This is a genomic window from Flavobacterium johnsoniae, assembly GCF_030388325.1.
In the GTDB taxonomy this organism is placed as follows: domain Bacteria; phylum Bacteroidota; class Bacteroidia; order Flavobacteriales; family Flavobacteriaceae; genus Flavobacterium; species Flavobacterium johnsoniae_C.
In genome coordinates, this window is sequence record NZ_CP103794.1 from 2,076,177 (window position 1) to 2,537,549 (window position 461,373).

Here is a 461,373-nt window from a genome sequence, read left to right on the forward strand (position 1 = left end):
AATTATTTCCCATACCAACAATTATTTGCGACAGGTTGGAATGAGGGAGATAATACTGGTGTTGTATTAGGAAGTGCAGTAGACCCATTGTTAACTTGGGAAAAAAACAAGACTACAGATATTGGATTAGATTTTGGTTTATTTAATAATAGAATTACAGCTACTGTGGATTATTATGATAAAAAATCAAAAGATTTGATATACAATAAGCCGTTACCAGGATCTACAGGTAATACAGGAGTAACAACAAATGTTGGAGGAATTAGAAATTATGGATGGGAATTTGCTTTGAATACCAGAAATATCGAAACTAAAAATTTTGTTTGGAATACTAACATAAACGTATCTACAAATAAGAATGAAATAACAGAGTTGACTCAAGAAAGCTTTATTAACGGAACTAAACGTTGGGCAGTTGGTAAGTCATTGTATGATTTTTATATTCAAGAGTGGGCTGGTGTAGATCCAGCAACAGGTTACGGAATGTGGTACAAAGATGTTTTAGGTGCTGATGGTAAACCAACAGGTGAGCGTGAAACAACAAAAGTTTATGCTCAAGCAACTAGATATGATGTTGGAAAATCATCTTTGCCTGATTTTGTAGGAGGTATGACGAATTATTTCAGATACAAAAATATTGATTTGAATATTTTATTTAATTTTAGCGTTGGTTCTTATGTATACGATAGTTCTTATGCAAGTTTGCAGGCAGGCTATAAGAGTGCAGGTAGAGCAGTTAGTGTAGATGCGTTAAATAGATGGCAAGCGCCTGGAGACATTACAGATGTGCCATTGTTGTTAGCTTCAAATAATGATTTTAATACAACATCAACTAGATTCTTATACAAAAATGATTATGTAAGATTAAAAGCATTGAATTTTGGTTATAATTTTCCAAGTAGTTTAATTGAAAAAGTTAATTTATCAAAATTACGTTTATATTTCCAAGGTGATAATTTATTGACTTTCCAATCTCATAAAGGGATTGATCCTGAGCAAAACTTTGCTGGAACTACTGATAGTAGATCATACAACTTAAGAGTCGTTTCATTTGGTTTAAATGTAGAATTTTAATATAAAAAAAGATGAAGAAAAATATTATATCAAAAGTAGTTATTGCTTTTATGGCAATGATGATGTTGGTGGGATGTAGTGAGGAGTTTTTAGACGAACCAAAACCTACAGAGGGTGTTCCGGAGACTGTAATTTTTGCATCACGTGACGGAGTTGAGGCCTTTATTTCTGGTATTATGAGTAGATTCAGAGGGCAATATACATCTACTGATTCTGCAGGATTGAATTCAATTTTCTTTGCTAGATCAGTAAAAGGAAATGATTTAATCCAAGCTGATAACTGGTTTGGTTTTGACTATGCTAATGATAATAGAGAGCCTACATACAGAAGAACAGTTTTTTCTTGGAACTATTCTTTCTATATGGTAAATCAAGCAAATGCATTAATTAATGGTGTAGAAAAAAGTACAGCTCTTACTGAGGCTGATAAGGTTGAATTAGCTGCCTATGGTTATGCATTAAGAGGTTTCTTTTATCATCAATTGGTTTTAGAGTTTTGTCCAACCTATGCTGCTGGTACAAGTTTTCCTGCTCCGCCTATTTATACTGAATTGTCTCAAACAGGTAATCCAATGTCAACAGTAGGTGAAGTATATGATTTTATTGTTTCTGATTTGCAAAAAGCAGTAGCTGGATTAAAAGATACAAGATTAGGAAAAACTTATATTAATAAGCCTGTTGCAAACGCTATTTTAGCTCAGGTTTATCAAGCAATGGGAAATAAATGGCCAGAAGCTGAAGCTGCAGCTAAAGCGGCTTACGGTGGAAATCCAACAGCAGTTTTAAACGCTGCTCAATATAGTACAGGATTTGATAATGTTGACAATACAGAATGGTTATGGGGTAGTGCTAATCGCGCTGATCAAAGTAACTATTACTTTAATGCTCCAGCTTCTATGATGGATCATTTGACAACTTCATATTCTGCAACATATATTAATAATGATTTCGTAAATTTATTTTCTGCTACTGATGTTAGAAGAAGATTTCAAAGAAAGAGTGCTGCAATAACGAGTACAGCTGATTTCAGATATTGGATCTCTACTAAATTTAAGTTTACTTTTGAGGGTGATAATTCAATCATTAGAACTCCAGAAATGATATTGATTGAAGCTGAAGCTAAATTTAGACAAGGTTTAACAGCTGATGCTCATAATTTATTGTACGTTTTGCAAAAAAACAGAGATGTTAATGCTGTGAAGTCTACTAATACTGGAGATGCCTTATTAAATGAAATTTTAGTTGAAAGAAGAAAAGAGCTTTACGGAGAATGTGGTGTTGAATGGTTTGACGCTAAACGTTTGAGAAGAGCTATCACTAGAACTGGTAATCATAGAATTGGTGCTGCTGCAAATTTAGCAGTAGATGATAAAAAATTCTTCTTGAAAATTCCTCAAGCTGAAATTGATGCTAATGAATTTATCGATGGTTCGGTAAACGACGGACGATAATTCTTTTAGTTAATTTAATAATAAAGCCGAGTTTGTTTTTCAAACTCGGCTTTATCTTTTTACATTTGCAGGATATATTTATCTAAATTATGAAGCATTTAGCAAGAAGTTTATTTTTATTCGGTTTTTGTTTATTTTCAACTATATTGTTTTCTCAAGAAAAAAAAACTGCTCCTAAAAAGGATTTAGATATGAATACGGAATATTCTAGTATTACAGATACCGTAAAGAAGAAAAAAGCCAAAATAGCAACTATAGACCAATATAAGATAGTCACTTTAGAGCATGATACTATTTATGCAGATACTTCGCTAACAATAAAAAGTGCTTACAGACAGAATCATCTTAGAAAAGATCTTTTTGGACTTTTAGAGTTTTCTAATATCGGCCAGCCATTAAATACCTTACAATATAGTTTGACAAGTTTTTCTCCGTATCCAGAAATTGGTTTTACAGGGAAACATTCCAATTATATGCAAGCAGATCAGATTCGATATTATTCGGCCGCAACGCCATTTACAGAATTGTTTTTTAATACTACAATTAATAAAGGACAGAACGTAGATTCTTTTATTACTTTAAATACATCCAAAAATCTTAATTTCTCAATTGCCTACAAAGGTTTAAGATCTGAAGGAGATTATATAAATCAATTGGTTAGTGCTGGTAATTTCAGATTTACAACTAGTTATGCTACAACCAGCAGACGTTATGCAATCAATATGCATTTTGCCAATCAGGATATAATGAACGAAGAAAATGGAGGAATAACAAATGTTTCCAATTTTGAAAGTGATGATCCCGATTTTAAAAATCGACAAAGATTACAGGTTTATTTGACCGATGCAGAAACGCTTTTAAAAGGTAGAAGATTGTTTTTTGACCACGCTTTTAGGGTAAATCCAAAAGATGGGAATAACAATTTGTATTTAACGCATCAATTTAATTATGAATATAAAAATTATCAATATAAACAGCAGACAATAACGTCTTCTATTACAGATAATAATAATGTGACTACCACAGTAAACCGTTTTGGAGATTCGTATGTTGCAAGCGCAATCAACGACGAAACAAAATATGAAAGACTTTATAATAAAGTAGGTGCAGCGTATGAAAACTCTCTTTTAGGAAAGTTTAATTTTTTTATAGACGATTATAGATCCAATTATCAATATGAAAAAGTAATTGTTGACTCTTTAAACAATGCGATTCCTGCCAATTTGTACTTGCAATTTAATAATGTGGGAGGACAATACGAATATCAAAAGAACAAATGGAATGGTAGATTTCTGTATTCAAGATCTATTACGAATCAATCACTTTCTGACTTAGATGCCAAATTGAGATATGATTTAAACGAAAAAATTAAATTCGATTTTAGATATCGTAATATCAATAAGCTGCCAAATAATAATTATAATTTATATCAAAGTAGTTGGGTTGCATATAATTGGTCACATGATTTCAAAAATGAAAAAATAAATTCATTAAGTGCCGAAATAACAACTCCTTGGTTAACGGGACAAGTTCAGTACACTGTATTAAAAGATCACTTGTTTTTTAGAGATACATCGTCAGTTGCAAATGTTCAAATTGTTACGCCAGAACAGTATGGTAATGTGATAAATTATTTAGAAATAAAAGCAAGTCGTGAATTTAAATTTGGTCCTTTTGCGTTAGATAACACACTTTTATACCAAAAAGTAGATCAATCAGATTTGATTTTAAATGTTCCTGATTTTGTAACTAGAAATACGTTTTATTACTCAAATCATTTTTTCAAAAAAGCATTATTTATCCAAACAGGTATTGTATTTAATTATCTGACTAAATATTACGGAGATGATTATAACCCTGTTATTGCAGAGTTTTTTGTGCAGCAAGAAGAAAAGATTGGCGGTTTTGCTACTTTCGATTTTTTCGTAAATGCTAGAATTCGTCAGACACGTTTTTATTTGAAAGCAGAACATTTGAACGCGCTTTTTTCGCAAAGCAATTATTACTCGGCGCCTAATAATCCTTATCGCGATTTTGTATTGCGTTTTGGTTTAGTTTGGAATTTCTTCCAATAAACCGAATTTAATTAGAACCACTATATTAAACTTAAATAAAATGGACTTTTCAAAAAATATTTTAGAAACAATTGGTAACACGCCATTGGTAAAACTCAACAAAATTGTTGCTGAAATTGATGCGTTAGTATTGGCAAAAGTCGAAACCTTTAATCCTGGTAATTCTGTAAAAGACAGAATGGCTGTAAAAATGATTGAAGATGCAGAGGCTGATGGCCGTTTGAAACCTGGAGGAACTATTATCGAAGGAACTTCTGGAAATACAGGAATGGGACTTGCACTTGTTGCAATCGTAAAAGGATACAAATTAATTTGTGTAATCTCGGATAAGCAATCAAAAGAAAAAATGGATATTCTTCGTGCTGTAGGAGCAAAAGTTGTTGTTTGTCCTACAGATGTTGAGCCTACAGATCCTCGTTCTTATTATTCGGTTTCTAAGCGTTTGGCTGAAGAAACGCCTAATTCTTGGTACGTAAATCAGTATGATAATATGTCAAATTCATTGGCGCATTATGAGCAGACAGGACCAGAAATTTGGAGACAAACCGATGGTAAAATCACACATTTTGTAGTTGGAGTTGGAACAGGAGGAACAATTTCTGGTGTTGGGAAATATTTAAAAGAAAAAAATCCAAATATTAAAATCTGGGGAATTGATACTTACGGTTCTGTTTTTAAGAAATACCACGAAACTGGAATTTTTGATGAAAACGAAATCTATTCTTATATAACAGAAGGAATTGGGGAAGATATTTTACCAAAGAATGTTGATTTTTCTTTAATTGACGGATTCACAAAAGTAACCGATAAAGACGCAGCAGTTTATACTAGAAAGATCGCTTTAGAAGAAGCTATTTTTGTTGGAAATTCTGCCGGAGCTTGTATAAAAGGTCTTTTGCAGTTAAAAGAACATTTCAAGCCTGATGATGTCGTTGTGGTTCTTTTTCACGATTCTGGAAGTCGCTACGTAGGTAAAATGTTCAATGATGATTGGATGCGTGAACGTGGATTTTTAGAAGAGAATGTAACTAAGGCAGAAGACGTTATCAAAGATCATATTGATAAAGAATTGATTGTTGTACGTACAGAAGAATTGGTTTCGCATGCAATTGAGCGTATGCGTAAATATAAAATTTCGCAGATTCCAGTTGTTGATATTAATGGATTTGTTGGTTCTGTTGATGAAACAGACTTGTTTAGAAGTTATGTTGCAGATAAAAATGTAGCCGAAAAACCAATTAAGGAAGTAATGGGAAAACCATTTCCGATTGTAAAATTAGGAACGCCAATTGAAGAAGTATCAAAACTTTTCTCAAAAGAAAATGATGCTGTTTTAGTTGACTTAGGAAATGGACATCATCATATTATTACAAAATATGATATCATAGGTTCGATAAAATAGACTTTTACAAATAAAATTAATCCATAAATCTGATTGTTTTTCGATTAGATTTGTGGATTTTTCTTTTAAAAATATAAAATGAATTTTACAGCAATTGATTTTGAAACAGCAACAGGTTATCATCCGTGTTCGGTTGGAATTGTTACGGTTCAAAACGGGATTATAGTAGACGAATTTGTGTCTTTAATTAAACCTCCAAACAATGAATACAATCCATTTACGATTCGTGTTCACGGCATTTATCCAAAAGATACCATCAATGCAAAATCTTTTTTTCAGATTTATCCTGAAATCGAAAAAAGACTAAAAAATCGAGTTGTAGTAGCTCATAATGAAAGTTTTGATCGCAATGTTTTGATGAAAACAATGCTGCTTCACGGCTTAAATTATGAAGATTTAAATATTGCTACAAAATGGGAATGCACGGTTAAAATTTATAAAGCAAAGGGAATTAAACCAACAAAATTAAGTGACTGTTGTCGAGAAATGAATATTCAGCTTAATCATCACGAAGCGTTGTCTGATGCTCGTGCTTGTGCAAAACTTTATATGCTTCAGTAAATAAATTAATTTGTAAGAATAATATTAATTTTTATTATTTTTAGATTTTGAAAAATACTTTAAAATCTAAAAATGAAAGAAGAATTTCTTCATTATCTCTGGAAATTCAAGAAGTTTGACACCTTGAATTTGAAAACCGCACAAGATGAATTAATTACTATTGTTAAAACAGGTGATTATTTAGAACTTTCTGGTCCTGATTTTTTCAATGCTCTTATAATAATCGAAAATCAAAAATGGGCTGGCAATGTTGAAATTCATTTAAAATCATCTGATTGGTATTTGCATAATCATGAAAAAGATCCTGCTTATGAAAATGTTATTCTTCATGTAGTTTGGGAAAATGATACTCCAATTTATAGAAAAAATAATACCGAGATTCCAGTTTTGGTTCTTAAAGATTATGTTTCTAAAGAAATAATTGAAAACTACAATTCATTAATTTCTCCAAAAACATGGATTTCCTGCGAAAAACAATTAAAAGAACTAGACGATTTTGTTTTTAAAAATTGGCAGGAAAGATTATTTTTCGAAAGATTAGAACGTAAATCAAAGTTTATTTCTGAAATATTAAAAGAAACAAATCAAGATTGGGAAGCTGTTTTATTTTTTCTATTAGCAAAGAATTTTGGACTAAACACAAATGGAAATTCTTTTTTGCAAATTGCAAAGTCAATCCCTTTTTCTGTTATAAGAAAAGAAAGTTTTGAATACGAAAATTTAGAAGCCTTACTTTTTGGAACTGCTGGTTTATTGGATGTAGAAAAAGAAGATGTTTATTTTAAAGATTTGAAGTTTCGATATTATTATCTGTTACACAAATATCAACTGGAAAAAACATACATAAATCCGCTTCAATTTTTTAAACTTCGTCCAGATAATTTTCCAACAATTCGACTTTCTCAATTAGCGAGTTTATATCACAAACAGCAGAACTTATTCTCTAAAATAATTGATTTAAAATCTGTTGAGAGTGTGTACAGAATTTTAAGCGTTTCTACAAGTTCTTATTGGCAAAATCATTATCAGTTTGATAGAGAAAGTGTTGAGAAGAATAAAAGGCTTTCTAAATCGTTTTTAGACTTAATTGTCATCAATACAATAATTCCACTTCAATTTATCTATTCAAATATTATGGGCGAATCTATTGAAGAAGATTTAATTGATTTTATGAAAGAAGTGCCCTCAGAAAAAAACGCAACTATTGATAAGTTTAATTCGTTCGGGATAAATTCTAAAAATGCATTTGAAAGTCAGACTTTATTAGAACTTAAAAATGAATATTGTACACATAAAGCATGTTTGAATTGTGCGATAGGATTAGAACTTCTAAAAAAAAATTAGATAATTTTGTATTTTTGCGATCCAATGATTATTCGAATCTAAAATCTTAAGTATAAAATCTAAAATCATAAAATGTCAGCTATTTTAAAACTCAAATTCTTTTTTGAAAAATACGGTTTTCATGTTTCTTCAAGATTAGCAGATAAGCTTGGAATGCGTGTGACAAATGTGAGATTATTTTTTATTTACATTTCTTTTGTTACAGCTGGTTTAGGATTTGGCGTTTATCTTACGCTCGCATTCTGGATTAGATTGAAAGATTTAATTCGCTCAAAAAGAACTTCAGTATTTGATTTATAAAAAAAAAGCTCCAAATCTAGATTTGGAGCTTTTTTATGAAGTTATATTTGTTCTTCTTCATTAGGATTGTTAAGTCTAGATCTTTTCTTGCTATATCCAAAGTATACAATTATACCAAGAATAAGCCATCCAAAAGATAATAACTGTGCATCTTTACTTAAATTGAAAATTAAATAAGAATTGATTGCAATTCCTAATACTGCAATTATTGGTAAAGCAGGAACTTTAAATGTTCTGGTTAATCCTGGTTGTTTTACTCTTAAAATCCAAACAGCAATACAAACCATTGTAAAGGCAAACAAAGTACCAAAACTTGTCATGTCAGCCAATTTGTTGATTGGCGTAAAAGCAGCAACAGTTGCGATGACAGCTCCAAGAATCATTAAGTTCGTTTTTGGAGTTCCAGAAATAGGATTTACTTTAGAGAAAACTTGTGGAATTAAACCATCTTTAGACATTCCAAGGAAAATTCTAGATTGTCCCATAATCATTACCATTAATACTGAAACCAAACCAATAGTTGCGGCAACGGTAATAATAGAACCAGCCCAGCCTTGTCCTGCAATATCAAATGCATAAGCAACAGGAGCTTTGATAGCTTCAGGATATTTTCCTAGTGGATTAAAATCTTGGTAATTCATCATTCCTGTTAATACTAAAGAAACAAGAATATATAAAGTAGTACAAATTAATAAAGAAGCGATAATTGCAAAAGGAACATCTTTTTTAGGATTAATAGCTTCTCCAGCTTGTGTAGAAACAGCATCGAAACCAACATAAGCAAAGAAAATAGCTGCAGCTCCAGAGATAATACCTCCAATTCCGTATGCATTGTGTGTAGTTTCTTTTTCGATAATCTGAGTTGCTTCAGGAATAAATGGGCTCCAGTTTGCTGTATTGATAAAGAAAAGACCAGCAATAATTACAAAGATTACAGCAGATACTTTAAGAATAACAATTGCGTTATTTGCTTTAGCAGCACTTTTTGTTCCTTTAATAAGCAATGAAATAACTAAAAGAACGATCAAGAAAGCTGGAAGATTCATAGAAAAACCTTCTCCTGTGTAGCTTGCAGGATCTGTAGTTAACCAATCAGGAAGGTGAATGTGAAATATTTTGAGCAATTTATTAAAGTATCCGGACCAGGAAACGGCGACGGTCATTGAACCCATTGCGTATTCAAGAATTAGCCCCCATCCAATTATCCAGGCAAAAACTTCTCCAATTGTACCGTAAGCATATGCATAAGCAGATCCTTCGACAGGCAAAATAGAAGCAAATTCAGAATAGCAGAGAGCTGCAAATACACAGGCAATACCTGCAATAATAAACGAAATTGCTAATGCTGGACCTGCATGATAATAAGCCCCAGTACCTGTAAGAACAAAAATTCCCCCACCGATAATGGCACCAACACCAATGGCAGTAAGACTCCATTTTCCTAGGACTCTCTTTAAATCACTTTTTTTCATATCGGCCTCAAAGGCAGATATTGGTTTAACTCTCCAAATTGACATACTATTTTATTGGTTTATTTGTTATTAAGTGCCAAATGTATTGTTTTTTGTAAAAAATAAAAACATTTATCATGTTTTAAGTTATAAAAACTTTATTTTTTTTACAGTACTCTCAAGAATATTTCTTTATGGGTTGACATTCATTAAATTAATTGCTTATTTATAAAACATTTAATAATTTTTTAAAAACTACTTTTCTTACTAATATTATCGATATATTTGAAAGTTTTTTCTTTCTTTTTAATTTAGCTTTAAATTTAAAGTTTATTTAGTATAATGAATTTCAGGTATTTCAGCAGATATTTCCATTTTTCAAAACAACAGCGAATAGGTATTTTTATTCTCTTTGCTATAATGATCGGATTGCAGGTTTTTTATTTATTGTCTGATTTTGAGGTTTTAGATGTAGAAGACTCCAATAAAGACAATTGGCTGGCTTATCAATCAGAAATTGATAAAGAGAAATTGGATGGTGAAAATAAGAAAACGACCAATTATCTGTTTAATCCAAATTTTATTTCTGATTATAAAGGCTATAAACTCGGAATGACTGTTGAAGAGATTGATCGATTAATGGCATTTCGCAAAGAGAATAAATTTGTAAACTCTGCAGATGAGTTTCAAAAAGTTACGGGCATCTCAGACTCATTATTAAATAAAATTGCTCCGTTGTTTAAATTTCCGAATTGGATACAGCAAAAAGCGGGTTTAAAGACAAGGCAAGTAAATTTTGTGAAAAATGATTTTACAAAGAAAGCAAAGTTTGAAATATTAGATATAAATCAAGCCAATCAAGAAGATTTAATGAAATTATACGGAATTGGAGAAGGATTGTCTGAAAGAATATTAAAGCAAAAAGAAATTCTCGGCTGTTTTGTGTCGATGGAACAAATGAAAGATATTTGGGGGCTTTCTCCAGAAGTTATAATTGAATTGAATAGTCATTTTAAAGTTGTAATTCCGCCATCGCTGAAGAAAATAAAAGTTAATGATGCATCTTTAAAAGAACTTTCGCAATTTTTTTATTTCAAATATGCTTTAGCAAAACAGATTGTAACTTATAGGAGCATGAATGGAAATTTTGATAATATTGAGGATTTAGCAAAAATTAAAGATTTTCCTGTAGAAAAAGCAAAAATAATTAGTTTATATTTGGAGTTCTAAAAGAAACCAACTCATGAACTTTGATTACAACGAAACACAACTAATGATAGCTCAGTCCATAAAAGACTTTGCAGAAAAAAATATCAAACCTTATATAATGGAATGGGATGAGGCACAAATATTTCCAATCCCTTTATTTAAACAGCTTGGCGAAATGGGCTTTATGGGAGTTCTTGTTCCAGAAGAATATGGAGGGTCGGGTTTGGGTTATCATGAATATGTTACAGTAATAGAAGAAATTTCAAAAGTAGATCCTTCGATAGGCTTATCGGTTGCGGCTCATAATTCTTTGTGTACAAATCATATTTTAACTTTTGGAAACGAAGAACAGAAGAAAAAATGGCTTCCAAAATTAGCTACTGCAGAACATTTAGGGGCATGGGGATTAACGGAGCATAATACAGGTTCTGATGCTGGCGGTATGAATACAACTGCGGTAAAAGACGGAGATCATTGGATAGTAAACGGAGCAAAAAACTTTATTACGCATGCTATTTCGGGTGATATTGCTGTTGTTGTTGTCCGAACTGGTGAAAAAGGGGATTCAAAAGGAATGACTGCTTTTGTGTTTGAAAAGGGAATGCTAGGCTTTTCATCAGGTAAAAAAGAGAATAAATTAGGAATGAGAGCTAGTGAAACAGCGGAATTGGTTTTTGATAATTGCCGTATTCCTGACGCAAACAGATTAGGCGAGGTTGGTCAAGGGTTTATTCAAGCTATGAAAATTTTAGATGGAGGAAGAATTTCTATTGGAGCTTTGTCGCTAGGAATTGCAAAAGGAGCTTATGAAGCGGCGCTTAAATATTCAAAAGAAAGACATCAATTTGGGCAGCCTATCAGTAGTTTTCAAGGAATTTCATTTAAATTAGCCGATATGGCAACAGAAATCGAAGCTTCTGAATTGTTGTTGCACAAAGCGGCATTTTTAAAACAACAACATAAGCCTGTGACAACATCTGGTGCAATGGCAAAAATGTATGCTTCTGAAGCTTGTGTAAAAATTGCAAATGATGCAGTTCAGATTCATGGCGGGTACGGCTATACTAAAGATTTTCCAGTTGAAAAGTTTTATAGAGATTCTAAACTGTGTACTATCGGAGAGGGAACTACCGAAATTCAGAAATTGGTTATCTCTAGAAATTTATTGAAAGAGTAGATTTTGTAAAAAGTAATAAGTTTAAGGTTGAATAAATAAACTGTATCTCGCTTTTTACATCTTAAAATTTTACCAATGAAAATAATTTACAATTTATAACTCATAATCAATAATTAATTTCTATATTTGCAGCCTTAACGAGAGGAGGTGTCTATATTATGTTAATTATACCAATTAAAGACGGAGAAAATATCGATAGAGCATTAAAGCGCTATAAAAGAAAATTTGATAAAACAGGAACTGTTCGTCAATTAAGAGCACGTACTGCTTTTATTAAGCCATCTGTTATCAAAAGAGCACAAATTCAAAAAGCTGCTTACATTCAAGGCTTGAGAGATAGTTTAGAAAGTTAATATTAGCTTTTTAGTAATATAACCGTTAGTGATTAAAATGTTTTAATTTTGATCCTAACGGTTTTTTTTATGCTTAAATTTGAGATATATTATTTTCTATGAAAACGAATAAAGAAGCTTTTTGTGATTATCTGTTGTTGGAGAAAAAATATTCTTCGCACACTGTAGATGCTTATTTGGGAGATTTAACTGCTTTTGAGTTTTTTGTTCAAGAAGAATTTGGTCAGGATAATATTGATTCGGTTAATTATGGTCAGGTAAGAAGTTGGATTGTTTTATTGGTTGACAAGGATGTTTCTAATGTCTCGGTTAATCGAAAAATGGCTTCATTGAAGGCTTTCTATAAATTTCTTTTAAAAGCAAAGCAAATTGAGGTAAGTCCGATGTTGAAACATAAATCGTTAAAAACACCAAAAGTGATTCAGGTGCCTTTTTCTGAAAAAGAAGTGAAAGAATTGTTAGGGCAGATTGATAATCCTGTCGGTTTTGAAGAGGTGAGAGATAAATTGATTGTCGAAATGTTTTATATGACGGGAATGCGTCGTGCGGAATTGATTAATTTAGAGTTGAAAAATGTAGATTGTTCTTCTGGTTTGATAAAGGTTTTGGGAAAAAGAAATAAAGAGCGTCTTGTTCCTATTCTGCCAATTATAGTTTCTCAGATTGATTCTTATATAAAGGAGCGGCATGATTTGGAAAGTGGTGTTGATTCGGATTATTTTTTTGTTTCGAAAAAAGGATTAAAATTGAGTGAATCTTTTGTTTATCGTTTAATAAATTCATACTTTAGTAGAGTCTCAGAAAAGGTGAAAAAAAGTCCACACGTGCTTCGTCATACTTTTGCAACTCACTTATTAAATAATGGGGCAGATTTGAATTCAGTTAAGGAGTTGTTAGGGCATTCTAGTTTGGCATCTACGCAAGTTTATACTCATAATAGTTTGGCAGAACTTAAAAAGGTATATATAGGTGCGCATCCTCGGAATAAATAATGATTCTAAAATGTTAATCCTAAAATTTTTATTATGAAGGTAGATGTTCATGCAGTTAACTTTACTGTTGACAGAAAATTGGTCGATTTTATTCAGGAAAGAATGGATAAGTTGGAGAAATACTACGACCGTGTAGTTTCGTCAGATGTTTTTTTGAAAGTTGAAAGAACGAGTGATAAGGAAAATAAGGCGGTGGAAATTAAGATTAATGTTCCTGGGGATGATTTTTTGGTAAAAAAACAGTGTAAGACATTTGAAGAGGCGGTTGAGCTTTCGGCAGAATCATTAGAACGTTTACTTGTGAAAAGGAAAGAAAAAATAAGAGCGCACATTTAATTGAAATTTTTTTTAAAAAATGTTTTGATTAAAAGATAAAATAGCTACATTTGCAGTCCGTTAGAAATAGCGGACTTTTTTATTGCATTCGCCGATGTAGCTCAGCTGGCTAGAGCAGCTGATTTGTAATCAGCAGGTCGTGGGTTCGAGTCCCTCTATCGGCTCAAAATAATTCAAATGCGATTTGATTTGTTCTTAAAATAATGAGAATTTAAACTAGGGGAGATACTCAAGCGGCCAACGAGGGCAGACTGTAAATCTGCTGTGTGAACTTCGCAGGTTCGAATCCTGCTCTCCCCACAAAAAAAAGAAGGTATGATTTTGGGCTTTAGATTTTTAAAAATCTGAAATCTAAATTCAAAATCTAAAATTAGAACTCTCTGCCGGTGTAGCTCAGGGGTAGAGTGCTTCCTTGGTAAGGAAGAGGTCTCGGGTTCAAATCCCGACATTGGCTCAAGTAAGTAGGAAATTGAAAATTAATATATAACTAAGATTAAAAATTAAGTAAAATGGCAAAGGAGAATTTTAATCGTTCCAAACCGCACTTAAACATAGGTACAATTGGACACGTAGATCACGGAAAAACTACATTAACTGCTGCAATTACAAAAGTATTGTCAGATGCTGGTTACTGTCAAGCAAAATCGTTTGATCAAATCGATAACGCTCCAGAGGAGAAAGAAAGAGGTATTACTATTAATACATCACACGTAGAGTATGAAACAGCTAACCGTCACTACGCTCACGTTGACTGTCCAGGTCACGCGGATTACGTAAAGAACATGGTTACTGGTGCTGCTCAAATGGACGGAGCTATCTTAGTAGTTGCTGCTACAGATGGTCCAATGCCACAAACTCGTGAGCACATCCTTTTAGGTCGTCAGGTTGGTATTCCAAGAATCGTTGTTTTCATGAACAAAGTGGATATGGTTGATGATGCTGAGTTATTAGAGCTTGTTGAAATGGAAATTAGAGATTTATTATCTTTCTACGAATATGATGGAGATAATGGTCCTGTTGTTCAAGGTTCTGCTTTAGGAGGATTAAACAATGATCCAAACTGGGTACCAAAAATTATCGAATTAATGGAAGCTGTTGATGCTTGGATCGAAGAGCCAGTACGTGACGTTGCTAAGCCATTCTTGATGCCAGTTGAGGACGTATTTACAATTACAGGTCGTGGAACTGTTGCTACAGGTCGTATCGAAACTGGAGTTGCTAATACTGGAGATCCTGTTGAAATCATTGGTATGGGAGCTGAAAAATTAACTTCTACTATTACTGGAGTTGAGATGTTCCGTAAAATCCTTGACAGAGGTGAAGCTGGAGATAACGTAGGTTTATTGTTAAGAGGTATTGATAAAGCTGATATCAAAAGAGGTATGGTTATTATTAAGCCAGGTTCAGTAAAACCACACGCTAAATTCAAAGCTGAGGTTTATATCTTGAAAAAAGAAGAAGGTGGACGTCACACTCCATTCCACAATAACTACCGTCCACAGTTCTACGTACGTACAACTGACGTAACAGGAGTTATTTCTTTACCAGCAGGTGTAGAGATGGTAATGCCAGGTGATAACTTAACTATTGAAGTTGCTTTATTAAGCCCAATCGCTATGAACGTAGGTTTACGTTTTGCTATCCGTGAAGGTGGTAGAACAGTTGGTGCTGGTCAGGTTACTGAAATCGTAGAGTAATTCTATAAATAAATAAAAGCCAGTGATTTCTTATTTGAAATCACTGGCTTTAATTACGGGCGTAGTTCAAGGGTAGAATAGCGGTCTCCAAAACCGTTGATGGGGGTTCGAATCCCTCCGCCCGTGCAATAAAAAATATATCAAATGACAAAAGTTACTAATTATTTATCAGAGGCTTTCGAAGAGTTAAAGTCAAATGTTACTTGGCCAGCTTGGGCTGAAGTACAGAAATTGACAATTGTTGTGGCTGTATTTTCGATTTTATTCGCTTTGGCAACATGGGGAGTAGACGAATTTTTTGCAAAAGCTTTGGCTGGATTTTTTAACTGGTTAAAAGGATAATTTTTTTGTGATGGCAGATAATAATGTGAAAAAATGGTACGTAGTTAGAGCGGTTAGTGGTCAAGAAAATAAAGTAAAAGCTTATATTGAGACTGAGATTGCGAGATTAGGTATGGAGGATTATGTTTCTCAGGTCTTAGTGCCTACTGAAAAAGTAGTGACTGTAAAAGACGGGAAAAAATCATCTAAGGATAAAGTTTACTTTCCTGGATATGTTATGATTGAAGCCAACTTGGTTGGTGAAATCCCTCATATTATTAAGTCAATTACTAGTGTTATTGGATTTCTAGGAGAAATTAAAGGCGGAGAACCTGTTCCTTTGAGACTTTCTGAAGTAAACCGTATGTTAGGTAAAGTGGATGAGTTAGCTGTGAATACTGATACTCGATCTATACCATTTACTGTTGGTGAAACGGTTAAGGTTATTGATGGGCCTTTCAATGGATTTAATGGTTCTGTTGAAAAAATCAATGAAGAAAAGCGTAAACTTGAAGTTATGGTTAAGATTTTCGGAAGAAAAACTCCATTAGAATTAAGTTTTATGCAAGTAGAAAAAGTATAATTTTTTGTTACACTATAATAAACCATTGTAATCGCTTCCATAGATTGCAGTGTTAAATTTTTTAAAAATGGCTAAAGAAATTAGTAAGGTAGTTAAACTACAAGTTAAGGGAGGTGCTGCGAACCCGTCGCCACCGGTTGGACCTGCTTTAGGAGCTGCTGGGGTTAATATCATGGAGTTTTGTAAGCAATTTAATGCTAGAACTCAGGATAAACCTGGCAAAATTTGTCCAGTGCAAATCACTGTGTACAAAGACAAATCATTTGATTTTGTTGTTAAGACTCCTCCAGCAGCAGTTCAGTTAATGGAAGCTGCAAAGCTAAAATCTGGTTCTGGTGAGCCTAATCGTAAAAAAGTAGCTAGCGTTACTTGGGAACAAATTAGAACTATTGCTGAAGACAAAATGCCAGACTTAAACGCTTTCACAATTGAGAAAGCAATGAGTATGGTTGCTGGAACAGCTAGATCTATGGGTATAACTGTATCAGGAGATGCTCCTTTTTAATTAAGAAAAAGACATGGCAAAATTAACAAAAAAGCAAAAAGAGGCTGCTTCAAAAATTGAAAAGAACAAATTATACTCTCTAAAAGATGCTGCGGCATTATTGAAAGTTGTTGCTTCTGCAAAATTTGATGAGTCTGTTGATATCGCAGTTCGTTTGGGTGTAGATCCAAGAAAAGCGAATCAAATGGTTAGAGGTGTGGTAACTTTACCTCACGGAACAGGAAAGGATGTTAAAGTATTAGCATTGGTTACTCCAGATAAAGAGGCTGAAGCAAGAGAAGCTGGAGCAGATCACGTTGGTCTTGATGATTACTTACAAAAAATTAAAGATGGTTGGACAGATGTTGATGTTATCATCACTATGCCAGCTGTTATGGGTAAATTAGGTCCATTAGGTCGTATTTTAGGACCTAGAGGTTTAATGCCAAACCCTAAAACAGGTACAGTAACTATGGATGTTGCTAAAGCTGTTCAAGAAGTTAAAGCTGGTAAAATTGACTTTAAAGTTGATAAAACTGGTATCGTTCACGCAGGAATCGGTAAAGTTTCTTTTGGAGCTGAGCAGATTGTTGACAACGCACACGAAATTATTCAAACATTAATAAAACTTAAACCAACTGCTGCTAAAGGTACATACATTAAAGGTATTCACCTTACAAGCACAATGAGTCCTGCTATTGCATTAGACCCAAAAGCAGTATAATTGGTAGTTAAAAATTTTTAGTATGACTAGAGAAGAAAAATCAATCGCGATTGAAAATTTAACTGCGCAGTTAGCTGGTACAAATATCATTTATGTATCTGATATTTCTGGTTTAAACGCAGAGACAACTTCAAGCTTACGTAGAGCTTGCTTTAAAGCAGGTATCAAATTAGAGGTTGTAAAGAACACTTTGCTTGCAAAAGCAATGGAAGCTTCTTCTAATGATTATGGTGATTTACCTACAGTTTTAACTGGTAACAGTGCTATCTTTATTTCTGATGTTGCTAACGCGCCTGGAAAAATTATCAAAGATTTCCGTAAGAAATCTGATAAACCAGTTTTAAAAGGAGCTTACATCAATTCTGAAGTATATATTGGGGATAACCAATTAGATGCATTAGCTACTATTAAATCTAAAGAAGAGCTTATTGGAGAAATCATTGGATTATTACAATCTCCAGCTCAAAGAATTATTTCTGCTTTACAAAACAAATTCGCAGGAAGCGAAGAAGGAGCAGAGTAATTTTGAATGTAAGGAAAGAAATTTTCTTACTGCTTAATTAGCGCACAATAAATAAATTATATTTTTTACAAAATCATTTTAAACGATAGAAAAAATGGCAGATTTGAAACAATTCGCAGAACAATTAGTTAACTTAACAGTTAAAGAAGTTAACGAATTAGCAACAATATTAAAAGACGAGTATGGTATCGAGCCTGCTGCTGCAGCTGTAGTAGTTGCTGCTGGTGGTGGAGATGGTGCTGCTGAAGAAGCACAAACTGAATTTACAGTTGTATTAAAAGAAGCTGGTGCTTCTAAATTAGCTGTTGTAAAATTAGTTAAAGAACTTACAGGTTTAGGTCTTAAAGAAGCTAAAGATGTAGTTGATGGTGCTCCAAGTACTGTTAAAGAAGGTGTTTCTAAAGAAGAGGCTGAAGGTCTTAAAAAATCATTAGAAGAAGCTGGAGCTGTTGTTGAGTTAAAATAACAAAACACAGTTTAGAACTAGGTTTAGACCTTGGATGTAAGCATCCAAGGGTCTAAACCATTTTTCGTATAATAAAATATATCAAGTTTTATTATCAAATAGTTTAAAATACGAAAAAGTTTTTGATCAATACGAAGAAAAAAAATAGAACTCCCTTTACTGGTTTATTTTTAAAGATGTATTGATTATAATAAGAAAGTATAGATTAAACAGTGTGTCTTACACAAAAAAAATTACTTTTTTTTAATCAAAATTTTGTCCATTGATGATAACAAATCAGACTGAAAGATTGAATTTTGCCTCTACAAAAAATATCCCTGATTATCCAGATTTCTTGGATGTTCAGGTTAAATCTTTTAAAGATTTCTTTCAATTAGAAACGAAATCTGACGAAAGAGGCAACGAAGGGTTATACAATACCTTCATGGAAAACTTTCCAATTACAGATACAAGAAACAACTTTGTATTGGAATTCCTAGATTATTTTGTTGATCCACCACGTTATACAATTCAAGAATGTATAGAGAGAGGTCTTACTTATAGTGTGCCTTTAAAAGCAAGGTTAAAACTATACTGTACAGATCCAGAACACGAAGATTTTGAAACAATTGTACAAGATGTTTATCTTGGAACAATTCCTTACATGACTCCTAGTGGTACTTTTGTTATTAATGGTGCCGAGCGTGTTGTAGTATCTCAATTACACCGTTCTCCAGGGGTTTTCTTTGGACAGTCATTCCACGCAAATGGAACTAAACTTTATTCTGCAAGAGTAATTCCTTTTAAAGGATCTTGGATAGAATTTTCTACTGATATCAACAGCGTTATGTACGCGTATATCGATAGAAAGAAAAAATTGCCTGTAACAACTTTATTCCGTGCTATCGGTTTCGAAAGAGATAAGGATATCCTTGAAATTTTTGACTTAGCTGAAGAAATTAAAGTTTCTAAAACAGGAATTAAGAAATATATTGGAAGAAGACTTGCTGCGCGTGTTTTGAACACTTGGCACGAGGATTTCGTAGACGAGGATACTGGAGAAGTAGTTTCTATCGAGCGTAACGAAATCATCCTTGATCGTGATACTATTATCGACAAAGATAATGTTGAAGAGATCATCGATTCTAACGTAAAATCTATTTTGTTGCACAAAGAGGATAACAATCAAGCAGATTATGCTATTATCCACAACACGTTACAAAAAGATCCAACAAACTCTGAAAAAGAAGCTGTAGAGCACATTTACCGTCAGTTACGTAACGCTGAACCGCCTGATGAGGAAACTGCTCGTGGTATTATAGATAAATTGTTCTTCTCTGATCAACGTTATAACTTAGGTGAAGTTGGTCGTTATAGAATGAATAAAAAATTAGATTTAGATATCCCTATGGATAAGCAAGTGCTTACTAAAGAGGATATTATTACAATCGTTAAATATTTGATCGAATTGATCAACTCTAAAGCAGAGATTGATGATATTGATCACTTGTCAAACCGTCGTGTTAGAACAGTTGGTGAACAATTGTCTCAACAATTCGGTGTTGGTTTAGCACGTATGGCTAGAACTATTCGTGAGAGAATGAACGTTAGAGATAACGAGGTGTTTACACCAATTGATTTGATTAATGCTAAAACATTATCATCAGTTATCAACTCTTTCTTTGGTACTAACCAGTTATCTCAATTTATGGATCAAACGAATCCATTAGCTGAGATTACGCACAAAAGAAGACTTTCTGCACTTGGACCAGGTGGACTTTCGAGAGAGAGAGCTGGTTTCGAGGTTCGTGACGTTCACTATACTCATTATGGTCGTTTATGTCCGATTGAAACTCCTGAGGGACCAAACATTGGTTTGATTTCATCTCTTGGTGTTTATGCAAAAGTAAACGGAATGGGATTCATCGAAACTCCATACCGTAAAGTAACTAATGGTGTAGTTGATTTAGAAAGCACTCCAATTTACTTAAGTGCTGAAGAAGAAGAAGGAAAAATGATTGCTCAGGCAAACATTGAAATGGACGAAACTGGTAAAATTACAGCTAGCAATGTAATTGCTCGTGAGGAAGGTGACTTCCCGGTTGTTGAGCCAAATGTAGTTCATTATACAGACGTTGCTCCTAACCAGATCGCTTCGATTTCTGCTTCATTGATTCCTTTCTTGGAGCATGATGATGCGAACCGTGCGTTGATGGGATCTAACATGATGCGTCAGGCAGTTCCTTTGATCCGTCCTGAAGCACCGATTGTTGGTACAGGTTTAGAGCGTCAGGTAGCTTCAGATTCAAGAGTATTAATCAATGCTGAAGGGCATGGTACTGTTGAGTATGTTGATGCTAACATCATTACTATTAAATACGATCGTACAGAAGACGAGAGAATGGTAAGTTTTGATGCTGATGAGAAAACGTACAACTTAATTAAATTTAGAAAAACCAATCAAGGTACAAGTATTAACTTGAAACCAATCGTAAGAAAAGGTGACAGAGTTATTCCTGGACAAGTATTATCAGAAGGATATGCTACTCAAAATGGAGAATTAGCTTTAGGTAGAAACTTAAAAGTTGCGTTCATGCCATGGAAAGGGTACAACTTCGAGGATGCGATTGTAATTTCTGAAAAAGTAGTTCGTGATGATATTTTTACATCTATCCACGTTGATGATTATTCATTAGAGGTTAGAGATACTAAGTTAGGAAACGAAGAGTTAACAAACGATATTCCTAACGTTTCTGAAGAAGCTACTAAAGATTTAGATGAAAACGGTATGATTAGAATTGGAGCAGAGGTTAAACCTGGCGACATTTTGATCGGAAAAATTACACCAAAAGGAGAATCAGATCCTACTCCGGAAGAGAAATTGCTTCGTGCAATCTTCGGAGATAAAGCAGGTGATGTAAAAGATGCTTCATTAAAAGCTTCTCCATCTTTACATGGTGTAGTTCTTGACAAAAAATTATTTGCAAGAGCCGTAAAAGATAAACGTAAACGTACTCAGGATAAAGATGCTTTAGGTGCTTTAGAAATGGAATTCGAAACTAAATTTGTTGAATTAAAAGACAGATTAGTTGAGAAATTATTCTTGATCGTTAACGGAAAAACATCTCAAGGTGTAATGAATGATTTGGGTGAAGAAGTTTTACCAAAAGGTAAAAAATATACTCAAAAAATGCTTTACGCAGTGGAAGATTTTGCTCACTTAAGCAAAGGTCAATGGGTTGCTGATGATGCTACTAATAAAATGGTAAATGATTTGATTCATAACTATAAAATTAAGCTGAACGACTTACAAGGGTCTTTAAGAAGAGAAAAATTCACTATTACAGTTGGAGATGAATTGCCATCTGGAATCTTGAAATTGGCTAAAATCTATATCGCTAAAAAACGTAAGTTAAAAGTTGGTGATAAAATGGCGGGACGTCACGGTAACAAAGGTATTGTTGCAAGAATCGTTCGTCATGAAGATATGCCATTCTTAGAAGATGGAACGCCAGTAGATATCGTATTGAATCCACTTGGGGTACCTTCACGTATGAACATTGGTCAGATTTATGAGACTGTTCTTGGATGGGCTGGTATGAACTTGGGTAGAAAATTTGCTACTCCAATTTTCGACGGTGCTTCTCTAGACGAAATCAATGCTTTGACTGATGAAGCTAACGTACCACGTTTCGGACATACATACCTTTATGATGGTGGAACTGGAGAGCGTTTTGCACAAAAAGCAACTGTGGGTGTAATTTACATGCTTAAATTAGGACACATGGTTGATGATAAGATGCACGCACGTTCTATCGGACCATACTCATTGATTACGCAACAACCACTTGGAGGTAAAGCTCAATTTGGAGGTCAGCGTTTTGGAGAGATGGAGGTTTGGGCACTTGAGGCTTATGGAGCTTCTAGTACGCTACGTGAAATCTTAACTGTTAAGTCTGATGACGTTATTGGTAGAGCTAAAACTTACGAAGCTATCGTTAAGGGTGAAACTATGCCAGAACCAGGTTTACCAGAATCATTCAATGTATTAATGCACGAACTGAAAGGTCTAGGATTAGATCTTCGTTTGGAAGAATAAATAAAAAGTTTCCAGTCACAGTCTCAGTATTCAGTTTAGCACTGAAAACTGGGACTGAGACTGTTTACTAAATGTTACAAGTTTTTAAAGATTTATACCCGTAAACCGTTCCGATTTTTTATAACAATGCAAGGCATTTTATAACTAGCACTTCAAATAAGAGTTTGAGGTTTAGAGAAGTAACCCGAGGTAGTAGCTGAATGATTAACTCTTTATTTTTTTAAGAGTGGATTATAAATCTAAATTCAATTTTTTAATTGCAAATAAATCAATAGTAAAAACTATGATGAATAACAGAAACAATAAAGATAAGAATCCAGTAAAAAGATTTAACAAAATTTCTATTGGATTGGCTTCACCAGAATCTATCTTGAAAGAATCAAGAGGAGAGGTTTTAAAGCCAGAAACTATTAACTATAGAACTCACAAACCAGAGCGTGACGGACTTTTCTGCGAAAGAATCTTCGGACCAGTAAAAGATTTCGAATGTGCTTGTGGTAAGTATAAAAGAATTCGTTACAAAGGTATCATCTGTGACCGTTGTGGTGTTGAAGTTACTGAGAAAAAAGTGCGTCGTGACAGAGTAGGACACATCAACCTTGTTGTGCCAATCGCTCACATCTGGTACTTCCGTTCTCTTCCAAACAAAATTGGTTATATCCTTGGTCTTCCATCTAAGAAATTAGATATGATCATTTACTACGAAAGATACGTAGTAATCCAAGCTGGTATCGCTAAAAATGCAGATGGAGAATCTTTACAAAGATTAGATTTCTTAACTGAAGAAGAATACTTAAACATTTTAGATACTCTTCCGCAAGAAAATCAATATTTAGATGATTTAGATCCAAATAAATTTGTTGCCAAAATGGGAGCAGAGTGTATTATGGATTTATTAGCTCGTATTGACCTAGATGCTTTATCTTATGAATTAAGACACAGCGCTAACAACGAGACTTCTAAACAAAGAAAAACTGAGGCTTTAAAAAGATTACAAGTTGTTGAGTCTTTCCGTGAGTCTAACGAAAACCGCGAAAACCGTCCAGAATGGATGATTATGAAAGTGGTTCCAGTTATCCCACCAGAATTACGTCCACTTGTTCCACTTGATGGAGGTCGTTTTGCAACTTCAGATTTGAACGACTTATACCGTCGTGTAATCATCCGTAACAACCGTTTGAAAAGATTAATGGAGATTAAAGCTCCAGAAGTTATCTTAAGAAACGAGAAACGTATGTTGCAAGAATCTGTAGATTCATTATTCGATAACACTCGTAAAGCTTCTGCTGTTAAAACAGAATCTAACAGACCATTAAAATCATTATCTGATTCATTAAAAGGTAAGCAAGGACGTTTCCGTCAAAACTTACTTGGAAAACGTGTGGATTATTCTGCTCGTTCGGTAATTGTCGTTGGTCCAGAGTTGAAATTATATGAGTGCGGATTGCCAAAAGATATGGCTTCTGAATTATACAAACCTTTCGTTATCCGTAAATTGATTGAAAGAGGTATTGTAAAAACGGTAAAATCTGCTAAGAAAATCATCGATAAAAAAGAGCCAGTAGTTTGGGATATCTTAGAAAACGTAATTAAAGGACACCCAGTATTACTGAACCGTGCTCCTACTTTGCACAGACTTGGTATTCAGGCTTTCCAGCCAAAATTAATTGAAGGAAAAGCGATTCAGTTACACCCATTAGTATGTACGGCATTCAACGCCGATTTCGATGGTGACCAGATGGCGGTTCACTTACCATTAGGGCCAGAGGCTATTTTAGAGGCGCAATTATTAATGTTGGCTTCTCACAATATCCTGAACCCTGCAAATGGTGCTCCAATTACGGTACCTTCTCAGGACATGGTCTTGGGTCTATACTATATGACCAAAGAGCGTATTTCTACAGAAGATCACAAAATTATTGGTCAAGATTTGACTTTCTATTCTGCTGAAGAAGTGAACATTGCATTAAACGAAGGAAGATTAGAATTGAATGCTCGTGTGAAAATTAGAGCAAAAGATTTTAATGACGCTGGAGAATTAGTGTATAAAATCATTCAAACAACTGCAGGACGTGTATTATTTAACGAAGTAGTACCTGAAGCAGCTGGATATATCAATGACGTATTGACTAAGAAAAACCTTAGAGATATTATCGGACACATTTTAAGTGTGACTGATGTACCTACAACGGCTGCTTTCTTGGATAATATGAAAGATATGGGTTATAAATTCGCATTTAGAGGAGGTTTATCATTCTCTTTAGGTGATATTAGAATTCCAGAACAAAAAACTAAGTTAATTGCAGATGCTAGAGAGCAGGTTGAAGGTATCTCAACTAACTATAATATGGGTCTTATCACAAATAACGAGCGTTACAACCAAGTTATTGACGTATGGACTTCAGCAAATGCTCAGTTAACAGAATTAGCAATGAAAAATATTAGAGAAGACCAACAAGGTTTCAACTCTGTATATATGATGCTTGACTCTGGGGCGAGGGGTTCTAAGGAACAGATTCGTCAGTTAACTGGTATGCGTGGTTTGATGGCTAAGCCTAAAAAATCTACTGCTGGTGGTGGTGAGATTATTGAAAACCCGATTCTTTCTAACTTTAAGGAAGGTCTTTCGATCCTTGAGTACTTCATTTCTACTCACGGTGCTCGTAAAGGTCTTGCGGATACGGCTCTTAAAACTGCCGATGCTGGTTACTTGACAAGAAGGCTTCATGACGTTTCTCAAGATGTTATTGTTAACATCGAAGATTGTGGAACTTTAAGAGGTGTTGAAGTTGCTGCATTGAAGAAAAATGAAGAAATCGTTGAATCTTTAGGAGAGAGAATTTTAGGACGTGTTGCATTGCAAGACGTTATCAATCCTCTTACTAATGAAGTAATGGTTCAATCTGGTCAACAAATTACTGAAGCAATTATGAGAACTATCGAAGCTTCTCCAATTGAAAAAGTAGAGGTTAGATCTCCATTAACTTGTGAGGCTTTAAAAGGTATTTGTGCTAAATGTTACGGTAGAAACTTAGCTACTGGTAAGATGACACAAAGAGGTGAAGCTGTCGGAGTTATTGCAGCTCAGTCTATTGGAGAGCCAGGTACACAGTTGACACTTCGTACGTTCCACGTTGGAGGGGTTGCTGGAGGTATCTCTGAAGAGTCTAGTATTGTTACAAGATTCGCAGGTAGACTTGAAATTGAAGATTTAAAAACAGTTAAAGGAGAAGACGGAGAAGGTAACTCTGTTGATATCGTTGTTTCACGTTCAACTGAGTTGAAATTAGTTGATGAGAAAACTGGAATTGTTTTAAATACACATAACATTCCTTACGGATCTAGTATTTTTGTTAATGATGGAGATACTGTTGCTAAAGGAACTGTAATCTGTAAATGGGATCCATATAACGGTGTAATTGTTTCTGAGTTTACTGGTAAAATTGCTTACGAGGATTTAGAGCAAGGACAATCGTTCATGGTTGAGATCGATGAGCAGACTGGTTTCCAAGAAAAAGTAATTTCTGAAGCTAGAAACAAAAAATTAATCCCAACTTTATTAGTTTATGGTAAAGAAGGTGAATTGATTCGTTCTTACAACTTACCAGTAGGTGCACACTTAATGGTTGAAAACGGTGAGAAAATTAAAGCAGGTAAAGTATTAGTAAAAATCCCACGTCGTTCTTCTAAAGCGGGCGATATCACGGGAGGTTTACCAAGAATTACCGAGTTGCTTGAGGCTCGTAACCCTTCAAACCCAGCAGTTGTATCTGAAATTGATGGTGTTGTTTCTTTTGGTAAAATTAAAAGAGGTAACCGTGAGATCGTTATCGAATCTAAATTTGGCGAGATTAAAAAGTATTTAGTTAAACTTTCTAGCCAAATCTTAGTACAAGAAAATGACTTTGTAAGAGCTGGAGTTCCATTGTCTGATGGTGCTATTACACCAGATGATATCTTAAGAATTCAAGGTCCAGCTGCTGTACAACAGTATTTGGTAAATGAAATTCAAGAGGTTTACCGTTTACAAGGGGTAAAAATTAATGATAAGCACTTTGAGGTTGTAATTCGTCAAATGATGCGTAAAGTAAGAGTTGAAGATCCAGGAGATACTTTATTCTTAGAAGACCAATTAATTCATACTAAAGACTTTATTGTTCAAAACGATAAATTATATGGTATGAAAGTGGTTGAAGATGCTGGAGATTCTTCAGTATTGAAACCGGGTCAGATTATTACGCCTCGTGAATTACGTGATGAAAATTCATTATTGAAACGTACAGATAAAAATCTTGTTGTAGCAAGAGACGTAATTACTGCAACTGCAACGCCAGTTCTTCAAGGTATTACAAGAGCTTCGTTACAAACTAAATCATTCATTTCTGCGGCTTCATTCCAGGAGACAACGAAAGTACTTAACGAAGCTGCAGTGGCTGGTAAAGTAGATGATCTAGAAGGATTAAAAGAAAATGTAATTGTTGGACACAGAATTCCTGCGGGAACTGGTATGAGAGAGTACGATAATACAATCGTAGGATCTAAAGACGATTACAACGAAATGATGGCAAATAAAGAAGAATACATTTATTAATTAGGAAACTATGAGTAATCCGAAACAACAACAAGAACAAATTAATATTGAGTTAGACGAAACGATTGCAGAAGGAATTTATTCTAATCTAGCGATAATCAATCACTCTTCATCAGAATTTGTTTTAGATTTTGTGAGCATTATGCCGGGTATTCCTAAAGCCAAGGTAAAGTCAAGAATTGTTTTGACACCGCAACATGCTAAAAGATTATTGCGAGCAATAGGTGAAAACATCCACAGATTTGAAGCCGCTCATGGCGAAATCAAAGAAACGGAGCAAGCGCCAATTCCGCTTAATTTTGGTCCAACTGGACAAGCATAAACTTTAAAAGCCCCTTTTTTCAAGGGGCTTTTTTTATAGGTATATTTTAAGAAAAATGTATTTAAACGGATTTAGCTTCGCTTTCATCGGCTATTTTTTTCTTTACAAGGATATTAATATACCTTAGTAGCTGTTCCTAATAAGAAGTTTCCAGAATAAATATATGATTTAGTAAGGTTGAATTAATTCGAATAAAAAAAAGCGCTAATATTAAATTAGCGCTTTTTTTTATTTTTATATGATCTCTTAATCAAATTCTGATGTAAAATATAATTTTACGGTTGGATATTTACTTTGTGTCATTTGAATAGTAAAATCAGAATCTGCTAAGAAAACTAGTTGTCCGTACTTATCGTGAGCAAGGAATTTTTGTTTGATACGTTTAAATTCTTTGAATTCCTCATTTTTTGCATCATCTGGTTTTACCCAACAAGCTTTATGTACAGGGAAATTTTCGTAAGTACATTTTGCGCCATATTCGTGCTCCAAACGATATTGAATAACTTCGTATTGAAGAGCTCCAACTGTTCCGATTACTTTTCGATTATTCATTTCTAAAGTAAATAACTGAGCGACACCTTCATCCATTAGCTGATCTACACCTTTTTCCAATTGTTTTGCTTTCATTGGATCGGCATTGTTAATGTATCTAAAATGCTCTGGAGAGAAACTTGGAATTCCTTTAAAGCTCATTATTTCTCCTTCTGTCAAAGTATCTCCAATTTTAAAGTTTCCAGTATCATGTAAACCAACAATATCTCCAGGATAAGAAATATCGACGATTTCTTTTTTCTCAGCAAAGAATGCATTCGGACTTGAGAATTTTAAATTTTTCTTTTGGCGAACGTGATAGTAAGGTTTGTTTCTTTCGAAAGTTCCAGAAACAATTTTAATAAATGCTAAACGGTCACGATGTTTCGGATCCATGTTAGCGTGGATTTTGAAAACAAATCCAGACATTTTTTCTTCTGCTGGATCAACCAAACGAGTTTCAGAGTCTTTTGGTCTTGGAGAAGGAGCAATTGTGATAAAACAATCTAGCAACTCACGAACTCCAAAATTATTTAAAGCAGAACCAAAGAATACTGGCTGGATTTTTCCATCCAAATAATCCTGACGTTCAAATTTTGGATAAACTTCATCAATCAATTCTAATTCTTCACGAAGTTTATTAGCCGCTTTTTCTCCCACAATTTTATCTAATTCTGGATTGTTTTGTACATCAGAAAAAGCAATTGTTTCTTCGATATTTTTTCGGCTGTCTCCACTAAAAAGATTGATGTTTTCTTCCCACAAGTTGTAAATTCCCTGAAAATCATAACCCATTCCGATTGGGAAACTTAATGGAGTAACTTTTAAACCTAACTTTTGTTCAACTTCATCCATTAGGTCAAAAGCATCTTTACCTTCACGATCTAATTTGTTGATGAAAACAATCATCGGAATGTTACGCATTCTACAAACTGCAACTAATTTCTCCGTTTGTTCTTCGACTCCTTTTGCAACGTCAATAACAACAATTACGCTATCAACGGCAGTTAAAGTTCTAAATGTATCTTCGGCAAAATCCTTGTGTCCAGGAGTATCAAGGATGTTGATTTTTTTATCTTTATAATTAAAAGCAAGCACAGAAGTCGAAACCGAAATACCTCTTTGGCGTTCGATTTCCATAAAATCACTCGTTGCTCCTTTTTTAATTTTATTATTTTTTACAGCTCCTGCTTCCTGAATAGCTCCTCCAAACAGCAATAATTTTTCTGTTAAAGTTGTTTTACCGGCATCGGGATGCGAGATAATTCCAAATGTTCTTCTGCGTTGTATTTCTTTTAAAAAGCTCATATTTCGTATAAATAGGTTGCAAAAATACTATTAATTACGGCTTAATAAAAATATTCACTTCTTAATTTGAAAGAGATAGTTTTCTAATAGGCTGTTTCTCGAAAAAAGTAAGGCTGTCATAAATAACAGCCTTAGAATAGCCATTTTAAATTACTGATTAATTGACCAAATTGAATGTCCTTTTGGAGGACATTGTATTTTTACCCACTTATCTGCTTGAGTAGTCGGATACCAGGTTGAATTTCCTGTAAAATCTTTAATTTGTGTATTTGCCCAATTGGTCTGAATCCATCTTTCTTGCCAAACATCAGAGTTGTTGATATAAACTACTAAACCTGGATTTCCGTTGTATCCGTTTCTTCTTGCAACGTATTCATCATTGTCAGAATATAAAATAGAAGTTGTTCCAGTCGCTTTATTATTGTGAATCCAAATCAGATTATTCAATTTATTTTTATCTAGCCATTCTTCGTAATCTCTATAGAAAATTGTTGGATAGCCTTCGTGAGTTAATATATAGGAGTAAGCTAGCATCTTGCTCCAAATTTCGTCAGTGTCATGATTGGTTACAAAAGTTACTGCTTTGTACGGATTGCGTTTCCACATCATGTCATCATTTAACAGCGCAAGATTATTTCCATCAAAAGCATCATTCATTTTATAATAACATGCAAAATCAAATACAGAACTATTAGCAGCGTTTGCCCAGTCATTTAACACATTTACATTCGAGTCCCACAATTCTCCAACAGAAAATCCACCAACATTTGCATTCCACGCATTTACAACCCACGCACCGAAACCTTTCACATAGTCAAATCTCCAGCCGTCAAATTTCATGGTGTTTTTATAATATTTACCAACTCCATCTGCACGAAGCCATAGCCAGTCTTTTACATAAGGATCTGCGTGGCATAAATCTGGAAATCCTCCAAACGAACCTTCATCATTATTGCCAAAACTATTTTTGTAAAAATTAGCATAAGTTCGTTTAAATTTTCCCGAAGCAATTCCATTAAAATTAGTCCAGGTATTTGTTCCCGTAAACGGATTTGCTTCTGATTGTCCACCGCTATTATGATTAATTACAATATCGGCATACACTTTAATATTTTGAGCATGAGCATTTGTAATCAAACTTACCAATTCGCTTTTTGATCCAAATCTAGTTTCAATAGTTCCGTTCTGATTGTAATCTCCAAAATCAAAATAATCAGTTGGATCGTAACCCATTGAAAATGCTCCGTTTTGTGCTTTTGAAGCAGGCGGAAGCCAGATAGAACCAATTCCAGCATTTCCCCAAGCGATTACTTTACTGCTAACAGTATTCCACCAATTTCCTCCAGCAGGAACATCCCAATAAAATGCCTGCATCATGACACCGCCACCTGGATTATCAACATATTTTCCAGTTGAAGAAGAATTAGAAATTCCAGTGCTAAAAGGTTTTCCGTCGTGATGCGTAACATCAATAATTTTAAATTGCTGACTTTCAGCTTTTGAATCAGATTCACTAATTTCATTTGTAGAACACGAATACAATAATCCCGTAAATGCCGCAATTAGGCATAACTTTAAAATAGGTTTTTTCATAATAGATTGTGGTTTAGTTAAATAGTTTCTTTTTATAATTGTCAATTTTAAAGCTTTAAAAAGCAAAAATCATCATTTTTAAAAGCAAAAATTATCAATTACTCATCTAAAGTAGACTTTTTTTGATTTAATTATATTTTGTAAGAAAATATTATATTACGAAAACGTTGTAGTGTCGAGAACTTTTTTATAGAAGTCTTATAACGAGGTTTTTATTGAGTTTTTAAAACAATTCTGATTCATAATTTACGAATTGTTTTTAATGGTGTTTAAAGACAGAAAAACAATTAATGAAAATAGGATTTAAATGCTATCCTATAATTTTTTGTTAATAGTATATCGGATAGTTGTATTATGTAATTGAATTGTTATTTTTGTTCGTTATAAGTTAAGACAGAACTATACTAATTATTTATGTTTCAGGAAGTATTTCGGAAATTATAAATAACTTTGGCGAGTTATCTAAAGCAGGCTTTACATTCAAATAAAATTTAAAATAATGTTATTAAAAAAATTACAGCTAAAAACAATTGATTACAAGTTTGTTCTAACAGTTTGTTTTTTTCTTTTTTTTGCTCCAATTGTTGCAGCTCAAGAAATAATTCCTGATGTCGTTGCTGAGAAACCTGCTGAAAAACCTTCGGGAGGAAAATTGAAAATAGATGGAATTATTGCTACGGTAGGAGATTATATCGTATTGGATTCTGATATTGATAAAGGATTTTTAGAAATTACTACACAAGGAGGATCTGTTAAAGATATTACAAGATGCCAAATGCTTGGGAAACTTCTGGAAGATAAATTATATGCGCACCAAGCCATTCAGGATAGTATTATTGTGAGTGATGCCGAAGTAAGAGGTATGATGGAAGAGCGTCTTAATTATATGACACAGCAAGTTGGTGGTGACATTAACAAAGTTGTTGAGTACTATAAAAAAAGTTCTGTAGAAGAATTCAAAACCTATTTTGCTGATATCCTGAAAGAGCAAAAATTAGCATCAGAAATGAGAGACAAGATCGTTAAAGATGTTGAAATTACTCCAGAAGAGGTGCGTAATTTCTTTAAGAAAATTCCAAAAGATGAATTGCCAACTTTTGGTGCAGAAATGGAAGTAGCACAAATTGTTGTAGAGCCGAAGGTTTCTAAGGAAGATAAGCAAAAAGTAATTGATAGATTAAACGCAATAAAACAAGAAGTATTAGACGGATCGAGTTTTGCTACGAAAGCTGTTTTATATTCTCAAGATCCTGGATCTTCTCCAAATGGGGGTTACTATAAAATGAATAGAAAAACCGCCTTTATAAAAGAATTTAAAGACGTTGCTTTCAGTTTGCAGGCAGGTGAAATTTCTGCTCCTTTTGAAACAATTTATGGATTTCATATTATTATGGTAGAGAAAATCAAAGGACAAGAAATTGAACTTCGCCATATTTTGATTTCGCCAACTGTTTCTGAAGCAGCCTTAAAAGAAGCTAAAGAAAGAATTACTAACATTAGAAATAAAATTGTTGGAAACGAATTATCATTTGCAGATGCTGCTAGAACAGAATCTGATGAAAAAGAAACAAGAGCAAATGGAGGAACTTTAATGAATCCTACAACTCAAGATACTCGTTTTGAATTGACAAAAATGGATCCAACTTTATACAGTCAAGTTTCTAATTTAAAAGGAAATGAGGTTTCTCAACCACTTTTAAATACTGACGATAAAGGTAAAAAAACGTATAAATTGATTACTGTTACAAACAGAATTGAAGATCATACTGCTGACTACGCTAAGGATTATACCAAAATTAAAGAATTAGCATTAAAAGAAAAGCAGATTAATGCAATCGCAAAATGGTTTGATACTAAAATTAAAGATACTTATATCAAAATTGTTGGAGAGTATAAAGAATGTGCTTTTGCAAACAACTGGTTAAAAAAATAATTTTTATTAAATAAATAAAAAGAGTTAGTTTTATGAATTCGTAAAGCTAACTCTTTTTAATTTAAAATATATTCATAAATGTCTGACGTAACAGCAATTCACAATTTAGTTCAAAAAAGAAATGAGCTAAAAAACGAAATAGCGAAAATAATTGTAGGGCAAGATGCCGTTGTAGATCAAATTTTACTTTGTATATTTTCTGGAGGACACGCACTTTTGATTGGAGTTCCAGGTTTGGCAAAAACCTTAATGATAAATACTTTGTCTCAAGCTTTGGGATTAGATTTTAAAAGAATTCAGTTTACGCCAGATTTGATGCCTTCTGATATTTTAGGAAGCGAAATTTTGGATGAAAATAGAAACTTCAAGTTTATTAAAGGTCCGATTTTTTCTAATATTATTTTGGCTGACGAGATAAATAGAACGCCGCCAAAAACACAAGCCGCTTTATTGGAAGCGATGCAAGAAAGATCGGTGACTATTGCAGGACAGCATCATAAACTAGATTTGCCTTATTTTGTTTTGGCAACACAAAACCCAATAGAGCAAGAAGGCACTTATCCTTTGCCAGAAGCGCAGCTAGATCGTTTTATGTTTGCAATTAAATTAGAATATCCAACTTTTGAGGAAGAAGTTCAAGTAGTTAAAAGAACTACTTCGGATGTTAAAACGGTAATTAATCCTTTGTTTAATGCTCAGGAAATTATCGATTTTCAGCATTTAATTCGCAGAATTCCTGTTGCAGATAATGTTATAGAATACGCTGTAACTTTAGTTAGCAAAACAAGACCCGATAATTCATTGTCAAATGATTTTGTAAAAAACTATTTAGATTGGGGAGCAGGACCTAGGGCTTCGCAAAACTTAATTTTAGCTGCCAAAGCCCATGCCGCTTTTAATGGAAAGTTTTCTCCTGATATTGAAGATGTAAAAGCTGTTGCAACTGGAATTTTAAGACACAGAATTATCAAAAACTATAAAGCAGATGCGGAAGGAATAACGGAAGAAGTTATCATTCAAAAACTGCTTTAAAAATAAAATGCATTGATAAAAATCCTGATAATTATTATCAGGATTTTTGTTTTTTAGGAAATGGGAAAATCTTCTCATAACGACGTTTTAAATCTCAACTATAACGTTATAATTGCTTATTTAGAAAGGTTCTTAGCGAAAATAGAGGTAAAATCTCACTTACAATATAACATTGAATTTCGACTTTGTTAAAGAAAAGATTTTTAAATGTTAATAATTCATTATTTTAATATAAAACTGAATTTTTGGCAAAAACAAGCAGTGAAAATCGTTTTTTAGCAATAATAATTTTTGAAAAGCGGACTTCTATTATATTTTTTTTAATTATCGGGTTTAATGCTTAAATTTGCCTCAAAAAAATAAATCCGCTTTTATTATGAATATTTATCAGGATTACATTCAAGAAATTGAAGAAAGAAAAAATCAAGGGTTACACCCTAAACCAATTGATGGAGCTGAATTATTAAGCGAAATCATTGCTCAAATTAAAGATGCAGATAACGCACATCGCGAAGACTCTCTTAAGTTTTTTATTTACAATACATTACCTGGTACAACAAGCGCTGCAGGTGAAAAAGCTAAATTTTTAAAAGAAATTATTCTTGGTCAATCAGTAGTAAAAGAAATTACTCCAGCTTTTGCTTTTGAGTTGCTTTCTCACATGAAAGGTGGACCATCAATCGAAGTATTACTTGATTTAGCTTTAGGCTATGATGCAGCTATCGCAAAAGAAGCGGCTAAAGTATTAAAAACACAAGTTTTCCTTTACGAAGCAGATACAGATCGTTTGGTAGAGGCATTCAAAAATGATAATGCAATTGCAAAAGAAATCCTTGAAAGTTATGCTCAAGCTGAGTTTTTTACAAAACTTCCAGCTGTAGCTGACGAAATTAAGGTAGTTACTTTTATTGCAGGTGAAGGTGATATCTCTACAGATTTACTTTCTCCAGGTAATCAAGCGCACTCTCGTTCAGATCGTGAGCTTCATGGTCAGTGTATGATTACTCCTCAAGCACAACAAGAAATTAAAGCATTACAAGCACAACACCCAGATAAAAGTGTGATGCTGATAGCTGAAAAAGGAACAATGGGAGTTGGTTCTTCTAGAATGTCAGGTGTAAACAACGTGGCACTTTGGACAGGAAAACAAGCTAGTCCATATATTCCATTCGTTAATATTGCTCCAATTGTTGGAGGAACAAACGGAATTTCTCCAATTTTCTTAACAACTGTAGACGTTACTGGTGGTATTGGTTTAGACCTTAAAAACTGGGTTAAAAAAGTAGATGCGGAAGGTAATGTTATTCGTAATGAAAATGACGAACCAATTTTAGAGCAAACATATTCTGTTGCTACAGGAACGGTTCTTACAATAAATATTAAAGAGAAAAAACTTTACAATGGAGATCAGGAATTGATTGATATTTCTAAAGCATTTACTCCGCAAAAAATGGAATTTATCAAAGCTGGTGGTTCTTACGCTATCGTATTTGGTAAAAAACTTCAAACATTAGCGGCGAAAGTTTTAAATGTTGAAGCTCCGCTTGTATACGCTCCATCAAAAGAAGTTTCTCATGAAGGACAAGGTCTTACTGCAGTAGAAAAAATCTTCAACAAAAATGCAGTTGGTATTGCTCCAGGTAAAGTATTGCATGCTGGTTCTGATGTTCGTGTAGAAGTAAACATTGTAGGTTCTCAAGATACTACAGGTCTTATGACTGCTCAGGAATTAGAATCTATGGCGGCTACGGTTATTTCTCCAATTGTTGACGGTGCTTACCAATCTGGTTGTCACACTGCTTCGGTTTGGGATAAAAAGGCACAAGCGAACATTCCAAAATTGATGAAATTTATGAACGATTTCGGATTAATCACAGCTCGTGACCCGAAAGGTGTTTATCATTCAATGACGGATGTAATCCACAAAGTACTTAACGATATTACTATCGATGAGTGGGCTATCATTATTGGTGGTGACTCTCATACGAGAATGTCAAAAGGTGTTGCTTTTGGTGCTGATTCAGGAACTGTTGCTCTTGCATTGGCTACTGGAGAGGCTTCAATGCCAATTCCAGAATCTGTAAAAGTTACTTTCAAAGGAGATATGAAAGGTTACATGGATTTCCGTGATGTGGTTCATGCTACTCAAGCGCAAATGCTTCACCAATTTGGAGGAGAAAATGTTTTCCAAGGAAGAATTATCGAGGTTCACATTGGAACATTAACTGCTGATCAGGCGTTTACATTTACTGACTGGACTGCAGAGATGAAAGCAAAAGCTTCTATCTGTATTTCTGAAGATGATACTTTAATCGAATCATTGGAAATTGCAAAAGGCAGAATCCAGATTATGATCGATAAAGGAATGGATAACGATAAACACGTTCTTCAAGGATTAATCAACAAAGCAGATAAGAGAATTGCTGAGATTAAATCTGCTGAAAAACCAGCTTTAACTCCAGACGCAAATGCTAAATATTATGCAGAAGTTGTAGTTGATTTGGATCAGATTGCTGAGCCAATGATCGCCGATCCAGATGTAAATAACGTTGATGTTTCTAAACGATATACTCACGATACAATCAGACCTTTATCTTTCTACGGAGGAGATAAAAAAGTAGATCTTGGATTTATCGGATCTTGTATGGTTCACAAAGGAGATATGAAAATCCTTGCTCAAATGTTGAAAAATGTTGAAGCACAAACAGGTAAAGTAGAATTTAAAGCTCCGCTAGTTGTGGCTCCACCTACATATAATATTGTAGATGAATTGAAAGCAGAAGGTGATTGGGAAGTTTTACAAAAATACTCAGGTTTCGAATTTGATGATAACGCTCCAAAAGGCGCTGCTCGTACAGAATATGAAAATATGTTGTATTTAGAGCGTCCAGGATGTAACCTTTGTATGGGTAACCAAGAAAAAGCAGCTAAAGGAGATACAGTAATGGCAACATCTACTCGTCTTTTCCAAGGAAGAGTTGTTGAGGATAAAGAAGGTAAAAAAGGAGAATCTCTTCTTTCTTCTACTCCAGTTGTGGTATTGTCTACAATTTTAGGTAGAACTCCTACTATTGAAGAATATACTGCTGCAGTTGATGGTATTAACTTAACTAAGTTTGCACCTTCTAACAAGCAATTAGTTATGTAATCTTACGATTATTAATATTTCAAAGCCCGAGCGATAAACTCGGGCTTTTTCTTTTATAGCTGTTCATTTTTTTGTAACTTGTCATGTTAGAAAATAAAAAAAAAACAAAACAATAAACTTATGGCTTTTGATATTGAAATGATAAAAAAAGTGTATGAGAACATGCCAGCTCGTGTTGACAAAGCGCGCGAAATTGTTGGTCGTCCACTTACTTTAACGGAAAAAATTTTATACAATCACCTTTGGGATGGAAATCCAACTAAGGCGTTTGGAAGAGGAGTTGATTATGTTGACTTCGCGCCAGATCGTGTTGCCTGTCAAGATGCAACAGCACAAATGGCATTATTGCAGTTTATGCATGCAGGAAAATCTAAAGTGGCGGTACCAACAACGGTTCATTGCGATCACTTGATTCAAGCAAAGGTAGATGCTGTAACAGATTTGGCCAGAGCAAAAACACAAAGCAATGAAGTTTTTGACTTCCTATCTTCAGTTTCAAATAAATACGGAATTGGTTTTTGGAAACCAGGTGCGGGAATTATTCACCAAGTTGTACTTGAAAATTATGCATTTCCAGGCGGAATGATGATCGGTACCGATTCTCATACTGTAAATGCAGGTGGTTTAGGAATGGTAGCAATCGGAGTAGGTGGAGCAGATGCTGTAGACGTAATGTCTGGTATGGCGTGGGAACTTAAATTTCCAAAATTAATTGGAGTTAAGTTAACAGGTAAATTATCAGGATGGACAGCTCCTAAAGATGTTATTCTTAAAGTTGCTGGTATTCTTACTGTAAAAGGTGGTACTGGTGCTATTGTAGAATATTTTGGAGAAGGTGCAACATCAATGTCTTGTACTGGTAAAGGAACTATCTGTAATATGGGTGCCGAAATTGGAGCTACAACTTCTACTTTTGGGTATGATGCTTCAATGGGACGTTACCTGCGTTCTACAAATCGTGCTGATGTTGCAGATGCAGCTGATAAAATTGCGCCATATTTAACAGGAGATCCAGAAGTATACGCTAATCCAGAGCAATATTTTGATCAAGTAATTGAAATTAATTTGTCTGAATTAGAACCACACTTAAATGGGCCTTTTACTCCAGATTTAGCTACGCCGATTTCTAAAATGAAAGAAGAAGCTATTAAAAACAATTGGCCATTACAAATTCAAGTTGGTTTAATAGGATCTTGTACGAACTCTTCTTACGAAGATATTTCTCGTGCAGCTTCTTTAGCAAGACAAGTTGCTGATAAAAACTTGAAAACAAAAGCAGAGTTTACTATTACTCCAGGTTCTGAAGTAGTTCGTTCAACTATCGAAAGAGATGGATTTATTGATACGTTTCATAAAATTGGAGCAACTGTTTTTGCAAATGCCTGCGGACCATGTATTGGTATGTGGGATAGAGAAGGAGCAGAAAAAGAAGAAAGAAACACTATTGTTCACTCTTTCAACCGTAACTTTTCAAAACGTGCAGATGGTAATCCTAATACGCTAGCTTTTGTTGGTTCTCCAGAATTAGTAACAGCAATGGCAATTGCAGGAGATTTAGGTTTTAATCCATTGACTGATAAATTGATAAATGAAGAAGGTGAAGAAGTAATGCTTGATGCTCCAACAGGAGATGAGCTTCCTTCAAAAGGTTTCTACGCTGAAGATCCAGGATTTCAAGCTCCTGCTGAAGATGGTTCAGGTGTTGCAGTTGTCGTGAATCCAACATCTGAGCGTTTGCAGTTGTTGGCTCCGTTTGATGCCTGGGATGGTAAAAATATTACCGGTGCTAAATTATTGATTAAAGCGTTTGGAAAATGTACAACCGACCATATTTCTATGGCTGGACCATGGTTGCGTTTCAGAGGGCATTTAGATAATATTTCTAACAATATGTTGATTGGTGCTGTAAATGCTTACAACCAAAAAACAAACTCTGTTAAAAATCAATTAACAGGTCAATACGACGCTGTTCCAGCAGTTGCACGTGCCTATAAAGCAGCTGGAGTTCCGTCTATTGTCGTTGGAGATCATAATTATGGAGAAGGTTCTTCTCGTGAGCACGCTGCAATGGAGCCACGTTTCTTGGGTGTAAAAGCAGTGTTAGTAAAATCTTTTGCTCGTATTCATGAAACAAATCTTAAAAAACAAGGACTTTTAGGATTGACGTTTGCTAATGAAGCAGATTATGATAAAATTCAAGAAGATGATACAATTAACTTCTTAGATTTAACTGAGTTTGCTCCAGGTAAACCATTGACTTTAGAATTTGTTCATGAAGATGGAACAAAAGATATAATCTTAGCAAATCATACTTATAACGAAGGTCAAATTGGCTGGTTTGTTGCAGGTTCAGCATTGAACTTAATTGCTGCTGGAAAAGCTTAATTAAGATGTTATAATTTCAAGTAAAAAATGCTCTGTGAAAACAGAGCATTTTTTTATTAATAGTTTTTGTGTTTTTGCTAAAGAGTCAAGCCATCTACTTGTTTTTTTTATGAAGAAATTTTAGTTTGACCAATTTTAGAACAATAGGAAATTATCCATCTGATTTAGTTGTATCAGTAGTTTGCGATAAAATTTTTGTTCTTGTAGCTCTTGTGTTTCCAAATTCTCCAACATTAATACTGTATACTTTTGACGAAGACATTTTAGAGAAGTTTTTATCAGAAAGCCCGCCTATGATGTATAATTTGTTATCATTGTAGAGCAAAGCGGCATATTTCACCTCAATATTGATTTCGTATTCTTTTAATTGTTTAGTCTGTATGTTGTAGGTATATATTTTTTGATTCTCAAAAAAGTAAATAATATCATCATGATAAGTAAGTGCAGGCCTTTCTAATCCTGAAAACAATTCGCCTTCAGTTTGCCATTTTTCTGTTATCAAATCGAATGTTTCAATTTTGGAAACCAAATTTCCATCGTTCCCTCCCAAAAGATAAATTTTATCACCAGCTAAAATTCCTGATGTTTCTTTTGCTGTTGGCATTTGGGCAAGTTCATACCAGTATCCTGAAGTGATATTATACATATGAACTTTATTAGTGAACGTCTTTTTGCCACTTTCAGATTTCTTAATAGAACCACCCATAACTATAATGTTATCTTTGTAAATAACAGAGGCAAAATCTGAAGCTTGATGCGGATTTGTTTTGTCAATTGTTATAGTATTGGTATTTGTATCGAATACTTCGATTTGATCTTGTAGATATTCAAATTTGCCGTTTACTGAAATCCTTTTTCCTCCTATAATATAAATCTTGTCATTGTAAGGAAAAATACTGTGATTGGCTCTCTTCTTAAATTTTACAGTAGAAGTTTCCCAGCTGTCATTTTTAATATCATAAATAGCTAAGTTGTCTTTAAAAATAAAATAATCTGGATTGCGGCTAAGTTCCTTTTGAACATCTAATGCAGTTGCATCAGGTCTTTCGTCTCGAAGTTTCATGAATGAGTTGGTCTCTCGAGATTCATTCCCTCCAGTAAGATAAATTTTTCCATCTTTTACAAAAGAACCAAAAGAAAATACAGGATCTTTTAATGGTTTTAGAACATTAAATTCAAGTTTTGCTTTTAATTTTACATTGTTATTAATTGCGACTTCAGATAAATTTTGAATATTCTCTTTCAAATAAATTTTAAAGTTTTGATTTTCTAAATCGGTAACGGCTATTTTGATGGACTGAAATCCGATATAAGAGAATTCTAATACTTCACTTTCTTTAAATTTTGAAAGTATGCGTATTGAAAAAAGACCATTTTTATTGGTAATCGTTCCACTTTTACTTGATATTGCATAAATATTTACATTTTCGAGAGGCTCACCATTTTCAGAAAATACAGTTCCTTTCAGATCTTGTGCAATTAAAATTACCGGAAACAGAAGAAGAAAATAAAGTAGTTTTTTCACAATTTTTTTGAAAGTTAAGTTAATATTAAATTCTAAATTATGGTATTAGTATAAAAATCTGCATTTCAAAAAGTTGGCTCAACATTTATGCCAAGGCTGTTAATTTAGATGAAATTAATTGTTAAAAATTATGGATTTTAAGGTTTTAAGAGTTAAATTCGCCTTTGAGGTAATATATTTGTAACTTTTGAGTTTAATTCTGTAATGAAACTTAAAAAATAAGAGGTACTAACTTAAATAGTAGATATGGTTTTTAGATTAATAATAGTTTTGATTTTTTTCAGTGGAGGAGCGTTTGCGCAAGATAATTTTGTTAAACACAAAATTTCACAAGGAGAAAATCTTTCTGTTATTGCTAAAAAATATGGAGTAAAAGTAAAAGATATTGCAGATGCAAATCCAGACGCTCCTAAAATTCTAAAACTAAATTCGGTACTTTTAATTCCAAATAAAAATAAGAATACTGCCAAATCTAAACCAAAGTTAGAGGCTAAATCGGAACCAAAATCCGAAGTAATTGCAAGTAATACTCTAGGATCGCACGAAGTTTTGTCTAAAGAAACGCTTTGGGGAATCTCAAAAAAATACAATGTGACGGTTGATGAATTAAAGAAAGCCAATCCGCTTCTGGAAACGGAAGGCTTGAAAATCGGACAGAAAATTGTAATTCCTTCCGCTAATTCATTGCCAAACGACAAGCCTGTTATTCAGGAAATTGCTTCGAAAGATGTTGAACTTTACAGAGAAGTCAAAGCTAAAGAAACTAAATACGGTATTTCAAAAGAATACGGAATTACAGTTGCGGAATTGGAACGTCAGAATCCGTCAATAAAAGGGAAAGTTCCTGTTGGTTACCTTTTAAAAATTCGAATTCCAAAAGAAAAAGCAGATGCGATTGAAGCATCTAAAGCAGTTCAAGAATCACAAAATGTAGCAATTACTTCGCCTGTTCAAATCGCAGAAACGGCCGAAATAAAAAAAGACTCTACATTTGTAAAATTAGCGGCAGGAAGTCATTCTGAATTAATAGACCAGCTTATTGCAAATGCAACTGAGAATATCGGAATACGCTATCGTTCTGGCGGAACCACAAAAGCAGGTTTCGATTGCTCAGGTTTAATGATCTGTACGTTTAATAATTTTGATATTAAACTTCCAAGAAGTTCAATAGAACAATCTCGCGTCGGAACAAAAGTAAACACAGACGAAGCGCAAAAAGGCGATTTGATTTTCTTTAGAACCAACGGAAGACGACATATTAATCATGTCGGAATGATTGTGGAAGTTGCTGAAGGTGAAATCAAATTTGTTCATTCTTCTACTCATGGTGGCGTAATGATTTCTTCTACAAAAGAGCCTTACTACACAAGAGCTTTTTCTCAGGTAAATAGAGTTTTAGAATAAAATTATTTAGAGAAAAGTATTTTTTAATGTCTCTAGGCAAAAAGGTTTGCTCCAAAAATCAGTTACATATTTGTTTTCTTTTGCTTTTCTAATTTCATCTGTATCCAAAGTTGAGGAAAGAACAAAAATTTCTACTTTGTTATTTATTTTTTCGGCAAGTCTAGCAAATTCCTCCAAAAATTCAAATCCATTCATTACAGGCATTTGAATGTCTAAAAAAATAACTAACGAGTTTTGAATTGGATTTTTTGTAAGCCAATCAATAGCTTCTTTTCCATTATTTGCAATGAATAAAGGATTTATATTTAATCCTTTTTTGAGTAGTTTTTTAGTAACAAATTGGTCAATTAAATTATCTTCTACTAGTAAAAAATCAGGTTTAGATGGCATGTGAATGTGGTATTGTTACTATAAATTTACTTCCAACGTTGCTTTCTGAAAACACGGAAATTTCGCCCTTTATGTTTTCAACGGCTTCTTTTACAATATAAAGTCCCAATCCAGAGCCTTTGTTTTTGTTCGTTCCGAAGTACATTTCAAATATATTTTCTTTGTCTTTATCATTAATTCCGATTCCGTTATCTGTAACTTCAATTTTGTTTAAACCATCGCTAAAATAGGTTTTGATAGAAATAAACATTTCTTGTTTGCTAGTGTCGGAATATTTTATAGCATTGGAAATTAAATTGTTAATGATGATTTTTAAACGAAGTCCATCACTTTCAATTTCGTCAACTAAATGTTCTTGGGTAAATTTTATTCTATTGGCATTTTCAATGTGCATCAATTGAAGAATGGCTTCATTAAAAAGCTCTTTCAAACTTACAGGTTCCATGATTATTTCTTTTCTTTTATTCTTGGAATAATCTATAATGTCGCTAATAAATTGATCTTGTCTTGCAAGACTATGATGCATCATTTGGAGATAATTGCGAATTTGAGTTACATCATCTTCTAAAGATGTAATTTCTATAAGTCCTTTTAGCGAAGTTATGGGAGATCTCAAATCGTGAGAAGCACTATAAACAAATCGGTCTAATTCGCGATTTACGATAATTAAATTTTCATTTTTTGCCTCGGTTTCCTTTTTAGAAATAAGTAATCTTTTAACCATAATAGAATAATACAGGCAAACGCTGCATATTATAACTAGAACAAAAAACACATTTGTAAAAATCAGCAGGTCTTTTATTTTTCTAGTTCCTTCACCCAATAGATTAGAGAAATTTCTTTCATTGATCGTTAAACTATCACTAATAGAACTAATTTCTTTTAAATATTGCCTTTGATCTTTTAAAGTTAAAAGATTACGGTTGATTTTAGCATTAACCTCTTGTCCAATTACAAATAGTTTGAAGATTAGTTTGTCGCCTTTTCCCCATTCATCAATTGCTTTGGCTAAAAAAGAAACTTCTTTGAAATTGTCAAAAAGCCAAATAATATCATCTAAATCATCTTCGTGATTTCGCCCAATAAGCAGACCTTTTCTTGCGATATCATTATCTCCAGCTTTTAAAAGTGTAATTCGAGCAATACCATCGCCTTGAGGAACTTTCAATTCTTCACAATACAATTTCCATTGATTAGGGTTTTTGGTATATAAATAAGTGATGAGGTGTCTAGATGCTTCTTTCTGGCTTTTTGAATAGTGAGATTCTCCGTTTACATAAGCTCTGTTTGCAGATAAGATTTTAATGGTAAAAAAGTTGATGCAAATCAGTAAAGCGCAGGAAATAAAAATGATTAAAATAAGAATAAAAACATTTGGAAAACGGAAGTTTTTTAAAGCTTGCAACTTAGACATAAGCTTATAATTAGTAGGTTAATAGTAAAGTGTCTTTTTGCGTATTTGAGTAAAATGAAACAAACTTTTGGGGAAAGATTTGTTTAATTGTTACTTAAACACTTGTTAATGAAAAATGTTATTTTAAAATAGATTTAGATTGGCTTTTTCAAATGTAGTAAAAATTATCTTATTTATTTTTCAAAAAAATAGCTAATTTTTTAAAATTTTATTTTGGTTTTCTCTAATTGTTTGAAGTTTGTTTTGCGATTAGTTCTAATAAAAAAGATTCTTTTAGTTCTTTTTAAGGATTTTAAAAAGAATAAATATATAGACTTATAAATTGAAATATTGAACTTTTGTTTAAGTTAAATGGAATTTTGCTCTAAAATCTCGCGCAAAGAATTAACCGTCTAAAAGCATAAATAGACGGTACAACAGGGAAATATTTGTTTATTCTATTCTTAAATTCAGCAGATAAATTTTCGAATTGTTTCTCATTTAGACGCTCTTCATAAACAGTAAGTGCAGAACCAGAAATGAAATTAAAAAAGTCATTTTTAGAAGTCGAAATCTGTGGATAAACTTTTTCATAGATAACGAGATTTTTTCCTCCATTTTCAAAAAATATTTTAGCGTATTCGTCTAAACTTAAAACAGGAGAAGGTCGTGTCCAATTATTTAAATATGAAGCAAAAGGTTCTTCTTGAACTAAATTTAAAAGTATTCTGTTTAGAATATTCTCATTTTGTTGCGGCATTTGTACAGCCAATTGCCCTCCAGGATTTAGATGAGAAATAATTTTTGGAAAAAGTTCGCCATGATTATCAATCCATTGTAAAGCAGCATTCGAAAAAATGACATCCCATTTTGTTTCCTCTTTTAATTGGTCTGGAATAGATAATTCTTTAAAAGTTAAATTTTCAGCTGTCGGAGCTTTTGCTAGCATTTCAGCTGAATTGTCTATTCCTAGAACAGTTGAATTAGGAAGTTTCTCAGACAGTTTTTTTGTGAGTTCGCCAGTTCCGCATCCTAAATCGATAACTTTTAGATTTGGCTGATCAACAATATGACTTACTAAATCATTAAAAGGTCTAGAACGTTCTGTTTTAAATTCATCATATTTTTTTGGATCCCAAGTCATAATCTATGTTTTTATTTAAAGATAAGAAAAGATCATTTGAGATTATGTTAAGTTTTGGAAAAGTCTTTAAGTTTTATGTCATGAATGGTAATGCCTTAAATATGTTTGTACCGTTCGCGTAAGGGATAGAGGCGGTATCCTTTTATGAAGAGAAACGGAATAAAAGATATAGCCGATAGCCCGACCCGAAGGGATACGCCCATAATATTGCGAATTCAGAATTAAAAAAATAAAATTTCTAAAAAAAGTATATCTTTAACCAACCCAAAACCAATAAAAATGCAAGAAAACGATCAAGAACATTTTAAAAGAGAACTCGGATTATTAGACGGAACCATGCTTGTAGTTGGTTCTATGATAGGATCTGGAATATTTATTGTAAGCGCAGATATCGCAAGACGAGTCGGATCTGCAGGATGGCTAACGTTAATTTGGCTGATTTCAGGATTGATTACAGTTATTGCCGCTGTAAGTTATGGCGAATTGAGTTCTATGTTTCCAAAAGCAGGAGGACAGTATGTTTATCTAAAAGAAGCATATAATAAGCTAATTGCGTTTCTGTACGGATGGAGTTTTTTTGCAGTAATACAGACCGGAACAATTGCAGCAGTTGGTGTTGCATTTTCAAAATTTGCCGCTTATTTATACGAGCCTTTTAGCGATGAAAATATTCTTTACGAAATTGGCTTTTTTAAACTCAACGCCGCGCAAGTAGTTTCTATTATTACCATAATTTTATTGTCTTATATAAATAGTCGTGGTGTAAAAAACGGAAAGATTCTGCAAACCGTTCTTACAATCATCAAAATTTTATCATTACTAGGATTAATTGTATTCGGATTAACATTGGCAGCAAAAGCTTCTGTTTGGAATGCCAATTGGACAGATGCTTGGAATACTCGTGTTTTTGATACAGAAAGCGGTGAATGGATGCCAATTGGAGGAACAGCTTTGATTACAGGAATTTCGGCAGCAATGGTTGGATCATTATTTTCTAGTGATGCTTGGAATGGTGTTACTTTTATTGCTGGAGAAATTAAAAATCCACAGAGAAATGTTGGTTTAAGTTTGTTTCTCGGAACTTTTATCGTAACCATCATTTATGTATTGACAAATATTATGTATTTGGCTGTAATTCCGTTAGATGAAATTGCTACAGCAAAATCTGATCGTGTTGCAGTTGTGGCATCACAATATATTTTTGGAAATATCGGAACGCTTATCATCGCAATTATGATTATGATTTCGACTTTTGCCTGCAACAACGGATTAATTATGGCTGGTGCAAGAGTTTATTATACAATGGCAAAAGACGGTTTGTTTTTTAAAAAAGCTGCTGTTTTAAATAAATCAAGTGTACCTGCATGGGCGCTTTGGGCGCAATGTATCTGGGCATCGGCTTTGTGTCTTACAGGAAAATATGGAGATTTGCTAGATTTTGTTATTATTATCGTTTTGATTTTCTATATCCTTACCATTTACGGAATCTTCATTTTACGTAAAAAAATGCCAGATGCAGAAAGACCTTATAAAGCTTTTGGATATCCATTTTTACCAATGTTTTATATTGTTGTTGCAAGTGCGATTTGTATTTCTTTACTGATAACAAAATTCTCAACTTGCGGTTGGGGCGTATTGATTATGCTGACAGGAATTCCAGTGTATTATTTAACCAAACCGAAAGAAAATTAAATTTTAAAATCTCGAAAACTTATTTATAAAAAAGCGTCTTGTAACTATCAAGACGCTTTTTTTATTATTTATAATGAGGTTTAAAAACCATTATCAGATAAATCATTTTTAATTCTTTCTTCGGTAGGTCTTAAGAAAATGAGATAGACAATTATAAGAATACCAAATAAAATATAATCTGGTTTTAGAAACAGAAGTATAAAAGCGGCACCTTCTAAAATAGCCCATCGCATGATTGAAGCAGCCTGATAAAAAGATAATTTCTCTTCGAGTTTTAGCTTCGGATCAATTTGCTTGATTTGCGATCGGAATAGAAAAGTACTTATTATATATGCCAAAATAGGTATTAACGTATAAATAATAGAGAGCGTGCTAATTGCAGGAATTTGTAATTTTTCTAAAGAAATTTCGCCAACAAAAAAATAGGCAGCAATAGTTCCTGCACAAATGGCAAAATGGATAATTTGTAATGTTTTGATTTTTTCATTCATTAAGGTTAAGGTTTGAGGTTGAATTATGCAAGTTAGGACTAATTCCTTTAAAATGAATAATTTCTCCGTAGAGATTGATAATTAAGAAATTAGAATGCATAAAAAAAGGCACTGCAATTAAGCAATGCCTTTTGATGTAAGAATCACAAAGAGCGCTTCGCGTATTGATTAAGCAACAGCTGGCTCAGTAGATGATTTTATAGTTGAATTAATAATAGACAAAGTCAAAGGATCTTTTTCTCCAGAGAAGAAAGATTCTAAAATTTCCTGAAATATCGGATTTGCATTTTCTACCAAAGAAAATAAAGTCATGCAAGAACGTAATTTTCTAGCATCTAAATCTCCAAAAATTCCATCAGCAGATTTTCTTTTGAAAGTCAATAAAAGCTCCGAAATTTCAATTAAATGTTTTCCAAGAATTGGATGTTCTAAATAATCTGAAGCTTCTTTTAAATCATTAATGGCATAAAGATTAGCTGTGTCGCTTTTGCCCAAACCTTTTATTTGCGGAAAAATAAACCACATCCAATGCGTTTCTTTTTTCCCTTTACTGATTTCAGAAAAAGCGGTAAGATAAAGTTTGTTTTGCGCATCTAAGAAGCGCGCTAAATCATTGTTTGAATAAGCCATTACGGTATTATATTTTTTTAAAAGGTTGCAAAAATAGTAAAAAAGGAGGGTTCAGCCTAATAAAACGTTCATACAATCAGTATTTTAACTTTTTTCGACAGAATTTTCCTCGTCGGTATTGAGCTAATAAATCAGCTAGTTTTTAGTTCCTAATGACTTACGCATTACGTTGCGTTTGCCTAAAAGTTAAATTTATTCTGGGTAAAACTTTACGTGCCGTTTTCGGAACATGATGTTGCCAAAAACTATTGGTAGTTCCTGCCATTAGTAAGAAAGAGCCATGATGAAGAGGTATTTCAACCAGCGGAATGTCCTTTCTAAATTTATGACGAAGTTTAAACATTCGCGTTTCTCCAAAAGTAACCGATGCAATAATTGGATCTTTACCAGAATTGTCTTCCCGATCGCTGTGCCAGCCAACGCCATCTTTTCCGTTTCGGTATAAATTTAACAGAAGGCTATTAAAATCAAGCTGAGTTTCTTTTTCAACACGACTTCTTATTTTTAATAATTCATACGTCCAGTCAGGTCCGTTTGGATCTGCGCCAGGATTATCTTTGTCTTCATACCATGATATCATGCGGGGAACAGTATAAGTTTTATCATAAACTTCCATTTCATATTCTCTCCATTTAGTCTTACTCAGTATTCTTTCATAAAAAGAATCCGATTCTTCTTTACTGAAAAAATTATCAATCAGAATTAATTCACAGTCAGGAAGATCAAATATTTTTTTGCCTGCGTGTCCGGTCGTAAATAATTCGGTGTCGCTAAATAGTGTCATAATTTTGATTTTTATAGCTCTATTTTTCTCTAACTTGATTTTAGATTAGAAATGATTTTTGAAAAATACTTTTCTAGGATGTTTTTCTGCATAAGAAAAAATCAATTGTTCAATATATTGATTGCTTTTATAAGGCGTAACATAATTTTTTACGTCTGAAGGTTCGTGAATCGAAATATCAGAAGGAAGATATCCCATGCCATAAAAATGCCCATTTTCTATCCAGACACAACTGCGTTCTTCTTTTGATTTTCCTTTGTCGATAATGGCAAAAGTTGGTCTGTTGTTTAACAGATAATCGATCGCATTATCAATTTGTGTGTTATGCATTATAACATCGGGTAGACTTTTCAAATTATTATTCTGATAAAACTCTCCTTCTTCAGATTTTGAATATTTACAGAAACGATGATCGATTTCAAAGCGTTCAGCCAGACTTCTAAGTAAATTAATGCCTTCGTACAAACTGCTGAATTCATGAATACAGACTTGAAATTTACTCACTTTTCCGATCGCGAGATATTTATAACCGTTTCGGGCTTCGTACTGATAGATTCCAAATTTGGCTTCAAAACGTTTTAAGGCTCTGTTGTAAGTTGGCCATAGTTTTTTGATTTCGGTGCATTCTAAAAGAAGAGCCATTAATTCGGTAGCACAGACTTCAAAAGAAATTCCGTGAATATCCCGCAAAAAATGTTGTCTTTGCGGATTAATATTGTTTCCGCTGAAATGAGAAGCGACACGTTTTTTCAGATTAATCGCTTTTCCAACGTAAATAACTTTTTTTTGTTGATTATAAAAATAATATACTCCAGGTTTATCAGGTAAATTATTAAAATCATCTGGCGGAAGATTTGGAGGCAAACGCTGATCTTGTGCTGTTTTCTTGATCATTTTTTCGATTTCTCCAGCATCGTCCCATTCTAATAAAAGCGAAAATAATAGAGCAGTGGCATCGGCATCTCCGCCTGCACGGTGTCTGTTTTCTAAAGATATATTTAAAGAATTGCAAAGATTTCCTAAACTGTAAGAACCCAATCCTGGTTTGATTTTTCGTGCAGCACGAACGGTACAAAGTTTTTTTGCAGACCATTTAAAACCAGCTTGTTCCAATTGATGATGAACGAACGAATAATCGAAGTTAACATTATGCGCCACAAAAATACGATCGGTAAGCATTTCGAGAACTTTCTCTGAAATGTCATCAAAGATTGGCGCATTGGCAACCATTTCGTTATTAATACCTGTTAATCCAAAAATAGAAGGAGGAATGTCCTGTTCAGGATTTACAAGAGTTTCGTAACGATCGAGCACATTTTTGCCATCATGAATAATGATTGCAATTTCTGTAATGCGGCTGCCACTGGCATTTCCGCCTGTGGTTTCAATATCGACTATAGCATATTCCGTATTTTTCATCTTTATATAACGTAAATTCTACTTCTATTATTTAGTTTTTTAACACATATTAGAGTCTAGCTCAAAAAGTTTTTTTTGTTTTATTCTTTGGTTTTTAATCTCGCAAAGTCGCAGAGTCGCAAAGTTTTATTTAAAAACTTAAAAAGAAAAAACTTTGCGTCTTCGCGCCTTTGCGAGCAATTTTTCGGCGTTTAATAAAAATTAAAACTTCATTCGGTGTCTGGGCAAATTAATCTCATGTTCAGACGGATAAGGTTTTCTGTGCGTAAGGCTTATATCTTCTTTAATTTGGTTTTGTGTTCGGTATTGATCTTTAGCATCCATATAACGTGGATCTGGAATAAAAGGCATTTTTGCCATTTTGATTATCGTAATCGTTGGAAAATGATAATCGACTTCGACATTTCCTAACAAAAGATAACAGCCTCCTCCCTGAAATGGATGTTTAGCAAGGCTATCAGGAAAATGAGCGGTGTCAAAATAAGTGCCTTCATGATCAATCCAAGTTCCAAAATACATGGTGCCTTTTTTGGTTGGAACGTGTTTTCTGGAAATTAGATACGCCAGCATTCTGACTTGTTTTTTATGATATTGAACCAAATCTTTAGCCATCACATCACCGCGATGTTTGGTTTGCAAAAGATCAAAAACAGTGCAAGAAACGGGGAAACTCAACAATTCGATTTCGTCAAATGCATCTTCAAAAACAGAACGCTCTAATTTTGGAAGTTTGTATTCTTTAACGGGTTCTTGCAGTAATTTCAAATCTCTGTTTTCAGGTTTAAAATTATTCAATAGTAAACTGGCAGTTACCAAAAGCTGATTTTTTGTTTTTCCTGTAAAACGAAAAGCATCAATAAAAATCAGTGTTTTAACGCCTTCAATTCCAATTGGAATTCGATTGATAAAATCTTCCAGAGAATTAAAATCACCTTTTTTATTTCGGTTTTCTTCAATCAAATGAGCGATTTTAGATTCCAGACTTTGAATGTGCATAAAACCGAGATAAATATCTGTACCGTATAAAGTAGTCTGATATTCGCTTTTATTCACACACGGATTATGAATTTTTCCGCCAGACATTCTTGCTTCGTGGACATAAACTTCAGTTCTATAAAATCCGCCCTGATTGTTGATTACCGCTGTCATAAATTCAACTGGATAATTGACTTTCAGATACAAACTCTGGTAACTTTCAACTGCATACGAAGCCGAGTGCGCCTTGCAGAAAGAATATCCCGCAAAAGATTCAATTTGGCGATAAATTTCCTGACTTAATTGTAACGGATGCCCTTTTTGAGCACAACTCGCAAAGAAATTATCTTTTACTTTTTGCAAAGCTTCCAATGATCTTCCTTTTCCCGACATGGCGCGACGAAGAATATCACCGTCAGGAGCGGGAAGTCCGCCATAATGTTGGGCGATTTTAATAACATCTTCCTGATATACCATGATCCCGTACGTTTCGCCAAGATGTTCTCTGAAAACTTCATGGAAATACTCAAACTGATTTGGATTGTTATGACGGAAAATATACTCTTTCATCATTCCAGATTGTGCAACTCCTGGACGAATGATAGACGACGCGGCGACAAGAATTTTATAATTATCACAATTTAAACGACGCAGTAAACCACGCATAGCAGGACTTTCTATATAAAAACAGCCAATTGTATGTCCTTTTGCTAAATAAGAATTGCAAACAGCCTCGTCTTTAGAAATGGAAGTATCGCGAATATTAATTTTTATGCCTCGGTTTTTGGCAATTAGTTTTACACTGTCGTCAATATGCCCGATACCGCGCTGACTTAAAATATCGAATTTGTCAAAACCAATTTCTTCGGCAATATGCATATCAAAAAGTACGATTGGAAAACCTTTTGGAGGCATTTCTAAAGGAGTGTAATTCGTAATTGGTTCTTCAGAAATCAAAATTCCACACGCATGCATACTTCGTTGATTGGGATGTTTTTCCATCATTTGTCCGTATTCCTGAACCAATTTCACGATTTTATTGGTTGGATGAAATTCTTCTGGATTTTTTGCCAAAAGATCTAATTCTTCTTTAGGAAGACCAAAAACTTTTCCGACTTCCCTAAAAATAGATCTATACTTAAACTCGACGTTTGTACCACAAAAAGCAACGTGATCTTTACCGTATTTTCCGAAGATATATTCCAGAATTGTGTTGCGTTCTTGCCAACTCCAATCAATATCAAAATCGGGTGGTGTTTTACGGTTTAGATTTAAAAAGCGTTCAAAATACAAATCGAGTTCAATAGGGCAGATATCGGTAATTCCGAGACAATAGGCAATAATACTGTTGGCACCGCTTCCGCGTCCAATATGCATAAAACCCTTACTGTTGCTATATTGAATAATGTCCCAGGTAATTAAAAAATAACCGCTGAATTCTAATTCGTCAATTACTTTTAATTCTTTTTCTACTCTGGCTTTTGCTTCAATATTTTCGTTTCCGTAACGTTTTTCAAATCCTTCCCAAGCTAATTCGGTCAGTTTTTCTAAATCTTGCTGACGGTTTTGAGTATAGAATTTTTTATTTCTTTTAACCGAAAAATCATATTGAAAATTACAATCGTTAATAATGCGCTGTGTATTCAAAATGATTTCAGGATATTTTTCATAAAATGGTAGAATCGATTCTACAGGTTTCATCACATCAGAAACTTTGCAGTAATCTGCTTCTGTAAGTTTCGATAAAATAATATTCGTATCAATAGCCCGAAGCACTTTATGCAGATTGTATTCTTTTTTACTTCTAAAAGTTACAGGTTGTAAAATCACCATTTTGGAGATTTTATTTTTATGTTTTGAAGTCAAAAGACTTGAAACTTCTTCAGGGCGAACTCCGATAAATTCATTATCAAAAAGCGTTTCTGGAGCATTTTCCAAAGTATAAATCACAAAAACCGATTCGAATTTTGGAGCACGCAAAGGCAAAGTTTCTCCGCTGAAATTATGTTCAGTTAGAAAAACATTCATTTCGGCCAAACCCTCTGCATTTTGAGCCAAACCAATATATCGAAATTCATGATTGCAACGAAATTCCATTCCAATCAAAGGTTTAATTTCTTTTTCCTGACACGCTTTTATAAAATCGTAAATTCCGGTAACGGTATTAATATCTGTCAAAGCCATTGCTTTTATACCATGCAAAACCGCTTCAGCAATCAAATCCTTAAGCGGAATCGTGCCGTAACGTAATGAATGATAAGAATGACAATTGAGATACATTATTTTTTTCGTTTTAAAATTTCGTCTTTAGTGTTTGGTTTAAAATGAGCTCCGGCACAACGCATTACAGCATCAAAACCATAACGGCTTTTCATTTTGTCCATCGCTTCATAAAGTGAAAGCATTTCCTGAGTATCCTCAAAAAGATCAATTTGATAAGTACCGCGTACCAATCCGCTAAATCGAACGCCAATCAAGCGCAGACGCATACGACGCTGGTAGACCTTTTCAAAAAGTTCAATTACATTTTTAGTCAAAACGTGATCGGCTGAAGTATAGGCGACTCGGCATTGTTTGGTTTCGGTGTCAAAATTGGCGTAACGTATTTTTACCGTAACAGTTGAAGTCAGCCATTGTTCGGCACGAAGCTGAAAGGCCAGTTTTTCTACCATTCCTAATAATATTCTTCTCAGTTTTGCAAGATCAATTGTATCTTGAGAAAAAGTAGTTTCGGTAGAAATTGATTTTCTTTCGCTGTAAGGTTCAACAGGTGTGTGATCAATTCCGTGTGCTTTTTTCCAGAGTTCTAACCCATTTTTACCAATCATCTGTTGCAAAACTTCGGCAGGCATTTCGGCTAGAGTTTGAATTTTCCGAACGCCAATTCGAGATAAAAGCTGAAAAGTTACAGCGCCTACCATTGGTATTTTCTGAATAGAAAGCGGATTTAAAAAATCTTGTACTTTTTGTTCTGGAATTTCAAGATTTCCAACGGGTTTGCCTTCGCCAGTTGCAATTTTAGAAACGGTTTTGTTGATGGATAATGAAAAACTAATAGGAAGTCCGGTCTCTTTAATCACCTTTTGAGCTAGCTCATTTGTCCATTTATAACTGCCATGAAATTTGTCCATTCCAGTAATATCCAGATAAAATTCGTCTACACTTGCCTTTTCTAAAACAGGTGCTTTTTCTTGAAGAATTTCTGTTACATCGTGAGATAATTGCGAGTATAATTCCATGTCTCCTTTCATAACTTTTGCGTCTGGACAAAGTTTTAATGCCATACGAATAGGCATAGCAGAACGAACACCAAATTTGCGGGCTTCATAAGAACAAGATGCTACAACCCCTCGATCTCCTCCGCCTATGATAAGCGGAATTCCGTTGAGTTCTGAGTTAGTGCGTCTTTCACAGGATACAAAAAAGGTATCCAAATCCATATGTACAATTGCCCGTGCCATTTTCCTTTTGTTTTTGTATGAAACAAAATTAGTACAGATGATAACATTTTTTGTATATTTGCTGTTCCAAATTATAACAAATTTATTATGTCCTTATTTTCAGACAACATCAGAGCATTAAGGGTTAAGCATAAAATATCACAAGAGAAATTAGCTGAAAACCTTAGTATTACCAGAGGTAGATACGTGAAATACGAAGACGGAACTTCGGAAGCACCGTATGATATTCTAAAGAAGATTGCATTGTATTTTCATATGAGTATTGACTTGATATTATCTGTCGATATTCGTAAAATTGATGTGCAAAATTTGATAAAACTAGAAGGCAACCGACTTATTTTACCAATTCAAGTGGATAGTTTTGGAGAAAATTTTATTGAAATTGTATCTCAAAAAGCAAAAGCAGGTTATCTAAACGGATATGCTGATCCAGAATATATTGAAAGTTTACAGCAGATTACACTTCCATTTCTAGGTCCTGGAAAACATCGTGGATTTCCTGTTGAAGGTGATTCAATGCCTCCACACGAAGATGGTTCGATTATTATTGGTCGTTATGTAGAAAAACTGGGAGAGGTAATGGATGGTAAAACTTATATTCTGATTACCAAAAATGAAGGAATGGTGTATAAGCGTCTTAATAAAAATAAAAAAAATGCTTTGGTTTTAGAATCAGATAATAATTTTTATCCGAATTATGAAGTGAAAGCTTCTGATATTTTGGAGATTTGGGAATACGAATGTAACATTGGCCGTTCGGATAAGAAACAAGAAATAACAGAAACTGGAGCAATGAAAGATTTGCTTTTAGAATTGAAAAGAGAAGTTCGAGAGATTAAGAATAATACTTCGAATACATAAAAAGAGTTTGCTACAGATTAAAAGGATTATTTTTTTCCATGAAGTACACAAATTTTCACAAATTTTTTATCAAATATAATTCATGGAAATTTGCGTAATTCGTGGCGGATAAATCAAAACAAAGCAATTCAAAAATCCTTTTAATCTGTGGCTTAAATAACTTTGTGCCTTAGCGCCTTAGTGGCAAAAAAAAACTTAAAAAACCTTCGCAAATCCCAAACCATATTGCTGTCCGTTATAAAAAGGCATTATCATAGAAGTTGATTTATTTTCGGCTGATGATTTGAATAGTTTTTTAGTTATATAAGGATTGATCCAATACGCAATTTTCGTGCTCAAAATCCCGATTCCGGCTCCTGCTGCGACGTCAGTAAGCCAATGGCGATTGTTATAAATTCTAAATAATCCTGTTCCAGTTGCAACGGCATAACCTGCAATTCCGTACCAAATCGATTTATCTTTGTATTCTTGGTATAAAAATTCAGCACCCATAAATGCAGTTGCCGTATGTCCAGAAGGGAAGGAATTTTTTGAACTTCCATCTGGTCTTTCTACATGTGAAATCGATTTTAAACCCAAAACCGTTGAAGCCATAATAGCATACGAAGTCACAAGTATTACAGAACGGTCGCGCATATTATTTTTGCCTTTTACACCAAAAGCATTCAGTGCATAAACAGATACGGCAGGCGCATATTGTGAGAAATCGTCAATAGTAACTTTCTCGTCAATATCTTCAGTAACTTCAGCTTTAATTTGGTGATTGAAACTCAAAAGCTGATCACTTTCTAAACCAATTACGCCATAACCAATTAATACACTCGGAATAATTAATTGTTTGTAATTGAATTTTAAATGATTAGATGTACTGTCAATTTTTACAATCGAATCATTTTGCTGTGCATTTGCAGAAAATAATCCGAACAGGAATACGAGGGAAATTGTTTTGCGGAACATTGTTTTTGTCGTTATATTTTGCAATAGTAACGAATGTTCGAGGCTAGTATTTTGGTCTTAATTGAACCTTAAGTGAATATTAATTTGTTGGTTTTAAATGAGGTAGTTGAATTAAGATTGGCTTATTTTTAAAAGCCCTAGAGTTCTCAATTTTGTGAATAAGTCCCAGCGGGACGCTATATTTATAGAAAATCATTATGTATTTTAAGAAACCCCAGCGGGGTGAAATATATCGCTCCGCTGGAGCTTATTATCAATGTGAATCAAATTAGCTATAAATATCTCGCTTCTCCGAAGCTCTTTAATATTTTTTTCTTTAGACAATTAACAATTAACAATTAACAATTAACAATTATTCTTATACCTTCAACGAAAACCAAAACGTGCTTCCCAACCCCAAATTACTCTCAACGCCAACACTTCCATTTTGAGCTTCAATAAATTCTTTACTAATAGCTAATCCTAATCCCGTTCCTGATTTTTGACTTCCAGGAACCTGAAAATATTTGTCAAAAACTTTGTCTTTATATCGCGTATCAATTCCTTTTCCGGTATCGATAACCTGAAACACAATTTGATTTAATTCTTTTTTTAGTTTGATATGAATGGTACTTTTTTCAGAAGAATACCGAATCGCGTTCGATAAATAATTAATCAAAACCCAGCCAGTTTTTTCGCTATCGGCTTTTACTTCAGTTAGATTTTCATCAGCATCAATAATTAATTGAATCTGTTTTTGTTCCGCTTGGACTTTTACGGCTTCAACAGCATAATTTACAATCTGATGCGGATTGCTTTTTTCAATATTCAATTGAATATTTCCGGTTTCTAATTGAGATAGATTAAGCAGTTCGCCTGTAATTTTTAATAGGCGCTGACTATCATCTTTTATACTTTCGACCAATTGTTTTTGTTCGTCGTTCATGTCGCCCGTTTTTTCATTTTCAAGTAATTGAAGACTTAATTTTATAGACGCAATTGGCGTTTTTAATTCGTGCGAAACTGTGGCAATAAAGTTGGTTTTAGCAAAATCCAGTTCTTTAAAAAGCGTAATATTTCGCAGAATAATCACATCACCAATATTGATTTCTTTTTCTTCTCCCGTCGGAATTATGGTAATGTTCAGAATTTCTTTTTCGAAATAACTTTCTTTTCCGTGCGCATAAATTTTAAGCGGTTGTTTTTTAGGAGCATCTGATTCATCTTTCAAAATCAAAGACCGAATCAAATCATTGGACAAGGCTAGAGCAGAAGCCGATTTTCCGATAACATCTTCCAGTTTTAGACCAACAATTTTTAGCGCTTCATCATTCGCAAACAAAACAATTCCTTCATGATCTAGACCAATAATAGGATCATTCATATTATTGATTAAAGTTTCCAGTCGTTTCTTTTCAAAGAAGAGTTTGTACAAATTACTGTCGTTATATTCCTGAAGTTTTTGCGCCATTGTATTAAACGATTTGGCCAAATCTCCAAATTCGCTATGACTTGTAAAATGAACACGTTCGGAATAGTTTTTATTCGCAATTTCCTTAATACTAAATGTCAATTCTTTAATCGGATTGGCAATGTTATTGGGCAGATTAACCAGCAAATTAAAAGCAATCAAGAAGCATAAACTTCCCACAATGGCAATCCATAAATTGGCATTTTCGGCAGTGAGTTTTGCGATGTCACTTTTCTGTTTTATGGCATCTAAATTGAGTTTCATAATCGCAAAAATATCCTGTCTGATTTTTGCTTTTATGGTTTCGTTTGATCCGTTTTGTTCTAAAAGCATAAAACTTTTTTCCAGATTCTCAGTTGCTTCTTTTTCTCCAGGTTCGGTAACATTTTGCGTTTGTTTTTCAAGATATTCCTTGAAAACATGAATCTTGCTATCAGGGCTCGCTTTAATTTCATCCAAAGACAAAATCATATTTCGCGAATATTCCAGCGTATTATAATTCGCTTTCAGAATATTCTCTGTGTCTGCTTTTATCAAAAAAACAGAATAACCGCTCACTAACGAAAGTATAATGATCATTAAAAATAATAATCCAACTCCCAGATTCAATTTGGTTTTAATTCTCATGACGTTTATTTAAAAACAAGTTTTTTTTATTTGAACCATTAAGATATTAAGAAAATTAAGCTTTACTTAATGAAACTTTGAATGAGAAAATTAAGGCATAGTCTTTATTTACTTAATATCTTAATGGTTAGAAAATATTACGACAGAATAACAAGATCAACATTCGATAAAGAAAGTTTGTTTAGCAAACGCCTGAAAATTGTTGTAGACAAAATTACTTTAAATAAATTCAAATGCGGTTTCCCGATACATACAGTTGTAATTTGTTTTTCTTCTACGGTTGCCAAAATCGCATCGGCAATATTTTTGTTTTCTAGTTTAATAACTTCTGCACCCAATTGTACGGCGAGTTTAAAGTTATTAATTAAATGCCTTTGTTTGTCTAAAGCAATTTTATTACTGCTTTCCTGTGGGGTTTCCACATACAAAACATACCACAATCCGTTATAATAACTGGAGAGTCTTGCTGTTTTTCTAATCACAATTTTAGCCGTTTTATCATTACTGCTAATGCAGGCCAAAAGTTTCTCATGTCGTAAAGCATGAAGATTCGGAACTTCATTTTCAACTTTCCGAACGACCTGACTCGCTACTTCTTTCAAAGCCAATTCCCGAAGTTGTAAAATCTGTTCCGATTTAAAAAAGTTCGTTAAAGCTGTCTGAATTTTATCCGGAGTATAAATTTTTCCTTCTTTCAATCGGGCAATCAAATCTTCCGATGTTAAGTCTATATTCACGACTTCATCTGCCAATCGCAAAACATTATCAGGAATACGTTCCTGAACATCAATGTTTGTAATTCGTTTTACATCTTCATTTAAACTTTCAATATGCTGAATATTGACAGCTGAAATCACATTAATTCCAGCTTCCAGAATCTCTAAAACATCCTGCCAGCGTTTTTCATTTTTGCTTCCCTCAACGGTTGTATGCGCCAATTCATCAACAATAATTACTTCTGGACGAAGGTTAATTATAGCTTGAACATCCAATTCTTCCAATTCTTTTCCTTTATAGAAAATGGTCCGTCTCGGAATTATAGGCAAACCCGCTAATAATTCATGCGTTTCCTTTCGCATATGAGTTTCGATGTAGCCAATTTTTACATCGATTCCGTTTTTCAATAACGAATGCGCTTCCTGAAGCATACGAAAAGTTTTGCCCACACCGGCACTCATTCCAATGTAGATTTTAAACTTCCCTTTTCGTGATTTCTGAATCAAATCGAGAAAGTGCTGTGCGTTATTATTTTTCTGTTCCATAAAAATATGCTTTAAGCCATAAGCTTTAGGCTTTAGGCAGTATAACTTTTAAAAGCTTACTGCTTAAAGCCTATAGCCTAAAGCTAAAATGAAATCGCCAAGGAAGTCGTTACAAACGTATTCGTATCCGTTGGGAGATTGTCTTTATTGGTGAAGATTTCATCTTTACTTGAAAGATTTCTTGCTTCAATTCTAAACATAACATTATCAGTAACTAAGTAATCAAAGTTAGCCGAAAATCCGTAAGTTTTAAAACCATTTGGCGTTTCAGTTGCGATAATTACACCTTTTTCATCACTATAATATTCACCTCGTACTGCAAGTTGAATCTTGTCAACTGGTTTGTATTGCAGAATCAAAACAGGCGAAAACCAAGTATCGTATTTATCACTTCCTTTAGCCGATTGCTGAGATCCAATATCAAAACCAGCTGTAATATTTGTCTTTTCTGTTACCTTAAATTGTCCGTAAAAGTTGTTGAAATAACGCCATTTTTTGTCAATATCCGGCTGTTCATTTCCAACATACGTACTCCAGTTCAAAGCAACCCGATCAGATGGTTTGTACGTAACCTGAGTTCCAAAAGCAGGCGTTTGATTGCCTTCCACTTTTTCAATTCTCTGCCAGCCATTCAGGTACATTCCCGCCAAATACCATTCTCCAGATTCAGAAGTATAACCAATTTTAACTCCCGTTTCATAATAAGGAGAATTCTCAGCCAGAATACTTCTCGTTAAAGTCTGACAGTCTTTTCCAATCGCACTTTCAAAACCAATATGCGAAGGCATAATTCCGGCATCAACCCATAAATTATGGTTTTTCGAAATCTTTAGACCAACATTCGCCTCATAAACATTTTTCAATAAACCTTGCTCGGCAGACATATTATACTCGGCATAAGTTCCCGCCATCAAGGCAAAATTCCCTCGAATATTTTCTTTCGAATAATTCACTTTCGCCATTCCAAAATTCAGGTTTACCTCGTTGCTTTTATTATAACTGTAAAAAAAGTTTGGCCGAGTATGATTTTCCGGTTTTCCGAAATCATAACTATAATAAGCGTCAACATATCCCGAAAATGTCAATGGACTTTTAGATTCTTCTTGTGCGTGTAAATTGCTAAAACCAAAAGCGATTAAAGCAGTAAGTATTATTTTTTTCATTTTTGTGGTATTCTATTATTTATTAGTAGATTTTTTAGGAGCTAATCCCGCTATCCGTTTCAATCTTTTGTGTCTCGTTTCTTTAACGAGACACAAAAGGATTTCCACTACTATCGGGGCTAGGGCATTTGGGGTAAAAAGGCGTTTTTATTTCCTGCAAGGTTTACAAAACCTTGTAGGTATTTATTTTTAAAGATTAGTTTTTATCGTTTAGTTTGTCATTTCGACGAAGGAGAAATCACACTAGAAACTCCGCACAGTTAATCGCCAATCTTTGTCGAATTACGAGTGTGATTTCTCCTTCGTCGAAATGACAAGAATGCGCATAGAAAAACTTAGAATCTCAGTATCTTAGAACCTTAGCATCTTAGCGAAGCTGGTCCAAAGCCACATTCAATTCCAAAACATTCACCGTTTCAGGACCAACAACAGCCGTATTAATTTTAGATTCCACCAAAGATTTTACTTTAGCTTCAGCTAAATTTCTTTCTTTAGCAATTCGCTTCACCTGAATCAAAGCCCCTTGCGGAGAAATATTCGGATCTAAACCACTTCCAGAAGCCGTAACCATATCCGACGGAATATCAGATTTTTTCAAATACGGATGAACCAATAAAAGCGTATCAATTCTTTTTTGAACCAAAGCCAAATAATCAGGATTGCTTGGGCCTTTGTTGCTTCCGGCACTTCCCGACGCGTTATAATCAACAGCCGAAGGTCTTCCCCAGAAATAATTCGACTTATCGAATTTCTGACCAATTTTTTGGTAACCAACCACTTTTCCGTTAACCAAAATAGTTTCTCCTTTTCCTTGATTTGGAGCCAATTGTGCGATTCCATAAATCGCTAAAGGGTAAATAACTGCGAATAAGATTAAGGTAACCGCAGTAAGTTTTATTATAGAAAATAGATTTTTCATTTCTTTTGAGATTCTAAGACTCTAAGATGCTAAGGTTCTAAGTTTTTTTCTTAGAAGCTTAAGGAATCCAAAGTCTATGTTTTTAATTTGAGTTTTTTGTAAACCTGACAGGTTTTTAAAACCTGTCAGGTTTAATTTTTACATGAAGAGTGCAACAAGCACATCAATCAATTTGATTCCAATAAAAGGAACAATCAATCCGCCAAGACCATAAATCAAAAGATTTCTTTTAAGAATTGCACTCGCTCCAATTGGTCGATAATCAACACCTTTCAGCGCAAGCGGAATCAAAATTGGAATAATAATCGCGTTGAAAATTACGGCTGATAAAATGGCACTTTCAGGACTATGCAAATGCATGATATTTAAACCTTGAAGTGCTGGAATTGCCGTGATGAATAAGGCAGGAACAATAGCGAAATATTTAGCAACGTCATTTGCAATAGAAAAAGTAGTTAAAGTGCCTCGAGTCATTAAAAGCTGTTTCCCAATTTCAACAATTTCGATTAGTTTCGTTGGATCATTGTCAAGATCGACCATGTTTCCGGCTTCTTTTGCCGCTTGAGTTCCGCTGTTCATCGCAACACCAACATTGGCTTGGGCAAGGGCAGGAGCATCATTTGTTCCGTCACCCATCATGGCAACCAGTCTTCCTTCAGCCTGTTCTTTTCGGATGTAATTCATTTTATCCTCAGGTTTAGCCTCGGCAATAAAATCATCAACACCGGCTGCTTCGGCAATAAATTTAGCCGTAAGCGGATTATCTCCTGTAACCATAACCGTTTTGATTCCCATTCTGCGTAAACGCTCAAAACGCTCTTTCATTCCGGTTTTGATAATATCCTGAAGTTCGATAACACCTTGAACTTCATTGTTTTTAATTACTACTAATGGTGTTCCTCCGTTAGACGAAATAGAAATTACTTGTTGTGCAGTATCTTCAGGAAAAGAATTTCCGGCTTGTTGTGCAATATTCTTCGCAGCATCCTGAGCACCTTTTCTAATATTTGTTCCGTCTTTTAATACAACACCAGAAGTTCTGGTTTCTGCAGTAAACTTTATAGTATGTGAAATATCAGAAGTAGTCTTTAAGAAACTTGCTTTCGTTTCATTTTTTACATCTATCATTTCACTTAACTCCAAGATACTTTTTCCTTCAGGGGTATCATCAGCAAGCGAACTCAAAACAGCCGATTTCACAAAATCATCAAAAGAAATCCCTTTTGTTGGATAAAAATTGGTTGCTTTTCTGTTTCCAATTGTAATAGTTCCAGTTTTATCCAAAAGCAATACGTCAATATCTCCAGCAGTTTCAACCGCTTTGCCCGATTTTGTAATTACGTTAGCTCGTAATGCTCTGTCCATTCCCGCAATACCAATCGCAGAAAGCAACCCTCCAATTGTAGTTGGAATTAAACAAACGAACAAAGCAATGAAAGCCGCGATCGTGATGGGTGCGTTGGCATAGTCGGCAAACGGTTTTAGCGTAACGCACACAATCACGAATATTAAAGTAAATGCGGCTAATAAAATGGTTAAGGCAATTTCGTTTGGTGTTTTCTGACGGCTCGCACCTTCAACCAAAGCAATCATTTTATCTAAAAAGCTTTCGCCAGGTTCAGAAGTTACTTTTACTTTGATTTTATCAGATAATACTTTTGTCCCTCCAGTTACTGATGATTTATCACCTCCAGCTTCTCTAATTACAGGAGCACTTTCTCCAGTAATGGCACTTTCGTCGATTGTTGCCAGACCTTCGATAATTTCACCATCGGCAGCAATTAAATCGCCAGCTTCGCAAACGAAAATGTCATCTTTTTTTAATGCAGAAGAACTAATGTTTTTGATTTCTCCGTTTGGCAGAATCTGTCTTGCAGGAGTTTCTTCTCTTGTTTTTCTTAAACTGTCCGCTTGTGCTTTTCCTCTTGCTTCGGCAATGGCTTCGGCGAAATTGGCAAATAAAAGCGTTGCCAGTAAAATTAAAAATACAATTAAGTTATAAGTAAAACTTCCTTGGTCATTTGCGCCCATTAATATCGAAACGCAGACAGCAAACATAATTGCAGTTCCAATTTCTACGGTAAACATTACCGGATTTTTGATCATCATTTTTGGGTTCAGCTTGACAAAAGACTGCACTAAAGCTTCTTTTACCTGTTTACTTTCAAACAATGATGTGGATTTATTAGTTGTCATTTTCTTGTAAAAAGTTAAATGTTATTTGTTAAATGTTATGCGCTAAAAACACATAGATTATAGAACATAGCCAGCGGTTTCAACCGCTGGGACGCAACGTATATCACAATCTTTGTCCCCGCAATTCGTTTCCCGTGGTTGAAACCACGGGCTATGTTTGAAATATTTTGCGTTTATTTTTATGTGTTTAAAATATCCAGCATTTTTATTTTAGTGTAAAGAATTCTGCCAATGGACCTAAAGCCAACGCTGGGAAGAACGATAAAGCAGCGATAATTGCGATTACGGCGAAAGTCATGATTCCGAAAATTGAGGTATCTGTTTTTAAAGTTCCTGCACTCTCTGGAATGTATTTTTTACCTGCCAGTAGACCTGCAATTGCCAATGGACCAATGATTGGAATAAAACGGCTTAGCAGTAATATAATTCCTGTAGTGATATTCCAGAACGGATTATTATCTCCCAATCCTTCAAAACCAGAACCGTTGTTAGCGGCGCTCGAAGTGTATTCATATAACATTTCTGAGAATCCATGGTTGCCTGGATTATTTAACCAGCCTGTCGCGTTGCCGTTAAACCAATAACCCATTGCAGTATCATGTGCAGCAAAATAAGAAGCTAAAGCGGTTCCCGCTAAAATTAATAAAGGGTGAAGAATGGCAATAAAAGCAGCAATTTTTACTTCCCGAGCTTCGATTTTCTTTCCTAAAAATTCAGGAGTTCGACCAACCATTAATCCGGAGATAAATACAGCCAGAATAATGAAGATATAGTAGTTTAGAATACCGACACCACATCCGCCGTAAAAGGCATTCACCATCATAGATAATAATTGCATAGTACCAGACATTGGCATTGAACTATCGTGCATACTGTTTACAGAACCTGTAGAAATTACCGTTGTAGCAATACTCCAGAAGCCTGACATTGCTGGGCCAAACCGAACTTCTTTTCCTTCCATCGCTCCGGTTGCTTGTGCGATACCCATTTTTTCGATGGCAGGATTTCCGTTGATTTCGCTCATAACTGTTGGAACTACAAGAAGTAAAAATCCAACCGTCATTACACCAAAAATAATATTCGATAATTTTCTTTTGTTTAGGAAAAATCCAAGAGCAAAAATCATTGCAAACGGAATAATCATTTGGGCCCAAAGTTCAACTCCATTAGTAAAATAAGTTGGATTCTCTAATGGATGCGCTGAGTTGGCTCCAAAAAATCCACCACCATTTGTACCAATATGTTTAATAGCAATAAAGGCCGCAGCGGGTCCGCGAGAAACTTCTACATGATCACCTTGTAGTGTTGTAATAGCATCTTTTCCTTCAAAAGTCATAGGAGTACCGCTAAATACTAGTGCAACAGCCACAATTGCTGAAAGCGGCAATAAAATACGAGTACAGCTTTTGATGAAATAATTATAAAAATTACCTAATTGTTCTGTTGTTCTTTCTTTCATTGCTGTAAAAATCATAGCGGCAGCAGCCATTCCGATACCGGCAGAAACAAATTGAAGAAACATCAAGACGATTTGTGAAAGGTAAGAAACCCCGCTTTCGCCTGAATAATGTTGTAAGTTACAATTGACTAAAAATGAAATAGCAGTGTTAAATGCCAGATCTGGCGTCATAGACGGGTTGTTATCTGGATTTAATGGCAGAGAACCCTGAAACAACAAGACAAAAAAGCAAAGAAAGAACCAAACCATATTAATACTTAAAAGTGCTTTTAAGTGTTGTTTCCAGTTCATTTCTTCAGCCGAATTAATACCGCTGATTTTAAAAATAAATTTTTCAATTGGATTGAAAATCGGGTCAAGAAGTGTTTTATCTCCCAAATAAACTTTAGCAATATATTTTCCTAATGGAATCGCTAAAACAATGGTTAGGATAAAAATACCAATGACGCCTAATAATTCTGTGTTCATATATTTAATATTAGATTGTTGATTTTAGATTTTAGATTTCTTTGAGACAATCTTAAATTCTAAAAATTCATATTTTAAAATTTTTCGGGTTTGATTAATACATAAACCAAATACACGAAAACGGCGATTGAAATGATAAATAGTGCAGTCATGATTTAGATTTTTTCAAAAAATTCAACAGAGAGAAAACAAATTGCAAACAGCACAACGGCTAGTCCGAGCAAAAGAAAAGTGATCATAGGATTTATTTTAGATTTTAGAATTCAGATTTTATATTTTAGATTTTTTGAAGTCGATTAAACAATTAAACAGTTAACCGATTCAACATATTTATACGCCAGAAGCGTTAACCTGCTTGATATATTCCGCTTTAAGCGTTTGAGGAAATAGATGTGAAATATTACAGTGACGCACTTCCATAAAAGAAGAAACCGAAAAAACATACACATTAGAAATGGCATTTTTAGTTTCGATGCTTCCGGTTATAAACAAACGTTCGGCAAGAGCCAGACATTTCTTCGCTCTCACGATATTGCCGGAAATAATTGATTTTTTAGTGATTTCGGCAAACCGTTCAGCTTGTTTGTAGATTGAGGTAACTTGATTTTTCATTTGGAATGAATTTTTAATGTTCTTCCTCGTTATGCCAAAATATGTTCCGAAAAAGTGAAGTTGCAGCTAAAGTGCTGTCAATAAAAGGAATGTAGTTGTATGCCAAAAATCAGGCATAAAAAAAGCCTATCAAAATGATAAGCTTTTATTGAAATGATAAGGTTTGTCTTGATTAATCAATTCCTGCAAGGTTTTCAAAACCTTATAGGTATTCTATTTAAGTATAAAGTTCCAATTATTTAGAATCTAAACCTACAAGGTTTTGAAAACCTTGCAGGATCAAGGCTGTATATTATACTCTTCGAGTTTTCTGTATAAAGTCGCAATTCCAATTTCTAATAATCGTGCCGTTTCTGCTTTATTTCCTTTTGTATAATTTAAAACTTTTTGAATATGCAGTTTTTCAACACTCTGCATCGAGAAAGCCGACATTGATTTGGTATTTTTCTCAGCTTGATGTTGCATTTCGTATGGCAGAACATCCGAAGTTAAAGTATCGCCATTACTTAAAATAACCGACCTTTCGATAATATTTTTAAGTTCACGGATATTTCCCGGCCACGAATAATTTTCTAATTTCTGCAGAAATTCATCAGAGATATGTAATGTTTTTTTATTCGTTTTTTCAGAAAACTGTTTCACGAAATGATGCGTCAAAACTGCAATATCTTTGATTCTTTCTCTTAAAGAAGGCAGTTTTATTTCGAAGATATTCAAACGGAAATACAAATCAGAACGGAAACGATGTTCGTCACTTTCTGTTTTTAAATCACGATTTGTTGCTGCAATTAATCTGAAATTTGATTTTTTTGGAGTCGTGTCACCAACAGGGATATATTCGGAAGTTTCTAAAACACGCAATAATTTCGCCTGAAGATCAATTGGCATTTCACCAATTTCATCCAGAAATAAAGTACCACCGTTTGCTTCTTCAATAAAACCCTTTTTATCTTTTACAGCTCCCGTAAAAGCGCCTTGTTTATGACCAAAAAGTTCACTTTCTAAAATTTCTTTTGTGAAAGTACTGCAGTTTAAGGCCACAAAAGATTTTCCAACACGATTACTGTTTTCATGAATCGCCTGTGCAAAAACTTCTTTTCCAGTTCCAGTTTCTCCAGTTAATAAAACAGTCGAATCTGTTTTGGCTACTTTTTGCGCGAGATCGATAATTTGTTCAATTCCTTTTGATTTTCCAACAATGGTGCTGAAAGAATATTTGTCGTTGATACGTTTTTCGAGTTGTTGTACTTTTTTTTGCAAATGCACTTTTTCAACCGCTTTATAAAGAAGCGGAATAATTTTATCGTTGTCGTCGCCTTTTACAATATAGTCGAAAGCGCCATTTTTCATTGCCTGTACGCCGTCTGGAATATTCCCGAAAGCGGTTAACAGAATAACTTCCGTAAGCGGAAAATTTTCTTTTATGTTTTGAAGAAAATCAACGCCATTTCCGTCAGGAAGTTTTACATCGCACAAAACGACATCAATATCCGTTTGTTCCAGTTTCTTAAAACCCGATTTTAAATCTTTGGCTTCAAAAACTTCAAATCCTTCCGATTTTATAATTCGCGCTAACAGACTTCTCAGTTTTTCTTCGTCGTCTATAATTAAAATTTTGTGTGTCATTTTGCAGATAAGCTAAAGCCGAATTGGTATTCGATGTACAAATTTAGGTTTAAAATTAGTTCTGTTTTTTGATTCTGAATAAATTATTTTAAAGAGGTAATCACTTTTGAAATATTTTTGAAAAAGAAATGTATTTTTAGATCTAAAAATAACCGCTAAAATTTATGTCAAAACAAATCCTCCTTATATTCACTGCAATTATTTTTGGCAGCTTTAATAGTTTTTCGAACGAAATAATTGAAAAAGATTCTTCAAAATCAAAGACTATTTCATTTAAAATAAAACTGAAATCGGCAGATAAAATCAAAATTGTCGTTTCCTCTTTAAAATATAACAAACATTTCGCTTATAGTTTTACGCTCGACGATGGTTACAGATCGGCTTATTTAACTGCTTTTCCATTATTGAATGGGGGAAAAATCAGTAATTCATCAATTAACGAATGGAAAATTGATCAAGGCGGTGACGGAACAACTTCAGAAGGACTTTTTTATTCGGACGGAATGGGGAATAAAATTCCGTTTAAATTAGGATTGGCGATAAATGGCGCTTCAATTCGTGATTTGCCAGAAAATCGCGGACATCTTTCTTGGTCAGAAGTTAAAGAAATGTACAATGCTGGCTGGGATATTTTGAATCACAGTTTTCATCATTTTACAAAACTAGGCACCAATTTCTTGACAGAAGTTACAGAAAACACGATTTCGATTAAACAAAATTTGAATTTTACAATGTCGCATTTTGTAGTTCCAGGCGGAGAAGGCGATCCGAATTACCGTTACGAATATGAAAATAATGCTTTAGAAAATGGGCATTTTTCTGTAGCTTCTTATACAGGAGTTGGACCAATGCTGAAAGTTGACTCTAAAGTGAATTTAGATAAAATGATTACGGCAAGAACTTTTGTGCTAAGTTCAAAAGACACTACAAATTTTAAAACAATGGATCGTTTTCTGAAAACGGTAGATTCAATTGCTAAACTGCCAAATCCGAATTGGTACAACGAATTCACTCACGGAACAGGAAATGGAAATCTGTGGAATTTGAGTATGCGTTTTCCAGATTTCAAATATTATATGACAACACTTGCGGATAAATATGGTTTGAAAGGAAATGACTCGATATGGATGGCACCGTGGCAAGAGGTTTATGAATATATTTGGTTAAGAGATCGAATTAAAGTCGATTTTCAGCAGAAAAATAAAGAAATAACAGTAACGATTCAGCTTCCAAAAATTCCGGAAATGTTTAGAAATCGAGATATTTCATTAAATATAGAAACACGTTCTAAATTTGAAATTGAATCGAGTAATGATTTGAAAATAAAAAATGATGGGAAAACAAATCATAAATTGATTTTGATACAATTGTAGGGGTAATATTTGTAACTACAAATATTATAAATCTATTAACATAAGAAAACAGAAGGCATTCATATAAATGAGTTAATTTTGCATTTTAGCCTTAATTTATATGAAAAAACCAATTTCAGTCTCAATATTAGAACTTGCAATTATCAACCAAGATAGTAACGCAACCGAAACATTTAAAAAAACAAAAGACATTGCGCAATTGGCCGACAAATTAGATTATAAAAGAATCTGGTTGGCAGAACATCACAATATGGCGCACGTTGCGAGTACAGCAACCGTAGTTTTAATTGGTTATGTAGCAAGTCAGACACAGAATATCCGTGTAGGTTCTGGCGGAATCATGCTCCCGAACCATTCACCTTTGGTAGTTGCCGAGCAATTCGGGACTTTAGAAACGCTTTATCCTAATCGAATCGATTTAGGCTTAGGAAGAGCGCCAGGGACAGATCAGCCAACTGCCGAAGCAATTCGAAAAGACTTTTTCGAACAAGCGCAGCGATTTCCACAAAACGTAAGTAAGCTTCAAGAATATTTTTCGAGCGAAAATGCAACAGGAAAAGTACGTGCATTTCCAGCTGAAGGTCTAAATGTGCCAATCTGGATTTTAGGATCAAGTATGGATAGTGCGGCTTTGGCTGCAGCTTACGGACTTCCTTATGCTTTCGCTGGACACTTTGCACCAAAGCTGATGATTCAAGCTTTTGAGTTTTACAGAGAAAATTTTCAGCCATCAGAGTATTTAGACAAACCGAAAACAATGGCATGTGTCAATATCATTGCAGCAGATACAAACGAAGAGGCCGAATTATTATCTACAAGTTTATATCAAATGTTTTTAAACCTAATTAGAAACGACCGCAAAGGATTACAGCCGCCAGTTCCGTCATTAGATGATATTATGAATGAAGCAGAGCGTTTTCATGTAAATCAAATGACAGCAGGAACTTTTACAGGAAACAAAGATCAATTAGTAGCTGACTTGAAAAAGTTTATCGATTACACCAGAATCGACGAACTAATGGTAACAAGCCCAATCTTTGAACATCACGCAAAACTAAAAAGCATTCAAATAACAAAAGAAGCAATAGATAGTTTAAACGAAAGCATACATATATAAGTATACATATATATAAGAGTAAATTTTATTAATACAGCCCGACAGATTTGAAAAATCTGTCGGGTTTCTTTTTACGCATATATATAAGGAAGAAATTAAACCCCAATTTTCTGTAGAGGCGCACGGCATTGCGTCTTATGCGCAAAGGATATGTAAACGGAAAAAAAATAATGCACACTATAATATGGAAGAGATGTGAGTTTTAATGTTTATAAGGAGCTGTTTCCCGCTATGCGCTGCAATCTTTTTGGGGCGAACCCCGTCCCCAAAAAGGATTTCCTCCCGAAGCTTCGGGACTATCGGGGCTATAAATCCCGTCTTGGGAAGGGCTTTTTTGCTAAAAATGGATTTTTCCGTAATTAGAGAAAGGGCGGAAAACGTCCGCCAAACCTGAAAACCCGCAAAAACGGGAATGCGGAAGCGGCAGCAGACAGGAAAAACGCAGCCAAACGGAGAAAATCCTTACGGGAATCCAAAAAACTTCAAAACGTAAAGAAGCCGTTATCAGTAAGTTAAAAAATAATTTGAGAAAAGGCGAAAAAAAGGCGTCCAAAAGTATTGTATAACTGGAAAAAGGTTCTACTTTTGCACCCGCAATCAGCAAGACGCTCATCGAAATACTGCCAGGAAATAAGAATCGAAAGAAAAGAGATTTTCGAAAAAAAGATTCGGAAAAGCTTGCAGGAAAAGAAAAAGGGTTTTACATTTGCACCCCGCAAAACAGGGAAGGTTCATTGATAGATTGGAAGGGAAAATGGGAAAATGGAAACGAAAAAAAAGTTTCAAATTTTTTGAATTTTTTCTTGCAGGAAATAAAAAGAAGTTTTAGTTTTGCACCCGCTTTGAGAGATAAGCGAAAAACAAAAGAAGACACGTTCGTAGACATATTGAATTGACAGCCGTTTTGAAAGAGATTTCAAAACAGAAAAAATAAGAGTAATGGAATCGAGAGATTCGAAAAGAACCGACTGGAAAAGCATCGCATAATAATATAAAAATATACGATGAAGAGTTTGATCCTGGCTCAGGATGAACGCTAGCGGCAGGCTTAACACATGCAAGTCGAGGGGTAGGATTCTTCGGAATCTGAGACCGGCGCACGGGTGCGTAACGCGTATGCAATCTGCCTTTCACAGAGGGATAGCCCAGAGAAATTTGGATTAATACCTCATAGCATTATAGGATGGCATCATCTTATAATTAAAGTCACAACGGTGAAAGATGAGCATGCGTCCCATTAGCTAGTTGGTAAGGTAACGGCTTACCAAGGCGACGATGGGTAGGGGTCCTGAGAGGGAGATCCCCCACACTGGTACTGAGACACGGACCAGACTCCTACGGGAGGCAGCAGTGAGGAATATTGGTCAATGGGCGCAAGCCTGAACCAGCCATGCCGCGTGCAGGATGACGGTCCTATGGATTGTAAACTGCTTTTGTACGGGAAGAAACACTCCTTCGTGAAGGAGCTTGACGGTACCGTAAGAATAAGGATCGGCTAACTCCGTGCCAGCAGCCGCGGTAATACGGAGGATCCAAGCGTTATCCGGAATCATTGGGTTTAAAGGGTCCGTAGGCGGTCTTGTAAGTCAGTGGTGAAAGCCCATCGCTCAACGGTGGAACGGCCATTGATACTGCAGGACTTGAATTATTGGGAAGTAACTAGAATATGTAGTGTAGCGGTGAAATGCTTAGAGATTACATGGAATACCAATTGCGAAGGCAGGTTACTACCAATCGATTGACGCTGATGGACGAAAGCGTGGGTAGCGAACAGGATTAGATACCCTGGTAGTCCACGCCGTAAACGATGGATACTAGCTGTTGGGGGCAACTTCAGTGGCTAAGCGAAAGTGATAAGTATCCCACCTGGGGAGTACGAACGCAAGTTTGAAACTCAAAGGAATTGACGGGGGCCCGCACAAGCGGTGGAGCATGTGGTTTAATTCGATGATACGCGAGGAACCTTACCAAGGCTTAAATGCAGACTGACCGATTTGGAAACAGATCTTTCGCAAGACAGTTTACAAGGTGCTGCATGGTTGTCGTCAGCTCGTGCCGTGAGGTGTCAGGTTAAGTCCTATAACGAGCGCAACCCCTGTTGTTAGTTGCCAGCGAGTCATGTCGGGAACTCTAACAAGACTGCCAGTGCAAACTGTGAGGAAGGTGGGGATGACGTCAAATCATCACGGCCCTTACGCCTTGGGCTACACACGTGCTACAATGGCCGGTACAGAGAGCAGCCACTGGGCGACCAGGAGCGAATCTATAAAGCCGGTCACAGTTCGGATCGGAGTCTGCAACTCGACTCCGTGAAGCTGGAATCGCTAGTAATCGGATATCAGCCATGATCCGGTGAATACGTTCCCGGGCCTTGTACACACCGCCCGTCAAGCCATGGAAGCTGGGGGTGCCTGAAGTCGGTGACCGCAAGGAGCTGCCTAGGGTAAAACTGGTAACTAGGGCTAAGTCGTAACAAGGTAGCCGTACCGGAAGGTGCGGCTGGAACACCTCCTTTCTAGAGCCCAATCCGTTAGCCGCAAGGCACGATTGGGAAATAAGATGCCGGACGGTAGGTTTGGAATCGTGATTGCATTACTCTTGCTGTTAATTTAAAAAAATGATGAAAATTAAGTAAAACAGAGTCTCGTAGCTCAGCTGGTTAGAGTACTACACTGATAATGTAGGGGTCGGCAGTTCGAGTCTGCCCGGGACTACTATTTGGCTTGATTTGAAGGAAATTCTGGAAGCTGGGATTCACCAAAGGAAATTAGAGAAGAATTAGAAATCTAAAATCTGAATTCTAAAATCTAAGATTCAAAATGGGGGATTAGCTCAGCTGGCTAGAGCGCCTGCCTTGCACGCAGGAGGTCAACGGTTCGACTCCGTTATTCTCCACAGTTCCGAAAGGAAAAAAGTTCATTGACATATTGAGATAAGAAAATAATAAGAAAGTAGAAAGCGTTTTTCTGATTCTAACAGATAGGAAAAACAAAAAAAACGGTCATAATTGATTTTATGATTGGTGCAATAAGCAAAATAAGGGCGCATGGGGAATGCCTAGGCTCTCAGAGGCGAAGAAGGACGTGATAAGCTGCGAAAAGCTGCGGGGACTGGCACACACAGATCGATCCGCAGATATCCGAATGGGGCAACCCGCTATGCTGAAGGCATAGCACACCGATAGGTGGGCAAACCCGCTGAACTGAAACATCTAAGTAGGCGGAGGAGAAGAAAACAAAAGTGATTCCGTAAGTAGTGGCGAGCGAACGCGGATTAGCCCAAACCAGTTATGTTACGGCATAGCTGGGGTTGTAGGACCACGGCATTTTATGTGCAAGGAACCGGAAGCTTCTGGAAAGGAGCGCCATAGAGGGTGACAGCCCCGTATGGGTAACGAGCATAATAGATAGTGGTATCCTGAGTAGGGCGGGGCACGTGAAACCCTGTCTGAATTTGGCGGGACCATCCGCTAAGGCTAAATACTCCTGAGAGACCGATAGTGAACCAGTACCGTGAGGGAAAGGTGAAAAGAACCGTGAATAACGGAGTGAAATAGATCCTGAAACCATGCGCTTACAAGCGGTCGGAGCCCTTTCGTGGGGTGACGGCGTGCCTTTTGCATAATGAGCCTACGAGTTAACGTTGCCGGCAAGGATAAGTGGTTAAGCCATGGATCCGCAGCGAAAGCGAGTCTGAATAGGGCGCTTTAGTCGGCAGTGTTAGACGCGAAACCGTGTGATCTACCCATGGGCAGGTTGAAGCTGTGGTAACACACAGTGGAGGACCGAACCGGTTGACGTTGAAAAGTCTTCGGATGACCTGTGGGTAGGGGTGAAAGGCCAATCAAACTCGGAAATAGCTCGTACTCCCCGAAATGCATTTAGGTGCAGCGCTGATGACAGTTATATAGAGGTAGAGCTACTGATTGGATGCGGGGGCTTCACCGCCTACCAATTCCTGACAAACTCCGAATGCTATATAATGTTTCACAGCAGTGAGGGCTTGGGTGCTAAGGTCCAAGTCCGAGAGGGAAAGAACCCAGACCATCAGCTAAGGTCCCCAAATATATGTTAAGTTGAAAGAACGAGGTTTGTCTGCCCAGACAGCTAGGATGTTGGCTTGGAAGCAGCCATTCATTTAAAGAGTGCGTAACAGCTCACTAGTCGAGCGGACGAGCATGGATAATAATCGGGCATAAACATATTACCGAAGCTATGGATTTTGCAGCAATGCAAAGTGGTAGGGGAGCATTCTGACAGGGCAGAAGGTGTATCGTAAGGTATGCTGGACCGGTCAGAAAAGAAAATGTAGGCATAAGTAACGATAATGCGGGCGAGAAACCCGCACACCGAAAAACTAAGGTTTCCACAGCTATGCTAATCAGCTGTGGGTTAGTCTGGTCCTAAGGCGAACCCGAAAGGGACAGTCGATGGCCAACGGGTTAATATTCCCGTACTTCTTATTGCTGTGATGGGGTGACGGAGTGATGAAAGCGCCGCGAACTGACGGAATAGTTCGTTAAAGCACCTAGCTATAGGCTCTCTAGGCAAATCCGGAGAGTTTGGTGAAATGCGATAGTACTCGGAGTCTTCGGACAAAGAGATAGTGCGCCTAAGGGCTTCCAAGAAAAACCTCTAAACTTCAGGCAATAAGAACCAGTACCGTAAACCGACACAGGTAGTTGAGGAGAGAATCCTAAGGTGCTCGAGAGATTCATGGCTAAGGAATTAGGCAAAATAGACCTGTAACTTCGGGAGAAAGGTCGCCCCGAGCAATCGGGGCCGCAGTGAAGAGGTCCAGGCGACTGTTTATCAAAAACACAGGGCTCTGCAAAATCGTAAGATGAAGTATAGGGCCTGACACCTGCCCGGTGCTGGAAGGTTAAGAGGAGATGTTATCTTCGGAGAAGCATTGAATTGAAGCCCCAGTAAACGGCGGCCGTAACTATAACGGTCCTAAGGTAGCGAAATTCCTTGTCGGGTAAGTTCCGACCTGCACGAATGGTGTAACGATCTGGACACTGTCTCAGCCATGAGCTCGGTGAAATTGTAGTAACGGTGAAGATGCCGTTTACCCGCAGTGGGACGAAAAGACCCTGTGCACCTTTACTATAGCTTAGTATTGACCTTGGATAAATGATGTGTAGGATAGGTTGGAGACTTTGAAGCGGCGTCGCCAGGCGTTGTGGAGTCATTGTTGAAATACAACCCTTTGTTTATCTGAGGCCTAACCCCGCGATGTGGGGGACAGTGCTTGGTGGGTAGTTTGACTGGGGTGGTCGCCTCCAAAAGAGTAACGGAGGCTTCTAAAGGTTCCCTCAGTACGCTTGGTAACCGTGCGTAGAGTGCAATGGCATAAGGGAGCTTGACTGAGAGACATACAGGTCGATCAGGTACGAAAGTAGAGCATAGTGATCCGGTGGTTCCGCATGGAAGGGCCATCGCTCAAAGGATAAAAGGTACGCCGGGGATAACAGGCTGATCTCCCCCAAGAGCTCATATCGACGGGGGGTTTGGCACCTCGATGTCGGCTCGTCACATCCTGGGGCTGGAGAAGGTCCCAAGGGTTGGGCTGTTCGCCCATTAAAGTGGCACGCGAGCTGGGTTCAGAACGTCGTGAGACAGTTCGGTCTCTATCTACTGCGGGCGTTAGAAATTTGAGTGGATCTGATTCTAGTACGAGAGGACCGAATTGGACTAACCTCTAGTGTATCTGTTGTCCCGCCAGGGGCACCGCAGAGTAGCTACGTTGGGAAGGGATAAGCGCTGAAAGCATATAAGCGCGAAACCCACCACAAGATGAGATTTCTTTTAAGGATCGTGGAAGATGACCACGTTGATAGGCTACAGATGTAAAGGCAGTAATGTCACAGTCGAGTAGTACTAATAATCCGTAAGCTTATGCACGTTTTTCCCGATCCGCCCAGCGGATCGGGAAGGAACTTTCTAAAATATTCTTCTTTTCTTTATCTCAGTATGTTAAAATATTTGCTCGACGCGAGTAAGTCGTAAAGAGGAAAGTCAAAAGTTAAAAAGCCGCAATAATGGCTTTAGGCTTTATGACCTTAAACTTTAGACTAAAAACCTTAAGGTGGTTATTGCGGCGGGGCTCACCTCTTCCCATCCCGAACAGAGAAGTTAAGCCCGCCTGCGCAGATGGTACTGCAGTCATGTGGGAGAGTATGTCGTCGCCTTTCTTTTGAAAACCCTATCCTAATCGGATGGGGTTTTCTGTTTTTATAGATTTTCGGAAATATTTTGAATGCATTTCCTGGCTCCAAACTTTATGGGCAAAACATAAGTTTTGAAAAAAATGTTATTTTACGAAATATTAAATTGTCATAAATAGAATTTTAATAGGGTATTACTTTAATAAAAGAAAAACAGCATTCTATAGTTGAAACTAAGAATTAATCTATTTTAGATTGATAACTTCTTTTACTATATAATCTTTTAGCATTTAACATAAAAAATGTTTAATATTGCGTTTTTCATACTTATCTGTTTAATTAAATGTCTGTTTATAGCAAATATGCTGATCATATTTTAGTGAATCTTCTTAGAGAGGATGATCAGTTGGCTTATACAGAAATATTTGAAAGATATTCCAGATTACTTGTTAATCACGCTTATAAGATACTTGGAAATCGTGATGAAGCAAATGATATTGTTCAAGAAGTACTTTTGTTAATCTGGACCAAACGTAATGAGATTACAATTACGACTTCTCTTTCTTCTTATTTATACAAAGCGACAAAAAATAGAATATTAAATCATATCGCGCATGATAAAGTAGTTTCACGTTATGCTGATTCTATTTCTAAGTTTATTGAAAATGATTATGTTTTTGCAGATTCAAAACTAAGAGAAAAAGAATTAGAACGAATTATAGAAAATGAAATCGCTTTACTTCCAGAAAAAATGCGTGAAGTTTTTCTTCTACGAAAAGTAGAAGAACTTTCATATGACGAAATTGCACTTCAATTAAATATTACTGATAAAACTGCAAAGCAACAAGTGTACAATTCTTTAAAAATTCTCCGCGAAAAACTTAAATCTTCAATGAATTTCTTTATTTGGTGAAATTTTTGAACTTTCTTTTGTAAAATTTTTGTTAGATAATTCATGTCTAACTTATTCATTATTAAATAGTAAATAACATTAAAAGAATTTTATTTAATAATTATTTAATGTTTTTTTAATTTTTTTCGATTCCGTCTATGACAAAAGTCATTTATAACTGTCTTATCTAAAACGGGACAAATTTTCGTATTGTAATTATGAATGAATCAGAAATCTTAATGTTACTGCAAAAATATCAAGAAGGTACCTTATCAGATACAGAGAAGGATAAACTCGATGCGTGGTATTTGCATAAAGCTTTAAATAGTAATATTCAACTTTCTGGTGATGAAATGGACGATAGCTACGAACATTTGAAATCTAAATTACCATTAAAGCAAAAGCAAAAAGTTATTAGTATTTGGCCAGGTGTAGCAGTTGCTGCTTCAATTGTGGTTTTATTGGGTTCGGGAATTTTTTATTTTACATCATCTAAACAACCAAGCCAAAATATTCAGGTTGTTGAAAAAGTAAAAGAAATTGCTCCTGGCGGAAATAGAGGAATTTTGACACTTTCTAATGGAAAGCAAATTATACTTTCAGATATAACTTCAAAAGATGTTATTGCAAAAGAAGGAGAAGAAGATGAAGTTACGATTAAAATGGATGAAAATGGAGTTATAACTTACGTAATAAACCCAAATAGTAATACTTCAAAAGAAGATGTCAATTCATTTAATACACTCTCAACTCCAACAGGCGGACAATATAATATTGTTTTAGCAGATGGAACCAAAGTTTTTCTTAATGCGGTTTCATCAATTAAATATCCAACTCAATTTAATGGCGATCAAAGAATTGTCGAGCTTGAAGGAGAAGCTTATTTTGAGGTTGCTAAAAATAAAAACAAACCTTTTTTAGTAAAATCGGATAACCAAATTATAGAAGTTTTAGGTACACATTTTAATGTACATGCTTATAATAACGAATCGGTTGTAAAAACAACCTTGTTGGAAGGAAGTGTCGCCGTTTCATACAAAAATCAAAAAACAGTTTTAAAACCAGGCCAGCAATCTAATGCATCAAATGGTTTTACTAAAATACTAGTAAAAGAAGTTGACACTGAAGAAGCTATTGCTTGGAAAAATGGTCGATTTAAATTTGATAATGCAGATTTAAAATCTGTCATGAAACAATTAGAGCGTTGGTACGGAATTAAAGTTGAATACCGAGGAGATGTTTCAGATGTTAGATTTAACGGAGGTACGTTTAGAAATAAAAATTTGTCTGAAGTATTAAAAGTACTTGAGCTTAGTAATATAAAATTTAAAGTTGAAGGAAAAACAGTTATTGTATATCCCTAAAATTAAATTTACCCGATTATGTTGAGTTTATAAACTAAAAAACCAGAGGCAGTTGCGATGCTTCTGGTTGTTATAAAAGTTTATAGCCAATATAAGTTGTCCACTATTGTTTAACTATAACCAATGTAAATGTATGAAATTAAATTTACAACCAAAAAAACCTTACAAAAAACTTAAAAAAAAGATCCCAAAAATTAATTTTTCGACAAATTTATGGTCGTTATGTTTGATGTTTATGTTATTGTGCAGTTTGTCAGGACAAGCTCAAAGCATTTCTATTAATTTTAAGGATGCGCCATTAGAAAAAGTTTTAAAAGAAATTTCTAAACAGGCCAATTACGAAGTTTTCTACACGCAAAAATTGCTGAAAGATTCTAAAAATGTAACTATTAGCGTAAAGAATTCATCTTTGAATGAAACTCTAAATCAAGTTTTTAGAAACCAAAACTTAAAATATACACTTACCAATCAGACTATTGTGGTAACTGCTTCAAATTCAAAAGAAGAAGAGCGGGGAAACGGATTAATCGATATACGCGGAAAAGTAGTAAATAATAGAAATGAGCCTTTTCCTGGTGTATCGGTAACTATTTGGGGGACAAACCGAATTGCTGTAACTGATTTTGATGGTAGTTTTTCTTTTGAAAAAGCTCCGTCAAATGGTATTCTAGATTGCTCGGGATTAACTATTGAAAAAAAATCGATTGCAATTAATGGACGCACAGATTTAACACTTATTGTTGAAGATAAAGTTGCAGCAATGAAAGAAGTTGTAGTTACTGGTTTTCAAACTATTGCAAGAAGTAATTTTACTGGTGCCATAACAAAAGTTGATGAAAAAACATTAAACGAAAACATAAACACCAATTTATCAAGTGCATTAGAAGGTCGTGTTGCAGGTTTGATGTTTCAAAAGAATCCAAGTGGTGCGGCGGCTGATAAACCTATATTGCGTGGTATGGGAACTTTTTCTAATCAAGTTGGATATAGTCCGCTTATAGTAATAGACGGATTGCCAAGTGAATTGACTTTAGACGAAATTAATCCATACGATATTGAAAGTGTAGATGTGTTGAAAGATGCCGCTGCAGCTTCTATTTACGGTTCAAGAGCAGCAAATGGAATTATCGTTTTAACTACTAAAAAAGGAAATGGTAAACTAAAAGTAACTATCAATTCTGATTTCTTCATCGCGGATAAACCCAATTTAAGAGATATGAATTATGCTTCTACAAGCGATTTAATCGATCTTGAACAGGCGGTTTACAATAGAGAAAGAGCAAGATTTGCTAATACTGCTACAATGTTTAGCGGTTACGGAGATATTGGGAATAGCAGTATGAAATATTACAGTCCGCTTTATCAGCTTAATAGAGATTTGGAGGAAGGTGTTATTAATAATGCTGATTATAATTCTACAATTGCTCAATGGAGAAAGAACGATTATATTAAGGATTATCGTGATAATGTATGGCAGAATGAATTAAGACAACGTTACAATATTGCATTCTCTGGAAGTACAAGTAGGCAAAATACTTACGTTTCGCTGAATTATGATGAATCAAAAAATCGCATTAAATACAATAACAGTCGTGCATTTAATCTTTATGCAAAAAGTAGTTTTCAATTTAATGATTGGTTAAATGCTACATTTGGAGTGAATGGAACGTACAGTAATGATGATGTTACAGATTCTAGTTATAGCAATTATGATATTCAAAAAAGATACGAGCGTATAACAGACGACAACGGAAATCTTGTAATATCTCCATTTGTTGGAATTAATGACGGGTTTACTTCTGGAAGTGTTATTAATCCATATGTAGCTAGAAAATTAGCTGGTTTAAGCGGATTTAAATCTACTCAATTTAATGTTTTAGACGCACTTCAAGAAGGTATTGAACAGCAAAATTCATTAAGCTTAAGAACTTTTGCTAACATAAAAGCTAAACTTTGGAGAGGTTTAAGTTTTAATACACAGTTTCAATACGAGGTAAGAAAAAACGATAATGAGCAATATTATGCTATTGACTCTTATAAAATGCGCATGGCTATTAATTCTCTAACAGGATATAATCCAACTACGAACGCGTATACTTATGTAGACGGATTTTCAACAGGAGGACGATACAAACAATTAAGCAGTCAAGCAAGTAATTATTCTTTTAGAAATCAATTAGATTTTAATCAAGATTTTGCTGATGGAAAGCATTCTATAAATGCATTAGCTGGTTTTGAAATGCGCGAAACCTTTGTTCCAAGAAGTATAGAGCAATTAAGATATGGTTACGATCCAGTTACGCTTAGTTCTGCAGTTCTAAATAATCTTGCGTTAAGCCAGACAGGAGTTGCTAGTTATATCTATGGAAATAACAGAACTTTGGCAGCTTTAGGAAGAACACAACAAGAAATTTTGCACCGTTACTTTTCAGTTTTCAGTACTGCTAGTTATACTTATTTGTCTAAATATAACGTAACCGGAAGTTATCGCGTTGATAGAGCAGATTTGTTTGGAGTTGATCCAAAATATAAAAACCGTCCATTATGGTCTACAGGTTTAGGTTGGAATATCAGCAATGAGGATTTCATGAAAGAAGTAAAATGGGTTAGCATGCTTAAATTAAGAGCAACTTATGGTATTAATGGAAATATCGATCAATCTACAACTCCATATATCACGGCTACAAGAAGAAACGATAATTTATATCAATCTTTACAATATACAAATATCACGGCTCAGCCTAATCCAATGTTGAGATGGGAAAAAACACAAACTACCAATTTAGGTGTAGATTATAGCTTGTTTCGTGCAAAGTTAAACGGTACTATTGATGTTTATCGCAAATACAGCAGCGACTTGTTGGCAACAACAGATTTAGATCCTACGGTTGGGGCATTGACAAGAAGAATTAATGCTGGAGCTTTGTTAAATAAAGGAATTGAATTTAGTTTAGGATCTGAATGGTATAATAATGGAAGTTTTCGTGTTGCTTCTAATTTAATATTTGCTTTTAACGAAACTACTGTTAAAAAAGTTACAAGAGCTCAATCTACAGCAAACTCATATGTGGCTTCGCCAGGAGATTATTTTATAGAAAATGAAGCTTATAATAGTTTGTATGCTTACAAATATGGCGGAATGGTAAATGGATATCCGTATGTATTAGATGAAAACGGAAATCCTTCAATCACTTTTGATGCTAATGGAAACCCAATTTCAACTACAATTAAATCTGTTACAAGTCCAGATGCTTTGGTTAATATGGGAACTTTATTGCCAACTTATACAGGTTCGCTTTCGCAACGATTTTCATACAAACAATTTGATTTGAATTTCTTATTTGTTTTTTCTGGAGGAAATGTAATGCGTAAAGAAACGTTAGATATGTCATCTGATTTGGTAAATCTTTCAGGAATTGCGGATCGTTACACTGATACAAATAGAAATGGCAATACACGTCTATATGTAGATTTTGACGAAAGCATTAGAAATTATGCAACTACAATAAGTAGTCAATGGAGAAATTCGAGTGCAAATGTTGTAGATGGAGATTACATTAAACTTAGAAATATTTCACTAGGTTATAATCTGCCAAAAACTTTTGCAAGCAAAATCAAAATGGCGTCGGCTAAATTTACTTTTCAGGTAAATAATCTTTGGTATTGGAGTGCTGCCGGAAATCATATTGATCCAGAAGTTTATACTGCAAATAGTGCAACACGTAATTTACCATCGCCAAAAACCTATTTATTTGGCTTTAATCTTACTCTTTAAAAAATGAAACATATATATATAACACTACTGTCGCTTATGATGTTAACCGTAACATCTTGCGAAGATTATACCGATGTTACACCAAAAGGAGCTCTAGTTATAGAAACTCCAGAACAATTTCTTGAATTGGTATCATTGCCAAATAGAGGTTATCCAATTAATAACTTTCAATATTTGTCTGATGATCAATGGATGAGAGAAGCCAACGTAATCGGAAGAACTCCAAACATTGACATCATTAATTTTACTTTTGATGAAAGTGTAGATCGCGTCTCGTTGTTGACAGGTTCAAGTTTTTACAATCAAGCTTATACCTATATCAACAGATGGAATACGATTATTTCTTTAGTTGACAATAGTAAAGGAGATGAAAGCATTAAACAATTAGCGAAAGCAGAAGCTAAAATTTTTAGAGCTTACGATCACTTTTTATTGATTAATACTTATGCTAAAGGTTACGATCCTCAAACCGCTGCTACAGATGGAGGTATTTGTATCATGGATAAATTTGATTTAGAAGCGCAACCTACAAAATCTACTGTAGCACAGGTTTACGATTTTATTCAAAAAGATATCGAAGATGCGTTACCATATATTAAAGAAAAACCAGTAGATGTTTATCATCCTTCTTTAGCATTTGCTTATGCTTTTAAAGCTAAAGTTCATTTGTTTAAACGTGAAATTGCTCAAGCACAAGCGGCGGCAGAAAAATCATTAACTTATAATAATCAAATATTTGATTTAGTGGCTTATAACGCTCAAGGCGGACCAACTGCTGTTGCTGTTCCTGCAGCAAATAATGTAGAAGTTTTGAGTTATATGTACATGACAGGTTATAATGAAATGAACTTTGCACAAAGCTACATCATCAGTCCAGAACTGAGAGCTTTATTCGGAACTAACGATGCTCGTTTTAATTTGTTTTTCAATTCTACAAGTACAACAAATTTAGATATAGGCTCGGGAACTGCTTATTGGGCAACGCAATACACAAGATTCTTTTATCCAACAGTTGGAATGAAAACGCCTGAAGTATATTTAATTCTAGCCGAATGTTATGCAAGAGATAATAAACTTGCAGAAGCAGTTGACGTTTTAAATAAATTAAGAGCAAAACGTATTGTATCAGGAACTGTAAATCTAACTGTTCCTGCAACAAGAAAAGAAACAATGCAACTCGTTATAAACGAGCGCAGAAAAGAATTGCTTTTAGGATTTAATCGATTTTTTGACTTAAAAAGATTAAATACTGAAACGGAATATGCTAAAACAGTTACGAGAGTATTTCCAATCGTAAATAAAACAGTTCCGCAAAAGACGTATACTTTACAGCCAAATTCTAGATTATACATTGTGCCGTTTCCATTAAGTGCATTAACAAAGAATCCAAAACTTACATTAAACACAGACGAGAAAGTTCCGTTTTAATTCCAATGAAAAAACTATTTATAATGCTAATCATGCTGGCTGTTGGTCAGCATGGTTTTGCTCAAACTCCAGAAAAAAAAGCCGATACTACAAGTACTCAGCCAAAAGGAATGTTGGCTTACAACAAAGTCATTACCGATAAAGCTAAAAACAAATCAGGTCTTTTTACAATTAGTCAGGTCGATACAAAGTATTATTTTCAAATTCCTGATACTTTATTTAATAGATATATGTTGGTGGTAACCCGATATTTATCTACGCCAGAAGGAATGGGAATTTTTGGTGGAGAAAAAGCAAACGAACAAACTATTTACTTTGAAAAAGGATCTAATAACACCGTTTATTTGAGATCGTTACAATACAAGCAAGATGTTCGTTCTTCAGATTCGATGCTCGCAAAAGCATTGGCAGGAAGTAACGAAAATCCGATTGTGGCAGCTTTTCCAATAAAAACAACTAATCCAGATACTGGTGAAGTTGTAATAGATGTAACCGAAGCTTTCAAAAAAGATAATGCAATGTTTTCTATCGGAAGTACAGAGAAAACAGAAAAAAAATTAAGTTCACTTGCTGATGATAAATCTTTTGTTGAAAGTATAGATACCTACCCAATTAATATTGAAGTTAAAACAACAAAGACTTACACAAGTTCTACGGCAAGTAGCGGAAGTGTTACATTGAGATTAAACACTTCAATTGTATTGCTTCCGAAAACGCCAATGCGTAAACGTTTTTTTGATGAGAGAGTAGGTTATTTTGCGAATAAATATGTTTTGTTTGATGACGATGAGCAGCGTGCGCAGAAAAAATTCATTGTGCAGCGTTACCGTTTAGAGCCTAAAGACAAAGACATTAAAAAATATCTAAGAGGCGAATTGGTTGAACCAAAAAAGCAAATTGTTTATTACATCGATCCTGCAACGCCAAAAAAATGGAGACCATATTTAATTGCTGGAATTAACGATTGGCAGAAAGCTTTTGAAGCTGCTGGTTTTAAAAATGCAATTGTTGGTAAAGAATGGCCAGAAGATGATAAAACAATGAGTTTAGAAGATGCAAGATATTCTGTAGTAAGATATTTAGCTTCTGAAACACCAAATGCTTATGGCCCAAGAATAAGTGATCCGAGAAGTGGAGAAATTATGGAAAGCCACGTTGGCTGGTATCATAATGTGATGAAATTGGTACAAAGATGGTATATGATTCAAGCGGGGCCTTTAGATCCGAGAGCTAGAAAAATGCATTTAGATGATGAATTAATGGGACAATTAATTCGTTTTGTTTCTTCGCATGAAATTGGACATACAATTGGTTTGCGCCACAACATGGGAGCGAGCAGTGCAACGCCTGTAGAAAAACTTCGTGATAAAAAATGGGTTGAAGCAAACGGACACACCGTTTCTATTATGGATTATGCTCGTTTTAATTATGTAGCACAACCAGAAGATAATATTAGTTCAAAAGGAATTTACCCACGTATTGGGAGCTACGATAAATGGGCAGTTCAATGGGGTTACAAATATTATCCAAATGCTAAAGATGAGTTTGAAGAAGAAAAAACGTTAGCAAAATTAACAACAGATAGTTTAACTGCAAATCCGAAATTATGGTTTGGAGGTGAAGGAAAAGACGAAGATCCGAGAAGCCAATCAGAAGATCTTGGTGATGATTCAGTAAAGGCAAGCGATTACGGAATTAAAAACCTAAAACGCGTAGTTCCAAATCTGGTTCAATGGACGTATCAGCCAAACGATGCTTATGACAATTTAGCCGATATGCATAAAGCAGTTGTATTACAATACAGCCGCTATTTATATCATGTACTAAAAAATATTGGTAATAATTATGTAACCAAAAGAACAGTTGACGAAAAAGGCACAGTTTATCAGCCAATTCCAAAAGCAAAAGTAAAAGCAGCGATTGATTATGTTGGCAGACAATTGTTTATCGCACCTTTATGGATGTATCCAACAGAAATTGAACAGCTTATTCCGTTAAAAACGGCAGACCAAATAGCAGATCAGCAGAATCAGGTTTTAAATATGCTTTTAAGTTCTGGAATGCTTTACAATATCAGTGTAAAATCAATTCAGTTTGAAGGTGCTTATACAGTTCCAGAATTTTTAAATGATTTACAGCAAACGGTTTGGGTAAAATTCAGCGGAGATGAAAAGCAAGATTTTTATAGAAGAAGTTTGCAACGTAGTTATGTTGAAAAACTTGGAATGCTGTTGTTACCAAAAGAGTTAGAACCAGGTAAAGCAGCAAATACAGCACAACGTAGTGATGTGAATTTGTATGGGAAACAGCATCTTTTAAAATTAAAAGAGGATGTTACAAAGCTTATGAATGGAACTACAGGATTAAGCAAAGATCATTACGAAAGTATTCTGATAGACATCGAAAAAATTATTACAAAATTAGATAAACCTACATCATGAAAAAATTAGTAGTTCTAGCATTTCTTTTCTTAAGTGGATTTGCTCAAGCTCAATTAACATCAAAAGAAGAAGTAACTCCTGAATTGGTAGAAAAGAGAGAAGCACAGAAAAAAGAAATCACAAAAAATTACTTGGCTCTAAAAAATAGTTTTTTAGTTTCAGATAGTCTTGCCGTTGCTAAAAATGCAGAAGCATTGAAAAACTCGTTAAAGAATTTCAGATTTAAAAAATTAAGTCTTGAAAAAATGAACGAAGCAACAACATCAAGAAAAGAAATTATTGAATTAGCAGATCAGCTTATCGCGAATAAAAATATCAATAAACAGCGTAAAGTTTTTGAAACGCTTTCTGTGAAATATTGGGAACAAGCATCAAAATTTAAAGCTGCAGACGCAATGCTATATTTACAGATTTGCCCAATGACAGGCGCAGTTTGGACAAGTGATAGCAAAGAAATTAAAAACCCATATTATCCAAAAAATATGCTGACTTGTGGTGAAGTAAAAGCAAGTTTATAAAAGTTAGAATTTGAATTAGTTTGATAAATACGGTATTCTGAAAAGGAGCCGTATTTGTCATTTCTAATTGATTTTGATTAATTCGTTAATTATTAATCACAAAAAAGCTGTCTATTATTTTAGACAGCTTTTTTATTTAAATTATAGTTGTAACCGTAATCACTATTTTTTAATTAATTTATTTTAACCAAATGATCTTCAATAGATTTTCTGTGTGATTCATATTGAGCTGGAAGTTTCAAGTTTTTACCCAATTCTTCCAAGCTTTCATCTACTGTAAATCCGGGATTATCAGTTGCAATTTCGAACAAAACTCCGCCTGGTTCTCTAAAATATAGAGAATGGAAATATTGTCTGTCGATTTGTGGTGTAATTGACAATCCGTATTCTTCGATTTTTTCACGGAAGTGCATTAAAATTTCATCATTTTTGACACGGAAAGCCACGTGGTGAACAGTTCCGTTTGCGTTTAAACCGCGTTTTTCATCACTTAATTCCACCAAATCTACAATTGCGGCATTTTCTACAGCATCTGTTGCATAACGATAACGGTTTACGTCTTGATCGATTAATTTATAACCAAATATTTCAGTTAAAATCGCAGCAGTTGGTTTAATATCATTTAAAGTCAAAGTAATGTTATGAAAACCTTTTGTTGCAACATCAGCTTTTACTTCGTCAGTTTCCCAAGCTTTTCTGTTGTCTTCTGTTTTAGATTCGATTAACTCTAATTTTAATCCGTCTGGATCTAAGAAAGTCAAGTATTTTTCACCGAATTTTTCAGAAGGTTTATTGTAAATTACATTGTATTTCTCAAAACGTTTTTGCCAGAAATCCAAGCTTCCTTTTGGTACAGAATAGCCAATTTCAGTTGCCATTCCAGAACCTTTTCTTCCTTGCTGAATTCCTTCTCCCCAAGGGAAAAATGTCAAAATAGTTCCTGCGCTTCCAACTTCGTCACCAAAGTAAAAATGGTAAGTTCCTGGATCATCAAAATTTACTGTTTTTTTGATAAATCTTAATCCTAATATGTTTGAGTAAAAGTTGAAGTTTCGTTTTGCGTCACCTGCAATTGCAGTAATATGGTGTAAGCCTAAAATTTTATTTTCCATGGTGTTTTTTATATTAAATTGTTATTTGATTTTTCTTTTACAAATTTACGTCTGTTATGGTTCTGCGTCGATTAACCTAGATTAAGAAATAAAAAGCGGTTAATTTTTTGGCGTGTAATTATATAACCAAAGAATATTTTTTTTAGTTTAATGTGTTGTATATTAATGGATTTTGGATAAAAAATATTTTCCGATTACACGATATACTGTAATTTTACGAAACGATTATTTCATATTTAGAAATTCGATAGTGATTTAATAATGACAACTATTAAATTGAATTTGGAATATGAAAGAAGTATTGAAGAATTAAAAAAAATATAGTTTTAATACATAGAATCTTTAACTATAAATATTCTATGTATTAAAATTATAATTTGATAAATATTGATTTTCGAAGTTTAGGCTCAATATTTTTTGTTTTGTGTCCTTTTCCTGTGGTATCTTCTACCAAAAGAATTGAACCAGTATTAAAGGTTCTTTTTTCTCCCAACGAAGTTTCGATTTCGACTCCGCCTTCTAGGAGAACAATATACTGGCGATCGGGCGCATTGTGAAAATCGTAATCATAAGAAGGACTCACTTCTCTAAAAACGATAGATTTTACAGCTTCATCATCAGATAAAAAACCGATATCTCCATTGTTTTTTAACGGAACTTCAAAGTCTTCAAAATGACTTTCTCCGTTTTCATCGCTGTAAACTCGCGTTATCGTAATCATTATTTTTTATTGAAAACCAAAGCGTTTGCACAATTAACTTCGTCTTGGCTAATTGTATGTCCCATATTCGGATAGATTTTTTTAGTAACATCTGCACCCATTTTTGTCATAAGCGTTTCAGTATCATTTACTCTTTCTACAGGAACATGAAAATCTGGATCGCTGGTTCCGATAAAAACAGGTGTATTTTCAAAATTTCCTGAATAATGATTTTCATAAATCTTGTCGCCAATTAATCCGCCTGTAAAAGCTACGATTCCACCATATTTAGCAACATTTCTTGTTGTAAATTCTAAAGCAAGACAAGCGCCTTGAGAAAATCCTAAGAAATAGATGTTTTCCTTTTCGATTCCGTTTTGCTGAATTGCGACCACAACTTGATGAATAGCTTCAAGCGACTTTGAAAACGAAGGCTCATTTTCGTTTAGAGGCGCTAAAAACGAATACGGATACCAAGTTCTGTTTTCTGCCTGAGGCGCCACTAAAGCAAAATCTTCCACTTTAAGATGTTTTGCAATCGACAGAATATCATGCGCTCCGGCACCACGACCGTGAATCATAATTAATGCTTTTTTTGCTTCATTTAGAGGAACACCGTCTGTTATTATTTCTGTATTCATAATAGATTTTTTTTAATGTATAAAGTTTTTTTTTCTCAGATTTCACACAATCTTGTCATTTCGACGAAGGAGAAATCTCCACAAGAAGCTCGACAAAGATTGCAGAAATTCGGTATCAGAAAAAACTACTTTTTCCAAATATCTTCATATTCATCTGGATGCCTTTTAAATTGAGCATGAACATAAGGACAAAGCGGTAAAACTTTTAAATTATTAGCGCGTACATACGATACCATTTCTTCCAAAAGTTTTTTGGCGTAGCCTTTTCCTTCGGCTTCTGGTTCAACTCCAGTGTGATAAACCGTAAGCAAATCAGGTTTAAGGCTTACAGTCATTTCGCCTAATTTTTTGCCATCAACATAAAGATTAAAAGCACCATGCTGTTTTTCGTCTAATTCTAATTTTATTGTTTCCATATATTTATTTTCGGTATTTGTAAAAATTGTGGGCTTAAGCAACTATTAAAGTTATGATTTTTTTTCTTGTGAGAAGAGATCAAACTGCCCGAAAAGAAACCTTTGCAGGCAGTTATGATTAATTATTTTATGAAATCTAAAATATCCTTATTAATTGTTTCAGCTTCTGTAGTCGGCATTCCGTGTGGAAATCCTGGATAAGAAATTAATTTGCTGTTTTTAAGCAATTTTGCAGCTCTAGGTGCTTGTGCATAAGGTACAATTTGGTCGTCTTCTCCGTGTAAAACCAAAACTGGAATGTCTAAACTTTTCAGATCTTCTGTAAAATCTGATTCCGAAAAGGCTTTAATTCCTTCATAATGAGATAAAACAGAACCCATCATTCCTTGACGCCACCAATTGTGTTTAATACCTTCTTGAACAGTTTGTCCTTCGCGATTCCATCCGTAAAAAGGAATAGGAAAATCATAAAAATATTGCGCTCTATTAAATCCAGTTCCTTGTCTAATTTCATCAAAAACAGATAATGGCACACCTTCAGGATTAGATTCATTTTGAATCATAATTGGTGTTACAGCACTAATAATAACTGCTTTTGCAACACGACCTTTTCCGTATTTTGCTGCGTAACGAATTACTTCTCCGCCACCAGTTGAGTGTCCTACATGAATTGCATCTTTTAAATCTAATGCTTCAGTTAGTTCGGCAATATCAGATGCGTAAGTTTCCATATTATTTCCTTCAGAGGCTTGACCAGAACGACCGTGTCCGCGGCGATCGTGTGCAATAACTCTGTAACCTTTTTTTAGGAAAAACATCATTTGTGCGTCCCAATCATCGCTTGATAAAGGCCATCCGTGATGAAAAACAATTGGTTGTCCATTTCCCCAATCTTTGTAATAAATTTCTGTTCCGTCTTTTACTGTAAATGTGCTCATGATTTTTTAGTTTTTAGATTAATATTATTTTATTATTTCAATTAAAATTGATAATTAAGTTTAAGATTTAAACTTTTCTATTGTTTTAATTATTGTTTTGTTATTAGTATGATGCAAATGTATATTAGAATGAAATCTTGATCGATTAATCTAGATTAAGAAGTAAAAAATGTTCTTAATTTTTGACTTAATCAAATGGATTTGTCTTGCGTGTTTTCATTTTAGGTATTCAAATTTGTTTTTTAATCCTAAATAAAAGCCAATTAATATGCCTTTATTTAAATGTCTTTGTTTTTAGGTAATTGTTTGATTTTAAGCCTTTTTAAATTTACGATATTTCGTTGTTTTAGGAGATATTCGTTGCATTTTATCTGAATAACAACAAATTATAATAAAATATTTTTTGTGCTGCGTAATTTCGACTTATCTATTCTCCTTTTTGGCTACATGCTAAAGTTTAAATAAGGACAATTTTGCAGTGTACAATTAAATACTGCAATTATGAGAAAGACAATTTTTATTACAGGCGCTTCATCAGGTTTAGGAAAAGCAACAGCAAAATTATTTCAAGAGAAAGGTTGGAATGTCATTGCTACCATGCGCAAACCTGAAAACGAAACAGAATTAACGAGTTTAGAAAATATAAAAGTTATTGCGCTAGACGTTACAAATTCATCTCAGATAAAGGAAATCATAAATCAAGTTTTAGCAACAGAAAATGTTGATGTTGTTTTGAATAATGCAGGTTATGGATTAATAGGTCCTTTAGAATCTTTTAGCGAAGAACAAATTGAGAATCAGCTTCAAACGAATCTTTTTGGAGTAATCAATGTTTCAAGGGCTTTCGTGCCTTATTTTAGAGAAAGACAAAGCGGAATATTTATTAATATCACTTCAACATTTGGTTTATTAGGTTATCCAACTTGTTCAATTTATAACGCTTCAAAGTTTGCCGTTGACGGATTTTCAGAAGGTTTAGCTTATGAATTAGCACAATTTGGAATCAAAGTAAAAGTCGTAGCTCCTGGCGGAATGCAGACTGATTTTGCAGGTAGATCTTTGCAAGGCGGTTTACATCAAGCATATCAAGGTTTAATTGCGAAAGTCAGCGAAGGTTACAGCGAAGAACAACTGGCAAATTATACTAAAGCAGAAACCGTTGCTGAAATTATTTATGACGCAGCAACAGATGATAAAGCTCAATTGCGATATATAGCTGGAAATGATGCTAATGAGTTATATAACGAGCGTTTGTCTATAACGCCAGAAAATCAATTTCAAAAAATGCTTCCTCAATTTTTAATGTAAATCAAAATACATTCTAAGCATTATAAATGATTAAATTTGTTAGCAATGAAAAAACAACCCGTTATATTCAATTCCTTATCTCAATTGCACAAAGCAATGGGACTTCCAGCGCCACTTCATCCGCTTATTAGTATTATAAACTACGGGGAAGCCGAATTTGATCCAGCCGATTTGGAAGGCGGAATTATTCTCAATTTTTATAAAATCTCTTTTAAAACCAAATTTTCTGGAAAACTAAAATACGGTCAGGGATTTTATGATTTTGAAGAAGGCGGAATGTCTTTTGTTGCGCCGGGACAATTATTACGTATGCAGGAAGAAGAAGCCAATTATGACGGAATGTCTTTACACATTCATCCTGATTTACTTCGTTCTTATGCTTTAGATTCACAAATAAAACAATATGGTTTTTTTAGTTATTCTGCCGCAGAAGCACTTTATCTTTCTGAAAAAGAAAAGACAACAATCTTAAGCATTTATCAGTTTATTCAATACGAATTGAACGAACGAATTGATAAATTCAGTCAAGATGTAATTATTTCGCAAATAGAATTATTGCTCAATTATGCCAATCGTTTTTACGATCGTCAGTTTATTACGCGAAAAGCGGTAAATAATGATCTTCTTTCTAAGTTAGAAAATCAATTAGAAATTTATTTTAGAGAAAATAAAGCTGCAATGAAAGGTTTGCCTTCAGTAAATATTATTGCAGAAAGTTTGAATGTGACACCTCGCTATCTCAGCGATTTGCTTCGAAATCTGATTGGATTAAATACACAACAATTTATTCACGAAAAAGTAATAGAAAAAGCAAAAGAATATCTAGCAAAAGATGAAATGACAACAGCAGAAATTGCGTTTCATTTAGGTTTTGAACATCCGCAGTCTTTTAATAAACTTTTTAAAAGCAAAACCAATCTATCTCCTTCAGATTACAAAAAAAGCCTATTGAACTAGGTTAATTATTTTAAAGAAAATGCAATGAACATAAATAATTTTATTAACGATTGGCTTCTTGCCAGTAATAACTTTGATACCGAAAAGTATCTTGAGTTTTATGAGTCCGAAGCCATATTAGACGATCCTTCTGTTGGAAGACAATTTATTGGTCACAAAGGAATTAAAGATTATTTTGAAAGCTATTTTATTGGTTTTAATACCAATACAAAATTGGTAAATTTGACTATAACTGACGAAGAAAACGTTCATCTTGAAGTCGAATTTACAGGAGAATTTTCAGAAGGGAAATTGAGAGGAATCTTTGATTTAAAATTTAAAAACGAAAAAATAATCTTCGCGAAAGCAGATTTAATTCATTAAAAAAAAAATTATGAGCACAACATTTGACGAGATTATTGAGCGTTCTCTGGAAATCAGAAAAAAATATCACGAACTAGAATTGCATCATCACGGCAGTAAATGGTCTGTAGAAGAAGATGCTTTGGCTTATCTTACTGACGCCGGATTAATTGGCAGAAATGTAATGTCACAACAAGAACGCTGGCCAAAACTAGATTCTGAATCTGAATTGAAACATAAATTGGGCGAAAATATTTGGTGGCTAATTGTAATTGCAGAAAGATCTGGAATTGATATTAAAAAAGCTATGAATAGTTTTTTAGAAAAAACAGAAACACTTTTAGAATAAAAAAAAATGCTGTCTATTAAAGCAGCATTTTTTCATTTGGAAAGATTAATCAATCTTGTAACCATCATCGCTAAAAGTATCAGGATCGCGATCATTTTCATCGTAACGTTCCACTAGATCGTCATCCATATCATTTTCATCTAAATCTTCGACCTCATCATATAAATCGCTTTCTGGCGTATTTTGTTCAAAATCAAAATCATCTTCATTATTTTTATCCGTGGCATTCAAAAAATCATTTTCGGTTAATTGATTTTCTTCAAAAAGAAATCTTTCATCAAAAGGATCTTTATATTGTTCTGAAAAATTTTGATTTTCATCTTCGTAATTGGTGTATCTGTCAGTTGTCATAATGCATTTCTTTTAATTAATAAATCTGAAAAACTTATATGCTTAAAATTAAAAATTAGCTTTCGAGTTATTTTATACGATTCTCATTTTCAGTTGCTAAATTTTCATTAAAAGCTAAAATCGAGGTTTCAGAATGTTTTACTATTCATAAGCAATCTGATATCTTTATCTTTGCATTTTTATATAAATAACAAATGACAATACAAGATTTAGTTGGAAGTTATGCTATTTCTGGAAGCAATCAGGATGAAAGTAACGAGATAACGTACAAAGGAGTTTTGACTTTAACTTTAGATCAGAATAATAGAATAAAAGCAGATTGGGTTATAAATAATTCGCAACAGCAAAAAGGAAATGGTTTTTTTAAAGATAATATCCTTGTGATTAATTTCAGATATAAAGGAGATGATCATAAAACCTATAAAGGTGTTGCCGTTTACAGATGTATCAATAAAGATATTCTAGACGGATTTTGGTCTGAAAAACATGGAAATCCGCTTTATTTGGGAAGTGAATATTGTTTAAGAATGGAAACTACTGAAAGATTGAATTAAAAAATATTAATTAAAAACTGCGTAAAGTTCTAATTGACTTTACGCAGTTTTTTTATTTTAAAAATTTAAAAAATTAGCTTGTTTGAGTTGCAAGCGCTTTAGTTTTTTTATCATAAATAATAATGAAACTAATCCAAATGGCTAATAAAACCAGAATTATAATAAGTTCTGTTTCGTGAACTCCTTTTACAAAGAAATTATTTAAAGAGTGAACTCCCGCAACAGCCAATAACGAACCTGTTTTGATGTATACTTTTCCAATTCCCCACGCCCCAAAAAAGATAATTCCTAAGAAAAGCATGTTGCTAGAAGTCATTTCTAAGTTAAGATGCCACGCAAACCAAAGGATGGCAATAATTGCTGTAGAGTAGAAAGTAGGAAGCGATTTTAATTGGTTTTGTAAAAATCCACGCCAGCCAATTTCTTCCAACAAACCATAAACTACAATAGTAAACATCAATAAAATTGGAAATTTACCAAGCGTAAAATAATAAACGCTAGAAATTAAAACCACAGGAAGTATCCAATAAATCGCAAACGGAATAAGAACAGTTTTATAAATTCCTTTTAAAGAAAGCGGATTATTTAGTGCAAATAATTTTATAGCAACAAGAGCACCAATTGCTGGACCAACGCCACGAAGTAAGATTCTTAAATATTCACTTTCTACTCCCGCCAATAAATTGGTTTTTACAGCAGCATATCTGCAGATAATTGCAATTACGTAATAAACTATAATAGCTCCAAAGTTGATTTTATTTTTCATCGGTTATTTTGTTTGATTTAGTGAAGCAAACTTAGCGAGCCAAAATGAAAATAAAATTGACTTTGGGTAAGAAATCATTTTTCCATAACTCTTTTTCGAATTCGGCTTAAACTTTCTGCCGTTAATCCGAGATAAGAAGCGATGATTTTAAGTGGAGTTCTTTGAAAAATTTCAGGACGACCTTCTATAAGTTTTAAGTAACGTTCTTGCGGAGAAAGCGTTAAAAGATTAATCTGTTCTTGTTGTTTGCGAACATAAAGCATTTCAGAAATGGCTTTTCCAATTCGCAAACCTGTTTCCGATCTTTGATACAATTCGGTTAAATCCTGATGAAAAATAGACCAAAGCGTAATATCTTCTAAGGCTTCTGTTTTAATAACAGATGGCTGCTGATTTAGAAAAGACATATAATCGCTTATAAAACTTTTTTCATACAATAAATTAATGCAAATATCTCTTTTTCCGTCCCAAACAAATAATCCAGCAGATCCTTTTATAACGATGTTTAGGTATTTTTCGACACCATTATAATCTTTAATAATTTCAGATTTTTGAAATTCACGTACTTTAATTTTTTCCGAAAATCCTTTCCAGATATTCATATCGGCAGAAAAATAGATTTCGAAAATTCTTTTTACATCTTCTGGAGAAGGACTTTGTGGCATTTTTTTGGCGTATCAGTTAAAAGACCAAATTAAGTTTTTTCTGTAAAAATAAAAATAACTGTGTTACCTAGTTACTTTATTTTTTTAAACACATAGAAACATAGATTTTCTTTCTTGGAAAAGGTGATGGAAAGAAACTAGTTTCTCACACATAGCGATGTGCCTACTTTTGGATCAACTTTGTCAAAGTTCAAAACTTTGACAAAGTTAGACACTCACAAAACTATGTTTGTTAATGCAAGTGAAACGCCTTTTAACGCAAAGAAAAATCTATGTTTCTATGTGTTTAAATAATTAAATTAATGCGTTTAATATTAAAACTTACTTCAAACAAGGCAATTGTAAAACATTAGCATTCAAAGGCTGTTCAATCTTTCTTTCTAACTTTTCGCTATTTACAGTGATGTAAATTTCCATAGAACCCGTTCCAACTTTAAGTCCTAAAATATGTCCGCCGTAAGCATCAAATTTACCATCGGTTGCAACGCCGTGCATGTGTATTGAAGGTTTGTCGCCACTCCAGGCAATAGATCCCGTAATGCTTCCCATTTCTACTTTATTGAAAGTTTTGGGGTGAAATTTCTTTTCTCCAAAATCATAAAAACCAAAAGTAGCATCTTGTGCAAAACCAATTCCTGTAAAGTTTGCAGACGGAATATTTTGTTCTTTGGCGAGATTTTCGATTAATTCTAAAACATTATCGCCTTCGCGAAGAACCATCAGATAACCATAATTTGTTTTGGTATAACGGCATTTTTCTTTATCATTTTGTTGCGCATTAGCTAAATTAAAAGTGAGCAAAAGGAATAAAATGAGGGTTTTATGGATTTGAATTTTCATAATTATTTGAATTAAAATTGTAATCAATCTGTTGAATTTATTGCAAGAAAAGATTTTAAACACATAGAAACATAGTTTTTTAAATCGTTAACGAGCTTTGTCAAAGTTTTGAATCAAGAGTGTAAGGTTTTTAAATTTGCACAAAGTAAGCACAATCTTTGTCATTTCGACGAAGGAGAAATCTCCGCAAGGAACTCCGCAACGAAAGTCCAGTCTTTGTCGAGCTTCTCGTGAAGATTTCTCCTTCGTCGAAATGACAAAAAGTGCGTAAATCTACACTATGTGTTTAAATTTTATCGCTTTAAATAAAACATTAAACTACAGAATTAGGCTGTAACTCATTATTATATTTTTCAGGATCAGAAGCTGCGTATTCGTTTTCTGGTTCTGGAATAACATGAATTTTAGAATCGCTAATCGAAATTACGGCAGAACAAACATAAATTCCAATTTTTCCTTCGTTGTATTTAAAATCAAGTAAAGTCAGTTTTACTATTTCATTAATCGAAAGTTCGTAATAATTTCCGTAGCGGATAATTTTAAAAGAAATCTGTTTTTCTTCGCCAATTTCAAACTGATTGGTTTGAATATTTTCGAAAATAAAATTATTCTTGACATCTTTTTCATTAAATCCCCACGCTCTAAACTGAACAAAGCCGTTCATAAAATCAATCGAAATATAATATCCAGTTCCTTCTTTATCGCATTCTATTACAAAACCGGTTTTTCCCATTCCTTCAACAGAAAGCGTTCCTTCCCAAACAAAATCGCTTGAAGGCTTTTCGAAACCATAAATTTCGTAACCGCTTCTACAGCCAAAACGCCATTTATTTTCATTTTCTAAAATAAATTCAGCTGTAGGATTCCCGAGAATAGGCAAGGGAAGTGGCAAATCTTTTTGAAGAATGGTTTTTTGATAGAGTTTTTCCCAATAATAATAACTTTTTAAAAGAAGTCTGCCGCTTTTATCAGTTTCCAGTTCTTTTGGCGGCGGAATAACGCGATGTGTATTTACATTTCCATCAGCAAAATAAAAATTATAGAGCAGAAAATGTTTTCCGTCTTTTACTACTCTTGCGGCATAATTTCCCTGCGGCAGTAAAACATTATTATGAAAAGCCGAATATTCGCCTTTAAATTCAGAAGAAGACCAATATCGGACTTTAATATCCTCGCGAATCGAACCCAATAAATAATGCGATCCTTTGATTTCAAAAACACACGGACATTCAACATCATCATACACATACGGAATATGTAGCGGTTTTTGCAAAACATAACCTTCTTTTTCTCTTTTTGCAACACCAATACAACCTCTTCGGTAAGTTGGTCCAGAAGCACTTCGGGCGCAGATTAGCAGATAATCTTCATTTTTATATTGGTATTTAAATGGATCTCTAAAACTAATCCATTCTCTTGGATTATTGTTTTTTCCTTCATAATGAGGTGCTTCACTTTTAAACGGAAGTCCGTATAAGTTTTCTTTTTTCCAATTAATTAAATCGGTAGAAATCGCTCTTCCCACTTTCTGTTCAATTCCTTTATCCTGACGTTTAAGTCCGGTGTAATACATTTCATAACCTTCTCCTTCCGATTTTTTGCTAATATGCATGGTCCATAACATATCATCATCCCATTCTCCGGGATCGCCAACAAATAAGGCATTTTTAACCCTTTTCCACGAAAGACCATCTTTTGAAACTGCATGCGCAATATAATCGTGATTTGGAATAATTAAATGAAATAAATGATGAACTCCTTTTTCATCAATAAATACATCAACATCCCCGATTTCCCAATTGCTAAATCCTGAACCTGAATACATTTTATTGCTTATTTAATCTGTTACTATTTTTTTAATTTTTTAAACACATAGAAACATAAGTTTTTCTTTGCGTTGAAAAGGCGTTTCAATTGCATTAACAAACATAGTTTTGTGAACGTTAAGCTTTGTCAAAGTTCAAAACTTTGACAAAGTTTAAATACAGCTATGTGTGAGAAACTAGTTTCTTTCAATTACCTTTTATAATAAAGAAAAATCTATGTTTCTATGTGTTTAAATTTTTTATTTAATAACTTTATAATGTTTTAAGCCTTCTAAAATTCCTTCTGATGCTGAAGTTGCGGCAACATAAATACTTTTTGTGGTTTCGTACGCGGCTAATTCGGCGCTTCTGTTTCCAACAATAATCCCTTTTACAGGACCTCTAAACATATCAACATCATTTCCTGAATCTCCAGCAGCAATTACATTAGAAAGCGGAATAGACCATTTTCGGCATAAAAATTTAATCGCATTTCCTTTTGAAGCTCTTTTTGGAATAAAATCCAGAAACTGCCCGTGACTCGGAATAATATTCACTTTATACCAGCCCGTTCCTAAAACGCGAATTAATTCCTCATGATCGTAATGTTCTTTTTCATAATAATAGGAGATTTTATATGGATTTTGAGCTTCTTCTTCCTGCAATTTTATCCATTTAATGGCCTTTAATCGATTAACGATATCCTCTCTTTTCCATCTCCCAGAAAGAAATTTTGCCCAGCCTTTATCTAAAATATAATCTTTTCCGTTGGTGTAATAAATTTCGGTTCCGACAGAGCAAATAATAAAATCGGGAAGAGGAAATTCTTCTTCATCAATTACTTGTTTTACAAGTTCAAGATTTCGTCCAGAAGCCATTGCAAAAGCCATTTTATCGGTACGATTGGTTAAATGCGATTTTAATTCTTGTAAACCAGGATTAGAAAGTTTCGGTTCAATTAAAGTTCCGTCAATATCAGAAACTAACAAATGATCGATTTTTCTTTTTAAACGGTCAATGTTGATGTTTGGATAATGCTGTTTTTTAATTCCAGCAGAAGAAACCGATAAATTCTCATTTATTAAGTCAACATATTGATTGACGTGACTTACCCAACTGTAATGTTTTTGAATATTAATCGCGCCATTATTCGAATAATATTTCCATTGATTTTCATCTGTCAAAATATTGCGAAGCGCTTTTTTAATCTGATTTTCTTCTTGTGGATTTACCAATTCTCCATTTTGACAAACGGGAATAATTTCTGAAGGTCCGCCATTTTTTGTCACCACAACTGGAAGTCCAGAACTTGCAGATTCTATAACGGTCAAGCCGAAGTTTTCATGCAAAGCCAAATTCACAAAAACACCTCTTTTTTCTGCGGCATAACGATAAATAATCGAAACCTCATTTTCGACATCATGTTTTTTCGGAATAGCCATTTTTCCGTACAAATCGTATTTATCCATAAGCAGAAGCAAATCGGTTAAAACGTTTTTTTCAGATTCTGGCATTTTGGTAATATCTTTTCGAATTCCGGCAAAAATGACAAGATTGGCAAGACTTTGAAGTTCTTTATCTTTTCCGTAAACTTCGATTAAAGTGTTGAGGTTTTTATGGCGATCAGGTCTAGAAAGTGCCAGAATAATAGGTTTGTGCGGATTGGTAAGAAATTTAGAAATACTTTCTTGAACCCAATATTTTCGTTGTATTTCTTCCATGTTTTTCTCAGAATCATTTTCTTGAAAATAATAAGGAACAAATTTTCGGGTATCTATTCCAGGAGAAATCGCGTGGTATTTTCCTAATTCGAAATTTTTATACGCCTTGTAAGTTTCGATTTCTTGTTCGGTAGAAGTGACAATAAATTCAGCGAGTTCAAGTGTCCTTTCTTCGGCGGCAATTCGGGTTTCAAATTTGAATTTTTTTTCTATTTCTTCTTCGTTTTCACCGCCTTCGAGTAATTTTTTCTTTTTATAAAATCCCAATGAGTGTCCAGTATGTGCAAAAGGAATATTTAAAACGGCTGACAATTCGGCTGCGGCATAACCAGCGTCTGCATAATGAGAATGAATCCAATCTGGGAAAATGTTGTGTTGTTTAATGTGCTGCATCGCGCCATTCACGAAAGTGTCCAAACCTTCCCAAAGCTGTTCTTTTGCTTTGTATTTTTTACCCAGAAAAGGAATTCGCCTAATGTCTAATTTATCATTGATAATTTCTACAGGAACAGCATATTCTGGAGAAAGAGCGGGATCGTCTATCAATCTGGTAAAAAGATGCACGTGTTCTACATCTTCATGTTGAGATAAAAATTCGGCTAATTCGTAAATGTATTTGGTTTGACCTCCGTTGTCGGCATCTCGTCCAATTTCAAGACCAGAACCTTTTAGAAGTCCGTGTATATTGATAAGAGAAATTCGTAATTTTTTCATCATTCTTCATTAAATATTTTCAAAACGCAAGTTACAGCGCCTCTCTCGATCTAGAAGAAATAATTACGTTTTAAATTTACATAGTTCCCATGTTTGAAAGTTAAATAAGATGTTTTAACTATAAAAAAGCCTGATCGTTAAATCAGGCTTTTAATACATTATGTTTTAATCTTTAATTTTGATTGATAAGATTTTCAATAGCAATTTTCGAAATTTCAGGATTTGCTCCAGCCGATCCAGCGACTAAAGCACCAGTTGCGCAGGCAAAGTTTAAAGCATCTTGCGGCTCTTTATCCGTTAAAAGGAATGTTACTAAAGCACCTAAAAAAGAATCTCCGGCGCCAACTGTATCATCAACTTTTACAGTGTAACCTTTATTTTCATAAAGACGTTTGTCCCAAAGTAGTACAGCACCATCTTTTCCTCTTGTCACACAAATTGCAGTTGCATTGGTTAGCGAACAGATGAAGTTTATATTTTCTTCTAAAGTTGTATAAGGAGAATCTAAAGCAGCACTAATTTCAGCCAATTCTTCATCATTAAATTTGATGAAATTGGCAAACTGCATTAATTCAAGTAAAAGTTCATAATCGTAATGCGGTTTTCTTAAATTAACATCAAAAACCTTGTAAGTATGTGTATTCAATAATTCTTCTAAAGCCTGTCTAGAAACCTCATCTCGACAAACTAAGCTTCCGTAAATTAAAACATCAGAATTAACAACTAAATCTCTTGCTTCCTCATTTAGAACAATTTTGTCCCAAGCAGATGGATAAAGAATTTCATAAGCAGCAGATTTGCTTTCGTCTAAAGTTACATTCACTAATCCAGTAGGAAAATCATCAGATTTAAGAATAGTGTCTGTTTGCAAACCTAATTTTTTGATTTCATTAATAATTGCGTCGCCATTTTCGTCGTTGCCAACACAACTTATCATATTGGTTTCTGCTCCTAGAGCTTTCATTCGAAGCGCCACGTTTAATGGAGCTCCGCCAATTCTTTTTTCGTCGCCAAAAATGTCATACAATACCTCGCCAAAAGCGACAGCTTTAAGTTGTTTGTTACTCATTTAGTTTTCTTTTAATTTAATATTTGGGGCTTATAAAATCATTCTTAATTCGATAAAAATAAAAAACATTAGCGGTATGTGCAACCAAAAGGCAAGAAAGACAAAGTTTTATTAACTTTAAAATATCCGAAATTTCAGTATATATTTGCTTAGAAGTGCTTTTTTTAAAATGAAATATCTTAGAAAAAATGATAAAATGGATTAAAATTTTTGCAAGCTGTTTTGTCCTCTTCATTTTGATTTATGAAGCGAATTTTTATATCAATTTTAGAACGAATAGTTATTTAGCGGTTTATGGCGGACCTTTAAACCATTATAAAGAGGATTTTCTTTTATTATTGAATGATAAAAAAACAGGCGATAAACTCAATGTAAATATCCCGACTCCGTTTTCTAAAGGTGTAAATCTTTCTTTAGGAAAAAACACAGTCAAACTTATTAGTACAGATTCTAAAATTAGTTTTGAAAAAGAGATTTATTTCTATGGAATTTTCTCTTTTAATATAATTGAAGTTAGCTCTGATGAGATTTTTTTTAGAAGGTATTTTTCTGTTCCAGTTTTAGAATAATTTAATTAAAGAAGGTTACAAAGTACTTATTTAAATTTCACTACAAATTTTTTCTAACTCATTACAAAATGTAATTTTCTGTTTTCATTTTGTAAATTAAATAAAATTCAATGTTCTAAATTTGGTCAAAATGTAAAAATTACGACCATGGAAATCAATTTAATTTCAGAATCATTTTGGGGAAATAAAAAGAAAGTTTCTTTTTGGGAAAGGATATTTCGACGAAATAAATCTATTGATAAAGCGCTTACTACGCCAGAAATAATTGGTAAAAATTGTCAAGGTTTAGTACTGAAAAATGAAAATGTAAAATCGTTTCTTTTTTCTACAGATATGGCTCTGATAGAAAACAATGATGCCGATGCAATTCTAGCAGTTTATCCTTTTCCTCCTTCACCAAAAATTATCAAAACGTTGATTGATTTTGCAGGAAAACCAATTGTTTGCGGTGTCGGCGGCGGAAAAACAAAAGGTAAAAAATCGTTAGAAATGGCAATTTATGCTGAAGAAGTGGGCGCGGCAGGAATTATTGTAAATATTCCGTTTGAAAATAAAGACATTAAAAAAATAAGAGAGAAAGTTTCTTTACCAATTGTAGCAACCGTTACTTCGTCTGATTATAATTTTCTAAAAGGAAAAATTGACGATGGAGTTACTATTTTTCATGTTTCTGGCGGAGCAAATACCAGTAAAATTGTAAAAGACATTTCGGATAAATTTCCAGATTTTCCTGTAATGGCAACAGGCGGAAAAAGTTTAGACAGTATTAAAGAATCTATAAATTCTGGTTCTAGAGCAATTGTGCTTTCGCCGCCGTCCAACAAAGATTTATTTAAAACGGTAATGGACAAGTACAGAAGTACTTTTGGTTGATTTTTTAATAAAAAATCAAATTCTATAAGCTAGCGCGAGCGTCTCGCTCGCGAACGTAAAGCATATGCACGAGCGAGACGCTCGCGCTAGCTTAAAATTTTGTCAAAATCAAATCCCGCCATAACGAAGCGTTGATCCTAAAACCAACATTGCAACACCAATAGAAGTAACCGAAATAATTATAAGAGCTATTCTGTTAATATTCTTTTCATTTAAATTCGGAATCACATAAAACTGTGCACAAATTGCGCAGAAGAAAGTACAGAAAAGCAAAATCAATTTTATTGAAATCACTTTTTCAAATCCGTTTTTAAAGGCAAACCAAGTATCAATGGTAATGCCAAAATCGTATGCCATCCAAATTCCTGTAATGATTAATAAAGCTAGAGAAGACATGCCGAGAACTTCAAATTTCTTTTCAAAACTTAAAATGATATGCGGATCTTTTTTCTTTAAAGCTGTTGGTAAATAACAAATGGCAAGCAGTAAATGTCCGCCAACCCAAATCGTGGCGGCCAAAAGATGAATTATTAATACAAAATGATGTAAGGTCATAATGAATTCATTTTAAGTTTATTGCTCTCTAAAAATAACTTTTATTTTTGAAGTTGAGAAGTCTTTAAGTTGTATTTCTTTATTCGAACTATCTAGTTTTGAAAGCGTTGGAACATTATTCATAAAATGCTGAACATAATAATTTCCTTCAAAATTTTGTATTTCTAAATACTCAATCATCTTCGAAAAGTCATCTTCTGAAATTAAAGAAGAATGAAAAGTAGTACGCACTTCAAACGGAATATCTGATTGAATTAAAAGTTTTAGACTTTCTTCAAATTCAGAAAATAAGCCTGATTGCGTTAGTTTTTTAAAGGTATGAGGAAGACTTTTATAATCTAACGCGACATAATCAATTAATCGATTACGAATCAGGCTGTTCAATATTTTCGGGTTTGAGCCGTTTGTGTCAATTTTGACTGCAAATCCCATTGCTTTGATTTCTTTTATAAAATCAATTATTTTATGATGTAAAGTACATTCGCCGCCGCTTAAAACCACTCCGTCTAATAATCCTTTTCGGGTTTTTAGAAAATTCAAAATAGTTTCAAAATCTATTTTTCCTTTTCCTAAAACAATCTCTGGATTGTAGCAGTATAAACACCGCATATTACAGCCCGCAAACCACACTATGCAGGCCGTTTTATGCGGATAATCTAATAAAGTAAAAGGCGTGAGGCTAAATATTCCTTTAATAGATAATGGTTTCTTCGAAATGCTTGCGTTGTTGGTGTTCACCTTTTTTTCCAATATTAAAACTTTCTACAGGTCTGTGATATCCCATTACGCGGGTATAAACCAAACATTTGCTTCTTTCGTTTTTGTTTTCTGCTAAAACTTTATGCGTTTTTGTTTTCATAAGCCAAGTGTTTCTGATTGTTTTTTTGAAGTAAAATTTCGTCACATTTTGGGCAATATTCATGTTCTCCGTTCAGATAACCATGAATTGGGCAAATGCTAAAAATTGGTGTTACGGTTATGTAAGGCAGTTTGAAGTTGGTTAAAACTTTCTTTACGAAGTTTTTACAAGCTTCTGGACTGCTTATTTTTTCTCTCATATAAAGATGCAAAACTGTACCGCCAGTATATTTGCATTGCAATTCGTCTTGAAGCAATAAAGCCTCAAAAGGGTCGTCTGTAAAATCTACCGGAATTTGTGAACTATTAGTATAATAAATATTCTCATTTTGTCCTGCTTGCAAAATCTCAGGAAAACGCTTTTTATCTTCTTTTGCAAAACGATACGTTGTTCCCTCGGCGGGAGTCGCTTCGAGATTGTATAAATTTCCAGTTTCTTCTTGAAACTCTTTCATTCTTAATCGAATATGATCTAGAATTTCTGTTGCAAAATGAATTCCCGAATTGCACGTAATATTTTCTTTTCCTTCAGAAAAATTAATTACCATTTCGTTCATTCCGTTTACGCCAATTGTCGAAAAATGATTTCTAAAATGTTCTAAATAACGTTTGGTGTAAGGATACAATCCGCGGTCGTACATTTGCTGAATAAAGACTCTTTTCTTCTCCAAAGTCGATTTGGCGATTTTCAATAATTCATCCAAATGAGCAAACAAATTGATGATATTTCCTCTGTGCAGAAAACCCAAACGCGCCATATTAATCGTAACAACGCCGATGCTTCCCGTCATTTCTGCGCTTCCAAAAAGTCCGTTTCCTCGTTTTAATAATTCTCTTAAATCGAGCTGTAATCGGCAACACATACTTCGAACGGCATTGGGTTTGTATGCTTCTGGATTTTCGATTCGATTTCCTTTTTCATCCAAAATATATTGGCTTCCAATAAAATTCTGAAAATATGACGAACCGATTTTGGCTGTATTTTCAAATAACAAATCGACGTTTTCTCCATTCCAGTCAAAATCTTCTGTAATATTCACTGTCGGAATCGGAAAAGTAAACGGCTGACCATTTGCGTCACCTTCGGTCATAATTGTGTAATACGCTTTATTGATGAGGTTCATTTCTTGCTGAAAATCAGCATATTTTAAATCGACTAGTTTTTCAACGCCTCTTTTTTTAGCTTCTTCAATCAGATTTTTATCTTTTATTTTGAAGAATAAATGTTCGTTATTTTGTGTCGGAATCTGTTCTTTCAAATCTTCTGGAACATTCCAATCTAAAGTAATATTTGTAAAAGGCGATTGTCCCCAACGAGCTGGAACATTCAAATTATAAACAAAACTTCTAATTGCTTTTAAAACTTCTTGATAAGAAAGCTGATCTTTAAAAACATACGGCGCTAAATAGGTGTCAAAAGAACTGAAAGCTTGAGCGCCAGCCCATTCGCTTTGCAAAATTCCCAAGAAATTAGCCATTTGCCCTAATGCTTCTCTAAAATGAGAAGGAGGTCTGCTCTCGACACGTCCTCGAACGCCATTAAAACCTTCATTTAATAGCACTCGCAGACTCCAACCAGCGCAGTATCCGGTAAGACAATCCAAATCATGAATGTGTATGTCGCCATTCCTATGAGCAGAACCTTCTTCTTTATTATATATTTTATCCAGCCAATAATTGGCGATCACCTTTCCTGCGGTATTGCTGACTAATCCCGCATTAGAATATGAAATATTCGCATTCGCATTGATTCGCCAATCAGACTGGTTTATGTATTCTTCTACAGTTTGCGTGCTGTCTATGTACGTTGTATCATCGTTTAAACCATTAATGTGTTCGCGCTGTAATTTTCGAGTATGACGGTAAATAATAAACGAACGCATGGTTTGGAAATAGCCGTTTTCAAAAAGAACTCTTTCAATAATATCCTGAATTTCTTCAACAGGCCATGAATATTTGACTTCCAAACCAGAAAGCACAATTTTGTAGATCTTTTTGTCGAAAGGTTTATTGACACTTTGAAAAGCTTTTTGAATTGCATCTTGAATTTTATAAGCTTCAAAAGGCTTATAATCTCCATTGCGTTTTATTACATATTTTTCCATCATAAATATATTTACAGTACTTTTTCGAAAGTTTTTTCCAGTTCAATTACTTTTGGAAACAAGATATTATTCTCTAAATGAATGTGTTTTCGTAAATCTTTTTCAAATTCTTCCAGCATTGCAAAAGCAACTTTATAGGTATTGCAAGATTCTGTTGGCGGCGTGTAATTATTTGTCAGTGCCGCAATTCTTCTAAAGCGTTCACTTTCTACTTCATGATCTTGTTTCAATGTTGCAATCGGATTTTCAATACTTAAAAAAGGCGGTATATCTAAATCAGTTCCTTTGCTTTGTGCATTTTTCATTTTTATAATGAAAGGAAAAACAACTGTTTCTTCTCGATTTAAATGTGCTTTTAAATCCAAAAATGATTTTGAGAAAATTGTATGTATTTCATGTAATTCAGGATGAATAGCACCGTGAACACCAGCTAATTTGGTTAAATATTGAAGGATTATAGGCGCTTTTTCATTAATATATCTATGATGTGTTTTAGTGAGGTAATCTGCAATTACATCAACAGGCCAGGTTTTATAATCGAAAGATTGATTGGCGGTACTTCGTTTTGCATCTCGAATATATTCTATTAAAATAGCTTCTTCAATATCTCTTTTTTTGCAAACTTCTTCGATAGTTCTATATCCTTTACAGCAAAAATCAATATGGTATTTTGTAAAAACAGCGGCTGTTCTGAAATCATCTGCTACGATTTCGCCAATGGTACTTTTATTAGTTAGTTTCATAATGGGAGTATGTATAGATTAATTTTTGGTTCAGCACATTTGTTTGTTTTCTGCCTCTTTGCATTGGTTTATTATAAGTAAAGAAGTCGCAATCATATTTGAAAATTCTATAAACGGAATTGTAATTTCGTGCGATTCCGTAAGTGAAACAGCATAATTATGAAGCTCTTTTATTTTTATAAAAAACAATTCGGCATCGCGTTCTTCGTTGGTATAAAATGAAGTAACCAATTTTTGCAATTCTTTTTTTAATATTTCAAAAGCCATATAATCATCAACTCGATGTGCTTTTGGAAATTTTGGAATTAATATTTTCGATGAAAAAATAAATTCGGCAATGGTTTTATCTACATTTTCTGAAGCTTGATGTGCAAAAACCAAAGCTTCTAAAAGTGAATTTGATGCCAAACGATTTTTTCCGTGAAGTCCAGTTCTAGCGCATTCGCCAACAGCATAAAGATTTTTAATAGAAGTTGTAGCATTTTCATCAACTTTAATTCCGCCACATTGATAATGAGCCGCAGGAACAACCGGAATTAAATCTTTTTCAGGTTTTATTCCTAATTCATTACAATGCGCCGCGATTACTGGAAAATGAGTATAAAATTCAGCTTTATTTAAATGTCTGCAATCTAAGTAAACATGATTTTTTCCGCTCAATTTTAGTTCTTTATGAATGGCATTAGAAACCATATCTCGTGTAGCCAATTCACCTCGAATATCATATTTAAACAAAAATCTTTTTCCTTCGTCGTTTACAATATGAGCGCCAAAACCTCTTACGGCTTCAGAAATTAAAAACAACGGATTTTCTTTTCCAGTAAACAAAGCCGTTGGATGAAACTGCATATATTGCATATCTACAATTTCGGCTCCCGCGCGCGCTGCCATTGCAATTCCGTCGCCAGTTGCAATTTTCGGATTGGTTGTATTTTCAAAAAGCTGACCGCAACCGCCAGTGCTTAAAACAACAGTTCGTGTTCTTATATATTTGATTCGATTGTGTTTCTTTTCATAAAAAAAAGCTCCAGTACAGATCGTTTTATTCCGCTTCACTTCTGTATTCAAGTCAATCACCAGATGGTTTTCTAAAAGTTCAATGTTAGGCATGCTTTTGATGATTTTGAGCAATTTGCGCTCAATCTCTAATCCGGAGCTATCTTTATGATGTAATATTCTGTTTTGAGAATGTCCGCCTTCGAGTCCTAAATCCCATTGACCTTTTTCGTTTTTGTCAAAAGAAGTTCCAATTTCAATTAATTCCTGAAGTCTTTCTGGAGCTTGTTTAATAACCATATTAACAATTTCTTTGTCGCACAAACCGCCTCCAGAACGAAGCGTATCATGAATATGTTTATTAAAACTGTCTTTTATAAGGTCGGTTACCACAGCAATTCCGCCTTGAGCCAGTTGTGTATTGGTATTTTTAGCAGTTTTTTTCGTCATTATAACAATAGATAAATCTGGGCGTTTTTTTGCCGTTTTCATCGCAAAAAATAATCCCGAAATACCAGAACCGATGATCAATATATCTGTTTTAAGCATGTTATTTTGATTTTAGCGTTATTGCATTTTTATGATAATTCAAGCATTCTTTCAATTGGTTTTAAAGCTTCTATTCTAAGCTCTTCTGAAATCTTCATTTCCGGACTTTCATTTTTAAGGCACAAATACAATTTTTCAAGCGTATTCATTTTCATAAAAGCACATTCGCTGCAAGCGCAACTATTGTCTTCTGTGGAAGGAGCCGGAATCAGCGTTTTATCGCGTACCGCTTTAGAAAGCTCATGCAGGATACCGGCTTCTGTAGCCACAATGAAAACGGCAGCAGGATCCGTTTTAATAAAATTAATAATGCCCGAAGTAGAACCGATATAATGCGCCACTTTCAAAATATGGCTTTCAGACTCAGGATGCGCTGCTATTTTCGCATTCGGATTTTTAGTATAGATTTCAATTAATTTGTCTAATGAAAAGGCTTCGTGCACTACGCAAGAGCCTTTCCATAAGACCAAGTCACGTTTGGTTTCTTTTTTGAGATAATTACCTAAATTCTCATCTGGAGCAAATATGATTTTCTGTTCTTCGGGAATTGACCCGATTATTTTTTTTGCATTCGCCGAAGTGCAAACCAAATCGCTCATGGCTTTTATTTCGGCAGAACAATTGATGTAAGTCACTATAATATGATCGGGATATTGTTCTTTAAACACTTTAAAATCTTCTGGATTACAGCCATCTGCAAGCGAACAACCAGCTTCCCAATCTGGTAATAATACTTTTTTATTTGGGTTTAAAATTTTAGTGGTTTCTGCCATAAAATGAACTCCAGCAAAAACAATAACATCAGCATTTGTCTGTTGCGCTTTTTTAGACAATTCAAGGCTATCACCGATAAAATCTGCTATTTCCTGGATTTCTTCATTTTGATAATAATGAGCCAGAATTACAGCATTTTTTTCTGCTTTTAATCGGATGATTTCCTGTCTTAAAAAATTTTTGTCCATTTTTAAAAGTTGATGGTATTTCTAATTTTAATACGGTAAATGTATTATCATCATTTCTTTCAAAACATGATTCAAATCATACTCTTATATATTTATTTTTTTATTTTATGCAGTCGAGAAGTCTTTGGAAAAAAGCATTAAATAAAAAAAAGCTGCAACTCATTGGAGCTACAGCTTTTTATTAATTAGGATGTTTTTATTTCTTTCTAACTAGAAAAATTTAAACCTTTATTTTTAAAACTCACATAAAGTTCTTGTCTTGCTAAACTTATTGTTTCTTCGGTTCTGTAAATACTGCACCAGAATTTAATAAGTAATTTATATTTTCCATCAGAAATAGAACTGTAATAAATTTGCGATGGTTTTGAATTGTTTACCAAAGGAAGATTAGTCAGTGTTTTGTTTACGATAGTATTTATTTCTTGCGGAATGGTTTCTCCGTTGATTTCAAAAGTAATTTCGACCAATTTAAAATTATCTGTATAAGTCCAGTTCGTTATATTTTGAGACAACAAATTACCATTCGGAATAATAATTTCGGCACCATTTGGCGCATTGATCTTGGTTGTACGAAGTCCCATCGATTTTACACGACCCGATTCTGAACTTATCTCGACAACATCGCCAATTTGGATTGGTTTATCAAAAATCAAAATAATTCCCGATACAAAATTATTTACAACATTCTGAAGTCCAAGTCCGACACCGACACCTAAAGCCCCTAAAAGAATACTTAATTTGTCTAAAGGCATTCCAGACGCGGCAACTGCGAGTAAATAACCGCTGATTAAAACAACCAATCGTGTAATCAGTAATTTTGAATGCTGTCTTTTATTAATATTTTCTTCGTTTTCATCGTCAATTTCACCAAAGAAATACGCCACGTATTTCTGTAATAAATGTGCTGCCCAAATGATAATAAAGAATAAAACAATATTTCCAAGTGTAAAAGTAATGCTTCCAATTGTGTTCGGATGGCTTAATAAAGAAGCTAAAGAAGCACGAAGCGATTCCCAAATATTTAGATTAGAAGCAATCACAATCAGCCACATATAACTGATTACGATGATGAAAGGTTTTTTAAGCGTGTCTGATAAACTTTCGTAATCAAACATTTTTTCAATTCCTCTTTTAACTCTTGTTGTATAAATCTGCAATAAGATGATTTCTAGAATAATCTTCAATAAAACGCTTAATGCAACAATTTGAGTTAAAGAAATAAATGCCGTAAGACTTAACATATTGGAAAGCGAAACTCTTCCGAATAAATTGTAAAGAATCGATAAAACATTTAATCCGATAAAAAGAATGCTAGCCCATTTAAAAAAGCCTTTTATATACAATTCATCTTTAAGTGTTTTAATCTGAACTAAACCGTATCTAATTCCTAAAAGATTAATTGCAACAAAAGCAAAACGCTGTAATAATCCGATTGTGATAAATAAATCTAGGAAGCAAAGCGCAAAAAATAATCCTAAAAGGAAAAGCCAATTTCGCATAGAAACTCCCGACCATTGATTTTTAAAGAGAATAGTCAAAACCCCAAGAAGGAAAAGCTGTAATAATTCTAAAAATAGAGCAGGAGCATATAAATTAGTAACTACCGCAATGTTTAATGCAATTACTAAAACGGGCAATAAAACACCTCGATTTAAGTATTTAAAGTTTAAAAGTGAAAGGCTTTCGTAATAATTGTTTTCTTTTAAATATTTTATATTTCGAGAAATGTACCAAAACAAAAGTCCCATAAAGAAAGCCAGAGTAATCAATCCGCCAGCTTTGTAACTTAGATAATAAGCGGCAACATTTTCTTCAATTATGATTTTGGCTTTAATGTTGTGCGTTACTTTTTTAGAAACGGCAGAATCTCCAATCTGCCACAAAGAAGGATATTCTTTTTTGAAAATACTGATTCCTGATTTTTCCAGTTTACTTTCGACAGTAACCAAAGCATTCGAAACAGCAATTTTTCGCTCAACAGTAAGTCTTTTTTTATTGTTTAAAGTAGTTTGGTTTTTAGTCATCAAACTATCAGTGGCAACATATCTTTTTCTAAGATTTGCAAATTCTTTTTTGAATTGCTGACGACGGATCGTATCTTTTATCAAAGTCATTAAAGTCTTATCTTTTCGAAGTTCGATAACACGACTTTTGATTTTTTCGAGACTTAGATTTCGCTCATTAATAGCTTTATTCTGGTCTTCTAATTCTTGTTCAATTTCTTGAAGAACAATGCGATACATTTGTTGGTTACGCACATTCGGATTCGCTCCTTTTAAACTTTCAAGAATTAAATTCAGTTTACTTTCGGTACGTTTCATTTCGCCAAAAAGATGGCGTGTATCACCGGCAAAATCAATGTCATTATAGGCAGATTCTAATACTTCTCCGGCTTTTTCGATTGCCATTAAATAATCGCTGTCGGTAGCTGTAGTATCGTTAAATAAACGTCCGCGATTTTCTTTTTTGACCTGTTTCTGTTCTTGAGCGTAATTAGACTGCGAAAAGAAAAAAACAAAAAATAAGGATAGAAAATAAAAAGTTCTTTTTAGAAAAATCATAATGTAAAGGGCTTATTTAGGGAGCTCAAATTTAATTGTTTTTAGAAAACTTTCGGTTACTAAATATTAAATTTAAGTAAGTTCAAAACGCTTTACATTACGGGTTTATTTTATGAATTTCTCAAAGTGATTTCTTTTCTTATTTCTTTTAAAGAATTAGAATTGACGATGATAATTGGAACCATCGAAAAAGGAACTACAAACAAAGCCGAAAAGCCTTTTTTTGTAAACAAAAATATAACGGCAATCAATAAAATTATATTCAAGGCAACTAAAGAATAAATTGCCGCCTGAATCATTTTCTCTTTTTTCTGTAATTCTTCAAGAGTCATTTCGCTTGGTTTCTTTGCTTTCATTTTATATTTTTACGTTAGGATTTTCACAAAGATTAGTAAAAAAAATCTCTAAGACAACAAGTCAGAATTTTTTGACTACATAATAAATTTCATGGAAGAAATCGAAACTTGTCCCGCGCAAAGGCTTTTAAAAATGTTATCTGGTAAATGGAAAGCAGAGATTTTTCGCTTGGCATTAGAATCTCCATTACGTTTTAATACTTTGTTGCGACAAATTCAAGGTTCTAACAAACAATCTTTAGCAACTGCTTTGAAAGAACTGGAAGAAGAAGGGCTTTTAGAAAAAACAACAATTAAGTTGAAACCGCTTCATATCGAATATAATTTAACAGAAAAAGGAAAAGCTTTGATTCCTGTTTTTCAGCAATTAGAAGGATTGTCATAACTTAAAATTGGTTTAAATCATTAAATTTTATATAATTTAAGTTAAATTTGCCTTGTGCAAAAACGAATTATCTACATATTTATTTTTCTAATCGCTTCAAACAGCAGTTTTGTGCAGCAATTTTATAAACTGCCAATACTGATTGAGCATTTTCAAGAGCATCAAAAACTGCAAAATGTAAGTTTTATAGATTTCTTGTCGATGCATTATTGGGGAGAAGATTTAAATGATAATGATGATGATCGCGATATGCAGCTTCCTTTTAAAGTTATTGGCAGTAGTTCGTTTCATTTAGTATTTATTTTAGACGACAAAGATTTACTTCCAACTCCATTTAATTTAGATTTACCACAATCAAAAATTCCAACTTACAGATCCGATCTTTTTTCAGATCCGAATTTGTTATCTCTATTTAGACCTCCAATTGCATAATTAATTTTAGAATTTTTTGCTGTGGCTGAGACGTTTCGTTTTGGTCGCTCATTTATTATTTTTTAATTAATATAGTATGCTTAATAAAGTAATTCAGTTCTCAGTTAAGAACAAACTGGCGATTGGAATCTTTACACTGCTGTGGATTGTCTACGGCGTGTATGAGGTTACGCAATTGCCAATTGATGCCGTGCCCGACATCACTAATAATCAGGTGCAAATTATTACAACAGCGCCCTCTCTTGGCGCAGAAGATGTAGAAAGGCTAATCACTTTTCCGATCGAACAAGCAATCAGTAATATTCCACATTTAAAAGAAAGCAGAAGTATTTCTCGTTTCGGACTTTCGCTTGTAAGCGTTGTTTTTGAAGATGATGCCGATGTATATTGGGCTCGACAACAAATTACAGAAAGGCTTCAACAAGTAGAAATTGACCGAAATGCCAATGCGCCAGAAATGGCTCCTGTAACAACTGGTTTGGGAGAAATCTATCAATATGTTTTGAAACCCGTAAAAGGTTACGAAGAAAAATATTCTCTAGAAGATTTAAGAACCATTCAAGATTGGACGATTAGAAGACAACTTCTAGGAACTCCAGGAATTGCAGATGTTTCGACTTTTGGAGGGAAATTAAAACAGTATGAAATCGCAGTAAATCCTGCGAGATTAAAAGCGCAGAACCTCACAATTACTGAGGTTTTTTCTGCTTTAAATAATAGTAATGAAAATACGGGCGGAGCTTATATTGAAAAAGGTCCAACGGTTTCTTATATTAGAAGTACGGGTTTAGCAAAAAGTATTGAAGATATTGAAAACATTGTAGTTAAAAGTACGCAAGGCGGATTACCGATTTTAGTGAAAGATGTGGCAAACGTCAAAATTTCTTCTGCCATTCGTTACGGTGCATTGACCACAGATGAATTTGGAGAATCTGTTGGTGGAATTGTGATGATGTTAAAAGGTGAAAATGCCAATAATGTCATTGTCAATGTAAAAGACAAAATTGCTCAAATTGAGAAGATTTTGCCAGAAGGGTTAAAAATCGAACCTTTCTTAGACAGAACCAAAATGGTAGACAACGCCATCGGGACTGTACAGAAAAATTTGATTGAAGGTGCTTTAATCGTCGTTTTGATTTTAGTTTTATTTTTAGGAAATCTTAGAGCGGGTTTTATCGTAGCTTCTGTAATTCCGCTAGCGATGCTTTTTGCCATTATTATGATGAATACTTTTGGCGTAAGCGGAAATTTAATGAGTCTTGGCGCATTAGATTTCGGATTAATTGTTGATGGAGCTGTAATTATTGTTGAAGCGATTCTGCATCATCTTCACAGTTCAAAAAAATACAAAACTGTAGATACTATTTCGCAAGACGAAATGGATAAAGAAGTTTCAGGATCGGCTTTCCGAATGATGAACGCTGCGGTTTTTGGACAAATAATTATTCTAATCGTTTATCTGCCCATTCTTTCTTTACAAGGAATTGAAGGCAAGATGTTTAAACCAATGGCGCAAACTGTTGCATTTGCCATTTTAGGAGCTTTTATTTTGTCATTGACTTATGTTCCAATGGTTAGCGCTTTATTTCTAAGTAAAAAAATAAGTCATAAAAAGAACCTTTCGGATCGAATTATGTCACGATTAGAAAATGCTTACGAAGGCTGGTTAACAAAAGCTTTAGGCATTAGAAAATCAATTGTTATTGCGGCATTTGTACTTTTCGGCATCGCTGTTATTTTATTCGGAAGAATGGGAGGAGAATTTATTCCGCAGTTAGAAGAAGGAGATTTTGCTGTTGAAACTCGATTATTATTAGGAACAAATCTTTCAACAACAACCGAAACTATTGAGAAAATTTCGAGAGAATTAAAGAAAGAATTTCCAGAAGTACAGCAAGTCGTTTCTAGAATTGGAAGCGCCGAAATCCCAACCGATCCAATGCCAATTGAAGGTGGCGATATGATTATTGTTTTAAAAGACAAATCAGAATGGACAAGCGCTTCGTCGTTTCCTGAATTGGCAGATAAAATGACCAAAACCGTTAAAAGAATTGCGCCTGGCGTTACAACTGGATTTCAATTTCCTGTTCAAATGCGTTTTAACGAATTAATGACGGGAGCCAAACAAGATTTGGTTTGTAAAATTTACGGAGAAGATCTTCAAAAGCTTTCAGAATATGCTGAAAAGTTGGGTTCAATCAGTAAAACGGTTCAAGGCGCGGCAGATTTATATGTAGAAAAAGTGACCGGAATGCCACAAATCGTAATTGATTACAATTGGGCAGAAATGGCAAAATACAGTTTGCGCGTTGCCGATGTTAATACGACAATTAATGCAGCTTTCGCCGGAGCTGTTGCCGGAAGTATTTATGAAGGTGAAAAACGTTTCGACATGGTGATTCGTGTGGAAGACAGCGGCAGAAAAGGAATTGAAGATGTTCGAAATCTTCTGATTGCAACGCCGTCTGGAATGCAAATTCCGCTTTATCAAGTAGCAAATGTTGAAGAAGTTGAAGGTCCGAATCAGATTCAGCGTGAAAATGCAAAAAGAAGAATTATTGTCGGATTTAATGTTCGAGGAAGAGACGTTCAGTCGATTGTAGAAGAATTGCAGCAAAAAGTAAATCAGCAGATTAAATTTGATCCGGGTTATTACATTACTTATGGAGGTGCTTTTGAAAATCTTCAGCAAGCAAAAGCGAGATTGGGAGTTGCTGTTCCAGCGGCTTTATTAATGATTTTTGCTTTATTGTATTTTGCTTTCCGATCTTTTAAAGAAGGAATTATCATTTTTACGGCAATTCCGTTATCTGCAATTGGAGGCGTATTTGCTTTAGGATTAAGAGATATGCCTTTTAGTATTTCTGCCGGAGTTGGATTTATTGCCCTTTTTGGAGTAGCAGTATTAAACGGAATTGTTTTAATATCCGAGTTTAATCGAATTCAAAAACAAGGAGAAATTACAGATCCTTTTCAAATCATTTTATTAGGAACTAAAAACAGATTGCGTCCCGTTTTAATGACCGCAGCTGTGGCTTCTTTAGGATTTCTTCCGATGGCTTTAAGTAATGGAGCAGGAGCAGAAGTGCAGCGTCCGTTGGCAACTGTAGTTATTGGCGGATTGGTTACGGCGACACTTTTAACGCTTTTTGTACTTCCAGCCATTTATTTAATGACCTATCACGCTAAAGGCTTTTCTAAAAAAAGAAAAAAACACATGAATAATCTAACCATTTTATTGAGCATTCTTTTTATTGGGAATGTAGCAAAAGCACAGGAATTACCAATTTCGCTTGACGAATCAATTTCTATCGCCATTCAAAATAATAGAATTGTTAAGTCGGCAAAGTTGAATGAACAATCTAAAAGTTATTTACAAAAATCGGCTTACAATATTCCGCAAACGCAGATAGATGCCGATTATGGACAATTTAATAGTATTAAGAACGATACAAGATTCGGAATCAGTCAGACTTTTGCTTTTCCTACCGTTTACAGCAATCAGAAAAAAGCTTTGAAAGCCGATTTCAACAAAGCAAAAACAGAAGTGCAATTGACATCACAAGAAATTAAAACTCGTGTTCGAAATATTTATTACGATTATTTGTGGTTGAATAGCAAAAAAGAACTTTTGGTTTATGCCGATTCTATTTACAGAATTATGGAGAAAAAATCGGATTTGAGATTTAAAGCTGGAGAAGCCAATGTTTTAGAAAAAAGTGCTTCGCAATCTGCCAGACAATTTTATAGTAATCAATTGCTTATGGTAAACAGAGATATTGAAATTGCTATAAATTCATTTAATGCTATTCTTCAAGATAAAGTTGAGTATAGTCCGAAAAAAGAAAAACTGAAAGCAGTTTTAAATCATTCTTCAATAGAAAATCTTAAAACAGAAAGCCTTCCATCTGTTCAGCGTTCACAATTTGAATCGGAAGCTGCAAAATGGAGATGGAAAACGGAAAGTGCCAAAATGCTTCCTGAAATTACTTTAGGATATAATAATCTAAGTATTATTGGAAATCAGACCAATGCTTCGGGTCAAGAGGTTTATTACGGAAGCAGACAAAGATTTAATTATGTAAATGCTGGACTTTCAATTCCTGTATTTTTCGCAAGTCAGTCGGAAAGAAAAAGAGCAGCAAAAGCAGAATATGAAAGTTTTGTAGAACTTTCTGAAGCCGCTAAAATTGAAGTGAAAACCAATATCGAAAACGCCGATAGAGAACTAAAAAAATATCAAGAAAGTTTGGAGTATTATGAGAAAGACGGTTTAAAAAATGCTCAAACTATTATTGAAGCTTCTAGCAGTCAGTTGCAAAATGGAGATATTGATTATCTGCAATGGGTTTTGGTAGTTAACCAAGCTATTACGATAAAAAGTGAATATCTAGACGCATTAAATGCTTACAATAAAGCAGTTATAACACTGCAAAATCTTAATAATATCTAAAATGAAAAAATATATTGGAGCGTTTTTAAGCGCTATTTTCTTGATTTCTTGCGGAAATAAGAAAAATGAAGAGAACAAAAATACTGAGGTCAAAAATATCAATATCATTAAATTAAGCGCTGAACAGATTAAAAATGCTGATTTACAATCGGGTAATCCAACGGTGAAAAATGTAAAGGAGATTTTACAGCTTAATGGAACGGTTACAGTTCCGCCAAAAAGTGTAATCAGTATTAGTATTCCGTTAGGAGGTTATGTAAAAAGCACCAATTTGATTGCCGGAATGAATGTGCAAAAAGGAGAAGTTTTAGCTGTTTTGGAAGATATGCAGTTTATCGAATTGCAGCAAAATTATCTAATGGCAAAAGAAAAGTTCGATTTGGCTCAAAATGAACATAAAAGGCAAAAAGAATTGAATGCAAATAAAGCGGCGAGCGATAAAGTTTTGGAACAAATTACGACCGAAATGAGAACACAACGCATTACAATGTCTTCATTAGAACAAAAATTAAATTTATTAGGAATTAATGCTAAAACGTTGAATGTTGGAAACATTAGCAAAACAATAAAAGTAGTTTCTCCAATAAATGGCTTGGTTTCTAAAGTGAATGTCAATATCGGAAAATACGTAAATCCGACCGATATGCTTTTTGAATTGATTGATAAAAAAGATATCGTTTTGACTCTAAATGCGTTCGAAAAAGATGTCGCTTCACTTTCTATCGGACAAACTGTTGTGGCGTTTACAAATACTTCGGAAAACAAAAAATATGCGGCTAAAATTGCTTTTATAAATCAAAGTTTGAACGGAGATAGAGCCGCAGAAATTATTTGTCATGTAAATGCTTATAATCCTGCACTTTTGCCTGGTCTTTTTATAAATGCTGAGGTTGAAGTTGAAAATCAAAAAGCATTGACAGTTCCTGAAGATGCTGTGGTGCGTTGGCAAGGTAAATTTTACGTATTCACAGATATTGGAAACAACCAATTTCAGATGACTGAAGTAAAATCTGGAGTTAAAAATGAAGGGTTTTCACAAATTAGTTCCGATGCGATTTCTAGTTCTTCAAAAGTAATTGTAAAGAATGCTTATACGCTTTTAATGTCGGCGATGAATAATGATGAGCAATAGTTATAATTAGAAATAAGCTTTCATAAATAATGAAAAACCCAGTAAATTTAGTTTTACTGGGTTTTATTTTGCTAATCTTTTATTCCTTTGAGCCAATCTTTAAAACGGTTAAATTGCTCGCCAATAAAAGATTCATGATCATCTTTATCTTCTTCAATTGGCGGTAAAATATGTTCAAAATATGTTCCTCTTAAGACTTTATGTAGAATACCTTCTCCTAAAAATGCTTTTCCATCATTTAATGTTCTCACAGCTTTTAAAAGATGTCGAATGTCATATTGCAACGGATTAATATCTGGAACTTGTTTGTTCAAATTCAATAATTTGTACACTGCAATTCTAGCCGTTCTAATCGAACTTTCCATAGTAAAAACAACATCATTATTGGTTTCAACAAATTGTCCTATTAATCCAAGATTTTTGCATCCTTCTGGCACAACGCGTGGACGATCGCCTTTTGCTCTTGGCATAAACATCGAAGTGATATAAGGCATGAAAGCGGTTCTTACAATTGTGTTTTCCAGTATATTATCAAGTTTGTCTAGAATTCCTAAATGAAAAGATAATTCGGTCAAAATCTCATCTCCGGTGCATTCTGGCATTACTTTTTTAATGTAATTTCCAGGTTTGTCCATAAACAATGCGTAAACCCAAAGCACCAAAATATCATCTGGCTGATCTGGAAAATGAGGCTGTCTGTTGCAAGTAAAACTCATTAGCCAATTAGAATCTGTTATGGTGATGATTCCGCCCGTAACTGTTTTTCCAGAATACGGATCGTTTACAGAGTATTCTTTTAGTTTTTCTACAAAAGCAGAAGGTTTGCAAGTCAATGTAACCGATTCCCAAGAAGATTTTTCAATATTTGTGCAGAACTTTTCTGGTTTTCCAAAAATGGGTGATTTGGCGGCAAGGTTTTTCCATAACATCCATCCCGCACTTTTTCCGCTTGTTGAGTTATCGATACCGATAATTGGAGCAGTTTTATTATCTCCATAAAAAGTATCTTCGGTCATTGAGCCTGTTGTCACGATTACAAAATCATCTTTTCCAACTGGATTTCTGGTTTCTTTTCCTTCATGTTCCGTTATAATTCCTTCAACAATTTTTCCTTCAGTATTACTTTGAATCACTAAATCTTTGATAAGGGTATGAAATTTAATATTAACACCTTTTTCTTCAAGGAATTTTCGAAGTGGCGTAACAAAAGTATCGTACTGATTATATTTCGGAAACACCAAAGACGAAAGATCATTTAACCCGTCAATTGCGTGAAGAAACCGATGCATATAAAGTTTTAATTCTAACAAACTATGCCAGTTTTCAAAAGCGAACATCGTTCTCCAGAAAGTCCAAAAGTTGCTTTCTAAAAATGATTCGCTAAAATAATCTTCAATAGTCAAGTCGTCCAATTCTTCTTTTCTTTTCAGCAGAAGTTTTACAATCGCCAATTGGTCTTTTTTGTTTAGACCAAATTTGCTAAAATCTTTAATTTCACCATTTTTATGAATTAATCTTGCTTTCGAATAATTCGAATCATTATCATTTATTAAACGATATTCATCTAGAACTGTGTAAGGTGGAGGCATTTCTAAAGCTGGAATATCTTGAAAAATATCCCAAAGATTTTCGTAAGTCATATCCATTTCACGGCCGCCACGAATCATATAGCCATCTTTCGGATTTCCAGAACCATCTAAAGAACCTCCATCGATGTGAAGTTGTTCTAAAAAAGTAATGTTTTTCGCCGGAATTCTTCCGTCTCGAATAAAATAATAAGCAGCAGCCATTCCAGCAATTCCGCTTCCTACAATATAGATTTTACTGTTTTCGTGAGATTTGAGCGGAATTCCGATATTACGCTGGTAATTTCCAATCTGATCTGAAAACGGCATCGATTTTTCTGGGGTGTTCAATTGCGTTTCAGTACTCGAATCTGGTTCGTGATTAACATTTCCGTAGGTCGTAGAATTGTTGAGAACTTTGTCAAATTTTGATGTAATATTCTTCATTTTCTAAGCTTTAGATGTTTGTTAAACTAAATTAAGCCTAAATTTTGAAAGATAATTCTTTTATTTTTGAGAATAAATTCGTATAAATAACTGATTGTTAATTATATATGTTTTGTTTGGTATTTTATCAGTCTTTATTGATTTCAATTACATCATTTCCTGCAATGGCGTAAATTGTGTCTTGTGGACTAGGTTTAAGAAAATATTTTCCTGTAAACTCGCCAAATGCGGGAAGTATTATTTGGTTTGGTTTGCAAAAGAAACATTTAAGTTTTAAAGTCTGCAAACCCAAGCCACGTAAGACAATTCCGGGATGAATATGCCCTGAAAAATTAAATAAATCTTCTTTTTCTGTAGGATGGTGTGTGAAAAAGAAGTTGTCAATTTCTAAAAGTTCTGTTACGATTACGCCGATTTTTTTATAATGACTTTCATCAATAATGTCGTGATTTCCAGTAATTAAATAAGTTTCTTGTTTGTGATTAGAAAGCCATTCTTCAAAAATATTCCATTCTGTATTTTTAGTGCTGTGAAATAAATCTCCCAAAAAAATGATTTTTTCGGGAAGAAAATAATCCAAAACAAGAGTGATTTTTCTAAAATTTTCTGAAATGGCATTTTGCGGAATTGCAATTCCATGTTTTCTAAAATGAGTAATTTTTCCTAAATGAACATCAGAAATAATTACTGTTTTTTTTCTTTCCCAAAAAACGGCTCCGCTTGGATGTAATATAAAAGTATCGTTGTTGATTTGAATTTTCATAAACTATCATTTCATGTAAGAAGCCGTCATTTTCTGAATTCTTTCTGCCAAAGTTTCGCTTGACAATTTTTCTCTCAATCGATCTGTAATGATTGGGAAACTAAAAGGCGTTGGTTTTAAACATTTTTTCCAAATGATATTTTGACTAGCAATTCGTTCTAAAGCTAAAATCAAACGTCCTTCTTCTAACTGATGTTCAAATGTTTCGCGATAGACTTGATGCAATAATAAATTATCGGGTTCAAAATCTCTAAAAACTTCAAATAATAATTGAGAACCGCTTTGTAAATGTTTTGTTTTAACCATTTTTCCCGGAAAACCTGTAAAAACCAATCCAGCAATAACGGCAATATCTCTAAATTTTCTGCGAGCCATTTCAGTCGAATTCAAGCTTTTCTGCAAATCATGATGTACATATTCCGTTGAAAATAAATTATTATCCAAAACCGCTTCAATGTCAATTTCCTGATCTGAAAGTAATTCGAAACCATAATCATTATAAGCTAATGAAAAAGTTATAGATTGCAATAAACTAATTCGATACGCCAATAAACTAGCTAAAGCTTCGTGTACAAATCGACCTTCAAAAGGATAAAAAATAGCGTGAAATCCTTCTCTTGTTTTGAAAGTTTCAATTAAAAATTCATCTGAACTCGGAACAATAGATTCTTTTCGCTGTCTTAAAAATAAAGGTTGTAAAGCTTTTAATTCTGGCGAAAGATTATCAGTATTGGCACGATATAATTCCTGACGAAGCAATTCGCTCATTTGAGAAGATAAAGCCAGACGGCCTCCCATCCAACTTGCAATTTTAGATTCTTTCTTCGGACTCGCTTTTTTTACCAAAACCTGCATGTTTCTGATTTTAAATAACTCCAGTTTTTTTCCTGCGAAAATAAAAGTATCTGCAGGTTTTAATTTCGAAATAAACCATTCTTCAATAGTTCCGATATAGCCTCCGCTTAAAAATTTTACATTCATAACAGCATCGCCAACAATAGTTCCAATCTGCATTCTGTGATGCATTGCAATCATTCTACTATTGATTTTATAACAGCCGTTTTCATCAATTTCTACTTTTTTAAATTCGTCATAAGCTTGCAAACTCTGACTTCCGTTGGTAATAAAATTGAGAATCCAATTCCAGTTTTCTTTGGTAATGGTTTGATAACTAAAAGTTGATTGAATTTCTTTAAAAATTTCATCAGGATAAAATCCGTCAGAAACAGCTAAAGTGTTGAGGTACTGTATTAAAACATCCCAACTGTTCAAATACGGAACACGATCTTCTATAACACTATGTTCGACTGCTTTTTTCAGTGCCGAAGCTTCAATCAATTCAATTGCATGTGTTGCCAGAAAATAAATTACACTTTCTTTTCCCGGCTGATGCCCGCTTCGTCCGGCGCGCTGCATAAAACGCGCAACGCCTTTCGGACCGCCAACTTGAATAATCGATTCGACAGGAGCAAAGTCAACACCTAAATCTAAACTTGACGTACAAACTACGACTTTTAATTCTTCATTTCGAATCGCATTTTCTACCCAAAGTCTGGTTTCTCGATCTATACTTCCGTGATGCATTGCCATTTCTCCCGCAAATTCAGGATATTTTTCTAATAATCTTTGATACCAAATTTCGCATGCGGAACGCACATTTGTAAAAATTAAAGTGGTTTTACTGGCTTTTACAATTTTCGCCACTTCATCAATTAAATGCAAACCCATATGTCCGCGCCAAGGATATGTATCCATTTTTGGCGGAATTATAGAAACAACTTTTATTTTTTTATTGATAACTGCTTTTATTAAAACGGAGTTATTGTAAGCTTCAGAATTAACTCCGAGTAAAACTTCTTGCGCTTGCTGAAGATTTCCAATTGTGGCTGAAATTCCCCAAATTCTAAGGTTTTTGGCTATAGTTTTAAGTCGGGATAAACCCAATTCTACTTGAACGCCTCGTTTAGTTCCTAACAATTCGTGCCATTCGTCTATCACAATCGAACTGCAATTTTTAAAAGTAGAGGCATATCCTTTTGATGCCAAAAGCAATTGTAGACTTTCTGGAGTTGTAATTAATAAATCGGGCATTTTGCCTTTTTGTTTGGCTCTTTCTGCTGCAGAAGTATCTCCAGAACGAATTCCAACTGTCATCGGAATTTCTAAATCTGTTAAAACTCGTTCTGCAGCTTGTTTGATTTCTACTGATAAAGAACGCAATGGCGTAATCCAAATTGCTTTTAAACCAGGATTATGCTTGGTTTTATAATTCGGATTTTCTTTAATATAATTTAAAATGATTGGAAGCCAAAGCGCATAGGTTTTTCCGCTTCCTGTTGGCGCGTTCAGTAAACCATTTTTTCCTTGCAGAAAAGCAGTCCATGTTTGTGTCTGAAACGGAAAAGGTTTCCATCCCTGACTTTCAAACCAATTGCTGGCGATTGTAAATAGCTGCTCTCTGTTCATTTATAAAATCATATTTTTTAAATCGTCTATAGAATTGGCTTCTTCAATTTTTTTATCGTGACGCCATCTTAAAATTCGTGGGAAACGAGTTGCAACGCCGCTTTTATGTCTTTTAGAAAGTGCAATTCCTTCAAAACCGATTTCAAAAACCAATTTTGGAGTTACACTTCTCACGGGACCAAATCGCTCTAAAGTGTTTTTTTTAATGAAATCATCGACCATTCTAAATTCTGCATCGGTTAAGCCAGAATACGCTTTCGCGAAAGTGACGAGTTCACGTTCACTGTTTTCGTTTTCTTGCCATAAAGCAAAAGTATAATCGGTAAATAAATTGGATCGTCGACCGTGACCACGCATTGCATAGGTGAGAACGGCATCTATGGTTAAAGGTTCAATTTTCCATTTCCACCAATCGCCTTTTTTTCTTCCAACTAAATACGGAGAATCTTTTCGTTTGAGCATTAAACCTTCGCTTTTCATTTCGCGAGATTTCATTCTTTCATTTACAACATCTTCCCAAGTAGAAAAAGTAACTCTTTCTGAAAGCTGCAGCGGAATATCTTTTCCAATTAAAGTGGTGAATAATTCTTCTAATAAAGTACGACGCTCTTCGTAAGGAAGATTTCGAATATCATTTCCTTGCCATTCTAATAAATCATAAGCTTTAATGATAACGGGTGATTTTTTGAGAACAGAAGCTGGAACATTTTTTCGTCCAATTCGAGTTTGAAGATCATTAAAAGTTCCAATTTCATTTTCTATAAAAGGAAGAATCTCACCATCAATAACAGTTCCGTTTGGAATATTTCCGATGAAAGATTGAAATTCAGGGTATTTATCGGTTACCAATTCTTCTCCGCGAGACCAAACATAAATTTCGTTTTCACGAATAATAGTTTGAGAACGAATTCCGTCCCATTTATGTTCGGCGCTCCAATCTTCAGGATTTCCTAAACTTTCTAGCTCGCCTTCAATCGGATAAGCCAAATAAAACGGATAAGGTTTTGATAAATAATCGCTACTTCTTTCATCTAAAATTAATTCCTGAAAAGTAATCGTATTCGGATTCCAATCGCCCATTAATTTGTAAGCCAGCGTATCTTCGTCTATATTTTCTGCTTTAGAAAGTGCTCTCGTCATCAACTTCTGACTTAAACCAATTCTGAAACTTCCTGTAATTAATTTTGTAAAAACAAAGCGTTCGTAATAATTCAAATTCAACCAATTGGTTTGCAGATATTCTTTTTTCTCCAAATCATCTTTCTTTTTTAAAGCGATAATTTCCTGTAAAAACTCCGTTAAACTTTTATCAGAATGTTCTTTTGTCGTGGAAATAACCAACGCAATTGTTTCGGCTAAATCTCCAACAATATGGTAACTTTCCTCAAATAGCCAAAGCGGAATATTAGCAATTTCATTTGCCCATAATCGTAATAAAGTAGTATTTACAGGTCGAGGCGGACGCCTATGCGAAAGGATTGCAATTGTCCAAACTTTATCTTCATCACTTGCTTTCAAGAAATAATTAGTCAAAGCATCAACTTTTACCGATGTTTTATTAGAACTGTCTAAGGTTTTTATAAGCTCGGCAAAGTTTTTCATTTTTTGGTTGTTGGTTTATAGTTGATTGTTGATGGTTTGATAACCTTTGAACTTATAACTCATAACTCATCATTTGCGGCGTCGTTTGTTTCTCCTTCATATTGAGTGTGAGCGGTTCTGGCATCATAACCTAATTCTCGGAGATATTTGGAAAATATATCAGAATATCCGTGTGTGCAGATTATTTTTTCGGCTCCTGTTGCTTTGATGCTTTCTAGTAAACCTGTCCAATCGCAATGATCGCTGATAACGAATCCGCGATCAACGGCACGTCTGCGTCTTGCACCACGAAAAGCCATCCAACCGCTTGCAGTTCCGGTTACAAAAGGAGTCATTTTTCTTATCCATGTGCTTCCGTGCGCGCTTGGTGGCGCGAGAACAATATTTCCAAGTAAATCTTCTTTTTTAGTTTCTTGAGTTACTCTAATTGTTGCTGGTAAATCAATTAAAGGTCGAACAATATTTGTCATATTTTCGATTGCGCCATGCGTGTATATTGTACCAATATTTGGATCAAGATATTTTAGTAAACGTTGCGCTTTTCCTAAAGAATATCCAAAAAGTATGGAAGTTTTACCTTCAGCTCGATTTTCTACCCACCAATTATTAATCTCGGTCATTACATCTTTTTGAGATTCCCAATTAAAAGCTGGAAGTCCGAAAGTGCATTCGGTTATGAAAGAATGACATTTTACAACTTCATAAGGAACAGAAATTCCGTCGTCTTCTGTTTTATAATCTCCTGTAAAAACCCAGATTTCGCCTTTATATTCTACTCTAATTTGTGCCGAACCAATAATATGTCCTGCAGGATGAAGAGAAAATTTTACTCCATTTATAGTAAAAGTTTCGTTCCAATCTTTGCCAGAAACGTTGATTTCTCCTAAACGATATTTAATAATTGGCACATTAGAATGATGTGTAATATAATTTTGATGTCCCCATCTAGAATGATCAGAATGCCCGTGCGTTATAATAGCATTTTTTACCGGTCGCCAAGGATCAAGGTAAACATCTGCCTGCTGACAGTAAATTCCTTTATCGTTAAACTGTAATAGTGGCGGATTCATCTCTTTTAATTAGATAATTGTATTTACTATCTTGTTGCAATTATTAGATAAGTAATAAGAGAAATGCTTAAAACACACGTAAAAGCGTTTATAAAATTAAGCATTGCGTAAGAATATTTATATTTTGGTGTCATGGTTCTTGGTTTTAATGTTCAAAATTTCGATAAGGCGGACAGTCATATTTATGATCTTCAGGATCTAAATTGTAACTGTTATAAGGATTTACTTCGTCATAACTAGAAAAAGGCGTGTTGTCTTCAGCTGTGTTCAAACCGCTTTCTATTATTTCATAGCAATCTTCAAATTGATTGCATTCGTTTCTGTAATTATAATCTGGATTTTCTCCCGATGTAAATTCTTGGTCTAGCGCTTCATTTTCATGAGCGGTATCAATATGATCTGGTTTGCTACATTTAAAATCATTTAATTTTGCAGTGTATCGGTTGTCTGATTCTGTGTTCATAGCTGCTTTTTTAAATTAATAATTTTTCAACTTGTATATACAAATTTGATAATTAGAAGATTAAAAAAATTATACGATTTGATTTTAATTTTACATGATTCGTTTATCAGCTGATTTTCATTCTATAAAAATCAAATGTAATTCTGTAAAAAACGCCTGAAAGTAATTTTGCAACTTTGTATCTATTAATTATTTAAAAATTAAAACATTATGGAAACTTCAAGAAAAGATTCGAAATCTGGAATGAAAGATTCTGGAAAAACTCAAAAATCAACATCTGGTTCTAGAGGAAAAAGCACTACTACAAAATCAACAGATTCAAAAGGTAGAGCTGGTCATTAATTTTTTTTAGTTAATTATAAAAAACTAAATAATAAAAGCGTGCTGTTTACATGTAAGTAGCACGCTTTTACGTTTTTAGTAATTAGATTAAAAATAATACTGTAATAAGAAATGGAAATTGTATAACTCATTTTTTTACAATTATTTATAGCTTTATATTATAATAAATACCTGAAAATATGTCGCTTACGAAATACAATCAGAAAAGAAATTTTAAGGAAACGAAAGAACCTCAAGGGAAAAAAGCTAAATCGGAAAGCAAATTAATTTTTGTTGTTCAGAAACATGCTGCGTCTCATCTTCATTATGATTTTCGTTTAGAAATGGATGGTGTTTTAAAAAGCTGGGCAGTTCCAAAAGGACCTTCATTAGATCCAGATATTAAACGTTTGGCGATGATGGTTGAGGATCATCCTTACAGTTATAAAGATTTTGAGGGAAATATTCCGAAAGGGAATTATGGTGCTGGAAACGTGATTGTTTGGGATAATGGAACTTACGAGCCAGGAGAAGAAAGCAATCTTAGCGCTGAAAAACAATTATTAGCCGATTTGAAAAAGGGACATTTGAGAATTGTTTTGAAAGGAAAAAAACTGAAAGGAAGTTTTTCATTGGTAAAATTAAAAGGTAAAGAAGATAATGCTTGGCTTTTAATTAAAAAGGAAGACCAATACGCTGATAAAGTTGATATTACGCTCAAAAATAAATCGGTTATTTCAAGACGAACTTTAGAATCTTTAGAGAAAGAAAATAAGCCTGAACCAGTTAAAAAAAAAGTAAGTCCGATAAAGAAAACAATTGAGGAAGATAAACCAGTTGCTTTTGTAAAACCAATGCTGGCAAGTTTAAGTGACAAACCTTTTAATGATGAAGATTGGGTTTTTGAAAACAAATTTGACGGTTATCGTACAATTGCGGTTTGTAATTCGGATGATGTTGAATTGTTTAGCAGAAACAAAATTTCATTCACGGATAATTTTCAAATAATTGCTGAAGATTTAAAAAAAATCGATCACAATGTTGTTTTGGATGGAGAAGTGGTGGTGGAAAAAGCTGGTCGTTCTGATTTTCAGTTACTTCAAAATTTTCTAAAAACAGGAAGAGGAAATTTGAAATATTATGTTTTTGATATTTTAAATCTGGACGGAAATGATCTAACTGGACTTTCTTTGCTCCAGAGAAAAGAATTACTCAAAATTTTACTTGAAAAATATGATTTTACCAATGTTTTTTATTCGGAACACATTCAAGGAAAAGGAATTAAATTTTTTGATCAAGCTGTAAAGAAAAATGGAGAGGGCATTATTGCCAAAAGAGCTTCTGGATCTTATACATCAGGCAAAAGATCTAAAGATTGGCTGAAAATTAAAATCTCTCAAGCTGAAGAAGCCATAATTATCGGAATTACTGAACCTAAAAATTCCAGAGAACATTTTGGAGCTTTGCTGTTAGGACAATACGAAAATAAAGTCTTGAAATTTATCGGAAAATGCGGAACAGGATTTACGCAAGCAACGCTAAAAGAATTGTACGAAAAATTCAGTCCGTATTTTATTGATGAAAGTCCGTTAGAGCAGAAAACGGGTTTAAGAGATATTGTACAATGGATTAAGCCCAAATTTGTCTGTCAGGTAAAATTTGCAGAATGGACTCAGGAAAATCATTTAAGACAGCCAGTTTATTTGGGACTTCGTTTGGATAAAAATCCTAAAGAGGCTGTTTTTTCTAAAGAAATAATTACGCCTAAAAAAGAAACTACAATGAAAAAAGAAATACTTAATAAAGATAAAAACGAAAATGATTTTGATTTGAAAGTCGGAAAAGTAAAGCTTCATCTTACGAATCAGAATAAAATCTATTTTCCTGACGATCAGATTACGAAAGGAGAAATTGTAAATTATTATAATGAAGTTTCAGAATTAATTCTTCCGTATTTAAAAGATCGTCCGCAATCTATGAATCGATTTCCAAACGGAATTGAAGGGCCTAGTTTTTATCAGAAAGATGTAGATGAAGATAAAATTCCAACTTGGATTAAAACTAAAAAAATCTTTTCAGAATCGAACAACGCTAATATTGATTATCTGATTTGTAACGATAAAGCATCTTTACTTTACATGGCAAATTTGGGTTGTATTGACATCAATCCGTGGAATTCAACAATAAAGCGAATTGATAATCCGGATTGGGTTGTAATAGATATTGATCCTCAAAAAGATGATTTTAAAGAAGTTGTAAAAGTAGCTTTGGCTGTAAAAGAAGTTATGGATAGTTTTGAATCTCCTTGTTATTGTAAAACTTCTGGGGCGTCAGGATTACATGTTTATATTCCGCTTGGCGGAAAATACGATTACGATTCTGTAAAAATATTTGCAGAAATTCTTGCTCATGAAGTTCATCAAAAATTACCAGACACAACTAGTTTAGAACGTTCTATTAAAAAACGAAAAGGTAAAATTTACATCGATTATTTGCAAAACAGAAAAGGACAGACTTTGGCGGCGCCTTATTCTGTTCGTCCAAAACCTGGAGCAACCGTTTCAACTCCGTTAGAATGGAGTGAAGTAAATGCTAAATTGACTCCGCAACAATTTACAATCAAAAATGTTTTGAAACGTTTTGAAAAGAAAGGCGATTTATGGGCGCCAGTTTTAGGTAAAGGAATAGATATAAAGTCTATTTTGAAAAAGTCTGAAGCTATTTAATCAAGAAGATTTTTTCTTATTTTCTAAACTTGCTTTTAGCATACTCATTAAATCATCTGATTGTTTATGAACGACTTTAAGTTTAGGCGCAGTTTGTTTTTTGCCTTTGGCTTTGTCTTTTATAATTTTTAAAAGTTTTGCAGTGTATTCGTCTTTGTATTTCGAAATATCGAAAGGCTCTGTTAATTGTTCTACCAATTTATTTGCCATATCAATTTCTTTTAGTTTTGTTTTGGAAACCGCAGGAAGTTTAAGCTCGCTTGTATCTCTAATTTCTTGTTCAAATCGAATACGATTTAAAACAATAACATCTTTATAAGGTTTAAGAATAGCAAGTGCTTCTTTGTTTCGAAGTACAAAACTGGTAACGCCAACTTTTCCTGTAGATGCCATTGCATCTCTTAATAAAGCGTAAGCGTTTGCTGCACCTTTATCGGGCTCTAAATAATAAGGCTGTTCGTAGTATAAACTGTCAATTTCTTTTTCGAGAGTAAAATTCAGAATATCGATAGTTTTCGTTTTTTCAGCATCTGCAGCTTCAAAATCTTTATCCTCAAGAATAACATATTTGTCGTCTATTTTATATCCTTTGACAATATTGGCAAAAGCAACTTCTTTTCCTGTGGTTTCATTGACTCTTTTGAATTTAATATTGGAATTATCATTTTTATCCAGCATATCCAAGTCTAGAGAACTTTCCTGAACCGCAGAAAAAAGTTTTATGGGAATATTAATTAAGCCAAAGCTAATAGAACCTGTCCATATTGATCTCATAACGCTATTTTTTAAAATGAAAATAAAGTTATGAAGATCAGAACAGATTCATTTACAAAGGATTTTGTAAAAGTTATAAAATCTCAATCTTAATTAAAGAGAATTTAAAGTGATTATTTCAGAACTTCCTGAATTGTATTTACAAAAGTTTCTACAGGCTGTGCTCCAGAAACGGCATATTTTCTATCGAACACAAAGAATGGAACGCCTTGAACACCAATTTCTCCAGCTTCTTTAATATCAGATTGAACTTCTTTTATAAACAAATCATCACTTTCTAAAACCTCTCTAACTTCATTTTCGGCAAGACCGGCTTGAATTCCTAATTTTATTAAAGTAGGTCCGTTGTTTAGATCTTGACCATCAGTAAAATAGGCTTTAAAGAAAATTTCTTCCATTCGATCGTCAATATTTTTAGTTTTAGCCAATTGAATGATTCTGTGTGCGTTTAAAGAATTAGAGATAACAGCTTTATCGAAATTATAATCTAAACCAACGCTTTTAGCGCGTTCTGCAACGCCTTTATGCATTTCTTTAGATTGTTCAACCGACATGCCTTTTCTTTCTGCTAAAAACGTGTAAACGTCTGTATCAGGTTGCGCAGTAATTGTTGGATCAAGCTGAAAGCTTTTCCATTCAATTTCAAAATTATCATTTGGAAATACTGAAAGAGCAGTTTCCAATTGTCTTTTTCCTATATAACAAAACGGACACATGATGTCCGACCAAATTTCTATTTTCATAATTCAAAGATACGGAAAATTTGTTGTTTCAGGTTTTTGGATTGTGCTGAATTTAAACGCAAAGGGCGCAAGTTTTTTTGATTTAGACAATGTATAGGAAAACGCAAAGTTCGCAAAGCTTTGAGTAAAAACTTTGCGAACTTTGCGTAAACCTTGGCGTCTTTGCGGTAAAACTGTACGTATAGTATATCAACCTGAAACTTGAAACCTGAAACAAAACCCAACCAAAAATAAAAAACCGCAACTCTTTATAGGAATTGCGGTTTCTAGGTATAAAAAATGGTTGGTTAATAGCGATATTTTTTTTTTACAATGATATATCTTTAATATTGAACTAAAAAATATCCCTGTAACAAAAAGAAACTTTGATGTTAACTATTTAACATAACAGGCATTACGAGCATCGTAACCGTTTCACCCTCTTCTAAACCATCAACTGGAGTTAAGATTCCAGCTCTGTTAGGCAATGACATTTCAAGCATAATCATGTCAGATTGTAAATTAGTCAACATTTCTGTTAAGAAACGAGAGTTGAAACCAATTTGAAGATCATCTCCTTGATAATCACAAGTTAATCTTTCTTCTGCTTTATTTGAGTAATCGATATCTTCTGCAGAGACGTTTAATTCAGCTCCAGCAATTTTCAAACGAATTTGGTGTGTAGTTTTGTTAGAGAAAATCGCAACACGACGTACAGAACTTAAAAATAAAGAACGGTCAATCATTAATTTGTTTGGATTTTCTTTTGGAATTACCGCTTCGTAGTTCGGGTATTTTCCGTCAATTAAACGACACATTAAAATATAATTGTCAAATGAGAAAGTCGCATTTGAATCGTTGTATTCAATTTTTACTTCAGCATCAGAACTTCCTAAAATACTTTTTAAAATGTTTAAAGGTTTCTTAGGCATAATAAAATCTGCAACTTGAGATGCTTTTACATCTGTACGTGCATATTTTACCAATTTATGAGCGTCTGTTGCAACAAATATTAATCCTTCTGGTGAAAACTGGAAGAAAACTCCAGACATCACAGGGCGTAAATCGTCATTTCCTGCTGCGAAAATAGTTTTGCTAACTGCAGTTGCTAAAACTTCTGCAGGAACAAGTGTTACAGATGGATCTTCTAAACTTACAGCTTTAGGGAATTCTTCTCCTGCAGCATAAGCTAACGCATATTTACCAGAATTAGAGCTGATTTCTACTGTATTGTTATCTTCAACAGTAAAAGTTAAAGGTTGTTCTGGGAAAGTTTTTAAAATTTCAAGCAAAAGTTTAGCAGGTACTGCTACGCTTCCTTTACTTGTAGAATCGATCGATAATGTAGCAGACATAGTCGTTTCAAGATCTGAAGCAGAAACGGTCAACGCATTATTGTCTAGTTCAAATAAAAAGTTATCTAAAATAGGAAGTGTATTGTTGCTGTTAATTACACTACCTAAAACTTGTAATTGTTTTAATAAGTACGAACTCGATACTATAAATTTCATCGTCTTTTGTTTTATTTTTTGCTCTTTTTCTCAGTTTTTCTTCAACTAAGTAAGGTTTTACAAATATATCGTAAACATTCTTAGTTTCGCAATTTTTTTATTAACATCTACTTGCTGTATTTTCTTTTTCTTAAAAAGGTAAAAACAAGTCCGAAAACCAATAAAATTAGAATTGGAACTCCGATAGTTATGAATTGGGTAAAAGTATAACTTTGATAAACTTTTTCTTTGTCCAATAAAGGCAATTCGACATCTTTGCTTCTGATGTTAATAAGTCCGGTATCATCAAGCAAATAATTAATACTATTCATGATGAAGTCTTTATTATCATATAAATTACCAGTTCTTTGATCGTAACCCAATTCTACTGGTTCTAAATTTTTATCTAGTTGATTTCTAGCTAAATCTCCATCGGCAACTACAATCATTTTGTTTGGTTTTCCTTTTACGGCAAAAGAATTGTCTTTAAATGGTAAAACTCTATTTTCGAAGGCAGAATGAAATTCACCTTCTAATAAAACAGCCATAGCCTTGTTGCCTTTGTGTACATATTCTTCAGGCGTTGTTTTTTCGGTTACCATATTCAGATTTACTTCTGCTGGCGTTCCGATTGTTTTCGAATATTGTGAAGATTGTAATAAAACCGTTTTCTTGATTCCGTTTTTTAAAGTGTCAATTGGGTTGGCAAAATCGAATTTAATTCCGCCAAGATTTTTTACAATGGGATGCTGGCTTGTTGGATAAACCTGCGGCGCAAATTTCCAGATGAAATCTTGATATTGAGTTGCGCTTCCTTGTTCGCCAGTTGCTAGTTTTATCGGACTTCCTTGCTCGTCTTTCACCAAATCAGGATTAATTCTGAATCCGTATTTGAAGAACATATCGTTCAGGTTTAAATCTCTCGGATACGCCAGAGTAGCACCTGCATCATTGTACAAACTGTCCATATCGGCAGCGGCCTGATCAATTAGCCAAAGCGTTTTTCCTCCATTAATAATAAACTGATCTAAAACTTCTTTTTCTTCGTCAGAGAATTTTTCTGTTGGTTTAGAAATTATGGCTAAATCGTATTTTTTAAGCGCATTTAAAGTTCCGTTCGGATCTTTGGCTACAGAATCTAATGTAAACGGACCAATAAAATAACTTTCTCTAATTTGCAAAAGCATTTTAGCAATGTAAATCTCTTTCAGTTCGCCATTTCCTCTAATAATAGCAACTTTTTTCTGCTTGTTTTTAGTGACTTTATTAATCGCATCTGCAATAGAATATTCTAAATGCTGAATAGAACCAATTACTTTTTGTGTCGTAGAAGCACCCATTCTGTTTTTCAACAATGGAATATTAACTTCTTTGTTGTTGTAAACGGCAACAGCCCACGGAAAAACCATTGCTTGAGATTGTTTTCCTTTATCATCAACCGTAATGTTTACGGGCGTTAAGCCTTTTTCGAAAAGTGATTTTGTCAATTCATCGCTTTCTTCTTCGTTTGCTAACGGATCAACAAATTCGAAAACTATATTTTTATTATATGCTTGAAATTCTTCTAATAATTGTTTTGTTTCTTGCTGTAAACGTCTAAAATCGGCAGGAAGTTCGCCAGCCATATAAATTTTTATAGAAAGCGGATTTTCAACTTGTTTTATAATTCCTAATGAAGTTGGCGATAACGTATAACGTTTGTCTTTCGTTAAATCAAAACGATGAAAAAATAGCGTTCCAAGTATATTTAAAACAATTAAAATAAAAATTGTAATTCCTAACGTCTTGATATTTTGTTTTGTAGATGCTTTCATTACGCTTTAAAAGATTTTAATTGATAAACAGTAAAAGATAAAAAAGCGATTGAAATGCTTAAAAAATAAATAATATCTCGAGTGTCAATAACACCTCGACTCATACTTTTAAAATGATTCTGCATTCCTAAAACAGAAATAAAATCACCTGAACCTGGAATTAGCGAACTCAAGCCTTCAAAACCAAAATAAAAGAAAAAGCAAAGAAAAACGGCAATAATAAATGCTACAATCTGATTTTCTGAAAGGGTAGATGTAAAGATTCCTATTGCTGAATAAGAAGCAATTAAAAACAATAATCCGAAATAAGAACCAATTGTGCTTCCCATATCGATATTGCCTTCAGGCGAACCCAAATCTGAAATTACTTTTACATAAATTAAGGTTGGAATAATGGCTAAAATAATTAACAAGAACGAGCCAAAGAATTTTCCGTTTACGATTTGCCAGATTGATAAAGGTTTGGTTAAAAGCAACTCTAAAGTTCCTTGTTTTTTTTCGTCAGAGAAACTTCTCATGGTTACGGCTGGAATCAAGAAAATTAGAATCCAAGGCGCCAAAGTGAAAAATGGAGTTAAATCGGCATAGCCTGAATTTAGAATATTATAATCTCCTTCAAATACCCATAAAAATAGTCCGTTGCTGATTAAGAAAATCGCAATGACCAAATAGCCAATTGGCGAGCCAAAAAAGGATTTTATTTCTCTTAGAATTATAGACTTCATATATTTTGTTTCAAGTTTTTTTTGTTTCATGTTTCAAGTTCCACGCTTAACGTGAAACCTTAAACCTGAAACTAATTTAAGCTAACCAGTTTATCAACGCTCCACGCTTCTGGTTTTGCATTGAATAATTTCTTTGTAAAATTCCAAACGGTATTAAAAAGTTCCGAATTTCTGTAATTTTCTAAATCTTCTTCGGTTTCCCAATAACTATATGTAAAAAAAATGCATTTGTCATTTTTGTCCTGATACAATTCTAAAAAACGATTTCCTTCTGCATTTCGTATTTTGTCTTTCACAGATTCAAAATTCTCCAGAAAATCAGGAATTTTTTCTTCGTGAAAACTCATTTTTACTATTCGAACAAACATGCTTGCAATTTTAGATTTCTGAATTTAGATTTTAGATTTTTGAATTGTCTAAAGTCTTACAGGTGCGCAAAAATACAAATTTGATTGTTGTTTTAATTAAAAATTGAAATATTATAAAATGTCGATTTTTAAATTCTGATTTCACCTTTTTTTCAAATATAGCCCGTGGTTTCAACCACGGGAACACAACGTTTATATAATGCGTCCCCGTGGTTGAAACCACGGGCTATGTTTATGATGTAATGAATAATCTGCTCAATCAGTAAAATCTGCCAGAGAATAGATCTAAAATCTAAAATTAGGAGAATTTAATCGTAATCACATCACGATAATTTAATCCCAACAAACTATTAGCAGAACCGACTTTAGAAGGATTACTTCTAAAAATGGCAATTTCTAGAAAACCAGCTTCGTTAAAAATAGCCAGTTTTTCCCCTTCGTAGTTTTTAATCGGATATTTGTCTGAAGTCGCAATGGCAGAATAATTTGGCAGAATTGTTTTGATGTTTTTCGATTTCATGATGATTTCGTACGGGCGTCCGCGCGAAACTTCTAAGAATTGTTTTTTAGAAATATTAGTTACAATGTTTCCAAAATGATCGATGTAAATTACGTAACCTTTTAAAGAATTTCCGTCGCTTGCCACAACAGCTTGCAATTCGGTTGCTTCTTTAATTGCCGTGATTTCTTTTCCGATAACATTTAGTAATCCGCCTTTTGCCAAATGCGAAGCTACTTGAATAAAAATATCCAAATCTGTAGCCTCAATCGGAAAACGATCGTGAATATTAATAGCCACAATTTTCTGCGGTACAATCTTCTGCGTAAGCATACTCAGGATTCCGTTATCGGCGCAAATAAAATAATGATCATTCCACTGCATGGCAATATGCTGGTTTTCTTTGTTACGTTCAATATCAACACCAATTAAGTGTACAGTTCCTTTTGGAAAGCTCAAATAAGAAGCGCCAATAATGTAACTCGCCTCGGCAGTATTAAAAGGATCAATGTCATGAGAAATGTCAATAATCTGAACCTCTGGATTTTCAGAAAGTATTTTACCCTTCAGCGATCCCACAAAGTGATCTTTCAAGCCGTAGTCTGTTGTAAGGGTAATTATTGACATAATTTTGTTTATAACTATTGATAGTATTTAAATCTAATTTTCATTAAATTTGAGAAATGCAAAGCTAGTAATAGTAAATACAAATTGAAAGAAAGAAAAGACAAATTGTATTTTTTAAAGCATTTGTTTGTTACAATATTCAGAAACATTGATTTAGTTTAAAGAACAAAAAACTGAAAACTGCAACTGAGTAGTGTGACTTTAAAAAGACCCGACAACCTCTAAATACTAAAAGGAATTATTTAATTTAAAACTACTTCATTTGAACGAAAGAATAATCGAGCTAGTAGATATTGCACCAAAAGAATTTTGGGGCGCTCAGGACAGCCATCTAGAGATCATTAAAAAGTATTACCCAAAGCTTAAAATCGTAGCGCGAGGGACAACTTTAAAAGCATTTGGCGAAAAAGATGTTTTAGATGAATTCGAAAAAAGATTTCAAAGATTAATGCTTCATTTTACCCGTTACAATAATATTGATGATAATGTAATTGAACGTGTAATTATGAGTGATGGTCAAGAAGACAAAAGATCTTATGATCATGACAAAATCTTAGTTCATGGTGTTGGCGGTAAAATTATCAAAGCGATGACGCCAAATCAGCAATTACTTGTTGATACCATTAAGAAAAATGATATGGTCTTTGCTATTGGTCCTGCTGGAACCGGAAAAACATATACCGGTGTCGCTATGGCGGTTAAAATGCTAAAAGATAAAGAAGTAAAAAGGATTATTCTAACACGTCCTGCGGTAGAAGCTGGAGAAAATCTAGGATTTCTGCCTGGAGATATGAAAGAAAAACTTGATCCTTATATGCAGCCATTGTATGATGCGTTGCGTGATATGCTTCCGAATGAAAAACTTGAGGATTATATTTTGAAAGGAATTATTCAGATTGCGCCGCTTGCCTTTATGCGTGGACGTACGCTTGATAATGCTTTCGTAATTCTTGATGAAGCCCAAAACACCACACACTCACAAATGAAAATGTTTTTGACTCGTATGGGAAAAAACGCCAAATTTATGATTACAGGTGATCCAGGACAGGTCGATTTACCAAGAAGAACTATTTCTGGTCTTAAAGAAGCAATTTTGGTTCTGAAAGACATTGACGGAATCGGAATTATTTATCTGGATGATAAAGATATCGTGCGTCATAGATTGGTTAAAAAGGTAATTGACGCTTATAAACAAATCGAAAATCACGATTAAGTTTAATTTTTAGTGAAATGTTAAATGTAAATCGTGAATTGTGTTTTGACATTTATTAATATTCGTTTTGCATTTTTTTAGAAGTGCAAAACGAATATTTTTTTATGTATTAAAAGAATTCATTATTCTAAATAAATGGAAAGTAAAATTATTTTGGTAGTTGGTTTGCTGTTTTTTGCTTTTAGAGTTTATGCTCAAAAAAGTGAAAATAAAAAATCAGAGAATTACTCAAAGAAATTATCTGGAAAAGAAATTGTATCAGGATTAAATAGATTAAATTTTTTCAATCTGACAGATAAAAAGGATTTAAAAATTACAAAAGAAGATTTTAAGAAATCTTACGATAAATTGAGTTTTTTTGAAGGTCATATGAGAGAAGATTTAAGTTTTACGGACAATAGATTTTATTTTATTGATTCTGAAACATTATTTGAAGGAGAAGGATTAATTCAATATTTAGAAACTGTAAAAATTTCATTTGATAAATTAAATTTAAAACTTTTAGTGTCTGATGAATTTGAAGATCAGACTGATAAACATTTACTTCATAAAATAAAATTAAACGGAAAAGAATATATTGCTTTCAATAATGATTTTGGCAATTATGACTGGACTATAGCGTATTTGAATTTTATTGAAATGTTAAATGATCAGCTTAAAATTCAAGGAACTGACGAACAATTTTATCCAATTAGTTCAGGAAATGATGGCAGAATTGTTTTATTGACTAAAAAGCAGTTTGAATTTGTAAAAATGAATTATCCAAACGATAAAGAGCATCCAAAAGAAATTATTGATTGGAAAGACGGCTTCAAATATTAAAAATATAAAGAAATGAAACAACTCGATGATTTCTACCTAAACCAAGAAGAACCTATAAAAGGAATATTTTTGGCATTAAAAGAAATCATTTTAAAACAAGATTCAGATATTACAAATACTTTAAAATACGGAATGCCTTTTTTCTCTTATAAAGGAAAAATGTTCTGCTATTTCTGGATTCATAAAAAACTCAAACAACCTTATATCGGAATTGTAGAAGGAAAACATTTTGATGAAGATTTTCTTCTTCAAGAAAAACGTTCAAGAATGAAAATTTTATTGCTCGATTCTGAAAAAGATTTGCCTTTGGAACAAATTAAATTTGTGGTTCAAAAGGCTATAAATTTATACAAATCGGGAATTGTTAAGATTTAATTATTTAAAAAAGCAATTTTTAAACGAATAGTTAAATAAATAATAAACTTGCCTCAATTTTAGCTTTCAAAGCTTGTAATCTTTGTCTAGCCGAGCTTAAAATCGTAAATTTGCATATCATCGATATTTGATAAATATGACAAAACTTAAAAATATAAAAGTTGTAGTAAGCGACCTTGACGGAACTTTACTCAACCCACAACACAGAATTTCAGAATATACCAAATCAATTTTTCAAGAACTTCATAATCAAGGTTATCTAATTGTTGTAGCTACAGGACGTCATCATCTTGATGCCATGGCGATTATTGACAAACTTGAAATTCCTGTTTATTTGGTAAGCTCTAATGGAGGAAGAATTCATTCGCCAAATAAAGAAGAACTTTTCGCTTTTAACTTAGATAGTGATGTTGTAAAAGCCGCGTTAAATATAGAAATTGATCCCGACGTTACGGTTGTTTTATTCAAAGAAAACGTTTGGCAAACTAATAAATGGAACGAAAGATTAAACTCATTTCAAGCCGAACTGAAATACCGTCCAGAATTAGTTGATTATAAAACGATAGAAGATTTCAAGGCAATAAAAATCTTCTTTTCATGCGATAATCACGAAAAGTTAGTAAAAGTAAGAGATGCTGTTTTGGCCAATTCTTCAGAACATTTGCATCACGCTTTCAGTTTGCCAACTTGCTTAGAATTTATGGATAAATCTGTAGATAAGGCAGTTGCAATTTCCAAAGTCTTAGAAAAAGAAGGGTTTACAATGGATGAAGCCGTTTCTTTTGGAGATGGTTTTAATGATTTGCAAATGTTGTCTGCAACCGGAAGAGGATTAATTATGGGAAATGCGCCTTCGATTCTAAAAGATGCTTTGCCTGATTTAGAAGTAATTAAAACAAATGCTGAAGATGGAGTTGCAAAGTATATCGCAACTAAAATTTTAGATAAAGAATTAGCAGCGAGTTAAAATCAAATTAGATTTTTCACATAAATCAGAATCCTTGAAGGTCTTTCTTCAAGGATTTTTTGTTAAAGGCATATTTATGTGAAGATTTTCGCAAGGAAATAGTTAAAACATTTTTTTAGAAGTTTTGAGAGTGTATTTTTGTTTTCTCAAAAACACATTCATGATAACAAAAAACATTTTTACCGCAGCCTTTTTATTTCTTTCAGTTTTAGGAAATACCCAAGAATTGAAATTAGAAGAAATAATGAAAGGCGAATCTTTTATTGGAAATCAACCCACAAACGGACGCTGGTCTTTAGACGGTAAAAAGGTTTATTTTGAATGGAATCCAAAAGATGAATTAGGATCAAGTACTTTTTTCTGGCAAAAAGGAATGTCGAAGCCTGAAATTGTATCTCCAAAAGAAGCTGCATTTTCTCAACAGGATTTCAAAACAAAACCAGGATCAGATTTGGTTTATTATTTAGATAACGGAAGTTTGTTTTCGTATTCTCTTCAATCCAAAACAACAAAAAAACTAATTCAGCAATCTTCAAGATTATCCAATTTAGAATTTGGAGCTCAAAATGGAGTTTTGTTTTTCGTGCAAAATGATAATATTTTTAAATACGATACTAAGGCTGGTACGATTTTACAAATTACCAATTTTAATAAAGGAATAAAAAAAGAGATAAAACCAGATACTGAATCTTTTTTAGCAAAACAGCAAAATGAATTATTCCAATTTATAAGAGATAAAGAAGCAAAAAAACAATGGAATCTTGAAAAAAGCAAAGCGGTAAAATCTGATTTTGCAAAACAATATTTCTATGGAAACGACCGATTTGCGGGGCTTCAAGTAAATCCGAATGGTAATTTTGCGACTTTTATTTTGGTCGAGGAACCAGAGGTTAAAAGCGAAAAAATGGAAGTTTTTATAACGGCAGATGGTTATAATCAAAGTCCAGAAACAAAAGAAAAGGTTTCGACAAAGAACTTCGTGAAAACAAAATTCGGAATTTATTCTGTAGCAAAAGATTCTGTTTATTATGTGAATTTTTCGACTTTAAGTCATATTCAGGACTCGCCGAAATATTTTGAATTATACGATAATTTAAAAAATAAAGCTAAAGAAGATAAATTGATTGTTCCTAAAGCACCAATTTATAACGAAAGTGGCTCACTGGCAATTGTAGATATTAGAAGTCAGGATAATAAAGACAGATGGTTGGTAAGTTTGAATTTGGAAAAAGGTACTTTTGAAGAAATCGAACATCAGCACGATGATGCTTGGATTGCTGGACCTGGAATTCCTTCTTATTCATTTTCTTCTGGAAATTTAGGTTTTTTAGCTGATAATGAAACTATTTATTTTCAATCTGAAGCTACAGGTTATTCCCATTTATACACTCTTAACTTAAAAAGTAAAAAGAAAACACAACTTACTAAAGGGAATTGGGAAGTAAGAGATTTGACTTTATCTAAAGACAAAAAAACGTTTTATTTAACAACAAATACAACTCATCCTGGAAATAGAGAGTTTTATAAACTTGCTGTTGCAGACGGAATTTTACAGCCAATTTTAACAAAAAATGGTGCTCACGAAGTGGTTTTATCTCCAGATGAAAAATCGCTTTTGGTTCGTTATTCTTATAAAAATATTCCTTGGGATTATTATGTTGCCGACAATAAAAAGAATGCAGTTCTACAGCAAATTTCTTCTTCAGTTTCAGAAGATTTCAAAAAATACAAATGGAGAGAACCAGAAGTAATTACTTTTAAAGCTCAAGACGGAACGCCTGTAAATGCTAGATTATATACTCCAAAAACAGAAAATGCTAATAAAGCGGCAGTAATTTTTGTTCATGGTGCGGGTTACCTTCAAAATGCGCATAATTTCTGGAGTAATTATTACAGAGAATATATGTTTCATAATTTGTTGACTGATTTAGGATATACAGTTTTAGACATCGATTATAGAGGAAGTGACGGTTACGGACGTGATTTTAGAACTGGAATTTATCGTTTTATGGGAGGAAAAGATTTATCTGATCATCTTGATGGAAAAAAATATCTGGTAGAAAAATACGGTATTGATGCTAATAGAGTAGGGATTTACGGTGGTTCTTACGGAGGTTTTATTACTTTGATGGGAATGCTGACAACTCCAGGCGAATTTAAATCGGGTGCAGCTTTGCGTTCTGTAACAGATTGGGCACATTACAATCACGGGTATACGGGAAATATTTTGAATTTTCCAGAAACCGATCCAGAAGCTTACAAAAAAAGTTCGCCAATTTATTTTGCTGATAATTTGAAAGGAAATCTTGTGATGCTTCACGGAATGGTTGATGACAATGTTGAATATAAAGATATTGTGCGTTTGTCACAACGTTTTATCGAATTGCAGAAAAAGAACTGGAGCTTGGCATCGTTTCCGGTAGAATCTCACGGTTTCAAAGAAACTTATTCATGGATAGATGAATACAGCAGAATTTTAAATTTATTTAATGAAACACTTTTGAAATAAGTATTCAGTTTTCAGTCGCAAGATTAAAACTGAAAACTGCGACTGAAAACTGAATACTTTCTTGCTTGCTCTTTTAAATAGTTTTAAATTTGCATTCACAAAAAAACAACACAACAAAAAATGAGCAATACAATCACAACTACAAATTTTAATTTCCCGAATCAGAAATCAGTTTACCGCGGAAAAGTTAGAGAAGTTTATAATATCAACGACGAACTTTTGGTAATGGTAGCGACCGATAGACTTTCGGCTTTTGATGTAGTTTTGCCAAAAGGAATTCCCTACAAAGGACAAATCTTAAATCAGATTGCAACTAAGTTTATGGAATTAACAGAAGATATTGTTCCGAACTGGTTAATCGCAACTCCTGATCCAAATGTTGCTGTTGGACATTTATGTGAGCCTTTTAAAGTAGAAATGGTAATTCGTGGTTATTTATCTGGACACGCTGCAAGAGAATATGCTGCGGGAAGAAAACAAATTTGCGGCGTTAGGATGGCTGAAGGTTTAAAAGAAAATGACAAATTTCCAGAGCCAATTATTACGCCAACTACAAAGGCAGATAATGGTTCTCATGACGAAGATATTTCTCGCGAAGCTATTTTAGAAAAAGGAATTGTTTCTGAAGAAGATTATTTAGTTTTAGAAAAATATACTCGCGCATTATTTCAAAGAGGAACTGAAATTGCAGCTTCTCGCGGATTAATTTTAGTTGATACAAAATACGAATTCGGAAAAACAAAAGACGGCGTTATTGTTTTAATTGATGAAATTCATACACCAGATTCTTCTCGTTATTTTTACGCTGACGGATATGCTGAAAGACAAGAAAAAGGAGAAGAGCAAAAACAATTATCTAAAGAATTTGTTCGCCGTTGGTTAATCGAAAATGGTTTTCAAGGTCAAGAAGGACAGCAAATTCCAGATATGTCAGACGAATATATTACGTCTGTTTCTGAAAGATATATCGAATTGTACGAGAATATTTTAGGAGAAAAATTCGTAAAAGCAGATATTGACAATATTGATCAACGTATTGAAAAAAACGTATTAGAATACCTTTCTTCAAAATAGTAATTTCGGGTTTAAACTAACTATTTAAACCATGAATGATAAAATTAAAAATGCCCTGTTATTTGTATGTCTTATAACAGGGCATTTTCTTTTTTCGCAAATAGATAAAAAAGCGACAAAAGAAACCAAAAATCTTTATAAGAATTTAAAATTAATTTCAAAAAATCATATTCTTTTTGGACATCAGCATGCTTTAGAATATGGTCACGGCTGGAGTAATGAGCCTAATCGTTCTGATGTAAAATCGGTTACAGGTTCACATCCAGCAGTTGTGGGAATTGATTTTAGCGATTTTTCTGGAAAATCTAAAGATGAGATTGAAAAGTCTAAAGAAACTTTAAGAAAAAATGTAATTGAAACTTACGAAAGAGGCGGCATTACAACTGTTTCATGGCATTTTAATAATCCAGCTTCTGATGAGGGGTTTTACTGGAAAGATGGAATTTCTAAAGCTTCAATGTCTTTAATAAAACCAGGCGGTTCAAATCATGAGCAATACAAAGAAATTTTAAAAACAATTGCCGATTTTGCTCATTCTGTAAAAGCTAAAAATGGAAAGCTTTCTCCAATGATTTTCAGACCTTATCATGAATTCGATGGTGATTGGTTTTGGTGGGGAAAATCACAAACTTCTCGAGAAGATTTTATTGCGGTCTGGCAGTTTACAGTTTCGTATTTGAAAGATACTTTGGGCGTACACAATTTTATTTATGCCTTTTCTCCAGATAATAGATTTAATTCTGAAGAAGAATATTTAGAACGTTATCCTGGAGATGATTTTGTTGATATGTTCGGGATGGACGATTACGGAGATTTCGGACGTGATGGTAAATATGATCTAGATGCAGGTTTAAAAAAACTGAAAATATTTTCTGATTTGGCAATTAAAAAGAAAAAATTAGCCGCATTTACAGAAACTGGCTTAGAATCTATTCCGAATGAAAATTGGTGGACAGAAATATTGCTTAAAACTTTAAAATCGAATGATTTACAATTGGCTTATGTTTTGGTTTGGCGAAATGATAAAACAAGTCCAACACATTATTATGCGCCATTTCCAGATCAGATAAGCGAAAAAAACTTTATAAGATTTTATGACGATCCTTTCACATTGTTTGAAAAGGATTTAAAAAATATTTATAGTACAAAATTCAATTTGAAATAGTATAAATTTCAACAAAAAGTAAAGCGCGATTCAATTATTTGGATCGCGTTTTTTTGTTGATATATAATGATTTAAAAAAAAAAAATATAAATTTTTTCATTTTTAGTGCAACGTTTTACCTGTTTTATACGTCTATTAATAAATCATCACAATCATCAATCAATTAAAAACAATCAATCATGAAAAAAACAGTAATCGTTTTAGGAACTGCTTTGTTCCTATTTGCAAATTCCGTAACAGCTTCAAATCAAAAGCTTAGAGTTAAAAATCTAACGGAGATTTCTACTTATTTATCATCTCCCTTGCATGTCGCAATATGTAAAGGCGATGTTGAAAGCGTGAGAAAAATTATCGAGTATGGCGCAGATGTAAATAAAATTATAAGAAATATGACGCCTTTAATGCTCGCAGCTCGTTATAATCATGTCGAAATCGTTAAAATTTTATTGGCAAAAGGAGCTCTGCCATCAATTGAAAATGAACATGGATTAAGAGCTTTAGATTATGCGAGATATGCGAAGTCAGAAGAATCTATAGCTGTGTTAAAAGGTTTGAAATAAAAGTTCTTCTAATTTTAAAAGAAAAAGCATCATTCTAAATAAATGATGCTTTTTTTATAGAATAAAAATAAAGGATTATTCCATCTTATCTTTAAGATTTTCTAGACCTTTTTGCAAGTCGTTTCCAATCATTTGGTCCATTTTAAGCATCGGAAGCATTATGTTTGTCGGATACGGAATAACGCCGCTGATTGCCCATTTTACTTTTGTTTGATTTCCTCCCAAAGGTTCAGTTGACATAAATCCTACCGCAGTATCTTCCATTGGTTTTTTAAATCGAAGAGCAAAATCAATACGTTTGTTTTCTGTTATTTTAGTGATTTCCTGTTCGCCAACGCCAACTTCTTTTACATCACTTTCCCAAGAAGAGATTGAACCGACAGCGCCATCAGTGCCTTTGTAATTTACTTTCATTTTAGGATCCATATTGGCCCAAACGCTAAATTCATTTTGGTTTTTTAATGATTTTACATAATTAAAAACGCTATCAACAGGTTTGTTAATCGTGATTTCTCTTTCTACAGCATATTCTTTAGGCATAAAATAAGCCGCTATCAGAATAATTGAAATAATTAAAATTAGAACGACAAGAATTCTTTTAATAATGATCATAACATTTTGGTTTTATGGTTACTACTTCAGTGATTTCTCTTTATATAAAAGCAATTGTTGCTATTTAATTTTCGTCTTTTTTTATTTGAATGTCTAGTAAAGTTAAATAATTATGGACTGTAATTGTACTGATAATAAAAAAAAGAGCATTATCCTGTAAATTTTTTCCTCTTAAGTGTAACATTTTGGATTTATCTGCGTCTATTAATGTAAATCTAATCAATTTGGTAACGTTAAGTTCTTAATTATTATGGTTTTATTAAGCAAATGTTAAGTATTAGTTAAAACATGGTACTTTGTATTGCATAATACGATTAAATAATTACCTTTGAAATAGAAATTAAAAATCATCAATAAATCAATCATTTAACAACAATCAATCATTATGAAAAAATCAGTTATTATTTTAGGAGTAGCCTTATTATCATTAGGAAATGTAGCAATGGCTTCAAACGGAGTTTCATCTTTAGAAAATAAAGTTGAACGCACTAAAATCTATACATCACCTTTAACAGTTGCAATTAGTAAAGGAGATCTTGAAACAGTAAAGAAATTTATTGAGTACGGAGTAGACGTAAACCAAATGTCTGAAGATCTTTCACCACTAATGATGGCTGCACGTTATAACAAGGTAGAAATTATTAAAGTTTTATTAGCGAATGGAGCACGTGCTAATGATAAAAATGAAAGAGGATTAACCGCATTAAAATATGCAGAATTATCAAACGCTAAAGATGCAATTGCAATTCTAAAGAGTTTGTAATAAACAGTTTAAGACTTTGAGTTAGTGAACAAAATGACCTTTCTGAGCAAAAGGTCATTTTTTTTGCTTTATATTTTCTTTTTATCAATTAGTGAAAACAAAAAAGCACCATTACAAGAATGATGCTTTTCCTTTTTTAAACCCAACAATTGATTTAAAAAAATCTAAAAAAATAAATTATTATTCGATTGGTACATGTTTCTTACGATTGAATACCCAAAATAGAATTGGGAAAACCAATAATGTCAAAACTGTTGCTGTTATCAAACCTCCGATGATTACTATGGCAAGAGGTTTTTGTGATTCTGAACCAATTCCTGTAGAAATTGCTGCAGGCATTAATCCTATAGAAGCCATTAAAGCAGTCATTACTACGGCTCTTGTTCGTGCTTTTACTCCCATAAAAATGGATTCTTCGAGCGTAAACTTGGCCTTTAAATTATGATGGAATTCAGATATAAGAATTACACCATTTTGAATACAAATTCCTAAAAGGGCAATAAAACCAACTCCAGCCGAGATTCCGAAATTCATTCCAGTAATATGCAGCGCAATAATTCCACCAATTATGGCAAACGGAACATTGGCTAAAACAAGAAGAGAATCTTTAAAGTTTCCAAACAATATAAATAATAGAACAAAAATTCCAATTAAACTGATTGGTACAACCTGAGCCAAACGCGCACTTGCACGAACTTGATTTTCAAATTCTCCTGTCCAACCTGTTGTATATCCTGCAGGAAGTTTCAATTTATTTACTTTTGCTTGAGCTTCGGCAATTGTACTTCCTAAATCTCGATCACGAACAGAGAACTTTACTCCAATAAAACGTTTGGTGTTATCTCTATAAATAAATGCTGGACCTGTGATTGTTTTAATATCACAAATTTCTTTTAAAGGAATTTTTACACCACTAATGGTTGGTACTTTAATTTCTTCTAAATCTTTTTCATCTTTTCTGTATTCTTTAGAAAAACGAACTCGAACATCAAATTTCTTTTCGTCTTCATATTTTTCAGTTGCTGTTTTTCCTCCAAAAGCTAATTCTAAAACAGCTTGAGCATCACTTAATGTTACGCCGTAAGCTGCCATTTTTTCACGATCTAAGATTACACTTATCTCTGGCTGACCCACATTTCGAAGAATTCCCGCATCTTTTATACCTGGAATATCTTTAATTTGAGATAAAACTTCATTGGCAAGCTGATCCAATTTATTTAAATCGTCTCCGTAAATTTTTACCGCATTCGAAGCTTTAAATCCAGCAACGGATTCTGCAACGTTATCAATTACTGGTTGCGAATAATTATACGTAATTCCTTGATGAACTTTCAGTTTATTATCCATTTCATTGATTAATTCATCCATCGAAATCTTACGTTTCCATTCTGCTTTTGGCAATAAATCAACCTGAAGCTGAATGAATCCAAAACCATTTGGATCGGTTCCATCATTACTACGACCGGTTTGAGACAACACTTTTTTCACTTCAGGAAAACTTTCTAAGTCTTTTCTAATCATTGCTGCCGTTTTAACACTTTCTGGAAGCGAAGTACTCATTGGTAATTCTGCTGTAACCCATAAAGCTCCTTCATTTAATTGCGGTAAAAATTCTGTTCCTAAGAAACCAGCAGAAAAGAAAACCGCAGCCAATAATCCTGTAGAAGCAATTAAAGTTTGAATTTTATGTTTAAAGGTCCACGCAAATCCTTTAGAAACAATTCTGTCCCAAAAATTCACAAATGGGTTATGTTTTTCTTTCACATTTTTATTTAATAAAATATGAGAAAGAACCGGAACCAAAGTCAAAGTGAAAATTAATGCTCCAAGTAACGCAAAACCTAAAGTAAAGGCTAGGGGAGAAAACATTTTTCCTTCTACTTTCTGGAATGAGAAAATAGGAAGTAAAGCTGTAATAATAATCAGTTTTGAGAAAAAGATGGCTTTACCCATTTCAGTTCCTGTTTTTTTGATTAAGCTTCCTTTGGCAATTTTATTAAATTTCTCCATTCCCAATTGATGCGCTCGATGATCTAAGACGACAAATAATCCTTCGACCATTACGACGGCACCATCAATGATAATTCCGAAATCGACTGCACCTAAACTTAATAAGTTGGCGCTCATACCCATCATTTTCAAACATAAAAAGGCAAATAACAGAGAAAGCGGAATTACAATTGATACCGTAAAAGTGGTTCTCCAATCGGCCATAAAAAGGAATACTACGACTGTAACCAGAATAATACCTTCAAATAAATTGTGCATTACGGTTTCGGTCGTGAAATTCATCAAATTATCACGATCGTAAAAAGTCTCAATTTTAATATCTTTCGGAAGAACATTATCGTTTAAGTCTTGAATTTTCGCTTTAATTAAAGCCAAAGTTTCCTGCGGATTTTCGCCTTTTCGCATCACAACAATTCCTTCTACGGCATCGTCATTATTTCCTAAACCAGTTTGTCCAACTCTTGGCATTGAACTTTCGTAAACTTCTGCCAAGTTTTTAACCAAAATCGGATTTCCTCCAGCATCGTCTACAATAATATTTCCAATATCTTCTTTAGACTTCAATAAACCAACTCCACGAACAACAAATGCTTGTCCATTTTTCTCAATAACGTCACCGCCAACATTTAAGTTGCCTGCATTTACGGCATTATAAACTTGCAAAGGCGTAATATTATATTTGGCTAATTTGATAGGATCAACTCCAACTTCATAAGTTTTAGTTTGTCCTCCAAAAACGTTTAAATCGGCAACACCAGGAAGAGAGCGTAATTGTTTGTCAATTACCCAGTTTTGGTAAGTCAATAATTCTCTACTGTCTCTGCTGTTACTTTTTACAATGTATCTGAAAATTTCTCCAGTTGGACCATAAGGCGGCTGAACATCTGGTTCAACATCATCTGGAAGCGAAACATTTTTAAGTAAATTGTTTACCTGAAAACGCGCAAAAGTATCATCAACACCATCATCAAAAATGATTTTTATAACCGATAAACCGAACATAGTAATACTTCTCACACTTGTTTTCTTCTGAACAGAGTTCATCGAAATTTCAATCGGAGACGTTACAAAACGTTCTACTTCTTCGGCACTTTTTCCGTTCCACTGTGTGATAATAATAATTTGCGTATTGGTAACGTCTGGAAAGGCGTCAATAGGCATATTTTTGAAAGAAATAAATCCCGCAACAGCCAATAATCCAACCCAAAAGAAGGTAAATGCTTTATTCTTAAGCGAAAAAGCAATAATATTTTTTATGAATTTGTTCATGTCTTAATTATTTAAAGCACCATAAATAAACAGCTGATTGTTTGTGATTACTTTCTCGTTTTCTTTTAATCCGCTTGAGATATAAGTTGTATCTCCAACTACTCGGTATACTTCAACTTGTCTGGTTTCTATATTATTACGGTCTTTAAATACCACAACAAAGTTTTTACTTTTATCAAACACAATTGCTTTACTTGGTACAGCTATCATATTTTGATTTTCATTAAAAGACAATTTAATATTGGCATTCATATCTGGTTTAAGAAGATAATCTGGATTATTTAATTTAATTCTTGCCTGCATTGCTTTTGTTTCAGGATCAATCACATTGTAAATTTTGTCTACTTTTCCATTAAAAGTTTTGTCAGGATAACTTAAAGTTGTCACGGCAGCAGAAGTTCCAAGTTTTACTTTATTGATATCAATTTCATTAATGTTTGCCATTGCCCAAACTTCGCTGATTTCTGCAATGTCAAAAATGTTCTCAGAACGATCATTACGCAAAAGCATATCTTGATTGATGCTTTTTTGAATAATAAAGCCGCTTATCGGAGCTGTAACTTCATAAATAGATCCAGCTTTAATATTATAAATTTTATAAGTTTCTTGAATTTTACTCAATTGAGACTGCGCTTTATTGACTTCAGATTTTGCTTGAAGAACATCGCTTTCAGAATTTAATTTTCCGTCAAATAATTCTTGAGCTACTTTCAAATTGTTTTTTGCAACAAGTAAATCACTTTTAGCATCAATTGATTGTTTTTCAAAATCGGCAACATCGGTACTTTTTATAGTTGCTAGAACTTGTCCTTTTTTGACATAATCACCAAGTTCAACGTTTACTTTCATAACATTTCCACCAACTAGTGGATAAACGTCAATCATTTTATTGTTGTCAGCTGTAATTTTTCCGTAAAAACTTAGTTCATTTTTTAAGGGCAACATTTCCGCATTTGCAGTAGTTGTCGTTTTCAGCATATCGTTACTTAAAACAAAAGAAGTATTTGTTTCAGGATTTTCAACTTCTTTTTTGCAGCTTGTCAGAGATAGACTTACAATTGCGATTCCTAAGAATAATATATGTTTCATTTCTATAATTTTTTTAAAATAAATCTTTGTTGATGGTACTGTTTAATTCTTCGCCAGCTATTACGACTTTCTTCTTCAATTCGTTTAGCTGAATTATCGCTTGATTGTAGCTTTCCATAAAATCGGTGAATTCTAAAAGGCTGACATTTCGTTTTTGGAAATTCGTTAGCATTCCGTTATAAACAGCTTCAAAGTCAGAATTTACAGTAGGTTTAATTACAGAATAGTTTTGTCTAGATTCATCCCATTTAGTCCATGCAGCAGTAATTTCTGTTTGTAGTTGCAATTCAAAATTTTGTTTTTCAATTTTTGACTGTTCTAAAATAGTTTGAGCATATTTAATGTTCCCTTTGTTTTTGTTCCAAAGAGGCAACGGAATTCCAACGCTCACATTTGCTTCACGATTAAAAGCTCCACTTCGTTGATCGTAATTTGCACCAAATGTGATATCAGGAACAGAAAGAGATTTTTGCCATTTAACGTTTAATTCATTAGCATCAATTTCTTTTTGTTTGGCTAAATAATCGGGACGATTCGCTATTGCTTGCTCTTCAAAACCTTTAAGATCAAAGTCAATAACTTTTAAATATTTATTAGAATCATCTTTGCTAACTTGAGGAATTACATTTTCAGTTTCATTCATTAGAAGTTTCAAATTAGCTTGCTCTTCAATATTATCGTTTATTACTTCTAAGCGCTCATTTTTAAAATTAAGATACAACGACTGTAAACGAACAACATCTTTAAGCGGAATATTCCCTTTTTGCGCTTGAATAGAATACGAATTAATCAAGTTTTCTATGTGAGCCAATTGCTTATCTGTGTTTTCAAGATTTTTAGAATTGTAATACACCGTGTAAAAACTTTTACGCAATTGAAATTTTAAAGTTCGAAGCAAATCATTAAACTGAAGCTCTGCTAATTTTTCATTTGCTTGAGCTAGTTTTACTTCATTTCGTTTTTTTCCGCCAAGGTAAATAAGCTGTTCGATAGCAAAGACTTTTTGACCTTCTTTACCAATATCAAAAAACTTATCTCGTTCTGGATTATAGGCATTTAATTCTGCCGAAATGGTCGGATTATCCCAAATACGAGCTTGAATCGTTAGGGCTTTAGAAGCATCAATATTATACTGAGATGCCAATAAAAATAGATTCTTTTTTAAAAATTGGGTTTCACAGTCTTGAAGAGTAACTGTTTTTTGAGCTATTGCAGCTTGATTGAGAAGTGCAAATAACAGCAGTGCGAATAACTTTTTCATTGTATCATCTTTAATTTATACAAATATGCTATCAACTGGCTTTAAGAGACCTTAAAATCTACCTTAAAAATAGCTTAAAAAAGTTTACAAATTAAAAAATAACTGAAATAAATTCGTGTTAATATTTGGTATTGAGTAGATTATGTTTGCTTTGTGTAAAGTTAATATCCTTTGAACAATTCTTAAACCAAGCCCAAAACCTGAAGTTCCTTTAGAATTTTGCCCGCGCATAAAAGGTTGAAAAAGATTTTTTTGTTCTTCTTCACTTAATGTGTTTCCGGTATTAGAAACCGATACAATTAAATGGTAATGATCGGTGCTTATTTTTACTTTAGCCTGTTTGTTATCAGAGTAAACACAAGCATTTTTTAGAACATTCGTAAGAGCGATTTCTAAAAGATTTTTGTTTCCTTGTATTTCTAAGGCAGTATCAAGATTGTCACTTTCTTCAATTTCAAAAAGAATGACAAAATCCGGAAAAGCTTTATTGATTTTTTCGATAGAAGAAAATAAGATTTCGTCTATTCGTTGCGTTTCGTGAGTTTCAGTTCTTTTATTGTCTATTTTAGAAAGAATAAGAAGAGAGTGAATTAATTCGCTTAAATGATTAACATCACTCAATATTCCATTTAAGAAAGATTTGTTTTTTGGTTGAATATCAGGATCAGAAATGGCATTTTCAATTTGCGAAGTCATTCGCGAAAGCGGTGTTCTTAATTCGTGAGAGGCGTGAGCTGTAAATTCCTTTTGTTTTTGGTACGAAATTTCAATTCGATCCATCATAAAATTGAATTCATCCGCAATCAAATCAATTTCATTTTTACTGCTTTTAGATTCAATTCTGGTGTCTAGATTGTTTTCGTTTATATTTTTTATTTTTTGATGAAAATCATTCAACGGATTCATCAATTTTCTAACAGTAAAAGAAGTAATAACCCAACATAAACAAGTGAAGAAAATGTAAGATATAATTAAAGTGTAACGTAAAAAAAGCAATTTCTTTTTTCCGTAATCATCTGTCGCCGATATTAAGGCATAAAAATCTTTATCATTAGTATCATAAAAAACGCCATAAACTTCGTAATCGCCTTGCTGTTTAAAAAACGTTTTGTTTTTCTTTAAGTATTTTAAATCATCAACAGACCAATTAATTTTGGCATCGTCGATACTGCTGTAAATAAGTTTGTAATTAGAATCAAAAACTAAAGTCTTTTCATCGTATAATTTATTAATGGAATTTTGATCAATGATTTTTAAAAGCTGATTATCAACTTGTTTTACATTTACCAACAATTTTATGTTAGACAAAGCCTTAATTTCTAAACGATCACGGAATTCTTCTTTTCTATAATTAGAATATAAAACAAATATCACAGTAGATGCCAGTCCAAAAAGAATGGTAAACAGCAAACTGACTAAAAGTGATATTCGATTTTTTAATGTCATTCCTGATCGCTTAAATAATATCCGTAGCCGACTTTGGTACGAATAAGTTTGGTTTCGTGATCTTTATCTATTTTTTTTCTTAAAAAGTTGATGTAAACTTCAATCGTATTCTGATTGGTTTCTATATGATAATCCCACAGTTTTTCGGCAATAAACTGTTTCGATAATACTTTTCCTTTTGCATGTGCGAGAATAAGAATCAACTTAAATTCTTTTGGTGTAAGTTTTATTTCTTCGCCAGATCTAAAAACTTTCATTTCATCTTCGAAAATTTCCAAATCTTTAACCACTATTTTGTTCTCGATTTGCTGCGGCACTTCTTTTCTTCTCAAAAGAGATTGAACGCGAGCATACAATTCATCAAAATGAAATGGTTTTACCAGATAATCATCTGCGCCGCTATCAAAAGAAGACAATTTATCTTCAATTTCGCTAAAAGCAGTCAGCATAATAATAGGTGTTTTTTTGTCTATTTCTCGAATGCCTTTGCAAACTTCAATTCCGTTTATTCCAGGAACATTTATATCAAGAATTATAATATCGTAATCATAAGGGAAATATTTTTTCAGTAAAAAAGTTCCATCATAATAAGGAGTACACTCGAATTCTTTAGATGCAAAGAATGTTGAGATTTCTTTAGATAAAGTAAAATCGTCTTCGAGTAGTAGTATTTTCATGTTAGTTTTTATTTGCAAATCTGGTCAAAATAAAATTCAGACCAGATTTACATTAAAGATACATCTTATTTAAAATAAGAAAAAGTCTCGTTGTTTTCAATTTTTAGCAAAGACTCATAAATAAGCTGAATTACATTTTCAACATCATCTCTATGAACCATTTCTACAGTCGTATGCATGTAACGCAAAGGAAGAGAAATTAATGCCGATGGTACACCGCCGTTGCTGTAAGCAAAAGCATCAGTATCTGTACCTGTAGCACGAGATGTAGCGTGTCTTTGAAAAGGAATTTTATTGTTTTCAGCAGTATTTACAATTAAATCACGTAATTTATTTTGAATAGCAGGAGAATAACCAATAACAGGACCCTTACCCATTTTAAGATCTCCTTCAACTTTTTTATCAATCATTGGAGTAGTAGTGTCGTGACAAACATCGGTGACAATAGCAACATTTGGTTTGATTCTGTGCGCAATCATTTCCGCTCCGCGAAGACCAATTTCTTCCTGAACAGAATTTACGATGTATAAACCAAAAGGAAGTTTTTTATTGTTTTCTTTTAATAAACGAGCAACTTCAGCAATCATAAAACCACCCATTCTGTTGTCAATTGCACGACAGACAAATTTATTCTCATTCAAAATCATAAATTCATCCGGATAAGTAATCACGCAACCAACATGAACGCCTAAAGCTTCAACTTGTTCTTTGTTCTCACAACCCAAATCAATAAAGATATTGCTCAATTTCGGAATTTCTTCTTTATCTCTTAAACGAGTATGAATGGCTGGCCAACCAAAAACGCCTTTAACAATTCCATTTTTAGTATGAATGTTAACTCTTTTCGAAGGCGCAATTTGATGATCAGAACCACCATTTCTAATTACATAGATTAACCCATCATCTGTAATATAATTTACATACCAAGAAATTTCGTCCGCATGACCTTCAATAACAACTTTGTACGGAGCATCAGGATTAATTACACCCACAGCTGTTCCGTAAGTATCAGTGATAAAAGTATCAACATAAGGCTCTAGATAATTCATCCAAAGCTTTTGTCCCTCGCTTTCGTAACCAGTAGGAGAGGCATTATTTAGGTAGCTTTCCAAGAAAGCGATAGAAGTATCTTTTAAAATAGATTTCGTGCTCATAAAATATTTTTTTGCTAAAATATAAATTTGGTATTAGAGTTGTGTATAAATATATAATTTTACATTTAAATTATGATTCGATGAGATTAACCAGCTTTGTTTTATTTATATTATTTGTTTCCTTTTCTTGTCACGCCCAGATTACTCCAAAAGAGAATCAACAGATGGGATATATATTAACGGAAAAAGATTCTATTTTAAATGATACTATTCAATTGCCTGAAATAATTATTTCTAAAGAAAAAAAATTAAGCGCAGAAGAAATGAAGCAATTTCAAATTCTTCAGAATAGAGTTTATAAAGTTTATCCCTATGCAAAATTAGCATCAGAACGATTGACGGCGTTAAATAATGGAATGGCGCGTTTAAAAACAAGAAGCGAGAAAAAGAAGTATTTTAAAATTGTAGAAGACTACCTTAATAATGAATTCGAAGAAAGACTTAAAAAGCTTTCGCGAAAACAAGGACAAATATTGGTAAAACTAATTCACAGACAAACAGGAATAACAACTTACGAATTAATCAAAACATTAAAAAGCGGATTCAAAGCATTTGTTTCTAACACAACCGCAAATTTATTTGATATAAGTTTAAAGACAGAATACAAACCTTACGATGTAAATGAAGACTATTTAATTGAGACAATCTTGCTCCGAGCATTTGAATCTGGCCGATTGGTAAATCAAAAACCAGCAACTCCTATTGATTATGACGATTTATCTCTTAAATGGCAACAAAGAGCAAAGGAATTAAATAAACCAAATTAAGTAATTCATAATTCTACTTATATATAGTATACAACCCGACAGATTTGAAAAACCTGTCGGGTTTCTTTTTACATATATATAAGGAAGAAATTAAATCCCGATTTTCCGTAGAGGCGCACTGCAGTGCGTCTTATGCGTAACGCATATATAAAGGGAAAAAAAATAATGCACACTACAATATAGAAGAGCTTTGGGTTTTAATTATTTTCAGGAGCTGTTTCCCGCTATCCGCTGCAATCTTTTTATGGCGAACCCCGCCCCAAAAGGATTTCCTCCCGAAGCTTCGGGACTATCGGGGCTATAAATCCCGTCTTGGGAAGGGCTTTTTTGCTAAAAATGGATTTTTCCGTAATTAGAGAAAGGGCGGAAAACGTCCGCCAAACCTGAAAACCCGCAAAAACGGGAATGCGGAAGCGGCAGCAGACAGGAAATCCATAGCCAAACGGAGAAAATCCTTACGGGAAGCCAAAAAACTTCAAAGCGTAAAGAAGCCGTTATCAGTAAGTTAAAAAATAATTTGAGAAAAGGCGAAAAAAAGGCGTCCAAAAGTATTGTATAACTGGAAAAAGGTTCTACTTTTGCACCCGCAATCAGCAAGACGCTCATCGAAATACTGCCAGGAAATAAGAATCGAAAGAAAAGAGATTTTCGAAAAAAAGATTCGGAAAAGCTTGCAGGAAAAGAAAAAGGGTTTTACATTTGCACCCCGCAAAACAGGGAAGGTTCATTGATAGATTGGAAGGGAAAATGGGAAAATGGAAACGAAAAAAAAGTTTCAAATTTTTTGAATTTTTTCTTGCAGGAAATAAAAAGAAGTTTTAGTTTTGCACCCGCTTTGAGAGATAAGCGAAAAACAAAAGAAGACACGTTCGTAGACATATTGAATTGACAGCCGTTTTGAAAGAGATTTCAAAACAGAAAAAATAAGAGTAATGGAATCGAGAGATTCGAAAAGAACCGACTGGAAAAGCATCGCATAATAATATAAAAATATACGATGAAGAGTTTGATCCTGGCTCAGGATGAACGCTAGCGGCAGGCTTAACACATGCAAGTCGAGGGGTAGGATTCTTCGGAATCTGAGACCGGCGCACGGGTGCGTAACGCGTATGCAATCTGCCTTTCACAGAGGGATAGCCCAGAGAAATTTGGATTAATACCTCATAGCATTATAGGATGGCATCATCTTATAATTAAAGTCACAACGGTGAAAGATGAGCATGCGTCCCATTAGCTAGTTGGTAAGGTAACGGCTTACCAAGGCGACGATGGGTAGGGGTCCTGAGAGGGAGATCCCCCACACTGGTACTGAGACACGGACCAGACTCCTACGGGAGGCAGCAGTGAGGAATATTGGTCAATGGGCGCAAGCCTGAACCAGCCATGCCGCGTGCAGGATGACGGTCCTATGGATTGTAAACTGCTTTTGTACGGGAAGAAACACTCCTTCGTGAAGGAGCTTGACGGTACCGTAAGAATAAGGATCGGCTAACTCCGTGCCAGCAGCCGCGGTAATACGGAGGATCCAAGCGTTATCCGGAATCATTGGGTTTAAAGGGTCCGTAGGCGGTCTTGTAAGTCAGTGGTGAAAGCCCATCGCTCAACGGTGGAACGGCCATTGATACTGCAGGACTTGAATTATTGGGAAGTAACTAGAATATGTAGTGTAGCGGTGAAATGCTTAGAGATTACATGGAATACCAATTGCGAAGGCAGGTTACTACCAATCGATTGACGCTGATGGACGAAAGCGTGGGTAGCGAACAGGATTAGATACCCTGGTAGTCCACGCCGTAAACGATGGATACTAGCTGTTGGGGGCAACTTCAGTGGCTAAGCGAAAGTGATAAGTATCCCACCTGGGGAGTACGAACGCAAGTTTGAAACTCAAAGGAATTGACGGGGGCCCGCACAAGCGGTGGAGCATGTGGTTTAATTCGATGATACGCGAGGAACCTTACCAAGGCTTAAATGCAGACTGACCGATTTGGAAACAGATCTTTCGCAAGACAGTTTACAAGGTGCTGCATGGTTGTCGTCAGCTCGTGCCGTGAGGTGTCAGGTTAAGTCCTATAACGAGCGCAACCCCTGTTGTTAGTTGCCAGCGAGTCATGTCGGGAACTCTAACAAGACTGCCAGTGCAAACTGTGAGGAAGGTGGGGATGACGTCAAATCATCACGGCCCTTACGCCTTGGGCTACACACGTGCTACAATGGCCGGTACAGAGAGCAGCCACTGGGCGACCAGGAGCGAATCTATAAAGCCGGTCACAGTTCGGATCGGAGTCTGCAACTCGACTCCGTGAAGCTGGAATCGCTAGTAATCGGATATCAGCCATGATCCGGTGAATACGTTCCCGGGCCTTGTACACACCGCCCGTCAAGCCATGGAAGCTGGGGGTGCCTGAAGTCGGTGACCGCAAGGAGCTGCCTAGGGTAAAACTGGTAACTAGGGCTAAGTCGTAACAAGGTAGCCGTACCGGAAGGTGCGGCTGGAACACCTCCTTTCTAGAGCCCAATCCGTTAGCCGCAAGGCACGATTGGGAAATAAGATGCCGGACGGTAGGTTTGGAATCGTGATTGCATTACTCTTGCTGTTAATTTAAAAAAATGATGAAAATTAAGTAAAACAGAGTCTCGTAGCTCAGCTGGTTAGAGTACTACACTGATAATGTAGGGGTCGGCAGTTCGAGTCTGCCCGGGACTACTATTTGGCTTGATTTGAAGGAAATTCTGGAAGCTGGGATTCACCAAAGGAAATTAGAGAAGAATTAGAAATCTAAAATCTGAATTCTAAAATCTAAGATTCAAAATGGGGGATTAGCTCAGCTGGCTAGAGCGCCTGCCTTGCACGCAGGAGGTCAACGGTTCGACTCCGTTATTCTCCACAGTTCCGAAAGGAAAAAAGTTCATTGACATATTGAGATAAGAAAATAATAAGAAAGTAGAAAGCGTTTTTCTGATTCTAACAGATAGGAAAAACAAAAAAAACGGTCATAATTGATTTTATGATTGGTGCAATAAGCAAAATAAGGGCGCATGGGGAATGCCTAGGCTCTCAGAGGCGAAGAAGGACGTGATAAGCTGCGAAAAGCTGCGGGGACTGGCACACACAGATCGATGCGCAGATATCCGAATGGGGCAACCCGCTATGCTGAAGGCATAGCACACCGATAGGTGGGCAAACCCGCTGAACTGAAACATCTAAGTAGGCGGAGGAGAAGAAAACAAAAGTGATTCCGTAAGTAGTGGCGAGCGAACGCGGATTAGCCCAAACCAGTTATGTTACGGCATAGCTGGGGTTGTAGGACCACGGCATTTTATGTGCAAGGAACCGGAAGCTTCTGGAAAGGAGCGCCATAGAGGGTGACAGCCCCGTATGGGTAACGAGCATAATAGATAGTGGTATCCTGAGTAGGGCGGGGCACGTGAAACCCTGTCTGAATTTGGCGGGACCATCCGCTAAGGCTAAATACTCCTGAGAGACCGATAGTGAACCAGTACCGTGAGGGAAAGGTGAAAAGAACCGTGAATAACGGAGTGAAATAGATCCTGAAACCATGCGCTTACAAGCGGTCGGAGCCCTTTCGTGGGGTGACGGCGTGCCTTTTGCATAATGAGCCTACGAGTTAACGTTGCCGGCAAGGATAAGTGGTTAAGCCATGGATCCGCAGCGAAAGCGAGTCTGAATAGGGCGCTTTAGTCGGCAGTGTTAGACGCGAAACCGTGTGATCTACCCATGGGCAGGTTGAAGCTGTGGTAACACACAGTGGAGGACCGAACCGGTTGACGTTGAAAAGTCTTCGGATGACCTGTGGGTAGGGGTGAAAGGCCAATCAAACTCGGAAATAGCTCGTACTCCCCGAAATGCATTTAGGTGCAGCGCTGATGACAGTTATATAGAGGTAGAGCTACTGATTGGATGCGGGGGCTTCACCGCCTACCAATTCCTGACAAACTCCGAATGCTATATAATGTTTCACAGCAGTGAGGGCTTGGGTGCTAAGGTCCAAGTCCGAGAGGGAAAGAACCCAGACCATCAGCTAAGGTCCCCAAATATATGTTAAGTTGAAAGAACGAGGTTTGTCTGCCCAGACAGCTAGGATGTTGGCTTGGAAGCAGCCATTCATTTAAAGAGTGCGTAACAGCTCACTAGTCGAGCGGACGAGCATGGATAATAATCGGGCATAAACATATTACCGAAGCTATGGATTTTGCAGCAATGCAAAGTGGTAGGGGAGCATTCTGACAGGGCAGAAGGTGTATCGTAAGGTATGCTGGACCGGTCAGAAAAGAAAATGTAGGCATAAGTAACGATAATGCGGGCGAGAAACCCGCACACCGAAAAACTAAGGTTTCCACAGCTATGCTAATCAGCTGTGGGTTAGTCTGGTCCTAAGGCGAACCCGAAAGGGACAGTCGATGGCCAACGGGTTAATATTCCCGTACTTCTTATTGCTGTGATGGGGTGACGGAGTGATGAAAGCGCCGCGAACTGACGGAATAGTTCGTTAAAGCACCTAGCTATAGGCTCTCTAGGCAAATCCGGAGAGTTTGGTGAAATGCGATAGTACTCGGAGTCTTCGGACAAAGAGATAGTGCGCCTAAGGGCTTCCAAGAAAAACCTCTAAACTTCAGGCAATAAGAACCAGTACCGTAAACCGACACAGGTAGTTGAGGAGAGAATCCTAAGGTGCTCGAGAGATTCATGGCTAAGGAATTAGGCAAAATAGACCTGTAACTTCGGGAGAAAGGTCGCCCCGAGCAATCGGGGCCGCAGTGAAGAGGTCCAGGCGACTGTTTATCAAAAACACAGGGCTCTGCAAAATCGTAAGATGAAGTATAGGGCCTGACACCTGCCCGGTGCTGGAAGGTTAAGAGGAGATGTTATCTTCGGAGAAGCATTGAATTGAAGCCCCAGTAAACGGCGGCCGTAACTATAACGGTCCTAAGGTAGCGAAATTCCTTGTCGGGTAAGTTCCGACCTGCACGAATGGTGTAACGATCTGGACACTGTCTCAGCCATGAGCTCGGTGAAATTGTAGTAACGGTGAAGATGCCGTTTACCCGCAGTGGGACGAAAAGACCCTGTGCACCTTTACTATAGCTTAGTATTGACCTTGGATAAATGATGTGTAGGATAGGTTGGAGACTTTGAAGCGGCGTCGCCAGGCGTTGTGGAGTCATTGTTGAAATACAACCCTTTGTTTATCTGAGGCCTAACCCCGCGATGTGGGGGACAGTGCTTGGTGGGTAGTTTGACTGGGGTGGTCGCCTCCAAAAGAGTAACGGAGGCTTCTAAAGGTTCCCTCAGTACGCTTGGTAACCGTGCGTAGAGTGCAATGGCATAAGGGAGCTTGACTGAGAGACATACAGGTCGATCAGGTACGAAAGTAGAGCATAGTGATCCGGTGGTTCCGCATGGAAGGGCCATCGCTCAAAGGATAAAAGGTACGCCGGGGATAACAGGCTGATCTCCCCCAAGAGCTCATATCGACGGGGGGTTTGGCACCTCGATGTCGGCTCGTCACATCCTGGGGCTGGAGAAGGTCCCAAGGGTTGGGCTGTTCGCCCATTAAAGTGGCACGCGAGCTGGGTTCAGAACGTCGTGAGACAGTTCGGTCTCTATCTACTGCGGGCGTTAGAAATTTGAGTGGATCTGATTCTAGTACGAGAGGACCGAATTGGACTAACCTCTAGTGTATCTGTTGTCCCGCCAGGGGCACCGCAGAGTAGCTACGTTGGGAAGGGATAAGCGCTGAAAGCATATAAGCGCGAAACCCACCACAAGATGAGATTTCTTTTAAGGATCGTGGAAGATGACCACGTTGATAGGCTACAGATGTAAAGGCAGTAATGTCACAGTCGAGTAGTACTAATAATCCGTAAGCTTATGCACGCCTTTTTCCCGATCCGCCCAGCGGATCGGGAAGGAACTTTCTAAAATATTCTTCTTTTCTTTATCTCAGTATGTTAAAATATTTGCTCGACGCGAGTAAGTCGTAAAGAGGAAAGTCAAAAGTTAAAAAGCCGCAATAATGGCTTTAGGCTTTATGACCTTAAACTTTAGACTAAAAACCTTAAGGTGGTTATTGCGGCGGGGCTCACCTCTTCCCATCCCGAACAGAGAAGTTAAGCCCGCCTGCGCAGATGGTACTGCAGTCATGTGGGAGAGTATGTCGTCGCCTTTCTTTTGAAAACCCTATCCTAATCGGATGGGGTTTTCTGTTTTTATAGCTTTTCGGAAATATTTTGAATGCATTTCCTGGCTCCAAACTTTATGGGCAAAACATAAGTTTTGAAAATAAGTTATGTTTAAAATTCTTTGTAAATCAGTTTGTTATGTGTGATTTAAAAACTAAAAATTTCTTAAAATTATTTGAATGCATTTTTTGAAGTAGTAAATTAGTAATAATGCACTTAAATGAATGTAATTATGAAAAAGATATTTTTTGCTATAGCTTTGTTAATCTTAACAATCTCGGCCAACGCACAGAAGAAAATTGAAGTAACTGAACTGCCAAAACCAGCGCAGGAATTTTTGAAGAAGCATTTTAGTCATACTTCAGTAGAAAAAGCTAAAAAAGATCCCGAACATGGCGAAAAGGGCTATGAAGTTAAACTGAAAGATGGGACAGAAGTAGAGTTTTGGAAAGATGGTTCATATCGAGAAGTTGATGGAGGAGATAAACCAATTCCAACCGCTTTTATTCCTGATAATATAAATGCTTATGTAGCCAAAAATCATCCAAGAGAAAAAATAACGCATATCGATTATGGTCATAAAGATTTAGATGTTGATTTGACCAATAAAATCGATTTGGAATTTACCAAAGATGGTAAAATTCTAAAAGACAAAAAGAAAGATGTCAATAAGTAGATAATATATTGTTTAGATAAATTCCCTATTTGCAACATACTTTTAAATAGTATATTGTAAATAGGGAATTTTATTTATCGCTAATTTTCAAGAAAGAGCATCTTGTTTGAAAATAGTTTATATTTACATTTCTATTTTTTATTTCATGGAAGAAAATAAACATGTAACGATTTACGATATAGCCGAACGTCTAAATTTGGCAACATCAACTATTTCACGCGCTTTAAAAGATCATCATACAATAAGCGACAAGACAATTAAAAAAGTAAAAAAAACTGCTGAAGAAATGGGGTTTGTTCCCAATACTTTAGCAGCAGGTTTGCGTGGAAATAAAACAAGAACGATTGGTGTTTTGATTCCAACTGTTACACAGCCCTTTTTGTCTTCACTTATTAGCGGAATCGAAATCACGGCTCAAAAATCAGATTATACGGTAATTATTATGCAATCGCACGACTCATATGAAGAAGAGGTAAATATGTCCAAATCTTTATACAGCAATCGTGTCAGTGGTGTTATTTGTTCTTTGGCAATGGAAACCAGAGATACGGCACATTTTCATCAGTTTTCAAATAATAATATTCCGTTGGTGTTTGTAGATAGGGTGCCGAAAGATTATAATACTTTTAGGGTGGTAATTGATAATTATACAGCAGGTTATAAAGCAACTAAGCATCTTATAGAACAAGGTTGTATTCGTATTGCGCATTTAACAGCTGGCTCAGAATTAGGAAATTTGTACAACGAAAGAAAAAGAGGTTATATAGAAGCCCTAAAAGATCATAATATTGAAGTAGATGAAGAACTGATTATCAATTTAAATTCAGTTACTTATGAAGATGGTGTAAAAGCTAGCAATGCATTATTCGATTTAAAGCCAATTCCTGACGGATTATTTGCGCCAGGAGATATTTTGGCAGTAAGTGCCGTACAAACAGCTAAAAAACGCGGAATAAAAGTTCCGGAAGAATTTAAAGTAATTGGTTTTAACAATGATCCGATTTCTCAGATTATTGATCCTAATTTATCAACCATAACGCATCCGGCCGAAAAAATGGGAAAAGCAGCGGCCGAAATTATTATCAAAAACCTGAAATCATCTAAAAATGATGATGCCAAAGAAATTACCTTTTTAAATACAGAAGTACTCATAAGAGAATCTTCGCAGAAATAAAATAAATTCAGAATTTCAACCCTGAATTCAACCCCTCCAAAGCAGGATAGTTTTTATAATTATCCTGCTTTTATTTGTTATAGAAATTATTTTTTTGAAAAAAAGACAGCCAAAATTTTTTTCTTAAATAACAATCCTATATTTTTACGCAACCGATTGCAATTATTGTTTTGTTTGGTATAATGTATTTTTTAAATTAAAATTTTGTCAAATACTTTTAAATGTAGACAAAATCTTGATGTTGTAAAAATGAAGAATTGTAAAGTATAAATTAAAACCATGGCTTTATTAAAACTTGTTTTCCTGTTTTTTTTGATTTCCTTTTCGGCTTCGGCGCAAAAGGATTATAAGCTATGGCTTCAGTATAATGTAGTTAATAATTCTGCTTTGGTTTCAGAATACAAAAACAATCTTGGAGGAATTATTGTTTTAGGTAATTCAGAAACTATTAGAATTGCTCAGAAAGAACTTCAAACAGGTTTTGAAAATATGTTAGGAACTATTCTCGAAATCAAACCAAATATAAAAGGAGAAAACAACCTAATAGTTGGTTCACAATTGGATTTAAGTTCCGAAATCAAATCTGAATTGCAAGTGGATTTGGATAAAATCAATAATGAAGGTTTTATAATCAAAACCATTTCCCTTAAAAATAAAAAGCAGATCATTATTACAGGAAAAAATGATGTTGCTGTTTTATACGGAGTTTTTAATTTTCTAAGAATATTGCAAACGAATAAAGCGGTCAAAAATTTAAACATTACGGATTCTCCCAAAATAAATCTTAGAATCCTGAATCATTGGGACAATCTCGATCGAACTGTAGAACGTGGTTATGCTGGATTTTCACTTTGGAATTGGCAGAAATTGCCTGGTTTTATCGATCAACGTTATATTGATTACGCCAGAGCGAATGCCTCAGTCGGAATTAACGGCACAGTTTTAACAAATGTAAATGCAAACGCTTTAATCCTTACTCCGCAATATTTAGATAAAGTGGAAGCATTAGCAAATGTTTTTAGACCTTACGGAATAAAAGTCTATTTAACTGCAAGATTTTCAGCGCCAATTGAAATTGGAAATTTAAAAACTGCTGATCCAAAAGATCCAGAAGTAATTAACTGGTGGAAAAATAAGGCAGCTGAAATCTACAAACAAATACCAGATTTTGGTGGATTTTTGGTAAAAGCCAATTCAGAAGGACAGCCTGGTCCACAAAACTATGGAAAAGATCATGTCGATGGAGCAAATATGCTGGCTGATGCCGTTGCGCCTTTTGGCGGCGTAATTATGTGGAGAGCGTTTGTGTATTCAGAACATGATGCAAACGATCGTGCTAAGCAGGCTTACGCCGAATTTCAGCCGTATGACGGAAAATTCAAAAAAAATGTAATTGTTCAGGTAAAAAACGGAGCGATTGATTTTCAGCCGAGAGAACCGTTCCATCCGTTATTTGGAGCAATGCCGAAAACGCCTTTAATGATGGAGTTTCAAATTACACAGGAATATTTAGGTTTTAGCACCCATTTGGTTTTTCTACCAAAATTATTTCAAGAAGTTCTAGAATCTGATACCTATCAAAAAGGAAAAGGTTCAACGGTTGCTAAAGTTGTCGACGGCACTTTGTATCAAAATAAACTAACAGGAATTGCAGGTGTTGCCAATATAGGAAACGATTTAAACTGGACAGGACATCCTTTTGCACAAGCAAATTGGTATGGCTTTGGAAGACTAGCTTGGAATCCTCATTTAGATTCAGAAACCATTGCTGATGAATGGTTAAGAAGCACTTTCTCTAACGATGAAAATTTCGTTAAGCCTTTAAAGAATATGATGATTGAATCTCGTGAAGCTGTTGTCAATTATATGACGCCGCTCGGTTTACATCATATTATGGATACCGGGCATCATTACGGGCCTGGACCTTGGGTTTCTAATTTATCAAGGCCAGAATGGAATCCGACCTATTATCATAAAGCCGACAAAAACGGAATTGGTTTCGATCGATCAAAATCAGGGACAAATGCCGTTTCGCAATATGCACCAGAAGTTGCCAAACTTTTTGATAATTTAGAAACCTGTCCAGAAAAAGATCTTTTATGGTTTCATCATGTTTCCTGGGATTATAAATTGAAAAACGGACAAACACTTTGGAATGGATTGGCGTTAAAATATCAAGGAGGCGTAAATCAGGTTAAAGAAATGCAAAATGTCTGGAAGAAAAGTGAAAAGTATATTGACAGCGAACGTTTCAACGAAGTCAAAATGTTGTTAGAAATTCAGCATGAAGAAACAAAATGGTGGCGAGATGCCTGTTTGCTTTATTTTCAACAGTTTTCAGGAAAAGAACTTCCAGAAGCAGTAGAAAAACCAACGCAAACTTTAGAGTATTTTAAATCGTTAAAATTTCCTTTTGCGCCAGGGAATGGATAAATAAAAAATAAAACAAACACATAGAAACATAGATTTATATTTAACTCAAAAAAGATTAAAGAAAGAAACTAGTTTCGCTCACATGGCTATGTTTATTAATGTATGCGAAACGCCTTTGTAGACAAAGAAAAAACTATGTTTCTACGTGTTTAAAAAATAGCATTAAAAATATTGTAATAAATTATGAGCAAAAAAACGGCAATTGTAACCGGAGGAAATTCGGGATTAGGTTTTGCAACGGCAAAAAAACTTTGTGACAACGAAATCACAACTTATATAATCGGAAGATCAAAAGAAAAAACAGAAGATGCTTGTAAGGAAATTGGCGAAAATGCGATTCCAGTGATCTTTGATTTAAATGATTTGAAAGGAATTCCCGCAATGATTGAAAGTATAACAAAAAATGGATCAATTGATATTTTGGTAAACAATGCCGGAATCAATATGAAAAAAGAATTTACAGATGTGACCGATGAAGACTTTTTATCAATTATCCATACCAATCTTTTAAGCGTTTTTGCTGTGAGTAGAGAAGTAGTAAAAAACATGAAAGAAAACGGAGGAGGAAGTATTATCAACATTAGCTCTATGGCGTCGCAGTACGGAATTCCCAAAGTAATTGCCTATTCATCCAGCAAAGGCGCAATCGAAGCAATGACTCGTGCGATGGCAACAGAATTGGCTCAGTTTGGTATTCGCGTAAATTGTATTGCTCCAGGATTTATAAAAACCAAAATGTCATCAACAGCTTTGGATAACGATCCGGAAAGAAAAAATAAAGTACTGGGAAGAACGCCAATGGGATATTTAGGTGAACCTTCAGATATTGCAGATGCCGTTTATTATTTCGCTTTAAGCGAATCAAAATATACAACAGGTACAGTTTTGCCAGTTGATGGCGGAAACAGTATTGGGTTTTAATTGTGAAAATGCCGCAAAGTCGCTAAGTCACAAAGTTTTTCTTTTCAAAGTGTTTTAAAATAAAGCTTTGTGACTTAGCGCCTTCGTGGCATAAAAAAAAGAAGTATGATAAAAATGCAGCAAACCATGCGATGGTTCGGACAAAACGATAATGTCAAATTAATTGATATTAGACAAGCTGGAGCAACCGGAATCGTAACCGCATTGCATCAAATTCCTGTTGGCGATGTCTGGACAATTGAAGCGATAAAAGAAAGACAGGAAATTATTCGTAATTATGGTTTGGAATGGTCAGTAGTCGAAAGTCTTCCTGTTCATGAAGAAATCAAAAGAGCTTCGGGAAATTATCTGCAATATATTGAAAATTATAAAATTAGTTTGCAAAATCTGGCGAAGTGCGGCATCAAAATTATAACCTACAATTTCATGCCGATTTTAGATTGGGTAAGAACCAATCATAATTTTATCAACGAAGACGGAAGCGGAGCTTTATTATACAATCAAGATGCTTTTACTTATTTTGATGTTTTTCTTTTAAAAAGACCAAATTCAGAAAATGATTATTCTGATGCTGAAAAAGAAAAAGCGTTGCAGTTTGGAAATAAATTAGCTGAAGACGAAAAAGCACTTTTATTTAAAAATGTTTTACTAGGATTACCGGGAAGTAAAATCAATTTTACGGCTGAACAGATTTTATCGCTTTTAGAAAATTATGCTGAAATCGACAATCAAAAACTAAGAGAAAACCTGATCTATTTTTTATCAGAAGTGATTCCAATTGTAGAGAAAAACGGACAAAAATTAGCGATTCATCCAGACGATCCGCCGTTTTCGGTTTTAGGACTTCCAAGAATTGTTTCAACAGAAGCTGATTTGAAAACTATTTTTAGTGCTGTTCCTTCAATTGCTAACGGATTATGTTATTGCACAGGTTCTTTAAGTGCAGATCCCAAAAACAATCTGGAGAAAATTATAGACGATTTTGGAGATAGAATTCATTTTTTGCATCTGAGAAATACCATCCGCGAAAGCGAAACCATTTTTAGGGAATCGGAACATTTAAATGGCGATGTTAAAATGGAAATAATTGTTGAAAAATTATTGTTGTTGATGAACAAAACCAAAATAAGTCTTCCAATGCGCCCAGATCATGGTTTTCTTCATGGAGTTGATGAAGAAACAGAAACTTATCCGGGTTATTCGTTGACAGGAAGATTAAAAGGTTTGGCTGAATTGAGAGGTTTAGAAATAGGAATTGCTTATAAGTTGAATTTGTAAAACGTACTGTTTGTCATTCCGAGGAACGAGGAATCTCCGCGAGAAGCTCTACAAAGTTTGGCGATATTCTGTAAGGAGTTACTTGTGAAGATTCCTCGTTCCTCGGAATGACAAAACTGAACGAAAACTAACAAAGAAAATCTATGATTTTATGTGTTTAAAAATTAAAACTTCATACATAATTTTACTGTTTTCCTTCATCGGACTAAGTGCAAATACGTATGCCATAAATCCAGAGAAATATGTAGTCAATCAGGCTTCTAGTGAAAATTTTCCTTTGGTTTCAAAAGGGAAAATAGCTTCAATTTTGGTTGATGATAAAGATTATGCAGGAGTTTTAAAAGTAGCAGGACATTTAGAAAATGATCTTTTTACGGTTTCTAATTTGCATTCTAAGAGAATAAAAAAGATTTCTGAAGCAAAAGATTTTGTTGTTATAATTGGAACATTAGGAAAAAGCAAAATCATAAATCAATTAGCGCAAGAGGGAAAAATTGATGCGAACCAGCTTCAAGGAAAATGGGAAAAATTTACATCTCAAGTTGTCGAAAATCCGTTTAAAGGAATCAAAAAAGCATTGGTAATTGCAGGTTCAGATAAACGGGGAACGATTTACGGAATCTACGATTTATCGAATCAAATTGGCGTTTCGCCTTGGTATTATTGGGCTGATGTTCCAGTGAAAAAGCAATCAGAATTGCATGTTTTGCCTGGGATTCATTCTCAAGGAGAACCAAAAGTAAAATATCGTGGAATTTTCATCAATGACGAAGCTCCTGCTTTATCTGGCTGGGCATTTGAAAAATTTGGCGGATTCAATTCGAAATTCTATGATAAAGTCTTTGAATTGATTTTAAGAATGAAAGCCAATTATTTATGGCCAGCGATGTGGGGTAGAATGTTTTATGTCGAAGATCCGCAGAATGCTGTTTTGGCAGATGAATACGGAATTGTAATGGGAACTTCACATCATGAACCGTTAACGAGAGCGCATGCCGAATGGGGAAAAGCAAACGGAAAGTGGGATTTTAATACCAACTCAGAAGCTTTGGTTAATTTCTGGAAAGACGGAATTAAACGAATGGGAAATAAAGAAACCATTGTTACAATCGGAATGCGTGGCGACGGCGACGAGCCTATGACGGAAGGAACTGCGATTGGACTATTAGAAAATATCGTAAAAACGCAAAGAAACATTATTGCAGAAGTTACTAAAAAACCTGCTGAAGAAACGCCGCAAATGTGGGCGCTTTACAAAGAAGTTCAGGATTATTATGACAAAGGCATGACTGTTCCCGACGACGTTACACTTTTATTATGCGATGATAATTGGGGAAATATTCGCAAACTTCCTGAACTTGATGCAAAACCTCGAAAAGGCGGTTACGGAATTTATTATCATTATGATTATGTGGGCGGACCAAGAAATTATAAATGGATAAACACGAATCAAATTGAGCGTACTTGGGAACAAATGGATTTGGCATATCAACACGGTGTCGATAAAATTTGGATCGTAAATGTTGGAGATATCAAACCAATGGAGTTTCCGATTGAGTTTTTCTTAGATATGGCGTGGAATCCCGAAAAATTTAATGCAGGAAATTTACAAGAATATTATGTGAATTGGGCAAAAGAGAATTTTGATAATCAATTTGCAGAAGAAATTGCTGAAATTTTAAAATTATATACCAAATATAACGCACGTAGAAAGCCAGAATTGCTGGATTCTAAAACGTATAGTATTATAAATTATAATGAAGCAGATCGAGTTGTGTCTGAATATCAGAAATTGGTTGAAAAAGCCAATTCGATAAACGAAAAGTTGAAACCAGAATACAAAGATGCTTTTTATCAACTGGTTTTATTTCCTGTTTTGGCAAGTTCTAATTTAAATGAAATGTATGTTGCAACGGCTAAAAATCATTTATATGCAGAACAGGGAAAAACTCTGGCAAACGATTATGCTGAAAAAGTAAAAGTATTATTTGAAAAAGATAGTTTACTTACGAATTATTATCATACTCAATTAGCAAACGGAAAATGGAATCATATGATGTCGCAAACGCATATTGGTTATGATAACTGGCAGCAACCTGATAAAAATGTGATTCCGAAAACAAAGAAAATTGCGCCTGCAGTTCAAGCTTTAAAAATGATTACCGCTGAAGAGATTTTAAAAAAAGAGACATCAATTAGCAAAAAACAAGATTTAGCTCAAGCTCATGGTTTTATTGAGAACGACGGTTATATTTCAATAGAGAGTGAGAATTATTCTAAAGCAATAAATTCAGATTCAGTAAAATGGACGATAATTCCGAATCTTGGAAAAACATCATCAGGCGTAACTTTAAAGCCTTCAAATATAAAGCCTATTGAAATTTCGGAACAATCACCACGATTAGAATACGACGTTCATTTTTTTAGTAAAGGAAAAATAAAAGTTAACGCTTATTTTTCGCCCACAATCAATTTCAAACTTGGCGACGGTTTAAAATACGGAATTAGCTTTGATGATGAAAAACCGCAAATTATGAACCTCAACGCAGATGCTTCAGAAAAAGCCTGGGCAGAATCTGTTGCGAATAATATTAAAATCATAACATCGACACATAACATTGAAAAAGCAGGAAATCATATTTTAAAAATTTATGGAATTGATCCCGCATTAGTGCTTCAGAAAATTGTAATTGAAACCGAAGAAGGAAAAGTTTTGGAGTCGTATCTGGGACCGCCAGAGAGTTTTAGGAAGGAATGATTTCGTAAAGTAGTATGTTCTATTTGTCATTCCGAGGAACGAGGAATCTTCGCAAGAAACTCTACAAAGTTGATCTAGCATGCGGAGCTACTTGTGGAGATTTCTCCTTACGTCGAAATGACAAAACTATGAGAAAATACTAGACCTGTAAGGTCTCCGTTGAGAAAGAAAAACGATTAACTATTTAAACCAAAAGATATGAAATTTATTAAACCTTATTTATTTGTCGTCACAACCTTACTGACCATAAGCTGTACTTCGCAAAAAGAAACTGCTTCATTAAAAGATGCTTACAAAAATGATTTCTACATCGGAACTGCTTTAAGCGTAGATCAAATCGAGCAAAAAGACAAAAAAGCAGATTCTTTAATTCGAAAAGAATTTAATGCGATTACCGCAGAAAATATCATGAAGTCTATGTTCACGCATCCGCAAAAAGATAAATACGATTTTGCTTTGTCTGATAAATTTGTAGCGTATGGAGAGAAAAACAAAATGTTTATTCACGGGCATACTTTGATTTGGCATAGTCAATTAGCGCCTTGGATGGAAAAAATTGCTGATAGCACAGAAATGAAAGCGTTTATGAAAGATCATATTACAACAATTGTTTCCAAATACAAAGGCAGAATCAATTCTTGGGATGTTGTCAACGAAGCTTTAAACGACGATGGAACTTTAAGACAATCTGTTTTTTTGAAAACGCTTGGAGATAAATATTTAACTGATGCTTTCAAACTAGCAGAAAAAGCCGATCCAAAAGTCGAGTTATATTATAACGATTATAATATCGAAGAACCTGCAAAAAGAGCTGGAGCAATTGCTTTAATCAAAAAAATAAAAGCCGAGGGTGGAAAAGTTGATGGCGTTGGAATTCAAGGACATTGGCGATTAAATAGTCCGTCATTGGAAGAAATTGAAAAAAGCATTTTGGAATATTCGGCTTTAGGAATTAAAGTTGCTTTTACAGAATTGGATATTACGGTTTTACCAAATCCGTGGGATTTAAAAGGAGCAGAGATTAGTCAGAAATTTGAAGGAAGTGAGAAAATGAATCCGTATCCAAAAGCATTGCCAGATTCAATCCAAAACAAACTCGCAGAACGTTACGAATCGATTTTTAAACTATTTTTAAAGCATAAAGATAAAATAAGCCGAGTAACTTTTTGGGGAGTTCACGACGGGCAATCGTGGTTAAACGACTGGCCGATTAAGGGAAGAACCAATTATCCATTACCATTTGATAAAGATTTAAGACATAAAAAAGCATATGATAGTATTTTAAAGTTGAAAGAAACTAAAGAATAAATACCAAAAATACTTCAGCTTTGAGAAAACAATCAACAATCGGTTGTGAAATGAAAAATAACTTAAATAAAGTAAACTAAATTTGCATGATATGTTTTTTTGTCTAATTTTACACAACCGATTGTTTTAATTGTAATCTGTTTTCCTGCAAGGTTTTCAAAACCTTGCAGGAATAGAACTAACTAACCACAAAACCACCAATGACTAACATTTCACAAAAATTATCCATCAAAGAGAAAATTGGATACAGCTTAGGAGACTTAGCCGCCAATCTCGTTTTTCAGACTTTGATGACGTATCTGGCATATTTCTACACAGATATTTACGGATTATCTCCAACAGATTCTTCCATTATCATGCTAATTGTTGGATTAATTGCTGCCTTTATTTTTAATCCAATTATTGGTGTTCTAGCGGACAGAACGAGTACTAAATGGGGAAAATTCAGACCTTGGATTTTAATAACTGCAATTCCGCTTGGAATTGTTGCTTTATTGGCATTTTCAACTCCAGATTTCTCTTATAAAGGAAAAGTGATTTATGCCGTTGCAACCTATACTTTATTACTTCTTTTTTATGCCGCTAACAATCTGCCGTATTCTGCTTTAAGCGGAGTAATTACAGGAGATATGAAAGAACGAAATAGTATGTCATCGTACCGTTTTGTGGCGGTTATGTTTGCTCAGTTCTTCGTTCAGGTTTTTATGCTTGGCATTATCAAAAGCGCTGGAAACGGAGATAAAGCTGTCGGAATTGAAAAAGTAATGACCGCTTTGGCAATTATCGGAACAATCATGCTTTTAATTACTTTTTTAACTACGAAAGAAAGAATCATTCCGAAACCAGAACAGAAGTCAAGTGTAAAAGAGGATTTGAGCGATTTAATTAAAAACAGACCTTGGGTAATTATGCTTTCGCTGACGACTTTGGTTTTTGTGACTTTGGCAATGAAAGGCGGTTCGTATGTTTATTATTTTGAGAATTATGTAGATAAAGAACAATTGGCGATTTTTATTCAACCTATTTTAGATTTTCTAACCAATATCGGATTGAATCATTTTGGGAATGATCCAGTTTCAGCAGGATTTGGTTTATTCAATGCAGGCGGAATAATTTTTATGATTGTCGGAATTACTTTGTCTAAAAATCTGGCAGACAAATACGGAAAACGAAATGTTTTTGGAATATTCTTATTCATTTCGACATTATTTATAATCGCTTTCTATTTTTATCCGCCAACATCAATCGGATTGATATTTTTCTCTCAAATTCTGCACGGATTTTTCTACGGAATCACCATCCCGATTCTTTGGGCAATGATTGCCGATGTTGCCGATTATTCAGAATGGTTAAACAATCGTCGCGCAACAGCAATTATTTTTTCGGCAATGATGGTTGGTTTAAAAGCTGGATTAAGTATTGGAGGAGCCTTAACTACTTTATTTTTAGGTTATTTCAACTATGTTCCAAATGCACTAGAACAATCCCAAACAGCCATAAACGGAATAAAATTACTAGTGAGTATTTTTCCTGCAATCCCATTTTTAATTGGAGCTGGAATGCTGTTTTTCTATAAAATAAATAAAGAAATGGAAGTGCAGATTGAAACAGAACTAAAAGAAAGAAGAACTTAATTATTTAATAAAATATTACTATGCCTGAAGATAGCATTGAACACATTAATTTTGAGGAAATTAATGACCTGGCGATTTCAAAGCCTTTAGTATCTCATATGTACACGGCCGATCCTTCGGCACATGTATTCAACGGGAAGATTTACATTTATCCGTCGCACGACATTGATGCAGGAATTCCATTTAACGATAACGGCGACCATTTCGGAATGGAAGATTATCACGTTTTTTCTATGGAAGACATTTCATCAGAAGTAGTTGATAATGGAGTTGCTTTGCATGTAGATGATGTGGCTTGGGCCGAAAAGCAAATGTGGGCGCCTGATGCGGCACATAAAAACGGAAAGTATTATTTGTATTTTCCTGCTAAACGTGCCAACGGAATTTTCCAAATTGGTGTTGCCATTTCAGATTCGCCAGTGGGACCTTTTGTTCCTGAAAAAGATGCGATAAAAGGAAGTTACAGTATCGATCCTGCTGTTTTTGAAGATGAAGATGGAAAACATTATATTTATTTTGGAGGAATTTGGGGCGGTCAGCTTCAAAAATATCGTGATAATAAATACGATGATAACAACGAAGAGCCTTCTGTAAAAGAAAAAGCTTTAGGGCCAATTGTAGCTTTATTAAGAGACGATATGTTGGAATTTGCTGAAGAGCCAAAAGAGATTAAAATTTTGGATCAAAACGGAAATGAAATTCTGGCTGGCGATAACGATCGTCGTTTTTTTGAAGCTTCTTGGGTTCATAAATATAACGGAAAATATTATTTCTCTTATTCTACAGGCGATACGCATTTTATCTGTTATGGAATTGGCGATAATCCTTATGGGCCGTTCACATATCAAGGAAGAATTTTGAATCCGGTTGTGGGTTGGACATCGCATCATTCAATTTGTGAAGTAGAAGGCGAATGGTATTTGTTTTATCACGATTCGAGTTTGTCAAAAGGTGTAACGCATTTGCGAAGCATGAAAGTAACCAAAATTGATTATTTAGAAGATGGTTCGATTATCACGATCGATCCGTACGGAATAAGAAGATTAATTGATTAAGGGTTTTTGTGTAAAAAAATTTTGCAAAAAATCACAATCGGTTGTGTTGGTTTGATTTTATAGCGATGAGTTATATGTCGCTCCGATGGAGCTTTTAATCTGTGAGGATTACAATTATCTATAAATATTACGCTCTTCCAGAGCTATGTTGGATGAAAAATAGTATAGATATTCCACCTGATTTGTCATTTCGACGGAGGAGAAATCTCCGCAAGAAACTCAACAAAGATTAGAGTCTCATTTGGAGTTACTCGCGAAGTCCCAGCGGGAAAAAATATTTGTAGAATTTTTTAGATTGCCTGATTGTAAAAAGCCCCAGCGGGGTGATATATCATTTGTGATAAATGTGTCGCTCCGCTGGAGCTTTTAATCTGCGTGGATTTTATTTTCTATAAATATTACGCTCTTCCAGAGCTAAATTGAAATGATAAAGATGACGCATACATTCTTCTGAAGCCGTTTTGCGTGAGGGATAGCAGTGGAAAGCCCACAGCCGTGAGGAACGAACAGGCGAGGACTTGCAACGAATAGCCCGATTCGCCGTGGCGCAAACACGCCCAAATTAAGGAAATATAGAATTTTAAAAACTTAACATAATTAATGTAAAAAACAATTTTTTATAAAAGTTTTTTATCTACTTTAGCATAACAGAACGGAACAGAACGGTATGCTAAAAGAAGAAGAAAAATTTGAGTTTATAATGAATCACGAAAGTGATATTCCGAAGTACCAGCAATTGGTTGACGGAATCACAAATTCGATTGCAGAGAATATTTTACAAAAAGGAGATTTATTGCCGTCTGTGAATGTCATCTGCAAAACGTATCAGCTTTCGAGAGACACAGTTTTTAAAGCGTATACGATTTTGAAAGATCAAAAAGTGATTGATTCTGTGCCGAATAAAGGTTATTATGTGGCGGGCGAAACCAGAAAAGTGCTTTTAGTTTTAGATACTTTTAAGGCTTATAAAGAGGTTTTGTACCATTCGGTTGTGAATAATCTGCCGGACAATGTGATTATTGATGTGCAGTTTCATCATTATAATATTGATGTTTTTAAAACTATCATAAATAACGGAATCGGGAAGTATTCTAAATATGTGGTCATGAATTTTGATCATAAAGATATTGCTCCAGCTTTGTCGGCAATTTCGAATGATAAACTGCTTTTGATCGATTGGAATATTCAGGCTAAAAAGACAAATAATTATGTTTTTCAGGATTTCGGCAAAGCGTTTTATGAGTCTTTGACAGAGGCGGTGGATTTGTTTAAAAAGTATAAAAAGATACATTTTGTTTATCCTGATTTCACGAATCATCCGTGGGAAACAGTGGAGTTTTTTAAGAAATTCTGTGCCGATTTTGGTTTTGAATATGAGATTATTACAGATCCAAAGAAGTTCAATATCGAAAAAGGAATTGCTTACATCAGTGTAAGCGACAGGATTTTAGGACACTTTTTGGAACAATGCAAAGAGAAAGATTTTGAACCTGGAAAAGACGTTGGATTTTTATCATACAACGAAACGCCAATGAAGAAATTTATATATAAAGGAATTTCAGTTGTATCAACCGATTTTAAAGAAATAGGAACCAAAGCAGCGGCATTTATTACGCACGATGAAGAAACGAAGTGTTATGTGCCGACAAAATTAATAATAAGAGAATCATTATAGTATGTATTATATCGGATATGATATTGGAAGTTCTTCTGTGAAAGCAGCAATTGTTGAAGCAGAAACGGGAAAAAAAGTAATCGTTTTGAATGAACCTCAGAACGAAATGGAAATCCTTTCGATTCACCCAGACTGGGCAGAACAAGATCCTGAAATCTGGTGGCAGTACATTTGTACGGCTACGAAAAGAGCTATTAAAGAAGCGAATATAGATGCATCTAAAATTCAGGGAATTGGTATTTCGTACCAAATGCACGGATTGGTGATTGTGGACAAAGAAGGCGCCCCGTTGCGAAATTCTATTATTTGGTGTGACAGCCGTGCGGTTGAGATTGGTAACAAGGCTTTCGCCGAAATTGGAGAAGAAAAATGCATGTCACATTTATTGAATTCGCCTGGGAATTTTACGGCTTCGAAACTGAAATGGGTAAAAGAAAACGAACCAGAAGTTTACAATAAGATCTCAAAATACATGCTTCCGGGAGATTATATCGCTTTGAAATTGACAGGCGAAGTAACGACTACCAAAAATGGTTTGTCTGAAGGAATGCTTTGGGATTATAAAGAAAACAAAGTAGCCGATTGGCTTTTAGAATATTACGGAATTGATACTTCATTGACTCCAAAAATTGTAGAAAATTTTACGAATCAAGGAGTTGTTACAGAAAAAGCTTCGTCAGAATCTGGGCTTCCAGTAGGAATTCCGATTGTATATAGAGCAGGAGATCAGCCGAATAATGCTTTGTCATTAAATGTGCTTCGTCCGGGAGAAGTGGCAGCAACAGGTGGTACGTCTGGCGTTTTTTATGCTGTGACAGAAACAAACTCAGGAAAAAGTACTCGTGTAAACAACTTTGTTCATGTAAATTACACAGAATCAAATCCGAGAGTTGGAAAATTGCTGAATATAAATGGAGCAGGAATCCAATACCGATGGATGCGAAACAATATTGGAAATGAGTCATATGAAGAAATGAATGAAAAAGCATCTCAGATAAATGTAGGTTCGCAAGGATTGGTTGTCATTCCGTTTGGAAATGGAGCTGAGAGAATGTTCAATAATAAAAATATTGGATCGCATATTTTAAATCTGAATTTTAATATTCATACCAACGCGCATTTATTCAGAGCATCTTTGGAAGCGATTGCATTTTCTTTTGTTTACGGTATGGAATGCCTGAAAGATGATAATGCAACGATTAATGTAATTAGAGCTGGAAATGATAATTTATTCCGCTCTGAAATTTTCTCTAATACGGTTGCAACATTAATTGGACATGAAATAGAAATTTACAATACAACGGGAGCAGTAGGAGCGGCAAGAGCAGTGGGCTTGACAGATGGTGACTTTGAAAAATTTGGTTCAGGAATTACAACAAACGATCACGTAATGACCTTTTTACCTTTAAAAAACAAAGAGGAATATGAAGCGGCTTATCAAAAATGGAAACAAGAATTAGAATTAATATTAACAAATAAATAAAAAAATAAAATGATAGTTTTAGGAGATAAAGAATACTACAAAGGTATCGGTCAAATTAAATTTGAAGGAAAAGAATCTGACAATCCGTTGGCATTTAAATATTACAATCCAGACCAAGTTGTAGCAGGAAAAACAATGCGTGAGCACTTTAAATTTGCAATCGCTTACTGGCATACTTTCTGCGGGCAAGGTAGCGATCCATTCGGACCAGGAACGCAACAATTTGCTTGGGATGCTTCATCAGATCCGTATCAAGCGGCGAAAGATAAAGCAGATGCAGCTTTTGAATTTATCAGCAAAATGGGATTCGATTATTTCTGTTTCCACGATTACGATTTGATCGCTGAAGGAGCAACTTTCGCAGAATCAGAAAAACGTTTAGCGTTCATTACAGAATATTTAAAACAGAAAAAAGCAGATTCTGGAATTAAATTACTATGGGGAACTTCAAACTGTTTCTCAAATCCAAGATTCATGAACGGAGCAGCTACAAATCCTGATTTTAATGTAGTAGCAAGAGCTGGAGGACAAGTAAAATTAGCGCTTGACGCGACAATCGCTTTAGGCGGAGAAAACTATGTATTCTGGGGCGGTAGAGAAGGTTATATGTCTTTGCTAAACACAGATATGGGAAGAGAATTAGACCACATGGCGCAATTCTTAGCAATGTCTAGAGACTATGCAAGATCTCAAGGTTTCAAAGGAACTTTCTTTATTGAACCAAAACCAATGGAGCCATCTAAACACCAATACGATTTTGATTCTGCAACTGCAATCGGATTCTTGAAAAATTATGGTTTAGATAAAGATTTCAAAATCAATATCGAGGTAAACCACGCTACATTGGCACAGCATACTTTCCAACACGAATTGGAAGTAGCGGCAAAAGCTGGAATGTTAGGAAGCATCGATGCAAACAGAGGAGATTACCAAAATGGTTGGGATACAGACCAGTTCCCAAATAACATTCAGGAAACTACTGAAGCAATGTTGGTTTTCTTAAAAGCTGGCGGATTACAAGGTGGTGGAGTTAATTTTGATGCTAAAATCAGAAGAAATTCTACAGATTTAGAAGATGTTTTCTTAGCGCACATTGGTGGAGCCGATACTTTTGCAAGAGCTTTATTGACTGCAGATAAAATCATCACTTCTTCTCCTTACGAAAAATTAAGAACAGAAAGATACAGTTCATTCGATTCTGGAAAAGGTAAAGATTTTGCTGATGGAAAATTAAGCTTGAAAGATCTTTATTCTATCGCTCACGAAAATGGAGAATTAAATCTTCAAAGCGGTAAACAAGAATTGTTTGAAAATATAATCAATCAATATATTTAATTGGCAAGCATAATAAACCTAACAGATTTTCAAAATCTGTTAGGTTTATTAATAAACTTAGTGAGACAAAAATCTAAGAATATTTAAAATTTTAAATATGATAGCTGTAAAGAGTTAAAATTGTTTAAAATACTTTTTTAGATAAAAACTTCGAAAATGTGTATTAAGATTATGGCTTTTTTAAATTGAAATTTAAGAAAAATAGATTGAAGGTTTAGTTACTATTTTTTGAAAATCGAAACGAATAAAAAGTCAGTTTGATAAAATAATAAGTGAGTATTTTTTATTAAAGGTTTTTTGAAGAGCAGAATCAATCGAAATGCACATTTTTTACTTACTAGAACAACTGAGAACTTTGTCAAAGTTTTAAACTTTGACAAAGTTTTTTTACGCAAAAATACTTTTAACTTAAACCAAAAAACATATGAAATTTTTTATTGACACTGCTAATCTTCAAGACATTGAAGAAGCGCAGGCTTTAGGCGTTTTAGACGGCGTAACCACGAATCCGTCTTTAATGGCAAAAGAAGGCATTACAGGAAAAGAAAATATCCTGAAACATTATTTAGATATTTGTAATATCGTTGACGGCGACGTTTCTGCTGAAGTAATCTCAACCGAACTTGAAGGAATGATTAGAGAAGGTGAGGAACTAGCGGCTTTGCATCCTCAAATCGTAGTAAAATTGCCTATGATTGGCGACGGTATAAAAGCCTGTAAATATTTTTCTTCAAAAGGAATTCGTACCAATGTAACTTTAGTTTTTTCTGCGGGACAAGCTTTACTGGCTGCAAAAGCTGGAGCTACTTATGTTTCTCCATTTTTAGGACGATTAGATGATGTTTCAACAGACGGAATGCATTTAATTGCTGAAATCAGAGAAATCTACGATAACTACAATTACCAAACACAAATACTTTCTGCTTCGGTAAGACATACCATGCATATTGTAAATTGCGCAAAAATAGGATCAGATGTAATGACAGGACCGCTTTCTGCCATAAAAGGTTTGCTGAAACATCCTTTAACTGATATTGGATTAAAGCAATTTGTTGAAGATGCTAAAAAGATGAATTTATAGTTTTTGAATTCTTTTTTTAAGAATAATTTCAAATCCCCTCAAGTAATTTTGAGGGGATTTTTTTTGAAATATAAGCAACCGATTGTTTCTTTTAGTACTTTGTAAGAAATATATTGTTTAGAGTTTAGTTGCTTGATTTTTAGAAGATAAGTGTCTTGTCGCCTTATTTTGCAAGGGATAAGAACGAATTTGCATTTATTGCTGATTTTATCATTTTACGATAACGTTTTAGTGAATTTTGAAAAAAATGTAAATTTTAACTTTTTATGTTTTTTTTAAGAATTTGAACTAATCTATTTATTATCTCTAACGTTTTCGCTGTACTTAATATAGTTTTTGGTAATTATTCAATGTTTTTTGATTTTAAATGTTTAAAATGTTTTTTTATAACGATGTTTTTTTTAAATTGATAAAAAAAATTAACGCAACCGATTGTGTGTTGTTGTTTTTTACATATATTTGTTTTGACAATAAGGGTATAAGTCGTTTGAATTTGCTGTAAATAAAAATGACCAAAAACTCTATAAACAAGAAACTAACTAAACCATACTATTAACTAATTAAACCAATTATTTATGACTAACTTTTTAATTACTAAAAGCAGATCTAAATACTTTAAGAATTTAGGGTTCTTAATTCTCATGCTGGTATTTTCTGCTGCGGTAAATGCGCAAATTACTGTGTCGGGTACTGTATCTGATGGTAGCGGACCAATACCAGGCGTGAATATTATCGTTAAAGGAACCAAAACAAGCACAGTCTCTAATTTTGACGGAACTTATACATTAACTGCTATTCCTACCAACAGTACTTTAGTTTTTAGCTTCATCGGATACAAACCGTATGAAATTGCAGTAAATAATAAAACTAAAATTGATGCTTTGCTTGAAGAAAATCTTAATGATTTGAAAGAAGTAGTAGTTATCGGATACGGAACAGCAAAAAGAGCCGATTTAACAGGAGCTATTTCTTCTATTTCTAGTTCGGCGGTAACGCAATCTGTTTCTACCACTATCGATCAAGTTTTGCAAGGGCGAGCTGCTGGTGTACAAATACAGCAAAATAGTGGTACTCCAGGAGGAAGCTCTTCTGTACGTATACGTGGTATTAGTTCTATTACAGGATCTAATGAACCAATTTATGTAATTGATGGCGTTATTATAGATGGAAATTCAGGTTCTTTAAATGTCAATCCGCTTGCTGGAATTAACCCAAATGATATTGCGTCAATTGATATTTTAAAAGATGCTTCTGCAACCGCAATTTATGGTTCAAGAGCTGCAAACGGTGTAATTATGGTTACGACCAAAACAGGAAGAAAAGGAGATTTAACCTTAAATTTTGATAGTTATGTAGGTTGGCAGCAAATGCCAAAACAATTGCAAGTTTTAAATCTTAGAGAATATGGAACACTAAAAAATACTCGTGCAGATTTAGGAATTGTACAAAGAGATCCTTATTTCATACGTCCTGAATTATTAGGAGAAGGAACAAACTGGCAAGACGAATTATTTCAAGTTGGTTTAATTCAAAGTTATAATTTATCTGCTTCTGGAGGATCTGATAATACCACTTACGCATTAGGAATGTCTTATTTTGATCAGGAAGGAACAGTAATCGGATCTTCTTTTGATCGTATGACAATTAGAGCTGTAGTTGATTCTCAGGTAAAAAAATGGATGAAAGTTGGCGTAAACTTAAATACATACAAAAACAATCAGGTAACTACGGTTAATGACGATTCAGTGATTTTAACGGCTTTAAAGCAAACTCCAAACGTAGCAGCTCGTAATGCTGATGGAACTTTTGACGGACCAGATACAACTGAATTTGTTCAAACGAATCCATTAGGAATCGCGATGCTAAAAGATAATCACGGAAAAGACTACGGAATTAGAGGAAATGTTTACGCTGAAATTAGTTTTACAAAAGATTTAAAACTTAGAACACAATATTCTATAGATTACGGATTTGGAAACCGATATACTTTTAATCCATCTTATACTTTTGGAGCATTATCAAATGAAGTTAGAGAAGGGTCAAGAGCAAAATCTACCAGCGAAAACTGGATTTGGACTAATAATTTGACTTATAATAAAACTTTTGGAAAACATAATATTAATGCTTTGTTGGGGCAAGAGTTTCAAGAACAAAATTGGGAAAATCTTTATGGATACCGTTCAGGTTATCTAACAAATGGTGCAACCGATTTAAATGCTGGTGACCCAACAACTGCTAGAAATTCAAATGCAAGTTCTACAAAATCGCTTAGTTCTTATTTTGCAAGAGCAAATTATACATTTGACGACAAATATATTTTAACAGGTACTATCAGAAGAGATGGATCTTCGCAGTTTGCAGAAGGCAATAAATGGGATTGGTTTCCGTCTGCGTCTTTGGCTTGGAAAATTTCAAATGAATCATTTTTAAAAGACAATACAGTTATCAATAATCTGAAATTGCGTGCAGGTTGGGGAGTAACAGGTAATTCAAGTGTGCCAAATAATGCATATACTTCTGTTTACGGAACTTCTGCAACCAATTGGGGAAGCGGGCAAATTGCAACCAATACAGCTAATCCAGATTTGAAATGGGAAAAATCAAACCAAACCAATATCGGTTTAGATCTTTCACTTTTTAATAATAGAATTGAAATTACAACAGATGTTTATTATAAGAAAACAGACGATTTATTGTTGAGATTATCACTTCCTGCTTATGTTGGTACAACTGGACAAGGTTCTACTGCGCCTCCTTTTGCTAATATTGGATCTCTTGAAAACAAAGGTTTTGAGTTTACAATAAACACAGTCAATATGCAGAATAAAGATTTTCTTTGGAAATCAAATTTCAATATTTCTATGAATAGATTCAAAGTGTTGAAATTAAATTCAGAATCAGGTGTTTATGATCAAACCCTTCAACAAGGTTCTGATGTAACTGTAGTTACGCGCACAGCTGTAGGGCAGACTTTAGGACAATTTTATGGATATAAAGTAATTGGACGTTTTGAAAAAGCAACCGATTTCTATTATAAAGATGCCAGCGGAACGGTAAAACCAACAGCATTGCCAGAAGGAATGGTAATTGGTGAAAATGGAGTTTGGATTGGAGATTATATGTTTGAAGATGTGAACAAAGATGGCGTAATTAACGAAAAAGATGCCGGTTACATCGGAGATCCGAATCCAGATTTTACTTTCGGTTTTACGAATAATTTTTCATTCAAAGGATTTGATATAGGAATTACTTTCTCAGGATCTTACGGAAATGACGTTTTAAATTACCAAAGAAGATGGCTAGAAAATCCTCGTGAAAACACGAATTTATTGAAAACAGCACTTGGATATGCACAATTAGAATTAATCGACCCGAATGGACCAAATGATTATCGTAACGTGCAAATTGTGGGCGGAGATCCTTACATGCCTAGAATTGGTGCTTCATCTGCTTCATCTGCTTCAAATTATCGTTTGAGCAACAGATTTGTAGAAGACGGATCTTATGTGCGACTTAGAAATATTTCAATAGGTTATAATCTTCCAAAAGATTTGTATTCTAAATACGGAATCGCAAATATCAAAGTATACTCTAATATGCAGAATGTTTTAACCTTCACTAAATATAAAGGTTACGACCCTGAAGTTGGAGCGATAAACCAAAACCAGCTTTTAAATGGTATCGATAACGGACGTTATCCTTCACCAATGGTAACAACAATTGGATTAAATGTTAATTTCTAAAAACGGTACAATGAAAACAAAGAAAATATTTTACACGGCTTTAATTATTGCATTGCCATTTGTTTGGACGAGTTGCAGCGACATTTTAGAAGTTGAGCCGAATGATGTCATTACAAAAGAAAACTTTTATAAAACAGAGTCTGATTTTCAGGCGGCAACTGGACCATTATATAATAAAGTTTGGTTCGATTTTAATGATAAGTTTTATTACGGTTTAGGAGATGGTCGAGGAGCAAATATGTATGCGCCTTTCTCAGATTACGTTTACCCATTTACCGATTTAACAGAAACAGGATTAACAGGACCTTTGGTTTCGGCTTGGGGATCATTGTATAATGTTGTACAGCAATCGAATAACGTTATTATCGGAATTTCTGGAAGTTCAATGAGCGATGCTATTAAAAACAAATATATTGCCGAAGCTCGTTTTATGAGAGGAACTGCATATTGGTATTTAGCTTCATTATGGGGAGACGTAATTATCTCGACAGATCCGAGAGAATTGGTTAAAAATCCAATTGTAAATAAGAATCCGCTAAAAGATGTTTACGAATTTTCTATCCGTGACTTAGAATTTGCAGCAAAATATCTTCCAGAATCTGCTGGACAAGCTGGGCGTTTAACAAGATACAGCGCATTCGGAATGTTGTCTCGTGTTTATTTATCGTTTTCAGGAATCAGCGATAATCCAAACAGCGGAACTAGAAATCAGGAATATCTTGATTTAGCAAAAAAAGCGGCAGAAAAAGTAATGACTTCTGGGCCATATAGTTTAATGGCTAATTATGAAGATTTATTTATGATTGACAATAACAACAACCCAGAATCGATGTTTGCACTGCAATGGGTTCCAAATGGAGATTTCGGAGTAAACAATACGCAACAAGCTTATTTTGCATTAGGTTCTGATATTACTGGAGATGATGCCGCTTGGGGATATTGGACAAGAGCATCATATGATGTCTTAAAAGAATACGAATCAAAAGACCTTCGCCGAAGAGCGACATGGATGGCTGATGATGATTTTTATCCAGAAATTAATAAGTCAAACGGCGGGTACACAGTAAATCATAGTAAAGAATTCGTAAACATAAAAAAGGGAGTTGTAGGATCTACAAAAGACAATTCAAAAATTACCCGTATGAATTCTGCTTTGAATACCAATATGCTACGTTTGGCCGAAGTTTATTTAAATTATGCAGAAGCAGCTTTAGGAAACAATGCTTCCACTTCAGATGCTTTGGCTTTAGAGGGCATAAACAAATTGCGTACACGTGCAGGTCTTACTCCAAAAACAGCTTTAACTTATGCTGATATTAGACATGAAAGAAGAGTAGAATTGGCAATGGAAGGACAATATTGGTATGATTTGGTACGAAGAGCTTATTACAAACAGCAGGAAGTAATTAACTATGTAACGGGACAAGACAGAGGAGTAATTCAACCTATTCTTTATGATGCTGCAACTAATACAGTTTCTATAGATCCGGCAAGAAGTAGTAGTCCGCGTGCCATTGGAGTTATCGATGCGACAATTTTCCTTCTTCCTTACCCAGAATCTGAGTTGGTTCAAAATCCATTATTGAGAGAGAATCCTGTTCCGTATCAGTTTACAGAAGAGAAAATAAAAGACTTATTCTAGTTTCAGAAATAAAAAACTAAAAGACATAAATATGAAATATATTTTAAATAAAAAGTATTGGGCGCCAATTGCAATTTTAAGCATGATGGTTTTCGGTATGTTGTTTACTTCTTGCGATAACAACGATTCAGAAGGAGGAGCAATTACGATCACAAGGGTATTTTTAGAAGATGTGAATTCGACTGTACCAGATAGAGAAGTTACTTTTGCCCGTTTAGGACAGTTGTTGCGTATTGAAGGCTCAGGATTTACAGGTTTAAAGAAAGTATACATCAACGGATATTCGACCTATTTTAATGTCGTTTTTGTATCTAATAATTCGATGTTGGTAAGTGTTTCAGCAGATACGCCAATTTTAGAAGCAGATCCATCAGTTAGAAATACAATTCGTTTTGTAAATGACAATAGCGAAACTACATTCAAATTTGAAATTCGTTCAGGAAAACCTGCTATTTCAAACATTTCGAATACAATGCCAAATCCAGGCGAAACGATTACCGTGTCAGGAAGTGGTTTAACAGAAGTCAGTAAAGTAATTTTTCCAGGAAATGTTGAAGTAACATCAGGAATTACATCTGATGAAGATGGCGAATTCTTTATTGTTACGGTTCCAAATGGCGTTTCAGATAATGGCGGTTCATTATTCGCTCAAACTTCAAACGGAGGTGTTTATTCTCCAGCATATTTTAATTGCAAAAGAGGAATTATTTTAGATTTTGATGGAAGAGGAACTCAAGGATCTTGGAGTACTGCTACAATTCCGGGTATGATTGCACCAGCAGATCTTGAATCAGCAGTAGTTGGTACAGGAAATGCTTCACACGGTAAATATGTACCACATCGTCCTGCACGTCTTGCTTCTATCGCCCCGGCAACAGGAAGAGCAACAGAAGCTTGGACAGCTGGAACAGGCGTAGATAACTGGAGAACACAATTGACGCCTTTTATTCCTGCTACTACACCTCTTGATAAAGTAGCGTTTCAGTTTGATATCTATGTGCCAGATGCGTGGAAAGATTCTGGTTATTTAAAAATATGTACAGTCAATAATTTTAATGCAGGTACATGGGCTGGTGGAGTTTACAATTACATTCCGTGGCTTGTTGATGGAAAATCAGTTGCTTTTCAGACTACAGGCTGGGTAACGGTGACTATTCCGCTAAATAAATTTTATCAATGGTCTAAAGAAGCAGCTACTTTTGAAACTGTTTTGGCTTATCGTGAAGCGGCAACGTATCAAAATTTTGGAATTTGGTTTGAAAATGCCGATGTAAAAATGAAAGACGTTCTAGGAACAGAAAGCGCAGTAGAATTCCCTTCAAAAGCAACTTCTGTAAAAGTGTATACAGACAACTGGAGAATTGTTCCATTAGACACACCAGTTTACAACGATTTTAACTAACACAACCACAAAATGAAATACAAATATATCATACCAATAATTGCTTCATCATTAATGATTTTGTCATCATGCGATGATAATTTGATGGAGTGGGGAAAAGACCCAGAACACGGAGAAATAACAGGCGCTGAGCTTCCATTAGCTTTAGTAGAAAAAATCAGCCGTTATGAGCCATTAAAAGTATATTCTGATTTTTCTTTAGGAAACGGAATCGGAATTAGTTTATACATGAGCGATGCAGCTTATAGAAAAATTGTAAACGAAAATTTTGATGAGGTTACACCGGGTTACGAAATGAAACACGGTGCAATGGTAAATGCTAAAGGAGAAATTAATTTTACCAATGTTGATGCTTTTATCGCAGCGACAAAAAGCGCTGGTTTAAAGGTTTTTGGACACACTTTAATCTGGCATTCCAATCAAAATGCAAGTTATTTAAACGGAATAATTGCACCAACGGTAATTCCGGGCTCAAGCGGAACAAATGTTTTAGATTTAACGCCTATTAAAAGTGGAACTTTTACAGGATGGGCTAGAAATAATCCTGGAAAAGGAATTACAACTGTGGCCAATTCAGGATTAACAAGTACTTCTGCGGCAATTCAGTTGGCATCTAGTGCTACTTCTTCAGCAGCTTATAATCTTCAGTTAACTTCGCCAAATGTGCCAATCGTGACAGGACATAATTATGAAGTTTCATTCTATATCAAATCGGATGTTGCAGGTAAAGGGCGTATTTCATTCAATGCCTCATTAAACAACCAATATCCATACAAAGATTGGATGAATACTGGAACTGGCACAGAAGCTTTTACAACAACTTCTTCTTGGCAGCAAGTTAAAATTAAATTGGCTCCAGGCGATTTTAAAACAGGAAGCACAACGTTTCAGTTTAATTTAGATCTAGGATATTTACCAAACGTAACGTATTTAATTGATGCAAATACTTTGGCAGTTGTAGATCTTGACGCTGCAACAGGGCCAGTTAATTTAGTTTCTAACGGAACATTTAATTCTGGAATAACTGGATGGAGTAGAGCCAATGGTGCTGCAGATGCTTTAAGCGCAGGAACTGGAGCAGCAAATGTTTACGAAGGAAGCGGTTCAATGAAAGTGGTAAATGCTACAAGTACTGCAACAGAACAATGGAGAACTCAGATTCAAACTACTTTTACTTCTGCATTAGTAGCAGGAAAAAGTTATACAATTTCGTATATGATTCGTTCTGAAGCTAATGGGTCTGTAAGATGTTCAACAATACCATCATCATTAGCAAATTATCAAGGAGATCAGACAACGACTACTACATGGAAACAAATAGAATGGAAAATCACAGCAAAAGGTGGTGAAACAGGTTTTGGTTTCGATTTAGGAGGAGCTGCAGGAACATATTATATCGACAATGTTTTAGTAACTGACGGAACATCGTCTGGCGGAGGTGCTACAGCTCCAATTACAATTGAAAAAACAGATGCAGAGAAAACCAAAATTATCGGTGATGCGATGACCGATTGGATTTCTAAAATGATGACACATTACAAAACTGGAGTTTTTGCTTGGGATGTTGTAAATGAACCAATGAAAGAAGACGGAACTCTTAGAAACGGAACGGAAGGCGACACCGCTACAGACTATTTCTCTTGGGTAAAATATCTTGGAAAAGATTACGCAGTTACAGCTTTCAAACTGGCACGTCAGTACGGAAATGCAACAGACAAGCTTTTCATTAACGATTATAATTTAGAATCGAGATTAGACAAATGCGACGGAATAATCGAATACGTAAAATATATTGAAAGCAAAGGAGCAACGGTTGACGGAATCGGAACACAGATGCACATCGGTCTAACAACAGATAAAGACAAAATTGTTCAGATGTTCCAAAAACTGGCTGCTTCAGGAAAATTAATTAAAATTTCGGAGTTAGATATTAGATTAGGAACTGCAACTCCAACGGTAGCGCAACAAGCTTCGCAAGCAGAAATGTATCAATACGTAATCGATATGTACAAAAAACACATTCCTGTTCCGCAACAGTATGGAATTACAATTTGGGGCGTTTCTGATAATGCAAAAGAACATGAATATTGGCTTCCAAATGAATCTCCAAATCTTTGGGATGCAAACTATGTTCGTAAACATGCATACAAAGGTGCAGCAGACGGACTTGCAGGAAAAGATGTAAGTTTAGGATTTTCGGGTGAGTTAGTAAAACCTTAATAAATTAAAATCTGTTGAGTAGCAAAAAAGCTTTGTCAAAGTTCTAAATTTTGACAAAGCTGCTTTGTTTAATTTTACTATTAAAACAAAAAGTATGTTTCATATTCTCAAAAAAAGTTTTTTTCTAATCGCCTTATTTTTAATGCATTTTGGGTTTTCTCAAAACATACCTCATCTTCAAAAAAAGGGAAACAAAACACAATTAATTGTAAACCAAAATCCATTTTTGATACGCGGCGGCGAACTAGGAAATTCATCAGCGACAAGTATGGAAAGCATGGAAACTATTTGGCAAAAATTAGTTGATATGAATCTCAATACCGTCTTAACGCCAATTTATTGGGAATTAATTGAACCAGAAGAGGGAAAATTTGACTTTCAATTAATAGACGATTTGATTCTTCGCGCACGAAAAGAAAACTTAAAATTGGTTTTTCTTTGGTTTGGATCTTGGAAAAATAGTATGTCGAGTCACGCGCCGGCTTGGGTAAAATTAAACCAGAAAAAATATCCGAGAGTAAAAGACGATCAAAATAAAAGTCATGAAATTGTAACGCCTTTCAGCGAAAATAATCTTCAAGCCGATTTGAATGCTTTCAAAAAATTGATGAATCATATTAAAGATTTCGATCAAAAAGAACAAACGGTTATTATGATTCAGGTTGAAAACGAAATCGGAATGCTGCCAACTGCGCGCGATTATCATTCGTTAGCAAATCAAGCTTTCAAAAAAGAAGTTCCAAAAGAATTACAGCAATATCTTCAAAAAAATAAGGAAAAATTAGTTCCAGAATTTTTAGAAATTTGGAAGAAAAACGGATTTAAAACTTCAGGAAACTGGGAAGAAATTTTCGGAAAAGGACTTCAAACAGACGAAATTTTTATGGCTTGGTATTTCTCAAAATTTACCAATCAAATTGCAAAAGCAGGAAAAGATATTTATCCGATTCCGATGTTTGTAAATGCCGCACTAAATGCGCCCGAAAAAAAACCGGGACAATATCCGAGCGCAGGACCGCTTCCGCATCTTATGGATGTTTGGAAAGCCGCTGGAAATGCAATTGATTTTTTAGCGCCAGATTTTTACAATCCGTCTTTCAAACAATGGAATGATTTATTTACGCGTCAAGGCGATCCTTTATTTATTCCCGAACATCGTTTTGATGAAACCGCGCCATTTAAAGGTTTGTATGCAATCGGACATTATGAAGCTATTGGTTTTTCGCCTTTTTCTATCGAATCGATTGTCGATGCCAAAAAAGAACCGCTCGGAAAAATTTACGATTTAGTAAAGCAATTAACGCCAACTATTGAAACATATAAAGGACAAGGAAAAATCGACGGAGTTCTTTTAGACAAAGAAAATAATACTCAAATCATTAAAATGGGCGATTACGAATTCACTTTCAAACATGATTATACTTTAAATTGGTCAGAAGGAGAAAAAGCTGAGTTTTGGCCAATGTCGAGCGCCATTATTATTGAAATTGCTAAAGATGAATTTTATATTGCAGGTTCTGGAATTGTGGTCACTTTTAAACCTTTAAAAGAAAATCTAAATGCTGGAATTTTAAAAACAGATCAAGGCAGATTTGAAAATAATATTTGGAAAACCATTAGACATTTTAATGGAGACCAAACTCATCAAGGAAGACATTTAAGGATTTCAGTTGGCGATTACGAAATCCAAAAAATAAAATTATATAGTTATGAATGATTTTTTTGCCAATAATTTCACGAATTGGCACTAATTATTTTCGCCACAGATTAAAAAGATTAACACAGATTAATTTAAAAAATCTTTTTAATCTGTGGCTAAAAAAAACATAATACAATGAAAAACATAATACTAGCATTTCTTATAACCTTCAGCATCAATGCGCAAATAAAATTGCCGCGATTAATCAGCGACGGAATGATTTTGCAGCGCGATACCAAAATCAATATTTGGGGTTGGGCGTCGCCAAACGAAAATATTGAACTCGATTTTAAAGGAAAAAAATACACCATAACAACATCCGAAGAAGGGAAATGGACGATTCAGATTCCATCGCAAAAAGCGGGCGGACCTTATGAAATGACTTTAAAAGCAACTAATACAATTATGCTGAAAAATATTCTTTTTGGAGATGTTTGGTTGTGTTCTGGACAATCGAATATGGAACTTCCGATGGACAGATTGAAAGACAAATACAAAGACGTAATTGCGAAATCGGAGAATTCGAACATTAGACAATTTTTAGTTCCAGATGAATACTATTTTGAAAAAGAAAGAAATGATTTTTCGTCAGGCGAATGGATCTCAGCGAACCCAAACAGTGTTTTGCAATTTACTGGCGTTGGTTATTTTTTCGCTACCGAAATTTACGAAAAGTATAAAATTCCAATCGGATTAATAAATAGCGCTTTGGGAGGTTCGCCCGCTGAATCTTGGATTAACGAAGAAGGAATTAAAAAGTTTCCAGATTATGAGCAGGAATATTTAAAATTTAAAGACGGAAAACTCGAAAAACAAATCGATGAAAATGATCGAAAAGTAAGTTCAGATTGGTATAAATTAGTAAATCAAACCGATTTGGGTTTACAAAATAAATGGAAAAACACAACCGATATTTCCGATTGGAAAACAATGAAAATTCCAGGTTATTGGGCAGATACCGAACTCGGAAACACAAACGGTTCTGTTTGGTTTAAAAAAGAGTTTATTTTAGAAAAAATAAAAGAAAATCAAGCAAAATTAATTTTAGGACGAATTGTCGATGCCGATTCTGTCTTTGTAAACGGGAATTTTGTTGGAACAACTTCGTATCAATATCCGCCGAGAATTTATGCTTTCAATGCTAGTTTTTTAAAAGAAGGAAAAAACGAAATTACCGTTCGTGTAATCAACAATTCTGGAAGAGGAGGTTTCGTAGTCGATAAACCTTACGAATTAATTATTGGCGATAAAACAATTGATTTAAAAGGAAATTGGAATTATAAATTAGGTTCAAAAATGCAGCCGCTTCCTGGTCAAACTTTTGTAAGATGGAAACCCGTCGGACTTTATAATGCCATGATTGCACCTTTAAAAAATTATCCTTTAAAAGGCGTTTTATGGTATCAAGGCGAATCGAACACTAAAAAACCTTCAGAATATTTTTCTTTAATGGAAACTCTAATTGATACGTGGCGGACGCAACTCGATCAAGAAAAATTGCCATTTTTAATCGTGCAATTGACAAATTATATGGATCCAAAACTGGAACCTTTAGAAAGCAGTTGGGCAGCTTTGAGACAACAGCAATACAATTTATTAAAAGTTGAAAATACAGGATTGGCAGTAACAATAGATTTGGGAGAATGGAATGATATTCACCCATTAAATAAATACGATGTTGGAAAAAGATTGGCGCTTCAAGCAAGAAAATTGGTTTATGGCGAAAAAAAAATAATTGCTTCAGGACCAATTTTTGAATCCATGAAACAAAAAGACGAACAGCTTATTTTAAGTTTTAAATCAGTTGGTTCTGGCTTAATGAGCAAAGGAGGAAATATTTTAAATGGTTTTGCAGTTGCGGGTTCAGACGGAAAATTCGTTTGGGCAAAAGCCATTATCGATGGCAATAAAATTATTGTTTGGAATAATGAAGTTCGAAATCCAGTTAAAGTTCGTTATGCTTGGGCAGATAATCCTGATAATGCTAATTTGTACAATAAAGAAAATTTACCTGCTTCGCCTTTTGAGGCTGAGTTGAAGTAGTTTTTTATTCAATCAAAACTTTTAAAAATTCGACAAATTTTATTTCAAGCGAATTTTTCTTAGACAAATTCCGGAAGAATGAAATATTTATAGAATATTTTATGTACGGTAAAAAGAGAGCTCTGGAAGAGCGACATAATTGCTATAATCAATATTTCGCCCCGCCGGGGCTCTTTTGAAATTGGACTAATTGTTTCTATAAATATTTTGTCCCGCTGGGACTTATTGAAAAGGTAATTTTAAATTTTAGTTTGTTATTTTTGATAAATTGTAATCTTAATATTTTTGTACTCAAAAATTACTTCAAATTCTCCATCAACATATTCAAAAAGGCTTTAACTGCTTTTTTTTCATACACTTCTTTCAAGGAAATAAGCATTGCAGTTCGAGTCATATTTTGTCCTTTTATTGGAATCGCGTGCAGATCTTTTTCGTTTTCAATTGTTGTTTTGGTCAATATTGTATGCCATTTTCCTGTTTTAATCAATTCTAATAAAGTTGGAATATCGTTGATTTCAATCGTAACTTTCGGATTGAGATTATCCTTTTTAAAAGCTTTATTGATAAATTGAGTTGTACTAAAACCACTAGAAGGAAGCGCGAGAGGTAACGAACTCACTTCACTCAAAGAAATGCTTTTTTTATTGGTGAATGACGTTTCAGCTGAGGTAACCAAAGCCATTGGAGATGTAAATAATTCTCTGTATTTAAAATGTTCCTCTGAAGCGATTTCTTCAAAAGTCAGAATTACATCAAGCTCAAAATGATTCAGTTTCTGGATTAATTCCTGCGAAGTTCCAAAAACAATTTCAAATTGAATTTTTGGATATTCAGAACTAAACAAAATCAATGCTTTCGTAACCACATGGCGCAATGCATAAGTGACACCAATCGCAACTTTTCCAGTTTCAAGATTATTCAAATCTTTAATAAATTGAAATCCGTCTAAGGCTTTATTGACAGATTGTTGCGCGTAAACGGCAAACAAATTTCCTGCTTCTGTTAGTGTAATTCTTTTTCCAATTCTATTAAAAAGCGGTACTTGAAGTTCTTCTTCTAACTGTTTAATTTGTTGGGATAAAGTGCTTTGGCTAATATAAAGCGCAGCTGCAGCTTCAGTAAAGTTCAGTAATTCTTTTGCTTTAAGAAAATATTTAAGCTGTCGAAGTTCCATTTCTAAATCGGTTTTATCGATTGATTATATCGAAAAATAAGGTTTTACAAATATAGAAAATCTTAAGAACTTTGTCCTGTTGTAAAATTACAGAAGAAAGAAAAAATGAAAATCATAGCTTTACAAGAAGGAAATTACGTGGCAAATGCTCAAAAGGAATTTAAACTTTTAACTGAGGAAACTTCAGATTCAGGTTTGAAAATGGCAATTCAGCCTTTTGTGGTTATCACTGATAACGATTTTATTTTATTAGATTTTGGTTTAGGATTTGTAAATAACGGAATTCCGTTTATTCATGAAATGCTTCAAAAGAATAATATTAATCCGAATCAAATAACAAAAGTTTTGGTTTCGCATCTGCATAAAGATCATATAGAAGGAATTGGCTATTTTGAGAATGGTAATTTTATTCAAAATTTTCCAAATGCGAAGATTTATATTCAGGAACGAGAAATAGATTTTGCTTTAGAACAAATTAATAATCCGTCGTATGTTTTTGAGTTATTAAATCAATTGAAAAAACTTCCTAATGTTGAGTTGCTAAATTCAGATAGTGGAAATATAACTAATGAAATTTTCTACGAAGTTTCGGCAGGACACACAAAATTTCATCAAGTTTTCTGGATTAAGGCAGATGATGAAATTGTTTTTTATGGTGCAGACGATTTACCTCAAAAAATATATTGGTCAATGCATGTTGCTTACAAAACTGACTTTGATGGGAAACGCGCAAGAGAATCACGCAAAAAATGGGAACAGCAAGCAAAAGATGAAAACTGGAAAGTACTTTTTTATCATGATATGAAAATACCAGTTTTAGAATTATTTGAAGAGAAAATGGAAGAGGCGAGAATATAGAAAAAAGATTAATGATTGAATAGCTTGAAAATAAATAGAAGAAAGAGGAATTGGATATACGATTCTTTAAAAACAATAAAAAGGAAAATTCAGATTAATTATTTAGTCTGAATTTTTTTTTTGCACCAAACAATAGAAACAATACACTTTTTACTTTTTCTTCTAAAGAATTTCTTAAGATAGAAAAGGCTTTAGTAATCTGCGCTTCAACAGTTTTGATGGAAACATCCAAATGTTCTGCAATTTCGATATTGGTTAAACCTTCTTTTTTACTTAAAATAAAAACTTCTTTGCATTTTGGAGGCAGATTTTGAATTTCTTTATTGACAGCATTCAAAACACGTTGAAAAGCTTCAGAATCATCTTCTTGGACAATTCCGTTTAATGCATCGTAATATGATTTTTCTAGAGAAAACAAAGATTGATTTTTTCGATATAAATCTATAAACTCATTGTAAACCAATTTGTAAAGAAAACTTTTTAGAGAATGATCTGTTTTTAATCTCGTGCGCTGTTCCCAAACTTTAATAAAAACGTTCTGAACAATATCTTCTGCGCTGTAAACATTCTTTACCAGACTGTTAGCATAAACGCAAAGTTTATGATGATAAGTATCGATGAGATAGGTGTAAGCGGTTTCGTCTCCATTTTTTAGAGATTCAATTAATGTGGTATTATCGCTGTAATCATCAATCTTCATAGAAACAAATATATTAATTTATAAATTTTATGCCTTAAAAGTGAGCTTATTTTCTTAAAAATGCTCATTTTTTTCATTTTCTATTTGAAATTTATTACAAATAAAAATGAGAATAAAATGCAAATATAATTTATTTACCTTATAAATTCTATAGAATTAATATAGTTTTGTTGAGAGAAAAGACTTGTGAAAAATAAAAAAATCATTAAAATGAAAAAAACTTTATCAAATTGTTAGGGTTTTGTTTTTCGGCTTCGTAATAATATTAAAAATGACCCAAATGACAGCGAAAAAATCAGAGCGATTAATCGTAAAATTTATCACAAATCAGGCTTCTAAAGACGAAATTGAGGAGCTCACAGAGTGGTTAAAGCAAGACGAAAATCAAATTGTGTTTAAGGATTTTGTAAAAACCAATTATGCAATCGATACGGCCTTGAATACTTTTGATTCTACAGAAGTTAGAAAACAGCTTTCTGAGAGAATTCAAAAAGAGAATAATGTGTTTACAAAAAGGAGATTTTCATCTTACTATAAATATGCAGCGATTTTAATTGTCGCTTTAGGCGGATTTTATTTGTATAAAAATTCTGGTGCAGAAGAAGTTAAACAAAATGTTATTATTCCGCGAGTAGACGAAATTGTTTTACAATTAGGTAACGGATCTTCTGAAACAATTGATACTTCTGAAGAAAAAAATGTGACAGATAAAGATGGAAATATTATAGGAAAACAAGAAAAAGATAGATTGGTTTATGCGAAAGCTTTTGCTGAAGGTGAATTGGTTTACAATACTTTGAAAATTCCGTACGGAAAAAAATTCGAAGTTCAATTATCTGACGGAACTGTTGTGCATTTAAATTCGGGAACCTCTTTGAGATATCCAGTACAGTTTGGCAAAAATAAAAGCAGACAGGTTTCTCTAACTGGTGAAGCTTATTTTGAAGTTAGTAAAGATAAAGCGCATCCGTTTAATGTAAATACGCAAGAGGTTAATGTTGAGGTTTTAGGAACTAAGTTCAATGTTGATTCGTATACTAATAATGCAAGTACAGATGTTGTTTTGGTAGAAGGTAAAGTTTCACTTTATAAACAGCAGAAAACAAATCAGGTATTTCTAACACCAGGCTTAAAAGGTTCTAATTTAAAAGGTGAAAATGCAATTAATACAGAACAAGTAAATCCTGATTATTACACGGCTTGGGTAAAAGGAAGTTTAGTTTTTAAAAATGCGTCTTTTGCTGAGATTATCAAAAAGTTGGAACGTCAATATAATGTGACTTTCATTAATAAAAATAAAACTTTAGGAAAAGAGATTTTTAATGCCCGTTTTGATAACGAACCAATTGAAGTAGTTTTGAAATATTTCAGTGATAGTTATAAGATTGATTATCAAATAGAAAGAGATAAAATCACAATAAAGTAAATTCATAATTAACAATTCATAATTAACAATTTTAAAAAACGCCTATGTAACAAAAATCCAAAAATGAAAAGGATCGTTATAAAAAAACCGGAAAATGCGCCAACATTTCCCGGTAGAGTATATGCGGTCAGTTAATTAACCAACCAACATTAAAAAAAACATTTTAAAAGTATGAAAAAACTCTTGAACAAAATCAGGTTTGATAAGCCTTTTTTGAAATTTGATTTGAAAATGAAATTGACCACATTATTTCTCCTAACTGCCTTAAGTGTAATGCATGCCGGAACTAGTTATTCTCAAAAAAATAAGATTTCTTTTAATGTCAATAATATGACTGTTGCAAAAGTTATTGAAAGACTAGAGTATACTACAGATTACAGATTTGTTTATAATGTAAGATCTGTCGATTTGAATAGAGTAATCGACGTAAATGCAAGTGAAACTTCGATTGAAGTAATTCTGAATAAAATTTTTAATAATACCAGTACTGATTTTAAAGTATCTGGAAACCATATTATTTTGATGCCTAAAAAAATCTCTGCTGATAAACCAGAAGAGAAAAAACCAGTTGCAGATTTTATTGTAAAAGGTAGAGTTACAGATGCAAAAGGAATGCCTTTAGTAGGTGCAGCCGTTGCAGATAATGGTTCAGGAAGAGGTGTAAACACTGATTTTAACGGAGAATATCAGATAATTGCAGTAAGCAGCGAAACGACTTTAGCATTTTCTTATTTAGGATATGTAAGACAAGAAATAAAAGTTGATGGCAGAAGTGTTATCAATGTTGTTTTAAAAGAAGACGTACAGGAATTAGAAGGAGTAGTATTAAAAACTGGTTATCAAAATATTACAGCTGAAAAAGTAACGGGGGCTTTCTCTAATTTAAAAGCAAAAGACTTTCAAGAACAGCGTCTAAATAGTTTAGATAAAATTCTAGAAGGACGTGTTGTTGGTTACCAAGATGGTAAAATTCGTGGTACAACTTCTATGAACGGTGTAACAACGCCTTTGTATGTTATCGATGGCTTTCCGGTAGAGAATACAAAATACAACCAATATTTTGCAATCGAAGAAAACCTTCCAAATTTAAACTTAGAAGATATTGAAACAATTACGGTTCTTAAAGATGCTGCAGCCGCTTCTATTTATGGAGCGCGCGCTGCCAATGGAGTTGTAGTAATTACAACTAAAAAAGCAAAAGCAGGAAGAACCAATATTAGTTATACGAGTAATATTACCGTAACACCGTACAGAAATTATACTGATAATTTAACTAATTCGGCAGATATAATTGATTTAGAGAGAGGCTGGGCAGCTTCAAATCCTAATCTTCAAGGTGCAAATGCAAGTACTTATGCGCAATCTTTGTTGAACAATGCCGCTTTTACAAGTTTGGGTATGCAGACTATTTTAAAAGGATATTCGGGAGCGATTTCTCAGACAGATGCTAATAATCAGCTAAATCGTTTGTCATCTCTAGGCTACAAATATTTTGATGATGTAGCAAAATATGCTAAACGTGATCAGTTTTATACGCAACACAATATCAGTTTAGGAAAAGGATCTGAATCAAATAGTTTTAATGCATCTTTAACTTACAAGAATAATAAGCTGGAAGATATTAATTCTGAAAATGAAAGCATTGGACTTAACTTAAAGAATTCAACTCAAGTAAATCACTGGCTTTCTGTAGATTTAGGAAGTTATACCAACTTTGGTAAAAGCGATTTACAAGATTATTATGCTTACAATCCTAATAACCTAGCAACTGCAGGATTTAAATATCAACCATACAATCAATTGGTTAATGATGATGGTACTTATTTTACCTCTACAGCAGCTATGCGATACAATAATTTTACGCTTCAGTCATTACAGAATTATGGTTTGTATAATATGGATATTACGCCAATGGAGGAGCTAGGCAGAAATGTAAGCGAGACTAAAAGTTTCTTAAACCGTACGTTTGCAAAATTTAATGTAAAGTTCAGTAATGCGTTTACTTACAATGCCATGTTCCAGTATGAATATGGTGTAGACCGTACAAATTATTTAAGAGAAAAAGAATCATTTAGCGTTAGAAGTCAGGTTAACGGAATGGTAACTATTGCCAACAATGCAGCAGTTTACAACTTACCTTACGGTGATATTTTAAAAGAAACCAATCAATTTACGAATGCTTATAATTTCCGTCAGCAATTAAATTTTGCTCAGATATTTAATGATAAGCACGATGTTTCTGCTATTGCTGGTATGGAAATACGCCATAATAAAGCAGAGTACAGAGATGACACACGCTATGGCTGGGATGAACAGACTTTATCTTTTACACCAATAAACCAAGCTAGTTTATTGGGAGTTTACGGCAGTGTTTTTAATGGCTATATGTCTTCTAATAATTTTTCTGCCGAAAGGGAATTACAAAATCGTTATGTTTCTGTTTATAGTACAGCAGGTTATACTTACGACAAAAAATATACTTTAAGCGGAAGTTTGCGTTGGGACCGCTCTAATCTTTGGGGAACCAATAATAAGTACCAAAATAAACCAACTTGGTCTGCAGGAGCGGGATGGAATATTGATAAGGAATCTTTTTTTGCTGTAAATTGGGTCGATGCACTTAAACTTCGAGCTTCTTATGGTATTGGAGGAAATATTGCAAAAGATTCAGCTCCTTATTTAACAGCTTATTACTCAAATAATGGTAACGTAGGAGGTATTCAAGGAAGCGTTAATTCTAGACCAAATCCTGAATTATCTTGGGAGAAAACGACAACAAAAAATATCGGATTAGATTTTTCTCTATTCAAAAGCAGATTGAGCGGAACATTTGATTTTTACAATAAAAAAGGAGAAGATTTATTGGCAAGCAGTACAGGAATTCCAACAGAAGGCTGGGGATATTCTACTTATAGGTTAAACAACGGAGAAATGACCAATAGAGGTTATGAAGTAAGTTTAAGAGGAACAATTGTTAAAACGCCATCTTTTTCTTGGGATGCATCGGTACTTTATGCCAATAACAAAAATAAAGTAGATTATGTTAATGTAAAAGCACCAGTTTACTATTTACAATTAGATTATCCATCTGCTTATCCTAGAGTTGGTAATAATTACAACACTATTTACGGATACAAATGGGCTGGTTTAAGTGATAAAGGTTTGCCACAAGTATATGATGCTTCGGGAACGGCAATAATTTACAATCCTGCCGATTTAGAAGCGATACATGATTATGGTTCTACGGTGCCAAATCACAGTGGATCTTTTCATACTTCTGTAGCTTACAAAAACTTTTCTCTTTCAGCATTATTCATTTACGAACTGGGACATAAGGTTAGAAATACCTTCTTACCTATGTTAAACAATAACTATTCTGGAGCGTTAGGTGGCTATGTGACTGATATTACTGTAATTAATAAAAACATTGTAAACCGTTGGCAGCAGCCAGGTGATGAGGCTTTTACCAATGTTCCTCGTGCAGTTTATGAATATGAAGCTGATTTTAATAGTGCTTCACGTGATATTTATCGTTATGCAGATATTAACATTCTAGATGCTTCAAATGTGAGATTAAGCAATATTTCATTAGCGTATCAATTGCCAAAGAATGTTGTTCAGAAAGTAAATCTATATGACATACGATTTAATTTGAATGCAGAAAATGTGTACACTTGGGCAAAAAGCAGAGACGCTAAATTTATGCTGAACGGTTTCCAATCACCAAGTTTCGTTTTTGGTGTAAATGTTAATTTCTAATTTTAAAAGAAGACAAAATGAAAAATCTATATAAAAATATACTTTATGTATTAGCATTAGGAATAACTTTTGCCTCTTGTGATAATTATTTGGATGATGTGCCAAAAGGCTCTAAAACTCCTACTACATTAGCAGATTTTGAAGCTTTTATAAGAGACGAATATGGCAATCAAGTCGTAAACGTAGAACAAGCAATAAGTTTGATGAATGATAGATTTCAAACTGCAGCCAATTTGGCTTACTACCGATTGACAAATGCTAATTATATGTGGAATGAAAATGCAGATCGTATTGATTTGAATCAGGCAGATGAAACTACATATTACAGAACTTATGCTGGAATTTCGACTTTTAATTTGATTATCGAGAATGCTTTAACAACAACCGAAGCAACCGAAGCAGATAAAAGAATTCTTTGGGCGCAAGCAAAAATGTTGCGAGCGATGTCATATTTTACAGTGACTAATTTTTATGCAGATACTTACACTACAGCAAATGCAAGCAAATTATCCGTGCCTTTAATTACCAGTGCAGATATTAATGCGCCAAGCAAACAGGTAACAATTCAGGAAATGTACAATTTCATTTTAAAAGATGTAAGTGATGCAATTCCATATTTGCCAAAAGTTTCAAAAACAGCTTTGCACCCAAATTTAGGAGCTGGTTACGCATTTTATTCACGTGTTTATTTACAAATGAATAATTACACAGAAGCCCTAAAATATGCTGATATGGCTTTAGCAGAAAATAACAAATTATTTGATTGGGTAGGGTATTATAATGCTAACAAAACAGTAATTGATTTGCCAAATTCATATACCACAACGCCATCGCCAATGGGGTATAACTATGTTGAAAATTATACTTTTCGTCATGGTTCTTCTTATTCGTTAGGAAGAGAATTAAGTATTCCGGTAGAAAGAGCACAACGTTTTGAAGCAGGAGATGTTAAATACAAATCACGATGGAAAATCAGAACTGTTGGTTCAGATACCTACTATTATTCAACTATGTCAGGAATGTATAATTTTGGAGGAATCACTACTGTTGAAGTTTATTTAATCAAAGCAGAGTGTCTGGCACGCGAAAATAAAATAAGCGAAGCATTGGCAATTTTAAACACTATCCGCAAAACGCGTATTTTGCCTGCATCTTATGCCGATATTTCACCGACAGACAAAACAGCAGCGTTAAATGCTATTTTCAATACTAAGCGTAACGAACTTATTTTAACATTAATACCTTTTGCAGATGCACGTCGTCTGAATGCAGAAGGCACTTATCCGTTTAGTTTATCTAAAGTTGTAGCAGGTGTAACTTACAACTTGTCGTCAACATCACATATGTGGACAATGCCTTTCCCGCAAGGAGCAACGCAAAATCCAGGAAACGGAACAATTACACAAAACGTAGCTAAATAATAATCTCAAAAGCTTCCTAATTAGGATTCCCCGAAAGGGAAGCTTTTTCTAAAATATCAATCAAAAATGAATACAATTAAATATAAAATATTAGGATTGTGTATCTGTTTGCTATCTATTTCAAACAGCACTATTGCACAAAAGAAAAAAGCAGTAACAACGTCTGCAACTTCATATACTATTGAAGGAAATATTTCTGGTCTTGAAGAAGGAACAGCTGTAAAATTAATTCCTGGAGGAACACATTCTTCTGAATTGCCTGTTGCCGAAACAACTTTAAAAGATGGGAAATTTATTTTCGCAGGAAAATTAAATGAACCAAGATATTTCTACATAACGTTTGGAAAAAGCAAAGGAATGATACCTGTAATGGCTGAAAATGCAAAAATTAAAGTAACAGCAGCTGGAACGGTTTCAACAGACGAAGGACAGTGGATTAAATTTAAAGATGTAGCAGTTACAGGTTCAAAATCGCATGATTTTTATAAAAAAGAAACTGTTTTTAAAGAGGAGTTAGACAAAGATTATGTTGCTTATCACGTAGGAATTGATGAATTGAGCAATAAAGTTGGAAAAGCAAGAAAAGAAGGAAACAAAAAAGTGCTAGATTCTCTTTACAGTACAGAACAATGGAAAACTTTTGAAGCAGCAGAAAAAGCATTTTTTACAAAAGTAGAAAAAACAACAAAAGATGTAATTGCGAAACACAAAGCAACTTGGTGGGGACCATTTTTTATGTTAACAAATTATAGTTATTTCACACCAGACCAACAACCGATGTTCGATCAGTTTTCAGAAGTAGCAAAGAAAAGTTACTATGGAAAAGTTTTAGAAAAAGATTTGTTTCCTGTTTCTTTAGTAGGAACAAGTGTTGCCAATTTCAATTTGAAAGATAAAGATGGAAAAGCATACACAGCAAAAGAAATAGTGGCTGGAAAAAAATATATTCTAATTGATTTTTGGGCTTCTTGGTGCGGACCATGCCGTAAAGAAATTCCAAATCTGAAAACAGCTTATGCAGAATATGCAGGTAAAGGTTTTGAAATTTTGAGTATCTCAATTGATAAAGACGAAAAAGCTTGGCAAAAAGCATTAGGACAAGAAAACATGCAATGGCACAATCTTTTAGACGATGATAAAGTAAGTAAATCATTCAACGTTAAAGCAATTCCAGCAACTTATTTGGTGGATAGTAAAGGTGTAATTATCGGAGACAATTTAAGAGGAGCAGAATTGGAAGCGAAATTAAAAGAATTATTGAAATCGTAATTAAGTTTTCAGTGACGGTTTTCAGTCACAGTCGAAAATTTAAACTGAAAACCTAAACTGAAAAACAAATAAAAATATAACAACAAAAAAATATCAACATGAAAAGTACAATCTTAAAATCAGGTTTATCTGCACTGGCGCTAATGACCGTGCTGAATTCTTGTTCAAAAAAAGAAGAAGGATTTACAATTAACGGTACCATTGCCGGATTAGATAAAGGAATGGTTTATCTGGAAAATACAGATGAAAAAGGAAACAAAAAAATTGCAGATTCTGCACAAATACAAAAAGACGGAACTTTTACTCTTAGCGGAAAAGTCTCAGAACCTTTATTGCATACCATTAAATTAAAAGGAGAAGAATACGGAGCCTATTTTCTTTTATCTAATGAAGATATTAAAGTAGAAGCTAAAAAAGATTCTATTTATAAAGCTAAAGTTACGGGAGCAACTCAAAATGATATATACAGATCATATTATGATAATGAGTTCAAAAAAATACAATCAGTTGCAGGTCCAATTTATAAATTATCTGATTCCTTAACGCAAAGCGGAAAAGTAAAATTGACGCCAGAACAACAAACGATGATGGATAAAAAATGGAAAGATCTTGGCGCTTTCGCGGATGATTTAACAGACAAATTCATTAAGAAAAATAAAGATAATTTAGGAGGTGCATTAGTGATCGATGACCGAATTGTCTCTTACGGAACTCCAGAAAAAGTAAAAGAATATTACGCTATTTTATCTCCAGAAATTCAAAAATCATTCTACGGAAAAAAATTAAAAGCAACGATCGATCTTAACGACAAAACGGCTATCGGTGCAGCAGCATTGGATTTTTCTCAAACAGATGTAAACGGAAAAGTAGTAAAATTATCAGATTATAAAGGAAAATATGTTTTGGTTGATTTCTGGGCAAGCTGGTGCGGACCATGTCGTAAAGAAAACCCAAATGTGGTTGTGGCTTACAAAACATATCACGATAAAGGTTTTGATGTTTTGGGAGTTTCATTAGACGATAAAAAAAATCTTTGGGAAAAAGCAATCGAAAAAGACGGTCTAACTTGGACTCATGTTTCAGATTTAAAAGGATGGCAGAATGAAGCAGCTGTTTTGTACGGCGTAAAAATGGTGCCAACAAACTACTTAATTGGACCTGACGGAAAAATCGTTGCCAAAAATCTTAGAGAAGCTGAACTTCAATCTAAATTAAAAGAAATTTTCAGTAAATCTTAAGTTTTAAAATACGTAATTCAACTTTGTCAAAGTTTCAAACTTTGACAAAGTTTACTTCAAGCTAATATTTCAATTACAAAAAATGAAAAAATACATCCTTGTGGGCTTTTGCTCACTAGCTTTCTGCACCCTAATTTCAGCGCAGAACAAATCGGTTAATTTTAAGAAAATCAAAGAACTGGGCGGAATTGAAGAATATCTTTACCAGCCAAACGGAATGAGTGTTCTGCTTCTGCAGGACAATGCTTCGCCTGTTGCAACGGTGCAGATTGTCTATCGCGTGGGTTCTAAGCACGAAGTTTTGGGAAACACGGGATCGACGCATCTTTTGGAACATTTGATGTTTAAGGGAACGCCGACTTTCAACAAAAAGAACGGAAACACGATTACAGATGTGCTGCAGAATACCGGAGCGCAATTAAATGCTACAACCTGGTACGACCGCACAAACTATTTTGAAACGCTTCCTAGCGATAAAATCGAATTGGCAATCCAGATTGAAGCCGACAGAATGAGAAATTCTCTTTTAACTAAAGAAGATAAAGAAGCAGAAATGACGGTAGTCCGCAACGAATTTGAACGTGGCGAAAATAATCCGAATAGTCTGTTGGATAAAGAAATCTGGGCTTCGGCTTATATTGCTCATCCATATCACCATTCTACAATTGGGTGGAAATCTGATATTGAAAATGCGCCAATCGAAGTTTTAAAAAATTTCTACAATACCTATTATTGGCCAGATAATGCGACTTTGACAATTATCGGAGATTTCCGAAAAGAGAATGTCTTTGAACTGATCGAAAAATATTTCGGTAAAATCACAAAAGCGCCAAAAGCAATGCCGCAGCCTTACACAGAAGAGCCTCAGCAGTATGGTCCGCGTAAAATTACAGTTAAAAAACCTGGAGAGCTTGGCGTTATAAACAAAGCGTATAAAATTCCTGGAGCTTTGCACGAAGATCTTCCAGCGCTGAATATATTGGCTCAAATTATCGGAAATGGACCTTCTGCAATTCTGAATAAAACTTTTGTTGACACCCGTTTAGGAATTTATTCATACGCAAGCGCAACAGACTTTAAAGAAGTTGGACTTTTTACAATCGGGGTTGGATTTCCGACGACTTCAAAACACGAAGATATTGATGCGAAAATCAGCGAAGTTGTTGCTAAAATCCAAAAGGAAGGCGTTACTCAAGATGAGGTAAACCGTGTTGTGGCAAAAATTAGCGCGCAAACTATTTTAGCTCGCGACGGTTCCGGAGTAATTGCATCGGCATTAAACGAAGCGATTGCAGCGGGAGACTGGACAGATTATATTACGGGAGTTGACCGTTTGAAAAAAGTAACTCCAGCTGACGTTCTGCGTGTAGCCAATAAATATCTGGTTGAAGACCAGAGCACAACAGGATATTTTATTCCGAAACAGTCTGGTTCTCAAAATAAAGACACAGCCAAAGCAAATAATTTTATCGAAGAAAACGGTCCGTTTTACTACAGACATCCAGAAAATGATCATTCGCATGAAGAAAGTCCAGCAGCTATTTCTTTAGAAGAAAAAAATAATTCAGAAACTGCTTTTGATGATACTGCAATTGAAAAATCGGCATCGGCTTTTAAAAGAGAAAAAGTTTCAGGAATTGATGTTGTTTCTGTAAAAACTTCGGCAAAAGATTTTGTGACTGTTGCAGCGAGCATTTCATTAGGAAATTATGCAAGCGAAACTAAAAATGACATTATTCCGGCTTTAACGGCTTCAATGCTTTCAAAAGGAACAACGCTTAATGACAAATTCAAGTTCTCAGAAAAACTGCAGAAACTGGGCGTTAATTTAAATGTAAACGCTTCCACTTTTAAAATCAACATCGGATTCAAATGTCTGAAAAAAGACTTGGATCAGGTAATTGCTTTATTGGCTGAAGAATTGAGAAATCCATTATTTGATGCCAAAGAATTCGAAAACCTGAAACAGCAGTTTATCGGAAACACGCAGCAGAGCCTGAACGATCCTGGCGAAAGAGGCGATATTGCTTTATCGCAGGCAATCTATCCAAAAACAAATCCGAATTACAGCTTAAGCGTTGAAGACAATATCGAAAACATCAAAAAAGCGACTTTGGAAGAAGTGAAAGCTTTCCATAAAAAATATTTCGGAACGGCTTCAATGCGTCTGGTAATTGTGGGAGATACGGACGGTGCCAATTTAAATGCTTCCCTAAAAAAATCATTCAAAAACTGGACTGGCGGCGTTACGGAGAAACTGAAATTTGAGGAAGCTTCAAAATCAGATTCAAAAACGGAAGTGGTTACAATTCCAGAAAAGCCAAGCGCAGAATTATATATCGGACAATTCACGGGCTTAAAAAGAGCAGATGCCGATTATATTCCGTTCTACATCGGGAACTATACTTTAGGCGCTGGATTTGCTGGACGTTTAATGCAGACTGTTCGTGATAATGACGGACTTACTTACAATATTTCTTCCGGTTTGGGAGGAAATATCGAAACTGGCGGCTACTGGTTTGTAAATGCTTCATTTAATCCAAACCTGTTCCAGAAAGGGCTTGATGCGACTATGGTTCAAGTTGACAAATGGGTAAAAGAAGGAATTACGGCATCGGAATTGGAAAACAAGAAAACCAATCTGATCGGAAGCTTTAAAGTCGGAATGTCAACCACAAACGGAATGGCGAGAACGATTCTGAATTTTATCGAAAGAGGATTGGAACCAAATTACATCGAACAATATCCAAATGATATCCAAAAAGCAACCTTGCAGCAGGTAAACGATGCGATTAAAAAATATGTGAAACTGGATAAAATGATTATCATCAAATCGGGTTCTTTAGACAAAGACGGGAATCCTTTGAAGTAAAGTGTTTAGTCTCAGTTTTCAGTCCCAGTCTCATTCTGAGGACTCAGTAACTTTGTCAAAGTTTAAAACTTTGACAAAGTTACTGAGACTGAAAACTGCGACTACAAACTAAAAAAAGTCTTTTCATTTCATTTTAAAATCTGAATTAGTAAGCCAAATTTTATAGGAAAGGCTTTCAAGAGCTGTCGGCAAGCAGCTCTTTTTTTTAAATCAAACTCAAAAAAACAATGAAAAAAACTATCATAACATTGCTGTTTTTGATCTCTGTAAGTATGTTTGGACAAATGTACAATCCGGTAAAATGGTCAACATCGGTAGAGAAAATCTCAGACAAAGAATATGTTTTAAAAGCGCAAGCCGTGATTCAATCTGGCTGGCATTTGTACGGGCAATATATTGAAGAAGGCGGACCTTCGAGAACTGCTTTTACTTTCAAAAACACGAAGAAAAACTTCGAATTAGTCGGAAAAACAACCGAAGAAAAAGGGCATGAAGTGGTCGATAAAATCTTCGATATGAAAATTAAATATTTTGAAGATAAAGCACTTTTTACTCAAAAGATAAAATTTACTTCAGATGCTGTTTCGAATGTTGCAGGAGAAGTTGAATTTATGGTTTGCGATGACAGCAATTGTTTACCTCCGACTTCAGAAGAATTGACGTTTAAAATTCCGACCGAAAAGAAAGTGGCTTCCGCCGAAGAAACTGCCATTTCAAAAGAAGATTCTACAGTTACAGAAGAAAAAATAGTTGCTCAAACGGAAGAAAAAACGTCAAATAAAGAGGTTCATTCACCAAAGAAAAATGAATCACGAGGATTGTTGACGATATTTATTTTAGCTTTTTTATCGGGTTTTGCAGCATTATTAACGCCTTGCGTTTTCCCAATGATTCCGATGACGGTAAGTTATTTTACCAAACAAAGTAAAACCAAAGCGGCAGGAATTAGAAACGCCATGATTTACGGAATTTCAATTGTAATCATTTATGTTTTGTTAGGATCAATTGTAACGGCTGTTTTTGGAGCAGATTCATTAAATGCACTTTCAACAAATGTTTGGTTCAATCTGATTTTCTTTATTTTATTGGTTGTTTTTGCTTGTTCTTTTTTAGGAGCTTTCGAAATTGTATTGCCAAGTTCTTTAGCCAATAAAGTTGATTCACAAGCCGATAGAGGCGGATTAATCGGGATTTTCTTTATGGCATTGGCTTTAGCAATTGTGTCATTTTCTTGCACGGGACCAATTGTTGGAACATTATTGGTCGAAGCGGCATCAAAAGGAGGAATAGCTCCAATTGTTGGTATGTTAGGATTTTCTATAGCAATCGCATTGCCATTTTCATTATTTGCAGCTTTTCCTGGCTGGTTAAATGCATTGCCAAAATCTGGCGGATGGCTAAATACGGTTAAAGTAGTTTTAGGGTTTTTAGAATTGGCTTTGGCTTTTAAATTTTTATCAAATGCCGATTTGGTTTTGCAATTGCATTGGCTTGAAAGGGAAGTTTTCTTAGCGATTTGGATTGCCGTTTTTGGAATGCTGGCTTTTTATTTATTTGGAAAAATTACTTTACCTCATGATTCTCCTTTAAATCATATTTCTGTCGGAAGATTAGGTTTCGGATTATTGGTTTTAACTTTTACTATTTATCTAATTCCGGGACTTTGGGGTGCACCTTTAAAATTAATCAGCGGATTTCCTCCTCCAATGCATTATAGCGAATCTCCAGATGGATTGGGCGGTTCTAAAATTTCAAATGAAAGTTCCAATTCATCGCTTCCAGAAGGAGCAGAACACGGTCCGCAAAACATTATTACTTTTCATGATTATGATAAAGGAATGGAATATGCGAAAAAAGAAGGAAAACCAGTTTTACTTGATTTTACAGGATATGCCTGTGTGAATTGTAGAAAAATGGAAGAATTAGTTTGGTCAGATTCAAAAGTTTTAAATACTCTAAATAATGATGTTGTTTTGATTTCGCTTTATGTTGATGATAAAAAAGAACTTCCTGAAAGCGAACAATATACTTCTGAAACTACAGGAAAAAAGATCAAAACTGTTGGGAACAAATGGAGCGATTTGCAGATTAAAACCTATAAAGCAAACGCACAGCCGTTTTATGTAATTGTAGATCATAAAAGCGAAAGTTTAACTGAGCCGTCTGCTTATAATCCAAATATAGAGGAATATTATAACTGGCTTCAAAGCGGAATCAAGAATTTTAAAAAATAGATTTTTTTTAATGTTAAATGAAATGGAAGCTACTTTGAAAACAAGCAAATTAGAACAGTATTTCTCAGAATTTAGAGAAAATACAATTGGCACAAATCATAGTTTTGAATCGATTTATGGAACTCAAAATCTATTATACGCCGATTGGATTGCCAGCGGAAGACTTTATTTTCCGATTGAAGATATAATGTTGCGAAAAATAGGTCCGATGATTGCTAATACGCATTCATTTTCGAGCCAGACCGGAAAAGCATCAACTTACGCGTATCAATATGCAAGACAGTTAATTAAAAAACACGTCAATGCATCTGATACAGATTGTTTAGTTGCAACGGGAACCGGAATGACGGCAGCTCTAAACAAACTGCAACGCATTATGGGATTGCGTTCTGAAGATAATATTTATAACGTAAAACTCAATTTTGATGATGAAAGACCTGTGGTTTTTATCACGCATATGGAGCATCATTCTAATCAAGTTCCGTGGTATGAAACTATTGCCGATGTGGTGGTTTTGCCTTGTGGCGAAAACAACTTGGTTGATCCAAAAATACTTTCTGAAGAACTTAAAAAATATGAAAGCAGGAAATTAAAAATCGGTTCGTTTACGGCTTGTTCCAATGTTACTGGAATTATTACGCCTTATTATGAATTGGCTAAAATTATGCACCAAAACGGAGGTTATTGTTTTGTAGATTTTGCTGCTTCTGCGCCTTATGTTCAGATCAATATGCATCCAGAAAATGAAGAAGAAAAATTGGATGCCATTTTCTTTTCGCCTCATAAATTTTTGGGAGGACCCGGAACTTGCGGAATTTTAATTTTCAATGAAAAACTGTATAAATCTGATTTTCCAGATAATCCGGGTGGAGGAAATGTAAAATGTACAAATCCTTGGGGAGGATTTCTTTATAGTGATGCGATAGAAGTAAAAGAAGATGGTGGAACGCCAGGTTTTTTGCAAGTTATGCGAACTGCTTTGTGTTTGGAATTGAAAGATAAAATGGGTGTTGAAAATATGAAAAATCGCGAAAAAGAATTGCTAAATCTTTGTTTTTCAGAATTGAAAAAAATACAAGGTTTGCATCTTTTAGGCGATTTAGAAACCGAAAGAATCGGTTGTGTTTCTTTCACTATAGAAAATATTCATTACAATTTGCTTGTTCGATTATTAAATGACCGTTTCGGAATTCAGGTTCGTGGCGGTTGGTCTTGCGCAAGTACGTATGCACATGTTTTGTTGCAAATTGACGAAGAAAAATCGGCAGAAATCACCAATGGAATTCTTCAAAAGAACTTAACCAAAAAACCAGGCTGGGTGAGAGTTTCACTTCATCCGATAATGACCAACGAAGAGCTTTTGTTTATTTGCAATGCTGTCAATGACATTGTTATTAATATTGAAGATTGGAAAAAAGCTTACCAATATAATCCTGTAACCAATGAGTTTGATAATCTTTTAATAACGGAAACGATTGAAGAGGATGTGAAAGAATGGTTTGTATTATAAATAGATAAAAAAAGAGTAAACCTCCAAAAAGTGGAAGTTTACTCTTTTTTTTAATTATTGAGTTTGTGAAATATTCTAAATATAGACTTGTGTGTTTTCTTTCTTTAAAGGTTTTAGTCCTAAATTTTGAAACATCTGCATATCTTCAGATATTCCAGGATTTGGAGTTACCAATAAGGTTTCGCGTTCTCCAGTAAAAATTGAATTGGCACCAGCCATAAAACACCACGCTTGTTCTTCTTCGGTCATTTCGATGCGTCCAGCACTTAGTCGAACTATAGAAGCTGGCATAATTATACGTGCTGTAGCAATCATTCGCACCATATCCCAAAGAGGCACTTTCGGATTGTTTTCTAATGGAGTTCCTTTTACTCTGGCTAATGCATTAACAGGCACAGATTCAGGATGAACAGGCATTGTAGCTAAAGTCGTTAGCATTGAAACTCTATCGGCAGCGGTTTCGCCAAGACCGATAATTCCGCCAGAACAGACCGTAATTCCTGCTTTTCTAACATTATGTATAGTATCAAGACGCTGATCAAATTTGCGCGTACTAATTATCTCATCGTAATAACTTTCTGAGGTATCCAAATTATGATTGTAAGCATAAAGTCCCGCTTCTTGAAGGCGAATGGCTTGTTCTTCAGTAAGCATTCCTAAAGTGCAGCAGACTTCTAAGCCAAGATTGTTGACTCCTTTTACCATTTCAATAACGCGATCGAAATCTTTATTATTTCTTACTTCGCGCCAAGCGGCTGCCATACAAAAACGTGACGAACCGTTTTCTTTTGCTTTTTGAGCGTGTTCAATTACGGTTTCTGTTGGCAAAAGAGACTGTACTTTTATATCGGTATGATAGCGAGCAGCTTGTCCGCAATAAGAACAATCTTCAGGACAACCGCCTGTTTTTACAGAAAGAAGTGTACAAACTTGTATTTCTGATGGTTTATGCCATTTGCGGTGAACTGTGGCAGCACTATAAACTAAGTCTAGTAAAGGCCGATCGTAAATAGCCTGAATTTCTTCTTTACTCCAATCGTGTCTTATTTCGTTCATTTTTCTATTCTTTAATTTTGAGACTTCTTTGTTGATGATCAAAAGTAATCTCTTGTTTTTTATTGAAAATGAACCGCTTTTTATATTGTAGATAGTCCGGTTGGGATTTTGATTTTAATTTGAACTAAATTTTTGAGATGATGAGAAAAACAGTTGATCCGCTGCATATAAGTCAGGAAATACCATTGTATGATTTGGAAGCAGTTTCGGGGCTAAGGGAGTTATTTAGCAGCGATGAACCACAAAGAATTTTGGATACCATAAAAATTCCAAATCTTCCAAAATGTGATGGGGCAATTTCTGTAACAGGTGATAGTATGTATCAATTATTGAAATCTGAAGATATAATTCTTTATAAAGAAACGGAATTTGAAAACATCTTTTTTGGTGAGATGTATCTTTTAAGTGTTAAGTTGAATGATTGGGAAGAATATATTACTGTGAAATATGTTTAAAAATCTGAACAGGGGCAAGACTATGTGAAATTGGTAAGTCAGAATTCTCATCACCAGCCTAAAGATATTCATATCTCAAAAATATCTGCATTGGCATTGATAAAAGCAAGTATTCGTATTAATACGATGATGTAATTCTGAAATATAAAAAAACTGCGTAAATGTTTTACGCAGTTTTTTGTTTATCCTAATTTCAAATCATATCTCTCTTCATTAAAAGTTTTCCCCCATTCTTTAACTTCTGTAGATTCAGTAAGTTCAAATCCAGCCATTTTATACATTTGAAGCGCTTTATCTTGTAAACTAGTCGTTAGGAGAAATACATTTTTGAATTTTTTGTCTTTGCAGAAATCTACAGCATCTGTCAAAAGTTTTTTACCGATTCCTAACCCTCTAAATGAAGGATCTAAAAGAAACCATCTCAATTGTGCTTCTGTTTCAGCTTGGTGTTGAATAGCGATGCAACCAACAATTTTGTTGTTATATTCTGCTATCCAAATTCTGTCATTTTCTGGAGAATAATTTTCTAAGAAATTGTAAAAAGTTTTAATAACATATTTTTCAAAATCACTTGAGAAATTTGATTCGTTTCCGTAAATAAATCCGTGTAAATAAATAATGTAACCAATATCTCCAGGTTTAATTTCATGACGATAACTAATATCGCTTCGAACAGGTTTGCTTTGAGATAAAAGATCTTTTACGGTCAACATAGAATTTAACAAATTCTCTTTTTCAAAGAAATTCAGTTTTTCAATTTGATTTTCAATTTGTTTCTCAACTTTTAAATTTAACGAATTCAATAATTCTTTTCCAGAATTACTAAGTTCAATATTAATTGCCCGTTTATCTTCTTGCGAGGCAACTTTTACAATAATATTTTCCTTTAAAAAATGTTTTAAAATTCGGCTAACGTAACCTTTATCCAGATTCAAAATTTCGGTGATTTTTTGCGCTGTAATGTTTTCGCTTTCGCTAATTTCGTAAAGGATCCGAACTTCGGTTAAAGAATAATCACTATCAAGATAATGCTGACTTAATATATCTAAGTGAGAAGTATAAAATCGGTTGAAACTTCTAATTTTTGAAGTTATAGTTTTCATAATTTTAAAATATTGCTTGATGCAAATATATAAAAATAGTTGCTTTTGTCAACTATGATATTTTTAGTTTTGAAAATCTAAAAATATTATCTACTTATTTTCCTTTCAGCAAATTAATACTTACTGAAGCGATATCTGAATCTGGAAAGCGTTTAAAAATAGATTTATCAGGAAATAATTCAGCTTGTGCGGCAATAGAATTAAAAACATCTATTTCAATAATGTATTGATCAGAAAATCCATGAGTAGCGTCGTAAGCTGTTGCGGGCGTTTTTCCTAAATTAGTAGCTGTAAGATTCGGATTAATGGTATGCAATTCAATTAAAAGCAAACCAAATTTATATACGTATGGCGACCATTTCTGTAAATGCTCCAAAAGATTATCTTCGACAAGATTATTGCTAATTCTTTTTCCTTTGTAAGCAAATGCACCAGTCGATTTACTGATTCTTTTTTCGTCAATATGTTTCGGATCTTGCCAAATTCTATTGTGATCTAAAAAAGTTCTAACATTTAGTAAATCTTTTAGGTCAATATTATAATTTTCTTTCAAATCACGTGCAAGAACATCAGGCCTTCCAATGTCTCCCCAAATTACTTTTGCCCAAATGTCTGCTTTTATAAGATTGGCTCTTGTTACTTTTAAAGCGGTTTGATTATAATCTGCGCCAACCAAAAATAAAGGATATTCGTCGAGCATTTTTCCTCGTAAAGTTTGTCTGTCAATAACTTCAAAAATGTGATGTAAAAAGGCGCCATTTCCGCAGCCCATATCTAGAATTCCTTTTGGTTGTTCTTCAATGGGTAAGTTAAAAAGTTTGATAAGAATTTCATCGACAACTTTAAAATAAGTGTCGTGAGCGCCGCCGCTTCCCCAAACGTTCATTTCGCGATAAACATGAATTTCGTTTTCTCCTTCTGCAGTTTTAAAAATATCAGGATTTCCAAAAATTAATTCTTCGATTTTAGCAAAAGTAGGAAGATAAGAAACGGTAACACCATATGCACTTGCTCTTTTGGCAAAAAACAAACCCGCTTCTGTAAACTGATAATTGCCATTTTTTTCCAAAAACCAGTCAAGATGCACAAAAAAGTCTAATATTTTTTTGAAATTTTCTGGGGATTTATGGAATTCTTCAGGTCTGAAAGAAGTTTCCATAAAATACTTGTGAAACATTCCATTCATTGCCAGACGTACAATTGTAGGTCCGATTAAATAACCTTCAATATGTTTTAAAATCTGATTTTGAATATTGTTTTTCAGCAGATCATTTGAACTTTCAATCCCATATCCATTTTTATATTTTTCAAAAATAAGATTGAGTTTTTCAAAAGGCACATCCTCAAACAAACGCGGATGAAACTGAACTGACATTTGAAGCAGTTCGACAACATCTTCGTACAGATAAAACATTGAAAAAGCTGTTTCTGTTTTTTCGTTTACTGAAATTGTAATTTCTTGTGCCTTATTATCTACTTCATAATCCAAAAATCCCTGAGAAGCTAGAACTCTCAATCCGACATTTAAATAGCCTTCATTTGCTTTAAAAGTAGTTGTAAGTTCTGCTAATTTTGTTTTTTCTTTTTTTAAAGTAAATTCTAAGACTAATTTATTTTTTAGAGCTATTGCTACTGGAGCAACAACCAATCCGTCAAGATGCCTGAAGATGGAACTTAAAAGTTGTGATTTGTCGTTCATAATACAAGAATGAAGGTTACCTTAAAAATAATGATTTTTTTTAAGTTTGCTGTTAAAATATATCTTGGATTATGATTTTTGAGTGAAGTGGGTTTTAGTTTTTTTTTTGAAGTAAGATTTTAGAATTAAAATTTCACTTTTTTATTCTAAAGTTTTTTGAATTGAGTTCTCAGTTAAAAATGATTAAATATTTAGTCTCTTTAGGATGGTTTTTAAGTAAAAAAAAACTCAATAAAAATATTGAGGTTTTAAATTCTTGCGGAGAAAGAGGCTCCGCCACCTGTATCGTAAGCACCAGCAAACACTGGGTGTCATGTTATGTCAAAAAAAGAAGGGCACTAATAGGACACTCTTAAAAATCTTGGGTTTATTAACCTCTGTAAATGTAGGAAAAAAATATCTAAATGCCTAATTATATGTGATTCTTGAAAAATTGTATTTTTAAAATTCTTCTTAAACAAGAAAAAAAATATAATTCAGAATATCTTTTCTGCAAAGCAAGGCGATTTTGTTATTAAGAGTTGCTATTTTATTCCTTTTTTATTTCTGCAAAACATAAACTATACTAAAAGAATACAATGAATTTGATGGTTGCACAATATCCGTTTTGTATATTGCCCATCCCTCAGCTAGATGTTTATTCAATTCAATTGGTTCAAATTCAAGGGTATGGTTTCCTTTTCTTAATTCTTCCGTCAACTCTGAATTGACATTGACTATTAAAACTTTCTTCATATTTATCTATATTAAATGTTCCTTTTTTTAAACTAAAGAAGTAATTATTTTAGTCTTCATCTTTGTGATCTTCCTTATTAATTAGGTTGTTTAACCTAAGATCCTCTAAATCAATTTCCTTACTATAGATAATATTAATTCTTTTAAGAATCATAAATAAAATAAGGAAAATATCGATTGTATATTTATAAAGGAAAAAACCTAGAAATAACTGAATTACAAAATTAAAATCCTTGTTGATAAGGACACATAGTAAATCGTTTAATGAATATATGTTTACAATAAGAATGGTGGAAAGAAACAATGCTATTAAGGCTTTAACAGAAACATAAACTGAAAAAGAAACATTGTATAAAGTTTCTTTAAGTAGCGCCAATCTTGTCTTCTTTTGCCTAAAAGATATTTTTAGATTTTCTGATGAAATACTTGAAATAAGAAGCACTAAGATATTTAAATAAAGTCCAATTAGAATTGACAAACAAATACCAAAAATATTTTTTACATCATTATCTGGAATTCTAATTAAAACTAAAACAGTAGAAGCTAATAGTGGAATATAAATAAATTCTTTTTTATAATCAGACTTATTCTTTCCATTAACTAGAGAGTTCTTGTGACCGATTATAATATTTTTTATATTTAATTTTGAATACATTATAAAATATTTAAATCAAAACTTCTAATTAATTTCTTAGCTTCCTTATTTATATTTTTAAATTCAGAAAACCCTTTATTATTATTAGCTACATTGATAACGTAATAGGGTCTAACCTTAAAAGTGTCTTCTAGGTCAATAGTTCTGGTATTTCCATCTTTTGTTGCCACGACCTTAACATTTGCATCATCATCAAATCCAATATTTCTAAACTCGGTTCCTTCGAAAAATCCTTCATTATTTTCTAAGTTTTTTAGTATTCTCTTTTTTGTATTAAAAGGAATCACTGAGTTCTCTAATGGAATAATTCGAAGTTCGACTTTATATTTTGAACCATCAATATAGGTTCCTAGATATTGTTCAGCCTTGTCACTGGAAATAATTTTTTGGCTTAAAGTAATGCTATTATATTGACCAAATTCTAAGTATTCCTTAATAATTTCAGATTCAACAAAATTGCTTATTTTACAATTTAATCCAGATAAATTTTCATGTATGAATTTTCTAAAAAGTTTATCAAAAACACCTTTAGCAGAATGCTTACCTTCTCTTTCTAAAACAATAAACCCATATTTCAAACCTAGTGGTACAATTATCATAAAATAATAAGGTCTTTCTACTGATTGACCTTTCTTTTTGGTATAGAGAACTGTTTTTTCTTTATTGCTTTCTACTACATCTTGCTCTTTACCGTCATCATCTCCAATCATGATTTTACCGGCAATATATCTTAAAGAATCATTAAATTTGAAAATACTTTTTACTTCGTTGCCATTTTTTACTTTTTCAATTTTTGCGGTTTTATCATCTATTTGCAAAGGAGGAAAAGTATCAACAAAATTAGGAAATCCATTTTTAAGCCTAACATATAAATCATTACCAAATACATCTTCTAAAATTACATTTTCAGTTGGTTTCCTATTTGGGTGAGCTATAAAAGTATATATTTCTAACTTTCTATTTTCCATATCTTTTCTCAAGGTTTATAATTGCAAAGGCTTATTTAACGTGCATTTTAATTTAGAGAAATTAAGTCTAATTTAATTACCAGTAAAAGAACAAATATTGAAATTTATTTATTAATATTTTTACGGAAAACCATAATCTTAATCAATTATTTACAATTCTAGTGATTAATTGCCGTTTTGCAGCAGGTATTTATACTGTTTTTTTAAATGCTCGATCCTTTTCTATTTTTTGATTATGATATTGTTTTCAGATTAGTGCACAATGTTTGAATTTCTTGCACAATGTTGCTGAAATGGATTTGTTTAAAATAATGTTTAAAGTTATCATCATAATTATAATCAGTTAGATTATTTACTATCAGTTGATTTGCTAATCTATTTCTAATTATGTCTGCTTCATTATAAAAACAAAAGTCATAAATGTTTTTATTAAGAGAATACCTAATATCTAGTCTATATATTTTATCGCTAAATTCATATCCAGTTATTGAGATACCTGGATGCCCAGTGCTACCTTTGTCCCAAAGGAACTCGATTTTTTCAAATGGCTCAATACTTAGTAATTTCTTATAAATAAATTTTAATAAAAAAATAGTTCTAAGTTCTAAATGATAACCGATTATTGTTTTTGCAGGTAGCAATCGTATATCATCATTATTGTTCCATCTAATCTCCATCAATTTAGATTGCTGCAACGGGTAGGCAGATTCAACAAAGTAATATTCCCATTGATCAATATTGTATTGGTGAGAATTTATAATATCTATTAAAATAGAATTGAAATCTAAAAGTATATTTTCTCTCTTAATAATTTCTAAGATTAGAAGTTCTAATATTTTTAATTTATCATCTTGTATAAAAACTCTTCTCCAGTTTTCATTTCTGCTACGCAAAGAATCTGTATCAGTTTTACAGAACGTCCAATTTGAATTAACTTTTATCAAATAATCTCCTAGAGATAACAAAGCTCTTTGTAATAAAAATTCTTCGGTATCTTTTTCAAATAATAAATACAATACTTTAGAATAACTTTCAAATTGCTCATAGTTATAGTTATCACCTCCGTCAGATTGACACAAATTAAAAATAAAATTAATTTGTCCGTAAAAATATGGGTGTTTTTCCAGCTTGTCAATACAAGAATGCCATTGTTCATTTTTAAGTAAATGACCTTTAATCTTTTCCTCATTAAGTTGGTTTTGATTGAAAAACCTTAATTCAAAGTTGTCAGCATTTATTATATCACTTAGTAAAACTGAGTCTAAAAAATGTTCATTAAACAAATTGTCAATGGTATTCAAGGCAATATATAGGTTTTCGGGATTTTGGATGTAAGTATTATAAATTATATTTCTTAAAATTCGCAACCAATTTTTTAAATGATTAATTTTACATGATTGAACTTTTTGAAAATATTTTATAATAGCATAATACATTGCGTGATCCCATAAGTTCAATGTAAAGGAACTCTTCTTTATGTAAGCATTTAGGATAGAATTCGAAGCAAAAGGTTTTGTTGTTACTTCAGTTATTGCAACTGTCAATTCCATATTCTCACTTAGCTTAAACAAAGCATTAAAAGCATCAGTAATAAATTCTAAAGCTTCGTAAGAAAATAATTCAAATAAAAAGTCATTGTGATCTTCTCGTTTTACGTTACTTAAAAATTTACTAATAGGAATATATTGCACTTTTTCTCTATCATAAGAATCAGTATTTCGTATATCTTGGACAAGACTTTTTAAAAAATCAGGTATTTCTCTTTCTTTGCCACTGCCTAAATGATAGTTTAATGCCATTGTTTTCAAAAAATTGAAATATAAATCATCAAGCCCTGTGTAGTCAACATCTAAATTTTTCCAAAAAAAATCTAACCAAATAGTATCAATCTTTACCCAAAAATCTCTTAAAAAAATCTTTTGTTCTTCAGAATCATATTTTTTCTCAGTAAAATTTTGCAACCAAGCTTTGAAATGCTCAAAATCGGTCAATTGTTTTCCTCTTTCATTCATTTTTATATATAACTCATCTGACTGATTCAGTTCATGCAAATCAAAAAAATCAAACGTAAATGAAAGTGTTTTTAATTCTATTTCTTTAAAGTTTAGTTCTGGTGATTTAGAAAATTCTTTGTGTATTTGCTCTAGCATTACGATCGCACCGTTAACTGTTGCGTCGTAATCCCATTTAGATAAATACCAGATATACTTACTTATTTGATCTTTTATATTTATTTTATTTTTACTATCAATATCACTTCGGATTTTAAGAATATTATCGTTACTAGATAACTCATCAAAAAAAGCCAATGCTGATTTTCTATTGTTGTATTTAAAATTGGTTAACCAATTACCATGACCATTTCCTTTTCGCATATTGATGTACCAATATAGTAGAAATAAAGTGGTTAATCTTTGCTGTCCGTCTAACGGAATAAAACGTAAAGTATTTTTTAAAGTAATTGCTTTGGTGCTAATTGTTGAATCTACATTAATGTTAAATTGATTTGCATATTGTTTTACAGTACTTAAAAGTTTTTCGACAGCTTCTGAATGCAATTGCATTTTCTCAAGCTCATCTTTACCTTCAACTTTTCCATAAATAAAACCTAAATGTATAGGCTCTCCTTTTATTATACTGCTAACTAAATTGGAGACAAATTTTTCTCGAATGTAAGTAACATTTTCTTGCTCTCTACCTTGGGCATAGTCTCTTTGTATTATAGGAATTTCTATAATATACTGATTAATTAGTTCAAAAAAAGAATAATTCTTCATCATAGCGGTACACCTAAAAATTGTTTTATTTTATTTTTTATATCTTCCACATATGCTTCTCTATCCATAGTATTCCAGTAGTTCATTGTAATTTTATCTGAAGGAGTCATTGCTTTTTGGAATACCATTTTTGTAGCTAAAGGAATATAGGCTTCATCGTCAATTAAGTTATTGATTCCAAGTACCATTTCGCGTTTTTTTCTAAAGACCTTGTTACCAACTCTAATATTTGTCAAATTATCCAAAAGGCATAGATTTGAAATACTGTCTTTGTCAAATATTTCAAGTAATTGACTCTCGATATTTTTCACGACAGTATTTGTTTTAGCTAAATCTGATAGATCAATTTCCGCCCATAATTTTAGATATTCTGCATTTAATTCTAAATCTTGTGTTATCTCTTGAAGTTCATTATACCAATCATTTAAATCGTCAAGATTTTCAAAGCCTTTTGAATTCTTAGCATAGATATGTTCAATATTCCATAGCTTGACTTTCTTAAATAAATCGAATGGAAATTTATAGTATTTGTCTGTTAGTTGTGCAACAGCTATATTATATATTAGTAAAATTTGAAATACGCTATATTTACCATACTTTATTTCGTCAGGATTGTATTTGCTTTTGAAACTTTTTTCGTCGTGAAAAAACTCCTCTACCAGAATTTGTCTTAAATAATTATTTAATTCTTCTTTGTTTGATTTCTCTTTATACTTTTCAATAATATCATGAACAGATTTGTTGGTGAGATGAACTAATGCGCCTAATAAATGATAGGTTTCTCTATTGTTAAACCATTCTTCCAATTGGCTATAAAGAGAAGAAAGATTTCTCCATTCAGGCTTTTTATCAGAATTAAAAGCTTTTTCATATTCACGATAGGTGTAAAAAAGATCTTCTGCTTTTTTGCCTTTACCTTTTTCAAGTTGTAATAAGAGAGTAATTTTATTTGCTATTTCCCTGTTATCCTTTTCACTATTTATAAAACTCCAAAAAGAAGGTAGTTTTAAATGATGTTCAATTGCATTCCATTCATCTGCAAATTGATTTTCTTCGTATGCTTTACGAGTAGCATCTGATATGCTATTTAATTCAAGTACATAAAGTCCCTTGATTAATTCTGCCTGATCAAGGTTAATCTTTCCATCATTAAAATTTATAAATGTGTTGGTAGCATTATCCGTCGTACTTTTTTCTGTATACCATATTACTTTGGTCCTGTAAAGGAGGTTTCTATGTATAACTTCTTTTCTTTCCTCAGCAATACAAAACCATCGCTTTATTATACAGTATGCCTTAAAAAAGTAGAAATTATCAACACTGTCACTTACTACATATGTATTAATAAAACTTTTTTTCCAGTAATCTGATATTTGACGATCAAGCTGCTCCTCGCTAATTTCAATAAAATCGGGAATGTTGTAATTATTTAATTGTCCTAGAAACCTATTTACACCATCTTTGTCACCTCTTGTCTCGTACTTTAAATTAAAGAAGTCACTATTGAGCAAATATTTTAAAATAAGATAGATTGTCGTTGAGCGTTGTTGACCATCAATTAATTCATAAATAGTTTCCTCCTTTTTTTTTAAAACAAGCGGTTGTAGGCAATAGAAGCTTTCTTTACTAGAATTAAAAGTAATTATGTCATTTAATAATGAATGGATTTCTCTAATTCCCCAGCGGTAACCTCGTTGATATTTATCAATCGTAAAGGTTAGCCCTTCTAGTTGATAAATAAATTTTAGAGATTCTTTAGTATTACTAATTCTGTTTATTGAATCATTTTTTATTTCCTCCACGTGTATATTAGTGTGATTTGTCTTTAATTTACAGTACATTGTTTATTCGCTTCTTAATTACTTCTTGATACTAAAAATTAATTCAAAAAAGGTAATTAAGAATGAAAATTAAAAATTAAAAATGTCTAAAAGGACCAACTTACAGGTAATCAAAATAAATTACTTATATATTATGTTCGTAACAAAGTAATAAATTATTCATTATATAATTTATTTATCTTATTAAATGCCTCTTTAGCTAACAATTCGGTCACGGTTTTATTAAAATCCTTCTCCTCCATATATCGAGCAAAAATATCTTCATTTTGATCAATGCGTTCAATGAATAATTGTTGAAGTATACTTTTAAACATCAAGGTAAATTTATCTTGGGGATTAGCTTGTGCCGCTATTATAATGTCTTCGTTTTGTATAGCTGATTCAACAATTTGGTCAAAGAAATATTGGTCAGCTTGTGTAAAATCAGTTCCAAAGCGTGTATTGACTACATCAACAATTCTTGAAAAAGGAACATGTTCTTCACGTACCATACCTGAAGCTACATCAGTAGGACCATCTAATTTATAGTACTTGTCGATATTTAGACTTATTGAACCCTCACTTATTTTTTGTAAACGATAATATTCTAATCGGATGGTATCATCAAAGCTGTAGTTTGGGCCAGTATTTCTTTTAGGTAATTTATTGGATAAATGCCTTAAATAGACAAATAGCTTTTCTAGATCGGAATCTTGATAAGGTATTATTTGACTTAAAAAAGCATATAAATTCTTATATGCAATTATTTTTCCTCTCCATAATTCAGCTTCTTCACCTTGCTCTTTTAAAAAGAATCGAAATTTTTCAACTGGAAAATCTAATACATGGTTCATCTCTTCATGATCCTTGTTGCTTTGTTTTTCTTTAGGTTTAAAGTAGATTGTTGTAAATTTATCAATATCCTCCTGGGTGAAAATATCTGCTATCAATAATTCTTGCTGGATTCTGTATAAGTTAGCAGGATCTGCTTCCCGACCTAGTAAAGCACCATCATGATAAGTTTTGAAAGCAGCTTGTATTTCTTCTCGGGCATTGACAAAATCTAATACGAATGTATCCTCTTTTAGTGGGTGTATACGATTTAATCTAGACAAAGTCTGAACCGCTTGAATTCCTGATAATCGTTTATCAACGTACATAGTATGTAACAAAGGTTGATCAAATCCCGTTTGATACTTTTCTGCTACTAATAAGATACTGTATTCTGAAGTCGCAAAATTTTCAGGTAAATCTTTTTCCTTTATACCATTATTCATTTCTACTTCAGTATAAACAGTGTCAGGTATTTTGTCGTCTTTTACTTCTCCCGAAAAAGCTACTAGAGATTTAATATTATAGCCTTTAGTTTTAATAATTTTATCAAAGCTTTGTTTATATCGAACTGCTTCTAAACGAGAGCTAGTTACTACCATAGCTTTTGCTTTACCTCCAATTTTATGCCTTGTCGATTGATAAAAATGTTCTACCATAATTTCTGTTTTCTGAGCAATATTATGCGGATGTAAACGCATGAAGCGACTTAATGCTTTAGCCGCTTTCTTTCGTTCTACTTTTGGATCATCCTCTGATGATTTTACCAACTTGTAAAATGTAGAATAAGAGGTGTAATTTTCTAAAACGTCCAAAATAAAACCTTCTTCAATTGCTTGACGCATAGTGTATTTATGAAGTGGCTCTCCATTAGTTGCAAATAATTTAATTGTTTTATGTTTTGGAGTTGCTGTAAATGCAAAAAAACTAATATTTTTTTGTTTACCTCGTTTCGCCATATTACGATATAAAGCAACCAAGCTATCTTCATTTTCTTCAGTAGCTTTTTCCTTAGCTTCGTTAGCTAAATTTTCACCTCCTAAAACTTCTTTTAAATCAGCTGCCGTTTCACCCGATTGAGAACTATGTGCTTCATCTACCAAAATGGCGTAATTTTTGGTCTTTAATAAACCTCTCGTTTCATCACCTCGTGCCTCTTCTAATTTTCGTAATTGTTCTGTAACAAACGGAAATTTTTGTAATGTAGTTATAATTATAGGTACTCCGTTTTCTAATGCTTCAGCTAATTGTTTTGAATTTTTATTTATTTTTAAAACGACTCCCTTTTTATGCTCAAATTGATAAATAGTATCTTGTAATTGTCTGTCTAACACAACACGATCTGTAATTACAACTACTGAATCAAATAACTTGGTATTGTCAGCTTTGTGCAACGAAGACAAACGATGAGCTACCCAGGCAATTGTATTACTTTTACCGCTACCTGCCGAATGTTCAATCAAATAATTGGTTCCCACATCATCATGTAACGATTTTTCGATCATGGCTCGAACTGCTTGTAACTGATGATAACGAGGAAAAATCATAGTTTCTTTTTTGACTTTTCTTCCTTCTTCAGTTATTCTGTCTTCAATTTGCAAATGGATAAATTTACCTAAAATATCCATTAAACGATCTTTTTGTAATACCTCTTTCCAAAGGTATCCCGTCTTATAACTTAATCCTTCAAAATCAATAGGATTACCAGCGCCTCCCTCATTTCCTTTATTAAAAGGAAGAAAATAAGTTGCTTCTTTTGCTAAACGAGTTGTCATTTCAACTACCTCGGTATCGACAGCAAAATGTACTAAGGTTCTTTTCTTAAATTCAAATAGCAATTCACGAGGATCACGATCATTTTGATATTGCTTCTTAGCATTATTAATATTCTGATTTGATAATGGATTTTTGAGCTCTAATGTAATCAAGGGAATACCATTAAGACTTAAAACAACGTCAATTGAATTTGGATTACGGTTGCTGTAATATAATTGACGTGTAATACCAAATATGTTCTTGTTGTAATTCGATAAAACCTCTTCATTCATAGAATGGGAAGGTTTAAAATACGCTAATTGTAATTGTTTGCCATAACATTTAAAACCATGACGCAAAGTTGATAGTACGCCATGAAGCTCAATCCATTTGATTAGGTCATAAATAATTTGATTCCCAGTATTATTACCCAAAATAGACTGTAACTTCTCCCATGTTTTAGATTGTGTTTCCTTTATAAATGCAATAATAGTTTCAGGAAATAACGCTTTGTCCTTTGCATATGAGGAATTTGGCTTATTTACATAGCCACAATCTAATAATATCTCTTCTATGCTATTTTCAAATGCTATTTCTTTAGTTTGGGGATTACTCATTTCTTTCTAGCGAATTTAAGTTTTTTTTCTAGTTTTAATAAATAAACTAAATGTTCTTGCAAAGCATGTTTTAATGGAATACAAAATTCAGCATACTTACCTCCTGAAATTTTATCAATTTCTGAAATTGCTTGAGTGGTTTTTGCTTTTTTAATAGGAGCTGCTTTCCCTATAAACTTATCAATAGCATTTTTTCTATCTTCAATTAATATAGGATGTCTTAATCCTAATAATTCAATAGTATTATTACCCCTATCTGTAACTCCTTCAACGTCACCTGATTTTGTGTATTTAAAATGATCTTCACAATTAGTTTGAAGAGGTAAGATATAATCGTCACCATTATTAACCCAATTATCATCTTTTTTAATCGCTCCAAAATATTTGTGTTTAGGAATTCCCTTAGGTGCTACTTTAGGAAAACAGGCAACCATATTAGAATAATCTAAATCAGAAACAGTTTCAATACCTTCTTCCATATGATTTCTGCACAATTCTTCAGGTTTTAGGTGTTCTATATGGCATGAGTCTAAGCCAATTCTTTTTAATGTATAAGCACATATAAAACCTTGTTCTTTTAATAATGCTTTTTTTATTGGTTTTCTTTCGGCAGTACCTAAACCAGTATCATAACGCATTTGAATACCTGCTTTTTCATTTTCAAGTTTTGTTTGAATAAAACTTGCTGGTTCATCTCCTTTAGTTATTCTCTTCATCTTCAAATAATTCAAGGTGAGCCATCTGTGCTTCAAACATTACCCATTCAGATAGATCTAAATTCTGAGCTTTGTACTTTTCAATTAAAGTTCGTGCTTCATCGAATTCAATATCATTGATTAGTTTTTGGACGGCAGCAATAGCCTCATCTGATTCTTTTAAGCGATCACTATCTTCCATTATAAATTTTAATATCCAATTAATATCCAATCCAAAGCTTTTAATGGTTTGGTCAACTTCAAAATTTTTAATGATTTGTATATTCTCGGGAAGAACTGAGGATATAATTTGTGGCGAATGCGTAGTTGCTATAAATTGGCAATTAGGAAATGTTCGTTTTAAATCGCTGACTACGGTACGTTGCCATTTAGGATGTAAGTGTAAATCCAATTCATCTATTAAAATTACAGCTTCTCCATACAATGGATTTTCTAATGTTGCATTAGCTATTGTTAATCTTCGAGCTATATCTAAAACTACTGTTAATAGAGATCTTTCTCCATCTGATAGTTGTTGTAAACTTAATGTTTTCTTATTTTTAATGATACTAAAAGTGTTTTTTTCGCCTCTCAAATCTTTAATAACTGAAAGATTAGAAAAACCTGGTAAAAAAGTATAGATTGCCTCTTTAATAGTATTTATTTTAATTAATAAATCAGGCTTTTCAATAGCTAATGCCTCTTGTGCTAAAAACCAATCTGCAAACAATCGAATTGAAAATTCTCTCTTATTATGTAAAGCATCTGCAAAAGCTATCGCTTGTCCACCAACTGTTTGACTTTTAGATGCTTTTTCTTCATTCATTAAAGAACGATGTGAGGAAAAAAAAATCCCTAAAGGTTGATTTGTTTGATTTTTATGCTCTTTAGAAATTGTCGGTTTAAATACAGGTTCATTATTAACTTCAAAAGTTTGATTTCTTATATCTTCAGTCTCTACAACTTTTGTACTCGCTTTTTGTTTAGTTAAGACAAACGAATAATCGCTTGTACCTAAACTAAGTGAAGCATTTAATTGTAAACTTTCTTTTTCAATTTGAATATCATAACTATCAAAATGATCTTTTTTGTTTTTGGAAACTGTTGATTCTGGTAATAAATGAGAAAGAACAACTCTTAAACTTTCTAAAACAGTCGTCTTTCCCACACCATTAATTCCAACAATCAAATTAAAACCGGTTTGAAACTCTAATTTAGCATGTGTAAAACCACGTACATTGGTTAATTCTAAGGTGTTTATTTTCATATTTTATAGTTAAATTTCTATTTCACCATTGATAGCAGCTGATATAATGGCAGTTCGTTTTTCTTTTAATAGGTCGATTGTTGTCTTTATCTTATTTGTAATTTTATCAAACCTCAAACATTCTTTATCAAGAAATTTTACAATTTCTTTCTGACTCTCTATAGATTGCGGAAAAGAGATTGAGAAATTCTTGATGTTTTCAAAAGAAATTGCTTCTCGACCACCTCCGTATTGGAGTAAATCGATTTGATACTGTCCTACCAATGAAATGATTACAAAGTGCAAGTATCTATATAAAATCTTCTTGTTAACTCTTATGATGCAAACATGTTGATTAATGTTAGCTTCTATGTCTAAATTGAAATAATAACATCTTCCAATTGAACCACCTGTAATATTTAACAGCAAATCTCCCTTTTGTACTTGAGAAGATCTCATTTCTTTATGTATATCTTCAGGAATAAACGTTTCATCATTCAATCTTAATCCATCATTGTATATGTTTTGACTTCTCAAGAACAAAATGCCTGTATCTGTATAAATGTTTGCTCCTCCTAAAGGCGTTACCCCACTTCCTATTTTTTTTGTTAAAAATTTTAGTCTTTCAAGATTCCAACAATTCGGAATTTCACCCAACCACTCAATTCCTGAGTCTTTCATTGCTGTATTTAGGTCTAAACCTTTAGTAACCGATTGATTGATAATGGTTTTTCTCTTTTCTTCAAACAGTGCTATAAGTTTTGTTTTGTTTTCAATTAATAAGTCTATTTTCATTACTTCTTTGTCTAAAAACGTTACAATTTTGTTTTGTTTGGATATTGATGGCAGTGGCAGCTTATATTTTCCAATAGCATCTTTGGGTATTCCAAATCTAGTAACACCAGTTGCTTCAATTTCTAATTGGAGTCTATGCTCTTTTGATTCAAACGAATAATATAAAAATTTTGGAGTAATTAAATCTGTTTTGGGTCTCAATAAAGCCAAATGATAACCACAAACGGTAATATTTTCAAAATCCCCCGATACAATTGCAGGAATTCCAATATCGTTCCAACTTTCGGAATCTTTTGTAATTAACACATCTCCTCTTTGAATTAGAAATTTTTCTATTTCATTTTCAGTTGCGGAGCCTTTCATGAAGTCTAGGTCAGATGTAATGTAAGTGTTTTTATAAACGTCCATATAGTTACAAAGTCTTACTTTATCTTCATTATCCTTCACTATTTTATCAACAGGGGATATACGGTAATTGGCCACATGAAAGAGTGGTACTATTTTTCTATCAGGCGAAATCTTATTTTGCCAATCTAAATAATTACTCATACTTAATTATTTAATAGCTCTAGAATTTCATTTTCAACAATATTTAATTCCTTGTTGATAATATCCAAGGAACGATTATTATCTGTTTTGAAGAAATAACGATTAAAATTGATTTCGTAGCCCACTTTATCTTTTGATCTATCCATCCAAGCATCAGGTACAAATGGCAATACTTCGTTTTTAAAATATTCTCTTATGTTTATTTTCAAAGGAATGTTTTCAAAATCACGTAAATCAGGATCAGCTTCGAATTCATCTTTGCCTTTTTGTACTTTTTCCGCTTCAGCATCTTTGATTGTAAAAACACTACGAAAAAGATTCAATTCCTTTGCGGACCATTTTTTTTGGTTTATTTTTTTTATTTCCTTTAATACTTTAGTCCAATTCATTAAAGGTTCGCGACCTAGCTTTATGTCAATCGCTTGTATATCATCTAGTAAATGAGGACAAGCATCTAAAAATGCAGATTTTCCTTCTAAAGACATTTGGTATTTTAAACGTAATGGTCGCTCTACGGTCACCCTTGTAAAGCCGAAATCCTTATTATCAAAATTTTTAGTGTTTGTAGTATTCTGATATCGACCATACTCTTTTGTAATCATTTTTATTTGATCGGGTTCAATTACATTGACAATACCGTCATCAATGTTCCCTTCGCCGATCTTACGCCGTTTGCTTCCCTGACTCTTACGCATAGGAATATAAAATTCTCTAGCATCAAATAATTGAATTTTACCCTTTTGTTTAGTCGCTTTTCGGTTAGTTAATACCCAAATATAAGTTGTGATTCCAGTATTGTAAAACATTTGTTCTGGCAAAGCAATGATGCCTTCTAGCCAATCATTTTCAATAATCCATTTACGAATATCACTTTCTCCTGATCCAGCTCCTCCAGAAAACATGGGTGAACCGCTAAATACAACAGCTAGTCGAGAGCCAAACTTTTTGTTAGTAGGCTCATAAGGCTCAAACTTACTAATCATATGCTGCAAAAACAGCAAAGCACCATCATTAACGCGAGGTAAACCTGCTATAAAACGTCCAGTCTTGTCGCGATCAATTTGCGATTTTTGCTTTTTCCAATCTACACCAAATGGTGGATTAGCAATCAAATAGTCAAATTTGTTCTCTGAAAATTGATCATCAATTAAGGTATCACCGTATTTAATAGTGTCTTCAAATTTGGAAGAACTTTCATTTTTAATCAATAAATCGGCTGCTGCAGTAGCAAAAGCACGTTTATTATAATCTTGTCCATATGCTACCAATATGGCTTCATGGTTAAGCTCTTTTACATGATTTTTAGCTTCAGACAACATGCCTCCTGTGCCGCAGGTAGGATCTAATATCTCACGAATAACCGATTTGCCTTGCAAAAAATTATCATCATCAATAAACAAAAGGTTTACCATTAATTTGATAATTTCGCGTGGTGTAAAGTGATCTCCCGCTGTTTCGTTTGCTAATTCATTAAAGCGACGAATTAAATTTTCGAATATAAGTCCCATGTCCCTGTTTTTAACAACATTCGGATGTAAATTAACTTTCGTAAATTCGGAAATAATTAAATACAAAATATTAGCATCATTCATTGCAAATATTTCTTTCTCAAAATCAAAAAATTCAAAAATTTGTCTGACATTCGGTGAAAAACCATTAATGTAGCTAACCAAATCCTGAGCAATGCTATCAGGAGCACCTTTTAATTTTTCAAAGGTAAAAGGAGAGGTATTATAAAATTTTTGTCCAGTAATTTTTTCAAGTTTAGAACTTAATAGGGAAGGCGAAACATCATTATGATATTTTTGCTTTAAGTTTTCATATTCTTTAAGTACTTTATCTTTTGTGCTTTCTAAAACAGAATCAAAACGACGTAAAACAGTCATAGGTAACATAACACGTTCATATTGTGGAGGTCTGTACGGTCCACGTAATAAATCTGCTATATCCCAAATAAATTTTATATGTTGTTGATGTGAGGTCATAATTATTTAAATTGCAAGTGTCGTTTTTTATAATAAAACTGAAAGGTAAAAATAGAAAAAAAACAGTACTTATAGTGGTTTTATTAACTATGAATACAGAAAGATTTCATATAAAGTGGGCTGTACATTTTTTAGCTCCAGGATAATTGTTTTTAAACACCTCTATAAATTCTTCTTTTCTTTTTTTGTTTAAACTTTTTTGATACATAATCATTTATTTTCTCACCTCGAAGAAGTATATCTGCCAGATTTTCTTTCGCATAAGCATTTGAATCTAAATTTTGTAGTTTTTCTGAACTATCTAAATTGGTGTTCTGGCATTTTTTTTCTAGCGTAAGAATATTCATTGCACAGCTTTCTTGAATTCCTTTTGCACCGAACTCTTTTCCGATATCACTTCCATTGATAACAGATTGCGTTTTAAAATCGATAAAAGTAATGCCATAAAGCTTCCCCTCATTGCTTTTTCTTAATATAGTATGAATTGCTTCATCTTTGAGCCTTTCGGATAATCTCTCTACAGAAGTCATTCTCTCATCAAAGAAAGCCTGTCTCAAAGCATTTCTAACATGTTTTTTGCAGTAGTGCTTCTTTGTTTCATTTACCTTGAATTTTTCCTCCAGAAATTTTAAGGTAGGTCTGCTGTCGAATTCGCTTGCTTTTATCGGCATGCCTATCGGTTTTGAATTCTGGTCAAGTATCTTGTAAAGCAGTCCGTTGTTTTTAAAAACTCTTGATTCCTCGCTTCCTCTGTCAGCATGAACATTATAGAGATTTAAAACCGCGTTGAGTTCAGGCAGGCTTGAATATTTGTAATCAAATAAAACTTTGTTTAAAACTGAATTGATCGCCTTTTTGGACTCTGCTTTTCCGTATTGGACTCTGCCGACATCTATTGGATTTAACGAAAATTGTTCTTTCTGTTTTCTTCCTTCGGCTTTTACAAGCCCGAACATTTCTTCAATTTCTTTTCGGGCAGGCTCTGATTTTCTGATCCCTAATAAATGAAGATCGATTCTTTTTCCGTCTCTCTGAATGTTGTTTGTTACAATATGACAATGGGGATGCCCCGCATCATAATGCTGGTATACCAGATAAGGTTGTCTGCCGAAGCCCAGTTTTTCCATATAAGTGTCTGCAATTTCAGCCAGTTTTTCTTTCGAATGATTCTCCGAAGGATCAAAGTTGAGCGAGATATGCACTGAATTCCGCTTCGTATTGGTATTGAGTTCTGCCAGTTTCAGAAAGCGGTTTAATTTTGAAGTGAAATTCAGTTTTTCCAGTTCCAGCGGATAATTAACCGCGCTAATGCATTCCGCTTTTCCGATATCAACTTTATTTTCGTTGTAATTTAGAATGCCTCTTATGGACGAGCTTGTTTTTATCACTGCAACCATTTTTCTGCTATTTTCTGGGTGTGGCCTGAGACCTCTTCCATTTTGTCAAAAAGTCTTTTTCTCTGGATTTCGAAAAGATAAAGATGCCCTTTGAAATCGGGAACAGTTTTGAGCGTGTTAATCTTTCTGGCAATCTGATTTATATTATTGCCGATTGCCCGTAATTCGGAAGTAAGTAGAGCTGTCTCTTCCATCAGATCGTCCAAAGACTGGTTTCTGTATGTGGTTACAATGGGTTTGTTAAATAAGTGCCTTCTCATATGGTCACTTAATTTCCGACAAGTGCTTGCTCTAAATCTCTTTTCCAGTTCGGCATACTCCAAAGGAGTCAATCGCAGTCCCACGATTCGTGTTCTGTTTGAATTTTCTCTTTTCATCATCTTTCATTTTCATTGTTATCAAACTCTTTTTCTTTTAGTGTCCCCACCACCGAGTTCCGAGGCAATAGGTGGCAAGATAGGCGGTTGTTAAACAACCGTTCATCTTGCTGATTGCAGGAACGTGGTAATCTTTGGAGATTTTTTAAAAGCCAGCAACTAATTTAATGAGAATCTTCGAAATCATGATAAGTAAAATTTACCTATCATGACTACAGACAGTTAGAATGAATAAATACTTAAAAAAGAAAAAGGAAAAAAAGAAAGCAGTCTGTAATTGGACAATCAGACAGTTGAAGTGCTATAAGTCCCGAAGGGTGGCTTTTTGGAGGAACGAGAAAAAGTCATTATGCGTACTTCTCTGACTGTGTCCAATATTTTGCTTTAATTTTTTTCTGATTTAGATTTTTATCGTTAAAAAAATGATTAAAGATTCATTTTATTAAATGATTGGTTATCATTTCAAAACTTTAACTAAAAAAGCCTGTTTTAGAAAAATCTTGGCCTGTTTTAGATAACAAGTAACTAAAAAGCGTAGTATAATTTTGTGTATTAAAATAACAATTTTATAAAGTGACAATAAGCTCTTTAATATCAGTGTTTTATGTGCAACGAACAAATAAGTAAGAAAATTTTTTCATTGTAAGTGAAAATGGCACGTTTTTGAAAACTTTTGGCTCGATTTTGATAACAAGCGTTCAAATCAACAGCAGTAAATTTGTATCAACAGAATTCTTAAATGCTTAAACGAGGCAAATTTAGTGACAATGTATTAATAGTATACTATATGAATAATTAATGCATGAAAGTATTTTTTAAGGTGAAATTGGCTTGATTTTGATATATTTTGGCTTGATTTTGATATGTCTTTGTAAGTCAAGCTATTGTAATTTTGGAATATGCTATTATCTGGAAATTACTTGAGTTTAATAAATAATCAAATTTTTGACAAACGATTCCAATTTGTTTGCTATGTGAATGATTGAGAATAATGTAAAAATCTAAATAAGCAGGCATGATTAAATCATTAATGAAAAGAATAGAAAATCATGAGAAATAATGTAATAATTAAAAGTATGGTTCTCGAGATTATTTGTCTACTGCATGTAGTTCTGTTCGTATATGCAGCAATAAGCAAATTGTTGGATTTTGAAAATTTTAGAGTGCAATTGGGACAATCCCCTTTATTAAGTGCTTTTGCTGGATCAGTTGCGTGGATTGTACCAATACTCGAATTACTTATTGCTTTATTTATTACTATCAAAAGATGGAAATTGATCAGTCTTTTTGCGGCTTTTAATTTGATGGTCATGTTTACATCGTACATCTATATTATATTAAATTATAGTTCTTTTATTCCTTGTTCATGTGGAGGTATCTTAGAAAAAATGGGATGGAAGGAACATTTCTTTTTTAATTTGGTTTTCATAATGCTGGCAGCAGCGGGTATCCTGATATCGGCCGGTAGGGTGTCTCAGACATCTTTTATTTCAAAACCCGCTGTTCTTGCCAGTTCTTTCGTCCTTTCGATTTTTTTTAGTGTTGGTCTAGTGACTATTTTATTTATTTCATCTGAAAATATAATACATCATCGGAATAATTTTGTACGCCGTTTTCCTCATCATCAGGCCGTAAAAAGGAGTGAAGTTGATCTTCTTTATAATTCGTATTATTTTGCTGGAGTAGCAAATGGAAATTTATATTTAGGAAATAATACTGCTCCGTTACATCTAGTGTCATTCGATAGTGTTTTGCAAAAGAAAACATCATTAAAAATAGAATTGGATAAGAGTGATTTTAAATTTAAAGCTGTCAAAATTAATATTTCAGCACCTTACTTTTTTGTTGCGGATGGAAATGTCCCTTGTTTGTTTAGAGGAAAAATCTCAGATTGGAAAGCATCATTATTTATGAATCAAAAAGCATTTTTTTCACTAATTACATCAATCGATTCTCTGAATGTTGCCTTTCGAGGGCAGGCGGTAAAGAATAATGAAAATATAATTGGGTCCATCTTTCTGGGAAAGAATCAAAAAGTAAAATTAAATCCAAAACTGTTAAAAAAACAAATTGATGGAATTTTTGATACAGACGGCATGCTGCATTACAGTCCGAAGATAAAACGTATCGTTTATGTGTATTTATATCGAAATGAATTTGTCGTAGCTAATGATTCTCTTGATTTAAAATATATAGGAAAAACTATAGATACTACAAGCCAAGCACAAATTAAAATTTCCAACATTACAAGCAGGAATCAAAAGAAAATGTCGGCACCGCCGATTATCGTTAACAAAGCCAGTACAGTATGTAAAAATCTTCTTTTTATTTACTCACCAGTTCATGGATTATATGAGTCGAAAGATTTATGGAACCAGGCAAGTACTGTTGATGTTTATGATTTGAATGATGCTTCTTATGTTTCGAGCTTTTATGTTTATAATATGGGAGATCAAAAAATAAGAAATATAATTGTTAATGAGAATTACCTCTATGCCCTTATTGGTAATTATATAGTTTGTTATCAACTTAGTAATTCACTCTTACAGCATTACAAAAGTGAATTATGATTATAATATACTTAGCGCTCAGTATCAGGAATGTAATCGAACACCTGTAAAAAAAGTAGATATTTTTTTAATTTAATTTTTATTATCATGAAAACATTAAATGTGAAAAAGCTTTTGCCTGTGGCAGTGTTTGCCCTTGCAATTGCAGGTGCTTTTGCCTCAAGTCCAAATGGCAAAGCAACTAATGTAAGTGCGCCTGAACAAGGATACATCAATAATCCGAATCCATGTTCTGAATCAATTGATTGTAACAATCAAGGGAGTGAAATTTGTACCATTGAGGACACAAATCAACAAGTTTTTGGTTTGAATGCCAGTGGTACTACTTGTAACAAAGTCTTATACAAATTAAACTAATCTTTAAAGGGCTTGACTAGAATGTTAGGTTCATTTACAATGCAGTTCTATTTTTATAAAGAACTGCATTGCTTTTATTTATAAATAACCCAAGAGGGAAGGCTTTTATTCTGCAGATGATAATCGAACCACTGTTTAATATGATTGCTGAGATCTTCCTGATCCTTTGGATTCATTATAACATGCTTTTCCTGAGGATACACTAATAAAATATGCTCTTTTTGCAGTCTTCGCAATGCTAAGTAAAATTCTATGCTTTGATACCAATGCACTTGCCGATCCTGCTTGCCTGTCCAGGAGAGTAATGGAGTTTGAATGTTTTTTACAAATTCCAATGGAGAGTTGCGGCTGTATGCCTGTCTATCTTCAAAAAGTGATTTTCCCATACGCCATTGCTGATTTTCAAAACGCCATATTTCTGGAGTACCAGTATTCCATCCCATTGTTAAATACCAGCTTGTTAAATCTGCTACACCTGCACCAGAGACCGCAGCTGCAAATAAACTGGTTTGGGTAATTATAAAATTAGTTTCATAACCTCCAAAAGAGTGGCCTATCAAACCTATCTTATCTTTTTGAATAATACCTTTATCGATTACAGACTGAGTTGCTGAAAGAACACAATCTCCTGCAGAAATACCGGGATTGCCAATTTCGTATATAATATCAGGGCAAAAAACGAAATAACCTTGAGCGGTATAATTCGTTACGTTAAATCCTGTATCAGAATACAAAGTGGGATTAACATATTGATAAAATTCCTGAGATTTTAATTCATAGATGCTGACTATTAAGGGATATTTCTTAGCGGGATTATAATTAGCAGGATAAAAAAGTGCGCCTGTTAAAGATGTTCCATTTTTGTTAGAATAATGAATTTTTTCAGCCTTACCCCAATAAAAATCTTTCTGCTGTTTGTTGCTTTGAACAATTAACCTATTACTGCTTTTTTTATCTTTTTTAAACCAGAGCGAAGGAGCTTTTTCATAACTCTGCTGTTGAAAAATATAACTTTCTCCTTTTGAAGATTTCATCAGATAGCTATTTTTCATTTCATTAAAAACTAGAGGCTTTTCCGCATCGGTTTTATTCCAAATAAAATAGCCGCTTTTTTCATTGTTTTTTGCCTGAAGAATTAATGCATGGTCGAGATCAATTTCTACAGCATAGAAACCATTGTAGTTTTCTGTTTTAAAATTTTCATGCTGCTGTTTTGCTATCCTGAATTGTATGTTTTTTTCTCTGCCGTGTGTTAATCTTTTAACTGTTCTGCCATCGGGAGAAACTTCCCAGATGTCAAATTGATCATAAAGCAATAGTGAAGAGTCATTTTTTGTCCAGCCTAAAATCCCATATGCGGGAACTTCACCTGCTGAGTTATAATTTTGGTCAAAGAGAGGCTGGCTAATATTGGCTGAGCAGTTAAGGTGGATCTTTTTCAATATATCATATGCCCACCACTTCTGATCTTTAAAGTAGGTTATGAAATTACCTGTTGAAGATATAATTGTGTGATTTTTATTTCCAGAATGTTTAGTTAATATTCTGCTTGAATCCCCTGATATAAGATTGGTTAAGTTGAGGTCTATATCTCCCTGTTGTTTGTATTGGGGTTCATACTGCCACGGATTAAATGTGATAGCAAACTTTTGGTTCCCAGCTAGGATTACTTTTGGAAGTTGATTACTAGTTATTTGTTTAAATTTATTTTCATAAGGAAACCAAACACCCAGTTTGGCTACTTTATCCCATTGCCCAATTTCTTCTCGCTGCGAATACAATAACTTATCGGAGGCATTCCATATTTGTACTTGTGTTGAATCAATTACGGAATAATTATACTCCCGTTTTTTTATTCCAAAGAAAACACGCTGTCCATCATCAGATATTGTCAATTTAGTCGTCACAGTAGGACTAATTATGAAATTATCTTTAAGGTTTAAAAGTTTTTCGGAATCGAATTCAAAAAGCTTTTTATTTTTAAGGTTAAAGAAAAATAAATTGTTTTCATTGAGATTGCCTTTTTTTTGTAAAAAGGCAACGGCATTTCCGTTGTTTTGCCACGTTAAATTAAAAAATGAATTTTCGGATTTTTCAACAAGGATAGTCTTTTCGAGTTTGTCAGTTAAAGTTATAAATCCGATGCAATGCCCATCAGAAAACATAACAGCATTTTCTTGTGGAGCTATTTTATATTCGCGAACATTATCAATTTTCATTATCGTTAATCCTGAGGATTTTTTTATTTCCAGAGAAGGATCTCCTGCTTTGCTATATGCAATAATGTATTTTTTATTTCTTGTGTATTTGTATTGGGTTATTCCAGCATAAGTATGCGATTTGCCAGTTTTTAAATTAAGTATTTGCAGTCCTGCTATTGGCGAAATGCAGGCGAAGCTTTCTTCCCTATTGAAACTTCCATTAAATGCATTTGGAAAAACATACTGTATGTCCAGTTTTGTATTCTTAACAAAAAGAGTGTCTTTACCATTTGGATAAACAAGTTTGTAACTTATCCAGTTTCCATTTTCAGAAATATTTTCAGATTGCAGTGTATGCCACAGATGATAGTCGGATTCCTGAAGCATCTTTTTTTGTTTTACCTGCCCCAATAAAGGGCAGGCTACTAAAACAAAAAATAAAAATGTAATACGGGATAAAAATGACTCAACCTGTACTAGTCTTTTGTAATTGATTTTCATTGGATGTGTAAATGTTTTTAATATCCGTCATTTTGAGGAAGCAGATTTGGATTTACCCTCAACTCAGAATCAGGGATTGGAAAGAATCTATCAGTAGTATTCCATCCAGGTTTTGTTCCAGAGAGAACATTATCCAGATTTGCTGTTCTTTTAAGATCGAAAAATCGATGCCCGAGCTCAGTAAATAACTCAAGCTTTCTTTCCTCTAGAATAGCCTGCAGTAGATTTTCAGTTGCCGTTGCAGTTGTGTTTTGAAGCCCCGCACGATTTCTAATCTTATTTAAATCTTCTTTAGCTTCTTCCAGTTTATTGAGATGTACTCTTGCTTCCGCACGAATGAGATACTGTTCTTCTAAACGCATTACAATTGAATATTCAACCGATGTTCCCGTTGGACTTTTTTGTTTGTATTTATTAGCGTGATACCAAGTTGAGGTTCCGTTGGTGACTGATTTTATCCAATGGGTTTTTCTTAAATCATCAGAACTAAAGGCTGTAAATAGTTCATTATTTAAAGCAACAAGTGGCGGCGGTCCACTGGTAAATACAAAAAGATTTCCTTCATCTGTATTTTTACCAGCTGTTGAGGGCATCAGCTGCCAAATGGTTGAGGTGCTTTCTTTTAGAAATACTTTATCAATATTGTTTTCCCAGGGGTATAGATTCGTGTTATTAATTAGCAGAGAAGCGGTTTGTTCGGCCAATTCCCATCGATTATCGTACAAATATACTCTTGCTAACAACGCTTGTGCTGCTGATTTATTTGGACGAACACGACCCGAAGTAATATAATTAGACGGTAATAGCGATATTGCTTTTTGTAAATCATTTATGACCTCAGAATATATCTCAGAGACGGGTTTCTTAGAAACAACAGCATTTATTTGGTAATAAGTGGTTGTAATGTACGGTATATTCCCATAAATATTAGCAAGATAAAAATGAAGTAGTGCTCTGATAAAAAGAGCTTCTCCTAGTAGCTGGTTTTTATCTGATTCAATAAGTTTTGTATTATTAGATACTCCTTCAATTACAGCATTTGCAGCATATATTTGTTTGTATGTATTATTCCACCATCCTGCGACAGTAGTATTTGATGCTATGATAGTATTATTATAGAAATCTTTAGCAGCATTACTGTCTGTTCCATAAAACGTTAACTCATCCGAGTAGTTTCCTAAAAGATTAGAAATTCCTGTCGGTTTTCCTGTAATTAATCCGTTGTCTCTTATCTGGGCGTAAACATTTACCAAAGCAGCATTGGCAGTATTTTTATTTTCGAATACTGTATTTCCTGTTAATTGAGAAGTGGGAAGATCTACATCCACAAAACTGTCACAGGAATAGAGCAAAGAGCAAAATATAGGTATGCAGGCGAAATAAATTGATAATTTTATTTTATTACCATTAAAGAAAATAAGCTGTCTTAGTTGTATATAATTTTTCATAATCGTTTCGTTTTAGAAAATAAGCTGTAATCCTAATGCATATATTTTAAGAGGAGGTAAAAATCCAGATACTATAAACTCAGGATCAGCTCCTTTATAAGAGGTGAAGGTTAATATATTCTGGCCTTGAAGAGAAATACGGCATTTTAAATTTTTTAGACTGTTTTCAGGTAGATTATAGGATATTGAAATGTTTTTAAGCCTAAGATATGAAGCGTCAGTTATAGCGGCATTACTGTTAGTGTATAAGTTGTTTGCTGTTGTTACCAGCGAATTTGTTCCTGAACTGTACATTTGATAAGGTCCAGTATCTCCAGAATTCTGCCAACGATTTAATACTTCTTCAGTTTTATTAGACATACCGCCAGGCATGCCTAACATGCTTATTGAATTCCAGTTTTCTTGTTTAACGTATTGAAATAGAAAATCAAGCTGCCATCTTTTTAAGTTGAATTGATTTTGCAGACCGCCATAATATTTTGGACTGAAGTCTTTAACCGTTTGTCTATCATCAGGGGATGAAATTTTTCCGTCTTTATTGACATCCTCAAATTGATAAATTCCCGTTTGAGTATTGAGGCCAATGTAATTGTAAACCTTTTGAATATTGATGGATTTTCCAATTACATACTGATTAACATAGGTAGAGTTTTCTAATTGAGGGAACGCTATTAAATTATTTTTGGGAACGGTTAAATTAAGATTTGTTGTCCATTTGAAATTTTGTTTCTCAAAATTAACTGTTCTAATAGTCAGTTCAAATCCTGTATTTTCAACCGTCGCATTTAGGTTTGCTAATATTGAATTGAATCCTGTAGTTCCGGGCAGCGGAACTCCAACTAATTGGTTGGATGAACGATTGCGGTAATAGGCAGTCGTTAAAAAAATGCGATCTTGAATAAAACCTAGGTCTAAAGCTATTTCCATTTTTTTGTTGGTTTCCCATCCAAAATTTGGATTATATAAGCGATTGGGCTGCAGACCGACTGTTCCTTGATAATTATTGCCTGCAGAACTATAGGTGTCTAAGAAGTTATAGTCTCCGATTTGGTCATTGCCAGTAGTTCCGTAACTTGCTCTCAATTTTCCAAAGCTTAAGATTTTATTTTCTAGCAATGGTTCTTTTGAAAATAACCAAGCTGCTCCAATGGCACCAAAATTGGCAAATTGATTGCCCGGACCAAAGCGGCTTGAGCCATCTCTTCTTCCTGTAAGATTAACAATATAACGATCTTTCCAATTAAAGTTTGCCCTGCCGAAAAATGCTTGATATTTATATTGTGTCTGCTGATTTGTAAATACATAAAGATATATGGCTGAAGCAAGGTCATAAATTAAGCTGTTGCTTGCAAAACCATCTGCTTCTTGTACAAGGTGTGCCGTTTTTTGCTGTTGAAAAGTAGCACCAGCCAAAAGTTCTATTTTACCATGCCCAATTTTTTTATTCCAGTTCAATTGGGGTTCGATAATCCACGATTCTCTGTTGCTGTTATTGACAAATAATGATGAAGATTCGCTTCCCAGACCAAGTGAGGGATTATATATCGTTGATGGTGAAGTTCTGATTTCATCATAACGGAGATCACTAAATCCTACGCTTGTTTTAATTTCCAGCTCTGGGATTATCTGGTATGATAAAATTGCATTTGCAATAAGATTAGCTGTATTGGCTTTGTATACCGCTTCAAGACTACGTAAGGGATTATTAAACGTTCCGTTCTCCCAGTTTAGATTTCCAGAAGTATCATAGAGGGCGGGAGCATTTGGAGGCAGCGATCTTGCTTCTCTTGTAAAATCAGTCGCAGGTAAATTGTTATTTTGTGAAGAATATGAGGAAGACAAATTTATCTTAAACTTATTATCTGCTGATTGATGATTTAGATTAAAGTTTGCTCCGCCTCTTTTATACTTATAATCACCAGGGAAAACGGTAGTTTCATTATGGTAATTACCACTAAGAAGAAATTGCGTCTGAGCAGATCCGCTATTTATTGATATTTGACCATCATTTATTTGAGCCGTGCCTCCAATAAGTTCTTTCTGCCAGTCAGTATAGCGACTTTGATCCCAAGTGTCGTTTACATCATAGGCAGCTGCTGGATATTTTATAATTCCATCATTTGCAAATGCTTCTTTTCGCATTTCCAAGTATTGATCCGTATGCATTAAATTCATGTAGCGAGTTACATTTCCTACGGCTGTGTTTGTATTGATTGTGAATCTGGTTTTTCCTTCCTTGCCCTTTTTTGTATTTATTAATATAACTCCATTAGCACCACGGGATCCGTAAATTGCAGTTGCATCTGCATCTTTTAGAACTTCAATGCTTTCTATGTCTGAAGGATTAATTGAACTTAGGGGACTCACATTAGAACTTGGAATAATAATCGACGAGATATTATTATTGGATATAGAATTTGACGCATAAGGAACTCCGTCGATTATGTAAAGAGGCTGGTTTCCATCAGCACGTAAACTATTAGTTCCTCTTATCTGCACATCAAATCCACCTCCTGGTATTCCTGTGGTTTGGGTAATTGTAACTCCTGTCATGCGGCCTTGCATTGCAGAAAGTATGTTAGTAACAGGCTGTTTATCGATGTCCTTTGCGGTGATTTTTGCTATACTGCCAGTACGTTCGCTTTCTTTCACAGAATAATAGCCAGCATTGATTTTTACTTCCTGTAACGTAGTGGTGTCGTATTGGAGTTTGATATCAATTTTGGTACGTCCCTGAATAGGAATAAGTGCCTTCTTAAATCCAATAAAGGAAACAACTAGCGTATCATTTGATGATACAACAAGTGAATATTGACCGTTAAAGTCGGTAATGCAGACATTGTTTATTTTGTTTTTTATAGTTACTGTAACTCCAGGAAGTGGAGAAGTCCCGTCAGTTACAATACCTTCAACAGTATGTTGGTGTAAAAATGACGTGTGCGAATGCTCTAAAATTTTAGCGAATGACGATGAAAAAGATAGCAAAATGCCAGTGAAGATTAGGCAATAGAGAGCTCTTCCATCCTTGTAAAATGAAAAATAATTCATAATATTGGGATTGGTTAGTTAAATGATATTTGATTAGCTTAAAGGCTCTCTATACTAGTTTGGCGACGAGGTAGAGAGTCTTTTTATCTTTTAAGATAAAAAAATGGATACGTTTTTATTCATAAGTTTTAAATAGCAATAGTTATAGCATTGATAAAATGCGAAACGGCTCATTGCTAAGAATAAAATAAGAGAGTTGTAAGAATAAAAAAGGCATGGAACTCAGCTTATTGCACTAGAGGTATTGGCCATACCTTACCACGAATAAGTGAGCCCACGCCAATGGACGTGAGCATCTTGCTTATTCTCTCGTGGTAAATGAAAAGACCAATTTTCTAGTACGAGATTCAAAGCGAATGCTTCTATATTTTTAAAAGAAGTTTCGCAAATGTAATTAATAATGGAACAAATATAACAAAAAATATATTAAGTGGTATTTAAATGCTACAATATTTTTTTTCTAATAGCTGAAATTACATGTTATAAATATTTCAAATGGAGAAGGAGCAAAATAGCAAATTTTTAATATCATTCGGTAACAATTTGCATAAGTTTAGAACAGCTAAAAAACTGAGCTATAGAAAGCTTGCTCAAATGTGTAATGTTGATCATAGTCAGATAAGTAAAACTGAAAAGGGCCAAAAAAGCATTCAGCTAAAGACGATTTTTGATTTGGCTAGAGCGTTAGATGTTCATCCAAAAGATTTTTTTGATTTTGACTTTGAATTAAAAAAAGATGAATGAGTAAAAAAAATATTTTTTTTGTTATTAAATGTGATGGTTAGAATTATAAAAACTTAGCATTTTTTAATTATACTCTTCAATACTTCATTCTTTTTAAAGACATTTAACTTTGCATATATTTCTAAAAGTTAAGTCTTAGAGCCTATATTTATATAGTATTTTTAACTATTAACCCAATTTTAACTTTAGGTTTAAATCAAGGGTACAACTTGGGTACAACAAAAGTTGTACTTGTGGATAAATTTGTTTAATTGTTACTTTGATTTTTGTTGAAATAAAAGAGAAGTAAAATGGATTATTCAAAACCTTTATCAGATTTTTTTCTGGCTATTGAAAGAGATTTCCGAATCAATACTACTCATATTGCAATATTTGCAACACTTATTCAATTTCGAAAAAATAGTGGGTCAATAAATCCTATACAAGTATACAGCTTTGAAATTCAGAAAATAGCTAAAATCGCTTCACCGAAGACTTACTATAAATGTATTGGAGAATTGCATGCATACGGTTATTTAACTTATATGCCAACTAAAAATAAGCAAAAACGTAGTAAGATATATTTTCATTTCAAATAGGCGAGTAAAAATGAAAAAAGTTAAAACATATGATATTATAGATAATTTTTTTAAACTCGATACGAGATTAAAAAATATAGAAAGTCTAGTACAAACAAATGGATTTGGGAATGTTCAGGGCCAAGCCTTCTCTTGTAGTAATAAATGTAGAAGTTCTTATAATAAAATCGAGTTTGCAAATCTTTTCTATGTTTTAATGGATGAAGGTATTTTATATTTTGATTCAAATGATGCAAAAAAAAATCGAGGCTATTTCCAGGAATTTATAAGCGAAAATTTTACTTATAATGATAATGAAGGAGGCCAGAAAATAATAAGTACAATAAGTAGGCAGTTTTCTGAATGTAAAGGATATACCTATAAGATGAAGCAGATAAAATTTTTAGATGAGTTTATTGCATTAATGCAAGAACGTCGAAGAAGGTTGGAAAACTGGTAGAATGGATAAGAAAGAAGATTGATAATATGTAAAAGACTAGTGATGATGAAGAAGGAAAAGTGTTTATCTTATGTAATGGAAATGAAGGAGTTGATAGAGCTTGTATTGGCAAGACTGGAAAAGATTGATTCAAAAATCAGCCAAGGAAAAACTTTGAGGCCTGATTATTACCGGAATGAAGATTTAAAAAAGATGTTCGGGCTGTCCAATAATACTATTATAAAATACAGGCAGACAGGAGTCTTGCCTTATACTAAACTTGGAGATATCTTTTTGTATGACTCAGATAAAATCGATATGATACTTAAGGGAAATGCTTCTTAACATGCTAATCTCGGTCTTATAAAGGAAATTTTTCGCTATTAGAAACTATCTTCCTTATAAGCATTACTCTTAGAAACGATGTATGATTATTAGCTTTTAATGATGCATGAGTATTAGATCTTAATATTTGTGCTATTGTTCCATTTTAATTACATTGTGGATATTATTTAAAGTCACAATTTTAAAAGAAGGATGGAAAAGCTAAAGCCCACTAAACAACTTGCTCAAAATCTGAAAGATTTATTGAAAGATATCGGCGAAAATTCAGTTTTATTTCAAATTTACACAAGAATTCATTCAAGCGAATGGCAGGCATTCAAAAATCTGGAACATTCCGGCTGCGATATTGTCTTATTAAATCTGAAAACAAACAGGATAATAAAAATAGAAGTAAAGACCAGACAATCACTTTACACGACAGCGACGAGCAAAAATACAGAGGGAAAGCGACAATTTAATGTAACTAAAAATGAATACGATGAAATGGATTTACTGATATGTTTCTGGTTTGACTATAATTCATATTTCATAGTGCCCAAGTCTGATCTAGGTACTAATAATGCTAATATTAAACTCACGATAAAGAGAAACGGAGAAGGGGGCTACGGAATAAATGATAAATTTTTAGATAAATGGGAAAATCTGACCAGCCTACTATTGTAAATTTTGCAACACTAAAGTTTTTATACTGTGAACCAGAGTATTTCGAAAGGCAATTTTATTAATTAGCCATGTTTTTTAATAAGGGGCAAAAACTAATATTCTGTTTCTGGAAAAGCTTTCTTATGCTTAAAAATTGAAAATAGCTCAAAATCCATCTTCTAAAGGCGCACTGGAGAGTGTCTGTAGTTTCCATTTATTCTGTAAGTCAAGAATTAGAGATTGATTTTTTTACTCTGTTTATACTCAAAAGTAACAATGAAATATTAACGATTGTTGATGAATGTATTGAGCTAGATAAAAAACTCAAAATGAAGATTGCTTACTATGAAAAATTAAAAAATACCATATCTAATATTAAGATTTAGTAGTACTTTCCAAACAATGGATAGAATATAAGAATATAACTTATGACATATAAAGAGGTGCTGTATGGCATCTTTTTTTTATGCCTATTAAAAATTAAAAAAATAACAGGTATTTATACGGTTATCTTTTCATTCCAAAAGAATTATTTTGCACTTTATAATTGATTGATTACAGAATACTGTAGAATATAGAAAAAATTGTTATGTAGGTTTGCTGTTAATTTTTTCCAAAGACGTTTGCCAATCAAAATGCAGCTTCATGACATATGTGGAATTATGTTTCTTGTATATCGATTATGTGCAAGAATAAAGAAGTTTAAATGAACAGCTCTAAATATTATGTTACAACCAGCGAGTATTAAAGAATATATGGATAACCTTGCTAAGAGTTATCAAGAATTTTCTGAAGGAAAAGAAAAAACTGAACTTTGGAAGAAGATTAAAAAAAATGCCAATAAATATCTTCCTAATATTGATATTGAAGAAATAGATACTGAAAAATAAATAGCAAACCAATTTATGATTTATTACAAACGGAGAACAGGAAGATTTGTGGTTACTAAGCCACGACCATGGGCTCGCGAAAATCAACATCATTTCCCAGGAATTGATTTCAAGAAAAATCACCCAAAAACAGATACCATTCAAAATTATTTAATAGAAAATTTCAATTTTATGGTTGGTAATAATGATGAGCAAATATCTGTGTATATTCAATTTAGATCCAAACGTTGATGTTTAATATAAAATTTAACTTTTGAGTCAGGTTTGAATTAACAATAAAATTTCAAATCACTTGCTATCAAGTTTTATTAATATCTTAATATTCCTATAATTTGAAATAGAAATTTAACGTAATTCATTTCATATGATTAATGATAAAATTAACTTGCACTAATTCAATCTGAACCATGAAAAAATGTGAATTTTCAGAAACTCAATTTTCATTCTGCTTTACTTTTGAGTACATAACTCGATTTTATCCTTTTGTACCATTGCCTATTTTTCCAAATACATATTGGGAGGGTAAAAAAGGTGGGGGTTATGACGTCAAAATTAAAGGTAATATATTTTTCCAATTCAAGATCCCAACATATCACGATAGTGTATATCGTCCGTATTGGGATGTTTTCGGTCATGATTATTATAAAATGAAACTTGATACCAATGGGAAACAGTACGAGTTATTAAAAGCACTTGTCAGACCATTTAATAAAGTGTATTACTCAGTACCAGAATTTCATACTATTACTGAGTTATATTTTAATTACTCCAAAAGTTCAATAGAGTCAAATTCTGGAATTTTTGCGTTAAATTATCTTCCTGCTTATGGTTCAGGTAAACATCATTTGATATTCAGCCCTCGGCATAATTGGGCTAATGTTTTTTCAGATCCCTATAGAATTGACAAAGTTCAAAATATAAATCCATATGAAATCTTTGCTGAAAATGATAATTTAGAAATTACAATTTACAGTCAAGCATTACAATTAAGGTCGCTATTGCTTGAAGATGTAGAAAATTCAGAATTGTTAGAAGAAAGTAAAGATCCACAAACTTTAGTTAAAAGCGTTCATTCTCTTTTGCTAGCAAAGTATAATGTACATTGGTATCCAATAATCGATTTTTAAATTCTATATTCAATAAGATTTTTCTGTTTTAATTAAACGATATCAAAAAGCGAAATATTTTTTTGAAGCTCTTTAAACAGTAAAAAAATAAGAAACTTTCATTCAAGTTATGAGAAATAATTTTGCACTATTTTATTCATGGCAATCGGATATAAGGAATAATTCCATACAAGGTTGCATTGAGAAAGCAATTAGAGAAGTAAAAAAAAAGTATGAAAAAGAGCTTAATTTAGAAATTAATATAGATCGTGATACACGAAATAGAACTGGTAGCCCAGCTATATCCGCTACTATTTTCAATAAAATAGATACAGCGGATATTTTTATTTGCGATGTCACAGTAGTCAATAAAAATTGGCTGAACAAAATTTTGAAACACCGAGTTGGACCAAATCCAAATGTTTTAATTGAATTAGGTTATGCAGTAAACCAAATTGGTTGGGAAAGAGTAATTTGTGTAAATGATCTACGATATTCAAATCCGGAGGAATTGCCTTTTGATATAAGAGGTCACAGAGTTACTTCATTTAATAGTTCAGAAGATAAATTTAAGGATAAGTTAAAGGGGCAATTATTACTGGCTATAAAGTCAATTGTTGAAAATTTTGAACAAATTGTAAAAGATCAAAACGAAAAAAACAACAAGTCTCACGATTTAAATTTATATCATAAATTTACCAAATTATGCAATGAAGTCACATTATTAGATAGTATTTCTCTTTCAGTCGATAGTCTGTTTACCAGTAGGTACTACTTCGAGAAATGGGATTTATTGGAGGAGTTTTACAAAATATCGGAGAATATTTTTATAGATGAATCTATAAATGAGTCTGTTGCAGTTTTTCTCGAAGAATTGGATACATTTCATTCCATTGTTGGGCAGGCTTTTCATTTGGATTATGAAAATAGTCAATACAAAGAATATTTATCATTGAAAATGAGTGATATTGAGTTGACAGAAGAACAGGAATTTGAATTTAAACATGTTCAAATTTATAAAGCAATAAAACAACCATACAGAAATGAAAGCTGGCAGGAGGCAGATAAAAGAAACCTTGAATTGCAACAGAAGCTTTTTGAACAAGGAGAAAAGGTAAAATCAGCATACAGAGATTTTGTTATGATTGTTAAAAAGAAGTTGTTATAATAATTTAAAAGAAGAGCTTAAAAGATAATATGCCAAGAGACGAATTTTCAATAGAAGTTAAAAGGCGACTTGCACAAAGAGCAGGCTACTTATGTTCAATTTGCAGCAACATTACTGTTGGGCCTTCCGATGAAACCCACACTTCAGTGAATTTGATAGGAGTGGCAGCACATATAAGTGCAGCATCAGAGGGACCTGGCAGTAGGCGATATGACAGTGTTTTAACTTCTAAAGAACGAAGCAGTATTGACAACGGAATCTGGTTATGCAATACACATGCGGATTTAATTGATGGTGACGAAACAACATACACGACATCATACTTAAAATTTATCAAAGAAACGCATGAACAGAAAATTAAATTCAGACTATCAGGTATTAGTGTTGATAAGGGAGTGATTACTAAAATTGAACTTTCTAATTTTGGTCAAATAACAAGCCCTGTTGTATTGGAATTTACAGACAGAAATATAATATATGGCAATAATGGAGTTGGTAAGACACTCATTTTGGAATTAATTGCCTCACTTTCCGATAAATCATATTTAGAGAGATGGACTGATGACAGGGAAGTTAAAGCCAACTCTTTTTGTAATGTTTATTATTTCAAAAACCAACTTGATAAATTTTCCCTAGCAATAGACAATAAGGATAGAGTTTTGTATTCATTCAACGATACAGAAATTCCTTTTCTTGTGCCAACAATGACCATTTTATTCATTAGTGAAAGCTATTGGGACTATTTGAGAAGTCTTACAGAAGATGAAAAAGAAGATAAAAGCCTTGTAAAACTACTGTCCTCATACTTTAGATTATCCGAAGATGAGTTTGTGAATGTAATTGGAGGTATAATGAGGGATAAAAAGTTTTTCTTTAACGATATTAATTTTAATGAACAAAAGGACGATTTAATTGTTAAGGTCTCTGACAAATTACATAGTCCCGCTTTTTCATTTAGGGCATTATCAGGTGGAGAGCAAGACAGAGTTTTACTGGAAATAACATTAAAAATTGCCTATTATCATGCAAAATTCAATTCGACGATTTTGCTAATCGAAAACACAAGTTTTGGTACTCTTGACTCTAGGGGGATTAATAGTTTATTTGACATACTGCGAAATGAACAACCAAATTTTCAATTTTTCTTTACAACAATCCCAAATACAGATTATGATGTAGAGGGTTTTAAAGTTTATGAGTTGTTTGTGACCGATAAAAAAAATGTTGCTGTCCAGGTAAAGAAAAACATGCAAGACTAAACTCTAAATAAAATGGAAAATCACTAAAACAAATTATGGAGACAATTCTATTTAATGGTAAAAAAAGTTCTGATGAATTTGAATTAAACTTATTATGCAACGAGGGGAAAATTTATTTAATGGATAATCATTTGGCTGCTAGCTGGTGTTGGTTAAAAAAAATAGATATAAAACAACAGTATAATTTTTTACATATTGATAGGCATTATGATTTATTAGATAGTCAACTTGACAGTTGGATAGAAGCTTTACAGACTCAAAATATTAATATGGTCCACCTAACAATTGAGGAACTTGTTGGATTAAGATATGAGCAAAAAGATATGGTCAAAAAAAAGGATTTTTTTCCCATCTTTCGCTGGGATAGTTACATTACAATATTTGATAGGCTTTATCCTGGCTTACTAGCTTTAAATATTTTCGCTACTCAAAAAAATGGAGATCTGATTGATGAAATGGAAATTTCTGAAATTGATGCTTGGTACTTACAAGATAATTTATCTTACAGGGTAAATAAAACTGATCGAAAGTGGATTATAAATCTAGATATAGATTATTTCTTTACAAGTTACGACGATAACCAATATATTCAATTATATACTGATGAGTTTATAATTAGAATTGCGCAGGAAATAAGAAAATCAATGGAAAATGTTGCGGTTCTGACAATAGCATTAAGCCCTGAAATGTGCGGTAGTTGGGAGAATTCCGAAAAAGTTGCAAAATTAATTTTGCAAGAGCTTGACATCAATTGGCAAATTTAGGAGACTACTTTTTTCTGTATGCTGTAGAGCAATAAATTATAAATTTTCTATTAAGGGAAATGTAACAGGACAATCGGGCCATGGAAAAGCAGGTGGATAGCCGAACCTTAATGATGGGAAAAACTTTGTATATAGTAATTCCCTACGTAAAATATGAGGGAAAGAATGGTCAAAAATTATCATCTATGAGTAAAACTTTTTTCGAATATCTAGGAATCGCAGACATGGAAAGAATCCATTCTCAAATTTTGGCGTGGATATTTTCATCAGACTGCAATGCTTTAAGCGAGAGTCAAAAACGCGATTTGGTCATGAATATTTTTAAGTTGGAAAATGTATTAGAAATCAAGCATATTTTGACAGAAAGCCAAAGAATAGATATTATTATAGAAACAGACAGCGATTTGATTGTTATAGAAAATAAATTAAAATCCTCGCAGCATTCCAATCAGCTTGAACGTTATGTTGAGCTGTTTAGAAAGACTCATAAAGTCAAACCAAAATTTTATTTTTTAACTCTAATTGATGAAATAGTAAGAGATCCTAATTGGAAAAGAATTTCATATACACACATATTTAATGCTTTGCAAAAAATAAGACTAAGCGAGAATTCCCATTCAGTAATACTTACAGAATATATTGCTTATCTTGGAAAATTATCTGGATTGCTGATAGACTTTCAAAACGACAGTAAAAAATACGATATGGTTTTTTTAGATGGAAAGAAAAAGAAAGCCGATAAATTAAATTTTCTTTATAAAAATGAATATGAGAGGTTTATTGCTGAAAATCAACTTGAAACAATACTGCAAAAAAGCTTCTTAACTTCCCTTTCGCTTCGAATTGAAAAGGTAAACACTTTCGTTACCGATACCAGAGGCGACGCCTTGATTGATTTTCATTTAAAACCTAACATTTACTTTGGCGGAAAAAGATTCATGACAATGATTCAGTTGCAGAATGATGTCATAAAGTTTGCTTTCCTAGTGGCCGATAAATATGGCAGCTCAAGAAAAGACTGGATTCAAGGCATGATCCCAAAAATGCTTGAATTAAGTTCAGAAAATACATTTGGGTATGTCAAATGCAATCGTCCCAAGACCAAGGCTTATATATCAATATCCAAGAAACTTAATCGAAATTATTGGCATATGAATATGGACGAATTGGTCGCTTTTATTGAGCAAGAAATTGATAATGGAAATAGATTAACAGAGCTACTGGAATCAAAACTTAATTAAGGGTAGCTATCTTATCCAATAATTCAGCAGAGAAAAAGGAGTTAAAACGCAGAAAAGAGTATAAAAAAAGAAGATAAACTTCCTCCGAGAATAAAATAAGATTTAAATATTTAATTGAATATTATGAGTGAAAAAGAATTACGCGACGAATTAATCAATTATGTTGTGAAATCAACACAACATGTTATTATGATTGACCCTGAAACGCTAATGCCTTCAAGCGGAGGTAGTGGCTTACTGCTAATTTATAAAGAAAGACTTTTTTTTGTTTCTGTCCAGCATGTCACTGATAAAGCAGGAAAACAGGCCGCTCTTGATACTGGTATTGGAGATGAAAATGGTACAAATCTGTATAGTTTGCCTGCATTAAATTTTATTGACCAATTCAGTGTAGAGGGACTCGATATTGGTCAGCCTGTATTGAAAAAATTGAAATCTTTAGATATCTGCTACACTGAGATAAAAGATTCCATTGAAATTAAGCAAACGTTGAAGAAATTTGGAGATACAGTTGTAACAGCTGACTTAAAAAGAATGATTTACACAGATCTGGATTACGAACCAACATTTGAAGAAGGATACTGCTTCCACGGCAGAATTAGGGGAGAATTAGAAGACAACACCCTGAACCAGATTGATAAACTAGTATTAGGAATGAAATATGATGGTAAAATTGGACCATTTGAAAGATTTATTCTAGAAGAAGAAGTTGTAAGTGAACTTGATTATCAGGGAACAAGCGGCGCACCAATATTTTCTGAAACTGGCGAACCTGTGGCATTAGTTGCTTATGGCTACATTGGAGAAAAATATTTGTATGGATTTTCTATGAGGGAACTCAGAAAGTATCTTGACATATACATACTTTTAGACTCAATTAATAATCCCACGGCAGAAGAAGGAGCAGTAGAACTAACCCATGAGGAGCTTTCAAAATTTGAACGCGAAAAAATGGAAACAGAGTTAGGATCATTATTCCATAATTTTGGTAATGATTTTGGAATTACTACTCATATCAAAAACATTATTAGTACTGAGTATATTTCATATCCTGTGTTATATGGAACTAACAGAAAATATGAAATTAAAAATAAAAAAATAGCATATAAGAATAAAAGAGATGCCAGTTTGCATACGGGAATTTGTGAGATAAGCATACCTCTTTCTCATCGAGTTGGCGAGTTAGAACGCCCTGACTGGTTTACAAGCCTTTTTTTTAATGATAGTCCTGAAAAGTATTTCACTATTCTTACAAATGAATTACTGGACAAGGATGCCTTTACTGAGATTCTCGCAGAAAAAATAGGTAAATCCGATCAGAATGATATTTTATTATTCATACATGGATATAATGTTGATTTTAAAGAAGCAATGTACCGCACAGCTCAGCTGGGTTATGATCTAAATTTTAAAGGCGGGGTAACTGCCTTTTCATGGCCTTCAGAGGCTACTGTTACGGGTTATGCTGCAGATACCGATACCGCTGCCCTTTCATCAAATTACTTGTGTGACTTTATTAAAATACTACTAGAAACTAAAGATTTAAAAAAAATACATATTATAGCTCATAGTATGGGCAATGTGGTATTAACTAATGCTTTGGTTAAATTGAAAAATGAAAACTTATTTCCTAACACTTTAATCAATCAAATTATACTTGCGGCGCCAGATATTGACAAAGACATCTTTATAAGTCAGTTAATGCCTGAGATAAATAGAAATTTTGGACTAACCCTTTATGCATCGGACAAAGATAAAGCATTGATTGCTTCAAAGAGAATTAGGAGTGGTTATATCAGACTTGGAGAGGGTGGAGACAACATTGTCATTGCAGAGGGTCTGGATTCAATAGATGCATCAAGGGTAGATACAAGTTTGTTAGGTCATGGCTATTTTGCAGATACACAAACCTTATTAAACGATATTCACATGACGCTTTTAGGTATACCACCGACAAACAGAATACTTGATTCAAAAAGTAAAATAATTGAGGGTACAACAAAATCGTATTGGGTTTTTAGAAATTCTTAATAAAGGATTATACTAAAATACTGATCGTAAATTTTTTTGATTGAAAGTGAATAAAATTGAAGCAATTCTCATATGAGAATTGCTTCAATTTGTAAAGGCCTATTTTTAAAATAGATTTGGACCAAAATGTTCCTGGTATTTCTGCAAGACGATAAAAGCATATATTATAGTTAAGTAATACAAATACATTTTCCAGAGACTGTTGCTTCATCGTTATTTGGTCACTCAAGCACTAATTCGATACGTATGACTTTTTCTCCCAAGCAGTATGGTTGTCGGCAAATAACCGATTTGTAGCAATCGCCACGAAGTTCATAATCGATCATTCCCGAAACAAGTACGCCAATTAGTTTATGAGATTTTAAATTAAATACAGGTGATCCAGAATTGCCTTGAAAACTATCAAGTGTGGTGTAAAAAAATTGATAGTTCGACTCATCAGATATATTGGCATTTATGGCCAGCTTTTGTGGTAGTCCCATAGGATAACCAAGCATATAAATTTCATTTCCCTTCTTTAAAAGTGAGGATTTCTCGTAGGCTAGTATTGGTCTTTTAATTGGACGATCTGTTTTAAAAATTGTAATGTCCAAATCAGGATCATTTTTGATTATTTCAGATAAGAAATATACATCGTCAGCAGAAATACTACTTTCGGCAGTACCAAAAGTGTTCAATACCCTGTATCCAAAAATTACAGCATAGTCTTTCAAAGGGCCTCGTAATACATGGGATGCGGTCATCATTTTATTTTCTGCTACAATGAAAGCAGTTCCTGCTCCTACAACGATCTGTTCGGAAAACGCTTCGCCTTGACATAAATTGAATTGTTTTCCTAAAGTATTCGTTATGTTTAACTGATATGTATTTTCTGAAATTTTATTCAAATTTTTTCTTTCGATAACCATTGCAACGGATTCACTTATTTTACGAATATTTATATGTTCTTCATTATTAGGAGACAATTGAGCTATTTCGATTCTGCTGTCAAACTGAGTTGGGCCATACAGTCTTTTAGAATTATAAATTTCTGTTTCTGTTTCAACCTCGATTATTACAGATTCGAACTTAGTTAGTGATTCTACACTTTTTTGAAATGCTTCTGTTTTTTGACTTTCCTCAAAAAAATTTTCCTGTTCCTCTTTTTTCTGGCGATCCTGATTTGTGCGGAATTTCACATTATCAAGCTGCATAATTTCCTGCATTTTTTTGGGGGGTAAGGTATCCTGCCCATAAGACCAAGTGATTGCTAGGATTATCAATAAAATAATTAAAGGTCTTTTTAGCATAGTTTCTAATTTTGAGATCTTGCAAAAAGAGTAAACAGGGGAATATCTATAACTGCGGAGATGCCAAAATAAAATACCTGTTTTTCATTTACTATTTGTGGTGTAGGATCGCTTCCTCCAGAAGTACTAGTGTCAGGGCTTAAAGCTTTTAATTTAGGCCCAAACTGTCCGCCTATGTTAACTGCAAAAGGGCTCTTGTTGAATCCCAGGCTAAAATAAATCCCAGGACTGAAAATATCCATAAAATCAAAGTCAGGGAGTATTTCAGTATCGTTATCACTGTTGAGACGAAGCCTCACTGGTGCCGCTATATCGATTACGGGCACATAGATTCCCAGGGTAACCTTTTTTCCGGCTGGCCACGGCTGAAAATAAAAGCCGACAGGAGCTGTTATTCCTGTTGAATAGGTTTCTTTTGAACCATTAAAGTCTTTCCATGTGACACCAAAATACAGTCCGGGATACGAATTAATAGAAAAGTAAGAAGAGGTATGTTCTTTAAGCGAAGAACTTCCTGGAGGCAGAGCAAATGTATTTAGGGCTTTTTCTACATCCTCTGCACTGTCGGCATTTGCAATATCATTTACAAAATGAATCAATTTTATAGTATTATCATCCTTAAATTCAAATACATCAGGAAATACTTCGGGCATGTAATACTTAAAATTCTGAATCATCAGTTTTGTATCTTTTTTTAGCTGCTCATTTTTAACTTCATCGCCAAAAACGTAATACTCGATTGAATTATCAATAGCATCTTTAATTGTATTCTTAATTGATGTTTTTATTTTAACATCCGTTATATTATGTTTGGTCAGTAGGTCATCTACATTTTTTAATATTTCGTCGGTATTGATTCCTGCATATTCTTTATAGAATTCTGTGCTTTTGTTCTTGATGGACGTTTCAAAATCACAAAGTAGAGTGCTAAACTGATTATCAACGTCTTTATTTTGTATTAAATTATTTACAGTCTCATACGACTTAGAATAATCCGAAAGATTCGGGGTATTGTCCAGTGATATTTTTACCCAAAGACCAAGCTCTTTCTGACTTTTCAATTTGTCCTCATCTGTGTAAACTTTTTTATAGGAGAACAACTTTTTTAAATTACGCAATTGATTTATGTCATCAGCATTATTCACAAGGGCTGTTATAGAATTGTACACTTTTGACTGTGAATTATCTTTTCCAAAAGCAAGTGGTATTTCAATGGCCTTTATAAGAGCCGTTGTATAATTTTTTGTATGAAGGTCCAAGTATATGTCATTTACAGTTCTGGCTGTAATAAAATACGGTTTTGTTGTTTTGACTATAGTTTCAACAGATGGCGCATCAAATAATTTTAAATCTTTATCAGTGGCCAAAGTATCTATCACGCGCACAACACCATCGGCGAAATCAATCATATCACCCGCCAGACTGTGTACCTGCTCGGCTGTTACTTTTTCTTTTGCGCTATTGGCTTTTTTAATGTCATTAAAACTGGTATTTAAGCGTTCGGCGTTACTGGCTATTTGAATCATATTACTGGATATTATCTGATATTTTTTTTCTGCGGCCGTAACAGTTTCGGGCTTTATGATGTTTACCATAAGATTCTCCAAACCTTCTTTCAAAGTTTTTTTATTTGAATCTATATAATATGAAACATTGTAAAATTTTCTGTTCTGCTGGTTTAAAAAGCCTAGGTAAAGCATATAGAAATTTACCTCGCTGCTATAAGCGGCAACAAATGCAGTGGAAGCAAATCTTGGTTTATTATTTTCGACAACAACAAGGCTGTGCGCTATCATCGATGCAAACTTGATGCTGTTGGCAATATTGTATTTTAAGATGTCTTTTTTTTCTTCAGTTAAAGAAGAATTATAAACTGAAATCGCTGTTTTTAACTTATTTTGATTATCTTCAGCAATCGGCAATAGTTTATCATTAGCAACTTTTAATTGTTCAAAATTTGATTTGATATATCTATTAAAGCTGTCAATCTGATTTTCCGGTAGCCCATTAAAGTCTTTTTCTTTTATTTTCACTTCTTTTTCTGCATCATCCATTTCTTGTTTACTTTTGAGTAAATTATTTTGAGCAGCTATTATATCTGTGGCAAAAAGTGATTTATCCGTCAAATATAATGGATCGATTTTTTGGTAGTCTTTTTTAATAGCATCAAAGTCCTTTTTTTTGGCATTGAAATCAGCTTTGGCATCAAGAATGTTTTTTCCGGTTACAGCATTTGGGGTCTTTGTAAATTTCGCCTGAGAATTATCCAGATTCTTCTGTGCAGATTCAAGCTCTTTGGTAATTTTATCATATTTTGCAATAATGATATCATAATCAGCAAGTTTGTTAATGCTGTTCAATGATCTTTCTTCTTTTTCGTATTGGTCCTTCTTTGTTTTATAATCTCCTTTTTTACTGAGATATTCTGCCTTTACAGCATCATAGCCTGCAGATTTGTTAAATAGACCGATAATTTGCTTTTTACTATTAGCTATTTTTTCAGCCTGCACTTCAATGTCCATATTACCCCAACGCTGAATATTGCGGCTGTTTTCAAGAATATCAAAATAGTCAATTGGATTTTCAAGTTTTTGTATCTGCGGAATCAGTTCCAGTGCTTCAAAAGCAAAATCAAGATCGGGATGCATTTTTATATAGCTTCTGAAACGGGGCGTATCCTTAAGGTTTGGGGCATTGTTCATTAAATTGTTAAGGTCCTGTTCGATATACTGTTTGAGGTCATTTATAAAATTTAAGGTACGTGTGCTGTCAAATGATTTTAAATATGAGGTTGTTACAGGTAAAAGCACCATCAGTTCATTTAGATAGCTTTCCGGTTTTGGATTATTTAAATATTCCTGTACTTTTTGAACTGCGTATGTAGTGAGTTCGTCCTTAATACGTTTTGCAAGGAATTTGCTTAATCCGTCTATGGCTGCTTTAAAAGCGAGATCACCTCCAAAAAAAGGGAGTGCTTTTTGTATCGAAGAAGTATAATTAACCTTTGAATAGACATCTTGTCTAAATTTGGTGACTTGGTCATATTTGAAGATGAATAATTCCAGCATAAAAGATAGATATGGATTTGAATCTTTGAAATAACCATATAAAATCAATAATTGATTGGCATCATCCTTAATCTTACTTTCTTCGTAAGTCTTTTTTGTAGATTGAAGATCGTCATTTAAACCTTTAAGTATCTCATAAGGACCCGATTCAGTGTCTGCAGTACTGCTTGAGACATTAACTGAAGCAATTGTTTTGGACATGTTATTGTATTTTGTAGAAGATTCTATATAATCCTCATATGCAGATTTAAGATCATTATCCTCATACTTTATTTGGTGTATGCCGATGCTCGAAGTATCAGTCAATACAGTTTGTTTCAAGATAAATTTATCAGGATTGTAATCGACTCCCGCATATACTCTGAATGTTGCCAGTACTTCATCCATATCTTTTAGAATTGTTTCATTACGTGAGGCAATATCCAAAGAGCTGTAGTCTTTTTTAAGAAGGTCTACTAACCGGGCTGCATGTCCTGCAACGGGAGCAGTCTTTTGAGAATAGCAATAAATCTGCAATGCAAATAGCAATAATAGGGTAGAGATTATTTTCATAATAACGGAGGATTTTTAATGACTTTTAGTACAAAAAAAAATAAAGATAATTAGTTGAATATTCATATGTGCAAGTATAAATACCTGTTTTGTTTTAACTTGTATTATTCTGTTTATTAAGTGTTTAAAAGTTTTATTCCTACTGTCCAGTAGTTAATTTTTAGGATAAATTAAGTTTTTTTTAAGAGCCCTAAAAGTGGGCAATTATGATTTAATAAATTCAAAAAAATAAATAAGACATTGTCATTTGCTTCCTTCTAAGGACAAAGATTACCGACCAGTTATGTTTGAGCATTTTTTGCATTTAATTTGCCTGACCAATGAATTTTAAAGGTATGAAGACATAAAAGGATACAGTTTATAATGATTCAAAGATGTATGTCCCTTCATTGAGAAATAATAAAGCAAATTGAATCTTTTTATTACCAAATAAGATGAAAGATATGAAGATTGATACTCCGGAGACTGTGTCAAAACTGCTTAGAGTGATCTACCGCAAAATAAAATCACTTGAAAAGTCAGTAAATGGAGAGAGCAGTTCAAAAGCAAAAAGAATGGTATGCTGCTCAAGTCTTAAAAAAAATGAGCTCGCATTTATCCTCTATATCTTAATGGACGAAGGCATCCTGTTTTTTGACAGGACTAACCCTGTGAAGAACAGGTCTTTGCTGCAGACCTTTTTTGAAAAGAATTTTAGTTACAGAGGGGAGTAGGGTCTGCAAATGCCCGTCAGATCGATTAGCAGGGAATTTTCAGAGGCAAAGGGCTATACTTATCAAGAAAAGCAATGCCGTCTGCTTGACAGCATAATAAACCGGTTGCAACGCCGCAAGGAAAGGATTAAATTAAAATCTCAATAAAATGGAAAAAAATAAAATTTCGTATAAACCCAGGCTTTTTAGTGCACTACAAAGTATTCTAGAGCCACTTTTTCTAAAAATAGAAAAGATTGAACTGAGTATCAATTCATTTAAAGTAAGACCTCAATATTACAGAAATGAGGATTTAAAAAAGATGTTTGGACTGTCCAATAATACCATTATAAAATACAGACAGACCGGAATTTTGCCCTATACTAAGCTGGGATATATTTTTTTATATGACAGTGGAAAGATCGATAAAATACTCAGAAGCAACGAATCATAATTCAGCATTTATTAGTTACCCAGATTCTAAAAGAGAGTTCAAAGTAGGGTGGGTAACTAAAAAAGGACACTTTTTTGCAATTAGGATTCGACACAATTCTAAATAAGAAAGCCTTTAAACACTAGTGTTTAAAGGCTTTTTACTTTTAAAGTTTCTTCTGAAACTTCTACTGGCGGAGGAAGAGGGATTCGAACCCCCGGACCTGTTACAGTCAACAGTTTTCAAGACTGCCGCATTCGACCGCTCTGCCATTCCTCCAGTAAGACGCAATCATTTTTTCATTGCGGGTGCAAAGATATAATGTTTTTTCAATTGTAGAAATTTTTTTGATACTATTTATAAAGAAAATAATATAACGTTTCAACTTCAAAAGAAAAAAAATGGACAATCAGAACTCAATTTAAAAAACTAAATCACGGATTAATCAGCTTCAGTAAAAGTTTTGCGATTTTAGAGATGTTTTTAATGATTTACTTTTGAATTAGTTAGTTGGTAGTTGGTCTTTTATTTTTTCTTAGAATGTTTTTAATTTTCGTTTAGCCAGTAATTGGTAATGCTTGTTGGAGAGGGCCTACTTTTTAGATTTTTTTACTTTGTGATTTAATTAATAAGTAGAAAAGTTGTATAGTTACGGTCTTTTATTTAAACTATTAAACTTATGTTAGGATTTGATTAATGTTTAGATAAGTAATTGACAGTTAGTCGTTAAAATCTGTTTTTTAGCAGTTTTTTTTTTATTTTTTTAATATAGTTTGTATTTTTCAAGTAATAACCTAATAATTGTATTTGAAATTTATTTTAGACATGGATTCTCTTTTCTAGTGACTACTAGACTATGGAGATTTGATGTACTAAAGCTTGCATCTTATAAGTATATCGGGAATCTTTAATTTTTTTGCAAATCTTTTAGAGATGACAATAGTTTTTTAGGCGTTTTTAAAGCGCCTTCGTAAGGAAGGATAAAAAGGACCGAACTGTTACTCTAAGTCCAAAAAATATTAGGAATATTTAGGGAACAATATATGTCATTAAGACCAAAGAATATTTATTTCATGGTCTATTCTCGGCGGACTTTATTCCAACAAAAGTTTGCAAAAGTTTAAAGCAGGCAAAAATGCAGTTATTCTTTATTGGTTGAGACTTAGTTTTTCTCATTATTTATTAGTAAGTGATACAGGTTTTGTTGTATGTAGGAATTATTAGAAAAAGTAGTAGTAGAGAACTACATGAAATTATACCATTTCACTATCAAAAGCATTCAAAAAAAATAAAGTTCTTTTAATATTTGCAGGCTTAATTTAGGTATATTTCATAAATACACCCTGAAGTCTATCAGACATAATCTACCTATTTTGCAAGCTATAAGTCTGATGGTATTAGTAATATATACTAGTTAGTTCAGATTTTTCCTAGATCCCAAGAAATTCAATTCTAAATAATCTTTACAATATGTCAAACAAACAGGACTCAAAAGATGTAAAGGAAGTAACCCTTTATAACTTTTCAACGATTAGAAATGCTGAATACCTCACCAAAGAAAAACTGAATGATAGTCAGAATTTTATTTGTTATGATAAATCTTTATTTGACCTGGAGATGCCCATTTCAGATAAAACCAATTTTGACAAAAAAATATTTTTGAATTTTGAAAAATTAAAAGCCAAGAGGAAGAAAGATGAAATCAAAGGTATTGCATGCAGTGATGAAGTAATTCAAATTTCTTTGAATGATGTTTTTGAGAGGATAATGTATTTATACAATTCGAAGTCTGATAACTTCTATGAAATAAATAATTTATTACTCGGGTTAAACGAAAACAAAGATGTGAAAATTGACTTTAAATCCGTTAATCTGTCAGTTCTTCAAAAAAAGGTTTGGCTTTCATTTATTTATAATCTCAAGTTTGGCAATGATTTTAAGCAAAAAGAAATTGCAACTAATCTCTTAAGATTCTTTCATCTTAAAAAGTATAGAAACTTAATTGATGATGAGAGTAAGGATGAAAAACTAGAAAATTTCGACTCATTAATTAATGCACAAATTGTAATTCCTGAAGAGCTTTTTCCAAAATCTGAAACTTTTTTTTATGGAGATAAATATAGATTAAAGGATTATTATCTAGAGTTATTGACTAATAATCACGCAATAAATGCAATTGAATTGAATAAAGGGAAAAGCAATATAGAGGATATAATCAAGAAATTAAAAAAAGAGGAGAAAATTTTAAAAGACAATATAAATAATGAATATGAATTTGAAAAAAAGGAGTCAGCAAATTCTTGTTATGCCTCTTCTATGGAATTTATAAATCAAGAGTATTATTTTTTACTTTCTACGGATATTCTCAATGATTCAAATTTTCAAGATGAAATTAAAATGGCCAAACTTAAAATCAAGCTTAAAGTAGAGACAGCTGAAATAGAGGAAGACCCCATAACTAAAGTAAAAAAAAATACAAAGGATATAAAAACTGTATATCGAAATTTTGAGTTTAATTCATCAAGCAAAAATTCACAATTTTCGCGCTTTGCTGCATATTTTAAAATAATCCCAACTCAGAATGAAACGATTTTACTCGAAGAACCTAAAGACGATTTAAATCAAACAATCCATTTCAATATCGAAATAGAGTTCGAATCAGGACGTGAAGAAACCATCAGTAACAAATTAATTTGGAAGGGCAAATATTTTTTTTACTTTGAAGCAAAGGGATATTTTAGTGAAGAGGATAGTTACGGAACTGCGTACAAACCAAAAGGCTACGGGATTCAAATGTTAGGTATAGCTGATTACAGAAAAGTAGTGAGTACGATTAGCAGATATATTCCGGCCGAAGTAGCACATATTGAAAATGTAATGGCTAGTGAATTTAGGGAGAAGGTAACCACCAAAGAAACAACGACTGAAAATAAAGAATTTGAAAGCACCGATACTGAGATTGAAAACTTAAAAGAAACGACCGCAAATGATCGTTTTCAAATGCAGACTGAAGTTGCACAAATTTTAAATGAACAAAGAAAAAATGATGTAAATACGAATTCTACAGTTAATGGTACTGGCTACTCATTTAATTTAACCACAGGAAACTCTACATCAGGTTCTAAAGAAGATAGTAACAAACAAGCGGTAACTACAGCCAAAGAAGTAACCAACAAAGCGGTAGAAAAAATAGTTTCAAAAGTAAAAAAAGAAAGAACTGTTACAGTTACTGAAAAATTTATAGATGTAAACAAATATGGGTTTGACAACAGAGGTAGTAAAGACCACGTATCTGGAATTTACCGACACATAAATGCAGTTTATAGAAATAGAATACAGAATTATGGAAAAAGATTGACTTATGAATTTTCAATTCCTGAACCAGCTCTGGTACATAAACTGGGAAGAATCGTTAACGATTATGACCTTTTAGAAAAAATTAATAACATTAAACCTGAAAAGCCAACAAATCCAAAGGACTTTTTTAAAGATTTTAATGAAATTACAATTGATAATTATATAGCGTTCAAAAATCTATTTGGAATTAAAGAATTGAAAGACTACCCTAGTTGTGACCCTTTCACATTATCAAGAGAAAGTAGTAAGGGAGAAGGTGATTTTGAAATTCCCTTAATTAAAGGATTCATTCCGACTACTTTTCATTTGTTTTCAATTGTTGATGCAGGAAGTCCTGATATAGAATTTAAAACAGAAGAGGGCGGAGGACAATATTTTGAAATTGATTTAAATGATAAAAATATTTATTATACGGCTTATCGCACTGGACATATATTGGGAGATGATAAAAATAAAATCAATAATTCTGGTAATATACTTATAAGCTATCCTATTCCATCTTTAGTTAAATGTGCCATAAGAGCAACAAAGATCGAGTTTTACAGATTTAACTTTACCCTCAATTTCATACCAGATATAAAAACTATATTGGAATGGAAAAAAGAATTTTATGATACGATTATAAAGGAATATGAAAAAAAGTTGAAAATTTATAATGAAGCAGTTGAGGATATTATAAAAGAGTATGAAAAGCAGAAAATTAAAAGTGATGAGGATAAGAATAGAAGAGAAAAAAGGAATTATAGACAAATCGAAATCCAAAGTCTGAAGAGAAATTGTCTGTCCTATCTTATTGATGAAGAAAATAGAGAAAATACTATTAGAGATTTTGGAACTAATTTATACAAAAAAAGAACAGACTTCACCGATACGCTAATAAACAAATCACACAAATTGGATGAATACACTGCGTTTGTAAGGTTTTTAGAACAGGCTTTTGAGTGGAACGAAATGAGTTATTCATTCTATCCATATTACTGGGGTAAAAAAGAAATTTGGAAGGAAAATTACAATGAAGATAGTGAAGATCCATTGCACAAAGCTTTTCTACAAGCAGGTATGGCACGTGTAATTGTTACGGTTCGGCCTGGCTTTAACGATGCAGTAAATATGTATTTGACTACAGGTAAAATATGGCAAGGTGGTAATTTGCCAGTTTATGGCAGCTCTATGTTTGTATCAATTGCAGAAGAATTAAGAGAAAACACTGATTATACTGTACAAGATGAATGGGAAAGTGTTTTACCTACAAATCTAATTGTGTTACAATCAAGTGGGGTTTCAATAGAACAAAAAGGCTTGCCAGATCTATTTCAAAACGGTAATCTTGGAGGTTTGGAAAATCATGACAAGAAATTGAAGCGTAAAAAACTCTTTGGCTTATTCTAATGGATATTATTCGAGACCCAAGCAACCCGATTGAGAGTTTTCGTTATCCCAATTTGCATATTGTTGATAACGCGGGTATTTTTAGCACTCTTTTAGGAGGACTTTTGACCTACCCAATTGATGGAATTGAATACAACGTTTTGTCAAACAATATTAAGCTGATAATTTATACTTCAATTTCAGAAAGAAGTAATTGGAAAGTTACCAATTTGAGTACAAATGAAATTGCAGTATTTATTTTTAAATATGCAAACAAACTTAAGTTTAGAATAAAACTAGCGGACAATCTTTTTATACTTTCAAGATTTCATTCTTATAAACAAATGTTTGAATTTGAAAAAGAATTGCGTATACAAGACTTTATTGGACAAAAGCTATCAATAGAATTTATTCTTCGTTATTTCGATACTTTAAACGAACCGTTATTCAATATAATCACTAATGCACAAAGCAAAACTGTAGTGAAAACTATAAAAATAACAAAGACAGGGGATATGAAGCCTATAAAGCTAGATCCCAAAGAAGATAAACTAAACATTACTTTCGGACTATTTTTTGATGGCACTGGAAATAATAGATACAATACAGAAAGAGTTCATGATGTTTTCTCAAGGTTAGCAGAGACACAAAGCAAATTATTTTCTGAAGTTATCGACGAATATAGATTGGGAAAGATCTCTTTCTTAAGGGAAAAAAGTATTGGGTTTGATGAGTTCATGTTTATGCCAAAAAGTAGCTACCTTAACAATTATTCTAATATTAGCATACTCTACGATTTGTATAGCGAAACAAAAGTCGGAGAAGAAACAAAAGAAAATGAAATAATTAAAAAAATATACGTTGAAGGAATAGGAACAAAACGGGAAGAAAAAGACAGTTTATTAGGTAGTGGCTTCGGAAGAGGTGAATATGGTATTGAAAGTCGTTGCAAAGAGTTGATTTTCTTAATAGATAAGGAAATATCTCATTTACAATTTAAATTCAAGAATGTAGATATTGCTGAAGTTGTATTTGATATATTCGGTTTTAGTAGAGGTGCTGCTGCTGCGCGATTATTTCATAGAATGGTGTTTATTGATTCTAATTTATCCACTAGTAACTTTATACATTTAGTGAAACTTGGCGTGTGTAAAATAAGATTTTATGGGCTTTTTGACACCGTTTTAAGTACATTTAATGCAGATGTTCTCTATCCAACTGAAAAAGATATTTCCTTAATAGAGTGCAAAAAAATTCCTTGTTATCATATTACAGCTCAAAATGAAATTAGACAAAATTTTCCTTTAAGCAAAGTTGATTCAGAAAACTGTGTGCATTTAGAACTGTTTGGTTGCCATTCTGATATTGGTGGAAGTTATACCAGAGATAAATTTGCATCAGCATTTGCTTTTAAAGAATCAGAAAAAGATAAACCTACTTATGATTTTAAAAAATTGTATGACAGATATAAACTTTTATATGCAGTGGATACAAGTAAAAAATACTTAAGGTATTTTGTCAATCAACTTTCAGTAAATTATGAGCAGATTAGAATAGTAACAGAAAATGTGCCTGAAAATGAAAGGTATAAAGGACTAGATTCAAACTATGCATCCACAATAAAATTTGGATACGTTGCTCAAGAAAACAGAGTCATTGAAAGTGATATCTCAATGGTGGCTTTAAATGCAATGCTTTCATTCGCTTTGCAACATAATCTTCCTTTCAATGCAAGGAAAAAAGAAGTTAATCCAAAGTTGTCACCAAAAGACAAGCTCACTTTAGAGAATTACGATAATAAAGTTCAAAAACTTATTGGTAAAATTATTAATAGTAATAATGTTTCTGAAAGTTTAGAAGATAACGATTTCTTTGATCTTTATAATAGATTTATTCATATTTCTGAAAGTTACGGATATCAAATTTGGTCAGATAAATTTAAATCTAAAATTCATGAACTCAATGAACTTTATTCAGACAGACCAGCGGAAAAGGGAGAGCGTGTAGTTTACTAAATTAATAAAGAAAACTTTGGCTTCAGAGTAAAAGAGTAAGCAACATTAGTCAACTGTAAGAATGGTAAGAAACTATATTTCACGATTGTGAATTGCTGGACTAGATAAAGCTTTGTCCAAATTCAGCGGGAAGTAGATTGTCGATTGAAAAAATAGATCTATTGTTAAAAATAGAAAATCAGATGGTTTTGTTTTTTTGGAAAGTTTTTGTTTGTTTATTTGTTTGTTGTAAATATTTGATAATTAATCGATAATATTTGTTTTTAATCGAATTTAGTATGTCTCTTTAGATGAAATTTATACTTTTGAATAGTAAATATAATCGTACAAAGTTTACTGCTTAATAAAAGCAATTAATATATTAAAATATGGTTAGCATTAACTAATATTGATGCAAGATTATACCTTAATTGTTATTAATGTATAAACAAAATGCTTTGGGAAGATTTGATCATTTTTCTCCTAATATATTAATCTAAATTAAATTGGGTGGGCTTTTATGTGGATGCTTGTAAACGAACTAGTAACCAATAAACAACAAACATATGAAATCTTTTTACACAAGTCTTACTGTTTTTTTAGTATTCTTAATTTTGATGAGTTGTAATAATGATAAACTTGTTTTATCAGACCCCTCAGCAAGCCTCATAGATTCTTTGAGTATGATCGCTGCTAATGAACATGATTCTGTTCAAGTTGATATAAGTATTCCTGCCGCTAAAGGATCCCAATGGAGGGCTCTTGAATCTTGGTTTAAAAATTGTGCACAGAATGAAACATTTAAAAAAGATATAGTTTATTTGGGACATTCAAGCGATAAAAGATTAGGTTATATTCTATCAAAAGATATTAGTATCGATAGAGCTGACTTTTATAAGGTTTGTACGGATGAAGATGTCATCAACACATTTTATAATCCCGGCAAACCTGTAACAAAATGTGATCTTTCAAAGGAGGGCAATTTTTCATTCAGTGCAATAGTTGATTTCAATGCAGTTCAGAATGCAAACGCAGATCTGAAAGTGTTGCTTTCACGTAGTAAAAATATCCAAATAAAAAGTGGTAAATGGAGGATTGAAAGTTTTGATTCTGACGCATTCCTTGATTTTATTAACTCTTCTGATGACCCTAAAATTAAGGCATATAAAAAAAGTCTAAATAATAAAAACAATGTAGTACTTGTCAAAATTCTTAAAGTTTACGAATTCTCCGCAGAAGTTGAAATAAAAGACTCCATAGACATAGGTTTAAAAGCAAAGCTTGACAATGGAATTGATGTTAATTTGGTAGGAAAAGAATCAAAAAATCAGATAGGTTTTGATTTGCATTTTAAAAAAACAGGCAAAAATAAGATAAGCATAACCTCTCAAGGAGAAGTGGCTTTATTTGCTCAGGCGGCAACTGTTAAAAAATTGACTGAATAATATGATACGCCACCTGACATTATTATGCCTTGTTAGTTTCCATACTTTTTTTGGACAAAAATTACTTGCTACGGGTTTTGTATCAGATAACGATGATGATATAAAAAAGTATTTAGCAAGAGGAACAGCGATTATACACAAGGAAAAACAAAATAGTCTTCCGGTATCACTTGACAGGTACATTCCTAGGATTTTGGATCAAGGTAACCAAGGGGCCTGTACCGCTTTTGCGGTGGCGGAAGCACTTTCAATGAGGGAAAATTTTCTTAAAAAAAATATAAACAATGGAGCGTTTTCATCAAATCAGATTTTGTATAGTCCAGCTTATTTGTGGGTTGTCGGAAATGAAGGCAGGAAAATTACTGACAATTGCGTTGATGTTGGCATTTCTTATTCAAGAGTCTTTTCCTGTCTGTTTAAAAATAAAATAGTGCACTGGGGAAATTTTCCATATCCGAATGATATTGATGAAAAATTTTGTTTCAAACTCTGTCCTCCAAACGTCAAATTGCTTCGGATACAAGATAGAGAATTTATATATGATGAACTGTTTGTCAATGTGGAGAGTATTAAAAATAAATTATTGCAAGGTTATCCAGTCTGTATTTCTGTCAATTTAGATACAGAGTATTACAAAGCACTTTATGATACGGGAGTTAATCGTGGCTTGTGGTTGAAAAAGGGGACTCCTTTGCTGAAAAAGCAGCAACACTCCATGGTGATCGTTGATTACAATCAAAGTAAAAGGCTTTTCAAGGTTTTAAATTCATACGGTCCTGGACTTGGAGATAAAGGATTTATCTGGTTGAGCTATGATTTAATCGACAAGGATGTAGTTTTTAATGCTTATATTATGTCATTTGATAAATTAGCTACTTCAGGTCCGTTGGCAAATATTGAAAGAATTTTTAAAAATGATTTCTTTTCGATAGAATTAAATGCCTATGAAAATTCGATAGAAGGTAGGGTTGTGGACAATGAAGGTAAGACTCTCCCTGGGGTCACTATATCAGTTGTGGGATCTCCAAAAGGTACTACTACTGATATGGATGGAAAGTTTCGTCTTATTGGGGATAATGTAGAAAAATTGAATATTAGTTATATAGGTTCTACCAGTGAACAAATATCAATCTCTAAAAGAAGTAAGCAAGTATATGAAACAGGAATTACTGCCACTTGGACAAAAGAAGATGAATTTAGGGTTTATAATGGTATAAGATTTGGCGTAGCAAGTGTAGATCTGAAGAGTAACAGTATACAAATTTCTGTTGTTGATGAAAAAACGGGTATCCCTCTTACCAATAATGTTTTTTTACTATTGAATGATAAAATAGAATTGCATTTAAATGACAAGATATTTTATTTGATGCTAAAAGATCTAAAAGTTCTGGATGATCAAAACTCGATTGCTTTAAATGCAGCAAACATAGAATATTCTTTGATCTCAAATATTGAAGTACTTACCGAGTACTATTAAGGCATTATTTATTTTTGTTAATTTCAAGTATATCTTGTTCTTGTTAGGTATCCTACATAAAACAAGTGCACTGTATTGATTACAAGATCAATTATGAGGTTTTATATGGGAAAGGTGAAATGTACCAATATCAAAGAAGCAGGGAATTATAATTTATTCACTACTTCTTTGCTTTTCGGAAGATTGTAATGTTTTTAAGTGCTATCTTAATCTGGTATAATCTCGTTATTCAGATTTTCTTTCTGCTACTCGTTTAAAATGTTTTTTTATAAATGTTACCATTTTCGTTCCTGAGAATATGTATCTGAATTGTAATCGCCTGACTATTTATTATATTCTGAAGTTCATCAATTAATTTGCTGTTGTTCCTGATATGATGACTTTTGTGGTTATTGAAGCGGAGCTTCAGACTCCGCCATAACCTAGATGGTGTAATATAGTTAAAAACTGCCTTATCTTTTTGTGGCAAAAAAGGTATCCATTCCATCTTTATATTGTTATATTATTGATACTTTTGAAAAACAGGAATTACTAAAGGTCAAATTATGATTACTATATTTCTGTGAGTAGTGTATAGATTAATTGAAAGAAAAGAGTCATTTTATGGAAACAAAATTTACTGTATTGCCACTGGAACGAGATGTTGAAAATAGAGCTATTTTAAAAAAAGCAGCAAAAGCGCATCAAGCTTTAGCTGAATTAAAGGGTGCAGCGAATGCAATACCAAATGAAAGTATTCTTATCAATACTTTATCTCTGCAAGAAGCAAAAGACAGTTCAGCAATTGAAAATATCGTTACTACACATGATGAACTTTATCAGAGCGATATTTATACTCGTGATTTTAAATCTTTGGCAGCAAAAGAAGTTTACAGTTACGCCAAAGCACTTCAGCATGGATTTGCAAAAGTAAAAGAAAATGGACTCTTAATTAATTCTTATATTCTGGAAATTCAAGCAGAACTTGAAGAAAATAAAGCAGGGTATAGAAAAGTTCCCGGTACAGCTCTAAAAAATGATCAGACAGGCGAGGTTGTTTATACTCCGCCTCAGCATCCCGAAGAAATTGTTTCACTGATGAATAATTTAGAAAAATTTATAAATGACGATAATATAAGTGATTTAGATCCGCTTGTTAAAATGGCTATTATTCATCATCAGTTTGAAAGTATTCATCCTTTTTATGATGGTAATGGAAGAACGGGGCGTATTATTAATATTCTATATTTGGTAAAGCAGGGGCTTTTAAAGATTCCTGTTTTGTATTTAAGTCGATATATCAATGAAAAAAAGGGAGACTACTATAGACTTCTACAAGATGTAAGAGAAAATGATAATTGGGAAGACTGGATTATTTTTATGCTAGAAGGTGTCGAACAGACTTCTAAGCAAACGATACTTTTGATTGATGGAATAAAAAAAGAAATGCTAGCTTTTAAAAATAAAATGCGTAATGATTTGCCTAAGATTTACAGCCAAGATTTATTAAATAATTTATTCAGGCATCCCTACACAAAAATTGAATTTGTAAAAACTGAACTTAATGTAACAAGAGTAACAGCAACAAGATACCTTAATGAATTAGTTAGGGTTGGGCTTCTCGATAAACATAAGTTAGGAAGGGATATTTACTACATTAATACGTCATTATATATGCTGCTAAGTAATGCAAATAAAAAGTAAACTAAACTTAGATTAAATATAGAAGTAAATAAAGTTTATAGATACATATTTAAAGTTATGAAGCTTCGTATATAAGATGTAAATGAAGATCTATAATAGATATATGAGTTTATGTATAGAAAACTATAGAAATCTATATAGATACACGAGCTTATGTATAGAAACCTATAGAAATCTATATAGATATATGAGGTTATGTATAGAAACCTATAGAAATCTATATAGATATATGAAGTTATGTATAGAAACCTATCGAAATCTATATAGATATATGAAGTTATGTATAGAAACCTATCGAAATCTATATAGATATACAAGGTTATGTATAGAAACCTATATAGATATATGAGGTTAAATATAGAAATCAATATTTATTTCTTAATTTATTGATTTGTAGTTATATAGTTGTATATGTCAAATTTAAAATTTATCTTTGCTTCAAGCCGATTAGCGCTTGAAGCAGGGAACCCTTCAGTTGAACTTAAGTTCAACTGAAGGGTTCCCTGTCTTTTAAAAGGCTTTTTAAAAACAATTTTAATGTTGTTTGAGTATTAGCTTTTAATGTTGTACTGGTATTAGATTTTAATGCTGATATAAATATAAGATTATGCCAGATGGTGCTGTTTCAGTTAAGTATGCTATAATAAAGATAATGCAGGAACTGTTGTTTCTGATAGAAGTAGAACTTCTGATAGATATGCAGATTATTAAAAAGAGTGGTTAAATTTCTTATTCTAGTTTTGGCGCCCATTATTTCACTTGTTTTTTTAAGGCTTTCAGCAATATAGGACTCTCTTTTTCTTTATTATAAATAGATAGCAGGAGCTTATATTGTCTCTAGCTAAATTGTGTCCGCAGTGCGGACACAATTGGAAATGTTCTGTAAAATTTTCGATACCAATTTAATTCGAAGTATGGAAATCTAATTTCGTACTGATACTACTCTTCTTCTGCAAGATATTTATTAAGCAAGTACTGTAACTCTATCTTTTCCTGCCGTTCAATTAGTAAAAATAAACGTGTTTAAATTAGTACATTAGGTTGTGTTAAAATTAGTAAACACAGTCAGTTAAAGAAACCAATAATAATATACTTTTTTAGTGTCCATGTTAATTGCGTCCGCAATGCAGACGCAATTGAAAATGTACTGCAAAACTTGTGATATCGTTTAACTTGCTTTTTTCTCTAAATGGATTTAAGTTCTTTAAGAATCTTTAAATTCAGAAGTTTCTTGGTAAGTGAATGTCACTTAAATTTAGATTTCAGTTTCTCCATGTCTTCCATTATGTTCACATCCAAAACCTTTGCATAATGCTGGGTTTGTTTAGTGTTGGTATGCCCCATCATAGCAGATACGTTCTCAAGTCTTACTCCATTTCCTAAAGTGACAGTTGTGGCGAAAGTATGTCTTGCAACATACCATGTAAGATGTTTATTTATGCCGCAGACATCAGCGATTTCTTTAAGATAAGCATTCATTTTCTGATTGGAAATTTTTGGAATAAGACCCTTGTGCTGATTTTTATATTTAGAAATAATTTTCTCAATGGTTGGTAATACAGGCACATTGGCTCTAATGGCGGTTTTGGCTCTGCTGGTCATAATCCATAAGTTTCCATTTGAATCTTCGGATAAGTTTCTTTCAGTAAGTTCCAAGGCATCGACAGGGGCATATCCTGTGTAGCAGCTGAAAAGAAATATGTCCTTAACTTTTTCCAGACGCGGCGTTGAAAATATCTTGCTCTCTATGGTGTTAAGTTCCTGCTGAGTTAAAAAAATGGCATCTTTAACGCTTAGTCTGCCATCATAAATATTAAATGGGTTTTTTATTATCATATCCATTTTGATGGCGTAATTGCAGGCAGTTTTGTACATTTTCATATATTTTACTACAGAATTGTTTTTGATGCCTGTCTGATCTTTAAAACTGCTCTCATATTTAAGATATTGCTCAAGTTTGAAGACAAACGAGCTTGATATTTCAGATGCCGGCATATCTTCCTTTTTGTAGCTACTGTTTATGAAATTCAAAAGCAGATCTTTTGCTCTTTTGTACTTCTGCAGTGAAGCCGATGCGCGCTCTCCAGTATTTACTCTTTTAGTAAAGAATTCAATGTATGTATCCATAATCTGAATTATCGAGGTTTCTTCAGGCTGGTCTATTTGGGCTTTTCCTGTGAGTTCAGCTTTTAATAATTGAAGGTTGACTTCAGGATCAATTCTGAAGAGTTCAGTAAATTTTTTGGCTGCATTAAGCTGGAAAAGATCAAGTAGGTTTTTCATTACTATTTCCTTTTCAATTTTAAGCTGGTTTCTAAGGTTATTAGTACTTGTCCATCTTTCTTTTGAAATGGCTTGTCCGGTTGACATTGAAATTTGTTTGTTATTGTAGCTCAAACGGGCATAGATTGGAGATTCGCCGTTCTTGTTTGCTCTGTCGGATTTCTGGTAAAAAATTACTTTTAACATGTTATCTAGTTTTAAAATTAATAATCAAATTGAATTAAAAATTTTAAGAGAGCCCTTTGACAGCAGGGAATTCTCGGGGAATTCTTTTGGTTTAGTTACCCTTTTTTGAGAAAAAAGATTCAAAAAATGACAGGGTAACTAATAGGGTAACCATTCTTTGATAAAACATGTGCTTTTTGAAAAGTTTGTAAAAACGAAAAAGCCTTTAAACACTAGTGTTTAAAGGCTTTTGATTTTTAAAGTTTCTTTTGAAACTTCTACTGGCGGAGAAAGAGGGATTCGAACCCCCGGACCTGTTACAGTCAACAGTTTTCAAGACTGCCGCATTCGACCGCTCTGCCATTTCTCCAGTATGTCGCTATCATTAGCTGATTGAGGGTGCAAATATAAGACGGTTTTTTGGTTATAAAAACTTTTTCTCGACTTTTTTTTAAAGTTTTTTAAGATAATTTTCAAGTGTCTAATTATCAGTATTTCCGAAAACGAGATTTTTATAAAAATTATTCTAAGTCGTCTAAAATTGGCGTTGGTTTTTTGTTTTCGTCAACTGCAACAAAAGAAAAAGTTCCCGAAACTACCGTTTCGCGAAGCTCCGAATACATCTGTTCCATAAAAATATCGACATGAATTTTACAGCTTGTTCTTCCTACGCTATCAACTTTTGCTACTAATTCGATTAAAGTTCCGGCGGGAATTGCCTTTTTAAAATCGATTTGTCCTGTAGAAATCGTAACTACTTTTTTGCGACTGAAACGTGTAGCGCAAATAAATGCCACTTCATCCATAAGATGTAATGCAGTTCCTCCAAATAAAGTGTCGTAATGATTTGTTGTACTAGGAAAAACGGCCTTAAAAATACGAGTTTCAGATTTCTGAATTCTTTCTTCTACTGTTCCCATATTAATAATTAACGTATTCTGTAATTTCAAGTCCGTAACCAATCATACCAACGCGTTTTGTTTGTTCAGTATTCGAAACCAATCTTATTTTAGAAATATCAATATCATGAAGAATTTGAGCTCCAATTCCGTAATCTTTACTGTCAATGATAACTTTTGGAGCTTTTAAAGTTCCGTTAGATTGTAATGTTTTAAGCTCCGAAATTCTGTTTAAAAGATTTACAGCTGTCATATCTTGATTGATGAAAATAACAGCGCCTTTTCCGTTCTCGTTAATTACTTTAAACATATCATCCAATTGCTGTTCCGCATTGTTGGTTAATGTTCCAAGTAAATCATTATTTACTTGAGAAGAATGTATTCTGGTTAGAATTGGTTCGCCAGAATTCCAAGTCCCTTTTGTTAGAGCAATATGAATTTGTTTGTTAGTAGTTTGCTCGTAAGCTCTTAATCTGAAAGTTCCGAAACGAGTTTCAATGTCAAAATCTTCCTTTTTAACAATTAAACTATCATGTTGCATTCTATAAGCAACTAAATCTTCAATAGAAACTAATTTTAAATCAAATTTTTTGGCAACTTTAATCAATTCAGGTAGACGAGACATTGTTCCGTCTTCATTTAGAATTTCGCAGATAACCCCAGCAGGTTTAAATCCTGCTAAACGTGCAAAATCAATAGCTGCTTCAGTGTGTCCGGTTCTTCTTAAAACACCACCTTGTTTAGCAATTAAAGGGAAAATATGACCAGGTCGAGCTAAATCGTGTGGTTTTGTATTTGGATCGACTAGTGCTTCAACAGTTTTAGAACGATCAGAAGCAGAAATTCCAGTTGTAACGCCATTTCCTTTCAAATCAATAGATACAGTAAAAGCAGTTTCCATATGATCTGTGTTGTTCGTAACCATCGCGCGCAAATCAAGTTCTTTGCAACGGCTTTCTGTAAGTGGTGTGCAAATTAATCCACGACCGTGAGTAGCCATAAAATTGATCATTTCTGGTGTTACTTTTTCAGCTGCTGCCAAAAAATCACCTTCATTTTCACGATCTTCATCATCGACTACAATGATTACTTTACCTTGACGAATATCTTCTATAGCTTCTTCAATGGTATTTAGTTGTATTTTTGTTGTTGACATAATTATTCTTGCTTTTGAGCTGGAAAAAACCGCTCGGAAATTTTCTGAAATAGTTGTGAAATCGGGGTTGTAATCGCATCAAAATTAATTAACCCGTTGTCGTTTGTTGCACGATACGTTAAGAGAACCGCTAATGGCGATAGGATAATGGATGACATCCATGAACCTAAAAATGGAGACATACCGCCTTCTTGTGATAATCTTTTTCCAAAAGTATTAATGAAGTGGAAAGTAATAAAGATTAAAACAGCAAATACAATCGGAAGTCCAAGTCCGCCTTTTCTAATAATCGCACCAAGTGGAGCTCCAATAAAAAACATTAAAAAACACGCAAAAGCAATTACAAACTTTTCATACAATGCGCTTAAGTGCTTATTAATTTCTCTTTGTTTATCCTTTAAATCCTTTTGAGTAGTTTCTATTGAATAAATATTACTTGTAATATTACTTCCAGCCATTTTAAAAATATCTACTTGATCCTTGTTAGAATACAATGACACTAGATTGTTTGGAAGTTGTTTTTTCTTTACCTGTTTATTTGTGTTTTGCGGACCTCTTCTAATTCCAACTCTTTGATTGATGTTTTCAGAAAAAGAAACAATTTCGTTGTCTAAGTTTTTGTTTAATGAATCCAAAGTGTAGCGCAATTCATTAACATTCAACATTGCATTTGTACCAGCAATGCTTTCTTTGCTATCATCGACTTTGTTTAATTCGGCTAAATCAATATTGATAATCTGCTTCTTGAATTTTCCTTTTATGAAAGGCAATTTTGCACGATCTTCATATTTTTTTGGAGTAACATCTTGATAATAGTAACCGTCATTCAAAACTAATTGAAGAATGCTAGATTTTTCACTGCTAATTAATTCGCCTGTTTTAGATTTAATAACAGTTTTGTTTTCGCCCATACTGCTGGGCTTTTCGTGAATTGTTACTCCAGTAAGATGATTTCCGTTTTCTCCAGACTTTTTATTTACCTTAATGTTGTAAGTGCCAACATCGTTAAACTGTCCTTCAGCAATTGCCATTGCTGGCTTAGCCTGTGCAATATTTTTTCTAAAGTTTACAAATTTATATTCTGCATACGGAATAACATTATTTGCAAACCAAAAAGCGACAATACTTAAAACGAAAATAAAAATAATCAATACGCGCATAGCTCTTTGCAACGAAATACCAGAAGATTTCATGGCTGCGAACTCATAATTTTCGGCCAAATTTCCGAAAGTCATAATCGAAGCCAATAAAACTGATAATGGCAAAACCAGCGGTATAATACGAGGCATAGAAAAAAGCAGGAATTTCACAACCAATATTAAGTCGAGATCTTTACCTGCTAGTTCTGAAATAAATAGCCATACTGTTTGAAGTATGAATATGAAAAATAGGATTACAAATACCGTGGCAAATGTAAATAAGAATGTTTTTAATAAGTATTTGTCTAGAATTTTCAACCTTCTGATTAATCTAATTTATTAATGTAGTATTTAGGGTATTTACTCGCTACAAAGGTAAATTGATTTTTTGATAATGGCTGATTGGTTTTAAAAGAATTAACGGTTAAAGTTGTTTTTGTTCCGTTTTTTCCTGTTTCAATCAAATTATAAATGTGTTTTGTTTGACTGTCAATACCTAAAAGAATTTCTTTTCTTTGATCTTTTCCGCTTGTAGGAACTAATTTAATGTACTGAATTTTTCTTCCTTTTACATTTTGAACAATGTCCATATTGTATTTATAGCCAGAATTAAAGAAAGTAAGCATTTTTGAAGGAGTAACTGCGTTGTCATCCTTCTCATTTACTTTAGAAATTGTAACTTCTTCGTCTTCAGGGACAATTGTGTATGTTTTTTGACCATCAAAAATTTTAGTAACACCCATGAAATTCAACACATATTGGTTTCCTTTCATCGTTACATTTCCTTTACTGTCTTGATTAATGTTTTCTTTAGCATTATTCAAAGAATATTTAAAATCAATTACAATATTATCGTAGCTTTTTATTTTAGAAGTTACTTCGTTCAATAGATCTTTTGCTTTCTTATCTTGAGCCTGAATAGAAGTGAAGCTCAAAAGCAAAATAACTGCCATTTGAAAACACTTTTTAGTCATGTTTGTGATAGAATTTTTGTTGATTTCTTGAATTTTTGTTCTCATGATTGGATTAATTTTGTTCATTATTAAAAAATTGATCAAGAGCACTTAAGTCTAAAATATTCACACTTCTAGCTTTACTGCCTTCGAACGGACCAACAATACCTGCTGCCTCAAGTTGATCGATTAAACGACCTGCTCTGTTGTATCCTAATTTTAATTTTCGCTGCAATAAAGAAGCAGAACCTTGTTGGGCATTGACAATAATCTCCGCCGCTTCTCTAAATAAAGTATCTCTTTCGGAAATATCTATATCAAGATTAATGCCAGTTTCTTCTCCAACAAACTCTGGAAGTAAATAAGCCGTGGCATACGCTTTTTGTGCGCCAATAAAATCGGTAATTTTTTCTACTTCTGGTGTATCAATGAAAGCACACTGAACACGAATGACATCATTCCCGTTTGTGTATAACAAATCTCCACGTCCAATAAGCTGATCAGCACCTTGTGTATCAAGAATCGTTCTAGAATCAATTTTAGAAGTTACTCTAAATGCAATTCTCGCAGGGAAATTGGCTTTAATTAAACCTGTAATTACGTTTACAGAAGGTCTTTGTGTTGCAATAATCAAGTGAATACCAATAGCACGCGCTAACTGAGCAAGACGCGCAATAGGTACTTCGACTTCTTTTCCTGCAGTCATGATCAAGTCGGCGAACTCATCGACAACTAAAACAATGTATGGTAAAAATCGGTGACCGGCTTCGGGATTTAATTTTCTTGCTTTAAATTTATCGTTATATTCTTTGATATTACGAACCATCGCATCTTTTAATAAAGAATAACGATTGTCCATTTCGGTACAAAGTGAATTTAAAGTATTGACAACTTTTGCGTTATCTGTAATAATTGCATCCTCTGTGTCTGGAAGTTTAGCTAAATAATGTCTTTCAATTTTGTTGAAAAGCGTAAGCTCTACTTTTTTTGGATCGACTAGAACGAATTTAACTTCTGCTGGATGTTTTTTGTATAATAATGAAGTTAAAACAGCATTTAATCCGACAGATTTTCCTTGTCCTGTTGCTCCAGCCATCAGTAAGTGAGGCATTTTAGCTAAATCGACTACAAAAGTTTCGTTAGAAATGGTTTTTCCTAAAGCAATTGGAAGTTCCATTTCAGCTTCCTGAAACTTAGCCGCGCCAATAACACTTTTCATCGAAACCATAGTTGGGTTTTTGTTCGGAACCTCAATACCGATAGTACCTTTTCCTGGAATTGGCGCAATAATACGAATTCCTAATGCTGATAATGATAAAGCAATATCATCTTCTAAACTCTTAATTTTAGAAATTCTAATCCCAGCTTCTGGAACAATTTCATATAAAGTTACCGATGGACCAACGGTTGCTTTAATTTGTGCAATTTCAATTTTGTAGTTTCGAAGTGTATCTACAATTTTGTTTTTGTTTTCTTCTAATTCTTCTTGATTAATAGTAATTCCGCCAGTCGAGTACTCTTTTAATAAATCGATGGTTGGAAATTTATAATTCGATAAATCTAAAGTTGGATCAAATAGTCCGAAATCGGCAACTAGGCGAGAAGCTAGATTTTCTTCAATAATATCTTCTTCTTCGGCTTTTTCAATTACAAAAGCTTCATCTGGAGAAACTAAAGGTAATTCTTGTTTTGGAGTAATTGGCTTTAAAATTGGATTTAACTCAATCTCAGATGAATGAGAAATAGTTGGTTTTAATGCTTCTTTATTGATTTCAAATTGAGAATCAACAGTTTTTATGTGAATATCATCCAAAACAGGATCGTTTTCATCTTCTTTTTCTTCTTTAATAGCAAATTCTTCCAGATTATAAGCACTTTCAGGCTGATTTGCTATTGGTTTTAAAGTGTTTAATTCTGATTTGAAATCTTTTTTAGTAGAATCAAAATAGGTTTGAATTTTTTCAGGAGATAATTTAATTTTGAAAATAAGATACACGATTAAACCGAAAAGCAATGTCAATAAAGTACCAGTTTTTCCGATATAATCTTGTAGGAATAAATTCAGTTCATAACCAATTGTTCCGCCTAATTCTGGTGCAGAAGTTGCAAAGAAACCAAACAAAATAGAAACTATAATGATGGCGAAAATATCCCAAAACCAAGTGTTTTTTAACTTTTGAGTTGAAAGTTCCAATGCTAAAAACATTCCGGTAAGAAAAAATAGACGGACGAATAAAAAAGAAGCAAGTCCAAAACCTCTGTAGATTACTAAATCGGATAAATAAGCTCCGAATTTTCCAAGCCAGTTTTCGACAACTTCACTACGATCTCCAAGTTGGTTTACAATACTTTGGTCATTTTGCCATTGTCCGTTAACGTAAAATGAAATAAATGCAACCAACAATGCAACAGAAAAAAGAACTAGAAGACATCCTAAAACAAATTTTTGTTGTTTAGACATCTTAAAAGATCTTTTGTTTACTTCTTGTTTGTCGTTTTTTTTATCTACAGTTTCTTTTTTATTTTTTGCCATTCTTGCGTTTTCCTTTGCCTAAATAAATTTTGGAATATAAATAATCAAACCTATTGCTATTGCAGTCATTGCGGCAAAAAATACCGCTCCGGCAGCAATATCTTTGATAAATCCGATTCGTTTGCTGTAATCAGGATGGATAAAATCGGCAATTTTTTCAACTGCCGTATTCAATCCCTCAATGCTTAAAACCAAACCGATGGCAAATGTTTGACATAGCCATTCGGTTTGTGAAATATGAAAATAGAACCCAGCAATTGTCATGATAATTCCCAAAGAGAATTGGACCATAATACTGTGTTCGGTTTTAATCAATTTTACTGCTCCTTTAAAAGCATAAGTCATGCTTTTTAAACGGCCAGTAACAAAAGTATTGTCTTTTTGAAACTCCATTTAAAGGAAAATATTATAGTGCTGCTAAAGCTGCTTCGTAATTTGGTTCGTTTGCAATTTCAGAAACTTGTTCTGTGTGAACGATTTTTCCATTAGCATCAACAACAATGATAGCTCTTGAGTGTAAACCTTTTAATGGTCCGTCAACAATTTCTAAACCGTTTGCTTTACCAAAAGTTCCTTCTTGAAAATCAGATAAGTTTACTACATTTTCTAAACCTTCAGCACCACAAAAACGTTTTTGAGCGAAAGGTAAATCTCTAGAAATACATAAAACTGTAGTGTTTTCTAATCCGCTTGCACTTTGGTTGAATTTTCTAACAGATGCAGCGCAAGTTCCAGTATCAACACTCGGGAAAATATTTAAAACTAATTTTTTACCAGCAAAAGTGCTTAATGAAGCAACTGATAAATCGTTTTGAACTAAATTAAAGTCAGCTAATTGTGATCCAACTGCTGGCAATTCGCCTGATGTATGAACTGGATTTCCTCCTAATGTGATAGATGCCATGATTTTTGTTTAAAATTAATGAGGTTCAAAAGTAAGGATTAATATTTGAATCTAAAAGTATTTGTTATGGGTTTAAGGAGAGATTAAGGATGGTTTTTAGGTGGCCTTGAATTCACGGATTTATGTACTTATTTTAGATTTTAGTCCCGAAGCCTCGGGATAGATTTCAGATTAATTGCACGTGTCAGGCTGAGCGAAGTCGAAGCCCACATAAGTTGCTCCATAATCTAAATTGCTAATCTTTGTCGATATACTTTGCGCGGGCTTCGACTTCGCTCAGCCTGACAAAGATTGCTTGAAAACTGAAAATTGAAAACTGCGACTGAAAACTGAAAACAAAAAAAAAGCGTCTCCAAATAGAAACGCTTTCCTTGTCATGTTTTTTATTTTTCTTTGAAAGAGAGGCTCGATTTATTTATCGATAGAACCTAAAACACGTTTCATAAACGTATTTAAAGCTTCTTTTTTATCTGTTCCTTGAGCTACAAGTTTCTGTACTTCAAGAGCGCCATACATATTTGAAATCAATTCGCCGATTACGTCTAATTCTTCATCTTTAAGAGAAGGAATTTCAGTCATCGCTTCTAGGACTTCAATCGTTTCAATGATATAATCCTGATCGTTTTCTTCGATGAATTGCGTTAAATGCTTTATTACTGGTAATTTCATTTTGCGGAGTTTTTTAGAGCTTTGTCAAAGTTCTAAACTTTGACAAAGCTTAATTATGAATTAAGCAATTGCGTTTACAAGATCGATTAAAACTTCTTGTTTATTAGTTTGCGTTTCGCCAACTAATTGTCCGTTTACGAAAGTTGCAAATGTTGGCAGGTTACTCACATTAGCTAATTTTCTTGATTCAGGAGAATTTTCTGCATCAACCAAAACAAAAGTGATAGCTTCATTTTCTGTTGCTAATTTTTTGAATTTTGGTTTCATAATACGACAATTTCCACACCATGAAGCTGAATATTGTACTACTACTTTTTCGTTTTTAGCAACTAAATCTGCTAACGTATCTTCGTTTAAGTCGATTAACATGTTTTTTTGTTTTTGAGGTTCAAAGTGGCAAAGGTTCAAAGAGACAAAGTTTTTGGAACTTTGTAAAATATTGCAATAATTTTGTTGCTTAATCTTTACCGTGTTTTTTGAGAAATTTTAAAGTAGCAAAGGTTCACAGATTAAAGTTTGAAACTTTGTAGATAGCAACAAAAAAGCTTTGTCACTCTGTATCTATGAACCTTTGTACCTTTATAAAAAATTAGTTTGCGCTTAAGTATTCAGCAGTACTGATTCTGTCAGCAGACATTGCTTCTTTACCAGCTTCCCAGTTTGCAGGACAAACTTCACCTTTAGTTTGGATGTGAGTGTAAGCGTCAACCATTCTTAAGTATTCGTTTACGTTACGTCCTAATGGCATATCGTTTACGCTTTCGTGGAAGATTTTTCCAGTTTCGTCAATTAGGTAAGTAGCTCTGTAAGTTACGTTTGAACCTTCGATGATAACTGAATCAGTATCTTCGCTGTAGCTTGTAGATTCGATATCAAGAATACCTAAAATGTTAGCTAAGTTACGGTTAGTGTCAGCTAAAATTGGGTAAGTAACACCTTCGATTCCACCATTGTTTTTTGGAGTATTTAACCAAGCAAAGTGAACTTCGTTTGTGTCACAAGAAGCACCAATTACGATAGTATTTCTTTGTTCAAATTCTGGTAATGCAGCTTGAAAGGCGTGTAATTCTGTTGGACATACAAAAGTAAAATCTTTTGGGTACCAAAATAAAAGTACTTTTTTATTGTTGTTTACTGCTTCTTCAAAAATGTTGATTTTTAAATTGTCACCCATTTCTGAGATAGCATCTACTGCAATACTTGGGAATTTTTTTCCTACTAAAGACATAATTTTTGATTTACGTTAAATATTTATTTCTGGTGCAAAAGTAGGGCATAAGTACAGGTACTTACAATAAGATGTGATTATTAATATTTATAAGTTAATAAATTTTGATTATTTTATGTTTTAACTTATTGAATTTCAATGTTTACGGGTAAAGTGCCATTCGAACTATTTTTTCCTAAAAATTGAATTCCTGCTGTTTTTTGAAATTCTTCAAAATCTTGATAGGCTTCTACTAGTCCAAAAGCCTTTTTCAGATTTGGAATTAATGGCAATGAATATGGATTTCCGAAAACATAAACAATACATTTTTTGGTTTGAAGTAAATATGAAAGTAATTCTAAAACTTCACTATCAATTTCAAAATTGTTCAACGGTTTTGCTTTTGGAACAAATAATGAAATTAGAATTGTTTCAAAGTTTTCTAATTCTTGTTTGATCGATGAAATATCCGAAACTTCTAAATTTTCAAAAGTAAATTCTGGTGATGGAAGTTTTGTATTTAAAGTTTTGAAAAATGTATTTTCAGTATTTTTATATAAACTTAGTTTGGCTAATTTGTTGTTTTTCTGAGATTCAAAAGCTAATTCTAAACTTGAATTATCAATGATTGTTGTAATCATATTTTGAGCGATTTCCAAGTTTAATTTTGATGTTTTTTCGAAATTTAATTCACCTGAAGCTTCAGTATTTCCAGAAAGAATTCCAGCTTTTTCTTTGGCTTTCATAATTCGGTTATAACTTTCGAAAATACGGTCTGGAGAAGCATTTTTATAGATGGCTTCAATTCCTTCTGGTACATTTTCGGCGAAGCATAAAACGTCATTTCCTGCGTTGAAAGCTTCCCATTCTAGCTGTCCTTTGGTTTCGTACAATTTAGAAACGCTGTGCATATTTAAAGCATCAGAAATTACTAAACCATCATAGCCTAATTTATCACGCAAAAGATCTTGAATTACGGCTTTCGATAATGTTGCAGAAGTATCTTTTCCGTTGTTCAAACTTGGAACAGCCAAATGTCCAATCATAATTGAATCGACATTATTTTCGATTCCTTTTATGAATGGATATAATTCGTTTTCCATCAATTCTTCCAGAGTTTCCTTTAAAACAGGCAATCCTAAATGCGAATCGACGTTTGTATTTCCGTGTCCAGGAAAGTGTTTTAGACAACCTAAAACATCAACTTCTGACATTCCGTTCAAATATTCAACAGCAAAATCGGCTACTTTTTCTTTGTTTTCACCAAAAGAACGATATCCAATTACAGGATTATTTGGATTGTTATTAATATCTGCCAAAGGCGATAAATTGTACTGAATTCCCGCTGCTTTTAAATCTAATCCAATTTGTTTTCCAACTTCGTAAACCAATTTTGATTTGTTTTCCGGCAAGGCGCCAAGTGTAATTGCATATGGATATTGAGGTGTTTTTTCAATTCTCATCGCCAATCCCCATTCTGCATCAATACTGATTAAAAGTGGAGTAGAAGCGGCTTTTTGATAACGGACAATTAAAGCTTTGATTTTTTCGTAGCTATCGTCATTAAAAACAACTTTTTTCTTGCTTTCGTAATTTGTTGCAGCACTTGCTCGACTGTGAAAAAACGTTAATCCGCCAATATTGTGTTCTTTAATTAAACGTTCAGTTTCCTTAATATTTTCTTCTGTATCGTTGATAAATACGGCTGGAAAAAAGAATTGCCCTATTTTTTGTCGTAATGCTTCTGCTGTAATTTTCATTATTATAAAGTCTTTTTCATGCATACACTATTATCCATTTCTTCATAAGGTGGATAATTTGGAATGATGGTATAATTTAATTTTTGATATAAGTTGATGGCTTCTGGCTGATTTTTTCCAGTTTCCAAAATGGTATAAGTGTAGCCCACTTCTTTTGCCCAAATTTCTAGTTCTTTTAAAATGGCAGAAGCAATTCCTTTTTTGCGATAATCAGGATGAACGTACATTCGTTTAATTTCGGTTTTGTCGCTTTCTTTCTCACGAAAAGCGCCACAAGCCACAGGGATCCCATTTTTGTAATATACAATCGTATGCTTTATTTTATCTGTTTTATTGAACTGATTGTAAAAAGCATGATCATCTCCGTCTCTAATCGCTAAATCTTGATCTAATAAAGCAACGAGATTTATAAAATCAATATCGTCTGAATTGGTTCGTTTTAGCTTAATCATGACCTAAAAAGTTTTTTTTACCATTAAGATATTAAGTAAATTAAGCTAAACTTTATGAACTTAATATCTTAATGGTAAGAAGAAAATTAAGCTTAATTTAAATTTAATTATTTCAGTTTTGCCTTTTTTTGTTTGGCTAATTGTTTTTGGGTTTCAATGGCTTTTTCCAATCGGTTTTTGAATCTGAAAAGTTTTGGAAGTCCTTCCAATCGATCTTCAATTGTAATTTCTTCGTAAACCAAAATGGCTTTTTCTAAAACCCTAATTTCGTTGTCGAGATCGTTTTGATTTTTGTAGATCGTTGCCAGTCGATCGTACGGATGGTTTCCTTTAAAGCTTTCTGCGACATTTTCTTCATACAATTCAATTGCTTTTTCAAGATTTCCATTTTTCTCGAACTCAGTTCCTTTCAGATTTCGTTCGGCTTGCAAATTTTCATTGATTTCCATATGTAAGAGTTTGATTTGGGATTTAAACTTCTTATGATTTTTTCCCAAAATCTTTCGGGAAAACTAAAAAACGTGATAAAATAAGACCTGGAATTGTAGCAATCAAAACCCAGATAAAGAAATTTTGATAGCCTAAATATTGTTGTATATAACCGCTTAACATTCCTGGAAGCATCATTCCTAATGCCATAAAACCAGTTGCAAGTGCATAATGTGCTGTTTTTGATTCTCCTTCGGCAACATGAATTAAATACATCATAAAGGCTGTAAAACCAAAACCGTAACCAAATTGCTCTAAAATTACAACAACATAAATGTAATAAATTGATGTTGGGTGAAAAAATGCTAATAGAATAAAGCCAATAATTGGTAAATGCATCGCCAGAAACATCGGAAACATCCATTTGGTAAGTCCATGTCTGGAAATGGCAATTCCGCCTAAAATTCCGCCTAAAGTCAATGCACCTACACCAAAAGTTCCGTAAATAATTCCAACGGCTTCTGTATCTAATCCCATTCCGCCTAATTCTTTTCCATCCAATAAAAACGGACTTAACATTTTTAGTAATTGTGATTCTCCTAATCTGAAAACGAGAACAAAAGCCAAAATTAATCCGATTTGTTTTTTCTTGAAGAAACTGATAAAAATGGTTCCAAAATTTTGATGAGGAGTTTCTTTTTTGTTTTCTACAGCATTTATTTCATTTTTTGGTGTAAAAATGAAATTGTAAGCGGTAATAAACGTCATCAATAACCCAACACAGATCATAGTATAAGACCAAGCTTTTGTGTTGTCTCCATATTTATGCTCCAAATATCCGGCAAAAAGTACCACTAATCCGTTTCCGGCAAGCATTGAAAGTCTGTAAAAAGTACTTCTGATTCCGATAAAAAAAGATTGTTTGTCTTCTGGCAAAACCAATAAATAAAAACCGTCTGTCGCGATATCATTTGAAGCCGAAGCGAAAGCGGCAACCCAGAATATGGCTAACGACATCATGAAAAATCCATTTGTTGGAATCGCTAATCCGACCAGTAAAAAGGAAATAGAAATGATAAGTTGCATCCATAAAAACCATTTTCTTTTGGTTCCGATTAGTTCAATAAGCGGACTCCAAAGCGGTTTTACTACCCAAGGAAGATATAATAAACTGGTATAAACTCCGATATCTTCATTTTTTATACCTAGATTTTTGTACATAATTACCGAAACTGAAATAATTATGGCATACGGCAATCCAGATGCAAAGTTTAGAAGCGGAATCCAGAACCAAGGTTTATTATCTATTTTCATTAGGTTGTGCAGGTATATAGTTTTTAAATGGTTTTTTTAGATCTATGGCAGTTGGCGTGCTTTCATTGGCATAATAATCAATGAAAGTTACAGCACAAGCTTTGTAAAGGTTTAATTTTCCAGCAGCAATTGCGAAAGTAATTTTTCCGTCAACTTCTTTGACAGTTACTTTTTCTACAATTTTTGTAGCATCGCTAATGTCAATTTTAGAAATATGTTCACCTCCGTAAACGACCATATAACGAACTTTTGTGTTTAATGGACTTTTAAAAGTGAAGTTGTAACGAATGCTATCTTTACTATATTCAATCACTTTTGGAGTATCAATTATGACATGTTTTAAATTCGGAACGGCTGCAGGAATCGCAGGATATTTATATTGATTTTCTTCTAAATGACGAACGACATCGAAGTTTTTTCCCATAAACCATTTTGAGCTGAAATAAGCACTTCCGGAAACGTTTTTAAAGGTTCTTAGAAAATCAATCTGCGTTGGGATTTCAGTTACAAAATTCCAGCTTTTATCTGAGTCGCCTCTAATTTTATAAGAAGCATGACCGATATAAATAGCTGTATTATTTGAATTTTCAGACCACCATTTTACCAATTTCGAATAAGATGCTCTTGTATTATTCATGCTCCAATATAATTGAGGCAGAATATAATCAATCCATTTTTGATCCATCCATAACATAGGATCAGCGTATAAATCATCATAATTTGAAGTCGATTGCGTTTCAGAACCTCTCGGATCCTGAGATTTATTTCGCCAAACCCCAAATGGACTAATTCCGAATTGAACCCAAGGTTTACTGTCTTTTATTGTTGTTGAAATAGTATGTACAAAATTGCTCACATTGGCACGACGCCAATCGGCACGGCTTAAACCGGCACCATATTTTTGGTAAGAAGCATTGTCGTTAAATACTTTTCCGGGAACGGCATACGGATAAAAATAATCATCAAAATGAATGGCATCGATATCATATTTGTCGACTACTTCTTTAACTACTTTTGTTAAATGGGCCTGAACTTCTGGCAAAGCAGGATCATAATAATATTTTCCGCCGTATTCAATCATCCATTCTGGATGTTTAAAAAGATCGTGTCCAGGACTTAAAAGATTTTTATTCAAATCGAAAGTTGCACGATAAGGATTTAGCCAAGCGTGAAATTCAAATCCGCGATTGTGTGCCTGTTCAATCATCCATTCCAACGCATCGTAATACGGATTTGGAGCTAAACCTTCTTTTCCAGTTAAAAATCGAGACCAAGGCGCAAATTCAGAAGGATAAATGGCATCACCAACACTTCGAACTTGAACAATTACAGCATTATAATTTAATTTTTTATAGGCTTCTAAAATTTCAAGGTAATCAGCTTTTTCTTTTTCTACGTTATCTAAACTTGTTTTCGGCCAGTCTATATTCACAACGGTGGCGATCCAAACACCTCTAAATTCGTTTTTAGGATGCATTGTTTTTTCCTGTGCGGAAGAAATCGTCGAAACGAAAAATATAAATAGAAAAGAGAATATTAAATACTGATTTTTATGCATTTCAATGTTTTTTAACAAAAACCAAAAATAGTTTTTTTAGATGATTAAAGGAAATTTAAATTTCGCAATAATAATACCATTCTTTCTGAAATACTAAACTTTGAAGATCAGTTTTCTTTTATACAAAATCCATAAAATAATTGACCAGAAAAGGGCATAAGCCAGTGCATAAGCCAATGATGCATTTAACGGATTTTCAAAAACAGGTACAATTCCATATTCATAAATGTAAGCTTGAAAGCCAATTTCGTCACCTCCAATTTCTGGATTCTGCATTTTTATAGAACTCATTACTCTCGGAATTATTCCAGAAAAATAGAAGACAATCATTGGGTTTACACCCCAGATTAAAAACAATTTAGCCCATTTTTTATAATTCGCAACATCGATAACGTAATACAAAAAAGTCAAACATAAAGTAGCAATTCCGCCCGTATACAAAACATAAGAACTTGTCCAAAGTGATTTGTTGATTGGGAAAATAATATTCCAAAGTAATCCTGAGATCAATAGCACAATTCCAGCGATAGCTAGTTTTTTTACAATTTCGATTTTAGAAACTGATAAATTTAAAATTTGTCCGATAAACATTCCTGTAATTCCAGTTGCGATGGCAGGTAAAGTGCTTAAAATTCCTTCTGGATCCCAAGTTTTAGAAACGCTCCATAAGTGTCCGTTTAAAAGTAAATTATCGAGCCATGCTGCCAGATTGGTACCTTTTTCAAAGTTGGCTTCTCCAACTCCCGGAACAGGAACAAAAGCCATCAACAGATAATATCCAACCAAAATTGAAACGGCAGTTATGATCTGTGTTTTTAAATTGGTTTTTAAATATAAAAGAGACGTAAAGAAATAAACGATTCCAATTCGCTGTAAAACTCCAGGAATTCTCGTGTCTTCAAAGTGTTCTAAACCGCTGTAGGCTAAAGATAATAATACAATTAAGATTCCGAAAACTAGATAGGTTTTGACTTTTAAACTAAAATTTCCCAAAAGTGCATAGGCGATTCCGAAGAAAATAACGAGTCTTATTGCTAAAAGCGGAAAACCTTCCAGGCCAAATAAATGTATTCTTCCAAAAAAAGCCAAAGAAAATCCTAAGCAGAAAATGCGAAGTGATCGAACTAAAATTTTATTAAAAACAGCACCATCAAGATGTTTAACCGGCATAGCAAAAGGGATTGCTGTTCCCATAATAAAAACGAAAAAAGGAAAAACTAAATCGGTTGGTGTACAGCCGTGCCATTCTGCATGTTCCAATGGCGGGTAAATAGATGACCAGCTTCCCGGATTATTAACTATCGTCATTAGAAAAATAGTAAATCCTCTAAATACGTCCAGTGAGGTTAAACGTTCTTTTGTCATGGTTTTTGGTTTGTTAATAGTTTGAGGTTATTTTTTTTTTGAACTAATTAGGCAACGAAATTTTTCCCATAGTTACTGACGGAATTTTTACAGAATTAAATTTAAAATCGCCTCCAGCAACAGTTTCATTTGCAAGAACAGCAAAAAGAATCGCTTCTTTGGCATCGCTGTTAATTCCTAAATCATTGCTTTTGAAGAAAGCACAAGGCAGTAATTCTTTTAACCATTGTACAATTAAAGGATTATTGGCTCCTCCGCCAGAAAGATAAATTTTAAAATCTTCAATTTTATAAGATGAATTTTCTACAGCAAATTGAATCGCTTCGGCAATGGTTTCGGCTGTAAAACGCGTTAAAGTTGCCAGTAAATCGGGTGCTGAAATATTGGTAAGATTGCTTTTTGAAAGAGCTAATTCTACGTATTCAGCATTAAATAATTCTTGTCCGATGGTTTTTGGAAAACCTTTTTTGAAAAAAGCATTGTCTTTCAAATTGTCCAATAAAACCTGATTTACAGTTCCTTGTTTGGCTATTTCTGCATCTTTGTCGTAGCTTTTGTCTAAGAAATATTTCTTTACAAAAAGATCAATCAAAGTATTTCCTGTTCCAGTATCGGTTACAAAAGTGTCTTTGGTTTTTATGGCTGAAGGCAGATAAGTAAAATTGGCAATCCCGCCAATGTTGAGCATAATTCTGTTTTCGCCTTCTTTTCCAAATAAAAAATAATCACCGTAAACTGCTAAAGGAGCGCCTTCGCCACCAGCAGCAACGTGTTTCTGTCTAAAATCAGATAAAGTGATAATTCCTGTTTTTACCGCAATATGATCGCCGTCTCCAATTTGTAATGTCGCATTTGGAAATTTCTCTTGCTGATGCAAAAACTTTGGCGCATGTAAAACAGTTTGTCCGTGAGAAGCAATTAAATCAATTTCTGAAGCGGGAATATTCCATTTTTCTAAAGTTTCATTTATCATTGAAGCATGAAGCAAACCAATCCATTCGTTTAGCAAAGCCAAATGCTGAAAATCAATATTTTTTTGAGCAAAAACTTTACGAATTTCTGTTTTGATTTCTTCCGAATAACTAATCGTTTCAAATTGAGCCAGCTTTACATTGATATTTACGCCAGATCCTGAAATTTCGCATAGCGCAATATCCAATCCGTCAAGAGAAGTTCCCGACATTAGTCCAATTATTCGCTTTGTTTCTTTTTGAGCAATTTGATAAAGCGCTTCAATATTTTTGTTCATGAAAGTTATTTTAAAATGCTGCTAAAGTTAATCAGTTGGTAGCAATTAATTCTAACACATAGAAACATAGATTTAGATTTCTTAAAAAAGGCGTTTCACTTTTCTTAAACAAACATAGCGCTATGTGTTATATACTAGTTTTTTTAGTCAGCCCCAGCGGGGCAAAATATTTATAGAAATTCAATCGGATAGATGTAAAGAGCTCCAGCGGAGCGACATATTTTTATTTCGCTCCGCTGGAGCTCTTTTGCAAACAATAATAAATACAATTTCTATAAATATTTCGCTTCTCCGAAGCTGATCTTTGCTTTTACTTTATTATAGATTCATAAATTATCTTCTGAATATCTTCTCGGATCTTTTCTTTAGCTAATTTATTTCCTTCTTCGCCAACTTCAGGATAAGTTCTGTTCGATAAAAACACATAAACCGTTTCGTTTTCAGGATCAACCCAAGCCATATTTCCTGTAAAACCAGTATGGCCAAAACTAGATTTAGATGCACATTGACAAGTTGGGCCGTCTTTTCCTAATCTTTTATCGAAACCTAAACCTCTTTCAACGCCTTGAGCGCAATAAAAACAAGTATTAAAAGTATCAAAAGTAGCTTCAGAAAAATAACGTTCTCCGCCATAACTTCCTTTTTGAAGAAACAACTGCATCATTTTGGCAACATCCATAGCGTTCGAAAAAATCCCCGCGTGTCCTGCAACTCCGCCTTCCATTGCCGCTGCCATGTCGTGCACATAACCTTGTATTAGTTGATGTCTGAAATAATTATCAATTTCGGTTGGAGCAATTACATTTTTATCAAATTTCAATAACGGATTATAAGTTGTGTGATTCATTCCCAATGAATTGTAGAAATTTTCCTGACTTAAATCTTCCAGTTTTTTATGCGTTGCTCTTTCCAGATATTCTTTTAAAATAATAAAAGTAAAATCGCTGTATTTGTATTCTTTTTTTAATGAAATAGGAGAGTCGGCGATAAATTTCATAATTGTGTCATGATAATCATTTCTAATGAAAAGACTGTCAGCCACTTTGGTTGTGAAATTTTTCTCTGGAATTTTTCGATAGTATTTATCAGAAGGAAAACCTTTTGCATCTAACGTCGATTTGTAAAACGGACTCCATGCAATTAATCCCGCATAATGATTTAATAAATCTTTAAATGAAATGTCTTTTTTGTTAGATTTAGAAAACATTGGAAGCATTGTTCCCAGTTTTGTATCTAATTCAACTTTATTTTTATCGTATAACTGCATCACGTTTGGAAGCGTAGAAATCATTTTTGAAATCGAAGCAACGTCGTATAAATCAGCATTTGAAACTTTTACAGTTTTATCGTATGTCTGATATCCGTATGATTTCTGAAAAACAACACTTCCTTTTCTTGCCACTAAAACCTGCATTCCCGGAGCCATTTTTCCGTCAATTGCTTTTTGAGCGATAGCGTCTATTTTGTCAAGAATTGCAGAACTCATCCCCATGTTTTCTGGTGTTTCAAAACCTAAACGATCGATTTTTTCGGTATCGATTCCGTCGTTTACTTTAAAATTATCGTTAATTGAAACTGGTAATTTTCCCTTAGCGCTTTTGGCTCCAAACAAAATTTCGGCAGAAACAATCTGAGAAATCGTTGAATTTTGATACGAAACAACCATTCCTTCAATGTTATCAAAGTTTTGGATGGAAAGCAATGAATAAGGTTTCGTAAAAACATCTAAAATGACTTTATTGTTTTCGGCAATTTTATTCAAGAAAAACAATTCATTCGAAGAGAAATCATGTTTTTCCCAAGCTTTATTTACTTTATGATAACTTACAATTACTAAATCATAATTCTTTAATTGAGCGTTTAAAGAATCAATATTGGTATTTGAAACTTCTGTTATTTTGGTATATTTTTTTAAAGTCGAAACAAAAGTGCTGTTTACATCTTCTCCCAGTTTTACATAAGCAATTTTCTGATTCAGATTTTTGATCGGAAGAATGTCTTTTTTGTTTTTTAAAACGGTAGTGGCGTTTTCAAACAAATTGTATTGAAGCGCATCTTTATCAGGACTTGTCAAATCTTTTTGGAGATTTTTTAAATCAACAGGCTTGTATTTGTTTAATCCCGCTTTGAATTTATAACGCAGGATTTTTTTAACCGAATGCGCTAGACGTTCTTCGGTAATCTGTCCATTTGCATAAAATATTTTTAGTTTTTCTAAAGCCGCTGGAACATCGTCTGGACAAAGAAAAATGTCATTTCCTGCTTGTAAAACTGCCAATTCAAGATCTCCGACAGGTTTAAAGTTACTGGCGCCTTTCATTCCTAAACCATCTGTAAAAATCAGTCCTTCAAAACCTAATTGTTTTTGAAGTAATTCGGTTACCACATTATAAGAAGCAGAAGAAGGGACATTTTCGCCTGGTTCTAAATTCGGAATATTAAGGTGTGCGACCATTACAGAAGCCAAACCTTCGTCAAATAGCTTTTTGTATGGATATAATTCGACTTCATTCATATGTTCTTTGCTGTAAGCAACCGTTGGAAGCGCTTTATGTGAATCGACAGCTGTATCTCCGTGTCCGGGAAAATGTTTTCCTGTACACAAAACGCCTTGACTCTGAATGCCTTTCATAATGGCAGAAGCGCGATCAGCAACATTGGTTTTGCTTTCGCCAAAAGAACGATTTCCAATAATCGGATTCAGTGGATTTGTATTAATGTCTAAAACAGGGGCAAAATTGAAATGAATTCCCATTCTTTTGCATTCGCTTCCCATTTGTCTTCCGACTTTTTCAATAAGATCTAAATCCTGAATCGCGCCCAAAGTCATATTCCACGGATAAGCGTAGGTCGAGTCTAAACGCATGCTTAATCCCCATTCGGCATCAAGTCCAATAAACAAAGGAACTTTAGCTTTTGACTGATATAAGTTGGTTAATTTCGCTTGACGAACAGGTCCGCCCTGAAAGAAAATAATGCCACCAATATTGTATTTTGAAACCAATTCTTTCACTTTATTAACATGAACAGAATCTTTGTTAGAATAAGCATTTGCAAAAAATAATTGTCCCAGTTTTTCGTCCAACGTCATTTTACTGTAAATGCTGTCTGTCCAACGATTTTCGGCATCACAATCGGGAACAAAAGGCTTTTTTTCTGCTTTGCTTTTTGGAATGTAAACTTCTTTATTTTCTCTTGAAATAGGCTCGTTTTTGTCAACAGCAGTTTTACTTTTTTTAGAAACACCACAATTGATGATTAAAAAAAGCACGGCTGTAAGTAAACCTATTTTTATAATTGTATTTTTCATGAAATCATTTTTTGAGTATTCAGGTAAAAGTCTGAATTCTTTATTTTGGCTTTTAAAAAGAGATTTTTTCTTCTGTGCGTTTACTAGTTAAATAAATTCCGATGTAAGTAAATAATCCGTTGATGATTATTAATTCGTTATCAAAAGTATACCCAAATAATTGTGCTGAGTTTTCGCTTAAGAAATACGTAAATATTGGCGAAATAATACAGATAATCGGAATAAGTTTATCATTTACTAATCTTGATTTTTGCAATAATCCGAAAGCGTATAATCCTAATAATGGCCCGTAAGTATACGATGCAGCTCTGAAAATTAATGCCACGACAGAAGCATCATTAAAGGAATTCAATACAATAATTACCATAAAAAGTAAGATTGAAAAAGCAAAATGTACCCAATGTCTTATCGTTACATTTTTAGTATTGTCGAGATTTTCAGATTTGTCCATGCCAAGAAAATCAACACAAAATGAAGTAGTTAAAGCGGTTAAAGCTGAATCGGTTGTGGCAAAAGTCGCAGCGATAATTCCCAAAAGAAAAACAAATGCCGGAACTATTGACAAATGATTTAAAGCAATTTCTGGGAAAAGTAAATCGGTTCTTGGTTTTCCTGTTGCTAAATCTAACGGAATTTCAACATTATTTTTTGCAGCGTAGATGTATAATAAAGCGCCCAAACTCAAGAAAATAATATTGATTAAAACAAAAATTCCTGTAAATGTGAACATGTTTTTTTGCGCTTCGCCAATGTTTTTGCAGCTTAGGTTTTTCTGCATTAAATCTTGATCGAGCCCAACCATTGCTATAGTAACAAACATTCCTCCTAAAATTTGCTTTACAAAGTGGTACTTGCTCGTAAAGAAATCATCGAAGAAAAATACTTTAGAATAATTACTATTCTGAATGGTTGAAACCGACTCAAGAACAGTCAGGTTAAGACTGTCACAAACAAAATAAATGGTTATAAACACTGAACTAACTAAAAAAAACGTCTGTAGTGTATCGGTAATAATAATGGTTTTTAAGCCGCTTCTAAAGGTGTACAAAAAGATAAGCGCCAAAGCCAAAAGTACCGTTACAGGAAATGGTATATGGAAATCATTGAAAACATATCGTTGTAAAACAATGACAACCAAATACAATCTAAAAGCTGAACTAATGGTTCTGCTTACTAAAAATATCGAAGCTGCCGTTTTGTAACTTCTAATTCCCATTCTGTGTTCGATATAGCTGTAAATCGAAGTCAGATTCATTCTGTAGTAGAGTGGAAGCAAGACTTTTGCAATAATGATAAATCCGATTGCGTTTCCTAAAACAAACTGGAAATATTTAAATTGTTCTCCGTTTGGTGAACCAACTTCTCCAGGAACAGAGATAAAAGTTACTCCAGAAAGAGCAGTTCCAATCATTCCAAAAGCAACAAGGTACCATTTAGAGTTTTTGTTTGCTTTAAAGAAAGAATCGTTGTCTTGTCCTTTTTTACTGATTACGTTTGAAATAAAAAGTAAAAGACCAAAATAAACAAAGATGAAAATGAGGATTGTAGTAGAAGACATTTTGGTTTTGCTTTAATATTAGTTTATTTTTTGCTGTTATGATCTAACAAAACAGCGCGTACACTTTTATGTTTTTGCAGTAATTCTTCGGCTAAATCATATTCAATTCCCAATTCTTCCATAATCATTTTGATGCCTCGTTTTACTAGTTTTTCGTTAGACAACTGCATGTCTACCATTTTGTTGCCTTTTACTTTTCCAAGTTTTATCATTACAGAAGTTGAGATCATGTTCAAGGTCAGTTTTTGAGCTGTTCCCGCTTTCATTCTCGTACTTCCTGTTAAAAATTCAGGACCAACAATAACTTCAATTGGATAATCGGCTTCTTGTGCGATAAGTCCGTTGCTGATGCAAGAAATACTTCCTGTTTTAATATTATGTTCTTTCGCTTTTTTTAAAGCACCCAAAACATAAGGCGTATTTCCAGAAGCCGCAATTCCTATAATAAAATCTAGGCTTGAAATTTCAAATTTAGCTAAATCTTTCCAAGCTTGTTCGGTATCGTCTTCTGCATTTTCAACAGCTTTTCTAATTGCAGTATCTCCGCCGGCAATAATTCCGATAATCATGTCATGCGAAACACCAAAAGTTGGCGGACATTCAGAGGCATCTAAAATTCCGATACGACCAGAAGTTCCAGCTCCGATATAAAATAAACGTCCGCCTAATTGCATTTTTTTTACAATTGCTTTTACGAGTTTTTCAATTTTAGGAATCTGTCCTTCTATAATTTGCGGAACTTTTTGATCTTCTGTATTAATGTTGGTTAAGAGTTCTTTTACGCTCATTTGGTCTAAATCTTTATATAAAGATTCTTGTTCGGTTTCAGGATTTTTATTCTTCATTTTTCTTTTCTTTTTTTGGTTTTGAAACAGCTGATTTTGATATTTATGAGTTCGATTATTTGTATAAGGATTCTCTATTTTATAAAAAAAATAGTAAGTTTTGGAAATTTTTAATTCTGAAAAAAGCCTTATTTAGTAGAGTAAATACGGTTTTCTCATAATTTGAAAGGCTTGTAAATCTTTTTTCCAGCTTGCGCGAATTTCTTTTTCTGAAACTCCCGATTCTATTTGCTGCTGCAATTTTTTTGTTCCAGCAAGTTTGGTAAAAAAGGCATTGAAAAATTTAGATTTATCGGTGGTATTTTGATATGCTTTTAAGAGCCATTTTAATTCTAATTGTTTAAGTTTGGGATAGGAAGTTAAATCTTCACCAAAACATTCTTTTCCTTTATAAAGCGGATCTTTGGCTCCGAAATTAGGTTTTGGCGTAAAGCTGAAATTGGTTTTGGTTAAAAAAGGAGAACCGTAAATTTGGAATTGTTTTTCGGTTCCACGTCCCATACTGACATTCGTTCCTTCAAAAAGGCATAAACTTGCATACAAATTTATAGATTGATCGTTTGGCAAATTTGGTGACGGTTTAACCAATAAACCGTATTGCATATTTCGATTATAATTGGAACAAGGAATAACGGTTAATTTGCATTGTACGTCGTTTTTGAGCCATTTTTGCCCATTAATCATTTGTGCATATTCTCCAATTGTCATTCCGTGAAGGAGCGGAATAGGGTGCATGCCGACAAAACTGGTAAATTCTTTTTCTAAAAGCGGACCATCAACAATGCTTCCGTTTGGGTTTGGTCTGTCTAAGATTATAAGCGGTAAATTGTTTTCGGCGCAAGCCTCCATTACATAATGAAGTGAAGAAATATAAGTATAAAAACGAGCTCCAACATCCTGAAGATCAAAAATCATAATGTCGATTCCGTTTAATTGCTGAGGTTTCGGTTTTTTATTATCTCCATAAAGAGAAATGATTGATAAACCAGTTTTTGGATCTTTTCCGTCAACAACATGCTCGCCTGCATCGGCAGTTCCTCTAAAGCCATGTTCTGGTGCAAAGATGGTTTGTACCGCAATTTTTTTCTCTAATAAAAAGTCAACTAAATGTGTTTTATCAGATAAAATTCCTGTTTGATTGGTTACAATTCCTATTTTTTTGTCTTTTAAAAGCGGTAAATATTTTTCGTAATTATCTGCTCCAGTTTTTATTGCCGGAGGATTAATTTCTGATGTGCCGAATGTCATAGCTGTTGAAAACGAATTAGAATGCAAAGACGTTACAAACAGATAAACTGCAATAAAAACACTTTTTGAAATAAATTTTATCATTTTAATTACAATTAATAGTTAGGCAAAAATTGACTAATAAAATTAAGCTATTATTTGATTGGTTGTTGTTTGTGATTGATGATGAGAAATGAATATCTGAAATTTCAGATTGTAGCATTATAGGTTTTTGGTCATTGAACTCGCAATGAAAAAGCAATTTTTAAATACTGCCTCTGATTAGATTAATTCCAGAGGCAGTTTTATTATAAAGGGGCAAATAGTCTATTTAAGAAAGTGAATTACCAACCTGGATTTTGTTTCAATTCTACACCTTCTGCAGCGTATAAGTTGATATCATTTGTTGGAATTGCACTCAAGTAATTTTTCGGAGATACAAATAATCTTGAAACACCTGCTGCATAAGGAATTACATATCCTTGTGCGTTTACTCTTGTTTTAGTTGTTCCTCCTATCAAAGCAGGAATTCTAGCTCCTAAAACAACATCTGGATTTGAATTAGTATCCAAATAATCTCCTTTTTTCCAACGCATAAGATCTTCTTTTCTCATTGTAGTCCAAGCCATAAATTCGATTCTGCGCTCACGACGAATCTCCCATATAATCGGATTTACAATTCCAGAAATTTGTTCTAATGCTGTTGTTCTTTGCGGATCGTTTATTTGTACTCCACCAGCAGTTGCATTTGTGCCATCTGTAGTCAAAGTAGCAATTCCTGCACGTGTACGAACTTTGTTAAGAGATAAATCAAGATCAACATTAGTAATTGTACCTAATTCTGCACATGCTTCAGCATAATTTAAATACACCTCGCTTAATGTGAAAACGGGAGCATCAATTTGATTTTGTCCAATTGTTGAAACGTCTGTACCCGTTGTAGCAGGATTATTATACAATTGGAATACATAACCTGTGATTGAGGTTAAACCATTGTAAGGTTTATCAGAGTAAGCATAATCTGCATTGCTGAAAGCTTTAGCAAATCTTGGATCTCTGTTAGCAAAAGTATTAGCAATAGTAGCATCACCTAAAAACTGAGCGTTTCCAGCTTGTTTGATAGGCAATCCATTTGTAGTTACATAACTTTCTGCTGCAAATTTTGTCAATCCGTTTTGAACAGTAGAAGTATTGGTATAAGCTTGTACTGAATTTCCTAAAACACCTTTAATATATCTTTTAGTTAAGATTACCTCAGTATTATTCATTAACTCAACAGAGTTGTAAAGTGCTTTCCAATCTGCATTTAGTTTGAAAGCGTTATTATTCATCACGGCTAAAGCAGCTTCTTTTGCTTTTTGAAGATAAACATTTCCATTTTGCGCTAAATTGTATTTTCTGTAAGTACCCTCACCTAAACATACTCGGCTCAATAATGCATAAGCAGTATATTTATTTACAGTAACATTGCTGTCATCAACGTTTAGTAACATTGGAATTGCTTCTTCTAAATCTTTAATAACATTGTCGATCACTTCTGCTCTCGATAAAGCTGGTTTGTAAACATTTGCGTCACCTTGAGCTAAATATTTGTCTGTATAAGGCACATCGCCAAACTGCTGCGCTAAACGAAAATATGTATGAGCTCTGAAGAATTTTGCAACACCGATATAATGATTTTTCTTAGTCTGGTCCATTGGCACGTTAGGAACTCTTTCTAACATAAGATTGCAACGACGAATCAAAGTGTAATATTCGTTCCAGTTTGTATTAGTTGCATTTGGAGCTGTTAGAAAGTTAGTGAAAACGTTCATTGCCAAGTTGTCATCTATTAATCCTGTAGACGAAGCATGAAAGTAGAAATCAGCCGTAGTACCAGCGTTATTTCCATACCCGTTAAACGTATTATAGTTCAACCAAGAGAATGTTTTTACGTTATTTTCTGAGGTCCAAAAATTGTCATCTGTAAATACATCCTCAGGAGGTGTATCCAAAAAATCTGAACAGCTAGCAGTAAGACCTGCAAAAGCAAGCAAGACAACTGATAGTTTTATCTTAGAGTTTATGATTAATTTTCTCATTTTAGTTAATTTTTGATTTTTAAATACATTTATTAAAACGCAAGTTGTATACCAACTGACCATGTTTTAGAGTAAGGGAAAGTTCTTCCCCAAACCGCTTCAGTTTCATTAATTTCAGGGTCTACAGGCAATTTGCTGCTTTTCCAAGTAGCTAAGTTGAAACCTGAAACATACGGTCTGATTTTGTCAAATCCGGCCTTTTGAGAAATGCTTTTCGGGAAAGTATATCCAAGAGTCATAGATTTTAAACGTAAATAAGACATATCTAATAAATAACGTGACTGTGCAACAAAATTGTTTGATCCAGGTGCATAAGCTCCGAAAGCATTAGTTGCGTGCCCAGGATATGGATTAGGGAAATACGCATCTGTATTTTCAGGTGTCCAGTAGTCATTCATACTTGCATACATAGCATCCGTTCTGTTGTAGAATGGTAGCACTAAGTCTGAAGTTGTCCAGAATTCACGTTTACCAACTCCTTGAAAGAAAGCATCAATATCAAATCCGTATAAAGTACCACCTAAACGAACTCCATATTGGTAGCGAGGTGTAGTATTTCCAATAACTTTTAAATCTCCTGGTTTAAGAGCTGTTCCATCTCCTCTAGAGATTACTCCGTCTCCATCTAAATCTTTGTACATCACATCTCCTGCACCATATCTAAAAGCACCAGTTCTTACATTTTTGTAATCAACACCGTTTACTATTAATCCTGTTGCATCAATTTGATCTGTTGTTTGAATTAATCGGTCTGTTTCTAATCCCCAGATTTCACCTAATTTTTGACCAGCATAGAAAGAACCTAAAAGTTTAGAAGAGTTGTTCCATTCTGTTACTTCTGTAGTATTATCAGAAAGTGTAAGATCTGCATAAACGTTGATATCTTTGTTTATCTGTTTATTAAAGTTAAGTGCAAGTTCCCAACCTCTTGTTCTTAAGTTTCCAGAGTTTGTATTAGCAGCAGCCTGACCAAATGAACCCGGAAGTGTTTTTCCAGGTGCTAACATTCCTTTAGTATCACGTTGATAGTAATCAAATGTTAAACCTAACATATTAAAGATACGAATATCAATACCAATATCCTGAGTTGTTACTTTTTCCCAAGTTAAATTCGGGTCAACATTTGAAGGTTGATTAACAGTTGGATTAACTGTCGTACCGCTACCTATCCAATAAGGATTAGGATTAGTGGTAACGTTAGTCATAACTGGTAAAAAGGCATTGTTAGCGATATTTTGATTTCCAATTGAACCAACAGAACCACGGATTTTCAAATCATTTAACCAGCCTCTAGTTCCTTCCATGAAACTTTCTTCAGAAATTCTATATCCAACAGAAGCAGAAGGGAAGAATCCCCATTGCTCATTAGTAGGGAATTTTGACGAACCGTCATAACGTCCGTTTAATTCCAGTAAATATTTTCCTTTATAATCGTAATTTACACGCGCAAAAAATCCGGCAATTGCATATCTTGATAAACCTGGATTTAAAGTGGTATTAGCAACAAGAGGCGAAGTAAATTGATCACCAATTGCTAAATTAAACTCTGGCTTGTTTTTGTCCAAAAGTGTATTTCTACGAGCGTAGGTTCTCTCAAAATCATACCATTCTGAGTTTAAACCACCTAATACTTTGAAGTTATGGTTTTCTCCTAATGTTTTAGTATAATTAGCATAAAAATTGGCTACATTTCTTGTAAAAGATGATTTGGATTGCGCCACAAAATCATTAGCCACTTCCATTGAAGTCGGTTTTCCTGAAACTAAGTCAGCTGCACCTGTCCAAAAGTCCCAAAGAGGCACTTGACCACCGTTCATTTTTAGACTTGAAAAATTAGTATTAAAACTATATTCTCCAATGATATTAAAGTCTTTTGTGATTTGAGCTGTAAGTTTTCCGCTTATCCTCATATCATTTGACTTACTTTCATTTTGAGACGCATTTGCCATATAACCTGGCGCGTGTCTAAAGTAAGTGCCATTATAAGTACCATAAGGGAAATAAGAACCCCAACGCATATAGTAACCAAAATAACCGTTACCAGCAGTATCAATACCATTGTTATAGTAGTTAAAAGGTGAATCATATTCTTGGAAAGTTCCTAAAACTTTAAAATCTCCAGTAAGCCAGCTTGCTAATTCTGTTGTTAGACCAAGATTAAGATTGAATCTTTGGTTGGTTTCGTTGTTAATTTTCATTACACCTTCTTGATTAGCAAGACCTAACGAAACAATAAACGAACTTTTCTCGCTCAAAGAACCTTGAGCAGATAAATTATGAAGTGTTTGTACTGCATTCTTTTTCAACATTTCATCATGCGGATTCCAAATTCTGTAGAAATATTCTTTTCCGCCAATAATGTCAAAATCTTGACCTAGAATCATATTCTTATCATTAGGATTTCTAGTTGCAGCGTAGTTTTGTTTCCAGTTAATGATACCAGGCAATAATGTTTTGTAGTTCATACCAAAAGATTCCGGATTTGCATTTCCAGCTCTAGCTTGTGCTTCGATCATTGCAGGAAGCTCTACAGTTGGATCATTAAATTGAACCAAAGAAATTGGATTGCTCCAACCTGTATTATTACTGTAAGCAAATCTTACTTTGCCTTTAGCATTTTTACCGCTTTTAGTAGTAATTAAGATAACTCCAAATGCAGCACGAGCACCATAAATAGAAGCAGAAGCAGCATCTTTAAGCACAGACATCGATTCTACGTCTTCTGCATTTAGCATTGATAAATCGCCTGGAACACCATCAACTAAAATAAGTGGAGATCCAGAAGCTTCTCCATTTACAATAGTTCCCATACCACGAATATTAATGTTTGATTGTTTACCTAAGTTACCTGAGTTACTAGTAATATTAAGTCCAGGAGTAGTTCCCTGTAAACCTTTTGTGATGTCAGTAACAGGAATACTTCCCAAGGCTTTTTTAACATCTACCTTTGCAACTGCTCCAGTAAGATTTACTTTTTTCTGAGAAGCGAATCCTACCACAACTACTTCATCTAATTTTGAAGTGCTTGGAGAAAGATCAACATTTACTTTTTGCTGTCCTTCAATTTTGATTGCTACGGTTTCAAAACCCATGTAGCTAAAACTAAGGCTTCGTCCAGGTGCGATGCTGATGCTGTAGTTTCCGTCAAAATCAGTTGAGGTTCCATTGGAGGTTCCCTGAATCATTACGCTGACACCAGGTATGGGGAATCCGTCCGCTTTGTTTTTTACCGTTCCAGTGATTGTTTTTGTTTGCCCAAATGTTGCTTGAATGAACAAAACCAACAATGAAATAAGAAATAGTTTTTTCATGATTACTTGGTTTTTTTTATGGTTGTTAAGCAAATATATTCAATTATTGCATACAAATGCATTTTTATTGTTAATATTTTTAAAAAATCTTTTGAATAACGCAAAATAACGCATATTTTAAATGTGTAATTTTTCTGTTTTATATTTTTTATAGCAAACATGCAGAAAAACGCATGTTTTGAGTCAAGTTTTATATTTCAATAAAATTATTTGATATATTTGTCGTGAATTTAAACTTTTAATAAAATGCTGAAAGCCGAAAGACATAAATATATCATGACGAAACTTGTTGAAGAACAAAAAGTTGTCACAACAGATTTGGCTTTGGCTTTGGACTTATCCGAGGATACAATTAGGAGAGATTTAAACGAACTGGACAGCAAAAAGCTTTTAGAGAAAGTTTACGGTGGAGCAGTGCAGGTAACAGAAAAATCAGCAGATGTTTTTAATATTAATATATCTGGAGAAGATGAGAAGATGAAGATAGTTACAAAAGCGTTGTCTTTGCTTCATGATGATCAGGTTATTATAATGAGTGGAGGAAGTACCAATTTGGTTTTTGCGAAGTTAATTCCAGCAGATTTAAAAGCTACTATATATACGTATAGTCTTCCAATTGCAATGCAGCTTTCACAACATCCAAATATTGATTTGATTTTTATTGGTGGAAAAATGCAGAAAAATGCAATGGTGACAATTGGTATGGATGTAATTCAGGTTGTTTCCAAAATCAAAGCAGATATTTGTTTCATTGGAGCGAGTAGCATTAATATTAAACAAGGTTTGACAGAAATTGGATACGAAATCTCAATTGTTAAAAAAGCCATGATAGAAGCTTCTGATAGAGTAGTTTCTATGTTTTCTTCTGATAAATTGAACACTAAAATGCCTCATGTGGTTTGCGATTTAAAACAATTGGATACCATTGTTACCAATCTTGATCCTGAAGATGCAAGTCTTGAAGAGTACAGAAAATCAGGAGTTTTTATACTTTAATCAATATATAGTTCAATTATTTTTGCATGTTTTTGCGTTATTTGTATTTTATTTTGTTAAATAACGCAAAATAATGTATTTTGTTTGTTTTTTGTATATATTTGTTAAAACTATTTTCTAACAAAACCAGATTATATGAAAAACCATATTTTCTCTATTTATAATGTATTTCAAAAAAGTAGAGAAACCTCCTTTAGAAAAAAACATAAAGCAAAAGCACTTTATACCTTATATTTAATTCTTTTATTTTGTTCTGCAAAAGCCGCAACAGTTGATACCATTCAGGTTTTTAGCCTATCAATGAATAAGAATATTAAAAGCTGTATTATATTTCCGGAGAGTTATAAAAAAAGCTATAAAAAATTCCCTGTTGTTTATCTTCTTCACGGATATAGCGGAAATTATGCTTCTTGGGCAAAAGATTTTAAAGAACTTAAAAGTCAGGTAGATCAATACAATTTTATTGTAGTCGGTGTAGACGGAAATTATTCAAGCTGGTATTTTGACAGTCCTATTGATCCAAGCTTTAAGTACGAAACTTATGTTACAAAAGAATTAGTTTCTTATATAGATCAAAAATACAGAACAATTCCTAATCGTGAAAACAGAGCTATTTCAGGCTTAAGCATGGGCGGGCATGGCGCTTTGTATTTGTCGTTTAAACATCAGGATATTTTTGGTGCGGCCGGCAGTATGAGCGGAGGAGTAGATTTTAGGCCATTTCCTGATAATTGGGATATTAAAAAACGTCTAGGAACTATAACCGAATTTCCTGAAAATTGGGAAAAATATACCGTTACCAATATGCTTGATTTGGTAAAAGACAATAATTTAAAATTGATTATAGACTGTGGTTTTGATGATTTTTTTATGGAAGTAAACAGACAGCTTCATGCTAAAATGCTTTCCCAAAAAATAAATCACGATTATATAGAACGCCCAGGAAAACATGATCTTCAATATTGGGAAAACTCTTTAAAATTTCAGTTGTTATTCTTCAATAATTTTTTCAACGATAAAATAAAATATTAGATAAGTAAGTGTGTATTGCGATTTTACCCATAAAAAAAGTAATGCATAAATTTTGGTTGGTTACCTATCCTAACAGGTTTTCAAAACCTGTTAGGTATTTTTTGCTTGTTTTTTAATAGCCACAGATTAAAATGATTTTTTTACGATTGTTGAGAATTAAATCTGCTGAATCTGCGTAAAAAAAACGAAGAAATCTAACTCAACTTGATCACAATATAATTTAAATGAAGGTTCAATAAATTAAAAAATAACTTATGAAAAATTTATTTTCAAGAATATTATTGCTTTTTATTATCGTTTCTGGTTTTTCTCAAAATGCAGAAAAATCAGGAAATATTAAGTTTGTACAGCTAACCGATTTGCACGTTTCGGTAGGAAATGACAATGATTTTTTATTGCAGAATATCGTAAAAGAAATTAATAATTCTGATTTTGAATTTGCAATTGTAACGGGAGACTTGACCAATCGCGGTGCTGATGACGAATTAAAACAAGTGCATTCAATACTTTCAAAATTGAAAATTCCGTATTATGTCATTTCTGGAAATCACGAAACCAATTGGAGCGAAAGCGCAGGTTTGACTTATAAAAAAATATTTGGTGAGGATAGATTTGTGTTCTCAAAGGGAGATTATGTTTTTATCGGATTTCCATGCGGACCTTATATGAAAATGGGAGATGGTTTTGTAAAACACGAAGATGTGCTTTGGCTCGATAAAACTTTAAAAGAAAATCTAAAAAACAGCAATAAAAAAGTCCTGAATTTTGCTCATTATCCGTTAGATAATAGCGTGAGCAATTATAAAGAAGTGCTTTCTGTTTTACAAAAATATCCAACTGTTGCCTCGTTTTGTGGTCACGGACACACTTTAAAAAAATATGATTTCTCAGGTTTGAGCGGTATAATGGGAACATCGATAACTTCGCTTGACGGAAAAACAAAAAGTTATAATGAAGTAATTATCAGCAAAGACAGTATTAGTATTTATCAAAAAGAAATAGATAAACCTGGAGTTTTTAGATTTTCGGTTCCGACAGCACCTTCTAAAATCGAAATTCCGAAAGATAATTTGGTAATGCAATTTCCTTTTATAAAAGATGTTGCTTCGATTTACAGCCTTCCTGCATTCGACAAAAAGAATGTTTATTTTACTAATTCGATTGGCGAAATAAAATCGGTTAATCTGAAAAATAAAGCGTTGAATTGGAAAACAGAAACAGGAAATTCCATTTATTTTTCACCCATAATTATAAAAAATACACTTGTAATTGGTACAATCGAAGGAAATTTACAAGGATTTGATACACAATCAGGAAAACAAAAATGGACAATTCCTGTTGGAGGCGTTTTAGTAGGTTCGCCAATTGCAGAAAATAATAAAGTTTATACAGCGAGTTCTACAGCATTTGTTTGCTTAGATGGTGTGACAGGTAAAGTCATCTGGAAGAATAATTTACCTGCGTCTTATTCGCAAGGAATTCCGTTGATACAAGGCGATAAAATAATTTTTGGAGTTTGGGATTCGTATATTTATTGTTTGAATAAAAACACAGGAAATCTAATTTGGAAATGGAACAATGGAAATGATAAGCAAATTTTGTATTCGGCTGGAAATGTAAATATGGTTTCAACAAAAAATCGACTTTATTTTGTTACCCCACAACGTTTCTTGACCATTTTGGATATCGAAACAGGGAAGACGCTTTTAAGAACTTCTAAATGGAAAATCAGAGAATCTATGGGTAAAAGCCAAGATGGAAAATGGTTTTATGGAAAAACTATGGATGGAGAATTGGTAAGAGTGCCACTTAATGATGATATTGAATTAACAGAAGAAAATGTAATTTCTCAAAGCAAAGTTTTAGATTTAAAACTTGGATATGAACATAATCCGGCTGGAATATTAGAAAAAAATAATAAAATTTATATCGGAAGCCGTAAAGGAGAAGTTATAATTGTAGATGCTGAAAAGTTTGAAATTATAAAACAAATTAATCTAGGAAGTTCAAGCATAAATGGTTTTACAGTTGATGATAAAGGACAAGTCTGGACATCACTTATCGAAGGCGGAATTTACTTACTAGAATAATTATTTACTATCCTAACAGGTTTTTAAAATCTGTTAGGTTGATTACAAAAATGAATCTAAAATACAATCTTATGAGAAGCCTAAAAATAATAATCCTAATACTGCTTTTTCAAACAAAACTTTTCAGTCAAGAATCACCGAAAAGAGAAATGCGTGCAGCTTGGATTTCTACTGTTGACAATATTGACTGGCCATCAAAACCAGGATTATTAGACAAGCAGATGAAAGCCGAAATGATTAGTATTTTAGATAATTTAAGATCTAATAATCTGAATACGGTAATTTTTCAAATTCGCCCAACGGCCGATGCTTATTATAAATCGACAAAAGAACCTGCTTCGCATTGGATAACGGGAACTCAAGGTCTTGCGCCAGGATTTGATCCGTTGCAAATGATGATTGACGAAGCAGGAAAAAGAGGAATGAATGTTCATGTTTGGCTAAATCCATATCGAGTTCAAAAAGATACGGTAAAAGATGTTTTGACTAAAACGCATTTGTTTTTTAAGAAACCAGAACTGTTTTTGACTTACGGAAAATCAAGATATTTTAATCCAGGTTATAAAGAAACCAGAGATTTTGTTTCTTCTGTAGTTGGCGAAATTGTTCGAAATTATGACATTCAAGCCGTTCATATGGACGATTATTTTTATCCATATAAAATTGAAGGACAAGAGTTTCCAGATGAAAAAGCTTTCGCTAAAGAACCACGACAGTTTAAAGACAAAGACGATTGGAGAAGAGATAATGTCGATTTAATCATCAAGCAAATTAGAGATACTATTATTGCTAATAAACCAGAAGTCGAATTCGGAATTTCGCCTTTCGGGGTTTGGCGTAATATTGCTAAAGATTCTCAAGGTTCTAACACAAAGGCCGGAGCAACCAATTATGACGATTTGTACGCCAACATTTTAAAATGGCAAAAAGAAAACTGGATCGATTATGTAACGCCACAATTATACTGGCATATTGGTTTTGATAGAGCTAATTTTGAAGTTTTGGCAAAATGGTGGGCAGAACACAAATATGGGGTTAATGTTTATGTTGGACATGGCGATTATAAAATTTCTAACTCAGCAAAAGAGCAAGAATGGAGAAGTCCAGATCAAATTGTGAAACAAATCGAAATGATTCGAAAAATGCCTCAAATAGATGGTTCGATGCATTTTACAGCAAATTCATTCTTTAAAAAAGGAGACACGCTCCGAAATGCTCTTATTCAAAAACCATATAAATATATTGCCTTAACTCCAGAAGCTAATAGAATTACAAGAATAAAACCGCTATCGCCAACAAATGCAATAATTACTAAAAAAGGCGACAAAGCAATACTAAATTGGAAACCTGAAATGTATGATAAGAAATATGTAATTTACAGATTTCCAAAAGGCAAGATTACTGATTTCTCCAATCCAATGAATATTTATTACGTAACAACGCTAACAAAATTGGAAGTTTCAAATCCTGATTTAGAGAATTATGTTTATGCTGTTTCTGCTTTGAGTCAAACCCAGACAGAAAGCAATCCGGTAGAATTTTCAACAAAATAAAAATACAATAATGAAAAACATAATAGCTAATATTGTATTCGCATTTTTGATTCTGTTAGGAATCAGCGGTTATGCTCAGAATAAGTCGAAAAAGTCTTTTGATGTAAAACAAAATGAAGTTTATATCGATTCGATGATGACCAATGCACTTGAAAAAGGATTTTTTCCTGGTGCTCAAGTTATTGTTGGAAGTAAAGACGAAGTGTTTATTTCAAAAAATTATGGTTTTGAAGATTATTCTAAAAAACAACCCGTAAAAAATGATGACGTTTACGATCTAGCTTCGATGTCTAAAGTTTTGGGTGCAACATTAGTAACCATGCGTTTGGTGGGCGAGAATCAAATGAAAATTACAGATAAATTGGGTGATGCAGTTCCTTTTTTCAAAAATACACCAATTGCCGATTTAACACTTTTCGAATTATTAACGCATACTTCAGGATTAAAAGCGAGTATTACTTTTTATCAAGATATGCTTTCAACGCCTGATGGTTCGCCTTTGTTGAGCAATCAAAAATCAGCAGATTATCCAGAATTGTTTGATACAATGTATGTGAACAAAAATATTGTTTATGATGCCAATTATCTTTCATTTACACCAAAGGAAAATTGGATTCAGATTTATAAAAACATGTGGCTGAATCCTGAATTTTACAAAACAGTTTATAATCAGATTGCTCATGCCAACGTTAATCAGAGAGGAAAATATGTGTACAGCGATTTAAATTTGCTTTTGGTTAAAGAAATGATTGAAACCAAAACAGGAAAGAAACTCGATGAACTAACAAGAGAAATTTATACAGAATTAAGTATTTCTAAAATTGGATACAATCCGTTAAAATGGACTTCTATCGAAAATGTAACGCCTACAGAATTGGATAATTTCTTTAGAAAAGATACAATTAGAGGATATGTTCACGATGAAGCGGCGGCTATTTTTGGAGGCGTTTCAGGAAATGCAGGTTTGTTTGCCAATGCACAATCTATTTCTGTTATCTGCCAAATGTTGTTAAATGATGGAAAATTTCAAGGAAAACAAATTCTAAAAGCAAAAGTGATAAAAGAGTTTATACAATCGCCTTTAGCAAAAGAAGGAATCTACCGCGGACTTGGTTTCGATAAAAGAAAACCAGACGAATTTTTCAAAGCAAATGATTTTGGACACACAGGATTTACAGGAACTTTTTTCTTTATGAATCCAGACAATAATAGATTTACCGTTATTTTAACCAATCGTGTAAATCCAACAAGAACCAACAGATTAATGTATAAAGATGATTTTATGGCAAAAATCTGGAGAGAAATCAATAAGTAAAAGTTTGCTAGATATTTAAAGAATTAAAAAGAGTTTTTCACGCAGATTTCGGCAAATTTATTTTAGATAAAAAAAGAATCTGCAATATCTGCTTAAATCTTTTTAAATCTGTGTGAAATAAAAAATAATCCTTTAAATCTGTTGCAAAAAAAGAAACATAACTATTGAAATTACAGTAATTTTGTAATCTCATCAACAAAAAATAAAATTCGTTTTAGACAACAAATTAGAATATAATGTCAAACCAAGAGTTACAGCAGTTATCCGAATCATTAGAAGGAACACTTTTATATGATGATCTTCATAAAACACTTTATTCTACCGATGCTTCGGTGTACAGAATTAGACCAAATGCTGTGGCATTGCCAAAAACTACGGTAGATATCAGTAAATTAATTCGTTTTGCGGCGAAACACAATATTTCGGTTACGCCAAGAACAGCAGGAACTTCATTAGCAGGTCAGGCGGTTGGAGACGGACTTGTGATTGATGTTTCGAAACATTTTACCAAAATATTAGGTTATAATGCGGAGAAAAAAACGGTAACGGTTCAGCCAGGTGTGATTCGTGATGAACTGAATTTATTCTTGAAACCTCACGATGTTTTCTTCGCTCCAATTACTTCGACTTCAAACCGTGCGATGATTGGCGGAATGGTAGGAAACAATTCATCTGGAACAACTTCGATTCGTTATGGTGTAACTCGCGATAAAATTGTTGAGGTAAAAACGATTTTAAGTGACGGAACAGAAGTAGCTTTTGGCGAACTGACATCAGCTGAATTTATTGAAAAAACGAAAGGAGATTCTTTAGAAAATAAAATCTACAAAAGCGTTTACGACGAACTTTCGGTAAAAGAAAATCAGGAAGAAATTATAAGAGAATTTCCAAAACCGGAAATTCACAGAAGAAATACAGGTTATGCCGTAGATATTCTCCTAAAATCAGAATTATTTGGCGGAACAGAACCGACAGTCAATCTAGGAAAATTACTTTGCGGAAGTGAAGGAACTTTGGCTTTTACAACCGAAATCACTTTAAAAGTAGACGATTTGCCGCCTGCACATAATATTATGGTCGTGGCGCATTATCATACCATTCAGGAATCTTTAGAATCTGTTGTTGTGGCGATGAAACATCATTTGTACACTTGCGAAATGATCGACGACACGATTTTGGATTGTACAAAAACGAACCGTGAACACATTAAAAATCGTTTCTTTTTGGTTGGCGAACCAAAAGCGATTATGCTTTTTGAAGTAGCTTCACACAATTTAGAAGATGCCGAAAAACAAGCCGATGCTTTAATTGCAGATTTAGAAAAACATAATTTTGGTTACGCAAGCGTTAAAATTTACGGATCAGATATTGATAAAGCCAATGAACTTAGAAAAGCCGGATTAGGTCTTTTAGGAAGCATTGTTGGCGATGATAAAGCTGCTGATTCTATTGAAGATACAGCCGTAGAGTTAAGTGATTTGCCAGCTTATATTGCGGAGTTTTCAGCTATGATGTTAAGTCACGGACAAGAAGCAATTTATTACGCGCATGCTGGTGCTGGAGAATTGCACTTGCGTCCGGTTTTGAATTTGAAGAAAACGGAAGATTTAAAACTATTCAGAACCATTGCAACCGATGTAGCGCATTTGGTGAAAAAATATAGAGGTTCATTAAGTGGTGAACATGGTGACGGAATCGTGCGTGGCGAATTTATTCCGTTTATGATTGGCGATAAAAACTACGAATTGCTGAAAAGATTAAAATTAGCTTTTGATCCAAATTCGGTTTTGAATATAGGGAAGATTGTCAATGCGTTGAAAATGGACGAAAATCATCGTGTAATTTCGGGAAGGGTAGAACCAGATATTAAAACATTTCAGGATTTCTCAGACAGTTTAGGAATTTTACGTGCGGCTGAAAAATGCAACGGTTCTGGAGATTGCCGAAAAATGCCATCTGCGGGAGGAGCAATGTGTCCGAGTTATCGCGCGACCAGAAATGAAAAAGAAACGACTCGTGCACGTGCAAATGCTTTACGTGAATATTTGACGTATTCTGAAAAAGAAAACAAATTTGACCAGAAAGAATTATACGAAGTTTTTGAGTTATGTGTAAGCTGTAAAGCCTGTGCGAGCGAATGTCCTAGTAATGTTGACGTTGCAACTCTGAAAGCGGAATTTTTATACCAATATCAAAAAGCAAACGGATTCTCAACCCGAAGTAAAATTTTTGCCAACAACGCTAAACTGAATAAAATGGGAAGTTTGTTTCCATCTATCACGAATTTTATTTCGAATCAGTCTTTGGTTAAAAAATCAATGGGAATTGCACCCGAAAGACAAGTTCCGCTTTTGGCGAAAAAGACTTTTAGAAAATGGTATGCAAATAATAAACCAGCAGGAACAGATTTTCCAAACGGAAGATTATATTTATTTGTAGATGAATTCACGAATTATTATGATGTGAATATCGGAATTGATGCTTTTGAATTATTGACTAAACTAGGATATCAGGTTTTGGTTATTGATCATGAGGAAAGTGGAAGAACGTATCTTTCGAAAGGATTTTTGGAAGAAGCGAAGAAAATCGCCAATCACAACGTAACTGTTTTTAAAGATTTGGTTTTAGCCAACGCGCCTTTAGTAGGAATCGAACCTTCGGCAATTTTGACTTTCAGGGACGAATATCTTCGTTTAGCTGATGACAAAGAAGCGGCTGAAAAATTATCAAGAAATGCTTTTACGATTGAAGAATTCTTCAAAAAAGAAATCATAGACGGAAAAATAACTTCAGATTCATTTTCAGAAGAAACCAAAGAAATTAAAATTCACGGACATTGTCATCAAAAATCTTTGAGTTCTGTTGAAGCAACTTTCGCTATGCTAAATCTTCCTAAAAATAATACCGTTACAATTTATAATTCAGGTTGTTGCGGAATGGCGGGTTCTTTTGGATATGAAAAAGAACATTATAAAGTAAGTATGCAAATGGGCGAGGATACTTTATTTCCTAAAGTAAGAAACACGGCAGAAAATGTAAAAATCGCAGCAGCAGGAACAAGCTGCCGTCATCAAATTTATGATGGAACTAAACGTGAAGCGCAGCATCCTGTTAGTATTTTGAGAAGCTGTTTGAAGTAATTTAACCGCAAAGTTCGCAAAGAATTACGCAAAGAGCGCTAAGAATTTTTTGCCACAGATTAAAGGATTAAAATGATTTTTAAAGAATATTTTAAACAAACCTAATCCTTAAAGTTTGTCATTTCTACGAAGGAGAAATCTCCGCGAGAAGCTCGACAAAGATTGGACTCTCGTTGCGGAGTTACTTGTGGAGATTTCTCCTTCGTCGAAATGACATAGAACGAGAAAAAATCCTTTTAATCCTTTAATCTGTGGCAAAAAAATATTAAAGCTTAACTTTCTTTCCAGTTTCAGCAGCTTTATAAAACCCGATAGCGCGGATTTGTAATCCGTGCCCGCAACGATTGAATGTTATATGTCTCGGATAGAATTAAAAAACTGATGGAAGCGGCAACGTACTTGCTAAATTTAAAAATTCCATTTAAGTTTCAGTAAAAAGTAACGAGGCAATAAATTATAACTGTATTTGTTTAGAGAGTAATCAGTTATTTGAATTTGTTCAAATTTATTTTCGTTAAAAATATTTTTTAAAACAAATGCGGCTTCCCATTTTTTATGTTTCGGATTATGTTTTACTTCAAAATCTACAAATAAATAATCATTGCTAGGATTATTCAGACTAGGAATAAAATAGTCTGAAATCGCGGTCATGTTCCAAGTTTTTGAAGGATTATAATAAAGTTTAAAATGATTTTCTAAAATTGAATTCTTATTCTTGTTTTGATTTTCGTCACTTTTAAAAACATTTAAAATGTAAGAAGTTTCATTTTCAAAATTCCATTTTAAATCAAAAGCAGTTTTAACATACAAAGACTCTCGAAACGCCTGACCTTGATTGTTTCGTAATTCAGAATTATTAATGCGATTTTGATAATTATTTAGTGAATAATTAGAATTTAACCGAAAAGTTGATGACAAATAAGGAATCAGCTTAGTTATTGAAAAATCAGCATTCCACTGATTATTGTTTGTTGGCAGAAAAAAGTAAGTTGATTTATTAAGTTGTGAGCTTATCGTTGTATTTTGAAAAAAATTCCCATTGTCTGTTTGAAATGTGATTCCACCATTCATTAAAAACTGATTAAACAGGTCCGATTTATTATAGTTTATCGAAATTCGTTTTGTTTTGGTAAAATTAAGAAGTGGCGTATTTTGTATTAATGAACGTGTATTTGTTAAAATCCAATTTGAGAATAAATGTCTTTCATCTAAAGGTTTTTGTGAATAAAGCGCATTGAAACTCAAAATATCAGTTTCATTGAGCTTATAAGATAAATTCAGTGAAGGTTCAAAGACAAAATCATTTTTCTTTTGATTTACAGAAGTTTCATAATCAGTAAATTCCTGATGCAAATAGCTTAATGAATATTTTGCCTCAAAAGTCCATCTATTAATAAAGTATTTGAACAATCCATTCTGATATATTTTACTTTTCTGATAATCATAATTATTTTGAAATGAAGCAGGAGCATCCACGTCAGAATCGGATAATTGAGATAAAAAAGAGGTGGAGTTAAAAATCCAGCCGGCAGAAAAATTAAATTTCTTTTTATTCTTTTTTCCTAATAATAAAAAATCTGCGTTTACAAATTGTTTTTTTGGATTCACTTCTTGAAAATTGACATTTACTAAAGGATCAATTGTTATATCTGGTGTTACATTAAACGTTTGCGGTATTTCGCTAATTGCATGTAAAAAGGTAGCCTGAAAAGCATTATCAGTCGAAAAACGCTTAATAAATTGTGCTTTTTGATTGAAGTAACGCGATTCTGAAGTTAATCTAGATTCAAAAACTGTGGTTTTATTCTGAAGATCTTCAGTAGGTGTTATAATATCTTCTTTTTGAAGTTTGAGATCATAGGTTAAAGATGCGTCTTTTTTTAGATTATATTTTAAATTAAAATCGGCTCTGTACTGCCTTGGCTTTTTTAAAATATTTGTGTAATCTGTTGTATGGATATCTCCACTTTCTAGGTAATATGTGTTTTCGTATGCCCGTTGGGCACTAATTCTATCATTTATAAAAGATAAATTTGTTTTGAGTTTTAATTGTTTTGTAATAGTAAAAATGGAATTATAACTTGCAAATAACTGATTGTTTAGATTTACGCGGTCATCACTTAAATTTGAACTAAAAACCGACTCTGGTAGTGTCTTGGAAACTTTTAACTGATCTTCTTTCAAAGCTTCTGCATTAAATTGAAAGCCATAATAATCTATTGGGGATTTATTTTCTCCCAAATTATTGAAGTTTATAGTTGTAAACGATTTATTCTTATTCGATATTCCCAATAGTAAGGCATCAATTTTATTCATAGGCTCGCCAGAGTCATTCCATCCGTTTCCATATTCCATAGAGCCAGACAAATCAACCATGCCTTTTTTTAAAACCAAATTTAAAGCTACTTTATCTCCTGTTTCAAATCCTTTTAACAACGGATTTTCATTATAATTTTCTATAGCCTGAACCTGATCTACCATATTGACATTGATATTTTTGGTTCCTATAGTGTAATTTGAATCAAATAAATTATCGCCGCCCAAAGTAACGGTTTCTATGCTTTTACCTTTAAATTTTATAATTCCTGATTTTTCATTGACTTCAATTCCTGGAAGTTTTTTGATGACATCAATTATTTTTGATTCATTACCATTTAAGAAAGACTTTACATTATACTTTGTGGTATCTTCAACTACTTCAATAGCTTTCGGTTTCTCTATGATTACTTCTTTTAAAACAATTTTTGAATCAGAAAACAATTGAATATCGTAATGGTATGTTTTGTCAGTTTCAGGATTGGATAAAACAATTTTTTCAGATAAGTAACCAAAGGATTTTACCTCTAAAAGTAAGCTTTTATAGTTGTTTTTTAATTGAAAGGAAAATTGGCCATTTCGAACCGTTTTGTATTCCTGAATTGGATTTTCATCTGTTCCTTCTCTCATCAATAAGGTTGCAACCTGAATGGGCGAACCGTTTTGATCGTTAATTTTGCCAACTATTTTTTGAGAATAAGACCATTGTATAAAAAATAATAAAATAAAAATAAATCTCTTTATCATATTTTATTATTTTATACCATACTTTTTATCGGCTGTATAATCGGTATCATTTTCCTCAATATAGCGTTCTTTAATCATTCTACGCATAACTACACCTCCTACCTGGCCGTCCGCGTATTGAAATTTATCCGCTGCTATAGCTTTTTCTTTATACAATTTTTTAAACTCATCCCAACTATATTTTTTGTCCTCTAAAAAGGGATTGGTAAAAATGGCACTGTTTATTGTTGCTAAGTCATTAAAACGAATGGATTGGGCTTTCCAGCTGTAATTATCTTTGTCATTAGAATAAGCTTCTAAAATAAACCCTGGTAAATCATCAAATTTCCATGGTCCACCCGGAGGTAAATCTGTTGTAAACCAAGCAGTATAATTACGCCCTCTGAATTCTGTTGTGGCTTTTTGGCATTTATAGTCCAATATCTCTTTATATTCTTCTGTTACTTTCCAGTTAAAAATGTTTATAGAATCTTTGATTACAAAAAAACGGGGTATAATAATATCTTTTAGATAGGTTGTTCCTTCTTTGTAATCCTTAAAAACAGTATTCAGATTTTTGCCTTTAGGATTCCATTCTAATCCTTGTTGAGCATTGGGCTTGAGAGTAGCGGCATTATCTGAATTGTTTTTTGTGATCTTATCGTACACGGAAAGTTGTTTACCAGGAAATAGCTGTAATTTTTCATAATAGGAATATTTGTTGTTATTAGCTCGAACTTGTATGAAGGAATATTCATAGTCAACTTCAATAATTTTATCATTTGTAGACTGAGCAGAAGTGATTATTGTAAAAAATAAAAACAAAATATAGGTATAATTTAATTTCATAGGTATATTTATTTTGCGTCGATTGCTATAGTATAAAGTTGCCTTATGTTCTCAATTGTAAAATATATCTAAACATTTAAGTTTTTTTTGTTAACAGGTGTAATATTACAAAAACAGAATTGAACATAAAGTGAAAATTTTCTTAAAAAAAATATACGAATTCATGCTTTTTAAGGTGAATTTTTTAAAAGATAATTTATTTATTGAGTTTTGGGTAATAATAAACAAATCACATTATTCTTTAAATTAAATTTTGCAAATCTACCCTGATGGGTAGATTTGCAATTCGTACTTGCAGAAATTAAACGCAATATAAAATGAGAGAAAAAATCCTTTTAATCCTTTAATCTGTGGCAAAAAAATTAAAGCTTAACTTTCTTTCCAGTTTCAGCAGCTTTATAAATTGCGTTAATGATTTTTACATCTTTAATCCCTTCTTCGCCTGTAATATGATTTGGAAGTTTTTGGTTTGCCAAAATGACTTTACAAATCTCATCCATTTGGGTTTGTTGTTGATTTATAACGGGAAAATTAAATGGTTTTCCATCCGATCTTTTTCCTATAAAAGGTCCATAGCTTACAGCAGGACTCATTTCAAAAAAGCCTTCATCTGCGGCAGCGTAAAAACGATCAATTCCAAAACCACAAGAACTGCTACAATTTGCAACGGCACCGCTCGGGAATTCCATTTGCCAAGTGATATTTTCTTCAACTTGAGAAAACATATTTTTGTTATTGACATATCCAAATTGTGCAGTAACGGCAATTGGTTCTTCGCCTAAAACGTAACGTGAAACCTGAATGCAATAAATTCCTAAATTAATCAAACAGCCGCCGCCTGCCCATTTTTTAGTCAATCTCCATTCTTTGCGGGCATTTAAATCAACTGGTTTATTAATGTCACGAACGTCATAAGTACTATAACCCAGACCAGTTTCAATATAACGAACTTGTCCCATAACTTTTTCTTGTCCGAGACGTTTTATTTCTAGATGATTTGGTTCGTAATGCAGGCGATAACCCATTGCTAATTGTACATTATTATCGTTGCAAACTTTTATCATTTCTTCGCAATCTTCAGGAGTAATTGCCATTGGTTTTTCAACAATAACGTGTTTTCCTGCTTTTGCAGCTCGAACAGTAAATTCTTTATGCAATGCATTTGGAGTTACAACATACACTAAATCAATGTCTTTGTTTTTTACGATTGAATCAAAATTTTCGTAGTTGTAAATATTCTTTTCAGGAATGTTATATTTCTTTTTCCATGTTTCTGCCTTAGATGGCGTGCCAGTAACAATTCCAGTAAGCTGGCAATATTCAGAAATCTGAAGTCCTTCAGCAAGAAGTGAAGCATAATTTCCTAATCCGCATAAAGCGATATTTAATTTTTTTCCTGTGTACGGGATATGTGTTTTTTCTGTTTCGGTGATAAAAGAAGGAAGTGAAGTCATTACGACTGAAGCTCCAACGCCTAGTCCAAATTTGTTTACAAAAGAACGTCTTGAAATTTTTTCCATAAAATGATTCTTTAAAATTAAATACTACTTGATTAGTAAGCTGATTTTAAGAAATGTTACATTTGTCATTGAAGAAAAGGGTTTCACGCAGATTAGGAAGATTTTAGCAGATTTAATTTAAAAAGTGAATTTAATCTACTGATATCTGCTTAAATCTTTTTTTAATCTGCGTGAAAAAAAAATAATCTGCTTTCAGATAGCTATCGAGAGAGTAGAAAAACTTGCGACTTTGAGTCTTAGTGGCAGAAAAATAATTCGTGGCAGAAAAAAACACCACTCAAAACAAAATCGTTTTATATATTTGATTTAACGATTAAATTTGCATTATTTGCAAAATAAAACAAAAACGACTGAATTAAATTAATTTTATAACAGCAAAACATATATGGCATTTTCAAGTTTATTCCGAAAGAAAACAGTACAGGATATTCTGAAGCAGGTTGCTCAGAACGAATCAGATGGTCATAATGCATTAGGAAAACATTTGACTACTAGAGATTTAACTGCATTCGGAATAGCAGCTATTGTTGGAGCAGGAATTTTTAGCACAATTGGAAAAGCCAGCGCAGACGGAGGCCCAGCAGTAATATTCCTGTTTTTATTTACAGCTTTGGCTTGTAGTTTTGCTGCTTTCGCTTACGCTGAATTTGCATCGATGGTTCCAGTTTCTGGAAGTGCTTATACGTATTCTTATGTTGCTTTTGGAGAATTAATTGCATGGATTATTGGTTGGGCATTAATTATGGAATATGCCGTCGGAAATATAACCGTTGCCATATCTTGGAGTGATTATTTTACGGGACTTCTCCAAAGCGGCGGAATTCATCTCCCGCAATGGATTCAGATGGATTATCTAACTGCTTCAAATGGATTTAAAGATGCCGAAGCTTTAATGCGCGGCGGAAAATCATTCGAAAATTTGAGCACGGCTTTACAGCAAGCGCATACAGCGTGGACAACAGCGCCAACTTTAGGATCATTTCATTTCGTTACTGATATTCCTGCATTATTCATTATTATTTTGATTACGGCTTTGGTTTACAGAGGAATGAAAGAATCTCGTAATGCCAGTAATTTAATGGTTGTGGTAAAACTTTGTGTTGTACTTTTAGTAATCGCAGTTGGAATATTTTACGTAGATACAGCAAACTGGGACCCTTTTGCTCCAAACGGAGTTGGAGGAGTTTTAAAAGGAGTTTCGGCTGTTTTCTTTGCTTACATTGGTTTTGACGCTATTTCTACAACGGCAGAAGAATGTAAAAATCCACAACGTGATTTACCACGCGGAATGATGTGGGCGATTATCATTTGCACAATTCTTTATATTGCAATTGCTTTGGTTTTAACGGGAATGGTAAAATATCACGAATTAAATGTTGGAGATCCTCTTGCATTTGTTTTTGATAAATTGGATTTAAAATGGATGTCAGGAATTATTGCGGTAAGTGCGGTAGTAGCAATGGCGAGTGTTTTATTAGTTTTCCAAATGGGACAACCTCGTATCTGGATGAGTATGAGCCGTGATGGTTTATTGCCAAAGAAATTTTCTACAGTTCACCCGAAATTCAAAACGCCTTCTTTTGCTACAATTGTAACAGGTTTTGTGGTTGCAGTTCCAGCTTTATTTTTGAACCTGACAATGGTAACAGATTTATGTAGCATTGGAACTTTATTTGCCTTTGTTTTGGTTTGCGCAGGAGTTTTGGTATTACAAAATAAACCAGAAATTCCAAGAGGGAAATTCAAAACGCCTTATGTCAATTCAAAATTCATTTTGCCAGTTTTAATGATCGCAGGATTGTATTATGCTTTTGCATTCAACAACAAAGCGACAATGGCTTTCATTAATAATGAACCTCAAATTTACGATGCAACTTCGATTGTAACTTCATTAGATAAAGAAGAATCTGAAAAAGTTTTCAAATATTTAGAAAGCATTGAAGTAAATAATAAAACTGCTGAAACTTCGGATTTAGAGCATTTATTAGGACAATATCAAGACAACGAAGCAAAATATGCTGAAGTTGTAAAAGGATTGCCAATTGCTGATTCTGCGAAATATGAATCAGGTTTCAGTTTATTCAAACACAAGATTCCAATGTGGATTTTCTTATTTGTTTTGGTTGGATTAGCGGTTTGGGCATTCAGAAAGAATTTATCACTAATTCCACTTTTAGGATTAATTTGCTGTCTTTATATGATGGCCGAATTAAGCGTTTGGAACTGGATTTACTTTACCATTTGGCTAATAATTGGGTTGTTGATTTATTTTGGCTACAGCCGAAAAAACAGTAAACTAAACGTCGTTAATTATTAATTGTAAATTATAAATTATAAATGAAAAGCCGTTCTGATCGATTTCAGAACGGCTTTTTTATCGCATTTTTGTCATTTCGACGAAGGAGAAATCTCCGCAGTAACTCCGCAACTAAAAACCAATCTTTGTAGAGCTTCTAGCGGAGATTTCTCCTTCGTCGAAATGACATACAAGAGTTGCTAATCCTGTAAAACTTTTGAATTAGAAAATTTCAGAACACCAACTTCAATCATACACTCTTTCATCATTTCATAAGTACGATCAATATCATTATCTAAACCAATAGAAAAACGAATCAAACCATCTGTTAATCCCATTTCTTTTTGTTCTTCAAGCGGAATTTCACTAGAAGTTGAGGTTCCAGGCGCGCTGAAAAGCGTTTTATAAAAACCCAAACTTACCGCTAAATAACCCAAATTTCTGGCTTGCATTAATTCCATTAATTCATTGGCTTTTTCCAAAGTTCCAACATCAATCGTTAACATGCCGCCGAAACCATATTCAGGATTAATCATCGTTTTGTATAATTCATGACTCGGGTGACTTTTTAATCCTGGATAAACTGTTTTTAAGCCATCTTTTTCAAATTTATCAGCCAAAACATGCGCGTTATGACTGTGTTGTTTGATGCGAATATGAAGCGTGCGAAGATTTTTCATCACAGAAGCAGAACGTAAACTATCCATCGTTGGTCCTAAAAGCATACTTGCTCCCGAATTTACATTTTTCAGCGAATTAATAAATTCTTTAGAGGCGCAAGTTACACCGCCAACCGTATCACTACTTCCGTTAATGTATTTCGTTAAACTGTGAATCACGATATCAGCGCCTAATTTTGCAGGTGAAACTGATAATGGTGAAAACGTATTGTCGACAACCAATTTTAAATTATGCTTTTTAGCGATTTTAGCCAAACCTGCAATATCAGCCACTTCCAATAAGGGATTGCTCACAGTTTCACAATACAAGACTTTTGTTTTAGTAGTAATCGCGGCTTCTACAACATCAAGTTTAGTAATGTCTACAAAACTAGTCTCAATGCCAAATCTTGGTGTAAAGTTTTTCAAGAAAGCGTAAGTTCCACCGTAAATAGTTCGGCTAGAAACAATATGATCGCCCGCGCCGCACAATTGCAATAGAGTAGGCGTAATCGCTCCCATTCCTGAAGCTGAAACGTTTGCTGTTTCCGTTCCTTCCATCGCTGCCAAAGCCTGATCCAAGTACAAATTACTTGGTGAAGAATGGCGAGAATACAAATAACATCCTTCCATATTTCCTTCAAAAGTATCAAACATAGTTTTAGCCGATAGAAAAGTATAAGTCGAAGAATCAGAAATCGACGGATTAACTCCGCCAAATTCACCAAAATATTGCAAATCCTGAATTTTATCTGCTGGGTTGAAGTTTTTCATGTTTAAATAGTTTTTTGTTTGTTTTGTTTCAAGTTTCAGGTTTCACGTTCCAACAACCTGAAACTTGAAACCTGAAACAATAATTTTTACGAGCTATTCCAGCTTTCCGTTTCAAGTCCTCATAAAAAATGCAAAGTTTCTAATGTTCTAAAAAGAGCTTCCGTTGGTCGCTTTTTTATAACAAGAAACTTTTGCCTTTTTTACTCCGGGCTTTCCACTTCAATCTGGGCTAGGACTCTCGTTTTCAAAAGAAATTCTATTCAAAATAAGACCTATTTAGAAAATTAATCAATGGTAAAATGAATAATTAGATTTTAAAACTATAAAAATGTGTTTGTAATGATTTTTAATCTAAATTTGATTCTGAAATTGCAATTCAGTAGATTTTCTTTCTTTTCAATAACTATCAACAATCAACCAAAAACCATCAACCATTATGACTTTAGACGAAATCGATAAAAAACTATTGGTTTTGCTTCAAACCGATAGTAAAAAAACAACCAAAGAGTTATCCTTAAAACTTGATCTTTCAGTTACAGCAGTATATGAAAGAATCAAAAAACTAGAACGCGAAGGCATAATAAAAAACTACGTCGCTCTAGTCGATAAATCTAAAATCGAAAAAGGTTTTGTGGTTTTTTGCCATTTAAAACTGATTCAGCACACAAAAGAATTCCTAACCAAATTTGAAAGCGAAGTAATCAAACTCAACGAAGTTTTAGAATGCCATCACGTAAGTGGTGACTACGATTACATTCTGAAAGTTTTGGTAAAAGATATGGAAGCTTATCGTGAATTTTTAGTCACAAAACTAACTTCATTACAACACATTGGAAGTACACAAAGTATGTTTATGATTAGTGAAGTGAAGAATTCGACGGTGATTTCTTTTTAAAGAGGGACAAAGTTTCAGAGTGACAAAGGTTCAAAGTTTTTTTTTGTAGAGACGCACTGCAGTGCGTCTAACGTCCAGTTTGTCATTTCGATTGAAAGGAGAAATCGCACACGAAACACCGCAAAGTATATTTCCAATCTTTGTCGAGCTTCTTGCGGAGATTTCTCCTTTCAGTCGAAATGACAATAGTACGTGGTAATCTTTACCTTAAAAAAAACTTTGCGCCTCTGCGTCTTTGCGAGATTAAAAAAAGAAACCTTTGCGAACCTTTGCGTAATTCTTAGCGCCCTTTGCGGTAAAACTTCACAACAAAATTTCATACAAAAAACATTGAAAATTAAACTTCAAACAAAACTTTATTCCTTAATTTTGTAACCGCTAAAATAAAAACAAAATACTATGAGTTCATTTGACGTAGTCATTATAGGTTCAGGTCCTGGAGGATATGTATCAGCAATTCGTTGCGCACAATTAGGTTTCAAAACTGCAATTGTAGAAAAATATAATTCATTGGGCGGAACTTGCCTTAACGTAGGTTGTATTCCTTCAAAAGCATTATTGTCATCTTCACATCACTATGCTGAAATCGCTCATTTCGCAGATCACGGAATAGAAGTTTCTGGCGATGTAAAAATCAATTTAGAGAAAATGATTGCTCGCAAACAAGCTGTTGTTGATCAAACTGTTGGCGGAATCAATTATTTAATGGATAAAAATAAAATCACTGTTTTCAATGGTTTAGGTTCTTTCGTAGATGCAACTCACATCGCTGTTGCAAAAGCTGACGGAACATCTGAAACTATCGAAGCAAAATATACTGTAATTGCTACAGGATCAAAACCTTCTTCTTTGCCATTCATCAAAATCGATAAAGAAAGAATCATCACTTCTACTGAAGCTTTGGCTTTAAAAGAAGTTCCAAAACATTTAGTTATTATTGGTGGTGGAGTTATCGGAATTGAGCTTGGACAAGTTTACTTACGTCTTGGTGCTCAAGTTTCTGTAGTTGAATTCATGGATAGAATTATTCCAGGAATGGATGGTTCTCTTTCTAAAGAATTGACTAAAGTGTTGAAAAAACAAGGAATGAAATTCTACGTTTCTCACAAAGTAAAATCAGTAGAAAGAAACGGTGATGCTGTTACAGTTCAAGCTGAAAACGCAAAAGGAGAAACAATCACTTTGGAAGGAGATTATTCATTAGTTTCTGTTGGTCGTCGTCCTTACACAGACGGATTAAACGCTGACAAAGCTGGAGTGAAAATTTCAGATAGAGGACAAGTTGAAGTAAATGATCATTTACAAACTAGCGTTCCAAATATCTACGCGATTGGTGACGTTGTTCGTGGAGCAATGTTAGCGCACAAAGCAGAGGAAGAAGGAGTAATGGTTGCTGAAATTTTAGCTGGTCAAAAACCACATATCGATTACAATTTAATTCCTGGTGTTGTTTACACTTGGCCGGAAGTTGCTGCAGTTGGACAAACGGAAGAGCAATTGAAAGCAGCTGGAGTTAAATATAAATCAGGAAGTTTTCCTTTCAAAGCGTTAGGACGTGCAAGAGCAAGTGCTGACTTAGATGGATTCGTAAAAATCCTTGCTGATGAGAAAACAGATGAGGTTCTTGGAGTTCACATGATTGGTGCTCGTACAGCAGATTTAATTGCTGAAGCGGTTACTGCAATGGAATTCAAAGCTTCTGCTGAAGATATTTCAAGAATGAGCCACGCGCACCCAACTTTCGCGGAAGCGGTAAAAGAAGCAGCATTGGCAGCGACTGAAAATAGAGCTTTACACGTATAATTTTTACGTCAAATAATATTTCAAAAACCATCAGAGAAATTTGATGGTTTTTTTATTGCTTAAATAGTTTGAAAGTGTAATACGTTTCTTTGTTTTTTAAGTAAACTCTATAAGAATCAGAATCTTCATCATAGATTTTGTAAAGATATTTATCGCCTTTTATACTCATGTTTTTTCTCGAAATGTTATCACTTTCAATGAATTCTAATTCAAATTCACAATTGCCTTTTTGTTTAAAATGTAATTTTGAAATAGTGTTATCGCTAAATTTTTCTGTCCAAAGATTATGAGACAACGTGACTTCTACTTTGTTTCCGTCATTTTCGAAATAATGATATGTTGAATTTTTAGTGAGTTGATTGCATTGTTCTCTTGTACTTTTTTCTACAGGTTTTTCATATTGTATTGTCCAGCCATCAGCTTCTTTTGGTTGCGGAAAAAGAGCTACAAATTCGTTACAGTTTTTGTGTAATCTGAAGAATATCAATTCGAAAGCTTTTTGGCGAGTAATTGAATCTCCAAATTTTTTCATGTATGGAATTATGTAAGAGTTGGTTATGGTGTTAACTCTGATTTCGTTATTTAAATTTTTATTTTGAACCAACGCTTTGCATATTTCTATATTTAATGAATCGACAGCTTGTACAGTCTGAGATCTGGAAAATGAGGATAAAAAGAAAAGAATTAAAAGTAAACTTGCTTTCATTTATTTGATAGATTGATTTACCAAATATAATTTTTAGTAAGAACATTATTGAATTTTATTTTTCAATTTTTTGGCTTTTTAAATTAGAAGAAAAGATATAAAGATTCAAAATAATTTTGTAAATTAGATGTATAATTCAGGTACTATCTTTATGATAATTAAAAAAGATAGTATTATGAAAACTAAATATATAGTTCCGGTTTTGATTGGAGCAGGAATTGGACTCGCATTATATTCTTGCGGTGGTGGAATTCCTAAAAATGCAAAAGCTGTAACCAATTTTGACAGTAATAAATATCTCGGAAAATGGTATGAGATCGCTAGATTAGATTACAAATGGGAAAGAGATTTAAATAACGTTACGGCAGAATATTCTTTAAACGAAGATAAAACTATAAAAGTCGATAATAAGGGCTATAATGTCAGAAAAGACAAATGGGAGGAAAGTATCGGGAAAGCTAAATTTGTCAAAAAAGACAATGTTGGTATGCTTAAGGTCTCATTTTTTGGTCCTTTTTATTCAGGTTATAATGTTGTAGCAATCGATCAAGATTACAAATACGCATTGGTTGTTGGAGAAAGCCTAAAATACATGTGGATACTTTCGAGAGAAAAAACAATTCCTGAAAGTATAAAAGCAGATTTTCTTATTAAAGCACAAGAAATCGGATATAAAGTAACCGATTTGGTTTGGGTGAAACACGACAAAACAAATTAAAGAAAAACCCGGCAGTTTAGAACTGTCGGGTTTTTTATTTTTAAGTTGAAAATGAATTATGCAGTAAACACACTTTTGTAATTATCCCAATATCTGTAAATCAAAAATAAGTTTGCCAGAAATAATAAAATTGCAATCGGCAGTCCTTCTGGGGCAAGAAAATAATTGATAAACAAAATGTTTACCGTAATCGGTAAGATCAAAATATTTGCTAAAGTTACATAACGCCCTGTTACAAATGCAATTCCGCAAAGCAATTCAATAGATTTTGCTAAAGGCATTAAATAGGTTGAAGCCATTAAGCCGACATTAAAAGCTTTGAAATTTCCTGTCGTTTCAGGCTCTGGCATTAAATGGAAAAAGTAACTGATAGAAGCAAAAAGTAACAAAAGACCAACTAAAACGCGGACAATAATTGTGGCAATTTTCATAATACTTAGGATTTTTTAAGGTTAAAAAATATAAATAAGCTATTGGAAAAGATGCAATTTTTAAAGTCTCAAAAAGGGAAACAAAACAAATTTTTGATTGTGTTTTTGAGAATTTTACAATCAAATCAATTTAATTTTAGGATTAAACTAATTGTATATCAAATATAACGAATTTTTTCTTATTAAACAGGTGTCTTTTTAACAGTTTTAATAAATTTTACAGCATCGGCTTATCAAAAATTTTTGTCGTAATTTTGAGTTTTAAAATTACCATTTTTGAGAGTTTCCATTCATAAAAATATTGCCAATCCTAAACTGTTTAGAGAACAGCTTATAAGTTGGGCACAACAGTTTCGTGAAGTCATTTTTTTAGATAGCAATTCCTATCCGCAGCAATATTCTAACTTTGATTGTGTATTGGCTGTTGATGCTTTTACTTCCTTAAAGACAGATTATTACAATGCATTTGAAGATTTAAAACAATACCAGCAAAATACAAAAGACTGGCTTTTTGGCTATCTATCTTATGACTTGAAAAATGATACAGAAAATCTTCATTCTAATAATTTTGACGGTTTAAATTTTCCTGATTTGTTTTTCTTTCAACCTAAAAAGATTTTTATTCTGAAAGGGAATGATCTTGAAATTCAATATTTAATGATGTGCGATGATGAGGTTGAAGAAGATTTTGAGGAAATAGTAAAAATTCAAAACGAAACATTTGTCACACTGAGCGGAGTCGAAGTGAAGCAGCGTATTTCTAAAGATTTATATGTTGAAAAAGTAAATAAAATGCTCGAACATATTCATATTGGCGATATGTACGAAGCTAATTTCTGTATGGAATTTTATGCTGAAAATGCTAATATAAATCCGTTAGAGAAATTTCAGAAACTGAATGAGATTTCTCAAGCGCCATTTACTGTTTTCTTTAAAAATCATAAACAATATTTGCTTTCTGCTTCGCCAGAACGTTATTTAACAAAAGTTGGTGACAAGATTATTTCGCAACCAATTAAAGGAACATCTAAACGTTTTTCTGATCCTGTTGAAGACGAAAAAGCAAAATATATTTTAGCCACAGACGCCAAAGAACGTGCCGAAAATATTATGATAACCGATTTGGTTCGCAATGATTTATCGCATACAGCACAGAAAGGTTCTGTAGAAGTTGAAGAACTTTGCGGAATTTATTCTTTCCTGCAAGTGCATCAAATGATTTCTACGGTAACTTCAAAATTAGATGCTCAATATTCTCCTGTCGATGTTTTGAAAACAACATTTCCGATGGGAAGTATGACAGGCGCACCAAAAATTTCTGTAATGGAAATTATTGAGAATTTAGAAGAAACAAAAAGAGGCTTGTACAGCGGTGCAATTGGTTATTTTACGCCCGAAGGAGATTTTGATTTTAATGTCGTAATCAGAAGTATTTTGTACAATCAGGAAAATAAATATGTTTCGTTTTCGGTAGGAAGTGCTATAACATCGCTTTCAATTCCTGAAAAAGAATACGAAGAATGTTTGTTGAAGGCGAAAGCAATGCACGAAGTTTTACAGTGATTTTTTCGCCACAGATTAAAAAGATTTGCACAGATTTTTTAATCATTTGAATCCTTTTAATCTGTGGTAATATTTTTTTATCACGACTTATAGAAAAAGTAATTCGTGTTAATTCGTGCAATTCGTGGCAAAGAACCATGACTTAACATTTCATTTAAAAATAGATCGAATTTAATTTTTTACTTTTATCAGATGTTTTCAAAATTTCAAAACCATATAATTTCGAGATTTCCATTCTTAGCAGAAAAAAAGCTTTTTCTAGCAGTAAGTGGCGGATTAGATAGTATGGTTTTGCTTCAATTGTTTAAACAATTGCCTTATGAAATCGCGGTTTTGCATTGCAATTTTCAGCTTCGCGGAGTAGAAAGTTTTGGCGATCAAGAATTTATTCAGAATTTCTGCGATCAAAATAATATTCCAATATTTACCACTCATTTTGATACCGAAGCTTTCGCTAAAGATTATAAATTATCGACGCAAGTTGCGGCAAGAGAACTTCGATATAATTGGTTTTATGAGATTTTAGAAGAAAAAAACTTCGATTATATTTTGACCGCGCATCACGCCGATGATAATCTGGAAACTTTTATTATCAATTTAACTCGAGGAACTGGTTTGGAAGGTTTAACAGGAATTCCAGAACAAAATGATAAAATTATTCGTCCGCTTTTGCCTTTTTCGAGAGAAGAAATCTTGAAATATGCCGAAGAAAACAATATAGAATGGCGAGAAGATAGCAGTAATGCTTCGACTAAATATTTGCGAAATAAAATCCGCCATAATTTAGTTCCAGTTTTAAAAGAAATCAATCCAAATTTTTTAGATGCTTTTCAGAAAACACAATCTTTTCTTCAGGAATCAAAAGAAATGGTTGAAGATGCGTCAATTATGATTTATCAGCAAGTTGCAAAAGAAGCAGGAGAGGATATTCATTTCGATTTAAATCAACTAAAAAAACTTCCAAATTATAAATCGTATTTATATCAATGGTTAAATGAATTTGGTTTTTCTGCTTGGAATGATATTTATGATTTAGTTGAAGGACAATCTGGAAAACAAGTATTTGCTGAAGAGTTTAGATTATTGAAAAACAGAGAAACTTTGATTTTAAGTCCGTTTTCTGAAACGTCAGAAATGGAAGAATATGTGATTAATGAAAACGATACAGACGTTAATTTTCCCTTAAAAATAAGTCTTTGTAACGTAGGTCACACAACTTATGATTCAAATAGAGTTATATTTGTCGACGCCGATAAAATCCGTTTTCCTTTGCTCTTACGTAAATGGAAAGAAGGAGATGTTTTTCAGCCTTTTGGAATGCATGGAAAATCTAAAAAAGTCAGTAAACTTTTTAAAGATGAGAAGCTTTCATTAATCGAAAAAGAAAAAACATGGATTTTATGTTCTGATGATCAAATAATTTGGGTTGTCGGAATTAGACAAGACGAACGTTTTAAAATAGAAAAAGCCACAAATAAAATATATAAAATAGAATTACAATAATGAACTTTACTCAAAATCCTCAGACAAGTTTGTCAAGAAATATTTGGACTAAATCGCTGTTACTTTTCTTGTTTTTCTTTGCTTTTGCAAAAGGAAATGCACAGATCTTAGAACCAGTAAAATGGACTTCTAAAATTGAAAAAAAAGGAAGTAATGCCGTTTTAATATTTGATGCCGTAATTGAAAAAGACTGGCATATGTATTCGCAATTTACTCCAGAAGGCGGACCTTTAGCATTAGAAATTACTTTTAAAAACCAAAAAGGAAACTATGAATTGGTTGGAAAAGCAAAAGAAGGTAAAACTAGAACTGCTTACAACGATGTTTTTGAAGTAAATGAAACTTTCTTTGAAGGGAAGGCTCATATTGAACAAGAGATTAAAATTATCAATCCGAACTTAAAAACGGTTGATGTAGATTTTGATTTTCAGGTTTGTAAAGAAGTTTGTATCAATTCTAGCAAGAAATTTTCAATTGCAGTTCCTTCAACTTTTAAAATAGAAGAAGTTCCTGTTATTGCAGAAGCTAAGGCTGATGAAACTAAAGTAGCTGGAATTGCGGTTGATACCGTTAAAAAAGAAGAAACAGTTCAGCCAAAAGTTGAGAAAACTGTTGCCGCAGCTAAAGAAGAAATTCCTGCACCAGCATCTTCAAGAAGTTTGTGGTCTATCTTTTTTGTTGCTTTCTTATTTGGATTTACTGCTTTGTTAACACCTTGCGTTTTTCCAATGATTCCGATGACAGTAAGTTTCTTTACGAAACAAAGTAAAACGAGAGCTGCTGGAATAAAAAATGCTATTATTTACGGTATTTCTATCATTGTAATTTATGTTGGTTTAGGATTAATTGTTACTAAAATATTTGGTGCAGATGCTTTAAATGCCTTGTCTACAGATGTTTGGTTTAATCTTATTTTCTTTGTGATTTTAGTAGTTTTTGCTACTTCATTTTTAGGGGCATTCGAAATTATGCTTCCAAATTCATGGGCAAACAAAGCAGATGAACAAGCAGATAAGGGCGGAATAATAGGGATTTTGTTTATGGCGTTGGCTTTAGCAATTGTATCTTTTTCGTGTACAGGACCAATCGTAGGTACAATTTTGGTTGAAGCTGCGACAAATGGAGGAATCGCTCCAGCTATCGGAATGTTAGGTTTTTCTACTGCATTGGCACTTCCGTTTATGTTATTTGCCATGTTCCCAGGTTGGTTAAATTCATTGCCAAAATCTGGTGGTTGGTTGAATACGGTAAAAGTTGTTTTAGGATTTTTAGAATTAGCATTTGCGTTTAAATTTTTATCAAATGCCGATTTAGTTTTACAATTGCACTTTTTAGAAAGAGAAGTGTTTATTGCAATCTGGATTGCCATTTTTGCTGCAATGACTTTGTACTTATTTGGAAAAATTACATTGCCTCACGATAGTCCGACAAATCATATTTCGGTAGGAAGATTGTATTTAGGATTGTTAACTTTAGTATTTACATTCTATTTAATTCCTGGTTTATGGGGAGCGCCTTTAAAATTAATCAGTGCGTTTCCGCCGCCGCCAACATATAGTGAAAGTCCGTTTGGAGTAGGAGGATCTGGAAATGGAGGAGTTTCCGCAGAAGCAGGAAAAGGTCTTCCAGCAGGTGCAGAATTAGGACCGCACGGAATTATGGTTTTTCACGATTACGAAGACGGTTTGGCTTATGCAAAAGAAATTAAAAAGCCAATAATGCTTGATTTTACAGGATACGCTTGTGTAAACTGTAGAAAAATGGAAAACAATGTTTGGTCAGAACCTGAAATTTTGCCAATTCTAAAAAATGATGTTGTTTTGATTTCACTTTATGTTGATGATAAACGTGAACTGCCAAAAGAAGAACAATTTACAACAGCTTCAGGAGATAAAATCATTACTACTGGCGATAAATGGACAGATTTTATGATTTCAAAATATAAAACGAATACGCAGCCTTTATATGTAATTACGGATTTAGAAGGAAATAATTTGAATGCTTCTAAACCAACAATCAGTTATGTAAGCGCTGATGAATATTTGAAATGGTTGAAAGAAGGAATTTCGAATTTTAAATAAAAGAATTAAGAATTAAGAATTAAGAATTAAGAATTAAGAATTAAGAATTAAGAATTAAGAATTAAGAATTAAGAATTAAGAATTAAGAATTTCTTGTTTTAAAATCTTTATTCAAAAGATATAATATATTTTCTTGGGGGTTGAAATTAATTCAAACAAAAGCGCTCTAATTAATTTTAGAGCGCTTTTTTTATGCTGGCTTTATAAATCATTTCTTTTATGAAAGAAACTCCTGAGGGATTTAATATTTGTAGATTTCTATTGATACGAATTTTAAAAAGCTCTAGCTGAGCGACATTTTTACAATCTGTTGTATGTTTGCTCTGCTGAAACTATATATAAAAAAGGGCCGTTCTTTTAAAGACGGCCCCTTTTATTTATCAAGCGAAAGTGAAAATTAATTTCTTATAAGAATTCTCCGTGTTGAGAAATATCTAATCCTAATTCTTCTTTTTCTTCAGTAACTCTTAGAGGAGTAATTTTATTAACGATGAAGAATAAAACATAAGAAGCAACAAAAGCAAAGATTGAAACCACAACTAAAGCAGTTAATTGGTTGATGAACAATGTTGGAGTTCCGAAGATTAGACCTTGATTGTCTCCAACTGCAGGGTTGATCGCTTTTGAAGCAAAAACTCCAGTTAGCAACATACCTACCATACCACCAACACCGTGACAAGCGAATACATCTAAAGCATCGTCAATTTTTCCTTTAGGGAATTTGCTCACAACAATGTTACTCACAATTGCAGAGAATAAACCGATGAAAATAGCGTGAGAAATACTTACGAAACCAGCAGCAGGAGTAATAGCAACAAGGCCTACAACAGCTCCGATACAAGCTCCAAGAGCAGATAATTTGTGTCCTAAGATTTTATCAAGGAAAACCCATGCCATAGCAGCAGCTGCAGCAGCAACAGTAGTTGTTCCTAAAGCTTGAGTTGCAAGACCATTTGCTCCTAAAGCAGAACCAGCGTTGAAACCAAACCATCCGAACCAAAGTAAACCAGTTCCTAATAATACATAAGTAATTCTAGCAGGATTTGCTTTTTGAACTTTTCTTTTTCCTAAGAAAATAGCTCCAGCCAATGCAGCCCATCCAGCACTCATGTGTACTACAGTTCCTCCAGCGAAGTCAAGAACTCCCATTTTGAAGAAAACTCCATCAGGATGCCAAGTCATGTGAGCAAGCGGAGTGTATATTAAAATGATGAATAAAACCATAAATAACAAATACGCCCAGAAACGGATACGTTCTGCAAATGCTCCAGTGATTAACGCAGGAGTAATGATAGCGAATTTTGCCTGAAATAATGCGAATAACATAAAAGGAATCGTTGGTGCAAGGCTCCAAGCTGTGTTTGTTCCAACACCTTCAAAGAATAAATTAGTAGATGGATTACCAATAATACCTCCAATAGTTGGTCCAAAAGCTAATCCGAAAGCAACAACAACCCATAAAATTGTAACAATTACCATTGCCATAAAACTTTGTAGCATAGTACTAATTACGTTCTTCTTACCTACCATACCTCCGTAAAAGAAACCTAATCCAGGTGTCATTAACAATACAAATGCAGTTGCAACGATCATCCAGGCAGTATCTCCCGTATCAAACTTTACAGCCTCTGCTGGAATTGGGTTATCTGCAATGATAAAGTTTGAAATAAAGGTTAGTACTAAAATCGTGATAAGAATCACACTTAAAATAATTTTTCGCATAGTTATTTAGTTTTAAAATTTTTGATAAAAGTATAAAATCATTTGATACCCCCTAAAAAAATATAGTCTAGTGTTTAATTTTTGTTAATTTTCCATTTTAACCCCCTCTATTTTGAGTGTATCTGTTAAAAATGACTTAAATTTTACAATTTATTAATCAAAAATCGAGTGTGTTTATGTTTTTCGACGCTTTTGGAGCTTTAAATGAGGTAATAATGAGGTGTTTTTAGTTATTTGTTGAAGTATTCTTTGTGATTTTCTAAAAACAATTATTTTTTTTAAAAGAAAATGGCATCAAACGAATAATCGTCTGATGCCATTTTTATGATTTAAATTTAAAACTATTTCTGGTTGTATTTTGCTTTGAATTTATTGTTAAGCTTTACTTGAAAAGTTTCTAGATTGATATTTCTTCCTTGAATAAATGCCGTATTAAGTTTGTTTGTTCTCATATCTAGCGCGTCACCTTCAGAAATAAATAACGTAGCGTCTTTTCCGGTTTCTAAAGTACCGCAAGTAGTATCAATTCCTAATAATTTTGCTGTGTTTGAGGTAATTAATTGAACTGCTTTTTCTTTGTCTAAACCAAAAGCAGCACAAGTTCCAGCCAAGAACGGGAGATTTCTAGCGCCCATACGTTCGTTATCGCCACTGTTCTCTAAGCCTACAAGAATACCTTTATCGGTTAATATTTTAGCCATTTTATATGGTAAATTAACATCTTGATCTGCGCTTGTCGGCATATCGTGAACACGTCTTAATAATACACCAACATTATATTTCTGCAAAGTTGAAGCAGCTTTATAAGCTTCAAAACCACCAACAATAACAATTTTTTTAATGCCATTTTCGGATGCCAATTGAATAGCGTCTACAATCTGTTTTTCTTCATCTGCATGAATATATAAGGTCTGAGTTCCGTCAAACAATCCTTTTGTGGATTCTAGAACAATATTTCTTTCTTTAGAAACAGCTTGATTATAAGTTTTGGCATTAACGAAAAACGTATTAATTTCTTCAGACTGTTTTGGATAATCTTTGTTGGCTTCAATAATTCCTGGTTCAAACCAGCTTCCAGTTCTTCTAAAACTAGACGGAAAGTTCAGATGAATTCCGTCATTCTCTTTCAAAATAGCATCTTGCCAGCTCCATGCGTCTAATTGTACAACAGATGATGTTCCAGAAATTCTACCGCCTCTTGGAGTTACTTGTGCAATCAAAACTCCATTTGGGCGAACAGTTTCTACTACTTTAGATTCAGAATTATAAGCAATAATACTTCTCACATTTGGGTTAAAACTTCCAATTTCTTCATCATCATTTGAAGCTTTTACAGCATCAATTTCTACTAAACCAAGGGTCGAATTTGGTGCAATAAAACCAGGATAAACATGTTTTCCAGCAGCATTAATTGTGGTATCGTAAGCATTATCGGCTAATCTTATGGTCGATGCGTCGGCGACTAATGTTAGTTTTCCGTCTTTAAAACCGATTGCGCTATTTTCAATAATAGTTCCATTTCCTAAATGTGCAGTAGCGTTTAAAATTAAAACCGATTTGGTTTGTTTTGGAGCTGGTATTTGTTGTGCACTCAGTTGTGTTGAAGCGCAGAATAACAAAAACAGCTTAAATATATTTTTATGTATCATCATTTCTCTTTTAATCATTAATGAATTTTCTAAAGTTCTTACCATTGCTCCAATGTGTCGCAGTGGTATTCTTTTTTCTCTTTTCTGGTTGGTTGCTGAGTGCTGTTTCCCTTATTCTTTTCTTGCAGCATTTGTCCAATCAATTCATTTCTTTCCTTTGTAATCGCCGTCTGTTTTTCTGCGTCTTTTTCGATGTCAAAATAAACTACACCTTCAATAATCGTTTTTTCAGCTTTAGCATAAATAGATAACGGATTTTCGCTCCATAAAACAACATCTGCATCTTTACCTACTTTTAAACTTCCTACTTTATCGTCAATGTGTAATAATTTGGCAGGATTCAGCGTAACAAATTTCCAAGCATCTTCTTCAGAGATATTTCCATATTTTACAGCTTTTGCAGCTTCTTGATTCAAACGTCTAGACATTTCTGCATCGTCAGAATTGTAAGCTACAACAAGTCCTTCATTATGCATAATTGGTCCGTTGAACGGAATAGCGTCATTTACCTCAAATTTGTAAGCCCACCAATCTGAGAAAGTAGAAGCGCCTACGCCATGTTGTTTCATTTTATCTGCAACTTTGTATCCTTCCAAAATATGCGTAAAAGTATTTACTCTAAAATTGAATTTTTCAGCAACATTCATTAGCATTAAAATTTCAGATTCTATATAAGAGTGACAAGTAATAAAACGTTCTTTATTTAAAATTTCGGCCAAAGTCTGTAATTCTAAATCTACTCTTGGCGCTTTTCCTTTTTTGTTTCCTGAATTGAATTTTTTCCAATTTTCATCATATTCTTTTGCTAATTGAAAATAATCGGTAAAGACTTGTTCAACACCCATTCTAGTTTGCGGAAAACGAGTCGGATTGTCAATTCCCCAATTGGCTTGTTTTACGTTTTCACCCAGAGCAAACTTGATAAATTTAGGCTGATTTTTATATAACATTTCTTCTGGAGAAGAACCCCATTTCCATTTTACAATAGCAGAACGACCTCCAATCGGATTTGCAGATCCATGCAATAATTGAGAAATTGTAACACCTCCAGCTAAATCTCTATAAATATTAATGTCTTCAGAATTTACAACATCCTGAATCGTAACTTCGGCAGTTGAGTTATGACCGCTTTCATTCACACCTTTAGAAATTGCAATATGCGAATGTTCGTCAATAATACCGCTTGTAATATGTTTTCCTTTTGAATCAATAACAGTTGCGCCTGCATCAGAAAGATTTTTGCCGATAGCAGCGATTTTTCCATTTTTTATTAAAACATCACTTTCTGTTAAAATGCCTTCTTTTTCGTTTGTCCAAACGGTTGCATTTTTAAATAATAATGTCTGAGCAGATTGTTTTTTTGTATCTCCAAAAGCCACGTTCGGATAGGTTACTGGCATTATCGGATTTGGTTTTTCAGCTTTAGCGGTATCTTTTACAGCAACAAACGGACTCGTTTTTACCGCATTCCAAACCAATTCTTCTCCGTTTGATAAAGTTGCTTTTCCGGATAAATTCTGCTGATTTTCAATAAATCCCGTTAAACGCGTAAAATTAGATTTAATCGTGTCTGCAGGTTTGATTACTAATGTGATCCAGTTTTTAGCAATTGAGAAAGTGCTTTTTATTTTTTTAGAATCTGCAGTTGTAATCTCAGATTTTTGAGCTTCAGCAGTTCCGTCGATTTTCCATTTATAAATATCCTTACCAACTGTTAAGTCGTAATTGCCACGAATATCTTTCGCCTTAATGTCATTTAGAATAAATTTAGAACCTTGAACCCAGTTTTCGTATAAAACCGTTTTTTCGTCAAAGATTTCTCCAGAAGTAATAATAAAGTTAGCAAAGCTTCCCGTTTTTAAACTTCCTACTTCGTTGCTTTTTCCTAAAAGCGCAGCAGGAACAGTAGTTAAAGCTTCTAAAGCCTTTGTTTTATCAAAACCATATTTAATAGCTTTTAATAAATTAGGCTTAAAATCTTCTATTTTTTTTAATTTATCAGTCGTAAGAGCAAATACAACTCCGTTATCTGAAAGTACTTTTAAATTAGTTGGCGCCTGATTCCAGAAACGCATATCAGTCAATTCAATTTGATTAGAAAGATATGGGTTTGAAACATCATAAGCTTCAGGAAAATTAATCGGAATAATGAATTTTGCATTAGTATTTTTAATTTCTTCAATTCTTTCAAATTCATTTCCGCTTCCTTTTAAGATATAATTCAGTCCAAATTCTTTTGCAATTTTTGAAGCTCTTAAACTGTTTAATTTGTCTTCTGTGGCAAAAACCTGAATCAATTTTTCGTTGGCGGCAAGTGCTTCCAATGATAAATCTTTAGTTTCAGAATTTCCTTTTTTGTACCAATCCAAATCTAAATACATTTGACGCAATAACGCCATCATACCCATTAAAGAACTTGGATATGCCTGACTTGTTAACGCACTTTTAGTAAACGCAAAATGATTGGTAATTTTATTTGCAATAATCTGTTTGCTTTTGTCTTCATTGTTTAATGCAACCAAAACGCCGCTTCCTTGAGCAACTCCGTCAACAACGTGAGTTCCTACAACTCCAAAACCTGCTTTCAGTAATTCATCTGCTTTTGGTTGATCATATTTAAAAGATTCATAACCATTTACTTCTGGTCTAATGCTTTCGTTCCAATAATAGCCAGATTTTTTAGTGTCATAAATTTGATTTCGGTTTCTTCCTGGAGAAAGATTGTTTTTTGGAATTTCAATTCCAAAATTGGTATAAATATCTATAAATGACGGATAAATAGTTTTTCCTGTAAGATCAACACTGATACTGTTTTTAGGAATCGTAACATTGGTTCCAACAGCGATTACTTTTCCATCTTGAATAAGTAAAGTTCCTTTTTCGATTTTTTGGGTTGGAGTAACATAAATAGTGGCATTTGTAAAAACAGTGTAATTTTTACTTTTATTATGTACACTTTCGTTAACGGGGAAATAGTCTTGAGCATGCATTTTTGTTAAAAAAAGGCTCAAAAAGAGTAGTAGTAGGGCTTTTTTCATATGGTATTTACAATTTTGTTGCTAAAAATATGAAATATATGTTAGAACAGTTTTATTTTTTTTGAAAATAGTTTTTAGCTTATTTTAGATATTTATTAATAAGCTGAATTTGAATAAATGAAAAAAGAGAACAATATAAAATGGGGAATTATTGGTTTGGGAAATATTGCAAGCCAATTTGCAGCAGATTTATCTTTACTAAAAGATGCAGAACTTACAGCCGTCGCTTCTAGAGATATTAATAAAGGAAAAGAATTTGGCGAAAAATTTAATGCTCAAAAAGTTTACGATTGCTACGATTTGATTTTCAAAGATCCAGAAGTTGAGATAATCTACATTGCAACGCCTCATAATTCTCATGCCGAACTGTCTATAAAAGCTTTAGAAAATGGTAAACATGTTTTATGCGAAAAACCAATGGCTTTGTCCTATAAAGATGCTCAAAGAATGATCGAAGCTTCTAAAAAGCACAATAAATTTTTTATGGAAGCTTTTTGGACACGATTTATTCCGTCGGTTCAAAATGTTTTGCAGAAAATAAACAATAATGTAATTGGTCAAATAAATTACATAAAAGCCGATTTTGCCTTTCACGGAAGTGAAACCGAAAACAAAAGATTATTTGATAAAGAATTAGGCGGCGGCGCTCTCTTTGATATTGGCGTTTATCCTTTATTTCTATCTTATATTTTATTAGGAAATCCGAAAGAAATTATAGCAAAAGCCATAAAACATAAAAATGATATTGATTTACAAACTTCTATGATTTTGCAATACGAAGCGGCTCAATCGATTCTGCATGCTTCAATAGTTTCAGAATCTGATATGAAAGCGATTATTTCGGGAACAAAAGGAAGAATTGAATTAAACGCGCCTTGGTTTGTTGCCGATGTATATTCTTTATTTATAAATGAAGAAAAAGAAGCAACTTTTACTTTACCAACTTTAGGAAAAGGATATGCTCATGAAATTATGGAATGTCAGAATTGCATTAGAAATAATCAAATTGAAAGCAAACTTTGGTCACATCAAAATTGTTTGGATTTGAGTTTGATTGTGGAAGAGATTAAAAATCAAATTAAATTACCATTTTAATTTATTTGTAATAAAATATTTACAATTAATTATTTTTCATTAGTTTTAAAAAAGATTTAATGAAAGTAATTTATGTTAGTAAAAGTTTACGGAAGTGCTGTTTTTGGAGTAGAAGCGACAACAATTACGGTAGAGGTTCATATGGATAAAGGAATTGGTTATCATTTAGTTGGATTGCCAGATAATGCTATAAAAGAAAGCAGTTACCGAATTGCAGCAGCATTAAAAAATAACGGATTTAGTCTTCCTGGAAAGAAAATTACAATCAATATGGCGCCCGCCGATCTTAGAAAAGAAGGTTCTTCGTATGATTTGACTTTGGCTATGGGAATTCTAGTCGGTTCAGATCAAATAAAAGCTCCCGAAATTGAACGTTATATTATTATGGGAGAACTTTCTCTCGACGGAAGTTTACAGCCCATTCGCGGAGCTTTGCCAATTGCAATAAAAGCTAAAGAAGAAGGTTATAAAGGTTTTTTTCTTCCGATTCAAAATGTAAAAGAAGCGGCGATTGTTTCAGATTTAGATGTTTACGGGGTTGAAAATCTAAAAGAAATTATTGATTTTTTCTCAGGAAAAGGAACTTTGCAACCAACCGTAATCGATACAAGAGCAGAATTCTACAAAACGCTCGATTTTCCAGAATTTGATTTTTCGGATGTTCGCGGGCAAGAAAGTATCAAACGTTGTATGGAAATCGCGGCTGCTGGAGGTCATAACATTATTTTGATTGGGCCGCCCGGAGCTGGAAAAACAATGTTGGCGAAACGAGTTCCGAGTATTTTGCCGCCAATGACCTTGCGTGAAGCTTTGGAAACCACTAAAATTCACAGCGTTGCAGGAAAACTAAAAGAAGTTGGTTTGATGAATCAAAGACCTTTTAGGAGTCCGCACCACACTATTTCAAATGTGGCATTGGTCGGAGGCGGAAGTTATCCGCAGCCTGGAGAAATCTCAATGGCGCATAATGGTGTTTTATTTTTGGATGAATTGCCAGAATTTAAAAGAGATGTTTTAGAAGTTATGCGTCAGCCGTTGGAAGATCGTGAAGTAACAATTTCACGTGCTAAATTTACGATTACTTATCCATCTTCATTTATGCTTGTGGCGAGTATGAACCCTAGTCCGAGTGGATTTTTTAATGATCCAAGTATGCCAAATACAACTTCTCCGCACGAAATGCAACGTTATATGAGTAAGATTTCAGGTCCGTTATTAGATCGAATTGATATTCATATTGAAGTTACGCCAGTTCCTTTCGAAAAATTAGCAGACGAAAGAAAGGCAGAAAGTAGTGTAGAAATCCGTAAACGTGTTACAGCAGCGAGAGAAATTCAAACCAAAAGATTTGAAACGGTCGAAAATGTTCATTACAACGCCCAAATGAGCAGTAAACTAATTCGTGAATTTTGTGTTTTGGATGAACCTTCAAAAGAATTATTAAAAAACGCAATGGAAAGATTGAATCTTTCAGCGCGCGCGTATGACAGAATTTTGAAAGTTTCCAGAACTATTGCCGATTTAGATAATGCTCCAAATATTATTTCGTCGCATATTGCAGAAGCAATTCAATATAGAAGTTTAGATAGAGAAGGCTGGTTGGGATAGAATAATAATTGTGAAATGTAAAATGAAGATTTTCGTTTTACATTTCACAATTTATTTTTTTTACAAAAAATTATTTCCACTTCCAGTTGTTTTCAATGTTGTATTTTACATTTAAACTATTAGCAAGTTGCCTGAGAAATAGTATAATGTCATCATTATTCTGGATTTTATTTTTTGGTAAGATAAGTGAATTACCAATATTGAATTTTATAAAAATTGAGGAGCTTATTTCATTTATTTCTTCAATTTCACTTGTAGCTATTTTCATTTCGCTTCCGCTAATGTCGTTTGATGAAATAAAATCGTAAGCGAATTCAATAACAACAACTTTGTTAAATCGATTTTGATAATTTTCTTTTATAAAGCCTTTGTAATGTTTTATGTAATGTCTTTTTTCCCACAAAGGGTAAAGGAAAAACCATAATATACCCATTGCTAAAAATACAATTGCACTGTTTGTATTTCCTTTATAAAGATCAAATGCTATAATAAGACCATAAATTATCGGTATTATAATTTTACTTTTTAATCTTTTCTTTTTAATTCGCTCTGATTTTGAAGCTGTATAAAGTTGATATTGTAGAAAATCATTTTCGTCAAGTTGATAAGTGATAAGCATTATTATTTTGAGATTGGTTTATTTGCTTTATTTTTTGTCTATCGGATAAAAGAATTTAAAAGAATTGGCAACCGCAGGATGTAATATTGTTCCGTGGTTTTCTTCGGGAAAATAATCGAAATAGAGTTTAATGTTTTTGCTTTTTGAAAGTTTTATTTTTTCTGCCAATAAATTTGCATCAACTTCCATTACACGCGGAATGGCGGTTGGAGTTAAACCTTCTTTACCCACAGCAATATAAATTTCAATTTTCTGATTAAAGTTCTCTTTCAATATTTCAGAATCTGAATTTAATAAAGAGCCATTATCCCACCATAAACTCGGACTAACGATAACGTATTTATTAAAAAGAGAAGGTTTTTTAAATAAGATTTCTGTTTCCAATAATCCGCCAAGAGATTGACCAATAATCATTTTTGATTCGTTGGTTTTATATTTTTTATCAATAAAAGGTTGTAATTCTTTTTCTATAAAAGCTATAAATTGATCAGAATGACCTGTGGTTGGAAAACGAGTTTTATCATTTTCTACCGTTGTAGGAAATGTAAAATCTCTACGTCTGTCGACAGTTGCAATACCTACAACAATCGATTTTGGAACTTGATTGATCCATTCAAAACTATTAAATTGAACTAATCCAGAAATATGAATAAAATCTTCATCGGCAGAACCATCTAACAAATAAATAACCGGGTATTTTGTAGCTTCTTCTCCTTTATATCCTTCTGGAAGATAAATATTTAAGATTCTTTTTTCTCCTAATTCTTTTGATTGAATTTCGTCAATAACACCTAAAACAAAAGGTTTAGAAGTTTCAACAATTTTAGTTTTGTTTTTTTGGCTGAATATTGAAGTAAAAAATAAAAGAGAAAAAGCCAGAGCGTAAAAATTGTTCATTAGAAAATGATGTAAAATGTTTTTGTAAAATTAATTTTAATTAAGAAATTTCACGATTTTATTTTAAGATATAGGTACTGTAAATCATCTTTTGAAGCTGAATATTTAAAGTACTTTTCTTTATAAAGTATAGAATTAAAATAAATTTCTTGTATATCTTTTTTGTCTTTTAGACTCGAAACGGCCATAAACTGAGCAAGAAGTACGTTGTATAAATTGCTAAAATTTACTTCACTGTAAGATTCTTTTTTTTCATAACCATACCATTTAAAATCTTTAAAATCAAGATCCGTGTAATAGTAATATTTCTTGCCATTAAAAGTGGGAAGTTTTTCAGAAAAAGATAAAATTTTATCGTAGTTTTTCAGCATTAAAAGCACTTTAAAGCGCGGTCCGACAAGAGAATTAATGATATTAAAATAAAATATGCATTTCTCGGTTTCGTTTTTAAAACCCAATGCCTCGATATCAATATTTTTCATGCTTAAATCTGCATTATTAAATAAAGTAGCAATTCCCCCATGAATTCTGTAGTAGTAATTGTCTAAAAGCCATCGTTCATCTATTTTCTGTGATAATATTTCTTTTACAACTTCAATATTTGGTCTAGGTTTTCGTTTTTCACTTACTTGATTATAATGAATTTCACGAATTACATACCACATTGTCAATTCGTCATTGCTTGGTCTTGACAAATATTTGTTAGATAATATTGTTTCATCGCCTTTTCCAACTTCAATCAATGTTTGGCAAATTTGATTTAGTTTTGGAGTTTTTAATGAATCTATTGACTTTGCAAATTGTTCCCCTGAAGCATTTGTGTTTTTAGAATAAAGTTCGCTAATCGCGATAAGATTTTTCAAATCTTTATCATTGAGTTTTACTTGTGCAGACGAAACAAAAAACAAAAATGTAAAAAGTATGAAAATTAATTTTTTCATTGTTTCAAATTTTGGACTTCTTTCACTTCCTGTTCCGGTTTATGATAGCTATTTCTGTTTGTAGTAACAATTAGAACGCCTGCTTCTCCATAATTTCCATAAATATTAATGCCTTTTTGTTTTTCAAGAGCAGTAATTTTTTTGATTTCCATTTTAGAAAGAACCAATTTCTCATTTTCTAAATCCTGATAACGATGCGGAATTCCGTCTACCACAACTATTGGTTTTTCAGTAATTTTTCCAGCTTTAGCTAGTGTTTCTATAGAATCTGAAAGATAAAGTTTGTCTTTGCCTTCATCTGAAAGTTCATATCTGTTTTGAGAAAAAACCGTAATCGAAAGGAATAAGAAAAGCAAGGTAAAGAATTTCATATATGTTTGCGTTTAATGGTTAGAAAAGTAAATTTTTGTAAATCGAAAATACAAAAAAAATCCTGCAAATTTTGCAGGACTTAGTGTTTCGAATTATTTAATTTTTTATTTCGAATTTTCAGCAAAAACAGCGTCTAACCCTTCCATTGCAATTGTGAAACCTTCTTTAAAGCCCATTTCGATTATTTTTTCTAGATCAGAAAATTTTTCATGTCTAATTGCAATATCGACGTAAGTAGTATCGCCATTTTCTGAAAAATTAACATCCCAACTTGAACGCGGAAAATCATTATTTATATTTCCTTCATTGTCTGAAAAAGCATCAGAATATTTGAAATTCGTTTTCGGACTAATCGACGTAAAATCGGCAATTGCCCAATGTTCTTCGCCTTCAGGGCCAACCATTGCGTACAATCTGCGGCCGCCTTCTTTAAATTCCATACTTTTTGTTCTTGATTTCCAAGGAGCAGGCGCCCACCATTTGTCTAGAATTTCTGCTTCTGTCCAAGCAGACCAAACGTTTGCAAGTGAAGCGTTGAATTCGCGTTTTACATTTACGGTACTATTTTCTTTATCTACAGTAAAATTCATTAAAAGATTTGATTTCATTTTCTTTAGATTTTAATTCGTTACTAATTAATTTGCTTGAAATGCTATTATTTTCGAGCTTCGAAGATTTTGTCCAAACTATCCATAGCAGATGTAAATCCTTGTTTGAAACCCATTTCAATTATTTTTTGCAATTCTTCAAAACTGTCACGTTTGATATGAATATCGACAACGGTTAACTCGCCTTGTTCAGAAAAGGTAATATCCCAATAAGAGCTTCCAAATTCAGAATTCGGATTTCCGTCAGCATCACAAAAAGTGGCAGAATGTTTAAAATTTGTTTTCGGAGAAATCGAAGTATAATCAAAAAAACTCCAGCGTTCTGTGCCGTCAGGACCAACCATGGCGTACAGTCTTTTTCCACCTTCTTTAAATTCCATACTTTTGGTTCTGGATTTAAACGGAGCTGGCGCCCACCACAAATCCAGAATTTCTGGCTCAGTCCATGCAGACCAAACATCTGACAAAGGTGCATCAAATTCGCGTTTTACATTTACGGCTTTATTTTCCTTGTCTACAGAAAAATTCATTAGCAAATCAGTTTTCATTTTCTTTAGATTTTAAGTTTAATAATACTTGATCTAACTGACTAAAACGCTGTTCCCAAATTGCTTTAAATTGTTCCAGCCATTGATCAACTTCTTTCATTTTATCAATTTTGAGCTGATAATAAATTTCTCTGCCCAATTTTTTTTCTTCTAATAAATCACATTCGTTTAATATTTTAATGTGTTTAGAAACGGCTTGTCTAGTAGTTTGAAATTGTTCCGCAATCGCATTTGGAGTCAATGCAGTCGAAGAAATCAAAACCAAAATCGCTCTTCTCGTCGGATCGGCAATTGCCTGAAAAATATCTCGTTTCATCTTTTTATAAATTACGCAACTAATCAGTTGCAAATATACGCAACTTTTTGGTTGCGCAACACGAAAAGAAGTTTTTTTTATTTAGAAAGACCGAAAACAAAAAAAGACGCATTAAAATTGCGCCTTTTTCCAGAATTATATGTTACATAATTATCGTCTAAATTTATTTCTCACGATGATATCTTTTAGTTTAGCTTTCAGATCTTCGCCCGTGTCATAAACCATTTGTTCATTGTTTGGAAAAGCTACGGCGCGTTTAGAAAAATAGCTTTGATAATTATCATCGCAAGCATTTCGGTCTCCTTTATATTTTGAATAAACATTTTCAAAAATAAATTCACTGCTAATTGGAAAAGTTTGTATTAATTGATTGCTTTTTAAATCAACATAATCAACTTTAGCCGTAACCAAGCAAGATTTAAATTGTCTAAATTCATAAACCGTAGCGCGGATAATTTTATAATTATCAACTTTAATTTCTTTTCCCAAACTATCTTTTACAGGTTTTCCGCGACTGTCCAAAATCGTTTTTACGCCATCTTTAACCACTTTTTCTTTTAGAAATTCTTTCTCTTTAATCTGTTCTGGGGAAATTGCAATTTCTCTAAAATTAAGAATCAAACTGTAATCGTACGTTACATTTTTTTGTCTTGTGCTATGGTAAACCGTCCATTTGTCATTTAAACCATAAGTTTTGAAATCCAATAAATCATTTTGAAGCATTTTCGGAATCACCATCTCTGTTTCGTTTTTGGCGTAAACATCAACAAAATCAGTTCCTTTAAAAAGCGCATCATCCATCAGTTTTTTGGCATTTTTGTAATCAGGATTAATGCTTTCTAAATAAGCAAAATCATCGTAAGCTTTTCTGAAATCTAATTTATTATTCGATTTTAAAAGTGCCGAAGCGTTTTCATATAAATATTTTGAAAGCGCATTTTTACTATTTACAATTTCAGTCGAATAATTATCAAATGAGAAATTAGCATTTCTGCCTAGCTTCAATAACTTCAATGGCAAAATCGGGCCAATTTTTTCCTGACGGTTATTTAGCTGTAAATAAGTATTGTAAATTCGTTCCGCATTGGCAGGATTTCCTTCTTTGTTTAACATTTCAAGATTACGTAAATCTCTATCTTTCGCTTTTGCAAAAGCCTCTTCAAGCAAATACACATAATCTTGTTTTCCTTTAGCATCTTTATTTGTTCTTAAAGCTTCGACAGCTCGATCAATTGCGCCGTCGTAATTTCCGTCACTTATAAGCGCTTGAGTTGTCTTAACGCCACAAGAAGATAGAGCCAAAAAAAGTATAGAAATTAGTAAAGTAGTTTTTTGCATAGTAATTCTTTTAAAGGTGTAAATATATTTCTTTTAATATTCAACAACTATGCCTTTTTTAAGATTTTTTTGAGGAGCAGATTTATAGGTTTTCATAAGAAGCCTTGATCCCGCTTTCGCCTTTATCTCTCCATTGCATTACGAGGATATCGGCTCTATCGGGGCTAGATTAGAACGTTTGGTTTTTATAAGAAATGAAGAAAAAACTAATTAGTTAATAATTTTTTTATCAATACGATTTGACCTAAATGGTAATAACTATGTTCAATCATTGCTTCAATGTTTCTTCTGTATGAACCATATTTTACATCTACGAAATTTTCTTCGAGTTTTTCATCAGTTATTTGTTCAATTAGAGAAGCAAATTCTTCAGCATCATTCCAGAATTTAATTAGAAAATTTTCCCACTCTTGCTGAGAATTTATTGGAGGAAAATCAAAACTGAATTTATCTTTTATATCCAGCGTTCCACCTTTGAAGACATTGTTTATTCCATCAATATAGTAATGAATATGTTGTGCCAGAAGCGCGATGGTATTTAAATTTTGAATAGGAGTAACGGCTATTTTCCAGTCCAGATTTTGCAACTGATCTTTGTAATTAGTATTGGCAATCCATGTTCCGTTTAGGATAACTTCTCTAAAACGACTCGCAATTTCTATTGTATTTTTCATATTACATTAAATTATTTTAGCATAACAAATCCATAAAAAGCATGTGTGAAATTAAACGTATTTCAACCACCAATGCTGGTTTTCAGCTTTATATTTTCCAAACCATTGGCAAGGTTTATAAAGAATTGCCACAACAAAAATCCAAATTATATAGATTATCCAAATCGATAAACCGCTTTCAGCACCTTTTGGTCTTCCAAAAGTTCCAGACGCAAATTCGAATTGCGAAAAAGTGAAACCTTGCGCAAAAAGCATTAAAAGAGTTAGAATATGAATGACATAAAAGTGAACTACAAAATAAAACAAAGGTACTTTTCCGTAAACTAAAGCTACTTTTTTGATTCCGTTTGAGAATCTTTCTGCGAAAGCTAGAAGCAAAAACATAATTCCCAAAGTAACCAGACAAAATAGGAGAGAAGGCGGATATTTGGTTATATTCATAAAAGATAAAAAGGTAAAAACGGCATCTTTTTGTGTTGTCCATAAAACTGGATCTCCATAAATATTTATAAAACGAATTATGACAAATAAAGCTAAAGCGCTTAAACCAATTTTTATGAATAGATTTTTTCTTTTTTCTTCTGCCAATGCAAAGAATTTACCAGTTGCAAAACCCACTAGCATTATGCCAAGCCACGGAATTGGCGGATAACCCATAATAAATGCTCTTCCAGAAAACGGAATTACGATTGGACTGAAAAACGGCGCCAAAATGTTTTTTAGAACTGAATTTTCTTCAAAAGGAATAATTGGTAAAATGTTGTGAAAAAAGAGTATGAAAAGTCCAATAAATCCTAAAATCTGAGAACGGATTTTAAGCAGTAAACTTAAAACAATAAACCCAAAACCAATTGCCGCAATCACTTCAAACAAAACGGAATGAAAACCAATATCGAAGAACAATCCAAAATTGACAATGGTAAATTCAAGAATAAGCAACCAAATTCCTCTTTTAAGTAAAAATTTTCTCGTTTCGGCTAAATCATTTTTGTTTTGAAGCGAAAGATAAACCGAAGTTCCTGCAAGAAAAACAAAAGTCGGCGCACATAAATGCGTAACAAAACGCGTAAAAAACAACAATGGCGAAGTAGTAGCCAAATCGGTCGGACTTTGTATAATCGAATCGACATGCATTAAATCCCGAACATGGTCAAGAGCCATAATAATCATTACAATTCCGCGGACAATGTCGATTGATGGTTGTCGTTTCATGGGTTTGATTTTTAAATACTTAAGAGTAAATCTAAGAAAATATTTTTTAAGTATTTAAGCAATAATAGTAATAGTAAATGAATTGCCTCTAGTTTTAGCTGGAGGTATATTTGATAAAAGTAAAAAGGCTTTAGCCAAAAAATGATTTGGCTAAAGCCCTATGAGAAAGACTTTATTATTAAGCTCTAGCTAAAGCTGGAGGCAATTGAAAAATATTTAGTTAGATTTTCTAATCTTCACTTGATACACAATTTCCCAAAAAATAATGGAGATAATAGCATTCGTAAAAATGGCAGTTTTAACCTGATACGGATCGTAATTAACAAACAAATGTAAGTTTGTAAACTGCAAAGCCAAAAACATAGAAAGAGCAGCAATTGCAACAGCACAAAGTACATTAAGCAAAGGCTTCCACTTTAAAGCAAAAAAAGCATAGATAAGATTTAAAACTCCGAAACCAACTCCCAAAACAACAAACGGATCTCCTTTTATTTTTTCATTCAATGAAAGTAAAAAGTGCGTTGAAGTAAGATATAAAAAGAATAAGATGGAATATAAAAGGATTCGTATTTGTGGTTTCATTTTGTATTATTTTTTATCGAGCAAAATTAAGCAATTAAAATGAAGCTCTGATTAGGATTTTATTGCAAAAGCGTTTCGACTTTATTTTCGGATTTTTCTTTTAGCGGACTATCAGCTTTCAAACTCCAAATAATTAGAAATTTTCCTTTTGCAATATATTCTTCTGGATGTTCATCGGTTGGTTGACCATCTTTTCCCCAAAGCAAACCTTGAAGAAAACGATCGCCTTTAAAAACGTGATCAAACTCAAAATACATAATTGAACCTTTGTCTCCTTTGTTTTTAAAGCTCTGAATGGCTTTGCTTTTTACAGTTCCCACAATGTTACTGTAGGTTTGAATATCGTTGTAAAAGGTACAAGCTTGTGACGAAATGCAAATATTGCCATCGCTTGCTATGTAACCTTTCGGAATTTCTTTTGGCTTTAGTTTTAAATCTGTGAGGGTTTGGCTGAATGAATTGGTTGTTAGTAGGAAGAATAAAATTAATAGAGGGATTGTAGGTTTCATGATTTTGGGGTCTGATTTGGTAATACTAAAATATGGATTTTTATTTTATACAAAAACATTTTTCACTAGCGTGAGCATCTCGCTCTTGCTCGTCAAGTTTTGTTTTTTACTCAGATTGTGTTCACGAGCGGGACGCTCGCGCTAGCGGGGGACAAAACTGGGTGGTTACTTTGCGTGAGCTTCGATTTCGCTCAGCCTGACAAAACGTTGTCAAATAATCTAACATCTAAACTCAAAAATTTACAATAAAAAAATCCCGTCTCAATTAAGAAATGGGATTAGGGTGATATTCCTTTTTTATTGTAGTTTATTTAGATATAAAAGAATTGGCTTGCTAAAGTTTTAACTTGCTGTTATTGTGATGAATATAGTCATGTTGTTAGATTTAAGAATTAATCAATAAAGAAAAAATACAAGATCTTTTTTTTGTTTAATTGCTTCAGCAAAAATGAATTTGAAATCTTCCTTTTCAATATTTAAGTCTTCTTCACTAATTCCCTTTCTTTCTTTTAGCGATAGAAATAAATCTCTTTCAGTTTCTAAATTGTTAACTTCTATGCTGTAAATTTCTGGAAAATCATCTGAGAAGGGAATCGAAATAAAAGCCTTGTATGAAGATTTAGGAATTTCCCAGTAATAGGGTGTTGAATATTCATCACCTGGCGGAGCTATTATTTTTCCATAATATTTGCAAAGCTGTTCGTAGATATATCCATACATAAATGCTATTTCTGGAAACCTGACCTCACCATTTATTATGTCAGTTAATATCTCTTTAGAATTTTTATTTGCTGTAAGTTCATAATCAAAATCTTCATTTAATGAATTTAATTCTTCAGAAAGTTCTTTTATAAGTGTAGCTAATAATTTTTCATTTTTACTTCCGTAAATTTTTTTTATTTCTGAGCTATCTGTTAAATAGCTAGTTATGTAATATCCCATTTTAGTTTGCATTTTAAATTAGTCTTGCAAATATATAAAAATTTTCTTACTTTTTAGATTTCAGTAATAAGTTCCATAATTACATTAAAATTTTAATTTAAAAATCTGCAATAAAAAAATCCCGCCTCAATTAAGAAACGGGATTAGGGTGATATTCCTTTTTTTTCTATTGTTAAACCGCAGCAGCAACTTCTTCTGGCAACGGAATTTGATTTTTAAGTAAATCTTCAAAAGTTTCGGCTTGACGAATTAAGATTCCTTTTCCGTTCATCCAAAGAACTTCAGCTGGTTTGTATCTTGAATTGTAGTTTGAAGACATTGAGAAACAATATGCTCCTGCATTTCTGAACTCTAAAATGTCACCTTCTGTAATTTCTGCGATTCTACGGTTGTTGGCGAAAGTATCAGTCTCGCAAATGTATCCTACAACAGAGTAAAAACGTTCTTTTCCTTTTGGATTAGAAATGTTTTCAATATGGTGTGAAGATCCGTAAAACATCGGACGAATTAAGTGGTTGAAACCACTGTCGATTCCTGCGAAAACTGTTGAAGTTGTTTGTTTTACTACGTTTACTTTTACTAAGAAATGACCTGCTTCGCTTACCAAGAATTTTCCTGGTTCGAAAATCAGCGTTAAATCTCTTCCATATTCTGTACAGAATGCATTGAATCTTTTAGATAATTTTTTACCTAATTCTTCGATGTCTGTTTCGATATCGTCTTTTTTGTAAGGCACTTTGAATCCGCTTCCGAAATCTAAGAATTGTAAATCTTTGAAATGTTTAGCTGTATCAAACAGGATTTCAGCAGCGTACAAGAACACTTCGATATCTAAAATATCAGATCCTGTGTGCATGTGAATTCCAACAATGCTCATTTTTGTGTTTTCAACAATTCGCAAGATATGCGGTATCTGGTGAACAGAAATTCCGAATTTACTATCGATGTGTCCAACAGAAATGTTTGCGTTTCCGCCCGCCATTACGTGTGGATTGATACGAATACATACTGGAATATGTGGATGTTTTGTTCCGAATTGCTCCAGAATAGATAAATTGTCGATATTGATTTGTACACCCATTGCAGCAACTTCTTCGATTTCTTCTAGAGAAACGCCGTTTGGTGTAAAGAAAATTCTTTCGGGTTCATAGCCAGCGTGAAGTCCTAACTGAACTTCCTGAATTGATACAGTATCTAAACCAGACCCCATGTTCTTTAATAACTGAAGAATCGCAACGTTTGACAATGCCTTCATGGCGTAATTAACTCTTAAGTTTTCTACCTTAGAGAAAGCTTTAGTTAATCTATTGTACTGAGATTGGATTTTTTCGGCATCGTAAACATACAATGGACTTCCAAATTGGTCTGCTAACTGCAGTAAATCTTTTGCTTGCATTTTATAAATCATTTTGGGCAAAGTTATTACACTTTTGATTACCAGCAAATAAATTGTAGAAAAATAACAAATTGTAACAAATTGTTTGTTTTTAAACAAAAAGTTGCTTGTTTTGAATTTTTATAACGTGGTAGGAGGTTCAAAGGGGCAGAGTTGCAAAGTTACAAAGATTTTTTGCCACGAATTTCACAAATTACACTAATTTATAAATGCTGCTGAGAATTTTTTGCCACAGATTATATGGATTAAATGGATTTTTTGGCTGATTTTTAAAAGAAGCCAACTGTTTGAATTTAGCCCCGATTGAGGTGGTATCCTCGCAGTGGAACGGAGAGATATAGCCGAAAGCGGGAACTATGTTTATTAAAATGCCAATTGTGATGCTTCGAAATGAGAAATTTTTTTTACCACAAATTACACAAATTACCGCAAATTTTTAATTTTGGATTTTTCTCAAAATGTATAAAACATAGCCCGTGGTTTCAACCACGGGAAACGTTACGGTAATCATTTATTGCGTTCCCATGGTTGAAACCACGGGCTATGTTTGAAATTGAAATCGGTCAGAAAATAAAAATTTGTGGAAATTTGTGAAATTGCTTCGCCAGTTCGCGATCGCTCGGGTAGTGGCAAACAAAAAGAAAAAATCCATTTAATCCATATAATCTGTGGCTAAAAAAAACAAAACCCCTGAATATCAATTCAAGGGTTTGTTAGTAGTTATGTTGTTTATCGGAATAAAGATTAAATAAAATGCAAGGAAAAAAACTTAGAACCTTAGCATCTCAGTATCTCAGAAGCTTAAATTATAAGCTCGGTAAATCTCCTTTTCCTTTAGTAGGCAAGTTTGTAGAGCCCATTAAGAACAAATCTACTTCCCTTGCTGCTTCGCGACCTTCTGAAATAGCCCACACGATTAATGATTGTCCACGACGCATATCTCCAGCTGTGAAGATATGAGGAACGTTTGTTTGATAGTTATGCGCTTTGTAGTTGCTTCTCATATCAGTTTCGATTCCTAATTGCTCGCTTAATGTTTTCTCAGGACCTGTAAATCCAAGAGCCAATAAAGCTAAATCGCAAGGCCAGATTTTTTCAGAACCTTCTTTTTCGATTAATTCTGGACGCTGACCTGGAGTCATTTTCCATTGTACTTCAACAGTTTTTAATCCTGTTAATTCGCCTTTATCGTTAGAAATGAATTCTTTAGTGTTGATCAACCAGTTTCTGTCGCAACCTTCTTCGTGAGAAGATGATGTTTTTAACTGCAACGGCCAGAAAGGCCAAGGAGTTGACTCGCTTCTTCCAACTGGAGGTTTTGGTAAAATCTCAAAGTTAGTTACCGATTTTGCTCCGTGTCTGTTAGAAGTTCCAATACAGTCAGAACCCGTATCTCCACCACCAATAACGATTACATCTTTACCAGTTGCTTTAACCTGATCTGGAATTGATTCTCCAAATAAAACTTTAGTCTGCTGTGTCAAGAAATCCATTGCCTGAACAACGCCTTTGCTTTCGATTCCTTTAGTTGGCAAGCTTCTTCTTTCAGTTGCTCCTCCGCATAAAACGATAGAATCGAATGCGTTTAATTCTTCTACGCTGAAGTTAACTCCAACATTTACGTTAGTTTTGAAAGTGATTCCTTCTGCTTCAAGAACAACTACACGTCTGTCGATAATTCCTTTTTCTAATTTGAAATTTGGAATTCCGTAACGTAATAAACCTCCAATGGCATTGTCTCTTTCAAAAACAGTAACGGTGTGACCAGCTCTGTTTAATTGCTGAGCGGCCGCTAATCCTGCAGGTCCAGAACCAATAACGGCAACTGTTTTACCAGTTCTTGTTTTTGGTGGCTGCGGTTTGATCCATCCTTCAGCGAAACCTCTTTCGATGATGCTTTTCTCGATGTTTTCGATAGAAACCGGATCTTTGATGATTCCTAAGACACATGATTTCTCACATGGAGCAGGGCATAAGCGTCCTGTAAATTCAGGGAAGTTATTAGTAGATTGTAAAATCTCTAATGCACTTTGCCATTCTTCTTGATGCACCATGTCGTTGAAGTCAGGAATTAAATTTCCTAACGGACAACCACTGTGGCAAAAAGGAATTCCACAGTCCATACATCTTGATCCTTGTTCTTTTAATTTATCTTTTGGTACCGGAATAGTAAATTCGTTGTAGTTCGAAACACGTTCTGCTACTGCTAAATTACTTTCATCGGCTCTGTTATATTCTTTAAATCCGCCTATTTTACCCATGACATTTTAATTAAATGTAAATGATAATTCTAAAGTTCTAATTTTTTTGACCGCAAAGGACGCAAGGTCTTTTTTTTGCTTTTTTAAGTGTTTTAAGTTCGCAAAGCTTTGCGGTTAAGTTTTTAAAATCTGAACTCTAAAATCTAAAATCATTTATCCCGCTATTAATTCTTCTATTTGTTTTTCTTCTGCAATTCGTTTTAATGCTTTTTTGTAATCAGTTGGCATTACTTTTACGAAGTGCTGTTGTTGGTTTTCCCAGTCTGCTAAAATTCTTTTTGCTAATGGACTGCTTGTGTACAATGAATGATTTTTGATCAGTTTTCTTAGTTTCGTAACGTCCTCTTCTTCCAACGGATCGAATGCAACCATTTCCATGTTACAAACTGTAGAATCGAATTTCTTATTTGGATCGTAAACATAAGCTACACCACCGCTCATACCAGCTGCGAAGTTTCTTCCTGTTTTTCCTAAAACTACTACTGTACCACCGGTCATGTATTCGCATCCGTGATCTCCAATTCCTTCAACAACAGCTGTTGCTCCAGAATTTCTCACACAGAAACGCTCTCCGGCCATTCCATTAATATAAGCCTCTCCGGTAATAGCTCCGTAAAGGGCAACGTTTCCAATAATGATGTTGTCTTCAGGTTTGAAAGTTGCAGTAGGAGGTACTTTTACAATTAGTTTTCCTCCAGAAAGACCTTTTCCTAAATAATCATTACAGTTTCCGTGAATTTTAAATGACAATCCGTTTGTTGCAAAAGCACCAAAACTTTGTCCGGCAGAACCTTCAAAATCAACTAAAATAGTGTCATCAGGTAATCCTTGTGCGCCGTAGATTTTTGAGATTTCGTTACTCAAAATCGCACCTACAGAACGGTCTGTATTTTTAATTTTAAAAGTTACTCTTGTTTTCTCTTTTCTATAGATAGACGGAATCGCTTCTTTAATGATGTCAAAATCCAATACATTTTCAAGTTGGTGATCTTGAGTTGTTGTATTATGATTTGGCTCTGTTTTCGCTTTTTCCGGTTTGTATAGAATTGATGACAAGTCTAAACCATTTGCTTTATAATGTTTGATGGCTTTGTTCACATTTAATTTTTGTGACTGACCCACCATTTCTTTTAAAGTTCTGAAACCTAATTGAGCCATGATTTCTCTTAACTCCTCAGCAATGAAATACATGAAGTTGATTACGTGCTCTGGAGTTCCTTTGAAATTTTTTCTCAATTCAGGATCTTGAGTTGCAATACCAACCGGACAAGTATTTAAATGACAAGCTCTCATCATGATACATCCAGAAGCTACAAGCGGAGCCGTTGCAAAACCGAATTCTTCAGCCCCTAATAAAGCTGCGATGGCTACGTCACGACCTGTTTTTAACTGTCCGTCACATTCTAAAACTACACGGCTTCTTAAATCGTTTAAGATCAAAGTCTGCTGAGCTTCAGCTAAACCAAGTTCCCACGGAATACCTGTGTGCTGTAAAGATGTTAATGGTGCAGCTCCCGTTCCTCCGTCGTAACCAGAAATTAAGATAACGTCAGCTTTTGCTTTGGCAACACCGGCAGCGATGGTTCCAACTCCAACTTCAGAAACTAATTTTACGTTGATACGAGCTTCACGGTTTGCATTTTTCAAATCGTAAATTAACTGAGATAAATCCTCAATTGAGTAAATATCGTGGTGAGGAGGAGGAGAAATCAAACCTACATAAGGTGTAGAGTTTCTCGTTTCAGCAATCCAAGGCACTACTTTTTCTCCAGGTAATTGTCCACCTTCACCAGGTTTTGCTCCCTGAGCCATTTTGATTTGGATTTCTCTTGCGTTTGTCAAATAGTTGATAGAAACACCAAAACGTCCTGATGCAACTTGTTTGATAGCACTATTTCTAGAATCTCCGTTAATTTCTTTCTGGAAACGTTTTGGATCTTCTCCACCTTCTCCAGAGTTACTTTTTCCGCCAATTCTGTTCATGGCAATCGCTAAATTCTCGTGTGCTTCTCTACTGATAGATCCGTAAGACATCGCACCCGTTTTGAATTTCTTAACGATTTCTGTCCAAGGCTCAACTTCATCAATAGAAATTGGATCTAAATTATTGAATTCAAATAAACCTCTAATAGTCATTAAGTTTGAGCTTTGCTCGTTTACAGCGTTTGCATATTCTTTATAGCTTTCTGGGCTGTTTAAACGAACTGCCTGCTGTAATTTAGAAATCGTTGTTGGGTTAAACATGTGTTTTTCTCCACCACGTCTCCATCTGTAAATACCTCCAATTTCAAGAGAAAGCAAGTTTGCAATTTTTGAATTTGGGAAAGCTTTTTGGAAACGTTTTTTAACCTCTTTTTCCACTTCCATTAAACCAATTCCTTCAATTCTTGATGGCGTGTAAGGGAAGTATTTAGATGTAAATGTTTTGTTTAAACCTAAAATCTCGAAAATCTGAGCAGCTCTGTATGAATGTAAAGTAGAGATACCAATTTTGTTCATGATTTTTACGATTCCTTTTGCGATTGCTTTGTTGTAGTTTACAACTGCGTAATCTGCTTTTACTTTTGTAATGAAACCTTTTTCAACTTGATCGTGAATGATTTCGTTTACCATGTAAGGATTGATTGCGCTTGCACCATATCCAAACAATAAAGCAAAATGATGAGGTTCTCTAGGTTCAGCAGATTCGATGATGATTCCGAATTTAGATCGAACCTGTAAAATGTTCAAAGAGTGGTGAATGTAAGAACAAGCTAATAACATTGGAATTGGAGCTAATTCTTCGCTTACACCTCTATCAGATAAGATGATGATATTGCATCCTTCTTCAACTGCTTTAAAAGTAGCCTGAACACATTTTTCAAGAGCACGCTCTAAACCGTTAACTCCTTTTTCTATTTTATATAAAGTAGAAATAGTAGCCGATTTGAAATCTGGGTGATCAATATTTCTGATTTTATCCAAATCCTCGTTAGAAACTACTGGATTTTGGATTTTTAATTTTTTACATTGTTTAGATTCAATTTCGAAAATATTGAAATCTCCACCAATCGCTAAACTGATATCAGTAATAATTTCTTCACGAATACCATCCAACGGCGGGTTAGTAACCTGCGCGAATAATTGTTTGAAGTAATTGTACAACAACTGTGGCTGATCAGAAAGAACTGCCAAAGGCGTATCGTTACCCATAGAACTAATTGCTTCAGCTCCGTCGCTACCCATTGGGTTGATGATTGTTTTTAAATCTTCAATTGTATAACCAAACAAACGTTGTCTTGTTAAGAAATCTAATTTTTCAACAGGAGTAGGGTTGTTTGTATAAGGAACACTAGCTAATGGCAATAAGTTTTCGTCAACCCATTGTTGGTACGGACGTTTTGTAACTATCGCTTTCTTAACTTCTTCGTCTTCGATGATACGACCTTCATTCATATCAACCAAGAACATTTTTCCTGGCTCTAAACGACCGTGTTGGATTACATCTTCTGGATCGATGTCTAATACACCAATTTCAGATGACATAATTACGAATCCACTTTTCGTTAATGTATAACGAGAAGGACGCAATCCGTTTCTGTCTAATAATGCACCAATTACGTTTCCATCTGTAAATGGAATAGAAGCAGGACCATCCCAAGGCTCCATGATACAAGCATTGTACTCATAGAAAGCTCTTTTTTCTGGAGACATTGTTTGGTGTTTTTCCCAAGCTTCAGGAACAACCATCATCATTGCCTCTGGAAGAGAACGACCAGTCATTAATAAAAGTTCAACCACCATATCCATCGAAGCAGAATCTGATTTTCCTTCTAAGATAATTGGGAATAGTTTTTTGATATCCTCGCCAAAAACTTTGCTCTGCATTAGCTCTTCACGAGCACGCATACGGCTTACGTTTCCGCGAAGTGTGTTGATCTCACCATTATGACACATGTATCTAAACGGTTGAGCTAAGTCCCAAGATGGGAATGTATTTGTAGAGAAACGTTGGTGTACAAGCGCTAAACGCGTCACCAAGTCTGGATCTTTCAAATCTATATAATAACGGCTGATGTCTTCCGGCATCAATAGACCTTTATATATTATAGTAGTTGTCGATAAACTAGTAAAATAAAACATGTGGCTTTCTGAGGTTTTTGATCCTCTTACGGCATGTTCAGCAATTTTTCTAGCTGCAAAAAGTTTTGCATTAAATTCCTGTTCAGTTAAATCTTGTCCGTTTTTAGAAACGAAAACTTGTTTAATTGTTGGTTCTTTTTCTGCGGCAATTTCACCTAAATTTTCAACGTCAACTGGCACATCTCTCCAACCTAAAACTTTTAAGTTTTGGTCTTTAATAGTAGCCTCAAATGCATTAATGCAAAAAGAAACCTGGTTTTTGCTTTTTGGTAAAAAAACCATTCCTACTGCATATTCACGCGCTTCAGGGATTTCAAAGTCACATACTTTCTTAAAAAAATCATGAGGAATGTCGAATAAAATTCCGGCTCCGTCACCAGTTCTTCCATCAGAACTAACGGCACCACGATGTTCTAATTTAATTAAGATGTCTAATGCTTTGTGAATAATATCATTTGACTTAATACCATTCAAATTACAAATAAATCCTGCACCACAATTGTCGTGTTCAAATTCAGGCAGATAAAGCCCTTGTTCTTTAACTCTCATTCTTGATATTTTTTTTACAAAAATAAAGATTTCGTTAAACATAATGTATTGAAATTATGCTTTTGCTTTCATTTTTGCTGTAATATTAGAAAATGGGTTCTTAATTATTAATATTATTATATAAAGCATCGCGAATTGCTAAAAATATAATTACTCTTAAAATATATTAGGAAAAATCGTCGGGAGGTCAATAAAACCTATGAATTTTTTGTTAAATATCAAACGTTTTGTATAGTTTGTGTTAACATTAACAAATTATTCCGTTAACGATTTGTTTGCTTTGATAAATTGTCAACGCTTAATACCTATATATAACATTTATTTAATTGAAAAAGATTTTCCTATTAAGTTGTATTTTGTTACTTTTGTCGCACTTTTATTCTGAAATAAATTCAGGACCAGACAAATTCAATATTATGAACATACACGAATATCAAGGAAAAGAAATTTTAGCGAGTTACGGAGTACGCGTGCAACGCGGAATCGTGGCTAATAATGCAGTTGAAGCTGTGGCTGCTGCAAAACAATTAACTGCCGAAACTGGAACAGGATGGCATGTAATTAAAGCACAAATTCACGCAGGTGGTCGTGGAAAAGGTGGTGGAGTTAAGCTGGCAAAAAACTTACAGCAAGTTGAAGAGTTAGCAGAACAAATCATCGGAATGCAATTAATTACACCTCAGACTCCGCCTGAAGGTAAAAAAGTTAACAAAGTATTAGTTGCTGAAGATGTGTACTATCCTGGAGAAAGCGAAACTTCTGAATTTTATGTTTCTGTTTTATTGAATAGAGGTACAGGACGCAACATGATTATGTATTCTACTGAAGGTGGAATGGATATTGAAGAAGTTGCAGAACACACTCCACACTTAATCTTTACTGAAGAAATCGATCCTTCTGTAGGATTACAAGGTTTCCAAGCTAGAAGAATTGCTATCAATTTAGGTCTTTCTGGAAATGCTTTCAAAGAAATGGTGAAATTCATCGACGCACTTTACAATGCTTACATTGGTTCTGATGCTTCTATGTTCGAAATCAACCCAGTTTTAAAAACATCTGATAACAAAATTTTAGCTGTTGATGCTAAAGTTAATATCGACGATAACGCTTTATACAGACAAGCTAAATATGCTGAAATGAGAGATATCCGTGAGGAGAATCCAATCGAAGTTGAAGCTAAAGAAGTTGGTCTTAACTATGTTGACCTTGACGGTACTGTAGGATGTATGGTAAACGGAGCTGGTCTTGCAATGGCAACTATGGACTTAATTAAATACGCTGGTTTTGAGCCTGCTAACTTCCTTGACGTAGGAGGAACTGCTGACGCAAAACGTGTTGAAACTGCTTTCAGAATTATCTTGAAAGATCCAAACGTAAAAGCTATTTTAATTAACATTTTCGGAGGAATCGTTCGTTGTGACCGTGTTGCTCAAGGTGTTGTTGATGCTTACAAAAACATGGGTGACGCTATCAATGTGCCAATTATCGTTCGTTTGCAAGGAACAAATGCTGAAATTGCAAAAGAATTGATTGACAACTCTGGTATGCCAATCTTATCTGCAGTTCAATTCCAAGAAGCTGCTGACCAAGTTAAAGCTGCTCTTTCTTAATTAAAATAAGAAATCAATTTATATAGAAAATCCATTCCGAAAGGAGTGGATTTTTTTTTTGTGATTTAACCGCAAAGCACGCAATTTTTTTTACAAAGATTATGAATACAAACGCAAAGTTCGCAAAGCGATTTGCTTAAAAAGTTTGCCACAGATTATTTGGATTAACACAGATTTAAAAAAAAATCCTTTTAATCTAAATAATCTATGGCTAAAAAACTTTGCGAACTTTGCGTAATTCTTTGTGTGCTTTGCGGTTAAAATAAAATATTATTTAAAAACAGTAGCCAAATCCACAATTTCGAATGTAGGATCATGCATTATAAATTCTCTAATAACTGCAGCATGACCAGCGCCTACTAAAACCATTATTTTATTATCGGTACTTTCAGTTAATTTTTGAATTAATGAATACATGTATAAGTTTCTCTTGTACCAATTTGAAACTAAAGATGGTCCAGTAAAATCATCCGGATTTCCAGCTCTATTTGCTATTTCCAAATACCATTGAAGATTTTCATTTTCAGTTTGTTTTGTATTGTAATACAGCATCATTTCTTGTAACGAACTTTTTCTAATTTTATCGTTATGTTGTTTTTCAAAATTTTTAGTTGTCAACTTATTTTTCTCCATTAACTGCTTTTGGTTGGCTTTTTCCATTGACATCATTAAGCTATCATACGGAAAAGAAGTATAAAGATTCATTCCGTATAATTTTTTATGGTTCAGTTTTTTAGCAGTACGAAGTGCCAGTTGCGTTATTTCGTTTTTGTTAGTTCTAAAAAGACTGTCGGAATCTTTATTGTAAAACTTGTCTAAGTCGGCTTGTTTGCTAAATTCCCATTCCACAAATATTTTGTCAGGACCAAATTTTTTGATTTTATCACTCATAATCTCGAGTTCTTTTTGACTCTTTTCAGACATAATATTAAAATTGTTCAGTTGAGCAACATCAAGACCAGGATTCGCATAATGAAAAGTTCCAACCAATAAAATTTGCTTTTTCTTAGTTTGAGCAGAAGTTAAGTTTAATGTAATAATTGCTAGTAATAAAATGATTTTTTGCATGACGTTTTGGTTTTAAATTCATGGCAAATTTATGTCACGTTTTGACCTCTTTTTTTTGTTTTTGATGAACCTAGAATTTCATTTTATAAACGCTCAAAATTTATTGGTTAATAATTTCGTGTAACGTTTTTGATAGTTCATCACTAAAAAAGTATCTTTTAAATAAATATAATTTTCTATTTATGGCTTAATTGTATTTTTGAGGTAATTATCAAAAACTATGAAATCAAAAATTCCATTTTACTATCATATTGTCTTTTTCTTTTTATTATTTCTAACTTATATTTTTTGGGATATTGGACTGAATAATAGGGAAATAAAAATTGTATTGAAAGCTATTTATTTAGGAATTACCCCAGTTTATTTACTGGCTGTTTTTATTATCTACATTCTCAATTTTTATTTCTTTTGTGATTGGTTTTTAAACAAAAAGAAATTACTGTTTTATATTCTAACAATTCCAGTTTCGTTATTGCTTTTTACAGCTATTCGTTATTTTTTGGAAGAAGTTGTTATGCATAGTATTACAGGAATGCATAACTATTATGAAGAAGCAAGAGAAATTACCTACTACATAAAAGACAATTTTTTCTACGGATTGCCAGCTGTAATTTTAAGCGCATTGACTTTTTTGTTTTGGCAGTTTCAAACTGAGCAACATCTAAATCAGGAATTGCTTTTGGAAAATAAAAAAGCTGAATTTCAAATGCTTAAAGCGCAGGTGAGTCCGCACTTCTTGTTTAATACTTTGAACTCTTTTTATAGCCAGCTAGTTTTGAAAGATGATGAAATGGCTGATGATATTTTGGTTCTTTCAGATTTGCTTCGATACGTTATTACCGAAACAGATAAAGATGAAGCTATACTATCAAAAGAAATCCAGTTTATTCAAAACTATATTCATTTACAGAAAAAACGCTTTGAAGATCAGCTATTTTTGGATTTTTCTGTTGAAGGAGAATATTCAAATGAAAGAATTCTTTCTTCGGCTTTAATTCATTTTGTTGAGAATGTTTTTAAGCATGGAAAACTAAATAATGAAAAAGAAAAAGCATTCATCTCAATTCAAATAAAAAAAGGATTTTTAGAGATTTCAACTTTTAATTATAATGTAAATGGAGAAAATTATTCTTCTACAGGAATTGGTTTTGAGAACCTAACGAAAAGACTCGAATATATGTATAAAGACCAATTTATTCTTGAAAAAACAGAAGAAAATAATACCTTTAAGACATACTTGAAAATACCACTAAAAAACTAATCTATGGCTTTTAAATGTATTATTGTAGATGATGAACCGCCTGCAACTCGAATATTAGAAAACTATATCGGAAAGGTAAATTTCCTAGAAAAAGTTGGGGTTTTTAATGATTCTCTAAAAGCATTAGAATTTTTAAATACACAATCTGTTGATGTAATTTTTTTGGATATTCAAATGCCTCAATTGACAGGTTTGCAGCTTTCTAGAATCATTTCTAAAAATATAAAAGTCATTTTTACAACGGCTTATCCAGATTTTGCCTTAGAAGGTTTTGAGTTGAATGCAGTTGATTATTTATTAAAACCTATCTCTTTCGAACGTTTTTATCAGGCTGTTTCTAAGCTGAATTCTGAACCTAAAACAGTAGTTTCTAATCAGAGTAATCTGCTAGATTTTCTTTTTATTAAAACTGATGGAAAGAATAAATTTCAGAAAGTATTTTTGACAGAAATTTTATATGTAGAAAGTCTCCAGAATTATGTTTGCATTCATACTGAAAAACAACAAATTATTACTCATTCGTCTTTAAAAAACGTAATAGAGTCTCTTCCAGAAACGGAATTCATTCAGATTCATAAATCCTATGTTGTTTCTTTAAAACATATCGAATCTACAGATAATTTTTCGGTTTTTATAAATGGAAAAGAATTGCCAATTGGAGCGACTTTTAAAGAGACTTTTTTTGGTAAAATAGAGGAGAATAAGATATAAATTTTTTTAACCGCAAAGTGCGCAAGGATTTTTGACTAAGTATTGTGAATACAAAAGCAAAGTTCGCAAAGCTATATGGATAAAGCTTTGCGAACTTTGCGTTTATATTTAGTTTTTTAAGTAAAAAACCTTGCTCCCGATAGCTATCGGGATTGCGGTTAAATCCTCAATTAAGATTTTTTCTTATTGCCGTTTTTAAAAACAACTTTTTCTACGACAGCTGGTTTTCCATTTCCTTTTGGGAATGATTTCTTCTTAGGTTTTCCAGTTGCTGAACCTGATTTTGATGGTTTTTGATCACCTCTAAATTTTTCAGAATCTTTTGGAGTTGCCTTAAATTCAGGTCTTTCTTTCGAAGTTTCTTTCTTCGGAATTTCAGCTTTATGCTTTGCTAAAACATCCGTTGGGTTTTTAGGATTTTCTTTAGTTCCTCTTAAATGAATTACCAATCCGTTTAAGAAGTTTCTCAAAACCTGATCGCCGCATTCCATATAATTTGGATGATCTTCGGCTCTAAAAAAAGCACCAAGTTCAGATTTCGAAATTCTAAAATCTACTAATTCTAAAATTTCAACTATTTGGTCATCACGGAGCATCAAAGCCACGCGAAGTTTTTTAAGTATATCGTTATTTGTCATATTTTTCGTTTAAAGTTTTTTTTGTTTCAGCTTTCAGGTTTTTATCGGAATCCAAAACTTAATTAGTTACTTTTTGCAAAGGTAGTTTTTTAAAATGATTAAAATTGAGAATTAAAATCATTTAAAAGGCCAACCAATTTATCTAAATCTTCTTTAAGATGATTTGCTGTAATTACAATTCGATTTAAAGGTTCAGCGTCTTTTGTGTATTTAAAACTCGCAATAATGATTTTTTCTTGCTTTAATTTTTCTACCAAATCATTCGATAAAAGATAAATTAAAGGATAATTTCGATCAAAAAGTATGTCGTTGTTTTTGATTAAAATCGAATCTATATAACTCAAATTATCTTTCAGCTTTTTGTGCTGTATTTTATAAATTTCTTTTGCATCATAAATTGTTTGTACAAAAGCAGGATTCATTCCCGCCGCGCTTGTAAAAGTTTCAATTTCTTTTATTCCAGCTATAAATTCAGAATCTGATGCAATAACACCTCCAGTTAGTCCAAAAGCTTTTCCTAAAGATGAAACCAAGATTTTTCTTTTAATTGGAAATTCAATTGAAGCGTAAATTCCTGAACCATCCTCGTTTACAATTCCCAAAGAATGAGATTCATCAATGACCAATGTAATTTCTTTGCTCTTTGAAATTTTTTTTAAAAACGATAAATCAACCGACTTTGTTTGAAACGAAGGAACTCCATCAGTCAAAATTGTTATTTTTTCTGGTTTGGAATCTAATAAACGATCATTCAATTTTTCATTTATAAAAACAGGAAAACTATTTTCAATTTGGATAGCGGAATGAATTTCATTCAAATGGAAAAAAAAATCAGTTTCTGTTTTTAATTTTTCCAAAACCAATTTCCCAGCCAGCATTCCTGAAGAAACCGTAACGGCGCTTTCTGAGCCAATATGAGAAGCCAAAAAGGTTTCGCCTGCATCATAAGCAGTTAATTGAATATTTGCTGTTCTGGAACTTCCGTAAGTAGTTCCCCATTTTAGAATATTCTGAACGACTAAATCCTGAAAGTTTTTGTTTGTTGGAAGTCCTAAATAAGCAGTTCCGCCAAAATACAAATACTGATTTTGGTCAATTTCAATAATACGATCTGGAAATTTTTCGACTTTCATTTTATAAAAGTGTAACGCCCGTTCCGTTTAAATCAGAATAACTTATTACACCGTCTTTGATGGTTACTCCAGTTGCAATATCTTCTGCCAAAAGAAGTGCGCCGTCCATATCTACATAATCCAATTGAGGCAGCAAATGCGCAATCGCAGAAATTCCGACGGTAGATTCGGTCATACAGCCAACCATTGTTTTTAGACCTAATTTTTTAGCTTCTTCAATCATGCGCTTTCCTGGAGTTAGTCCGCCACATTTTACGAGCTTTACATTTACACCATGAAAATGATTGTGACATTTTGCCACATCTTCTTCAATAATACAGCTTTCATCGGCAATTACTGGCAGAACAGAATGTTTGAATACTTCTTTATGACCTTCCCAATTGTCTGCTTTCATTGGTTGTTCTAAAAATTCTACACCCAGTTTTTTTAATTCAACTGCATTATTAATAGTTTCGTCAACGGTCCATCCACAATTGGCGTCGATTCTAAAAACAGAATTGGTGTGTTTTCTAAGTTCTTTTACAATTTCGATGTCTTCCTTAGTTCCCAATTTAATTTTATAAATCGGCCAAGGAAGTTCTTTCATTTTAAAAACCATTTTTTCAATCGTGTCAATTCCGATTGTGTAATCTGTTAGCGGATTATGATCGGTTTTGTAATTCCACAATTCGTATAATTTTTTGCCTTTTTTACGAGCATATAAATCATTATAAGCCAAATCTAAAGCACACAAAGCAAACATGTCGTCTTTTAAATACGGATGAATTTTTGCCCCAAATACTTCTGGAGTTTCATCCTCGGTATTTTCTATAATGCTTCTGATTTTCTCCAAATCCTGAATCATCATCGGAACTGTAATATGATAATACGGATTTGAGGTTGCTTCTCCAAAACCAGAAAAACCATCGCTTTGCAATTCGACAATTAGAGAAGGTTGTACATCAATAGACTCTCTAGAAATGGTAAAAGTGTGTTTTAGTTTTAAGTTGTACTCTCTTAAAATTAGTTTCATTTTAAAAATATATTTTTTGTTTTTTAATTAATATCCGAGCCAAAGCAATGCTTGAGCAAAATTATCACGCCAAAGTTTTTCATTGTGTTCACCATCTTTTACAATCTTTATTTTGTCGAGATGAAGACAATAACAGCGTTTGGTATCTAGTAAACGCTTCATTTTAGTTAAATCGTTTACCATATCATCACTTTCTTTATCGCCACATAAAAAATAAATTTTAGTCTTGATTTTAGATTGTTTTTCTGTGAAAGTATAAATGTCGTTAGAAAACCAAAATGAAGGCGAAAAAACTCCAGCTTTCCCAAAAACTTCGGGATATTTTAAAGCGCCATAAAAGGAAAATAAACCGCCAAGCGAGCTTCCGAAAAGAATCGTGTTTTTTGGTTTTGTTTTTGTTCTGTAATTTTTATCGATATGTGGTTTTAGAGTTTTTACAATAAATTCCAAGTAATTGTCTGCATTTCCGCCGCCGTATTTTTCGTTTTTAAAGGGAGTTAATTCTTCGATTCGTTTTTCGTTTCCATGTTCAATCCCAACAACAATTACGGGAGCTTTTAAACTGTCTAATTTTTCGTCAACATTCCATTCGCCAGAATATGATGTTTTTGCATCAAACAGATTTTGGGCATCGTGCATGTAAATAACGCTATAACGTTTTTGAGTTTCTTTAGAATAATTTTCTGGAAGATAAATCCAGATTTTTTTTGAGGTATGAAGTTGAGGCGCTTCAATTGTAAAAGTCGTTACATTTTTTGAAGCCGTGCTTTCTTGAGCCTTTCCGATAAGGGTAATTAAAAATAAAATAGCTAGAAAAATCCTCTTCATTAATCGTGTTTTGTATTTTTATTTAAAAGCAATATTTTAGCTAAAAATAATAAATTGATGAATACAGAAGCAGAAAAAAGAAGCTTACTTTTAGAAATGATTATGTTCGCCACTGTAGACGGACATTTGCATAAGCGTGAGCATGATTTTTTAAAATTGGTGGCTTTAGAATTGGGTATAAGCAATGAAGAATTTCAGGATTTATTTCATCAGGAAACGAAACCGATTGTTATAAAATCTGAAATGCAGCGCATCAATCAATTCTACAGATTGGCTTTATTAATGCATTGCGACGGCGTTTTGCACGAAAAGGAATTTAAAGCGATTCAGCAAATTGCTTTAGAAATGGGATTGAATCTTTCTGCTGTAAAACGTGTTTTGCAAATGATGAAAAATACGCCAAATACGGTAATTAATCCAGTTGTGTTAATGGAAATTTTTCAGGAACAGCACAATTAAGCCAATTGTTCCTGTAGTTTTTTAATTTCGTCACGAAGTTTTGCAGCTTGTAAGAAATCTAATTCTTTAGCCGCTTTTTCCATCGTTTTACGCTTTTCGCGAATCATTTTTTCTAATTCCGTTTTAGATAAATAAGCTGTTTCTGGCTCGGCAGCAACCGGAATTGGATGTCCTAATTCATATTCAACCAATGGATTTTTGGTAAACGCGCTTTCGATTTTTTTGTTTAAAGCCTGAGGAACGATATTATTTTGTACGTTGAAATTAATCTGTTTTGTTCTTCTGTAATCGGTTTCATCAATTGTTCGCTGCATGCTCGCTGTTATTTTATCGGCATACATAATTGCTTTTCCGTTTAAGTTTCTCGCCGCACGCCCAATTGTTTGTGTTAAAGATCTATGATTACGCAAGAAACCTTCTTTATCGGCGTCTAAAATAGCAACAAGCGAAACTTCGGGTAAATCTAAACCTTCACGAAGTAAGTTAACTCCAATTAAAACATCAAAAAGCCCTTTTCTTAAATCCTGCATGATTTCGATACGTTCTAAAGTATCAACTTCAGAATGGATATAACGACAACGAATATTTACTTTTGTTAAGTATTTAGCTAATTCTTCGGCCATTCTTTTGGTTAAAGTTGTCACTAAAACCCTTTCGTCCAATTCGCAGCGAACCTGAATTTCTTCGATCAAATCATCAATCTGATTTAAACTTGGTCTCACTTCGATAACTGGATCTAATAATCCTGTTGGGCGAATAATTTGTTCGACGTAAATTCCGTCCGATTTTTGAAGTTCATAATCGGCAGGCGTTGCAGAAACATATAAAACTTGATTTTGTAAAGCTTCGAATTCTTCAAACTTTAATGGTCGATTGTCCATTGCTGCCGGAAGTCGGAAACCATATTCGACCAAATTTTCCTTTCGGCTTCGGTCGCCTCCATACATGGCATGAACCTGAGAAACAGTAACATGACTTTCGTCGATAATCATTAGATAATCACTTGGAAAATAATCTAATAAACAGAAAGGTCTTGTTCCAGCTTCACGTCCGTCAAGATAACGCGAGTAATTTTCAATTCCAGAACAATATCCTAATTCGCGAATCATTTCTAAATCGAAATTGGTTCTTTCTTCCAAACGTTTTGCTTCAAGATGTTTTCCTATTTCTTTAAAATAATCAACTTGTTTTACCAAATCTTGCTGAATCTGCCAAATTGCACCTTGTAAAACTTCTGGAGAAGTCACAAACATGTTGGCAGGATAAATCGTTAATCTTTGAAATTTTTCTATTACCTGAGAAGTTTTTGCATCAAATGCTTCGATTTCTTCAATTTCATCTCCAAAGAAATGAATTCGATAAGCATCGTCAGCATAACTCGGATAAACTTCTACCGTATCTCCTTTAATCCTGAAAGTTCCTGGATTAAAATCGGCTTCTGTTCTAGCATATAAACTCTGTACTAAACTGTGTAATAATTTAGTTCGCGAAATAACCTGATCTCTTTTAATTTCAATTACGTTTTTCTGAAATTCAACAGGGTTTCCAATACCATACAAACAAGAAACTGACGCAACAACCAAAACGTCGCGTCTTCCTGAAAGCAGGGAAGAAGTCGTGCTTAAACGCATTTTCTCCAATTCTTCATTGATAGATAAATCTTTCTCAATAAAAACTCCAGTTACGGGCATAAAAGCTTCTGGCTGATAATAGTCGTAATAAGAAACGAAATATTCAACCGCATTATTCGGGAAAAATTGTTTGAATTCAGAATACAATTGCGCCGCCAAAGTTTTATTGTGAGCCAAAACTAAAGTTGGTCTTTGCACTTCCTGAATTACATTGGCAACCGTAAATGTTTTTCCGGAACCTGTAACTCCTAATAAAGTTTGATATTTGTCTCCGTCGACAATACCTTGAGCCAATTTTTGTATGGCTTGCGGCTGATCTCCTTTCGGACTATATTCTGAAGAAACTTGGAATTTCATTTGCGTATACTGAAAATTTGGTTTTGTAAAGATACGAAGTTTGAACGCTAATCTAAAAAATTAATAACAGCATCATTTACAGTCTTTGGCTGATCGATGGTTAAAAAATGTCCAGCATCTTTTATAGTTTTTGTTTTACTATTTGATAAATATTTTTTTGCTCTCTCTAGACTTTCTTCAGAATTAATAACATCAGTATCACCAATTAAAACCAAAACAGGATTTTGAATAGATTCTAATTCTTTATCTGAAAAAGGCATCATTTTAAGCATACTCGAATTTGATTTTGCATATTTATTCGCCAAATAAAATTGTCTTTTATAAATGACACTGATATTTTCTGGATGTGTAGAAAAAGTCTTCAATGTTTTTCCGAATTTCTTTTCACTTGGAAAAAATTTCAGCATTAAAGCTGCTGACGTTTTTCTAGGCTGATCAATAAATTTAAACGTTTGTGCAGGACTTAACAGCACAATTTTATCTATAGAATTGGATTTTTGAGTTGCTAATAAAGTAGCAATCCAGCCACCTCGAGAAGCTGCGACAATATCGAATTTCTTTAATTTATAATGGTTGAAAACTTCATTATAAAAAACAAGAATATCTTTTGACGAAAGTGGCTTCGCAGTAAGATTAGATTTGTTGGGCTCCATTATAAAATCGATGGCGTAAACGCGGTGATTTTTGGTTAAAGCTTTAATATTCGGATACCACATGGTAGAACTGGCATCCATTCCGTGAAGTAAAACCAGATTTTTTCCGTTTTTTGGTCCCGCCATTACAACATGCGCCGTTCCGAAACTTGTTTTTACATCTTCTTCTGTGTAAGGAATGTTCCAAAGTTTCAAAGCTTTATCATAAGCTGCTTGATAATTTGCTTCTTCGTTTTTGGTTTTAAAAACATAATCTTCAAATTTTGGTTTTTTTGAAGCACAACTTGAAACTAAAAATAATACAATTAAGATTCGGGAATATTGTTTTAACATGGTGATAAAATTCAATTTTAAGCTTAAAGTTACGATTTGAGTAGGCTAAAAGTGTATTAGAATTTTACTTTAAAGTATCATAATTTTAAGATTTTTCAGTTTTAGAAGTCAGATAGTAAATCTGCACAAATGCTAGAATTGCATTTGGAATAATTACTGGCCAAAGCCATTGATTGAAATCTCTGTAATCGTTTAGAAAAATACCGTAAATGACAAAGCAGATACAGCCAAACATATTAATAAATCGGATTGTTCTAAGGTTTTTGAGCAAGAAACCTCCAACAATAAAAACAGATGCGAGATAACCAATATATTCTGCCATAATCTTGATTTTAAATAGTTTACAATAAATGTAACAAAAGCAAACTATAAAATCAAAATTTGTTATTGGAAATCAATAGATTAAAAGAAATGTTTTTGAGAATTTGGGTTTTCAAAAAAGCTCCAAGCCACAATTCTGCTATTTTTTTGACCTTGCGACATTTCGATTGTTTTTACCGAAACGGCATTTACTTTCTTTAAAGTTTTATAAATCGAAGGAAGATTTTCTTTTTTAGAAACCAAAGTTGTAAACCATAAAACTTGTGAAGCATATTTTACACTTTCGTAAATCATTTGTGTAATGAAGCCAATTTCACCGCCGTTGCACCACAATTCTGCATTTTGTCCGCCAAAGTTTAAAACAGGATTTGCGTCTTTTTTTTCTTTCGGATTTAAATTAGAAACTTTTCTAGAATTGCTTTTATTGGCTTCTTGAGCTGAGGCGTGAAAAGGCGGATTACACATTGTGAATGTAAAACGATCTTCGGGTGTAATTATATTTTTAAAAATAAATCTAGATTCTGTTTGCTGTTGTAAACTGATAGAATCGATTAAATTTGGATTGGCTTCAATAATTTTGGCACAATTGTCAATTGATTTTTGTTCAATATCAGTTCCAACAAAACTCCAATTATAAATCGAATTTCCTAATAATGGATAAATTAAATTGGAACCCGTTCCGATATCCAAACCTAAAACATGAGGCGTTTCAGGAATTTGATTATTGTTGCTTTCTGCTAATAAATCGGCTATGTAATGAATATAATCTGCACGCCCAGGAATTGGCGGACAAAGATAATTCTTAGGAATATCCCAATTTTGAATGTTGTAATAGGTTTGAAGTAACGCTTTATTTAAAGTTTTTACTGCATTGGGATTGCTAAAATCAACCGTTTCTATTCCGAATTTGTTGATAGAAATAAAAGCTTTCAATTCTGGACAATTTGAAATCAGTTTTTCGAAATCATATCTAGAACGATGAAGATTTCTTGGGTGTAAATTGTCTTTTTGTGAATTGTTTTCTGCTTTCATTTTTCTTGATTTCGAGGCAAAGATAAGTATTCCTTTTTTTAAAGAATGCTCCAGAGGAGCGTAATATTTATAGTAGATTGATTTATCATTAAAGAAAAAGCTCCGGCGGAGCGACATAAATATATATCGCTCCGCTGGAGCTTTAATTCAAACAAAACATTTTATCTATAAATATTTCGTCCCGTTGGGACTTGTTGTTTTCTATAACTTCCTAATCAAAACACTCCATTAAAAGCAAATCTCCTTCACGATGCGTTATCGTTACAATTCCGTCTTTTTCGACAGAATTACTGCTTCCAGTTCTGTAGCCCATTGTGAGCGTATCGTCGTTTAATTCGTATTTTAAATTAGTAGAATAAATTCCGTTTACAATACCAATCGGAATAAGAGAAATTGGTGTTTTTGCTGTATACCATTTTTCAAATTTAGTTGGCAAAAGAAATATTTTCGAATGATCATCTAGAATTACGATTTTCAATAAATTACGATAACGAACAATATTAGTCAAATTTGTAATAGTATGATCGGCACGTTTTCCAGTTGCCCAAACGACGTTTACGGCAGGAATTTTTCTTTCGATAAGATAATCAAAAGCTTTTTCTAAATCGGTTTTTTCTTGATCTGGAGTGTGTACAATTTCAATTGGGAATTGCGATGTTTTGTAAATTTCTGGATCAAATCCATTATCAAAATCTCCCAAAAGAACATCGACTTTTATACCTAATTCAATTACTCTTTCTATAGCCGAATCTAAAATAACAACTAGGGGAGACCATTCTAATAATTGTCCTAAAAGTTCAGGATCGCAAGCCGCCCCATTTGCAATAATTAAAGCTGGTTCCTGGTCGTCTCGGACTATATGATGTGATGACATGTGAGTTTTTTTGAATGTGGTGCTAAGTTACAGCTACAATTTTAGATTTCTAATTTTTTGCCACAGATTTCACTGATTAATTAGATTAATCCTTTTAATTTGTATAATCTGTGGCAAAAAAAAACTAAAAGTCTAGTAATCTTCGGTGGTAATTTATTTGTCCTAAATGATAAGCTAAATGTGTTGAAAGATGAACTAAGAAAAATCCTGTTGTCATTTCTTTTTCAAATACAATTTGAGGATAAATTTTTTCTAAATCAGTTTCGGTTAAAGAGTCTAGAGCATTATTTACTACAGAAATTGTATCTTCAATTTTTTGAATTAATTCTGATTTTGGAATATCTTTTAATGAAAATTCTAAAGGGCGATTTCGAACATAACCCGTTTTTCCAATTTCGGATCCAATGTAAGTATTCAGATTTCCAATTAAATGAAGACAAAGATTTCCTGCCGAATTGGATATGTTTTTATCGATAATCCATAATGAATTTTCGTTTTCATACGATTCGATTTCGAATTTAAGTTTATCTAAATCTCGATTAAAAAGTATTTTTAGGGTTTGAATAAGTGCCATTAATTTCTATTTTTTATCGGAATCCAGATTTCTTCCTCAGAATTCGGATCGTCTTTTTTATATTTTTCATCCATTACAGCAAAATGAGGTCTTTCGTCAACAATATATGCTGAATTGGGAAGCCATTCTGCAAAAATGTAATTGTAAGTTTTATGAGCTTCTGTTGCTGGTCCAAAGTGAAGAAAAACCGCATACAAACCGCCAGAAACAATCAATGTTTTCATTCCATGCGGAAGATCTTCAAAGTCAGAAACTTCTACAGCAGCCCATTTCTGAAAATTGTCGCTAGGATTAAAATTATCAAAATAATGTTCTGGATAAACTTCTAGAGAATACAAATTAGCATTTATTGTATTTTTAATTTCTTTCTTTTTAGGCATAAAACCATTCCATAATTGAAAAGTTTTGTTTTCGATGAAAGACATTTCTATAAAATGACCAGTAAGTTTTTTTTCGGTTAAGGTTTTGATTAAGGGCTGCATAAATTATTCGATTTTATATTTTTTATGATCGGTTTCGCTCAAAGAGAAATAACCTAGAGGATAATTATTTTTGTCGGTTGTATTAATTATATTTCCTTTTACAGTTGCAGGCGGAGATTGAAACGGACCTCCAACGTTAGAACCAGCAATGCTTACCAGAATATTCATGTAATTATAATATTGTTTGGAAATTCCGTAATGTGTTACTTCGATTTCATCTCCAGGTTTTAAATCCTCATCTTCGGTACTGCTGTAGATTTCATTTCCTTGATAAAATTTATCTTCAGACACATAATAAGATGAAGTTACTTTGCTCGAATAAACATATTTAAATAAATAATAATTTTCTTCATCAGCCGGATCGGTATAAAAAGCTTTTATTTCGACATCTTTTCCAGTAAAACCGCCATCGTTTTTTTGTTCAATTCGAGTTATCAATGCAACAGATTTTAAGGTTTCTGTGGCCTTGTAGGTATTTCCTCCGCTAATAACGGTTAGAGTGTAGGTTTCATTAATAACTGGAATAAAATTATTGCAGACGTAACGACCTGATTTATTAAGTTCTATAAAATTAAATCTTTGGTTTTTGCTATTATTTACAAAAATTACAGCGCCAGAAACTATAGGCACTAATTGATCATAATAACCGGATGTGGTTGTTAATTTAATAACTTGCTGTCTTCCTGTTGAGCCTTTTTCCCAATTAATTGCGGCTTCAATTACTAATTTAGGAGGAGCAGTATCTAAGTCAACATCAACAACATCTTCACAGCTTGTAAAAAAAAGTGAAGTAAAAAATGCGATAAAAAAAACTAATTTTTTCATAAGTATGTTTTTAGTTTCTGACTTCATTTTTAAAATTTGAAATTATAACTTACCGCTGGAACAACTCCGAATATAGATAATTGTACAGCTTCATTTACGCCAGTATCAACATTTTGGCGAAAGTTAATAGATGCGGCATTCATTCGATTATAGAGATTGTAAATACTGAAAACCCATTCTCCTTTCCAATTTCTGTCTTTATTTTTTCTCGGTGTCAAAGTAGCCGAAATATCAAAATGATGATAAGCGGGAAGTCGGTTTTCATTTCTTAATCCGTAACTCGGAACTGTAATTCCTAAATATTCATATTGTCCGTTTGGATAAGTTACAGGCTGTCCAGACTGAAGGGCAAAATTGGCACCAAAAGACCATTTTTCGTTCAAATTATAAGCAGATGTGATAGCTAAATTATGCGTTTTGTCGTAAGCAGAAGCGTACCATTTTCCATTATTAATTCCTGGTTCTTCAGGCGTTCTTCCTGGGGTTTGCTGCTCTGATTTTGATAAAGTATAAGAAATCCAGCCATTAAACTTGCCTTTGTTTTTCTTGAACATAATTTCTAAACCATAAGATCGCATTTGACCATTTAAAATGACTTGTTCAATCGCATCGTTGGCAATTAAATCTGCTCCGTCAATATAATCTAATCTATTTTGAATCTCCTTATAATAGGTTTCAATTTCAAAAGAATAATCACCGTTTTTGATGTTTCTAAAATAACCCAAAGCAACCTGATCTGCCAATTGAGGTTTTATGTAATTATCACTCGGCATCCAAACATCTAACGGAGTAGGAGAAGAAGTATTTGAAATTAGCTGAAGATACTGCGCCATTCTGTTATAACTTGCCTTTAAAGCTTGATTTTCATTTGATTGATAAGAAATAGAAAATCTGGGTTCGAAATTATCATAACTCTTAATGACTTTGTTTTTGCTAAAATATTTTGTGAATGAAGGTGTTCCTTTTTCATAAATCTGTAAATCGGCATCATAGATAACAGGCTGATTATTATCGTAATAATTAATCGTCGAAGATCCTAATCTATAAAACAAACTATATCGTAATCCGTACGCGATGCTAATTTTTTTAGAAAGCTGACTTTCTGCATCTAAATACGCAGAAGGCTCAAAAGCATATTTTCTGTCTAATTGATCCGGATTTATTCCAGAATCTGTTCCTGTAGGTTTTACAGTTCCAGGATTAAATTCATAATATGTTCCGTTTAAACCATAATTGAGCTTCAGTTTATCAGAAAGATAATATTTGAAATCGTATTTGATATTATAGTTTTTAATTCCAGAATCCCATTTAAAACCGACAAAATCAAGATCTAATCCGTAATAATAATCGCTGTAAATTAAAGAGAGATTCGAGAATAATTTATCAGAATACAAATGATTCCATCTCAAATTTAAAATTGAATTTCCGTATGTATTGGTAAAACTTTTATTTAACCTAAAGACATCACGTCCGAAATAGCCAGACAAATATAAACTGTTGTTGTCGTTAAGTTTATAGCTTAATTTGGTGTTTAAATCATAAAAGTATGCCGCATTATCTTTGTTGTCTTCTGAAAGTTTTAAAAATAAATGCGCATAAGAAGCTCTTCCTCCAATCAAAAAAGAACCTTTATCTTTCACAATCGGACCTTCAGCAAGAAGTCGGCTGGAAATTAGGCCGATTCCGCCATTCATATGAAAATCTTTACTGCTTCCGTCTTTTTGATAAATGTCTAAAACCGAAGAAGCTCTTCCGCCGTAGCGAGCTGGAATTCCTCCCTTGTATAATTTTAAATCCTTAATGGCGTCTGGATTAAAAACAGAGAAAAATCCAAAAACGTGAGAAGAATTAAAAATTGTAGCTTCATCCAAAAGAATCAAGTTTTGATCGGCGCCGCCTCCGCGAACATTAAATCCAGAAGCGCCTTCGCCTGCATTGGTAACGCCTGGAAGTAATAAAATGGATTTAAGAACATCAACTTCTCCTAAAACAACCGGCATTTTTTTAATGGTAGAAATGGAGAGTTTGTTTACGCTCATTTCTGGTGACTTAATATTTATTTTGCCTTTATTATCTGTAATAACAACTTCTTGAAGTTCTTCTGCATCGCTTTCACTAATTGAAAAATTGCTTTTAGTATTTTGGTTTAAAATGATATTTTTTTGAATGGTTTTATATCCAACATAACTGATTTCAATTTCATATTCTCCTTTTGATGCAGAAAGAGAATAAAATCCGTATTCGTTTGTAGTTGTTCCAATTTTTAATGAAGGAATATAGATATTAACTCCAATTAGAGTTTCGTTGTTTTTGCTGTCACTGATAGTTCCGCTTAGAGTGAATTTTTCCTGCGCAAATGAGGTGAAAATCGTTAAAATAAAAAGAAAAAATGTGCAGGTATTTTTTGTAATCATTGTATTGATTTTGATTTACATAGATAGTAATTCTTGCTTACATTTTCTGAAAAAACTATTGTTAAACATAAGTTAAGATAAAAAAAGGACAACCTTGCGAGTTGTCCTTTTGTTTATTTAAAAAATACAATTGTATTCTGAATTATTTGATTTTAGCAATAATAGCGTTGAAAGTTTCGCTAGGACGCATTGCTTTGCTCACTAACTCAGGAGTTGGCTGATAGTATCCGCCAATGCTTTGAGCTTTTCCTTGAGCGCCAATTAATTCTGCATCGATTTTAGCTTCGTTAGCTTCAAATTCAGCAGCAATTGGAGTAAAGATTGCTTTTAATTCAGCATCTTTAGTTTGAGCAGCCAAAGCTTGAGCCCAATAGAATGCTAAATAGAAGTGAGATCCACGGTTGTCAATCTGACCAACTTTACGAGCTGGAGATTTATCATTTGCTAAGAATTTATCGTTTGCCTGATCTAAAGTTTCAGATAAAACAATAGCTTTAGAATTGTCTAAAGTTTGTCCTAAATGCTCTAAAGAAGCACCAAGAGCTAAAAATTCTCCTAATGAATCCCAACGTAAATATCCTTCTTCTGTAAATTGCTCAACGTGTTTAGGAGCAGAACCTCCAGCACCAGTTTCGAATAATCCACCACCGTTCATTAACGGAACGATAGATAACATTTTAGCAGAGGTTCCTAATTCTAAAATTGGGAATAAATCTGTTAAGTAGTCACGTAAAACGTTTCCGGTTACAGAAATAGTATCCAAACCTTTGATGATTCTATCTAATGTAAATTCTGTAGCAGCGATTGGGTTTAAAATACGGATATCTAAGTTTGTAGTATCGTAGTCTTTAAGGTATTTTTGAACTTTTACGATCAATTCTCTATCGTGCGCTCTGTTTTCGTCTAACCAGAAAACAGCAGGAGTATCAGATAAACGAGCTCTGTTTACAGCCAATTTAACCCAGTCTTGAATCGGAGCGTCTTTTGCCTGACACATTCTGAAAATGTCATTAGCTTCAACGTTTTGCTCCATTAAAACATTTCCGTTTGCATCAACAACACGAACAACACCATCAGCTTTCATTTGGAAAGTTTTATCGTGAGATCCGTATTCTTCTGCTTTTTGAGCCATTAATCCAACGTTAGGAACGCTTCCCATTGTTTTAGGATCAAAAGCACCGTGTTTTTTACAGAAATCGATAGTTGCTGTATAAACTCCAGCATAAGATCTATCTGGAATAACTGCGAATGTATCTTGAGCTTTTCCTTCTTTGTTCCACATTTGTCCAGAAGTACGAATCATTGCTGGCATAGAAGCGTCAACAATTACGTCAGAAGGTACGTGTAAGTTTGTAATTCCTTTATCAGAATTAACCATTGCCAAAGCTGGTCCGTTTGCGATTGCCTGATCGATAGCAGCTTCAACTTCAGCTTGCTCAGGTCTTCCAGCGATTTTAGCGTAGATATCGCCTAAACCGTTTCTTGTATCAACGTTTAATTCAGTAAATAAAGAAGCGTATTTTTTGAAAACATCTGCAAAATATACTTCAACGATAGCGCCAAAGATAATTGGATCAGAAACTTTCATCATAGTAGCTTTTAAGTGTACAGAAAGTAAAACTCCTGCAGCTTTCGCTTCAGCGATTACATCAGCAGCAAAAGCTTTTAATTTGTTTACACTTAAAACAGAGCTGTCAATAATTTCTCCAGCTTTTAATGGAGTGCTTGCTTTAAGAACAGTTGCAGTTCCGTCTTTAGCAACAAATTCGATTTTTACATCATTTGCTTCAGAAACAGTTAATGATTTTTCACTTCCGTAGAAATCACCACCTGACATAGAAGCCACTTTAGTTTTAGAGTCAGCAGACCAAGCACCCATAGAGTGCGGATTTGCTTTTGCGAAGTTTTTAACTGCTCTTGGAGCTCTACGGTCAGAGTTTCCTTCACGTAAAACTGGGTTTACAGCAGAACCTAAAACTTTTGCATATTTTGCTTTAATTTCCTTTTCAGCATCGTTTTGAGGATCTTCTGGAAAATTTGGTACGTTGTATCCGTGCGATTGTAATTCAGCAATAGCCGCTTTTAATTGCGGTACAGATGCTGAAATGTTTGGTAATTTAATAATGTTAGCTTCTGGCTGAGTTGCAAGTTGGCCAAGTTCAGCCAATGCATCTCCAGTTTTTTGAGCATCAGTCAAAGAATCTGGGAAGTTTGATAAAATTCTTCCTGCCAGCGAAATATCTCTGGTTTCGATTTCAATTCCAGCTGTTGCTGTAAATGCTTGAACAATTGGTAAAAGAGAATAGGTTGCCAATAACGGCGCCTCATCAGTTAAGGTGTAAAAAATTTTTGATTTATTCATTTTCTTTTTTTTTTATAATCGTATCGTCAGGAGTTAACGATGTCAAAGATATATTCGGCTCAAAATGAGCGGAGCAAATATAATAAAATCACAACGAAATCGGTTGAGTTTTGCTGAGAAAAGACGAAATTAACAGATTGTTATTTCGAGCTCGTTAAATTGCTAAATCGATGATTTTGGTATTAAAAAATTACGGTTTTGTTAGCGGTAGAATTAGAACATAAAAAAAACTCGCTTCAAAGAATATGAAACGAGTTTTTTATAACATTTTGATAAATGATTATCTTCTTTTATCTTTAATCTTAGCTTTTTTACCAGTAAGTTGTCTGAAGTAGAAAATTCTAGCTCTACGTACAGCACCTTTCTTGTTAACTTCGATTTTTTGTAAAGCTGGTAAGTTTACTGGGAAGATACGCTCAACACCAATAGATCCAGACATTTTACGGATAGTAAAAGTTTCTGTGTTACCAGAACCTCTTCTTTGAATTACAACTCCTTTAAAAAACTGAGTTCTTGTTTTTTCACCCTCTTTAATTTCGTAGAAAACAGTGATTGTGTCTCCAGCTCCGAATTCAGGGAAATCTTTTCTAGCAACGAATTCGTCTTGAACGAATTTTAATAAATCTGCCATGATAATTTAAATTATGGTTTTTATATTAGAACAACATTCACGGATCTCGCCAGAGGTTGGTCAAATTCGGGTGCAAATGTAAAAAATAATTATAAATTATGAATTATAAATTGTAAATTATTTTTTAGTTTGTTTTGTTTCAAGTTTCAGTTTCAAGTTGTTGCTATCGAGAGTTTTAACTTGAAACAAAAATAACCTTAAACTTGAAACTAAATTTTAGTGTCCTTCCAATAAATCTGGTCGTCTGTTTTTTGTATGTTCAAAAGCCATGTCTTCGCGCCATTTGTCTATTTTTGCTGCGTGGCCACTGGTTAAAACTTCTGGAACTTTCCAGCCTTTATACTCTGCGGGCCTTGTATATATAGGTCCAGAAAGCAAATTGTCCTGAAAACTATCTGTCAAAGCTGAGGTTTCATCACTTAAAACACCAGGAATTAATCGAATTAAAGCATCAGATAAAACTATTGCGCCTAATTCTCCTCCCGATAAAACATAATCACCGATCGAAATTTCTTTGGTTATAAAATGATCACGAACTCTTTGATCTACACCTTTATAATGTCCGCACAAAATAATAATGTTTTCATACATCGACATTTTGTTTGCCATTTTCTGGTTCAAAGTTTCGCCATCTGGTGACATATAAATTATTTCGTCATATTCTCGCTGACTTTTTAAATGTGTAATGCAGTCGTCAATAGGCTGAATAGTCATTACCATACCTGCGCCACCGCCAAACGGATAATCGTCTACACTTTTTTGTCTATTTGTGCTATAGTCACGTAGATTGTGAAAATGTACTTCAACTAAACCTTTGTCGATAGCACGTTTCATAATCGAAGCCTCAAATGGACTTCTTAACAATTCTGGTAAAAGTGTAATAATATCAATTCGCATTTCTTGTTGAATAGTTTTCTTGTCGGCAAAGATACAAAGTTAATATTTGTCAATTTCTAAAGATTTATCTAACGCTTATTTTGAGTTGATTTTTTTTGATTTAAACCAAAAGATGCATTTCGTCGTATATAATGTAACTTTCATCGGATTTAATGTTATGATAAACTATCATTGTGTTTATTTGAAATAATAGTGTTAAATTTATGTAGACTATATAACTAAACTTTAAAAATTACCTTACACTTATGAAAAAAACTTTACTTTTAATTGCAATTTTATTCTTGCAAATATCTTGTTCGACCAGCAATGTTCATGATGAATGGGTGGGACAATCGAAACAAAAATTGATGAAAGCATGGGGGCCTCCTATAAGAGTTCTTCATGATGATCAGGACAATGAGATATTACTTTATGCAGATCAAATTTTTACAACAAATCACGGTCGAGAGGTTTCTGGCAATGCAGGTCCTTATTATTGGAAATATGATTATATGTATATCAATAAATCTGGAAAAATTGTTTCTTGGCGAAACGAAAAACAAAAATTTCCACCTCAATCAGTTGATGTAAAAACGATAGGGATGGCTTCAAAAAAATAAAGCCTTTTGAATAAAAGCATTTTCTTTTGAGATTTTAATCTCTAAAAAAGTAGTAATTTTAAATGTTAATTTAGAACTACTACTTTTTTTTATATATAAATGTCATCAAAAATTAAAATCATAGCCATATCGGGTAGCACCAGAAAAGATTCGAGTAATTTTAAAATTCTGCAATATATTTCTAGTCAGTTTCGATCGGAATTCGAATTAGAAATTTTTGAAGATTTAGATAAGCTTCCTCATTTTAATCCTGACTTAGATATAGATAACGCACCAAAAGAAATTGTTGCATTGAGAAATAAAATAAATGATGCACAAGGAGTAGTTATTTGTACTCCCGAATATGTTTTTAGCCTTCCGGAAAGTTTAAAGAATGCCTTAGAATGGTTTGTTTCAACAACTATTTTTTCTAATAAAAAAGTTGGTTTGGTAACAGCTTCAGCTTCTGGAGATATGGCGCACGAGCAGCTTTTGTTGATTATGAAAACTCTCGGAGCAGATTTTGATTCTAATACGCAGCTATTAATTCAAGGTGTTCGTGGAAAAATTGATTCAGAAGGAAAAATTATAGATTCTGAAACCGCTATTTCGCTTCAAAATTTTGTAAAGAAATTTGAGAATCATTTTTTATAATATATTTACTTTCTTAAATTATCTAACCACATGATTACAAGAAGAAATTTTATAGTAACCACAGGTCTTGCCACGACTGCAGTTTTGGCCTCACCATCATTTGCATTTTCTATGAAAAAAAAAGAAATAGGATTACAGTTGTATACACTTCGTAAAGAGCTTCCGAAGGATGTAAAATCAACTTTAGAAAAAGTTGCCAAAGCTGGATATTCGACAGTTGAAACGTATGGATTTTCCATTAAAGATCAGTTTTGGGGATTAACGCCTAAAGAACTAAAAAAGATTCTCAATGAAAATAATCTGAAAGCAGTAAGCGGACATTACAATTTAGGAAGTTTTCTTTATGATGGAAATAAAGAAGAATTAATTGCGTCAATCGAAGCTGCTAAAATTTTAGAAAGTGAGTTTTTAACTATTCCGTGGGTAGATGAACCTTTTAGAAGAAATATTGAAGATTATAAAAAAATTGCGGCTCGCGTAAACGAAGCGGCAATAATGTGCAAAAAAGCAGGTTTAAAACTGGCTTATCATAATCATGATTTCGAATTTCAAAAACATGATGGTGTTACGGGTTTTGAAATTTTACTAAAAGAAACGGATAAAGATTTAGTCTTTTTTGAATTGGATTTGTATTGGGTAATTCACTCAGGAAATGATCCTTTAGAATTATTCAAAAAAAATCCGGGACGTTTTAAAATGTGGCATGTAAAAGATAAGGATAAAAAGAATAATGATTTGAATACAGAAGTTGGTTCTGGAACAATCGATTTTAAACCATTATTTGCAGCAGCAAAACAATCAGGAATGGTTCATTTTTTTGTAGAACAGGAAAATAATTTTGCTTCAAGTTCTTTTGAATCAATTAAAACGAGTTGTGATTTTATTTCTAAAAATTTAATCTGAAAAAGATTCATCAAAAATGTTATATTATTACAAAAATCAATTTTGAACTTATGAATATAGGAACTAGTAAAGGATTTATAAAAGGAGACGAAATAGAGTGGGAAGTAGTCGGTGAAGGAATCAAACGTAAGATTTTGGCTTTTGATGAAAGAGTAATGCTTGTAAATGTCCATTTTGAAAAAGATGCGATAGGTGTTTTACATGAACATTATCATACGCAAGTTACTTATATAGAAAGCGGAAAATTTGATGTTACAATTAATGGTGTTACTCAAACTTTAAAGCAAGGCGATAGTTTCTACATTCCGCCACACGCAATTCATGGAGTTGTATGTTTAGAAACGGGTATGTTAACAGATGTTTTTAGTCCAGCAAGAGAAGATTTTTTGAATTATTAAAAGCTTAAATAAACAACCATATAAGTGATTTAAGAGATTTAAGTTTTTTGGTTTTTGAGTTTATTCAAGCCATTAAAAATAAACTTATATGACTTATACGGTTTGAAAAATCTCAAAAATTATACTTTTTTTAAAGTTTTAATAAAGATTAGATTGGTATTTTTGCAGCATGAATTTATCTAAGACAAATGTACTTTTTATGGCAGTTTGCACTGGACTTATAGTTGCAAATCTTTACTACTGCCAGCCTTTGATTGTTTTAATTGCCAACGAATTTAAAATTCCAGAAGCCAATGCCGGAACGATAACTTATCTTACTCAGGCGGGTTATGCGATTGGGTTGTTTTTTATGGTGCCGCTTGGCGATAAATTAGAACGAAAAAAGCAAATTTTAATAACAACTTTTGCTACCGTAATTGCTTTGCTAATTGCTGCAACAGCTAAAAGTTTTCTGGTTTTGCAAATAGCGTCATTACTTATCGGAATTACTTCAATTGTGCCGCAGCTTATTTTGCCATTGGCAGCTTCTCTAAGTGCGCCTGAACAGCGAGGAAAAGTAGTCGGAACAATTATGAGCGGACTGTTAGTTGGAATTTTGCTTTCGCGAACATTGAGCGGTTTTATTGGTCAGGTTTTAGGTTGGAGATCGATGTTTTATATTGCGGCAGGAATTTGTCTTTTGATCTTTTTTGTTATTCAAAATAAATTTCCAGTTAACAAACCTCAGTTTCAAGGAACTTATGGACAGCTGATTAAGTCTTTGTTTACGCTAATAAAAACGGAGCCAATTTTACGCGAAGCAACAGCAATTAATGTTTTTAGTTTTGCTCAATTTGGAGCTTTCTGGACGACAATGGTTTTGCTGCTTTCGGGAGAACCTTTCGGTTTTAATAGTGCAACAATTGGTTTATTCGGAATTGTTGGTGCTTCTGGAGCTTTGGCGGCGCCGCTTGTTGGAAAATTGGGAGACAAAGGAAATTCGAGAATTGCGGTCGGTTACGGAATTTTATTAGTTTTAATAAGCTTTTTGATTTTCTATTTTTCAATCGAAAGTGTTATCGGAATTGCAATTGGAATTGTATTTATAGATATCGGAATTCAAGGCGTTCATATTTCTAATCAAACCCGTGTTTATTCGCTGCTTCCAGAAGCTAGAAATAGATTGAATACGGTATTTATGTCACTTACATTTTTAGGAACAGCAGCAGGTTCTGCATACGGATTATTGCTATGGAAAATCGGCGGTTGGCATGCTGTAACAATTGGTTGCATGATTTTATCGTTGATATCATTAACGATTTATGGACTTACTTATAAATCATCCCGACGCTTCGGGACTAAAAAACAAAAAGCGTAAATTGATTAAAAAATTAATTTGTAAATTTGCGTTCAAATTAAAAATAACAACATGGAAAACGGAATATACGCTAAATTCAACACTAGCAAAGGTTCGATTTTAGTTAAACTAACACACGATTTAACACCTGGAACTGTAGGAAACTTTGTAGCTCTTGCAGAAGGAAATATGGAAAATAAAGTAAAACCTCAAGGACAAAAATTCTATGATGGTTTAAACTTCCACAGAGTAATTGCTGATTTCATGATTCAAGGTGGTTGCCCAAAAGGAACTGGAACTGGAGATCCTGGATATAAATTTGATGACGAGTTTGTGCCGAGTTTAAAACACGACCGTCCGGGAGTTTTATCTATGGCAAATTCTGGTCCTGGAACTAATGGTTCTCAATTCTTTATCACTCATGTTCCAACTCCTTGGTTAGACGGAAAACATACAGTTTTTGGTCACGTTGTGGAAGGACAAGATGTTGTTGATGCTGTTGCTCAAGGTGATGCTTTAGAAACATTAGAAATTATCAGAGTTGGCGATGAAGCTCAAAAATGGAATGCAATTGAAGCTTTTATCGGTTTAAAAGGTGCTAGAATGAAAAGAGAAGCAGCTTTAAAAGCAGAATCTGAAGCAAAAATGGAACAATTGGCTGCTGGTTTTGATAGAACTGAAAGTGGTTTACGTTATAAAATGATTCAAAAAGGCGAAGGTAAAAAAGCGGAAGCTGGAAAAACAGTTTCTGTTCACTACGAAGGATCTTTAGAAAACGGAAAAGTTTTTGATTCTTCTTACCCACGTAAAAAACCAATCGAATTTAAATTAGGAATCGGACAAGTTATCGAAGGATGGGACGAAGGTATCGCTTTATTGCAAGTTGGAGACAAAGCTCGTTTTGTAATTCCATCTGATTTGGCTTATGGACCATCTGGTGCTGGCGGAGTTATTCCTCCTCATGCAACTTTGATTTTTGACGTTGAATTAATGGACGTGAAATAAGAGTTTATAAACAATTTAGTATTGTTTTAAATAGTAATCCCATATGTTTTGGCATATGGGATTTTTTTATATTTACTAAAAAACAAAGACGATGAAAAATATTTTAATTCTTGGAGGACTTGCATTATTTGTGGTTTCTTGCGGAACTCAGAAAGCTGCGCCAGTTGTATCTGCGCCTGTAGCAGAAGCTTCTAAAACTGTTGCATTAACACCTGAATTAGAAGCAGGTAAAAATTTGTATGATAATAATTGTGCAAAATGCCACAAATTGTACGAACCAAAAAAGTTTACAAAAGAAGAATGGACACCAATTTTGGTTAGAATGGGTAAAAAAGCAAAATTAGATGAAACTCAAATGGCATCAATTACAAATTATATTGATTCACAATTGTAATTCTATATTTTAAAAAACTATAAAAAAAACTGTTCAATCGAACAGTTTTTTTATTTTCAAATAGATATAAAAAAAACACCGTCACAGAATGAGGTGTTTAATAAGTTATGAATGATGCAATACTTCCGTATTATCTACAGCAATTACTTTTAAAGTTTTAACTCCAGCTGGTAATTCCCAATCAACTTCGTCATTTTCTTTAAAACCAATAATAGCAACGCTTAAAGGCGCTAGAATTGATATTTTAGATTGTTTTACATCTGCAGCAGAAGGCAAAACGATTTGAATTTTCATTTGTTTCTTGGCTTGTACATCTTCTATCGTTACAAATGAATTAATTCTGATTACCGAACTGTCAAGTTCGTTTTCTTTACTTATTACAGCACGATCTAATTCTTGCGAAAGTTGATTGGCTTCTTTAGTATTTGTTGAGTTTTTGCTTTTTAAAATCAATTCTCTTAAAAATTGATAATCTGATTTACAGAAAGTTGGAATAGGTTTCATATCTATTTGAATTTTATTGTTATGCATTATTATTGTTCGTTTTAATGATTTCTTCTTTTTTGATTTGACAACAGGTCATTTACCAAATTAAAATGGCAAAATTTTAAATAATAGGAAAAACAAAAAAATACTTGATCAAAATATTATTTTGTCAAATAACGAAATGTTTAAACTGATGTAAAATCCTCCGCCCGAAAGAAGAAATTGAAGTAGACGGAGGCCTAAAAAATAAAGGCCTTATTATGCGAAATAATTACAGCACAAAACGGTCTTGCATTGCAAAACGTCTTTATAGAAGCTGTATGTGATATTATATTTCCCATAAGGAGATTAAAATTGATCTGCAAAGATAGGTAATCTTTTTGAATTTTATACGTATTTACTTCCATTTAATGCCACAGCCCAAACTTGGTTTCTGTGTTTCCTTCAAACTTCGGTTGTAAATTAGGGCGTCAATTGCGCCTCTTAAATCGTTTCCGCTAAGAGGAATTCCGTTGCCAGGTCTAGAATCATCGAGTTGTCCGCGGTAAAATAATTTGTCTTGACTATCAAATAAATAAAAATCTGGAGTGCAAGCTGCTTGATAAGCTTTCGCCGTTTCTTGACTTTCATCGTATAAATAAGGAAAATCAATTTTATTTTCTAGAGCAAAATCGGCCATTAATTCTGGAGAATCCTGTGGGTATTTTACAACATCATTGCTAGAAATAGCAATTACGCCAAGTCCTTGAACACGATAATCATTAGCAACCATAATTACTTCTGGCATAACATGATGCACAAATGGACAATGATTACAGATAAACATGACCAAAGTTCCTTTCGATCCTTTCAAATCTTCAAAAGATAAAGTATCATTAGAATTAGTATCTTTTAGATAAAAATCTGGAGCAATTGTGCCTAAAGGAAGCATTGTAGATTCTGTTCGTGCCATTTTACTAGAAATTTGATTTTCAAAAATAGCTTTAAAAATCTGTAAATAAAAGAGCACAAGAATAAAAAAGTATCCAAAGAAGCAGTTAGCCCATTTAGCTTGCTTCTTGGGATACTTTTTATTTTTTTATGAATTTAAAAACTGAAGTAAATCTTCATTTAGTTTTTCTCTATCAGTATAAAATAATCCGTGAGGAGCGCCTTCGTATTCTATAAATGTATTATTCTTAATACTTTCAGCAGCTTTTCTTGAAGTAAGATCTATTGGAACAATTTTATCATCGTTTCCATGAATGATAAGCGTGGGAACTTTTATAAAATCCAATTCATCTCTAAAATCGGTAAATGAAAATGATTCAGCACATTTTAATGTTGCACGGGGAGAAGCCACAGAACAAAGAGATCTGTAATATTCTAACAAAGGCGTACTTAATGGTTTGTTGATGATATTGATACCAAAAAAAGTTTTTCCGAAATTATCAATAAATCCAATTCTATCTTCTTTGATTGCTGCGGCAGTATTTTCGCTTTTTTCTTTTGGATGTCCGTCTGGATTATCATTTGTTTTTAATAAAAATGGAATAATAGAAGATATTAAAGCAATTTTAGAAACATTTTTTCCACCATGACGGCTAAAATAGCGAACAACTTCTCCACCGCCCATTGAGAAGCCAACAAGCGTTACATTTTCTAATTCTAATTGTTCAATAATTTCCTGAAGATCATCTGTTAAGGTGTCGTAATCGTATCCGTCCCAAGGTTGAGATGATTTTCCGAAACCGCGACGGTCATATGCAATAACTCTGAAATTATTTTGTACTAAATGATCAATTTGATATTCCCACATTTCATTAGAGAGTGGCCAGCCATGTATTAAAATTACAGGTTTTCCCTGACCGTAATCTTTTACATAAAGCCTCACATTTTGTGCGGTTTCAATATATTTATCTGTATGAATCTGTTTTAAGTTAGATTCAAAATCTTTTATAGAAAGGCAGGCATTTGGTTCTGTATGTTCCATGATATATCTTTTTTTACGTGAGTTTAATTCTTTTATTTAAGTAAAATTAGAATGGAAGCGAAAGAAAAGGGTTACAGAATTAGGACGATTAATTACAAAATTAATAGGTTTGTAATTTAACACTATAGAAATGGATTTAACTTGGAGCGAATTTGAAAGAACTGATATGCGTGTTGGAACAATTATAGATGTAAATGATTTTCCCGAAGCACGAAAACCAGCTTTTCAACTTACAATTGATTTCGGATCTGAAATTGGGATTAGAAAATCATCGGCGCAAATAACAAAAAGATACCAAAAAGAGGATTTGTTGAATCGTCAGATTGTTGCGGTTGTCAATTTTCCTAAAAAACAAATTGGAAAATTTATGAGCGAATGTTTGGTTCTCGGCGCTGTAGGCGAGGAGGGAGACGTTATTCTATTGGCTCCCGATTTTAAGATAGAAAATGGTTTGCGCATTGGTTAATGGGCTATTAAGTCAATAACTACATATAGAATAAGAAAAATAAGCACTATTAAAATTGCTGGTAAAAGTATATTTACTATTGCTTTTCCAATAGAAAATTTCTGTACAATTGATACTCCAATTATAAGAAGTATTAAGGACCACACCATTAAAAATAGATCGATGAAAATAAAAATATAAGAAATAATATTGTTTAATAATTCATCGCTGGAGTATAAGAATGTAGATTGAAAAATCGAATTTCCATAGAATAAAATTTGAACAAAATATACAAATAAAGAAATGATTGCTGGGATTAAGGAGTAAGCAAGTACTCTTAAAATTGATTCTGTACTTGCTTTTCCGTTAAGATATTCCCCTGTTTTGCTTACTAGAAATGCATAAATGTAATTTAATAACCATCCGAAAAGAAGACCAATTAAAAGACTAAAACCAATAATTCCCCAAATGGGAATATTATCTCCCATACTTTTCGTTTCTGCTTTGTCAAGTGCTTTAACAATTCCAGATAGAATTAATAATAATATTACGTGCTTATTGTATTTGTAATTATCAATAAATTGAAAAGCTTTTTTTGGAGAAGTGCATATTTTTTCTAAAATATTTTTTGGATTAACAGCTTCTTCTTTCGAATTATAATTTGTCATTTTTCTAGATTTTAGCAATGAAATCTTTTAGTATATCTTGTCCTTCTTCCCAAAATTTTAAATCAGAATCGGAGTTAATGTGACCTTGCTGACCAACATTTACAAAATCGCTTCCCCATTTTTCTGCAAGATATTTTTTTCTTTCAAAAGACGCATAAGGATCATTTTCGCTTGCCACAACTACAGAAGGAAATGGTAATTTGTAAAGCGGAATAGGCGAAAAATTTCTAGTGCATTCTGGTGTGTGTTGAGGTGAATCGACATCAGCGGGAGCAACTAAAAATGCGCCAATTATATTTGGATTATTATTTTTTTCGGCCCAATGTAAAACTAATGAAACCGCTAAACTATGTGCTACTAAAATAGTTGGTTTGTCTAGTTTTGAAATATTTTCGTTTAATCTTTTAAGCCATTCTTCTCGAATTGGTTCGTCCCAATTATCTTGCACAACACGAATTGAGTTTTCGAATTTTGCATGCCAAAAGGTTTGCCAATGTTTTTCTCCAGAATCTCCAAGTCCCGGTATAATTAATAATTGTGTCTCCATTGCCGTGGAATTTTATTTAGTGATTATTTTTTGCGTTCTTTTAAAATTCTGTTTACTTCATTAACCAAAAGTGGAAAACCAGGTTCTGTCATTCCGTGACCGTAACCGTCTAATTCGTACAATTTAGTTTGAGTATGTCCAACCAATTTCATCATTCTTGCCATATAGGCGTTTTCTTCATAACGTCCTAACATTTCTAATTCACGATCTCCAGTGATTAACAATAAAGGCGGAGCATCTGCGCGAACATGGTATAAAGGAGCAAATTCGTCAATTGTAGGCTGTTTTTCTGGAATTCCGTTTTCTCTTCTAATTTCAAAATGCGTGATGCATTGTCCGCTAAATGGAATTAATCCTGCAATTTGATTTGCATCAATGTTTTCTTTCTGAAGATATTTTTTATTAAGACCAATCATTAAAGCTAAATATCCACCAGCTGAATGTCCAGAAACAAAAATTTGAGATTTATCACCTCCGTAATTTGAAATATTATTAAAAGCCCAAGCTACTGCCGCTGCTGCATCTTCAATAGATTTTGCCGCTTTTGCTTTTGGCGAAAGTCTGTAATTAACTCCAATAATAGCAAAACCTTTATTTTTTAAAGCCTCAGGAATTTCTTTATTTCCGCCTGTTAATCCGCCGCCATGAAACCAGACGATAGTTGCGAAATCTTTTTTATTTTTTGGATAGTAAATATCTAATACACATCTTTCGTTAATATATTTATCAGATTTATTTACAGTAGCATTGTAATATTGAATGTTATTTTTTGTTTCGTATTCTAGATTTTGTGCAGAAAGAGAAATTCCGAAGAAGATGAAACTGAAAAGAAGAATTAATTTTTTCATTTTTTGTTGTTAGATGTGAAATGTTAGAAGTAAAATATCATTTGAGAAAAATAAGCGAATTGCACGTCTCACATTTTACAATTCACGTCTCATATATAAATGTATAAAAAAAGTCCAAAATGCAGAACAATTTGGACTCGTACTTTTTGAAAAGTTTTATTTTGAATTAAATATCATCAAAATCAATATCTGTAAAGCTAGATCTTTGGGTTTCTACTTTTTCAGAGCTGTATTCTTTTTTAAAATCTTTTTGATGTCTTTCAGAAATTACTTCTTCGCCTTTGTGGTTCAAAACGTATGAAGTCATTTCTTCTAATATTTCGGCAAAAGCACTAAAATCTTCTTTGTATAAGTAAATTTTGTGTTTTTTGAAGTGAAACGAACCGTCTTCTTCAGTAAATTTTTTGCTTTCGGTAATCGTGATATAGTAATCATCAGCTTTGGTAGCTCTCACATCAAAGAAATAAGTTCTTCTTCCTGCTCGTAATACTTTAGAAAAAATCTCTTCTTTTTCTAACATGTCATTTTCTCTCATAATACGTTCTATCATTTTTGGAATTAATAGTACTCAAAAATCATAAAAAATTATCTATTACGCAACAATTAAAGTAATTCTTTTTCCGAAAGTTGTTTTAAATATAACGATGCATAATATCCTTCTTGATTTATTAATTGATTATGAGAACCTTGTTGAATAATCTTACCATCTTCGAGTATGATAATTTTGTCTGCATTCTTTGCAGATGACACTCGATGGCTTACAATTATGGTTGTTTTGTCTTTAGAAATCTCAAATAAATTGTTTAAAATCATTTCTTCGGTTTCAGTATCAACTGCTGATAGACAATCGTCAAAAAGTAGGATGGCAGGATTTTTAATAATGGCTCTTGCAATCGAAACACGTTGTTTTTGCCCGCCTGAAAGGGTAATTCCTCTTTCTCCTAAAATAGTGTCATACTGTTTGTTAAATGCAATAATATTGTCGTGAACGACTGCATTTTTAGCAGCTGTAAATACTTCTTCATCAGTCGCATTTTCATTTCCGAATTTGATGTTATTTTTAATAGTATCTGAAAACAAGAAAGCATCTTGAGGAACGATTCCGATATTATTTCGAAGATCGTTGAGGTTTAACGAGCTGATTTCGTTTTCATCAATTTTCACTTCACCATCTGTTACATCATATAATCTCGAAATCAAAGAAAGAATGGTTGATTTTCCAGAACCTGTTTTTCCTAGAATAGCTAAAGTTTCTCCTTTTTTTACAGTAAAAGAGATGTTTTTCAACGCTTCAATATTGGTATCTTTATATGTGAAAGAAACATTTTCGAAACTAATATTTCCTTGAATGTCAGATGAATTTTCGTTGTTGTTTTTAATTTCGGGTTCGATCTTCAAAAATTCATTCAAACGCTTTTGAGAAGCTTCTGCCTCTTGAACCATAGACGAAACCCAGCCTAACGAAGCAACGGGCCAAGTCAGCATATTTACATATAAAATAAACTCAGCAATTGTTCCAATGTTTGGGATACTTCCGTTAATGTACATTACGCCTCCAAAATAAATCACAACCAAATTACTGATTCCGATAAGGGCAATCATTAAAGGTCCGAATAAAGATTGAACTCTTGCTAAGCTTAAACTTTTGCGTTTGCTTTCTTCGGCAAGATCGACCATATTATTTTGGTATTGATTTTCTAATGAATACGCTTTGATTACTCTAATTCCCGAAAATGTTTCTTGTGTGAAACTCGAAACCTTAGAAAGGTACTGCTGAAAAGTAGTGCTTCGTTTATTGATTTCTGAGCTTAATTTGAAAATGCAATACGAAAGAATCGGAAGCGGTAATATAGTATATAGCGTTAACAGCGGAGAAACATTATACATATATAATATAACGATAGCAAAACGGATCACAGTATTAATAGTATACATAACGGCTGGTCCAACGTACATGCGGACTTTTGAAACGTCTTCGCTGATACGGTTCATTAAATCCCCAGTTCGGTTTTGTTTGTAAAAAGTCTGCGAAAGATTTTCATATTGTCTGAAAACCTCATTTTTCAAGTCAAATTCGATATGGCGCGACATAACAATTAATGTTTGACGCGTTAGAAAAAGGAAAAAACCTGAAATAATTGCCGTTGCAATAATTAGTAATACATTATGAACCAAGCCTTCATAATAAGAATCAATAATTAATTGAGAAGATTGTTCTGCTTTTGAAAGTTTATCAAATCTTTCGATCGAGTCCAAAGACTTGCTGATTAGCTTAGGAGTAAAGAGTGCAAAAATTTGTGAGATTATAGTTATTAAAATACCAAGCGAAAAACTGTATTTATATTTGATGAAATATTTGTTTAAATAGCTTAATTCTTTCATTTTTTTAAGAAATCTGATATTGAATTGATTTGTATTTAAGAATTATTATTAAATAAAGTTATAATAATTTGCGATTTAATCAAAACAATTATATTGTAAAATTGTTATTTTATAGATAAAAAATTAGCACATGTGTATTTTTTAATTATGTTTGAGTTGTCTTTTTGACGAATTCATAATTTTAACCTAATTAATACTAGCGCTATGGATGCAACTTTCGCAACTGGAAAGGAACTTCAAAAAATGGATCCTGTTTTTGGTCAATTATCTTTTGACGATCACGAACAAATTGTATTTTGCAATGACAAAGATACAGGTTTAAAAGCAATTATTGGTATTCATAATTCGGTTATGGGGCCAGCTTTGGGAGGAACCAGAATGTGGAATTATAACACAGAATGGGAAGCTTTAAACGATGTTTTACGTCTTTCTAGAGGTATGACGTTTAAATCTGCTATTACTGGACTTAATATTGGTGGAGGTAAAGCCGTTATCATTGGTGATGCTAAAACTCAAAAAACACCTGAATTAATGCGTAAGTTTGGTGAATTTGTTCATTCATTAAGCGGAAGATATATTACAGCAGAAGATGTCGGAATGGAAACTAAAGACATGGATACTGTGAGAGATGTGACGCCTTATGTTACTGGTATTTCTGAAGAAAGAGGTGGTTCTGGAAACCCTTCGCCAGTTACGGCTTACGGTGTTTATTTAGGTATGAAAGCTGCTGCTAAAAGTCAGTTTGGAACTGATGTTTTAGACGGTAAAAAAGTCTTGGTGCAAGGAATTGGACACGTTGGTGAAACTTTGGTTGAGTATTTAACTAAAGAAGGAGCACAAGTAACTATTTCTGATATTAACGAAGAAAAATTATACCAAGTTGCTTCTAAATACAACGCTACAATTTATACTGGAGAAGATCTATATACAGCAGATGTTGACATCTACGCGCCATGTGCGATGGGAGCAACAATCAACGATAACACAGTAGATAAAATTAAAGCTAAAGTTATTGCTGGTGCAGCAAACAATCAATTAGCTGACGAAAATGTTCACGGTGCAAGATTACAAGAAAGAGGAATTCTTTACGCTCCAGATTTCTTAATCAACGCTGGTGGAATTATCAATGTTTACGCTGAATTAGCAAACTACGGCAAAGCTGAAATAATGACTAAAACAGAAAATATCTACAATACAACTTTAGAAATTATAGATTTTGCTGCTAAAAATAATATTACAACTCATAAAGCGGCTCTAACAATTGCTCAAAATCGTATCGATCAAAGAAGAATCGAAAACGCTGCTAAATAATTTTTTTAGTTTACTGTCTCAGTCTCAGTTTTCAGAACTACTGGAAACTGAGACTTTTTGTTTTAACTTAATACCGAAAACTGCCACTGCGACTGAAAACTAAATAAAAAGGAGACCAAAAACCACGACTTTTTTACGAATTAATTTTAAAATATGCCTTAAAAGTTATACTTTTGCAGACTAATTTTTAAATGTTCTTACGAGGTGGTAAATAGAAGACACATACGCGTTAAAGTAATGCAATCCATTTATGCAATGCATCAAAGCGGTTCTGAAAATATGGAAAAAGAAGAAAAATTTCTTTTCTACAGCATTGATAATATTCAGGACTTATACCTTATAATGCTTTCTTCATTGATTGAAATTTGTAAAAAAGAATCTGTTTTTTTACATCTTTCAAGTAAAAAACACCTGGCAACTTCCGCAGAACGTAATCCAAACGAAAAATTTGTAAAGAATAAAATTTTTCAACTTCTTGCCGAAAGCAATTCCCTTAGCATCGCTTTAGAAACTCGTAAAATTAATAACTGGTCTTTAAACGACGATTATATTATTTTGCTTTTAAATGATGTTAAAGCAAGCGATATTTATAAAAAATATATGAGCAATAATGTGAATACATTTGAAGAAGACAGACAATTTATTATTGATTTGTTTGAAAATGTTATTGTTCCTAATGAAAAATTATATGAGTATTTAGAAGATGATAAATTAACTTGGGTTGATGATATTCCGGTTGTAAATACGCATATTGTAAAACAATTAAAAGCAATCAAAACAGAAGATCCAGACGATTTTAGAGTGCCTAAATTGTATAAAGATGTTGAAGATAAGGATTTTGCAAAAGATTTGTTTAGAAGAACAGTTTTAAACGAAAATGAATTTGCAAAAGAATATGATGATAAAACTCCAAATTGGGATAGCGATCGTATTGCCGAAATTGATACTATTATCTTGAAAATGGCAATTTGCGAGTTTGTTAAATTTCCTTCAATTCCAGTAAAAGTAACTCTTAACGAATATTTAGAAATTGCAAAAGAATATTCTACTCCGAAAAGTAGTATTTTTATCAACGGAATTTTAGATAATCTTGTAAAAGAACTTACCGCTAATAAAAAGATGGTAAAAGTAGGAAGAGGATTAATGTAAAATCTGAATTTTTAATTTTTGTCTCTTTGGACGAAGTCGGAGAGTTTAGAAAAGAATATTAAATATAAATCAAAAATAAATTTAAATTATGGGACAATTATCTCAATTTGCGCCATTTCTTTTAATGTTTGTGGTAATCTATTTTTTCATGATTAGACCACAGCAAAAAAGAGCAAAAAATGAAAAAGAATTTGAAAGTAGCCTAAAAGTAGGTGATAGAATAATTACAAAAAGTGGTTTCCACGGTAAAGTTGTTGAATTGGCTGAAACTTCAGTTATTATTGAAACAATGTCTGGAAAATTAAAAATTGAGCGTTCTGCAATTTCTATGGAAATGAGCGCTGCTTTGAATAAAAAAGCTTAAGTTTTTAAAATACGATATTTGAAATCCCAAATTCCAAATGGAGTTTGGGATTTTTTTTTACAAATACAAACCAAGTTAGTTTTGTCATTCCGAGGAACGAGGAATCTTCGTGAGAAACTCCGCAATCTAAATCGATAATCTTTGTAGAGCTACTTGTGGAGATCCTTCCTTCGTCAGGATGACAAACTGTATGATAGGACTTTGAAGTATATTTTGTTTGAAATGAAAAAAGAAAAACCTTTGTCAAAGTTTTAAACTTTGACAAAGGTCTCGTATAGTTTTGGAATTTGGAATTTCTAAATTGAAATTTATTTATCGATATTTATCATTCAATCCAACATTTGCTAAAATCATCGGAATCACTTTTTCAATTCTAGAAACTTTTGTTTTTTCCTGTTTGGCTGATTCAATATATTCTAAAAACTCATATTGTTTATAAGGCTTGAAATTTTCAAATGCGATTTTTAGAGCAGGATTTTGTCCTATTTCTTTATTCAAAAGCTCAGAAATAATAGTTTCTTTCTTGGAAGGTTTTATCACTTTTCCTTGCTTTTCATTCTCAATGGCTTCGTGAATATATTCTAAAATTTCTTTTTCGTTTATTTCTTCTTTCGATTTAAAACGCCATTGACGAAGTGATTTTGTTACTTCTTCTTGAGCATTGATAAGTTTTTTCTTTTCGTCTTTTAAGAAAACACCATTATAAAACCAAATGGTAAAATAATCTTTAAAACCGCCAAGACCAACAACGTTTTTTTTATTGAAAACATAAACGGGAGCTCCCCATTTTACGGTTTCGATCAGTTCAGTTTTATCAATAATTGATTTAAGAAGAAGAATTTCTTCTTCCCATTGATTTACTTTATCCCAAACGTGTTTTTTCTCAGACATTGTTTGATTATTTTTTTCTTTTAGGTTTTTCGGGCGCGTCAAAGATTCCAGGAATTGCTGTTAATTCTGCAATTTTTACGATAACATCTGTTGCTTTCTGGATGCTTTCTGCTGGAACATATTCGTATTTTCCGTGGAAATTATGTCCACCCGCAAAAATATTCGGACAAGGTAATCCCATAAATGATAATTGAGAACCGTCAGTTCCGCCGCGAATTGGTTTAATGATCGGTTTAATGTTTAATTCACGCATCGCTTTTTCGGCAATATCCACAATATATTTTACAGGCAGAACCTTTTCTTTCATATTGTAATATTGATCTTTAACTTCAGCAACAACAATATCTTCTCCAAATTTCTTTGCGAATTTTTTATTGAACTTTTTGGCTATTTTATGAATTAGTTCTTTTCTGTTTTCGAACTTTTTCTTGTTATGATCTCGAATAATCAGTTCTAAAACTGTTTCTTCGATATTTCCTTTGATGTGATGAACGTGGAAAAATCCTTCGTAACCTTTAGTTTCTTCTGGAGTTTCACCTTTCGGAAGTTCGTTGATAAAATCATTAGCCAAAAGCATAGAATTAATCATTTTTCCTTTTGCATAACCTGGGTGAACGCTTTTTCCTTTAAAAGTAATTTTAGCTCCAGCTGCGTTAAAATTTTCATATTCTAATTCGCCAATCTGGCTTCCATCCATTGTGTAAGCCCATTGCGCTCCGAATTTTTCAACATCAAAATGATGCGCTCCGCGACCGATTTCTTCGTCTGGCGTAAAACCTATTCTGATTTTCCCGTGTTTAATTTCTGGATGCTGAATTAAATATTCCATTGCCGAAACAATTTCTGTAATTCCCGCTTTATCATCTGCTCCTAAAAGTGTTGTTCCATCAGTTGTAATGATGGTTTGACCTTTATATTGTAATAAATCTTTAAAGTAATTTGGAGATAAAATAATGTTCTTTTCTGCATTTAAAACAATATCTTTTCCATCGTAATTTTCAACAATTTGGGGTTTTACATTTGCTCCGCTAAAATCTGGAGAAGTATCAAAATGAGAAACAAAACCAATTGTGGGAACTTCATGATCTACATTGCTTGGAAGCGTCGCCATGATATATGCTTTATCATCTATCGTAACTTCTTCAAGTCCAATTGCTTTTAGTTCTTCGACTAATTTATTGGCAAGATTCCATTGTTTTTGTGTACTTGGTGTTGTTTGTGAATGTGGATCTGATTCAGTGTCAATTGTTACGTAACTGATAAAACGATCTATGATATGTTGCATTTTTTTGAATTTTTAGCAAATATAGAAATTTTTTCTGCTGAATAATTTAGCTTTTTCTATCTGAATTAATAAAAAAAGGGATTCTGTATGAATCCCTTTATGATATTTAAAATGTTGTTATTTACTTTTTACACATCTAAAACCAACGTGGTTTGCAGCAGATCTTATTTCGCCTTTTCCTCTTGTACCGACCATATAACGAGTACAATATTGATCGGTACATAAAAACGAGCCGCCTCTGTGCACACGTTTAATTTCTGTCGGATCATTGGGATCGTAATAAGTGCTTGGTCCCGTTGGATTTTTTGTTGTTTTTCCGCTTTCCGCTAATGATTTATAGTAGTCAACGCTGTACCAATCATTAACCCATTCCCAAACATTTCCTGCCATATCGTAAAGTCCATAGGCGTTTGGAGCATATTGCGCTGTTGGAGCAATTCCTTTAAATCCGTCTTCGCCTGTATCTCCATCTTTTATCGGAAAATGTCCTTGGTAAATGTTAGCTTGAAATTTTCCCTTAGGTTTTAAATCGTTCCCCCAAGCATAAAGATTTCCTGTTTTACCGCCACGAGCTGCAAATTCCCATTCTGCTTCTGTTGGAAGTCTTTTGCCCGCCCATTTTGCATAAGCGGCTGCATCTTCGTAAACCACATGAACTACAGGATATTTTTCTCTTCCTTTGATTGTACTTTGCGGACCTTCAGGATGTCTCCAGTCAGCGCCTGGTTCGTAGCGCCACCATTGCAGAAAATTATTCAGGTTCACGGCAGAAGGAGTAGGAGTAAACACAACAGAACCAGTAATTAAATCAGCTTCGCTCGCAGTTGGAAATTCCTCTTTAGTTGGTTTTTGTTCTGCAACAGTTACATAACCAGTTGCTTTTACAAATTTTTCGAATTCTTCGTTTGTTACTTCAGTTTCATCCATATAATAACCATCAACATAAACGCGATGAATTGGAGCGGCATCTTTTGTAACGCCTTTTATGCTGCATAAACTTTCGTCTTCTACATTGCTTCCCATAGAAAATTCTCCGCCAGGAATCCAAACCATACCTTTAGGTGCTTTTGTTTCTGGTTTGAATTTATTTTCGATAGTTGGCTTAAATTCAGATTCCATGCTAACTGGAACTTCGTGGCATTCAGCAACCGTTTTTTCTTCTTTATCTGTAAATCTGGTGTAGCTATAGGCTATTGAAATAATGGATAATGTAAGTAATGCAAATATCCAAAAGGTCTTGTTTTTCATGGTTTATTTTTTTGAAACTGATAATGGTTGTAATAGAAGGGATAAAATTATAAAAATAACTTTATAGTTATACTAATTTTATAGAATTAATATATTTATTTATCTTCCTCAACAAGAACTACTTCGTATTTATCTTTTCCGTCTACTTGAACAGGCTGATAATAAGTTTCACCAAATTTTATGTATTTTACATCTCCTACAGTAACTTCTTCTCCGCCTTCAGGAAGATTTTCAACTATTGTTCCTGCGGTAGGCGCAACTACTTTATAAGAGCTTCCGTCTTTTTCATAATATGTACCGCCGTAGTAATAATTATTGACTGTTCCCGTATTGACTGTTTGTGCTCCACTCGGAATATTATTAACTGTTCCGCCAACGGGAGCTGGAACAGCAGTGTAACCACCGTTAGAAGGTGCGTACCAAACTCCTTGATCATAATGATATTGAGTACTTTCTACACTAACCACAATTGCTGTAACAGCTAAAGTAGTGACGAAAAATCCCCAAGGATGCCAAACTGGACCCCAGTAAAAAGGTCTGTAAGGATGGTAATAATATGGATGATAACCGTAATATCTGTATCCGCCGTGTATGTAAGGAGGTCGTGTGTAAACAACTGTATTTCTTCTTACCACGGTATTTCTATTATTGTTGATTGTAATATCTCTGCTTCTGTCTACATTTCGTGTATTTCCGCTAATATTAGTATTTCTATTGCCAGAATTTCTAGTATTATTGGAATTACGATTTGTAGTGTTTTTTCTGTTGTTAATTTTAGTATTAGAACTATTATTTGGTCTTGTAATTTTTGTTCCAGAACCATTAGAGCCAGGTCTAGTTACAGCTGGTTTATTTGCTGACGGCTTAGTTACAGCTGGTCTTGACTGATTGGACGGTCTTGTAACAGAAGGTCTTGTTTGAGCTCCGCCGGCAGGTCTATGAACGCCTCCGCCACCTCGATGTCCAACGCCTCCGCCTCCGTGACGCTGTGCGAAACTATCTATTGAAATAAGGAAAAATGTACCTATCAAATACATTAGTGCCGATTTTCTTGCTGATTTGGATATGTTTTTCATTTTCAGTTGTTTATATGAATTAAAGTTATGAAAAAAAATCTCTCGTTTAAAAAAATGAAACAAAAGTTTGTTTATAGATTTATAGTGAAATATCCCATTGTATTCTGAATCGCCAGCCTTGTTCCAACGGAAGTGTTTTGTCTTGAAAACTAAAATAGCTAACTTCTGAAGTTAGTTTGTTTTTATGTCCTTTAAAGAACCAGTTAAAAGCCAATGTAGATTCTTCTTGCCGATTTTGTCTAATTGAATAATCTGGTCTATATGCTGCATGTCTAGCTGCCATTTCCAGATGTTCAGGCCACCAATGAAAAACATTATGAAAGAAATAACCAGCTTGAACGTAATATCCTTTCATAACGGTCATATAATCATTGTTGTATTTATCGATTATTTCTTTAGTATGCCATTCGCTTTGCCAAGAAAATCCGCGATACATAAAAGCAGTTTCCAAATTCCATTGATTTACTCTGTATTGTCCCGGTAATCCGTCTTCAAATCCGTCTAGAGAACCGCCTCCAGCTTGCGAGAAACGGGTGTATGGACTTCTATTAGTGATAGCAGAAAAGGCAATAATTGGAGTTGGTTTTTCATGAAATTCTAAATCACAGCCTTCAAAATCCAAAAATCTACCTAAAAAATTCCATTGAGCTCGTCCAAAATACATAAGATGATTATCGTCGTTTGAAGTGCTTCCGCGTCCTGTACCTGTTAAAGCCGCAAACCAATAATTAAAATCGGCAATGCCTTTTCCTTTTAAATGCCCATAAACTTCCGCTCCCAATTCTCTATCAACAGTAAAAGGTCTATTAATAAGAGATCGTTCTACCATTTGCTGTTCGCCGCTGCTAATGAAACGTTCGCGTGTAAATTCTGTTTTCCATTGTCCTACTTTAAAACTGAGCCAATCCCATTTTTCAATCATTATTCTAAAATCAAGCAAATTAGACTGACTTAATTCGTATTCCCAATAATATTTAAGCCAAGGTTCAAAAGCATGACCGCCAATTTTAAGTCTGGCTCGATTTATTTTAAAAGTAGTTTTAGCATCTTGACTGTAATCATCATAAGTTAAAGGATCTGTATCATAAGGAGTTGAAAAACGAAACTGTAACCTGCTCTGTAATTGAAATAGAAATTTTTTATCACGGGTTTCTAACTCAATTCCTTTATTGCCATATCTGACATTCATTAGTTTTGTTGTGTCTTTTTCTTGTTGCGAAAGAGCTTCAAAACTTGCAAATAAAAATAAAATCACTAGTAGATTTTGGGTGATGTTATTTACTTTTTTTTTGATGTACATAAGCTCAGATGGTTTGTATCAATTTATTTTCCTCCAAAGTTTTTGGCAATTCCCAATCCAATTCCCCAGCTGTCATAAGCATTCCATTTAAAATCATAGCTTACAGTGCCGAAAATTTCCCATCTTTTTGGCAATTCATATCCGTATTCTACTCCGGCACGAGTCAGGAAAAAATCTTCTTCTTTGGCAAATTCACCTCCACAACCTAAAAGAAAACTCCAATGTTCGTTTGGTTTATAAATTCCCATTAAAGCAGGAGCTATAGGATAACTTCTTTCGACGGTTTCTTTATCTTCTCCGCTTGCGAGATTTTTTTCGACTTTAAATTTTTCAATAATAAAATCAGTATGAAGTCCGATTGCCCATTTTTCTTTAAATTGAAAAGTATAATCCAATCCCCAAGCCGGAAGGCTGAGAACTTCTCGATTTCCTTCATCGTCGCGACCTTCAAAAACATGGACATGATTTATAGAAAGTCCGATTTGATGATGCGGACTAAAAGTCTTTTCTTCAGTCTCTTGCGCTATAATTTTGTTGTAACCAATTAGAAAGAAAAACATAATTATGAAAAATGTTTTTCTAAATTGCTTATTGATTCTTGCTTTTATTTCATTTTGCATGACTACCAGATTTTTGAAATGAAAAAATTGTCACAAGATTTTTTAAATAACTATCTCAAAATTAAGTAATAAATAATCCGATAAGTTTTTAGATAGACTTGAAATGGTTTCATTTTATAATTTGCAACATCAAAAAAAGCTTTTTAGTCGATTTTTACTTGTTTCAAAGAATTGAACAAAATAGAAATGATTTGTTTTTGTAAAAAAGTACCTTTTTAAACTATAATATTTAAATTTGCAGCCAAAATAACAACAACACAATTCTTATGTATAAATTGATAATTCGTCCGATACTTTTTTGGTTTGATCCTGAAGAAGTGCATTACTTTACTTTTTCATTCGTTAAATTCATTTCAAAAATTCCTGGAGTTTCGGCAATTATAAAATCAATTTATGAGGTAAAAGATTCTCGTTTAGAAAGAGAAGTGTTTGGAATCAAATTTAAAAACCCAGTTGGACTTGCAGCTGGTTTTGACAAAGATGCCAAATTATATAAAGAATTAGGAGATTTTGGTTTTGGTTTTATCGAAATCGGAACTGTAACGCCAGTTGGACAAGAAGGAAATCCGAAGAAACGTTTATTCCGTTTAAAAGAAGATCAAGCGATTATTAACCGAATGGGATTTAATAACGGCGGAGTTCTAGAAGCTGTAGAACGTTTGAAAAAGAATTCGGGTGTTTTAATTGGCGGAAATATCGGAAAAAACAAAGTGACAGATAACGAAGATGCGGTTAAAGATTATATCATTTGTTTTGACGCGCTATTTAATCATGTAGATTATTTTGTAGTAAATGTAAGTTCGCCAAATACACCAAATTTGAGGGCTTTGCAAGATAAAGAACCGTTGACAGCTTTATTGCAGACTTTGCAAAATAGAAATGTTGAAAAACAAAAAACAAGTACGCAAAAAGTAAAACCAATTCTTTTAAAAATTGCTCCAGATTTAACAGACGAGCAATTATTGGATATTATTGATATTGTAAAAACGACTCAGATTGCGGGTGTAATTGCTACAAACACAACTATTTCTAGAGACGGGTTACAATCTGCAAATCAATCAGAAATGGGAGGTTTGTCTGGAAAACCATTAACAAAACGTTCTACAGAAGTAATTCGTTTTCTTTCGGAAAAAAGCAATAAAGCATTCCCAATTATTGGAGTAGGAGGAATTCACTCTGCAGAAGATGTTATCGAAAAACTAAATGCAGGAGCAAGTTTAGTGCAATTGTATACTGGATTTATTTATGAAGGTCCAGCTTTGATAAAAGCAATCAATAAAAAGATTTTAGGGCAATTGTAAAAGAAGCGCCTGAACTATTAATCCGGCAAGTATCGCAATTCCAAAACTGATTAATGTACCAATTAAAACATATTCAGTAAGTTTTCGGTCTTTGGCTTCTTTTAAATCTCCGAATCTAAAGATAGATTTGGCAGCGAGTAAAAATCCAATTGCTTCAAAATGTCCAGTTAAGATGAATCCGAAAACAAACAAGCGTTCTAAAATACCAATATAATTTCCAGCAGCTATCAGCGAATTATCCTGATGGCTGTTTTGGCTTTCTGGCGCCCATATCGAAATTATCGTTTTGATAAAAATTGATGTTGGTTTAGTAAGCAATAAGATTCCCGTTATAAGAATCCAGAATTCATTATCTTTCCAGAAATAGGGGAAAGCTTTGTTTTCATATAAAAGTACAACTCCAATTAATACTAATAAATGCGCAATTTGGTCTACTACAAACCAAGTTCGTTTGTTTTTTGGTTTCTGGAAATTTAATTTGATTAAATCAATAATTCCATGAGTTACGACAATAAAAACGGCATAAGGAACAAAACTAACTTCTCCTACTAGAACCGCTGCCAACACTCCGTGAAGTAAAATATGAAGATATAAATAAACGCTTTTATGTTTATTTGCTTCTTTATGACTTACCCAAGAATTTGGTTGCCAGATAAAATCGCCTAATAAATGCGCTAAAAGCAGTTTTATAAATAAAATCATAATGCTGTAAGTTGTTTTATTTGAGTTCTAAAATATTTATCTAAATGCATGACTAAATCAAACTGAGCACGTTTCTGTCTTCGACTTACGGCGGCTTGATTGATTCCTAATTTTTGTCCAAGTTCTTCTTGTGATAAACTTGGATTTTCTATAGCCAACGCTACAAATTCTGCCGATTGCACGAGCCAACTGTCCATAAATGTTAATGCGAGCTGAATCATTAAATTTAGTTTTTCATCAAAACTTAAATCTCCTGTTCGTAAGGCTAGTGTGACTTTTTGCTTTTTTAAAGTTTCAAATAATTCACCAGAATTAATAAAAGCAGAGCCGTTGCTTTGAGAAATTCTTTCCGAATGATGTGTTTTATCTCCAAAACCAATACTCATTCGTGCGTCAGATTTTATGGCTCGCAAACGTGCTTTTACCAAAATTGCGGTTAACAATGCATCTTCAGGATTAGTAACTTCAATCTGAAATTCATCTCCACGATAAATCTCCCATTGACTTGGTGTTGTGCCAAATGGCGTTAAAATTTTTTTCAAATCTTCTACCCAATGTTCAGATTGCTGTCGTCTTGAACCAATTATATCGCCCGTAATTACGCTAGTCATAATCAAATATAATTAAAAAATAATAAAATTTCTATTACAAATATAAGTAATATTTTTAATTATTACACTTTTAGGTAATATTTTTAAATATTACGTTTTTGGGTAATTATTTTTAATATTACAATATTTTGTAATACTTTCGATTCGGCTAAAATTATCTTTTATTTCAATAAAAAAGAAACTAACTTAGCCTTTACAAATGAATAAGCTTTGAATAAAGAAATCAAGATTATCGAATGTCCAAGAGATGCCATGCAAGGCATTAAGACTTTTATTCCGACAAAAAATAAAGTGACATACATACAAGCTTTGCTTCGTGTAGGATTTGATACCATTGATTTTGGAAGTTTCGTTTCTCCAAAAGCTATTCCGCAAATGCAAGACACAGCGGCTGTTTTAGAACAACTTGATTTATCTCAAACAACAAGTAAACTGCTTTCTATAATTGCAAACACTCAAGGCGCAATTACGGCTTCAGAATATGAACAAATTCAATATTTAGGTTTTCCTTTTTCTATTTCGGAGAATTTTCAAATGCGTAATACTCACAAAACTATTGCAGAATCTTTAATTACTTTAGAAGAAATTTTAGAAGTTGCCGATAAGAAAAAGAAAGAAGTGGTCACGTATCTTTCTATGGGTTTCGGAAATCCATATGGAGATCCTTGGAACATTGAAATTGTGGCAGAATGGACAGAAAAACTCGCGGGAATGGGCGTAAAAATTCTATCGCTTTCTGATACGGTTGGAACTTCGACTCCAGAAGTAATTACCTATTTGTTTTCAGAACTAATTCCTAAATATTCTAAAATTGAGTTTGGAGCACATCTTCATACAACGCCAGAAAGCTGGTTCGAAAAAATCGATGCTGCTGCAAAAGCTGGCTGTGCTCGTTTTGATGGTGCTATTCAAGGTTTTGGAGGCTGCCCGATGGCAACAGATAAATTAACTGGAAATATGCCAACAGAAAAATTAGTTTCTTATTTTACTGCAAATAAGAAAGTTACAGGTTTGAACTCTTTAAGTTTTGAAAGTGCTTACAACGAAGCTTCAAAATTGTTCGGAAAGTTTCATTAATAAATGGTTATATTTACTAACTTCGACAATGATTGTAAGCATTAAGCGTTACATTTATTAGATATACTTTTGTCATGAAATCAGCCTTCTATAAAGTTATAAAAATAGTGATCTTGTCACTTTTATTTTCTTCATGTTCAAGTGATTTAGACTTTGGTCAAATAGATGATCTTAAGTTAGAACCTGCTTTTGTGGCAAATCTTGCTTATTTTGATATTCCAGCAAATAAGCTAATCGACGACGGTGGAAATCATGTTGTTGATGATTCAAGAGGATTTGATGTTTTTAAAGATAAATTTTTTAATGATCATTTACGAAAAGCCGAATTCAATTTTGAAATAGAGAATACCATAGATCGTGCCTTTGTTGTAAGTCTTCAATTATTAGATGCTAATGATCAAGTATTGCAAACCTTAACTTTTCCTGTTCCTGCCTACAGAGGAACTGCCAATGTTATAAAATTTCCGACTGAAGTCTTTGAAAATCAACGATTGGATCTCTTAAAAAAGACTGTAAAAATAGGTTTCAAAATTGCAATTTCTCAAGGAACTCCGCTAAATAGTCAGAGTTTAGGAAATTTAAAATTAAAATCAAGTGCCACAGCTTATTTAATAATTGGATGAGAAAAATATATCTGATTATCTGCCTCGTTTTTCAGCTTTCTTGTTTTTCTCAAAATAAAGAATTACTGTATAATTTCACGGCTATTCCGCAATCTTTAATGGTAAATCCAGGAGCCGACGTTTCTTATAAATATTATTTTGGATTTCCAGTTTTATCTGGAATTTCAGCCAATGTTGGTTCAAGCAGTTTTACGGCTTATGATTTGTTTGCCAATAACGGAGTCGATTTTAATCAAAAAGTTCGAAACGTAATTAATCAATCTACAAACAGAGATAAAGTTGTAACCAATCAGCAATTGGAAGTATTTTCAGGCGGATTTAGAATTGGCGGAAGAGAAAGTCAATCATACATTTCGTTTGGATTATATCAAGAATTTGACTTTTTTATGTTTGTTCCAAAAGATTTGGCAATATTAGCTTTAGACGGAAATAGCAATTACATCGGAAAATCGTTCAATCTTGGAGATCTAAGCATGAAGGCTGAGGTTCTTTCGGTTTGGCATGTCGGTTTTCATAAAAAAGTAAACGAAAAATTTGTTTACGGGGGTCGTGCTAAAATCTATTCAAGCGGTGCAAATGCTACATCTACAAAAAATTCAGGTTATATTTACACAGGACAAAACTCTGGAGATGCTAATCTTTATAAACAAATAATTTCATCCGATTTAGAATTAAAAACTTCTGGACTTTCTAAGTTTACAAAAGACGAATACGAAGGAAATGTGGTAAAAGATATTGCAAATAATACTTTTTTTAGCGGTAGTTTAGGTCTTGGTGTCGATGCTGGTTTTACTTATTATATTAAAAAGAATTTGCAGCTAACGGCAAGTGTTGTGGATTTAGGTTTTATAAAACAATCTAAAGATATTGAAACTTTAACCTACAAAGGAACATATCGATATGATGGAGTAAATCCCGATTTTACAGGAAATGACGAACCAGAAGATATTTTTGATGAATTCGATAAAGCCATTCCAAGAGATACATTATACAATAAGTATACTACGTGGCGACCAACTAAATTTTATTCTTCTATACAATACTCATTCGGAGAAGCGCGCCCTGATGACGAATGCAATTGTAGAGGAAAAATTAATACGTACTATAAAAATGCAGTTGGAGCACAATTATTTGCTATGTCTGCGCCGCGTGAACCTTTATTTGCTTTAACAGCATTTTATAAAAGAAGTATTTTTAAAAAATTAGAAGCAAAAGCAACTTATACTTTTGATACATTTTCAAACAAAAATATTGGTTTAGGACTCGCAGGAACACTCGGGCCAGTAAATATTTATGCTCTATTTGGTAATGTTTTAGAATATAAAGACTTATCGAAGGCGAGTAGTGCAACTTTTCAACTGGGAATCAATTTTGTGTTTCAAGACCGTGATGATGATTAATTTTAATTATCATAATTAGAAGCCATTTCCAGCTGTCCATTACAAGCACTCGAGCCAAAAAACTTTTTTTCAAGGCTTAAAAAGAGCTTCCGTTGGTCGCTTTTTTAAACCAGAAAAAAATGTTTTTTAGCTTTTCGTGGCTTTTCATTTCCATCTGGGCTAGGGCATATGTTTTTATAAGACAATTCTTGTAAATGCAAATTTATGAATAACTTAGTATTTAAGTTAGCAATTTATTCACTATATTTGCACGCAATTCAACTAGAAATTGCAACATGATAGCACACAACTCCAAGATTATCGGCGAAGGTTTAACTTACGACGATGTATTATTAGTACCTAACTACTCGAATGTGCTTCCCCGCGAAGTGAGTATCAAATCAAAATTCTCAAGAAACATCACATTAAACGTTCCAATCGTATCTGCTGCTATGGATACAGTTACAGAAAGTGCAATGGCAATTGCTATGGCACAAGAAGGCGGAATTGGTGTTTTACATAAAAATATGACTATCGAACAACAAGCAGGAAAAGTTCGAAAAGTAAAACGTGCTGAAGCAGGAATGATTATCGATCCGGTAACATTGCCAATGAATTCTACTATTGCTGACGCAAAAAATGCCATGAAAGAATTCGGAATCGGAGGTATCCCAATCGTTGACGAAAACAAAATCTTAAAAGGAATTGTAACGAATCGTGACTTACGTTTCGAGAAAAATGGCGCAAGACCAATCGCAGAAGTTATGACAAGCCAAAACTTAGTTACAGTTTCTGAAGGAACTTCATTAGAGCAGGCTGAAGTTGTTTTGCAAGGTCACAAAATTGAAAAATTACCAGTTGTAAACGATAAAAACGAATTAGTTGGTTTAATCACTTTTAGAGATATTACAAAACTGACTCAAAAGCCAATCGCTAATAAAGATTCTTTTGGTCGTTTAAGAGTTGCGGCCGCAATCGGAGTTACTGGTGATGCAGTTCAAAGAGCTGAAGCTTTGGTTGCTGCTGGTGTAGATGCGATTATTATCGATACAGCTCACGGACATACTGAAGGTGTTGTAAATACATTGAAAGAAGTAAAAGCAAAATTCCCTCAAATAGATGTAATTGTTGGAAACATTGCGACTCCAGAAGCTGCTAAATATTTAGTAGAAAATGGAGCAGACGGAGTAAAAGTTGGAATCGGACCTGGTTCTATCTGTACAACTCGTATCGTTGCAGGTGTTGGTTTTCCTCAATTTTCAGCAGTTTTAGAAGTTGCTGCGGCTATTAAAGGAACTGGAGTTCCAGTAATTGCTGATGGTGGAATTCGTTATACAGGAGATATTCCTAAAGCAATCGCTGCAGGTGCTGACTGTGTAATGTTAGGTTCGTTATTAGCAGGAACAAAAGAATCTCCAGGAGAAACTATCATTTTTGAAGGAAGAAAATTCAAATCTTACCGCGGAATGGGTTCTGTTGAAGCAATGCAAACTGGTTCTAAAGACCGTTATTTCCAAGATGTTGAAGACGATGTTAAGAAATTAGTTCCAGAAGGAATCGTTGGACGTGTTCCTTACAAAGGAGAATTGAACGAAAGTATGCTTCAATTCATCGGAGGTCTTCGTGCTGGTATGGGATATTGCGGTTCTAAAGATATTCCTACTTTACAAGAAACAGGGCGTTTTGTTAGAATCACGTCAAGTGGAATTACTGAAAGTCACCCACATAACGTAACTATTACAAAAGAAGCTCCAAATTATTCTAGATAATTTTAGCTTTTATAGATAAAAAAAAGGCGTAAGATTTAATTCTTACGCCTTTTTTTTATTTGTTTTTTGATATTTGCGATGTTTGTTTAAATTCACTTTTTGATTTTAACTGTATACTAAAATCGGTATCCTTCAAATCAAGATTAAAATCCATTTTTAAATTGTTTTCGGCCATAAAATGATTTGGAATATCATAAATTAAATCTCCATTTCCAATTCCAGAACCGCTTGTGTCAAATCTTGTATCAGACATTTTCATTGTATAAGTTTGCGAAATATCAAAGAATGCATTTTTTGAATTCATACTTTTTAATTTGTATACCGTAGTAATCACCATTTCAATGTTAATACCTGCAATTGGTAATGTTAATGGACTTTCCTGAACAAAAGATTCTCCGATCTTTAGTTTTTTCTGAGGCATAACTAATTGCGAAAAAGTACTTTGAACCGTTTGAAAAATGACATTTTTCATACTTTCTTCCATGTCTTTCGCAACAATAGAATCCATTTTTGGTAAAGTGGTTTCTGAAGTTTTTCCGTAAAGCAATGTGCCGCTTGGAATTATTGTTCTTCCATTTCCATCGACAGCTTTCAAGTATTCAATTGTAATAGGAAAAGTTCCTTCTTTATCTGTTTTACCAGTTTTAGAAACAATTTCAATGGTCATGATGCTTTTAATTGCTGTTGGGTTTGGTACTTGATTTTTCTTTAATGTTTCTAAAAAAGTCTCACTTCCAGAATATGTAACTTCATAATCTGAAGAATTAATTGTTGTTTGATTATAAACAGTTTGTGGAGAATAACCAGCTTTAAAATCTAAAATTTGATTAGACTGACCGTAATTAAAGATCGTTGCAGAAATAAAAAGAAGTACAAATAGTTTTTTCATAGTTAAGTTTGAAGCGTTTTTCTTTTCGCTAGTTCAAAACGAAAGTAAGAAATTAAAAACAACTTTGCTGTTTTGTTTAAACAAGATTTTTCGCTCGTTTAGAAAGCTACGAAAGGGCTGTCTAAAAAAAATAGCTTTTTTTGTAAGCTTCGGAGAAGCAAAATATTTATAGAAAAAATTATACGTTTTTAATATAAAGCTCCGGCGGAGCGAAATATGTTAGGTTAAAAAATGTCGCTCCGCCGGAGCTTTATATATTCGTGTTGATTTAATTTTTTATTATTTTATTCCTTTGCGCCATACTTGCTAAATTTAGCATTCCATCCATTTTCAGAATAAGATTCTCCGTGAATTCCATCACTAAGTTCAACTATATTTTTGCTATTTATTGATATTTGAATATTGTTTTCAAAATCAGCCAATTCTTGTAATGAAAAAAGAAAATCATGAATTGCGATATCAATACTTTTAATAACAATTTCTTTGATTAGTTTTTTTTGTGATTCATTAAATTGACTAATTTCTGTTTGCAATTTTAAATTTGATGGCGCTTTAGATTTATTGCTTAAAAGAGTTTCAGCATTTCTAATTCCTTTATCTCTTAGATTTTTAACTAAGAATTTTCCAAAAATATCAAGTGATTGTTTTGAGTCCATGATTTTGAATGTAGTTTTAATCTTTCAAATTTACTTAAAAAAATATCAAAAGAGATTTTATAATTGCTAAAACCTACTATTCAAAATATCCTCCGCAACAATATCTGAATGCAATAAATCTTCCATTTTTTTAGTCATACGTTGCGCTTCTAAGGCGTAACCAAACATTTTTTGTTCGTAATCTGCGATTGCTTCATCAATTGTTTCAAATTTTCCATTGGTTAAATTTTCAGTCAAATGAAAAGCATCAAACAATCCCATATTAACTCCTTCGCCAGCAAATGGAGGCATTAAATGCGCTGCATCTCCAACAAGAGTAATATTTGAATGTTCTTTCCAAGATTCCTCCAAAGAGAATAATCGTAAAGGCAAACCTGAAAATTCGGTAGAAGCGGCGAAGAATTTTTTATAATCGTCACCCCAATTTTTGAAAGTTTCATTTAAAAAGGAAATCACAGAGTTATTATCTTTAAAATCAATTCCGTGATTAAAAATCCAATCTTCATCTGCTTTAAACGAAACTCCAAAATGTACAGAACCATCGCGCATAGTATGGGTATAAAACATTTTGTGTTCGCCCATTGCCATTACATTTCCGTTTCCATATTTTGGTTTAAATTCAGGATAATCCTGCTCTGGATTTACAATTTCTCCCTGAATGATATAAGTTCCCGAAAGCTGTGGTTCCTGATCGCTGAGAAATTTTCTGGCGTTAGATCTTCCTCCGTTGGCAACAATTACAAAATTGGCTGTAGTTTTTGTGCCATTTTTAAATTCTAAAACATACTGACTTTCAGTTTTTTCGATATTAATTAATTGACTATCCCAAGAAACTGTGTTTTCGTGAAGATTGTCCAACATAATTTTTCTTAAATCTTTACGATCAATTTCTGGACGAGAAAAAGCATTAGTTTCATCTGGCATTTCATCAGAAGTTATATTGCCATTTATATCAGCCATTTTTTCGCCAGTTGGTCTTGCGTATTGCAGAAATACGTCCATTAATCCAGCTTTTTGAATCGCGTATTGACCTGAGTCAGAGTGAATATCTAAAGTACCGCCAGAAGTTCTGGCTTCAGCATTAATATCTCTTTCATAAACTTTTACGTCAGCACCATTGATTTGTAAAATACGAGCAGTTGTTAATCCAACTGGACCGCCGCCAATAATGGCAATTTTTTTATTTTCTATAATTGAAGTTTTCATTTTATTAAAATTTGTATTGTAATTGCTCTTCGACTTTGCTCAGAGTTACAATTAGAATTTGAAATATTTTAAATTGATTTTAGAAATTGTAATTGTTGTTGAAAAATTAAGGTGTCAAAGCTTTTAAAACTAAATTGAAAGCTTCGGTTTTTAGTTCTTCAGTAAAAACAAAAGCTTTTCCGGACATTGATTTCCCTTCTCGATGAAACTCTAATAAAGAATAAAGTGGTCCGTAAGCAATACTCCAGAATATTTCGTAAGGAACAGAAATAAGTTCTTTTCTATCAATTGCGGCAAGCATAAATTCTGTCATCATTTGTTTGTAATCGCCTGATATTTCAGTTACAATAGCCTCACCATAAGTAGAATGTTTTAATAGTTCTAAACAAGTCGCTTCAAGTGTAAAATTTAAATTGAAATAAATACGGTTTTCCCATTGCATTCGTAATCCATCTCTAAAACTCATATCCGCAGAAAATCCGTCGAACATCTTTTCGAAGAAGTTTTTACCAATTTCAATTCCGATTTTTCTAATCAAATCTTCTTTGTCTGAATAATAAATGTAAAGTGTTGCGACAGATATACCGCATTCTTTTGCTAGACGATTCATTCCAAAACCTTCTATGCCTTGCGCAACAATCATTTCAATTGCTTTTTGCTTTACAATTTCTTCTTTATTAATATCTCTTGTTCTCATAGTCTTAACTAATTATGATGCAAAGATATAAATAATAAATGAATGTTCGCTTATTTATTTTTTCAAGGCTCAAAGTTAGTGAGGTGCAGAGGAACAAAGGTTTTTTTATTTAATGGTTAATTGTTAATGGTTGATTGTTAATTGTTAATTGTAATGGTTGATTGCAGTGGTTTATTGTGTTTCTTTTAATTTGATTTGAGAATAACTGAATTGCCTCCAGCTTTAGCTGGAGGTTTATTATAAATTGAGAAAAAGGCTTTAGCCAAATTTTTTACTTTATATATTGAAACAAAAAAAATCAGCTGAAACAATTTAATATTGTTTCAGCTGATTTTATATGGATAGTATATTTATAAAGTTTTCGTAGGTTCTGCTTCTCTAAGATTCTGATTTTCTAAAATCTCTTTTAAATAAGGCTTGGTAGCAGTTTCTATATCGCCTTCAGAAATATCTAAAGCTTTCGGATCTGATGCGAGTTGCAGCCAAGGTTTTGGTCCGTCAAAAGGATAACTTCCAAAAACAACTACTGGAGTTCCTTTTACTTTTACATTTTCTTTGTCTTTCAAAATCCATTCGTCTGCGAATTTGTAAAGATATTTAGCGTCTTTTTCTAATAATCTTAAGCAAGAATGCGAAGCTGGATATCCAGGCAATTCATATTGATGAAAACCAACGCCAAGTTTATTTTCGATATTAAAGTTCCATTTTAAATCCCATTCGTCATTAAATGTACTAGTTGTTTGTTCTGCTTTCCAGTTGGTGAAAAATAATCCAGTTGGAGTAGGATCTTTTTTTCTTCCCATGTTGGTTGGACCCGTACGAACTAATTCGCCATTTTCATAAGCAGCAAAAGCTTGCGTTGGATATGAAAATAATATTATTTTAGAAACTTCTTCTAAAGCAGAAACATGCAATGGAAATGGAAGATAATAAACCAAATCACCGCTAAAATCTGCAGGAATTACAACAGAATCTAGTTTTTTGAAATTTGCTTTATCAGTTCTGTTTAATGCGTAAACAATATTCATTTTACTGCTATCAGCTTCATTTACCTTTAGCCACTCTTTTGTATTAGAAATTTGATAAGAAACCGTTTTGGGTTTTTTATATTCAATTACTTCTTTTTTATCTGTTTTATTTTCAGTCAGCGTTATGGTATCGGTTTTTTTACAAGAGCCTAATAATACTAACGTTAATAATAATAATCCGTTTGCTGTGTAATATAACTTTTTCATAGGTCGTATTTTTATGAAAATAAAGTTATGATTATGATAGCTGAAAAGGGTTACATAATTTTTTGAATTGGTTTCGGGATTTACATTTATGTATTATAAAATGATTTTAATTAAATCAAACCTTTTATTTTAGCATGCTGCAATAGCATAATAGTTTTTGCATCAGTAATTTCTCTAGATTCGATCATAGCATAAGCTTGATCAAAAGTAAATTCTAAAACTTCAATATTTTCTTGTTCAGCGTCTAGTCCGCCGCCTTCGCTTACTTTCATGCTTTCGTCGTATTCGCCAACAAAAAGATAAAGAATTTCGGTTACTGCGCCTGGAGACATATAAGTTTCGAAAACTTTTTCTACTTTAGAAATACGATAACCTGTTTCTTCTTCGGTTTCGCGAATAATCGCCGTTTCGGGATTGTCTTTGTCTAAAAGTCCAGCGCAAACTTCAATCATCATTCCATCTTTATTTCCGTTAAGAAAAGTCGGTAAACGAAACTGGCGAGTTAAAATGACTGTTTTTTTTGTTGAATTGTATAATAAGATTCCGGCGCCATTTCCACGATCGTAAACTTCACGAGTATGAATTTCAGATTCGCCATTTTCTTTTTGGTAATCAAAAGTAACTCGGTTTAAGATATACCAATTGTCTGATAATAATTTAGTTTCTTTAATTTCAACTTTTGGATTTTTCATAAATGAAATAATTTGTATAAAAAAACGCTCTGATTATCAGAGCGTTTAAATGTATTATTTTGTTATTGTTTGCTTTCTGTCTGGTCCAACCGATACAATTTTGATTGGCACTTCGATTTCTTTCTCAATAAATTCAATATATTCTTTTAGCTCAATTGGCAATTGGTCATAAGATGTTAAACCAGTTAAATCTTGTTTCCATCCTTTAAATTCTTTGTAAACCGGAGTAACATTTTCTGGTTCAATGTTGTAAGGAAAGTGAGAAATGTTTTGTCCTTTGTAGTTATACTCTGTACAAACTTTTAAAGTTTCAAATCCAGAAAGAACATCACCTTTCATCATCATTAATTGAGTAACTCCATTTACTTGAACAGCATATTTTAAAGCTACTAAATCTAACCATCCGCAACGTCTTTGTCTTCCTGTTACAGAACCAAATTCGTTACCAACTTTTGCCATTGTAGCACCAACTTCGTCAAAAAGTTCAGTTGGGAAAGGTCCGCTACCAACACGTGTAACGTAAGCTTTGAAAATTCCATAAACCTCTTTGATTTTGTTAGGAGCAATTCCTAAACCTGTACAAGCTCCAGCAGCTGTAGTGTTTGATGAAGTTACGAAAGGATAAGTTCCGAAATCAACATCTAGTAAAGATCCTTGAGCTCCTTCGCAAAGAATAGATTTACCTGCTTTTTGAGCTTGGTGCATGTATTCTTCACTGTCAATGAAATCTAATTTTTTCAATTCTTCAATAGCTTCGAAGAATTCTTTTTCTAGTTCAGCTAAATTATATTGAATCGCAACATCATAAAAAGCAATCATTGCTTCATGTTTGTCAGCCAAAGCTCTGTAACGATCTTTGAAATCTTCTAATTCGATATCTCCAACACGTAAACCATTTCGACCAGTTTTGTCCATGTAAGTTGGTCCAATTCCTTTAAGTGTAGAACCAATTTTCGCTTTTCCTTTAGAAGCTTCAGAAGCAGCATCTAGCAAACGGTGAGTTGGTAAAATTAAGTGTGCTTTTCTAGAAATAATTAATTTGCTTTTGATATCAAGGTTGAATTTTTCTAAACCTTCAATTTCTTTTTGAAAAACTACAGGATCGATTACAACACCATTTCCGATGATATTTACTGAGTTTTTATGAAAAATTCCAGAAGGGATAGTTCTAAGTACGTGTTTAATTCCGTCAAATTCTAATGTATGTCCTGCATTTGGTCCTCCTTGAAAACGAGCAATAATATCATAATTTGAGGTAAGTACGTCTACAATTTTTCCTTTACCTTCATCTCCCCATTGTAATCCTAGTAATAAATCTACGGTCATTCTTTTTTAATTTGCGTTGAGACAATCAAAGTTGTCCTACTGATTATGTAGTTAATTTTCTTTTTTATTTTTTTGAATAAATCCTCTTTGCGGATTATTGTTTTTGCTTTTTGTTTCCGTAGAAATAAAGTGAATGATTCGTAATTTCGATATCAAATATTTCTTCGATTGTTTTTTTGATGGTTTGAATTCTTGGATCACAAAATTCAATTACTTCTCCAGAATCAGTCATGATAATGTGATCGTGCTGTTTGTCGAAATAAGACTTTTCATAGTAAGCCTGATTTTGTCCAAATTGATGTTTTCTAACCAAAGCGCAGTCTAACAATAACTCGATCGTGTTGTATAAAGTAGCTCTACTCACACGATAGTTTTTGTTTTTCATTTTGATATACAAGTTTTCGATGTCAAAATGTTCTTCGCTGTCGTAAATTTCCTGAAGTATAGCATAACGCTCAGGAGTTTTGCGATGCCCTTTTTGTTCAAGATACATTGTAAAAACGTTTTTTACAATTTCTTGATTTCTAGTGTTGTCAGTTGAAATGAGTGTCATATCCGGCAAAGATAAATTTTTATTTTCAATCAATAAAAGTTTCGGGTTTAAAGTTTAGTTATAAAACCCTTATAGATAGGTTAAAAAGTTAGGTTCTGTATTCTCTAGTCACTTTGTCAACACCGTCAATCTTCTTAATAGCATTGATCATTTTCTTTAAAATGGTGTTATTTTTTACAATTACAGCAATTTGTCCATGAAAAATCCCAGCATCTGTGCTCAACGAAATACTTTGAATATTTACGCTCATATTGTTCGAAATTACTCTTGTTAATTGGTTTGTAAGACCTAAAACATCCATTCCTGTAATATTGATAATGGCTTTGAATTCTTCTTGCGAAGAGTCAATCCATTTAGCGCTCATGATTCTGTAGGCATAATTAGACTGCATTCCGATAGCATTCGGACAATCTTTTTTATGCACTTTAATTCCTTCGTTAATCGTCACAAAACCAAATACATCGTCACCAGGAATCGGATTACAGCATTGAGATAATTTATAATCCAATTTATCGTGTTCCGTTCCAAAAACCAGCATGTCATAATTACTGCTGATAACTGGTTTGTGAATATCTTCGTCGGCGGTATCTTTATTTCTTTTGATTTTATTTTTAAAGAAATTGATGAAAGAATTTCCTTTCTGCGCCGCATAATCTTTTAACTGCTGATTTTCGATCGCGCCAATTCCAACTCTGTAAAATAAATCTAAACTTGTTTTTAATTTAAAGAAATTAACTAACTCGTTTGTAACTTGTTCATTAAAAGTGATTTTTAAATGTTTCAGTTTTCGAACCAGTAATTCTTTTCCTTCTTCTGCAATTTTTTTAGTATTCTCGTTTAGAACGTTTTTAATCTTATTTTTTGCTCTAGAAGTAGTTACATATTCCAGCCAGTTTACAGTTGGTTTCTGATTTGCAGAAGTAATAACTTCGACCTGATCTCCACTTTTCAGTTCGTAATTCAAAGGAACTAAACGTCCATTTACACGAGTTCCGCGGGTTTTAATTCCAATCTCTGAGTGAATGCTAAACGCAAAATCTAGAGAAGTTGCGCCTTTAGGCAATGATTTGATTTCTCCTTTTGGCGTAAATATGAAGATTTCTTTAGAATATAAATTCATTTTAAAATCTTCAACAAAATCAACTGCGTTTGTTTCTGGATTTTCTAGCGCTTCACGAAGTAAATTCAGCCAAACGTCTAAGCCACTTTCTTCAGTTGCTCCATTTTTATATTTGTAATGCGCAGCATAACCTTTTTCTGCAATTTCATCCATACGCTCACTTCGAACCTGAACTTCGACCCAGCGACCTTTTGGTCCCATAACGGTGATGTGAAGCGCTTCATAACCAGTAGATTTTGGTGATGAAATCCAATCGCGCAAACGGCTCGGGCTCGGGCGATAGTGGTCTGTAACGATGGAATAAATTTTCCAAGCTATAAATTTTTCTTCGTGAGGATCAGATTTATAAACAATTCTTAGCGCGAATTTGTCGTACACTTCGTCGAAGCTTACATTTTGAGCACGCATTTTTCTACGAATAGAATAAATAGATTTCGGGCGTCCTTTTATGATATAATCGACACCTTCGTTATCCAAAGATTTCTTCAATACATCTGAAATATCTTTGATGTAAGCGTCTTGTTCTTCTTTCGTTTCACGAATTCTACTAACAATGTCGTTGTAAACTGCTGGTTCAGTATATTTTAGTCCTAAATCCTCTAGTTTGGTTTTAATGTTATAAAGTCCCAAACGGTGGGCAAGAGGAGCATAAATGTATAAAGTTTCAGATGCAATTTTGGTTTGTTTATATTCTGCCATCGAATCCATAGTTTGCATATTATGAAGACGATCGGCCAATTTGATCAGAATTACTCGAACATCATCATTCAAAGTCAGAATCATTTTTCTGAAATTCTCCGCCTGCATCGAAGCGTTTAAATCTTTTTGAACTAATGAGATTTTCGTCAAACCTTCAACCAATTGTGCCACTTTCGGATTGAATAAGCGCTCAATATCTTCAACCGTAATTGGAGTATCTTCAACAACATCGTGCAATAAGGCCGCGGCGATAGAAGTCGCTCCCAGACCAATTTCTGAGGCAACGATTTTAGCAACTGCAATAGGATGAAAGATATACGCCTCGCCAGATTTTCTTCTCTGTTCTTTGTGTGCATCGACCGCAACATCAAAGGCTTTTCGAATTAATTTTTTGTCGGCTGGGGTTAAAGTTTGGTAACTTATTCGTAGTAATTCTTTGTATTCCTGCGCAATAGCTTTATTTTCTTTTTCAATATCTATTTCTGTCATAACGGCATAGTTCAAGTACTAAAAATAAGAATTTGTTTGAACATACGCAAGGCTATACGATTGTAGATTTTAGTCCCGAAGCCTCGGGATTAGATTTTAGATTTTTGAGAGTGTAATTTTTGAGATTTTGATCTCTAAAAAGGGCTTCGACTTCGCTCAGCCTGACAACCGAAATAGGGATTAAAAATAAATTCCAATTTTTAATCCCGAAGCTTCGGGACCAAATTCCAAAAGGAGTAAAGCGACTTTTTTAAAATCTAAAATTTAAAATCTAATCCCGAGGCTTCGGGACTAAAATCAGAATCCTCTTTGTCTTTTCGCTTCAAAAATCAAAATTGCGGCAGCGACAGAAACGTTCATACTATCAATTTCGCCTTGCATTGGGATAATAATGTTTTGCGTAGCTTCGTCACGCCATTGTTGTGTTAAGCCAGTAGCTTCTGTGCCAACAACTAGAGCAGTTGGAGTAGTGAAGTTTTGAGTATGATAAGAAGTTGAATTTTGTAAAGTGGCACTGTAAAAACTGATCTTTTTTTCTTTTAAAAAAGCGATAATTTCTTCAGTTGTTCCGGTCGCGATTTGATTGGTAAAAAGACAGCCAACGCTAGAACGCACAATATTTGGATTATATAAATCGCTTTTTGGATTCGCGATTAAAACCGCGTCTAAATTTGCCGCATCTGCAGTTCGTAAAACAGCGCCAATATTTCCTGGTTTTTCTAAAGATTCAACAACCAGAATCAATGGATTTTCAGATAGTTTTAAATCTGATAATTTTAAAGATTTGGTCTTCGCCACCGCCAAAATTCCTTCAGTAGTGTCGCGATAAGCCAGTTTTTGATAAACTTCTTTATTGATTTCAATTAATTGAAATGAATTTTGAATCAGTTTATTGATTTCTGATTCTGAAACTAATTCAGGTAAAAATAAAACAGTTTCAATTTCGTAACCGCCTTTTATGGCTAATGAAATTTCTCTTAAACCTTCAATCAAAAACGTTCCAGTTTGTTTTCTAGCTTTAGATTTTTCCTGAAGTAAAACTAAAGATTTTATAAACGGATTTTGAATTGAAGTAATTTGTTTCATTTTTTTTAAGGCTCAAAGTTGCAGAGGGGCAAAGGTACAGAGTTTTTTTCTTCCTGCAAGGTTTTTAAAACCTTGTAGGTTTACAAATTATTTCCATAGTTTTTCAGCTTCTTTTTGTGTTAATGCCTTTATTAAGTTTTTCGAAAAGTCGACTTCGATAAGTGGAAAATCCATTTGATTTTCACCAGTTAGGATAACTGATTTTTGTAATATTCTGCTAATTTCATTCATAAAATTTAGAATCTCTTTATAGTCTTCAAAAGAAGTTATTTCTCTTGGATCGATATCAAATTCAATTTCATTAATTGAGAAAAAATGTTGATTTATTATAATATTATCAATTATAATTGATGCACATTTTGTTTCCATTAAGCCTGTTTCATCATGCAAGTATTCAATTACATATTCTAAATCAATTGGATTAATAATTTGGTTTTCTCCAGTTAGACCATATTTTACGATTTGGCTTGAGTTCAGATAATTAATTAAAATCTTCCAATCATCAATAGATGTGTTTTTTATGTAGATATCCCGTAATGATCCTTCAGGTTCAAAAATCCATTTTATGTCTGTCCAATTATTTGTCATTGTGATATATCTATTTAATATTTTGCCACGAATTTCACTAATTTTCCCTCGTAGTAAAACAAAAAATAATTCGTGTAAATTCGTGAAATTCGTGGCAAATAAAATCTTTACTCTTCTGTAGAATTGTTATTTTCCTCTAAAAGAGCTGTTTCTTCAGCAGGTTTTGTAACCACTTGATCTTTATTTCCAAAAAGGAATTTCTTGATTCCTGCAAAAGCAGCAATAACTCCGATTACGATAAATTTTGCGAATTTGGCTAAAATAGCAAAGAATCCAACTTTTGCCAGCACTTTTCCAGCTACAAGTCCGCCAATTGTCCAAGCGGCAACAGTATCAGTGTCAGCATCAAAATCAAGGTATTTATTTCCATCGTTGAACTCAACACTTTTAATGATTCCTGGAATACTTGCTTTTACTTCTGCAAGCTGATCAATGCCAGCAACAGCAGAAATATTATACATTCCTTTTCTTCCTAAAACTCTTAAATCATAATTTAAAGTATGGTTTTTATCATGTCCAAATTCTAGTTCTTTTGCCCAGTGCAATACTTTTAAAGTGTTGTCATAATAAGGTTTTGATGCCCATCCGATTAATTCAACTTCAGAATAGCCACCTTTTTTTCTTTCTTCATTTTCAGCGGCAACGTCTTCTTTCATTGTTTTCAAAAGATCATCGTAATCAATGTCGCCAGCATCGTCGTCTTTTACATAACCATCGCCTTGATAGCTAATTACAAACATCCAGCTGTTGTTGTGCGTTACGCCTTTTCCGTCTGGAACTAGAGAACCTAAAATGGTTTTATCTTCTGGATTTCCCCACAAATTGCTTAAGACATTTTGCGTTTGTTCGGCATTTAAAAACTTAAATCCTTTTGGTACATTTAATGTTCCATCACCTTCTTGCAGAGTGATTTTTCCAGATTCATAAGTAAAAGATTTTTCGATTTTGTCGTAGTAAGCGGCAAGTGTATCGGGTTTTTGAGCGCTGATTTTAGGAATTGCTATCAGCCATAAAAAAAGAAAAAATAGTGTTTTTTTCATTTTGGGGTTGGTTTTAAATTGGTTAATTATTTATGGTTTTTGATTACTTATTGAATAATTCTGAAATCTCTTTTTCGACAGGATGCGATGTTTTAAAATCATATCCAAGTAGTTTTGCCAAAGTTTGGGCAAATTGTTTTTGGTAGAATTGAGCTTCTGTCTTGATTTCTCCTTTTGGAGCAATTTCTGGTCCCATTGCAGCAAACCAAATTTCAGATGCGCCAGGAACATCGGCACCATGATCTGTCCATTGCGCTTTTACTTTGTCGCCACGGCCATGATCTACAGTAATAAATAAGGTAGTTTTGTTTTTGTATTGAGGATCATTTTGGATGAAATTCCAGATTTCCTGAATCCATTTGTCAACTTGATTTGCTGCATCTAAATAAGATCTGTAATCTCCATGATGTGCCCATTCATCCGTTTCTCCATAGGCAATATATAAGACTTTTGGTTTTTTTGTTTTAAGCTCATCTAATGCCTGATAATGTGTAAAAACGTCTAAACATTCAGATTCATGAAAAGGCTTAAACGAATTATCGCGCATTTCGTTCAATAATTTTTGAGAAGCAGTTGGTTTATTTCCGCCAACTTTATCAAAAGCAGAAATGACAGGAAAACCACTTCTTTCTTCATTTAAAATTCTGTCAAAAGCGTCCCACGCGCCAAAAGCAGCTACTTTTCCTTTAAATTTAGATTGCTGATTTAGAAATTCTAAAATATTGACATTTGGATTGGCTTTATAACCATTTGAGTTGACTTTTAAATCAACATTTCCAGTCATAATTTCGCTATATCCAGGATAACTAAACCAATAAGGATTGGCAACATCAACTTTGTTTCCTAAATCTCTATTGCCATAAATTTGACCTTTTGAAGCAATTTCTGACCAGAAAAAAGGCATTAATTTTTTTCGTGCTTCTTTGATATCGGCATCAGCATATTTTTTATAAATATAAGCGCTGTCTCCTTGATTGAATTTTTTGTCGTTTGCAATTGCGGGATCAATTCCTTTAAAAACTTCCTGCCATCTAAAACCGTCTGTAGTGATGATAATGATGTTTTCTGTTTTTTGTGCTAAAGATTTACAGCTCAATAATATGAACAGAATTAAAATTGCTTTTTTCATTTTTAATTAGTTTGAAATTTCATGAATTATATTTCAAAACTAATTAATTTTATTAAGCAATTTTTACGGAATGTCGTAATGTAACTATAAATTAATAAAAGATGAAAAGAAGCCTTTTATTCTGTGTCGTTAAACGAATTAACCTTAAAAATGAGTTGCAGTTTTATAGGTTTTTTTCTTGAATTTGGATAGCTTTCAGAATTGATTCTTTGTTCAAACACTTTCATAATATCCAAATCTAAATCGTCTCTAACGGCGTATTGAATTTCATTTTTTTTCTCTTTTAATTCAATCTCCACCATTATTTTTCCAGATTTCTGAGAGTCTTTAAATAATTGTTCGAAGATTTCACTAGTTTTTGCAATGATCAATTGGATATCTTCTACAGAACTATTTTCAACTATTTCTTCATCAGAATTTAAAAGAATTAGTTTTTCGAGTTTGGTTTCTTTGCTTCCTTTTGATAGAGAATCAACTACTTCGCCATTTTGGTACATTACAACAGGCGAATTATTAAGATTGTCAACAGTTCCAGATCTTGGTGCTTCATCTAACCATAATAATTTTAAATTTTTCTTTAAAAGGTTTAAAATATAATTATGTTCTTTTGTTTCAACAATTAACAACGGTTCTTCAATATCAAAAGAGATTACAGACCAATAATAATTTAACTCTTCTGGGGTTGCTTTTCTTATTTTATAATCGTTTGCAACTTCCTTTTTAAACTCATCCCAAATAATTTTAGATTCGTCAAAATCTTGACTCGTTTTACCTTCTAATATTAAATTGTCAACATGAAACTGTACTTTTCTGCCTTCTATTTTTTTGAGGTTTTCATTCTCTTTATATCTTTTCCATAAAACGGGTCCAATTATAAGATGATCTTGTACTATTTTATAATCAGGATTATCGGATAAATTATCGGCAATTAATTTTTTGGCTTTTTCGAGAGTTTTAACGCTTATATAATTATAAACGACACCTTTTGGAATTGTTATTTCTTCAACTTTTTGAGCATGAGATAGAAAACTAAAAAAAGCGAATGCAAAAAGTAATGTTTTTTTCATTTAGAGTTTTTAAAATTAATTATTTATAGTTTACTAAAACATTTTAAAAGCTTTATAAAATTCCTCTAGATTTAATTTCCAAGTATTTATTAATAGCGTCTAAAGTCAAATTTTCTGGTTGTGTTAAAACCGAATGGATTCCATATTTTTTTAGTTCGTTTACAATTAGTCGTTTTTCGAACATGAATTTTTCTGCGATTACTTTGTCATAAACCTCCTGAAGCGTATTTGTTTTTTTATTTATGATGCTGTTCAATTCAGTATTGCTAAAGAAAACCACAACCAATAAATGGCTTTTTGCAATTCCTTTTAAATAAGGTAATTGTCTGTTTAAGCCGTCCATTGTTTCAAAATTAGTGTACAGAATAATTAAACTTCTTTGATTGATATTTTTCTTGATATCAACATAAAGTCTGCTGTAATCGCTTTCAAAAAAATCGGTTTTGATATTGTATAAAGTCTCTAGAATTTTTTGCATTTGAGAACCTCTTCTTTCTGCAAAAACTCTATTTTCAACTTTTTTAGAAAAAGAAAAAAGTCCGGCTTTGTCCTGTTTTTTGAGAATGACATTCGACAAAACTAAAGCAGAATTTATCGCATAATCCAACAAAGCCAATCCGTCAAAAGGCATTTGCATAACACGGCCTTTATCTATTGCCATGTAAACAGATTGCGATTTTTCGTCCTGAAACTGATTGACCATCAAAGAGTTTCTTTTCGCAGTCGCTTTCCAGTTTAGTGTTCTTAAATCGTCACCTTGAACATATTCTTTAATCTGCTCAAATTCCATTGTATGCCCAATTCGGCGTATTTTCTTGATTCCGTATTGAAACAGATTATTCGAAAAAGCAATTAAATCGTATTTCCTTAATTGAATATAAGATGGATAAGTTGGAACCATCTGATTTTTATCAAAAATAAATCTTCTCGAAATTAGTTTTAAAGGCGAAGAAACATAAATATTTAAAGCGCCAAATAAATATTCACCGCGTTCCGTCGGACGCAATTCATAGCTGATTTCTTTTTGTGTCGCGGCATCAATTGTTTTTAAAATCTTAAAATCGCGAACTTGAAATTGAAACGGGATTTCATCGATAATTTTAATTAAAACAGAAAAATTATAATGATTTTTTAAACTGATTTTTATCGGATTTAAATCTCCATTTGATAATTTTTCGGGTGTAATTCTTTCTGCTTCAATCCCCGTTTTGACAGTATATAACAATAAAATATCGATTCCTAAAAAAGTCACTAATCCTAAAACTAGAAGCCAAACTGCATTGTAAATATTTGGAAAAATAAAAGCGCAGACAAAAAGTCCTATAATGCCTAAAAGCACATAGAAAAAGAAATTATTTAGATATAGACTTTTTATGAATTTCATTTTTTTGTTTTGAGTTTCAAGTTTCAGGTTTCAAGTTTCAAGTTTTACTCATTAACAATTCACCATTTACAATTAACAATTATCTTGGTATTTCTACCGTTTCAATAATCTGTTTAATAATTTCTGAGCTTGTAATACCTTCCATTTCACGTTCTGGAGTTACAATAACACGGTGTTGCAAAACTGGAGTTGCTGCTTCTTTAATATCTTCTGGCGTAACAAAATCGCGTCCGCGTATAGCTGCAAAACCTTTAGCCGCATTTAAAATTGCAATTGAGGCACGAGGAGACGCTCCTAAATATAAAAAGGCATTTTCGCGAGTATTTACTACAATTCGGGCAATGTATTCCAGTAGATTTTGTTCAACTCTAATTTGTTTTACCAAACCTTGATATTGTCTGATTTCTTCAGAAGAAAGTATTGTTTTTATTGCCTCTAATTTATCGTGGTTTTGTAAAGTATGTTCTCTCTGAATAATTAAAATTTCTTCATTCAATTTTGGATAATCAATACTAATTTTAAAAAGAAAACGGTCTAATTGCGCTTCAGGTAAACGGTAAGTTCCTTCTTGTTCAATTGGGTTTTGAGTTGCAATAACCAAAAAAGGCGCGTCTAATTGATATTCAGAACCGTCAATTGTAATTTGACGTTCTTCCATAACTTCAAAAAGTGCGGCTTGCGTTTTTGCCGGCGCACGGTTTATTTCGTCAATTAGAATTAAATTAGAAAAAATTGGACCTTTTTTAAATTCAAATTCTGAACTTTTCAAATTATAAATAGAAGTTCCCAAAATATCAGACGGCATCAAATCTGGCGTAAACTGTATTCTGCTAAAACCAATATTTAAGGTTTTAGATAATAATTTGGCAGTAATTGTTTTAGCAACTCCAGGAACACCTTCAAGAAGAACGTGACCGTTTGATAAAATAGCAACCAAAAGCTGATCGACCATTTTGTGCTGTCCAACAATTACGGTTTCAATTTCTTTTTTAATTGTGTTTACGTGATCTAAAAGCGGCCCTAAATTAATTCGGGTTTCAAAATTCACATTTTCGTTAGTGATTTCGTTTGCATTTGTATTGATATCGTCCATAATTTGGTCTATTTTTTATTTTTATTTTACTACAGATTAAGAGGATTAAAAATGATTTTTATAGAATGAATTAATCTGTGTTAATCATTTTAATCTGTGGCTTATATTTTTAATTAGTGCAAAATCTTTTCAATTGCGGTATTTATTCGCAGCAAATCTTCTTCAAGACTTCCGTGATAACTATTTCTATGATTGTTAATTAAAGAAACAAGTTCTTCAATATCTTTTTCGTCTTTTCCGGTTTTGTAATGTAATTTTTTTATAAAATCATCATTCAGTTTTGTTGTATCTATTAAAAAGTCAGTTCTAATTTTTTCTAGAAAATAAATGATTTTTTTGTCAATTAAATTGGTGTGATCACCTTCTTGATAATATAAATTTCCGATCGTTTTGGTAAAATCGACCGTTAAATTTTCTAATGGTTTAATAATCGGAACGACGCGTTGTTTTCGTTTTGCATTAAAAATCATAAAAATTAAAATACCAAATAAACCTAAAAACCAAGCCGATTTTAGAGGCGGCTGACTCATAATATAACGAAGAGGAGAACCCGAAATTCGTTCGTCTTTAGGTTCTTTATTGTACCAAAAAACATCTCCTTTTGAAAAATAAGACAATACATTTTCAGCATACTTATAATGGTCTTTTTTCAGCAAAGTGTAATTGGTAAAAGCTACTGGCTGTGTATGCAAATAAAAATATCCGTTTTTATAAGGAACCTCAATAAAGTTAATCTGTTTATTTTTTTTATTGTTTTGATATCCTAAAACAGTTGTATTTAAGGTATCAATTTTAGAAAAATAATCATTTAAGCCAGAGTTTAAAGTATATTTTTTATTGCTTAATTTTTTGTTTGCCAACCATGTTACAACGCTATCTGCGGGAGGAAAATCGGCTTGTGTGCGAACTTTTAAAGAATCAAGCAACAAGCTCGGAAATTCTTTCATGCTCAAAAAAGCTTTATTTCCGTGCGAAACAAAATATAAAATCTCTATCATCGATCGATCATCAATATTATTCACTTCAGAAATATTGATGAAATTACCTTTCACTTTATAATTTTCTACATCTTTCGAATCATCATATTCAGAATCTAAGTATTCGTATGCCGTTTCGGTTGAAATTCTTTTTATTTTTTGATTCTTAAAAAAGCGATTTGCTTCTTGATCAAAAACATAAAGACCAAACGGAATTTTGTCGTTTACAGAATAAGTCGGAGTCCAATCGATTGGTTTTGGCTGTCCTTTGTCTATCAACAGAATAAAACCAAAAAGCAAAACCAAAAACGCAATGTATATTTTAATATTTCTATCCATTGCCAAAGGTTTTTAAAGCTTGTTTGAATCTGTTTTCTGTGCTATTAAATCTAATATCGTCAATTTCAAATTCGCCGTACCAGATGTAATTGTATAAGTAGGAGAGATAAGTAAACTCTTCTTTATGAGCTGTTTGCTGTAATTCGTACAAATAATCAGAATTGGTTTTTTCGATATCCCATTCTATATAATTATGCTGAGCCATAACTTTTAAAAGCCAAAGATAATAGTAGCGAATGGCAGCTCTTTTTTCGCCGTTCTGAATACTTTCTTTAATAAGCTTTTCGAAATCTAAAAGATGAATGTTTTTTTCGGCATCAGAATAAAATATGGTCTTTTTATCCGATTTCCCAAAAATCCATTTTCCTTCTTGATTGGATATGTTTTTAGCAATAAAATAAACAACAATAACAACCACCAAAATGGCAATAATTCGAAATAAAATCACAACAAAGTTTAATGAAGTCTGTGCACTTTCAAAATGAAAAAGGTTTGCAAATAGTTTTGCGAGCCATTCTTTAAAAAGATCCCACCAGTTTTTTTCTGGAGTTTGATATTCATAAATAAAATCCGAACCAGTATATTTTTTCTTAAAATTTTTATCAAAATGTTTGGCTTCAATTGTTGAGGCATCAATCTGAATATCTTTTTCAGAAAATTTTATTCCAGATACTTTTGGAGGTTCTTCGTATACAGCAGTACTGTCTTGAGCCATTGAAACGCCAAAGCAAAAAAGAAAAGATAAAATAAATAAGAATCTTGTCATTACTTGGGTTTAAAGATTTTTGGCTGTTAAAGAATGTATTTTTTTGTGCACGATAAAAGGGTAGATCAAATAATAAAACGAAATGAGACTTAAAGTAGCCAAAATAATAAAAATGCTTAACCAAATTGGCATATCAAGAGAATATCTTGTGATAAAACCTTCTAGAAATCCTGCGCTTATTGTAAAAGGAAAAGTACTCAAGAATATTTTGAAACTGTTTTTAAACCCGATTTTGAACGAATTTAAGCGTGAAAAAGTTTTCGGAAAAAGAATCGAAGCTCCCAAAATAAATCCAGTTGCAGTTTCGATTACAATGGCAAAAATTTCCATCGAACCATGAATCCAAATTCCTCTTACACTTTTCCAAAAAACGCCATGTTCGTAGAAAAAGTATTGAAAAGAACCTAGCATAATACAGTTTTGCAAAAAAATATAAAAAGTGCCAAGTCCGGCAATTATGCCATAGAAATAGCATTTTGCGCCTACATGTAAGTTGTTGACCGTAATTCCAATAAAACTTCCCCAATTGCTGCCAGAACCGTAAACCGCCATCGGATTACCTTTTTTGATATTTGCCAAAGACATATTTACATATTCGTCGCCCATAATAAGCCTAACAAAATCTTGATCATATCGAGCCGAAAGAACACCAATGCCAACAGTTATAAAAAATAAAGCAAAAGCGTAGTATAAATACCTTCTGTATTCGTAAACCAGCAAAGGAACTTCAATTTTAAAAAACTCAACAATTTGATTTCTATCCGTGCGCTTTGTTTTGTAAATCTTTTGATAAATCTGCGAAGCAAGATGATTTAAATAGACAACCGTTTTACTTTTAGGATAATACGTTTGGGCATAAGATAAATCATTCATCATTTGAATGTACAAATTAGCTAATTCATCAGGATTTTTTTTAGCTTTACCGAAAATTGCCAGCTCAAATTCGAGCCATTTTTCTTTGTTTTGTTTTATAAAGGCGATTTCTCTCATTGTTGGCTAAAATATAAAATATGTCAGAATTATCTATTAATACGACACAAAATGTTAAAATAAATTTTATTGCCGCTACAGTAGGCGAGCGATTAGGGGCATTCTTTATCGATTTGTTCATTATGATCTCTTATGCCACGGCGCTTTCGATAATTCTTTTCAGTTGGTTAAAACTTGATAAATTGATGACTGATTTAGACGGATGGTCTAGAGGAGCTATTTTTATCATTTTGTATTCGCCGCTAATTGTTTATTCTTTAGCTCTCGAAAGTATTTTTGAAGGACAATCGTTAGGAAAAAGAGTTGTTAAAATTAAAGTGGTAAAAATTGATGGTTATCAGGCAGGTTTTGGAGATTATCTGGTGCGTTGGTTTTTTAGAGTAATTGACTTTTTTAGCTTTTTCGGTCTTCCAGGAATAATTGCAGTGATTACCAGTAAAAATGCACAGCGCTTAGGCGATATGGCGGCAGGAACGGCGGTAATAACATTAAAAAATAAAATCAATATCAGTCATACTATTTTAGAAGAAATAGACGATGCTTATGTTCCGACTTATCCTTTGGTAATCAAGCTTTCAGATAATGATATGCGTATTATTAAAGAAACTTTTCAAAAAGCTGAAGCCAAAAACGATCATGAAATTATCTATAAATTGGTCGCGAAAATTGAAGCTGTAACCGGAATTAAAAACCAATCTGGAAACAATAGCGATTTTATTCGAGTAATTTTAAAAGATTATAATTTCTACACACAACATATGTAAGCTTTTTTTTAGATATCGAAAAAGTTCTTTAGGTTTTGATGATATTTTTTTATATTTAACATGTTATTAATTAGTGGGTTAATTTTAAAAAGTAAAACATGAGAAATTCAAAGGCTTTGTTTACCGCATTAATGTTTTTTATCACTCTTTTCAACTTCGCTCAAGGCGGAAAAAAATTAGATAAAATCATAAAAAGAGATTATCAGATTATTGAATGTACGATTTCAAAAATGTCTGATAACACCGTAGAATATTCTCTTCCTGGAGAAACGCTTCAAATTTCAATTGATATTTCGAAAATTGCCAGAATTGATTTCGCAAGCGGAAGATCTCAAACTTTTGATGTTTCTCAAAATAATTCAGAACCAACTTCAAGTCAAACCATAAGCGCTCAAGATGTTAAGCCAAATACCATCGCGGTACTGCCAGTTCCTTATGTTAATTCTGATACGCAAGAAGCTTCTGAAGATATGGCAAAATTTGCGCAGAATGATTTGTATAACAAATTGTTAGATAAATCTTCAAATATATTTCCACTGACCGTTCAAGATTTAAGAACCACAAATAGTTTATTGCATAAAGCCGGAATCGATTACAAAAATATTGATGAAACACCAATTGAAGATCTCGAAAAAATATTAGGAGTTGATAATATTGTTGCCACAAAAGTATCGTATACTATTGGAACAACTTCAACGGCAACAACTTATAATAGCGGAAATGCCAAAGTGAGCAATAATAACAAAAAAGTAACAACAAGCGACGTTTCGACAACAACAGCAAACAACCAGAGTTACTACTATTACACGGTTTACTTTGATATGTATAAAAATAAAGACAAAATCTATTCGCAAACCCGTAAACCATTTTTAGCCGTAAAAGACAGTTGGATGGAATCTGTTTCTTATTTATTAAAAAGAAGTCCGATTTACACTAAGAAATAATATAATGGTCGATAACAAGTTTAGATCAAAAATCGATATTTTTCTTGTACTTTTTTTAGCATTGATATTAGGCGGCGCGCTCGTGCGACTTTTATTAGATGCTAATTGGAAAGCAAGTATGATTTTAATTTTTCAGATTGCTTTTATTACGCATTTATTTTATACAACTTTTTACAGTATTAAAAATAAAACATTAGTTATAAAAAGCGGTTTCATTGTCAATACTTCTCTGGATATTTCGAGTATTACCAAAATTTCTGAGACTAATAGTATTTGGAGCGCTCCAGCTATTTCTTTTGATCGTTTAGAAATTTTGTACAATAAAAACAAAACCATTTTAATCTCTCCCAAAGAAAAAACAAAATTTCTTGAAGAAATAAAAAGAATAAATCCTGAAATAGAAATAGTACTAAAAAAATAGGAAGAATACTAAAAACTCTGCACCTTTGTACCTTTACCTCTTTGTAACTTAAGAAAAATGTTTCATTTACTAGATATTATTGGGACAATGGCTTTTGCTATGTCGGGCGCTTTAACAGCAATGCATAAAAAACTAGATCCGTTTGGGGTTTTTATCATTGCATTTGTAACGGCTGTAGGAGGAGGAACGCTTCGTGATGTTCTTATCGGAAGAACTCCAGTTGGTTGGATGCGCGATATGCAATATGTATATGTAATTATTTTAGGTTTTTTTCTAGCTATTATTTTTAGAAAAAGATTTGATAAACTTAGAACTTCTCTATTTTTATTTGATACTATCGGACTTGGAGTTTTTACTTTAATTGGTCTTGAAAGAGGAATTCTAACTGGACTTCATCCCGCGATTTGCATTGCTTTAGGAACAATGACTGCTTGTTTTGGCGGAGTAATTCGAGATATTTTATGCAATGAGATTCCGAATGTTTTTAGGGAAGAAATTTATGCTACAATTTGTATTTTCGGCGGAATTGTATTTTTTGGTTTAAGAAAATTAAATTTAGACGACGATATTTTATATTTAGTTACTTCCTTAATTATTATCTTAATTAGATTAATGGCAGTAAAATACAAATGGCATTTAAAAGCATTTGACCATAAATAATCTAGAAATGTATACCATAAAAAAATACCATCAAGACGATTATTTAATCTGGAACGATTTTGTCGCCCAATCCAAAAATGCTACTTTTTTATTTCATCGCGATTTTATGGAATATCATAAAGATCGTTTTGAAGATTTTTCGCTTTTAATTTTTGAAGAAGATAAATTGAGAGCAATTCTTCCTGCTAATAAAAGAGACAATTCTGTTTATTCTCATCAAGGTTTAACTTATGGAGGTTTGGTTTTTTTATCAAAAATGAAAGCAGAAAAAATAGAATCAATTTTAGATGAAATTTTACTTTTTTTGAAAGAAAATCAAATTGAAACCTTTTTTTATAAGCCAGTTCCTAGTTTTTATTTTTTGGAAGGAAATAAAGAAATGGACTTTTTTCTGTTGAAAAGAGGAGCTGTTTTAGAACAAAAAGAAATGAATTTGGCAGTTAATTTGTCAGTTCCTTTGAAAATTTCCAAAAGTAAAATGAAACATTTCAGAAGAATTGAAAATCTGGATTTAGATATTATTGAAGAAGAAAGTTTCGATCCATTTTGGGAAAATATTTTACAACCAAGACTATTAGAGAAGTTTGGTGTAAAACCAGTTCATTCTAAAGAAGAAATCACACTTTTGCAATCGAAATTCCCTAAAAATATCAAGCAATATTCTGCCTACAGAAATGATGAAATTATTGCAGGAATTACGATTTTTGAAACGGAAAATTGTGTTAAATCTCAGTATGGTGCTACTTCTAAAAAAGGGGAAAAATTTAGAGCATTAGACTTTTTATTTATTAATCTAATTTATAAATATAAAAAAGAAGGCAAGTGTTTTTTTGATATGGGAATTGTAGATGACGAAAATGAATCAGGTTATAATTTCGGGCTTATAAAACAAAAAGAAGAATTAGGCTGTTCAGTTTATAATCAAGATTTTTATAAAATAAATTTAATGTAATACTAATTGAATTTCTATAAAAAAATAATTCAAACCAGTTTGTTTAAGATTACTTCTTTAAACAGTTTTAGTGTTGTTTTAAAAATCGGAATAGGATTAATTACGTCAAAAATATTAGCCATTTTCGTTGGTCCAAGCGGAATGGCTTTGGTTGGAAATCTTCGTAATTTTTTAACTTCATTAGAAAATATATCAACTTTAGGTTTCCAGAACGGAATTGTGAAATATACGGCTGAAAATGAAAAAAATAAGAATGAACTTCAAAAAATAGTTTCGACTGTTTTGATAAGTTTGGTTTTTTTGACGCTATTTTTAAGCGGAATTTTATTTTTTACGGCTTCGTTTTGGAATGAGAGAATCTTTGGAAATAACACCGAATATTTACTAGTTTTTAAAGTTCTAGCATTGGTTTTACCAACTTACGGACTTTCAATTTTCTTGATTGCTGTAATTAACGGTTTAGGAAAATTTCAAAAAGTAATTTGGATCAATATTATTGGAAATATTATAGGTTTATTAATTTCCATTTTTTTCATTTTACAATTTAAAACCATTGGAGCTTTATTGGCAATTGTAATTGCTCCCGCTTTATTATTTGTTATTACACTTTATTTGGTGCAAAAGGAAATTCAATTTCTTCAATTCGTTAAATTTAATTTATTTGATTTTAAAATTCTAAAAAACCTTTCGTCTTATTCCTTAATGGCGTTGGTTTCATCTGTTTTGGGGCCTTTTATCTTTCTCGCAATCCGAAACCATATTATTCAATATTTAGGAATCGAACAAGCTGGATATTGGGAAACCATAACGAGAATTTCTTCCTATTATTTAATGTTTGTGAGTACTATTTTAAGTGTTTATTTTTTGCCAAGATTATCAAAATTTCAAAATAATTTAGAAACAAAAAACGTTTTTTGGCAGTTTTACAAATACATTCTTCCCGTTTTTATTTTGGGTTTAACGATTATTTATTTCGGAAGATTTTTAATAGTTGAGATGCTTTTTACAAAAGAATTTTTACCCGTAACCGATTTGTTTTTCTGGCAACTTTTAGGAGATATTTTTAAAGTTTGCGCGCTTATTTTAGGACTTCAGTTTTTTGCTAAAAAAATGACTTCAGCTTTTATAATTACCGAATTATTTTCGCTTTCCGTATTATATTTTTCAAGTTTATATTTTACGAAACTATTTCAGATTGAAGGCGTTGTGATAGCATACGCTTTTCAGAATTTTATTTATTTAGTAGTTCTTTCTTTATATTTTAGAAAAAGTCTGTTCTAGTTTTCATTCCATTTTTGAATATACTTTTCGGCAATTTTTATATAATCGTGATGCTCTTCAATAAATGTTCTTGCACGTTTTGATATCGTAATAATTTCATTTGGATTTTCTATTAAAAAGGACAATTCTTTTACCAGATAATCTACATCTGGAATGGCATTTATGCAGACTTTTTCAGAAAGATTATAGTGTTTACTAAATTCAGATTCAGCGCCAGTAAAAACAACTTTTCCTTTCGCCATTGCTTCTAACGCATTGTAACCTTGATCGTAAGCGTAAACCATATCCAATAGAATATGACAGCTTTTGTATAAATTAATATATTCAGAATAAGGAACGCTTCGAACTGTAATAACTTCCACTTTTTTAGCGTATTTTTCTTCAATTATTTTTAAAGCTTTTTCAAAATAATCGTTTCCTTTTTTCAAATAATTATCATTGTTGATGCCATGAAAAATGACAATTCTATCAATAATTTCAAGCGGTTTAAAGGAAAGTTTTTCAATATTAATCGGATTCGGAATCAATCCTAAATATTTCTCATTTCCTCGAAGCGGAATATGATAATCTAAATCTGAAGCAATGATTCCTCTGCAATTTTCATAAATAAACTGATGCAGTCCGATAAATTTTTTTTCACGGAATTTCAACGCATTTCCAAAAGATTTTCGATCAATTTTATGATTAAAATATAAAGGGAAAACAGATTTAAAATCAGGATTTTCAAAGCAATATTTCACATTTAAATAATCGTAGCCGCAGCTCAGTAAAAATAATTTTTGATTGTTTTTTAATAAATAAGAAATGATTTTTTTTTCGTAGAAAGGCGTACAGTAAAAACTATTTTCGTTAATAAGCTGCACAATATCAAAACCAGAACATTGTTTTTTGAATTTTAGAAATTGGCGAAAAGTCAAATAAGAGCTGATATCAAAACCGGAAATTTTGAATACAGCAATTTTTATTTTTTTCAAGAAACCCGAATCCCATTTTTTTTGAATAGGAAAATCAACAGGAAAATTTTTAAAACCGTCGTTGAGACCAATAATAAAAACTTCATGACCTAAAGCCTTAAGACCTTCTTTTAAAGAATTATGCAAATGGCTGAATTCGCCTACCAATAAAACTTTCATTTATGTGTATATTTGACAAATATATTTACTTTTTCGGTCAAAACATGAATAAAAAGAAAGTTGCTATTGTTTCAAATTCTTTAGGAAAAGGTGGAGCAGAACGTTTTGCAGCTTTGCTGACTTTTATGTTAGAAAATACTGGTTTTGAAGTTCATTCAATTATAGTAAATAATGTTGTAGATTATTCATATACAGGAACTTTATTTAATTTAGAGAAAGAAAGTTCGAAATCATTTCCTTTCTACAGAAAAATCAAAAAAGGCATTTTATTACAGCGTTATTTAAATCAAAATAATATCGAAATTGTTATTGATAGCAGATCGAGAAATGTTTTGTTGAGAGAATTAATAACCCGATTTATTTACCGAAACATAAAAATATTTTACATCGTTCACAGTTATAATTTTAAGAATTATTTCCCTGATTCAAAATTCTGGGCAAGAACGATTTACAAAAATGCTGAAGCTTTAGTTTGTGTATCAAAAGCGATTGAAGAAAAAGTAAATCAGTTTTTAGAATTAAAGAATACGACAACAATTTATAATCCTTTTTTTATTCCTGAAACAGAAGTTAAAAATGCTATTTTAGAAACTCAAAAAGTGATTTTGTATTTTGGAAGATTTGATGAAAAAGTTAAAAACTTCAGCTTGTTATTAGAAGCTTTTTCGCAATCTGAAATTTTTTCGAAAGGATACAAACTTCGTTTGCTGGGCGAAGGAAATGATCTGAACTTCATTAAACAAAAAATAAAAAGTTTGAATCTACAGAATTACGTCGAAATTTTCCCGTTTAAAAACAATCCTTATAAAGAAGTTCGAGAAGCTAAATTTGCAATTCTGACAAGCAATTATGAAGGTTTTCCGTTATCAATTGTAGAATCATTAGCTTTAGGAACTCCCGTAATTGCTGTAGATTGCAATTCTGGACCAAGAGAAATAATCAAAAATGAATTTAACGGATTGTTGGTGGAAAATCATAATCCAAAAGCTTTGGCACAAGCAATAAATAGATTTGGAGATGATGATGAATTATATGATTTTTGTAAAAAGAATGCTTCAAAAAGTGTTGTACATTTGACTTTAAATACAATTTCAGAACAATGGAAAAATCTTCTCAACAAGCCAAAATGACAACAAATCAGGATGTTCAATTATTAGAAATTCCTAAAATTGAAGATCGAAGAGGAAATCTTTCTGTTATTGAAGGAAGCACGATTCCGTTTGTTTCTAAAAGAGTGTATTATTTGTACGATGTACCAAGCGGAAGCAAGCGTGGCGGGCACGCACATATTGAGCAGCAAGAATTTTTAATTCCGCTTAGCGGTAGTTTTGATGTAGTTTTAAAAGACGGAAAAACCATTAAAACGGTAACGCTCAATAAACCAAATGTTGGACTTCTTATAGTTTCGGGAATCTGGCGAGAGCTTAAGAATTTTTCTTCAGGAAGTGTTTGTCTGGTTTTATCTTCGGATGAATTTAGCGAAGAAGATTATATTCGTGAATACAAAAAATTTAGGTTATTTAAAAACGGAGGAACCAAATCCTAAATTTGCTAAAAACGTTTTAAACGAAATTAAGAATCGCAAAAAAGTTGCTGGAAGCTGCAATAAGATTCTTTTTTTTAAGCTAAAATTATTCAAATCTATTGAATTGGAATATTTTATAAAAAGCTCGTTTTCTCCAGCTAATTTGCTTTTTATGGCAAGAGAAAAACGATTTAAATCCAGAAATTTTTTTAAATCTAAATTGGTTTTTTCAGCTTCTTCAAATTTAGAAAAATCCATTTTTTCTTTAATGAATTTAGTGTTTTTAGAAAGGCTTTTAGAATCGTAAACGTAATGGGCTAAAATCTTCCAAGAAAAAACTATAGGATAAATTAATCCAATTCTAATCCATAAATCTGTGTCTTGTCCACTTTTAATTTTGGTGTCGAAGTTTCCAACTTTATCAAAAACAGATTTATGAAAAACGGCGCACGAAGTACACAGAACGGTTTCTTTTAAACTGGCTTTAAAATAATTTACAATTTCAAAATCGTCGTTTGTTTTTGAAATGGAATATTGTGCTGGAATAGTTTTTTTTGAAGTATCAAATTCAATTGCAGCAGAAAATACTTTTTGATCTGGAACTTTAGAAATAAGAGAAAACATCGTTTCTAAAAAAGTTGGATACCAATAATCGTCTGCGTCGAGAAACGTTATAAAATCAGAAGAAGCTTTTTCAATTCCGTAATTTCTGGCCGTTGAAGCGCCTTCGTTTTTTTTGATATAATATTGAATTCTGGAATCTTTAAATTGCAGTATTTTTTCTTCGCTTTTGTCTGTAGAACCGTCATTAACAACAATAATCTCAAAATCATGAAAAGTTTGCTCTAGAATACTTTGTATCGTATTTTCGATAAAATTTTCTTTGTTGTATAATGGAATTATGATAGAAAAAAACGCCATTTATTTTCTTTTTAAGAAACAATAATAACCTAATTTGTAAATGTCAAACAGAAAAAGAGATGGTTTTTCTGAAAGTAAATTCCGTTCTATTTTTTTTTCTGATTTTTTAAAAATAAAATAAAAAAAAGAAAGCAACTTTAATCTTTTTAATTTTTCGAACGAAGCAATAATTCTACTTTGATTTTGGGATATTTTGTTGGCTTTGTTTAAAAAAGCTAAATTTTCTAATGCAGTTTTTGTTTTGTTTAAAAACAAATCAGAAGTTTCTAAATTAAGATGAAAAACTGGATTTTCAATATGTTTAGTTTCAATTTTTTGTGATTTTAAAACACTAAAAAAAAGTAAATCTTCATAACCATATTTTGTCAAAGTTTCATCAAAAGGAAAACGAATAAGAATTTCTTTTTTGATTAATAAATTCGAAACCAAAGCAAAATCAGAATGGTTTTTAATTCTTTCCGATAAACTTATTGCTTCTCTTTCTTTGCCATAAATCCAACGTAAAAGTAATTCTTTTGATGGTTTTTGATTTTCATACAAAAGTCCGCCAAAAACTACTTTTCCATTTTTGTTTATCTCCGAAATATAATTTTCAATAAATTGATTATGAGCAGGAATTACGTCTGCATCTAAAAAAAGAAGATTTTCGAAACTTGCTTTTTTCGCTAATAAATTTCGAATGGCGCTTCGTCCAATATTTCTTTCTAAAGAAACTAAAGAACAATTTTCAAATTGATTAACTTCTTGATTTTCTTTTATAAAAATGTTAGAAGCATCATCGTAACAAAGAATTTCAAATTTAATTCCGAAAGAAATGCACTGTTTTTGAAGTTCGCTTATAAGCGGTAAAACAGCATAATTGTAAACCGGAATTAAAATGGAAAGCATTACACGCTTTTTTGCACGACTTCGAAGATTCTTTCATCTTCGCATTTCAATGTTTTAGAAGGGAATTTCATCAACAATGCATAATCGTGAGTTGCCATAATAATGGTTTTTCCAGCGGCATTGATGGCTTTTAATACTTCTAAAACTTCAGAACTTGTCTGTGGATCAAGGTTTCCTGTAGGTTCATCTGCCAAGATAAATTCAGGATCATTTAGAAGCGCTCTTGCAATTGCAACACGCTGCTGTTCTCCTCCAGAAAGCTGGTGAGGCATTTTATTTACGAAGTCTTTCATACCAACTTTATCCAAAACTTCATCAATTTTGTGTTGCATGGCTTCTTTTTCGACCCATCCTGTAGCTCTTAAAACAAAAAGCATATTGTCTTTGATAGAACGGTCTGGAAGTAGTTTAAAGTCTTGAAATACGATTCCGATTTTACGTCTTAAATACGGAATGTCGTTTTCTTTTAATGTTGCCAAATCAAATTCAACAATATGTCCTTCTCCTTCAACTAATGGTAAATCAGCGTATAAAGTTTTTAAGAAACTACTTTTTCCAGAACCAGTTTTTCCGATGATATAAATAAATTCACCATGATTAACATCCAAATTAATATGAGATATAATTTTTCTTCCTTCTTGATATATAGTTACTTCTTTAAGAGATAGTACGGTTTGTGACATAATAAATTGATTTGAATGGTAAAAGTAATAAGATAACGTATGTATTCAAAATAAATTTGAAAAATTAAACCATATAAGTGATATAAGTTCATTTTAAATAATTATGAATTAAGTTTTCCAACTTATAATAGCTTGTATGTCTTATATGGTTTTTGAATTTATTTATTTTTTTGAAAGTTTGAGTACCAATAAATTGAAGTTTATTGAACAATAAAATCACAGCTATTTCTTAAATTGTTCATAATAAAACTGCGAAACGTTTCGTTATAAAGCGTATAAAATGATACATTTGAATACTAAATATTTTGAAAATGCGTAAACTTTCCTGGTTCTTTTTATTCCAAATTATCCTTATTTCGACGACAGTTTCGGCACAAAAATCAGCTATCTATACATACGATTTAAAGGATTTTGACAAAGCACTGGCTTTATATAATGACAAACAATATGCTTCGGCGCAGCTTATTTTTGAAAAGGTTAAAAATAATGCTACGACAGAAGAAATTCAGTCAGATTGTGCTTATTATATTGCCAATTGTGCCATAAGAACCAACAAAGCAAATGCCGATGCTTTAATGGAAAAATTTGTTAATGATTATCCAACCAGCACAAAGCAAAATCAGGCTTATATAGAAGCTGCCCAATATTTTTTCGAACAAGGAAATTATCCGAAAGCATTGCAATGGTTTGATAAAGTTGACGAAAGTTACATGAGTAAAGCTGAGTCTGATAAGTTTAACTTCATGAAAGGTTACAGCTATTTTAATGCTAAAAAGAAAAAAGAAGCGACCAATTATTTTAATAAAGTGGTAAATTCTAAAGAATATGGTTCTCAAGCCAAGTATTATTTAGGGTTTATGGCTTATGAAGGCGACGATTATAAGGAAGCAACAAAATATTTTGACGAAGTTTCGGGAGAAGAAAAGTATAAAGAGAAACTTTCATACTACCAAGCCGATATGAACTTCAAGCTTGGTAATTTCCAAAAAGCAATTGATTTGGGGCAAGTTGCCATGAACAAATCTAACGATATTGAAAAATCGGAACTGAATAAAATTATTGGAGAGAGTTACTTTAATTTGAAACAATATGGAAAAGCAATTCCGTATTTAGAGCAATATGCAGGTAAAAAAGGAAAATGGAATAATACCGATTTTTATCAATTAGGTTATGCTTATTATGAGCAGAAAAACTACGAAAAAGCCATTTCTCAGTTCAATAAAATTATCGAAGGAAAAGATTTCGTGGCGCAAAATGCCTATTACCATTTAGGTTTAAGTTATCTGAATATTGGTAAAAAACAAGAAGCTTTAAATGCTTTTAAGAATGCTTCAGAAATGGATTTTAATGCGCAGATTCAAGAAGATGCCGCTTTAAATTATGCCAAATTGAGTTACGATATCGGAAATGCGTATCAAGCAGTTCCTGGAATTTTATTGGATTTCTTGAAAAAATATCCAAATAATTCAAGCCGTGCAGAAGTAGAAAAATTATTGGTTGACTCTTATATTTCTTCTAAAAACTACAAAGAAGCTTTAACATTATTAGAAAAAAATAGAACCGCTGAAAATAAAGCAGCTTACCAAAAAGTGCTTTTTTACCGTGGTTTAGAATTGTATAACGAATCTAATTATCAAGAAGCGGGCAAAATGTTTAAAAGCGCTATTAGCGAACAAAAAACTCCTGAATTTACAGCTCGCGCAACTTTTTGGAAAGCAGAAACAGAATATCTAAATGATGATATGCAGAATGCTTTGTTAACTTACAAGCAATTTGCTGGAATGGCCGCGGCAAAATCTACAGATGAATATAAAAACATCAATTATAATATTGGTTACACGTATTTTAAATTGAAAGAATACGACCAGGCGGCAAATTCTTTTCAAGCTCAGATTGATAATTCTCCGTCAGACAAAGTTCGTTTAAATGATTCTTATTTGCGTTTGGGAGATTCTCGTTTTGTGACTTCAAAATACAGCGCAGCAAATGAAGCATACGGAAAAGCAATTGCCGCGAGAGGCGTTGATGCTGATTATGCGCAGTTTCAAAAAGCACTTTCTTACGGATTCATGTCAAATAATACGAAAAAAGTTGATGAATTGAACAATTTCCTTCAGATGTATAAAAAGTCATCTTATCGTGACGATGCTTTGTTCGAATTAGGAAATACTTATGTTGCTGAAAAGAAAAACGATCAAGCTTTAAAAACTTACGATCAGTTAATTTCAGAATTTCAAAATGGAACATTCACTTCAAAAGCAATCTTAAAACAAGGTTTGATTTATTATAACTCAGATCGTGATCAACAAGCTTTAACGAAATTTAAAAAAGTAGCAGCAGAATTCCCAAAAACTCCAGAAGCTTTAGAAGCGGTTGCAACTGCAAGATTGATTTATGTTGATTCAGGAAAAGTTGACGAATATGCAACTTGGGTAAGAACTTTAGATTTTGTTGAAGTTTCAGATGCTGAATTGGATAACGATACATATGACGCTGCATTTAAACAATACAGTCAAAATAATAGTAAAACTGCGATTACAGGTTTTGGAGGTTATATTGCAAAGTTCCCGAACGGAATACATGCGTTAGAATCTAATTTTTACTTGGCACAGCTTTATTACGCTGAAGGTTCTGAAACGAAATCTATTGCTAATTATCAGTTTGTAATCGACCAGCCAAGAAATGAATTTACGGAACAAGCTTTAAACAGATTGGCTCAGATTTATCTAAAAACAAAAGATTGTGATAAAGCAATTCCGGTTTTAGTGCGTTTGGATAGTGAAGCGGATTATCCTCAAAATAAAAACTTTGCACAAGCGAATTTGATGAAATGTTATTATGACAAAAAAGATTATGACAATTCGGTTATTGCTGCAGATAAAGTTTTAGAAAATTCAAAAGCTGATGCAGGTGTAAAGGCCGATGCGCAGATTATTGTGGCGAGAGCAGCAATTCAAACCGGAAATGAAGACAAAGCGAAAACGGCTTATGCTAAATTGTTGACTACTTCAAAAGGAGAATTAGCAGCAGAAGCGTTGTATTATGATGCTTATTTCAAAACGAAAGAAGGAAAGTATGAAGCTTCAAATACTGCTGTTCAGAAATTAGCAAAAAGCTATTCGGCTTACAAATATTACGGAGCAAAAGGCTTGGTGTTAATGGCGAAAAATTTCTACGGTTTAAAAGATAGTTACCAAGCGACATATATTTTAGATAACGTAATTAACAATTTTACAGATTATCCAGATGTTGTTGAAGAAGCTAAAAAAGAATTGAGTGCTATAAAATCGGAAGAATCAAAAACGAATTCGTCGATTAATAGATAAGAAATTGTAGAAGAAAGAGGCAAGAAGCAAGATTGAAAAGTCTTTCATCTTTCATCTTGGTTCTATTCTCTAAGAAAAAAGAAAAAAATGAGTTTACCTTTTTATATAGTTGATGTTTTTGCCGATAAAAAATATGCTGGAAATCAGTTGGCGGTTTTTATGGATGCGGAAAATCTTAGTACAGAACAAATGCAGCAGATTGCTCGCGAGATTAATTTTGCAGAAAGCACATTTGTTACCAAACTAGATAGAGAAAATAATAAAGCTGAAATTAGAATATTCACTCCAGCGCACGAAATGCAGTTTGCGGGACATCCAATCATCGGAACTTCTTGGGTTTTGATGAATAAGATTTTTGAAAATGCTCCAAATGAAATCAAACTTGAAGTTCCGATTGGACCAATTGCGATTCATAAATCAGAAGATTTGATTTGGTTAAAAGCGGCTCAGCCAAAATTTTGGGATGTTTTTGCAAAAGAAGATTTTCCGTCTTTCAGCAACTTGACAATTGATGATTTTGATAATCAATATTTGATACAAGAAGTGACAACAGGAAGTGCGTTTGTAATTGTTCCGTTAAACAGCAAAAGAGCCTTAGAAAATTTGGTTTTAGATAAAGATAAAACCGATAAATGGCTGAAACAGCATTGTAAAACAGATCACAGAGGATTGTATTTTTATAGTTTTGAAGATTCGAAACTGACAACCAGAATGTTATGTGTGGAAAATAATCAATTGGTTGAAGATGCCGCAACAGGAAGCGCAAGTACATGTTTGCAGGCGTATCTTTTAAAATATCATTCTTCTGAAATTGAAGTGACAAATCATCAGGGAGATTACATTGGTCGTCCGTCTGAAATTTATTTTAAAGGGAAACTAGAAAATGATCATTTTGATATTAATATTGGAGGAAAAGCTCAGTTTGTAGCCAAAGGCGAATGGGAAGTTTAGGTTTTAGAAAAAGTAGAAAGAATCAAGAATAAAGAATTTAGATTTTAGAAAATAGAATAAAGAGTCAAGAAAAAAGATAGAGAAATTAAGAAGAATGAGAGAATCTATTCTCTTGCTTCTTTGCTCTATACTCTTAAAAAGAAAGAAATATGAAATTAAATTGCCAGTATAAAATTATCGTTTTGCTAGTATTATTTACGGCTCAGTTTTCGTTTGCACAGAAGAAAAATGAAAGCATCGGAACTGAAACTGTAAACGTGGTAAAGCCTTATTCGCCAACTATTTCAGATGCTTTTAAAGTGAAAGAAACTCCTTCGCTTGACGATAGCGGGAATCAGCCGAAAGAAGTTATTAAATACAGTATTTTGTCTGTTCCTGTGGCTTCAACATTTACACCATCGAAAGGAAAAGCCGAAGGTGTTGAAAAAGCTAAAAGAGAAAAATTGTTTAATAATTATGCGACTTTAGGAGTTGGAAATTATGGCACTTTAAATGCAGAATTATTTGTAAATCAGGGTTTAGGAAATAATGATTATTTGGCTGGAATGTTTCGCCATCATTCTTCGCAAGGCGGAATTAAAGACTTAGAACTAAATGATGAATTTTACGACACAGCAATTAATGTTGGTTACGGTCAGAATAACAGAGATAATAATTGGAATGTAGATTTAGGATATCAAAATCAACTTTACAATTGGTACGGACTTCCGTCTGATTTTGGTTCGACAAATCCGGCTCAGCGTTTGGATTTAGTAAATAGCATCAATTCAGATCATTCTTATAATACGATTTGGTTGGGCGGAAATGCTGAATTCACAGAGAGTATTTTTAGTAATCTTGCTGCAAAATTCACTCATTTTTCAGATAGTTATTCTTCTTCGGAAAATAGATTTTATGTAAAGCCGACTTTTACGGTTGATATTATGGATCAGGCAATTAAAACAAATGTAATTGTAGATCATGTTAGCGGTTCTTTCAAAAATAATTATTTGCAGACTAATACTGAAGCGGTAAAATATGGTTTTACAAATGTTGGAATTGAGCCAAGTTTTGTAATTCACGAAAATGATTGGACTTTAGAATTAGGAGCAGGAGTTTTCTATAGTGGAGATACAGAAAATAGTGGAAACAAATTTTATTTGTACCCTAAAGTAAACGCTTCGTACAAATTGGTTGGAGATTTAATGATTTTTTATACAGGAGTAGATGGAGGTTTAAAACAAAACTCTTATGCTGATTTTGTAACTGAAAATCCGTTTTTATCACCGACTTTAAATATGCGTCCGTCTAGCACTCAATATAATGTTTTTGCAGGTTTGAAAGGGAAATTAGCAAACAATGTAAATTATAACTTGACAGGTTCTTATTTAAATGAAAAAGATAAAGCATTATTTAAGGCTAATGATTATACAGAAGTAATTACAAATGAGGATTATGCATTTGGAAATTCTTTCGGAGTAGTTTATGAAGACATTAGAACATTGCGATTTTATGCAGAATTAAAAGCTGATTTTTCTCAAAATGTAACTTTTGGAATCAACGGAACTTTTAATAGTTATAATACCGATAACGTAGTTGAAGCATGGAATTTGCCAAAAATGAAATTAAGTTCAACTTTAGACGTTAATATAACTAAGCAATGGTATGCAGGTTTGAATGTATTTTATGTAGGAGAAAGAAAAGACATGCAGGTAAATTCAGGAATTGCAGCTAATTATGCGCCAATTACTTTAAAAAGCTATTTTGATGCTAATGCTCATGTTGGTTATAAATTTAGCGAACGTTTGACATTTTTCTTAAAAGCAAACAATATTGGAAATCAAGCTTATCAAAAATGGTTGAATTACCCAGTGCAAGGATTCCAGATTTTAGGAGGCGCAAATTATAAATTTGATTTTTAAAGATATTTAGCCACAAAGACACTAGGGCACAAAGATTATATAAATAATATAGTGCCTTTTTTTTTCAGCCATGAACTCATGAATTTTTTGGAGTAGATTCGTGAATTCGTGGCTGTTTTTTTTAATTTTATAATATGGAAGTTACATTACGTCAAGAAAATAAAAACGATTTTAAAAGTGTTTTTTATTTGATAGAAAAAGCTTTTGAAAAGGAAGAATATAGCGATCATAAAGAGCAATTTCTGGTAGAAAGATTAAGGAATTCGGAAGCTTTTATTTCTGAATTGTCTATTGTTGCTGAACTTGATAATAAAATTATTGGACATATTTTATTTACCAAATTGCAGATAAAAAATGAATCCCAAACTTTTCCTTCATTAGCACTTGCTCCAGTTTCGGTTTTACCACAATTTCAAGGAAAAGGAATTGGTTCTAAACTTATCTTGCACGGACATGAAATTGCAAAAAGTTTAGGTTACAAATCGATTATTTTATTAGGACATCAAGATTATTATCCAAGATTCGGATATGAACTTTGCGAAAAGTACAATATTAAAATGCCATTTGATGTTCCTGCTGAAAATTGTATGATCATTGCATTAACAGAAAACGCATTATCAGGTATTAGCGGAGAAGTAGTTTATCCGAATGAATTTTTCGAATAAAAATTTAGTCAAAGAAGAAAAACCTTAGCATCTTTGCACCTCAGAACCTTATTATTTTTCAAAAAAATGACTTTCAAAGAAAAAATATACACACATTACACTCAAATGGTTCAAGATCGAATTGATGTTTTTAAAGACATGATTTCAAACTTGACAGAAGATTCTAAAAACGATGCCAAAGGTTCGGCGGGCGACAAACATGAAACTGCTTTGTCAATGATGCACATTGAACAAGAAAAATTGACAAACAAACTTAAAGAAGCAATTGGTCAAATTGCAGTTTTGGATAAAATTGATCCGCTTAAAACTACTGAAAATATAGTTTTAGGGAGTTTGGTAAAAGCAAACGGAATTTATTTATATGTTAGCGTTGCGCTTCCTAAAATTGCAATCGACGGAATAAATGTGATTGCGCTTTCTCCACAATCTCCACTTGGAAATCATTTGATGGGAAATAAAGTTGGGTTTCAGTTTGAAATTAATAAGACGCATTATACTATTGAAAGCGTTGAGTAATCTAAATTAGTTTGTGAAGAACTTTGTCAAAGTTTTAAACTTTGACAAAGTTGAATTAACTGAAAAATATTCTTTACTCAATTTTGTCATTCCGAGGAACGAGGAATCTCCGCAAGTAATTCCGCATGCTAAATCACCAATCTTTGTCGAGTTTCTCGTGAAGACTCCTCGTTCCTCGGAATGACAAACGAATGTGAATTTCTAAAGATATGATAATCTTAAAACAGAATTTAAATTAGCCATTGAAGATATTTTATGGTTTCTTAAATATCTCAAAAATTAATTCAAAGAACCAGCTCAAACTTTCAATTTTAAAGCGTTTTTTGTTCCTAAATTAAAATTTTCAAGTTTCGAGCTTATTTTTACTTCTAAATTTTACATTTTATATGTAAAATTAATATAATGATTATAATTTGTAATTAAAATTGATATTTGTGTTTTTCAATTGTAACTAATACTTCATCTTTGCCTTATCAAATTAAAATTATAAAATAAAAATATAGAATATTATGTGTGGAATTGTATGTGCCTTTGATCTCAAACAAAAAGCCGAAGCGTTAAGACCTCAAGTATTAGAAATGTCTAAAATCATTCGTCACCGCGGACCAGACTGGAGCGGAATTTACAGCAATGATAAAGCAATTCTTTCTCATGAGCGTTTGGCAATTGTAGATCCAGCTTCAGGAAAACAACCGTTATTTACAGAAGATAAAAAATTGGTTTTGGCTGCAAATGGTGAAATTTACAACCACAGAGATTTGCGTAAACAATTTGAAGGAAAATATAACTTTCAGACTGAAAGTGACTGCGAAGTTATTTTAGCATTATATAAAGAAAAAGGAGAAAGTTTTGTTGACGAATTAAACGGAATTTTCGGATTTGCGATTTATGACGTTGATAAAGATGAGTATTTTGTAGCTCGTGACCATATGGGGATTATTCCGTTGTACATTGGATGGGATCAGCACGGAACTTTTTATGTAGCTTCTGAATTGAAAGCTTTAGAAGGATATTGTACAAAAATCGAATTATTCCCTCCAGGACATTATTTATCAAGTAAAGACGGAGAATTTGTACAATGGTACAAAAGAGACTGGACAGAATATGATGCAGTAAAAGACAACGAAACTAGCATTCCAGAAATCAAAAAAGCATTGGAAGCTGCGGTTCACAGACAATTAATGAGTGACGTTCCTTACGGAGTTTTACTTTCAGGAGGTTTAGATTCTTCTATTACTTCGGCTGTAGCCAAAAAATTCGCTCAAAAAAGAATCGAATCAGATGATACAACAGATGCTTGGTATCCGCAATTGCACTCTTTCTCAGTTGGTTTAGAAGGTTCTCCGGATTTAGCCGCGGCAAGAAAAGTGGCAGATCATATCGGAACAATTCACCACGAAATCAAATTTACGATTCAAGAAGGTTTAGATGCTGTTCGTGATGTAATTTACAACTTAGAAACTTATGATGTAACTACTGTAAGAGCTTCAACTCCAATGTGGTTAATGGCGAGAGTTATCAAATCTATGGGGATTAAAATGGTTCTTTCAGGAGAAGGAGCAGATGAGTTATTTGGAGGATATTTATATTTCCACAAAGCGCCAAACGCTAGAGAATTCCACGAAGAAAACGTTCGTAAATTAGGAAAACTGCATATGTACGACTGTTTACGTGCAAATAAAAGTTTAGCGGCGTGGGGAATTGAAGGTCGTGTTCCTTTTTTAGATAAAGAATTTATGGATGTTGCAATGCGCATCAACCCGCAAGATAAAATGATCAACAAAGAACACCCGATGGAAAAATGGGTTGTTCGTAAAGCTTTTGAAGATATGCTTCCAGAAAGTGTTGCTTGGAGACAAAAAGAGCAATTTTCTGATGGAGTAGGATATAGCTGGATTGATACTTTGAAAGAAGTGGTAGCAAGAGAAGTTTCAGACGAGCAATTGGCAAATGCAAGATTTAAATTTCCATTGCAAACCCCAACTTCAAAAGAAGAATATTACTATCGTTCTATCTTCTCTGAGCACTTCCCAAGTGATGCTGCGGCATTATGTGTTCCTCAGGAAGCAAGTGTAGCTTGTAGTACAAAAATTGCTTTGGAGTGGGATGAAGCTTTCAAAAACATGAACGATCCATCAGGAAGAGCAGTTGCAAGTGTTCACGATGATGCTTACGTTAAAGCGTAAATAAGTTTAATTTTTAGAATTAGTATATATTATTTTTGAAAAAACGTTCTCTGTTTCAGAGAGCGTTTTTCTTGTCTTAGACAGTTAATTTCTATAGTTTTCAATTGATTATAAACTTGTTCTTGTAATTATTTAACTTTCTTTTAATATATTTGAAACCTGCATTATTATTGTTAAACTCTGAATATTTTAATGATTTTAATAGCTCAAAGCAAAAATTAATATTTAGTTTTGCCTTGAATGGAATGTTTTAATGATTTTTTAATGTTCGGATAAACTGAATTAAAATAGTATAATAAAATAAAAAATTATGTCTGGATTATTAGCCGTAATTGGTAAAGGAAAAGCCCCACAACTTGTTAAAGAACTTTCTGAAAGAATGTCGCATCGCGGCCCTGACGAAAGTGATATTCATATTATGGAAAACGGAAGTGTGCTTTGTCATGAAAGTTTATCTATTATTGATCTTAATTCGGGAAAACAGCCAATTCAAGGAACCAATAAAGCTTGGATGATTCACGATGGCGAAATCTATAATTATCAGGAACTTAAAGATACGGTTTTAAAGCATCATACTTTTAGAACAAATTCAGATTCTGAGGTGATTGTACATCTTTATGAAGAATTTGGATATGATTTCTGTAATAAACTAGATGGCGATTTTGCATTCGTTGTTATCGATGGAGATAAATATATTGCAGGTCGCGATCCGATTGGAGTGAAGCCTTTATATTATGGTTTAGATGAAAGGGGAAGAATTTATTTTTCATCAGAAATGAAATCTATTGCAGATCAGTGTAAATCATTCTCAACTTTTCCTCCTGGACATTATTATACTGCAAAAACTGGTTTTGTAAAGTATTATCATCCAGAATATGAGGATCATAAAAAGGCGACTCAAGCATTAGATTTAGAAGTTATTCGCGAAAGCTTAGTAGAATCAACTCGCAAGCGTTTATTGGCAGAAGTGCCTTTAGGAGTGGTATTGTCAGGAGGTTTGGATACTTCTTTGATTTCTGCTGTAACTTCAAGATTGTTAAAAGAAAAAGGAGAAAAACTGCATTCGTTTTCTATCGGATTAAATGCTGATTCGCCAGATAATATTGCAGCTAGAAAAGCGGCAGAATTTTTAGGAACTGAACATCATGAAGTTCATTTTTCTGTAGAAGAAGGAGTTAAGATTTTAGAAAAAGTAATTTATCATATAGAAACATACGATATTATTTCTGTAAGATCTGGAGTTCCGATGTATTTGCTTTCGAAAGAAATTGCAAATCAAGGAATAAAAGTAGTCTTGTCGGGCGAAGGAGCAGATGAGGTTTTTGGAGGTCATTTGTATTTTAGAAATGCCCCTTCAGAAGAAGAATTTCAAGACGAAACAATAGAAAGAGTTCAGAAGTTGTTTACCGCAGATTTACTTCGTGCCGATAAAACAACAATGGCGCACGGTTTAGAAGTGAGATTTCCGTTTTTAGATACAGATTTTTTAGATACAACTATTCGAATTAAAACAGAAGAAAAACAGCCGAAAACTTACGACGGAATTGAAAAATACATTTTAAGAAAAGCCTTTGATATTGCTGAAGATCAATATTTGCCTTCAGAAATTTTATGGCGTCAAAAAGAACAGTTTTCAGACGGAGTTGGTTATAATTGGGTAGATGAATTAATTGAATATTGTGCTTCACAAGTTACAGACGAACAATTGGCTGGCGCAAACATAGAATTTCCATATAATTCGCCAACAACAAAAGAAGCCTATTTATATCGATCAATTTTCCATAAATATTATCCGCAAGTCAGCGCTGCGCAAACCGTTCGAAAGTGGATTCCGAAATGGCAAGAAAACCTAGATCCAAGCGGAAGAGCAAATGCAGCTCATTTAAATGGAAATTTTGAAAACGTAAAATCGGGAGTTGTTGTTTAAGTAATTTTCAAAATAAAAAAACAAATTTCAGTTTTCTTAAATTCTAAATTTAAGGACTAAATATTGAAAAGCCGAAATGCATTAAAAATGTGGTTTCGGCTTTTTTATGTAATAGAAGTTTCAGTTTTAGAATTTATGATTTTGCATTATATCTATTTTTAGAATTTAGAATTTAAGAAAATTGGAATTTAAATTCATTTTTAGTTTTATTTTTTGGTTTTTCAGACAATTCTGTTAATAACTTAAATGCTTTATGTCGTATTTTACTGGATATATAGCTTGCGTTTTTATATATTTGCCTGTTAGACAATAATTACATTTTTTAGAATAAATTATATGAGCGAAGAAATCAAGAAGAACAATTATTCAGCAGATAGTATTCAGGCATTAGAAGGGATGGAGCACGTAAGAATGCGTCCATCGATGTATATTGGTGATGTAGGGGTTCGAGGACTGCACCATCTGGTTTACGAGGTTGTTGATAACTCTATTGATGAGGCGATGGGAGGACATTGTGATACAATTAGTGTTGCAATAAACGAAGATGGTTCTATTACAGTTGAAGATAACGGTCGTGGTATTCCAGTTGATTTACATAAAAAAGAAGGAGTTTCTGCACTTGAGGTTGTAATGACTAAAATTGGTGCTGGAGGTAAATTTGATAAAGATTCGTATAAAGTTTCTGGAGGACTTCACGGTGTTGGGGTTTCTGTAGTAAATGCGCTTTCGGTTCACATGAAGTCTACTGTTTTTAGAGAAGGAAAAATCTACGAACAAGAATACGAAAGAGGAAAATCATTATATCCAGTTAAACAAATTGGAGAAACAGAAAAAAGAGGTACTCGTCAGACTTTTTATCCTGATGATACTATTTTTACTCAAACTACTGAGTTTTCATACGATACGCTTTCAGCTCGTATGCGTGAGCTTTCTTTCTTAAATAAAGGAATTACAATCACGTTTACAGATAAGAGAGAAGTTGATGAAAAAGGCGAATTCAGAAGTGAAGTATTTCATTCTGATGAAGGTCTTAAAGAATACATTCGTTATTTAGATGGTAATCGTGAGCCTATTGTTTCTCATGTTATCAGTATGGATAATGATAAAGGTGAAATTCCAGTTGAGGTTGCCTTGATTTATAATACAAGTTATACAGAGAATATTTTTTCTTACGTAAATAATATCAATACTCACGAAGGAGGAACGCATTTACAAGGTTTTAGAAGTGGTTTAACAAGAACACTTAAAAAATATGCTGATGCTTCAGGTTTATTGGATAAACTAAAATTCGAAATTGCTGGAGATGATTTCCGTGAAGGATTAACTGCTATTATTTCGGTAAAAGTTTCTGAACCTCAATTCGAAGGACAAACTAAAACTAAATTAGGAAATAGAGAAGTAGTTTCTCCGGTTTCTCAGGCAGTTGGTGAAATGTTAGAAAATTATTTGGAAGAAAATCCAAATGATGCAAAACTGATTATCCAAAAAGTAATCTTAGCAGCTCAGGCACGTCACGCAGCGAAAAAAGCGCGTGAAATGGTACAGCGTAAAACCGTTATGGGCGGTGGCGGATTGCCAGGAAAATTATCTGACTGTTCAGAACAAGATCCTGCAAGATGTGAGGTTTACCTTGTCGAGGGAGATTCGGCTGGTGGAACGGCAAAACAAGGACGTGATCGTAACTTTCAAGCGATTCTGCCATTACGTGGTAAAATCCTGAACGTTGAAAAAGCGATGCATCATAAAGTATTCGAAAACGAGGAGATTAGAAATATTTTTACAGCTCTTGGAGTTACAGTAGGAACTGCGGAAGATAGTAAAGCATTAAATCTAGAAAAGCTAAGATATCATAAAGTAATCATCATGTGTGATGCCGATGTCGATGGTAGCCACATTTCTACCTTAATATTAACGTTCTTCTTCCGTTTTATGAAAGAACTAATTGAAGAAGGTCACGTATATATTGCAGCGCCACCTTTATACTTAGTTAAAAAAGGAAACAAAAAAGAATATGCTTGGAATGATGTTCAACGCGATCAAGCTAACGAAAGAATGGGGGGAAGTGCTAATATTCAACGTTATAAAGGTCTTGGAGAGATGAACGCGGAGCAATTGTGGGAAACAACAATGGATCCAAATTTCAGAACACTACGTCAGGTAACTATTGATAGTTTAGCCGAAGCAGACAGAGTTTTCTCTATGTTAATGGGTGATGAAGTACCGCCACGTAGAGAGTTTATCGAGAAAAATGCAGTTTATGCAAATATCGACGCATAAAATGAAAAATTAATAATTTCAATTCGTTTAATTGTTTAAATTTACTAGACAATTAAGCGAATTGTCTTTTTAAGGAATAGACAAGAATTAATAACCGATAAAGTAAAAAATATGAAAGTTACCATTGTAGGAGCAGGAAATGTTGGAGCTACATGTGCAGATGTTATTTCTTATAGAGGAATTGCAAGCGAAGTAGTATTGTTGGATATTAAAGAAGGTTTTGCCGAGGGTAAAGCGTTGGATATTACACAATGTGCTACAAATACAGGTTTTAATACTAAAGTATCTGGCGTTACCAATGATTATTCTAAAACTGCTGGAAGTGATGTTGTTGTAATAACATCTGGAATTCCAAGAAAACCAGGAATGACAAGAGAGGAATTAATAGGTATAAATGCGGGAATCGTAAAAGGTGTTGCTGAAAATGTACTGAAATATTCTCCAAATACAATAATTGTTGTAGTTTCGAATCCGATGGATACGATGACGTATTTGGCTTTAAAAGCCACTGGTTTGCCAAAAAACAGAATTATAGGTATGGGTGGAGCTTTAGATAGTTCGCGTTTTAGAACTTATCTTTCTCTGGCTTTAGATAAACCTGCAAATGATATTTCGGCAATGGTAATTGGAGGTCATGGTGATACAACTATGATTCCGTTAACACGTTTGGCATCTTATAATGGAATTCCGGTTTCTCAATTTCTTTCAGAAGAAGTATTGCAGAAAGTAGCAGCAGATACTATGGTAGGTGGAGCTACGCTTACAGGATTGCTTGGGACTTCTGCTTGGTATGCGCCTGGAGCTTCTGTAGCTTATTTGGTTGATAGTATTTTGAATGATCAAAAGAAAATGATTGCATGTTCTGTCTTTGTAGAAGGAGAATATGGTCAAGACGATATATGTATAGGTGTGCCTTGTATAATTGGTAAAAACGGCGTTGAAGAAATTGTAGATATTAAATTAAATGATCAGGAAAAAGCATTATTTGCGAAAAGTGCAGATGCAGTTCGCAGTATGAATGATGCTTTAAAAACGATTTTAGTATAATAAAAACGGCAAAAAAGAGAAAAGGTGCACTTTTGACTTTTTTTTTGAGATTAATTAATAAATAAATTGGTTAATATTTTCGTTAATTATATATTTGCTCGGTTTAAAAAAAAATTGGTAATTCGTGATCTCGTATTTTTGTTTTAAAAAATCATGTCAGGGCTTATTTTATGGGACTTTAAAACAAAAACAAAAATAAAACATAATTAATTTTTAGTAATAATGCAGAATAAAGGACTTATTAAATTTTTCGCAATTCTATTTGCATTGGTAAGTATTTACCAACTATCATTCACTTTTGTGGCAAATGGTGTCAAAAGTGAAGCTAAAGCTTTTGCAGGAGACAATCCTGATAAAGAGCTGAAATATTTAGATTCTATTGGTAAAGAAAAAGTATTAAATCTTGGTTTTACTGATTTCACTTATAACGAAGTGAAAAACAAACAGCTTAATAAAGGTCTTGACTTAGAAGGAGGAATCAACGTTATTCTTCAAATTTCTATTAAAGATGTATTAAAAGGTTTGGCTAATAATTCTAAAAATCCAGTTTTTAATAAATCATTAGCTGATGCATCTGCAAATTTAGAAGGAAACAAAACATATTTAAGTAAGTTTTTTGAAGCTTTTGAAGCAAATTCAAAAGGTTCTGTAAAATTGGCTTCGCCAGATATTTTTGCTAACAGAAGTCTTCAAGGAGAAGGTGGAGTTGACTTTCAAATGTCTGATGCACAAGTTCAAAAAGTAATCAAAAGAAAAGTTGATGAGTCTGTAGAAAGTGCTTTTAAAGTATTAAGAGAGCGTATCGACAAATTTGGTGTTACTCAACCAAACATTCAAAAATTAGGAGAAACAGGAAGAATCTTAGTTGAGCTTCCAGGTGCTAAGGATGTTGATAGAATTAAAAAATTATTAGGTGGAAAAGCTCAATTAGAGTTTTGGGAAACTTATAAAGTTGAAGAAATTGGAAACTTCTTAGTTGCTGCTAACGAAGCTTTAAAGAAAACTGAGGTTTCTAAAGTAGAAACAAAAACTGTTGCTAAAGATTCATTGAATGCTTTGTTAACAGATACTAAAGATTCTGCTGATGTTAAAAAAGGAAACAATCCTTTATTTGATAAAATCGTAGGTCAAGGTGGAGGACCAGTTCTAGGTTATTTCGCTACAAAAGATACTGCTACTATTAATGGTTATTTAAAAAGACCAGATATTAGAGTTTTATTAGCTGCTGATCAACACTATGCTAAATTTGTTTGGAGTAAACCAACTACTATTAAAGATCAAAAAGCGAAAGATTTAGCATCTGCAAAAGATTTAGAAGTTGTTGAATTATATGCTTTAAAAGGAAACAGAGACAATAACCCAGCAATGAGCGGTGGTGTTGTAACTGATGCAAAAGATACTTTTGACCAAATGGGTAAACCTGCTGTTTCTATGCAAATGAACAGCCAAGGTGCTAAAGTTTGGGAAGAACTTACAGGTAGAGCATTTGCTCAAAAAAGCTATATTGCTATTGTTTTAGATGATATCGTATATTCTGCTCCAGGTGTAACAAGTGGTCCTATTGCTGGAGGAAGATCTGAAATTACAGGTTCTTTTGATGTTGCTGAAACTAAAGATTTAGCTAACGTATTAAACGCAGGTAAATTACCAGCTTCTGCAGATATTATTCAATCAACTGTTGTTGGTCCATCTTTAGGACAAGCTGCTATTGATGCAGGTACAATTTCTTCTGTTTTAGGATTCTTATTAGTTTGTGTTTGGATGGTATTCTATTATGGTAAAGCTGGTTGGTATGCAAACCTTGCTTTATTATTAAACTTACTATTCTTATTCGG

At 33.2% G+C, this 461,373-nt stretch carries 354 protein-coding genes, 10 tRNA genes and 6 rRNA genes (2 of these 370 running past the window's edge); 177 read left to right on the forward strand and 193 right to left on the reverse strand.

Going from position 1 to position 461,373, the window contains the following annotated elements; translation table 11 throughout:
- From NYQ10_RS09155 to NYQ10_RS09185, 7 genes are all read left to right on the forward strand, one after another.
- On the forward strand, window positions 1-1,074 hold the 3' portion of the coding sequence (locus NYQ10_RS09155) for a SusC/RagA family TonB-linked outer membrane protein (protein ID WP_289880188.1). It extends 2,064 nt beyond the left edge of the window; the window shows 1,074 of its 3,138 coding nt (coding positions 2,065-3,138); its start codon lies off the left edge, out of view; its stop codon occupies window positions 1,072-1,074.
- 11 nt (window positions 1,075-1,085) lie between these two features.
- Entirely contained in the window at window positions 1,086-2,525 is a 1,440-nt protein-coding gene (locus tag NYQ10_RS09160; RefSeq protein WP_289880190.1) for a RagB/SusD family nutrient uptake outer membrane protein, read from the forward strand.
- Window positions 2,526-2,716: 191 nt separating this feature from the next.
- Entirely contained in the window at window positions 2,717-4,600 is a 1,884-nt protein-coding gene (locus NYQ10_RS09165) for a putative porin (protein ID WP_289880192.1), read from the forward strand.
- Window positions 4,601-4,640: 40 nt separating this feature from the next.
- Window positions 4,641-6,002, forward strand: a complete 1,362-nt coding sequence (locus NYQ10_RS09170; protein ID WP_289880194.1) for a pyridoxal-phosphate dependent enzyme — start codon at window positions 4,641-4,643, stop codon at window positions 6,000-6,002.
- A 78-nt stretch (window positions 6,003-6,080) separates the two neighbouring features.
- Window positions 6,081-6,563, forward strand: coding sequence for a 3'-5' exonuclease (locus NYQ10_RS09175; protein WP_289880195.1), 483 nt, complete (start codon window positions 6,081-6,083; stop codon window positions 6,561-6,563).
- 72 nt (window positions 6,564-6,635) lie between these two features.
- Window positions 6,636-7,907 carry a DUF2851 family protein gene (locus tag NYQ10_RS09180; protein ID WP_289880198.1) on the forward strand — a complete coding sequence of 424 codons (1,272 nt, stop codon included), beginning with the start codon at window positions 6,636-6,638 and terminating at the stop codon, window positions 7,905-7,907.
- Window positions 7,908-7,979: 72 nt separating this feature from the next.
- Window positions 7,980-8,207 (forward strand): PspC family transcriptional regulator, encoded by a 228-nt coding sequence (locus tag NYQ10_RS09185; RefSeq protein WP_026730439.1) that lies wholly within the window; start codon window positions 7,980-7,982, stop codon window positions 8,205-8,207.
- A 41-nt stretch (window positions 8,208-8,248) separates the two neighbouring features.
- Here NYQ10_RS09185 and NYQ10_RS09190 read toward each other — a convergent pair whose 3' ends face one another.
- Window positions 8,249-9,724 carry an APC family permease gene (locus NYQ10_RS09190; RefSeq protein ID WP_289880200.1) on the reverse strand — a complete coding sequence of 492 codons (1,476 nt, stop codon included), beginning with the start codon at window positions 9,722-9,724 and terminating at the stop codon, window positions 8,249-8,251.
- Window positions 9,725-10,000: 276 nt separating this feature from the next.
- On the opposite strand from NYQ10_RS09190, the gene NYQ10_RS09195 reads away from it, so the two are divergent.
- The 19 genes from NYQ10_RS09195 to NYQ10_RS09285 all read left to right on the forward strand — a co-directional run bounded on the left by NYQ10_RS09195 (window position 10,001) and on the right by NYQ10_RS09285 (window position 27,514).
- Window positions 10,001-10,888, forward strand: coding sequence for a helix-hairpin-helix domain-containing protein (locus NYQ10_RS09195; RefSeq protein ID WP_289880204.1), 888 nt, complete (start codon window positions 10,001-10,003; stop codon window positions 10,886-10,888).
- Between the two features lie 13 nt (window positions 10,889-10,901).
- Window positions 10,902-12,044 (forward strand): acyl-CoA dehydrogenase family protein, encoded by a 1,143-nt coding sequence (locus tag NYQ10_RS09200; protein WP_289880205.1) that lies wholly within the window; start codon window positions 10,902-10,904, stop codon window positions 12,042-12,044.
- A gap of 158 nt (window positions 12,045-12,202) precedes the next feature.
- On the forward strand, window positions 12,203-12,397 hold the full coding sequence (gene rpsU, locus NYQ10_RS09205; protein ID WP_115889621.1) for a 30S ribosomal protein S21: 195 nt from the start codon (window positions 12,203-12,205) through the stop codon (window positions 12,395-12,397).
- Window positions 12,398-12,495: 98 nt separating this feature from the next.
- Window positions 12,496-13,389: a tyrosine-type recombinase/integrase gene (locus NYQ10_RS09210; RefSeq protein ID WP_289880209.1), complete on the forward strand. Its 894-nt coding sequence runs from the start codon at window positions 12,496-12,498 to the stop codon at window positions 13,387-13,389.
- Window positions 13,390-13,422: 33 nt separating this feature from the next.
- On the forward strand, window positions 13,423-13,725 hold the full coding sequence (gene hpf / locus NYQ10_RS09215; protein WP_035652108.1) for a ribosome hibernation-promoting factor, HPF/YfiA family: 303 nt from the start codon (window positions 13,423-13,425) through the stop codon (window positions 13,723-13,725).
- Between the two features lie 90 nt (window positions 13,726-13,815).
- Window positions 13,816-13,889 (forward strand) — tRNA-Thr (locus NYQ10_RS09220).
- Between the two features lie 55 nt (window positions 13,890-13,944).
- Window positions 13,945-14,025, forward strand: a tRNA-Tyr gene (locus NYQ10_RS09225).
- A gap of 82 nt (window positions 14,026-14,107) precedes the next feature.
- Window positions 14,108-14,179 (forward strand) — tRNA-Thr (locus NYQ10_RS09230).
- A 55-nt stretch (window positions 14,180-14,234) separates the two neighbouring features.
- Window positions 14,235-15,422 (forward strand): elongation factor Tu, encoded by a 1,188-nt coding sequence (tuf, locus tag NYQ10_RS09235; protein WP_026730432.1) that lies wholly within the window; start codon window positions 14,235-14,237, stop codon window positions 15,420-15,422.
- Window positions 15,423-15,477: 55 nt separating this feature from the next.
- Window positions 15,478-15,548 (forward strand) — tRNA-Trp (locus tag NYQ10_RS09240).
- Window positions 15,549-15,566: 18 nt separating this feature from the next.
- On the forward strand, window positions 15,567-15,764 hold the full coding sequence (gene secE, locus NYQ10_RS09245; RefSeq protein WP_008466927.1) for a preprotein translocase subunit SecE: 198 nt from the start codon (window positions 15,567-15,569) through the stop codon (window positions 15,762-15,764).
- Window positions 15,765-15,774: 10 nt separating this feature from the next.
- Window positions 15,775-16,326: a transcription termination/antitermination protein NusG gene (gene nusG / locus NYQ10_RS09250; RefSeq protein ID WP_289880211.1), complete on the forward strand. Its 552-nt coding sequence runs from the start codon at window positions 15,775-15,777 to the stop codon at window positions 16,324-16,326.
- A gap of 67 nt (window positions 16,327-16,393) precedes the next feature.
- The gene (rplK, locus tag NYQ10_RS09255; protein WP_008466923.1) at window positions 16,394-16,831 is read left to right on the forward strand and encodes a 50S ribosomal protein L11; all 438 of its coding nucleotides are present in this window, start codon (window positions 16,394-16,396) and stop codon (window positions 16,829-16,831) included.
- Window positions 16,832-16,844: 13 nt separating this feature from the next.
- Window positions 16,845-17,534, forward strand: a complete 690-nt coding sequence (rplA, locus tag NYQ10_RS09260; RefSeq protein WP_012024013.1) for a 50S ribosomal protein L1 — start codon at window positions 16,845-16,847, stop codon at window positions 17,532-17,534.
- A 22-nt stretch (window positions 17,535-17,556) separates the two neighbouring features.
- On the forward strand, window positions 17,557-18,057 hold the full coding sequence (gene rplJ, locus NYQ10_RS09265; RefSeq protein ID WP_276174947.1) for a 50S ribosomal protein L10: 501 nt from the start codon (window positions 17,557-17,559) through the stop codon (window positions 18,055-18,057).
- Window positions 18,058-18,151: 94 nt separating this feature from the next.
- Window positions 18,152-18,523, forward strand: a complete 372-nt coding sequence (gene rplL / locus NYQ10_RS09270; protein WP_276174946.1) for a 50S ribosomal protein L7/L12 — start codon at window positions 18,152-18,154, stop codon at window positions 18,521-18,523.
- A gap of 265 nt (window positions 18,524-18,788) precedes the next feature.
- Complete coding sequence (rpoB, locus tag NYQ10_RS09275; protein WP_289880213.1) at window positions 18,789-22,601, forward strand: DNA-directed RNA polymerase subunit beta; 3,813 nt, start codon at window positions 18,789-18,791, stop codon at window positions 22,599-22,601.
- A gap of 283 nt (window positions 22,602-22,884) precedes the next feature.
- Window positions 22,885-27,192, forward strand: coding sequence for a DNA-directed RNA polymerase subunit beta' (gene rpoC / locus NYQ10_RS09280; protein WP_289880215.1), 4,308 nt, complete (start codon window positions 22,885-22,887; stop codon window positions 27,190-27,192).
- A gap of 10 nt (window positions 27,193-27,202) precedes the next feature.
- Window positions 27,203-27,514, forward strand: a complete 312-nt coding sequence (locus NYQ10_RS09285; RefSeq protein ID WP_109192123.1) for a DUF3467 domain-containing protein — start codon at window positions 27,203-27,205, stop codon at window positions 27,512-27,514.
- Between the two features lie 246 nt (window positions 27,515-27,760).
- Here NYQ10_RS09285 and NYQ10_RS09290 read toward each other — a convergent pair whose 3' ends face one another.
- The gene (locus NYQ10_RS09290) at window positions 27,761-29,353 is read right to left on the reverse strand and encodes a peptide chain release factor 3 (protein WP_289880217.1); all 1,593 of its coding nucleotides are present in this window, start codon (window positions 29,351-29,353) and stop codon (window positions 27,761-27,763) included.
- A 150-nt stretch (window positions 29,354-29,503) separates the two neighbouring features.
- A complete protein-coding gene (locus NYQ10_RS09295) occupies window positions 29,504-30,946 on the reverse strand; it encodes an alpha-amylase (protein ID WP_289880220.1) in 1,443 nt (480 codons plus the stop codon).
- A gap of 499 nt (window positions 30,947-31,445) precedes the next feature.
- Here NYQ10_RS09295 and NYQ10_RS09300 point away from each other — a divergent pair, with 499 nt between their 5' ends.
- The 4 genes from NYQ10_RS09300 (at window position 31,446) to NYQ10_RS09315 (ending at window position 39,444) form a co-directional block, all read left to right on the forward strand.
- Window positions 31,446-32,879, forward strand: a complete 1,434-nt coding sequence (locus NYQ10_RS09300; RefSeq protein WP_289880221.1) for a peptidylprolyl isomerase — start codon at window positions 31,446-31,448, stop codon at window positions 32,877-32,879.
- Window positions 32,880-32,957: 78 nt separating this feature from the next.
- Window positions 32,958-33,911, forward strand: coding sequence for an AAA family ATPase (locus NYQ10_RS09305; RefSeq protein WP_276174940.1), 954 nt, complete (start codon window positions 32,958-32,960; stop codon window positions 33,909-33,911).
- Between the two features lie 376 nt (window positions 33,912-34,287).
- Window positions 34,288-37,059, forward strand: a complete 2,772-nt coding sequence (locus NYQ10_RS09310) for a bifunctional aconitate hydratase 2/2-methylisocitrate dehydratase (RefSeq protein ID WP_289880224.1) — start codon at window positions 34,288-34,290, stop codon at window positions 37,057-37,059.
- Window positions 37,060-37,179: 120 nt separating this feature from the next.
- Complete coding sequence (locus tag NYQ10_RS09315; RefSeq protein WP_289880226.1) at window positions 37,180-39,444, forward strand: aconitate hydratase; 2,265 nt, start codon at window positions 37,180-37,182, stop codon at window positions 39,442-39,444.
- Window positions 39,445-39,595: 151 nt separating this feature from the next.
- Here NYQ10_RS09315 and NYQ10_RS09320 read toward each other — a convergent pair whose 3' ends face one another.
- The gene (locus NYQ10_RS09320) at window positions 39,596-40,969 is read right to left on the reverse strand and encodes a Kelch repeat-containing protein (RefSeq protein ID WP_289880227.1); all 1,374 of its coding nucleotides are present in this window, start codon (window positions 40,967-40,969) and stop codon (window positions 39,596-39,598) included.
- Between the two features lie 246 nt (window positions 40,970-41,215).
- On the opposite strand from NYQ10_RS09320, the gene NYQ10_RS09325 reads away from it, so the two are divergent.
- Window positions 41,216-42,373, forward strand: coding sequence for a C40 family peptidase (locus tag NYQ10_RS09325; RefSeq protein ID WP_289880229.1), 1,158 nt, complete (start codon window positions 41,216-41,218; stop codon window positions 42,371-42,373).
- A 6-nt stretch (window positions 42,374-42,379) separates the two neighbouring features.
- On the opposite strand, the gene NYQ10_RS09330 is transcribed toward NYQ10_RS09325, so the two are convergent.
- The 3 genes from NYQ10_RS09330 to NYQ10_RS09340 all read right to left on the reverse strand — a co-directional run bounded on the left by NYQ10_RS09330 (window position 42,380) and on the right by NYQ10_RS09340 (window position 45,300).
- The gene (locus NYQ10_RS09330; RefSeq protein ID WP_289880230.1) at window positions 42,380-42,763 is read right to left on the reverse strand and encodes a response regulator; all 384 of its coding nucleotides are present in this window, start codon (window positions 42,761-42,763) and stop codon (window positions 42,380-42,382) included.
- Window positions 42,753-44,177 (reverse strand): sensor histidine kinase, encoded by a 1,425-nt coding sequence (locus tag NYQ10_RS09335; protein WP_289880234.1) that lies wholly within the window; start codon window positions 44,175-44,177, stop codon window positions 42,753-42,755. Before NYQ10_RS09335 ends, NYQ10_RS09330 begins: the two co-directional genes overlap by 11 nt.
- Before the next feature lie 364 nt (window positions 44,178-44,541).
- Entirely contained in the window at window positions 44,542-45,300 is a 759-nt protein-coding gene (locus NYQ10_RS09340) for a methyltransferase domain-containing protein (protein ID WP_289880236.1), read from the reverse strand.
- A gap of 279 nt (window positions 45,301-45,579) precedes the next feature.
- Between NYQ10_RS09340 and NYQ10_RS09345 the strand changes: the two genes are divergently transcribed.
- Window positions 45,580-46,992 carry an APC family permease gene (locus NYQ10_RS09345; RefSeq protein WP_289880238.1) on the forward strand — a complete coding sequence of 471 codons (1,413 nt, stop codon included), beginning with the start codon at window positions 45,580-45,582 and terminating at the stop codon, window positions 46,990-46,992.
- Window positions 46,993-47,072: 80 nt separating this feature from the next.
- Here the strand turns inward: NYQ10_RS09345 and NYQ10_RS09350 are convergent, their stop codons facing one another.
- The 6 genes from NYQ10_RS09350 to dinB all read right to left on the reverse strand — a co-directional run bounded on the left by NYQ10_RS09350 (window position 47,073) and on the right by dinB (window position 54,752).
- Window positions 47,073-47,483, reverse strand: coding sequence for an MFS transporter (locus NYQ10_RS09350; protein WP_289880240.1), 411 nt, complete (start codon window positions 47,481-47,483; stop codon window positions 47,073-47,075).
- A gap of 168 nt (window positions 47,484-47,651) precedes the next feature.
- Complete coding sequence (locus NYQ10_RS09355) at window positions 47,652-48,113, reverse strand: DUF1810 domain-containing protein (protein ID WP_289880241.1); 462 nt, start codon at window positions 48,111-48,113, stop codon at window positions 47,652-47,654.
- 157 nt (window positions 48,114-48,270) lie between these two features.
- Entirely contained in the window at window positions 48,271-48,897 is a 627-nt protein-coding gene (locus tag NYQ10_RS09360; RefSeq protein ID WP_289880242.1) for an alpha-ketoglutarate-dependent dioxygenase AlkB family protein, read from the reverse strand.
- A 45-nt stretch (window positions 48,898-48,942) separates the two neighbouring features.
- Window positions 48,943-50,316 (reverse strand): exonuclease domain-containing protein, encoded by a 1,374-nt coding sequence (locus tag NYQ10_RS09365; protein WP_289880244.1) that lies wholly within the window; start codon window positions 50,314-50,316, stop codon window positions 48,943-48,945.
- 201 nt (window positions 50,317-50,517) lie between these two features.
- Window positions 50,518-53,571: a DNA polymerase III subunit alpha gene (locus NYQ10_RS09370; protein WP_289880247.1), complete on the reverse strand. Its 3,054-nt coding sequence runs from the start codon at window positions 53,569-53,571 to the stop codon at window positions 50,518-50,520.
- Window positions 53,571-54,752: a DNA polymerase IV gene (dinB, locus tag NYQ10_RS09375; protein WP_289880250.1), complete on the reverse strand. Its 1,182-nt coding sequence runs from the start codon at window positions 54,750-54,752 to the stop codon at window positions 53,571-53,573. The genes NYQ10_RS09370 and dinB overlap by 1 nt, the downstream gene beginning before the upstream one ends.
- Window positions 54,753-54,839: 87 nt before the next feature.
- On the opposite strand from dinB, the gene NYQ10_RS09380 reads away from it, so the two are divergent.
- On the forward strand, window positions 54,840-55,613 hold the full coding sequence (locus NYQ10_RS09380) for an XRE family transcriptional regulator (protein WP_289880251.1): 774 nt from the start codon (window positions 54,840-54,842) through the stop codon (window positions 55,611-55,613).
- 195 nt (window positions 55,614-55,808) lie between these two features.
- Here NYQ10_RS09380 and NYQ10_RS09385 read toward each other — a convergent pair whose 3' ends face one another.
- From NYQ10_RS09385 to NYQ10_RS09430, 10 genes are all read right to left on the reverse strand, one after another.
- On the reverse strand, window positions 55,809-56,570 hold the full coding sequence (locus NYQ10_RS09385) for a phosphatase PAP2 family protein (RefSeq protein ID WP_289880253.1): 762 nt from the start codon (window positions 56,568-56,570) through the stop codon (window positions 55,809-55,811).
- A gap of 358 nt (window positions 56,571-56,928) precedes the next feature.
- Window positions 56,929-58,647 (reverse strand): ATP-binding protein, encoded by a 1,719-nt coding sequence (locus NYQ10_RS09390; protein ID WP_289880255.1) that lies wholly within the window; start codon window positions 58,645-58,647, stop codon window positions 56,929-56,931.
- 137 nt (window positions 58,648-58,784) lie between these two features.
- Window positions 58,785-59,909, reverse strand: a complete 1,125-nt coding sequence (locus NYQ10_RS09395; protein ID WP_289880258.1) for a sensor protein KdpD — start codon at window positions 59,907-59,909, stop codon at window positions 58,785-58,787.
- 83 nt (window positions 59,910-59,992) lie between these two features.
- Window positions 59,993-61,072: a porin gene (locus tag NYQ10_RS09400; protein ID WP_289880260.1), complete on the reverse strand. Its 1,080-nt coding sequence runs from the start codon at window positions 61,070-61,072 to the stop codon at window positions 59,993-59,995.
- Window positions 61,073-61,439: 367 nt separating this feature from the next.
- Window positions 61,440-61,991 (reverse strand): K(+)-transporting ATPase subunit C, encoded by a 552-nt coding sequence (locus NYQ10_RS09405; RefSeq protein ID WP_289880262.1) that lies wholly within the window; start codon window positions 61,989-61,991, stop codon window positions 61,440-61,442.
- A gap of 138 nt (window positions 61,992-62,129) precedes the next feature.
- Window positions 62,130-64,187 carry a potassium-transporting ATPase subunit KdpB gene (gene kdpB / locus NYQ10_RS09410; protein ID WP_289880264.1) on the reverse strand — a complete coding sequence of 686 codons (2,058 nt, stop codon included), beginning with the start codon at window positions 64,185-64,187 and terminating at the stop codon, window positions 62,130-62,132.
- Between the two features lie 205 nt (window positions 64,188-64,392).
- The gene (gene kdpA, locus NYQ10_RS09415; RefSeq protein WP_289880266.1) at window positions 64,393-66,114 is read right to left on the reverse strand and encodes a potassium-transporting ATPase subunit KdpA; all 1,722 of its coding nucleotides are present in this window, start codon (window positions 66,112-66,114) and stop codon (window positions 64,393-64,395) included.
- 74 nt (window positions 66,115-66,188) lie between these two features.
- A complete protein-coding gene (gene kdpF, locus NYQ10_RS09420) occupies window positions 66,189-66,266 on the reverse strand; it encodes a K(+)-transporting ATPase subunit F (protein ID WP_081909388.1) in 78 nt (25 codons plus the stop codon).
- Window positions 66,267-66,444: 178 nt separating this feature from the next.
- Window positions 66,445-66,726 carry a DUF7674 family protein gene (locus NYQ10_RS09425; RefSeq protein ID WP_026730398.1) on the reverse strand — a complete coding sequence of 94 codons (282 nt, stop codon included), beginning with the start codon at window positions 66,724-66,726 and terminating at the stop codon, window positions 66,445-66,447.
- Between the two features lie 279 nt (window positions 66,727-67,005).
- Entirely contained in the window at window positions 67,006-68,352 is a 1,347-nt protein-coding gene (locus NYQ10_RS09430; RefSeq protein WP_289880268.1) for a sigma-54-dependent transcriptional regulator, read from the reverse strand.
- A 164-nt stretch (window positions 68,353-68,516) separates the two neighbouring features.
- On the opposite strand from NYQ10_RS09430, the gene NYQ10_RS09435 reads away from it, so the two are divergent.
- From NYQ10_RS09435 to NYQ10_RS09495, 13 genes are all read left to right on the forward strand, one after another.
- Window positions 68,517-69,725: a polysaccharide deacetylase family protein gene (locus tag NYQ10_RS09435; protein WP_289880270.1), complete on the forward strand. Its 1,209-nt coding sequence runs from the start codon at window positions 68,517-68,519 to the stop codon at window positions 69,723-69,725.
- Between the two features lie 100 nt (window positions 69,726-69,825).
- Window positions 69,826-70,842, forward strand: a complete 1,017-nt coding sequence (locus tag NYQ10_RS09440; protein WP_289880272.1) for an LLM class flavin-dependent oxidoreductase — start codon at window positions 69,826-69,828, stop codon at window positions 70,840-70,842.
- A gap of 1,001 nt (window positions 70,843-71,843) precedes the next feature.
- A 16S ribosomal RNA gene (locus NYQ10_RS09445) occupies window positions 71,844-73,357 on the forward strand.
- Between the two features lie 125 nt (window positions 73,358-73,482).
- Window positions 73,483-73,556: transfer RNA gene (locus NYQ10_RS09450), tRNA-Ile, on the forward strand.
- 107 nt (window positions 73,557-73,663) lie between these two features.
- Window positions 73,664-73,737: transfer RNA gene (locus NYQ10_RS09455), tRNA-Ala, on the forward strand.
- Between the two features lie 129 nt (window positions 73,738-73,866).
- Window positions 73,867-76,748, forward strand: a 23S ribosomal RNA gene (locus NYQ10_RS09460).
- Between the two features lie 180 nt (window positions 76,749-76,928).
- Window positions 76,929-77,038, forward strand: a 5S ribosomal RNA gene (gene rrf, locus NYQ10_RS09465).
- The 16S, 23S and 5S rRNA genes sit together here with 2 tRNA genes alongside, the layout of an rRNA operon.
- A 316-nt stretch (window positions 77,039-77,354) precedes the next feature.
- Window positions 77,355-77,924, forward strand: coding sequence for an RNA polymerase sigma factor (locus NYQ10_RS09470; protein WP_289880273.1), 570 nt, complete (start codon window positions 77,355-77,357; stop codon window positions 77,922-77,924).
- Between the two features lie 197 nt (window positions 77,925-78,121).
- The gene (locus NYQ10_RS09475; RefSeq protein WP_289880275.1) at window positions 78,122-79,267 is read left to right on the forward strand and encodes a FecR family protein; all 1,146 of its coding nucleotides are present in this window, start codon (window positions 78,122-78,124) and stop codon (window positions 79,265-79,267) included.
- Window positions 79,268-79,400: 133 nt separating this feature from the next.
- Window positions 79,401-83,042: a SusC/RagA family TonB-linked outer membrane protein gene (locus NYQ10_RS09480; RefSeq protein WP_289880277.1), complete on the forward strand. Its 3,642-nt coding sequence runs from the start codon at window positions 79,401-79,403 to the stop codon at window positions 83,040-83,042.
- Window positions 83,043-83,045: 3 nt separating this feature from the next.
- Window positions 83,046-84,470, forward strand: a complete 1,425-nt coding sequence (locus NYQ10_RS09485; RefSeq protein ID WP_289880280.1) for a RagB/SusD family nutrient uptake outer membrane protein — start codon at window positions 83,046-83,048, stop codon at window positions 84,468-84,470.
- Window positions 84,471-84,475: 5 nt separating this feature from the next.
- A complete protein-coding gene (locus NYQ10_RS09490; protein ID WP_289880282.1) occupies window positions 84,476-86,911 on the forward strand; it encodes a zinc-dependent metalloprotease in 2,436 nt (811 codons plus the stop codon).
- A complete protein-coding gene (locus NYQ10_RS09495; protein WP_289880283.1) occupies window positions 86,908-87,429 on the forward strand; it encodes a DUF3347 domain-containing protein in 522 nt (173 codons plus the stop codon). Before NYQ10_RS09490 ends, NYQ10_RS09495 begins: the two co-directional genes overlap by 4 nt.
- A gap of 173 nt (window positions 87,430-87,602) precedes the next feature.
- On the opposite strand, the gene NYQ10_RS09500 is transcribed toward NYQ10_RS09495, so the two are convergent.
- The 5 genes from NYQ10_RS09500 to NYQ10_RS09520 form a co-directional block, all read right to left on the reverse strand.
- On the reverse strand, window positions 87,603-88,541 hold the full coding sequence (locus tag NYQ10_RS09500) for a ring-cleaving dioxygenase (RefSeq protein ID WP_289880286.1): 939 nt from the start codon (window positions 88,539-88,541) through the stop codon (window positions 87,603-87,605).
- Window positions 88,542-88,911: 370 nt separating this feature from the next.
- On the reverse strand, window positions 88,912-89,262 hold the full coding sequence (locus NYQ10_RS09505) for a hypothetical protein (RefSeq protein ID WP_289880288.1): 351 nt from the start codon (window positions 89,260-89,262) through the stop codon (window positions 88,912-88,914).
- Window positions 89,262-89,882, reverse strand: a complete 621-nt coding sequence (locus tag NYQ10_RS09510; RefSeq protein WP_289880290.1) for an alpha/beta hydrolase — start codon at window positions 89,880-89,882, stop codon at window positions 89,262-89,264. The genes NYQ10_RS09505 and NYQ10_RS09510 overlap by 1 nt, the downstream gene beginning before the upstream one ends.
- Before the next feature lie 125 nt (window positions 89,883-90,007).
- Entirely contained in the window at window positions 90,008-90,298 is a 291-nt protein-coding gene (locus tag NYQ10_RS09515) for a GNAT family N-acetyltransferase (protein ID WP_276174907.1), read from the reverse strand.
- 122 nt (window positions 90,299-90,420) lie between these two features.
- Complete coding sequence (locus NYQ10_RS09520; protein ID WP_289880292.1) at window positions 90,421-91,236, reverse strand: alpha/beta fold hydrolase; 816 nt, start codon at window positions 91,234-91,236, stop codon at window positions 90,421-90,423.
- Window positions 91,237-91,737: 501 nt separating this feature from the next.
- Here NYQ10_RS09520 and NYQ10_RS09525 point away from each other — a divergent pair.
- The 4 genes from NYQ10_RS09525 to NYQ10_RS09540 are packed head-to-tail and all read left to right on the forward strand — an operon-like array spanning window position 91,738 to window position 94,192.
- Window positions 91,738-92,544, forward strand: coding sequence for an SDR family oxidoreductase (locus NYQ10_RS09525; RefSeq protein ID WP_289880293.1), 807 nt, complete (start codon window positions 91,738-91,740; stop codon window positions 92,542-92,544).
- 45 nt (window positions 92,545-92,589) lie between these two features.
- A complete protein-coding gene (locus NYQ10_RS09530; protein WP_289880294.1) occupies window positions 92,590-93,501 on the forward strand; it encodes a helix-turn-helix domain-containing protein in 912 nt (303 codons plus the stop codon).
- 24 nt (window positions 93,502-93,525) lie between these two features.
- Window positions 93,526-93,864 carry a nuclear transport factor 2 family protein gene (locus tag NYQ10_RS09535; RefSeq protein ID WP_289880297.1) on the forward strand — a complete coding sequence of 113 codons (339 nt, stop codon included), beginning with the start codon at window positions 93,526-93,528 and terminating at the stop codon, window positions 93,862-93,864.
- A gap of 10 nt (window positions 93,865-93,874) precedes the next feature.
- On the forward strand, window positions 93,875-94,192 hold the full coding sequence (locus tag NYQ10_RS09540; protein WP_289880299.1) for a MazG-like protein: 318 nt from the start codon (window positions 93,875-93,877) through the stop codon (window positions 94,190-94,192).
- Between the two features lie 45 nt (window positions 94,193-94,237).
- On the opposite strand, the gene NYQ10_RS09545 is transcribed toward NYQ10_RS09540, so the two are convergent.
- Window positions 94,238-94,543: a hypothetical protein gene (locus NYQ10_RS09545; RefSeq protein WP_289880301.1), complete on the reverse strand. Its 306-nt coding sequence runs from the start codon at window positions 94,541-94,543 to the stop codon at window positions 94,238-94,240.
- A gap of 194 nt (window positions 94,544-94,737) precedes the next feature.
- Here NYQ10_RS09545 and NYQ10_RS09550 point away from each other — a divergent pair, with 194 nt between their 5' ends.
- Window positions 94,738-95,097: a hypothetical protein gene (locus NYQ10_RS09550; RefSeq protein ID WP_289880303.1), complete on the forward strand. Its 360-nt coding sequence runs from the start codon at window positions 94,738-94,740 to the stop codon at window positions 95,095-95,097.
- 73 nt (window positions 95,098-95,170) lie between these two features.
- Here NYQ10_RS09550 and NYQ10_RS09555 read toward each other — a convergent pair whose 3' ends face one another.
- The 6 genes from NYQ10_RS09555 to NYQ10_RS09580 form a co-directional block, all read right to left on the reverse strand.
- Window positions 95,171-95,863, reverse strand: coding sequence for a CPBP family intramembrane glutamic endopeptidase (locus NYQ10_RS09555; RefSeq protein ID WP_289880305.1), 693 nt, complete (start codon window positions 95,861-95,863; stop codon window positions 95,171-95,173).
- Between the two features lie 74 nt (window positions 95,864-95,937).
- Complete coding sequence (locus NYQ10_RS09560) at window positions 95,938-96,528, reverse strand: Crp/Fnr family transcriptional regulator (RefSeq protein WP_289880306.1); 591 nt, start codon at window positions 96,526-96,528, stop codon at window positions 95,938-95,940.
- A 321-nt stretch (window positions 96,529-96,849) separates the two neighbouring features.
- Complete coding sequence (locus NYQ10_RS09565; protein ID WP_289880309.1) at window positions 96,850-97,368, reverse strand: PPC domain-containing DNA-binding protein; 519 nt, start codon at window positions 97,366-97,368, stop codon at window positions 96,850-96,852.
- A 313-nt stretch (window positions 97,369-97,681) separates the two neighbouring features.
- Window positions 97,682-99,193 carry a glycosyl hydrolase family 32 gene (locus tag NYQ10_RS09570; protein WP_289880310.1) on the reverse strand — a complete coding sequence of 504 codons (1,512 nt, stop codon included), beginning with the start codon at window positions 99,191-99,193 and terminating at the stop codon, window positions 97,682-97,684.
- Between the two features lie 240 nt (window positions 99,194-99,433).
- The gene (locus NYQ10_RS09575) at window positions 99,434-101,611 is read right to left on the reverse strand and encodes an HAD-IIB family hydrolase (protein WP_289880311.1); all 2,178 of its coding nucleotides are present in this window, start codon (window positions 101,609-101,611) and stop codon (window positions 99,434-99,436) included.
- Window positions 101,612-101,780: 169 nt separating this feature from the next.
- Window positions 101,781-102,677 (reverse strand): carbohydrate kinase family protein, encoded by an 897-nt coding sequence (locus NYQ10_RS09580; RefSeq protein ID WP_289880313.1) that lies wholly within the window; start codon window positions 102,675-102,677, stop codon window positions 101,781-101,783.
- A gap of 188 nt (window positions 102,678-102,865) precedes the next feature.
- Between NYQ10_RS09580 and NYQ10_RS09585 the strand changes: the two genes are divergently transcribed.
- Window positions 102,866-103,246 (forward strand): hypothetical protein, encoded by a 381-nt coding sequence (locus NYQ10_RS09585; RefSeq protein WP_289880316.1) that lies wholly within the window; start codon window positions 102,866-102,868, stop codon window positions 103,244-103,246.
- A 147-nt stretch (window positions 103,247-103,393) separates the two neighbouring features.
- Window positions 103,394-104,119, forward strand: a complete 726-nt coding sequence (locus tag NYQ10_RS09590) for a hypothetical protein (RefSeq protein ID WP_289880318.1) — start codon at window positions 103,394-103,396, stop codon at window positions 104,117-104,119.
- Window positions 104,120-104,227: 108 nt separating this feature from the next.
- On the opposite strand, the gene NYQ10_RS09595 is transcribed toward NYQ10_RS09590, so the two are convergent.
- The 9 genes from NYQ10_RS09595 to NYQ10_RS09635 all read right to left on the reverse strand — a co-directional run bounded on the left by NYQ10_RS09595 (window position 104,228) and on the right by NYQ10_RS09635 (window position 113,804).
- Window positions 104,228-104,674, reverse strand: a complete 447-nt coding sequence (locus NYQ10_RS09595; protein WP_289880320.1) for a copper resistance protein CopD — start codon at window positions 104,672-104,674, stop codon at window positions 104,228-104,230.
- A gap of 18 nt (window positions 104,675-104,692) precedes the next feature.
- A complete protein-coding gene (locus tag NYQ10_RS09600; protein WP_289880322.1) occupies window positions 104,693-105,412 on the reverse strand; it encodes an anaerobic ribonucleoside-triphosphate reductase activating protein in 720 nt (239 codons plus the stop codon).
- Window positions 105,366-105,533: an anaerobic ribonucleoside-triphosphate reductase gene (gene nrdD, locus NYQ10_RS09605; protein ID WP_289880323.1), complete on the reverse strand. Its 168-nt coding sequence runs from the start codon at window positions 105,531-105,533 to the stop codon at window positions 105,366-105,368. The genes NYQ10_RS09600 and nrdD overlap by 47 nt, the downstream gene beginning before the upstream one ends.
- Window positions 105,514-107,637, reverse strand: coding sequence for a ribonucleoside triphosphate reductase (locus tag NYQ10_RS09610; RefSeq protein ID WP_289880325.1), 2,124 nt, complete (start codon window positions 107,635-107,637; stop codon window positions 105,514-105,516). The genes nrdD and NYQ10_RS09610 overlap by 20 nt, the downstream gene beginning before the upstream one ends.
- Window positions 107,638-107,648: 11 nt before the next feature.
- Complete coding sequence (gene ric / locus NYQ10_RS09615) at window positions 107,649-108,380, reverse strand: iron-sulfur cluster repair di-iron protein (RefSeq protein ID WP_289880327.1); 732 nt, start codon at window positions 108,378-108,380, stop codon at window positions 107,649-107,651.
- Window positions 108,381-108,410: 30 nt separating this feature from the next.
- Entirely contained in the window at window positions 108,411-109,925 is a 1,515-nt protein-coding gene (gene nadB, locus NYQ10_RS09620) for an L-aspartate oxidase (protein ID WP_289880329.1), read from the reverse strand.
- 29 nt (window positions 109,926-109,954) lie between these two features.
- Window positions 109,955-110,887, reverse strand: a complete 933-nt coding sequence (nadA, locus tag NYQ10_RS09625) for a quinolinate synthase NadA (protein ID WP_289880331.1) — start codon at window positions 110,885-110,887, stop codon at window positions 109,955-109,957.
- A gap of 206 nt (window positions 110,888-111,093) precedes the next feature.
- The gene (locus NYQ10_RS09630; RefSeq protein WP_289880332.1) at window positions 111,094-113,448 is read right to left on the reverse strand and encodes a mechanosensitive ion channel family protein; all 2,355 of its coding nucleotides are present in this window, start codon (window positions 113,446-113,448) and stop codon (window positions 111,094-111,096) included.
- A 110-nt stretch (window positions 113,449-113,558) separates the two neighbouring features.
- Window positions 113,559-113,804: a redox-active disulfide protein 2 gene (locus NYQ10_RS09635; protein ID WP_289880334.1), complete on the reverse strand. Its 246-nt coding sequence runs from the start codon at window positions 113,802-113,804 to the stop codon at window positions 113,559-113,561.
- 91 nt (window positions 113,805-113,895) lie between these two features.
- Here NYQ10_RS09635 and NYQ10_RS09640 point away from each other — a divergent pair, with 91 nt between their 5' ends.
- From NYQ10_RS09640 to NYQ10_RS09655, 4 genes are all read left to right on the forward strand, one after another.
- Window positions 113,896-114,189 (forward strand): winged helix-turn-helix transcriptional regulator, encoded by a 294-nt coding sequence (locus tag NYQ10_RS09640; protein WP_289880335.1) that lies wholly within the window; start codon window positions 113,896-113,898, stop codon window positions 114,187-114,189.
- 54 nt (window positions 114,190-114,243) lie between these two features.
- Window positions 114,244-114,621 carry a hypothetical protein gene (locus NYQ10_RS09645; RefSeq protein ID WP_289880338.1) on the forward strand — a complete coding sequence of 126 codons (378 nt, stop codon included), beginning with the start codon at window positions 114,244-114,246 and terminating at the stop codon, window positions 114,619-114,621.
- Window positions 114,622-114,697: 76 nt separating this feature from the next.
- Window positions 114,698-119,074, forward strand: coding sequence for a CusA/CzcA family heavy metal efflux RND transporter (locus tag NYQ10_RS09650; protein ID WP_289880339.1), 4,377 nt, complete (start codon window positions 114,698-114,700; stop codon window positions 119,072-119,074).
- Between the two features lies 1 nt (window position 119,075).
- Window positions 119,076-120,206: an efflux RND transporter periplasmic adaptor subunit gene (locus NYQ10_RS09655; protein ID WP_289880342.1), complete on the forward strand. Its 1,131-nt coding sequence runs from the start codon at window positions 119,076-119,078 to the stop codon at window positions 120,204-120,206.
- A 71-nt stretch (window positions 120,207-120,277) separates the two neighbouring features.
- Here the strand turns inward: NYQ10_RS09655 and NYQ10_RS09660 are convergent, their stop codons facing one another.
- The 6 genes from NYQ10_RS09660 to NYQ10_RS09685 all read right to left on the reverse strand — a co-directional run bounded on the left by NYQ10_RS09660 (window position 120,278) and on the right by NYQ10_RS09685 (window position 128,582).
- Window positions 120,278-122,218 carry an oleate hydratase gene (locus NYQ10_RS09660; RefSeq protein WP_289880343.1) on the reverse strand — a complete coding sequence of 647 codons (1,941 nt, stop codon included), beginning with the start codon at window positions 122,216-122,218 and terminating at the stop codon, window positions 120,278-120,280.
- 127 nt (window positions 122,219-122,345) lie between these two features.
- Complete coding sequence (gene pdeM / locus NYQ10_RS09665) at window positions 122,346-122,981, reverse strand: ligase-associated DNA damage response endonuclease PdeM (protein WP_289880345.1); 636 nt, start codon at window positions 122,979-122,981, stop codon at window positions 122,346-122,348.
- Window positions 122,982-122,987: 6 nt separating this feature from the next.
- On the reverse strand, window positions 122,988-125,447 hold the full coding sequence (locus NYQ10_RS09670; protein WP_289880347.1) for a ligase-associated DNA damage response DEXH box helicase: 2,460 nt from the start codon (window positions 125,445-125,447) through the stop codon (window positions 122,988-122,990).
- Entirely contained in the window at window positions 125,448-127,049 is a 1,602-nt protein-coding gene (locus tag NYQ10_RS09675) for an ATP-dependent DNA ligase (RefSeq protein ID WP_289880350.1), read from the reverse strand.
- 59 nt (window positions 127,050-127,108) lie between these two features.
- Window positions 127,109-128,119 (reverse strand): ligase-associated DNA damage response exonuclease, encoded by a 1,011-nt coding sequence (locus NYQ10_RS09680; RefSeq protein ID WP_289880353.1) that lies wholly within the window; start codon window positions 128,117-128,119, stop codon window positions 127,109-127,111.
- 145 nt (window positions 128,120-128,264) lie between these two features.
- Window positions 128,265-128,582: a hypothetical protein gene (locus NYQ10_RS09685; protein WP_289880354.1), complete on the reverse strand. Its 318-nt coding sequence runs from the start codon at window positions 128,580-128,582 to the stop codon at window positions 128,265-128,267.
- Between the two features lie 210 nt (window positions 128,583-128,792).
- Between NYQ10_RS09685 and NYQ10_RS09690 the strand changes: the two genes are divergently transcribed.
- Entirely contained in the window at window positions 128,793-128,924 is a 132-nt protein-coding gene (locus NYQ10_RS09690) for a hypothetical protein (RefSeq protein ID WP_255596598.1), read from the forward strand.
- Between the two features lie 179 nt (window positions 128,925-129,103).
- Window positions 129,104-131,629, forward strand: a complete 2,526-nt coding sequence (gene ligD, locus NYQ10_RS09695) for a DNA ligase D (protein WP_289880356.1) — start codon at window positions 129,104-129,106, stop codon at window positions 131,627-131,629.
- Here ligD and NYQ10_RS09700 read toward each other — a convergent pair whose 3' ends face one another.
- From NYQ10_RS09700 to NYQ10_RS09730, 7 genes are all read right to left on the reverse strand, one after another.
- On the reverse strand, window positions 131,630-132,403 hold the full coding sequence (locus NYQ10_RS09700) for a Ku protein (protein WP_289880358.1): 774 nt from the start codon (window positions 132,401-132,403) through the stop codon (window positions 131,630-131,632).
- A gap of 113 nt (window positions 132,404-132,516) precedes the next feature.
- On the reverse strand, window positions 132,517-133,146 hold the full coding sequence (locus NYQ10_RS09705; protein WP_289880359.1) for a DsbA family oxidoreductase: 630 nt from the start codon (window positions 133,144-133,146) through the stop codon (window positions 132,517-132,519).
- A 371-nt stretch (window positions 133,147-133,517) separates the two neighbouring features.
- Window positions 133,518-134,636, reverse strand: coding sequence for a DNA polymerase III subunit beta (gene dnaN, locus NYQ10_RS09710; RefSeq protein ID WP_229356253.1), 1,119 nt, complete (start codon window positions 134,634-134,636; stop codon window positions 133,518-133,520).
- Window positions 134,637-134,743: 107 nt separating this feature from the next.
- Window positions 134,744-136,429, reverse strand: a complete 1,686-nt coding sequence (gene gldG / locus NYQ10_RS09715; RefSeq protein WP_289880362.1) for a gliding motility-associated ABC transporter substrate-binding protein GldG — start codon at window positions 136,427-136,429, stop codon at window positions 134,744-134,746.
- On the reverse strand, window positions 136,429-137,154 hold the full coding sequence (gene gldF, locus NYQ10_RS09720; protein WP_289880364.1) for a gliding motility-associated ABC transporter permease subunit GldF: 726 nt from the start codon (window positions 137,152-137,154) through the stop codon (window positions 136,429-136,431). Before gldF ends, gldG begins: the two co-directional genes overlap by 1 nt.
- Before the next feature lie 71 nt (window positions 137,155-137,225).
- Window positions 137,226-137,522, reverse strand: coding sequence for a putative quinol monooxygenase (locus NYQ10_RS09725; protein ID WP_289880366.1), 297 nt, complete (start codon window positions 137,520-137,522; stop codon window positions 137,226-137,228).
- A gap of 298 nt (window positions 137,523-137,820) precedes the next feature.
- Complete coding sequence (locus NYQ10_RS09730; RefSeq protein WP_289880368.1) at window positions 137,821-138,648, reverse strand: SAM hydrolase/SAM-dependent halogenase family protein; 828 nt, start codon at window positions 138,646-138,648, stop codon at window positions 137,821-137,823.
- Window positions 138,649-138,910: 262 nt separating this feature from the next.
- On the opposite strand from NYQ10_RS09730, the gene NYQ10_RS09735 reads away from it, so the two are divergent.
- From NYQ10_RS09735 to NYQ10_RS09770, 8 genes are all read left to right on the forward strand, one after another.
- Window positions 138,911-139,861, forward strand: coding sequence for a PhoH family protein (locus tag NYQ10_RS09735; protein WP_095954015.1), 951 nt, complete (start codon window positions 138,911-138,913; stop codon window positions 139,859-139,861).
- 135 nt (window positions 139,862-139,996) lie between these two features.
- Window positions 139,997-140,683, forward strand: a complete 687-nt coding sequence (locus NYQ10_RS09740; RefSeq protein WP_289880370.1) for a hypothetical protein — start codon at window positions 139,997-139,999, stop codon at window positions 140,681-140,683.
- Between the two features lie 12 nt (window positions 140,684-140,695).
- Window positions 140,696-141,058 (forward strand): DUF1801 domain-containing protein, encoded by a 363-nt coding sequence (locus tag NYQ10_RS09745; RefSeq protein WP_289880372.1) that lies wholly within the window; start codon window positions 140,696-140,698, stop codon window positions 141,056-141,058.
- Window positions 141,059-141,194: 136 nt separating this feature from the next.
- Window positions 141,195-142,025 carry a Cof-type HAD-IIB family hydrolase gene (locus NYQ10_RS09750; protein WP_289880374.1) on the forward strand — a complete coding sequence of 277 codons (831 nt, stop codon included), beginning with the start codon at window positions 141,195-141,197 and terminating at the stop codon, window positions 142,023-142,025.
- 160 nt (window positions 142,026-142,185) lie between these two features.
- Window positions 142,186-144,534 (forward strand): S9 family peptidase, encoded by a 2,349-nt coding sequence (locus NYQ10_RS09755; protein ID WP_289880376.1) that lies wholly within the window; start codon window positions 142,186-142,188, stop codon window positions 144,532-144,534.
- A 120-nt stretch (window positions 144,535-144,654) separates the two neighbouring features.
- Complete coding sequence (locus tag NYQ10_RS09760; protein WP_289880377.1) at window positions 144,655-145,608, forward strand: phosphoribosylaminoimidazolesuccinocarboxamide synthase; 954 nt, start codon at window positions 144,655-144,657, stop codon at window positions 145,606-145,608.
- Between the two features lie 31 nt (window positions 145,609-145,639).
- Window positions 145,640-146,773 (forward strand): glycoside hydrolase family 26 protein, encoded by a 1,134-nt coding sequence (locus NYQ10_RS09765; RefSeq protein ID WP_289880380.1) that lies wholly within the window; start codon window positions 145,640-145,642, stop codon window positions 146,771-146,773.
- Window positions 146,774-146,952: 179 nt separating this feature from the next.
- Complete coding sequence (locus NYQ10_RS09770) at window positions 146,953-147,333, forward strand: ankyrin repeat domain-containing protein (protein ID WP_289880383.1); 381 nt, start codon at window positions 146,953-146,955, stop codon at window positions 147,331-147,333.
- Between the two features lie 75 nt (window positions 147,334-147,408).
- On the opposite strand, the gene NYQ10_RS09775 is transcribed toward NYQ10_RS09770, so the two are convergent.
- Window positions 147,409-147,945 (reverse strand): SRPBCC family protein, encoded by a 537-nt coding sequence (locus tag NYQ10_RS09775; protein WP_289880386.1) that lies wholly within the window; start codon window positions 147,943-147,945, stop codon window positions 147,409-147,411.
- 385 nt (window positions 147,946-148,330) lie between these two features.
- On the opposite strand from NYQ10_RS09775, the gene NYQ10_RS09780 reads away from it, so the two are divergent.
- A complete protein-coding gene (locus NYQ10_RS09780) occupies window positions 148,331-148,708 on the forward strand; it encodes an ankyrin repeat domain-containing protein (RefSeq protein ID WP_289880388.1) in 378 nt (125 codons plus the stop codon).
- A 180-nt stretch (window positions 148,709-148,888) separates the two neighbouring features.
- On the opposite strand, the gene NYQ10_RS09785 is transcribed toward NYQ10_RS09780, so the two are convergent.
- The 6 genes from NYQ10_RS09785 to NYQ10_RS09810 form a co-directional block, all read right to left on the reverse strand.
- Window positions 148,889-151,987, reverse strand: coding sequence for an efflux RND transporter permease subunit (locus NYQ10_RS09785; RefSeq protein WP_289880390.1), 3,099 nt, complete (start codon window positions 151,985-151,987; stop codon window positions 148,889-148,891).
- Between the two features lie 3 nt (window positions 151,988-151,990).
- A complete protein-coding gene (locus NYQ10_RS09790) occupies window positions 151,991-153,076 on the reverse strand; it encodes an efflux RND transporter periplasmic adaptor subunit (protein WP_289880391.1) in 1,086 nt (361 codons plus the stop codon).
- A 13-nt stretch (window positions 153,077-153,089) separates the two neighbouring features.
- The gene (locus NYQ10_RS09795; RefSeq protein ID WP_289880393.1) at window positions 153,090-154,337 is read right to left on the reverse strand and encodes a TolC family protein; all 1,248 of its coding nucleotides are present in this window, start codon (window positions 154,335-154,337) and stop codon (window positions 153,090-153,092) included.
- Between the two features lie 84 nt (window positions 154,338-154,421).
- Complete coding sequence (locus NYQ10_RS09800; RefSeq protein WP_289880395.1) at window positions 154,422-155,783, reverse strand: HAMP domain-containing sensor histidine kinase; 1,362 nt, start codon at window positions 155,781-155,783, stop codon at window positions 154,422-154,424.
- A complete protein-coding gene (locus tag NYQ10_RS09805; RefSeq protein ID WP_289880398.1) occupies window positions 155,780-156,460 on the reverse strand; it encodes a response regulator transcription factor in 681 nt (226 codons plus the stop codon). The genes NYQ10_RS09800 and NYQ10_RS09805 overlap by 4 nt, the downstream gene beginning before the upstream one ends.
- A gap of 65 nt (window positions 156,461-156,525) precedes the next feature.
- Entirely contained in the window at window positions 156,526-157,614 is a 1,089-nt protein-coding gene (locus NYQ10_RS09810; protein ID WP_289880400.1) for a M42 family metallopeptidase, read from the reverse strand.
- An 80-nt stretch (window positions 157,615-157,694) separates the two neighbouring features.
- On the opposite strand from NYQ10_RS09810, the gene NYQ10_RS09815 reads away from it, so the two are divergent.
- From NYQ10_RS09815 to NYQ10_RS09935, 25 genes are all read left to right on the forward strand, one after another.
- The gene (locus tag NYQ10_RS09815) at window positions 157,695-158,381 is read left to right on the forward strand and encodes a DUF4294 domain-containing protein (RefSeq protein WP_289880402.1); all 687 of its coding nucleotides are present in this window, start codon (window positions 157,695-157,697) and stop codon (window positions 158,379-158,381) included.
- A gap of 994 nt (window positions 158,382-159,375) precedes the next feature.
- Window positions 159,376-160,889 (forward strand): 16S ribosomal RNA (locus NYQ10_RS09820).
- 125 nt (window positions 160,890-161,014) lie between these two features.
- Window positions 161,015-161,088, forward strand: a tRNA-Ile gene (locus tag NYQ10_RS09825).
- Window positions 161,089-161,195: 107 nt separating this feature from the next.
- Window positions 161,196-161,269: transfer RNA gene (locus NYQ10_RS09830), tRNA-Ala, on the forward strand.
- A gap of 129 nt (window positions 161,270-161,398) precedes the next feature.
- Window positions 161,399-164,280: ribosomal RNA gene (locus NYQ10_RS09835) — 23S ribosomal RNA — on the forward strand.
- 182 nt (window positions 164,281-164,462) lie between these two features.
- Window positions 164,463-164,572, forward strand: a 5S ribosomal RNA gene (gene rrf / locus NYQ10_RS09840).
- Window positions 164,573-164,817: 245 nt separating this feature from the next.
- Window positions 164,818-165,261, forward strand: a complete 444-nt coding sequence (locus NYQ10_RS09845) for a PepSY-like domain-containing protein (RefSeq protein ID WP_289880404.1) — start codon at window positions 164,818-164,820, stop codon at window positions 165,259-165,261.
- A gap of 145 nt (window positions 165,262-165,406) precedes the next feature.
- Entirely contained in the window at window positions 165,407-166,435 is a 1,029-nt protein-coding gene (locus NYQ10_RS09850) for a LacI family DNA-binding transcriptional regulator (protein ID WP_289880406.1), read from the forward strand.
- A 279-nt stretch (window positions 166,436-166,714) separates the two neighbouring features.
- On the forward strand, window positions 166,715-168,868 hold the full coding sequence (locus NYQ10_RS09855) for an alpha-glucuronidase family glycosyl hydrolase (RefSeq protein WP_289880408.1): 2,154 nt from the start codon (window positions 166,715-166,717) through the stop codon (window positions 168,866-168,868).
- A gap of 183 nt (window positions 168,869-169,051) precedes the next feature.
- The gene (locus tag NYQ10_RS09860) at window positions 169,052-169,789 is read left to right on the forward strand and encodes an SDR family NAD(P)-dependent oxidoreductase (RefSeq protein ID WP_289880410.1); all 738 of its coding nucleotides are present in this window, start codon (window positions 169,052-169,054) and stop codon (window positions 169,787-169,789) included.
- Between the two features lie 114 nt (window positions 169,790-169,903).
- On the forward strand, window positions 169,904-171,067 hold the full coding sequence (gene uxuA / locus NYQ10_RS09865) for a mannonate dehydratase (protein WP_289881019.1): 1,164 nt from the start codon (window positions 169,904-169,906) through the stop codon (window positions 171,065-171,067).
- 151 nt (window positions 171,068-171,218) lie between these two features.
- Window positions 171,219-173,825, forward strand: coding sequence for a glycosyl hydrolase 115 family protein (locus tag NYQ10_RS09870; RefSeq protein WP_289880412.1), 2,607 nt, complete (start codon window positions 171,219-171,221; stop codon window positions 173,823-173,825).
- A gap of 198 nt (window positions 173,826-174,023) precedes the next feature.
- Window positions 174,024-175,133, forward strand: a complete 1,110-nt coding sequence (locus NYQ10_RS09875; RefSeq protein ID WP_289880414.1) for an endo-1,4-beta-xylanase — start codon at window positions 174,024-174,026, stop codon at window positions 175,131-175,133.
- A 200-nt stretch (window positions 175,134-175,333) separates the two neighbouring features.
- Entirely contained in the window at window positions 175,334-176,767 is a 1,434-nt protein-coding gene (locus NYQ10_RS09880) for an MFS transporter (protein WP_289880418.1), read from the forward strand.
- 20 nt (window positions 176,768-176,787) lie between these two features.
- Window positions 176,788-177,822, forward strand: coding sequence for a glycoside hydrolase family 43 protein (locus NYQ10_RS09885; RefSeq protein WP_289880420.1), 1,035 nt, complete (start codon window positions 176,788-176,790; stop codon window positions 177,820-177,822).
- A gap of 667 nt (window positions 177,823-178,489) precedes the next feature.
- A complete protein-coding gene (locus tag NYQ10_RS09890) occupies window positions 178,490-179,497 on the forward strand; it encodes a GntR family transcriptional regulator (RefSeq protein ID WP_289880422.1) in 1,008 nt (335 codons plus the stop codon).
- 1 nt (window position 179,498) lies between these two features.
- Window positions 179,499-180,980: a xylulokinase gene (locus tag NYQ10_RS09895; RefSeq protein ID WP_289880424.1), complete on the forward strand. Its 1,482-nt coding sequence runs from the start codon at window positions 179,499-179,501 to the stop codon at window positions 180,978-180,980.
- Between the two features lie 9 nt (window positions 180,981-180,989).
- On the forward strand, window positions 180,990-182,315 hold the full coding sequence (gene xylA, locus NYQ10_RS09900) for a xylose isomerase (RefSeq protein WP_289880426.1): 1,326 nt from the start codon (window positions 180,990-180,992) through the stop codon (window positions 182,313-182,315).
- A gap of 424 nt (window positions 182,316-182,739) precedes the next feature.
- Window positions 182,740-183,396, forward strand: coding sequence for a fructose-6-phosphate aldolase (gene fsa, locus NYQ10_RS09905; protein ID WP_289880428.1), 657 nt, complete (start codon window positions 182,740-182,742; stop codon window positions 183,394-183,396).
- 575 nt (window positions 183,397-183,971) lie between these two features.
- On the forward strand, window positions 183,972-187,139 hold the full coding sequence (locus tag NYQ10_RS09910; RefSeq protein WP_289880430.1) for a SusC/RagA family TonB-linked outer membrane protein: 3,168 nt from the start codon (window positions 183,972-183,974) through the stop codon (window positions 187,137-187,139).
- Window positions 187,140-187,149: 10 nt separating this feature from the next.
- On the forward strand, window positions 187,150-188,781 hold the full coding sequence (locus NYQ10_RS09915) for a RagB/SusD family nutrient uptake outer membrane protein (protein ID WP_289880431.1): 1,632 nt from the start codon (window positions 187,150-187,152) through the stop codon (window positions 188,779-188,781).
- Between the two features lie 31 nt (window positions 188,782-188,812).
- Window positions 188,813-190,183 (forward strand): glycan-binding surface protein, encoded by a 1,371-nt coding sequence (locus NYQ10_RS09920; RefSeq protein ID WP_289880433.1) that lies wholly within the window; start codon window positions 188,813-188,815, stop codon window positions 190,181-190,183.
- A gap of 12 nt (window positions 190,184-190,195) precedes the next feature.
- Window positions 190,196-192,403 carry an endo-1,4-beta-xylanase gene (locus NYQ10_RS09925; RefSeq protein WP_289880435.1) on the forward strand — a complete coding sequence of 736 codons (2,208 nt, stop codon included), beginning with the start codon at window positions 190,196-190,198 and terminating at the stop codon, window positions 192,401-192,403.
- Between the two features lie 94 nt (window positions 192,404-192,497).
- Window positions 192,498-194,120 carry a DUF5597 domain-containing protein gene (locus NYQ10_RS09930; protein ID WP_289880437.1) on the forward strand — a complete coding sequence of 541 codons (1,623 nt, stop codon included), beginning with the start codon at window positions 192,498-192,500 and terminating at the stop codon, window positions 194,118-194,120.
- A gap of 117 nt (window positions 194,121-194,237) precedes the next feature.
- Window positions 194,238-196,145 (forward strand): sialate O-acetylesterase, encoded by a 1,908-nt coding sequence (locus tag NYQ10_RS09935; protein WP_289880439.1) that lies wholly within the window; start codon window positions 194,238-194,240, stop codon window positions 196,143-196,145.
- A gap of 298 nt (window positions 196,146-196,443) precedes the next feature.
- Here NYQ10_RS09935 and NYQ10_RS09940 read toward each other — a convergent pair whose 3' ends face one another.
- A complete protein-coding gene (locus NYQ10_RS09940; RefSeq protein ID WP_289880441.1) occupies window positions 196,444-197,319 on the reverse strand; it encodes a LysR substrate-binding domain-containing protein in 876 nt (291 codons plus the stop codon).
- Window positions 197,320-197,424: 105 nt separating this feature from the next.
- Between NYQ10_RS09940 and NYQ10_RS09945 the strand changes: the two genes are divergently transcribed.
- Window positions 197,425-198,177, forward strand: a complete 753-nt coding sequence (locus NYQ10_RS09945) for an MBL fold metallo-hydrolase (protein ID WP_289880443.1) — start codon at window positions 197,425-197,427, stop codon at window positions 198,175-198,177.
- 94 nt (window positions 198,178-198,271) lie between these two features.
- Here NYQ10_RS09945 and NYQ10_RS09950 read toward each other — a convergent pair whose 3' ends face one another.
- Window positions 198,272-198,877 carry an RNA polymerase sigma factor gene (locus NYQ10_RS09950; protein WP_289880445.1) on the reverse strand — a complete coding sequence of 202 codons (606 nt, stop codon included), beginning with the start codon at window positions 198,875-198,877 and terminating at the stop codon, window positions 198,272-198,274.
- Window positions 198,878-199,157: 280 nt separating this feature from the next.
- Between NYQ10_RS09950 and NYQ10_RS09955 the strand changes: the two genes are divergently transcribed.
- The 8 genes from NYQ10_RS09955 to NYQ10_RS09990 all read left to right on the forward strand — a co-directional run bounded on the left by NYQ10_RS09955 (window position 199,158) and on the right by NYQ10_RS09990 (window position 214,606).
- Window positions 199,158-200,303 carry a FecR family protein gene (locus tag NYQ10_RS09955; protein WP_289880448.1) on the forward strand — a complete coding sequence of 382 codons (1,146 nt, stop codon included), beginning with the start codon at window positions 199,158-199,160 and terminating at the stop codon, window positions 200,301-200,303.
- 231 nt (window positions 200,304-200,534) lie between these two features.
- Window positions 200,535-204,062 (forward strand): SusC/RagA family TonB-linked outer membrane protein, encoded by a 3,528-nt coding sequence (locus NYQ10_RS09960; protein WP_289880450.1) that lies wholly within the window; start codon window positions 200,535-200,537, stop codon window positions 204,060-204,062.
- 17 nt (window positions 204,063-204,079) lie between these two features.
- Complete coding sequence (locus tag NYQ10_RS09965; protein ID WP_289880452.1) at window positions 204,080-205,483, forward strand: RagB/SusD family nutrient uptake outer membrane protein; 1,404 nt, start codon at window positions 204,080-204,082, stop codon at window positions 205,481-205,483.
- A gap of 66 nt (window positions 205,484-205,549) precedes the next feature.
- Window positions 205,550-206,752, forward strand: coding sequence for a TlpA disulfide reductase family protein (locus NYQ10_RS09970; protein ID WP_289880454.1), 1,203 nt, complete (start codon window positions 205,550-205,552; stop codon window positions 206,750-206,752).
- A gap of 98 nt (window positions 206,753-206,850) precedes the next feature.
- On the forward strand, window positions 206,851-207,990 hold the full coding sequence (locus NYQ10_RS09975; protein ID WP_289880455.1) for a TlpA disulfide reductase family protein: 1,140 nt from the start codon (window positions 206,851-206,853) through the stop codon (window positions 207,988-207,990).
- An 82-nt stretch (window positions 207,991-208,072) separates the two neighbouring features.
- Entirely contained in the window at window positions 208,073-210,862 is a 2,790-nt protein-coding gene (locus tag NYQ10_RS09980; RefSeq protein WP_289880457.1) for a M16 family metallopeptidase, read from the forward strand.
- A gap of 227 nt (window positions 210,863-211,089) precedes the next feature.
- Window positions 211,090-213,096 (forward strand): protein-disulfide reductase DsbD family protein, encoded by a 2,007-nt coding sequence (locus NYQ10_RS09985; protein ID WP_289880459.1) that lies wholly within the window; start codon window positions 211,090-211,092, stop codon window positions 213,094-213,096.
- A gap of 22 nt (window positions 213,097-213,118) precedes the next feature.
- On the forward strand, window positions 213,119-214,606 hold the full coding sequence (locus NYQ10_RS09990; protein ID WP_289880462.1) for an aminotransferase class V-fold PLP-dependent enzyme: 1,488 nt from the start codon (window positions 213,119-213,121) through the stop codon (window positions 214,604-214,606).
- A gap of 75 nt (window positions 214,607-214,681) precedes the next feature.
- On the opposite strand, the gene bioB is transcribed toward NYQ10_RS09990, so the two are convergent.
- The gene (gene bioB / locus NYQ10_RS09995) at window positions 214,682-215,662 is read right to left on the reverse strand and encodes a biotin synthase BioB (RefSeq protein ID WP_289880463.1); all 981 of its coding nucleotides are present in this window, start codon (window positions 215,660-215,662) and stop codon (window positions 214,682-214,684) included.
- A 140-nt stretch (window positions 215,663-215,802) separates the two neighbouring features.
- Between bioB and NYQ10_RS10000 the strand changes: the two genes are divergently transcribed.
- Complete coding sequence (locus tag NYQ10_RS10000) at window positions 215,803-216,117, forward strand: S24 family peptidase (protein WP_289880466.1); 315 nt, start codon at window positions 215,803-215,805, stop codon at window positions 216,115-216,117.
- 182 nt (window positions 216,118-216,299) lie between these two features.
- Here NYQ10_RS10000 and NYQ10_RS10005 read toward each other — a convergent pair whose 3' ends face one another.
- From NYQ10_RS10005 to NYQ10_RS10070, 14 genes are all read right to left on the reverse strand, one after another.
- On the reverse strand, window positions 216,300-217,220 hold the full coding sequence (locus tag NYQ10_RS10005; protein WP_289880467.1) for a bifunctional helix-turn-helix transcriptional regulator/GNAT family N-acetyltransferase: 921 nt from the start codon (window positions 217,218-217,220) through the stop codon (window positions 216,300-216,302).
- A 94-nt stretch (window positions 217,221-217,314) separates the two neighbouring features.
- A complete protein-coding gene (locus NYQ10_RS10010) occupies window positions 217,315-218,919 on the reverse strand; it encodes a class I SAM-dependent methyltransferase (protein WP_289880468.1) in 1,605 nt (534 codons plus the stop codon).
- 540 nt (window positions 218,920-219,459) lie between these two features.
- The gene (locus NYQ10_RS10015; RefSeq protein WP_289880470.1) at window positions 219,460-219,654 is read right to left on the reverse strand and encodes a hypothetical protein; all 195 of its coding nucleotides are present in this window, start codon (window positions 219,652-219,654) and stop codon (window positions 219,460-219,462) included.
- A 49-nt stretch (window positions 219,655-219,703) separates the two neighbouring features.
- Window positions 219,704-220,309, reverse strand: coding sequence for a hypothetical protein (locus NYQ10_RS10020; protein WP_289880472.1), 606 nt, complete (start codon window positions 220,307-220,309; stop codon window positions 219,704-219,706).
- Window positions 220,309-221,277: a hypothetical protein gene (locus NYQ10_RS10025; RefSeq protein ID WP_289880474.1), complete on the reverse strand. Its 969-nt coding sequence runs from the start codon at window positions 221,275-221,277 to the stop codon at window positions 220,309-220,311. Before NYQ10_RS10025 ends, NYQ10_RS10020 begins: the two co-directional genes overlap by 1 nt.
- Before the next feature lie 233 nt (window positions 221,278-221,510).
- Window positions 221,511-224,057, reverse strand: coding sequence for a DUF262 domain-containing protein (locus NYQ10_RS10030; protein WP_289880476.1), 2,547 nt, complete (start codon window positions 224,055-224,057; stop codon window positions 221,511-221,513).
- Window positions 224,054-225,856: a DUF262 domain-containing protein gene (locus NYQ10_RS10035; RefSeq protein WP_289880477.1), complete on the reverse strand. Its 1,803-nt coding sequence runs from the start codon at window positions 225,854-225,856 to the stop codon at window positions 224,054-224,056. The genes NYQ10_RS10030 and NYQ10_RS10035 overlap by 4 nt, the downstream gene beginning before the upstream one ends.
- A gap of 194 nt (window positions 225,857-226,050) precedes the next feature.
- The gene (locus tag NYQ10_RS10040; protein WP_289880479.1) at window positions 226,051-229,077 is read right to left on the reverse strand and encodes a type I restriction endonuclease subunit R; all 3,027 of its coding nucleotides are present in this window, start codon (window positions 229,075-229,077) and stop codon (window positions 226,051-226,053) included.
- Window positions 229,074-229,793, reverse strand: a complete 720-nt coding sequence (locus NYQ10_RS10045) for a hypothetical protein (protein ID WP_289880481.1) — start codon at window positions 229,791-229,793, stop codon at window positions 229,074-229,076. The genes NYQ10_RS10040 and NYQ10_RS10045 overlap by 4 nt, the downstream gene beginning before the upstream one ends.
- Window positions 229,777-231,039, reverse strand: coding sequence for an AAA family ATPase (locus tag NYQ10_RS10050; RefSeq protein ID WP_289880484.1), 1,263 nt, complete (start codon window positions 231,037-231,039; stop codon window positions 229,777-229,779). The genes NYQ10_RS10045 and NYQ10_RS10050 overlap by 17 nt, the downstream gene beginning before the upstream one ends.
- A gap of 9 nt (window positions 231,040-231,048) precedes the next feature.
- Window positions 231,049-232,362 (reverse strand): restriction endonuclease subunit S, encoded by a 1,314-nt coding sequence (locus tag NYQ10_RS10055; RefSeq protein ID WP_289880486.1) that lies wholly within the window; start codon window positions 232,360-232,362, stop codon window positions 231,049-231,051.
- Between the two features lie 2 nt (window positions 232,363-232,364).
- Window positions 232,365-234,347 (reverse strand): type I restriction-modification system subunit M, encoded by a 1,983-nt coding sequence (locus NYQ10_RS10060; RefSeq protein WP_289880489.1) that lies wholly within the window; start codon window positions 234,345-234,347, stop codon window positions 232,365-232,367.
- A gap of 152 nt (window positions 234,348-234,499) precedes the next feature.
- The gene (locus NYQ10_RS10065) at window positions 234,500-235,744 is read right to left on the reverse strand and encodes a relaxase/mobilization nuclease domain-containing protein (RefSeq protein WP_289880491.1); all 1,245 of its coding nucleotides are present in this window, start codon (window positions 235,742-235,744) and stop codon (window positions 234,500-234,502) included.
- Window positions 235,732-236,121: a plasmid mobilization protein gene (locus NYQ10_RS10070; RefSeq protein WP_289880493.1), complete on the reverse strand. Its 390-nt coding sequence runs from the start codon at window positions 236,119-236,121 to the stop codon at window positions 235,732-235,734. Before NYQ10_RS10070 ends, NYQ10_RS10065 begins: the two co-directional genes overlap by 13 nt.
- Window positions 236,122-237,170: 1,049 nt before the next feature.
- Between NYQ10_RS10070 and NYQ10_RS10075 the strand changes: the two genes are divergently transcribed.
- Window positions 237,171-238,691 (forward strand): MauE/DoxX family redox-associated membrane protein, encoded by a 1,521-nt coding sequence (locus tag NYQ10_RS10075; RefSeq protein WP_289880495.1) that lies wholly within the window; start codon window positions 237,171-237,173, stop codon window positions 238,689-238,691.
- Between the two features lie 87 nt (window positions 238,692-238,778).
- On the forward strand, window positions 238,779-239,048 hold the full coding sequence (locus NYQ10_RS10080) for a DUF6520 family protein (RefSeq protein ID WP_289880496.1): 270 nt from the start codon (window positions 238,779-238,781) through the stop codon (window positions 239,046-239,048).
- Between the two features lie 74 nt (window positions 239,049-239,122).
- Here NYQ10_RS10080 and NYQ10_RS10085 read toward each other — a convergent pair whose 3' ends face one another.
- The 3 genes from NYQ10_RS10085 to NYQ10_RS10095 are packed head-to-tail and all read right to left on the reverse strand — an operon-like array spanning window position 239,123 to window position 246,183.
- Window positions 239,123-241,750, reverse strand: a complete 2,628-nt coding sequence (locus tag NYQ10_RS10085; RefSeq protein WP_289880498.1) for an alpha/beta hydrolase family protein — start codon at window positions 241,748-241,750, stop codon at window positions 239,123-239,125.
- 17 nt (window positions 241,751-241,767) lie between these two features.
- A complete protein-coding gene (locus tag NYQ10_RS10090; protein WP_289880501.1) occupies window positions 241,768-243,198 on the reverse strand; it encodes a RagB/SusD family nutrient uptake outer membrane protein in 1,431 nt (476 codons plus the stop codon).
- Between the two features lie 12 nt (window positions 243,199-243,210).
- Entirely contained in the window at window positions 243,211-246,183 is a 2,973-nt protein-coding gene (locus NYQ10_RS10095) for a SusC/RagA family TonB-linked outer membrane protein (protein WP_354669350.1), read from the reverse strand.
- 558 nt (window positions 246,184-246,741) lie between these two features.
- On the opposite strand from NYQ10_RS10095, the gene NYQ10_RS10100 reads away from it, so the two are divergent.
- The 12 genes from NYQ10_RS10100 (at window position 246,742) to NYQ10_RS10155 (ending at window position 257,432) form a co-directional block, all read left to right on the forward strand.
- On the forward strand, window positions 246,742-246,990 hold the full coding sequence (locus tag NYQ10_RS10100) for a helix-turn-helix domain-containing protein (protein WP_111423929.1): 249 nt from the start codon (window positions 246,742-246,744) through the stop codon (window positions 246,988-246,990).
- Window positions 246,991-247,280: 290 nt separating this feature from the next.
- Complete coding sequence (locus tag NYQ10_RS10105; RefSeq protein WP_111423928.1) at window positions 247,281-247,568, forward strand: hypothetical protein; 288 nt, start codon at window positions 247,281-247,283, stop codon at window positions 247,566-247,568.
- A gap of 10 nt (window positions 247,569-247,578) precedes the next feature.
- The gene (locus NYQ10_RS10110; RefSeq protein WP_289880505.1) at window positions 247,579-248,007 is read left to right on the forward strand and encodes a hypothetical protein; all 429 of its coding nucleotides are present in this window, start codon (window positions 247,579-247,581) and stop codon (window positions 248,005-248,007) included.
- Between the two features lie 42 nt (window positions 248,008-248,049).
- Complete coding sequence (locus NYQ10_RS10115) at window positions 248,050-248,331, forward strand: DNA-binding protein (RefSeq protein ID WP_289880507.1); 282 nt, start codon at window positions 248,050-248,052, stop codon at window positions 248,329-248,331.
- Window positions 248,332-248,523: 192 nt separating this feature from the next.
- Window positions 248,524-248,994 carry a hypothetical protein gene (locus NYQ10_RS10120; protein WP_111423925.1) on the forward strand — a complete coding sequence of 157 codons (471 nt, stop codon included), beginning with the start codon at window positions 248,524-248,526 and terminating at the stop codon, window positions 248,992-248,994.
- 704 nt (window positions 248,995-249,698) lie between these two features.
- A complete protein-coding gene (locus tag NYQ10_RS10125) occupies window positions 249,699-249,863 on the forward strand; it encodes a hypothetical protein (RefSeq protein ID WP_289880510.1) in 165 nt (54 codons plus the stop codon).
- Between the two features lie 407 nt (window positions 249,864-250,270).
- Window positions 250,271-250,990, forward strand: a complete 720-nt coding sequence (locus NYQ10_RS10130; protein ID WP_289880513.1) for a hypothetical protein — start codon at window positions 250,271-250,273, stop codon at window positions 250,988-250,990.
- A 109-nt stretch (window positions 250,991-251,099) separates the two neighbouring features.
- Entirely contained in the window at window positions 251,100-252,137 is a 1,038-nt protein-coding gene (locus NYQ10_RS10135) for a TIR domain-containing protein (RefSeq protein WP_289880515.1), read from the forward strand.
- A gap of 29 nt (window positions 252,138-252,166) precedes the next feature.
- Window positions 252,167-253,396, forward strand: coding sequence for an AAA family ATPase (locus tag NYQ10_RS10140; RefSeq protein ID WP_289880517.1), 1,230 nt, complete (start codon window positions 252,167-252,169; stop codon window positions 253,394-253,396).
- Window positions 253,397-253,431: 35 nt separating this feature from the next.
- Window positions 253,432-254,160 (forward strand): UPF0489 family protein, encoded by a 729-nt coding sequence (locus NYQ10_RS10145; RefSeq protein ID WP_289880519.1) that lies wholly within the window; start codon window positions 253,432-253,434, stop codon window positions 254,158-254,160.
- 80 nt (window positions 254,161-254,240) lie between these two features.
- Window positions 254,241-255,401, forward strand: coding sequence for a PD-(D/E)XK nuclease family protein (locus NYQ10_RS10150; protein ID WP_289880521.1), 1,161 nt, complete (start codon window positions 254,241-254,243; stop codon window positions 255,399-255,401).
- 123 nt (window positions 255,402-255,524) lie between these two features.
- On the forward strand, window positions 255,525-257,432 hold the full coding sequence (locus NYQ10_RS10155; protein WP_289880525.1) for an alpha/beta hydrolase: 1,908 nt from the start codon (window positions 255,525-255,527) through the stop codon (window positions 257,430-257,432).
- A 221-nt stretch (window positions 257,433-257,653) separates the two neighbouring features.
- Here NYQ10_RS10155 and NYQ10_RS10160 read toward each other — a convergent pair whose 3' ends face one another.
- Together NYQ10_RS10160 and NYQ10_RS10165 are read right to left on the reverse strand one after the other, a co-directional pair.
- A complete protein-coding gene (locus NYQ10_RS10160; RefSeq protein WP_289880526.1) occupies window positions 257,654-258,721 on the reverse strand; it encodes a trypsin-like serine peptidase in 1,068 nt (355 codons plus the stop codon).
- 5 nt (window positions 258,722-258,726) lie between these two features.
- Window positions 258,727-262,341 carry a hypothetical protein gene (locus tag NYQ10_RS10165; protein ID WP_289880527.1) on the reverse strand — a complete coding sequence of 1,205 codons (3,615 nt, stop codon included), beginning with the start codon at window positions 262,339-262,341 and terminating at the stop codon, window positions 258,727-258,729.
- Between the two features lie 434 nt (window positions 262,342-262,775).
- On the opposite strand from NYQ10_RS10165, the gene NYQ10_RS10170 reads away from it, so the two are divergent.
- Window positions 262,776-263,054: a hypothetical protein gene (locus tag NYQ10_RS10170; RefSeq protein WP_289880530.1), complete on the forward strand. Its 279-nt coding sequence runs from the start codon at window positions 262,776-262,778 to the stop codon at window positions 263,052-263,054.
- Window positions 263,055-263,202: 148 nt separating this feature from the next.
- Window positions 263,203-263,487 carry a DNA-binding protein gene (locus NYQ10_RS10175; RefSeq protein ID WP_289880532.1) on the forward strand — a complete coding sequence of 95 codons (285 nt, stop codon included), beginning with the start codon at window positions 263,203-263,205 and terminating at the stop codon, window positions 263,485-263,487.
- A 170-nt stretch (window positions 263,488-263,657) separates the two neighbouring features.
- Here the strand turns inward: NYQ10_RS10175 and NYQ10_RS10180 are convergent.
- A tRNA-Ser gene (locus tag NYQ10_RS10180) sits at window positions 263,658-263,745 on the reverse strand.
- Between the two features lie 1,191 nt (window positions 263,746-264,936).
- Here NYQ10_RS10180 and NYQ10_RS10185 point away from each other — a divergent pair.
- From NYQ10_RS10185 to NYQ10_RS10205, 5 genes are all read left to right on the forward strand, one after another.
- Window positions 264,937-268,212 carry a hypothetical protein gene (locus NYQ10_RS10185; protein ID WP_289880533.1) on the forward strand — a complete coding sequence of 1,092 codons (3,276 nt, stop codon included), beginning with the start codon at window positions 264,937-264,939 and terminating at the stop codon, window positions 268,210-268,212.
- Entirely contained in the window at window positions 268,212-270,206 is a 1,995-nt protein-coding gene (locus NYQ10_RS10190; protein ID WP_289880535.1) for a hypothetical protein, read from the forward strand. The genes NYQ10_RS10185 and NYQ10_RS10190 overlap by 1 nt, the downstream gene beginning before the upstream one ends.
- Before the next feature lie 545 nt (window positions 270,207-270,751).
- Entirely contained in the window at window positions 270,752-271,630 is an 879-nt protein-coding gene (locus NYQ10_RS10195) for a hypothetical protein (protein WP_289880538.1), read from the forward strand.
- A 1-nt stretch (window position 271,631) separates the two neighbouring features.
- Window positions 271,632-273,107, forward strand: a complete 1,476-nt coding sequence (locus NYQ10_RS10200; protein WP_289880541.1) for a carboxypeptidase-like regulatory domain-containing protein — start codon at window positions 271,632-271,634, stop codon at window positions 273,105-273,107.
- A gap of 603 nt (window positions 273,108-273,710) precedes the next feature.
- A complete protein-coding gene (locus NYQ10_RS10205; RefSeq protein ID WP_289880543.1) occupies window positions 273,711-274,790 on the forward strand; it encodes a Fic family protein in 1,080 nt (359 codons plus the stop codon).
- A gap of 1,245 nt (window positions 274,791-276,035) precedes the next feature.
- Here NYQ10_RS10205 and NYQ10_RS10210 read toward each other — a convergent pair.
- From NYQ10_RS10210 to NYQ10_RS10330, 25 genes are all read right to left on the reverse strand, one after another.
- On the reverse strand, window positions 276,036-277,259 hold the full coding sequence (locus NYQ10_RS10210; RefSeq protein WP_289880546.1) for a site-specific integrase: 1,224 nt from the start codon (window positions 277,257-277,259) through the stop codon (window positions 276,036-276,038).
- A gap of 261 nt (window positions 277,260-277,520) precedes the next feature.
- A tRNA-Ser gene (locus tag NYQ10_RS10215) sits at window positions 277,521-277,608 on the reverse strand.
- 151 nt (window positions 277,609-277,759) lie between these two features.
- Entirely contained in the window at window positions 277,760-278,158 is a 399-nt protein-coding gene (locus tag NYQ10_RS10220) for an acyl-CoA thioesterase (protein ID WP_184167062.1), read from the reverse strand.
- Between the two features lies 1 nt (window position 278,159).
- A complete protein-coding gene (gene ribB / locus NYQ10_RS10225; RefSeq protein WP_276174672.1) occupies window positions 278,160-279,293 on the reverse strand; it encodes a 3,4-dihydroxy-2-butanone-4-phosphate synthase in 1,134 nt (377 codons plus the stop codon).
- 2 nt (window positions 279,294-279,295) lie between these two features.
- Window positions 279,296-280,750 carry an LptF/LptG family permease gene (locus NYQ10_RS10230; RefSeq protein ID WP_289880549.1) on the reverse strand — a complete coding sequence of 485 codons (1,455 nt, stop codon included), beginning with the start codon at window positions 280,748-280,750 and terminating at the stop codon, window positions 279,296-279,298.
- An 8-nt stretch (window positions 280,751-280,758) separates the two neighbouring features.
- The gene (locus NYQ10_RS10235; protein ID WP_289880551.1) at window positions 280,759-281,451 is read right to left on the reverse strand and encodes a LolA family protein; all 693 of its coding nucleotides are present in this window, start codon (window positions 281,449-281,451) and stop codon (window positions 280,759-280,761) included.
- A 7-nt stretch (window positions 281,452-281,458) separates the two neighbouring features.
- Entirely contained in the window at window positions 281,459-283,918 is a 2,460-nt protein-coding gene (locus NYQ10_RS10240) for a DNA translocase FtsK (protein ID WP_289880554.1), read from the reverse strand.
- A gap of 18 nt (window positions 283,919-283,936) precedes the next feature.
- Complete coding sequence (locus NYQ10_RS10245) at window positions 283,937-284,311, reverse strand: diacylglycerol kinase (RefSeq protein WP_109192327.1); 375 nt, start codon at window positions 284,309-284,311, stop codon at window positions 283,937-283,939.
- 13 nt (window positions 284,312-284,324) lie between these two features.
- On the reverse strand, window positions 284,325-284,822 hold the full coding sequence (gene tpx / locus NYQ10_RS10250; protein ID WP_289880556.1) for a thiol peroxidase: 498 nt from the start codon (window positions 284,820-284,822) through the stop codon (window positions 284,325-284,327).
- A 411-nt stretch (window positions 284,823-285,233) separates the two neighbouring features.
- On the reverse strand, window positions 285,234-285,491 hold the full coding sequence (locus NYQ10_RS10255; RefSeq protein ID WP_008462029.1) for a DUF6952 family protein: 258 nt from the start codon (window positions 285,489-285,491) through the stop codon (window positions 285,234-285,236).
- 60 nt (window positions 285,492-285,551) lie between these two features.
- Entirely contained in the window at window positions 285,552-285,860 is a 309-nt protein-coding gene (locus NYQ10_RS10260; RefSeq protein ID WP_007805605.1) for a thioredoxin family protein, read from the reverse strand.
- Between the two features lie 220 nt (window positions 285,861-286,080).
- Window positions 286,081-286,719 (reverse strand): peroxiredoxin, encoded by a 639-nt coding sequence (locus NYQ10_RS10265; RefSeq protein WP_229352825.1) that lies wholly within the window; start codon window positions 286,717-286,719, stop codon window positions 286,081-286,083.
- Window positions 286,720-286,844: 125 nt separating this feature from the next.
- Window positions 286,845-288,458, reverse strand: a complete 1,614-nt coding sequence (locus tag NYQ10_RS10270) for a glycoside hydrolase family 3 protein (RefSeq protein WP_289880559.1) — start codon at window positions 288,456-288,458, stop codon at window positions 286,845-286,847.
- A 2-nt stretch (window positions 288,459-288,460) separates the two neighbouring features.
- The gene (locus NYQ10_RS10275; RefSeq protein WP_289880560.1) at window positions 288,461-288,910 is read right to left on the reverse strand and encodes a GNAT family N-acetyltransferase; all 450 of its coding nucleotides are present in this window, start codon (window positions 288,908-288,910) and stop codon (window positions 288,461-288,463) included.
- A 107-nt stretch (window positions 288,911-289,017) separates the two neighbouring features.
- Window positions 289,018-289,359, reverse strand: a complete 342-nt coding sequence (locus NYQ10_RS10280; RefSeq protein ID WP_091496222.1) for a hypothetical protein — start codon at window positions 289,357-289,359, stop codon at window positions 289,018-289,020.
- A gap of 31 nt (window positions 289,360-289,390) precedes the next feature.
- Window positions 289,391-290,653, reverse strand: coding sequence for an MFS transporter (locus NYQ10_RS10285; RefSeq protein ID WP_289880563.1), 1,263 nt, complete (start codon window positions 290,651-290,653; stop codon window positions 289,391-289,393).
- Window positions 290,640-292,211, reverse strand: coding sequence for a glycoside hydrolase family 10 protein (locus tag NYQ10_RS10290; RefSeq protein WP_289880565.1), 1,572 nt, complete (start codon window positions 292,209-292,211; stop codon window positions 290,640-290,642). The genes NYQ10_RS10285 and NYQ10_RS10290 overlap by 14 nt, the downstream gene beginning before the upstream one ends.
- Window positions 292,212-292,304: 93 nt before the next feature.
- Window positions 292,305-293,576, reverse strand: a complete 1,272-nt coding sequence (locus NYQ10_RS10295; protein WP_289880567.1) for an acyltransferase family protein — start codon at window positions 293,574-293,576, stop codon at window positions 292,305-292,307.
- Between the two features lie 43 nt (window positions 293,577-293,619).
- Window positions 293,620-294,825: an anhydro-N-acetylmuramic acid kinase gene (locus NYQ10_RS10300; RefSeq protein WP_289880569.1), complete on the reverse strand. Its 1,206-nt coding sequence runs from the start codon at window positions 294,823-294,825 to the stop codon at window positions 293,620-293,622.
- Window positions 294,826-295,135: 310 nt separating this feature from the next.
- The gene (locus tag NYQ10_RS10305; protein WP_289880572.1) at window positions 295,136-298,135 is read right to left on the reverse strand and encodes a glycoside hydrolase family 3 N-terminal domain-containing protein; all 3,000 of its coding nucleotides are present in this window, start codon (window positions 298,133-298,135) and stop codon (window positions 295,136-295,138) included.
- A gap of 52 nt (window positions 298,136-298,187) precedes the next feature.
- Window positions 298,188-299,693, reverse strand: coding sequence for a sodium:solute symporter (locus NYQ10_RS10310; protein WP_289880574.1), 1,506 nt, complete (start codon window positions 299,691-299,693; stop codon window positions 298,188-298,190).
- A 23-nt stretch (window positions 299,694-299,716) separates the two neighbouring features.
- Window positions 299,717-300,538, reverse strand: coding sequence for an N-acetylmuramic acid 6-phosphate etherase (murQ, locus tag NYQ10_RS10315; RefSeq protein ID WP_289880575.1), 822 nt, complete (start codon window positions 300,536-300,538; stop codon window positions 299,717-299,719).
- Window positions 300,539-300,670: 132 nt separating this feature from the next.
- On the reverse strand, window positions 300,671-301,870 hold the full coding sequence (locus NYQ10_RS10320) for an exo-beta-N-acetylmuramidase NamZ family protein (protein ID WP_289880578.1): 1,200 nt from the start codon (window positions 301,868-301,870) through the stop codon (window positions 300,671-300,673).
- A gap of 239 nt (window positions 301,871-302,109) precedes the next feature.
- Window positions 302,110-303,846 (reverse strand): RagB/SusD family nutrient uptake outer membrane protein, encoded by a 1,737-nt coding sequence (locus NYQ10_RS10325; RefSeq protein ID WP_289880580.1) that lies wholly within the window; start codon window positions 303,844-303,846, stop codon window positions 302,110-302,112.
- A gap of 32 nt (window positions 303,847-303,878) precedes the next feature.
- Window positions 303,879-307,157, reverse strand: a complete 3,279-nt coding sequence (locus NYQ10_RS10330) for a SusC/RagA family TonB-linked outer membrane protein (protein ID WP_289880582.1) — start codon at window positions 307,155-307,157, stop codon at window positions 303,879-303,881.
- A 246-nt stretch (window positions 307,158-307,403) separates the two neighbouring features.
- On the opposite strand from NYQ10_RS10330, the gene NYQ10_RS10335 reads away from it, so the two are divergent.
- From NYQ10_RS10335 to NYQ10_RS10360, 6 genes are all read left to right on the forward strand, one after another.
- The gene (locus tag NYQ10_RS10335) at window positions 307,404-308,153 is read left to right on the forward strand and encodes a DeoR/GlpR family DNA-binding transcription regulator (RefSeq protein WP_289880584.1); all 750 of its coding nucleotides are present in this window, start codon (window positions 307,404-307,406) and stop codon (window positions 308,151-308,153) included.
- Between the two features lie 135 nt (window positions 308,154-308,288).
- Window positions 308,289-309,185 carry an alpha/beta hydrolase gene (locus tag NYQ10_RS10340; RefSeq protein WP_289880586.1) on the forward strand — a complete coding sequence of 299 codons (897 nt, stop codon included), beginning with the start codon at window positions 308,289-308,291 and terminating at the stop codon, window positions 309,183-309,185.
- Between the two features lie 254 nt (window positions 309,186-309,439).
- Entirely contained in the window at window positions 309,440-311,275 is a 1,836-nt protein-coding gene (locus tag NYQ10_RS10345; RefSeq protein ID WP_289880587.1) for an outer membrane protein assembly factor BamB family protein, read from the forward strand.
- Between the two features lie 71 nt (window positions 311,276-311,346).
- Window positions 311,347-312,828 (forward strand): glycoside hydrolase family 10 protein, encoded by a 1,482-nt coding sequence (locus tag NYQ10_RS10350; protein WP_289880590.1) that lies wholly within the window; start codon window positions 311,347-311,349, stop codon window positions 312,826-312,828.
- 10 nt (window positions 312,829-312,838) lie between these two features.
- On the forward strand, window positions 312,839-314,143 hold the full coding sequence (locus NYQ10_RS10355; RefSeq protein WP_289880591.1) for a serine hydrolase domain-containing protein: 1,305 nt from the start codon (window positions 312,839-312,841) through the stop codon (window positions 314,141-314,143).
- Between the two features lie 236 nt (window positions 314,144-314,379).
- Window positions 314,380-317,283 carry an FAD-binding and (Fe-S)-binding domain-containing protein gene (locus NYQ10_RS10360; protein WP_436836306.1) on the forward strand — a complete coding sequence of 968 codons (2,904 nt, stop codon included), beginning with the start codon at window positions 314,380-314,382 and terminating at the stop codon, window positions 317,281-317,283.
- A gap of 408 nt (window positions 317,284-317,691) precedes the next feature.
- On the opposite strand, the gene NYQ10_RS10365 is transcribed toward NYQ10_RS10360, so the two are convergent.
- The 3 genes from NYQ10_RS10365 to NYQ10_RS10375 form a co-directional block, all read right to left on the reverse strand.
- Window positions 317,692-320,346 (reverse strand): hypothetical protein, encoded by a 2,655-nt coding sequence (locus tag NYQ10_RS10365; RefSeq protein WP_289880594.1) that lies wholly within the window; start codon window positions 320,344-320,346, stop codon window positions 317,692-317,694.
- 6 nt (window positions 320,347-320,352) lie between these two features.
- Entirely contained in the window at window positions 320,353-321,174 is an 822-nt protein-coding gene (locus NYQ10_RS10370) for a GLPGLI family protein (protein ID WP_289880595.1), read from the reverse strand.
- A gap of 362 nt (window positions 321,175-321,536) precedes the next feature.
- Complete coding sequence (locus tag NYQ10_RS10375) at window positions 321,537-322,694, reverse strand: Gfo/Idh/MocA family protein (protein WP_289880598.1); 1,158 nt, start codon at window positions 322,692-322,694, stop codon at window positions 321,537-321,539.
- A gap of 385 nt (window positions 322,695-323,079) precedes the next feature.
- Here NYQ10_RS10375 and NYQ10_RS10380 point away from each other — a divergent pair, with 385 nt between their 5' ends.
- Window positions 323,080-325,011 (forward strand): amino acid permease, encoded by a 1,932-nt coding sequence (locus NYQ10_RS10380; RefSeq protein WP_289880599.1) that lies wholly within the window; start codon window positions 323,080-323,082, stop codon window positions 325,009-325,011.
- A gap of 179 nt (window positions 325,012-325,190) precedes the next feature.
- On the opposite strand, the gene NYQ10_RS10385 is transcribed toward NYQ10_RS10380, so the two are convergent.
- Window positions 325,191-326,423, reverse strand: a complete 1,233-nt coding sequence (locus tag NYQ10_RS10385; RefSeq protein WP_289880602.1) for an aminotransferase class I/II-fold pyridoxal phosphate-dependent enzyme — start codon at window positions 326,421-326,423, stop codon at window positions 325,191-325,193.
- Window positions 326,424-326,859: 436 nt separating this feature from the next.
- Between NYQ10_RS10385 and NYQ10_RS10390 the strand changes: the two genes are divergently transcribed.
- Together NYQ10_RS10390 and lpdA are read left to right on the forward strand one after the other, a co-directional pair.
- On the forward strand, window positions 326,860-327,318 hold the full coding sequence (locus tag NYQ10_RS10390) for an Lrp/AsnC family transcriptional regulator (RefSeq protein ID WP_289880604.1): 459 nt from the start codon (window positions 326,860-326,862) through the stop codon (window positions 327,316-327,318).
- A gap of 399 nt (window positions 327,319-327,717) precedes the next feature.
- Window positions 327,718-329,121, forward strand: a complete 1,404-nt coding sequence (lpdA, locus tag NYQ10_RS10395; protein WP_115886283.1) for a dihydrolipoyl dehydrogenase — start codon at window positions 327,718-327,720, stop codon at window positions 329,119-329,121.
- Window positions 329,122-329,173: 52 nt separating this feature from the next.
- Here lpdA and NYQ10_RS10400 read toward each other — a convergent pair whose 3' ends face one another.
- Window positions 329,174-329,827, reverse strand: a complete 654-nt coding sequence (locus tag NYQ10_RS10400; RefSeq protein WP_289880606.1) for a hypothetical protein — start codon at window positions 329,825-329,827, stop codon at window positions 329,174-329,176.
- A gap of 175 nt (window positions 329,828-330,002) precedes the next feature.
- Here NYQ10_RS10400 and NYQ10_RS10405 point away from each other — a divergent pair, with 175 nt between their 5' ends.
- On the forward strand, window positions 330,003-330,545 hold the full coding sequence (locus NYQ10_RS10405) for a lipocalin family protein (RefSeq protein WP_289880607.1): 543 nt from the start codon (window positions 330,003-330,005) through the stop codon (window positions 330,543-330,545).
- Window positions 330,546-330,601: 56 nt separating this feature from the next.
- On the opposite strand, the gene NYQ10_RS10410 is transcribed toward NYQ10_RS10405, so the two are convergent.
- Window positions 330,602-330,976, reverse strand: a complete 375-nt coding sequence (locus tag NYQ10_RS10410) for a DoxX family membrane protein (protein ID WP_289880609.1) — start codon at window positions 330,974-330,976, stop codon at window positions 330,602-330,604.
- Between the two features lie 276 nt (window positions 330,977-331,252).
- Between NYQ10_RS10410 and NYQ10_RS10415 the strand changes: the two genes are divergently transcribed.
- The 3 genes from NYQ10_RS10415 (at window position 331,253) to NYQ10_RS10425 (ending at window position 336,123) form a co-directional block, all read left to right on the forward strand.
- Window positions 331,253-332,539 (forward strand): anthranilate synthase component I family protein, encoded by a 1,287-nt coding sequence (locus NYQ10_RS10415; protein ID WP_289880611.1) that lies wholly within the window; start codon window positions 331,253-331,255, stop codon window positions 332,537-332,539.
- 192 nt (window positions 332,540-332,731) lie between these two features.
- Window positions 332,732-334,042, forward strand: coding sequence for a tRNA lysidine(34) synthetase TilS (gene tilS / locus NYQ10_RS10420; RefSeq protein ID WP_289880612.1), 1,311 nt, complete (start codon window positions 332,732-332,734; stop codon window positions 334,040-334,042).
- Window positions 334,042-336,123, forward strand: a complete 2,082-nt coding sequence (locus NYQ10_RS10425; RefSeq protein ID WP_289880615.1) for a protein-disulfide reductase DsbD family protein — start codon at window positions 334,042-334,044, stop codon at window positions 336,121-336,123. Before tilS ends, NYQ10_RS10425 begins: the two co-directional genes overlap by 1 nt.
- A 405-nt stretch (window positions 336,124-336,528) precedes the next feature.
- Here the strand turns inward: NYQ10_RS10425 and NYQ10_RS10430 are convergent, their stop codons facing one another.
- The 3 genes from NYQ10_RS10430 to NYQ10_RS10440 all read right to left on the reverse strand — a co-directional run bounded on the left by NYQ10_RS10430 (window position 336,529) and on the right by NYQ10_RS10440 (window position 342,532).
- Window positions 336,529-337,845, reverse strand: a complete 1,317-nt coding sequence (locus NYQ10_RS10430) for an ammonium transporter (protein ID WP_184166921.1) — start codon at window positions 337,843-337,845, stop codon at window positions 336,529-336,531.
- A gap of 341 nt (window positions 337,846-338,186) precedes the next feature.
- A complete protein-coding gene (locus NYQ10_RS10435) occupies window positions 338,187-339,494 on the reverse strand; it encodes an amidohydrolase family protein (RefSeq protein ID WP_289881022.1) in 1,308 nt (435 codons plus the stop codon).
- 38 nt (window positions 339,495-339,532) lie between these two features.
- Window positions 339,533-342,532, reverse strand: coding sequence for an amidohydrolase family protein (locus tag NYQ10_RS10440; protein WP_289880616.1), 3,000 nt, complete (start codon window positions 342,530-342,532; stop codon window positions 339,533-339,535).
- A 117-nt stretch (window positions 342,533-342,649) separates the two neighbouring features.
- Between NYQ10_RS10440 and NYQ10_RS10445 the strand changes: the two genes are divergently transcribed.
- Complete coding sequence (locus NYQ10_RS10445; RefSeq protein WP_289880617.1) at window positions 342,650-343,627, forward strand: Gfo/Idh/MocA family protein; 978 nt, start codon at window positions 342,650-342,652, stop codon at window positions 343,625-343,627.
- A 72-nt stretch (window positions 343,628-343,699) separates the two neighbouring features.
- Window positions 343,700-345,235: a YifB family Mg chelatase-like AAA ATPase gene (locus NYQ10_RS10450; RefSeq protein WP_289880618.1), complete on the forward strand. Its 1,536-nt coding sequence runs from the start codon at window positions 343,700-343,702 to the stop codon at window positions 345,233-345,235.
- 70 nt (window positions 345,236-345,305) lie between these two features.
- On the opposite strand, the gene NYQ10_RS10455 is transcribed toward NYQ10_RS10450, so the two are convergent.
- The 16 genes from NYQ10_RS10455 to gltB form a co-directional block, all read right to left on the reverse strand.
- Window positions 345,306-345,854 (reverse strand): hypothetical protein, encoded by a 549-nt coding sequence (locus NYQ10_RS10455; RefSeq protein WP_289880620.1) that lies wholly within the window; start codon window positions 345,852-345,854, stop codon window positions 345,306-345,308.
- A 27-nt stretch (window positions 345,855-345,881) separates the two neighbouring features.
- Window positions 345,882-346,751 carry an alpha/beta hydrolase gene (locus NYQ10_RS10460; RefSeq protein WP_289880621.1) on the reverse strand — a complete coding sequence of 290 codons (870 nt, stop codon included), beginning with the start codon at window positions 346,749-346,751 and terminating at the stop codon, window positions 345,882-345,884.
- Between the two features lie 50 nt (window positions 346,752-346,801).
- Window positions 346,802-347,692 (reverse strand): hypothetical protein, encoded by an 891-nt coding sequence (locus NYQ10_RS10465; protein WP_289880624.1) that lies wholly within the window; start codon window positions 347,690-347,692, stop codon window positions 346,802-346,804.
- Window positions 347,689-348,063 carry a hypothetical protein gene (locus NYQ10_RS10470; RefSeq protein ID WP_289880625.1) on the reverse strand — a complete coding sequence of 125 codons (375 nt, stop codon included), beginning with the start codon at window positions 348,061-348,063 and terminating at the stop codon, window positions 347,689-347,691. The genes NYQ10_RS10465 and NYQ10_RS10470 overlap by 4 nt, the downstream gene beginning before the upstream one ends.
- Before the next feature lie 105 nt (window positions 348,064-348,168).
- Entirely contained in the window at window positions 348,169-348,672 is a 504-nt protein-coding gene (locus NYQ10_RS10475) for an SRPBCC family protein (protein WP_289880626.1), read from the reverse strand.
- A gap of 47 nt (window positions 348,673-348,719) precedes the next feature.
- Window positions 348,720-349,220: an SRPBCC family protein gene (locus NYQ10_RS10480; RefSeq protein ID WP_289880628.1), complete on the reverse strand. Its 501-nt coding sequence runs from the start codon at window positions 349,218-349,220 to the stop codon at window positions 348,720-348,722.
- Window positions 349,210-349,536 carry an ArsR/SmtB family transcription factor gene (locus NYQ10_RS10485; RefSeq protein ID WP_177210505.1) on the reverse strand — a complete coding sequence of 109 codons (327 nt, stop codon included), beginning with the start codon at window positions 349,534-349,536 and terminating at the stop codon, window positions 349,210-349,212. The genes NYQ10_RS10480 and NYQ10_RS10485 overlap by 11 nt, the downstream gene beginning before the upstream one ends.
- A 150-nt stretch (window positions 349,537-349,686) precedes the next feature.
- The gene (locus tag NYQ10_RS10490) at window positions 349,687-350,874 is read right to left on the reverse strand and encodes a hypothetical protein (RefSeq protein ID WP_289880631.1); all 1,188 of its coding nucleotides are present in this window, start codon (window positions 350,872-350,874) and stop codon (window positions 349,687-349,689) included.
- Between the two features lie 206 nt (window positions 350,875-351,080).
- Window positions 351,081-351,548: a DUF1572 domain-containing protein gene (locus NYQ10_RS10495; protein ID WP_289880633.1), complete on the reverse strand. Its 468-nt coding sequence runs from the start codon at window positions 351,546-351,548 to the stop codon at window positions 351,081-351,083.
- 51 nt (window positions 351,549-351,599) lie between these two features.
- Window positions 351,600-352,760 carry a DUF1624 domain-containing protein gene (locus NYQ10_RS10500; RefSeq protein WP_289880635.1) on the reverse strand — a complete coding sequence of 387 codons (1,161 nt, stop codon included), beginning with the start codon at window positions 352,758-352,760 and terminating at the stop codon, window positions 351,600-351,602.
- Window positions 352,761-352,976: 216 nt separating this feature from the next.
- Window positions 352,977-353,342 carry a hypothetical protein gene (locus NYQ10_RS10505; protein ID WP_289880638.1) on the reverse strand — a complete coding sequence of 122 codons (366 nt, stop codon included), beginning with the start codon at window positions 353,340-353,342 and terminating at the stop codon, window positions 352,977-352,979.
- A gap of 59 nt (window positions 353,343-353,401) precedes the next feature.
- A complete protein-coding gene (locus NYQ10_RS10510; RefSeq protein WP_289880639.1) occupies window positions 353,402-353,851 on the reverse strand; it encodes a hypothetical protein in 450 nt (149 codons plus the stop codon).
- A 396-nt stretch (window positions 353,852-354,247) separates the two neighbouring features.
- A complete protein-coding gene (locus NYQ10_RS10515; RefSeq protein WP_289880641.1) occupies window positions 354,248-354,793 on the reverse strand; it encodes a DUF7691 family protein in 546 nt (181 codons plus the stop codon).
- Window positions 354,794-354,965: 172 nt separating this feature from the next.
- On the reverse strand, window positions 354,966-356,189 hold the full coding sequence (lysA, locus tag NYQ10_RS10520; RefSeq protein ID WP_289880644.1) for a diaminopimelate decarboxylase: 1,224 nt from the start codon (window positions 356,187-356,189) through the stop codon (window positions 354,966-354,968).
- A gap of 806 nt (window positions 356,190-356,995) precedes the next feature.
- Window positions 356,996-358,450: a glutamate synthase subunit beta gene (locus NYQ10_RS10525; protein WP_142449780.1), complete on the reverse strand. Its 1,455-nt coding sequence runs from the start codon at window positions 358,448-358,450 to the stop codon at window positions 356,996-356,998.
- A gap of 153 nt (window positions 358,451-358,603) precedes the next feature.
- Window positions 358,604-363,121: a glutamate synthase large subunit gene (gene gltB / locus NYQ10_RS10530; RefSeq protein ID WP_289880646.1), complete on the reverse strand. Its 4,518-nt coding sequence runs from the start codon at window positions 363,119-363,121 to the stop codon at window positions 358,604-358,606.
- Between the two features lie 416 nt (window positions 363,122-363,537).
- Here gltB and sucC point away from each other — a divergent pair, with 416 nt between their 5' ends.
- Window positions 363,538-364,731, forward strand: coding sequence for an ADP-forming succinate--CoA ligase subunit beta (gene sucC / locus NYQ10_RS10535; RefSeq protein WP_289880648.1), 1,194 nt, complete (start codon window positions 363,538-363,540; stop codon window positions 364,729-364,731).
- 270 nt (window positions 364,732-365,001) lie between these two features.
- Here the strand turns inward: sucC and NYQ10_RS10540 are convergent, their stop codons facing one another.
- The gene (locus NYQ10_RS10540; RefSeq protein ID WP_289880650.1) at window positions 365,002-365,799 is read right to left on the reverse strand and encodes a DUF5694 domain-containing protein; all 798 of its coding nucleotides are present in this window, start codon (window positions 365,797-365,799) and stop codon (window positions 365,002-365,004) included.
- Between the two features lie 220 nt (window positions 365,800-366,019).
- Between NYQ10_RS10540 and NYQ10_RS10545 the strand changes: the two genes are divergently transcribed.
- Complete coding sequence (locus tag NYQ10_RS10545) at window positions 366,020-367,060, forward strand: sensor histidine kinase (protein ID WP_289880651.1); 1,041 nt, start codon at window positions 366,020-366,022, stop codon at window positions 367,058-367,060.
- Window positions 367,061-367,063: 3 nt separating this feature from the next.
- Entirely contained in the window at window positions 367,064-367,771 is a 708-nt protein-coding gene (locus NYQ10_RS10550; protein WP_289880653.1) for a LytR/AlgR family response regulator transcription factor, read from the forward strand.
- Window positions 367,772-367,941: 170 nt separating this feature from the next.
- Here the strand turns inward: NYQ10_RS10550 and NYQ10_RS10555 are convergent, their stop codons facing one another.
- The 4 genes from NYQ10_RS10555 to NYQ10_RS10570 form a co-directional block, all read right to left on the reverse strand.
- Window positions 367,942-368,409: a DUF1456 family protein gene (locus NYQ10_RS10555; RefSeq protein ID WP_289880655.1), complete on the reverse strand. Its 468-nt coding sequence runs from the start codon at window positions 368,407-368,409 to the stop codon at window positions 367,942-367,944.
- A gap of 98 nt (window positions 368,410-368,507) precedes the next feature.
- Window positions 368,508-369,542, reverse strand: a complete 1,035-nt coding sequence (locus NYQ10_RS10560) for an aminotransferase class I/II-fold pyridoxal phosphate-dependent enzyme (RefSeq protein ID WP_289880657.1) — start codon at window positions 369,540-369,542, stop codon at window positions 368,508-368,510.
- Between the two features lies 1 nt (window position 369,543).
- The gene (locus tag NYQ10_RS10565; RefSeq protein WP_289880659.1) at window positions 369,544-370,554 is read right to left on the reverse strand and encodes a dipeptide epimerase; all 1,011 of its coding nucleotides are present in this window, start codon (window positions 370,552-370,554) and stop codon (window positions 369,544-369,546) included.
- Between the two features lie 27 nt (window positions 370,555-370,581).
- A complete protein-coding gene (locus NYQ10_RS10570; protein WP_289880661.1) occupies window positions 370,582-371,382 on the reverse strand; it encodes an alpha/beta hydrolase in 801 nt (266 codons plus the stop codon).
- A 57-nt stretch (window positions 371,383-371,439) separates the two neighbouring features.
- Here NYQ10_RS10570 and NYQ10_RS10575 point away from each other — a divergent pair, with 57 nt between their 5' ends.
- Window positions 371,440-371,841, forward strand: coding sequence for a TerB family tellurite resistance protein (locus tag NYQ10_RS10575; protein WP_289880662.1), 402 nt, complete (start codon window positions 371,440-371,442; stop codon window positions 371,839-371,841).
- Here the strand turns inward: NYQ10_RS10575 and uvrB are convergent.
- The 12 genes from uvrB to trmD form a co-directional block, all read right to left on the reverse strand.
- On the reverse strand, window positions 371,838-373,829 hold the full coding sequence (gene uvrB, locus NYQ10_RS10580; protein ID WP_276174606.1) for an excinuclease ABC subunit UvrB: 1,992 nt from the start codon (window positions 373,827-373,829) through the stop codon (window positions 371,838-371,840). The two genes, NYQ10_RS10575 and uvrB, sit on opposite strands and share 4 nt — an antisense overlap.
- 47 nt (window positions 373,830-373,876) lie before the next feature.
- Window positions 373,877-374,815 (reverse strand): alpha/beta fold hydrolase, encoded by a 939-nt coding sequence (locus tag NYQ10_RS10585; RefSeq protein ID WP_289880664.1) that lies wholly within the window; start codon window positions 374,813-374,815, stop codon window positions 373,877-373,879.
- 85 nt (window positions 374,816-374,900) lie between these two features.
- The gene (locus NYQ10_RS10590; RefSeq protein WP_276174604.1) at window positions 374,901-375,137 is read right to left on the reverse strand and encodes a uroporphyrinogen decarboxylase; all 237 of its coding nucleotides are present in this window, start codon (window positions 375,135-375,137) and stop codon (window positions 374,901-374,903) included.
- Between the two features lie 80 nt (window positions 375,138-375,217).
- Entirely contained in the window at window positions 375,218-376,168 is a 951-nt protein-coding gene (gene rlmF / locus NYQ10_RS10595) for a 23S rRNA (adenine(1618)-N(6))-methyltransferase RlmF (protein ID WP_289880665.1), read from the reverse strand.
- 211 nt (window positions 376,169-376,379) lie between these two features.
- Complete coding sequence (locus tag NYQ10_RS10600; protein WP_289880667.1) at window positions 376,380-377,042, reverse strand: thiamine diphosphokinase; 663 nt, start codon at window positions 377,040-377,042, stop codon at window positions 376,380-376,382.
- A gap of 124 nt (window positions 377,043-377,166) precedes the next feature.
- Window positions 377,167-377,616: a DinB family protein gene (locus NYQ10_RS10605; protein ID WP_289880669.1), complete on the reverse strand. Its 450-nt coding sequence runs from the start codon at window positions 377,614-377,616 to the stop codon at window positions 377,167-377,169.
- Window positions 377,616-378,098 (reverse strand): GyrI-like domain-containing protein, encoded by a 483-nt coding sequence (locus tag NYQ10_RS10610; protein WP_289880671.1) that lies wholly within the window; start codon window positions 378,096-378,098, stop codon window positions 377,616-377,618. The genes NYQ10_RS10605 and NYQ10_RS10610 overlap by 1 nt, the downstream gene beginning before the upstream one ends.
- Before the next feature lie 3 nt (window positions 378,099-378,101).
- Window positions 378,102-378,923, reverse strand: coding sequence for a DUF4249 domain-containing protein (locus NYQ10_RS10615; protein ID WP_289880672.1), 822 nt, complete (start codon window positions 378,921-378,923; stop codon window positions 378,102-378,104).
- A 29-nt stretch (window positions 378,924-378,952) separates the two neighbouring features.
- Window positions 378,953-381,337 carry a TonB-dependent receptor gene (locus NYQ10_RS10620; protein ID WP_289880674.1) on the reverse strand — a complete coding sequence of 795 codons (2,385 nt, stop codon included), beginning with the start codon at window positions 381,335-381,337 and terminating at the stop codon, window positions 378,953-378,955.
- Between the two features lie 142 nt (window positions 381,338-381,479).
- The gene (locus NYQ10_RS10625; protein WP_289880675.1) at window positions 381,480-383,699 is read right to left on the reverse strand and encodes an NADP-dependent isocitrate dehydrogenase; all 2,220 of its coding nucleotides are present in this window, start codon (window positions 383,697-383,699) and stop codon (window positions 381,480-381,482) included.
- Between the two features lie 280 nt (window positions 383,700-383,979).
- Window positions 383,980-384,330, reverse strand: coding sequence for a 50S ribosomal protein L19 (gene rplS / locus NYQ10_RS10630; protein ID WP_276174596.1), 351 nt, complete (start codon window positions 384,328-384,330; stop codon window positions 383,980-383,982).
- Window positions 384,331-384,546: 216 nt separating this feature from the next.
- Entirely contained in the window at window positions 384,547-385,227 is a 681-nt protein-coding gene (gene trmD / locus NYQ10_RS10635) for a tRNA (guanosine(37)-N1)-methyltransferase TrmD (RefSeq protein WP_289880677.1), read from the reverse strand.
- A 245-nt stretch (window positions 385,228-385,472) separates the two neighbouring features.
- On the opposite strand from trmD, the gene NYQ10_RS10640 reads away from it, so the two are divergent.
- From NYQ10_RS10640 to NYQ10_RS10670, 7 genes are all read left to right on the forward strand, one after another.
- Window positions 385,473-385,826 carry a hypothetical protein gene (locus NYQ10_RS10640; protein ID WP_289880678.1) on the forward strand — a complete coding sequence of 118 codons (354 nt, stop codon included), beginning with the start codon at window positions 385,473-385,475 and terminating at the stop codon, window positions 385,824-385,826.
- A gap of 99 nt (window positions 385,827-385,925) precedes the next feature.
- On the forward strand, window positions 385,926-386,459 hold the full coding sequence (locus NYQ10_RS10645) for an NADPH-dependent FMN reductase (RefSeq protein WP_289880680.1): 534 nt from the start codon (window positions 385,926-385,928) through the stop codon (window positions 386,457-386,459).
- A gap of 30 nt (window positions 386,460-386,489) precedes the next feature.
- Window positions 386,490-387,362: a sugar phosphate isomerase/epimerase family protein gene (locus NYQ10_RS10650; protein WP_289880683.1), complete on the forward strand. Its 873-nt coding sequence runs from the start codon at window positions 386,490-386,492 to the stop codon at window positions 387,360-387,362.
- A 50-nt stretch (window positions 387,363-387,412) separates the two neighbouring features.
- A complete protein-coding gene (locus NYQ10_RS10655) occupies window positions 387,413-387,760 on the forward strand; it encodes a cupin domain-containing protein (RefSeq protein ID WP_289880685.1) in 348 nt (115 codons plus the stop codon).
- 199 nt (window positions 387,761-387,959) lie between these two features.
- A complete protein-coding gene (locus tag NYQ10_RS10660) occupies window positions 387,960-389,117 on the forward strand; it encodes an MFS transporter (RefSeq protein ID WP_289880688.1) in 1,158 nt (385 codons plus the stop codon).
- A 51-nt stretch (window positions 389,118-389,168) separates the two neighbouring features.
- On the forward strand, window positions 389,169-390,101 hold the full coding sequence (locus NYQ10_RS10665; protein WP_276174589.1) for a peptidylprolyl isomerase: 933 nt from the start codon (window positions 389,169-389,171) through the stop codon (window positions 390,099-390,101).
- Between the two features lie 91 nt (window positions 390,102-390,192).
- Window positions 390,193-390,495, forward strand: a complete 303-nt coding sequence (locus NYQ10_RS10670) for a c-type cytochrome (RefSeq protein ID WP_289880689.1) — start codon at window positions 390,193-390,195, stop codon at window positions 390,493-390,495.
- A 105-nt stretch (window positions 390,496-390,600) separates the two neighbouring features.
- Here the strand turns inward: NYQ10_RS10670 and NYQ10_RS10675 are convergent, their stop codons facing one another.
- The 3 genes from NYQ10_RS10675 to NYQ10_RS10685 all read right to left on the reverse strand — a co-directional run bounded on the left by NYQ10_RS10675 (window position 390,601) and on the right by NYQ10_RS10685 (window position 392,953).
- Window positions 390,601-391,026: a GreA/GreB family elongation factor gene (locus NYQ10_RS10675; protein ID WP_289880690.1), complete on the reverse strand. Its 426-nt coding sequence runs from the start codon at window positions 391,024-391,026 to the stop codon at window positions 390,601-390,603.
- Window positions 391,027-391,378: 352 nt separating this feature from the next.
- Window positions 391,379-391,933, reverse strand: coding sequence for a thioredoxin family protein (locus NYQ10_RS10680; protein WP_289880693.1), 555 nt, complete (start codon window positions 391,931-391,933; stop codon window positions 391,379-391,381).
- 126 nt (window positions 391,934-392,059) lie between these two features.
- Window positions 392,060-392,953, reverse strand: a complete 894-nt coding sequence (locus NYQ10_RS10685) for an alpha/beta fold hydrolase (protein WP_289880695.1) — start codon at window positions 392,951-392,953, stop codon at window positions 392,060-392,062.
- A 130-nt stretch (window positions 392,954-393,083) separates the two neighbouring features.
- Here NYQ10_RS10685 and NYQ10_RS10690 point away from each other — a divergent pair, with 130 nt between their 5' ends.
- Window positions 393,084-393,419, forward strand: a complete 336-nt coding sequence (locus NYQ10_RS10690) for a tRNA-binding protein (protein WP_289880697.1) — start codon at window positions 393,084-393,086, stop codon at window positions 393,417-393,419.
- Here the strand turns inward: NYQ10_RS10690 and NYQ10_RS10695 are convergent.
- From NYQ10_RS10695 to NYQ10_RS10715, 5 genes are all read right to left on the reverse strand, one after another.
- Window positions 393,416-394,066: a YIP1 family protein gene (locus tag NYQ10_RS10695; protein WP_289880699.1), complete on the reverse strand. Its 651-nt coding sequence runs from the start codon at window positions 394,064-394,066 to the stop codon at window positions 393,416-393,418. The genes NYQ10_RS10690 and NYQ10_RS10695 overlap by 4 nt on opposite strands.
- A 4-nt stretch (window positions 394,067-394,070) precedes the next feature.
- Window positions 394,071-394,613 carry an RBBP9/YdeN family alpha/beta hydrolase gene (locus tag NYQ10_RS10700; RefSeq protein WP_289880701.1) on the reverse strand — a complete coding sequence of 181 codons (543 nt, stop codon included), beginning with the start codon at window positions 394,611-394,613 and terminating at the stop codon, window positions 394,071-394,073.
- Window positions 394,614-394,636: 23 nt separating this feature from the next.
- Window positions 394,637-395,461, reverse strand: a complete 825-nt coding sequence (locus NYQ10_RS10705; RefSeq protein WP_289880703.1) for an alpha/beta hydrolase — start codon at window positions 395,459-395,461, stop codon at window positions 394,637-394,639.
- 166 nt (window positions 395,462-395,627) lie between these two features.
- On the reverse strand, window positions 395,628-395,996 hold the full coding sequence (locus NYQ10_RS10710; RefSeq protein WP_229352933.1) for a PUR family DNA/RNA-binding protein: 369 nt from the start codon (window positions 395,994-395,996) through the stop codon (window positions 395,628-395,630).
- A gap of 68 nt (window positions 395,997-396,064) precedes the next feature.
- Entirely contained in the window at window positions 396,065-397,843 is a 1,779-nt protein-coding gene (locus NYQ10_RS10715) for an ABC transporter ATP-binding protein (RefSeq protein WP_289880705.1), read from the reverse strand.
- A gap of 204 nt (window positions 397,844-398,047) precedes the next feature.
- Between NYQ10_RS10715 and NYQ10_RS10720 the strand changes: the two genes are divergently transcribed.
- The 3 genes from NYQ10_RS10720 (at window position 398,048) to yajC (ending at window position 400,667) form a co-directional block, all read left to right on the forward strand.
- Window positions 398,048-399,154 carry a Glu/Leu/Phe/Val family dehydrogenase gene (locus tag NYQ10_RS10720; RefSeq protein WP_289880708.1) on the forward strand — a complete coding sequence of 369 codons (1,107 nt, stop codon included), beginning with the start codon at window positions 398,048-398,050 and terminating at the stop codon, window positions 399,152-399,154.
- Window positions 399,155-399,391: 237 nt separating this feature from the next.
- Complete coding sequence (gene nusB, locus NYQ10_RS10725) at window positions 399,392-400,303, forward strand: transcription antitermination factor NusB (protein WP_289880710.1); 912 nt, start codon at window positions 399,392-399,394, stop codon at window positions 400,301-400,303.
- 88 nt (window positions 400,304-400,391) lie between these two features.
- The gene (gene yajC / locus NYQ10_RS10730) at window positions 400,392-400,667 is read left to right on the forward strand and encodes a preprotein translocase subunit YajC (RefSeq protein ID WP_289880712.1); all 276 of its coding nucleotides are present in this window, start codon (window positions 400,392-400,394) and stop codon (window positions 400,665-400,667) included.
- A gap of 312 nt (window positions 400,668-400,979) precedes the next feature.
- On the opposite strand, the gene NYQ10_RS10735 is transcribed toward yajC, so the two are convergent.
- The 6 genes from NYQ10_RS10735 to NYQ10_RS10760 all read right to left on the reverse strand — a co-directional run bounded on the left by NYQ10_RS10735 (window position 400,980) and on the right by NYQ10_RS10760 (window position 407,087).
- Window positions 400,980-401,558, reverse strand: coding sequence for a YdeI/OmpD-associated family protein (locus NYQ10_RS10735; protein ID WP_289880715.1), 579 nt, complete (start codon window positions 401,556-401,558; stop codon window positions 400,980-400,982).
- 7 nt (window positions 401,559-401,565) lie between these two features.
- Window positions 401,566-402,843 (reverse strand): peptidase T, encoded by a 1,278-nt coding sequence (gene pepT, locus NYQ10_RS10740; protein WP_289880717.1) that lies wholly within the window; start codon window positions 402,841-402,843, stop codon window positions 401,566-401,568.
- 117 nt (window positions 402,844-402,960) lie between these two features.
- A complete protein-coding gene (locus tag NYQ10_RS10745; RefSeq protein ID WP_289880719.1) occupies window positions 402,961-404,091 on the reverse strand; it encodes a formylglycine-generating enzyme family protein in 1,131 nt (376 codons plus the stop codon).
- A gap of 95 nt (window positions 404,092-404,186) precedes the next feature.
- A complete protein-coding gene (locus NYQ10_RS10750; RefSeq protein ID WP_289880720.1) occupies window positions 404,187-405,167 on the reverse strand; it encodes a DUF6515 family protein in 981 nt (326 codons plus the stop codon).
- 79 nt (window positions 405,168-405,246) lie between these two features.
- Window positions 405,247-406,467 carry an OprO/OprP family phosphate-selective porin gene (locus NYQ10_RS10755; RefSeq protein ID WP_289880722.1) on the reverse strand — a complete coding sequence of 407 codons (1,221 nt, stop codon included), beginning with the start codon at window positions 406,465-406,467 and terminating at the stop codon, window positions 405,247-405,249.
- A 23-nt stretch (window positions 406,468-406,490) separates the two neighbouring features.
- On the reverse strand, window positions 406,491-407,087 hold the full coding sequence (locus NYQ10_RS10760; RefSeq protein ID WP_289880724.1) for a hypothetical protein: 597 nt from the start codon (window positions 407,085-407,087) through the stop codon (window positions 406,491-406,493).
- 266 nt (window positions 407,088-407,353) lie between these two features.
- Between NYQ10_RS10760 and NYQ10_RS10765 the strand changes: the two genes are divergently transcribed.
- The gene (locus NYQ10_RS10765) at window positions 407,354-408,388 is read left to right on the forward strand and encodes a quinone-dependent dihydroorotate dehydrogenase (protein ID WP_289880726.1); all 1,035 of its coding nucleotides are present in this window, start codon (window positions 407,354-407,356) and stop codon (window positions 408,386-408,388) included.
- Here the strand turns inward: NYQ10_RS10765 and NYQ10_RS10770 are convergent.
- The gene (locus NYQ10_RS10770; protein ID WP_289880728.1) at window positions 408,374-409,090 is read right to left on the reverse strand and encodes a DUF3307 domain-containing protein; all 717 of its coding nucleotides are present in this window, start codon (window positions 409,088-409,090) and stop codon (window positions 408,374-408,376) included. The two genes, NYQ10_RS10765 and NYQ10_RS10770, sit on opposite strands and share 15 nt — an antisense overlap.
- Complete coding sequence (locus tag NYQ10_RS10775; protein WP_289880731.1) at window positions 409,087-409,701, reverse strand: hypothetical protein; 615 nt, start codon at window positions 409,699-409,701, stop codon at window positions 409,087-409,089. The genes NYQ10_RS10770 and NYQ10_RS10775 overlap by 4 nt, the downstream gene beginning before the upstream one ends.
- Window positions 409,702-409,911: 210 nt before the next feature.
- Here NYQ10_RS10775 and NYQ10_RS10780 point away from each other — a divergent pair, with 210 nt between their 5' ends.
- From NYQ10_RS10780 to guaB, 4 genes are all read left to right on the forward strand, one after another.
- On the forward strand, window positions 409,912-410,778 hold the full coding sequence (locus NYQ10_RS10780; protein ID WP_289880733.1) for a hydroxymethylglutaryl-CoA lyase: 867 nt from the start codon (window positions 409,912-409,914) through the stop codon (window positions 410,776-410,778).
- A 107-nt stretch (window positions 410,779-410,885) separates the two neighbouring features.
- Window positions 410,886-411,401 (forward strand): hypothetical protein, encoded by a 516-nt coding sequence (locus NYQ10_RS10785; protein WP_289881023.1) that lies wholly within the window; start codon window positions 410,886-410,888, stop codon window positions 411,399-411,401.
- Window positions 411,398-412,801, forward strand: a complete 1,404-nt coding sequence (locus NYQ10_RS10790; protein WP_289880734.1) for a DUF5723 family protein — start codon at window positions 411,398-411,400, stop codon at window positions 412,799-412,801. Before NYQ10_RS10785 ends, NYQ10_RS10790 begins: the two co-directional genes overlap by 4 nt.
- A gap of 275 nt (window positions 412,802-413,076) precedes the next feature.
- On the forward strand, window positions 413,077-414,549 hold the full coding sequence (gene guaB / locus NYQ10_RS10795) for an IMP dehydrogenase (RefSeq protein ID WP_184166635.1): 1,473 nt from the start codon (window positions 413,077-413,079) through the stop codon (window positions 414,547-414,549).
- Window positions 414,550-414,604: 55 nt separating this feature from the next.
- Here the strand turns inward: guaB and NYQ10_RS10800 are convergent, their stop codons facing one another.
- The 19 genes from NYQ10_RS10800 to NYQ10_RS10890 form a co-directional block, all read right to left on the reverse strand.
- Complete coding sequence (locus NYQ10_RS10800) at window positions 414,605-415,438, reverse strand: hypothetical protein (protein ID WP_289880737.1); 834 nt, start codon at window positions 415,436-415,438, stop codon at window positions 414,605-414,607.
- Between the two features lie 284 nt (window positions 415,439-415,722).
- The gene (locus NYQ10_RS10805; protein ID WP_289880739.1) at window positions 415,723-416,094 is read right to left on the reverse strand and encodes a hypothetical protein; all 372 of its coding nucleotides are present in this window, start codon (window positions 416,092-416,094) and stop codon (window positions 415,723-415,725) included.
- A 66-nt stretch (window positions 416,095-416,160) separates the two neighbouring features.
- Complete coding sequence (locus NYQ10_RS10810; RefSeq protein WP_289880741.1) at window positions 416,161-417,300, reverse strand: FAD-dependent oxidoreductase; 1,140 nt, start codon at window positions 417,298-417,300, stop codon at window positions 416,161-416,163.
- Window positions 417,301-417,406: 106 nt separating this feature from the next.
- Window positions 417,407-417,997, reverse strand: coding sequence for a TetR/AcrR family transcriptional regulator (locus NYQ10_RS10815; RefSeq protein ID WP_289880744.1), 591 nt, complete (start codon window positions 417,995-417,997; stop codon window positions 417,407-417,409).
- Window positions 417,998-418,347: 350 nt separating this feature from the next.
- Entirely contained in the window at window positions 418,348-419,232 is an 885-nt protein-coding gene (locus NYQ10_RS10820; protein ID WP_289880746.1) for a L,D-transpeptidase, read from the reverse strand.
- Between the two features lie 110 nt (window positions 419,233-419,342).
- Window positions 419,343-419,924 carry a GDP-mannose pyrophosphatase NudK gene (gene nudK / locus NYQ10_RS10825; RefSeq protein WP_289880747.1) on the reverse strand — a complete coding sequence of 194 codons (582 nt, stop codon included), beginning with the start codon at window positions 419,922-419,924 and terminating at the stop codon, window positions 419,343-419,345.
- 54 nt (window positions 419,925-419,978) lie between these two features.
- Window positions 419,979-421,250: an adenylosuccinate synthase gene (locus NYQ10_RS10830; protein ID WP_289880749.1), complete on the reverse strand. Its 1,272-nt coding sequence runs from the start codon at window positions 421,248-421,250 to the stop codon at window positions 419,979-419,981.
- A 94-nt stretch (window positions 421,251-421,344) separates the two neighbouring features.
- The gene (locus NYQ10_RS10835; protein ID WP_029268726.1) at window positions 421,345-421,803 is read right to left on the reverse strand and encodes a Fur family transcriptional regulator; all 459 of its coding nucleotides are present in this window, start codon (window positions 421,801-421,803) and stop codon (window positions 421,345-421,347) included.
- Window positions 421,804-421,891: 88 nt separating this feature from the next.
- On the reverse strand, window positions 421,892-424,111 hold the full coding sequence (locus NYQ10_RS10840; protein WP_276174558.1) for a RelA/SpoT family protein: 2,220 nt from the start codon (window positions 424,109-424,111) through the stop codon (window positions 421,892-421,894).
- A gap of 297 nt (window positions 424,112-424,408) precedes the next feature.
- On the reverse strand, window positions 424,409-425,197 hold the full coding sequence (locus tag NYQ10_RS10845) for a TrmH family RNA methyltransferase (RefSeq protein ID WP_289880751.1): 789 nt from the start codon (window positions 425,195-425,197) through the stop codon (window positions 424,409-424,411).
- A gap of 87 nt (window positions 425,198-425,284) precedes the next feature.
- Window positions 425,285-425,785, reverse strand: coding sequence for a hypothetical protein (locus tag NYQ10_RS10850; protein WP_289880753.1), 501 nt, complete (start codon window positions 425,783-425,785; stop codon window positions 425,285-425,287).
- A 107-nt stretch (window positions 425,786-425,892) separates the two neighbouring features.
- On the reverse strand, window positions 425,893-426,825 hold the full coding sequence (locus NYQ10_RS10855) for a DUF2167 domain-containing protein (protein ID WP_289880754.1): 933 nt from the start codon (window positions 426,823-426,825) through the stop codon (window positions 425,893-425,895).
- Window positions 426,826-426,868: 43 nt separating this feature from the next.
- Window positions 426,869-427,954, reverse strand: a complete 1,086-nt coding sequence (locus NYQ10_RS10860) for a phosphoglyceromutase (protein ID WP_289880755.1) — start codon at window positions 427,952-427,954, stop codon at window positions 426,869-426,871.
- Window positions 427,955-428,070: 116 nt separating this feature from the next.
- Window positions 428,071-429,021, reverse strand: a complete 951-nt coding sequence (locus NYQ10_RS10865; RefSeq protein ID WP_289880757.1) for a hypothetical protein — start codon at window positions 429,019-429,021, stop codon at window positions 428,071-428,073.
- A gap of 52 nt (window positions 429,022-429,073) precedes the next feature.
- Entirely contained in the window at window positions 429,074-430,405 is a 1,332-nt protein-coding gene (locus NYQ10_RS10870; protein ID WP_289880759.1) for a DUF58 domain-containing protein, read from the reverse strand.
- Between the two features lie 79 nt (window positions 430,406-430,484).
- Window positions 430,485-431,498, reverse strand: a complete 1,014-nt coding sequence (locus NYQ10_RS10875; protein WP_289880761.1) for an AAA family ATPase — start codon at window positions 431,496-431,498, stop codon at window positions 430,485-430,487.
- A 113-nt stretch (window positions 431,499-431,611) separates the two neighbouring features.
- Window positions 431,612-432,814 carry a DUF4350 domain-containing protein gene (locus NYQ10_RS10880; RefSeq protein ID WP_289880764.1) on the reverse strand — a complete coding sequence of 401 codons (1,203 nt, stop codon included), beginning with the start codon at window positions 432,812-432,814 and terminating at the stop codon, window positions 431,612-431,614.
- Window positions 432,807-433,580 (reverse strand): DUF4129 domain-containing protein, encoded by a 774-nt coding sequence (locus NYQ10_RS10885; protein WP_289880765.1) that lies wholly within the window; start codon window positions 433,578-433,580, stop codon window positions 432,807-432,809. Before NYQ10_RS10885 ends, NYQ10_RS10880 begins: the two co-directional genes overlap by 8 nt.
- A gap of 9 nt (window positions 433,581-433,589) precedes the next feature.
- Window positions 433,590-434,570, reverse strand: a complete 981-nt coding sequence (locus tag NYQ10_RS10890; RefSeq protein ID WP_289880767.1) for a stage II sporulation protein M — start codon at window positions 434,568-434,570, stop codon at window positions 433,590-433,592.
- A gap of 20 nt (window positions 434,571-434,590) precedes the next feature.
- On the opposite strand from NYQ10_RS10890, the gene NYQ10_RS10895 reads away from it, so the two are divergent.
- From NYQ10_RS10895 to NYQ10_RS10920, 6 genes are all read left to right on the forward strand, one after another.
- Window positions 434,591-435,334 carry an RDD family protein gene (locus NYQ10_RS10895; RefSeq protein ID WP_276174549.1) on the forward strand — a complete coding sequence of 248 codons (744 nt, stop codon included), beginning with the start codon at window positions 434,591-434,593 and terminating at the stop codon, window positions 435,332-435,334.
- A 98-nt stretch (window positions 435,335-435,432) separates the two neighbouring features.
- Window positions 435,433-436,278: a hypothetical protein gene (locus NYQ10_RS10900; protein ID WP_289880769.1), complete on the forward strand. Its 846-nt coding sequence runs from the start codon at window positions 435,433-435,435 to the stop codon at window positions 436,276-436,278.
- A gap of 4 nt (window positions 436,279-436,282) precedes the next feature.
- On the forward strand, window positions 436,283-436,699 hold the full coding sequence (locus NYQ10_RS10905; RefSeq protein WP_289880771.1) for a PH domain-containing protein: 417 nt from the start codon (window positions 436,283-436,285) through the stop codon (window positions 436,697-436,699).
- Window positions 436,700-436,756: 57 nt separating this feature from the next.
- Window positions 436,757-437,359, forward strand: a complete 603-nt coding sequence (locus NYQ10_RS10910) for a trimeric intracellular cation channel family protein (protein ID WP_289880772.1) — start codon at window positions 436,757-436,759, stop codon at window positions 437,357-437,359.
- 7 nt (window positions 437,360-437,366) lie between these two features.
- Window positions 437,367-438,311, forward strand: a complete 945-nt coding sequence (locus NYQ10_RS10915) for a FemAB family protein (RefSeq protein ID WP_289880774.1) — start codon at window positions 437,367-437,369, stop codon at window positions 438,309-438,311.
- Between the two features lie 6 nt (window positions 438,312-438,317).
- Entirely contained in the window at window positions 438,318-439,592 is a 1,275-nt protein-coding gene (locus NYQ10_RS10920; RefSeq protein WP_289880776.1) for an O-antigen translocase, read from the forward strand.
- Here NYQ10_RS10920 and NYQ10_RS10925 read toward each other — a convergent pair.
- Window positions 439,589-440,725 carry a glycosyltransferase gene (locus NYQ10_RS10925; RefSeq protein ID WP_289880778.1) on the reverse strand — a complete coding sequence of 379 codons (1,137 nt, stop codon included), beginning with the start codon at window positions 440,723-440,725 and terminating at the stop codon, window positions 439,589-439,591. The genes NYQ10_RS10920 and NYQ10_RS10925 overlap by 4 nt on opposite strands.
- Before the next feature lie 44 nt (window positions 440,726-440,769).
- Here NYQ10_RS10925 and NYQ10_RS10930 point away from each other — a divergent pair, with 44 nt between their 5' ends.
- Entirely contained in the window at window positions 440,770-441,855 is a 1,086-nt protein-coding gene (locus tag NYQ10_RS10930) for a glycosyltransferase (RefSeq protein WP_289880780.1), read from the forward strand.
- A complete protein-coding gene (locus tag NYQ10_RS10935; protein WP_289880782.1) occupies window positions 441,825-442,271 on the forward strand; it encodes a sugar 3,4-ketoisomerase in 447 nt (148 codons plus the stop codon). The genes NYQ10_RS10930 and NYQ10_RS10935 overlap by 31 nt, the downstream gene beginning before the upstream one ends.
- Here NYQ10_RS10935 and NYQ10_RS10940 read toward each other — a convergent pair.
- Genes NYQ10_RS10940 through NYQ10_RS10950 form a run of 3 tightly spaced genes read right to left on the reverse strand, consistent with a single transcriptional unit; the run spans window position 442,242 to window position 444,742 of the window.
- Window positions 442,242-443,171, reverse strand: coding sequence for a glycosyltransferase family 2 protein (locus NYQ10_RS10940; protein WP_289880785.1), 930 nt, complete (start codon window positions 443,169-443,171; stop codon window positions 442,242-442,244). The two genes, NYQ10_RS10935 and NYQ10_RS10940, sit on opposite strands and share 30 nt — an antisense overlap.
- Window positions 443,172-444,059: a glycosyltransferase family 2 protein gene (locus NYQ10_RS10945; protein WP_289880787.1), complete on the reverse strand. Its 888-nt coding sequence runs from the start codon at window positions 444,057-444,059 to the stop codon at window positions 443,172-443,174.
- Window positions 444,059-444,742: a cell division ATP-binding protein FtsE gene (locus NYQ10_RS10950; RefSeq protein ID WP_229352645.1), complete on the reverse strand. Its 684-nt coding sequence runs from the start codon at window positions 444,740-444,742 to the stop codon at window positions 444,059-444,061. Before NYQ10_RS10950 ends, NYQ10_RS10945 begins: the two co-directional genes overlap by 1 nt.
- A gap of 311 nt (window positions 444,743-445,053) precedes the next feature.
- Here NYQ10_RS10950 and NYQ10_RS10955 point away from each other — a divergent pair, with 311 nt between their 5' ends.
- From NYQ10_RS10955 to secDF, 10 genes are all read left to right on the forward strand, one after another.
- Window positions 445,054-448,068 (forward strand): tetratricopeptide repeat protein, encoded by a 3,015-nt coding sequence (locus NYQ10_RS10955; protein ID WP_289880790.1) that lies wholly within the window; start codon window positions 445,054-445,056, stop codon window positions 448,066-448,068.
- Between the two features lie 87 nt (window positions 448,069-448,155).
- Entirely contained in the window at window positions 448,156-449,019 is an 864-nt protein-coding gene (locus NYQ10_RS10960) for a PhzF family phenazine biosynthesis protein (RefSeq protein ID WP_289880792.1), read from the forward strand.
- 149 nt (window positions 449,020-449,168) lie between these two features.
- Window positions 449,169-450,920 carry a TonB-dependent receptor gene (locus tag NYQ10_RS10965; protein ID WP_289880794.1) on the forward strand — a complete coding sequence of 584 codons (1,752 nt, stop codon included), beginning with the start codon at window positions 449,169-449,171 and terminating at the stop codon, window positions 450,918-450,920.
- Window positions 450,921-451,054: 134 nt separating this feature from the next.
- Window positions 451,055-451,585: a GNAT family N-acetyltransferase gene (locus NYQ10_RS10970; RefSeq protein ID WP_289880796.1), complete on the forward strand. Its 531-nt coding sequence runs from the start codon at window positions 451,055-451,057 to the stop codon at window positions 451,583-451,585.
- A 66-nt stretch (window positions 451,586-451,651) separates the two neighbouring features.
- Window positions 451,652-452,101: a hypothetical protein gene (locus NYQ10_RS10975; RefSeq protein WP_289880798.1), complete on the forward strand. Its 450-nt coding sequence runs from the start codon at window positions 451,652-451,654 to the stop codon at window positions 452,099-452,101.
- Window positions 452,102-452,610: 509 nt separating this feature from the next.
- Window positions 452,611-454,287: an asparagine synthase B gene (gene asnB, locus NYQ10_RS10980; RefSeq protein WP_289880800.1), complete on the forward strand. Its 1,677-nt coding sequence runs from the start codon at window positions 452,611-452,613 to the stop codon at window positions 454,285-454,287.
- A gap of 310 nt (window positions 454,288-454,597) precedes the next feature.
- Window positions 454,598-456,214: an asparagine synthase B gene (gene asnB, locus NYQ10_RS10985; RefSeq protein WP_289880802.1), complete on the forward strand. Its 1,617-nt coding sequence runs from the start codon at window positions 454,598-454,600 to the stop codon at window positions 456,212-456,214.
- Between the two features lie 336 nt (window positions 456,215-456,550).
- Entirely contained in the window at window positions 456,551-458,491 is a 1,941-nt protein-coding gene (gene gyrB / locus NYQ10_RS10990; protein WP_289880804.1) for a DNA topoisomerase (ATP-hydrolyzing) subunit B, read from the forward strand.
- Between the two features lie 111 nt (window positions 458,492-458,602).
- A complete protein-coding gene (gene mdh, locus NYQ10_RS10995) occupies window positions 458,603-459,538 on the forward strand; it encodes a malate dehydrogenase (RefSeq protein WP_289880806.1) in 936 nt (311 codons plus the stop codon).
- Window positions 459,539-459,760: 222 nt separating this feature from the next.
- On the forward strand, window positions 459,761-461,373 hold the 5' portion of the coding sequence (gene secDF / locus NYQ10_RS11000; RefSeq protein ID WP_289880807.1) for a protein translocase subunit SecDF. 1,378 nt of this gene lie beyond the right edge of the window; only the first 1,613 of its 2,991 coding nucleotides appear in the window; its start codon is at window positions 459,761-459,763; its stop codon lies beyond the right edge, outside the window.

Excerpts from the sequence above, each read along its gene's own strand:
- NYQ10_RS09160 (WP_289880190.1), top strand. The coding sequence starts at position 1,086 with ATGAAGAAAAATATTATATCAAAAGTAGTTATTGCTTTTATGGCAATG.
- NYQ10_RS09165 (WP_289880192.1), top strand. The coding sequence starts at position 2,717 with ATGAATACGGAATATTCTAGTATTACAGATACCGTAAAGAAGAAAAAA.
- NYQ10_RS09170 (WP_289880194.1), top strand. The coding sequence starts at position 4,641 with ATGGACTTTTCAAAAAATATTTTAGAAACAATTGGTAACACGCCATTG.
- NYQ10_RS09175 (WP_289880195.1), top strand. The coding sequence starts at position 6,081 with ATGAATTTTACAGCAATTGATTTTGAAACAGCAACAGGTTATCATCCG.
- NYQ10_RS09180 (WP_289880198.1), top strand. The coding sequence starts at position 6,636 with ATGAAAGAAGAATTTCTTCATTATCTCTGGAAATTCAAGAAGTTTGAC.
- NYQ10_RS09185 (WP_026730439.1), top strand. The coding sequence starts at position 7,980 with ATGTCAGCTATTTTAAAACTCAAATTCTTTTTTGAAAAATACGGTTTT.
- NYQ10_RS09190 (WP_289880200.1), bottom strand. The coding sequence starts at position 9,724 with ATGTCAATTTGGAGAGTTAAACCAATATCTGCCTTTGAGGCCGATATG.
- NYQ10_RS09195 (WP_289880204.1), top strand. The coding sequence starts at position 10,001 with ATGAATTTCAGGTATTTCAGCAGATATTTCCATTTTTCAAAACAACAG.
- NYQ10_RS09200 (WP_289880205.1), top strand. The coding sequence starts at position 10,902 with ATGAACTTTGATTACAACGAAACACAACTAATGATAGCTCAGTCCATA.
- rpsU (WP_115889621.1), top strand. The coding sequence starts at position 12,203 with ATGTTAATTATACCAATTAAAGACGGAGAAAATATCGATAGAGCATTA.
- NYQ10_RS09210 (WP_289880209.1), top strand. The coding sequence starts at position 12,496 with ATGAAAACGAATAAAGAAGCTTTTTGTGATTATCTGTTGTTGGAGAAA.
- hpf (WP_035652108.1), top strand. The coding sequence starts at position 13,423 with ATGAAGGTAGATGTTCATGCAGTTAACTTTACTGTTGACAGAAAATTG.
- tuf (WP_026730432.1), top strand. The coding sequence starts at position 14,235 with ATGGCAAAGGAGAATTTTAATCGTTCCAAACCGCACTTAAACATAGGT.
- secE (WP_008466927.1), top strand. The coding sequence starts at position 15,567 with ATGACAAAAGTTACTAATTATTTATCAGAGGCTTTCGAAGAGTTAAAG.
- nusG (WP_289880211.1), top strand. The coding sequence starts at position 15,775 with ATGGCAGATAATAATGTGAAAAAATGGTACGTAGTTAGAGCGGTTAGT.
- rplK (WP_008466923.1), top strand. The coding sequence starts at position 16,394 with ATGGCTAAAGAAATTAGTAAGGTAGTTAAACTACAAGTTAAGGGAGGT.
- rplA (WP_012024013.1), top strand. The coding sequence starts at position 16,845 with ATGGCAAAATTAACAAAAAAGCAAAAAGAGGCTGCTTCAAAAATTGAA.
- rplJ (WP_276174947.1), top strand. The coding sequence starts at position 17,557 with ATGACTAGAGAAGAAAAATCAATCGCGATTGAAAATTTAACTGCGCAG.
- rplL (WP_276174946.1), top strand. The coding sequence starts at position 18,152 with ATGGCAGATTTGAAACAATTCGCAGAACAATTAGTTAACTTAACAGTT.
- rpoB (WP_289880213.1), top strand. The coding sequence starts at position 18,789 with ATGATAACAAATCAGACTGAAAGATTGAATTTTGCCTCTACAAAAAAT.
- rpoC (WP_289880215.1), top strand. The coding sequence starts at position 22,885 with ATGATGAATAACAGAAACAATAAAGATAAGAATCCAGTAAAAAGATTT.
- NYQ10_RS09285 (WP_109192123.1), top strand. The coding sequence starts at position 27,203 with ATGAGTAATCCGAAACAACAACAAGAACAAATTAATATTGAGTTAGAC.
- NYQ10_RS09290 (WP_289880217.1), bottom strand. The coding sequence starts at position 29,353 with ATGAGCTTTTTAAAAGAAATACAACGCAGAAGAACATTTGGAATTATC.
- NYQ10_RS09295 (WP_289880220.1), bottom strand. The coding sequence starts at position 30,946 with ATGAAAAAACCTATTTTAAAGTTATGCCTAATTGCGGCATTTACGGGA.
- NYQ10_RS09300 (WP_289880221.1), top strand. The coding sequence starts at position 31,446 with ATGTTATTAAAAAAATTACAGCTAAAAACAATTGATTACAAGTTTGTT.
- NYQ10_RS09305 (WP_276174940.1), top strand. The coding sequence starts at position 32,958 with ATGTCTGACGTAACAGCAATTCACAATTTAGTTCAAAAAAGAAATGAG.
- NYQ10_RS09310 (WP_289880224.1), top strand. The coding sequence starts at position 34,288 with ATGAATATTTATCAGGATTACATTCAAGAAATTGAAGAAAGAAAAAAT.
- NYQ10_RS09315 (WP_289880226.1), top strand. The coding sequence starts at position 37,180 with ATGGCTTTTGATATTGAAATGATAAAAAAAGTGTATGAGAACATGCCA.
- NYQ10_RS09325 (WP_289880229.1), top strand. The coding sequence starts at position 41,216 with ATGGTTTTTAGATTAATAATAGTTTTGATTTTTTTCAGTGGAGGAGCG.
- NYQ10_RS09330 (WP_289880230.1), bottom strand. The coding sequence starts at position 42,763 with ATGCCATCTAAACCTGATTTTTTACTAGTAGAAGATAATTTAATTGAC.
- NYQ10_RS09335 (WP_289880234.1), bottom strand. The coding sequence starts at position 44,177 with ATGTCTAAGTTGCAAGCTTTAAAAAACTTCCGTTTTCCAAATGTTTTT.
- NYQ10_RS09340 (WP_289880236.1), bottom strand. The coding sequence starts at position 45,300 with ATGACTTGGGATCCAAAAAAATATGATGAATTTAAAACAGAACGTTCT.
- NYQ10_RS09345 (WP_289880238.1), top strand. The coding sequence starts at position 45,580 with ATGCAAGAAAACGATCAAGAACATTTTAAAAGAGAACTCGGATTATTA.
- NYQ10_RS09350 (WP_289880240.1), bottom strand. The coding sequence starts at position 47,483 with ATGAATGAAAAAATCAAAACATTACAAATTATCCATTTTGCCATTTGT.
- NYQ10_RS09355 (WP_289880241.1), bottom strand. The coding sequence starts at position 48,113 with ATGGCTTATTCAAACAATGATTTAGCGCGCTTCTTAGATGCGCAAAAC.
- NYQ10_RS09360 (WP_289880242.1), bottom strand. The coding sequence starts at position 48,897 with ATGACACTATTTAGCGACACCGAATTATTTACGACCGGACACGCAGGC.
- NYQ10_RS09365 (WP_289880244.1), bottom strand. The coding sequence starts at position 50,316 with ATGAAAAATACGGAATATGCTATAGTCGATATTGAAACCACAGGCGGA.
- NYQ10_RS09370 (WP_289880247.1), bottom strand. The coding sequence starts at position 53,571 with ATGTATCTCAATTGTCATTCTTATCATTCATTACGTTACGGCACGATT.
- dinB (WP_289880250.1), bottom strand. The coding sequence starts at position 54,752 with ATGGCACGGGCAATTGTACATATGGATTTGGATACCTTTTTTGTATCC.
- NYQ10_RS09380 (WP_289880251.1), top strand. The coding sequence starts at position 54,840 with ATGTCCTTATTTTCAGACAACATCAGAGCATTAAGGGTTAAGCATAAA.
- NYQ10_RS09385 (WP_289880253.1), bottom strand. The coding sequence starts at position 56,570 with ATGTTCCGCAAAACAATTTCCCTCGTATTCCTGTTCGGATTATTTTCT.
- NYQ10_RS09390 (WP_289880255.1), bottom strand. The coding sequence starts at position 58,647 with ATGAGAATTAAAACCAAATTGAATCTGGGAGTTGGATTATTATTTTTA.
- NYQ10_RS09395 (WP_289880258.1), bottom strand. The coding sequence starts at position 59,909 with ATGGAACAGAAAAATAATAACGCACAGCACTTTCTCGATTTGATTCAG.
- NYQ10_RS09400 (WP_289880260.1), bottom strand. The coding sequence starts at position 61,072 with ATGAAAAAAATAATACTTACTGCTTTAATCGCTTTTGGTTTTAGCAAT.
- NYQ10_RS09405 (WP_289880262.1), bottom strand. The coding sequence starts at position 61,991 with ATGAAAAATCTATTTTCTATAATAAAACTTACTGCGGTTACCTTAATC.
- kdpB (WP_289880264.1), bottom strand. The coding sequence starts at position 64,187 with ATGACAACTAATAAATCCACATCATTGTTTGAAAGTAAACAGGTAAAA.
- kdpA (WP_289880266.1), bottom strand. The coding sequence starts at position 66,114 with ATGAACACAGAATTATTAGGCGTCATTGGTATTTTTATCCTAACCATT.
- kdpF (WP_081909388.1), bottom strand. The coding sequence starts at position 66,266 with ATGACTGCACTATTTATCATTTCAATCGCCGTTTTCGTGTATTTGGTT.
- NYQ10_RS09425 (WP_026730398.1), bottom strand. The coding sequence starts at position 66,726 with ATGAAAAATCAAGTTACCTCAATCTACAAACAAGCTGAACGGTTTGCC.
- NYQ10_RS09430 (WP_289880268.1), bottom strand. The coding sequence starts at position 68,352 with ATGACACACAAAATTTTAATTATAGACGACGAAGAAAAACTGAGAAGT.
- NYQ10_RS09435 (WP_289880270.1), top strand. The coding sequence starts at position 68,517 with ATGTCAAAACAAATCCTCCTTATATTCACTGCAATTATTTTTGGCAGC.
- NYQ10_RS09440 (WP_289880272.1), top strand. The coding sequence starts at position 69,826 with ATGAAAAAACCAATTTCAGTCTCAATATTAGAACTTGCAATTATCAAC.
- NYQ10_RS09470 (WP_289880273.1), top strand. The coding sequence starts at position 77,355 with ATGTCTGTTTATAGCAAATATGCTGATCATATTTTAGTGAATCTTCTT.
- NYQ10_RS09475 (WP_289880275.1), top strand. The coding sequence starts at position 78,122 with ATGAATGAATCAGAAATCTTAATGTTACTGCAAAAATATCAAGAAGGT.
- NYQ10_RS09480 (WP_289880277.1), top strand. The coding sequence starts at position 79,401 with ATGAAATTAAATTTACAACCAAAAAAACCTTACAAAAAACTTAAAAAA.
- NYQ10_RS09485 (WP_289880280.1), top strand. The coding sequence starts at position 83,046 with ATGAAACATATATATATAACACTACTGTCGCTTATGATGTTAACCGTA.
- NYQ10_RS09490 (WP_289880282.1), top strand. The coding sequence starts at position 84,476 with ATGAAAAAACTATTTATAATGCTAATCATGCTGGCTGTTGGTCAGCAT.
- NYQ10_RS09495 (WP_289880283.1), top strand. The coding sequence starts at position 86,908 with ATGAAAAAATTAGTAGTTCTAGCATTTCTTTTCTTAAGTGGATTTGCT.
- NYQ10_RS09500 (WP_289880286.1), bottom strand. The coding sequence starts at position 88,541 with ATGGAAAATAAAATTTTAGGCTTACACCATATTACTGCAATTGCAGGT.
- NYQ10_RS09505 (WP_289880288.1), bottom strand. The coding sequence starts at position 89,262 with ATGATTACGATAACGCGAGTTTACAGCGATGAAAACGGAGAAAGTCAT.
- NYQ10_RS09510 (WP_289880290.1), bottom strand. The coding sequence starts at position 89,882 with ATGAATACAGAAATAATAACAGACGGTGTTCCTCTAAATGAAGCAAAA.
- NYQ10_RS09515 (WP_276174907.1), bottom strand. The coding sequence starts at position 90,298 with ATGGAAACAATAAAATTAGAATTAGACGAAAAACAGCATGGTGCTTTT.
- NYQ10_RS09520 (WP_289880292.1), bottom strand. The coding sequence starts at position 91,236 with ATGAGCACATTTACAGTAAAAGACGGAACAGAAATTTATTACAAAGAT.
- NYQ10_RS09525 (WP_289880293.1), top strand. The coding sequence starts at position 91,738 with ATGAGAAAGACAATTTTTATTACAGGCGCTTCATCAGGTTTAGGAAAA.
- NYQ10_RS09530 (WP_289880294.1), top strand. The coding sequence starts at position 92,590 with ATGAAAAAACAACCCGTTATATTCAATTCCTTATCTCAATTGCACAAA.
- NYQ10_RS09535 (WP_289880297.1), top strand. The coding sequence starts at position 93,526 with ATGAACATAAATAATTTTATTAACGATTGGCTTCTTGCCAGTAATAAC.
- NYQ10_RS09540 (WP_289880299.1), top strand. The coding sequence starts at position 93,875 with ATGAGCACAACATTTGACGAGATTATTGAGCGTTCTCTGGAAATCAGA.
- NYQ10_RS09545 (WP_289880301.1), bottom strand. The coding sequence starts at position 94,543 with ATGACAACTGACAGATACACCAATTACGAAGATGAAAATCAAAATTTT.
- NYQ10_RS09550 (WP_289880303.1), top strand. The coding sequence starts at position 94,738 with ATGACAATACAAGATTTAGTTGGAAGTTATGCTATTTCTGGAAGCAAT.
- NYQ10_RS09555 (WP_289880305.1), bottom strand. The coding sequence starts at position 95,863 with ATGAAAAATAAAATCAACTTTGGAGCTATTATAGTTTATTACGTAATT.
- NYQ10_RS09560 (WP_289880306.1), bottom strand. The coding sequence starts at position 96,528 with ATGCCACAAAGTCCTTCTCCAGAAGATGTAAAAAGAATTTTCGAAATC.
- NYQ10_RS09565 (WP_289880309.1), bottom strand. The coding sequence starts at position 97,368 with ATGAAAATTCAAATCCATAAAACCCTCATTTTATTCCTTTTGCTCACT.
- NYQ10_RS09570 (WP_289880310.1), bottom strand. The coding sequence starts at position 99,193 with ATGTATTCAGGTTCAGGATTTAGCAATTGGGAAATCGGGGATGTTGAT.
- NYQ10_RS09575 (WP_289880311.1), bottom strand. The coding sequence starts at position 101,611 with ATGATGAAAAAATTACGAATTTCTCTTATCAATATACACGGACTTCTA.
- NYQ10_RS09580 (WP_289880313.1), bottom strand. The coding sequence starts at position 102,677 with ATGAGTAACAAACAACTTAAAGCTGTCGCTTTTGGCGAGGTATTGTAT.
- NYQ10_RS09585 (WP_289880316.1), top strand. The coding sequence starts at position 102,866 with ATGATAAAATGGATTAAAATTTTTGCAAGCTGTTTTGTCCTCTTCATT.
- NYQ10_RS09590 (WP_289880318.1), top strand. The coding sequence starts at position 103,394 with ATGGAAATCAATTTAATTTCAGAATCATTTTGGGGAAATAAAAAGAAA.
- NYQ10_RS09595 (WP_289880320.1), bottom strand. The coding sequence starts at position 104,674 with ATGACCTTACATCATTTTGTATTAATAATTCATCTTTTGGCCGCCACG.
- nrdD (WP_289880323.1), bottom strand. The coding sequence starts at position 105,533 with ATGAAAACAAAAACGCATAAAGTTTTAGCAGAAAACAAAAACGAAAGA.
- NYQ10_RS09610 (WP_289880325.1), bottom strand. The coding sequence starts at position 107,637 with ATGGAAAAATATGTAATAAAACGCAATGGAGATTATAAGCCTTTTGAA.
- ric (WP_289880327.1), bottom strand. The coding sequence starts at position 108,380 with ATGAAACTAACTAATAAAAGTACCATTGGCGAAATCGTAGCAGATGAT.
- nadB (WP_289880329.1), bottom strand. The coding sequence starts at position 109,925 with ATGCTTAAAACAGATATATTGATCATCGGTTCTGGTATTTCGGGATTA.
- nadA (WP_289880331.1), bottom strand. The coding sequence starts at position 110,887 with ATGGACAAAAATTTTTTAAGACAGGAAATCATCCGATTAAAAGCAGAA.
- NYQ10_RS09630 (WP_289880332.1), bottom strand. The coding sequence starts at position 113,448 with ATGATTTTTCTAAAAAGAACTTTTTATTTTCTATCCTTATTTTTTGTT.
- NYQ10_RS09635 (WP_289880334.1), bottom strand. The coding sequence starts at position 113,804 with ATGAAAGCAAAGAAACCAAGCGAAATGACTCTTGAAGAATTACAGAAA.
- NYQ10_RS09640 (WP_289880335.1), top strand. The coding sequence starts at position 113,896 with ATGGAAGAAATCGAAACTTGTCCCGCGCAAAGGCTTTTAAAAATGTTA.
- NYQ10_RS09650 (WP_289880339.1), top strand. The coding sequence starts at position 114,698 with ATGCTTAATAAAGTAATTCAGTTCTCAGTTAAGAACAAACTGGCGATT.
- NYQ10_RS09655 (WP_289880342.1), top strand. The coding sequence starts at position 119,076 with ATGAAAAAATATATTGGAGCGTTTTTAAGCGCTATTTTCTTGATTTCT.
- NYQ10_RS09660 (WP_289880343.1), bottom strand. The coding sequence starts at position 122,218 with ATGAAGAATATTACATCAAAATTTGACAAAGTTCTCAACAATTCTACG.
- pdeM (WP_289880345.1), bottom strand. The coding sequence starts at position 122,981 with ATGAAAATTCAAATCAACAACGATACTTTTATATTACATCCAAGCGGA.
- NYQ10_RS09670 (WP_289880347.1), bottom strand. The coding sequence starts at position 125,447 with ATGAACAGAGAGCAGCTATTTACAATCGCCAGCAATTGGTTTGAAAGT.
- NYQ10_RS09675 (WP_289880350.1), bottom strand. The coding sequence starts at position 127,049 with ATGAAAAACTTTGCCGAGCTTATAAAAACCTTAGACAGTTCTAATAAA.
- NYQ10_RS09680 (WP_289880353.1), bottom strand. The coding sequence starts at position 128,119 with ATGAATCCGCCACTATTACAGTTTAACGATAAAGGAATTTACTGTCAG.
- NYQ10_RS09685 (WP_289880354.1), bottom strand. The coding sequence starts at position 128,582 with ATGAACACAGAATCAGACAACCGATACACTGCAAAATTAAATGATTTT.
- NYQ10_RS09690 (WP_255596598.1), top strand. The coding sequence starts at position 128,793 with ATGGAAACTTCAAGAAAAGATTCGAAATCTGGAATGAAAGATTCTGGA.
- ligD (WP_289880356.1), top strand. The coding sequence starts at position 129,104 with ATGTCGCTTACGAAATACAATCAGAAAAGAAATTTTAAGGAAACGAAA.
- NYQ10_RS09700 (WP_289880358.1), bottom strand. The coding sequence starts at position 132,403 with ATGAGATCAATATGGACAGGTTCTATTAGCTTTGGCTTAATTAATATT.
- NYQ10_RS09705 (WP_289880359.1), bottom strand. The coding sequence starts at position 133,146 with ATGAAAATAGAAATTTGGTCGGACATCATGTGTCCGTTTTGTTATATA.
- dnaN (WP_229356253.1), bottom strand. The coding sequence starts at position 134,636 with ATGAAATTTATAGTATCGAGTTCGTACTTATTAAAACAATTACAAGTT.
- gldG (WP_289880362.1), bottom strand. The coding sequence starts at position 136,429 with ATGAAAGCATCTACAAAACAAAATATCAAGACGTTAGGAATTACAATT.
- gldF (WP_289880364.1), bottom strand. The coding sequence starts at position 137,154 with ATGAAGTCTATAATTCTAAGAGAAATAAAATCCTTTTTTGGCTCGCCA.
- NYQ10_RS09725 (WP_289880366.1), bottom strand. The coding sequence starts at position 137,522 with ATGTTTGTTCGAATAGTAAAAATGAGTTTTCACGAAGAAAAAATTCCT.
- NYQ10_RS09730 (WP_289880368.1), bottom strand. The coding sequence starts at position 138,648 with ATGTCAATAATTACCCTTACAACAGACTACGGCTTGAAAGATCACTTT.
- NYQ10_RS09740 (WP_289880370.1), top strand. The coding sequence starts at position 139,997 with ATGGAAAGTAAAATTATTTTGGTAGTTGGTTTGCTGTTTTTTGCTTTT.
- NYQ10_RS09745 (WP_289880372.1), top strand. The coding sequence starts at position 140,696 with ATGAAACAACTCGATGATTTCTACCTAAACCAAGAAGAACCTATAAAA.
- NYQ10_RS09750 (WP_289880374.1), top strand. The coding sequence starts at position 141,195 with ATGACAAAACTTAAAAATATAAAAGTTGTAGTAAGCGACCTTGACGGA.
- NYQ10_RS09755 (WP_289880376.1), top strand. The coding sequence starts at position 142,186 with ATGATAACAAAAAACATTTTTACCGCAGCCTTTTTATTTCTTTCAGTT.
- NYQ10_RS09760 (WP_289880377.1), top strand. The coding sequence starts at position 144,655 with ATGAGCAATACAATCACAACTACAAATTTTAATTTCCCGAATCAGAAA.
- NYQ10_RS09765 (WP_289880380.1), top strand. The coding sequence starts at position 145,640 with ATGAATGATAAAATTAAAAATGCCCTGTTATTTGTATGTCTTATAACA.
- NYQ10_RS09770 (WP_289880383.1), top strand. The coding sequence starts at position 146,953 with ATGAAAAAAACAGTAATCGTTTTAGGAACTGCTTTGTTCCTATTTGCA.
- NYQ10_RS09775 (WP_289880386.1), bottom strand. The coding sequence starts at position 147,945 with ATGATCATTATTAAAAGAATTCTTGTCGTTCTAATTTTAATTATTTCA.
- NYQ10_RS09780 (WP_289880388.1), top strand. The coding sequence starts at position 148,331 with ATGAAAAAATCAGTTATTATTTTAGGAGTAGCCTTATTATCATTAGGA.
- NYQ10_RS09785 (WP_289880390.1), bottom strand. The coding sequence starts at position 151,987 with ATGAACAAATTCATAAAAAATATTATTGCTTTTTCGCTTAAGAATAAA.
- NYQ10_RS09790 (WP_289880391.1), bottom strand. The coding sequence starts at position 153,076 with ATGAAACATATATTATTCTTAGGAATCGCAATTGTAAGTCTATCTCTG.
- NYQ10_RS09795 (WP_289880393.1), bottom strand. The coding sequence starts at position 154,337 with ATGAAAAAGTTATTCGCACTGCTGTTATTTGCACTTCTCAATCAAGCT.
- NYQ10_RS09800 (WP_289880395.1), bottom strand. The coding sequence starts at position 155,783 with ATGACATTAAAAAATCGAATATCACTTTTAGTCAGTTTGCTGTTTACC.
- NYQ10_RS09805 (WP_289880398.1), bottom strand. The coding sequence starts at position 156,460 with ATGAAAATACTACTACTCGAAGACGATTTTACTTTATCTAAAGAAATC.
- NYQ10_RS09810 (WP_289880400.1), bottom strand. The coding sequence starts at position 157,614 with ATGAGCACGAAATCTATTTTAAAAGATACTTCTATCGCTTTCTTGGAA.
- NYQ10_RS09815 (WP_289880402.1), top strand. The coding sequence starts at position 157,695 with ATGAGATTAACCAGCTTTGTTTTATTTATATTATTTGTTTCCTTTTCT.
- NYQ10_RS09845 (WP_289880404.1), top strand. The coding sequence starts at position 164,818 with ATGAAAAAGATATTTTTTGCTATAGCTTTGTTAATCTTAACAATCTCG.
- NYQ10_RS09850 (WP_289880406.1), top strand. The coding sequence starts at position 165,407 with ATGGAAGAAAATAAACATGTAACGATTTACGATATAGCCGAACGTCTA.
- NYQ10_RS09855 (WP_289880408.1), top strand. The coding sequence starts at position 166,715 with ATGGCTTTATTAAAACTTGTTTTCCTGTTTTTTTTGATTTCCTTTTCG.
- NYQ10_RS09860 (WP_289880410.1), top strand. The coding sequence starts at position 169,052 with ATGAGCAAAAAAACGGCAATTGTAACCGGAGGAAATTCGGGATTAGGT.
- uxuA (WP_289881019.1), top strand. The coding sequence starts at position 169,904 with ATGCAGCAAACCATGCGATGGTTCGGACAAAACGATAATGTCAAATTA.
- NYQ10_RS09870 (WP_289880412.1), top strand. The coding sequence starts at position 171,219 with ATGTGTTTAAAAATTAAAACTTCATACATAATTTTACTGTTTTCCTTC.
- NYQ10_RS09875 (WP_289880414.1), top strand. The coding sequence starts at position 174,024 with ATGAAATTTATTAAACCTTATTTATTTGTCGTCACAACCTTACTGACC.
- NYQ10_RS09880 (WP_289880418.1), top strand. The coding sequence starts at position 175,334 with ATGACTAACATTTCACAAAAATTATCCATCAAAGAGAAAATTGGATAC.
- NYQ10_RS09885 (WP_289880420.1), top strand. The coding sequence starts at position 176,788 with ATGCCTGAAGATAGCATTGAACACATTAATTTTGAGGAAATTAATGAC.
- NYQ10_RS09890 (WP_289880422.1), top strand. The coding sequence starts at position 178,490 with ATGCTAAAAGAAGAAGAAAAATTTGAGTTTATAATGAATCACGAAAGT.
- NYQ10_RS09895 (WP_289880424.1), top strand. The coding sequence starts at position 179,499 with ATGTATTATATCGGATATGATATTGGAAGTTCTTCTGTGAAAGCAGCA.
- xylA (WP_289880426.1), top strand. The coding sequence starts at position 180,990 with ATGATAGTTTTAGGAGATAAAGAATACTACAAAGGTATCGGTCAAATT.
- fsa (WP_289880428.1), top strand. The coding sequence starts at position 182,740 with ATGAAATTTTTTATTGACACTGCTAATCTTCAAGACATTGAAGAAGCG.
- NYQ10_RS09910 (WP_289880430.1), top strand. The coding sequence starts at position 183,972 with ATGACTAACTTTTTAATTACTAAAAGCAGATCTAAATACTTTAAGAAT.
- NYQ10_RS09915 (WP_289880431.1), top strand. The coding sequence starts at position 187,150 with ATGAAAACAAAGAAAATATTTTACACGGCTTTAATTATTGCATTGCCA.
- NYQ10_RS09920 (WP_289880433.1), top strand. The coding sequence starts at position 188,813 with ATGAAATATATTTTAAATAAAAAGTATTGGGCGCCAATTGCAATTTTA.
- NYQ10_RS09925 (WP_289880435.1), top strand. The coding sequence starts at position 190,196 with ATGAAATACAAATATATCATACCAATAATTGCTTCATCATTAATGATT.
- NYQ10_RS09930 (WP_289880437.1), top strand. The coding sequence starts at position 192,498 with ATGTTTCATATTCTCAAAAAAAGTTTTTTTCTAATCGCCTTATTTTTA.
- NYQ10_RS09935 (WP_289880439.1), top strand. The coding sequence starts at position 194,238 with ATGAAAAACATAATACTAGCATTTCTTATAACCTTCAGCATCAATGCG.
- NYQ10_RS09940 (WP_289880441.1), bottom strand. The coding sequence starts at position 197,319 with ATGGAACTTCGACAGCTTAAATATTTTCTTAAAGCAAAAGAATTACTG.
- NYQ10_RS09945 (WP_289880443.1), top strand. The coding sequence starts at position 197,425 with ATGAAAATCATAGCTTTACAAGAAGGAAATTACGTGGCAAATGCTCAA.
- NYQ10_RS09950 (WP_289880445.1), bottom strand. The coding sequence starts at position 198,877 with ATGAAGATTGATGATTACAGCGATAATACCACATTAATTGAATCTCTA.
- NYQ10_RS09955 (WP_289880448.1), top strand. The coding sequence starts at position 199,158 with ATGACAGCGAAAAAATCAGAGCGATTAATCGTAAAATTTATCACAAAT.
- NYQ10_RS09960 (WP_289880450.1), top strand. The coding sequence starts at position 200,535 with ATGAAATTGACCACATTATTTCTCCTAACTGCCTTAAGTGTAATGCAT.
- NYQ10_RS09965 (WP_289880452.1), top strand. The coding sequence starts at position 204,080 with ATGAAAAATCTATATAAAAATATACTTTATGTATTAGCATTAGGAATA.
- NYQ10_RS09970 (WP_289880454.1), top strand. The coding sequence starts at position 205,550 with ATGAATACAATTAAATATAAAATATTAGGATTGTGTATCTGTTTGCTA.
- NYQ10_RS09975 (WP_289880455.1), top strand. The coding sequence starts at position 206,851 with ATGAAAAGTACAATCTTAAAATCAGGTTTATCTGCACTGGCGCTAATG.
- NYQ10_RS09980 (WP_289880457.1), top strand. The coding sequence starts at position 208,073 with ATGAAAAAATACATCCTTGTGGGCTTTTGCTCACTAGCTTTCTGCACC.
- NYQ10_RS09985 (WP_289880459.1), top strand. The coding sequence starts at position 211,090 with ATGAAAAAAACTATCATAACATTGCTGTTTTTGATCTCTGTAAGTATG.
- NYQ10_RS09990 (WP_289880462.1), top strand. The coding sequence starts at position 213,119 with ATGGAAGCTACTTTGAAAACAAGCAAATTAGAACAGTATTTCTCAGAA.
- bioB (WP_289880463.1), bottom strand. The coding sequence starts at position 215,662 with ATGAACGAAATAAGACACGATTGGAGTAAAGAAGAAATTCAGGCTATT.
- NYQ10_RS10000 (WP_289880466.1), top strand. The coding sequence starts at position 215,803 with ATGAGAAAAACAGTTGATCCGCTGCATATAAGTCAGGAAATACCATTG.
- NYQ10_RS10005 (WP_289880467.1), bottom strand. The coding sequence starts at position 217,220 with ATGAAAACTATAACTTCAAAAATTAGAAGTTTCAACCGATTTTATACT.
- NYQ10_RS10010 (WP_289880468.1), bottom strand. The coding sequence starts at position 218,919 with ATGAACGACAAATCACAACTTTTAAGTTCCATCTTCAGGCATCTTGAC.
- NYQ10_RS10015 (WP_289880470.1), bottom strand. The coding sequence starts at position 219,654 with ATGAAGAAAGTTTTAATAGTCAATGTCAATTCAGAGTTGACGGAAGAA.
- NYQ10_RS10020 (WP_289880472.1), bottom strand. The coding sequence starts at position 220,309 with ATGTATTCAAAATTAAATATAAAAAATATTATAATCGGTCACAAGAAC.
- NYQ10_RS10025 (WP_289880474.1), bottom strand. The coding sequence starts at position 221,277 with ATGGAAAATAGAAAGTTAGAAATATATACTTTTATAGCTCACCCAAAT.
- NYQ10_RS10030 (WP_289880476.1), bottom strand. The coding sequence starts at position 224,057 with ATGATGAAGAATTATTCTTTTTTTGAACTAATTAATCAGTATATTATA.
- NYQ10_RS10040 (WP_289880479.1), bottom strand. The coding sequence starts at position 229,077 with ATGAGTAATCCCCAAACTAAAGAAATAGCATTTGAAAATAGCATAGAA.
- NYQ10_RS10045 (WP_289880481.1), bottom strand. The coding sequence starts at position 229,793 with ATGAAGAGAATAACTAAAGGAGATGAACCAGCAAGTTTTATTCAAACA.
- NYQ10_RS10050 (WP_289880484.1), bottom strand. The coding sequence starts at position 231,039 with ATGAAAATAAACACCTTAGAATTAACCAATGTACGTGGTTTTACACAT.
- NYQ10_RS10055 (WP_289880486.1), bottom strand. The coding sequence starts at position 232,362 with ATGAGTAATTATTTAGATTGGCAAAATAAGATTTCGCCTGATAGAAAA.
- NYQ10_RS10060 (WP_289880489.1), bottom strand. The coding sequence starts at position 234,347 with ATGACCTCACATCAACAACATATAAAATTTATTTGGGATATAGCAGAT.
- NYQ10_RS10065 (WP_289880491.1), bottom strand. The coding sequence starts at position 235,744 with ATGGTTGCAGTGATAAAAACAAGCTCGTCCATAAGAGGCATTCTAAAT.
- NYQ10_RS10070 (WP_289880493.1), bottom strand. The coding sequence starts at position 236,121 with ATGAAAAGAGAAAATTCAAACAGAACACGAATCGTGGGACTGCGATTG.
- NYQ10_RS10075 (WP_289880495.1), top strand. The coding sequence starts at position 237,171 with ATGAGAAATAATGTAATAATTAAAAGTATGGTTCTCGAGATTATTTGT.
- NYQ10_RS10080 (WP_289880496.1), top strand. The coding sequence starts at position 238,779 with ATGAAAACATTAAATGTGAAAAAGCTTTTGCCTGTGGCAGTGTTTGCC.
- NYQ10_RS10085 (WP_289880498.1), bottom strand. The coding sequence starts at position 241,750 with ATGAAAATCAATTACAAAAGACTAGTACAGGTTGAGTCATTTTTATCC.
- NYQ10_RS10090 (WP_289880501.1), bottom strand. The coding sequence starts at position 243,198 with ATGAAAAATTATATACAACTAAGACAGCTTATTTTCTTTAATGGTAAT.
- NYQ10_RS10100 (WP_111423929.1), top strand. The coding sequence starts at position 246,742 with ATGGAGAAGGAGCAAAATAGCAAATTTTTAATATCATTCGGTAACAAT.
- NYQ10_RS10105 (WP_111423928.1), top strand. The coding sequence starts at position 247,281 with ATGGATTATTCAAAACCTTTATCAGATTTTTTTCTGGCTATTGAAAGA.
- NYQ10_RS10110 (WP_289880505.1), top strand. The coding sequence starts at position 247,579 with ATGAAAAAAGTTAAAACATATGATATTATAGATAATTTTTTTAAACTC.
- NYQ10_RS10115 (WP_289880507.1), top strand. The coding sequence starts at position 248,050 with ATGATGAAGAAGGAAAAGTGTTTATCTTATGTAATGGAAATGAAGGAG.
- NYQ10_RS10120 (WP_111423925.1), top strand. The coding sequence starts at position 248,524 with ATGGAAAAGCTAAAGCCCACTAAACAACTTGCTCAAAATCTGAAAGAT.
- NYQ10_RS10125 (WP_289880510.1), top strand. The coding sequence starts at position 249,699 with ATGTTACAACCAGCGAGTATTAAAGAATATATGGATAACCTTGCTAAG.
- NYQ10_RS10130 (WP_289880513.1), top strand. The coding sequence starts at position 250,271 with ATGAAAAAATGTGAATTTTCAGAAACTCAATTTTCATTCTGCTTTACT.
- NYQ10_RS10135 (WP_289880515.1), top strand. The coding sequence starts at position 251,100 with ATGAGAAATAATTTTGCACTATTTTATTCATGGCAATCGGATATAAGG.
- NYQ10_RS10140 (WP_289880517.1), top strand. The coding sequence starts at position 252,167 with ATGCCAAGAGACGAATTTTCAATAGAAGTTAAAAGGCGACTTGCACAA.
- NYQ10_RS10145 (WP_289880519.1), top strand. The coding sequence starts at position 253,432 with ATGGAGACAATTCTATTTAATGGTAAAAAAAGTTCTGATGAATTTGAA.
- NYQ10_RS10150 (WP_289880521.1), top strand. The coding sequence starts at position 254,241 with ATGGAAAAGCAGGTGGATAGCCGAACCTTAATGATGGGAAAAACTTTG.
- NYQ10_RS10155 (WP_289880525.1), top strand. The coding sequence starts at position 255,525 with ATGAGTGAAAAAGAATTACGCGACGAATTAATCAATTATGTTGTGAAA.
- NYQ10_RS10160 (WP_289880526.1), bottom strand. The coding sequence starts at position 258,721 with ATGCTAAAAAGACCTTTAATTATTTTATTGATAATCCTAGCAATCACT.
- NYQ10_RS10165 (WP_289880527.1), bottom strand. The coding sequence starts at position 262,341 with ATGAAAATAATCTCTACCCTATTATTGCTATTTGCATTGCAGATTTAT.
- NYQ10_RS10170 (WP_289880530.1), top strand. The coding sequence starts at position 262,776 with ATGAAAGATATGAAGATTGATACTCCGGAGACTGTGTCAAAACTGCTT.
- NYQ10_RS10175 (WP_289880532.1), top strand. The coding sequence starts at position 263,203 with ATGGAAAAAAATAAAATTTCGTATAAACCCAGGCTTTTTAGTGCACTA.
- NYQ10_RS10185 (WP_289880533.1), top strand. The coding sequence starts at position 264,937 with ATGTCAAACAAACAGGACTCAAAAGATGTAAAGGAAGTAACCCTTTAT.
- NYQ10_RS10190 (WP_289880535.1), top strand. The coding sequence starts at position 268,212 with ATGGATATTATTCGAGACCCAAGCAACCCGATTGAGAGTTTTCGTTAT.
- NYQ10_RS10195 (WP_289880538.1), top strand. The coding sequence starts at position 270,752 with ATGAAATCTTTTTACACAAGTCTTACTGTTTTTTTAGTATTCTTAATT.
- NYQ10_RS10200 (WP_289880541.1), top strand. The coding sequence starts at position 271,632 with ATGATACGCCACCTGACATTATTATGCCTTGTTAGTTTCCATACTTTT.
- NYQ10_RS10205 (WP_289880543.1), top strand. The coding sequence starts at position 273,711 with ATGGAAACAAAATTTACTGTATTGCCACTGGAACGAGATGTTGAAAAT.
- NYQ10_RS10210 (WP_289880546.1), bottom strand. The coding sequence starts at position 277,259 with ATGTTAAAAGTAATTTTTTACCAGAAATCCGACAGAGCAAACAAGAAC.
- NYQ10_RS10220 (WP_184167062.1), bottom strand. The coding sequence starts at position 278,158 with ATGGGAACAGTAGAAGAAAGAATTCAGAAATCTGAAACTCGTATTTTT.
- ribB (WP_276174672.1), bottom strand. The coding sequence starts at position 279,293 with ATGTCAACAACAAAAATACAACTAAATACCATTGAAGAAGCTATAGAA.
- NYQ10_RS10235 (WP_289880551.1), bottom strand. The coding sequence starts at position 281,451 with ATGAGAACAAAAATTCAAGAAATCAACAAAAATTCTATCACAAACATG.
- NYQ10_RS10240 (WP_289880554.1), bottom strand. The coding sequence starts at position 283,918 with ATGGCAAAAAATAAAAAAGAAACTGTAGATAAAAAAAACGACAAACAA.
- NYQ10_RS10245 (WP_109192327.1), bottom strand. The coding sequence starts at position 284,311 with ATGGAGTTTCAAAAAGACAATACTTTTGTTACTGGCCGTTTAAAAAGC.
- tpx (WP_289880556.1), bottom strand. The coding sequence starts at position 284,822 with ATGGCATCTATCACATTAGGAGGAAATCCAGTTCATACATCAGGCGAA.
- NYQ10_RS10255 (WP_008462029.1), bottom strand. The coding sequence starts at position 285,491 with ATGAAATTACCAGTAATAAAGCATTTAACGCAATTCATCGAAGAAAAC.
- NYQ10_RS10260 (WP_007805605.1), bottom strand. The coding sequence starts at position 285,860 with ATGTTAATCGACTTAAACGAAGATACGTTAGCAGATTTAGTTGCTAAA.
- NYQ10_RS10265 (WP_229352825.1), bottom strand. The coding sequence starts at position 286,719 with ATGTCTTTAGTAGGAAAAAAATTCCCAAGTATTGCAGTAGATGCTATC.
- NYQ10_RS10270 (WP_289880559.1), bottom strand. The coding sequence starts at position 288,458 with ATGAAAATTACAGCAGAAGCATTACGACAAAAAATAGGGCAATTCTTT.
- NYQ10_RS10275 (WP_289880560.1), bottom strand. The coding sequence starts at position 288,910 with ATGATTAAGCTAAAACGAACCAATTCAGACGATATTGATTTTATAAAT.
- NYQ10_RS10280 (WP_091496222.1), bottom strand. The coding sequence starts at position 289,359 with ATGGAAATCAATGAAAATTTGCAAGCCGAACGAAATCTGAAAGGAACT.
- NYQ10_RS10285 (WP_289880563.1), bottom strand. The coding sequence starts at position 290,653 with ATGAAAATAGATAATAAACCTTGGTTCTGGATTCCGCTTCTAAACTTT.
- NYQ10_RS10290 (WP_289880565.1), bottom strand. The coding sequence starts at position 292,211 with ATGCATAAAAATCAGTATTTAATATTCTCTTTTCTATTTATATTTTTC.
- NYQ10_RS10295 (WP_289880567.1), bottom strand. The coding sequence starts at position 293,576 with ATGACAAAAGAACGTTTAACCTCACTGGACGTATTTAGAGGATTTACT.
- NYQ10_RS10300 (WP_289880569.1), bottom strand. The coding sequence starts at position 294,825 with ATGAACAAAAATATTGAAGCGCTTTATCAAATTGCTCAAAAAGAAACA.
- NYQ10_RS10305 (WP_289880572.1), bottom strand. The coding sequence starts at position 298,135 with ATGAAAAATACAATTATAAAAATAGGTTTACTTACAGCCGTGCTTTTT.
- NYQ10_RS10310 (WP_289880574.1), bottom strand. The coding sequence starts at position 299,693 with ATGTCTTCTACTACAATCCTCATTTTCATCTTTGTTTATTTTGGTCTT.
- murQ (WP_289880575.1), bottom strand. The coding sequence starts at position 300,538 with ATGAAGAATAAAAATCCTGAAACCGAACAAGAATCTTTATATAAAGAT.
- NYQ10_RS10320 (WP_289880578.1), bottom strand. The coding sequence starts at position 301,870 with ATGATAAAATTTATTTCAAAAAGTGTTTTTATTGCAGTTTATCTGTTT.
- NYQ10_RS10325 (WP_289880580.1), bottom strand. The coding sequence starts at position 303,846 with ATGAGAAAATTAATCATAAACTCTAAGATAAAACTATCAGTTGTCTTG.
- NYQ10_RS10330 (WP_289880582.1), bottom strand. The coding sequence starts at position 307,157 with ATGAAAAAACTATTTCTTATTTCATTGTTGGTTTTGTTCATTCAAGCA.
- NYQ10_RS10335 (WP_289880584.1), top strand. The coding sequence starts at position 307,404 with ATGCTGAAAGCCGAAAGACATAAATATATCATGACGAAACTTGTTGAA.
- NYQ10_RS10340 (WP_289880586.1), top strand. The coding sequence starts at position 308,289 with ATGAAAAACCATATTTTCTCTATTTATAATGTATTTCAAAAAAGTAGA.
- NYQ10_RS10345 (WP_289880587.1), top strand. The coding sequence starts at position 309,440 with ATGAAAAATTTATTTTCAAGAATATTATTGCTTTTTATTATCGTTTCT.
- NYQ10_RS10350 (WP_289880590.1), top strand. The coding sequence starts at position 311,347 with ATGAGAAGCCTAAAAATAATAATCCTAATACTGCTTTTTCAAACAAAA.
- NYQ10_RS10355 (WP_289880591.1), top strand. The coding sequence starts at position 312,839 with ATGAAAAACATAATAGCTAATATTGTATTCGCATTTTTGATTCTGTTA.
- NYQ10_RS10360 (WP_436836306.1), top strand. The coding sequence starts at position 314,380 with ATGTCAAACCAAGAGTTACAGCAGTTATCCGAATCATTAGAAGGAACA.
- NYQ10_RS10365 (WP_289880594.1), bottom strand. The coding sequence starts at position 320,346 with ATGATAAAGAGATTTATTTTTATTTTATTATTTTTTATACAATGGTCT.
- NYQ10_RS10370 (WP_289880595.1), bottom strand. The coding sequence starts at position 321,174 with ATGAAATTAAATTATACCTATATTTTGTTTTTATTTTTTACAATAATC.
- NYQ10_RS10375 (WP_289880598.1), bottom strand. The coding sequence starts at position 322,694 with ATGGAAAAAATTTCAAGACGTTCTTTTGTAAACAAATTTGGACTAGGC.
- NYQ10_RS10380 (WP_289880599.1), top strand. The coding sequence starts at position 323,080 with ATGGCATTTTCAAGTTTATTCCGAAAGAAAACAGTACAGGATATTCTG.
- NYQ10_RS10385 (WP_289880602.1), bottom strand. The coding sequence starts at position 326,423 with ATGAAAAACTTCAACCCAGCAGATAAAATTCAGGATTTGCAATATTTT.
- NYQ10_RS10390 (WP_289880604.1), top strand. The coding sequence starts at position 326,860 with ATGACTTTAGACGAAATCGATAAAAAACTATTGGTTTTGCTTCAAACC.
- lpdA (WP_115886283.1), top strand. The coding sequence starts at position 327,718 with ATGAGTTCATTTGACGTAGTCATTATAGGTTCAGGTCCTGGAGGATAT.
- NYQ10_RS10400 (WP_289880606.1), bottom strand. The coding sequence starts at position 329,827 with ATGAAAGCAAGTTTACTTTTAATTCTTTTCTTTTTATCCTCATTTTCC.
- NYQ10_RS10405 (WP_289880607.1), top strand. The coding sequence starts at position 330,003 with ATGAAAACTAAATATATAGTTCCGGTTTTGATTGGAGCAGGAATTGGA.
- NYQ10_RS10410 (WP_289880609.1), bottom strand. The coding sequence starts at position 330,976 with ATGAAAATTGCCACAATTATTGTCCGCGTTTTAGTTGGTCTTTTGTTA.
- tilS (WP_289880612.1), top strand. The coding sequence starts at position 332,732 with ATGTTTTCAAAATTTCAAAACCATATAATTTCGAGATTTCCATTCTTA.
- NYQ10_RS10425 (WP_289880615.1), top strand. The coding sequence starts at position 334,042 with ATGAACTTTACTCAAAATCCTCAGACAAGTTTGTCAAGAAATATTTGG.
- NYQ10_RS10430 (WP_184166921.1), bottom strand. The coding sequence starts at position 337,845 with ATGCGAAAAATTATTTTAAGTGTGATTCTTATCACGATTTTAGTACTA.
- NYQ10_RS10435 (WP_289881022.1), bottom strand. The coding sequence starts at position 339,494 with ATGATACATAAAAATATATTTAAGCTGTTTTTGTTATTCTGCGCTTCA.
- NYQ10_RS10440 (WP_289880616.1), bottom strand. The coding sequence starts at position 342,532 with ATGAAAAAAGCCCTACTACTACTCTTTTTGAGCCTTTTTTTAACAAAA.
- NYQ10_RS10445 (WP_289880617.1), top strand. The coding sequence starts at position 342,650 with ATGAAAAAAGAGAACAATATAAAATGGGGAATTATTGGTTTGGGAAAT.
- NYQ10_RS10450 (WP_289880618.1), top strand. The coding sequence starts at position 343,700 with ATGTTAGTAAAAGTTTACGGAAGTGCTGTTTTTGGAGTAGAAGCGACA.
- NYQ10_RS10455 (WP_289880620.1), bottom strand. The coding sequence starts at position 345,854 with ATGCTTATCACTTATCAACTTGACGAAAATGATTTTCTACAATATCAA.
- NYQ10_RS10460 (WP_289880621.1), bottom strand. The coding sequence starts at position 346,751 with ATGAACAATTTTTACGCTCTGGCTTTTTCTCTTTTATTTTTTACTTCA.
- NYQ10_RS10465 (WP_289880624.1), bottom strand. The coding sequence starts at position 347,692 with ATGAAAAAATTAATTTTCATACTTTTTACATTTTTGTTTTTTGTTTCG.
- NYQ10_RS10470 (WP_289880625.1), bottom strand. The coding sequence starts at position 348,063 with ATGAAATTCTTTACCTTGCTTTTCTTATTCCTTTCGATTACGGTTTTT.
- NYQ10_RS10475 (WP_289880626.1), bottom strand. The coding sequence starts at position 348,672 with ATGAAATCAAATCTTTTAATGAATTTTACTGTAGATAAAGAAAATAGT.
- NYQ10_RS10480 (WP_289880628.1), bottom strand. The coding sequence starts at position 349,220 with ATGAAAACTGATTTGCTAATGAATTTTTCTGTAGACAAGGAAAATAAA.
- NYQ10_RS10485 (WP_177210505.1), bottom strand. The coding sequence starts at position 349,536 with ATGAAACGAGATATTTTTCAGGCAATTGCCGATCCGACGAGAAGAGCG.
- NYQ10_RS10490 (WP_289880631.1), bottom strand. The coding sequence starts at position 350,874 with ATGCAAAAAACTACTTTACTAATTTCTATACTTTTTTTGGCTCTATCT.
- NYQ10_RS10495 (WP_289880633.1), bottom strand. The coding sequence starts at position 351,548 with ATGAAAAATACAATAGAAATTGCGAGTCGTTTTAGAGAAGTTATCCTA.
- NYQ10_RS10500 (WP_289880635.1), bottom strand. The coding sequence starts at position 352,760 with ATGAAACGACAACCATCAATCGACATTGTCCGCGGAATTGTAATGATT.
- NYQ10_RS10505 (WP_289880638.1), bottom strand. The coding sequence starts at position 353,342 with ATGAAACCACAAATACGAATCCTTTTATATTCCATCTTATTCTTTTTA.
- NYQ10_RS10510 (WP_289880639.1), bottom strand. The coding sequence starts at position 353,851 with ATGAAACCTACAATCCCTCTATTAATTTTATTCTTCCTACTAACAACC.
- NYQ10_RS10515 (WP_289880641.1), bottom strand. The coding sequence starts at position 354,793 with ATGGGATATTACATAACTAGCTATTTAACAGATAGCTCAGAAATAAAA.
- lysA (WP_289880644.1), bottom strand. The coding sequence starts at position 356,189 with ATGCAAGCAAAAGATTTACTGCAGTTAGCAGACCAATTTGGAAGTCCA.
- NYQ10_RS10525 (WP_142449780.1), bottom strand. The coding sequence starts at position 358,450 with ATGGGTAAAATAGGCGGATTTAAAGAATATAACAGAGCCGATGAAAGT.
- gltB (WP_289880646.1), bottom strand. The coding sequence starts at position 363,121 with ATGAGAGTTAAAGAACAAGGGCTTTATCTGCCTGAATTTGAACACGAC.
- sucC (WP_289880648.1), top strand. The coding sequence starts at position 363,538 with ATGAACATACACGAATATCAAGGAAAAGAAATTTTAGCGAGTTACGGA.
- NYQ10_RS10540 (WP_289880650.1), bottom strand. The coding sequence starts at position 365,799 with ATGCAAAAAATCATTTTATTACTAGCAATTATTACATTAAACTTAACT.
- NYQ10_RS10545 (WP_289880651.1), top strand. The coding sequence starts at position 366,020 with ATGAAATCAAAAATTCCATTTTACTATCATATTGTCTTTTTCTTTTTA.
- NYQ10_RS10550 (WP_289880653.1), top strand. The coding sequence starts at position 367,064 with ATGGCTTTTAAATGTATTATTGTAGATGATGAACCGCCTGCAACTCGA.
- NYQ10_RS10555 (WP_289880655.1), bottom strand. The coding sequence starts at position 368,409 with ATGACAAATAACGATATACTTAAAAAACTTCGCGTGGCTTTGATGCTC.
- NYQ10_RS10560 (WP_289880657.1), bottom strand. The coding sequence starts at position 369,542 with ATGAAAGTCGAAAAATTTCCAGATCGTATTATTGAAATTGACCAAAAT.
- NYQ10_RS10565 (WP_289880659.1), bottom strand. The coding sequence starts at position 370,554 with ATGAAACTAATTTTAAGAGAGTACAACTTAAAACTAAAACACACTTTT.
- NYQ10_RS10570 (WP_289880661.1), bottom strand. The coding sequence starts at position 371,382 with ATGAAGAGGATTTTTCTAGCTATTTTATTTTTAATTACCCTTATCGGA.
- NYQ10_RS10575 (WP_289880662.1), top strand. The coding sequence starts at position 371,440 with ATGAATACAGAAGCAGAAAAAAGAAGCTTACTTTTAGAAATGATTATG.
- uvrB (WP_276174606.1), bottom strand. The coding sequence starts at position 373,829 with ATGAAATTCCAAGTTTCTTCAGAATATAGTCCGAAAGGAGATCAGCCG.
- NYQ10_RS10585 (WP_289880664.1), bottom strand. The coding sequence starts at position 374,815 with ATGTTAAAACAATATTCCCGAATCTTAATTGTATTATTTTTAGTTTCA.
- NYQ10_RS10590 (WP_276174604.1), bottom strand. The coding sequence starts at position 375,137 with ATGGCAGAATATATTGGTTATCTCGCATCTGTTTTTATTGTTGGAGGT.
- rlmF (WP_289880665.1), bottom strand. The coding sequence starts at position 376,168 with ATGAAAGCAGAAAACAATTCACAAAAAGACAATTTACACCCAAGAAAT.
- NYQ10_RS10600 (WP_289880667.1), bottom strand. The coding sequence starts at position 377,042 with ATGTCATCACATCATATAGTCCGAGACGACCAGGAACCAGCTTTAATT.
- NYQ10_RS10605 (WP_289880669.1), bottom strand. The coding sequence starts at position 377,616 with ATGGCACTTATTCAAACCCTAAAAATACTTTTTAATCGAGATTTAGAT.
- NYQ10_RS10610 (WP_289880671.1), bottom strand. The coding sequence starts at position 378,098 with ATGCAGCCCTTAATCAAAACCTTAACCGAAAAAAAACTTACTGGTCAT.
- NYQ10_RS10615 (WP_289880672.1), bottom strand. The coding sequence starts at position 378,923 with ATGAAAAAATTAGTTTTTTTTATCGCATTTTTTACTTCACTTTTTTTT.
- NYQ10_RS10620 (WP_289880674.1), bottom strand. The coding sequence starts at position 381,337 with ATGATTACAAAAAATACCTGCACATTTTTTCTTTTTATTTTAACGATT.
- NYQ10_RS10625 (WP_289880675.1), bottom strand. The coding sequence starts at position 383,699 with ATGAATAAATCAAAAATTTTTTACACCTTAACTGATGAGGCGCCGTTA.
- rplS (WP_276174596.1), bottom strand. The coding sequence starts at position 384,330 with ATGGCAGATTTATTAAAATTCGTTCAAGACGAATTCGTTGCTAGAAAA.
- trmD (WP_289880677.1), bottom strand. The coding sequence starts at position 385,227 with ATGCGAATTGATATTATTACACTTTTACCAGAATTGTTAAGAAGTCCA.
- NYQ10_RS10640 (WP_289880678.1), top strand. The coding sequence starts at position 385,473 with ATGAAAAAAACTTTACTTTTAATTGCAATTTTATTCTTGCAAATATCT.
- NYQ10_RS10645 (WP_289880680.1), top strand. The coding sequence starts at position 385,926 with ATGTCATCAAAAATTAAAATCATAGCCATATCGGGTAGCACCAGAAAA.
- NYQ10_RS10650 (WP_289880683.1), top strand. The coding sequence starts at position 386,490 with ATGATTACAAGAAGAAATTTTATAGTAACCACAGGTCTTGCCACGACT.
- NYQ10_RS10655 (WP_289880685.1), top strand. The coding sequence starts at position 387,413 with ATGAATATAGGAACTAGTAAAGGATTTATAAAAGGAGACGAAATAGAG.
- NYQ10_RS10660 (WP_289880688.1), top strand. The coding sequence starts at position 387,960 with ATGGCAGTTTGCACTGGACTTATAGTTGCAAATCTTTACTACTGCCAG.
- NYQ10_RS10665 (WP_276174589.1), top strand. The coding sequence starts at position 389,169 with ATGGAAAACGGAATATACGCTAAATTCAACACTAGCAAAGGTTCGATT.
- NYQ10_RS10670 (WP_289880689.1), top strand. The coding sequence starts at position 390,193 with ATGAAAAATATTTTAATTCTTGGAGGACTTGCATTATTTGTGGTTTCT.
- NYQ10_RS10675 (WP_289880690.1), bottom strand. The coding sequence starts at position 391,026 with ATGCATAACAATAAAATTCAAATAGATATGAAACCTATTCCAACTTTC.
- NYQ10_RS10680 (WP_289880693.1), bottom strand. The coding sequence starts at position 391,933 with ATGGCACGAACAGAATCTACAATGCTTCCTTTAGGCACAATTGCTCCA.
- NYQ10_RS10685 (WP_289880695.1), bottom strand. The coding sequence starts at position 392,953 with ATGGAACATACAGAACCAAATGCCTGCCTTTCTATAAAAGATTTTGAA.
- NYQ10_RS10690 (WP_289880697.1), top strand. The coding sequence starts at position 393,084 with ATGGATTTAACTTGGAGCGAATTTGAAAGAACTGATATGCGTGTTGGA.
- NYQ10_RS10695 (WP_289880699.1), bottom strand. The coding sequence starts at position 394,066 with ATGACAAATTATAATTCGAAAGAAGAAGCTGTTAATCCAAAAAATATT.
- NYQ10_RS10700 (WP_289880701.1), bottom strand. The coding sequence starts at position 394,613 with ATGGAGACACAATTATTAATTATACCGGGACTTGGAGATTCTGGAGAA.
- NYQ10_RS10705 (WP_289880703.1), bottom strand. The coding sequence starts at position 395,461 with ATGAAAAAATTAATTCTTCTTTTCAGTTTCATCTTCTTCGGAATTTCT.
- NYQ10_RS10710 (WP_229352933.1), bottom strand. The coding sequence starts at position 395,996 with ATGAGAGAAAATGACATGTTAGAAAAAGAAGAGATTTTTTCTAAAGTA.
- NYQ10_RS10715 (WP_289880705.1), bottom strand. The coding sequence starts at position 397,843 with ATGAAAGAATTAAGCTATTTAAACAAATATTTCATCAAATATAAATAC.
- NYQ10_RS10720 (WP_289880708.1), top strand. The coding sequence starts at position 398,048 with ATGGATGCAACTTTCGCAACTGGAAAGGAACTTCAAAAAATGGATCCT.
- nusB (WP_289880710.1), top strand. The coding sequence starts at position 399,392 with ATGCAATCCATTTATGCAATGCATCAAAGCGGTTCTGAAAATATGGAA.
- yajC (WP_289880712.1), top strand. The coding sequence starts at position 400,392 with ATGGGACAATTATCTCAATTTGCGCCATTTCTTTTAATGTTTGTGGTA.
- NYQ10_RS10735 (WP_289880715.1), bottom strand. The coding sequence starts at position 401,558 with ATGTCTGAGAAAAAACACGTTTGGGATAAAGTAAATCAATGGGAAGAA.
- pepT (WP_289880717.1), bottom strand. The coding sequence starts at position 402,843 with ATGCAACATATCATAGATCGTTTTATCAGTTACGTAACAATTGACACT.
- NYQ10_RS10745 (WP_289880719.1), bottom strand. The coding sequence starts at position 404,091 with ATGAAAAACAAGACCTTTTGGATATTTGCATTACTTACATTATCCATT.
- NYQ10_RS10750 (WP_289880720.1), bottom strand. The coding sequence starts at position 405,167 with ATGAAAAACATATCCAAATCAGCAAGAAAATCGGCACTAATGTATTTG.
- NYQ10_RS10755 (WP_289880722.1), bottom strand. The coding sequence starts at position 406,467 with ATGTACATCAAAAAAAAAGTAAATAACATCACCCAAAATCTACTAGTG.
- NYQ10_RS10760 (WP_289880724.1), bottom strand. The coding sequence starts at position 407,087 with ATGCAAAATGAAATAAAAGCAAGAATCAATAAGCAATTTAGAAAAACA.
- NYQ10_RS10765 (WP_289880726.1), top strand. The coding sequence starts at position 407,354 with ATGTATAAATTGATAATTCGTCCGATACTTTTTTGGTTTGATCCTGAA.
- NYQ10_RS10770 (WP_289880728.1), bottom strand. The coding sequence starts at position 409,090 with ATGATTTTATTTATAAAACTGCTTTTAGCGCATTTATTAGGCGATTTT.
- NYQ10_RS10775 (WP_289880731.1), bottom strand. The coding sequence starts at position 409,701 with ATGACTAGCGTAATTACGGGCGATATAATTGGTTCAAGACGACAGCAA.
- NYQ10_RS10790 (WP_289880734.1), top strand. The coding sequence starts at position 411,398 with ATGAGAAAAATATATCTGATTATCTGCCTCGTTTTTCAGCTTTCTTGT.
- guaB (WP_184166635.1), top strand. The coding sequence starts at position 413,077 with ATGATAGCACACAACTCCAAGATTATCGGCGAAGGTTTAACTTACGAC.
- NYQ10_RS10800 (WP_289880737.1), bottom strand. The coding sequence starts at position 415,438 with ATGAAAAAACTATTTGTACTTCTTTTTATTTCTGCAACGATCTTTAAT.
- NYQ10_RS10805 (WP_289880739.1), bottom strand. The coding sequence starts at position 416,094 with ATGGACTCAAAACAATCACTTGATATTTTTGGAAAATTCTTAGTTAAA.
- NYQ10_RS10810 (WP_289880741.1), bottom strand. The coding sequence starts at position 417,300 with ATGAAAACTTCAATTATAGAAAATAAAAAAATTGCCATTATTGGCGGC.
- NYQ10_RS10815 (WP_289880744.1), bottom strand. The coding sequence starts at position 417,997 with ATGAGAACAAGAGATATTAATAAAGAAGAAATTGTAAAGCAAAAAGCA.
- NYQ10_RS10820 (WP_289880746.1), bottom strand. The coding sequence starts at position 419,232 with ATGAAAAAGTTATATTACACAGCAAACGGATTATTATTATTAACGTTA.
- nudK (WP_289880747.1), bottom strand. The coding sequence starts at position 419,924 with ATGAAAAATCCAAAAGTTGAAATTAAAGAAACTAAATTATTATCAGAC.
- NYQ10_RS10830 (WP_289880749.1), bottom strand. The coding sequence starts at position 421,250 with ATGACCGTAGATTTATTACTAGGATTACAATGGGGAGATGAAGGTAAA.
- NYQ10_RS10835 (WP_029268726.1), bottom strand. The coding sequence starts at position 421,803 with ATGACACTCATTTCAACTGACAACACTAGAAATCAAGAAATTGTAAAA.
- NYQ10_RS10840 (WP_276174558.1), bottom strand. The coding sequence starts at position 424,111 with ATGACAGAAATAGATATTGAAAAAGAAAATAAAGCTATTGCGCAGGAA.
- NYQ10_RS10845 (WP_289880751.1), bottom strand. The coding sequence starts at position 425,197 with ATGAAACAAATTACTTCAATTCAAAATCCGTTTATAAAATCTTTAGTT.
- NYQ10_RS10850 (WP_289880753.1), bottom strand. The coding sequence starts at position 425,785 with ATGACAAATAATTGGACAGACATAAAATGGATTTTTGAACCTGAAGGA.
- NYQ10_RS10855 (WP_289880754.1), bottom strand. The coding sequence starts at position 426,825 with ATGAAAAAAACACTATTTTTTCTTTTTTTATGGCTGATAGCAATTCCT.
- NYQ10_RS10860 (WP_289880755.1), bottom strand. The coding sequence starts at position 427,954 with ATGAAAAAAGCAATTTTAATTCTGTTCATATTATTGAGCTGTAAATCT.
- NYQ10_RS10865 (WP_289880757.1), bottom strand. The coding sequence starts at position 429,021 with ATGAAAAAAACATTACTTTTTGCATTCGCTTTTTTTAGTTTTCTATCT.
- NYQ10_RS10870 (WP_289880759.1), bottom strand. The coding sequence starts at position 430,405 with ATGAAATTCATAAAAAGTCTATATCTAAATAATTTCTTTTTCTATGTG.
- NYQ10_RS10875 (WP_289880761.1), bottom strand. The coding sequence starts at position 431,498 with ATGGACGATATCAATACAAATGCAAACGAAATCACTAACGAAAATGTG.
- NYQ10_RS10880 (WP_289880764.1), bottom strand. The coding sequence starts at position 432,814 with ATGGATAGAAATATTAAAATATACATTGCGTTTTTGGTTTTGCTTTTT.
- NYQ10_RS10885 (WP_289880765.1), bottom strand. The coding sequence starts at position 433,580 with ATGACAAGATTCTTATTTATTTTATCTTTTCTTTTTTGCTTTGGCGTT.
- NYQ10_RS10890 (WP_289880767.1), bottom strand. The coding sequence starts at position 434,570 with ATGAGAGAAATCGCCTTTATAAAACAAAACAAAGAAAAATGGCTCGAA.
- NYQ10_RS10895 (WP_276174549.1), top strand. The coding sequence starts at position 434,591 with ATGTCAGAATTATCTATTAATACGACACAAAATGTTAAAATAAATTTT.
- NYQ10_RS10900 (WP_289880769.1), top strand. The coding sequence starts at position 435,433 with ATGAGAAATTCAAAGGCTTTGTTTACCGCATTAATGTTTTTTATCACT.
- NYQ10_RS10905 (WP_289880771.1), top strand. The coding sequence starts at position 436,283 with ATGGTCGATAACAAGTTTAGATCAAAAATCGATATTTTTCTTGTACTT.
- NYQ10_RS10910 (WP_289880772.1), top strand. The coding sequence starts at position 436,757 with ATGTTTCATTTACTAGATATTATTGGGACAATGGCTTTTGCTATGTCG.
- NYQ10_RS10915 (WP_289880774.1), top strand. The coding sequence starts at position 437,367 with ATGTATACCATAAAAAAATACCATCAAGACGATTATTTAATCTGGAAC.
- NYQ10_RS10925 (WP_289880778.1), bottom strand. The coding sequence starts at position 440,725 with ATGAAAGTTTTATTGGTAGGCGAATTCAGCCATTTGCATAATTCTTTA.
- NYQ10_RS10930 (WP_289880780.1), top strand. The coding sequence starts at position 440,770 with ATGAATAAAAAGAAAGTTGCTATTGTTTCAAATTCTTTAGGAAAAGGT.
- NYQ10_RS10935 (WP_289880782.1), top strand. The coding sequence starts at position 441,825 with ATGGAAAAATCTTCTCAACAAGCCAAAATGACAACAAATCAGGATGTT.
- NYQ10_RS10940 (WP_289880785.1), bottom strand. The coding sequence starts at position 443,171 with ATGGCGTTTTTTTCTATCATAATTCCATTATACAACAAAGAAAATTTT.
- NYQ10_RS10945 (WP_289880787.1), bottom strand. The coding sequence starts at position 444,059 with ATGCTTTCCATTTTAATTCCGGTTTACAATTATGCTGTTTTACCGCTT.
- NYQ10_RS10950 (WP_229352645.1), bottom strand. The coding sequence starts at position 444,742 with ATGTCACAAACCGTACTATCTCTTAAAGAAGTAACTATATATCAAGAA.
- NYQ10_RS10955 (WP_289880790.1), top strand. The coding sequence starts at position 445,054 with ATGCGTAAACTTTCCTGGTTCTTTTTATTCCAAATTATCCTTATTTCG.
- NYQ10_RS10960 (WP_289880792.1), top strand. The coding sequence starts at position 448,156 with ATGAGTTTACCTTTTTATATAGTTGATGTTTTTGCCGATAAAAAATAT.
- NYQ10_RS10965 (WP_289880794.1), top strand. The coding sequence starts at position 449,169 with ATGAAATTAAATTGCCAGTATAAAATTATCGTTTTGCTAGTATTATTT.
- NYQ10_RS10970 (WP_289880796.1), top strand. The coding sequence starts at position 451,055 with ATGGAAGTTACATTACGTCAAGAAAATAAAAACGATTTTAAAAGTGTT.
- NYQ10_RS10975 (WP_289880798.1), top strand. The coding sequence starts at position 451,652 with ATGACTTTCAAAGAAAAAATATACACACATTACACTCAAATGGTTCAA.
- asnB (WP_289880800.1), top strand. The coding sequence starts at position 452,611 with ATGTGTGGAATTGTATGTGCCTTTGATCTCAAACAAAAAGCCGAAGCG.
- asnB (WP_289880802.1), top strand. The coding sequence starts at position 454,598 with ATGTCTGGATTATTAGCCGTAATTGGTAAAGGAAAAGCCCCACAACTT.
- gyrB (WP_289880804.1), top strand. The coding sequence starts at position 456,551 with ATGAGCGAAGAAATCAAGAAGAACAATTATTCAGCAGATAGTATTCAG.
- mdh (WP_289880806.1), top strand. The coding sequence starts at position 458,603 with ATGAAAGTTACCATTGTAGGAGCAGGAAATGTTGGAGCTACATGTGCA.